The sequence below is a fragment of the Nocardia cyriacigeorgica GUH-2 genome, from assembly GCF_000284035.1.
In the GTDB taxonomy this organism is placed as follows: Bacteria; Actinomycetota; Actinomycetes; order Mycobacteriales; family Mycobacteriaceae; genus Nocardia; species Nocardia cyriacigeorgica_B.
On the sequence record NC_016887.1, the window covers coordinates 3437515 to 3891464 of the forward strand.

The window sequence follows — 453950 nt, forward strand, 5'->3', positions numbered from 1 at the left end:
CATGGCTGGTGACGCTCGGTCAACTGTTCGCGGCCGCTCTCGCCTGGTGGCCGATCGACGCGTTCTACCACCACGCACCCGCCCACATCGTCTTCGCAACTCCACTGGTGGCGTTCCCTGTACTGACGATCCTGTGCCTTACGGAGGTCCGTGCTGCACCGGACGAGGTCGAGGCCGTAGTTTCGGAGTAAATGGCCGAGCAATGATTCACGCGGTGACGGCCGACGACGAGACGCGGCAGGCACGTCTGAGCGCCTACAGCTCCGTTTCCAACGCCCTTGCCCTGCACAGCGATCAGGCGTCGCGCGAAGCCGTGGATGCGGCGAGACCGATCGGCACGGGCATCGGTGGGAAGGCTGCGCTGCTGGAGGTTGTCGGGACCCCGGTCTTCGTGAAACGAGTGCCCCTCACCGACCTCGAACGGCAGCCGCAGCACGTGCGGTCCACGGCGAACCTGTTCGATCTGCCGCAGATGTGCCAGTACGGCGTCGGCCTCATCGGCAGTCCCGGCTATGGAGCCTGGCGCGAGCTCGCCGTGCACACCATGACGACGAACTGGGTGCTCGCCGGTGAACACGCGGGCTTCCCCCTGATGTACCACTGGCGAGTCCTCCCGGACACGACACCGCTACCCGAGGAACTCGCCGACATAGACCGCGCCGTCGCCTACTGGGAAGGCCGACCGCAGGTACGCCACCGGATCGAAGCACTCCGAAGCTCTTCGGCAACCATCGCGTTGTTCCTGGAGTACATCCCGCAAAACCTGCACGAGTGGCTGAACGCTCAGATCGAGTCCGGCGACGCGGCCGCCGACCGGGCCTGCATCATGGTCGAACGAGAACTCGCCACTGGCACCGCATTCATGAACGGCCGCGGGCTGCTACATCTCGACGCCCACTTCGCGAACATCCTGACCGACGGACAACGCCTCTACTTCGCCGATTACGGCCTCGCCCTTTCGTCCGGGTTCCACCTCTCCCCGGCCGAGGCCGAATTCTTCGACCGGAACCAGAGCTACGACAGCGGATACACGTCGACTTACCTGGCGATCTGGCTGATCACCGCTTTGTACGGACTCCGGGGAGACGACCGCGCCGCGATGGTGCGCGCTATCGCCGAGGGAGACATCCCGAAGGACATCCCCGGCGAAGCCGCCGCAGTCCTCACCAGACACGCACCAATCGCCGACGCGATGTCCACCTTCACCCGCGACTTCCAGCACGAGAGTCGCACGACCCCATACCCAGACCAACAGATCCGCCGTTTACTGGACGCGCGAGCCATTCGACGCCGTGACGGCAGGTGACGCGCCGCATCTATCGCGCGCGGCGCTGCTCGTGTGCGTCTCCGAACAGCACGGTTCCGGCCAGTTCGGTGGGCGTTGCGGTCCCAGTGTCGACCATCGTGTCGTAGGGGTGGCCGTGGTCGTGCACTGAGTGGAAATGGCCGCGGGCCAAGCCGACCGGGTGATTGCGGGCTCTTTCCCGCTGCTCGGCAACCGGCAAGGGGCAGGTGACGCCGACGAGTTGTACGTCCAGGCCGGTGAGGGCATTCATCCAGATCGGTAGCAGGTCTGGGGTCAGCAGCATTTCGTCGATCACCAGGTTGTCGCCACCGTGGGCGAAGGTGGCGGCCGCTGCGCAGGCGGAATGCAGCAGGCGGCGGCCGAGAGAGCCGCAACGGATGACCACGGTGGGGTTGCCGTCGGTGTCGTGGCCGGAGCGGTCGTACCAGAAGCCGTCGCGACTGAGCGGACCGTCGCGGCCGCCACCCCAATTCGGGGGCACAAGGCCGAACAGGGTGTCGATGCCCCAGTAGACGAAGGGGACCTCACTTTCGTCCTGAATTGCGCGTGCGAGTGTAGTTTTGCCTGAGCTCGACGTTCCGTTGAGGAAGATCACCCGCGGCGGGTGGGGTCCGATCGGCATATGGCCAGAGTATGCAGCAACGGGAACTAGCCCTTATTCCTTATCGAGCAGGTGGAGATAGACGTCCAATTGTGCTGCGCCGCTGAGTAGATGGCGGCTGCGGGTGGCGAGGCGGTGTTGCCAGGTGGTGAGGAAGGTGTGCAGGGCTTCGGGGCCGCCGGCTTCGTGGATCGAGTCGAGGAAGTCGGCGACTTTGGGGAGGGGGTAGCCGGCGCGGCGGAGTTGGCGGGTTATTTCGGCGTCGCGGATGGTGTCGGGGCCGTATTCGCGGTGGCCGGTGGTGGGGTTGCGGTGGGGGCGCAGGATTCCTTCGGATTCCCAGGTGCGCAGGGTGGCGGGGTGGACGCCGATGCGGCGGGCGAGCTCACCGACCGACAGCGGGGGTCCGGGGATCGAGGGTGGTGTGGTGGAGAGGGCGCCGAGGCCGGTGGCGACGTCGAGGCGGGTGTCGCGTTCGGTGAGCAGGGCGAGGTGGGCGGCGTCGATGAGGCGGTAGGCGGATTCGGTGTCGCCGCGGTTGACGGCGCGCATGATCTGGGCGGCGGGTTCGTGGCCGTGGCCGGCGCGTAGGGCGAGGAAGGTGCGCAGGGCTTGGGCGTGCAGCGGGGTGTAGCGGCGGTAGCCGGTGTCGCTGCGGGCGCTCGGCGGGAGGATTCCGGCGTCCTCGTAGTTGCGGATCGCCTGGGCGGACAATTGGTGTTCCCGGGCGAGGTCGATGGGACGCAGGTGGACCTCCGTTTGAGGCTTTCGGCAGCAACTACCAGGTAATCGCTGACGAAGTTTCACTCGATTCTTCAACGATAGCGTCGAGGGCAGGTCCTTCTGAAAGGGGTATCCATGTCCACTTCCACCTCGCTGCGCGCGCTGGCTCGCGAACTCGATGATTCAGCCGGCCTGGGCCGGGCGGTTGATGAACTGCTCGCCACGCGGGCCGAGCCGACGACGCTGCTCGGGCTCGGCGAGCCGACGCACGGGATCGCGGCCTTTCCGGTGCTGCGCAACAAGCTGCTCGCCCAACTGGTGGAGCGGGGGTTCCGGTCGATCGCACTCGAGATCGACATGTTCGCCGCCGCACTGGTGAACGACTACGTTCAGGGCGCGAATACCGATCTCGACATCGTGCTCGCGGACGGGTTCAGCCACCGTTTCGGCGGCGTACCGGGCAATCGAGAACTGGTCGAATGGCTCCGCATGCACAACGCCGGTCGCCCGCCGCAGGATCGGGTTCGCTTCTACGGCTTCGACTTTCCCGGCGATCAGGTCGACATCGCGAGCCCGAGGCCGGCCCTTCGCGCCGCCGTCGAGTACCTGCCCGAGCCCTTGCGTCCGCGGTCGGCGGGCGAGCTGGAAGCCCTGCTCGGCGACGACGCCGACTGGACCAACCAGGCCGCCATGTACGACCCCGCCGTCTCCATCGGCAATTCCGATCGCGCTCGCGCCCTGCGCATCCTCGCCGACGACCTCGCCGGCGCCCTGCGCCGCGCCGCACCCACCCTGCGTCCGGCGGACCCCGACGGCTACGCCGACGCCGTCGCCCACGCCCGCACCGCCCTCGGCCAGCTGCGCTTCCACGCCGCCATCGCCGAGACCGGCCCCAACCGCATCGCGAACATGCTGGCCGTCCGCGCGGAGATGATGGCCGACAACCTGCTCGACATCAGGGCCCGCGAAGAACACCGCGGCCCCACACTGGTCTTCGCCCACAATGTGCACTTGCAATACACACCACCCACCATGACGGTCGGCGAGAACCAGGTGCAGTGGGCCAACGCCGGCGCACTCGTCGCCCTCACCCTCGGCGAGCGCTACGCCGTCATAGCCGCCGACGCCAACCCACACAGCGAACCCGGCACCCTGCAAGGCGCGCTGGCCGAGGCCACCACCGGCCGAGCCCTGTTCCCCAGTAGAGCGCTACGCGCCGCCCTGCCCGCGTCGATCCGCACTGGCGAGCCGATGATGCCCGGCCACATCCCGCTCAGCCCGCAAGACCTCGACGGCGCCGACGCGGTCATCTGGATCGCCGACACCGACGGGCAGCGGCATCAGTACTGGTAGATGTGCCGATAGCCGCCCCGCTTGGGCCCGCCGGGCGGTGCGGCGCCGCTCGGCGGGTGAGCAGGACGAGGGTGCACCGAACCCGCCGACGCTCTGAGGCAAGGTCGGTGTCAACCCCGGCTAAGGCCGGCGCCACTTCTCGTCGGGAACGAGCTGGCTGGACTGCGGGCCCATCAGCAGCATGCCGCCGTCGACGACGTAGGAGGCGCCGGTGATGTAGCCGGCGGCGGGGGTGGCGAGGAAGGCCACGACGGAGGCGACTTCGTCGGCGTGGCCGGGGCGGCCCAGCGGTAGGCCGGGGCGAGGTTGTTCGCGGGGGTCGACGTCTTCCTGTCCGGTCATCGGGGTCGAGATCTCGCCGGGTGCCACCGAATTGACGGTGATGCCGTGTTCGGCCAGTTCCAGCGCCAGCACTTTGGTGAGGGCGCCGAGTCCGGCTTTGGCGGCGCAGTACGGTGCCGCGCCGACGCGCGGTGCGTGTTCGTGCACGCTGGTGATGTTGATGATCCGGCCACCGCGCCCGGCCTCGATCATGTGCGCGGCGGCGCGCTGGGAACACAGGAACGCGCCGTCCAGATCCACCGACAGCACGTGGCGCCAGGTGTCGAAATCCATGTCCATCACCAGGGTGGCCGAGCCGGTTCCGGCGCAGTTGACCAGCACGTCGAGGCCGCCCAGTTCGGTGGCGAGTTCGTCGATGACGGCGGTGCTGGTGGGCAGGTCGCCGAGGTCGAGCTGCCGGACGGCGGGGCGCGCGCCGCGCTCACGGACCAGGTCGGCGGTCCGCGCGGCGCCCTGCTCGTCCGCGTGATATGTGATGCCCACATCCACTCCGCCACCGGCCAGCGCGACGGCGATGGCGCGTCCGATGCCGGAATCGGAGCCGGTGACCACGGCGCGCAGCGGTGCGCCGATGCGTTCCTTCGGTAAGGGAGCGATAGTTGCCATGCTGATCGGCTACCCGCCCGCACCGGGCCGACACCGCCGCGGGACTGCTCATCGCCCGTGATGGGCCAATTCCCGGTCGACCGGGTCGTGGCCGCCGACTCCGGAGGTGAATTCGCGGTAGCGCCAGGTACCGCCGGCGTCCGCGGCCAGCGGAGGCGTCTGCCCACCGGCGCCGGCGCGGAATCCGTCCAGGAACTGGGTGACGGCGTCGGAGGAGCTGATCCTGGGTGTCCAGCCGAGCTCGACGCGGGCGCGGGTGGTGTCCATGACGGGCAGGTGCATCATCGCGTCGAACAGTCCCGGGGTGGCCGGGGCCAGGCGCAGATGCCAGGCTGCCGCGAGCGCGCCGCGCACCGCGCGCGGCGGGACCTCGACGGTGCGGGTGCGCAGGATGCGGGCGAGTTCGGCGCGGGCGAGCACCGGTTCGGCCGCGATATTGAACGGGCCGCGCGCGTCGGAGGCGACGGCCAGCGCGTAGGCAAGCCCCACATCGACGCTGTGCACGGCCTGCAACCGCATCCCGCGTGGATACGGCAGCACCGGCAGCAGCCCGGGCCGCAGCAGCGGGTTCGGCATCAGCGGTCCGAGGAACAGCCTGCGCTGCTCGCTGGCCGAGGCGTACTGGAAGGTGAAGGCGGGGCGCATTCGTACGACCCGGCAGTCGGGCTGCTGACGTTCGAAGGTATCCAGCAGCCGTTCCACATAAGCCTTTTCGAGCATGTACGCCGCACCGGGCCAGCCCTCGGTGGGCCAGGATTCCGAGACCGGACGATCGTCGGTGCACGGCGAATACGCACCGACCGAGGAGGCGTAGACCAACGCCGGTACCCGCGCGGCCGCCACCGCCTCCAGCACGCGTGCGGTGCCGCCGACATTGGCGCGCCAGGTGTCCAAGGGCCGGTGCGTCGGCTGGAACAGCCACGCCAAATGCACCACGACATCGGCGCCGCGGAACAGTACGGTCAGATCGTCGTGGCGCACGTCGGCGGCGACCCACTCCACGCCCACCCGGTCATCGGTGGGCCTGCGGCGCGCCGCACCGACAATGGAGGTCACCTCCGGTGTGCCCGCCAACGCGTCGATCACCGCGGTGCCCACGTTCCCCGTCGCCCCCATCACGACTACGCGCATCGGTCCTCCTCGTGTCGACTGCCCTACCGGCATACCCGCGTGCTCGACTGCCACACAGCGGCCGGCGGGCCGGTTCAGCGGTCGCGAGCGACGCGGTCGCGGCGTTCCCGCTCGCGGAAGCCGTAGGTGGCGCGGCGGACGGTGGTGTCGTCTTCCAGACCGGAGCCGACCGCGCCCGCCACGGTGCCGAGCGCACTGGCCATCGCCGCGATGGTCAGGTAGTCGCCGAGATCGGCCGTGCGGCCGAGCACGCTACCCAGATAGTCCGGCGGGATGATCAACCCGACCGCGGCGCAGGTGAGCAGGAACAGCGTCGCGAAGAACACCACCGTGCCGACCGCGACAGTGGCGACCGTGCCGGCATTGCGCAAGGCGAGATCGGGTCCGTGCGCCATGCCGGTGGAGTCGGCGCGTTCCCAGAGGCCGTGTCCGGCGATGGTCCAGACGGTGAGCGCGGCGATCGCGGTGCCGACGACACCCGCCAGCCGCCACGGTCCGAGCGCGGTGGCCAATTGCCAGATGCTGGAATACAGCACGCCGAACGCGGTCCCGGCCAGCGATCCCGCCAGCGCTGAGGACAGGCCCAGGAACAGCTGCCACGGCCGGTTGGCTCGCACCATCCCGGCCAGCAGCCGCGGAATGCCGATGCGCCGAGGCGAGACGATCCGCGCCGTCGTGGGATCGGGGGTCTCGAGGCGGGCGCGGTGGAACGGGCGCGGCATCCGGAGTTCGCGGGTGGAGCCCCGGGGTCGTAACCCGTCGATCAGGCGCACGGAGAGTACTTGCAGCCGATGCCGCAGACGCCAGCCGCCGAGCGCGGGCAGCGAGATGAGCGCGACGTGGTGGCGTCGGTCCAGGCTGGCCAGCACGACGGCGTCGTCGGTGCGCAGCGGCAGATCGGTCAGGCACAGCGCGAGATCCCAGTCGGTGTGGGCGACGTGCTGGGCGGCCTTGTCGATGAGGTGGTCGTCGTCGGGGTGCATCGCTTCGAACGGGTCGTAGAAGATTTCGACCTTCCAGTCGACGCTGTCGTCGCGCCGGGCGAGCAGGCCGGGCAGGCGTTCGCCGAGTTGGTGTGCCAGCCGGGCGGGCAGGTCCGGATCGGCGACCATGCCGACCGTCACCGCAGGACGCTCGGCACCTTCGGAATTCACGGTCGATCACCCACGCTCGAGGTGTCCGTCGCGGCGTGCGGCGACCAGGCCTGTGCGAGTTGGTCCTCGACGGCTTCGATGACCTCGGCGGCGCCGATCTCGAGCAGCCCGGGATCGGGTGTGCTCGCATGCGGATCCCCGATCTGCCCCGCCCACAGGGCTCGGTGTTCGGGCCGCGGCGGTGGCCCCCACCAGCGCGGTGGGTTCGGCCCGAACAGGACCACCGACGGCGTGCCGAACGCGGTCGCCAGATGCGCCAGGCCGGTGTCGGCGCAGATGACCAGCCGCGCACCGGCGACCAGGGCAGCGGTCTCGGCCAAGGCCAGTTCGCCCGCCACCACCGTGCCGGCCCCGGCCGCGTCGGCGACCCGGGTGGCCAGCGTGCGCTCGCGGGCGTCGCCGGTGAGGAAGATCCGGTATCCGCGGCGATGCAGGTGCGCGGCGACGCGGGCGAATCGTTCGGCGGGCCAGCGTCGCGCGGCCGAACTGCCGCCCGGGTGGATGAGGACTCGCGCCGGATCAGGTGTCGTGGACGCGGGCGCCGGGAGGGACAGCCGTGTCGGATCGGCGGGAATTCCGGCCCTGTCGAGCAGCCCGCACCAGCGGGTGACCTCATGGGTGTCGGCGGGCCAATCCGGGCCAGGGAACTGCGGAAAATCACTGTGCCCGAACGTGATCAGGCGGTCGGGTGCGGTGGCCGCGAGGTCGGCGATGCTGGCGGGTCCGCGGCCGTGCAGGTTCACCGCCAGCGCCGGTGGCGGCCCGGGCCAGCGCAGTGCGCCGAGACCCGGCACCGGGTGCAGGTCGTCGACGGTGCCCGTCAGTTCGACGATCGGGCGCAGCCACTCGGGGGCGGCCAGCACCAGCCGATCATCGGGGCGGGCCCGGCGCAGGGCGCGCAGGGCGGGCACGGCGGTCAGCAGATCGCCGAGGCCGAGTGCGCGCAGCACGAGGATGACGCTCACCGGTTCGGGTCGCTCCCGGCGAGTTCGGGCGCGGGGATCTGCGAAGCGGGCTCGGCGAACGCGGTCGCGGCACCATCGGCGACGAAGGCCGACGCGGCGGCGACGGCGTGCCGCACGGCGTCCTCAGCGCTCGCGCCCGCACTCATGGCGATCGTGGCCGCGACCGCGAATCGGTCCCCCGCGCCGCACGTGTCGCGCGCCTGCTCCGAACCGGATTCCCCTACCGGGACGGGGATTCGCTCGGCCGGCCGGTCGGCGTAGCTCAACACTGCTCCGTCCGCGCCGAGGGTGATCGTGACCGCGCGCGCCGACCAGCGCCGCGCGAGTTCGCGGGCGCGCGCACCGAAGCCGGACGAATCCGGAACCAGCTGCTCGGCCTCCGGCCGGTTGGGCGTCACCAGATCGGCGCCCGGCACCGGCGGCGGACCTTTCGGATGGGGATCCCACACCAGCGGCGTTCGCCGCGAACGTTGCTCGAGCAGCGTCCGGATCTGTGGATGCGCGGCGGCTCCCCGTCCGTAGTCGGCGACGAGCACCGCCCGGGCATTCGCGAGCACCGACCGCACCTCCGCGCTCAATGGACCCGCGACAATTCGGCCGTGCCCGAAATCCAGCCGGGTGATCGGCGCGAACCCGGATTCGCCGCCCGCACAGGGCCCGACGGCGCGCACCCGTTCCTTGCACACCGTGCTGCCGGAGAAGGGCAGCTCGACCAGCTCGACCCGGTGCGAGAGCAGTGCACGCAACCGATGCCCGGATTCGTCGTCGGCGAACCCCGCCACCAGCACCACCTCGCCGGTGTCGTGGGCGGCCAGCGTGGCCGCCAAACCCGCACCACCGGGCCGATGCGCGATGGTGGTGACGTCCACGACGGGAACGGGCCCATCCGGGCTGCGGCGGTCGGCGCGGCCGTCGATATCGATATCGAGCAGCACGTCACCGACGATCACCAGCGGGCCGGCGCTGGTCAACGGTCGACTCCCATCGCCGATTCCAGTGCGGCGCACAGCGAATGAACCAGCACCAGGTGCATCTCTTGCACGACCGAGACCGAATCGGCGTCGACGGGGATGGCATCGTCGCAGAGCGCAGCCAGTGGATTGGGTGAGGGTCCGGTCAGCGCCCAGGTGGCCAGCCCGATCTCCTTGCCCGCCTTGGCCGCGGCCACGACATTGGCGCTGGAACCGCTGGTGGACAGGGCGAGCAACACATCGCCGGGCCGTCCGTGCGCGACCAGCTGCCGGGCGAACATCTCCTCCGGCCCGTAGTCGTTGCCGATCGCGGTCAGGCTCGAGGTTTCCGCGTGCAGGGCGATCGCCGACAACGGTCTGCGTTCGGCGCGGAATCGGCCGGTCAGCTCGGCGGTCAGATGCTGGGCCTCCGCTGCGCTACCGCCGTTGCCGCAGGCGAACAATCGCCCGCCGCGCTCGTAGACGCCGGCCAGCCGCACACCCCAGGTCAGGACCTGTTCGGTCGCGGGGCGAAGATTGCGGTGCAAGGCGCGCTCGAGGGCGTCGAAATGGGCGCGCACGTCGTCGGCCCGAGCTCGACGTCGCGGATCCGGCTCGTCTCGGCGGCTCTCGGCGCTACTCACGACTATTCCTTCCCCATTCCCGGCGCATCGAGTGCGAGGGTGATCGCCCGGGCGAGGTCGGGCGCCACCGCGGCGACTCGCCGGGCATGTTCGGTCTCGGTCGCACGGGTGCGCGGTGTCGGAACCAGCACGGCCCTGGCGCCCGCCGCCAGCGCGGCCTCGATATCGGATCCGATATCGCCGATCACCACGCATCGAGACGGAGCCACCCCGAGTTCGGCCGCGGCGCCGAGGATCAAACCGGGTTCCGGTTTGCGGCACCGGCAGCCGTCGGCGCGACCGTGCGCGCAGATCTGCCAGGTGTCGAACGGGCCCAGGAGGGCTTCCACGCGCGCGTTGACCGCGGCGAGCTGGGCCAGGCTGATCCGGCCGGAAGCCACCCCGGACTGATTGGACACGATGCCGGTGCGCACGCCCGCCCCGCGCACCCGGCGCAGTTGCGCACGCGCGCCCGGCAGCGGCTCGACCAGATCCGGGTCGGCGATGTATCCGGTATCGCGGATGAGGGTGTCGTCGCGGTCGAAGAGCAGCGCGGCCGGGCGCGACTCCGGTGCGGCGGGCCGGGAGGGTGACGAGCGGTGGTACATCTGCCCTCCTGGTCCGATCCCGGGTGCCGGCCCTCGACACCGTTGCTAGGGGCATGCCCGGGTTCCTGCTCGTGAAACAGTGGCGCGGGTACGCCGTTGGATCAGGGCACCGCGTTCATCCGGGCACGCTCCTGCACCGGCAAGACGGCCGGCAGCCGCGCCGAGGACGCGACGACGAGGGTGTCCACCGCCGCGACCACGGCCTCATCGCTGATGTGCTCCAGACACGGGTGCCCCGGGATCGGGCAGTCCCTGGCGCGTGAGTCCGCGCAGGGCGCCGATTGATCACCGAGCACGATGCAGGGCACCTGATGCGGAGCCCAGCGCCGTGCGGGCACGACGGGCGCGAACAACGACACCACGGGCGTGCCGACGGCGGCTGCGAGGTGGGCGGCCGCGGTATTGGGTGCGACCACCACCCGGGCAGCACGCAGGACCGCGGCGAGCATCGGCAGGTCCGTCGCGCCGCCGAGGTCGACCGCGTCAGCGCCGGAGACCGTTGCGGTGAGCGCGGTTTCGTCCGGCCCACCGGTGACGAGCACCCGATAGCCGGCGCGCACCAGCGCCGCCACCATCGCGCGGTTGCGCTGCGCCGACATCCGCCGCGCCGGTACCGCCGCCCCCGGATGCACGACGACGTAACCGGGGTCGCCGGTGAGCGCCCGCACATCCGGCAGATCGGTCCGCACCGCCAGCGCGGAATCCGTCGACGGATAACCGGCCGCCGCGGCCAGCGACAACGCCCGAACCGGTTCGGGCACATCGTCGTCCACCGCGTGCCGCACATCCAGCAGCGAACCCGGGTAATCGGTGCTGATCGCGCAGATCCGCGCCACCCCCGCCATCCGCAACACCAAGGCCAGCGGCAGCGGCGACTGATGGAAGGAGGTGAAGATCAACGCCTCATCGATATGCCGGGTGGCGAGGGTGGCGACCAGGTCGTCGATGACGCGGGCGGTGACCGGTGGCCGGTCGAAGTCGACCCAGCCGGCGGCGAACTCGACCACCTCGTCGACGCCGGGCAGCAACTCGGCCGCCGCCCGGCCACGCGGTCCGGCCAGGAAGGTGAGCCGGTCCGCCCGCGCCGCGACCGCCCGGACCGCGGGTCCGGTCACCAGGACATCGCCGGCGCTGTCGAGCCGGGCTGCCAGCACATGGCCGCTCACGCCGCCACCTCGTGCAGCAGCCGATCCCACTGGGCGGTGAACCGGTCGATCCCGAAATTCGCCTGGGCCCAATGCCGGGCGGCCTTGCCCGCCAGGTCGGCGAAGCAGCGTTCGCGCACGAACATCCGGATCGCCTCGTCGAGCACCTCGGGATCGTTGGACACCACGCCCGCGTCGGCCGGGATCGACGCCGAGGCCTCGGTGGTGCCGAGCGCGACGATGGGCATGCCCAGATACATCGCCTCGATCACCGACAGCCCCAGCGAGGTCCAGCGCGGGATATGCACGAACACGCGCCGCCGGGCGAGTTCGCTGTGCAACTGCTCTTGGTCGTGATCGCCGGCGCCGCAGACCCGGTCGACCGGAGCATCGAGGGATTCGTGCAGGTCGTCGGTGTCGATGCCGTAGACGTCGATCGGCGCGGCCTGCGACAGCGGGGCGAGCAGGTCGGTTCCGGTGATCCGGCCGCGCCGCGCCGGCTCGTTGATGATGGTGGCGGCGCGTTCGAGTTCGCCGGTGTAGCGGTGTCCGGGGTCGATGACGCCGTGCGGGATCACCGTGGCCGGTGCGCGTCCGTTGTCCCACATGAGCCGGTTGAAGTCGGTCACGTGCACCAACGGGATGTCGTCGCGGTCGGCGAGCGGATGCCGGGTGAGACACGCGTGCCCGCGCGGGGTGTTGTGCTCGAGGTAGATCGCGGGCAGGTCGACGCCGGGCTCGGCGTGCAACCACTGCCGTACCAGATCCAGTTCCTCCGGTCGCTGGAGCACGACGACATCGATCTGTTCGCGGGTCAGGTCGGTGGGTGCGATCTCGCGGGCCGAATCCGGCCAGTCGCGTCCGCAGCGACCCAGCGCCCACTGCCCGCGATCGGGATCGGTGGGGATCAGATACTGCTGGCCGCCCTGCACGAACGAGGTCATCCACGAGCCGTGCACATGCCAGACCAGGACATTCAGCGATCTCGGCGCGCTCATCACGGCCACGAGCTTTCCGTCGACGGGCACACCACCATTTCCCGGATCTCACAGCCCGGTGGCCGGGTCATCGCGAAGATCGCGGTGGCGGCGACGTCCTCGGGCTGGTTGAGCCGCACATCCGGCGGCGGCGCGTACTGGGCGGGTCGTCCGTCGAAGAACGCGGTGTGCATCCCGCCGGGCACGAGCAGGGTGACGCCCACCTCGCCGGCGGTTTCGGCGGCCAGCGCCCTGGTGAACCCCACCACTCCGAACTTGGACGCGCAGTAGGCGGTTGCGTCCGGCAGAGCTTTCAGCCCGAGGGTGGATGCGCAGGTCACCACGGTGCCGTGACTCGCGCGCAGGGCGGGCAGCGCGGCCCGGATGACGGCGGCGGTGCCGAGCAGGTTCACCCGGATCACCCGCTCCCAGTCCTCGGTGGCGACGTCGCCGAGGGCGCCGCAGGCGTCGATGCCCGCGGCGGTGAAGACCGCGTTCAGGCGGCCGTCGGCGCGGGCGATGAGTTGCTCGACGGCGCGCTGGGTGTCATCGGAGTACGCCAGATCCGCGTACTCCCAGGCCACGTCGGCCTCCGGTTTGTCGCGGTCGATGACCAGAGCGGTCCCGCCCTCGGCGGCTACCGCGTCGGCGACGGCGGCTCCGAGACCGGAGGCGCCGCCGGTGATCAGGACGTTGCCGAGTTCTGTGTGCGCTGATGCGTTCACGCTGTATCCCTTCAGACGTCGGGTCATGGCTGTCAGCTGGCGGCTCCGAGCGCGGTCGCCTGCGCGGTGGTCGCGGTGCGGTAGGCGGTCAGGGTGTCGGCGGCGATGCGGTCCCAGGAGTAGCGCCCGCGCACCTTCCGGTGACCCGCCGCGCCCCAGCGCCGGCGCCGGGCGCTGTCGGCGAGCAGCGAGCGCAGCGCCCGGGCCAGCGGTGTCGGTTCCGACGGCGGCACCAGGGCGCCGGTGACGTCGTCGTCCACGGTGTCGAGCAGACCGCCGACGGCGCTGGCGACCACCGGTTTCGCGCAGGCCATCGCCTCGAGCGGGACGATGCCGAACGGTTCGTACCAGGGCGTGCACACCACCACATCGGCCGAGCGCAGCAGCGCGGGCATATCGCGATGGGGTACCTGACCGAGCAGTTCGACCCGGTCGGCCACCTCGTGCCGGTCGGCGACCCGGCGCAGTCGTGCTGCCTCGGCCCGGGCGATGTCGTCGTCGGCGCCGCCCGCGATCAGCAGCTCGGCGCCCGGCACTTCCGGCAGCGCCTTGATCGCGGTGTCGAAACCTTTGCGTGGCACCATCCGTCCGATCGACAGCAGGCGACGACGGCGGCCCTTCGTGGCAACGGGCCCATGCCTGCCGAACATCGACAGGTCGACTCCGCACGGCACGATCGAGGTGCGCGCATCGGGCACACCCATGCGCGCGAGCTCACGCACCTCGTCCGAACAGGTCGCCACGATGTGGTCGGCGCGCACCGCGATCAGCCGCTCGAACTTGATCCGCGACCGCGGGCTGGTATCGGCACGGCCCTGGTGACGGCGTTTCACGGTGCCGAGGGCGTGGAAGGTGAGCACGACCGGAAGATGCAGCCGGCGCGCGGCCAGCTCGGTGGCCAGGCCCGACATCCAGAAGTGCGCGTGCACCACGTCGGGGCTGTCGGTGCGCCAGGATTCGTACAGGAAGTCGGCGAACTCACCCAGGTGCGGCAGAATCGCGTCCTTCGGAATGGACGCGCGCGGCCCCGCGGGCACATGCACCACGCGATAGCCGTCGTCGGTGATCACCTCGGTGTCGATGCGTGGATCGTCGCGGCGGGTGTAGACGCTCACCTCGTGGCCCTCGCGGGCGAAGGCCGAGGCCAGCGCGCCCACATGCACGTTCTGACCACCGGCGTCGACCCCGCCGAGCGCGGCGAGGGGGCTGGCGTGCTCGGAAACCATGGCGATCTTCACGGGGCGGTCCCCTTTCTCCTGCTCGCTGGGTTGTCGGCGCCCGGGAAACCTCCGTGGTGCCCTACGCGGCGCGTACCCGGTATCTCCACCGGCAATCCGGGTCGCGCTTCGGTTTCGGGCCCGCGCCGCCGGGTATGCGACACGCTGATGCGGGGCAAGCGGTTTCGCGGGAGGACGGTGATCATGGCCGATGCGGCGGCACCCGAGAACGCGGCGAACCGGCTCGCGGTCGGCCCGGTGCATCCGCGATTGCCGGACGTGCACCGGATCGCGGTCCTGCGCGGCGGTGGTCTCGGTGATCTGTTGTTCGCCGTTCCCGCCATCCACGCCCTTGCCGCGGCGTATCCGGGCGCCGATATCGTGCTGCTCGGCTCTGCGCTGCACGCGCAGCTGCTGCGGGACCGGCCGACCCCGGTCGGCGAGGTCGTGGTGATCCCGGAATCAACCATGGGATCCGCCGATCCCGACGACGAAGACCTGCGCGTATGCCTGGATCGCGCGCTGCTCGAGCCGGTGGACCTCGGTGTGCAACTGCACGGCGGCGGCGCCTGGTCCAATACCGTTATCCAGCAGTTGCATCCACGCTGGTCGGTCGGCTCGCGCGCGGCCGACGCGGCACCGCTGGGCCGCAACGTCGCGTTCCGCTACTACCACAACGAGACCCTGCGCGCCCTCGAGGTCGCCGGCGCAGCGGGTGCTCGCCCGGTGCTGCTGGAAGCCGAATTGCCGCTCACCGCAGCCGATATCGCCGCCGCCGAGCGGGTCCTAACCGGCAGGACCGGATTCTTGGTGGCGATCCATCCCGGCGCCCGGGATCCGCGCCGACGGTGGCCCGCGTCCCGATTCGCCGAGATCGCCGCCCGCTGCCTGAGCCGCGGCTGGGATGTCGTTGTAGTGGGCACCGGAGCGGAACGCGCGTTGCTCGCCGACATCGCCGCCACGGCCCACGCCGAGGCACGCCGAGTTCGCGACAGCGCCACCATCCAGGTGCTCGCCGGGGCCGATATGTCCACACTGTGTGGCGTGCTGGCCCGCAGCCGCGTCCTGGTCGGCAACGACAGCGGCCCACGTCATCTGGCGCGGGCGCTGGGCACGCCGACGGTGGGCGTGTTCTGGATCGGCAATGTCGTCAACGCCGGCCCGCTCAGCCGCAGCGAGGACCGGGTGCTGATCTCCTGGCGCGACGACTGCCCGGTATGCGGTCGCGACATCACCGACGAGTTCGGCGCGCGCTGCCCACACGACGAATCGCTGGTCACGTCGGTGACGACCGAGGATGTCGATGCCGAACTGCGCGAGCTCGCTGCCGCCCCGCCGGCCACCCGTGCTGCCCATCCTCCCGGATAGCGCGCTGCGGCCAGAATTCCGGCGGCACCACCTGATACGCCTCCACCCGCCGATCGGTCACCGTGGTCGGCGATTCCAGATGGATCGCCCCGCTGGGCAGCAGGCCCGCCCCGCCGTAGCGCGCGATGACCCGCAGCTGGGCCAGCACGTCCTCGCCGCTGTGCTCGGCGGGCAGATCGGTCCAGAAGTCGAAACCGCCGGTGTCGAGCAGCGCGCCACGGTCGTAGAGCACGCAGCCGCCTATCCACGCGATCTTGTAGGCATAGGTCTGTCCGGGCCGGCGCACCACGGCGTCGGCGAGATGGGCCGGATTGGCGGCATTGTGCAGGGTCCACCGCTCCCACGCGGGTTCGCCACGGACAATGTGCTCGGGCTGCGGCGGGCCGTGCCACAGCTCGAAGGGAGCCAGCTCGCCCGGACGCCAGTCGTCCAGGTGCGACAGCCCCTGCACCGCGCAGCCCACCAGCCCGCATCCCATGGCGCCGATCGCCTCGCGCATCCGGGTCAACGTGCCCGGCTCCAGCCACACATCGTCGTCGAGGAACAGCACATAGCGAGCGGTCGAGCGACTGAGCAGGTGGGCGCGGTGCTCGGCCATCCCCCTGCGCGGCAGATGACGTCCGAGCCGGACCGGGTGTCCGTGCCGGGTCAGCACTCGGCGCATGCTGCGCGCGGCGGGGGTGTCGTAGCCGGGCGCGACATCGGATTGATCGCTCACGACGACGCCGAAACCGGGAAGATCCTGTGCCGCCAGCCCGGACAACGTCGTGGCGAGCTCGATCTCGCGGTTGCGGGTCGGGATGAGCACCTCCAGATCGGGGCCCATCACGCACCTCCGGTCGCCGATCGTGCCCGGATGCGTTCGATCATCGCGGAGGTCGAATGATCGGCGAGGTAGCTCAGTACCCGGACCTCACCGCCGTATCCGGCGACGATGGGGGCTTCGGGCAGCATCTCGGGCCGGTAGTCGCCGCCCTTGACGTAGAGGTCGGGTTCGGTGGCGCGCAGCAGCTCGGCGGGGGTGTCGTCGTCGAAGACGGTCACGTGGTCGACACAGCTCAGCGCCGCCAGCACCGCGCAGCGGTCGTGCTGCGGATTGACCGGGCGGTCGGGGCCTTTGAGCCTGCGCACGCTGTCATCGGAGTTGACGGCGACGACCAGGACGTCGCCGAGTCGCTTGGCCTCGTTGAGGTAGGCGATATGACCGGCGTGCACCACATCGAAGCAGCCGTTGGTGAACACGATGCGCCGTCCGGCGCTGCGATGACCGCGCACGGTTTCGATCAGCTGCCCGGGCTCGAGCACCGCACCGCCGCTGCGGTCGATGTGAGTGCGCAGCTGGTCCAGCGTGCACACCGAGGTGCCCGGGCGGTGCACCACCACATCGGCGGCGGCCTGGGCCACCTCCACGGCACCGGTGAGCGGCATCCCCGCCAGCACCGCGAGGGTCAGCGCGGCGACGAAAGTGTCACCGCCGCCCGCTGACTGGCTGTCGCGCACCGGATGGGCCCAGGTGCGGTGGGCCGGACGGTCACCGTCGAGCAGCACGCTGCCGTCGCGGTCCAGCGTCACCACCACGGTGCGGGTGCCGACCGCGGTGAACAGGGCCTCGCGGTGCCGGTCGAACAGCTCGGCCCGCTGATCCGGATTCGCCCCCGTCGTCGCGGCGACGCCGAGCACCTCGGCGGCCTCACCGGCATTGGGGGTGACCAGGTCGGGACGCAGCTCGCGCCACCGTCCGGGATGGTGGGTGTCGACGATCAGCAGCGGTAGTTCCTCGCGGCGCTCGACCAGACTGTCGCGCAGGCTGTCGCCGAGCGATCCGCCGTAGTCGCAGACGACCAGCGCGTCGGCTCGGGTCAAGGCGTCGTCGAGGCGCACGAGTAGCTCGGCGACCTCGCCGGCCCGGGCCGGCCCGCTGCTGGATTCGTCGAAACGCATGAGGATCTGTTCGCCGGCGACGATGCGGGTCTTCACCGGCGTCGTCCGGTCCGGCGCGCGATGGATCCGGCTCGCGTCGACACCGCCGCGTACCAGCACGTCGGTAAGCGCGCCGGCCGCCGCGTCGTCACCGGTCAAGGCGACCAATCTGGTGTCGGCGCCCAGAGCCGCGAAGTTGGCGGCGGTGTTTCCGGCTCCCCCGGCCATGGACCGGCTGCGCTCGACATCGACCACCGGAACCGGCGCCTCCCGGCACAGCCGCTCACAACTGCCCCAATTCCAGACATCCAGCATGGCATCCCCCAGCACGACCACGGTCGCGGCGGCGTTCAGATCGTGCGCGGCCTCGGTCCGGTCGCCCTCCTCGGTTCCGCTCATGCGTCCTCCGTCCGTGCGAGCCACTCCCTGTCGCCATTCCACGAGCCGATCGGACGAAACCGCGACCGCCGAGACGGCGCGGGATATCGGTGCGATCGAATCGCCGCGGGAATGGTTCAGGTGGCGGCAGGCGGGTAGGGCGAGACCATGAGCGCATTTCCGGCGATGCCGCCCGTCTCGATGCGGGAGACGCGATGACCGCGTCATCCTCGGGTGCGGTGGGTGAGCTCACCGCCACGCGGCCGTTTCCGGCGCGGCACGGTCCTAAGGGTTCTGCGCTCTACCGGATGATCACCACCACCGACCCGAAGGTGCTCGGCATCTTGTACCTGGTCTCGGCGACGGCGTTCTTCCTCATCGGCGGGTTGCTCGCGCTGCTGATGCGGGGGGAGCTGGCGCGGCCCGGATTGCAGTTCCTTTCGCCCGAGCAGTTCAACCAGCTGTTCACCATGCACGGCACGATCATGCTGCTGTTCTATGCCACCCCCGTGGTTTTCGGCTTCGCCAATGCGATTCTGCCGTTGCAGATCGGCGCGCCGGATGTGGCGTTTCCGCGGTTGAACGCGCTCAGTTACTGGCTGTATCTGTTCGGCGCGACGATCGCGACGGCCGGGTTTCTCACCCCCGGAGGCGCGGCCGATTTCGGCTGGACCGGGTACACGCCGTTGAGCAACGAACTGCATTCGCCGGGCGTCGGCGGGGATCTGTGGATCATGGGTCTGGCGCTGTCGGGCCTCGGCACCATTCTCGGTGCGGTCAATATGATCACCACCGTCGTCTGCCTGCGGGCACCGGGGATGACCATGTTCCGGATGCCGATCTTCACCTGGAACATCCTGATCACCAGCATTCTCGTGCTGCTGGCCTTCCCGATTCTCACCGCGGCCCTGATGGCCTTGGCCTACGACCGGCACCTGGGCGGCCACATCTACGACCCGGCCACCGGCGGCACCATTCTCTGGCAGCACCTGTTCTGGTTCTTCGGCCATCCCGAGGTCTATATCGTGGCGCTGCCGTTCTTCGGCATCATCAGCGAGGTCATCCCGGTATTCAGCCGCAAACCGATCTTCGGCTACACCGCACTGGTTTTCGCGACCATCGCCATCGCGGCGCTGTCGATGGCGGTCTGGGCGCACCACATGTACGCCACCGGCGCGGTGATGCTGCCGTTCTTCTCGCTGATGACCTTCCTGATCGCCGTGCCGACGGGCGTGAAGTTCTTCAATTGGATCGGCACCATGTGGAAGGGCCAGCTGACGTTCGAGACGCCGATGTTGTTCTCGATCGGCTTCATCGTCACGTTCCTGCTCGGCGGCCTGTCCGGGGTGATCCTGGCCAGCCCGCCGCTGGACTTCCACGTCACCGATTCCTATTTCGTGGTGGCGCATTTCCATTACGTGCTGTTCGGCACCATCGTGTTCGCGACGTTCGCCGGGATCTATTTCTGGTTCCCGAAGATGACCGGCCGGTTCATGGACGAACGGCTGGGCCGGATCCACTTCTGGTCCACCTTCCTCGGCTTCCACCTGACGTTCCTGGTGCAGCACTGGCTGGGCAACGAGGGCATGCCGCGCCGTTACGCCGATTACCTGCCCAGCGATGGTTTCACCGCGCTCAATACCGTCTCCACCATCGGGTCGTTCGTACTCGGCGCCTCGATGGTGACGTTCGTGTGGAACGTATTCAAGAGTTACCGCTATGGCGAAGTGGCGACCGTCGACGATCCGTGGGGTTCGGGCAATTCCCTGGAATGGGCCACCACCTGCCCGCCGCCGCGGCACAACTTCTACGAACTGCCGCCCATCCGGTCCGAACGGCCCGCGTTCGAAGCGCACTACCCGCATATGGTCGAGCGGATCCGCGCCGAAGCCCACGTCGGCCGCTCCACCGGGCACGGCGTCGGCGCGGAACTGTCCGAACCGTCCGACGCGGCAACACCCGACTAGATGATCCGAAGACAGCAGCGAAGGGTTTGTGATGGCTGATCTGGTTTCCGCAACGGTGACGAAAGCTTTCGAGGCAGGCGCCCGGATCCGGCACGCCCGGGTCTTCCACCCGCGGGGAATACGACTGTCCGGCCGATTCCATGCCGACGACGAATACCTCACCCTGTTCGGCTCCGGTGAGCGGGCGGTGATCGCCCGCCTGTCCAAAGGGATCGGGCTGCCCGCCGGTTTCCCGGACGTGCTCGGGCTGGCCTTCCGGGTGCTCGATCGCGACGATCACCCCTGGGACTTCGTGCTCGCCACCACCGGCCGCGGTGGTCTCGGCCGCCTGGCGATCACCCCCGCCCGCGGCTGGGCCAGCGCCCGCTACGGCTCCCTGCTGCCGTACCGATTCGGCGAATCCAGCCTCACCTGGGTCTACGCCGAACCAGACGCCGGCCAGCCCGCCACCGCCGCACTCGACGCGATGGCCGATCACCTCCGTGACCACACCCTCGGCTTCGAGATCACCGTCCAGGGCATCGGCACCCCCCGTCGCATCGCCGGCGAATTGACCCTGCACCGGGCCGAACCCGAGGACTACCGCACCGATTTCTTCGACCCGATGCTCAACCATCCGGCCGAGGTCACCCTCGTGCCCGACCTCGTCACCAAACTCCGTGAACGCGCCTACATCGGCAGCCGCCGAGGCCGCGGCCAAGAGTCCTGATCCGCGGGCGCCGTCGCTGATTCGCCGGGTCGATCCCGGGTAACCGGCCTGCGTGAGAAGCATGGATATCAGACACATAGCGCAGCGGGCCGGACCGTTCGCCACGGTCTACATCGATGGCTCGCACGACACCGAAGACGCCGCGCACCAGACCGAATTGCGCTGGCGCTCGGCCCGGGGCCAACTGGCCGGCAAAGGCGCCCCGACCGCCACCCTCGATCGCTTGGACACCGCGATCGCGCAACGTCATCCGGGCCGGGGCCGCTGCGGCCGCCTGCTCATCGCCGACGCCGAGGAGGTCCTGGTCGACGAGTTCCTGCCGGACCCGCCGCCCCGAGAAGACCTGCGCGTCTCGGCGCGGCCGTATCTGCTGCCGTTGATCGCCCACGACGCCGAACAGACCCCGCATGTGGTCGCGGTGGTCGACAGCGTGGGCTGCGATGTGCGGGCCGTCGACGATCAGGGCCACGCCGTCGAAGAGGCCGTCGAAGGCCAGGACCATCCGGTGCACAAGGTCGGCGAGGGCGGCTGGTCGCATCTGTCGATGCAACGGCGAGTGGAAGAAACGGTGCGCCGCAATGTCGACGGGGTCGCCCGCGAGGTTTCGGCACTGGCCGATCGAGTGCACGCCGAGGTCGTGGTACTGGCCGGCGAGGTCACCGCGCGCTCAGCCCTGCACGAGGCGCTGCCCGAGCACGGCGCGACCGTCATCGAGGTCGACACCGGCGGCCGCGCCGAAGGCACCGACGAGACCGGATTCGATGCCCGCGTGCACGAGGTGATCGCCGAGCAGGCCCGCAGCCATCGCCGCGACATCCTGGAGCGGTTCATCGCCGACAAGGGTCGTGACGACGGGCTCGCGGTGGCCGGGCTGGCCCGTACCGTCGCCGCGCTGCGGATGGCCAATGTCGCGCACCTGCTGATCGACGCGTCGGCGTCGGCGAACCACTCGGTGTGGGTCGGCGCCGATCCCGCGCAGATCTCGACCCAGCGCGAGGACCTCGACGCCGCCGCACGGCAGTGTCCGGCCGACGAAGCGCTGCCCGCGGCCGCGCTGGCGGTCCGCGCGCAGGTGGTGCCGCTCGAGAACGCCCCACTGCCCGACGGCATCGGCGCGCTGCTGCGCCACACCTGAACAGCAGCGAGAGAGGAAACGTCATGGAGCGAGGAAGCAGCAAGCACGGCCCGAAACGCGATGACGAACTCGCCCACGAATTGCAGGGCACGATCCGCGGGAACCGTTCCAGCCGCGCCGAAGAATGGCGTGACCCCGAACCACCCGCCGACGATGACCCGGATCTGCAGGTCCGGCCCGAGCTGAGCGAATCACCGCCCGACGAACCACAGCCGTGAGGCTCACGCCGGTCCACGAGGCGGGGGTGCTGCTGGGATGAGTCACTAGCTCATCCCGCGGCCTTGCGCAGCAGCCGGATCACCGCGCGTTCGATGATCGCCGTGCGTTCGGCGTCGGTGTCGACGCGGTTGGCGCGGCGCAGGGCCGCGGCGATCGTCGTGCCGTTCTCGAAGGCCTCGACCACCCGCGGATCGATGTAGGAATCTCGCGCCACGGAGGGTGTGTTGCCGAGGGCGTCGGCGACCTGTCCGAAGACCTCGCGTTCGACACGCCGTCGCCCCCGCTGTGATTGCGGACGTCGCGCCGAGCCGAACCCGGCGGCCGCCAGCACCGTGCCCTGCCAGGTCCGCAGATCCTTCACGGTGCATTCCGGGCTGGTCAGCTCCTTGAAGCGGGCGTTGATCTCCTCGGCGTGCAGCTCGTGGTAGCCGGTGCCGTCACGGTAGACCAGCAGCCGCGGTGTGTCCGTGCGTAGGCGCCGCAGGGTGCGCACCGCCTTGGCCGGCTGCGCACCGTGCACGCGGACCCGGCGCCGGATCCCGCCCTTGGCCACGTAGTCGAACACCATCTCGTCGCCGGAGACCCGCACCTGATCGCGCAGCAGCGTGGCCACACCGCGGGTGCCGTTCTCCTCGGCGTATTCCTCACCGCCGACCCGGAATACCCCGCGATCGACCAGACTGATCGCCAAGGCTTCGACCCGATGGCGCGCCGCGCCCCGCAGATCCAGATCGGCCGCGAGCCGGTCGCGCAGCTCTGGTAGCCGGCGTGCCAGATCGAGCACCCGATCGAATTTCTCCTCGTCGCGTTCCCGGCGCCACCGCTGGTGATACAGGTACTGCCGGCGGCCCGCCGCATCCACCCCGACGGCTTGGATATGACCATTCGGATACGGGCAGATCCACACCTTGCGCCAGGCCGGCGGGATCACCAGCGCGCGAATCCGCTCGAGCGTTTCGGCATCATCGACCGGGTCCCCCGAATCGAGCACATAGGAGAATCCGCGCCCACGCGCGATCCTGCTGATGCCCGGGCCGTAGGGCCTGCTGCGCCGCAATCTCATACGTCCCTCCCCTCACCGAATTAGCCCGCCGCACCGATCTCACACCTGCCCGCCGTCCACGCGGGCGCGACATTGTTTGCCGAACACGGGGTATGCGGTGGGTGAATGCGGCAGGTCCGCGGGACCGGATGGCCGCCGATCGCACCGGAGGGAGCGCTCGTGGACTACATCGATAAGGCCAGGCACCAGGTGATCGACCTGGTCGGGAAAGTTGTGGGGGCCACCGGTGGCGGAGTGAGTACGCAAACGGTCACCATCGCGGCGCCGCGCGCGCAGGTACAGCGGTTCTGGCGGGATCCGGAGAATCTGTCGGCGGTCCTCGACGGCATCGCCCGCGTCAGCGCGACCGGTCCGGATCGGCTCGAGTGGCGGTTCGACCCGCTCGACGGTGAGTCGCTGCGCTGGGAAACCGAGGTGGTCGACAAGACGGACGAACTGCGGTTCGTCGGCGAACACGACGACCAGATCCGGGTGAGCTTCGCCGACGCCCCGCACGATCTCGGCACCGAGGTCACCATCCGCACGACCACACCCGCACCCGGTCTGCTCACCGGGGCCGTGGCCTTCACCGCCCTCTACCGCGCCCGCGCCCTGCTGCAAACCGGCGAATCACCCACTCTCGCGCACAATCCCAGCGGCCGACGCGATGAACAGGAGACGTGATGCGTGCACTGTGCTGGAACGGCGTGAACGATCTCGCGGTCGAGACCGTGCCCGATCCACGGCTGGTCAATCCGCACGATGTGGTCGTGCAGGTGCGGTTGAGCACGACCTGTGGTTCGGACCTGCATTTCATCGACGGCTACCTGCCCGCGATGCGCGAAGGCGACGTGATCGGGCACGAATTCATGGGCGAGGTCGTCGAGACCGGTCCCGAGGTGCGTTCGACGAAGGTCGGCGATCGGGTGGTGGTGCCGTCGTTCATCGGATGCGGGGCGTGCTGGTATTGCGGCAACGGCCTGTACTCGGCGTGTGACACCACCAATCCGAATGCCGCGCTGCAACAACCGCTGCTCGGCTATCCCTCCGGCGGAATCTACGGCTACACCCATCCTTTCGGCGGCTACCAGGGTTCGCACGCCGAATACATCCGGGTGCCGTTCGGCGATGTCAACTGCTTCACCATCCCCGACGGCATCACCGACGAACAAGCGCTGTTCTGCTCCGACGCGGTGCCGACGGGCCTGATGGGCGCCGACTTCTGCGAGATCTCCCCCGGCGATACGGTCGCGGTGTGGGGCAGCGGCGGAGTCGGTCTCATGGCCGCGCACACCGCGCGGCTGCTCGGCGCCGAACGGGTGATCGTCATCGACCGCTTCCCCCGGCGGCTCGAACTCGCCCGCACCCACGCCGGCGCGGAGACCATCGACTACTCGGCCGTGGACAGCATCGTCGAGGCGCTGCGGGAAACCACCGGCGGACGCGGCCCCGACGCCTGTATCGACGCGGTCGGGATGGAGGGCCACGGCACCGGCGTGCAGCAGCTCTACGACAAGGCCAAACAGTTGCTGCGGATGGGCACCGACCGGGCGACGTCGTTGCGGCAGGCGATCCTGGCCTGCCGCAAGGGCGGTGTGGTGTCGGTGCTCGGCGTCTACGGCGTCACCGACAAGTTCCCGATGGCGGTGATCACCAACAAGGGGCTGACCATCCGCTCGGCCCAGCAGCGCGGGCAGGCCTACATGCCGCGCATGTTCGACTACCTCGAGCAGGGCGATCTGGATCCGTCCTATCTCATCACCCACGATCTGCCGTTGACCGAGGCGGTGCGCGGCTACGACCTGTTCAAGAACAGCAAACAGGAGTGTGTGCGCGCCGTGTTCCGCCCATGACCGAACCGGTGCACCCGAGAAAGGCAGGACATCATGGTCGAGGTCCGGACCGAGGTGAGCGCGTCGCCGCAGCAGATCTTCGCGGTGCTCGCCGATGGCTGGTCGTATGCGAGCTGGGTGGTCGGTGCCTCCCACATCCGGGAGGTCGACAGCAGCTGGCCGCAGGTGGGTGCGCAGATCCACCACCGGGTGGGTCCGTGTCCGCTCACCATCGACGACACCACCACTGTGCGGGCCGTCGACCCGCCGCACAGTCTCGAGCTGGATGCGGGGCTGTGGCCGTTCGGCGCGGCCTGGATCCGGCTCGATCTGATCGAGATCGCACCGGGCCGCACCGAGATCCGGATGGCGGAGCAGGCCGTGCGCGGTCCGGGCCGCTGGCTGCCCGGACCGGCCGAAGGCGTGCTGCTGGCCCCGCGCAACAAGGAGGCGCTGGCCCGCCTCGCCGATATCGCCGTCGGCAAGAAGCAGCCCTCCGCACGATCCTGAAGGCGCGCTAGCCGTTTCGGTGGCGGGCGAAGAACCGCCGGGTCTTCTGCTTGACCGAGTGCGCCAGCACCGGCCCCGCGTCCTCGTCGCCGTGTAGTAGCGCCCGCGCCAGCGAGGAGAACTGCTCGAAGGTGGTGTTGGGCGGGATAGGCGCCACATTCGGATCGCAGACGATGTCGAGCACCACCGGCCGCGAACTCGCTAGCGCACTCGACCAGGCGCCGGCCAATTCGGCCGGGTCGTCGATGGATCGGGCGCCGAGCCCGAGGCTGCGGGCGAACGCGGCGTAGTCGACGTCGGGCAGGGTCTGCGAATCCGGGAACTTCGGCGCGCCGTGCATGCCGCGCAGTTCCCAGGTCACCTGGTTGAGATCGTTGTTGTGCAGCACCGCGACGATCAGCCGCGGATCCTGCCACTGCCGCCAATAGCGGGCGATGGTGATGAGTTCGGCCAGTCCGTTCATCTGCATCGCACCGTCGCCGACCAGCGCGATGGCGGGCCGGTCGGGGTAGGCCCATTTGGCGCCGATGGCGTAGGGCACCGCGCAGCCCATGCTGGCCAGCGTGCCCGACAGCGACCCGCGCATCGCACCGTGGAAACGCAGATGCCGGGCGTACCAGTCGGCCGAGGTTCCCGAATCCGCGGTGACCAGGGCGTTGTCGGGGAGCTGCGGAGACAGCTCGGAGAAGATGCGCATCGGATTGATCGGATCGGCGTCGAGCATCGCGACCTCGTCGGCGACGCGCCACCACTGCGTTACCTCCTGCTCCACCCGCTTGCGCCAGGACCGGTCACGCTTGCGGCGCACCAGCGGAATCAGCTCGCGCAGCGCGGCTTTCGCATCCGCGACGATGCTCACCTCATACGGGTAGCGCATGCCGATCCAGGCGCCGGAGCGGTCGATCTGGATGCCGCGCACCTGCCCGAACTCGGGCAGATACTCGCTGTAGGGGAAGTTGGAGCCGATGGTGAGCAGGGTGTCGGCCTCCGACATCAGGAAATGGCTGGCCGTGGTGCCGAGCAGACCGAGCGATCCGGTCACCCACGGCTCGGTATCGGGCAGCACGTCCTTGCCCAGCAGCGCCTTGGCCACGCCGGCGCCGAGCAGATCGGCCAGCCGGGTCAGCTCCTCGGCGCAGCCACGGGCACCCTGCCCCACCAGAATCGCGACCCGCTCCCCCGCGTCGAGAATCTCCGCCGCGCGGTGCAGCGCCTCGGCGTCCGGTGACACGACGCCCTCGCTCAGGCCCAGGCTCGACGGCACATTCTTCATCTCGTGCGCGGGGGCGGTGTAGTCGAGCGAGAACACGTCGGCGGGAACGATCACCGCCGTCGGCGCGCGTTCGGCGATCGCGACCCGGAATGCCCGGTCCAGCACATTCGGTAACTGCTGCGGGACCACGCACAGCTGCGAATACGCGCTGCACACGTCCTTGAAGGCCGCGGGCAGGTCGATCTCCTGCTGATGCGAACCGCCCAGGGCGCTGCGCTCGGTCTGGCCGACGATGGCCACCACGGGGACGTGATCGAGTTTGGCGTCGTAGAGGCCGTTGAGCAGATGGATCGCGCCCGGACCGCCGGTCGCCGCGCACACCCCGACCGAGCCGGAGAACTTGGCGAATCCGACGGCCTCGAAGGCGGCCATCTCCTCATGCCGGGCCTGGACGAACTGCGGATGCCCGACCCCCTCCGCCCAGGCGGCGAGCAACCCGTTGATTCCGTCGCCGGGATAACCGAAGACCTGGCGCACACCCCATTCCCCGAGGCGGCGCAACAGCACATCGCCGACCTGCTCGGCCATGACGTCTCCTCTCGCCGGTCAGGCCGTGGCCAGCTGGGCCTGCCACATCCAGTGCAGTTGCTCGAGCCGGGCGGCGATCTCGATGAACAGATCCTGGGTCACCGGATCGGACTTCTCGGTGGTGTCGATGCGCTCGCGGAACCGGCCGATGACGGTGGCCAGGTTGTCCACGATCGCGGTGATGACGTCGGTGTCCTGCTGCCAGCCGTCGGGGAAGCCGAGCCCGGCCGCTTCCTTGGCCACCGTCTGCGCCCGCCCGTCGGGGCTGACGCCGATCGAGGTGGCGCGCTCGGCCACGTCGTCGGTGAATCCACGCGCGGCGGTCACCAGCTCGTCCAAGGCCAGATGCAGGGGACGGAAGTTCGGGCCGACGACATTCCAGTGGGCTTGTTTGGCGATCAGCGACAGATCGATGAGATCGACCACGCTCGCTCGCAGGGCGTCACCGGTGATGCGCTGCGCTTCGGCGTCGAGGGTGCTCTTGATGGGAACCGACATCGTTATTGCCTCCTCTGAGTTGTTGTCCACCGGTCACGATCGGTCTACCCGGTTCCCGGCGGGCAAACCCGGGCGCCGGTGTCGGCGCCGCCACAGCGGGTACTGCCCTGGCACACGCCGCCTGCGAGGCCGGCCGGACCGGGAGGAGTGAACATGACCGAGCTCAATGCCGTGGCACTGGTGTGCACGTTGAAGAAATCGCCCGCCGAATCCAGTAGTGATCTGCTGGCGAGCCAACTGCTGGCCGAATTCGCTCGCCACGACGTGCGCGGTGAGATCGTGCGGGTGGTCGACTACGACGTGCTGCCCGGGATCACCCCCGATGAGGGCGACGGCGATCAGTGGCCGCGGATTCGCGAGCGCATCCTGGCCGCCGACATCCTGCTCGTGTCCACACCGACGTGGCTGGGCCACATGTCCTCGGTCGCGCAGCGGATGCTCGAACGGCTCGACGCCGAACTGTCCAATACCGACGACCGCGGCCGCCCCGTCATGTTCGGCAAGGTCGCCACGGCGGCGGTGGTCGGCAACGAGGACGGCGCGCACAAGATCATCGCCGATCTGTTCCAGGCACTCGACGACATCGGGTTCACCATTCCCGGCCAGGGCGGGACCTATTGGAACGGCGAGGCCATGAGCGGTGTCGACTACCTGGACCTGGATTCGGTGCCCAAGGCCGTCGCCACCACGAACGCGACCCTGGCGCGCAACGCCGCGCACCTGGCGCGGCTGCTGCGGGCCGAGCCCTACCCGGCCTGAGCGACCGAGCGGGTCAGCTGGACTCGTGCCGCTCCAGGCCGACGGCGTCGGTGAGTTCCTCGCGATGCTGGCGCAGGCCCGGATATTCGGGACCGAGTTCGTCCATCAGATCACCCAGGGCGTCGGCGATGGCATTGAGTTTGTGCTGCACGGCGTCATCGGAGCGGGTCTGGGTGTTCTGCAGCAGCGCGACCAGCAGGAAGGTGATGATCGTGGTGGCGGTGTTGATCACCAGCTGCCAGCTATCGATATTGCGCAACACCAGGATGCTCGGTGCCCAGACCAGCACGATCAGCACACAGAAGGCGAAGAACCAGGCCTTCGACACCATGGCCGCCGCCTGGGTGGCGAACCGGTCGAAGATCGATTGTTTGCCGGTGACATCGGACGGCAGAAGCGCACGGCCTCGCTTCTCGGTCATGGCGGACCTCCTCACGCTCACCGCCCGGCACGCGGCGCGGTTCGTTATCGCTGTATGGGCGCCGTACCCGGTTGATTGCCGAGGCAAACGTTTCGCGTCTTTTCCCGCCGGGCCGAATTATGGCCGACGGCGGCGTCGATGGAATTGTGGATTCCTACGATGGGCGCGGCGATATCGGCTGAAGAATCAAAAACGATGTGGCGAGGGACATTTCGGGTGCGGTGTGTGTTCTGATGGGGCCGGTCCCGAATCCGGGACACCATCGCACAACCGAGGATTGTTTTATGAACTCCAGAATTATCCGTCCGCTCGCCGTCGCCGGCCTGGTGCTCACCGCGGCAGCCATCGGCGCCGCCCCCGCCTCCGCCGAGACCGCCGCGCCCGTCTCCGGCTCGGTGGAGGTGTGCGCGCCCATCCACCTCGGGCCGCTGGAGCTCAGCTTCTGCCTGTAAGCACCGCCTCCGGTCGCCGCGGCGGTGGCGTGTCCCGTCGCCACCGCCGCGCGACTCGCCCAGCCCGGCCCCGGCGCCGATTGTTGGAATCTATAAACGTTTTCGGCATCCGTTCCACCTTGTCACAACCGAAGGTCACAACCCGGCAACGGCTTCGCGCGGTAGCGTGAGTCCCTGCCCAGTGGCCCTGGGTGGGAAGGAATTACCATGTCTGTCGCAGCCTCCGCCGAACCATTTCTCACCTCCTCCGGTCGGCCGGTATCCACACCACTCAAGGATGTACGGACCATTTCCCGTCAAATGGTGGGCCATTTCATCGAAAACGTCGTCCCGTGCGCCACGCTGCCCGGCGAAGCGCTCGACGGTGATATCACCACCGTGACGCGGGTCTGCCTGGAATTGACCAACAGCATGCTCGACGGCCGCGATCTACGTGGCCGCACCGAACGGGTGCAGGACGCCGCCGCCGATTGGGCGCGCGAAGGCATTCCGATCGACACCATTCATCACGCCATCCACGAAGGTTTCAAGCTCGGTTTCGATCTGATCCTGGAAAACGGCACGATCCACGACTTCGATACCGCGGTCGGGGTGGCCCGGCGGTTGATGGACGCCCAGGATATGATCAACTCCGCGGTCTCGGTGGCCTATGTCCGCGAACTGCGTTCGGTGGTCAGCGAACACCACACCGCGGTGCACACGCTGACCTCGGCACTGCTGGGCGGCCAGAGCACCTCCACCATGGCCCGCGAATGCGGCATCGAGGTCGCCGACCGCTATCACGTGGTGGCACTGGAGCTTCCACCGCATCCGGAGGAGCAGGTCTCCGCCCTGGACGAGAAGGTGGTCGCGCGCCGCAAGCTGCGTCGGGTACAAGCCGAGCTGGCCAACCGGTGCGCGGGCAAGGTGCTGTCGCTGCTGAGCGTCGACGGGGGCACCCTGCTACTACCCGCCACCGAATTCACCGACGCCGATCTCGACGCACTGATCGAAAACCTCTCCCGCGCAGGGCAGGTGCCGATCCGCGCAGTGGCGATGACGGCCACGCCCGCACAGGTCCCGGCCGTCGCCGAGCAGGTCCACGAGCTCGTCGACATCGTCCATCTGCTCGGCGGGGCGAGCAAGGTGTATCGCCCGCACGAGCTGGCCTTCGAATACCAGCTGACCCGGCCCGGGCCCGCCCGCGACTACCTCAGCTCGGTGCTGGACTCCCTCGAAGCCCACCCGGAACTGCTCACCACCCTCGAGGTCCATATGGCCACGAATATGCAGCGCTCCCGCTCGGCCCGGCGCCTGTTCGTGCACACCAACACCGTGGACTACCGGTTGAAACGCATCGGCCAGATCACCGGCTTCGACCCCAATGATGTGACCGGCCTGTGCTATCTGCGCGCGGCACTGCTGATTCGCGCCCATCGCGGGCGCAGCACCGCCGACGTCGCTTGAGCTTGCGGCCGCCGGCCTCACATTCGGCGCTGCTGTTCCGTCAGACTGAGGTACCGCGCGCCACGCTGTCGGCCGCCCCGGCCTGTCACACAGGACTCGCGCGCGGTGTCTGGTGTCCGCCCCCGAACATCACGCGATCGAGAGAAGAACATGACACTGTCTGTTGTGGTCGGCGCCGGTGGCGTCGGCACGATCACCGCGCACCTGCTCGCCGATGCCGGGCACGAAGTCCGCCTGATCACCCGCAGCGGAAACGGGCCGCAGGACAGTCGGATCCAGTGCGTCGCCGCCGATGCCGGTGACACCGCCCGGCTGATCGAACTGACCACCGGCGCGCAGACCCTGTTCAACTGCGCCGCGCCGCCGTATCACCGCTGGCATACCGACCTGCTGCCGCTGTTCGGGTCGCTGCTGGCAACCGCGGAGGCCACCCGCGCCGACTACGTCATGCTCGGCAATCTCTACGGGTACGGCGCCCCCACCGCGCCGATGACCGAGGATCTGCCGATGGCGCCGAACTCGGTCAAAGGGCGGATTCGCGCGCAGGCCTGGCAGGAGGCGCTGGCCGCGCACGAGGCGGGCCGGGTGCGGGTCACCGAGGTGCGGTCGAGCGATTTCCTCGGCCGCGGCGGCCAGTCGAACTTCGCGATCCTGGTGGCACCCAAGGTGATAGCGGGCAAGACGGCGCTGTTCCCGGCGGATCTGGACGCACCACACAGCTGGACCGGCACCGGCGACGCGGCCCGCACACTCGTCACCGTCGCGCAGGATGACCGAGCGTGGGGCCGGGCTTGGCACGTCCCCAGCAACCCACCCGTCACACCGCGTCAGCTGGCCGACCGGCTCGCGGCCGTCGCCGGAGCGTCCCCGGCCAGGCTGCGCCGCATGCCGGGCTGGATGCTGCGGGCCGCCGGCCTGTTCTCCCCGGTCGCCCGGGAACTTCCCGAGGTGCTGTACCAGCTCGACCGCCCGTTCGTCCTCGACTCCACGCTGACCGAAAAGACCTTCGGCCTCGCACCCACCTCCCTCGACACCATCCTGCGGGAGATGACGCCCTGAGCAACGAGGCCGCATAGATCGGGTCATCCGAGGAATACCGAAGATCGGCATTGCCCGGCTTGAACCCGATCACCCCGGGTATCCGCGCAACGGGGACAACGACCCGAGGAGGCACACTCATGGCAAGTCAGCTCACCCGGCTCGGTGCGGCAGCGGCGCTCGCGTCCGCGGCGCTCATCGCCGGTTCCGGACAGGCGGCCGCCCAGCCCACCAGCGTCACGATCGACGGCAATATGCAGGTCCTGGGCATGAACGTGTTGCACGTCGATGCGAAGAGCTCGCCGGGCAACCCCACCACCGGCACCTATGTGGCCACCGCCAAGCTGGGCAATATGACGCTGCCGGTGCGCGTCACCGGTCCGGTCACCTGCTTGACGGTCCGCGACAACACCGTGTCGCTGGTCTACCCGATCACCACCATGGAACCGGTGATGCTGTTCCCGCCGGACTCGATGGCCATCCAGATCACGGTCATGAAGGGCCAAGGCGGTGAGCCCAACCGGATCGGCTACGGCGTGCCGATGCCGACCAGCAGCTTCCGCGGCTGCGAACCGGGCCCGACGCCGTTGATGTTCGACGGGACCATCGACATCAAGTGATTCCGCGATAGCCGTCCCGGAGCCGCGTCGACTACCGGGCCGGGCCTGCCGAGGCCCGGTCACAGTCGCCGACGCCAGCACCCTCCCGAGTCAGCGGACCGGGCGGAGCGGCTGGACGCGGGTTCCTACCGATCGCGGACACGAGGCCGATCATGGCTCCGGCGGCGCACCGACGCGACTAGCGTTCGTCGCATGAGTGGTGTCAGCGATCCACCGGAGGGCGACAACACCGACCGCGAACCGTCCGTTGCCGCGACATCGGACGCGGCCGCCGACGCCGCCCGCTTCCACTCCGCCCATCCCGCGCATCCGGCGGCCGGCCGCGGATCGGTCAACAAGCCGGTGTTCCTGGCCGCCGCCGGCATCGTGCTCGCCTTCGCGATCTGGGCGCTGGCCGCCCCCGAGAGCGCGGAAACCGTCGTCGTCGAGGTGAAGACCTTCATCTCCACCTGGTTCGGCTGGTGGTACTTCCTGCTGGCGACCGGCATCGTCGGTTTGGTGGTGTTCCTCGGCGTCAGCCGGTACGGCCGCTTCCGGCTGGGCCCGGAGGAATCGCGCCCGGAATACAGCCTGTTCACCTGGACCGCGATGCTCTTCGCCGCCGGAATCGGCATCGACCTGATGTTCTTCTCGGTCGCCGAACCGGTCTACAACTACCTCTACCCGCCCACCGGCCCAGCCCAGACCAACGAGGCCGCCCGCGCGGCCACGACCTGGACGATCTTCCACTACGGGCTCAGCGGCTGGGCCATGTACGCGCTGATGGGCGCCGCGCTGGCCTACTTCGCCTTCCGGCACAACCTGCCGCTGACCATCCGCGCCGCGCTGTATCCCATCTTCGGCAAACGCGTGCACGGACGCTGGGGCGATGCCATCGACGTGGCCGCCGTACTCGGCACCATCTTCGGCATCGCCACCTCCCTCGGCATCGGCATCGTGCAGCTCAATTACGGCCTGCACGAAATGTTCGGCATCGATCAGGGCAAGGCGGCCCAGATCGGGCTGATCGTGCTGTCGGTGATCGTGGCGACGATTTCGGCGACCACCGGCGTCGATCGCGGAATCCGGCGGCTGTCGGAACTCAACGTCATCATGGCGATCGCGCTGCTGATCTACATTCTGGTCGCGGGCCGGTCGGACTTCCTGCTCAACGCGCTGGCCCAGAACGCGGGCGATTACGTCTCCACGTTCCTCGACCGCACTCTCGACACCTTCGCCTGGGAACGCAATCCGGAGACTCCGAACCAGCCGACCGCCTGGCTGGACGCCTGGACATTGTTCTTCTGGGCTTGGTGGGTGGCGTGGGCACCGTTCGTCGGGCTGTTCCTGGCGCGCATCTCGCGCGGCCGCACGCTGCGCCAGTTCGTGTTCGGGGTGCTGGTGGTGCCGTTCAGCTTCATCCTGATGTGGATTTCAATCTTCGGTAACAGCGCCCTGGATCTGGCCCGCAAAGACACCGAGTTCGGCGAAACCACCGCGGCGCAGGCCGAGGTCGGGTTCTATTCGCTGCTCGAGCAATACCCCGGTGCGCCGCTGCTGCTCGGTATCGCGACCCTCACCGGCCTGCTGTTCTATACGACCAGCGCCGATTCGGGTGCGCTGGTGATGGGCAATTTCACCTCCCGGCTGCCGAACCCGATGGCCGACTGTGCCAAGGGCACCCGCATCTTCTGGTCGGTGGCCATCGGCCTGCTCACCCTGTCGATGCTGTTCGCCGGTGCCGGCGGATCCATCACGACGCTGCAGAACGCCACCATCATCATGGGGCTGCCGTTCTCGTTCGTGCTCGCGCTCATCGGCATCGCGCTGCTGCGGTCGGTGCGCAACGAGTCCTACAAGCTCGACAGCTTCCGCACCGCGCTGCCGCATGCCCTCGCGGTCGGGCGCGGGCCAGCCGAACACGGCAGCTGGCGACGCCGGTTGCTGGCCACCATCAGCTATCCCGGCCCCGCGGCCACCCGGCGATTCATGACCAATGCGGTGCTTCCGGCGGTGCGCGAGGTCTGTGCCGAATTCACCGCGGCGGGCGTGGCGGCGACCGTCGACGAATCCGCCCACAACGAGGGCATGCCGACCACCCGCCTGCTGGTCGATCAAGCCAGCGAACCCCGGTTCGAATACTGCGTGTGGCCGGTATCGGCCCCGGCGCCGACCTACGCCGTGCTCGCGCAGCGTTCGCAGGACCGGTATTTCCGCTGCGAGGTCTATCTCGCCGAGGGCTCGCAAGGCTATTCGCTCAACGGCTACACCCGCGAGCAGATCATCGGCGACATTCTCGACCAGTACGAACGCCATCTCGGCTATCTGCATCTGCGGCGCTCGGCGACCGAACACTACGAGCCGAATCCCGGCGACGTCGACACCGACAGCGATCCGGAAGGGAGAACCACCGCATGAGTGAGACCCTCTATATCGACGGCGTCTGGACCGCGGCCGCGTCCGGCGAGACCCGCGAAATCCGTTGCCCGGCCGACAATTCCCTCGTCGGCGTGGTGGCCGAAGCGGGTGCCGCCGACACCGAGGCCGCCATCGCCGCCGCTCGCCGCGCCTTCGACGACGGCCCGTGGCGCCGGACCTCCGCCGGCGAGCGGGGCGATCTGTTGTTGAAGGTCGCCGACGCGATCGACGCCCGGCGCGAGGAATTCGTGCGCGCGGAAACCCTCGACACCGGTAAACGGCCCTACGAATCCGATATCGATATGTCCGATATCGCGCACTGCTTCCGGTATTTCGGGAAGCTGGCCGCCGAGGACGCGGGCCGGGTGGTCGACGCGGGTTCGGCGGATGTCGATTCCCGGATCGTGTACGAGCCGGTCGGGGTGTGCGGGCTCATCACCCCGTGGAATTACCCGCTGCTGCAAGTGTCGTGGAAGGTCGCGCCCGCGCTGGCGGCGGGCAACACCTTCGTATTGAAACCGGCGGAGCTGACGCCCCATACCTCCATCCTGCTGATGCGAGTACTGCACGAACTCGGTGTGCCCGCCGGTGTGGCCAATCTGGTGCTCGGCGCGGGCGCGACCGCCGGTGCGCCGCTGTCCGCGCACCCCGACGTCGACCTGGTCTCGTTCACCGGCGGCCTGACCACCGGCCGGATCATCGCCCGCGAAGCGGCCGCCACGGTCAAGAAGGTGGCCCTCGAACTCGGCGGCAAGAACCCCAATGTGGTCTTCGCCGACGCCTGCGATACCGATGAGCGGCTGGCCGCGGCCGTGGACAACGCACTCAATGCCGCGTTCCTGCATTCTGGCCAGGTGTGTTCGGCCGGTGCGCGGCTGGTGATCGAGGAAGCCGCGCATGATCGTTTCGTCGACGAGCTGGTGCGACGCGCCGAACAGATCCGCGTCGGCCTGCCGTTCCATCCGGAGACCGAGACCGGGCCGTTGATCTCGGCCGCGCACCGCGACAAGGTGCACGGCTATGTCGAGCAGGCCCGCGCCGACGGCGCCGTGATCCGCACCGGCGGCGCCTTCGCCACCGGTGACCGGGGCGCGGGCAACCTCGACGACGGCTACTTCTACCTGCCCACCGTCATCGACCGCGCTACCCGCGAGATGGCCTGCGTGCACGACGAAGGATTCGGGCCCACCGTCACCGTCGAAACGTTCCGGACCGAGGACGAGGCCGTGGCCATCGCCAACGACACCGATTACGGCCTGGCCGGTGCGGTGTGGTCGGCCGATGCCGCGCGGGCCCGGCGCATCGCCGCCCGGCTGCGGCACGGCACCGTGTGGGTCAACGATTTCGGGCCGTATCTGCCGCAGGCGGAATGGGGCGGATTCGGCCGCTCCGGGATCGGGCGGGAGCTGGGACCGTCCGGGCTGCACGAGTATCGCGAGGCCAAGCACGTCTACGAGAACCTGCGGCCGGGTGTGACCGGCTGGTTCGCCGACCGGAAGGGGCAGTAGTGAGCGAATACGATTACCTGGTCATCGGCGGCGGGTCGGCCGGTGCGGCGGTCGCCGCCAGGCTCTCCGAGGATTCGGCGGTGACGGTGTGCCTGCTGGAAGCCGGGCCCAGCGATGTCGGCGATGAGGCGATCCTGCGCCTGGACCGCTGGATGGAACTGCTCGAATCCGGTTACGACTGGGATTATCCGATCGAACCGCAGGAGAACGGCAATTCGTTCATGCGGCATGCGCGGGCGAAGGTGCTGGGCGGCTGTTCCTCGCACAACAGCTGTATCGCGTTCTGGGCGCCGCGCGAGGATCTCGATTCCTGGGAACGTGAGCACGGCTGCACGGGCTGGGGCGCGGATTCGGTGTATCGGCTCTATCGCCGCATCGAGACCAACGACGCACCGGGCGATCATCACGGGCGCAGCGGCCCGGTGCACATCATGACGGTGCCGCCGGAGGATCCGTGCGGCGTGGCGCTGCTGGATGCCTGTGAGGCCGTCGGCATTCCGCGCGCGGAATTCAATTCCGGGAAGACGGTGGTCAACGGCGCCAACTTCTTCCAGATCAACCGCCGCGCCGACGGCACTCGCGCTTCGTCGTCGGTGAGTTACCTGCATCCGGTGCTGGATCGGCCGAATCTCACCATCCGGACCGGTGCGTGGGCGAAGAGGATCGTGCTCGACGGTGGTCGGGCGGTCGCGGTGGATATCACCGACAATGCCTTCGGCCGCACCACCCGCCTCTCGGCGCGCCGAGAGATCATCGTCTGCGCCGGCGCGATCGACTCGCCGAAGCTGCTCATGCTCTCCGGCATCGGCCCGGCGGATCATCTGCGCGCCACCGGCATCGAGGTGCTGGTCGACTCCCCCGGTGTGGGCGCTCATCTGCAGGATCATCCGGAGGGCGTGATCGGTTTCGAGACGACGCGGCCGATGGTGACCCGCTCGACCCAGTGGTGGGAGGCCGGGATCTTCACCACCACCGTCGACGGTTTGGATCGGCCGGATCTGATGATGCATTACGGCAGTGTGCCGTTCGATATGCACACTCTGCGGCAGGGCTATCCCACCGCCGAGAACACCTTCTGCCTCACCCCGAACGTCACCCATGCGCGCTCGCGCGGCACGGTGCGGCTGCGCTCACGCGATTTCCGCGATAAGCCACGGGTGGATCCCCGCTATTTCACCGACGCCGAGGGCCACGATATGCGGGTGATGATCGCGGGTCTGCGGATGGCGCGGGAGATCGCGGCGATGGCACCGCTGGCCGAATGGGTGGCGCGGGAACTGTATCCGGGCCCGGAGACCGATTCCGATGCCGAACTCGCCGACTACATCCGCCGCACGCACAACACGGTGTATCACCCGGTGGGGACGGTGCGGATGGGCGCCGATGACGACCCGTTGAGCCCGCTGGATCCGCAGCTGCGGGTCAAGGGCGTGGACGGATTGCGGGTCGCGGACGCGTCGGTGTTCCCGGCGCATACGACGGTGAATCCGAATATCACCGTGATGCTGGTCGGTGAGCGCTGCGCCGAACTCGTCGCCGCAGCACGTTAGGCGTTCGCTGTGCCGGACGACGAACTGCCCGACGGTGCGATCTATACCGTCGGGCATTCCACGATGCCGATAGCGGAATTCGCCGAGTTGTTGCGCGGCTATGAGATCGCGCAGCTGGTCGATATCCGCACGATTCCGCGGTCGCGGCACAACCCGCAGTTCAACAGCGACGCATTGGCGGAAAGCCTGCCCGGTAACGGGATCGACTACACACATATGGCGGCGCTGGGCGGGCTGCGGCATTCCCGGAAGGACTCGCCGAATACCGGGTGGCGCAACAAGAGTTTCCGTGGCTACGCCGATTACATGCAGACCGCCGAGTTCGCCGCCGCGCTCGACGGACTCATGCGACTGGGCCGCGCGGCACGCACCGCGATCATGTGCGCCGAGGCGGTGCCGTGGCGCTGCCATCGCTCGCTGGTCGCCGACGCACTGCTCGTGCGCGGGGTGCCGGTGGTCGAGATCATGTCGGCGACCAACTGGCGCCCGCATACGCTGACCTCGTTCGCGCGGGTCGACGGGACGCGGCTGACCTATCCGCCGGAGGACCCGGAGGAGGAGGCCCGATCCTGATCCGCCGCCGTGGCCCTACCTGCGCGCGGTCGTGTCGTTCCATTCGAAGCAGCCGGTCGCGTGTCTGGTGGTGGTGGTTCCGCGGCGCAGTTCGGCGCTCACCCGGCCCTGCGCGCCGTTGGTGAAATGGCGTGAGCCGGAGCCTGTTCCATGCCACGGCGGGTCGATCATGACGGTTTTGCGCCGGGTCACGGTGTCGCAGATGATGTCGTAGTCGTAGCCCGGTCCGTGCGGTGCGCCCACCGGGGTGTCGCCCGCGGACTCGGCGCCCTGATAGGCGTAGACGTGCAGGCTGTCGGCTTCGTCGTCGGCGCAGCTGTAGGTGACGGTGACCGCTAGGGTTCCGCCACTGTCGTCGGCGGCATCGGGCGAGTGCACGAAGGTGACCTCGTCGATGGCCAGGACTCCCCCGTATTCCGCGGCGGCCGGGCCGGACCCGGCCGCCGCGGCACCGATCGTTATCGCGATGATGGCGGCGATCCGAGCGATGCCGCGCCAGCCGAACATTGTCATACCCTCCACGAAGTACCAGCGATGTCGCGCGCACCCGAGCGGTGCGAACCTGCTACGACATTCGTCGCCGATACCGTCGTGGATCGGTGCGCGGGCTAACTCCGCCCCAGCATGCGGCTCCACAACGCACCAGGACCCTTGCGACCCTTGGCAACCGGCGCCTGCGGCAACTGTGCCGCGGGCCGCCCAGCGCCGGGTTCGTCGTCGGCACGCGCCACTGCCGCCCACGCCGTGGGCGAGGTCGGCGTATCGGTGAGCGCGGGCAGCACGACCGTCGGTTCGTCATCGAGTTCGGCCCGCAATCGGGTGAAGTACGCATCCAGTGAGCCGTACCGGAGGGTCACTTCGTCAACGAATTCCAGCACAGCCGACCGTGAGCGCATCTGCATCATCGTCCTTCCTCGAAATCCAGTACCGACCTGTCCACCGGACGCCACGCACGATCAATCCCCCAGCAGGGCAAGAGTTCACAGGGATTCACGCGACGCCGGGCTGTGCTCCACGGGGTGCCGAACGACCTCCACCCCCTGCGCCGCACCGCGGCTCGCCTCTACTCTAGCCACATTTCAGCTAATTCGCCGCTGCGGCCCGAGATTGTGAGATCGTTGGTACGACCACCCGACGGGCGGTGCGAACACTCCGGACAAGTGGAGCTACTTTTCTGAAGGAGTAACCATGGTGAGCGCAGGTGGATACGATCCTCGCTTCGGTGCGGCCGCGGGGGTCACTCCCGGCGGACTCGGCAAACGCGCCGCAGCCCGGTTCATCGACTGGATTCTCGCGATGATCGTCGGCGCGATCTTCTTCTGGCTACTGAACAAGGCCTGGGATACCCCCGACTGGGTGTCGATCCTGCCGGGCGCCGGATTCGGGTTCCTGTACTTCCTCGGCTTCGAGGTGGCCACCGGGTCCACCCCGGGTAAGAAGATTCTCGGGCTGCACGTCAACGGGTCCGGGGGCGCGCCCAAGCCGAGCGTCAAGGATTCGGCGCTGCGCAATGCCTACATGCTGCTGAACCTGATTCCGTGCATCGGCCCGATCCTGTGGTTCATCGCCGCGATCGCGATCGCGGTCACGATCAGTTCCAGCCCGACCAAGCAGGGCTGGCACGACCGGCTGGCCGGCACGCAGGTCATCGACGAATAACCACCGCGACCGGATCGCGGCGGGCCGAGCCTGTCGGTGGCGAATGATAGGACATGCCCATGGCATTGAACTGGAAGCTCGTGATCGATAGCCGGGACTCGGCGACGCTGGCCGATTTCTGGGCCGCGGCCCTCGAATACGAGGTCGAAGACCCCACCGTGCTGGTCGAGCAGTTGCTCGCGGCCGGGCAGCTACCGGAAAGCGCGGTGCTCGAGCACGGCGGGCGCAAGACCTTCCGCGGTTACGCCGCGATCCGGCATCCCGATGATCCGTTCGACCCGGCCAGTGGCGTCGGCCGGGGGCGGCGGCTGCTGTTCCAGGACGTCCCCGAAGCCAAGACCGTGAAGAACCGCCTGCACATCGATGTGCACAGCGCACCGGGCGGCCTCGACGAGCTGGTGCGGCGGCTCGAAGACCTCGGCGCGACCCGGGTCGAGGAATTCGACCGCGGGCCGGCCGGGCACTGGTGGGTCATGCGCGATCCGGAGGGCAACGAGTTCTGCGCCGCCTAGTCGCGCGGGCAACCGCCGGATTCGGCCACCGCGAGGTGGCCGAGTGCGCTTATATCGACTGATGGATCTACAGACCATCGCCGACCGGATCGCCATCGGCGATCTGCTCACCCGCTACGCGCACGCCGTCGACACCAAGGACTGGCCGCTGTACCGCACGGTGTTCACCCCCGACGCCCAGATCGACTACACCACCGCAGGCGGCCCCAGCGGCGATCTGGACACGGTGGTGTCACAGCTGTCGGTGGCGCTCGAATTGTTCTCCCGCACCCAGCATTTCGTCTCCAATGTCGACGTCGCGCTCGACGGCGACCAGGCCCGGGTGCGGGCGATGTTCTTCAACCCGATGATCGTCTCGACCGGCAAGCAATTCTTCTGCGGCGGCTGGTACAACCACGACCTCGTCCGCACTCCCGACGGCTGGCGCAGCACCCGCCTGGTGGAGGATTCGGCATGGTTCGAGGGGCTCGAGCAAGCCTTCACCTGAACCCGGTCAACCGGACCGCAAGCGGATATTTTGTAACGTGTTCTTGTTTTGCCGCGGGTGCCGTGTCAGGCTTGGCCGATGGACCTGGTGGCAATCGAAGCCATTCGCGCGCTCAAGTATCGCTACTTCCGCACGCTCGATCTGAAGCTGTGGGACGAGTTCGCCGACACCCTCGCCCACGACGTCGAGGGCCGCTACGGCACCCACGCGCTCGGCGAGCCGCTGGTGCTCACCGGGCGCGAGGCCGTTGTCGGATTCCTGCGCGACAACATGGGCCCCGGCATCGTCACCACGCATGTGGCCAACCACCCGGAAATCCACGTCGACGGCGAGCAGGCCACGGGCAGCTGGTTGTTCGAAGACACCGTCATCGCCACCGACTACGGGGTGCTCATCCGCGGCTCCGGCTATTACTCCGACCGCTATCGCCGCGATCCCGACGGCGTCTGGCGCATCACCGCCACCGGATACGTCCGCATCTACGAATCCTCGCAATCGCTGGCCGACACACCCAGTCACCGGCTGCTGTCGAATATGTGGGCGCCCTCGGCGTGAACCACGGCCGGGCGTCGTCGGGTCCACCGCATGCCCTGATCGGCGGGCTATTCTCGAGTCAGACCCCGCACGCGGGGGCGCCCCTGGTTCGCGACGAATCGAGGCCACGATGGCCGACCTGCCGCCGACCCAGCGCAGCGCAGCTGCCGGGATCATCGCGGAACTGAATACCGAAGGCTTCGAGCAGGCCGAAGAGATCGGGCGTGGCGGCTTCGGCGTCGTCTACCGGTGCGCCCAGCCCGATCTGAACCGGATCGTCGCGCTGAAGGTGCTCACCTCGGATCTGGCCGCGGAGAACCTGCAACGATTCCTGCGCGAACAACGCGCGATGGGGCAGCTGTCGGGCCATCCGCACATCGTCGACGTCTTCCAGGTCGGCACCACCACCGGCGGCCACCCGTACCTGGTGATGCCCTATCACGCGCACGGATCGCTGGAACGACGCATCCGCGACACCGGTCCGCTCGACTGGACCGAGACCCTGACCCTCGGAGTCAAGATCGCCGGCGCACTGGAGGCGGCGCACCGCGTCGGTACCCTGCACCGGGATGTGAAGCCGGGCAATATCCTGCTCACCGACTACGGCGAGCCGCAGCTGTCGGATTTCGGCATCGCGCGACCGGCCGGTGACTTCCAGACCGCGGCCGGGATCATCACCGGCTCACCCGCCTTCACCGCACCGGAGGTCCTGGAAGGCGAGACACCGACGGTCGCCTCCGACATCTACGGCCTCGGCGCCACCTTGTTCTGTGCCCTGACCGGCCACGTGGCCTATGAGCGCCGCGAGGGTGAGCAGGTGCTGGCGCATTTCCTGCGGGTGGCGGCGCAGCCGGTCCCGGATCTGCGGCATGAGGGCGTCCCCGACGACGTGAGCGCCGCCATCGAACAGGCCATGGCGCGGACTCCGGGCGAACGCTTCGAGTCCGCCGCCGCCTTCGGCGAACACCTGCGCGCGATCCAGCGCCGCCACGACCTGCCCGTCGACGAACTGGCCCTGCCGCCCGCCGCCGCACCGCGCATCGCGACGGCGCCCACCCCGCATCCGCGTGGACGCAGCACCGCTCCCCCGACCCCGGCCACCAAGTACCGGCCGCCGGCCTCGGCGCGCTCGCCCGTCATCCGCAAACGACTCCTGGACCGGCTGCGGTCGGGAGCGGGCAAGCGGCTGACGCTGATCCATGCGCCCAGCGGTTTCGGCAAGACCATGCTGGCCGCGCGGTGGCGCGACGAGCTGTGCGAGGCCGGCGGTGCGGTCGCCTGGCTCACCGTCGACAGCGACGACGACAATGTGGCCTGGTTCCTGGAACATCTCGTCGAAGCGGTACGCCTGCCGAGGCCCGCGCTCGCCGCCGGCCTGGAGCAGCTGCTCGGGCAGTATCCCGAGGACCCGGCCCGCCACGTGCTCACCGCGCTGATCGATCACCTGCACGGCGCCGACGATCAGCTGACGCTGGTCCTCGACGATTGGCAGCGCGTCACCGGCACCGAATCGGTGGCCGCGCTGCGCTTCCTGCTCGAGCACGGCTGCCATCACCTGCCGCTGGTGCTCACCAGCACCTCGACCGCCGACCTGCCGCTGAGCCGGCTGCGGCTCAGCGGCGAACTCGTCGAGATCGATACCGAGGCTTTGCGTTTCGACGCCGACGAAGTGCGGACGCTGCTGGCCGAGGCCGGCTGCCTGCGTCCGGCGGTCGATATCGACGGTCTGACCCAGACCACCGACGGGTGGGCGGTCGCGCTGCAACTGGCCGTGCTGTCATTGCGCGCCGGCGAGGATCCCGCCCAGCTGCTCACCGCACTGTCCGAGCACGCCGATATCGGCGACTATCTCGCCGAGAACGTCCTCGACGGACTCGATCAGAGCACCGTCGAATTCCTGACCACCACCTCGGTCTGCGATCGCCTGTGTGGCGGGCTGGCCACCGCGCTCACCGGGTCCGAGCACGCGGCGGCGATTCTCGACGACATCGAACATCGCGGGCTGTTCCTGGAACGGGTGGGCCCGGATCGCCAGTGGTATCGCTATCACGCACTCTTCGCCGGATATCTGCGCCGCCGCCTCGAGCGCGATCGCCCGCCGGGCGAGATCGATGCGCTGCATCTGCGCGCGGCGGCCTGGTTCGCCCGCCACGATCTGCTCAACGAGGCCGTCGATCACGCCCTGGCCGCCGGCGATCCCGAGCACGCGGTGGACCTGGTCGAAGAAGGTGCCACCCATCTGCTCGAGCACGCCAAGATGACCACGATGCTCGGCATTCTGGCCAAGCTGCCCGCGTCGGCGATCCTGGCACGGCCGCGGATCCAGCTGTGGATCGCCTGGGTGAATCTGGTGCTGCGCCGCCCGAGTACTCCGGCCGAGGTCGCGCTCGCGCGCTTCGCCGCTGCCCTCGAGCAGATGCCGTCGAGTGCGGATGAGATCGTCGACCTGCGCGCCGAGGCCGCCGTGATCGACAGTGTGGCCGAGGTGTTCAACGACCGCATCGACAGGATCGACGGGTTGCTGGCCGAGGTGCTGTCGCGGCCCGGCGACTTCCCGCCCCGGGTCGCGGGGGTAGCGGGCAATATCGACTCCTTCGGAGCGATCTACCGTTTCGATTTCGACGCGGCACGGCGCCGACAGCAGTGGGTCACCCCGTATCACGAGGCGACGGGCCCGTTCGTGCGCGTCTACGGTCGCTGCGCCACCGGCATCGCCGCGCGCGAGCAGCTCGATATTCCCGCCGCGTACGCGGCCTTCGATGCCGCCTTCGAGCTGGCGACCGAGACGATGGGCGTGCGCTCGCATGCGGCGCGGATCGCCGGTGCGTTGCTCAGCGAGCTGCGCTATTACAGCGGCGACCTCGACGGCGCGTTGCGGCTGCTGCCCGATTACCGCGAGTTGGCGGCCGAGGGCGGCGGTCTGGTCGATGTGATGATCGCGACCTATGCCACCGCGGCCCGGATCGAAGCGGCACACGGCGATCGCGACGCCGCCACCGCGCGGCTGGCCGAGGGCATGCGCCAGGCCGAGCAGCTCGGGCTGGCACGGTTGGCGGCGCGGCTGCGCACTGAGCGCATCCGGCTGGGGCTCGGTGTTTCGGAGGCCGTGGCGCAGCAGCTGCTGCGGCCGCGATCCCTGCACTGCGCCGACGGAATCGCCACCATCACAGCCGAACTCGACGAAGACTCCGCGATCCGGTTACTGCTGCTGCGGCACCGCGACGAGGAGGCCTGTGCGCGGGCGCTGGCGCTGGCCGCCGCCATCGATCCGGATCGCCGCCCGCTGGCCGCACTGGGCGCGACGTTACTGCTGAGCGCCGTCCTGCGGCTGACAGGCCGGGCCGGCGAAGCCGAGCAGCTCGGCGCCCCCGCGGCCGCGCGCTGTCGCGAGAGCGGACTGCCGCAATTCCTGCTCGACGCGACAACGGTCGCGCCGCCGTCATCGGGATGATCGGCTCGTCTCGTCGGCGGTGTCCGGGTAGACGGGTAGCTCGTCATCCCAGGGCTGGCGGGTCACCATGTCCTCGACCCGCACTGTGCCCCGCTCGAATTCGCCGGTCGCGGCGTCGACGAGGCGGTAGCGCTGGGTCTGGGTGTGGATGGGCTGGGCGTCGAGCAGCACCACCCGCACCTCGCCGGGTTCGAAGCCGCAGCGCTGGTGCAGCGCCTCGATCAATTGCTCGTTGTGCAGGTGACCGTCGCCGAAGTTCCAGCCCAGGGCGGTGGAGCAGATGCGTTCGCCGTCGGTGATGGTGTATTCGGCTTCGTCGTTGCCGGTCATGGCGCGGTGGGCCAAGGTGAACAGCGCCCGCCCATGGGTGTTGAACGAGCGGAAGGCATAGCCGAGGTAGAGCGGGATCTGGGCGGCTTCCTTACTGCCGTAATAGCGTTCGAGCTGCGCGGCGGGCATGGCCGCGACCGCGATGATGCCGGCCCGGATCTTCGCATCCGCCGAGGGTTTGATGCACCACAGCGTGGTGTCCCAGTTGCCGGCGTAGTAGCGCATGCCCGGCAGGAACGAGATCTTGGCGGGAAACAGGTTGCCCGCGATGACGATCCCTATCAGCACCGCGAACACCAGCGCCAGCAACGCCGGGGAATCCACTTGGGCCAGACCGAGATCGGCGTGCCCGACGAACATGGTGAGCACACCGAAGATCATGAAGACATTCCACTCGAGCGGCACGCCCATCGGGATCGCCACGAGAATCGTGAGGTGGAAGCAGATCATCGCGATGGCGGCGATCGCGGTGGGCCAGCCGCCATGGCTGAAAAACAACACCAGCGGCACCAACAGTTCCACCGCGGTCCCGCCGTGCGCGAGCACGCGCGAGGGCCGGCCGGGGCGCAGGTCGTCGGGGAAACGTTCGAAGAACATCCGCTTGACGGCCTTGGGCCGCAGCACCGGATTGTTCGACATCATCGTGGAGACCACGAACGGAAAGTGCTTGTTCAGCTTGGAGATCGCGGCACCTAGCCAGATCACGACGAAGACGATCTTCGCCGCGACGATCATATCGACGCCGCTGAACAGGAACACGACCGTGAACGATCCATACACCTCACCGCGCGCGGCGAGGAAGATGACCTTGTCCCGCAACCCGAGCACGCCCAGTACCGCGAGAATCGCCACGATCTGCCAGGTCGGCAGCACACCGACGGTGGTGTCGAGCTCCGGGATCGGCCCGGTGCCATCGGAGAACAAGGCCACCAGCAGCAGGATCAGTAGCGCACCGTAGAGCAGGGCGTCGACGGGCGTGCGCGCGGTGCCTGCGGTCAGCGGCACCCGTCCCGGCCAGGGTGGCAGCCGGATGGTGCCGGGGCGCAACCAGTACAGGATCGAGCCCATCGGCGGGAAGAACCGATTGTTGAGCGGCCCGAAGCCGCAGCCCAGTCCGACCACCTCGAACAGCATGGTGAACAGGACGACCTTCTGGAACACGATGGGCTCGGTCCACCACGTTCCCACCGCGGTGAAGCCGTCGATTCCGCTGGTGCTCAGCACGATCAGCCAGGCGGCGAGAATGTAGAGCGCGATCTTCACGACGTAGAACAGGTGCAGCGCCACCGGCGTACCGAACCCCACCTCCGCCCAGTGCCGGGCCATCGGCCGGATCTTCTCCGACCGGGTGCCCTTGCTCCATTCGGCGTAATCGACCACTGGGAGGTTGGGACGAAGAAACCCCATCACACGATCCGTTCCGTCGCCAGAATAAGAACGTGTTCTACTTTAGCGGCGCTCCCGGGGGATGTACGCCGAATCCGGCAGACGCCCCGGGGGCCGGACTGGCTACCTGCGCGCGGCCTGGGAAATGGCAAGCCCTCGCACACCGGGTTCGGGTGTGCGAGGGCTTGCCGATGAAACCGGTGGGTCAGCTCTTCACCAGCTCCAGTTCCGGAGCTTGCGGCGCTTGCGGGTCGTCGGACCGGTCCGGTTCCTCCGCCGTGCTCGCCCGATTCGGCAGCAGCACCGCCACCACGATGACGATCACGGCCAGGGCAGCCGAGACTCCGAAGGCCAGCTTCATGCCGTCCAGATGCGCGGTCGTGGCGTCCACACCCTCGTCGATCAGCGAGGTGCTGCGGGTGGACATCACGGTCACCACCAGCGCCGTGCCGAGCGCGGCGGCCACCTGCTGAAGGGTGCCGAGCATGGAGCTGCCGTGCGAGTACAAATGCTGCGGCAGCGCACCGAGGCCGAGGGTGAACACCGGGGTGAACGCCGCGGCCAGCGACACCATCAGCAGGATATGCAGGGCCAGCAGCTGCCAGTACGGCGTGCTCATCGAGATCAGGGTGAACCCGGCCAGCGAGACGGTGACGCCGATCGCCGCGGGAATCACCAGCACCCGCCCGCCGAAGCGGTCGAACAGCCGGCCGATGGTCGGTCCCAGCAGACCCATCGCCATGCCGCCCGGCATGACCAGCAGTCCGGTGCTCAGCGGGCTCAGCCCACGCAGATTCTGCAGATAGAGCGGCAGCAGGATCATCGAGCCGAGCATGGCCAGGAAGGCGATCGACATGAAGATCAGCGCCTTCGTGTAGGTGCCCGAGGCCAGGATGCGCAGATCCAGCAGCGGGGTCCCGGTGCGCTGGAGCCGCAGCTGACGCCAGGCGAACACCCCGATCAGCGCGATACCGGCGGCCACGATCAGCGCCGGGGTGGTGACGCTACCGGTTTCGAAACGACTCAGGCCGTACACCAGGCTGCCGAAGCCGAGCGCCGCGAACACCACACTGGACCAGTCGATGGCCCCGGCTTCGGGCTCGCCGACGTTCTCCAGCCGCCGCAGCCCCAGCCAGGTGACCAGGCCGGCGATGGGCAGCACCAGCACGAACAGCCAGCGCCAGGAACCGACCTGCAACACCAGGCCCGACAGCACCGGGCCCATGGCGGGCGCGACCGAAATGGCCAGGGTGACATTGCCCATGACGCGGCCGCGGTCACGTTCGGGCACGACCGTCATCAAGGTGGTCATCAGCAGCGGCATCATCACTGCGGTGCCGCCGGCCTGGATGACGCGCCCGATCAGCAGGACCGGGAACGACGGCGCGATTGCCGACAGCGCGGTACCGGCGAGGAAGACTCCCATCGCGAGGGCGTAGGCGCGGCGGGTGGTGACGCGTTGCAGGAACCAGCCGGTGACCGGGATGACCGCGGCCATGGTGAGCATGAAGGCGGTGGAGACCCACTGCGCGGAGCGTTCGGTGATCTCGAGATCGGTCATCAGGCGCGGGATCGCGTTGATCATGATGGTCTCGTTCAAGATCACCACGAAGGTCGCGAGCACCAGCAGCCGGATCACCGTCGGAGTCCGCTGCCCTCCCGTCCGGCGTTCGGTCACTGCGTTGGGCATCGGGGTACCTCCGGTAATCGTGAGCATGGTGTCGGGTGGCCGATGGCAGGTCATCGTCGACCTCGCGCGGCCACACCTGATCAGACGGGAACCGCCGGATGGATTCATCGGTCGCACGCCGATCCGCCTCCGGCGGCGCCCCTCGTTGGCGTCGCCGAGCCGTTATCGGGCTCGAAGAACAGCAAACAAGCTAAACCACACTCGAGGTCAAGTCATCCCATTTATTTCTGGGTCATCGCCGTGACACGTCGGCTCAGGGCGCGCGCCGGGGATGATCCGCCGGCGAGGTAGGCGCCCACCGCGACGAGCAGCGCGAGGACGAAAACGGTCCACACCCTCTGCCACAGCGGCGCGGTGAGGGCGTCGAAGATCGCCGCGGCAGCCTCGGGTGAGCGCAGGGCCGGCCCGCGATGGTCGAGGTAGTAGGCCCGGGCGAGCCGGGTGGCGAGTGCGAGCAAGGCCATGGACGCGGTGCCGACCAGGCCAAGCGCGACAATCGCGCGGAGCCGGGAACTCTTGGGCGCGAGGGCGATTGCCGCGGCGGCGGACAGCAGGGTCAGCCACGGCAGGATCGCGGCGGCGCGGTCGAGCGCGTCGACGGCGCGACGAGCCTTGGCCAGTTCGGCCGACTGCATGAGCACGAACTGCGCCTGCACCCGCGGCACCCGGTCGGCGAACACGAAGCCCCGTTCCAGCAGCCGGGCCTTGGCCCGGTCGATGATCGGCGCCAGTGACACGCTGATCGTTCCGGTGTCGTCGATCTCGACGGCGCCGGAGCGGGTCTGGCCGGTCAGCACCGCGACCACCTGGCCGTGCGCGGCGCGGTTCGCCCCGGCCCACAGGTCCTCGAATTCCTCGGATTCGATCAACGTGGTGACGGTCTCGTGCACGAAATCCGTGGCCTGATCGGCCAGGACCGGACTCAGACCGGCGATGACCCGCTCGCGCCGCTGCCCCTCACCGGCCACCTCCGTCAGTGCCTGCGCCACGATCGACTCGAGATCGATGCGGGTGACGATCTCGTCGGTGACCCGGTCGGCGAGCGCGGCCCGCACCGCCGGATCGGCGGCCACGGGTGCGACGGTGTCCACATAGCCGTCGGTATCGAGCAGGGTGCTGTGCGCGGTGCGCGCCAGGACCGAGGCCCCGGCCAGCACGCCGGTCACGATCAGCAGCACCACCACCGCGGTCCAGCGCAGCCGGCGCGGCCATGGGCTCGGGCGAACCGGCCTGTCCGGCTCGGCCGTCGGGTGCTCGGCGTCGGCCTTCTCATCCATGCCACGTCCTCGCTGTTCGCGGATGCGCCGGTGGCAGCGCACCGGTCGTGCTCATTGTGGACGCCTCGGGGGCGCGGTGCGCTCGGGACACCCCGGTCGATGCCGCATGGCCGGCTCCGCCTCAGGTTTCGGCGCCCGGCTCGATCGGGATGCCGAGGATGTCGAGGAAGGCGCCGGCCGCCGGGGTGCGGGTGGTCCGGCTCCAGATGACGTACTCGACGCGGGTGGGCGCATCGGTGACCTCGACGGTGACGACGCCGCTGAGCTGCGGCACCCACAGTGCGGGCAGCATGGCGATGCACAGATCCTGGCCGACGAGGCGGGCGATGTACTCGGCGGAACTGACCTCGAAGGCGACATCGCGGTCCAGGCCGGCGGCCGCGAACGCCAGGTCCGATTGCGCGCGTCCGGCGGTGCCGGGTGGCAGGTCGACGAAGACCTCCGACACCAGTCGGCGCAGGTCGACCGGGCCGCTGCCGGCGAGGGGATGCTCCGGCGCGACGACGGCCACGAGCCGGTCACGGGCCAGTTCGTGAGCGGCGACGCCCTGTGGCTGGGTGGTGGGTGGCAGTCCGAGGAACGCCACGTCGAGTGCGCCCTGTTCGACCCGTTCGGCCAGGCCCTCACTCGCGCCCACGCGCAGACTGATCCGGACGTGGGGGTAGCGGCGCCGGAATTCGCGCAGCGCGGCGGGCACGTCGACCGCCGCGACTGACGGGATCAGGCCGACGGCCAGCCGGCCGCGGATCTCACCGACGGCCGCGGCGACCTCGGCGGCCGCGCGTTCGGCGGCGTCGAGGCACTGCCGGGCGGCAGGCAGGAACGCCTCTCCTGCCGGGGTCAACCGCACCCGGCGACTGGTGCGTTCGAACAGCCGCGCACCGAGTTCGCGTTCCAGGCGGGCGATCTGGTGGCTGAGGGCGGACTGGACGACCAGGCAGCGTTCGGCGGCGCGGGTGAAGCTGTTGGTCTCGGCGACGGCCAGCACATACCGCAGTTGTTGCAGCTCCATCTATCCATCGTGAATCACGATCGTTGCGGTGACAAACATGTGTTGGATTCATTGATCGATCCCGGGTGAGATGGAGAGCATGAAAACTTCAGCCGCGGAACTGGTTTCCGCTGGGCCCACCGCGGCGCCGGGTTACGGGAATCTGCCGCTCACCGCATTGACCACACTCACGCCCATCACCTGGGGCACCACCTACGTCGTCACCACCGAACTGCTGCCGCCGGGGCACCCGGTGTTCGCCGGCCTACTGCGCGCGCTGCCGGCCGGGCTGATCGCGCTGGCATTCACCCGGATGCTGCCGCGCGGTGCCTGGTGGTGGAAGGCGGCCGCGCTCGGCGTGCTCTACATCGGGTTGCCGTTCCCGCTGCTGTTCCTGTCGGCCGAACATCTGCCCGGCGGTGTCGCGGCGACCCTGGCGGCTGCGCAGCCGTTGGCGGTCGCGGTGCTGGCTGTGCCGGTGCTGCGCGAGCGCCTGTCGATGTGGCGGGTGGGATGGGGATTGATCGGCGTCGTCGGCGTCGGCCTGGTGGTACTCGGCCCGAATGCCGGCCTCGACGGTGTGGGCGTGGTGGCGGGTGTCGGGAGCGCGGCGTCGATGGCGCTGGCGCTGACGCTCACCAAACGCTGGGGCCGTCCGCCCGAGGCCGGGCCCACCACCTTCGCGGGCTGGCTGCTGACCGCCGGCGGACTGTTCCTGTTGCCGCTGACTTTCCTGCTCGAGGGCGCACCGCCCGCGATCGATACGCAGGCGGGCCTCGGCTACCTCTGGATGGGACTGGTGGGCGGGCTGTTCGCCTATGTCGTGTGGTTCCGCGGGATCGCCGCCCTGCCCGTCGCCTCGGTCGCGGTGCTGGTGCTGTTGTCGCCGCTGGTCGCCGCGATTCTCGGGGCCGTACTGCTCGGTCAGACGCTCGGCCCGATCCAGCTCACCGGCTTCGCGCTCGCGCTGGCCGCGATCGTCGCGGGCCAGCTGCCCGCCCCCGCTCACGATGTGTCACCTCTGACTCCGAAAGGAACTGCTCGATGAAGATCACCGTTGTGGGAGCCGCGGGAATGGTCGGCTCCCGGGTCGTCGGAGAAGCCGCGCGCCGCGGCCATGACGTCGTCGCCGTCTTCCGGACAGCGCGGCAGGTCACGCTGCCACCCGGCGCGGTGGCCGCCGTAGGCGATGCGGGCGATCCCGAGCAGATGAGTGCGTTCTTCGTCGGGGCCGATGCCGTCGTGGCCGCGACCCGTCCGGCTCCCGGCCACGAGCACACCGTCACCGCGGCGACGACCGCACTGCTCGAGGCGGCCGCTCGGGCCGGCGTCCGGATCCTGGTCGTCGGCGGCGCCGCACCCCTGCGGGTTCCCGGCCAGCCGGATCGGCTCGTGCTCGATCACCCCGGCTACGTGCCCACCCACATTCGCCCCATCGCCGCGTCCAGCGTCGCGCAGTTGGCGGCGTGCCGCGAGCATCGGGCGGACTGGACCTATCTGAGTCCGCCCGCGCTGCTGGAACCGGGTGCGCGGACCGGGAAGTATCGCCGGGGAACCACCACCCTGCTCACCGATCCCGAGGGCGCGTCCCGGATCTCGGCGGAGGATTTCGCCGTCGCGGTCGTGGATGAACTCGAAAGGCCCAGCAATAGCAAGCATTTCACGGTCGCCTCTTAGCGGCGTCCGGCCGACCACGGAGAATCGCAATGAACAGGGTCGCCTACACATCGTTCGCGTCGGTCTGCCTGGCGGTGTCGGCACTGCTGCCCGCGCAGGCGTCCGCGCGGCCTCCGGAGGTCCCCACCGTGATCGCCCTGCCGGCCGGGTTCCAACCCGAAGGGATCGCGATCGGCGCGCTGCCACTGGCCTACTTCGGATCTCGCGGCGACGGTTCGCTCTACCGAGCCGACCTGACGACCGGGCGGGGCAGGATCTTCAGCCCCGGACCGGGGACACCGGCGCTGGGCCTGGCGCTCGACGCGCGGGGCCGGCTGTTCGTCGCGGGTGGCACCGCGGGCACGGCCCGGGTGATCGCTGCCGAGACCGGTGCGGAACTGGCGACCTACCGGCTCGGCACCGCGCCCGACACGTTCGTCAACGACGTCACCCTCACGCCGACCGGCGCCTGGTTCACCGATTCCCGGACGCCGGTGCTGTACCACTTGCCGATCGGCCCCGACGGTGCGCTACCTGACCAGGATTCGCTGGTCAGGCTCCCGCTGACCGGTGACATCCAGTACGTGAACGGGGCGATCAACGCCAATGGCATCGTGCGCACGCCCGATGGTGCGGCGCTGATCATCGTGCAGTCGGCTACCGGGCAGCTGTTCCGCGTCGATCCGGCTTCGGGCCGCACCACGCGGATCGATCTGGGCGCTGAGGATGTTCGGAGCGGAGATGGCTTGCTGTGGCATGACGGCGACTTGCTCGTGGTGCAGAACCGGCTGAACATGGTCGCGGCGGTCAGACTGGACGAGGCCGCGAGGACCGGCCGGATCGAGCGCCGTATCCGCGATGAGCGCTGGGATGTACCCACGACCATCGCGGCTTTCGGTGACCGGCTGTATCTGCCGAACGCGCGGTTCACCACGCCGCCGACAGCGACGACCCCGTACAACGCCGTTGCTGTCGAGCAGCCGCGGTAACCGCATCGATGGTTGCCTCCCCCCTCTCCACATTGCGACACTGACCTCGGCGAACCCTGCACCCCGACGATCGCAGGAGGGCTCATGGCGGACACCAGCGACAACGCCGTCCCGGAGGCCTGGACGACGCTCAGCCCGCTGATGGATCTGGCGACGCCGATGGCGTTGCGGGTCGCGGCGACGCTGCGCCTGGCCGACTTCGTGGCGGACGGGCCGCTGCCGGTCGAGGAGCTGGCCCGGCGTTCGGACACCGACGCCGACGCCCTCGGCAGGCTGCTACGGCACCTGGTCTGCCACGGCGTGTTCACCGAGCCCGCGCCGGGCACCTTCGCCACCAACGACGTCGCCGCACTGCTGCGTTCGGATCATCCGACCCGGATGCGCGGCTATCTGGATCTGGACGGGTTCTTCGGGCGGATGGACCTGGTGTTCACCGCGCTGCTGCATACCGTCCGCACCGGAAAACCCGTGTGGGAGAAGGTGTTCGGTGCACCGTTCTGGGAGTACCTGGACAACGACCCGGCGATGAGCGCGGCGTTCGACGAGGCGATGGCGACCGGCGTCACGCGGCTCGGCGAGGAGGCCGACGACTTCGACTGGGCCGGCGCCCGGCATGTCGTGGACGTCGGCGGCGGCACCGGGTCCTTCCTGGCTCAGGTGCTCGAAACGCATCCCGGTATCCATGGCACACTCATCGACCTGCCCGAGACCGTCGAACGCGGCAGGCAACTGCTGACCGCTCGCGGCCTGGACGAGCGTTGCGATTTCGTCGGGCAGAGTTTCTTCGACCCGCTGCCGGCCGGCGGCGACGTCTACGTGCTGTGCCGGGTGATCCACGACTGGGACGACGAGCAGGCAGTGGCCATCCTGCGCCGGTGCGCGCAGGCCGCCGGGCGCGACGGCCGGGTTGTGCTCATCGAGGGCTATGACTCCACCCGCGATCCGGCCGCGTTCGCGGAAATGAATCTGCGCATGCTGGCGATCTCCGGCGGCCGCGAACGCAGCATCGAGGACTACACCGCGCTGGCGGCCACGGCCGGGCTCGCCGTGGCGGGCGTGCACCCGACCCGGCAGGGCCATCTCGCCATCGAATGCGTGGCCGCGTAGGACCGGGCCTATGAGCCTGCGCTGACGCGCGCCGGTTCCACCCGGAAGACCGGGCAACGCGGCGCGGCCGCGGCGAACGCGTCGGGGTCCGCCGATGCGACCGCTCCCGAATTCAGCATGAAACGCACGCCGTGCGGCACCTTCTGCGGGAAGGCCCGCAGGATCGGCTCGCGCTCGGGCACCGGCAGCTCGGTCAGCGAAACCCGTTGTTTGCGGCGGCCTTTGGCGAGCACACCCCAGCCGGCCGCGCGGGCGTTGCGCACCCAATCGGCGTCGTCGAATCCGCCGACGACGTAGGTGATGCCGTCGACGGTCAGCGGCGAGACCGGTGTGGTGCGCAGGGTTCCGGTTTTGCGGCCGGGCACCGACAGCACCCGCATGGTGCCGAGGGCCAGGCCGAGGGCTTGGAGGGCGATCACCACCCGGTTGAACGGCTTGAGGCGGCGCCGCATCCGATCGTTGTCACTGGTCATGGTTCTACTCCTGGTTACTTGCGGCGGGAAATTCGTTGTTCGGCCAGGCCATTCCGTGGTCGATGTCGCGGGCGACACCGTCGAGCCAGTCGATCTCGGCGGCGCGCTGATGCTGGAGGAACTCCGCCTCCAGCAGCACCGCGCGCGGGATTCCGTCGGCGTGTTGGGCCACCATCCGGGCCGTGTCGGCGTGGTCTTCGCGTAAGCGTTCGGCCCGCAGGCGCAACATCCGGGCGGCCGATTCCCGATCGAGGGCGGGCAGATGCGCCAGCGCGGCGACGAAACGCGGGTATTCGTTCACCGGTTCGGTGAGCATCTCCTCCAGTAGTTCGCGCAGCAGCACGCGGCCGGTCTCGGTGATCTCGTAGACGGTGCGCTCGGGTCGCGCACCGGCGCGCGCCGTACCCACCTGCCGCACCAGTTCCGCGCGTTCGAGCCGCCCGATCGCGTCGTAGAGCGATCCGCCGCGCAGCTTCACCACGTCCTCGACGTGCCGCTCACGCAGGGCCACCTTCATCTCGTACGGATGGCGCGGACGCTCGGCCAGCAAGGTCAGTACCGCCAGCGTCAGGGGCGTTCGCAGCGCACGCATTCTCGGGGCCGCCTCCGCTTAGTCGAATTCGTTTAGTCGAACTCGACTATACCGCGATTCCCGGAGCGCGGCTCGCCGGAGGCATCAGGCCCGGCCGCCGTCGTTCCAGCGGGTCGACGAAGCCATTCCGCACGCTGCCCGACCAGCCGAGATCCACCGGCGGACGCACGCGCAACCAGCCACCAGCGACGGCAAAACTGAAACACGTTCTTGCTGGAGTCCATGCCATTGGCTAATATTCCGAACACCTGTCCAGACACTCAGGAACGCTGGACGCTCGACCCCGCGCCTGCCGGGTGGCGGAACCCCGCGCCGGGGCCGACAGCACCCGGCGGACCGAAGGAGTGCACATATGACCGGCTCTGGTTCCCTCGGCGACGCCTTGCGTTTCGGCATCGTGTTGTTCACCAGCGACCGCGGCATCACCCCCGCCGCCGCGGCCAAGGCGGCCGAGGCCACCGGCTTCCACTCCTTCTACGTGCCCGAGCACACCCACATCCCGGTCAAGCGCGAGGCCGCGCACCCGCAGACCGGCGACGAATCCCTGCCCGACGACCGCTATATGCGCACCCTCGACCCCTGGGTGGCGCTGGCAACGGCCGCGGCGGTGACCGAACGGATCGAACTGTCCACCGCGGTCGCGCTACCGGTCGAGCACGATCCGATCACCCTCGCCAAGACCATCGCCTCGCTCGATCACCTGTCCGGCGGGCGGGTGGTGCTCGGCGCCGGATTCGGCTGGAACACCGATGAACTCGCCGATCATCACGTCCCGCCGAACAAGCGGCGCACCGTGCTACGCGAATACCTCGAGGCCATGCGGGCGCTGTGGTCGCAGGAGGAGGCCGAATACCACGGTGATTTCGTCGATTTCGGGGCGAGCTGGGCCTGGCCGAAACCGGTGCGCGGTTCGGTGCCGGTGCTCATCGGCGCGGCGGGCACGGAAAAGACCTTCCGCTGGATCGCCGCTTCGGCCGACGGCTGGATCACCACACCCGGCGAAACCGATATCTCCGAACGACTGGCGTTGCTGCGCAAGATCTGGACCGACGCCGGCCGTCCCGGTAACCCGCGGGTGGTGGCCCTCGATATCAAGCCCGATGCCGAGCGGCTGGCCGAATGGGCCGAAGGCGGCGTGACCGATGTGCTCTACGGGCTGCCCGACAAGCCGGAGGCGGACGTGGTGGCCTACCTGGAACGCCTGTCGGACAAGCTCTCTCGCATCGTCGCCCCGGCCGGGAGCTGAGATTACGACTTGACGGGGATGCGCAGCGCGTTGACCCACAGGCGCGTCGCGGTGAAGGTGAGCTCGTCCATCGACACCGCGGCGTCGTCGCCGGCCATGGTGACGAAGTGCCCGAACGCGAGCCTGCTGACCATGCCCGACAGCGCGCGGGAGGCGAGCAACGGGTCGAGGCCGGGGTCGGCGAGCCCGCGTCGCTGGAGATCGGCGATGCTGCGGGCATTGCGCTGGATGAACGCGTCGGCGCGGCGCTGACGCAGTTCGGCGAATTCGGAATCGATGCCCGCGACCTGTTCCAGCAGCGCCATCAGCTTGGCATTGCGCTGATAGGCCTCGAAGTAGGCACGGTTGCTGGCCTCGACGATGGCGGCGGGGTCGTCGTCCTCCGGGACATGGGGCATGCCCGGATGCATCATGTCTTTCTGGGCCACCTCGAGCACCGCCGCGAAGATCTCTTCTTTGCTCGCGAAATAGGTGTAGAAGGTGCCGGAGGAGCAGTTGGCGGTCTGGGTGATGTCGATCAGCCGGGTGTCGAGGTAACCACGGCGTTCGAACACCTCCCGCGCGGCCGCGACCAGCGCCGCCCGGGTGCGCAGGCCGCGCTGGGTGGTGGGCAGCTCACGCAGCAGGGAGGTATTCGCCATCGACGGCGCGTCGGCGCCATCGGTATCGGTCAGCGGCTCTCCCATGCAGCATTTATACCGCCCGGCCCGGCCGAAGCGGAATTCCGGACCGGGCGGCACCTCAGCCGCGGTTGTTCATGATCGCCGCGTACACCCGATAGTTGCCCACCAGCGGCACGAGCTCGAGCAGTTGTTTCACCGAGAAGTGGTTACGCAGTTCGGCCCAGGTGGCGTCGCTGATGAAGTACTCGGTATCGAGTTCGTCGACCGCGCGCATCAGCGCGGCCTGCGCCGGGCTCGCCGCGGGTGCCTCCGGGCCCGCCGCGACGACGGCCGCCACCTCCGGATAGGCGGCCGACCGCATGGACCATTCGCCGGCCGGCCCGACCCGCCACAGCATGCGCAGGATCGCCAGCTCCCGCTCGGCGGCCGCGAGTTTCATCCGCCGTGCCGCCATCGCGTCGATGCGGCGCACGATCGCGGCCGACCACGGATGATTCAGCGCGAACTCCGCCGTGATCGCCGGATCGTGCGGCACCCAGATGTGCGGACGCGACGGCGGCTCGGTGGTGATCTCGGCCGGGGACGGCGCCAGCGGCCGGTCCTTGCGCGGACGCCGCGGACGGGCCGGCGCGCGGCGAGCGGCGCGCGGCTCGAAATCGAACAGCTCCCCCGGCGGGCAGAAGTTGTTCACCATGGCCAGCACCTCGTACATCGCGCCGACCGAATACAGCTCGCGGTACTGGCGCGGCGACAGATACCGCAGCAGCCGCTGCTTGGTGGCCTCGGTGACGAGCTGGTCCTCGTGCAGTTCGTCGACCGCGGTGAGGATCGCGGCCTGCCGGTCGTTCCACAGCGACGCCGACGGCCCCTCCTTGATCGCCACCAGATAGTCCGCATCCTTGCGCAGCACCTTGGCGGTGAGCACGTGGTTCTCCCATTCGAACCGGCCGCCGCAGTTCCAGCTGCCGCGCAACGCGATCAGTTCCCAGTCGGCCACGGGCAGGATCGGATGTGCGATGGCCAGCAGGTGAATGTTGTTCACCAGCATGGTCCACGGGCCGAGGATGGTCGGATGGTGCAGCACGGGCACCACGATCTCGGCATTGGGCGGACTGAACCGCCACGGCAACGGATTGCGCAACCGCGGGGTGCCCGGCCGCGACCAGCCCAGTTCGATCTGCTCGGTCATCGGGTGGCCGTCCTCTCGCTGTCGGGTGCGGTGGGATCGGGTACGTGCGCGGCCGCGGCGATCGCCTCGGCCAGCAGATCCGCGGTGCTGGTGAGCTGTTCGTCGGTGTGCTCGGAGGTGACGAAGAAGCGCAGCCGCTCCTGCCCCGCCGGGACCGCGGGCGCGGAGATATTGCCCGCGTACACACCCCGTTGCAGCAGCGAGGAGGCCACGAACCCGGACCGGATCTCCCCGGGCACGATCACCGGGCAGATCGGCGTGCCCTGGGATTCGCCGACGTCGATGCCGCGCTCGGTGAGCAAGGCGGCGAACCGCTTGGCGTTCGACCACAACCTGGTCAACCGCTCGGGCTCGTCGTCGAGCACATCGAGGGCGGCCAGTGCGGCGCCCACCGCCGACGGCGCCGGGCCGCCGGTGAGCATCGCGACACCCGGCGCGGCCGCTTTCATCGCCCCGATCAGGTCGGCGTCGCCGGCGATGAAACCGCCGACGCTGCCCAGCGCCTTGGACAGCGTGCCCATCCAGATGTCGACATCCTCGCCCGCCATCGAATAGTGCTCGCGGATACCGCGACCGCGCGCACCGAACACGCCGAGCGAATGTGCCTCGTCCACCATGACCGCACAGTCGTATTCGCGGGCGATGGCGGCCATCTCGTTCACCCGGCCGACGGTGCCGTCCATGCTGTAGTGGCCTTCCACCACCACCAGCGCCCGGTCGAAGCCCGACCGCGACATCCGCAGCACCGAGCGCAGCGCCTCGGGGTCGTTGTGCCGGAAGGTGATCCGGCGACATCCTGCCCACTGGGTGCCAGAGATGACGCTGCCGTGGATCAGCGCGTCGCACACCGCGACGTCGCCGTCGCCCATCAGGAAGCCGAGCACACCGGCGTTGGTGAGATACCCGCTGGTGGTGATCATGGCGTCGCCGACGCCGTACCAGTCCGCGAGCCGGCGTTCGAGTTCGCCGTAGAGGGCGATCTCACCGGCCAGGATGCGGCTGGCCGAGGCCGAGGCGCCGTAGCGGTCCAGCGCGGCCTTGGCACCGGCCACCACCCGCGGATGGTTGGCCAGGCCGAGGTAGTTGTAGGCGCTGAAGTTCAGCAGCTCCCGCTCGCCCACCCGCATGGTGGCGTCGTTGGCGCCGGTGCGCGGCAGGAACAGCGGGTTGGGCATGCCGGTCTGCTCGTAGAGTCCGGCGATCGCCGTCCGGCGCGCCACCATGGCCGCCACCTCGGGATGGTCGGCGAACTGGCGGCCGGGTCCGCGGCGTTTGCGGGGCGCGGCGGTGGGGTTGGCCGCGGGCCGGACCGCAGCCGTGGCAGGCCCCGGCCGGGTGGTCGACGCCGCGGGCCCGATCGTTGCGGTTCCGGTGCCGGACAACAGCTTTCGCGCCAGATCGCGTGCCGACTCGGTCATGCGTTCACCTCCGCGGTCTGCTCGGCCGCCTGCTGTGCCGTGGTGGCCGGTGCCGCGAGCGCGGCCGACGACGTGCCGTTGCCTTCCACCAGATACGCGGCCACCTTGGCGCCCGCCTGCTCCAGGGTGAATGTGCGGCCCATCTGGAGCGAGGCCATGTCCACACCGAGGGATTTGGTGATCAGCGCACCGAATTCCACGGCCATCAGCGAGTCGAGGCCGAGTTCGGGCACCGGGACGGTCAGGTCGATCGACTCGGCCGACACCCCCATCACCGAGGCGAGCTGCTCGGCGAGCATATGCGCGACCACGTCGTTGCGTTTGCCCTCGTCGAGCTCGCGTAGCGCCGCCGCCAGTTGCGCGGCGGCCGAATCGTCCTTGGCCGCCGCGGCGATCTGCGCCTCGACCCGACCGGTCATGCCGAAGAACGGCGCGGTGGCGTCGACCTTGCCCCAGTCGATCGGGAAGATCGCACCGTAGTGGTGCAGGCCCAGCTTCAGTGCCTCTTCCAGATACTCGGTGCCCTCGTCCATATCGATGGAGTCGAAGCCGGTATTGCGCAGGTAGCGGGCCAGGTTCTCATCCGCGGCGGCCATACCGCCACCGGACATGTGACCCCACCCGACGGCCAGCGCCTTGCCGCCCTTGCGCACCACCACGTCGGCCACCGCTTGCAAGGTGAGATTCGCGGCGGTGTAGGCGTATTGGCCCACCCCGCCGAAGATCGCGCTGCCGGAGGAGAACAGGATGAACAGGTCCAGTTCCGCACCGGCGGTGGTGAGCCCGTGCAGCAGCGCGCGCACACCGTCGACCTTGGGGCGGTACACCGAGGCGAGGCTGTCGCGATCCATCACCGAGATGCGCTTGTCGTCGACCACACCCGCGGTGTGGAAGACCCCGCGCAACGGGTGCTCGGCGGTGTGCGCCCGGGCGATGACGGCAGCCATGGCTTCGGCATCGGTGACGTCGACGCGTTCGACGCTCACCTCGACACCCTTGTCCTCCCAGATCGCCACCTGCTGCCGGGCCGCCTCGGTGGTGGCACCGCTACGGCCGAGCAGCGTCAGCCGGGTGGCGCCCTTACCCACCAGCCACCGGCCCATGGCCAGCCCGAACGCACCGAAACCACCGGTGATCAGGTACTGGCCCGCCGCATCGATGACGACCTCGGGAATCTGCGGACGCACCAGCGGCGCTTCGTCTTCCAGGTTCAACGCGACCCGGCCGATCTTGCTCGACCGCGCGACCTCCTCGAACGCCTTGGCCACTTCGGCGGTTCCGTACGACTCGTACGGCAGCGGCTGGTAGGTGCCTGCCGCGATGGTGGTGTAGCTGCGCTGCACCAGTTCGACCGTGGCGTGGCGGCGCAAGGCCAGCATCCGGTCCAGATCCATCGAGTGGTAGGAGACGTTCTTGTCGAAGTGGCGCAGATCGAGCATGCCGCCGGTGTAGATATCGGCCTTGCCCACTTCCACGATCCGGCCGAATTCGGCGATGGCCTTGAAGTTCTGGCGCAGGATCTCCCCGGGCGCGGAGGAGATGATCACATCGGCGCCGCGGCCGCCGGTCAGGCCGAGCACATCGTCGACGAAGTTCAGCGATCGCGAGTTCAGCACGTGATCGGCGCCCTGCGACAGCACATAGGCGCGCCGCTCATCGGTGCTGGCCGTGCCGATCACCGTGGCGCCGTGCGCCTTGGCGATCTGCACCGCGGCCGCACCGACACCGCCGGCCGCGCCGTGCACCAGCACCGTCTCCCCCGGCTGCACCCGCGCCAGCTCCAGCAGCGAATGCTCGGCGGTGGCGAAGGCGGTCGCGTTGGTGCAGTGCGCGGGATCCACGTCCGGGGCCAGTTTGCGCACCAGATCGGCGTCGGTGGTGTGGAAGCGGCTGATCATGCCCTTGGAACCGAGGCTGACCTGATCGCCGACGGCCACATGCTCGACCTGTGAGCCGGTCCGCACGACGGTGCCGATGCCTTCCATGCCCGGCGTGGTGCCGAAGAAGGTGCCGGCGAGTTCGCGTTCGGTGAGCACACCGATCACCTTGAGCGGGTCCTTGTAGTTGAGACCGACCGCGCGGATGCGGATCTCGACCTCGTTCGGTCCGGGCTCGCGGCGATCGCACCGGCGCCAGCCCAGCCGCGACAGCACCCGCGACTTCGGCAGTTCCAGGGTGAAGTTGGCCTCCGGGTCCTCCAGCGGCACCGCTTCGTCCATGGCTTCGAGCCGGCCCGGCAGCGAGGCCTCCACCACGGTCACCCAGCGCAGGCCGTTGCGCAGGAACACCTCGTCGGAGTGGTCGTAGGTGAAGGCACCGCCGATGGCGAGTTCGGCGGCCAGCTCCGCATCGCCGGTCTCGGCGTCGACGTCGACCAGCCGCCAGCGCAGCCGCGGCTGCTCGTTCAACAACACCCGGCGGGCACCGGCCAGTGCGGCATGGCTCGGGTTCGGCGGCACCTCGTCCTGCGGATGGGCGAAGGCGTGTGCGGTGACGAGGGTGAGGTGGATGGATCCGTCACCGATGATCGACACCTCGGCCGCGCGCTCTTCGAGCCAGTCCTCGAGGAAGCCTTCGAGCATCACCGCGAGCCTGCGCAGCGTCCACAGGTTGTCCATGTCGGAGTACTCCGAGCCGGCCACGATCACCACGTGCACGCGCTCGACACCGTCGACGGCCGCGGCGGCGCGCACCCGGTCGAGCATGGCGGTCTCCAGGTCCGCGCGCGCCGGATCACCCACGGTGACGATCTCCGACCGCTGTGCGGTCCGCGCCACCTGCTCGGCCCGGGCGCTGACCTGCGAGCCGAGCTCGATCACCAGGGTGAACGCGGTCTCCGGTGCGGGCAGGCCGCTGCGGTCGACCGGATCGCGCATCTCCCAGCGGTCTTCGTAGAAGAAGTCCGTCATCCGTTGCAGCGCACTGAGTCCCGGGTTGATCGATCCGAAACGCATACCCGCGATGCGCATCACCAGGTTGTGCTCGGCGTCGAGCAGGTCGATATCGGCGGTCGGCTCGCCCTCGGTGTCGAGGCGGGCCACCACGATCACCTGGTCGGGGATCGGGGCGAAGGCGCGCACGCCGTCGACCCCGACCGGGACCATGGCCCCGTCCTGGGAGTTGGCGGTACCGGCCAGCAGGGCGGCCACGCTCTGCAAGGCCGCGTCCACGACACACGGGTGCGCGAGATGGCCGGAACCACGGGCGATACTGCCGTCGAGGGTGGCCAGCACGGTGGAGTCGGCGATGCGCACCGAGGTGGCGCGCTGGAAGGCCGGCCCGTAGGCCAGGCCGCGTTCGGCGAGTCCGGCGTAGAAGGCGGCCGGGTCGATCTCGAGCATGCCCGCGGCGTCGGGCAGTTCCACCTTCGACGGCTCGAACGTGCCGGTGACCAAGCGACCCAGCGCGTTGATGGTCCAGGTCGCTTCGGCGGCGCCGCGCGAACGGATGGTGAAGCGCTGCGTCGACTCCTCCACCGTGAATTCGACGACCGGGGCCGCACCGTCGGCGATGATCAGCGGCGAGACGAAACGCACCTCTTCGACGGCTACCGTGCCCGCCTCGCTCCGCAAGGCGGCGGCGCTCAACGCGGCGTCCAGGTAGGCCGCGCCCGGCAGGATCCGGGCACCGCCGACCACGTGATCGTCCAGCCACGGCAACGCGGCCAGGCTCAGCTCGACCGTCCACGTCGCCGGATCCATCAGGTCCGGATCGCCGAGCATCGGGTAGCCGCCCGGGGTGCCGTACTTGCGCTGAGTCAGGCCCGGCAGCTCGTTGTGCAGCACGGTGCGCTGCCACGGGTAGCGCGGCAGATCGATGTGCGGGGTCACCGGGTGGTCCGCGAACAGCGCATCGATATCGAGCACACCCGCGGTGTAGAGGCCGCCGATGGTGCCGCGAATGCTCTCCGAATCGGGCTGTTTGCGGCTCAGTGTGGCGATGCTGGTGCCGGTTTCGCCCGCGCCGATCAGGATCTCGCGGATATTGGCGCCGAGCACCGGATGCGGGCCCACCTCCAAGAACACCCGGCTGCCCGCGCCGACCAGTGCGGTGATGGCATCGGCGAAACGCACCGGCTGACGGACATTGCGGCACCAGTACTCCGCATCCCACTCGCCGCTGGTCACCCGCTCACCGGTGACCGTCGAGTACAGCGCGAGCACCGGATCCGACAGCTCCAGCCCGGCCAAGACGGTGCGCAACTCGTCGAGAATCGGCTCCATCAGATAGCTGTGGTAGGGCACCTCCACATGCAGCCGCTTGGCGAACGTGCCCTGCTCGGTGAGCTGTCCGGCGATCTCGTCCAGGCGCTCGACCGCACCGGCCAGGGTGACCGCGTTCGGGCTGTTGATCGCGGCGATATCGACCAGGTCGTCACCGGCGATCAGCTCGGCCGCCACCGCCGGGGCCAGCCCGACGGCCAGCATGCCACCGGTCCCGGCCGTGGTCGCCTGCAACCGCGCCCGGTGATAGCTCACCAGCAGCGCGTCACGCAACGACAGCATCCCGGTGACGTAGGCCGCCGACACCTCACCGACACTGTGGCCGACGACCGCCGCCGGGCGCACGCCGAGTTCGCCCAGCAGCGCGAACAGCGACACCTGCACCAGGAAGTTGGCCGGCTGCGCCACCGCGGTGGTGGTGACCTTCGATTCCTCTTCCGGGCGCAGCAGTTCCTCGACGATGGACCAGCCCGCGATCTCCTGGAACACCGCGTCGATCCGGGCCGCTTCGTCGGCGAAGGGCCCCGGCGACTGCAACAGTTCCCGGCCCATGGCCCACCACTGCGGACCCATGCCGGTGAAGACGAAGACCGGCTCGTCGGTTTTGCGCGGGATCACCTTGGTGGCGCCGCGTCCCTCGCCGGAGGCGAAATCGACCAGCGCGCGGACCAGTTCGGTGTCGTCGCCGAAGGTCAGTGCGGTGCGGAAGGCGTGGTGCTGGCGGCGAGTCCAGGCCGCCTCGGCCAGGTGGGCGGGGTCGGCGCCGTCGGCGATGCGCTCGGCGAAGCCCTTGGCCAGATCGCGGGCGGCCTGCTCACTGCGCGCCGAGATGGGCAGCACGCCGAAGTGCTTGGGCTCGCGCTCGGCGGCGGCCGGCGGGCGGTATTCCTGCAAGATCGCGTGGGCGTTGGTGCCGCCGTAGCCGAAACCGTTGACCGCCACCGTCATTCGCTCGATCTCGGGGCCGACCGGTTCGGCCTCGAGCTGGATTTTCACGTTCAGATCGTCGAACGGGATATCGGGGTTGGGCTGTTCCAGCCAGCCCTGCGGCGCGATGGTGCGATGGGAGATCGCCAGCGCCGACTTGATCACACTGGCGACGCCCGAGGCGGCCTCGGTGTGCCCGAGCTGCGCCTTCACCGAGCCGACACCGAGCGGAGCGGTGCGGCCCTCGACCTTGCCGTAGGCCCGCCCGATCGCCTGGAGTTCGAGCGGATCGCCGACCGGCGTGCCGGTGCCGTGCGCCTCCACGTAGGTGATCTCGTGCGGGGCGATCCCGGCGCGGCGGGTGACCTTCTTGGCCAGCTCCTCCTGAAGATCGGCATTCGGCACGGTGATGGCAGTGGTGCGCCCGTCCTGGTTGGCGCCGGTGGCCTTGATGACGGCGTAGATCCGGTCGCCGTCGCGTTCGGCGGCCTCGAGCTTCTTCAGCACCACCATGCCCGAGCCTTCACCGCGGCCGTAGCCGTCGGCGGCAGCGTCGAACGGCTTGGAGCGGCCGTCGGCGGCGAGGAAGCCGCCCTTGCACATGGATACGAATGGTTCCGGCTGCAACAGCATGGTGACACCACCGGCCATCGCGACCTCGCAGTCGCCGCTGCCGAGGGCCTGGCAGGCCAGATGCAGCGCGATCAGCGACGACGAGCACGCGGTGTCCACCGTGACCGCCGGACCCACCATGTTCAGGGCGTAGGCGATGCGGTTGGACAGCATCGTGTAGGACGCGCCGACGGCGGTGTGCATGTCGACGAACGGCAGCGCCTCCCCCGCCATCGACACCGCCAGCTGGTCCATCGTGAAGGCGCCGATGTAGACACCGATCGGCGCGCCCGCGATCGTGCCCGCGATGCCGGCATCGTCGAGCGCCTCCCAGGCAACTTCCAGGATGAGCCGCTGCTGTGGATCCATGGCGGCGGCCTCGCGCGGGGAGATACCGAAGAAATCCGGGTCGAACTGCCAGGGGTCACCGGTCATGAAGGCGGCGCGCTTGGTGTACATGCGGCCGGGGGTGCGGCGGTCCGGGTCGTAGTAGCGGCGGTAATCCCAGCGTTCGGCCGGAATGTCGACCACGCCGTCGCCCTTGCCGACCAGGAATTCCCAGAACGATTCCGGTGAATCGATGCCACCCGCATAACGGCAACCGATTCCGACAATCGCGATATCAGACACGAAGACTCCTCACCCACATCGAAATAAACCCCTGGAGAACCCCCCATTTGTGTGTGCCGGCGAAACCCCTTGCCAGCCGTACCATTCACCCGCGCAAGCGCGCGTCGGTCAGACCTTCGCCTCCGCGGGCGGTCGCATCACGACGTTCATCCGCGGGCCGCCGCGGCCGATGGTCGTCTCGCCGATCCGGCGACCGCCCAGCGCCTCGTAGAAGCCGACATTGTCGTCTTTACAGATGCCGTACAGCGGCACGCCGTCCCGGTCGGAGCGGTCGCGCAGCGACACCATCAGCGCCTTGCCGACGCCCATGCGCTGGGCGGCGGGATCACAGCCCAGATAGACGACGAAATTGTGCGGCTCACGCGGTGCGACCCGCGCCAGCGCGGTGTCGATGGCCATCCCGCGCGGGGTGGCCGCACCCATGGCCCACAGGAATTGCGGCCCCGACACCGCTTCCCGCCACAGGTTCGTGCGATACCCGGCCGGATACCAGAGGATCGCTCCGACGATCGCGCCGTCACGCACCGCGATCTCCGCCCCACCGGCGGGGATGAACCGGTACTTCACCATCACCCTGAGCATCCGCGGCGCCCGGTGCCGCCGCACGGCCTCCGAGGGGAAGACGAACTCCTCGATCGGATCGTCGTGCTCGAAGGCATCGGCGACGACCCGGGTGATCTCATCGATATCACCGACGGTGGCCTGCCGAAGGACGATCCCGGCGGACTGATCCAACACTGTCCCTTAATATTTCGCACTCTGCCCATCGGCGCTGACGGACGCTACTCGCCAGTACGTTACCCGATTCGCGCACCCCTCACCCCTCGGGCAGCTGTGGTGAACAACAGCTCCACCGGGAGTTGATTCGTTAGATCGCATAGCCTAGGGTGGCGAAACCTTCGCGGCCCGAATCGTTTTCGATTCTCCCCGATTCCGGCGATACTTCCCAAACTTGGGAATACCCTCCCACTTCCATGCTCGCAACGGCCGATCTTGTTAACCTTTGAACGTTAACCCAAACATGCTGTGATGCGCATATCAACGTATCGGCACTATTACTCGGCTTGACGGGGCTGACGCCCGCGTCGCGGTGGTCGCGGCATTGCCTGGTGGCTCAGCGCCGGGAACAGTTCAGTTGTCGTACGACGCGACCCCGACCGGCCCCGAGGCGACACACAGATCCAAACCGGGTGTCGTCGCGGCGATCCGCAGGGCCTCCCCGCTTCCGATGACCCGGACGAATACGGTGTGCAGCCCCTTCTGGACCGGAACCGCCACCCGATCACCGTGTTCGAAGCCGAGGGTGACGGTGCCGTCGCGGCCGGCCAGATAGTTCAGTTGCACCGTCCATTTGTGCGACAGCATGGGGCCGTCGAGGTCGAGCCGCACCGGCGCCGGACCCTGCACGCGATAGCCGCAGCCCGGTACCGGGCCGGGCCGGATGCTGCGGTTCCACCAGACCTGCGCGTCGACGATGTCGCCGGTATCGGTGATCATGCGCAGCCTCGGGGTGGAGTCGGCGAAGGTGTCCGGGCCGGTAACCGGCGCCAGCACCCGGCTCGCCAGATTCTGCGGATACGCGGTCGGATTCAGCACGGTCCACGGCACCTCCTGCTCCAGCAGCGGCGCGTCGAGCGTGCCGAGTTCGGCGGCGACGGTGGTCAGGTAGCGCTCGGTGGTGCCCTCGGACCAGGACCGCACGAAGGTGATGGTGGACCACACGCTGCTCATGACGAACGCGGCCGTCAGCATGAGCACGGCGGCCGCCGATGGCCGGCTCGTCCGCTCGGTGGCCCGCGGCCGGGCCGACACCAGCAACGCGCCGCCCGCGGTGAGGACGACGGCCAGATCGGCGAGATAGCGCAGCGATTGCATCAGCTCGTCGACGGTGTTGGGGCCGCCGCGCGCAAGCCCCACCGGAATCAGCGCCACACCGAGATACACCAGCACCGTCAGCCAGACCGCCGCCGCGCGCGGGCGCGAGCGGATCGACCACCCCACGATCGCCGCCAGCGCGAGCCACGACAGCACGACCAGGACCTGCGACGGTGTCGCCCACGGCGCCGCGGGCACCCACCGTTCCCAGCTCCACGGTCCACCGACCACCGTCGGCACCACCCCGAGCGAGGTGGCGCTGTGCAGCAATCCCGGGATCTCGCTCGGTTGGCTGCGTGCGTAGGCGATATCGACGACGGCGAGATAGGCCACCAGCCAGCAGCCGAGCACCAAACCCGATCCGATCCACAACGGTGCCCCACGCCGCGCCACAGCGCGGATCACGCCCCGCTCCCCCACCACATACCGCGACAGAGCCGCCACCGCGAACGCGGTCGCGGGCACGATGACTGCCTTCTCGAAGAACAACAACCCCACCGCCAGCGCCGCCACGCCACTGATCGCATAGCGTCGCCGACCGGTGCGCACGAGCAACACCGCGTCGGCGATCACCCAGGCCAGTGCGCATTGCAACGGCAAAGAGTTGAGTGCGGCCGCCCACCAGGCGAAGGCGGGCACCGTCACCGGGCAGAACAGATAGAAGGCCAAGGGCACCAGCACTATTCGCCGGGTGCCGAGCAGCACCACCAGCATCCGCAACACCGCGACCGACGCGGCCGCCTGGAGGACGAGCATGGTGACCACCGGCCCCGCCCACGACAGCGGAGCGATCGCGGTAACCAGCCACGCGGTGGCGAAGGCGGCCGGCATGAAATGGCCGTCGTGGTCGTAGAACAACAGGTCCGGCGACCACAGCGCATGGCTGCCGGCCCGGCCGATCAGGATCAGGTCATCCCAGTAGAAGTACCCCGACCCGGCCACCCACCCGCGCAACACCAGCTGCCCGACGATCAGCGCCACGGCCGCCAGCAGCACCGGAGACCACCGAACCGCCGGAAACCGCCAGGTCGAGCCGTTCGTCCCGGTCGGCTCCGCCCGCTCGGCGGGCTCCATTAGGGCGGCCGGGGCGGTATCCATGGCACCCCAGGGTAGCGCCGGCGGCGGCGAGCGCACGGCGGCGAGCGATCCGGCGGGGCGCCGGCAACGAATTCCCCGAGCAGGCCACCGCTCGGCTGGTATGCAATAGTGCGATCGCAATTCGCTGATTGCCCAGCGAGACCGGGCGGAGGCGACGATAATCCTGCTGTGGGACAGACTCTCCGAGAACTCGATCCACATCCACCGTCCACGGTGACGCACGGCAACCGGCCATGGCCCGGCAGCCACCCTCCTCGTCGCGCACCGGGACCACTGCCCTCGGAGAGTCGCGTCACCCGGCCCCCAGCCGACCGCGCGGCGGCATCTCGAGGCGGGCCGAGGTCCCACTCCCCCGAGATGACCCGACAGTGATCGGCCGCGCGGACCCGTCCCTCGCCCGACGGAGGCGACCGGCGCCGCGCACGGCCACCGCGAACCGAAAGGCTCCCACCGTGACACCCTGGTCGATAGCACGCCCCGGCGCACCGGCTGCGACACCGAGCGGCCGAACCGGCCCGAGCGCGGGAGGGCGCTAGGCGGAGGCGGACGAGCGATGCGACGACAGCACTCGATATCCGGACCGACCGACGACACCACCGCATGGGCACCGGAACTGGACTCCGCGCGTCTGCCCACCGCACAAGATCTCATCGACGCCCTGGACCACACCGACACCGGCGGCGCCTCGGCCGACCGCCATCCGGTCACCCGCTGCGCGCGATATCTGTCCACCCTGCACCCCTACACCGCCCCCGAACCCGGCACCGATGCCGCCTCCACGCGGGACTCGCTGATCCACGCCATCGACGTGTGGACCGAAAACCATGTGCCGCAACACCGCCGGGGCACCGTGCTGCACACCGAAACGCTCGGCACCGTCGTCGACCGGATCGTGGCCGCCTACATGCACGTCCGGCACCTGAAGGCGAAGGGCTCACCGCAACGTCCCAGCGTGGAGGATGCCGAACGCCGGCTGGCGCAGCTGGTGGAGAGCTATACCGGTCTGGTGCAGGAGGTATCGGCCGGAATCCGCCGGCTACCCACCCATTCCGCCCGGATCGAGGGCGACTGAGCTCCAGCGGCAATCGATCTCACAGGTCGGCGAGCGCCTGCTCGGCCCGCTCGACCCGGCGCTGCGCGCGCTCCGCCTCGGTGGCGGCAGCGCGCGCGGCCTCCCGGGCGCCGCGTTCGGCGGTGCGGGCGAACCGGTGCTGCTCCTCGGCGGCGGTCAATTCCTCGCGCAGGCGGGCAACGCGTTCGTCGGCCTCGTGCAGTCGTTTCTCGGCGTCGGCGGCCTCGCGGTCGGCCGAGTCGAGTTCGGCGCGGGCGGTTTCGGCGGCCTCGCGGGCCTCGTCCAGTTCGGCCTGCGCGGCCTTGCGGCGCGCGGCCGCACGGTCGGCTTCGCGTGTGCTGCCCTTGGCTTGCCGGCCCTTGGTTGTGCGGCCACGGGTAGCGGTCTTCGCATCGGGGACCGCGGTGAGCGCGGGCGCGGCATCACCGAATCCCTCGTAGCTGGCCGCCTTGGCCAGGGTGCCGTCGCGGACCTGGTCGGCCACCTCGGGGTCGGCCAAGGCAGCGGTGAGCGTGGTGGCGACCTCACGCAGGACCGGTTCGCCGACGGACCGGTCGTGTTCGGCGGCCAGCTCGCCCGCCCGCCGGGCCAGCGCGTTGACCACCTGCTGACGTTGCTTGGTCAGCGCGCGCAGATCGTCACCGGACAGTTCGCGCTGGGCCTCGCGTAAGGCCTCGCCGAGGCGCAGGAGGGCGTCCACCTCGTCGGGGGCCTCGCGGGCCAGCAGGTTCACCGTCCAGGCGGCGACGGTGGGTTTGCGCAGATCGGCCACCGCGGCGGCCAGTTCGCTGTCGCCCGCGCGTTTGGCTTGCGCCGCACGGTCCTTGCGGGCGGCGACGAAGTCACCGGGGTCGAGCCCGTACAGTTCGGCCGCGATCTCGCTGAGCCCCATGCCGTCGAGCCTAACCAGCAGCCACGGTTATTCAGCTCCGGTCGCGTCGGTGTCGTGGTCGGTGCGCAACAGGAATGCCGAGGCACGGTCGAGGACCTGCTCGCGGGTGCGGCCCTCGTGTTCGGCGGCGATCATGTAGGTGCCGACCGCCAGGCTGAACGCCAGCAGACTGCGCGCCTCGACCTCGTCCGGATCGGAGCAGAAGGTGCCCAGCAGTTCGCGCAGGTAGCCGATGCGATAGTTGTCGACGCGGCGCAGGCGTTCGGCCACGGACGCATCGCGGCGAGCCCAATCCCGCACGGCCAGGTCGATCGGGCGCAACCGGTCGTCGGAGAAGGTGAGCACCCCCGCCCGCCGGGCCTTCACCCGCGCGTCCCCACCCTCGCGTTCCACCCGCTCCCGGACGTCGAAGGTGGCCTCGTGCTCCCAGGTGTCGAGCATTTCCTCGAGCAGGGCATTGCGGTCGGCGAAATGCCCGTAGAACCCGCCCTTGGTGACGCCGAGCGCCTGCGCCAGGGCCTCGACTCGAACCGCGTCGGGCCCACCGGTGGCCAGGGCGCGCAGGCCCTGCTCGATCCAGCTGGTCCTCGGGGTGCGGGTGACGGCGACCATACCTTCAGTATTGCCGACGCCGTTGACAACACCGGCGGCAACGCTACGATCAACATATACGGCGCCGTATATTTGAGAAATCCTGCCCCACCACTGATTTGCGGACACCGGCCACCGCACGGTCCGGTGCCGCCCTATGGATGGAGACTCGACGATGCGGCTCCCGCACAGCGCACACACCGCCCATTCCTGGCGGATTCACGAGTTGGCCCCGGATTTCACCCTGGAGGACGTGTGGGCCTTGCCCACCCCCGGCGGCCCCAATGATTTCGATCGCCTCGTCACCATGATCGCCGCCCCCGACAGCCCGGATGACGAGCCACCGCCGTTCATCTATCGAGTGCTGTTCGCGATCCGGTGGAAGCTCGGCGCCCTGCTCGGCTGGGACCGCGACGACGCAGGCGTCGGCACCCGCGTGCCGAGCCTGCGCGACCGGCTCCCCGCCGATCTGCGCGACGGACCACGCGGCCCCGCCCTCGTCTCGGAGCCCTTCCAGTCGGTCTATCTGACCGACGACGAATGGGTGAGCGAGATCGCCAACCGGACCGTGCACGCGCTCATGCACGTCAGCTGGGTGCCCGACGACGAGGGCGGCTATCGCGGGCAGATGGCAGTGCTGGTGAAGCCCAACGGGTTCTGGGGCCGCGCCTACATGGCGGCAATTCTCCCGTTCCGGTACACCCTGGTCTACCCGGCGCTCATGCGGATGTTCGCCCGCGGATGGGAGCGCGGCCGGGCCGCGGCGACCGGGTGAGCGCCCGCGGCCGCACCGCGCTCGAGGCGGAATCCGCTGGTCCGATGTGCCGTGCTCTGGTAGCCATGGCCGGGTGACACTGTCCGCTACCACCGCCGCCCATGCGGCCGCCGCCCGGCTCGGCGTATCCTGCGCCGAGATCATCGGGGCGAGCACCAGGTCGGTGATCGTGCACGGCTCGCTGGCCACCGGCGATTTCCGGCCGGATACCCCGAGGTGGATCAGCGGCGGCGTTGCCACCACCGGCGTCGCGCCGGTTTCGAGGCCGGTGCGTCCGTCCGGGGAGCCGGTGCTGACGGCGCAGGCGTGCGATCGGCTCGCCACCGGGCCACCACCTCGTCGACGTCGACCGGGGCGATCGGCACATGCGGCGGGGTGGGGACGCGGATCCAGCGGACGATGCGCTGGTTGAGGTCGGAGACGGCCGCGCGGATCTCGCGTTCGGAGTCCAGTTCCCGCGCGGTCTCGTGGATCTGCTCGACCTCACGGCGCAGCACCAGCGATTCCGGCAGCATCCCATCCGCGCGCACGCCCTCGCGGCGCAGATAGTCACGCAGCCACCAGTTCTCGTCCACGCTGGTGCCTGCGCCGGGAATCGGCTTCCCCGCGCCCGCCAGATTCGCGAACTCACCGCGCTCGGCGGCTTCGCGTACCTGTTTGTCGATCCAGGACTCGAAGGTCAGATCGGGCGGCTTGCGCTCGGCCATACCGCCATCGTACGGAAACCGGTCCGGTGGCTCGGCCGATCAGGGCCGGCGGGCCGAACGCAGTGCGAGCTCCACGTCGGCGAGCGCGGCCAGGGTTTCGGTGAGTGCACCGCGCTCGGTGTCGGTGAGGGTGATCGCGCGGGCGCGTTCGAATGCATCGACGGCGGCCGCGGCGTCGTCGGCGCGGATCGCGAGTTCGGCCCGGTAGGCCAGGGCTTCGACCAGTTCGGCGGCCGACGCGGTCGCCTTGTCCCGTTCCAGCGCGGCATCCAGGATCTGCGCCGCCCGCACGTGTTTGCCATGGGAATCGCCCATGACGACCGCGCGTGCGAGGGTCACCGACAGTTTTCCGCCGGTCCCCTGCTCGGCCTCGGGTGCGGCGGCGACGATGCGGATCCAGTTGCCGCCGGGATCGATGACGGTGAACCCGGAATGGTTATCGGCGTTCTTGCGCTTGCGCGGCCGGGTCATCCGCGGAATCCCGGAGACCAGGAGTTTGCCGTGCATCGCGCGCATACCTGCGGCGAATGCCTCGAACAGCTCGCGAGTATCGGGCACGATGACCAGGCAGGTCCCGTAGGAGTCTGCGGGCTCGAAGTCGGGCATACCGAAGAAGTCGAGCCGGAAGTCCTCGCGTTCGAGCGAGACGTACGGGTTCGGGCGGGTCTGGTAGTAGGTCCGGGTGAAGCCCAGCATGGTGTAGAACTCGGCCATCTCGTCGATGGATCGGCACGGCAGCAGCGGCACGGTGATCTCCCCTGCCATCAGCGGTCCTCCCGATCGGCGGCCTCGCCGGCCATGGTGAAGTCGCCGTTGTTCAGGCGGCGGATCAGTCGCTGGGTCCAGGCGTAGCCGGCGTCGGCGGTGGACAACCACAGGGCGATCACCTCGCCGACCGGCCCCCAATCGTCCAGGTCCGCGTCGGGTGGAAGGTGTTCGGTGATGCTGCGGCGCCATTCGCGCATGGCGCGGGCCCGGCCTTCGAGGATCTCCAGCGCTTCCCCGCGCGGCAGATCCTCGATCAGCCCGACGGCGGCACCGAGGACGTCCAGGCTCGGCTGACTGTCGGCGAGGGCTCGGCGCAGCAGGGCGAAGTACTCACGCTCCCCCTCGGACGTCAGTTCGTATTCGATCCGTGGCGGTCCACCCGCCGGCGAGGCCGCGCTCTCGTGGGCTGTCAGCAGGTGCTTGCCGGCCATGCTCTTGAGCGCGTGATACACCGACCCCGATGTGGCCGTGGACCATTCGTGCGCGCCCCAGGATTCGAGATCGGCGCGGATCTGATAGCCGTGCGCCCGCCCCCGTCTCCGCAGCGCTCCCAGAACCAGTAGCTGAACAGGCTTCATCGCACACCTCCGCCGGAATAACTAACCAAATTTGGCTAGTAGGTCACAGCGTAACGCCCCGCCTCCCCATTAGCCAAATTTGGCTAGCGGAGAGACGGGCGCCTCGGGATCATCCGGGAACTGCGGTAGACCGAGCTCAGGCGGCGGCCGCCCGCGCCAGCATCCGCACCACCTCGTCGGGGTCCGCGACATCGACGACCAACCGGGTGAAGTCCGCGCCGGACAGGTCGATGCGCACACCGCGCCCGTCGAAGGCGGTATCCCAGAACTCCTTGCGGCCCTTGCCGCGGAACGTGCCTGCGGCGATCACGCCGGGGAAGAAGGTGCCGGGCGCGCGCACCCAGGGCGGGCGGCGATCGATTTCGGCGGGAGCGACAGCGGTGACCGACGCCAGATCGAACTGGATCGACTCGCGCAGCGCCAGTAGGCGGTGCGCACCGAGCACATGAACCGTCACCGTCGTACCCGTGACCTCGAGCTCGACCATTGTGCACCTCACTATCACCGAGAGTGTTCGCTCGTTTCAGGATGCCGGTCGTGCCTGGTCGTAGCCTGTGCCGAAGCTATGAGTTCTCTCAGGTTTCGGTCATCCGGGCGGCCTCAGCACGGTGCGTCCGCGAGGAACCGGGTGACGTCGTCGGTGAAGTTCCGATGATCCACTGCTCCCATATGCCCGGTGCGCGGGTACAGGATCAGCCGCCCGTCCGGTATCCCATCCGCGGTGCGGCGGAACGATTCGGGGGCATAGGCCGGGTCGCGGTCACCGCCGATCACCAGGGTGGGTACCGCGATCTCGCCGAGCCGATCGGTGACGTCGAACCCGTCCTCGGCGAGCAGGAAACGGTAGGTGTCTTCGGGCACCTTGGGCCGTGCCAGCGGATCCACCAGCCACATGAGCGTCCCGGCCAGCCGCGCCCCCACCGGGTTGGCGATGGTGACCTTCGCCAGATGGTGCAAGCCGCGTTCGCGTGCGAGCACGGCCTCGGCATAGCGACGCTGGCCGATCCGGGTCGCCGGATCCAGCCGGGAAGCCGCCGCCACCACGACCAGCTTGCGCACTACCTCGGGGTGGTCGGCGGCCAGCTGCAAGCCGAGCGAACCGCCGGAGGACACCCCGACGACATCGACCGGAGCCTGGAATTCGGCTCGCAGCGCGTCGGCATGCTCGGCGGCGATATCGGCCATGGTGGCACCGGCGGGTGTGCCCGGCGCCCGGTTCACCGCGTACACCCGGTGCCGGCGGGCCAGGCCGGACAGCTTCTTCAGCTCCGAGGACCGCATCCACCCCGTCGGGTTGGCGTGGTCGGGGGTCAGCCAGCGCAGGAACACCAGCGGCCTGCCGCTGCCGAATGCCAGGTACGGCATGCCGTGGCGCAGCACGCCCTCGGTCACCGCGAGCTGCTGGTCGCGCTTGCCCATCATCGCTCCGATCGTCGAATCGTCATCGGTCCCGACGCTAATCGCGCCCGGTCGCGACGGCGATGACCTCGGAGGTCATGGTGGCGCGGCGACTAGCCGAGCAGTCCGCCGAACATGCCGCCGCTGTGACCGGCTTCCTGACCGCCGCCGGTACCGCCGAGCAGCCCGCCCGGCGGCAGCTCCGAGGGCTGCACGATGACGAAGCCGCGTCCGGAGAACGCCAGCGTGGTGCCTTCGCCGGTGCTGCGGCCCATGAGCCGGCCGAGGCCGAACGAGTCGTTGCGTTTGATGCCGGTCTGCAAACTCGACGACCACGCGACCGCGGCCTGCGGGTCGGCGTAGGTGGGCTGGTCGACGTTGAGCACCACCGGTGCGCCGTGACTGGTGATGGCGATGCGGCCGCGTCCGGTGAATACGCAGTTGAACAGCCCCGCGTTGCTGGCCACACCGGCCGCGCCCTGGACCCGGCCGATGTTGTAGGTCAGCGTCGAATCGAAGGCCAACACATTGGCGCCATTGATGGTGAGCCCATCGGTGCCGTCGAGGTCGATGGTGTGCACGTCGGCGGCGCTGTTGGCCAGGAACAGATCACCGCGCCCGGACACCTTCATCAACGGCACACCCTCGCCGGTGAGCCGCTGCTGGATGGCGCGGCCGATACCGCCGGAGCCGAGCGCCTGGAACTGCAGATCACCCTGGTAGGCCACCATCGACCCGGCCCGCGCCATGACCTCACCCTGCACGGTGACCTTGATCATCTTGCCGCCCTGTTTCTGGATGCCGACTCCGGAAACTTCGGCGTGGCGCGGATCGAACAGATCGCTGTGCATCGGCAGCGCTCCTTGCTGGGACGAGAATGTGGACGCCACCGCGGCGGGCGGCTGCTGAGGTGAATACTGCTGCGGGTCAGCGGGATACGCGGGCGGATAGCCCGGCGCCGGCGGATACGGCTGCCCGCTGGGTGTCTGGCCGCTCGAGTAGGCGGCGGCCGGCGGGTAGGCCGGTGGCGGCGGGTAGCCGGGGCCGGCCGGGGCCGGCTGCTGCCCGGACACCGGCGCGGCGGGTGGCGGGTAGCCGCTCGCGGCGGGCTGGGCGACCACGGTCGGATCGGTGCGCGAGGGCGCGACGATCGTCTGGTCGGTGCGCGAATGCGCGGCCGGGGCCGGTGGCGGGGCGGGCTCGTCGTCGACGTTGACGCCGAACGCGGTCGCGATACCGGCCAGGCCGTTGTCGTAGCCCTGGCCGACCGCGCGGACCTTCCAGCCGCCGCCGCGGCGATAGATCTCGACGCACACCACGGCCGATTCGGTGGTCAGCCCGGAGACCGGGAAGGTGAGCGTGCCCGCGTCGGAGGCGATGCTCGCGGTCAGCGATCCGGCGGCGGCGAAGGTGGCCGGGCCGGATCCGTCGAGGCTGGCGGTGACCACGACCCGGTCGACGTCAGCGGGCAGCGCGCTGGTCTGCACATCGACCATATCGCCGGCGCCGCGGCCGTGCCGGTAGACGACCCCGGGGCCGACGGGCTGGTTGAAGAAGACGAAGTCGCCGTCGGCGCGGACCTTGCCGTCGGTGCCCAGCAGCAGCGCCGAGACGTCGACCGGGGTGGAGCAGGTCACGGTCACCGTCATCCGATCCGCCGGCGCCGGGCGGTTCTCCCCGCGCGCGAGCGCGTTCACCGCCGATCACCTCGATCGCGGCCCAACCGTGCGAATGACATGCGTTTCACGGCGTCGAGTGTGCCGCGCGCGCGTCGTGCGCGCCACTTCCGGTCCACCCGGCGATGGCGATGCCGAGAATCAGAAGCTCTGCCAGGCCGGCTTGTGGGCGAGCGCGTAGCGGTAGTAGTCCGCCAGTCGCAGCCCGCCGGCGGCGGCCTCGTCGATGACGACCGTGGCATGGCGGTGCAGTTGGATGACCGAGGCCGGGCAGAACGCGGTCAGCGGGCCTTCCACCGCGGCCGCGACGGCGTCGGCCTTTCGCTCGCCGACGGCGATCAGCACCAGATGCCTGGCCTCGCCGATGGTGCCGAGCCCCTGGGTCAGCACATGGCGCGGCACCGCGCCCGGGCCGTCGAAGAAGCGGGCGTTGTCGCTGCGGGTCTGTGCGGTCAGGGTCTTGACCCGGGTGCGTGAGGTCAGCGACGAGCTGGGCTCGTTGAACGCGATGTGCCCGTCGGTGCCGATGCCGAGCAGCTGCACATCCACGCCACCGCAGGCGGCGAGGGCGGCGTCGTAGCGCTGCGCTTCGGCGGCGATGTCGACGGCTTCGCCGTCGGGGCCGGACACCCGCTCCGGGTCCAGGTTCACCTGGTCGGTGAATTCGGCGCGGATCACCGAAAAGTACGACTGCGGATGGGTTTTCGGCAGGCCGACGTATTCGTCGAGCAGGAACGCCCGGCAGGCGGAGAAATCCAGGCCGTGCTCGCGGTGGCGCCGGGCCAGTTCCCGGTAACTGGGCAATGGTGAGGATCCGGTGGCGAGGCCGAGGGTGGCGGGGCCGCGGCGCACATATCCCTCGACGATGTCGGCGACGGTCGTGGCGACCTGCTGCTCGTCGTCCCGGATCACGATTTCCATGCGGTTCCTTCCGTATCGGCCCGCACGCCCGCGGTGTATACCTGGCGCACGCGCAAGGTGGGATCGGTGACGAGCACGTCGGCGCGGTAACCGGGTGCGAGCGTGCCGCGTTCGGCATCGAGCCCGAGCACCGTGGCCGGTGTGCGGGTCGCGGCGGTCACGGCATCCCGCAGTTGGACACCGGCACCGACAACGGTATGGCGCAGCACGTCCAGTAGCCGCGCGGTACCACCCGCGATCGGACCGACGGCGCCGTCGGCGGTGACCACCCGCGCCACCGCCTGCTCCACGCGCACCCGCAGTGGTCCGAGCCGGTAGTCTCCGTCGCTCATTCCCGCGGCAGCCATCGCGTCGCTGACCAGGGCGATCCGCTCGGGGCCGACGGTATCGAAGACCATCGCGACGGTGTCGGGTGCCAGATGCACACCGTCGGCGATCAATTCGACGACCAGCTCGCCGCGTCCGGCGGCGGCCAGACAGGCCGCGACCGGGCCGGGTGAGCGATGATGCAGCGGCGGCATGCCGTTGAACAGGTGGGTCGCGGTCAACGGGGCTGCGGCTTCGGCGATGGCGGCCGAGGTGGTGGCGGCGTCGGCGTCGGTGTGCCCGAGGCTGGGCAGCACCCCGTGTGCGCGCATCGCTGCGACCAGGGCGCTGAAGTTCGCGGTCTCCGGTGCCACCGTCATCGATCGCACGGTGCCGCGCGCGGCCAGGCAGATCCGCTCGAACAGTTCCGGATCGCCCGCCACGATCGCGGCCGGATCCTGGGCGCCGCAGCGGACTCGGCTCAGGAATGGGCCTTCCAGATGGATGCCGAGCAGGTCCCCGCGCTCCACCAGATCGGCCAGCACGCCCGCTTGCCGCAGCAGATCGGCCGACGGCGCCGACACCAGACTGCCCAGCATCCCCGTGGTTCCGTGCGCACGATGATGGGCGACGGCGTGCCGGGCTCCGGCGGCATCGGTCTCGGGAAAACCGGCGCCCGCGCCGCCGTGACAATGCAGGTCGATCAGGCCGGGCAGCAGGACGGTATCGCCGGGCGGCGGCAGCAGGGTGCGGTCCGGATACCGCGCCGCCGGACCTACCCAGGAGATGAACGGACCGGCGAATTCGACAACACCGTCGGCGATCTCGCCACCGACCCCGGCTCCGGCGCCGACGACCCGTCCGCGCAGCAGGATCGGCGGGCCTTCGGCCACGATCACCGATCCTCGGTCTTCGTCCCGGAATTGCCGTCGACCTCCGGCGCCGACGGCGTGTCGCCCGCGGTGACCTCGGCGTCGGTCTCCGGTTCCCGGCCCGGGGTGCGCAGATTCCATTTCTTGATCACGAAGCTGAACAGCAGGTAGTAGATGAGCGCGTAGCCGAGTCCGATCGGGATCAGCAGCCACGCGTCGGTGGCTTTGCCGAAGTTCAGGGCGTAGTCGATGAATCCGGCCGAGAAGGTGAATCCGTCGTGGATGCCGAGGGCGTTGACCAGCGCGTGCGAGGTGCCGGTGAGGATCGCGTGCACGATGTAGAGCGGCCACGCCACGAACATGAAGGAGAATTCCAGCGGTTCGGTGATGCCGGTGACGAACGCGGTCAGCGCGGTGGAGAGCATGATCCCGCCGACGAGCTTCTTCTGCGAGGGACGCGCATGGCGCCAGATGGCCAGCGCCGCCGCGGGGAGGGCGAACATCATGATCGGGAAGAAGCCGGTCATGAAGGTGCCGGCGGTCGGGTCGCCGGCGAAGAAGCGGTTGAGGTCGCCGCGCACGATCTGGCCCTGTGCGTTCTCGTAGTCGCCGATCAGGAACCACAGCGTGGTGTTGAGGATGTGGTGCAGCCCGGTCGGAATCAGCAGGCGGTTGGCGGTGCCGTAGATCCCGCCGCCCAGCACGGAGTGCTCGGCCACGGTCTCACCCACCCAGGTCAGGCCGGAATTGAACAGCGGATAGGCGAACGCCATCAGCACGCCGACCACCAGCCCGGTGACGGCGGTGAGGATCGGCACCAGCCGCCGTCCATTGAAGAATCCCAGGTAGTCGGGCAATTTCGTGCGATAGAACCGTTGCCACAGCAGCGCCGAGAGCAGGCCCATCACGATGCCGGCCAGCACGCCGTAGTCGATCATCGCCTGGCCGCCCTTCGGGTCGGTCTCCCCCGCCAGCACGATCGGCGACATCGCCTCGAATACCCCGTCGACCACCAGGTAGCCGACGACGGCCGCCAGCGCGGTCGAGCCATCGGACTTCTTCGCCCACCCGATCGCGATACCGACCGCGAAAATCAATGGCAGCCAGGTGAATACAGCCTGCCCCGCAGCCGAGATGACGCTCGCCGCACTCGACAGCGCCGAGAACCGGCCCAGCAGATCGTCCTGTCCGAGGCGCAGCAGAATGCCCGCGGCGGGCAGTACCGCGATCGGCAACATCAGACTGCGCCCGAGCCGCTGCAATCCGGCGAACGTCGCCGATTCCTTCTTCGGGCTGTCCACGGCAGTCATATCGACCTTCTTCGTCAGCGAACACGGCGGTCGCGGGGAGAGCCACCGGAGCCACCGTCGCGGGATCCGGTCGAAACCGTTGTGAGCGGACTACCCGACGGGTACTGTCCGGTCATAACTAGTTGCCAGTTTGACCAGGTGGGCGCCCGCTGTCAACCGGCACCTATGATCCAGGTAACACCCACCGGCACGGCGGATGACCCATCGAGGGAGAACTTATGTCCAAGGCGGACGCGATCGTCAGCGGCCTCGGTGGCGCCGGCAATATCGTCGAGATCGAAGCCTGCATCACCCGGCTGCGCACCGAGGTCAAGGACGGTGCCCTGGTCGACGAGGCCGCGCTCAAAGCAGCCGGGGCACACGGCGTCCTGATGTCCGGCTCGGTCGTACAGGTCGTGGTGGGCCCGGAGGCCGACACCCTCGCCGAGGACATCGAGGACCTGCTGTGACGGTGCCGATCCTGGCACCCCTGCCCGGGCGGGTCCTCGCCCTGGCCGACGTGCCCGATCCGGTCTTCGCCGGCCAACTGGTGGGTTCCGGCGTGGCCATCGACCCGGCCCGCGATCGCGGGTCCCTCGAGGTGGTGGCACCGATCGCGGGCACGATCGTCAAGCTGCATCCGCACGCGTTCGTCATCCTCGGTGCGGGCGGTGTCGGCGTGCTCACGCATCTGGGCATCGACACGGTCAAGCTCGCCGGCGCCGGGTTCACGCTGCTGGCCGCGGAGGGTGCGGTCGTCGATTCCGGTACCCCGATCGTGCGGTTCGATCCGGCCGATATCGACGCCACCGGGTATTCGGCGGTCTGCCCGATCGTGGTGATGGATTCGCCGCGCGATTCGGTCGACCAGGCCGGCGTCGGCACCGACGTCGAAATCGGTGCGGCACTGTTCGATTGGACCTCCGCACCGCGCTGACCTGCTCGGTGCACGGTCAGCGCGCGGTGGGTTCCTGCCCGACTTCCATCTGCACTCGATAGCGGTCGGAGCGGTACCAACTGTGCGTATGCTCCACCGCGGTGCCGCCGCTGAACGAGGTCCGGTCGAAATGCAGCACCGGCGCGTTCTTCTTCACGCCGAGCAAAGCGGCGATTCCCGCGTCGGCAGCGGTGGCGTCGACGGTCTGCGTGGCGCGTTCGATCGGGCGGCCGTAGCGGTCGGCACAGGTCTGGTAGATGGAGGCGGTCAGATCCACCTCGATCAGCCCGGGCAGCAGTCCGGGGTGGAACCAGCCGTCGTCCACGCTCACCGGTTCGCCATCGGCCAGACGTAGCCGCTTGATGTGATAGGCCCGGGCGCCCTCGTCCAATCCGAGTGCACGAGCGGACGCCGCGGGAGCGGTGGCCTCCTCGGCGATCAATACGACCGTTGTCGGCTGGTGCCCCTGGGCGCGCATCTCCTCGGTGAACGAGGCCAGATGCAGCCGCGACTGCACCGGACGATGGGCGACGAAGGTCCCCTTCCCGCGCACCCGCACCAGATGGCCCTCGTTGACCAGCTGGCCGATCGCCTCGCGCACGGTGATCCGGCTGACGCCATAGTCCTGCATCAGGTTGCGCTCGCTGGTCAGCAGATCGCCCGGCTGGAGTTCGCGGGTGCATTTGTGCAACAGGATGGCGCGCAACTGTTCATGTTTGGGGATCGCGCTGTCACGCAGCGGCGCAGGCATCACAGCGGCTCCTTCGCCGGGGACCGGAGGCTCTGTTCTCGCACCGGACCGAAGGTCCCGACCGGTCCGGTCCGGTGCGATGCCGAGGGTACTCCCCTGCCCGGACAGTCCACGGCGGCGGCGGGTGCGCGAGACCGTCTCACGCACCCGCCTTCGGTCAGCTCTGCACCGCCACCGGCTCCGGCACCACGGCCTGCGGTGGCCGGGCCCGCAGCAGCACCAGCCCGAGCACCGCGGCCGCGACGCTGAAGCCCGCGCTGATCCACGCACCGGTCGACATCGCCTCGGTGAAGGCCACCTTGGCCGGCTCGGTATACCCGAGTTCGAATGCGGCGCCGATGGATTCGCGCGCGGCCGTCGGCGCCTCGGCGGGCATGTTCGCGGTGAACACCTCGGCGAGCACGCTGCCGAGCACCGCGATACTGATCGCCATGCCGACCTGCTGCAAGGTGTCGTTCATCGCCGAACCCACACCCGCGTGTTCGAGCGGAATGGCGCTCATGATGGCCGCATACGCCGACGGGCCGGCCAGACCACCACCGATACCCATGATCAGCATGCTCACCAGCACCGCGCCGTACCCGGTGCCCATCGCCAGCACCACGAACGCCACACCCATCACCAGCAGACCGCTGACGATGAGAGTCTTGTTGCTCAGCTTCTTTCCGAGCGTGGCGCCGAGCCCGTTGCACACCGCCGCGGCCACCGCGTACGGCAGCAGCGCGAGTCCGGCCTTCATCGGCCCGTAGCCCAGCACGAACTGCAAATACTGGGTGAGCATGAACATGATCGCGCCCATCCCGAAGACCATCAGCAGCAAGGTCAGGCAGGTGCCGGTGAAATCGCGATTGCGGAACACCGCCAGCGGCAGCATCGGATGCTCCGAGCGGCTCTCCCACACCACGAACGCGACCGCCGACACCACCGCAAGGCCGATCACCGGCAGGTTCCATTCGCGCTCGATGATCACATACACCGCCGAAACCAGCGCCAGGATCGACAGACCCACGCCGATTAGGTCGACCGGCCGCTGCTCCCCCGTCGTCTCCGGCATCAGCACCAGCGCCGCCGCGATCGCCAGGATCGCCACCGGAATATTGATCAGGAACACCGAACCCCACCAATAGTGTTCGAGCAGGAATCCGCCCAGCGTCGGACCGGCCACGATGCCGACCATCGACACCGTCGTCCACGCGGCCATCGCCAGGCGCCGCTCATCCTGCTCGAAGGTCGTCATCAGGATCGACAGCGTCGACGGCATGAGCAGCGAGCCGCCCACACCCATCGCGGCGCGGGCCCCGATCACCTGCCACGGCTCGGTGGCCAGCACCGCCGCCAGCGACGCCACCCCGAACACGGCGAGCCCGAGGATCAGCATCCGGCGCCGCCCGAACCGGTCCGACAGGCTGCCCGCGGTGAGCAGTAGACCGGCGAAGACCAGGACGTAGGCGTCCAGAATCCACTGCACATCCGACGGGGTGGCGCCGAGCTCGCGGATCAGCGACGGGATCGCGAGGTTCAACACCGTGCCGTCGATCATCAGCACCAACAAGGACAGACACAGAACCCCCAGGATCAACCAGCGCCGGGGATCTCGTACAACGTTCGATTCCACTCGCACAGCGTACGATAAAGTCGCACAGTGTGCGAGCGCGTTTAGAATGAGGCGGTGACCAAGCAGTTCAAGTCGGTATGGAGCCGCGAGCCGCGCCAGCCCAAGGGCTCCGGGCTCGGCCGCGAACAGATCGTGCGGGCCGCCGTGGCGATCCTCGATACCGAGGGCATGGGCGCGCTGAGCATGCGCAAGCTCGGCGCGCGCCTGGACGCAGGCGCGACCAGCCTCTACTGGTACGTCGCGAACAAGGACGAGCTGTTGGAGCTGGTGCTCGACGAGTTCTGGGGCATGGTGGACGTCCCCGAACCGGAACAGAACTCCTGGCGCGCGGTGGCCACCGCCTTTGCCTACAACCTGCGCGACACCATGATCAGCCATGCCTGGGCCGCCAACCTGATCGGCCACAAGCCCAGCATCGGCCCCAATTCACTGCGGCTGACCGAAAAACTGCGCCGCACATTCGTCGGCGCGGGCTTCCACGGCAACGACGTGTATATGGCCACCGGAACGCTGTTCTCCTTCGTCCTCGGCCAGGTGCTGCCCCTGCTGGCCTGGAACAACGCCTACGGCGACGCCAATATCGATCCCGAGGCCGTGTTCCCGGTGATCGAGGCCCACGCTGCCGAGTTCCCCGACCTGCTCGACGATTACCGCGACACGGTGCCTGCCGATCCTGCCGTCGCCCGCGCGATCGCCTTCGACTTCGGCCTCATCTCGGTCCTCGACGGGCTCGAGGTGCGCCTGCGCGGCGGGTCGGGCGCCGAATCACCGCTGGACACCGGCCACTCCGAAGCCCGCGGCTGATCGGTGTGCGTGTCAGTCCTCGTCGGCGTATTCGTCGCGCACCGTGGTCAGGAACTGCAAGCTGTCGGCGGGTGAGAGCGACTGCACGCTGAGCTGATTCATCACCGACATGTACAGCTCCACATCGTGGCGCTTCTCCATATACATCGAGCTGGTCAGCTGCTCGGTGTAGACGATGTCGGGAAGTTCGGGTTCCGGGAACCGCAGGATGCTGAATGGCCCGCCGGCCGCGGGATGGCCACCGGCCGAGTACGGCAGCACCTGGATACGCACATTGGACTTCTCGGAGATGTCGATCAGGTGCTGGATCTGCTCGCGCAGCACCGTGATACCGCCGACGGGCCTGCGCAACGCGTTCTCGTCGATGACCGCCCACAGAGTGGGCGCCGACCGGCGATGCAAGATCTGCTGCCTTCGCATGCGCACGTCGACCCGGCGTTCGGTTTCATCGTCGTTGCCGAGCATGATGACCGAGCGAGCGTAGTCGGCGGTCTGCAACAGGCCCGGAATGAACTGCGCCTCATAGGTACGGATGGTGGTGGCGGCCTGTTCGAGACCGACATAGGTCTCGAACCACGCGGGTAGTAGGTCGCTGTAGCTCTGCCACCAGCCCGGATCGTTGGCCTTGCGGGCCATGTCCAGGTAGGGCTCGCGCTTGTCGTCGTCGGTGACGCCGTAGAGGGTGAGCAAATCCCGGATATCGCGTTCCTTGAAGCCGGTGCGGCCCAGTTCCAGACGGCTGATCTTGGCGTGCGAACCGCGAATCGCGTCCCCGGCCGCTTCGCGGGTGATACCGCAACTCTCCCGCAGCCGGCGCAACCTGCTGCCGAGCGCGATCCGGATCACCGTCGGACCACGTTCTGCCACAAGCAGTTCCACGTTGTCGCTGTTGTCCTGGTCGTTGGTCATGGACCGCCTCTGGCCGATAGTGGATAGACCGCGATCTGCCCGGTCACACCCACCGGCTTCACCGCGTCGGTTGCAGATCCTACTCGCTCCTATAGCCAAACCACCGGAGCCCGTTACCCGTCGGCGATCATCGCTGCGGACGTCGACGCGAAGCGGCAGGCGGGCGCCCGCACAGACTGGTCGGTCGTCGAATTCGGCAATGCAAGCGCCGGGTGTGTCCGATTGCCGCACCGTCGGCCGGTTTGCGTGGATTTCACAGCGGGACAAGGGCATAACTTCTTCTCGATCCCGCGCGCGGTGTACGCGGGGTGCGTAGAGTCACAGACATGGGAGCCGATGGGAGAGGAGCCCCATGATGCCGATGGACGACGATGGTCTCGGTGGGCGTGTCGACCCTGACACGCCGAGCATTGCCCGCGTCTACGACTACGGACTGGGCGGCACGGATTGGTTCGAGGTCGATCGCAAAGTCTACGAACACCTACTCACCGTGGTGCCCAACCAGAACGCGGTCGGCGTGGCGAACCGGCGCTGGCTCGAGCGTGTGGTGCGCTACCTGACCAGTCAAGCGGGCATCACCCAGATCCTCGATCTCGGCAGCGGGCTACCGACCCAGAAGAACACCCATGAGATCGCCCAGGAGCTGGGCGCGGAGGTCATGGTCGTCTACGTCGACAACGACCCGGTGTGCGTGCGGCGCGGCAAGGAACTGCTCGAGGCCAACGAATACACCCACTTCCTCGATCTCGACCTCACCCAGCCCGCCGAGGTCCTCGGCCATCCGGCGGTCAACCAATACCTGGACCTGGACAAGCCGCTGCTGATGATGCAGTGCGGCACATTGCATCACGTCGACGACGACCGCGATCCGGCAGGCATCATGGCCGAGTACATCGACCGCCTCGCTCCCGGCTCCTACGTCATGATCAGCCATTTCTTCGACCCCGGCAGCGAGGACGAACAGCTGCACCAGCTGGCTCGCCGCGCCGAACGCGCCCTGCACGACGAGGGCCTCGGCACCGGCCGCTGGCGCACCCGCGAGGAGCTGATGCCGTTCTTCGACGGGCTCGAGCTGCTCGAACCCGGACTGGTCCCGCTCGACGACTGGTGGCCGTGGGGCCCCGACGACCGTGAACGCGTGCCGGACGAGTACCTGATCATCGGCGGCGTGGGCCGTAAACCGGCACCCGCCTGAGGCGTTCCACCGTTTTTCGTTTCATCCGCACAACCACAGGAGGTCGCAATGTCAGCCGACGCCGACACCACCACCGGCAATGCCGAGATCACCGAGCAGGACGTCCGGAACAAGCTCACCGGCATCCTCGCCACCACCAGCATCGACCTCGCCACCTCCAAGGACGGCGTGAACTGGTGCTCGAGCGCGTTCTTCGCCCACCTCGACGACGACCCGTTCCGCCTCACCCTCATCCTGGAATCGGGTGGACGCACGCTGGAGGCCTTGCGCGCCAACCCGAATGTCGGCATCAAGGTGGTCAGCGGCGGCTTCACCGATCCCTTCGCGCAAGGCCTGGCCACCGTCGAGGTGCGCGATCCGGCCGACCGCGAGGAGACCTTCCAGGCGCTGGTGCAGAAGGAGCCGATGATCGAGCCGTTCTTCGCCACCCCGGTGGAAGCGCTGCTGGTGCACGTCGACTGGTGGCGGGTCACCCACGTCGGCGCCGGTTGGCTGCCCGGTCGCCGGCTCGACCGCGTCTCGGCCTGATCCGCGGCGCGCTGTTTCGCCCGGTTGCCGGACAGCGCGTGAATCCTGCGCCGCCCGAAAGCATCCGGACCCATTGCCGGGAAGCTCATCGACCCCTACGCTGAGTGAGCCGGATCACAGTGAAAGTACAAGAGAGGTACCCGATGTCCCAACCCGCTCCCCAGACCGGTGTTCGCGTTCCGGTCGGTGTGGACACCACCCGAGCGAGCATCGCGCGCGTCTACGACGTGAGCCTGGGTGGCAAAGACAACTACGACGTCGACCGCGCCGCGTTCGACATGATCCTGCAAGCCGCCCCGCGCCAGCGCGATGTGTCGAAGATGAACCGGCGCTGGCTGCACCGGGTCACCCGCTACCTCGCCGGCACCGTCGGCATCGACCAATTCCTCGACATCGGTGCGGGTCTGCCCACGGTGGGCAACACCCACGAGATCGCCCAGAGCCAGAATCCCGAGGCGACCGTCGTCTACGTCGACAACGATCCGGTGTGCAACGCGCACGGCCGGGTGCTACTCGAGCAGAACGAGTACACCCATTTCGTTCCGGCGGATCTGACCCAGCCCGATACGCTGCTCAAAGACGACGAGGTCACCGGGCACCTGGATCTCGAGCGCCCGCTGGGCCTGATCCTGTGCGGCATCCTGCATCACGTCGACGACGATCTCGACCCGGTCGGGATCATGCGCCAGTACATCGACGCGCTGCCGTCGGGTTCGTACGTGGCCATCACGCATTTCTGGAACCCGAACGATGGCTCCGAACTCGCCGATCTCGCCCTGCGCCTGCAACGTCAGTTCACCGAGATGGGCCTCGGTTCCGGCTGGTACCGCACGAAAGAGGAAATCGCCGCCTACTTCCACGATCTCGAGATGATCGAGCCGGGTCTGGTCGAACTCGAGCAGTGGTGGCCGATGGGCCCGCCGATCCGCGAGCCGTTCCCGGAGGAGCGGGTGATGCTCGGCGGAGTCGGCCGCAAGCGCTGAGCCGCACGGTCACAGCGGGTTCCGCGGCCGTCGTCGCGGAACCCGCTGCCCTGCCCGCGGACTCGTTCGTGGGTACGCTGAGGCCCATGATCACGCTCAAGAAAGAAGACGGTGCCGCGGACCTGAGCGGCATCACCAAACTGAGTGTCGGGGTGAGCTGGGACCCGTCGGCGGGTGCCAGCGGCGGCGCGCTCGGCTGGGCTCGCCGCAAGCGCGGCGTCGACCTGGACCTGATCGCGATTCTCATGCAGGGGGCCGAGCCGGTGCGCTTCGCCGGCCTGGATTCGCTCGACCCGCTCGGCAACGGCGCGGTGGCGCACAGCGGTGACGAACAGACCGGCGCCGCCTCCGGCGACGACGAGACCGTGCAGGTCACCTTCGCCGATGTGCCCGACGCCATCGACTCGATCATCTTCGTCGCGGCGGCCTTCAAGAAGGGCAGCTCGTTCGACAAGGCGAACAACATCTCGTTCAAGGTCTACGACGCGACCGGTGGCGACTCGCAGCAGGTCGCCGATATCTGGCCGTCGCTGCTCGGTTCCGACAACGCCAACGCGGTGGCGCGGGCGTTCCGCTCCGGTGCGAGCTGGCAGCTGGAAGTGCTCAACCGCAAGGGCAAGATCAAGCAGGGCGACAAGCAGGCCCTGTTGCGATTCGCCATGCAGTGATCGGCGAGTGTGGCGGAGTGCTTTCGGCTTCCGCCACACTCCGTCCGCCGCGCGGGACGCTAGGCCGTCTCGCCCTCGTCGGCGATGCCGAGCCCGAGATGCTCGATGTGATACACGGCTTCGTCCAGCAACATCGCCACATGCGAGTCGTAGAGCCGGTAGATGACGCTCCTACCCTGCCGCGAACCGGTGACCAGCCCCATCGCGCGCAACAGCCGTAGTTGATGCGAGACCGCCGACTGCTCCATCTCGACCGCGTCCACCAGATCCCCCACCGAGCACGGGCCGTGCCGCAGCCGGGTGAGAATCCGTAGCCGGCTGGGGGTGGCCAGGGCCTGCAGAGTCGCTGCCACCGTGGCCGCCGAGTCGGCGTCCAGCTGAGCGGGCGGCGTAGTTCTGCCCTCGACTCCGTGTCCCACGAGATCACTGTACCTTGCGGGATTACATGAAGACATGTACATGTATTCCTGTAGTCCTATGCCAGCCCGATCTCGAACGGAGCGTTCTCCGATGGTTTCTTCCCCAATGCTGGATCGGGCGGACGCCGCGCAGTCCGCGCCGCGGCGTGCGGATCGCCGGACCGCCTGGGCGCTGCCCGAGGTGCGCTGGGCGATCGCGGCCACGGCGCTGTTCGTCACCGGCGTTTCGGCGCAGTGGGCCGGTGCACCCGCGTGGCTGGTGTGGACGCTGATGGCGGGCTGTTACCTCACCGGCGGGTGGGAGCCGGCGCTGGAAGGGCTACGCGCGCTGCGTGATCGGACCCTCGATGTGGATCTGCTGATGATCGTCGCGGCGCTCGGCGCCGCCGCGATCGGGCAGATCGTCGACGGCGGGCTGCTGATCGTGATCTTCGCGACCTCGGGTGCGCTGGAAGCGGTGCTGACCCACCGCACGGCCGAGGCGGTGCGCGGACTGCTCGACCTGGCCCCCGATCGCGCCACCGTCGTCGACGACGACGGCACCGAGCGGGTGGTGGACGCGCGCACCCTCGAGGTCGGCCGGCTGATCGTGGTGCGCCCGGGTGAGCGGATCGGTGGCGACGGCGTGGTCGAATCCGGGCGCAGTGACGTCGACCAGGCCTCGATCACCGGCGAACCGCTGCCGGTGGCGGCCGGGCCCGGTGATGAGGTCTTCGCCGGCGCCATCAACGGCACCGGCACTCTCCGGGTGCGGGTGCGGCGGGCGGCCGCCGACACGGTGATCGCGCGCATCGCGGCCATGGTGGCCGAGGCCTCCGAAACCAAGGCCAAGACCCAGCTGTTCATCGAGCGGGTGGAGCAGTGGTACTCCACCGGCGTCGTGATTGCCACGCTCGCCGTGCTGTTCATCCCACTGGCCGCGGGCTCGGCGTTGCAGCCCGCGCTGCTGCGGGCGATGACGTTCATGATCGTCGCCTCGCCGTGCGCGATCGTGCTGGCGACCATGCCGCCGCTGCTGGCCGCGATGGCGAACGCGAGCAGGCATGGCGTGCTGGTGAAATCGGCGGTGGTGATGGAGCGGCTCGGGACCGTCGACGCGGTCGCCTTCGACAAGACCGGCACCCTCACCGAGGGCCGCCCGCAGGTCACCGCGACGCAGGCGCTGCCAGGCGAGCTCGACGCCGACGCCGTACTCGCGTTCGCCGCGGCCGCCGAACGCCACAGCGAACATCCTCTCGCCGCCGCCATCGTCACCGCAGCCAGGGACCGTGATCTGCCGCTGCCGGAGGCCACCGAGTTCGACTCGCGGCCGGGCCGGGGTGTGCGTGCCACGATCGACGGCCGGGTGATCGAGGTCGGCAGCCCCGCCGCGCTCCTGGCACCGGCTGCCGACTCCACCGCGAGAGCCGTTGTCGCCGAGGCGGAATCGACCGGCGCGACCGCGGTGGTGGTACTCGTCGACGGCCGTCCCGCCGGTGTGCTCACGGCGACCGACCGGCCGCGCCCGGCCGCGGCGCAGGCCGTCGCCGATCTGACCACCCTCACCGGCACCACCCCGGTCCTGCTGACCGGCGACAATCCGCGTGCCGCGGCCGCGCTGGCCGGGACGCTCGGCATCACCGATGTGCGGGCGGGTGTGCTGCCCGAGGACAAGGTGGCGGCGGTGCGCGAACTCGTCGGGGCCGGGCGTCGCGTCGCCGTGGTCGGTGACGGGGTCAACGATGCGCCCGCGCTGGCGGCCGCGCATGTCGGAATCGCCATGGGCCGCAGCGGTTCCGATCTGGCCGTCGATGCCGCCGACGCTGTCGTCGTCCGTGACGACCTCGGCACGGTTGCCGCCGTCGTCCGGCTGTCGCGGCGGGCCCGGCGCATCGTGGTGGCGAATCTGACCATCGCGGCAACGTTCATCGTCGCCCTGGTCACGTGGGATCTGGTCGGCACGCTGCCGCTGCCGCTGGGCGTCGCCGGCCACGAGGGGTCGACGGTGATCGTCGGATTGAACGGCATGCGGCTGCTCGCCGACCGCGCGTGGCGCGACGCGCTGCGGCCCGGCGACGCGTGAAACGTCACCGGGCCGTGGCGCTCAGCTGGCCGTGCGGTCTTCCGGCGAATCGTCGGGTTCGTCCACCACGACGGCTTCGGTCACCAATTCGAATTCGCCATCGTGGCGTTCGGTGCCCTGCACCACCGCGTCGACCACCAGCTGCACACCCAGATCCTCGCGCTGGATGATCGGATCGGCGCGCAGATCGCGGTACAGCGACACGCACATGAACCCCATCACCACCATGAACGGCAGCGACACCACGGTGGTGAGCGCTTGCAAGCCGGTCAGCGCACCGCCCAGATCCTTGGGATCGGCGATGACGAGCATGATCGCCGCAACCGCTCCCGTGGCCGAACCCCAGAAGATGACGGTGGGCTTCGACGGTTCGATGCTGCCCTTCTCCGACAGGGTGCCCATCACGATCGAGGCCGCATCGGCGCCGGAGACGAAGAAGATCGCCACCAGCACCATGACCAGGCCCGCGGTGAACGAGGCCAGCGGATAGTGATCCAGCAGATGGAACAGCGCGAAGTTCTCGTTCACCGAGCCGTCGGCCTCGGTCAGGTCGCCGGTCTCGCTCTGCTGCCGGATGCCCGCGCCGCCGAAGATGACGAACCACACCAGGCTCACCACGCTCGGCACCAGCAGCACACCGGTGACGAACTGGCGGATGGTGCGGCCGCGGCTGATGCGCGCGATGAACATGCCGACGAAGGGGGTCCAGGAAATCCACCAGGCCCAGTAGAAGATGGTCCAGGTCGACAGCCAGGTCTCCATCGCCTCCCCGCCGGCCACCCCGGTGCGCGAGGCCATGGTCGGCAGCATGGCGATGTAATCGCCGATGGCGGCGGGCAGGAAGTTCAGCATCACCAGGGTGGGCCCGGCGATGAACACGAACGCCGCCACCGCCAGCGCCAGCACCATGTTGATGTTGGACAGCCACTGGATGCCGCGATCGATACCCGAGACGGCGGAGAAGATGAAGGCGATGGTCAGGCCGCAGATGATGGCGACCAGGCCGACCTTGCCGATGGCGTCGATCCAGCCGTTGAACTCCATGCCTGCGCCGATCTGCAACGCGCCCAGCCCGAGCGAGGCCGCGGACCCGAACAGCGTCGCGAAGATGGCCATCATGTTGATGGCCTGGCCGCCGAGCCCGTCGGCCTTGCGGCCCAGGATCGGACGGAACACCGAGGAGATCAGCTGGGAGCGGCCGCGGCGGAAGGTGCTGTAGGCGATGGCCAATCCGGCCACGGCGTAGATCGCCCAGGGGTGCAGCGTCCAGTGGAACAGCGTGGTCGCCATCGCGACCTCGGAGGCCTCGGGGCTGCCCGGTTCGGCCGTGCCCGGTGGCGGATTCACGAAGTGCGACAGCGGTTCGGCCACGCCCCAGAACATCAATCCGATGCCCATGCCGGCGCTGAACATCATCGCGATCCAGGAGACGGTGCGGAATTCGGGTTTCTCGCCGTCGGCGCCGAGCGGGATCTTGCCGTATCTGCTTGCGGCCAGCCAGATCACGTACACCACGAAGACCGTCGCGATCAACACGAACAGCCATCCGGTGTTGCTGATGACCCAGGATTGCGCATTGCCCGCCGCCGTGGCCAAGCTGGAGCGGTCGATGATGCCCCAGGCCACGAAGGCCAGTGATCCGATCGCCGTGACGCCGAAGACGAGACGGTCGAGCCCTGGTTTCGCCGGTGATCTGCCAGCAACCCGGTGCACCGTCGCGTCGGTGTCCCGGGAATTTCTGTCGGCGCCGATCGACATTGAATCGGAGTCCTTTCAGATCGCGAACGACCGCTGGTCGGCGGTAGTTCTCTTCCCGCAGCAACCGTACAGCGTAACGCCGACGCGGTGACGCACGACACCACCGCGGACACGGTCTGCGCAGCTCATCCAGCACGTTCGGACCCACTGCGGCGGTTGAGCCAGTCCGGTCGCGGGGCCGATATTCCGGTACCCCGCGCGCACCGCGAGCAAACCTCAGCGGATCAGGATGTGGCAGTGCCGGAGTGGCCGGGCAGCACGCAGACCGCGTCGAGTCCGAGCACGTGATTGAGCCGGCCGAAGGCCAGCCAGGATCCGATGCTCATGCTCAGCTCGACGATCTCTTTCTGGCTGTAGCAGGCCGACATCCGGCCCCAGAACTCGTCGTCGAGGTTGTGGTGGTCGAGGGCATAGCGTTCGGCGTATTCGGCGGCCAGCCGGGTGCGCTCGTCGAAGGCGTCGGTGTCGCGCCAGTCGGCGACGGCGTCGAGGAAACCGGGGTCGACCTTCTCACCGTCGCGTTCGGTGCGCCAGTCCAGGCAGAACAGGCAGCCGTTGATCTGGGCGATGCGCAGTCGTGCGGCCTCGAATTCGGCGAGGCCCAGGGTGGAGTGGGAGTACACCGCGAGCGAGTAGTTCGATGCGGCGACGCCGATGCCGGGCACCATCTCACCCCAGACGTAGCCGATCGGGTCCTTACCCTCCGGAATGTCGATTCTCATGCCCGGTTCCTTCCCAGCCTGCCCACCGCCGGTCGCAGCGGGACGTCGAGCGCGTCGTAGAGCCCGGGCGGCGCCTCGGTGAGCCAGTCGATGGCACCGACCAGCCGCCCGACCGCGGTCGCGTTGCCGCCTGCGGCGTAGTTGCCGCCCTCATCGGTGGCCTCGACGGTGACCTCGAGACGCGGGCGACCCGCCACGATCACCCGGTGCGCGCCGGTGCCGTTCGGCGGTGCGGGCCAGTCCGGCGCACAGCTCGGGTGGATGCGAGTGATGTGTTCGATGACGATGACCGGCTCCCCCGCGACGATGCCCTGCACCTCGAAGCGCAACGCGCCCTGGGTGCCCGCCGCGAACTCCCCCATCGACGCCGTATCGACCGTGGTCTCCAGTTCCCGCCGCGCCAGGGTTTCGCGGATCTCGTCGAGTTCGACGCCCAGCGCGCGGGCCATGAGCCGAATCTGGCCGCCCCACACCATCGTCGGCACGCCCGGAGCCACCATGGGTGGTGCGTAGTCCATCGGCTGGCCCATCCCGACCAGGTAGCGCACCGAATCGGGCTGGTCGTAGCTGGAGTAGTCGAAGATCTCCTGGCAGCGGATGGCCTCGACGACGGTGCCGAGCCCGCTCATCAGCAGCGGCAGCACATCGTTGCCCCAGCCCGGGTCCACGCCGGAGACGAACAGCGACCCGCCGCCGGAATCGATCGCGGCGAGGACCTTCTCGCGCTGATCGGCGGGCGCGTTGCGGGCGTCGTAGAAGGCGTAGAGGGCCGGGGTGACGACCACCGCGCCCGCCGCGATCGCGGCGACGATATCGGCGAGGGCGTCATCGGGGCGGACGTCACCGGAGGCGGCGTAGACCACCGCGCGAGGCCGTGCGGCGAGGACAGCGCCCACGTCGGTGGTGGCGGCGACGCCGAGCTCGTGGTCCAGACCGGCCAGCGCGCCTGCGTCGCGGCCGGCCTTGGCGGGATCATGGACGATGACGTCGGTGAGTTCCAGCCCGGGATGCGCCGCGACGGCACGGATGGCCGCGCGGCCGACGTTTCCGGTGCCCCACACCGCTGTGGAGATCATCGGGCGAGTCTAGCAAGTGCTTGGTTGGCGGGAGGGTGTTTCCGGGCAGCGACAGCCGGTCGTACGGTGGCGGTCGTGACCACCTTTCGCAAGGCCGATTCCGGTACCCACCCCGACTTCTATCCGGCCGAGGCGGCGGGACTGCGCTGGCTCGGCGCAGCGGGAGCACCGGTGGTCGAGGTGCTCTCGGTGGACCGCGCGCACATCGAATTGGCCCGACTGCCGCACGGGCGGGCCTCGGCAGACAGCGCGCGCCGGCTCGGCGAGGCGTTGGCGCGGATGCACGACGCCGGCACCGAAGGCGCCGGATTCGGTTGTCCGCCCGCCGGTTTCACCGGACAGATCTTCATCGGCAAGCGGCCGATGAGCAGTGTCGAGCACGATCGCTGGGGCGAGTTCTACGTCACCGAACGGGTGCTGCCGTTCCTCGCCATCGCCTATGACGCCGGCAGTGTGGATCGCTCGCAGCGCGCCGTCATCGAGCGGGCCTGCGCCGTCGTCGCCGAGGGCCGTTTCGACGATGGCGAAGCACCGTCACGGATCCACGGCGATCTGTGGAACGGCAATGTGGTGTGGACCGGTGCGCAGGCGGTGCTGATCGATCCGGCCGCGCACGGCGGGCACCGGGAGACCGATCTGGCGATGCTGGACCTGTTCGGTTGCCCCTACTTCGAGCAGATCATCGACGGATACCAGTCGCGACACCGATTGGCCGACGGCTGGCGGGCCCGGGTGCCGTTGCATCAACTGCATCCGCTGGCCGTGCATGCGGCCGGGTACGGGCCCGGCTATGGGCAGGCGCTGCATCAGGCGGCGGTGGATACGTTGCGGCTGTGAGCGGTCTGCGTCGGCGACGACCGTCTATACGCCGCTCCTCGCGAGATGATCACCGATCGTCGTCGGAGCCGAGCGGCGGTGCGGCGGCGTGCTCGACGCGATCGGTGGGCTCCACGGTCGCGGGCCGATCCCACCGGGACGCCTCCACCACACCGGGCACACCGTCCTGGACGACGAAACTCGCTCGGGTGTGAACCGGCGCGCCGGGCCGCTCGACAAACGGCACCACCCGGAAATCGGTGCGCCACAACTGGTGATCGACCTCCACCCGCACGTAGCCGCGCTGGGCGTTGTAGAACTTCAGATCCGGATTGGCCGCCAGCAGGTCCCGTCCGCGGCCGGGCAGGTCGACGCCGTCGCCGCCGCTGGTGATCGAGGTGCCGGTGAATTCGGCCGCCACCACTGCGGATTCGCTGTCGGCGACATCGCGGCGCAGGTCGGCGGCGTAGTTCTCGTGCCGGTCGCCGGTGAGCACCACGAGATTGCGCACCGACCGGTCGGCGGCGGCACCGAGGATCGCGGCACGTTCGCTCGCGTACCCGTCCCAGGCGTCGGTGGAGATCGCCACCTCCGGGCCGGGATCGTGGTCGGTGCGGCCCATCACCACCTGGTTGCCGAGGATCTGCCAGCGCGCGGGCGACTGCGCGAAACCGTTGAGCAACCACTGTCGTTGCGCGCCACCGAGAATGGTGCGATCCACATTCGTGGCCGGCGCGCATCCGGTGACGATCTCGCCGCCGCAGGCCTGCCGGGTGCGGTACTGGCGGGTGTCGAGCAGGGTGATCTCGGCGAGGTCGCCGAACCGGAAGCAGCGATGCAGGCGCATATTCGGGCCCGACGGCAACTGCCCGAGGCGCAGCGGCTGGTGTTCGTACATCGCTTGGAAGGCAGCAGCCCGACGGCGCAGGAACACAGCGCGCAGGGCGTCGATATCGACGGTCGAGGCGACGGCGTCGGCGGCCCAGTCGTCGTCGACCTCGTGATCGTCCATTGTCACCAGCCACGGGAACGCCGCATGCGCCCGGCGCAACGGCTCCTCGGATTTGAACCACGCGTAGTGCAGTCGGTAGCCGGCCAGGTCGCGGGCTTCATGGCGCAGCGGCGAGGGCACCCGCACGCCGCGACGGCCGCCGGTCAGCGGATATTCGTAGATGTAGTCGCCCAAATGCACCACCAGATCGAGGTCTTCCTCGGCCAGATGCCGGTAGGCGGTGTAATGGCCGTCGTTCCAGGCCTGACAGGAGGCGTAGGCGAAGCGCAGGCGCGAACCCGTACCGGGCCGCGGTGCGGTGCGGGTGCGGCCCACCGGCGACAGCGCCGAACCCGCCCGGAACCGGTAGTAGTACCACCGCTGCGGTTGCAGCCCGCCGATCTCGGGATGCACGCTGTGGCCCAGCGCTCGATCGGCCACCGCCGAGCCGCGGCGCACCACCTGCCGGAACTGCTCGTCATGGGCGATTTCATAGTCGACGGTCACCGGGTGGGCGGGCATGCCGCCGAGACCATCGGGAGCGAACGGGTCCGGCGCCAGCCGAGTCCACAGCACCACCCCGTCGGCGGTCGGCTCACCGGAGGCGACGCCGAGAGTGAAGGGATCGCCGGTCCAGCGCGGAGCCCGATACCGGGCGCCGGAGACCGCGCAACTTCCCGCCAGCGCGGCGGCCGACGCCACGCCACCGAACCGCAACAGCTGCCGACGCGACAGGCCCATGAGTCATGGTGGGCGCGCCAGGTCGACAGCCACTGACCCGTACGGTGAAGCCGGCGATGACATCGGGCAAACTTTCGCCGCCCCTGTGATGTAATTCGGCCACAGCGTTCGATGCTCGTGCGCGCGCAAGATCCGACCGGACACCTGGAGGCGATCATGCTGCATACCGACATCCCGACTCGCGGCGAGGTGCAGGCGCTCGCCGCCGCCACCGATCCGTGGTGCGTGTCGATCTACACGCCCACCGAAGCCGACACCGCCACCCCCGACCAGAACCGCATCGCCTTCTCCAACCAGGCGCGCACCGTGCTCGACCTGGTCACCGACGCCGACGCCCGCGCGGCGCTGGAAGAAGAATTCGACGATCTCATCGACGACGAGGAGTTCTGGCGCTACCAGTCCCGCACCCTGATCGTGCATGCCACGCCGTCCCGGATCCGCACCTACCGGGTGCCGAATCAGCTCGGCGCCGCCGAAACCGTGGGCGAGCGCTTCTATCTGAAACCGCTGCTGCGCACGATCACCTTCCCGCAGTCGGCGTTTGTGCTCGCCCTGGCCGAGGGCTCGGTGCGCCTGGTCCAGGTCAGCGCCGACCGCCCCGCCCAGGAGGTCAAGCTCGCGAATCTGCCGTCGAGCGCGGCCGATTACGCACGCAAGGCCTCCCTCAGCGATCGTGCGCCCAAACGCCGCGTACAGGGCGATGAGGGCAGCAAGATGCGGGTGCGCCAGTACTCGCGCGCCATCGACGCCGAGCTGCGCACCATCCTGTCCGGTCGCGACGTACCGCTGATCCTGGCCGCCGCCGAACCCACCGATTCGCTCTACCGCTCGGTGAACAGCTACGACGGCCTACTCGACGAGAGCATTCCCGGCAACCCCGAGCATCTGTCGGATCAGGAGCTGGCCGATCGGTCCCGGGAGATCCTGGACCGCCACTATGTCGCGCAGCTGGCCGAACTGGCGGGGCTGCTGGACAAGCGCCGCAGCGAGGGCCGTGCGAGCACCGATATCGCCGACCTGGCGCGCGCGGCCACCTTCGGCAACGTGGATACCCTGCTCGTCGATATCGACGCCGCGGTGCCCGGCACCATCTCCCCCGACGACGGCGCGGTCACCTTCGACGCGCCGTCCGACACCGAAGCGCCCGGCATTCTCGACGAGATCTGCCGCCGGGTGCTGCTGTCGGGCGGCCGGGTGCTCGCGGTGCGCGCCGCGGACATGCCCGGTGGCGCGCAGATCGCGGGCATCTTCCGGTACGCGGCGTAGCCGCGGCGGATCAGTTGGCGCCGGTCAGCACCGCGCGCAGGCGTTCGGTGTCGGCCGGGGTCCAGTCCGGCGGTTGCAGGATGGCCGCCCATGAGTCGGCGATGGCCGCGTGGAAGGTGTGGCCGTAGCCGTCGGGGACGTTGGTGGAGACCGCCATATCCGCCGAGACCTGCAGGAAGGTGACGATCGGGATCCAGCGGGTGCTGTCGAGGACGTCGTCGGCGCGGGGTTCGCGCAGCCAATCGGGTTCGCGCAGCGCCAGACCCGGGGTCCACCAGGTGATCGGATCGGAGCCGTGCTGCAAATACACCACCCGCGGTCCCGGCCAGTCCGGCGTCGGCCGCTCCAGGTCGGCGGGGCGGGCCACAAACCGCACCGTGCGGCCGTCCTGGAAGACCGGCAGCACCTGCGGCGTACCGGGATCGCGACGCGCGGTCACCTCACCCCAGACGACGTTGTTGCTGGTCGGCCCGACGAACAGGGCGCCGTCGGTGCGCGCGGTCAGATCCTGGATACCGGAGAAGGCGGCCTTACCGCCGAACGACCCCAGGCTCTCGCCGAACACCACCAGTTTCGGGCGATCGTTCTCGGGCAGCGTCGACCACTTCGCGTACACCGCCTCGAACAGCGCCTGCCCGGCCTGCCGCGCCCGCTCCTGGTCCACCAGGAACGACAGCCAGCTCGGCAGGTACGAGTACTGCATGCTCACCAGCGCGGTATCGCCGTTGTACAGGTACTCCAGCGCCGAGGCCGTGGACTGATTGATCCAGCCGGTGCCGGTGGTGGTGGCCACGCCGATGACGGCACGGTCGAAGCCGCCGGCCCGATCGAGTTCGGCCACCGCCAATTCCGCCTCCGCGCGCACGGTTTCGGCCGAGGCCAGCCCGGTGTAGGTGCGGATCGGCATCATCGCCGGGCGGCCGTTGAACTCGGTGAGCTGCTCGACGGTCGGCCCGTTGCCGACGAAGATGCGGCCCTGCCGGCCCAGCGAATCCCAGGTCACCAGCGACCCCGGCCCGCCGGAACGTTCGGGCACGGTGGGCGCCGGATTATCGGCATCGGTCTCCTGGTTGACCGCGGCGAAGGTGTTGTTGAGCACCGACATCGCGCCATTGGCCACCACGCCGTCGAGCACCGCCACCAGGGCGATCGCCACCAGCACGCCGCCGGCCACCACGGCGACCCGCGCGGGCAGCACCTTGGTCAGCAGCCGCGCCACCCAGCGCGTCACCGCGATCACCGCACGCGTCAGCGCGACCAGGATGGCGAACACCACCACCGCGACCACCACAATGATCGGATACGACCAGATCGACAGCCCGGAAACACCCATCAGCGTGCGCAATTCGTCCTGCCAGCCCGCGAACCAGATCAGCATGAGCACCGTGCCGACCACCGCGATCCCGGCCAGCACCCACCAGGTCAGCGCCCGGGCCGGGCGGGGCTGCTCACGGTGCAGCATCCACCGGATGATCGCGGCCACCAGCACGCCCAGCCCGTAGCCGACGGCGGCGGCCGCGCCGGTCACCACACCCTGGAACAGGGCATCGCGTGGCAGCAGCGAGGGCGTCAGCGACAGCCAGATCAGCACCAGCGCGCCGACCAGGCCGCCGAATTCCAGCCGCACCCACGCGCTGCCGGGCTTCGGCGGTGCCGTCGCCTGCGCGGAGTCCGCAGCGTCGTGCTTCGTCTCGGTCGCGGTTGTCGCCACTGCGCACCTCGTTCACAGCGGAGTCGACCACCGCCGACAGTTCGACCACAGTATGGTTCACATCGGCGCGAAAGGTGCGCTCATCGGCGCTCGCCGCCGTCATGTCGGCACCGCGGGTGCGGGCTCGGTGCGTGGGCGCTCATCCGGCTACGAGGGTGGAGTCATGGACGCACAACTGCGCGAATGGAAAGACGGCGGACAGTATTTCGACTTCCTCGGCTTCGAAATCGGCCCGCACACCAAACCGAGCCCCCGGCTGCTCGACCAGTTCGACCAGATCATGCACTACAACGACGGCGCCCGCGTCACCCATCTGGTGGGCCGGTTCGTGCGCGATCGGCTCACCCACCGCAACCGCTGGGTGCGCGCCATGCGCGAGACCACGGTGCCGATGCGGTTGATCAACGGGCCGGCCGACCCGAATTCGGGCAGGCATATGGCCGAGCGCTACCGCGAGCTGATCCCGGAACCCGATGTGGTGATGCTGCCCGACGCCATCGCCCACTGGCCGCATCTCGAGGCCCCCGACGCCGTACTGGCCGCCGTCCTCGACCACATCGAGGCCGCCTCAGCGGCGACGGCGCATGGTGAGCACGCCGGCGGCCCAGCCCACGAGGAACAGCGCCAGCAGCGCCACCCACATGGGTGAGGTGATGGTGATGGCCAGGATGTCGATCGACACCTTGGTGCGATTCTGCAAGATGAAGACGACGGCCAGGATCGTCAGCACCAATGCCAGCCATTGAGTGGGCGAGACCCGCTGCAACAACGAGCGCTTCTCCGTGGTGTTCATGACCACTCCCATCTACCCGAGCGGGATATCCGCCCCAGTATGACCGGTGGGCACCCCGGGAATCGGGCAACGACGCGTCCACCACCGGCACAAACCCATGTCAGGGGGCCTATCACGGTCGGCGTAACAGCCTCGGTTGCCCACACGCTGTAGTCAGTGGGGGTCACAGATTCCGCACCCGACACATAAGAGGTTCCGCCATGGTTGCTCCGACCGTCGTCCCGTCGAATCCGATCCAGGCCATTCTGATGGCGCTGTCCTGGCTGGTCTGCTCGATTTCGGCCGGAGAGGGCTGCGCGATCATCCAGTGACGCGTGGCAACGGCCTCCGGCCCCGCGCCGGAGGCCGTCGGCCTGTCCGGATCTGTCCGCCGGGCCTGGTAGGAATGGAACGGTGACTGCGGACAACGGCTCTGCCCCCGAATCCGGCGACCCGGCGATCGACCCCGACCTGGTCGAGTTGGCCACCGCGGTATTCACCCTGGCCCGCACCGGCGGCGCCGACCAGCTGGCCGCCTACCTCGACGCGGGCGTGCCGGTGAATCTCACCAACGATCGCGGTGACACCCTGCTCATGCTCGCCGCCTACCACGGCCATCGTGACGTGGTCGGCGTGCTGCTGGCCCGCGGCGCCGACCCCGACCGCGCCAACGACCGCGGCCAGACCCCGCTGGCCGGTGTGGTGTTCAAGGGCGAGACCGAGATCGTGCGGGATCTGCTGGCCGCGGGCGCCGACCCGGACGCGGGCACGCCCTCGGCGCGCGAGGCCGCGACCATGTTCGGCAAGACCGAACTGCTCGAACTCTTCGCCTGACTTCAGTACGACGCGACCTGGAAAGAATCCGGCACACCGCTGCTGACGGCGTTACGATGCGCACATGGCGCACTCCGCCCCGCCTGCCTCCGGGGTGACCGTCCAGTCCGACCGGTCGCCGGAGACATCGCGGGGCAACCAGGTCGCCGAGGTCGTCGAACGGTTCGCCCAGGCCTGGCAGGAGGGCGACAGTCCGCCCGAGCTGCGCAGCTACCTGCCCGACGCGCCCGCGATCCGGCGGGTCTCGCTGATCGAACTGATCAAGATCGACCTGGCCAATCGCTGGCAGCGCGGCACCGCGCCGAAACGACTGGCCGAATACGTCGACGAGCTCCCCGAACTGCGCACCTGGCCGCTGCCGCCGGACCTGATCTACGAAGAGTTCCACATCCGCCGCCGCTCGGGCAGCTCCGTCGACGTCGGCGAATACACCGCCGCCTATCCCGAACAGGCCGAACAACTTTCACAGCTGCTGACCACCGAGGACTATCACAGCACGCTGCTCGGCGGCCGCGCCGAACCGGCGAATCTGGACGAACTCGAGGTCGGCCAGCGCATCGACGACTTCGACCTGATGACCAGCCTCGGCCGCGGCGCCTTCGCCCGGGTCTTCCTGGCCCGGCAGCGGTCCATGCAGCGGCTGGTGGCGGTGAAGATCTCCCGCGACAAGGGCACCGAACCGCAGACGCTGGCCCAGCTCGATCACGACTACATCGTGCGGGTCTTCGATCAGCGCGTCATCGACGGGCCGGGCTTGCGGCTGCTGTACATGCAGTACGTGCCCGGTGGGACGCTGCTGACCGTGCTGGAGCGGGTGCGCACGACGCCGCCAGCGCAACGCAACGGGCGGCTGCTGCTCGATGTCATCGACTCGGTGCTGGCCGGTAAGGGCGAGATCCAGCCCGCCGAATCGCCGGTGCGCGCCGAACTGGCCAAGCTGTCCTGGCCGGAAACGGTGGCGTGGCTGGGGCGCAGACTCGCCCAAGCACTGGACTACGCGGGCGGGATCGGGGTGCTGCACCGCGACGTCAAACCGGCCAATGTGCTGCTCACCGCCGAGGGTGTGCCGAAGCTGGCCGACTTCAATATCAGCTTCAGCGGCAACGTCTCCGGTGACAGTCCGGTCGCCTACTTCGGCGGCTCGCTGGCCTACATGTCGCCCGAACAGCTGTCGGTGGTGCATCCGGACCGGCCCACCGCCGCCGCCGACCTCGACACCCGCAGCGACCTGTACTCGCTGGCCGTGGTGCTGTGGGAACTGCTCACCGGCCGCAAACCCTTCGGCGACGAGGCCGCCACCGGCGGCGATCGCACCGCGCTGGATTCCATGCTGGACCGGCGCGCGCACAGCCCGCAGGACCTGCCCTACGCCGATCTGCCGCCCGGCACGCCCGCCGCGTTGCAGCGTGCGCTGGTGCGCGCGCTGGAACCGGATCCGGCCAAACGCTGGGAACGCGGTGCCGATATGGCACAACAGTTGCAGGTCTGCCTGGACGCGCGCGCCCGCGACCTGGTGGACCCGCCGCCGGGCAGTGCGCGGCTGCGGGCGCGCAGCTGGGTGCATCCGATCATGGCGCTGGCCATCGCGGTGCCCAACCTGCTGGCGATCCTCTACAGCTACAACCACAATCGCACGCTGATCATCAGCAAACTCGACGCCGACGCCCAGCGCACCTTCGATCGCGTCGCCTGGACCAGCTACGGCGTCGGCTTCCTGATCGGCGCCATCGTCACCATCGCGCTGGTGATGCATCTGTGGCTGATCATGTACGGGCTGCGCCACGGCAAGGCCTATGACGCGGCGGCACTGGCGCGCGCCCGCTCGGACACCTTGCAGTTGGCCAGCCGCAATGTGCTGACCTGCTTCGTGCTGTGGGTGATCACCGGGATCGCGGTGCCGGTGTCGGTGCAACTGTCGGGCAGCCAGATCAGCGCCGAATCCTCGGCGCATTTCTTCCTCACCCAGATCGTCTGCGGCGCCATCGCCATGGCGTACCCGTACTTCCTGGTGAGTTTCTACGCGGTGCGCTGCCTGTACCCGGCGTTCCTGCCGCTGGGCGGACTCGGCGCCGACGACAGCAGGCAGTTGCGCGCACTGGACCGGCGCAGTACCTACTTCCTGACCGTGGCCGCCGCGGTCCCGCTGCTCGGCGCGGCCGGGGTGACCTTCATCCCGTCGGCCGACATCGACGCGGTGATCGTGCCGCTGCGGGTGCTGTGCTTCGGCGGCGCGCTGGCCTTCGTCGGCGTGTACTGGTTGTTCCGGATGCTGGAGCGCGATCTGGCCGCACTCGAACGCATAGTCACCCACTGAAACGCCGCGAAATCGCAAGCTTCGGCGAGTACGGTATAGCCGCCGCGCGGGGTCGAGCGCGGTGATCGGGTATCGGGGAAAGGCGGGGCTAGACATGATCGAACCGGTTACGTCCGCGGTCGCACCGGCGACCGGCACACCGTTCAGCCCGGGGCCCGAACTACCGCTGGCCGCCCGCTATCGCAGCGCCGACCCGATCGACTGGCACGGCAGCATGGTGTACCCGATGTACACCGAGCAGCTCACCGGTTCGGCCACCACCCTCACCCTCACCTTGCTGTCGGCCACTCCGCCGCCGGGCCTGCGCGGGCTCGGGATGGGGCTGTCGGTGGTCGACGGCTACGTCGGCGTGGACCGGCGCCGCCTTGCGGGCGTGGACGTGTGGCGCGATGCCCTCGAACGCGGCATCACCGTCGAACTGTCGGCCGTCCAGCGCGGGGCACTGTATTCGCTGACGCCGGTCTGGCTCGACACCGACGGGACCGCCCGGTCGTGGACGGGCAACTACGGCATCGTCGTCGAGCGCGCCGCGAACGGTCGCACCGTGCTGTGGTGCAGTTTGGGTGCCGGGCCACCGCATTTCGCCGATCTGGTGGTCGAGGTGAGCGCCACCCCGGCCGACACCACCCCGATGCCCGCGATCGGCATGCCTGCTCGGGTCACCGGACGGCCGGGCTCGGCCACCGGCTCGCGCGCCGCGGCCAACGGCCCAGTCGCATCGGCAGCCGGCCCACTCGCAACGGGCAACGGCCCGCACACCGCATCCACCGGCCCACTCGCGACGGCGGGCGGCCCGTTCGCAGCAGCCGCCGGCCCGATCGGCGCGGCGGCCGACTCGCGCGCAGGGGCACACGACCCGAGCGCAACGACCAACGGACCGGTCGAGGCGGCGGCCCCCCAAGGCAGCGCCCGGTCCGTGCCGGACACCGAAACCACCGCACGCGACTACCGCAGCGCGCTCTACGACCTCGGGGTCGCCATGTTCGCCCGCGGTGAGGAGGAGCAGGCGTGCGAACTGTGGTCGCAGGCGGCGGCCGACGGGCATGGGCCGGCCGCCTACGACCTGGGCGTCGTGCGGTTCCGGCAGGGCGATTTCGACGAGGCCGAACGGTACTGGCGGATCGCGGCCGAGCAGCGCGGGGTGCGGGCGATGGCGGGGCTGGCCGAGTTGCTGGAGCGGCGCGGGGCCGAGACCGAGGCGAAGCTGTGGCGCACCCGCGCGATCACCGCCAAGACCGTCGCGGAATCGCTGTCGCGGCGGGCGGTCTGAGCGCCGATAATTCGGTGGACGGCCGGCGGGGTGGGCGTTTACCGTGGCCGGCATGAGTGGCATTACCGGTCAGGACGCGGCGTGCGCGGCCGCGGTGTATTTCATCCGTCTGCGCACGGTGGCCCGGACTCTGCCGGCGCACCCCGTCGCGCGCTGACCAGAACGCTGATCGCGTCGAACACTCCCCCGCGGTTCTGGTAACCGTCGTCCCCACGTGCCCTGGCATGGGTCCGGGCGAATCACGCAGTCCCGATTCGTCCACTCCGCTCGGAGGACCCCATGTCCCGCAAACACTTCCCCCCGCATGCCCGCGCCACCAGCACGCGTAAGCGGCTGTCGCAGAACTTCCTTGTCGATCCACGTGCCGCGCAGACCGTCGTCCGTGCGGCCGGTGTCGCCGCCGGCGATCTGGTGCTGGAGATCGGCGCCGGCGACGGCATGCTCACTCGGCAACTCCTCGCGAAGGGGTACCGAGTGATCGCCTACGAGAAGGACCGCCACTACTCCCGGCGACTGCACGCCCGATACGCCGGCGATCCGCGAATCCGGGTGATCCACAACGACTTCCGTCGCGCGCACGCGCCCGGGCAGCCGTTCGCGGTGGTCGCCAATATCCCCTTCGGGATCAGCACCGACATCCTGCGCTGGTGCCTGGACGCCCGCCACCTCACCTCGGCGACGCTGCTCACCCAACGCGAGTTCGCGCGCAAACACTGCGGCGACTACGACCGCTGGACCAAGCTCACCGTCACCCACTGGCCCGCGTCGACGTCCCGGCTGGGTCCGCGCATCGGGCGCACCTGCTTCGACCCGGTCCCGCGCGTCGACGCCGCGGTGCTGCGGCTGGCGCGCCGCCCGCGACCGCTGCTGGCCGGGCGGGAAACCGCCGATTATCGCGCCCTGGTGGAGCTCGGTTTCTCCGGCGTCGGCGGATCGCTGTCCGCCTCGCTGCGCCGCGAATTCCCCGCTCCCCGCGTCAACGCCGCTTGCGTCGCGGCGGGCATCGAGCCGGATGCACCGGTCGGGCTGGTACATCCCGACCGGTGGATCACCCTGTACCGGCAGCTGCGCCGGATACCCGCGCCCGTACGGTGAGCACACAGCGGCGGCGGGACAGGCCAATGCCTTTCCCGCCGCCGCCAGGACGCGACCGATGGCTCAGATCGGTGTGAAATCGCGGCTCGCGATGTAGCTCGGGCGCCGCGCCGGAGCCGCGAACGGCTCCTCCAGGGTGTTCTCCACGCTGTTGAACACCAGGAAGATGTTCGAACGCGGGAACGGGGTGATGTTGTTGGCCGACCCGTGCATGATGTTCGAATCGAACACCAGCGCCGACCCGGCCCGCCCGGTGAACTGGGCGATCCCGTACTTGTGCGCCAGGTCCTCGATATCGGCCTGGGACGGCACCCCGATCTGCTGCTCCCGCAACGATTCCCGATAGTGGTCGGCCGGTGTCGCACCCTGGCACGGCACGAAGGTGCGGTGCGAACCGGGCATCACCATCAGGCTGCCGTTGAACGGGTAGTTGTCGGTCAGCGCGATGGAAATGCTGACCGCACGCGGAGCAGGCATGCCGTCTTCGGCGTGCCAGGTCTCGAAATCGGAGTGCCAGTAGAAACCGGTCCCGCCGAAACCGGGCAGATAGTTCACCCGGCTCTGATGCAGGTAGACCTCCGACCCGAGGATCTGGCGGGCCAGGCCCGCGACCCTCGGCTCGGCCGCCAGCTCCGCGATCGCGGAACTGAGCCGGTGCACCTCGAACACCGAACGCACCTGATTCGAGGATTTCTCCACGATCACCCGCTCGTCGCCGCGCAACTCGGGATCGGCGGCGAGCCGGTCGATCTCCCGGGCGAAGCGCGCGACTTCCTCCGGGGAGATCAACTGGTCCAGGATCGTGTACCCGTCGGTGTCGAATCCGGCGAGCTCGGGTGCCTCGATTCGACCCCACACCGTCGCGTCGTGGCGCTCGAGGTGCGGCGCCGGTTCCGGGGTGCGGGTCGGGTAATGATCGATCCGGTGATGTGCCAACGTCGCGTCCTTTCTCAGCTGGCCGGAACGGCGACCAACGGGTAGACGCCGTTCTCGTCGTGAACCTCCTGCCCGGTGACCGGCGGATTGAACACGCACATCATGCGCATCCGGGTACGCACCTCGAGTTGGTGCTTTTCGTGGCCGTCGAGCAGATACATCGAACCGGGGCCCAGTTCGTAGGTCTGGTTGTTGGTCAGATCGGTCAGGGTGCCCTCGCCTTCGACCAGCCACACCGCCTCGACGTGGTTCTGGTAGTGGAAGACGTGGGTGGTGCCCGCCTCGATGGTGGTCTCGTGGAAGGAGAACCCCACCCGGTCACCGCCGAGCACGATCCGCTTGCTGCGCCAGCCGGTGCCGGCCACATCGCGGTCGGTTCCGGTGATTTCTTCGGTGGTACGCACGATCATGAGTGGCCCTCCTCAGGCGCCGCAGACGGTGTGGACCGCGCCGGTCAGGATCTGCAATCCATGGTCGAGCTCGTCCTCGGTGATGGTCAAGGGGGGCAGCAGCTTCACGACCTCGTCGGAGGCGCCGGAGGTCTCGGCCAGCAGACCGCGTTCGAAGGCGACCTGGCAGACCTTGCCCGCCTGCGAGGCGTCGTCGAAGACCAGACCGTGCACCAACCCGCGGCCGCGGGTCGAGATGCCCGGCAGGCCCTCGCTGATCGCGCCGAAGGCCTGGGCGATCTGCTCGCCCTTGGCCTCGGTGGCTGCCTGCAGCGCGCCGTCGGACCAGTAGTGCTCCAGCGCCACCTGGGCGGTGACGAACGAGGGGTTGTTGCCACGGAAGGTGCCGTTGTGCTCACCCGGGGCCCAGACGTCGTGCTCGGGCTTGAACAGCACCAGCGCCATCGGCAGTCCGTAGCCGCCGATCGACTTGGACAGGGTGACGATATCGGGGGTGATGCCGGCCGATTCGAAGGAGAAGAACGGGCCGGTGCGCCCGCAGCCCATCTGCACATCGTCGACGATGAGCAGGATGCCGCGCGCCTCGCACAGGCTGGCCAGGTGCCGCAGCCACTCCGCCCGCGCCAGGTTCACCCCGCCCTCACCCTGCACGGTCTCCACGATGACCGCGGCCGGACGGTCCAGGCCCGAGGAGGAATCGTCGAGCACCCGCTCCATCCACTGGAAGTCGGCGGTGGTGCCGTCGAAGTAGCCGTCGTAGGGCATCGGGGTGGCGTGGTTGAGCGGCACCCCGGCGCCCGCGCGCTTGGCGGCGTTACCGGTGACCGACAGCGCGCCGAGGGTCATGCCGTGGAAGGCGTTGGTGAAGCTGAGCACGGTCTGGCGGCCGGTGACCTTGCGGGCCAGCTTCAGCGCGGCCTCGACGGCATTGGCGCCGGTCGGTCCGGGGAACTGCACCTTGTAGTCCAGCCCGCGCGGCGCCAGCAGCGTATCGCGCACGGTTTCCAGCAGTTTGCGCTTGGCGACGGTGGACATATCCAGCCCGTGCGTCACACCGTCGGAGGCGATGTAATCGATGAGGGCCTTCTTGAGGATGGGATTGTTGTGCCCGTAGTTCAGGGCGCCGGCGCCGGCGAAGAAATCGAGAAAATCCTTGCCCTCTTCGTCACGCAGCCAGGCGCCTTTCGCGGTTTCGAAAACCGTGGGCCAGGAGCGGCAGTAACCACGCACATTCGATTCCAGTGCGTCGAAGATCGTCGTGTCAGCGGTGATCATCATAGATCCCTTTCAGTTTTACGGGCGATCGGTGCGATTCGGTACAGGTCCTCGGCGATATGGCTGTCGGGAAAATCGCCAGGAGTGAACAACTCGGTCTTGGTCATCTCCGCGTCGCGGCGCCGCGCCAGTGCGGCGAACATCGCGATGGAGGCCGGGTTGTCCGGTGAGACGGTCGTCTCCAGGGCGTCGACACCATGCCCTTCGGCGTCGATCAGGTTGTCCACCAAGCGATCCAGCATCGCGACGCCGAGTCCGCGGCCGCGCTGATCATGATCGACGGCGACCTGCCAGACGAACACGGTGCGCGGGGACTGCGGGCGCAGATACCCGATCACGAAGCCGGCGACCCGGCCGTCGGCCTCGGCGACCACCGAGGTGGCGGCGAAATCGCGGCACCACAGCAGATACGCGTAGCTGGAATTGGTGTCCAGCACCTGCGAATCCTTCGCGATTTCCCACAGGCGCGCCCCGTCGCGAATTTCCGGGGTCCGCAGAACCGGGGCGCCGACGGGCTGCCGGTGCGATCCGGAACGGGTCGCACCGGATTCGACGCGTGCTGGGTCGCCGTCGGTCGGTGTGGGCAATGCTTGCGTTGACATACAACTCCGAGGTCGATGTTCAGTACTTTCCCAGGCTTACGAATGAACTTTGAGCTGACCTGGTCGAGGACTTTACGATTGTGTTACGGCCGTGTGACGCCGTTCATGAACTCCGCATTTTCGGGATATACCTCACGTTTCAATTCACTCGATGGCGGGCAAGTGAATGGTGAATCGCGCGCCGCCGCCGGGGCGTTCGCCGCATTCCACCGTGCCCTTATGGGTGGCGACCGTCTCGGCCACCAGCGCCAGTCCGATTCCGGTGCCGCCGTCGGCCTTGCGGCGGCTGGTGCGTGCGGTGGCGAACCGTTCGAAGATGCGGTCGCGGTCGGCCGGTGGCACGCCGGGGCCCGCGTCGTCGACGGCGATGACCGCATGATCGCCCTCGCGGTGCACGGTGACCGCGACGACTCCCCCGCCGTGCCGGTCGGCGTTCTCCAGCAGGTTCACCACCGCGCGTTCGAGTTCGAGTTTGCGGCCGCGGACTACGACGTCCTCGGTCACCGTCAGCAACTCCACCGGATGCCTGCTGTCGCGCAGGGTGTGGGTGAGCAGCTCGGCCACCGACAGCGGGTCGGCGTCGCCGTGATGCATTCCCGCCTCCACCCGCGCGAGCGCCAGCAGGTCGTCGAGCAGCCGCCGCAGATGATCTACCTCGGCGGTGACCAACGCAAGCGCCCGGCGCGAGCGTTCGGCAGATCATCGCGATGCCGGTTCAGCACCTCGACGCTGGCGGTGAGGGTGGTCAGCGGAGTCCGCAGCTCATGGCTGACGTCGCCGAACAATCGGTGTTCGCGGTCGATGCGCCGTTGCAGCGAATCGACCATCCGGTTGAACGAGTCGACGGTGCTGGCCAGATCCTGGTCGTGGGTGTCGGGCAGGCGGATGCCGAGATCACCGGAGGCGATCTTGGCTGCCGCCTCGGCGACGTCACGCAGGGGCCGCAGGACCCGGCGGCCGACCCAGATCCCGACCGCGGCGCCCAGCGTCGCGGCCAGCAGCGCACAGCAGATCAGCAGGACAGGGCGGTTCACCACGCGCTGACCGAGAGTGACGCCGTCGTCGCCCAGCCGGGCGAAGACCAGCAGCACCAGGGCTAGCGACATCAGGCCCGAGGTCGCCGCGAAGGCGATGGTGACCCGGCCCCGCAGACTCCACAGGCCCGGGTCGAGCCGGGTGCGGACGCGTTCGGCGTTCGTCATCGACGCTGAGATGGGCGGCCCGCTCAGCGTTGCACGTCGAGCCGGTAGCCGAGGCCCCGGACGGTGACCACGATCTGCGGATCGGAGGGATCGCGTTCGATCTTGGTGCGCAGCCGGCGCATATGCACGTCGACGATGCGCTCATCGCCGAAGAAACCACGGTCCCAGACGCGCTCGAGCAGCACCGATCGGCTCAGCACCCGTCCTGGTACCTCGGCGAGCTCGCACAGCAGGCGGAACTCGGTCAGCGTCAGGGCGATCTCCTCATCGCCGCGACGGACCGCGCCGCCGTCCGGAGCGAGGATCAGCGGCGCCTCGGGATCGGCGTCGAGCACCACCTCGACCGGCGCTTCCCGCTCGGCCGAGAGCTGGGCCCGGCGGCGCAGCGCCCGCATCCGGGCGGTGATCTCCTTGATCTCGAAGGGCTTGGTGACGAAGTCGTCGGCGCCGGCTTCCAGCGCGGCCACCACGTCATGAGTGTCGTCGCGGGCGCTGACCACGATGATCGGCACATCGTGGTCGCGGCGGATCTCCCGGATGCAGGTGAACCCGTCCATGCCGCCGAGCATCAGGTCGACGATCATCACATCGGGAACGCCGTTGCTGCGCAGATGGGTGAGCGCGTCCTCTGCCTGCTCGGCTTCTTCGACGTCGTAGCCCTCGTCCTCCATGGCCAGGCGCAGTGCGCCCCGGACCCTGTCGTCGTCTTCCACGATCATCAGGCTCGCGCTCAATATTCAAATCCTTTGCAGATACGCGGAGCGCATCGCGGCGCGGAGGTTCGCATCCCCAGACCGACGCGATGTTCCGCTTTTCAGCTTTTCTCGAGCAACTTTCCGGTAACAGTAGTGCCCTGAATGCCCGATTGCTAAACCTTGCGTGAGATCGCTCACCGAACCGGTCGGTCGGGACGCTCCAATCGGAAGAAGTTGCTCGGGCTGCCGTCGGGGCGTCGTTCCTGGTAGCGGAAGCACAGCTGACGGGCGTCGAAGGTGGCGAACCAGTCGTCCCAGTCGACGGGCAGCAATCCCGCGCCGCCGTAGCGGGGGAAGTCGAACCGCAACACTTCGACGCGTCCGTTGTAGTCGCTGCCCGGCATGGTGGCCGGGTTGGCGCCGCGCCTCTCGGCCCAGCGACGGATGACGTCGTGGTTGGTGGTGACCATGGTCTGTCCCGGACCGGCCGATGGTCCACCGTTCATGACGAACCTCCTCGCGGTAGGTGCGTGCTAGCGGTCACCGATGAGCGAACCGTCGAGACGATCGCACCGGCTCGCCGACTTGATACCCGTGCTCGTCCGGCGACAAACCACCGGACAGGCAGCTGTCCGCCGATGCCCTGGTGACGGGCATCGGCGATTGTCTCGCCGGTCGCGGGGTACTCGGCGGTTGTCACCATCCGGACGCTCGCCCCGGATCATCGACCGGAAGGAGAACGCGATGGCAGCCGGGCCCGACGATTCGACCAGGGGTTTCCACCGGGACTCCCCACACGTCCCCGAACATCATTTCCCCGACGACACCCGCACCACCCGCGCGCACGCAGGCGAGGCGATGGAGGACGTGCGCAACTGGCCGGGCATCGTGATGTGCGCGCTCGGACTGGTGGCCGTCGCGCTGACGTTGACCGCGGCCGGTTACGGCTACGAGGGCTGGGCGATCGTCGGCGGGATCGCCGCGGCCGTGCTGCTGATCGGCGGGGTGGCCGTGATCGCGCTCGAACATCGCCGGGTGAAGGCGATGCACGGGCACAAACTCACCGACCAGCAGGGTCACTGAGCGTTTGCCGCACGGCCCGCACAGGGTCAGGCGGCCCCGGGAACGCCCACCGGCACCAGCGCCACGGTGATGTTGTCACCGCCGCCGCAGGCCACCGCGTAATCGGCCAGATCGCGGGCGGCCGCGGCGGCGGGCTTCGCCGTGGCTATCGCGGCGAGGGCGACCGGATCGGGCAGATAGTTCCACAGCCCGTCGCTGCACAGCAGCAGCACGCCGGGACCGCTGAACCGGAAGCTCTGCACGCTGCGCGTGGACCAGGGCTGCTGGTCGAAGTCGGCGCCGAGCCAGCGCAGCAGGGTGTGCGCGCGGGGGTCGTTCATGGCGGCGGTCTCGTCCATGGCGCCGGCGTCGACGAGGGCCTGGGCCCAGGAATCGTCGAGGGTGAGCCGGCGGGAGGCCGGTTCGGCATCGCCACCGTCGGCGTCGCCGGGGACCAGCCAGTAAGCGCGGCTGTCGCCGACATTGGCGACGGTGATGGTGGCACCGCCCGCACCGTCGTCGTGCACGATGGCCGCGACGTAGGTACACGAGGGCGAATCGCCGTCGATCGAAGCGATATCGCGCACCGCCGACGCGGCGGCGGCCAGGCCCGCGGTGGCGGCGTCCTCGACCGGCCTGCCCTCGGCCAGGGCGCTCAGGCAGGCATCGACGCCGGTGCGCGAGGCGGTGCCGGACGCCGCTTGCGGATTCGGTGAGGACGAGACGCCGTCGCACACCACGGCCACGGTGACGGGTGCGCGGCCGGGCGCGGGAACGCCGACACCGGCGGCAACGGCGTCCTCGTTGCGCGCGTGCGCGATTCCCCGGTCGGTGATCAGCGCGACCGCGCCGAGATCGGCCTCGAACCGATCCGGCGGACCGGGCACGTGGGCCCGTCCGGGATGGGCGGGCGCGTGCGGCTCGGCCGTGGCGTCGGCCTGCGGCAGGGCGACCCGCCGCACCGGTTCCCCGCCACCGCCGCCCTCGAAGCCCTGCGCGGGGGCCGGGATCGGCATGGTCAGGAATTCCGAGCTGCCCAGGCCCGCACCGGCTTCCGGGCTCACCTGGTCACCGCCGACCGGGCCGTGGCACCGGCGGCCGATCCGCGTCCGCGGTGTGGCACTACCCTGCCGTCCCCGCCGATGTTCACCGATTCCCCAGGCTGCACGGCGCCCCCCTTCTGATCATGGTTGTCGATCGACGATAGTACGACAGCGGTGAGCGGGTGTGCCCACAGATCGCCACGATGGGAGCGCGTCGCGCGCGGCGCGGGTCAGTCACGCTCGCGCACCGCGGTGACGGCCTTGCGCGCGGCCACCAGCACCGGGTCCCAGACCGGCGAGAACGGCGGTGCGTATCCGAGATCCAGCATCGTCATCTGCTCGACGGTCAGCCCGGCGGTGAGCGCGACCGCGGCGATGTCGACGCGTTTGCCCGCGCCTTCGCGGCCGACGATCTGCACACCCAGCAACCGGCCGGTGCGGCGTTCGGCGAGCATCTTCACCGTCATCGGGTCGGCGCCGGGGAAATAGCCGGAGCGGCTGGTCGATTCGATGGTGACGCTCACATATTGCAGGCCGATGGCCTGAGCGTCCTTCTCGCGCAACCCGGTCCGCGCCACCTCGAGATCGCAGACCTTGCTCACCGCGGTGCCGACCACACCGGGGAAGGTCGCGTAGCCGCCGCCGATATTGGCGCCGATGATCTGGCCGTGTTTGTTGGCGTGGGTGCCCAGGGCGATGTGGCGGTCGATGCCCGACACCAGGTCCAGCACCTCGACGCAGTCGCCGCCGGCCCAGATGTCGTCGTGGCCGCGCACCCGCATGGACAGGTCGGTCAGCAGACCGCCATACGTGCCGAGCGGGAGTCCGGCGGCCTCGGCGAGGGTGGTCTCGGGCCGCACACCGATGCCGAGAACCACCACGTCGGCCGGGTATTCGGCCTGGCCGGTGACGACGGCGCGGGCGCGGCCGTCGTCATCGGTGCCGATGGCGGTGACCTCGGCATTGCCGACGATCTTGACGCCCATGCCACCCATGGCCGTGCGCACCAGCGCACCCATGTCCGGGTCCAGCGTCGACATCGGCTCCGCGCCCCGGTTGATCAGGGTGACTTCGAAGCCGCGGTTGATCAGCGCCTCGGCCATCTCGACGCCGATGTAGCCCGCGCCCACCACCACCGCTCGGCGGCCGGCGGCGCGTTCGAGGGTCTCGATGAGCGCTTGACCATCGTCGAGGGTCTGCACGCCGTGCACTCCCGCCGCGTCGATGCCGGGTAGGGGCGGCCGGATCGGGCGGGCGCCGGTGGCGAGGACGAGTTTGTCGTAGCCGGTCCAGGATTCGGCGCCGGTGTCCAGCTCGCGTGCCCGCACGCGGCGGCCATCGATATCGATCTCGACGACCTCGGTACGCATACGCAGATCGATGGCGCGGGACCGGTGCTCCTCGGGGGTGCGAGCGATCAGCTGGTCGCGGTCGGCGACGTGACCGCCCACCCAATACGGAATGCCGCAGGCCGAATACGAGGCGAAATGCCCCCGCTCGAACACGACGATCTCCAGCTCGCCGGGTCCGCGCATCCGCCGGGCCTGCGAGGCCGCGGACATACCGGCCGCGTCACCGCCGATGATCACCAGTCGCTCGCTCATACGGCCACGCTACCGAGCCCGCCGCGCGGTCGGCCGCATTCGCTGCGCGAGGGTGGGAAGACGACAGCGCCGGCCGGGTCCCGCGGGACCCGGCCGGCGCCGAGGAGCGAATCAGGCCGTGCGCGTGCCGATCAGCCGTTCGGCCGCCTTGCCCAGCACACCGCGTGAGCTCGCCGGGCGGATGCCGGTGACCGTGGCACCCGCGGCGTCGGTGAACACCAGCGCGTCGTCCTCGATGGGACTGTTCCGCAGGTAGGCGCGGTCGCGGTAGTAGTTGTTGATCACCTTCCACGGACCACGCGCGCCCTGGCGCGGCATGACGCCGTCACCGCGCTGGATGTAGCCCGAGGTGAGCGCACCGCCCATGAGCGAATCGCTGGAGCGGTCGGCCTCTTCGGCGCGCGGAACGACCTGGGTGTAGCCCTTGTCGCGCATGTAGTTCAGCAGCTTGCAGAAGTACTCCGCGGCCAGGTCGGCCTTCAGCGTCCAGGAAGCGTTGGTGTAGCCGAGCACCACCATCGCGTTGGGGATGCCGTCGAGCAGCGCGCCCTTGTAGAGCACGCGATCGCGGGTGGCCACCGGTTCGCCGTCGACCTCGAGGGTCGCGCCACCCAGCATCTGCACGTTCAGGCCGGTGGCGCTGATGATGATGTCGGCGGGCAGTTCCTCGCCCGAGGACAGCTTGATGCCGGTCTCGGTGAAGGTGTCGATGGTGTCGGTGACGATCGAGGCCTCGCCCGACTTCAGCACCTTGAACAGGTCGCCGTTGGGCACCACGCACAGCCGCTGGTCCCACGGGTTGTACTTCGGGGTGAAGTGGCGCATGTCGACGTTCGGGCCGACCGCCAGGCGCACGGCCGACAGCAGCAGCTTGCGGGCCACGTCGGGCTGCTTGCGCGACAGCTCGTAGGTGGCGCGCTGCAAGGCGATATTGCGGGCGCGGCCCAGCTTGTAGGTCAGCGCGGCAGGCACGCGGGCGGCGTTGAAGCCGACCGAGACCGGGTCGTCGCTGGGGATGGCGGCGATGTAGGTGGGCGAGCGCTGGAGCATGGTGACGTGCTCGGCGTCATCGGCCATGGCCGGGATGAGCGTGATCGCGGTGGCGCCGGAACCGATGACGACTACGCGCTTGCCCTTGTAGTCCAGGTCCTCGGGCCAGTGCTGCGGGTGCACCAGCCGGCCGCCGAAGCGCTCCTGACCGGGGAAGGTGGGCTGGTAGCCCTTGTCGTAGTCGTAGTAGCCAGTGCAGCCGATGAGGAAGTTGCTGGTGTAGACCTCGGTCTCGCCGGTCTCCTCGTTGAGGGCCTCGACCGTCCAGATGCCGGCCTCGGTGGACCAACTCGCCTTGACCATCTTGCGGCCGAAGCGGATGTGCTCGGTGACGCCGTACTCGGCGGCGGTCTCCTCGACGTAGCGGCGGATGCTCGGGCCGTCGGCCAGCACCTTGGTGCCGGTCCAGGGACGGAAACCGTAGCCGAAGGTGAACATGTCCGAATCGGACCGGATGCCCGGGTACCGGAACAGATCCCAGGTGCCGCCGATGGCGGTGCGCCGCTCCAGGATGGCGAAGCTGCGCCCGGTCTGCTCCTTGGCCAGATGACAGGCCGCGCCGATTCCGGACAGGCCAGCGCCGATGATCAATACGTCGACATGCCGCGTCATTGAGTTCCTCGTCTGGTCGCACTCGGACGCCTTCGACCGAGTTCCATCTGACTTTACACTTAGTCAGATGCCTGGAATCATGACAGAATGTCGGCCGTGAGTCCAGCGCGCGTCTACGGGGGCCTGACCGCCGAGCAGCGACACGATCAGCGTCGCGCTCGGCTGATCGAGGCCGCCACCCTCCTGCTGGGCACCCGCGGCGCCGCCGAGACCACCGTCACCGCCGTTTGCGCGGAGGCCAAGCTGACCTCGCGGTACTTCTACCAGCACTTCAGCGACCGGGACGCGCTGCTGCGGGCGGTGGCGGTCGAGCTGGAAACCATCCTGCGCCGCGAGGTGGAACTGGCCGCGCCCGAGGACGGCGCCGCCCCCGACGAGGTGGCCAGGGCGACGGTCGGCGCGTTCGTGCGGATGATCGCCGACGATCCGGTGATGGCGCGCATCCTGTTCATCGAATCCGCGGCCGAACCGGTGATGCGCGAGTTGCGCAGCGAGATCATGACCCGGTTCACCGATCTGGTACTGGCCAACGCGCGGCGCTATCTGCATCTGGCCGAATCCACCATCGCGGTGGCGCATCTGGGCTCGACGCTGGCCGTCGGCGGCCTGTTCGAGGTGCTGCGGCGCTGGCTCGACGGTGAACTCGACTTCGACGCCGAGCAGATCATCGAGCACAGCGCGGGCCTGTTCGGCTTCCTCGCCGCCTATGTGAGCGTCGTCCAGCCGGATTAAAACCGCGCTGGTTACAACCCGTGACCAGGCGCGGCCCGCATTCCACGATGAGCGGATGAGCCTGTCGTTTCATTGGTTCCTGCCCACCTACGGCGACTCCCGCGGTCTCATCGCGGGCGGTCACGGCACCGCCATGTCCGGCGACCGGGCGGCGAGCCTGCGCTATCTGAACCAGATCGGTGCCGCCGCCGAAGCCAACGGTTTCGAGGCCGTGCTGACCCCGACCGGGGCGTGGTGCGAGGACGCCTGGTTGACCACCGCGATGCTGGTCGAGACCACCGAGACCCTGAAGTTCCTGGTCGCCTTCCGGCCCGGTCTGATCAGCCCCACCCTGGCCGCGCAGATGGCGGGCACCTTCCAGCGGCATTCGCGCGGTCGGCTGTTGCTCAACGTGGTGACCGGCGGCGAACCGCATGAGCAGCAGGCCTACGGCGATTTCCTCGACAAGACCCAGCGCTACGCGCGCACGGGTGAATTCCTCGACGTCGTCCGGCAGTTGTGGACCTCGACCGAGCCGGTGGATTTCGACGGCGAGCACATCCGGGTGCGCGGGGCGCTGCTGAACAACCGGCCCGATCCGGTGCCGCCGATCTTCTTCGGTGGCTCATCCGAACCGGCCGGTCCCGTGGCCGCCCGGTATGCCGACACGTACCTCACCTGGGGTGAGCCGCTGCTGGCGGTGAGCCGCAAACTCGACTGGATTCGCGGGCTGGCGGCCGAGCGCGGGCGCCGGCTCGATTTCGGGCTGCGCATCCACGTCATCAGCCGCGACACCGCCGAGGAAGCCTGGGCCGAAGCCGACCGGCTGCTGGCCGGCATCGATCCGGCCGATGTGGAGCGGGTACAGGCCAATCTCGCGCGCAGCGAGTCCGAGGGACAGCGGCGCATGCTCGAACTGCACGGCGGCCGCACCGACCGGCTCGAGATCGCGCCCAATCTGTGGGCGGGTGTCGGGCTGGTGCGCGGTGGTGCGGGCACCGCGCTGGTCGGCTCGCACGAGGAGGTGGCCGAGCGGATCGGCGAATACGCCCGCCTGGGCATCGACCATTTCATTCTCTCCGGTTACCCGCATCTGGAAGAGGCGTACTGGTTCGGTGAAGGAGTGCTGCCGATTCTGGAGCGGAAGGGGCTGTGGCGGCATCCGCATCGGCGTGAATTCACCTCCACTGGGACGCCTTTCGCGGTGTCTTCCAGTAGCTGAGCGTCGCGGAATGGCAGTCGGTGCACGGGTGCACCGACTGCCATGTCGCGAGTGTCGCCGTTTCGCGGACCGGGCGGTCGGTCCGTATTTACTGCCCCGAATACCCCGATCCGCTGCGATATTCGTCCCGAACGCCTACTGGGCGACCCCAGTTCACCTGCGCAAACATCGATCTCACGACGCCGGCACCACCTCGTTTCGGCAGTCGGTGCACACATGCACAGCAGGCCAGGTCCGACGACAGGCGCGCCCTGGCAGGCCGTGCATCGGCGGTTCCACGTGAATCACCACTCCCCCAGGCGATTTCGCTGCCACGTTGCTCAGCCCCGGCGAGATCGCCCTACTCGGGTACCTGTGCGGGCGGTTCTCCTGCCGCCTGGCCGCAGGGCTTTGCGCGCACCGGGTCGATGAATCCGTCGGTTTGCGCCAACTGTGTCGCGTGACGACCTTTACCAGGGCAGCCGTCCCGCGCGATCGAAGTACCCGCCGGCCGGTCCGTCCGGGCCGAGGGTGGCGAGCCGAATGATGGCGTCGGCGCCCTCGGTGACGGTCTGGGTCCCGCTGTTGCCGTTCAGGTCGGTGGCGGTGTAGCCGGGGTCGGCCGCGTTCACCTGAATGCCGGGCAGGGCGCGGGCGTATTGCGAGGTGATCATGTTCAGCGCCGACTTCGACGCCGGATAGCCGAGGCTGTGCAGGGTGGATTCCAGCCGTGCCGGGTCGGAGGTGATGGCCAGCGACCCCATGCCGCTGGACACCATGACGATGCGCGGCTGGGCCGCCTTGCGGAGGAGCGGGAGGAATGCGTGGGTGCGTTCGGCGTCGCGCGCACCGAGGAACACCCGCCACCCCAGTTCGGCCAGCCGCCGCACAGTCTCCCGGCCCAGCCACGCGGGTATCGGTGGCCCCTGGGTGACACCCGCGGATACGGTCGCTGCCGACGTGCGAGAGGTCTTCGAAACCAACGTCTTCGGGCCGATTCAAGTCTGCACAGCGGCGCCAGGCCCGCGCCCGAGTCCGCCCCGAGGAGGTCGGCCTCCCCGCCGGCGCACGCAGGCAGGTGCCGGGGCTGCGGCGCGAGGAAGTCGCTCAGCTGGCCGGAGTGAGCGTCGACTACATCGTCCGGCTCGAACAGGGACGCGGACCCCGGCCGTCGCCCTCGGTGCTGGCGGCCTTGGCTCGTGCATTGCGCCTGAACGATGACGATCGCGATCTACTGTTCCGGCTCGCCGGCACCGAACCGCCCGGCGCGGACCGGATCGCGATGGTGGTGCGCGCGAGCGTGCTGCGCCTGGAACCCGATGGCGGCCGCGCTGCTCGGCGATTTCTCCCGCTGGCCACCGGCCCGGCGCAACATCATCTGGCAGGCCTTCCTCGGCGACGGGCCGCACCGCGTGGTGCTGGAACCCGGGGACATCGACACCATCTTCGCCACCTGGGCCGCGAGCCTGCACGCCGCCCGCGCCCGCTACCCCGCCGATCCCGGCCTCGAACGCCTGACCACCGAGCTCCGTTCCGGCAGCCCGCTATTCGAGCGACTGTGGGGCGAACGGCGCGCCGGCCACCTGCGCAACACCCGCAAAACCATCAAACACCCCGGCCTCGGCCGCCTGACCTTGGACTGCGACACCCTCCTGGTACCCGACAGCGACCAATCCGTCGTCGTGTACTCCGCAGCACCCGGCACCCCCGAAGCCGGCGCCCTCGAGCTGCTGCGGGTCACCGGCACCGAACAGTTCACGAACCTGAAGATCTGACCTCGGGCCTGGTCGGGTCTACCGAATCACCGTCACCGCGCCTGGCGTCGGCTACACCGGCGACCGGGCTCGGGCCACCGATCGGCCGTGGGAACCAGACCACGAGGGGCTCCCACAGCCGACGAGAAACGCACGGTCAACTCCGTCCCGTTATGCGCCATCCGGGTGATCCCACATCGCCTCGGGCTGCCGATAGCGCGCGAGAGTCTGTTTCACGGCTTCGGTGACCGGGGGTTCGTCGGTGAGCGCGGTCCATGTGTAGGCGTCATGCTCAGTGAGCTTGATCGGTTCAGGAGCGACGCACTCGACGGCGAAATTGAACTGACGGCTGCGTTTCCCGCTACCGGAGCGATAGTCGAAGCTATCGATATAGCGGCCGATTCCGGCGACACGGAGCCCTGTCTCTTCCTCGACCTCACGCTCTAGAGCCCGCTCGACACTCTCCCCCGGTTCGACCTTGCCGCTCGGTAGTTCCCATATGCCGCCCATGAAGTCGTCGCCGGGGCGGCGCAGTAGCAGGACCCGATCGGCATGTTCGACTATTGCACCCACGACGAGCTGCTGGACTCCGTCGCGTTCTGCTTCGGTCGCGAGGTCTTCGATACGGGTCGGCATCCGGTCATCCTTTCAAGGTGTCGGCGCCGGCTGGACACTACGCCCTGCCGACGACTCGATAGGGTCGGACGGTGACCTGGACCGTTGGCTTCGACCTGGATATGACGCTGATCGACTCGCGGCGGGGTGTGGCGCGGGCGATTGATGTCGTGGCGGCGGAGTTCGGGCTCGAGTTGCGGGGGGCGGAGTTGGCCGAGCGGTTGGGGCCGCCGTTGGGGATGATTCTGGCTGATGGGGGTGCTCCCGAGGAGTTGATTCCGGAGTTGGTGGGCAGGTATCGGGAGCTGTATCCGGACGTTGTCGCCGAAGTTCCGGCGATGGATGGTGCGGAGGCGGCGGTCGAGGCTGTGGTGGGTGCTGGGGGCCGGGTGGTTGTGGTGACCGGGAAGTATCAGCCGCATGCCGAGTTGCATATCGAGCATCTCGGGTGGCCCGTCGATCTTGTGGTGGGTGAGCTGTGGTCGGAGGGGAAGGCGGTGGCGTTGCGGGAGCAGGGGGCGCGCGTCTTCGTCGGTGATCATGCGGGCGATATGCGCGGGGCACGAGCGGCGGGGGCGTACGGGGTGGGGGTTGTGACCGGGCCGTGCTCGGCGGAGGAATTGGAGGCAGCAGGGGCCGAGGTCGTCCTTGCGGATCTGACCGGGTTCCCGGCATGGTGGGCGGGCTTCGACGGTGCCCGGGGATCAGCTCGCCGGTGCGCGCACACGCGGCCCTGATCATCCGACGCTTCGTGGCGTCGGCAAGCGGTGCCCGACGAGATCGGCTCATCGCTGTCGTCGCCGGACTCGAACGCATCTGGGGCGCCCTGCCCGGAGAGCACCGGTCGGCCCTGCGCCCGGCATCACGGCGCCGGTACGTTGGATCCGGTGAGCGGCGATCCCTACTGGAATCACAACACGCACTATCACCCGTGGCTGGTCGCGCAGGTTCCCGGATCCGCGCGCACGGCACTCGATGTCGGGTGCGGCGACGGGTTGCTGGCGTCGAAGCTCAGCGCTCGGTGTGAGTCGGTGCTCGGCATCGACGTGGACGGCGAGATCATCGCCGACGGCACCACTCCGGCGAATGTTCGTCTTACACAGGGGGATTTCCGGGAGCTGGACCAGACGTTCGACGTGGTGACGGCGGTGGCGACACTGCATCACGTTCCACTGATCGAAGGTCTGACGGCGTTGCGCGATCTGGTCGCGCCCGGCGGCACGCTGGCCGTGGTCGGGCTCTGGAAGATGAGCGTCCGCGCCGATGCCGGATACCTTCCGCTGATACCCGCGATCTGGGCGATCGACAAGTGGCACGGAGGTAGCCGGGGTCCGGGCTTCACCTGCCGAGATCCCGAGGACACCCTGCCCGAGATCCGTTCAGCCGCCGCCGAATTGCTGCCGGGCGCGCAGATCCGGCGCAGGCTGATGTGGCGCTACACCCTGCTGTGGCACAAGCCCGCCTGATCGGGCGGCTCACCCAGCCCACCCGCAGCGCCGCTATGCCCTGCTGTGGCGCACAGCCTGCCAGACCGGTGCGGGTTCGAACGCTGCCCGGGCCGCAGCGGCGCCGCGGTTGTCGACGCCACGCGCCGGGAAGTACGTCACCGCAGTTGTTCGATCACCGGCGCGAACGCATCCATGTACGGCTCGAGCACGGTGATATAGGAGATGCCGTACTCGTCGCGGCGTTCACGCAACCGCTGCGCCATCTCGGCCGGGGTGCCGAACAGCAGGGTGGGCAGCTCCTCGGGGTCGCCCTCGGGCAGCACGGACCCGTACTTGTCCAGCAGGGCCGCGCGTTCGCTCGGCGGCACCACCGCTTGCAGCAGGATATTGAGCTCGACCGCGTCGGCGCGCTCGCCCAGTAGCCCCCGCACGTACCGCACCCGATCGTGGGTGCTTGCGACGTCGGCCAATGTCAGCGTCCCACCGGTCCCGGAGGCAGCGCCGGTGAAACCGACGACGTCGGCCTGGGTGGCGGCCAGCTTCAGCAGCCGGTCACCCCAGCCCGCGATCAGCAGCGGCGGCCCGACCGGCTGCACCGGCCGCGGCTGGTACTCGGGGTCGGCGAGCAGTTTCCGCAGCGTGGCGACGGTGTTCTCGAGGTGGGCGACCCGCTGGCCGCCGGTGCCGAACGGGATGCCCGCCGCCTCGAACTCTGCCTGCACATACCCGGCGCCCAGGCCGAGTTCGACACGTCCGTCGGTGAACTGATCCACCCCCGCCACATCGCGCGCCAGCAGCACGGGGTTGTAGAAGGGTGTGTTCAGGACGAACGTGTTGAGCCGGACCCGTTCGGTGGCCTCGGCGCCGAGCACGATCGACGGGAACGGCGCGGGCAGCCCGAGATGGTCGGCCACCCCGACCACGTCGTAGCCCTGCGCTTCGGCCCGCCGGCATTTGGCGATCCACGCCTGCCTCGACTCCGGGACCACCATATTCACACCGAACCGGAACTCACGTTGCGCACTCACTCCTCTTGTCTACCAGTGCTCCCGGGCCGCGGCCGGGCAGAGTCAGCACGCGACACACGCGACAGCAGCCAGGCCGGCCCCGGACAGCGCGGCCGCCGACGCGGCCACCCGGCTCGACCGCCACCAGCCGGATTCCAGCCGCACAGAGCCCGCATCCGCGTGCGGCCGCTCGGCGCCGGTCCCGCCACTCCCCTCACGCCGCCGCAGGCGACGCAGCAGTCCGAGGGTCGCGACGATCAACGTTGCGGTAATCATGAGCCGATCTCCTTACGCGCGAGCAGGTTCGGCGGTGGCGGCGTGGGCGCCCGCGGGCGTCGGCACCACACCGAACCGGAGCAGGCTCTCGGCGGTGTCGCGGACCGACTCGCGGACCGGCCGCATGGTCCAGCCGAGTTCGCGTTCGGCCCGTTCGGCGCTGAGGCGTTCCACCAGTCCCAGCGAAGGCACGGTGAGCCGCACCGTCTTGTCCAGCACGGCGATCGCGCGCACCAGCAGGTCGGGCAGTTGACGGGTCGGTACCCGGAAGCCGCGGGGGCCGAACTCCTCGGCCAGCAGGCGGCCGAGGTCACGCATCCAGAGATGTTCGCCCGCACAGATATAGCGCTTGCCCGCCGCTTCGGGTGTCTCCATGGCCAGCCGGTGCGCGAGGGCGAGGTCACGCACGTCCACCGTCGCCCAGCCCACTCGCGGCGATCCGGGCACCTGACGACCCAGCAGCATCCGCACCGGTTCGTGCGAGGTGCTCGTGGCCGCCGACAGGGCCGGACCCAGCACCATTCCCGGGTTCACCACCGTCAACTCCGGGCCGTCGGCGCCGAAATGCTCGGCGGCGAAATCCCATGCTGCGCGTTCGGCGAGGGTTTTGCTCTTCTGATAGGCGGGGCTGCGTTCCACGACCGTCCAGTCGGCCTCGGTGCGCATCGCGTCGTGGCGGTGGCCGTAGGCGATGGCGGCGATCGAGGACGTCAGCACCACTCGGCGCACCGTGCCCGCGTTCGCGGCCGCCCGCAACACCCGCAGCGTGCCGTTGACGGCGGTGTCGATCATCTCCTGCTCGTCATCCGGCGGCGCCGACGGGAACGGCGAGGCGACGTGCAGAACGTAGTCGCAGCCGGCGACGGCGGCCGGCCAGCCGGTGTCGCTGTCGAGATCTGCTGCCACGAAGTCGATCTCACCGCCGGCGCGCTCGGCGAGGTCGATCAGATGTTGGCGTTTGCCGGTATCGGCGAGGCTGCGCACGGTGCCGCGCACAGCGTATCCGTGGTCCAGCAATTCCGCGATGACGTGCCCGGCGATGAATCCGGTCGCGCCGGTCACCAGTACTCGTGTGCCCATGATGTCTATCCGTTCGACGGAGGAACCGGCCTTATCTAAGCGCCGCTCAGATAATCTAAGCACTGCCTAGATTTGTTGTCCAGAGGCTTTCGCATACGCTCGGATGGTGACCCGGACCTCGTATCACCACGGCGCCCTGCGCGAGGCGCTGCTCGCCGCATGCCTGCGGCTGATCGAGACCGAAGGCATCGCGGCAGTGAGCCTGCGCCGCGTCGCGCGAGAGGCCGGGGTGAGTTCCGGTGCGCCCTACCACCATTTCGCCGACCGGGCTGCGCTACTGGCCGACCTGGCCACCCAGGGTTTCCACCTGCTCGGCGCCGAGGTGACCGTCGCCAGGGACAGCGCACCCACTCCCCTGGCCGGCCTGACCGCCATCGCCGACGCGTACGTGCGCTTCGCCCGCGACAATCCCGGCTACTTCCGGCTGATGTTCCGCCCGGAGCTGTCGCAGCCGGAAAAGCATCCCGAGACCAGGGCCGCGGGTGAGGCCGCCTTCGCCGTGCTGTCCGACACCGTCGCCGATTGCGTCGCCGCCGGTGAGCTACCCGCGGGCCGGGCCGACGCCATCGCGGTCACGCTGTGGGGCCTCGCGCACGGTCTGGCCTCGCTGTGGCTGGACGGGCAGTTGGACAAACGCAGTGCGCTGATGGGCACCACCGCCGCCGAACTCGTCGCCGACATCATGGGCACCTTCAATGCCCTGATCGCTCCCGGCACCTGAAACAACCGGGTTGCGCCCGCCGGTCGCGGCCACCATGCTGAGCACGTGTTCGTCGCGCCCCGTTACGGAACGGGTTCCCTGTCCGATCTGTTTCCCTCCGTGCTGGCCGGGTTCGGGGTACCCGGCGAACAGGATCGGCTCGGGCTCGGGCTCGGGGTGGACCGGGTCTGTGTGCTGCTGATCGACGGTCTCGGCGCCGAGGCGCTGGCCGAGCACGCCGAGGTGGCGCCGTTCCTGGCCGGACTGGCCCCGGCCGTGCTCACGGCCGGATTCCCGACCACCACCGCGACCAGTGTCAGCTCGCTGGGTGCGGGCGTACCGCCCGGTGAGCACGGCATCGTCGGCTATCTGCTGCGCGTACCGGGCCAGGATCGGCTGTTCGATCCTCTGGGCTGGCGGCTGTTCGGCGGCCAGCATAAAGGGGATCTGCTCGAACAGCTGGTGCCCGAGCAGTTCCAGCCCGGCGCCACCGTCTTCGAACGGGCCGCGGCGCACGGCCTCACCGTCACCCAGGTGGCGCCGCGTTATCAGGCGGGTTCCGGATTGACCCGGGCGGTGCTGCGCGGCTGCGCGTTCCGGCCCAACTTCTCGGTCGGCGATCTGGTCGCCGGCGTGGTCGAGGCCCTCGCCACACCGCGCTCGCTGGTCTACGCCTACCACGGCGAACTCGACACCACCGGACATGTCCGCGGGCCGTCCTCGGAGTCATGGTTGCTGGAGCTGGCGCATGTGGACCGGATCGCCGCCGATATCGCCGCGCGGATGCCCGCCGGTTCGGCGCTGATCGTCACCGCCGACCACGGCATGGTGGAGCTGAGCGACACGATCGACTTCGATGCCGAATCCGGTCTGCGCGAGGGCGTGCAGCGGCTCGGCGGCGAGCCACGCGCCCGCCACGTCTACACCGCCGACGGCGCCACCGACGATGTGCACTCGGCCTGGAGGGAAAGCCTCGGCAACCGATTCCAGGTGCTGACCCGCGCCGAGGTCATCGACCGCGGCTGGTTCGGGCCGACGGTGTCGCCGCAGGTCCACGACCGGATCGGGGACCTGGTCGTGGTCGCGCGCGGCACCGGCGGAGTGGTACGCACGCAGGCCGAACCACTGCAATCGGCGTTGCCCGGCCATCATGGTTCGCTCACCCCGGCCGAGATGAACGTCCCGCTGCGCGTGTTCACCAGCTGAGCGCGGCCGGTGTCGGTGCGGCGGCCTAGGCTGTAGGCCACCGGCCGGGTGCGCAGCCCGGCGCGCCGACCAGGAGGATCACATGAACGCCACCATCGCACGGACCGGCCTCGCCTGCACGGCCGCGGCCGCCGCGCTGTTGCTGGCCGGCTGCAACGACATCGAACGCGCCCTCAACCGCGGCGGCGACACCCCGTGCCGGGAGTACGTGCAGCAGGACCCCGACACCAAGCGGATGACGGTCACCAAGTTCATCAAGCAGAATTCCGGCATCGATCACGAACCGGCAGGCACCGCCGTGGACGCCACGATCATCCAGGTCGATCTGCTGTGCGGGTTCCAGCGCAACGCCGACACCCCGATCAAGAACGCCGACGTGGCAGGCATTTTCATCACCAAATAACGCAGCCTCTTGTGCGGCAAAGCGTTCCGCGACCGGTGCGCTCGAGCCAGGATATAGGTCTCGAGCAGGCCGGTCGGCCGACCGGCCGCCGGACGACGAACAGGACTGCGTGTGGCACGGTTTCGTACCCTGACCCAGCAGCGGACCGATCTCGAGAAGGAATGGGAACGGGTCGCGACCGCACCGAATAGCACCGCGCACGCCCCGAACACCCTGCTACGCACCGAGGTCGCGCAATCCTGGCGGCGTTCGCTGAGCACGGTCGACCCCGGCTGCACCGGCGCACCCGGCCTCGACGACATCGCCGAGCGCTGGGCGCGATCACCGCTACGGGCGCCGGTCACCGAGCTGGCCGCAACGCTCGACGACGTCGCGGTGGACGCCGGCTACCTCACCGCGGTCACCGACGAAACCGGCGCGATCCTGTGGTCCGGCGGCGACCGCGCCGTGCGCAGGCGCGCCGAGCAGGTCAATTTCGCGCCCGGGGGCTGCTGGGACGAAGCCCATATGGGCACCAATGCCGTGTCGATGTCGTTGGTGACCGACGCCCCGAGCACGGTGTTCTGCGCCGAACATCTGGTGGCCGCCCTGCACGGATGGGTGTGCTACTCCGCCCCGATCCACGCACCCGACGGCAGGCAGATCGGTGCGCTGGATCTGTCCAGTTCCTGGGATCGGTCCCATCCGCTGGTCATGTCCTCGGTGCGGGCGCTGGCCACCGCGGTGGAGACCATGCTACGCAGCGCGCAGCCTCCACCCGCCCCGGGACTGCGGCTGCAATGCCTGGGCGATGCCCGGCTGACCCGCGACGGTGTCACCATCGCGCTGCGGCCACGTCAGCTGGAAATCCTCACCCTGCTCGCCCTCGAACCCGACGGCTTCACTCCCGAGCAGCTGCACGCCGCCCTCTACGGCGATCGCCCCGTCACCGTCGCCACCCTCAAGGCCGAGGTCTCGCATCTGCGCCGGGCCACCGGCGGGCAGATCGGCAACCGCCGCTATCTGCTCACCGGCCCGATCTCCTGCGATGCGGTAGACCTGCTGGCCGCCATCGCCGCCGGCGACACCACCTCCGCGGTGTGGCTGTATCGCGGTGCGCTGCTGCCGGGTTCGGATACGCCCGGCATCGCGCAGTGGCGCGCCCACCTCGAGGTCGGCGTGCGCAATGCCGTGCTCGCCGGCGACCGCGCCGATCACGCCATCGCCTTCGGTGAGCGCGTGCCCGCCGACATCGAGGTCCACGAGCATGCGCTCCGACTGCTGCCGGCCGGTGATGTGCGGCGCGCGGTGGTCACGGCGCGGCTGCATACCGCCCTGCGCGCCTGAGTCACCTCACCCGGTCACCCGCCAGCCCTGCGCACGCTCGCGTTCACGCCAGAATTCGGCGTATTTGCCTGGCCGGTCGATGAGCTCGTCGTGCGTCCCGCGTTGCACGATCCGCCCCGCGTCGAGCACCAGAATCTGGTCGGCGGCGGCGATGGTGTGCAGGCGATGCGCGACGACGAGCAGGGTGCGGTCGGCGGCGAGGGCCCGCATGGCGTCGGTGATCGCGGCCTCGTTCTCCGGATCCAGGGCCGCGGTGGCCTCGTCGAACAGCACGATCGGCGCCTGCTTGACCAACGCCCTGGCGATCGAGACCCGTTGCCGTTCACCGCCGGACAGACTCGCCCCACCTTCGCCGACCCGGGTGTTCCAGCCGTCGGGCAGCCGCTCGACGATCTCGTCGACCCGCGCCAGCCGCGCCGCCGCCCGGACCTCCGCGTCGGTGGCCTCCGGCCGGCCGATGCGAATGTTCTCCGCGATGGTGTCGTCGAACAGGTAGACGTCCTGGAACACCATGGCGAGCTGATGCATCAGGGCGTCCGTGCGCCACTGCCGCACGTCCACCCCGCCGATGCACACCGTGCCGGAGTCGGCGTCCCAGAATCGTGCCATCAGCCGCAGCAGGGTGGTCTTACCCGAGCCCGAGGGGCCGACGATCGCGGTCAAGGTGCCGGGTGCGGCGGTGAATTCCACATCCCGCAACACCGGCTGATCTCCGTAACCGAACCCGACGCCGTGCAGCGCGACCTCGCCGGGGCGGGTCGCCTTCCGCACCGATCCCTCGGGCAGCGCGGGTACCGCCAAGACCTCATCGATGCGGTCGATGGTCTCCGCGGCGATGCGCAGGGCTGCCGAATGGTCGACCATTTCGATCAACGGACCCGCGAAGCGTGTGACGAGCACCAGCAGCGCGATCAGTTCGGCGGCCTCGAGCGAACCACCAAGCGCCAGCACCACACCCAGCGCGATGAGCGCGACGAACGCCGCCTGCACGGCTGTCGAGAACGCCACCAGTGCGGACACCGCCTTGCGGGTCAGCGCACCGTAGGCGCGGCGCTGTCCGGTGAGCGCGTCATCGAGCAGGGTGTTCCCGGTGCCGGCCCGGCCGAACGCCCGCAGCACCGGCTGGCGCTTGGCGAATTCGACGACCCGGCTCGCCGCTTCGACCTCGGCGTCGTCGATGGCGCCGAAGCTGCGGGCGATGGCCTCGCGGGCCCGGGTGTGCGTGACCAGCAGCACCAGCCCGGCGATGAGCAACGCGACGGCCAGACGTGCGTCGAAGACGAACATGCCCAGGGCCACCACCACCGGTGTGGTCACCGCGGCGATCACCGGCTGCATCAGGTGCGCCGGCACCGCGATGATGTTCGTCGTGCCCTGCGACATGGCGTGGGTGAGCCGGCCGGTGCGGTCGGTGTCGAACCAGCCCAACGGCATCCGCGCCAGCTGATCGGCGACCCGGTGGTGCAGGCCGAGCAGCAGATCGTCACCGATGCGCTGGCCCAGCATCGCCTGCGTGTAATACACCAGGCTCGCGGCGATCGTGGTGGCCGCCAGCGCGCTGAGCCACGGCGTGGCCGCCTCGGCGTCACCGGCCAGCAGCGGCCGCAGCACCGGCACCAGCAGCAGCACACAGACGCCCTGCAAGACCGCGAATCCGAGCATCGCCGCGATCCAGCGCAGGAAACGGGGGCGGTCGCCCGGATCGACCAGGCCGAACAGTTTGGCGATCATCGGGACAGCTCCTTCGACAGTGTTTGGGCGGCCCACATCCGCGCGTACTCGCCGGCGGCGGCGAGCAATTCGTCATGATGGCCGGTCTCCACCACGCGCCCGCGGGAGAGCACCACGATGCGATCGGCACCGCGGATGGTGTGCAGGCGGTGGGCGATCACCAGCAGGGTGCGGCCCGCGATCAGCCGCGACAGCGCGTCCTGCACCGCCGCTTCCGATTCCGGGTCGGCGAAGGCGGTCGCCTCGTCCAGCACCAGGATCGGTGCGTCGGCGACGATCGCGCGGGCGATCGCGATGCGCTGGGCTTCGCCGCCGGACAGCTGCGCGTCGACCCCGACCTCGCTGTCGTAGCCGCGCGGCAGCGTGAGGATCCGCTCGTGGATGGCCGCCGCGCGCGCTGCCGCTTCGATCGTGGCCGCATCGGCCGCCGGCCGAGCCAGCGCGATATTGTCGCGAATCGAGGTGCGCAGCAGTGAGGTCTCCTGGAAGACGAACCCGATGTGGCGGTACAGCTCGTGTTCGGCGATATCGCGGACGTCGACGCCGCCGATGCGCACCGATCCCGCGTCGACATCCCAGAATCGCGGCAGCAGCCGGGCCAGCGTCGATTTCCCCGACCCGGAGGCGCCGACAAGCGCGGTGACGGTGCCGGGCGCCAGCGTGAGGTCGATGCCGTCGAGGGCGTATCCGCGTCCGTCGTAGGAGAACCGGACCCCCTCGAAGTCGACCCGAGTACCGTTGGGCACCACCGGGACTCGCGCGTGTGGCAGTTCGGGCGTGGCGAGCACGCCGGCGATCCGGTCGGCGGCGGCGCGCGCCACCTGCATGGCCAGCGCGCCGAATCCGATCGCCAGCACCGGCGCGCCCAAACCGACCACCAGCATGGTGAAGGCGATGAGCTCGGCCGGTTCGGTACCGAGCCATACCCCTGCGCCCAGAGCCACGACCAGCAGTACCGGCGGCGAGATCAACACCGAGGCCACCGCTTCGAGCCGGTGCATCGGGCCGATCCATTCGCCGAGGAAGCGGGCGAGGTCGTCGCCGGCGCGCCGGTAGCGATCCTGTGCGCGGTCGGCCTGGCCGAACGCCTTCACCACCGCGATGCCATCGACGTATTCGATAACGGCGGCGTCGACCTTCTCGAGTTCGGCGTTCCAGCGCGCCATCCGGGCAGCTTCATCCCGCGACATCACCGCGGTGAGGACGAACCAGGCGATCAACGGCACCAGGCACACCAGCGCCAGCCGCCAATCCAGCACGAACAGGTACACCAGCGCCACCACCGGGGTCACGACGGCGGCGACCAGGTCGTTGATCGCGTGCGCCACCAGGTGGTGGATGGCGGTGACGTCGTCGGTCAGCGCCCGTTTCACCCGTCCGGAGCTGCGCGCGGTGAACCAGCCGAGCGGGACCCGGCCGAGCCGATCGGCCATGGCACGGCGCAGTCCGGCGGCGACGTCGGCGTCGGCGCGATGGCTGATGGTGTACGCGGCGGCCGCGCAGCCGGTGCGAATCAGGAAGCCGAGGCCTGCGACGACGACCCAGCTCCACACCGCGCCGCGGTCGGCCGGCGCGTCGGCGAGCAGTTCGCGTGCGATCCCGACGACCGCGAGGTAGGGCGCCATGGCGGCCAGCGCACCGACGACCTGAAGGGCGGCCGCCACGGCCAGTGGCCGGCGCGCAGGTGACAGCACCGCGCGCAGTCCCGTGGCGGCCGCTGGCTCCGCGACGGCCGTGATCGGCTCCGATACCGCAGTACTCATGTAACCCCCGATGGGAAATTGGATCAGTGTTCTAATTTTGAGTGTAGCGGTGCACCCCGCACGCGCAAGGAGGTGTTCTCAGCAGCGATGAACGAGCGCGGACATCGCCGAGCCGCCGCGCGACACGGCGGCCGGGTCGCCTACTCGGACTCCGCGGTCGCCTTCAGTTCGGCCAACCGCAATTCCAGCCCATCGAGCAAACGCTCCAACGCGTATCGGCCGTATTCGCGCCGGACTCTGCGGCGTTCGGCCTCATCGGCCGCGATGAAATCGGTGACCATGCGGCGCATCTGCTCGGCACCCACGCCGGCATCGGGGTGGGTGTCCAGCATCCGATGCAGACCGGTCAGGCCACCGCCGTCGGGATCGCGGGCGCGCTGATCGTCGAGGGCGATCAGGCCGAGGCAGGTGTTGAACGCGATCGAATAGGCAGTGGCCGATTCCTCGCCCCAACCGGCCTCGAGCATGCGCGCCACACCGGCATCGAGCACGGGCACCAGTTGTTCGGTTTGCGGACCGTTGCGCAGCAGCCATGCGGCGACGCCGGGATACTGCGCCAGCTGGTCGATCATCGCCGTCAGCACCCGGTGCAGTAAGGCCCGCCAATCGGTGTCGTCGAGCGGCAGGCGCATATCGGCGTAGATCTTGTCCACGACGGCGGCGCAGACCCGTTCGCGGTCGCCGATGTGGTGATAGATCACCGACAGCGAGGTGTCCAGGCGGGCGGTGAGGTCGCGCATGGTCCAGCCATCGAGGCCGCGTTCGGCGGTCAGCGCGACGGCGGCCTCGGTGATGGCCGCCGGGGTCAGGCCGGTCCGGTATGCGCGCCGAGCCACGTCGGGCTAGCGGTTCTTGGCCGGGCGGTTGGTGGCTTCCCGGCGTTCGGCTTCCTTGGCCTTGATGCGCGCGTTCTCGGCCTGCACGGCGGCGTAGTTGTCGCGTTCACGCAGCAGCCATTCCGGCGGGTCGGCGAGCAGCGCGGCGATCTCGTCGGCGGTCAGCGCGTCGGAGACCTCGGCGCGGGCCAGGCCGCTGTTGGACACGCCGAGCTTGCGGGCGGTGATATCGCGCGGGAAGGGGCCGGTGCGACGCAGGTCGGTCAGCCACTGGGGCGGGTCGGTGCGCAGCTTGTCGAGCTCGGCCCGGGTGATCGGGGTGTTGCGAAATTCCTCGGGGGCCGCCGGAAGGTAGATGCCGAGTTTGTTCGCCGCCGTCAGCGGCTTCATGGTCTGCGGTTTCTTGTCCGGGCTCACCGATACAGCCTACTGGGCCCGGCCGCACGCTCGTCGCGGCGGGCCGTGCGCATACGCTGATACGAATGAGCCGCTTCGCTTCGATCGATATCGTGCGTCTGCGCTGGTTCGTCGCGGTCGCGGAGGAGCTGCATTTCGCGCGGGCGGCGAAGGCGCTGCACATCTCCCGCCAGAAGCTCAGCCACACCGTCATCGAGCTGGAGAACGAACTCGGGGTGAAGCTGTTCGTGCCGGGGGCGAGCCCCACACGGTTGACCGGGGACGGCGCCGAACTGCTGGCCGAGGCCAAGCAACTCATCGCCGCGGCCGAGGCCGAGCAACCCGCTTCCGGTCCGGCTGAGAGCGCCGGGCTGCGGGTCGGTTTCGTGCCCGGCGTCACGGTGTCGAAATGGGAGCGGATCTGGGCCGAACGGTTTCCCGGGATCGCGCTGGCGCTCGAACCGATCGCACAGGCCGACCAGCTCGACGCCCTGCGCGACGGCCGCGTCGACATGTGTTTCGTACGGCTGCCCATCGACACCACGGGGTTGAGCGCAATCCCGCTCTACCGCGAACTGCCCGTCGTCGTGGTGCCCAAAGAGCATCCGATCTCGGTGTTCACCGAGGTCACCACCGGCGATCTGGCCGAGGAACAGCGCCAGGACACCAGCGATCTCGATCGCGCCGCCGGCAGCATCGAATTGGTGGCCGCCGGCGTCGGGGTGGCGATCGTGCCGCATTCGATCGCCCGGCTGCACGCCCGCCGCGATGTGGTGTACCGGACGGTGACCGATGCGCCGGCGACCGACATCGCCCTCGCCTGGCCCGCCGACCGGACCACCGAGCTGGTTGAAGAGTTCATCGGCGTGGTCCGCGGCCGCTCCGAACGTAGCTCCCGCGCACCGTCGGCAGAGCGGGCGGCAGCGCCCACGCGCGGCGGCAAGAAACCGGCCGCCGAAAAGAAGCCAGCGAAGCCGCGATCATCCGGTGCCCGTTCGAGCGCCAAGAAACCGGCCCGGCGACGCGGCCGCTAGCCGGCGCCAACGTGACACCAACCTTCCCCATCCATAGTGTGCGGCATCGGTAGCGATGTCCGGAGCAGTCATGAGGAGGAGCGATGTGCTGGTTCGATCCCGAATCCGAGACCGCCGCGACGACTTCTGCGGCACCCGCGCGCTGATGCCGGAGCGCAGTGTCCGCGGCGATGCCACCGAGGCGGCACGCTCGGTGTTGCGGCACCTGATCGACCAGCACGGGCCCGTGCTCCTATTGCTCGGCGCGGGCGCGACGGCCCCGATCTGCCTGCGGGCCCGCGATTTTCATGCCGACGACGGCGATGTGCTGGTCACTCGGCTGCCCTGGCATACCGAGTTCTGGATGAGTGGCGACAATTGCGCCCGCTACGCGCGCGATCACCTCACCCTCGACGTGCGGCCGGAGGTCGCCGGTGATGCCGCGACCACCTCGCTGGAAGCCGCGGAAGGTTCGCGGTTCGTGCTGCGGGTCCGCCCGCTGGACGACGCCGAGTCCGCCGCCGCGGCGGCCGCTCCCCCACCCCGCACCGGCGCCGACCGCCTGCGCTGATCCGGAACCTACCGGTAGGGGTCGGTGATATCCCGCAGACGGGTCAGGGCGCGGCGCAGCTGCTCGGTCGTGCGCGGTCCCAGGTAGTCGGCCCACTCGTTCTCGACCTCGGCCGCGACGGCGTTCGCGACCGAGGTCGCCTGCTGCCCGCGCGCCGACAAGCGCACCAGCCGGGCCCGGCCGTCGGTGGGGTCGGGCACTCGTTCGACGTAGCCCGCGCGCTCGAGCTGGTCGACCAGGAACCCCGCCGTCTGCTTGGTGACCTGCGCTTGTTCGGCGAGCTCGGTGAGCCGGATGCCGCCGGGCGCGATTCGCTGCACGATCCTGGCCTGCGCGAGCGTGATATCGCGGTACCCCGCTTCGGCCAGCGCGGCGAAGACCCGGTTCTCCATCGCCCGATACGGCAAGAACAGCAGCAGCCCGAGCATGGGCTCCGCGGACCGGTCCATCACACCGCCTCCACCCTTGTCATCGGTCAGAGTCACTGACTAAAATAGTCATAGATTCTGACTAATTCTACGGAATCGCCGCTGATCCGACGACTCCGATGTCCGGGCAGGTGAGGTCCATGGACCGAGAACAATGCTGGTGGGCGATCGAGCAGCAGCGCCGCGCGGTCGCCGCGGTGCTGGACGAGATCGGCGAGGACGAATGGGACACGCCGTCGCTGTGCACGGGCTGGCGTATCCGTGAGGTCGCCGCTCATATCGCCATGACACCGCAGCCACTGTCGTTGTGGACCATCGCGCGCGAATTCTCCCGTGCGCGTGGCGATTACAACGTGCTCGTCGATACCTTGGCCCGCGCGCATGCCCGTCGCCCCACCACCCAACTGGTGGCCGAGATTCGGGATACGGCCGCGTCGCGCCGGCTGCCGAAGGTCACCAACTACCGCAATGTGCTGTTCGACATCATCGTGCACGGCCAGGACATCTCGATTCCGCTGGGCCGCCCCGTCCCGGTCCCCAAGGACGCCGCCGCGGCTGCGGCCACCCGCGCTTACGCCGTGGGCCGGCCGGTCTGGCGGCCCCGGCGCCTCGACGGATTCCGCCTGCGCGCCACCGACACGGCATGGGCCGTGGGCGCGGGCGCGGAGATCGCCGGCCCGATCATCGCGCTACTACTGCTGATCACCGGCAGGCCGATCGCGCTGGACCAGCTCACCGGGCCCGGGGTGGACGAGGCGGCGGTGCGCTTGAAGCAGGGCGTCAGCTGACCCGTCACCCGGGGATCGGATGCTCGGCCAGCCACAGTCGCGCGCGCCGGGCCGAAGCGCGCGAGAGCCACGCATCGGCGATGATCTCGGCCAGCTCCTGCCGGGTGATCCGGTGCAGGTGCGCCGCACGCACCAGCACCGAGGGATGGCCGTCGAAATGCGCGGTGGTGAAGAACGGGGTGGTGCGGTCCTGGACCAGCGCGAGCTTGTCGCCTTCCGACGGCACCCAGAACATGATCACGTCGTCGTACTTCTCGCCCGTATCCGGGTCGACGGCGTCGGGGCGCGGGGTGCGGAAGAACACGAACGATTTGCCGCCCACCTGGTAGACGGCATTGCCGCGCGGGCCGTCGACGCGCGTCACATGCGGCATGGCGGCGGCCAGTTCGTGCACATCGGCCGCTCGCGCGGGCCGCGAGCGCTTCGGCATGCCGCCAGGGTAATCCCGAGCGGCATGCCGAAGCGGCGGTTCAGCGTCCGGGCAGGAAACGCAGGTTGCGGGCGATGGTCATCAGGAACCGCTGCCACTTGTCCTGCGACAGCATCGGCGGCGGATCCAGATTCATGAACCGCGTGACGACGATGGTCTGCGGTTCGGTGAACTTCAGCAGCCCGTCGGCGCCGTGCCTGCGGCCGACACCGGAGATCCCCATGCCGCCCATCGGCGCGCCGGTGGTGCCCCAGGCCGGGGCATAACCCTCGTCCACGCAGACGGTGCCGGTGCGCAGCCGCTGGGCGATCTGCTCACCTTCGGACGGGCTGGCCGCCCACACGCTGGCATTGAGGCCGTAGTCGGTGTCGTTGGCCAGGCGCACGGCCTCATCGACCGAATCGACCGGGTAGATCGAGACCAGCGGGCCGAAGGTCTCGTTGCGCCCGCACTCCATCTCGTCGGTGACGTCGGCGAGCACGGTCGGCTCGAAGAACAGCGGCCCGAGGTCGGGGCGGGCCTTGCCGCCGGTGAGGACCTTGGCGCCCTTGGACGTCGCGTCGGCGACGTGCTTGGACACCGTCTCGAGCTGCGATTCGGAGATCAGCGACCCGATATCGGTGGAGAAGTCGTAGGCCACACCGAGTTTCGCGGCCTCGGTCGCGGCCACGAACTTGGCGGTGAACTCCTCGGCGATCGAGCGCTCGACATAGATCCGTTCGATCGAGATGCACAGCTGGCCGGCGTTGGAGAAGCAGGCCCGCACCGCCGCCTTGGCCGCCTTGTCCAGGTTCGCCCCGCGGGTGACGATCATCGGGTTCTTGCCGCCGAGTTCGGCGGAGAAGCCGATCAGGCGCTTGCCGCACTGCTGGGCCAGGGTCTGCCCGGTGGCCGAGGAGCCGGTGAACATCAGGTAGTCGCAGGAGTCGACGATCGCGGTGCCGACCACCGTGCCCGGTCCGGTCACCACGGCCAGCAGATCGCGCGGCAGACCCGCGCGGTAGAGCAGTTCGGCGCCGGCCAGCGAGGAGAACGGGGTCTGGCTGTCGGGCTTGACCACCACGGCATTGCCGGCCAGCAGCGCCGGGATGGAATCGCCGATGGAGAGCACCAGCGGATAGTTCCAGGGCGCGACCACACCGACGACGCCCTTGGGCTGGGTGCGCACTTGGGCCCGGTTGAGCACCGGGAAGGCGCCGGGCACCTTGTGCGGTTCGAGCAGCCCGGGCGCGACCCGCGAGAAGTAGCGGGCCGCCAGCATCAGGCCCATGACCTCTTCCTGGGCGGCCCAGCGCGCCTTACCGGTCTCGGCCTGGATGACGTCCATCAGGTATTCGCGCTCGTCGACGATGAGCGCGCGATAGCGCTCGAAGACCGCCGCGCGTTCGGCGGCCGGGCGGGCGGCCCAATGTGCTTGGGCGGCCCTGGCTCTGGTGAACGCGTCGGCCACGTCCTCGGCGGTACCGACCGGCACGGTGCCGAGCGGGCGTCCGGTGAACACCTCGGTGATGGTTCTGGTGGGGCGTGCCTCGGCGCCGTCGATCGCCGCCAGGGCGCTCAAGCGGGTGAATACGTCGGCTTCCGGCGCGGGCATCGTTGCCTCCTCGATGTGGGTTACTCGTCGGTACACACAATCTACCCACACCGGCGGCACGATGGTGCCCGGTGTCACAATCGCGCAGTTCCACCCCGCGGCACGGCCTTTATTCCGTCGGTCACGCCGATGTCAAATCCGGTCCCGGTCAACGGGACCGGAGTCCCGATTCGGTCACGATGTCGTTTACGTTGTGCCGATGTTCAGAGCGAGGCTCGGTGTCCGGACCCGGATACTGGCGATCGCGCTCATTCCGAGCCTGACTCTGCTGGTGGTCGGCGTGGGCGCAGCGGGATACCTGGTCGACCGGGGCAATCACGGCAAACAGTGGGCCGAGGCCATGCAGTCGGCGATCGAGCCGACCCGTCAGCTACTGGAAGCGATTCAGCAGGAACGCCGCCTCACCCTTGCGCACCTGGCCGGCGATCCGGACGCCGCCGCCGAACTGGCCACCGCCCGCCCCCGCGTCGACGCGGCGTTCCAGTCGCTGATCGAAGCGTCGAATCCGTTGCGCGAACTGGACTCCGAAACCATCGGCGACAACGTCGGCGATTTCGTGACCCTCGGCCAGCAGCTGGCCATGGTGCGCACCGGCGCCGACGCGCGCGCCCTGCCCACCCCCGACGCCTACACCTTCTACACCCGCGTACTCGACGTCATCACCATCGGCACCCAGCTGGCACAGCGCTCGGCGCCCGACCCCGCGGTGGTGGTTCAGCTGGCGCTGTCGACGCGGCTCATCTACGGCATCGAGGCGGTCTCGCGCAGCAATGCGCTGGTGGAGGCGGCGCTGGTCGACGGCAGCGGTGTGGTCGCGCTGCCGGAGGAGTTCGTCGCCCAGGTCGGCGCGCACCACACCATGCTTCCGCAGCTGGCCGGCGAACTCGAGCCGGCGTATCGCGACAAGATGCAGGCGCTGCTGGCGAGCCCGGCCTGGCAGCGGCTGTCGGCGATGGAACACGCGCTGATGCAGCGCACCCTCGACCCACCGGCGGAGTCGAGCGGAACCAGTGACGAGCAGACCGGCACCGGCTCGAGCCGCACGAGCAGCCGCACCAGCAGTGACGACGAACCGGCGCCGCTGCCGTCGACGGCCGAGGAATGGCAGGCCGCGGCCGCCGAGGTCGACAACGCGCTGCTCGACATCTGGGACCTGCACAACACCAATGCCCAGCAGCTGGCCCGTGATTCCGCCACCGAATCCGCGGCCGCCTCGCTGGCGCTGGGCGTCACGGTGCTGCTGATGAGTGTCATGGCGTTCCTGGTGTCGCTGGTGCTGGCCAACCGGTTCATCCGCAGGCTCAAGCGCTTGCGCGACCAGACCCTGGCCTTGGCCGATGAGAGCCTGCCGGACATGCTGCGACGGCTGCGCGCGGGCGAGGACGTCGATCCGGTCGCCGAAGCGCCCCGCCTGGACTTCGGCCACGACGAGGTCGGCGCGGTCGCCACCGCCTTCGAGCACGCGCACGCCGCGGCGGTCACCGCGGCCGTCACCGAGGCCCGCACCCGCGAGGGTGTGCGCGCGGTCTTCCTCAATATCGCCCACCGCAGCCAGATCGTGGTGCACCGGCAGCTGGAGATCCTCGACGCCGCCGAACAGCGCGAAGAGGATCCGGCGATGCTGGAGACGCTGTTCCGGCTCGACCACCTCGCCACCCGCGAACGCCGCAACGCCGAGAACCTGATCATTCTCGGCGGCGGCGAGCCCGGCCGGCGCTGGCGCAATCCGGTCCCGCTGATCGACCTGGTGCGCAGCGCGATCGGTGAGACCCTCGACTACACCCGGGTGCGCCTTGGCACGCTGCCGCAGTCGCGCATCGCCGGCAACGGCGTCGCCGACCTGGTGCATCTGCTGGCCGAGCTGGTCGACAACGCCACCTCGTTCTCCCCGCCGCAATCACGGGTCGAGGTCACCGGCAATATCGTCGGCAAGGGCCTGGTGGTCGAGATCAGCGACCAGGGCATGGGCATGGACGCCGACGAGCTCGCGCGGGTCAACCAGATGCTCGCCGATCCACCCGATTTCGGTGTCGCGTCGCTGTCGGCCGATTCCCGGCTCGGGCTGTTCGTGGTCGGTCAGCTGGCCGCGCGCCACGACATCTCGGTGCGGTTGAGCGAATCCGACTACGGCGGTGTGCGGGCCATCGTGCTGGTGCCGTCGAAGCTGCTGCTGCCGGGCGAGCCCGGCCCCGCGACCAGCGAACCCGTCACCGAGCCCCGGCGGCGGCCTGCCCTGCCGGCGGCGAGCGAATCCGCCACGCACGCCGTGGAATCCGCACCGGCCCAGACGGCCACCCTGCTGGCCGAACCGCCCGCCGAGCCCGCGCCGGCCACCCAGCCCGAGCCGATGGAACGGACCGCCGACGGTCGTCCCGCTTTACCGCGGCGCAACCGGCAGACTAGTCTCGCACCGCAATTGGCGCAGCCGGTCACCCCGCAGCCCGCCGCGCAGCGACCTCGCACGGCCGAACAGGCCCGGGATCTGATGTCTGCCATCGAAAACGGCACCAGACAAGGTCGCAAACCGCTGCCCGCCGACGATCTCGCCGCACCGGCGCAGCCGAGCCCGGCCCCGAAGGAACAGGAAGGCTAAGTGTCCGCTTCTCCCGCAAGTGATCTCAACTGGCTGCTCGACGATCTGGTCGAGCGGCTGGCCGGCGTCCGGTACGCGGTCGTCCTGTCCACCGACGGTTTGCTGCTCGGGCATTCCGCCGGGATCGCGCGCGAGGACGGCGAGCACTTCGCCGCCATGTCCTCCACGCTCTACGGTTTGGCGCGCAGTGCGGGCAGCCGGTTCGACGGCGGCGGCGTGCGCCAAGCCGTCATCGAACTCGACCGCGCCGTGCTGTTCGTGACCTCCGCCGGCGACAACGCCTGCCTGGCGCTGCAAGCCTCCGAGAACGCGAATCTGGGCATGGTGGCCTATGAGATGAACCTGACCGTGCAGCGGGTGGGCAACTACCTGTCGACCACCGCGCGCAATGGCGCCGCCGAGGTCGAATCACAGCGGTGATGTGGTGAGTTCGTTATGACGCGTATGGGTGAGCCGTGGTTCGACGAGGCGGCGGGTCCGCTGGTGCGGCCCTATGCGGTGACGCGTGGGCGCACGATGGGCGCCGCGCACGATCTGGACATGCTCACCGCGGTCGTCGCGGCGCGTCCCGCACCGACCATGCGGCGTGTCGAACCCGAATACGCGCAGATCGTCGTGGCGTGTGCGCAGCCGCGATCGGTGGCGGAGGTGGCGGCCACCTTGAAACTGCCACTGGCAGTGACCAAGATTCTCGTCGGAGATCTGATCGGTGACGGGCACCTGATCTTCCGGGCTCCGGTGCAACCGGAGGCCGGGCCCGGCGACCTCAACGTATTGCGAGCGGTACTGGATGGAATCCGAAAAATTTGACCCTGCCCGGCTCGACCCGAACGGGGTGCCGCATCTGGCCGCCTCGGTGAAGGTCCTCATCGCGGGCGGATTCGGCGTCGGCAAGACGACATTGGTCTCGGCCCTGAGCGAGATCACGCCGCTGCGCACCGAAGAGATGATCACCGAGATGAGCGCCGGGGTCGATGATCTGTCCGGTGTCGAATCCAAGACCACCACCACGGTGGCGCTGGACTTCGGCCGGATCACCATCGACAGCGATCTGGTGCTCTACCTGTTCGGCACGCCCGGCCAGGACCGGTTCTGGTTCCTGTGGGACGAACTGGCTCGCGGCGCGCTCGGCGCGGTGGTGCTCGCCGACACCCGCAGGCTCGGCAACTCCTTCGCCGCGATCGACTATTTCGAACGCCGCAAGCTGCCGTTCCTGGTGGGCGTCAACTGTTTCGACGGCGCCCCCCGCTACACCACCGACGAGGTGCGCGACGCCCTGGACCTGGACCCGGAAACTCCGGTCATGCTCTGCGACGCCCGCGACCGCGTCTCGTCGAAAAACGTGCTGCTCAGCCTGATCGAGCACCTCATCGACCGCGCCACCCGAGCCCACGTCACCACCTGAGCCGCCCCGGTACGCGCCGTCAGGACGAACGACGCGCGAATCCCGGTGCGCGCTCGGGCCGCACGCCCACCCCACCCAGGTAGACCGACATCCCCGCCAGCAACGCGAACCGGTCGGCCGGCCCGACAAAAGGTCAGTGGGCGAGGCGTTCGGTGGTGAGGTGGTGGCCGCGGATGCCGTCTACGGTGAGGTCGTCGAGGCAGCCGGTGAGGCGGCGTTCGGTGTGCGGGCCGAGGGACGGTTCGAGGACGACGGTCCAGACTTGGCCGTGGGGGGTGGGGCCGGAGATGAGGCGGACGTGATTGGCGATGCTGGCGCATTCCTGCCACAGGCGGAGGGCGGGAGTCGGGGTGGGGTGGCGGGATTCGGCTCGGAAGCCGATGACGGTGCGGCTGCCGGTGGGGCCGCGGTCGGTTTCGAATTTCATGCTCGACGACAGTGCGGTGATACCCGCGGCGGCCACCACCGCGAGGAGTGCGAGCACCAGCAGGCGGCGCATCGCTCACCACCGGGAATCGGTCAGGGGTCCGCGCAGCAGCTGGAGCCGGTCGGGGGCGGGGGTCAGGAATCCGTCGTCGGGCAACCGCAACCGGTCGAGGCCGGCGAGGATGCGGCGTTCGGCCGACGGGCCCGCCGTCATCCTGGCGAGGCGTTCGACCAGCCACGCCACTCCGGTCAGCAGCACTCCGCCGGCGAGCAGGACCGGGACGAACACCGAGAGTCGATCCGGCTTGGCCAGCCAGGCGAAGCCGACCTGGGAGGCCGGTTCGGCGGCGTGCACGATGCGGGCGGTGCGTTCGCGTTCGGCCCGGCTGCGGTCGTAGCCGCTGTCGCCGAGCTCGCGTTGAATGGCGCGCAACCGTTTGATCAGCACCATCGCGACCAGCGCGATCTCGGCCGCGATGAACAGCGTCGCGGTCAGGATCGCCCGATTCCATTCCCACCGGTACAGATACACGAAAACGTAAGTGCCGGTGGCGATCAGCGAGCCGATCGCCAGCAGCATGCCCAGTCCGCGCGCGTTCATCGCCGCACCTCCGCGTCGCCGTTCACTCGTACCGCGCCGGTGCGCCCGTCGAGTTCGACGACCGCACCGTCCGGCAAGCGCCTGGTGGCGTCCGGATACCCGACGACCACCGCGACCCCCTGCTCGCGCGCCAGAATCGCGACATGGCTGAGCGGACTGCCGGTTTCGGCGATCAACCCGGCCAGCCGCGGCACCACCACCGCGAGCCGCGGATCCAGATGGCGCACCACCAGCACCGATCCGGGCGGTGGATTCTCGCCGATATGCACCACCCCGCGCCCGCTGCCACCGCCGGCGCCCACGCCGCCGTCGCTGGTACCCGCCCGCTCGCCGACGGGCACCGGCCAGCCGTCCTCGGCGAGCCGGAACCGCGCGGGTAGGTGAACGGCGGCGTCGGTGGGCGAGCCCGTCTCGTCGGTCGCGGTACGGCGGCGGTCCACGTCGCTTTCGGGAAGTGGCCTCGAAATGGTCGGAAGCGACAACCGATGCCCACGGACTGCGGCAACCACCTCATCCAAACTCAGCAACGCGATCGACGCGGCCGAGTCGACCACCCCGTCGGCCGTGAGCCGAGCCCCCAACTCCCATGCCGTCCGGGCGCCGAGTTCCTGCACCCACCGCGTCCGCAGGCGCAGAGCCTCACGGGCGAGCGGCAATTCGCCGACGGGGTGGTCGCCGGGCGGCAGGTCGGCGCCCTCGGCGTCCGGTGGTTCGGCGGGCTCGCCGATGCGGGGCGGCGTCAGGGCGAGGACCACCGGGAATTCCTCGATAACCCGGTCGGCGGGGACCGCCTCGGCCCGGGCTCGGTGCAGCGCGGCGAGCGCCATCGCGGCTGCTGTCGGCGCGGGTTCATCGGCCCGCGCGAGCATTCCGGCCAGCGCTTCGTACCCGTGCAGCGCCGTGAGTGTGGTGCGTGCGTTGTCCAGGATGGCGAGTAGTTGAGCGCGGCTCAGCTCCGTCAGCGGCGGCACCTCCGCCAAGTCGGCATCCACCCGTTCGCAGATGCGGCGCGCGAGCCCTGGCATCGCGGCCGCCAGCCGGCCCACCCGCATGGCCGCGCCGAGTTTGCGTGCACCCGGGCGTGGGTCGAGCCGGTCGATCAGCCGGCGCCGCGGCCGGATGGCACCGAGCAGTTCCAGATCGGCGACCGCGACCCCGAGTACCGCGGTGGCGATCGGGGATTCGCGGATGCGTTGCGCGGGTGCGGCGCCGGTCAGTTCCAGGGCCACGCGCAGGCCTTCGGCCAGCGGGCTCAGCCACAGGTCCTGTTCGAGCGGGCGCAGCGGGTCGGGGAAGGTCTCGGCCAGTGGGCCGGGCCCGAGGATCGGCCCGGCGACGCGGCCGTGCAGGGTGGTGATCGGCCGGGCCTGCAACAGCCGTACGGCACCGCCGGCGTCGACCGCCCATTCGATGTCTTGCGGGCCGCCGAACATCCGCTCGGCGCGCAACGCCATCCGCACCACCTTGCGCCGCACCGCCGCGGGCAGCCCGGGCGCATCCTGCGCGACGACCCGGCGCACCCGGCCCGATCGCGTGAGCAGCGCCGTCCACCCGTCCTCGGTGCCGCTGACCACCGCGTCCGGGCCGCCGCGCACCGCGGTGATCATCATCCGATCGGTGCGCCCGGTGACGGGGTCGGCGGTGAACATCACCCCACCCCAGCTCGCCGCCAGAAACGGCTGCACCAGCACCGCCATCGCCGCCTCGGCGCCGTCACCGGCTGCGGGTGCGGCAGCGGAGGCCAGCACCCGGTCGACGGCGTCGCGGAAATGCGTCCAGCCGCGCACGCCGAGCACCGAGGTGAACATCCCGGCCATGGACTGTTCGGCGCCGTCCTCGGCGACCGAGGAGGACCGCACCACCAGCGGACGCTCGCCGCCACCGGAGAGCTTGCGCCACAACAGTTCCGGAGGATGCTCGGCCTCCGACCACGCGGTGGTGAGCACGAATCCGTCGAGCACGGGCAGTCCCATGGCCGCGGCCTCGGCGAGAGCGGCGGCCTTGGCGCCGGTGAGGCCGGCGTCGCGGGCGCGTGGATCGGCGAGTGTGACGATGCCCGGACGGGTCGGGACGGTGATGACGGTCATCGGAGGCACCCTTCGAGGGGGAAACGACGTTGTTTCGATCAATCCGATCCGGCGCGCTCAGTCCAGCCAGAGATCGGGTTCCGGTCCCGGCGGTGCGGGGGCGGCGCAGTGCTGAATCGGCGGCGACGCCATGGGTATGGTCACGATGACCTCCTAAGAGGAGATGGGTCCTCCACTTACGTGAATTCCAGTGTTTCCCTCCGACCCCCTGGTGTCAAGGAAGGAACGTTCGTTTTGGCGTCGCGCTGCTCACGCGCCGAGCCCCTGGAAGTTCACCCATCCTTCACGGTACGATGCCGCGCCCGTAGCCGAGTAGTGCTCGCGCACAACGTTATTCATCGGCAATCCCCGCGCGACCACGCCGCTCGCGCGCCTCTCGCCCCCAGAGATCGGGGCTGCCGCCGCCGCGAGGCACAGCCGATACTGGCGGCACACCTCGACCGAATGGAGTCCGTCATGGTTGTCAGACGCGCATGTGCCGCGGCCCTCGTCGCCACCGCCCTCGCCACCGGCGTCGGCGTGGCCGCTCCGACGGCGACGGCCGCGCCCACCGGCTCCGCCGATTCCGGTTCGGCGACCTACGCCCGCGATTTCGTGCAGTTGATCGTGTGCCTGTTCCGTGGCGAGCTGGTGGGCTCGAAGGCACCGCTGTGCTGAATCCCGACCAGGGCTGAGGCCGATCAGCGCAGCAGACCGGCGTCCGCCAGTTCGTCGAACAGCAGTTGGTCGACCGGCGGCACCAACTCGCGATCGGCGTAGCCGAACCAGGCCAGCGCCTCGATCTCACTGCTGGCGGTGAGGGTGCCGCGATAGTCGGCGGTGTAGCAGCTCATCCGCACCGAGACCGCCCCGTCGGCCGCCTCGTACACCCCGACATGGGCGGCCGTCTCCGGCAGCAATGCGACGGTCAGTTCCTCTTCGATCTCGCGGACCAGCGTCTGCAAATCCGATTCGCCGTCCTCGCGCTTACCGCCGGGGATGTAGAAGACGTCCTTGCCGCGCGGCCGCGCGCACAGGATCTTGCCGTCCTCGATGCGCACCCACGCCACCGTATCGATGAGTTCAGCCACCAGCCCGTCGGTCACCGTGGCAGCCTATCGGCCCGGCGCCATCCGCACCGGGCCGATGGGCCGTTCAGCGGCTGAGTCGCTGGAACCGGCGCACCGCCAGCGGCAGGAAGACCGCGGTGATCAGGATCGGCCAGACCACCGCCATCAGCACCGCGTGCTGCTCGATCCAGGAATCCCCCGCCCCGACCGGGGTGCCGAACAGTTCCCGGCTGGCCGCGACCGTGGAGGAGATCGGGTTCCAGGCCGCGATCACGCCGAGCCAGTCCGGCATGAGCTGCGGTGCGACGAAGATCGAGGAGATCATCGTCAGCGGGAACGCCACCGCGAACAGCCCGCCCGCGGCTTCCGGATTGGGCACCAGCAGCCCCAGCCACACCCCCACCCAGATCAGCGCGAACCGCAGCCACAGCAGCAGCACGAAGGCCGCGATCACCCCGAGGATTCCGCCTTCGGGCCGCCAGCCGATGACCAGCGCCGTGAGCATCAAGATCGTCAGTTCGGCGCAGGCGACGAGCAGGTCGGTGACCCCGCGGCCGGACACCACCGCCGACGGCGACATCGGCATGGAGCGGAACCGGTCGATCACGCCGTTGGTGGCGTCGTAGACCATCACCGTCGCGGTATTGATGAAGCCGAACGCCATGGTCATGGCGAACATGCCCGGCATCAGGAAGCTGCGGTAGTCGCCGCCGCCCGGCACCGTCATCGCCGAACCGAACACATACCCGTACAGCAGCACCGACAGGATCGGAAAGCCCAGCTGCCAGGCGATATTCACCGGCTGACGCTGATAGTGGGTGAGGCCGCGCCGCACCACATTCCAGCAGTCGGCCACCACCCAGTACCCGCGCGAGCGCGAACGCAGCGGTGCGAGGTCGACGGTCTCGGTCGTCGCGGTCATGCCGCCACCTCCTCGGTCGCGGCCCGATGGCCGGTCAGTTGCAGGAACACATCATCGAGGCTGGGGCGGCGTAATCCGATGTCCTCCACCGTGATTCCCTGATCCTGGAGGGTCCGCGCCACCTCGGTGAGCGCGGCGACCCGGTCGGCCACGGGGGCGTGCACCCGGCGTTCGGCGTCATCGAGTTCCGGTTCGCCGACGCAGACCCGCGCCACCACCTTCGCGACTGCCGGCAGGTCCGCGATATCGGCCGCCACCACTTCGATCAGGTCGGCGCCGACGGTGTTCTTCAACCCGTCGGGTGTGTCGTCGGCGATGGCACGCCCGGCATCGATCACCGTGATGCGGGAGGCGAGTTTGTCGGCCTCCTCCAGATATTGAGTGGTCAGCAGCACCGTCGTCCCGTCGGCGACCAGCGCGCGCACCGACTCCCACACCTCGCCGCGACTGCGCGGGTCGAGACCGGTGGTGGGTTCGTCGAGGAACAGCACATCCGGCGCGAGGATCATCGACGCGGCGAGGTCGAGCCGGCGCCGCATGCCGCCGCTGTATTTGCCGACACCGCGATCGGCGGCCTCCACCAGGTCGAAGCGCTCGAGCAGTTCGGCGGCGCGGTGACGGGCGCGGCGACCGCCCAGATGGAACAGCCTGCCGAACATCTCCAGGTTCTGCCGTCCGGTCAGCACTTCGTCGACGGCCGCGTACTGACCGGTCAACCCGATCCGGGAGCGCACCTCCCGCGGCTGACGCGCGACATCCAGTCCGGCCACCGTCGCGCTGCCGCCGTCGAGCCGGATCAGCGTCGACAGGATCCGCACGGCGGTGGTCTTGCCCGCACCATTGGGTCCGAGCAGCCCGTGCACCGTGCCGCGGCGCACGCTCAGATCGAACCCGTCGAGGGCGTGTTTGTCCCCGTATCTCTTCCGCAAACCTTCGGCCACTACGGCGTATTCGCTCACACAACCCTCCGTACCCAAGCGACGAGATCAAAACTGGGTACATCGTACCCCAATACGGGTACGATGTACCCAGTTAATTTTCGAGCGTCCGGCCGGGCGATAGGGTGACGACCATGGCGAGCACGGAAACCAGCGGCAGCGGCGATATCAACCGCACCCTCGAACTGCTGTGGGAGACCGGCCCCCGGCCGAGCCGTGGCCCCAAACCGGGTCTGACGCTGGACCGGATCGTCGAGGCCGCGGTGCAGATCGCCGACGCCGAAGGCCTCGAGGCGGTGACCATGCGGCGCGTCGCCACCGAACTGGGCACCGGCACCATGACGCTGTACCGCTACCTGCCCGGCAAGGCCGAACTGCTCGACCTCATGCTCGACCGGGTCCAGCGGCCCGACCACGATCTCCCGGTCGGCTCCGGCGGGTGGCGGGCCGCGCTCGAGCACGTCGCCCGGCAGACGCTCGCGCTGTATCGCCGCCATCCCTGGTTGCTCTACGTCAACCAGGCGCGGCCCATCATGGGGCCCGGCTCCGTCGAGAGCATGGAGGTGGTGCTGACGGCGATCAAACCGATGGGACTGTCCGATGTGGAGCTGATCTCGGTGATCGTCATGATCGACAACTTCGTCGTCGGCGCCGCCCGGACCGAGGTGTTCCAGCAGGAGGCGCTGCGCACCACCGGGATGACCGACGCGGAGTTCTGGCAGGCGCAGCTACCGATGCTGGAGCGCGCAATGAACAGCGGCCGGTACCCGACCATGGCCGGGCTCGAGGAGAACGCCTTCGACCAGGACTTCGATCATTTCGGTTTCGGGTTGCGGCGGATCCTGGACGGGCTGGCGGATCTGGTGGAGGAACGCGCGCGGGGGTGACCGGCTCCGGGCCACGGTGCGGTCGATCCGGAGGGGACGCCGCAGCGTCGCCTTGCCGGCGTCAGCGGTCGGTCAGCTCGCCCGGATGGTGAGGCGACCGCGTCCGGTGACCTCGGCCAGGTGAGCGACCGCGTCGGCGAGTCGGGCGCGGGGCACGCGGGCACCGTCGAACATGGCGACCGCGACCGCGTCGTCGTCGGTGAGTTCCCAGGTGCCGGCGATCCGCCCGCGCACCACCACGATCGGCGCGATCCAGCCGGCGGTCCGGCTCACCTTCGCGCGATGGGCCGGCGGCAGCAGTTCCTGATCGCCGGTGCCCGGCCCGAGCACGTACTGGTCGAACGCGCCGAGCAGCTGCACCGAATCGTCGGGCGTGGTGGTGGCGAGTTCGTCGGCGTGCTCGGCACGCAGGTACGCGCGCCGACCGTCGATGTCGACCTCGATGAGCTCCTCCCCCAGGTCGGCGAACCAGCCGCGCACCGTGGTCTTGCGGTGCGCGCCGCGGGTGAGCCAGGCGTCGAAGGCCTCGGGGGTGGCCGGGCCGTAGGCGCCGAGGTAGGCGGTGATCGCGGTGCGGGCGGCCGCGTCGACGTCGGTCACCGGCCGCCAGCCGGGCAGGGTGGCCGGGCTGGTGAAACTCACCTTGGTGCCGCGCGCCGGGCCGTGACACAGCACCCCCTGCCAGGCCAGCGGTTTGAGCACCGCGCCCCAGCCCGAACGCAATTCGGTCTCGTGCACGGCGAAGGCGGGATCGGCGACGATCTGGTCGACCAGTTCCTCGCGGGTGAGGACCTGGGCTTCGAGCAGCTCGCCGACCTTGTCGGCCAGTGCGGCGATCTGTTCGGGAGTGGCGCCGAATGTGCGCTGCCAGGCCGGTTTTTCCCAGGTCCGCGTAGCGGCGAGCAGTGCGAGACAGGCGGCGGCCGTGTCCGGGATCATCGCGTGCAGGGTGCCGCGCATCGCCCAGGTCTTGATCAGCTCACCCTCGACGAGTGCTCTTGTGACAGCACCGGTTTCGGGTGCGCTGGTGCGCAGTGCCGCCGCGAGTTCGGCCGAGGACGCCACTTGCGCTTGCAGTCCGCACAGCCGCGCCGCGATATCGACCACGCCGACCGCCGCGCGTGGCCGCACGAACTGCCGCCGCAACCGCCAGGCGAAGACCTGATCCCAGCTCACCCGCATCCGCACACCTCTTCTGTGGCCGCCCGGCTGACCCGACCCGGCATTGCCCAGACCCTAGTCGCCGGCACCGACACATCGCCTCATCCCGCTGCGACCGCGCCAGATCTACCGACGCCGTGCTTGCCGACCACTCAGAAGACACTCACGCAGAACAGCACACACGCGCTGGCCGTCACCAATCCGCCGACGGTCGTCAGGATCACGCCGAGCAAAGCGGTTCTCGTGGTCATCCGGCGCATGGCGCCCGCAGGCGACGCCAATCGCTGGGCACGCGCCAGTACCGCTGTACTCGCGGCACCCAGCGCACCTGCGGGGGTGCGGGTACCGGCGTCGACGATGGCGAGCAGACCACCCAGCAGCGGCTCACGACCGTGCTCGCGGGCGGCGGTATCGTCGGCACACATCTCCAGTAACCGGCCGACCTCGGTCGATCCATGCCGCAGCACACCGACGCTCGGAGCCATCGCGGCAATGCCGGTGAGCGCGGCGCTCAGCACGCCGTGGCGACCGGACAGGTGGGCGCGTTCATGGGCCAGGACGGCGGCGAGCTGATCGTCGGTGAGCGCCGCCAGCGCACCGGTGGTGACGACGATGGTGTCGGGACGGCCCGGCACGGCGTAGGCCTGCGGTTGCGGCGCGTCCAGCACCACGGCGGGCAGCCCGGGCATGCGCCGGCCCACCATGCGCACCGCCCGGGCGTGTGCGCGGGTGCGCCGGCGCATGCGCAGCAGCATCCGCACGCTGCGCCACCCCAGCGCGCCGGCGGCGATCGCGACCAGCAGCGCGAGTGCGAAGGTCACCACACGGCCCGCCGGATGGTCATAGGGGTGCACCGGCATCCCGAATACCGCGTAGCAGGCGCGGATGGCTTCGTCGGAGTGGCGCCACACGGTGGCGAATTCGACCACGAACAGCGCGGCCGCCGACGTCCAGGCCAGCAGCGCGCCCGCCACCGTCACCACCCATGCCAGCACGCCGAGACGCGGCGCCGTCCCGGAACGGGTCAGCCGGCGCAGCACCGGCGGGCCGACGGCAGCCACGAGCGCTCCGTACAGCAGCAGTGCGGACGCCAGGCTCACGCGGGTCCCGGAGATTTACGCGCCGTCAGCCGCCGCAGCGCGGCGCGCAGCCCCGCCGATTCCTCGTCGCTGATCCGGTCGACGAAGTGGCTGAGCACCAGATCCGAACGCCCGCCCGAGCCCAGCGCCTCGAGCATGAGCCGGGCGCTGTGCTCCTCGCGGGTCAGCGTCGGCCAGTACCGGTAGGCCTTGCCCGCGCGTTCGCGGGCCAGCCAGCCCTTGCGATGCAAGTTGTCCATTGTGGACATGACCGTCGTGTACGCGATATCGCGGGAGGCGCACAACTCCTCGTAAATGTCACGGACGCTGGTGGTCTCGGTGTCCCGATCCCAGATCCGATCCATGATCACCGCCTCGAGATCACCGAACCCACGCACCGTGCCGACTCCCTCATCACTGGCCCGCATCCGTCTCATCGTGCGCTCAGCGTACTCGCCGAACACCCTTGCTACGTACCCGAACCGTAGATCGGCAAACGCCGGGCAGCGAAACCTGTCGGACCCGCATGCGAACATATGTTCGTGTCCGATCCCGCGCCCACCGTTTCCGGCCGGTCGGCCGAGCCCGCCCGCTCGCGCCGTCCGCGTATCGTTGCGCGGGCCGACGCCTCGATCCTGCATGCCGATCTGGACTCCTTCTACGCCTCGGTCGAGCAACGCGACGATCCCGCACTGCGCGGCAGGCCGGTCCTCGTCGGCGGTGGGGTCGTGCTCGCGGCCAGCTACGAGGCCAAGGCGCTGGGTGTGCGGACGCCGATGAACTGCGGCCAGGCGCTGCGATTGTGCCCGCACGCGGTGGTAGTGCCGCCGCGGATGTCGGCGTATGCCGAGGCCAGCACTGCGGTCTTCGAGATCTTCCGCGACACCACGCCTGTGGTGGAGGGCATCTCCATCGATGAGGCGTTCCTGGACGTGGCCGGTCTACGCCGCATCGCGGGACCGCCGCGGGGAATCGCCGAGGAGTTGCGCGCCCGGGTGCGGGCCGAGGTCGGATTGCCCATCTCGGTCGGTATCGCGCGCACGAAATTCTTGGCGAAGGTGGCCAGCGCCGTCGCCAAACCCGACGGCCTGCGCCTGGTCGAACCGGATCGGGAACTGGAGTTCCTGCATCCGCTGCCGGTCGAGCGGCTGTGGGGTGTCGGCGTGGTCACCGCGGCGACGCTGCACCAGCACGGCATCACCCGCGTCGGCCAGCTCGCCGAACTCGGCGAATCGGGTCTGCGGTCCATGCTCGGCCCCGCCGCGGCCCGGCATCTGTATGCCCTGTCATGGGCCCGTGATCCGCGCCGGGTCGAGACGGGTAAGCGCCGTCGTTCGATCGGAGCCCAGCGCGCGCTCGGCCGCCGTGCCCGCCCACCCGAAGAGCTCGCCGCCTACCTGTACGGCCTGGTCGACCGGCTGGGCCGGCGGCTGCGTGGCGCGCAGCGGGTTTGCCGAACAGTGGTGCTGCGCTTACGTTTCGACGATTTCACCCGGGCCACTCGTTCGCACACTCTCGCCGGTGCCACCGACGACACCGAAACCATCCGGTATGCCGCACGAATCCTGTTCACCGAGACCCTGCCGCTGATCCAGGAGCGCGGCATCACCCTCATCGGGCTGGCCCTGACCAATCTCGACGATGCCGACGCCGTGCAGTTGACGCTGCCGTTCGAGGCCCGCCCCACCGCGCCACTGGACGCCGCCCTCGACGATCTGCGCCGCCGTTTCGGCTCCGGCGCCGTCACCCGGGCCGCGCTACTCGGCCGCGGCGAAGGCCTGTCCGTGCCACTACTACCCGACTAAATGTTTGCTCAACGATTGCCCGCCACCGTCGTTCGTCGTATTCTGATCCCGGCAGGTTCGGGGGAAGCCGCGGCCGACGAACCGCCACACCGTCCGCCGCCGCACCGAGGAGAACCAAACCGATGCCGTACGCCATTCTCGGCTTCATCACCCTGGCCCTGTGGGTCTACTGCCTGGTCGACATCATCACCTGCCCGGATACCGGGATCCGGCATCTGCCGAAGATGGGCTGGCTGCTCGTCGTCGTGCTCATTCCCACCATCGGCGCGCTGCTGTGGTTGTTTGCCGGCCGTCCGCTGAATGAGCCGCGACTACGCTCCACCACCCGCTACGCCGAATACGACCGGCCCGGCCGCCACGTCGCCCGCAATGCCGACGACGACGAGGATTTCCTGCGCGGCCTGCGGGAACGCGCCGAATCCCAGCGTCGCGAAGCGCGCCGCCAGGAGGAGCAGCGTCAGGCCGAGGAACGTCGTCGCCACGAGGCCGGCGAACTCTGATCGCACGGGGCACCGCCGTCGATATCACCGTGCCGTGGTGGGCCGCTTGTCCATCAACCGCAGGATCAGCGGCGTGAAGATCAACTGCATGGCCAGTTCCATCTTCCCGCCCGGTACCACGATGCAGTTGGGCCGCGACATGAACGAGTCGTGCAGCATCGACAGCAGATACGGGAAGTCGATCACTTTCGGTTCGGCGAAGCGAATCACCACGAAACTCTCATCGGCCGTCGGAATCGACCGCGCGATGAAGGGATTCGACGTGTCCACGGTCGGCACCCGCTGGAAGTTGACGTAGGTCCGGGAGAACTGCGGGCAGATGTACTTCACGTAGTCGGGCATGCGGCGCAGGATCGTATCAATCACCGCCTCACTGGAATAGCCGCGTTCGGTTTTGTCCCGGATCACCTTCTGCGTCCACTCCAGATTCACGATCGGCACCACGCCCACCAGCAGATCGGTATAGCGCGCCACATCGACGGTGTCGGTGACGGCCGCACCGTGCAGTCCCTCGTAGAACAGCAGGTCGCTGCCGGGCGCAAGGTCCTCCCACGGGGTGAAGGTGCCCGCGGGCTGGCCGAAGGGTTTGGCTTCCTGCTCGTCGTGCAGATACCGGCGCACCGCACCCACCCCGGTCTGCCCGTAGTCGCGGAACAATCGCTCCAACTCGGCCAGCAGATTGGCCTCCTCCCCGAAATGGGAGAAGGTGGTGTTGCGGTTCTGCTCGGCCTCGGCCATCGCCAGCTTCATCTCGTTGCGGTCGTAGCGGTGAAACGAATCGCCCTCCACGAACGCGGCATTGATCCCCTCCCGGCGGAAGATCTCCTGGAACGTCCGCGTGACGCTGGTGGTGCCGGCACCGGAGGATCCGGTGATGGCGACGACGGGATGTTTGACCGACATGGGCCCCTCCTCGATGACCGGACAACAGAACTCGACGCCGCTACCGGCGGGCCGGACGGAACAGCGAGCGCGTCCCGAACAGCGAGGTGTCGAAGTTCGGGCCCGCATCGGGCTCACGGTGATAGCGCTCGATCCGTTCGACCTCGTTGCGGGACCCGAAGATCAACGGCACCCGCTGATGCGGATCATCGGGTGTCACCTCGAGCACCCGCGCACTACCGGTGGAGGCGGCGCCGCCGGCTTGTTCGACGATGAAGGCGATCGGATTGGCCCCGTACAGCAACGCCACCCGGCCCGGCCCGGCCGCCGGACGGGTATCGCGCGGATACAGATACACCCCGCCCCGGGTCAGGATGTGAAAGGTGTCGGCGACCAGCGAGGCCACCCAGCGCATATTGAAGTCGCGGCCACGCGGACCGTCCACGCCGTCGAGGCATTCGTGCACATACCGGCGCACCGGGCGTTCCCAGAATCGTTCGTTGGCCGCGTTGATCGCGAATCCCGAGGTGTCCTCGGGGATACGCATCTGCGGATGAGTCAGTACGAACGCGCCGATCTCCCGGTCCAGGGTGAACCCGTCGACCCCGCTGCCGGTGGTCAGCACCAGCATGGTGGCCGGGCCGTAGAGCGTGAATCCGGCGCACACCTGGCGGGTGCCGGCTTGGCAGAAGCCGTCCTCCTCGGCGCGCAGGACGCTGAATATGGTGCCCACCGGCAGATTCACGTCGATATTGCTGGACCCGTCCAGCGGATCGAAGGCGAGCAGGTACTTGCCGCGGCGGTGCCCCTGTGGGATCCGGTGCACCTGGCTCATCTGCTTCGACAACAGGGCCGACAGATGCCCGGTCCATTGCGTCTCGGTGACCATGATGTCGTTGCTGAGCGCGTCGAGCGCACGGCGCGCGGTGGGCGAGCCACTCGCCTCGGTACCGCCCCGCGTGGCCAGGATCGCGCCCCTGGTCACCTGATTGGCAATCAGCTTGGTGGCCGTCGCCACCACATTGACCAGGGCCGAGAACTCACCCGAGGAGCCGGGATGCCGATGCTCCTGCTCGATCGTGTAGCGGGTGAGGGTCTTCCATCCTTCGGGCATCGCGCTGCGCTCTCCTCATCCGCTCGATGGGTCCGCCGGGGCCGGCTCGCCGAACACACTGCTGCCGTAGACGTCCTGGTCGGTCAGCGTGATCAGATCCCCCTTGGTGAGCGGCCGACCCAGATCGACCAGCCGCCGGGCCTGGCGCAGCCGGCAGCGGTCGATCGCATTGCGCACGCTGCGCGCATTGGAGAACCGCGGCCTGCTCATCCGGACGGTCAGGTATTCGGCGAAGGCGGTGTGCGCGGCGTCATCGAACCGGAAGTTCTCCCCCGCCACCATCAACTCGGCGATCCGCAGCAGTTCGGCATGGGTGTAGTCGTCGAACTCGAGATGGTGCGCGACCCGCGACGACAAGCCCGGATTGGCGGAGAAGAACCGGTCCATCCGATCGGGATAGCCGGCGAAGATCACCACCAGACTCCCGCGCTCGTTCTCCATCTCCTGCAACAGGATCTCGATCACCTCCTGTCCGTAGTCGCGTTCGTTCTCCGGCCGGAACAAGTAGTAGGCCTCGTCGATGAACAGCACCCCGCCCGCGGCCTTGGCGAGCGCTTCCTTGGTTTTCGGCGCGGTGTGGCCGATGAACTGGCCGACCAGATCGTCGCGGGTGACGGTGTGCACCTTGGGTGCGCGCACATAGCCGAGCGCGTGCAACATCTGCGCCATCCGCAGCGCCACCGTCGTCTTCCCGGTGCCGGGGCCGCCGGTGAAGCTCATGTGCAGGGTGGGGCGCGAGGACTCCAGGCCGAACCGGGCCCGGGCGCGCTCGATCACCAGCAGGGCCGCGATCTCGCGCACCCGCCGCTTGACCTTCGTCAAACCGACCAGCTCGGCGTCCAGGGCGGTCAGCACCTGCTCGACATCCGCGGTCGCCACATCCGCGGCCAGATCGAGGACGGCGTCGGCCGCCAGCACGTCCTCCGGTTCCGCCGCAGCCGATTCCGCAGGCACCGCCCGCACCGGCCGGGAGTCCTCGACCCCCGGTCGGTGCAGCCGGAAACCGGTCGCCGTGCCCGCGCGATCAGTCGGCATAGCGGGCACCAGGGCGGGCCTCGGTGGCGTAGGAGTGCAGGCTGTAGCGCTGCCGCCGGTCCGAACCTTCGACGCGACGCAGCGCGAAACCCGGTTCGTCCGAGGGACGCTGGACCAGGAAGCTCAGCGCCGTGGTCTGCCTGCCATAGCTGGCGTCATAGGCCAGCACCCGCACGTAGTGGCGCGGAAAGGTGGCCCGGCAGGCGTTGATCTCGGCCAGCACACCGTCGGGTTCGTCGAGATCGAACAGCGGCAACCCCCACATCTCCCAGTAGGCGTTGCGCGGATGCGGATCGTCGGTGTATTCGATCGAGACCGGCCAATTGTTGAGCAGGGCATAGCGGACCTGGGCGCCGATCTCGGCGTCGGTCAGGTCGGGCAGGTACGAGAAGGCTCCGTGACGCAGATACATGGCATGTCCTCCAGGGGTTTTCGCCGCTCAATGGGTCGCCGTCGGCACCGCGTCGGGTGCGTCGGTGGAGGTGTAGTCGAAGCTGACCTCACCCCAGGTCGCCAGCGCGACGTCGAGTGGCCGGTTGACCGCGGCCGCCTTGCGTAGCACCTCCGGTCCCTCCCGCAGCAGGTCGCGACCCTCGTTGCGGGCCTGCACGATCGCTTCCAGGGCCACCCTATTGGCCTCGGCGCCCGCCGCTATTCCCAATGGATGACCGATCGTGCCGCCACCGAACTGCAAGATCACATCATCGCCGAACAGCTCGACCAGTTGATGCATCTGGCCGGCATGGATCCCGCCCGAGGCCACCGGCATGACACCGGGCAGGCTGGCCCAGTGCTGGTCGAAGAAGATGCCGTTGGCGGGCTCGGTCGCGATGACGTTCTCGCGCAGGGTGTCGTAGAACCCCTTGGTGGTGGCCGGATCTCCCTCCAGCTTGCCGACCACGGTGCCCGCGTGCAGATGATCGACCCCGATCAGCCGGCACCATTTGGCCAGTACCCGGAAACTCACCCCGTGCGTCTTCTGCCGGGTGAAGGTGGAATGACCGGCCCGGTGCAGATGCAGCAGCACGCCGTTGCGCCGCGCCCAGTGCGACATCGACTGCATGGCGGTGTAGCCCACCGTCAGGTCCATCATGATGACGACGCTGCCCAGTTCCTTGGCGAACTCGGCGCGCTCGTACATCTGCTCCATGGTGGCCGCGGTGACGTTGAGGTAATGGCCTTTGATCTCGCCGGTCTCGGCCATCGCCCGGTTCACCCCCTCCATCGCGAACAGGTAGCGGTCGCGCCAGCGCATGAACGGCTGCGAGTTGATGTTCTCGTCGTCCTTGGTGAAATCGAGTCCGCCCTTGCAGGCCTCGTACACCACCCGGCCGTAATTGCGGGCCGACAGCCCGAGTTTCGGTTTCACCGTCGCCCCGAGCAGCGCGCGGCCGTACTTGTTCAGATACTCCCGCTCCATCACCGTGCCGTGCGGCGGCCCCTGGAAGGTCTTCACATACGCGACCGGAATCCGCATATCCTCGAGCCGTAACGCCAGCAATGGTTTGAAACCGAAGACGTTGCCGATCACCGACGAGGTGAGATTGGTGATCGAACCCTCCTCGAACAGATCGAGGTCGTAGGCGACGTAGGCGAAGTACTCCCCCGGCCGGCCCGGCACCTCGTCGATGCGATAACACTTGGCCTGATACTTGCTGTGCGCGGTGAGCCGATCGGTCCACACGACCGTCCATGTGGCGGTGGAGGATTCGCCGGCCACCGCCGCGGCGGCCTCGATCGGATCCACCCCCGGCTGCGGGGTCACCCGGAACACGGCCAGCACATCGGTGTCGGAGGGCTGGTAGTCCGGTGCGTAGTACCCCATCGAGGCGTAGGACTGGACACCCGGATCCCAACGATCCCGCACGGTTTCTTCGGCCATCATTCCTCCTGCTCACGGGGGTGAACGCCTTGCGATTTCCAGGATGACGGCGCCGGACAGGACAAACAATTTGAATGTTTGCCGAAAAACTCAACCGTTTCATCAGGTTTGCTACCGTCTTTCAATGGGGAGAGTAAGTGCGGCAAGGATGGAAACCTTCCTCGTCGTCTCCCGCACCGGCAGCATCCGCCGCGCCGCGACCGAGCTGCACGTCACCGAGGCGGCCGTCTCCGCTGCCGTCGCCCATATCGAGAAACAATTGGGCGCCAAACTCATCGCGAAATCCGGCCGCGGCATCACTCTCACCGAGGCGGGTCGGGTCTATGCCGACTACTGCCGTGGCATCCTTGGACTGATGCAGGAGGCCCACGCCGCGGTGCGCCGCGCCGAATCCGGGCGCCTGCGCATCGGCGTGGTCGCCACCGCCGGCGAGTACGTGCTGCTGCGGCCGCTGGCCGGATTCCGCCGCCGCTACCCGGAAATCGAACTCAGCCTGTCGATCCATCCGCGCGATGTGCTGTTCCTCGAATTGCAGCACCACGAAACCGATCTCGTCATCGCCGGTCGACCACCGCGCGACACCGGTCTGGTCACCCGCGCACGGCGGCCGAGCCGGCTCGTCGTCGTCGGCCCCACCGGACGCGCCTGCGACCCGATGCGCTCGACCTGGCTGCTACGCGGGCGCGGATCGGGCACCAGGGAAGCCACCCTGAGCCTGCTGGCCCAGTTGCAGATCGACCCGCCCACCCTCACCCTCGGCTCGCACGGGGCCGTCCTCGCCGCCGCGCGCGAGGGGCTCGGCGTCACCCTCATCCACGGCGACGCCGTGGGCGAGCACCTCGACTCCGGCGCCCTGCGCGTGCTGCCGGTCGACGGCACCCCGCTGGACCGGCCCTGGCATGCCATCACCACCCGCAACCCCAGCCCCACCACCCGGTTGTTCCTCGCGCACCTGCTCGATCCCGGCCGGGTGGGCGCCGACGCCTTCCGCCCGACCTGATCCACCGCCCGTGCCACCGCGACACGGCCGATCTCGGCGAACCTGCCACCGAGCACCCACCCGCGGACGTACCATGCCGACGTGGCCGATGCGAAAGATCCCGCCGCGCTGCGGGTCCTGGTCTACAGCGACGACGCCGACACCCGGAGCCAGGTGATGCTGGCCCTGGGCAGACAGCCGCATCCGGACCTACCCGAGCTGGACTACCTCGAGGTCGCCACCGCCGACGTGGTGCTCGCGCAGATGGACGCCGGCGGCATCGATCTGGCCATCCTCGACGGTGAAGCCACCCCGGCGGGCGGTCTCGGGATCGCCAAACAGCTCAAGGACGAACTCGCGCACTGCCCACCGCTGCTGGTGCTCACCGGACGCCCCGACGACGAATGGCTGGCCCGCTGGTCGCGGGCGGAGGCGACGGCCACCCATCCGATCGATCCGATCCAGATCACCGACACCGTGGTCGGGCTGCTGCGCGGCCGTCCGGCCGCCTGAACTGCGGAGACGACGCGCCCGCGGATTGCCCCGTTTCGGTCATAAATGTCAGTGCCTAATTCGATCAAAGACCGCGACGAATCGCCGGGTCCGGCCCCGGAACGGTTGTAGGCTGTGCTCTAGCTCACATGAGCGCGGGAGATGACATGACGACCCGCAGCGCCAGGTTCGGATCAGCCCACCCTCGCCCACCGCGGCGATGACGCGACCCCGGCGACGCGGACCACCGCATCGACCGCCCGCACCCCGTTCGAGGACGGACGGCAACCCCGCCCGCCCCGTTCGCAAGGAGGGGAAGTGCAGTCGTGAATACCGAGGTGCCGATTCTCGTACTCGGCGCGATCGCCACCGCGTTCGCGCTGGGCTCGGTGGTGATCGCGTCCCTCATCGGGCCGAAACGCTACAACCGGGCCAAGCTCGAACCCTACGAATGCGGCATCGAGCCGACACCGCACGCCGTGGCCGGCGGGCCGGGAAACGTTACCGGGCAACGCTTCCCGGTGAAGTACTACCTCACCGCGATGCTGTTCATCATCTTCGATATCGAGATCGTGTTCCTGTATCCGTGGGCGGTTCACTTCGATTCGCTCGGTCTGTTCGGTCTGGCCGCGATGGCACTGTTCATCGTCAATGTCTCGGTCGCCTACGCCTACGAATGGCGCAGAGGCGGCCTGAGCTGGGACTGAGCAGATCGGCGCCGAACATTCCCACCGCGCTCCCCGCCCCGCGGGGACGATCCAGGAGAAGCAGTCGATTATGGGTCTCGAAGAAAAACTGCCCAGTGGTTTCGTGCTCAGCACCGTCGAATCGATGGCGGGCTATCTACGCAAGGGCTCGCTGTGGCCTGCCACGTTCGGGCTGGCCTGCTGCGCCATCGAGATGATGGCCACCGGCGCCGGGCGATTCGATCTCGCCAGGTTCGGTATGGAAGCCTTCCGCGCCTCTCCCCGCCAGGCCGATCTGATGATCGTCGCCGGGCGGGTCAGCCAGAAGATGGCGCCGGTGCTGCGTCAGGTCTACGACCAGATGACCGAACCGAAATGGGTGCTGGCCATGGGGGTCTGCGCCTCCTCGGGCGGCATGTTCAACAACTACGCCATCGTGCAGGGCGTCGACCACGTCGTGCCGGTCGACATCTACCTGCCCGGCTGTCCGCCGCGGCCGGAGATGCTGCTCAACGCGATCATCGCGCTGCACGAGAAGATCCAGCAGATGCCGCTGGGCGTCAACCGCGAAGAAGCCATCCGCGCCGCCGAGCAGGCCGCCCTCGCCGCCACCCCCACCATCCGGATGGAAGGGCTGCTGCGATGACGGCCGAGGATCCCCGCGGCGGCGCCGGCGACGAGGTGATCGGCGTGCGCCACGGCATGTTCGGCGCCGCGGGCACCGGCGACACCTCCGGCTACGGCCGGCTCATCCGCCAGGTCAGCCTCCCCGGCGGGAGCGCCCCTCCCTACGGTGGCTACTTCGACGCCATCGTCGACGCGCTGCGTCATGCCCTCGGCGAGGTCGGTCTGGACTTCGATGCCGCCGTGGAGAAAGTGGTGGTGTTCCGCGACGAACTCACCCTGCACGTGCGGCGGGCGGAGCTGGTCGCGGTGGCCCGCGCGCTGCGCGACGATCCGGCCTTGCGTTTCGAGCTGTGCCTCGGCGTCAACGGCGTGCACTACCCCGACGACGCCGAACGCGAACTGCACGCGGTGTATCACCTGATGTCGATCACCCACGGGCGGCGGCTGCGCGTCGAGGTCTCCGCACCCGACGCTGATCCGCACATCCCCTCGCTGTACCGGGTGTATCCCACCACCGACTGGCACGAACGCGAGACCTACGACTTCTTCGGCCTCCAGTTCGACGGGCATCCCTCGCTGACCCGCATCACCATGCCCGACGACTGGCGCGGACACCCCCAGCGCAAGGATTACCCGCTCGGCGGGATCCCGGTCGAATACAAGGGCGCGCGCATCCCGCCGCCCGACGAGCGGAGGGCCTACAGCTGATGAACAACACCGACACCCACGCCACCGGAACCGACACCGACGACCTCGGTGCTGCCCACCGGCAGACCTCCGATCAAACACCGGCGCCCGAGCCGACGACGGTGACCGTCGGCGGCCAGGATTGGGACGAGGTCGCCGAGGCCCTGCGCGGCGCCGGCGAGGAACGCATCGTCGTCAATATGGGGCCGCAGCATCCGTCCACCCACGGCGTGCTGCGACTGATCCTGGAGATCGAGGGCGAAACCGTCACCGAAGCCCGCTGCGGCATCGGCTATCTGCACACCGGCATCGAGAAGAACCTGGAATTCCGCAACTGGGCCCAGGGCGTCACCTTCGTGACCCGGATGGACTATCTGTCGCCGTTCTACAACGAGACCGCCTACTGCCTCGGGGTGGAGAAGCTGCTCGACATCACCGAGCAGATTCCCGAGCGCGCCACCGTCATCCGGGTGCTGCTGATGGAGCTCAACCGGATCTCCTCGCATCTGGTGGCACTGGCCACCGGTGGGATGGAGCTGGGCGCGCTCACCCCGATGCTGTTCGGTTTCCGCGAGCGCGAACTGATCCTCGACGTCTTCGAGACCATCACCGGCCTGCGCATGAACCATGCCTACATCCGGCCGGGCGGGCTCGCCCAGGATCTGCCCGACAACGGCGTCGACAAGGTGCGCGAACTACTGGCGCTGTTACCGAAACGCCTGCGCGATATGGAACATCTGCTCACCCAGAACCCGATCTGGAAGGCCCGCACCCAGGACATCGGCTACCTGGACCTCACCGGATGCATGGCGCTGGGCATCACCGGCCCGGTGCTACGCGCCACCGGCCTACCGCACGATCTGCGCAAGGCCGCGCCGTACTGCGGATACGAGACCTACGAATTCGACATTCCGACCACCACGGGTTGCGACTGCTACGGCCGCTACGTCATCCGGGTGGAAGAGATGAAGGAATCGCTGAAGATCGTCGAGCAATGCCTGGACCGGCTGCGGCCGGGTCCGGTCATGATCGACGACAAGAAGATCGCCTGGCCCGCCGACCTGGCCCTCGGCCCCGACGGGCTGGGCAATTCGCCGCGACACATCGGCAAGATCATGGGCACGTCGATGGAAGGGCTCATCCACCATTTCAAGCTCGTCACCGAGGGCATCCGGGTCCCGGCCGGGCAGGTGTACAGCGCTGTCGAATCACCGCGCGGGGAACTCGGCGTGCACATGGTCAGCGATGGTGGCACCCGCCCGTACCGGGTGCATTTCCGCGACCCCTCGTTCACGAATCTGCAAGCGGTGGCGGCGATGTGCGAAGGCGGCATGGTCGCCGACGTCATCGCCTCCGTCGCCAGTATCGACCCGGTGATGGGCGGTGTGGACCGATGAGGCGATACCTCCGCCTTCGCTGCGGCCTCTGCCGGCGACCACAGCATCCGCAGGCGGCGAAGGAGGCCCGATGACCGAGATCCTGTTGCGGCTGACCACCAAACCCGCGCCCTATCCGGAGGAGGTGCATGAGCGGTTGGCCGGCGACGCGGCGCGGATCATCGCCCGCTATCCGCATCCGCGCTCGGCGCTGCTGCCACTGCTGCATCTGGTGCAGTCCGAGGAAGGGTTCGTCTCGGGCACCGGCATCGAATTCTGCGCCGAACAGCTGGGTTTGACCGCCGCCGAAGTCACCGCGGTGGCGACCTTCTATTCGATGTACCGGCGCACACCCACCGGCGAGTACCACGTCGGCGTGTGCACCAACACGTTGTGCGCGGTGATGGGCGGCGACGCCATCCTGGCCGCCCTGCGCGAGCATCTCGGGATCGCGCACGGCCAGACCACCGACGACGGCGCCATCACCCTCGAACACATCGAGTGCAACGCGGCCTGTGATTTCGCGCCGGTCATCATGGTGAACTGGGAGTTCTTCGACAACCAGACCCCGGAATCGGCTCGGGCCCTGGTGGATTCGCTGCGCTCGGGCGCGCAGGTCACGCCGACCCGCGGCGCACCGCTGTGCACCTTCCGCGAGACCGCTCGTATCCTGGCCGGCTTCCCCGACGAACGCCCCGGCGCACTGGACGGTATTCCCGGCCCGGCCACGCTGGCCGGTCTGCACACCGCACGCGAACACGGCATGCACGCGCCCGACGCACAGCACCGGTCGGAGGGCGAGCAGCAGTGACACTCACTCCGGTACTCACCCGCCATTGGGAAGACCCGCATTCGTGGACGCTGGACACCTACCGCGGCCACGACGGCTATCAGGCGTTGCGCATCGCCCTCGGCATGTCGCCCGATCAGGTCATCAGCACCGTCAAGGACGCCGGCCTGCGCGGACGCGGCGGCGCCGGCTTCCCCACCGGGATGAAGTGGAGCTTCATCCCGCAGGGCCCCGAACCCGACGGCACGATGAAACCGCACTACCTGGTCGTCAATGCCGACGAGTCCGAACCGGGCACCTGCAAAGACATTCCGCTGATGCTCACCACCCCGCACGCGCTGATCGAGGGTGTCATCATCGCCGCCTACGCCATCCGCGCCGGCCACGCCTTCATCTATGTGCGCGGCGAAGTGGTGCCGGTGCTGCGCCGGTTGCAGGCCGCGGTCGCCGAGGCCTACGAGGCCGGGTTGCTCGGCCGCGACATCCTCGGGTCCGGCTACGACCTCGAGCTCATCGTGCACGCCGGGGCAGGCGCCTACATCTGCGGCGAGGAAACCGCGCTGCTCGATTCGCTCGAGGGCAGGCGCGGCCAGCCCAGGCTGCGTCCGCCGTTTCCGGCCGTCGCGGGTCTGTATGCCTGCCCCACGGTGGTCAACAATGTCGAATCCATCGCCAGCGTCCCGCCGATCATCCGCAACGGGATCGCCTGGTTCCGGTCCATGGGCAGCGAGAAATCGCCCGGGTTCACGCTGTATTCGCTGTCGGGGCATGTCACCAGGCCCGGCCAGTACGAGGCGCCGCTCGGGGTGACGCTGCGTGAGCTGCTCGGCTACGCCGGTGGCGTGCGGGCCGGACACGAGCTGAAGTTCTGGACGCCCGGCGGTTCGTCCACCCCGCTGTTCACCGCCGAACACCTGGACGTGCCGCTCGACTACGAGAACGTCGCCGCCGCCGGCTCGATGCTGGGCACCAAGGCCTTGCAGATCTTCGACGACACCACCTGCGTGGTGCGGGCGGTGCTGCGCTGGACCGAGTTCTACGCCCACGAATCCTGCGGTAAGTGCACGCCCTGCCGTGAGGGCACCTACTGGCTGGTTCAGCTGCTCACCCGACTGGAAGCGGGCAAGGGCACCGCGGCCGACCTGGACAAGCTGCTCGATATCTGCGACTCCATCAACGGCAAATCCTTCTGCGCCCTCGGCGACGGCGCGGCCAGCCCGATCGTGTCCTCGCTGAAGTACTTCCGCGACGAATACGCCGAGCATCTGCGCCGCGGCGGATGCCCGTTCGATCCGGCGCGCACCACCGCGTGGGCCGACAGCGATTCCCGAGAGGTGATCCGATGACCGCGACCGTGCGCACCGATACCAGCGGCGTGATGCCCGCCGACCTCGTCAGCGTCACCATCGACGGCACCACCGTCAGCGTGCCGGCGGGCACCCTGCTCATCCGGGCCGCCGAACTGATCGGCATCCAGATCCCCCGCTTCTGCGATCATCCGCTGCTCGAACCGGTGGGCGCGTGCCGTCAATGCCTGGTGGAGGTCGACGGCCAGCGCAAGCCGGTGGCCTCGTGCACCATGGCGGTCTCCGACGGCATGGTCGCGCACACCCAGCTCAGCTCCACCGCGGCGGAGAAGGCTCAGCGCGGGGTGATGGAGCTGCTGCTGATCAACCATCCGCTGGACTGCCCGGTCTGCGACAAGGGCGGGGAATGCCCGCTGCAGAACCAGGCGATGTCCACCGGCTCGGCCGAATCGCGGTTCGACGGCGTCAAACGCACCTTCCCCAAGCCGATCCCGCTGTCCACGGCGGTGCTGCTGGACCGGGAACGGTGTGTGCTGTGCGCGCGCTGCACCCGCTTCTCCCAGCAGATCGCCGGCGATCCGTTCATCGAACTGCTCGATCGTGGCGCCCTGCAGCAGGTGGGTACCGCGCAGGCCGCACCGCTGGATTCGTACTTCTCCGGCAATACCGTGCAGATCTGCCCGGTCGGCGCGCTCACCGGCACCAGTTACCGGTTCCGGGCCCGCCCGTTCGACCTGGTGTCGAGCCCGAATGTGTGCGAGCACTGTGCCTCCGGATGCGCGCAGCGCACCGATCACCGGCGCGGCAAGGTGCTGCGCCGCCTCGCCGGTGACGACCCGCAGGTCAACGAGGAATGGAACTGCGACAAGGGCCGCTGGGCCTTCGCCTACGCCACCGAGCCCGACCGGTTGACCACGCCGCTGGTGCGCGGATCCGACGGCGAGCTCGCACCGGCGCCGTGGTCACAGGCGCTGGCGGTGGCCGCGCGCGGGCTGGCGGCGGCGGGCCCGAACACCGGTGTGCTGGTGGGCGGGCGGGTCACCATGGAAGACGCCTACGCCTACAGCAAGTTCGCGCGGCTGGTGCTGGGCACCAACGACATCGATATGCGCGCGCGGATCCATTCGGCCGAAGAAGCCGACTTCCTGGCCGCGCGGGTGGCCGGACAGGGTCTGACCGTCGGCTACGACGATCTCGAAGCCGCACCGGTGGTGCTGCTGGCCGGGTTCGAGCCGGAGGAAGAGTCGCCCATCGTCTATCTGCGGCTGCGCAAGGCCGCCCGCAAGCGGGGCCTGCCGATCTACGCGCTGGCCGCGTACGCCTCCCGCGGGGTCGAGCGCATGTCGGCGACCTTGCTGCCCACCGTCCCCGGTGCCGAACCGCACGTGTTCGAGGCGATCCGCGCCGGCGGCCCGCAATCACGCGAAACCACCGGCGCCACCGTCGATTCCATTCGTCTGGTCGAGCTGTCCCGGCTGTTGCGGCAGCCCGGGGCGGTCATCATGGTGGGTGAGCGACTGGCCGGAATTCCCGGTGCGCTGTCGGCGGTCGCGCGACTGGCCGACGACACCGGCGCCGCGCTGGCGTGGGTACCGCGGCGGGCCGGCGAACGCGGCGCGATCGAAGCCGGCGCGCTGCCGGGACTGCTGCCGGGTGGGCGCCCGCTGTGCGATCCGGAGGCCAGACGTCAGGTGCACCAGGTCTGGGGTGGTGAGGTTCCGGTGGCCGCCGGCCGCGATACGGCCGGGATCCTGGCTGCGGCAACCGAACTCGGAGCCCTGGTGGTCGGTGGTGTCGAGCTCGCCGATCTGCCGGATCCGGCGGCCGCGCTGGCCGCGGTCCGGGCGGCACCGTTCGTGGTCAGCCTGGAACTGCGCCGCAGCGAGGTCACCGACTGCGCCGATGTGGTGTTCCCGGTGGCCTCGGCCATGGAGAAGGCGGGAACCTTCCTGACCTGGGAGGGTAGGCCGCGCGCCTTCGCGGCCGCGCTCGGCGAATCCACCGTCTGCCGCACGGCGGCGCCGCTGTCGGATCAGCGGGTGCTGCACACCCTGGCCGCCGAGATGGGCACGCCCCTCGGGCTGCCCGATGCCACCGCCGCCCGCGCCGAACTCGCCGGACTCGGCGCCTGGAACGGCTCGCCCGCCCCGGCGCCGGCGCATCTGCCGCATCCGGTCACCCGCCCGGGTCCGGGCACCGCGGTCCTGGCCGGATGGCGGCAGCTGCTCGACGCCGGGCGCATGCAGGACGGTGAACCGAACCTCGCCGGCACCGCACACCCGGCGGTGTTGCGCCTGTCGGCGGCCACCGCGGCCGAGATCGGCGCCGCCGACGGTGAACCGGTCACCGTCGCCACCGAACACGGCGCGCTCACCTTGCCCCTGGTGATCACCGAGATGCCCGACCGCGTGGTGTGGGTGCCGCTGCACGCACCGGGCCATCCGGTGCACGCCGCGCTCGCGACGCACCCGGGTGGCGTGGTCCAGCTGCGGCGGGCCGGGCTGACGATGGAGGTCGAAGGCGATGACTGATCCGATGCTGCTGGCCCAGGCCGCGGACGGGCCCGCGGGCTTCGGCACCGACCCGCTGTGGCTGGTGCTGCTCAAAGCGGTCGCCATCTTCGTCTTCCTGCTGCTCACCCCGATGATCGCGGTGCTGGCCGAACGCAAGATCGTGGCCCGCATGCAGATGCGTATCGGCCCCAACCGCACCGGGCCGTTCGGCAGCCTGCAATCCATCGCCGACGGGGTGAAGATGGCCCTCAAGGAAGACATCGTCCCGGCCATCGTCGACAAACCCATCTACATCCTGGCGCCGGTGCTCGCCGCGATCCCGGCGTTCATGGCCTTCGCGGTCATGCCGTTCGGGCCGCAGGTGTCGATCTTCGGGCACACCACACCGCTGCAATTGACCGATCTGCCGGTCGGGGTGCTCTACATCCTGGCCATCACCTCCATCGGCGTCTACGGCATCGTGCTCGCCGGCTGGGCGTCGGGCTCGACGTATCCGCTGCTGGGCGGGCTGCGCTCGACCGCCCAGGTCATCTCCTACGAGATCGCCATGGCCTTGTGTTTCGCCGCGGTCTTCCTGCTCGGCGGAACCATGGCCACCTCCGGGATCGTGGCCGCCCAGCACGGCACCTGGTACGCCTTCCTGCTGCTGCCGTCGTTTCTGATCTACTGCGTCTCGATGGTCGGCGAGACCAACCGGGCGCCGTTCGATCTGCCCGAAGCCGAGGGCGAACTGGTCGGCGGATTCCACACCGAGTACTCCTCGTTGAAGTTCGCGATGTTCATGCTCGCCGAGTACATCAACATGGCGACGGTGTCGGCGCTGGCCACCACCCTGTTCTTGGGCGGATGGGCCGCGCCCTGGCCGTTGAACATGTGGTCGGGCGCGAATTCGGGTTGGTGGCCGCTGCTGTGGTTCACGCTCAAGGTGTGGACATTCCTGTTCGTGTTCATCTGGCTGCGCGGCACGCTGCCGCGGCTGCGCTACGACCAGTTCATGAACCTCGGCTGGAAGCTGCTCATCCCGGTGTCTCTGCTGTGGGTGATGGTGGTGGCCACGGCGCGGGTGCTGGAACTCGAGGGCTACCAGGTGCAGACGCCGATCCTCGTCATCGGTGGGTTGCTGGTGTGCGCGCTGATGGTCGGGCTGTTCCTGCGGGCCGGTCGCGCAACCGGCGCCCCACCCGAGGTGGAGGAACCGGTATCGCCGCCGGACCGAAGCGCCAGTAGCGCAGGCGTTTTCCTGGGATTCCCGACGCCGCCGCTGCCGGATCGGCCGTCGCACACCGTGCCGCAGGGCGGTCTGTTCGAACCGCTGGCCGGCTTCGCCGTCACCGCGGCCACCATGTTCAAGAAGCCGAACACCGAGTTCTATCCGGAGCAGAAGGTTCCGACCGCCGCCCGCTATCACGGCCGCCATCAGCTCAATCGGTACTCCGACGGTCTCGAGAAATGCATCGGCTGCGAGTTGTGCGCCTGGGCCTGCCCGGCCGACGCCATCTACGTCGAAGGCGCCGACAATACCGAGACCGAGCGCTTCTCCCCCGGTGAACGCTACGGCCGCGTCTACCAGATCAACTATCTGCGCTGCATCGGCTGCGGCCTGTGCATCGAGGCCTGCCCGACGCGGGCGTTGACGATGACCAATGACTACGAGCTCACCGACGACAACCGCGCCGACCTGATCTACGAAAAAGACCGGCTGCTGGCCCCGCTCGAGCCGGGCATGACCGCGCCACCGCACCAGATGCGCCCCGGCACCAGCGCGGCCGACTACTACACCGGCGCCGTCAACGGCACCGGCGCGGACCGCTCCCCCGCAGCCGCGGGCACCGTCGCGGACGGAGGCACCCGATGACCGTCATGACCCACCTGGCCGCCGCAGTGCCACTGGCCGCGGACCCGATCACCAGGACCGGCACCGGTGAAGCCGTGCAGTTCTGGATCCTGGCGCCGCTGGCGGTGATCGGTGCGCTCGGCATGGTCTTCGCCGCCAAGGCGGTGCATTCGGCGATCTGCCTGGCCGCCACCATGATCGCGCTCGCGGTGTTCTATATCGCGCAGGACGCGTTGTTCCTCGGTGTCGTGCAGATCGTGGTCTACACCGGCGCGGTGATGATGCTGTTCCTGTTCGTGCTGATGCTCGTCGGCGTGGATTCGGCCGAATCGCTGCGCGAGACCTTGCGCGGGCAGCGCATCGCGGCCGCGGCGGTGGGCCTCGGATTCGGGCTGCTGTTCATCACCGGCATCTCGCACGGTGTCCGCAATTCCGGGGTCGCCTTCCCCGCCACCGGTTTTCCCGGCCGCGATGTGATCGGTGAGCTGGCCGAGCTGATCTTCGTGCGCTACGTGTGGGCGTTCGAGCTGACCGGTGCGTTGCTGATCGCCGCCACCATCGGCGCCATGGTGCTGGCGCACCGGGAGAAGTTCGGGCCGCAACTCGGGCAGCGGGAGATGTCGCGGCGCCGCTTCCGCGATCCCGAACACGCCAGGCCCACACCGCTACCCACGCCGGGGGTGTACGCCAGGCACAACGCGGTCGATGTCCCGGCCCGGCTGCCGGACGGATCGTTCGAGGAGCTGTCGGTCTCGACCATCCTGCGCCACCGCCGCACCCGGGCGCTGACCGAAGCCGCGGTCATCTCCGTCGGCACCACGCCGGCCGAGCCCAGCGCGCCCGCCGACGGCGAGTCCCGCACCTCCGAGGAGAAAGGGAGCCGGTGAATCCCGCCAACTACCTGTTCCTGTCCGCGCTGCTGTTCACCATCGGCGCCGCCGGTGTGCTGCTGCGCCGCAACGCGATCGTGGTGTTCATGTGCATCGAGCTGATGCTCAACGCGGTGAACCTGGCCTTCGTCACCTTCGCCCGGATGCACGCCGACCTCGACGGCCAGGTCTTCGCGTTCTTCACCATGGTGGTCGCCGCCGCCGAAGTGGTGGTGGGCCTGGCGATCATCATGACCATCTTCCGCGCCCGCCGCTCGACCTCGGTCGACGACGCCAACCTGCTGAAGTTCTGACGTGGATACCGCAACGCTGTGGCTGCTGCCCGCCCTGCCCCTGGCCGGCGCCGTCATCCTGCTGCTCACGGGGCGTCGCGCCGACGCCTGGGGTCATCTGCTGGGCTGCCTGACCGCGCTCGCCTCATTCGCGGTGGCGATCGTCGCCTTCGTCGCGATGCTCGGCCGCGCCGACGCCGAGCGTGCCATCGAACTCGAGCTCTACCAGTGGGTTCCGGTCACCGGCCTGAACGTCGATCTCGGCCTCCAGCTCGACCAGCTGTCGATGTGTTTCGCGCTGCTGATCACCGGCGTCGGCTCGCTGATCCACATCTACTCGGTCGGCTATATGAGCCACGATCCGGCCCGCCGGCGATTCTTCGCCTACCTCAACCTGTTTTTGGCCGCCATGTTGGTGCTGGTGCTGGCGAACAACTTCCTGGTGCTCTACCTCGGCTGGGAAGGCGTCGGTTTGGCGTCGTATCTGCTGATCGGGTTCTGGCAGCACAAGCCGACCGCCGCCACGGCGGCCAAGAAGGCGTTCGTGGTCAACCGGGTCGGCGACATGGGGCTGGCGCTGGCGATGTTCGTCATGTTCGCCACCTTCGGATCCATCGGTTTCAGCGAGGTGTTCGGCGCTGCGCCGACCGCGAGCGAAGCCACGCTCACCGCGATCGGGCTGCTGTTGCTGCTGGCCGCGTGCGGTAAGTCCGCGCAGGTGCCGTTGCAGTCCTGGCTCGGTGACGCCATGGAGGGCCCGACGCCGGTGTCGGCACTCATCCACGCCGCCACCATGGTCACCGCGGGCGTCTACCTGATCGCGCGCGCCAACCCGGTCTTCGACCTCGCGCCGAACGCGCAGCTGGCGGTGGTGCTGGTCGGTGCGGTGACGCTGCTGTTCGGTGCGATCATCGGCTGCGCCAAAGACGACATCAAGAAGGCCCTCGCCGCCTCCACCATGAGCCAGATCGGTTACATGGTGCTCGCGGTCGGCCTCGGCCCGGCCGGTTACGCGGTCGCGATCATGCATCTGCTCACGCACGGTTTCTTCAAGGCCGGATTGTTCCTCGGCGCCGGGTCGGTCATGCACGCCATGGACGACGAAACCGATATGCGCCGCTACGGCGGTCTGCGCACGCTGCTGCCGATCACCTATGTGACCTTCGGGCTCGGCTACCTCGCCATCATCGGGGTGCCGCCCTTCGCCGGGTTCTTCTCCAAGGACCGCATCATCGAGGCCGCCTTCGCCGAAGGCGGGGCCGCGGGTCTGGCCCTGGGTGCGGTGACGCTGCTCGGCGCGGGGCTCACCGCGTTCTACATGACCCGCGTCATGCTGATGACGTTCTTCGGGGAACGCCGCTGGAAACCGGACACTCATCCGCACGAAGCGCCCGCGGTGATGACCGGTCCAATGATCCTGCTCGCGGTCGGCTCGGTGGCCTCCGGTGCGTTGCTGGTGTGGGGTTCGGCGTTGCAGAACTGGCTGGAGCCGGTGGTCGGTTCCCATCATGGTGAGCCGGCGCTGCCGGTGCCGGTAATCACCGCGCTGGCGTTGCTGGTCGTCGCTGCCGGCGCCGGGGTCGCCTATCAGCAGTACGCGCGGCGGCCGGTGCCCGAGACCGCGCCGCAGCAGGTGTCCGCGCTCACCGTCGCCGCCCGCAAGGATCTCTACGGTGACGCGGTCAACGAGGCCGGCCTGATGCGGCCCGGGCAGCATCTGACCCGATCGCTGGTGTTCGTCGACAACCGCGGCATCGACGGCTTGGTCAACACGACCGCCGCCGTGATCGGTGGCTTGTCGGCCCGGATCCGGCGGGTGCAAACCGGTTTCGTGCGCTCGTATGCGCTGTCCATGTTCACCGGCGCGGCCCTGGTGGCCGCCGCCCTGCTGGCGGTGAGGATCTGGTGACCGATTTTCCCTGGTTGACCACGCTGTGGCTGCTGCCCGTCGCGGGTGCGGTGATCGTGCTGGTGCTACCCGCCGCGCAGCGGGTGCTCGCCCGCTGGATCGCGCTCGCCTTCTCGGTGGCGGTGCTGGTGCTGGCGGTGCTGCTGGCGACCCGCTTCGAACCCGGCGGTGAACAGTTCCAGTTCGTCGAATCGCACAGTTGGATACCGGCTTTCGGCGCCGGCTACACCCTCGGCGTCGACGGCATCGCGCTTGTGCTGGTGCTGCTCACCGCCGCGCTGGTGCCGCTGCTCATCGTCGCGGGCTGGAACGACGAACGCGAGGTCGGCGGTGGGTCGCGGGTCGCGCACACCTATGTGGCGTTGACCCTGCTGGTCGAGGCCATGGTGCTGATGTCGTTCCTGGCGCTCGACATTCTGCTGTTCTACGTGTTCTTCGAGGCGATGCTGATCCCGATGTATTTCCTCATCGGTGGTTTCGGCCCGCGCACCGACGATGCGGGCGTGCGGGTACGCCGGGCCCGGGCCGCGGTGAAATTCCTGCTCTACAACCTGCTCGGCGGGCTCATCATGCTGGCGGCGGTGATCGGGCTGTATGTGCTCACCGCGCAACAGGGTCTCGGCGAGGGGACGGCGGGCACGTTCGATTTCCGCACCGTGGTCGCGGCGGCCAACGCCGGTGAGCTGGGCGCGGATCCGGCGCTGCTGAACGCGCTGTTCCTCGGGTTCATGTTCGCGTTCGCGGTGAAGGCGCCGCTGTGGCCGCTGCACACCTGGCTGCCGGATGCCGCGGTGGCGGCGACGCCGTCGAGTGCGGTGCTGATGATGGCGGTGGTGGACAAGGTCGGCACGTTCGGCATGCTGCGCTACGGGCTGCTGCTGTTTCCCGACGCGACGCAGACCTACGCGCCGCTGCTGGTGACGCTGGCGGTGATCGCGATCATCTACGGTGCGCTGGTCGCGATCGGCCAGACCGATGTGATGCGGCTGATCGCCTACACCTCGATCTCGCATTTCGGGTTCATCATCCTCGGCATCTTCGCGCTGACCAGCCAGGCCCAGAACGGGGCCACGCTGTACATGGTCAACCACGGCATCTCCACCGCTGCGTTGTTCCTCATCGCCGGATTCCTGGTATCGCGGCGCGGGACCCGGCTCATCGCCGACTACGGCGGTGTGCAGAAGGTCGCGCCCGTGCTGGCCGGAACCTTCCTCATCGCGGGTCTGGCGACGCTGTCACTGCCCGGGCTGGCGCCGTTCGTCAGTGAATTCCTGGTCCTGGTGGGCACTTTCAGCCGCTACCAGGTCGCCGCCATCGTCGCCACCGGTGCGCTGGTGCTCGCGGCGATCTACGTGCTGTGGGTGTACCAGCGGATGATGACCGGGCCGGTCACCGAAGGCAACGAGCGCATCCGTGACCTGATGCCACGCGAGCTGGCGGTGGTGGCGCCGCTGATCGCCGCACTGATCGTGCTCGGCGTCTATCCGAAACCGGTGACCGATTTCATCGATCCCGCCGTCAACCAGACCCTCACCACGGTCGGGATCACCGATCCCGAACCGTCGGCCCCGGCGCAGCCCGAGGCCGGAACCGCGACCACCGGAGGTGGGCACAAATGAGTGGTGACCTCGACGCCGGACTCGTCCTCGCGGCGACCGTGCCCGCCCCGAGCATCGAATACGGCAAGCTCTCGCCGATGCTGATCGTATTCGGCGCGGCGGTGATCGGAGTGCTGGTCGAGGCCTTCGTGCCGCGACGGATGCGCTACCTCACGCAGATGGTGCTCGGCCTGGGCGGATTGATCGCCGCGCTGGTGGCGGTGATCGCGCTCGCCGGCACGGACGCCACCGCAGCGGTCGGTGCCGTCGCCGTCGACGGGGTGACGCTGTTCTTGCAGGGCACGCTGCTGGTGGTTTCGATTCTCGGGCTGCTGTTCATCGGTCAGCGCATGCCAGCGGCCCGGTCGGGGCCGGGCACCTGGTACCGCGCGGCTGCGCGGCCGGGGTTCCAGCTCGAGGCGTTCACTCCGCAAGCCTCTGCGGTGCCGGGTAGCGGCGCCGAAAAGGCCGCGGCCGCAGCGGGTGTGGCGGCGACCGAAGTCTTCCCGCTGACCATGCTCGCGGTGGGTGGGCTGCTGCTGTTCCCGGCCTCGAACGATCTGCTGACCATGTTCGTCGCGCTGGAGGTGCTGTCGCTGCCGCTGTATCTGCTGTGCGGGCTGGCCCGGCGACAGCGGCTGCTCTCGCAGGAGGCGGCGCTGAAGTACTTCCTGCTCGGCGCGTTCTCCTCGGCGTTCTTCCTCTACGGCGTCGCCCTGCTCTACGGCGCGACCGGCACCGTGCGGCTGGGCGGCATCGCCGACGGCTTGGCCGCCGATTCCGGTGACGCGACCCTGGCGTTGCTCGGAGTGGCGATGCTGGCGGTGGGGCTGCTGTTCAAGATCGGTGCGGTGCCCTTCCAGTCCTGGGTTCCCGACGTGTACCAGGGTGCGCCGACGCCCATCACGGCGTTCATGGCCGCGGCCACCAAGATCGCCGCGGTGGGCGCGCTGTTGCGGGTCTTGCAGGTCGCGGTGCCAGGGCTGGCTGACGATTGGCGGCCAGTGCTCGGCGCGATCGCGGTGGCGACCATGGTGGTGGGTGCGGTCATGGCCATCACCCAGACCGATGTCAAACGGATGCTCGCGTACTCGTCGGTGGCGCATGCGGGTTTTCTGCTGACGGCGCTGGTGGCGGCCAATGAGGCCGGGGTGTCGTCGGTGTTGTTCTATCTGCTCACCTACGGCCTGAGCACGCTCGGTGCGTTCGCCCTGGTGAGCCTGGTCCGGGAAGCCTCCGGCGAGGAGGCCACCGCGCTGGAGCGCTGGGCCGGTCTCGGCCGCCGATCCCCCTGGCTCGCCTCGGGTTTCGCGCTGCTATTGCTCTCCTTCGCCGGCCTGCCGCTGACCAGCGGGTTCGTCGCGAAGTTCGCCGTGTTCCAGGCGGCGGCCGACGGCGACGCCGGCTATCTGGTGATCATCGGTGTGCTCGCCAGCGCCGTCGCCGCCTTCTTTTACATCCGGGTGATCGTGCTGATGTTCTTCACCGAACCGCCCGCGAACGCGCCGGTGATCACGGCACCGCCGGTGACGGGCGGCGTCATCGCCGTCACCGCCGCCGTCACCCTGGTGCTCGGCCTCGTGCCGCAGCCGGTGCTCGACCTCGCCACCGAGGCCGCGCACTTCGCCCGATAACGCTCACCCGGCCGTCGGCATGGCGGGCGCCTGCTCGCTGCGGGAGACCACCTGTCCCGCAGCGAGTTCCAGGTGGGTTCCGCGGAATCGGGACCGCAGGCCCCGGTCGTGGGTGACCAGCACCAGCGCTCCCGGATACCCGTCGAGTGCCGCTTCGAGTTCTTCCACCAATGCGGGCGCCAGGTGGTTGGTCGGTTCGTCGAGTAGCAGCAGATCGACCGGGTCGGCGACGAGCCGCGCCAGATCGACGCGGCGGCGCTGGCCGTAGGACAGGTCACCGATGCGCCGCGACAACTCCCCGGGATGGAACAGTCCCGTGCCGAGCAGTTCGGCCGCAGCGTCCTCGGCGTCGACGAATCGCCCGGCCGCATACGCTTGCAGCGCGGTCCAGTCCGAAGGCCAGGGCGTCTGTTGCTGACGCAGGTGCCCCACCGTGCCGCCGACCTCGACCGCACCGGCGCCGACCTCCTGTTCACCGGCGAGTACCCGCAGCAAGGTGGTCTTGCCCGCGCCGTTGGCGCCGGTGATCAGCACCCGCTCACCGGCGCGAATCGCGAGCTCGTCCACCCGGAGCCGGTCCCCCACTTCGACGCCGGCGAGAGTCGCGACGGGGCCCTCGACATCGCCGCCTCGGTCCCACTGCGCGGTGAACCGCAACGGATCCGGCGGTGCTGCCACCGGATTCTCGGTCAACCGCGCCACCCGTTCCTTGGCATTGCGGATCCGGGACCGGGCGCCGTGGTCGCGGCCACGAGCCCGGAACGGGCCGGCAGCGAAGACCGCCAGCGGCAGCTTGCGCGGAATCGCGTCCAACCGCACGACATTCGATTCAGCCAGTGCCCGACTACGGGCAAGTTCGGTGCGCCAGCGCTGGAATTCGGCTTCCCGGCGCCGCCGCTCGGCCGCTTTCGCCGCCAGATACCCCGCATAACCGTCGCCGTAGCGGGCGAGAGCACCGGCGTCGACCTCGACGATCGTGGTGGTGAGCCGTTCCAGGAACACCCGGTCGTGGGTGACGACGACGACCGTCCCGCGATGGGCGAGCAGGTGACGTTCCAGCCACTCGACCGCCTGATCGTCGAGGTCGTTGGTGGGTTCGTCGAGCAGCAGCAGGTGCGGTGCGGCGGCCAGCGTCGCAGCCAGCGCCAGCCGGGATCGCTCGCCACCGGAGAGCGTGCCCAGGGTGCGCTCGCGGTCCAGTCCGGGCAGTCCGAGGCCTGCCAGGGCGATGTCGACGCGGCGGTCGGCGTCGTAGCCGCCTCGCGCCTCGAATCGCTGGACGACCTCGGCGTACTCATCGAGTATCGGCCCGGTCGATTCCGTTGCCGCGAGCTCGGTTTCGAGTGCGCGCAGTCGCGCCTCCAGTGTGCGGATGTCGGCCAGCGCGGTGTCGATGGCGTCGGCGACGGTCGCCGCATCCGGCAGGTCCAGCGCTTGTGGCAGGTAGCCGATGCCGCCCGGCATGTGCACGGTGATCTCGCCGTTGTCGGGGGTTTCCTGTCCGGCGATGAGCCGCAGCAGTGTCGACTTCCCGGAGCCGTTGTCGCCGACGATGCCGACGGTTTCGCCCGGCCGGATGGTCAGCGAGGCCCGGTCGAGCACGATCCGCTCGCTGTAGCGTTTGGTGATGTCGGTGAGGGTGAGTTGGGCAGCAGCGGTACGCATGGTTGTCCTCCTGTCCCGGCCGATGGCCGTGATATCCGGATCCACGCATCGGACCACCGGGCAATCGCCGGGGATGCGTGGGGAGATGCGGGCGGAGCCGGGCTCGGAATGAGCGGCGCTCGACGCCTGCGGGGCGGATTACAGGAAGAACAACAAAGTACCCATGAGGTCGCCCAATCTAGCGAGGGAATCCGGTGGGTGTCAACGGGTATTTCCGACGGGTGCCGCCGCGGCGGGTTCGGATTCGGCCGCTTCGTGCTCCTCGGCCTGCCGTCCCAGCCGTTGCGCGATGACGGCGCAGGCGATCAGCTGCAACTGGTGGAACAGCATGAGTGGCAACACCATCAGGCCCACGTCGGTGCCGCCGAACAGCACCGCCGCCATCGGCAGACCGGAGGCGAGGCTCTTCTTCGATCCGGCGAACAGGATGACGACCCGGTCCTCGCGCGCGAACCCGAACACCCGGCCCGTCCCGGTGGCGATGCCCGCGACCACCGCGAACAACACCGCCGACACCGCGAGCAGCACGAGAATGTCGCCGACGCCGACCTTGCTCCAGATGTCCTCGCGCATACCGGCACTGAACGCGGCGTAGACCACCAGCAGGATCGAACCGCGGTCGACCAGTTTCACCGGCTGCGCGTGCCGGGTCAGCCACTGCCCGATCCACGGCCGGGCCAGTTGCCCGAGCAGGAACGGCACCAGCAGTTGCAGCACGATCGCCACCGCGGCGCCGGCATCGATATGCGCTTCGCCGGTGGTGTGCATCAACGCCACCACCAGCAGCGGGGTCAGGAAGACGCCGAGCAGATTGGAGAACGACGCGCTGACGATGGCCCCGCCGACATTGCCGCGCGCGATCGAGGTGAAGGCGATCGAGGACTGCACCGTCGAGGGCACCAGGCACAGGAACAGCACCCCGGCGTACAGCTGCTCCGACAGCACACCCGGCACCAGGATCCGCATCGCCAGCCCGAGCAGCGGAAACACCACGAAGGTGGTCACGAGGATCACGCTGTGCAGGCGCCAGTGTTTGACGCCCTGCCAGGCCTGCGCGGGCGAGAGCCGGGCACCGTAGATGAAGAACAATGCGGCGATGGCGGCCTTGGTGGCCCAGTCCAGCACCACCGCGCCGGTCCCGGTGGCCGGGACGATCGTGGCGACGGCGACCATCGCGAAGATCGCGAGGACGAAACCATCAATCGAGAACCTGTTGAGCAACCGCATCGGTAGAACACTAGGCGGCCGCGGCCCATCGGGGAATACAATAGCTGCTATATCAGCTATTACGAATCACGATAGCGAGGTGCTGGTGTTCGATCCGGTTCTGCTGCGTAGCTTTGTCGCGGTCGAGCAGCACGGTGGGTTCACCGCCGCCGCCCGTCAGCTCGGGCTGCGTCAGCCGACGGTGAGCGGGCATGTCGCCAAGCTCGAACGCGAAGTGGGCCGCGAGCTGTTCCTGCGCGACACCCATTCGGTGACGCTCACCTCCGATGGCGCGGCCATGCTCGGATTCGCCCGCGAGATCCTCGACGCACAGCGTCGCGCCGCACAGTATTTCGGCGGCGACACCGTCACCGGGCGCATCCGCTTCGGCGTCTCCGAGGATCTGGTGGCCGAAACGCTGCCGGAGATCCTGCGCGAGTTCCGCCGCGACTATCCGCGGGTCGACCTGGACATGTCGGTCGGGCTCAGCGAGGAAGTCCACGCTCGGCTGCGCCGCAACGAGCTCGACCTCGCCTTCGTCAAGCGCAGGCCCGGCGAACAGCACGGGCGGCTGGTGTTCAGCGACCGGCTGGTGTGGGTCGGCCCGGCCGGTGCGTGCCCACCGGCACCCGGCGAGCCGATCCCGGTGGTCACCTACCTACCGCCCAGCCTCACCCGCGACGCCGCCCTGCGCACCCTCGACGGCGCCGGACTCCCCCATCACATCGCCTGCACGACCAAAGGTCAGCTCGGCCTGCGGGCCGCGGTACTCGCGGGCCTGGGTTTCGCGGTGCACAGTGAGAGCCTGCTACCGGCCGATCTCCATCCGGTGCGCGGACTGCCGAGTCCGGGCACCACCGAGTTCGTGCTGATCAGCACCGCGCGCCGGGCCGCATCCGCTCCTGAGCGGGCGCTGACCCGTGCCATCGTGGAGAACATCGATCGGCTGCGGTTCGCGCGCCGGTGACGCGATGCCGGTGAGCGGGATCGCGGCGCGGCGAGAGTTGACGATGTAAAACATCGGTGTTTAGTTGTGTCGATGGGTGTCGAGAAAGTGGCGGTGGTCACCGGCGCGGCGTCGGATATCGGTGCGGCGCTGTGCCGGCGGCTGGTGACGGCCGGCGTCTGCGTCGTCGCCGCCGACGGTGATGCGGCCCGGTTGCGGCAGCTGTCGCAGGGGCTCGACGGCGCCACCCGCTACACGCAGGTGGTCGACGTCGCCGATGACGATCAGGTCCGGCGCCTGCTCACCGGCACCGTCGCCGACCTGGGCCGCCTCGACTATCTGTTCAACACCGCCGACCTGCGCATCGACGGCGAGTTCACTGCCCTTCCGCTGAGCCGATGCCACGACATGGTCGAGGTGGACATGTGGGGCATGGTGCACGGGACCCGGCACGGTTACGCGGTGATGCGGGCGCAGGGTTTCGGCCATATCGTCAACACGGTGTCGGTGGCCGGGATGCTGCCGACGGCGCGGTCGGTGGCCTACGCGATGACCCAGCACGCGGTGGTCGGGCTGACGACGTCGCTGCGGGCCGAGGCGGCCGGCAGCGGGGTGCGGATCAGCGTCGCGGTTCCCGGCGCGACGCCCGCCCGAGCCGCCGAGCCGGCCGCACGATCACCGAAGTTGTTGCGGCGCAAGCCAATCGATGCGCTCGCCCCGGACCGCGCCGCCTGCGCCATCATGCGGGGTGTGCGCCGCAATCAGCAGTACATCATCGTGCCGCGCTACAGCCGCGCCATGATCGCCGCGTATCGGTGGTTCCCGAACCTCGTGGGCGGATTGCTCGCCCCACGCGACGGGTGAACATCGATACGGTCGGCTGGATCACCGCGCCGCTGCCCGCGAGTAGTTCCAGCTGTGCCAGGTGTCGTCGGGCAGACGGTCGCGGATCGGATCGGCGATGACGGCGCGCAACTCGGCGGGGAGGCGGTCGGTGGCGGGGACGATATCGGCGGAGAGCCCGCTGAGATAGCCGATGTCGAGGTCGTGGCCGTGCTGCCAGCGGTCGATGTTCTTGTCCGCGATGAAACGTTCCGGATCGAGGATCGCCAGCGCCAGCAGCGTCACCATCGCGGTGCCCACCGCCGCGCGGCCCAGCCGCCGGTGCCGCAGCCGCAGCACCGCGACCAGGACCAGCAGGTAGACGGTGCCGATCCACAGCTCACAAGTCAGCACCAGCAGCCGCAACACGGTGAAGCCGTAGGCTTGCTGATAGGTCCACATCCGGCTCAGCGCCGAGGCCACGATGATCAGCGACAGCACCGTCACCGCCGAGAGCAGCACTCGCAGCCAGGCGCGGTCCGCTGCGGAATCGCGTGCGGCCCAGCGCAATACGACGGCGATCACGGCGAGGGTGAGAATGGTGACGGTGGACAGCTGCCAGAACCCGCTGCGCGCGTACTCGGCGTAGGTGAGTCCCGCGGTGCGCTGGACGTAGTCGTCGCCGCCGAACATGGCGACGAACTGCCCGGCCACGAAGACGGTGAACAGGACGGTCAGCGCGGCCACCGGCAGCGCCCATTCGGTGCGGCGCAGGCGTCGCCCGGATTCCGGTGCGTGGTCCGGTGCGCGGCGCGGCGGACCGGCGATGACGTAGAGCGCGCCGACCGTGCCGAGCGCGGCGAAGACGAACATCAGGATCCACTGCGCCACAGCGGCCGAATCGACAGCCGGAACGAGACTTTCGATCAGGTGCGCGAACGTCGCGTCCGCACTGCCCAGCAGCGGGACGAACACCGCGAGCAACACCGCGGTCGCGGCAACCGAACCGGCCAGCCGCATCCCCCGTTCCCGCCCCGGCCCCTCGATGCGCCGGGCGCCCGCATACACCCACGGCAGGCTTCGCACCGCCTCGACCGGGATCGCGAACAGGTCGTAGCGCAACCCGAACACCGACCGCGGCCCCACCGCCGCCAGCGACGCCGCCGCAGCCGCCGCCAGCACACAGAGCGTGAACAACCATCCGGCCGCCCGCACCGCACCGACCGCCAGCAGCGCCGCAGCGAGCACCGTCCACCAGAGGTGGCCGCTACCCAGCGACAACGGTGCCGGCGCCGAAGCCTCGCGGCTGTTCCGATGTGACCGGCGAACAACAATCGCGATCGCCGCGACAACGACACCGGCGGCCAACAGCCAGCCGATCCCCGGCCGATCCGTCGGGATCAGCGTCGCAGCGCCGACACCCGAAACCGCCGCCGCGGTCAGCAATCCCGACGGCTGAGCCACCCGACGCCACCGCGGAGGCGGTTTCGGTCCGGCGGCCGGCGGCATCGGCGTCAGCGCTGGACGCGCCGTCGGGGGCGGTGTGACCAGCATGGTTCCCGCGGGCGGCGGTGCGAGCACCTGCGTGCGCGGGTCCGCCCACACCGGTGTGGGGCCCGAGCCGGCGGGAGTCGGTGGCGCCGAAGCAGTAACCGCCTCGGTCAGCGCAGCACCACCACCAGCCGTCAACGGCAACACTGACTCGGACGCAGGCGGAGTGCTCGCCGTATCCCCCGACGCACCAGCCGAATCCGCCGACGCCGCGGCTGTCGCATCCTCCGGCGCTACCTTCCCCGAGTCATCGGGCGTTGCCGTCGCATCGACGGCCGCGGATTCCACCGGCACCTGCCGAGTCGAATCCTCCGACTCGAGCGCCGTCGGCTCGGCAGCGGGATCGGTCGCCTGCTCCGGTGCCGCCTCCGCGCCATCGGACAACGCCGCTGCGCGGTCGGTGCCGGATCGCTCCGGTGTCACGGGTTTCCGGTCGTCCGAATCGGGTTCTGTGGGCATGGGTGTCCCCTCCTGTGGGTGTGCGGGATCGCCCCGGGACCTGGTCGGTCCGGGGTGTCGGTGGGTTCGGGTCAGTGGCCGGGTAGGACGACGCGGATGCGGGAGCCGGGGTCGGCGACGGCGATGGTGCCGCCGTGCAGGTCGACGACCCAGCGGGCGATGGCGAGGCCGAGGCCGGTGCCGCCGCCGTCGGCGCGGCCGCCGCGGGTGAATCGGTCGAAGATGTGGGCGCGTTCGGCGGTCGGGATGCCGGGGCCGTCGTCGCCGACGTCGATGATCACGCGGTCCGGCTCGCCGCTCACCTCGATGCGCACCTCACCGCCGGCCGGGCCGTGCCGCGCGGCATTGTCGAGCAGGTTGAGCAGCACCTGATGCAACCGTGCACGGTCGGCGAATACGCACGTCCCGCCGGGCCGCACGTCGGTCCGGAACCGCACCCCGCGCCCGAGTGCGGCGGTGGTGACCTCGGCTTCGGCGACGACCTCGGCCAGCAGGGGTTCGATCGCGAACCGTTCCCGGTCCAGCGGCAGCGCGCCGGCTTCGATGCTGGACAGGTCGAGCAGTTCGGTCACCAGCAGGCCGAGTCGTTCGGTCTGTGCCAGCGCTGTGCGCAGGGTTCGCGGATCCGGTTCGGACACACCGTCGACCAGGTTTTCCAGCAACGCGTTCAACGCCGTCACGGGCGTGCGCAGTTCATGGGAGACGTTGGCGATCAGCTCGCGGCGCTGCCGGTCGGCAGCCGCCAGGTCCGCCGCCATCTGGTTGAACGCCTCGGCCAGCTCACCCACCTCGTCGCGGGAGCTGGCCCGCACCCGGCGGCTGTAGTCGCCGTGCGCCATCCGTTTGGCAGCCGCGGTCATCTCCCGCAACGGCCTGGTGATGCCGTGGGCGAGCACCTGCGAGGTGAGCAAGGCGATCGCGGTGGCGGCGAGGGTGGTGCGCGGCGGGAGCCAGCCGATCTGCCAGCGGAAGTATCCGAACGCGACGCCACCCGAGCACAGCATCAGCACCGCGAGCTTGAGTTTGATCGAACGCACTCGATCCAGCGGCCGCGGCAGCGTGTCGGCGACCCGACCGGCCAGCCGGTGCCAGCGGCCCGGGCCACTCATCGCGCCTCGAGCGCGTAGCCGACACCGTGCACGGTGCGGATGAGGTCGGCGCCCAGCTTGCGGCGCAGCGCCTTGATGTGGCTGTCGACGGCGCGACTGCCCGCCGCATCGGCCCAATCCCACACTTCTTCCAGCAGCCGCTCCCGGGCGAGCACGGCGCGCGGGCGGCGCGCCAGCCGGGCCAGCAGGTCGAATTCCAGCGGCGTCAGCTGGGTTTCCACACCGGCCCGCCAGACCCGGCGCTCATCGAGATCGATGCGCAGATCGCCGACGACGAGCGCGGCGCCGTCGCCCTCGGCGCACCGCTCCACCCGCCGCAGCAGCGCGTGCACGCGGGCGGTGAGAATGCGCAGCGAGAACGGTTTGGTGAGGTAGTCGTCGGCACCGACCCCGAGGCCGACCAGCTGGTCGGTTTCCTCGGTGCGCGCGGTGAGCATGAGCACCGGCACCGCGTGGGCGGCCTGGATGCGCCGGCACACCTCGAGGCCGTCGAACCCGGGCAGCATCACATCGAGCACGACCAGATCCGGCCGGTGCGCTTCGGCAGCGGCGACGGCGGCAGGCCCGTCGTGGGCGAGTTCGACGACGAACCCTTCGGCCCGCAACCGGGCGCCCACCGACTCGGCAATGGTGATCTCGTCATCGACCACCAGGATCCTGCGCGCCGCACTGTGCTCCATGCGGGCTTACATTAGCCAGCGGTTGTGGACGGATCCGGGGCCAATTGTGGAGATTCGGTGAGCGCCGGCGACCGGATTCAGCTGATCAGCGAATTCATCAGGGTGCCCGCGCTGGTGGCGATGACGCCGCCGAGCATGCCGCCGACCACCATCTTGGGTGATGCCAGCGCCCCGTTGTTCCACTTCTCCCAGGCGAAGCGCCCGCCCGCGACGGTGATGCCGACAACCCCCGACAGCAGCACAAACCAGGTGAAATACCGCACGAGCGTGTCGATCTGCGCGGAGATCGGTGGCGCCTGTGGCGTGGGATCGCTCACTTGCGCGACGAACTCGTGAACTGCGTGAAGGACCATGATGCCCACTCCGTCAACGAATTCTCGTCTGATAGTGAAGCAATTGATACCTGACAGCTATCGCGACGAAGTATCCAGCGTGCGGGGTTGTGGCGTCAAGACCGGATCGTGACCTGAACCGGGCGATGCGCGGGCTACGACGGTCCGTAGTATGGGTGGGTGTGTTCTTCCGGGCCGGCCGCCGCCTCCTTGCGGGGCGCGTTCGTCGGCTCCGCGTGCGGTGCGGTGAGTATCGCCGCCCACGCGGTGGGTGGTGGTGCGGTGGCGCCGGGATCGTCGTCGGTTACCTTGCTGCTCGCGGCGTGCGCGCTGATCGGCGTGCTTACCCGCGCATTGCCGCTGCGGCCCGGTCTCGCTCAGGTGATGGTGCTGCTGACCGCCGGGCAGGCCGTCGGCCATCTCGCGCTCACCGCGGGCCCTGGCCATCAGCACGGCTCACATTCGGCCGCTCTCATGCTCGCCACTCACCTGATCGCCATCCCGATCGGCGCGGTACTGATCCGGGGCGCCGAACTTGCGGCACGTCGAGCGGTATCGAGAGTGCACCGCGCCGTGGCGAGGTTGTGTGCCGCGCTGCTCGCGCCGCCACCGTGGGCGCCGAATTGCCTTGTCGCCGGCACCGACCCGCTGATCCCGCCGCGACCGCTGCTCACCTCCGGATGCGGAACTCGCGGACCCCCCGCGCTCGCCTGGTAGTTCCCTTTCCCCCGTTCGGGATTCGTCGCGACTCTCGGCGGGCACGCACTCGATCATCGAGAAGTCGAGTGACAGACGGCCGTGCGGTCATGACCTTCGGTCGTTACCGCGTCCGATCCATCGCGTTGCCACTCCATCCGGGCACCCCATGTACCGGGTGCCCCGACGACGCGCGCCGCACCGCGATATCAGGGCCCGGCCGTGCCGCTCGCCGCAGGCAGGGAACTACGCGCATCCACCACCCAGACATCGACCCGCACAGGGAGATTCCATGTTCCACCACACTCCGGCCGGCGCACGCCTGCGTCGCGCCGCCGCCACCGCCTTGGTGGCCGCCGCACCACTGGTCGCGCTCGGCTGCTCCGACAAACCCGCGGCACCGGCCGATGCCGCGTCGGCGGTCACCGTCAGCGAGCAGTGGGCCAAGGCCGCCGACAGCGGCATGTCGGCCGCGTTCGGTCAGCTGCACAATGGCGGCGATCGGGCCGTCACCGTGGTCTCGGCGACCAGCCCGGCCTCGGCCACCGTCGAACTGCACGAGGTGGTGACCGGCGACGACGGCGTCAAGGTCATGCGCCCGAAGCCGGGCGGCTTCGTCATCGCGGCGGGCGCCGATCTCGCGCTCGAGCCCGGCGGCAACCACATCATGTTCATGGGTTTGCGCGGACCGCTGCGCACCGGGTCGGAAGCACCGGTCACGCTCACCTTCGACGACGGCTCGACCACCACCTTCACCGCACAGGTTCGCGATTTCCCCGGCAATCAGGAGAATTACGAGCCCGGCGGCGATCACGGTGACGGCGCTGCGGCGCCGGGGCACGGTGGTTGAGCCGGCCCGCGCCCGTTCCGTGCGGCTGAACCGGCGGCGACTGCTCGGTGGCGGTGCGGCCGCCGCGGGCGTCGCCGGTCTCGGCCTCGGCGCGGCCGCGTTCACCACGGACCGCGACCAGACTCCGGCGTCGGCAGCGGTCGAACCGTTCTACGGCGAGCACCAGGCCGGGATCGCGACCGCACCGCCGGCCCATGCCGCGTTCGTGGCGCTGGACCTGCGGCCGGGCACCGACCGGGACGATATCGTCGGCGTACTGAAGATCTGGACCGAAGACGCCGCCCGGCTCACCGCAGGCCGTCCGGCGCTCGGGGATACCGAACCGGAACTGGCGCAGCGACCGTCGCGGCTCACCGTCACCGTCGGGTTCGGGCCGCGGGTGTTCGAGGTCGCCGGGCTGGCCGACCGGCGACCGCACTGGTTGACACCGTTGCCGCCGTTCGTCATCGACCGGCTCGACCCGGCCTACGGCGACGGCGATCTGCTACTCCAGATCTGTGCCGAGGAGTCGACGACGGTCGCGCACGCGGTCCGGGTGCTGTGCAAGAGCGTGAAGTCACTGGTGACGGTGCGCTGGGTGCAGCGCGGATTCCGTGACGCCGCACCGGGCGCCACCCCGCGCAATCTGATGGGCCAGGTCGACGGCACGGTGAACCTCGCCGCGGGCACACCGGATTTCGATCGGCTGGTCTGGGATGACGGCGCCGCGCAGCCGTGGCTGGCGGGCGGGACGTCGCTGGTGCTGCGGCGGATCGCGATGACCCTGGACACCTGGGACGAAATCGACCCGGACGGCCGGGAATTGACGGTCGGGCGGCGCTTGTCCAACGGCGCCCCGCTGACCGGGACCGACGAGTTCGACGAACCGGACTTCACGGCTGTCGACGCCAGCGGCATCCCGGTGATCCCGCCCTCGTCACATATCGCGCGCGCCCATCACACCCATGACGGCGAGCGGTTCCTGCGTCGCGGTTACAACTACGACGATCCGCCGCGCCCGGGCGAGACCTCGAACTCGGGGTTGCTGTTCGCCGCCTACCAGCGCGATGTGACGACCCAGTTCCTGCCGGTGCAGCAGCGACTGGCCGAGTTCGACGCGCTCAATGTGTGGACGGTACCGGTGGGTTCGGCGGTGTTCGCCATTCCGCCGGGTGTGCGAGCACCCGGCGGCTATCTCGGCCAGACCCTGTTCGAGCCGTGAGCCCTCGGTTCCCGGTGCCGTGCTCGTGCGGTACCGGGAACCGGCGCCGGCTAGGTCCAGAGTGCGGCGATCAGCACGTTGACGATGGCGAGCCCGCCGGCCGCGTGGGTCATCCACGGCACCGCCTTGCCGCGTTTGGCGTCGGCCCGGCTCATTTCGGCGAACGCCGCGACGAGCACCGCGATGGCCAGCTTGAACCCGATCTTGACCATGTTCAGGTCCTTGTCGAGCGAGTCGATCGACTCGGCGAGCCCGACCAGGATCACGCCGGTGACCAACTGGAGCCGCGCACCCCACACCATCAGCTCTGAGACCACGGGCTGACTGGCGGCGTAACCGCCGACGACCGCGGCCATTCCGAGCAGGTGCGTGACAACCACGATGTTGTAGACAACGTCCATAGCGTCCAACGCTAGTCGATCACGGCGTCGTCTACTACGCGAAGTCGTATATTCGCCGATGCGCCACTCCGGCAGCCGTACACGGCCCGTTCGATCGCCGCATCGACGGTCCCGGAATGCCGACAGTCCGCCGGATGTTCGCCCGGCGGACTGTCGGCGCAGCAGTCTGCGTATTACTCGGCCGAGAAGCTCGACAGCCCACCGAAGCCGCTGAAGATGTCACCGAATGCACTCAGAAGGTCTCCGAGGCTGCCCAGGTCCACAGAACCCATTTTCCACTCCTATCCGTGTGCGAATTGCGACGCTCTTGCACCGCCGCACTCATTGGTACTCACGTTATTAAAACGTGATCCTTCAGTTATCTTAACGTTATGCAGGTTCAGGTCAACTCGAGTTGAACTCGCCCGAAATATCGCTTTGGCCTGCGAATATGTGGACATTGCATTGTTGCCGTACTGGGCGTGGTGATCAGACACCGACAGACGCGTCCACCTAAAGCGTCATCCGACCGCACCAAATTTCATGATCATCGCAGGTCACGGCGTCGTCTACCGGGTGGGCCGATCCCGGCTGCGCCCGAACCGCCAGCACACCACGAACACAAGATCAATAATTCCGGGTCGTCCGAAATGTTGTGTTCGTGCAATTTCCAAAATGCCTGACATGCCCGGAATTTCGATAATCCACTCGTAGCCCGAGCGACCCCGCATCCACGCACGAGTTACTGACGGGCTTATTCCCAGAATTATTGCAATAGCACGGTTTTCGACTCCCTGCGCTCGCGATCAATGCCGCACCGGCCCTCGCCCTACTCCAGAAAACCGCGCCGCACCGCCCGGACGATGGCCGCCGTAACCATCCCGGCACATCGAGAGTGCGTCGATCGAACGCGATCCCGGTGGGCAGCGAAGCGATCGCGTCCAGCTCGGCCCTCACGCCCAATCGGTGCGCGCCGCGGTGCACGGACCTGTGCGGCGGCCGACAGCGGTAGATCGCGCCTCAGGCACAGGTGAACACGGCCACCAGGAAGTCGGCGTCATCACTGAACGGCCGCAGATCCCAGGTCGACAACCGCAGGTCCAGCGCGAGGCCACTGGCGGCGGCATCGGCGAAGAACTCCTCGAACGGGTAGCCGCGCTCGGCGCCGAATCCGATGACGGCGCGGCCATTCGGGGCGAGATGGCGGGCGAAGCGCGTCAACACCTCGCGGCGGGTGCCGGGCGCGAGGAAGGTCATCACATTGCCCGCGCACACGATTACGTCGAAACCGTCCGGGATGCCCCGGGCCGGCAGGTCCAGTTCGGCCAGATCGCCGACGAGCCAGGCGGGGCCCGGGTGATCCTGTTCGGCCGCCGCGATCAGCACCGGATCGACGTCGACGCCGACCACCACATGCCCGGCCTCGTGCAGATAGCCGCCGATGCGTCCCGGACCGCAGCCTGCGTCGAGCACCCGCGAGCACCGGGCCAGCATTGCATCGATCAGCCGGGCCTCCCCCACGATGTCCTGGCCTTGGGCCGCCAGACCGCGGAAGCGCTCGACGTACCACGTGGAGTGCGCGGGATCGTTGGCCACGATCTCCTCCCACTGGCTCGGGACACGCTCGCCCACGGCTGGCTCCTCACTCGATGCGCCGACTGGTCCTGCCACCGTAGCCCCCGTGACCGGGTACGCCGACGCGGCCACCGGTGCCGGGACGCGCCTGCACCACAAAAGCACGTGGACCCCGCGATATCTCGCGAGGTCCACGGCGTTTCCGGTGGTCCGGGTACTACTGCACCGAGACGCTGCCACCACTGGGGACGTAGCCGATGGTGTTGGGCTCGATCACACCGAGCGCCTGGCCGGCGCAGTCGGGGCCCGCGTACAGCGTGATGGCCCGGTCGGTGCCGTTGCCGACGGTGGTCTGCAGCGTCGTGTAGAAGCTGTCGCCGGTGTTGAAGCAGCCCACCGGGTTCGCGTGCGGCGCACCGTTCAGGGTCAGGGTGCCGCCTGCGGCGTGCGCGGCGCCCGGGGCCAGCAGGGCGATGGCGCCCGCGGTGGCCAGCGCACCGACGATCCCAGCAGTACGAAACATTCGTGCCTCCAGTTCCTTTCGATGTCGACCCCCGACGTCGACCATGTGACCCCGCGATTGTGTCATGCGACCGGCTGCGCCGGAACACCCAGATCCTTGGCATCCTTGCGCACCCCGAACGCGGTGATCATCTCCATCACCCCGAGCACAACCAGCCAGATACCGGCCACCCAGGCCAGCGTCGCCACCGATTCGACCGGCCAGATGATCAGCACGACACCCGCGATCGCGGTGATCACGCCGAAGAAGCCCTGCCAGCCACGCCCCGGCAGACCCGGCTCGGAGACCGCCGCCATCGTCACCGCGACCCCGCGGAACAACCAGCCGATGCCGATCCACAGCCCCAGCAGCAACAGTGAGGTCAGCTCGTCACGGAAGCAGAAGACACCGATCACGATCGACAACACGCCGCTGATGAAATACAGCACCCGCATGCCCGCGCTTGCCGGCGCCGCGAACGCCGCGACCAGCTGCAACAGACCGCTGACCACCAGGTAGATACCGAAGATAATGCCCGCGACCAGCAGCGTCTTCCCCGGCCACACCAGGATCAGCACACCGAGGATCACCGAGAGCAGCCCGGTGACCAAGATCGATTGCCAGGCGGCACGCGCGAGGGCCTGCACCGGACCCTGCGGGATGATATTCGTCGTCATGACGTGATGCTATGCCCGAAATCGGTGGTTGCCTGGGCATTTGCTCGACGCGGCGTCCCGCGCGCCGCCGTCGCCGGTGGTGCGCACGGGCTGCCGACTGTGACCGAGAACGCCGCGATGATCACGTTTGCCGCTGTACACGCCGGGTAATTGTGGGTCAATGGCTCTCGTCGTGAACGCCGTCAGGTGAGTCGAGTGGGTCGGGTATGACGAGTCTCGGGTGGCTAGGAGAAGAGGGTGTCGGTTGTTCTCGTGCTTCAGGCACGCGGTCTCGGTGAACTGCTCACCGCGGTCCCGGCGCTGCGCGCGCTACGCCGGGCCAGGCCGGACGACCGCATCGTCCTGGCGGCACCGCATCGGCTACGGCCCATCGTCGATCTGATCACCTCGGTCGACGCGATGGTCCCCACCACCGAGGGCGGCAGCCTGCGCTGGGACGGACCCGCCCCCGATCTCGCGGTCAATCTGCACGGCCCCGACACCGAATCGATCGTCGAACTGATCAAGACCGACGCGCGCCGCATCCTCACCTACTTCAATCCGGCCTTCCCCGAGCTGCCCGGACCGCAGTGGGAACCCGATATGCACCTGGTCGACCGCTGGTGCCATCTGCTCGAGTTCGACGGCATCGACGCCGACCGGCGCAACCTCGGGCTCGTCCCGCCGGTGGCCACCACCAGCCACCGCGACGCCGTCGTCGTGCACATCGGCGCCGGAGCCGCCGCGCGGCGCTGGCCCCCGGACCGGTTCGCCGCCGTCATCCGGCATCAGTCGGTGCTCGGCCGGGAGGTCGTCATCACCGGCGACGAGTTCGAGCGCGAGATCGCTCTCGGAATCGCCGCCCGCGCCGGACTGCCGCCGCACCGGGTGCTGGCCGGTGAACAGAATCTGATCGAACTGTCCGCCACGGTCGCCGAGGCGGCACTGGTGCTGTGTGGTGATACCGGCGTCGCGCATCTGGCCACCGCCTTCGGCACCCGCACCGTGCAGTTGTTCGGCCCGACTCCCCCGCGCCAGGCCGGGCCGCCGCCGCATCTGCTCGCCCGCCACGATGTGCTCTGGGCCGGCCAGGTCGGCGATCCGGATGCCGACAGCACCGACGCCGGTCTGCTGCGGATCGGGGTGAGCGAGGTACTCGCCGCGATCGACGCCCAGCTCGGCAAGCATTCCTTCGCGGGCAGCACCGGCGAACGTCCGCGCGCCTACCGCCGCGTGGGCTGAGCGGCCGGCGCCGCCACGCTCGCGGTGTGCACTGCCGCGGAGTAGGCGGCGATGGCGCTGGGCCAGAACCGCTCGGCGTAGTCGCGGGCATCGCCCAGTCCGCGCGGATCCAGGAAGTACAGTCTGCGGTTGCCGTCGGGCCGCATCATCACCAAGCGGGCCTCGCGCAGCACTCGCAGGTGTTGCGAGACCGCCGAACTACTGACGCCGACCGTCTCGGCCAACTCGCCCACCGACCGCTGACCGTGCGGCAGCGCCTCGAAGATCGCCCGCCGGGTGGGGTCGGCGAGCGCTTCGATCGCCCGAACTCCATTAGTCACCACTAACACAGTGTGATCAACTGGCGGTTTTCCGGTCAAATCGAGCCTTTACCGCATTTGCCCAGCTCGACACGGAACGTCAACCGTGTCGTTATCGCTTCGTAATCATCGAACTGGGCTTATCCGACCTGGTGACGGTAGCCACAGGATTGCCGAGCGCAGCCGGCGATCCCGTAGCTTCGAGCCATGCCCGTGACCGTTCCGTTACCTTTCCGCCGTCCCGGCGCGCCGCGCACCGGTCGTCGCAGCGTCGCCACCCGCGTGGTGGCCGCCTCGACGGCGATCGGCGCCTCGCTCGGCGTGCTCGCCGGATGCACCCAGGAGAACTCGACCGAGGCCCTGCACTCCCCGCAGTTGGTGGCCGACACCGCCGACGCGACTTTCACCGCGTTCACCCCGCCCGAGGCCCAGCGCGCCCAGATCGTGCCCGAGGCGGTGGCCTGGGAGCAGAACCGGCTCGCCATCGAGTTCGGCCGCCCGAAGACCATCCGCCCGGTGGCCGGGCCGATGAGCTCCACCTTCGGTATGCGCTGGGGTGCCATGCACGCCGGTATCGATTTCGCCGACCCGATGGGCGCGCCGATCGCCGCCGTCACCGACGGTGTCGTGATCGAGGCCGGACCGGCCAGTGGCTTCGGCCTGTGGGTGCGCGTCCAGCAGGACGACGGCACCATCGGCGTCTACGGCCATATGCAGGACATCCTGGTCACCGTCGGCCAGCCGGTGCGGGCCGGCGATGTGATCGCCACCGTCGGCAGCCGCGGCTACTCGACCGGACCGCACCTGCACTACGAGGTGCACGTGCCCGGCGTCGGTCCGATCGACCCGCAGCCATGGCTGGCCGCGCGCGGGATCGACATCCACGGCGACCACTCCTGATCACCACGGCGCCCACGTCGACCGGCGTGGGCGCCGGCACCTCACGGGACGGCCCGTAGGCGAGCACGCCTACGGGCCTTCGTCGTGCTGGCTCCGGTGGGTGGGCCGTCGTCGCGGGTCCGGTACTGCGGTAGGGGGTGGGAATGGCCCGGCGGCGGGATGTGGCCGGACGCTGCCGATTCGTAGTTTCGCGGCATGGTCGCCTCCGAGATCTCTTCCCCGGCAGCGGGTTCCGCGCCGACCCGCACCGAACACACGCGCCCGCATCGGCCACTGCTGGTGATGGTCGGCGCGATGACCGCGCTGACGATCGTCTCGGCCTGCGGCATGGTCGTCGACGATCGGCTGCTGCTCGGCGAATCGGTGTGGCTGAAGCCGTTGAAGTTCGGTATCGCGTTCACCCTCTACGGACTCACCCTGGTCTGGCTGCTCAGGTTGCCGCATCGGGGCCGTCGGGCCACCTGGTGGCTGGGGACGGTCTTCGCGGTGACCGGGATACTCGATGTCGGGTTCATCGCCGTGCAGGCCGCGCGGGGGACCTTCAGCCACTTCAACAATGCCGATACCGACCCGGTGAACGTCATCGGGCAGCAGATCTTCGTCTCCGGCGTGCCCGGGCTGTTCCTGGCGAATCTGGTGCTGGCGCTGATCTTGTGCGTGCAACGCCTGGCGGACCGGCCGACCACCCGGGCGATCCGCGCCGGCCTGGTGCTGGCAGTGGCGGGAATGGCCCAGGCGTATCTGATGGGCTACACCGGCAAGCAGCGCGTACTCGACGCCGACGGCCGCGTGGTGGAGTTGATGGCCGGGCACACCGTCATCGATCCGGATGTGCGTACCGAGCTCGCCCGCGACGGAGCGGGCATGCCGATCACGCACTGGAGCACCATCGGCGGCGACCTGCGCATTCCGCATTTCCTCGGCCTGCACGGCATCCAGGTGCTGCTGCTGGCGGTGATCGTCTCGGCATGGCTCGCGCCGCGCGTGCCCTGGTTGCGCGCCGAACGCACCCGCGCGGAGTTGGTCGGTGTGCTGGCACTGGGTTATGCCGGACTGTTCGGCCTGACGTTCTGGCAGGCCATGCGCGCCCAGCCGCTGCTGCGGCCGGACAGCGTCACCGTGGTGGCATGGCTCGGGCTGGCCGTCGTGGTCGCCGGACTGTGCGTGCTGGTATATCGCCGTGCTCGCGCCGGCGGGTCGAGCTCGCGCACACCCGAATCCACCGGCCTCAGCGCAGCCGTTCGGCGTCGCGGGCCAGCTGCAGCAGAGTCTCGCTGAGCGCGGCGAGTTCGGCGGCGTCGGCACCTTCGCCGATCGCGGTCGCGACATCCTCGGCCGCACACCGCGCCGCGAACCACCGGTCGGCCAGATCCGCGGCCTCCTGTGCGCTGAGCACCACCGAGTCCTCGGGAATCCCGGTCCCCTTCAAGCTGTTGCGATGTTCGTAGGCCCGCTGACGGCACGACTGGCGGCAATACCGGCGACGGCGCCCCACCTCGGATTCCACGATTTCCCGCCCGCACCACAGGCAGGACAGTGACCGGCGCGACATGACCCGACACCCTAACCGCACCCGTCGACGCTCCGCACGGGGCACGCCGCACCGGTGACGGCGGCGAACAGCGTAGAATAGCCAGGTTCTCCCCCGCAGGGAACGAAAGTAGCCCACCACACGTTCACAGAGCACATGGTGTTCGCGCCCGGACGGCCGGCCGGGAGCGAGAAGCCCACAACCGGTTCCGCGCACCCCGTGCGCGAGCGACCGGACGCCGAGGAGGTTCGCGACCGCGCCACCGCAAAGCGCATGGAGGTGCGAGTCAGGCGAACCCGTTCGCGGCCCGGCTCACCGAAAGGCCGCGAACACGCCGCTACGCAGGAGCGGCACATCACACACAGAGAGGACCGAACAGATGGCAGATCGCGTACTCCGGGGCAGTCGGCTCGGAGCGGTGAGCTACGAGACCGACCGCGACCACGATTTGGCGCCCCGCCGGATGGCCCGGTATCGGACCGACAATGGTGAAGAATTCGACGTTCCGTTCGCCGACGACGCCGAGATCCCGCCGACGTGGTTGTGCCGCAACGGCCAGGAAGGCGTCCTGCTCGAAGGCACCACGCAGGAAGCCAAGAAGGTCAAGCCGCCGCGCACCCACTGGGACATGCTGCTGGAACGGCGCAGCAAGGAAGAGCTCGAGGAACTGCTCAAGGAACGCCTGGAGCTACTCAAGACCCGCAGGCGCGGCTGACACAGCCACGCGCCGACAAGGCCGCCCACCCCGGATTCGTCCGGAGTGAGCGGCCTTTCGTCTGTCCTGATTCGTTTGTGCGGTGAACGCGCCGCGGATTCGGCTCCGCGGCGCAATCCGGTGTCAGTGGCTGGCGACCCGCCGGTAGCGCAGCAACGCCAGCGGCACCACCACCACGAGGATGGCCACCGAACAGATCACCGCGTACTCGACGCAATGCTCGGCGGGCCAGCCCGTCGGCGTCGCGAATGACGGCGGCGAACTGTTGTCGAACAACTTGCGTCCCGCCGCCGCGACCGCGGTGATCGGGTTCCATTCCGCGATCGTGCGCAGCGGTCCGGGCAGGGTCTGCGCGGAGATGAACGCCGAGGAGATGAACGACAGCGGGAACATCCAGATCAACCCGACGCTCTGGGCCACCTCCACTGTCGGAGACAGCAACCCGGTCAACGCACCGACCCACGACATCGCGAACGCGAACAACAAGATCACCGCGAAGGCCAGCGCGGCATCGGTGATCGGGCCGTTGATCCGCCACCCGACGATATAGCCGCAGCCCACCATGACGATCAGGCTGAGGATGTTGACCACCAGATCCGACAGCGTCCGCCCAAGCAGCACCGCCAGCCGCGACATCGGCAGGGTCCGCATCCGGTCGATGATGCCCTTGTGCAGATCACCGGCCAATCCCACGGTGGTGAAGGCGGCGTTGAACGCCACGGTCTGGGCGAAGATCCCGGCCAGCAGGAACTCCCGGTACTGGCTGCCGCCGAGCGAGGCACCGAAGATGTAGGCGAACAGGAACACGAACATCAGCGGCTGAATCGTGGCGGTCACCAGCAGCGTCGGCACGCGCAGGATGGTGAGCAGATTCCGGTACGCGACGATGGCGCTGTCGCGGAAGACCCGCCCGCGCGGCGACATATCCACCGCCGCCGCACGCGGTTTCGCCGCACCGCGGGCAGCACTGTCCGCCGCGGAATCCTCGGCCACGGGGGCTTGTTCACGTACCGCTGCCGGCGCTGGGCTCACGACATGATCTCCTCTTGTACGTCATCGGATTCCGCCGCCGCGGGCGTGGGTGCCGCGGTGCCGGTGAGGGATAGGAATACGTCGTCGAGGGTGGGGCGATGCACGGTCGCGTCGACGACACACACACCGGCGTCGTCGAGCCGCCGCAGCGCCTCGACCATGGTGCGCGATCCCTCGCCCACCACGATCGACACATCCTGGGTGCCGATCTCGTGCACCGGCTCCCCGATACCGACCTGAGCCAGCACCGACAGTGCGGGCTGGGCTTCCTGGCCGGCGGCGAGGGTGACCGTCAGCCGGTCACCGCCGATGGAGGTCTTCAATTCGTCGGCCGAACCGCGCGCGATCACCTTGCCCTTGTCGATGACGGTGATGCGGTCGGCGAGCTGGTCGGCCTCTTCGAGGTACTGGGTGGTCAGCAGCACGGTGGTGCCGTCGTCGACGAGATCGCCGATGACCCGCCACATGTCGAGCCTGCCGCGCGGATCGAGGCCGGTGGTGGGTTCGTCCAGTACCACCACCGGCGGCCGGGCCACCAGCGCACCCGCGAGGTCGAGCCTGCGGGCCATACCGCCGGAGTAGGTGCCCGCGCGGCGATCGGCGGCATGGTCGAGCCCGAACGCGGTGAGCAGTTCCCCGGCGCGGGCGGCGGCCTGCCGGTGCGACATGCCGTAGAGCCGGGCCACCATCCGCAGGTTCTCGTAGCCGGACAGATTCGCGTCGACGGCGGCGTACTGGCCCGACAGGCCGATGCGGCGGCGCGCGGCCGCGGGATCGCGCAGCACGTCGACGCCCGCGACCTGAACCGAGCCCGCGCACGGGCGTAGCAACGTGGTGACGATGCGCACCGTGGTCGTCTTGCCTGCGCCGTTGGGCCCGAGCAATCCCATGACGGTGCCCGCCGGGATCTGGATGTCGATCCCGTCGAGCACGCGCACTCGGCCGTAGTTCTTGACCAGGCCGAGAACTTCCACCGCCAGGCTCACCTGTGTGTCTCCTTCGCTTGCCGGTCCGCGCCGTCGAGGTGGAAGCGCAGCACCGGTCCGATCACCGCGAGTGCTTCGGGTGTGGTCATCGCCGCGTGCGTGCAGCGCAGCTGATGGTCGTGCACCGCGCCGGTGACGAACGGACGCCAGGCGGCCGCGCACCGGTCCCGGTCGGCTCGGTTGATCTCGTCGTCGGCCGCGGTGAAGAACAGCAGGTCGCCACGGAAGACCCGGGGCCGGAAGCTGTTGGCCAGCACCGTGCCGTCGGCGTAGCCGGTGTAGAGCCGTTCCAGATGGTCGACGGTCAACGCCGCGAACGGCCCCGGCCGTGACCGCAGCAGGGCGGCCGCCTCCGGCAGGCTCAGCTGCTGGTCGAGCGCGCCGGCGTCGTCGATCAGGTCGCTGCCGAATTCGCCGATGATGTCGGCGACGCTCGGCATGGCCTGGTCGAGCAGGCTGTCGGAGAGCTGATAGCTGTCCATCATGGCCAGCAGCGCGACCTGTTCGCCCGCCTCCTGCAACCGCACCGCGATCTCGTGGGCGATGAGCCCGCCCAGCGACCAGCCCAGCAGGTGGTAGGGCCCGTGCGGCTGCACCGACCTGATGTGCTCGACGTACTGGTCGGCCGCCTCGGCGAGCGACCCGTAGCCCGCGGCTCCGGTCACGTGCGGCGCCTGCAGGCCGTACACCGGGCGATCGCCAGGCAGATGCGCGAGCAACCCGGAGTAGCACCAGGCCAGGCCGATCGCCGGATGCACGCAGAACAGCGGTTCACGGCTGGCTCCGGTATCGGGCCGCAGCGGCAGGATCGGTGCGAGGGCCTCGGCCATCGCATCGGCGACGCCGCTGTCGTCGAGGCGCGCCGCGATCGCGGCCGGGGTGGCCTCGCCGAACATCATCTGCATCGGCATCTCGATGCCGTCGGCGCGCAGCCGCGCCACCACCTTCGTCGCCAGCAGCGAGTTGCCGCCGAGTTCGAAGAAGCTGTCGTCGGCACCGACCCGGTCGACGCCCAGCGCGTCGGCGAAGGCCGCGCACAGGGCGGCTTCGGTAACCGTCGCCGGTGCCCGGTAACCCTGCCCGCCGGTGAACACCGGTTCCGGCAGGGCTTTCCGGTCGATTTTGCCGACCGGGCTCAGCGGCACCCGGTCGATCAGCATGATCGACTGCGGCACCATGTAATTCGGCACCAGATCCGCCAGATGGGCTGTGAGCTCGGCGGCGGTCACCACCGCGCCGTTGCGTGGTTTCACATACGACACCAGCGCGGTGGAGCCCGCCGGGGTGCGATGGCCGATGGTGAGGGCGAGTTCGACGCCACGGTGGCGGCCCAGCGCGACGTCGATCTCACCGAGTTCGATGCGGAAGCCGCGGATCTTGACCTGATGGTCGGTGCGGCCGACGTATTCGATATCGGCGCAACCCGCAGCCGCGCCGGGCCACAGGCGCACCAGGTCACCGGTGCGGTACATCCGCTCACCCGGTTTGCCGTACGGATTGGCCACGAACCTGGTCGCGGTCAGACCGGGGCGGTTGAGATAACCGCGGGCCAAGGCGGCGCCGGCCAGATGCAGCTCCCCGGTGACGCCGAGGGCCGCCGGATGCAACCGCGGATCCAGGATGATGGCGTCCACGCCGCGGATCGGCCCGCCGATGGTGATGGGCCCGCCCGGCGTCATCGGCTGGGACATGATCGTGACGATGGTCGTCTCGGTCGGGCCGTAGACGTTGTACAGCTTGCGGCCCGGCGCCCACCGGCTCACCAGTTCCGGCGGAAGCGCCTCGCCACCGACGAGCACCTGGCCCAGTTCGCTCACCCCGGTCGGGTCGACGGTGCCCAGCGCCGCGGTGGTGATGAAGGCATGGGTGATGGCCTCATCGATGAACACCCGGCGCAGCTCCTCGCCGCCGACCACACCCGGCGGGGTGATCACCAGTGTTGCCGCGCCGCCGAGGGCAAGCAGCAGGTCCAGCATGGCGGCGTCGAAACTCGGCGTCGCGAAATGCAGGACCCGGCAGCCCGGCCGCACCTCGAAGCGCTGCGCGGTCTCGACGGCGAAATTGGACAGACCGCCGTGGGTGACGGTGACGCCCTTGGGTGTTCCGGTGGATCCGGACGTGTAGATGACGTAGGCCGGATTCTCCAGCCGCAGTGGGGCGATCCGGTGGGCGTCGGCGATCGGGTCACCGGAGGCCGCCAGCACCAGCGAACGGATGTCCGGGGCGTCGAGCACCAGCCAGTCGGTCTGCGACGGCAGGCCGTCGCGGTATTCGGCGAGCGTGATGCCCACTGCGGCGCCCGAATCCGACAGCATGTGCGCGATGCGGCCGGCCGGGTAGTTCGGATCGACGGGCACGAACGCCGCGCCGGTCTTTGTCACCGCCAGCACCGTCGCCACCGATTCCACTGACCGCGGGATACCCAGCGCCACCAGGGTTTCCGGGCCCACACCGCGGTCGATGAGCACGCGGGCGAGCCGGTTGCTCCAGCGGTCGAGCGCGGAGTAGGTGACCTCGGTGCCGTCGGAGCGCACCGCGATCGCGTGTGGATCGCTCGCGGCCGCCGCGGCGAACACGTCGGGCAGGGTGAGCGGACGGTCCGGCTGGGCGCCACGCACCGGCGCCAGCTCGGACCATTCGGCCGGGTCGAGCAGTTCCAGGTCGCCGACCGGGGTGGCCGGATTGGCCGCGATCGCCGACAGCAGGCGCACGAAGCGCTTACCGAAGCGGGCGGCGGTCTCGGTGTCGAACAGGTCCCGGGCGAAGTCGATCGCCAGGGTGATGCCGCCGGGTTCGCCGGCCGCGGTGCGGTTCTCGGTGAGGGTGAATTGCAGGTCGAACTTGGCGATCTCGGTGTCGGCGTCGTCGGCGGTGATGCGCAGGCCGGGCAGTTCGAGCACCCGGACCGGTTCGTTGCGCACCGACAGCATCACCTGGAACAGCGGGTGATGCGACTGCGACCGCGCCGGGTTCAGTACCTCCACCAGCCGTTCGAACGGCAGGTCGGCGTTCGCGAACGCATCCAGATCGCCGTCGCGCACCGCCGCGAGCAGGTCGGTGAACGCGGCGCCGCCATCCACCCGGGTGCGCAGCACGAGGGTGTTGACGAACATGCCGACCATGCGATCGAGTGCCGGGTGGCCGCGGCCCGCGATCGGGGTGCCGACCGCGATATCGTCCACGGCCGTCATCCGGTGCAGCAGCACCGCGAGCGCGGCGTGCAACACCATGAACATGCTCACGCCATGTCCTGCGGCGACCGTGTTCAGCTCCCGGTGGGTGGCGGCGTCGACCGTGCATCGCACCGTGCCACCGCGGTAGGACGGGGTGGCCGGGCGCGGCCGGTCGGCGGGAACCGCGAGCAGTTCGGGCAGCTGGTCCAGGGTGGTGCGCCAGTAGTCGAGTTGACGGCTGATCAGCGAGTCGGCGTCGTCCTCGGCGCCGAGCACCTGCTGCTGCCACAGCGTGTAGTCGGCGTATTGGATCTCGAGCGCGGGCACGCTCTGCACCCGGCCCTCCCGGGCCGCGCAGTAGGCCTCGGCCACATCGGCGGCGAGCGGCTCGAGCGACCAGCCGTCCATCGCGATGTGGTGCACGACCAGCACCAGCACGTGTTCGTCGAGTTCGCTCGAGACGACCGTGGGGCGTGCCACGGTGAGGATCGCGGCCCGGATCGGCACCGTCGTCGCGAGATCGAAGCCGTCGGCGGCGAACTCACGCACCGTCGGCTCCACGGCATCGCCGGGCACCGGGGTGATCAGCGGGGTGATCGCGGCCTGGTCCGGATCGAGCACGACTTGGCGCGGTTCGCCGTCGATCTCGGGGAACACCGTGCGCAACGTCTCGTGCCTGCGCTGCACCGAACGCAGTGCGGCCACGAGTGCGGAGCGGTCGAGCCGCCCGCGCAGCCGCAGCACCACCGGGACGTTGTAAGCGCCGGCAGCACCGGATTCGGCGCCCTCGAAACGATTGAGGAACCACAGCCGCCGCTGCGCCGCCGACAGCGGGACGACCTCGGGACGCGGGCCCGCCACCAGCGGCGGCCGCTCGTCCCGAGTGCTGCCGCCGTCGAGCAACGCGGCCAGTTCGGCCACCGTGGGCGCGGCGAAGACCGAGCGCACCTCGAGCCGGGTGCCGGTCGCCGCGGCGAGCCGCGATACCAATTGGGTGGCCAGCAGCGAGGTTCCGCCGACGTCGAAGAAGCTGTCGTCGGCTCCCGTGACCGGTGCCTCGACCAGTTCGGCGATCGTCTCGGCGACGAGGCGTTCGGTATCGGTGGCCGGTGCCCGGGTCGCCGCGACCGCGGGCAGCGACGGCTCCGGGAGCGCGGCGGTGTCGAGCTTGCCGACGGGGGTCAGCGGGATCTCGTCGAGCACCGTGATCGCGGCGGGCACCATATGCGCGGGCACCTGGGCGGCGACGTGCGCGCGCACCACGTCCGGATCGAGTTCCCGCCCACCGGCCGGCTGGACGTAGGCCACGACCCGGTCCGCGCCGGCGAGGGTGCGTACCTGGGTGTGCGCGAATCGCACGTCCGGGTGGCTGGCCAGCGCGGCCGAGATCTCACCGAGCTCGATGCGGAAACCGCGCACCTTCACCTGGTGGTCGCTGCGGCCGAGGTAGATCAGCTCACCGTCGGCGTTCCAGCGCACCACGTCACCGGTGCGGTACACCCGCGCACCGGCCGGACCGTACGGGTCGGCCACGAAACGGGCCGCCGTGAGCGCGAACCGGTCGTGGTAGCCGCGGGCCAGGCTCGGCCCGCCCACGTACAGCTCGCCGGGAACCCCGATGGGCACCGGCCGCAGCCGTTCGTCGAGCACCACGGCGTGCGCACCGCGCACCAGCGTGCCGATCGCGATCGGGCGTCCGACCTCGAAGCCGGCGGAAATCGTGGTCAGCACGGTGGTTTCGGTCGGACCGTAGCCGTTGATCATGGTCCGGTCCGGTGCCCAGCGCGCGACCAACTCCGGGCCGACCGCTTCGCCGCCGACCATCAGGCCGTGCAGGTCCGGCAGTGTCCACCGGTCGCGATCAATGGTCGCCAGCGCCGCGGGAGTGATGAACATGTGATTCACCCGTTCGGCGGTGAGCAGCGCCGCGAGCTCGTCGCCGCCGTAGATGTCCGGCGGCACGATGATCATCGTGGCGCCCGATCCGAAGGCCAGCAGCAGATCGAGGATGGCCGCATCGAAACTCGGTGAGGAGAAATGCAGGGTGCGGGCCTGCGGGCGGACCCGCATCCGCTCACCCAGTTCGTCGGCCAGGTTCGACAGCCCACCGTGGGTGACGGCGACGCCCTTCGGTTTGCCGGTGGAACCGGAGGTGTAGATCAGGTAGGCCAGATCCTCGACGCGGGTGGGACGCAACCGTTCCGCCGCACTGATCGGACCGTCGGCGGCGGGTTCGAAATCGGCGCCGGTTGGGTCGTCGAGCAGAATCCACGCGATATCGCGGTCGTCGGCGGCGCGCAGCCGTTCGGCGTGCGCGGTGACGGTGACGCCGACGGCGCATCCGGAATCGGTGAGCATGTGCCGAACCCGGTCGACCGGATAGTTCGGGTCCACCGGGATGAAGGCCGCGCCGGTCTTGGCGACGGCGACCGCGGTCAGCACCGATTCGATGGATCGGGTGAGCCCGAGCGCGACCCGGTCGCCGGTGCCGATGCCGTGCCGGATCAGCCTGCGGGCCAGCCGATTCGACCGTCCATCGAGCTCGGCGTAGGTCAGTTCGGTGGTGCCGTAGCGCAGCGCGATGCCCTGCGGTTGCGCGGCGACGGCAGTGGCGAAGATCTCGGCGAGCGTGGTCTTCGGGCCCGCGGGCGCACCGACGGCGGGGGTGAAGCGCCGGCGTTCCTCGCCGGTGCGCGCGTCGATGCGGCCGACCTCGATGCCGGGTTCGGCGGTGATCGCCGCCAGTACGGTGACGAACCGGTCGGCCAGGGTCTGCACCGTGGCGTCGTCGAACAGTTCGGCGGCGTAGACGAATTCGAGTGCGCCGTCGTCGTCGCCGGTGGCCAGATCGGTGACCCGCAGTTCGATATCAAACTTCGCCAGTTCGATATCGAGGGCGTGCGCCTGCAAGGCCAGCCCGGGCAGTTCCAGCCGTGGATGCGGTGCGTCCTGGACGGTGAGCGCCACCTGGAACAGCGGGTGCCTGCCGGTCGCGCGCGGATCGCGGCCGAGTTCCTCGACCACCCGCTCGAAGGGGATGTCGGCATTGGCGATCGCGGCGAGTTCGGTATCGCGATCGGCCCGCAGCAGTGCGGTGAACGCCAACACCGGATCGACGTCCGAGCGCAGCACGAGCGTATTGACGAACATGCCGACCAGATCGTCGAGTTCGGTCTGGGTGCGGCCCGCGACCGGGGTACCGATCGGGATATCACGGCCGCCGGTCACCGCGCGCAGCAAGACCGCGAGCGCCGTGCGCAGCACCATGAACATGCTCACGCCCTGTTCACGGGCCAGTTCGGCGAGCGCGGCGCGTACCGGTTCGGGCAGCGTCCGCTGCACCGTCCCGGCGATCTGGGTCGGTGCGGCGGGGCGGGGACGGTCGTAGGGCAACGGCAGTTCGTCGGGCAGGTCGGCCAGCTGGGAGCGCCAGAACTCCAGTTGCTTCGCGGCCGGGCTGTCGGCGTCGGTGGCTTCGCCGAGATACTCCCGCTGCCAGAGCCCGAAGTCGGCGTACTGCACCGCCAGCGGCTGCCAGTTCGGCGCGGCCCCGCCGCGCCGGGCGAGGTAGGCGGTGGCCAGGTCGCGGGTGAGCGGTCCGAGCGACCAGCCGTCGGCGGCGATGTGGTGAACGGCGACGCCGAGAACATGGTGGCGTTCGTCCACCCGCAGCAGGGTGATCCGCAGCGGGGTCTCGGTGGTCAGATCGAATCCGCGGCGGGCCAGCCGCGCGAGGTGGCCGTCCACGTCGGCCTCGGTGACCGGTGTCGGCTCGACGGCCGGCACCGCCTCGGCGACCGGAAGGATCACCTGGTGCGGGCCCAGGTCGTCGTCGGGGAATCGGGTGCGCAGCACCTCGTGGCGGTCGACGAGATCGGCCAGCGCCTCCCCCAGCGCCGCGACATCCAGATCGCCGTCGATCCGCAAGGCGAAGGCGATGTTGTAGGCACTGGATTCGGGGGCGAAACGGTTGAGGAACCACAGGCGCTGCTGCGGCAGCGACAGCGGAATGCGCTCCGGGCGCGGGCTGTAGGCGGCCAGCGGGGCGCGGTCGGTGCGCGGCGCCTCGGCCAGCGCGGCGGCCAAGCCCGCCACGGTGGGCGCCTCGAAGATCGTGCGCACCGGCAGCTCGACGCCGAAGTGCTGGTAGATCGACGCCGCCAGGCGCGTGGCCAGCAGCGAGTTACCGCCGACGTCGAAGAAGCTGTCGTCGGCACCGGTGATGGGCCTGCCGAGTACTTCGCCGAACAGTGCGGCGACCCGCAATTCGAGTTCGGTGGCCGGTGCGCGGGAGGACGTGGTGGCCGCGAACACCGGTTCGGGCAGGGCTTTCCGGTCGAGTTTGCCCGACGGCGTGACCGGTACCTCGTCCAGCACGGTGACCGCGGCGGGCACCATGTATCCGGGCAGCCTGCCGCGGGCGGTGTCGAGCACGGCGGCCGCGTCGATCGTCTCGGCGCCGGTGACGTAGGAGGCCAGTCGCTGATGTCCGCCGGCGTCGGTGTGCACCACGGTCATCGCGAACTCGACGCCGGGATGCGCCCGCAGGACGTGGTCGATCTCGCTGAGTTCGATCCGGAAACCACGGATCTTGATCTGATCGTCGGCGCGGCCGAGGAAGCGCAGGTTACCGGCCGGATCGGCCACCACCAGGTCGCCGGTGCGGTACATCCGCTCACCGCGGCGCCCGTGCGGATTCGCCGGGAACCGGGCCGCGGTCAGCGCATGCCTGCCGTGATAGCCACGTGCGATGCCCGGGCCGGAGACATACAGTTCACCGGGTGTTCCTGGCGGCACCGGGCGCAGCCGGTTGTCCAGGACGAACAGCCGCATTCCGCGCACCGGGTGGCCGAGCGGGATCGGCGCACCGGCCCGCATCGGCTCCGAGGCGGTGGCCGCGACCGTCGCCTCGGACGGGCCGTACATGTTGTGCATGCGGTAGCGCGAGGCCCAGGTGTCGACCAGCGCCTGCGTGCAGGCCTCACCACCGACCATCACCGAGCGCAGGTCGTCGAGCCGCTCGCACGGGACGGTGGCCAGCGCGGCGGGGGTGATGAAGGCGTGGGTGATCCGTTCGGTGCGCAGGAAATCGGCAAGCTCGCTGCCGCCGTACAAGTCGGCGGGCGCGACCACCACGGTGGCACCCGCGGCGAAGCCCAGCAGCAGTTCCAGCACCGACGCATCGAAACTCGGCGACGAGAAGTGCAGGGTGCGAGCGGAATCGGTGACGCCGAACAGGTAGCGCTGCTCGTTGGCGAAGGAGGCCAGCCCGCCGTGGGTGACGATGACCGCCTTCGGCGTCCCGGTGGATCCGGAGGTGTAGATCAGGTAGGCGGGCTGGCCTGCCCGCAGGGCGCCGAGCCGCTCGGCATCGGTGACCGGCGCCGCCGAATGCGCGGCGCAGGCCATATCCAATTCCCCGGAGCCGAGCATCAGCCAGGTGCCGGTGGTCAGGCTGTGTTTGCCGGGGTCGGCGGGCCAGCTGGGCAGCGCCGACAGCGAACTCGGATCGGTGAGCCCGAGCAGGGCCCCCGAATCGGCGATCATGTGCGCGATCCGCTCGCGCGGGTAGCCCGGGTCGATCGGGACGTAGGCGGCCCCGGTCTTGGCGATGGCCCAGATGGCCAGGATCGAATGCAGGCTGCGCGGCAGCGCGACCGCAACGACCACCTCCGGGCCGGCGCCGTGCGAGATCAGCACGCGGGCCAGCTGATTGGAGCGTTCGTCGAGCTCACGGTAGGTGGTGTCGTTGCTACGGAAGCGCACCGCCACCGCGTCCGGCAGCCGTTCGGCGGTCTGGGCGAACAGCCGTGCCAGCGTCACCGTGGGTTCGGCGGGGCCACCCGCGATCGGGACCAGGTCGGACTTCTCGCGCCGGTCCAGGATGTCGATGTCGCCCACCGGCGCGTCGGGTCGCACGACCGCGGCGGCGAGGATCGCGGTGAACCGCCGGGCCAGCGCCTGGATCGTGGTGTCATCGAAAACATCGGTGGCGTAGCCGAATTCGGCGTGCAACGGCCCGTCGGAGGTGTCGTCGTGCACTTCGAGCTGGAGATCGAATTTGGCCACATCCGCCGCCAGCGGAAGGACCTCGGTGTGCACACCGGGCAGTTCGATCCGCAGTTCCGGGGCGCGGTCGTAGGACAGCATCACCTGGAACAGCGGATGCCTGCCGCTGGTGCGCTCCGGGTTGACGACCTCGACCAGCCGCTCGAACGGGACGTCGGCATTGGCGAAGGCATTGAGGTCGGTTTCGCGCGCGACGTCGAGCATGCGATCGAACCCGGCCGCCGGGTCAACCTCGGTCCGCAGCACCAGGGTGTTGACGAACATGCCGACCAGCTCGTCCAGCGCCGGATCGGAGCGACCCGCGATCGGCGTGCCGATGACGATGTCGCTGCTGCCGCAGACCCGTGCGAGCAGGGTGGCGAACGCGGCGTGCAGCACCATGAACATGCTCACCCCGCGTGCCACGGCGAGTTCACCGGCGGCGCGGCGGGTTTCGGGATCGATGGTGAAGCCGAACCGGGCGCCCTCGGTGGACCGGCGTAGCGGGCGCGGACGATCCAGCGGCAGATCCAATTGGTCGGGCAGCTCGTCCAGCGCCGTCCGCCAGTAGTTCAGCTGCCGGCTCAGCGCACTGGACGGATCGGTTTCCTCGCCGAGCAGTTCGCGCTGCCAGAGCGCGAAATCGGCGTACTGCACCGGCAGCGGGGTCCACTGCGGCGCCCGGCCCTCGGCGCGGGCGGCGACCGCCGTCATCAGGTCGCGCGCGAGTGGTGCCACCGACCAGCCGTCTCCGCAGATGTGGTGCAGCACCAGCAGCAGCACATGCCGGTCCGGACCGGTCTCGTACAGTGCGACCCGGATCGGCGCCTGACTACGCAGATCGAAGCCGTAGCCGGCGAATTCGGCGACCAGTGCGTCGACGTCAGCGCCGCGGGCATCGATGGCGTCCAGATGCAGCGGGATGTCGGTGGCGGCGTGGATGACCTGGCTGGGCCCCTCCGGGGTCTCCGGGAAGGTGGTGCGCAGGCTCTCGTGCCGGTCGAGTACGTCGAACAGGCCGGCCCGCAATGCCGCGATATCGAGCTTGCCGTCCAACCGGACCGCCAGCGGCATGTTGTAGGCGGCCGCGTGCTCGGCGAACCGGTTCAGGATCCACAGCCGCTGCTGCGCGGGCGAGAGCGGGATGATGGCCGGGCGGCCGGTCGGCCGCAGCGCCGGTGAGGAGGTGTCGAGGTGGTGGGTGGAGAATCGTTCGGCCAGTGCGGCGATCGTGCCCGCCTCGAACAGGTCGCGGATGGTCACGCCCGCGCCGAGGGTGCCGTTGATCCTGGCCACCGCGCGCGCGGCGATCAGCGAGTTCCCGCCGAGGTCGAAGAAGCCGTCCTCCACGCCGATATCGTCGATTTCGAGTACTTCGGCGAAGATGTCCGCCAGCACCCGCTCGACCTCGGTGCGCGGCGCGATGCCTGCCCGTCCGGCGGGCCGCCCATGCGCGGCCGGTGCGGGCAGCGCGGCGCGATCGATCTTGCCGTTGGCGCTGAGCGGTAGCTCGTCGAGCTCCATCAGCGCGGTGGGGACCATGTAGGAGGGCAGCGTCTCGCGCAGGCCGGTGAGCAGAGCCGCGGTGTCGAGCCGGTCGGCCGCGTCCTCGCCCCGGGCGCCGGGCGTGGCGACGACGTAGGCGACGAGTTCATCGCCGGTACGCCCGGTGTGGGCGACGCAGACCGCCCGCGCGACCCGCTCGTCGGCGAGCAGGGCGGCCTCGATCTCGCCCAGTTCGATGCGCTGGCCGCGGATCTTGACCTGGAAATCGGTGCGCCCCAGGTATTCCAGGACACCGCGTTCGGGACCGCCCGCCGAACCGCGACCGCGCAGGTGCCAGCGCGCCAGGTCGCCGGTGCGATACATCCGGGCACCCGGGGTGAACGGGTTGGCGACGAAGCGGTCGGCGGTCAGCCGCGGCTGGCCGAGATAGCCACGGGCCAGCTGGGTTCCGGCCAGGTACAACTCCCCCACGCCGCCGGGCGGCACCGGCTGCAACCGGGCATCCAGGACGTAGGTCTGGGTGTTCCAGACCGGCGAACCGATCGGCACCGTCTCCGGGTCGGCCGGGCAGGGCCAGTACGTGACGTCGACGGCGGCCTCGGTCGGCCCGTACAGGTTGTGCAGCCGCGGTCCCGGCAGCGCCGCGTGGAAATCCCGCACCGTCGCCGGCGGCAGGGCCTCACCACTGCAGAAGACCCGGCGCAGACCGAGGCAACCGCGGACATCGGTATCGGTGACGAAGACCGACAGCATCGACGGCACGAAATGCGCGGTGGTGACACCCTTGGCCGCGATGACCTCGGCCAGGTAGCTGGGATCACGATGTCCGTCTGGCCGGGCCACCACCAGCCGCGCGCCGATTTGCAACGGCCAGAAGAACTCCCACACCGAGACGTCGAAGGTGGCGGGCGTTTTCTGCAAGACCGCGTCGCCGGCGTCGAGCGGGTATTCGTGCTGCATCCACTGGAGCCGGTTGACGATCGCCGCGTGCGTGACGCCGACGCCCTTGGGGTTCCCGGTGGAACCCGAGGTGAAGATGACGTAGGCCAGGTGATCGGGGCGCAAGGGCGCCGCCCGGTCGGCATCGGTGATCGGATCGGGGGCGTAGCCGGACAGATCGGCGGTGTCGACGATCAGTGCGTCGGCGTGCTCCGGCAGGTCGGCGGCGTCGGCGGCGGCCGTCAGCACCGCGACCGGCGCGGCCTGGTGCAGGATCCGCTCCAGCCGCTCCCGCGGGTAGTCGACGTCCAGCGGCAGATAGGCCGCGCCCGCCTTGACGATGGCGTACAGCCCGACCACCAGCTCGACGCTGCGACGCAGGTAGACACCGACCACCTGATCGGGCCCGGCCCCGCGTTCGATGAGCATGCGGGCCAGCCTGCTGGAGCGTTCGTCCAATTCGCGATAGGTGAGCGTCTGGTCCTCGAACTCCACCGCGGTGGCGTCCGGGCAGGCCACGGCACGTGCCCCGAACATCCCGGCGAGGGTGTCGGGAGCTACCGGCGCCTCGGTGGCGTTCCAGGCGTGCAGCACCCGGTGCCGTTCGGCGTCGGTGATCGCGGTCAGCGACAGGGCCTTGGCCTCGGTACCGACGGTCAGGAAGCGCGCGAGGAAGTCCAGGAACCGCTCGTGATGCATGGCGAGTTCGGTCTCGCCGTACAGCTGCGGGTTGGCCTCGAAATCGATGTGGATGCGGTCGCCGACGCCGTTGTAGAGGTTGATCGACAGGTCTTCGACCGGGCCGGTGGCCAGCACGTGCAGCGAGCCGAGCAGGCTGCCGAACTTCAGCTCGTTGTGGAACAACATGATGTTGACCATCGGGCCGAAGAACCCGCGCGCGTCGCGGGAGTATCCGCAGTCGCGGCGGATGTCGTCGTGGCGGTAGCGCTGATGCCGCAGGGCGCCGGTGATCTGCAATTCGACCGCGCGGACCACATCGCGGACGGTGGTGTCCTCGGCGAAACGCACCCGCAGCGGCACCACATTCGACACCACACCGGCCGAACGCCGCAGCGCGACGGTGGTGCGGGCCGAGACCGGCAGGCTCAGCACCACATCGTTGTTGCCGGTGACCGAGCGGACGTAGCAGGCCAGCGCGGCGGCGAACAGGGTCGAATTGGCGGCACCGAAGGCGGTGGTCGCCGCGATGACGGCGGCTTCTGTGCGCTCGTCCAGCACGGCGGTGGCGCGGCGGCGGCCCGGATCGGGCATCGGCACGGCACTGTTGGCGTTGGACAGGCTGAGCGTGCCGCCCACGCCCTCGAGCTGCTCCAGCCAGTATTCGCGGTCGCTGCGGAAACGCGCGGAATCGCGGTAGCGGGATTCGTCGGCGTAGATCTCGGCCAGCGGGGTCGCGCGCGAGACCGCCGGCTCGGTCTGGTTCTCGATCGCGGTGTAGATCTCGGCGGTGCGGGTGAGCGCGTTCATGGCGCCGTAGCCGTCGATGACGATGTGGTGCGCGCGGGCGTACCAGATGTAGTCGTTGTCGCCGTAGCGCAGCACCGCGTTGGTGATGAGCGGATCGTTGTCCAGGTCGATGGGCGAGCTGGCGTGCTCGTTCATCCAGTTCATCGCCGCCGCGTGCGGATCGGCCTCGCCGCGCAGATCGACCCGGGCCCAGCCCGGCCGGTGGAACGGATCGACCACCTGGTGCGGAACGCCGTCGATCTCGACCAGCCGCAGCAGGCCGACCTGGGTCTCGGCGCCGAACCGCTCGATCGAGTACAGCAGCCGGCCCGCGTCGAGGTCACCGTGGATTTCGACGTACTGCGCGATGGTCAGCGGCACGTCGGGACGAATGCGCTGGGCGTACCACAGGGCCGTCTGCGCAGGCGACAAGGCGAACGGTTGTGCTGAGAATTCGCCCGATGAACATTGGTCGACACGATCCGTGGCCAATGAACTCATCAATCACTCCGTTCTGCCGCTGTTCACGCAACTCCCCGAGCACCACCCGGCAGGCGCGCACGCGCCTAGCCGTAGGACGTAGTCCACGAATGATGATTCGGAGCGTCATGGCGGCCGGATGGCCGGGGGTTCGGATTTGTTTCACTTCCAACGGCCTTGGCACAACGCCACTTTGGACAGCTACATTTTCGCTATCTGGCCGGGGCCGGAAACTTTACGACAGGAACGCCGGAAAAGCCGACGCCGGCGTGCCGGTTTCTTCGAGGCACGGCAATCGGCGGGCGAACTATCAATTCAGCGGTGCCCGAAGACCGCGCGTCCGATCGGACCGGACAGATAACGGGCGTTCGGTTAGCCGACCGCCTACAGAGCAGACGGATGCGCCGGAAATTCGGGTGAAGACGCCTGACCGGTCGGCTCGTTGCGCGGCCGGGTTCGCCGGCGGATTGCCGCGACCGCCAGCGCGCCCGCGGTGAGGATGATGGCCAGCCATTCCGGTGCCGCGCCGAGCCGGGTCGCGAGCGTCGTCGAGTCGCGCAACGGAAGCTGGGCGACCACCGCGGCGGGGACGAACAATTCGGTCTGCTGGCGCACCGCACCGTCGGCGGTGATCATGGCGCTGACGCCGGTGGTGGCCGCGACGACGAGCGCCCGTCCGTGTTCCACGGCCCGCACCCTCGACATGGCCAACTGCTGATAGGTCATCTCGCTGTCGCCGAAGGTCGCGTTGTTGGTCGGCACCGTCAGCAGCTGCGCACCGGCGGCCATGGAGTCGCGGAACGCCCGGTCGAAGGCCACTTCGTAACAGGTGGCCACGCCGAGGTCGACACCGTCGATGCGGACCGTGCCGTCGCCGTCACCGGGCACGAAATAACCGGCGCGGTCGGCGTATTCGGAGAACAGCCGGAAGAACCCGCGCATCGGCAGGTATTCGCCGAACGGCTGGATGATCCGCTTGTCGTGCCGCTCGGCCGGACCGGACTCCTCGGTCCACACCATCATCGAGTTGGTGGTGGTGCGGTCGTCGTTGACCAGCACCGCGCCGATCAGGATGGGGGCGCCCACCCGGCGAGCGGCGCGGGTGATGATGGAAGCGGCGTCGGCATTGCGCAGCGGGTCGATATCGGAGGAGTTCTCCGGCCAGATCACCAGATCCGGTTGCGGTGCGCGTCCGGCGGCGATGTCGTCGGCCAGCTGTTCGGTGCGGCGGGCATGGTTGTCGAGGACGGCGCGGCGCTGGGCATTGAAGTCCAGGCCGAGGCGGGGCACGCTGCCCTGGATGGCGGCGACCGTGACGCTCGCGTATCCGTCGTCCGGGCCGGGTAGCGTGGGGCGCAGCGCCAGACCCGCCACCGGCATGACCGCGATGACGAGGACTGCGGCCAGGCCCGCACGCCGTCGGCTCCCTGGGGTCGGTTCGGCCACGACTCGGCGGGTAGGGCCGGTACCGGCAGCCTCGGCGGCGTCATGCGCGTCGTCTGCAGCGACGGCGTTCTCGGCCGGCTCGCATACCACCTTCTGACCGCCCCGCACCGCCACCACCAGGGCAGCGATCCCGGTGCCGGTCAGCGCGACCGCGAAGCCGACCAGTGGCGCGCCACCGTAGGCGGCCAGCGGGAGGAACCAGCCATCGGCCTGGCCGAAAGCCAACCGTCCCCAGGGGAATCCGCCGAACGGGAAACTGGAACGACCCCATTCCGCGGTCGTCCAGGCCAGGGCGATCCACAGCGGCCAGCCCGGCAGCGTCGCGAGCAGCCGCGCCATCGCACCGAAGAGGCCGACATAGACCGCACAGGCCGCCGACAGCGCCAGCCACGGCACCGGGCCGACGTAGATGCCCGTCCACGGCAGCAACGGCAGGAAGAAGCCGAGCCCGGCCAGCAGGCCGTAACCGAAACCACCGCGCAGCCGGACCGCGCCACGCACGACGAGGGTGAGCAGCGCGATCCCGACCGGCGCCAGGAACCACCAGGGTCGCGGAGGAAAACTGCCGAACAGCAACAGACCGGCGACAATCGCCCCCGCCGCACGGACGAGAACCGGATGACGGTTGAGCACCGCTACCGGCCGCGACCAGAATCCGGCGGACTCAGCCGCCATAGATGGTCACTCCCCGGTGCACCGTGCGCAGGCAGCGCGGCAGCGCGTCGTCCGGGGTGAGCGAGGGCAGGCCGGGCACCCGCGAGCGCGGATCGGTCGACCAGCGCTGCACCGAATCGGCGGCCGCGGCCACCACGAGCTCACCGGCTTCCCAGACCGCGTATGAGGCGGGCGCGCCGGGCACCAGCGTGCCGGCCACGCCGTCGCGGACTCCGCCCGCGCGCCACGCACCCCGGGTGGCGGCGGCGAAGGCCGCCCGCGGCGAGACACCGTGACCGGGCGTGCGGTGCTCGGCGGCGGCGCGCACCGCGGCCCACGGATCCAGGCCGGTGACCGGCGCATCCGAGCCGATGGCCAGCGAGATCCCGGCCGAGGCCATGGCCGCGAACGGGTTCAGCCGGGCGGCGCGTTCGGCGCCGAGGCGCGCGGCGTACATGCCGTCGGGGCCGCCCCACGCGGCGTCGAAGGCGGGTTGCACGCTCGCGATGACGCCCCAGGCGGCCAGCTTGGTGATCTGCTCGGCGTCGATCATCTCCGCGTGCTCGATCCGGTGCCCGCGCGTGGCCACCGCCGGACCGCCGAGTTCGTCAACCACGGCGCCGATGCCGGCGACCACGGCGTCCATCGCGGCATCGCCGATGACGTGGAAGCCGGCCTGGATCCCGGCTTCGGTGCAGGCCCGCACATGCGCGGCGATCGCGTCGGCGTCCAGGTAGCCGAATCCGGTGCCCTCGCCGTCGGCGTAGGGTTCGCGCAGCCAGGCGGTGCGCGAACCGAGCGAGCCGTCGACGAACAGGTCACCGGCCAGGGCGTGCACGCCGAGCTCGGCCACCAGCGCCTTGGCTTCCTCGGCGCTGCGCACGGCCTGTCCCCAGTTGACGCGGACCTCCACGCCGTGGTCGAAGGCCAGCAGCTCGCGCACGTCGGTCTCGCCGGAGATCTCCGGGCCCGCGCATTCGTGCACGGCGACGATGCCGTGCGCGGCGGCGTGATCGAGGGCGGCGCGCCGGGCGGCGTCGCGCTGCGCACGGTCGAGCGCGGCCAGCGTCGCAGCGCGCACCAGATGGTGGGCCTGCGCGCGCAGTGGTTCGGTGCGGCTGAATCCGGTAGCGCCGCTCAGCTCGGGTACGGCGTCGAGCACGGCGGTGGATACGACGGCGGAATGCGCGTCGACGCGCGAGAGATAGACCTGCCTGCCGCGGTCGGCGCCGAGGGCGGCATCGATATCGGCGGCGGTCGGGGGTCGCTGTTCCGGCCAGCGGGTCTCGTCCCAGCCGTCACCGATGATCACCGCGCCCGGATGCGCTGCGGCGAAGGCGGTGAGCAGTTCCATGCAGTGGGTGAGCGAGCGCGCGCCGGACAGATCCAGTCCGGTCAGTTGCAAGCCGAGCGCGGTGGTGTGCAGGTGTGGTTCCACAAAGGCCGGGGCTACGAAAGCACCGTCGAGGTCGACGATCTCGGCATCGGGATGCAGTGCGCGGCCCACCCGGTCGGCGCCCAGCCACACCACGGTGCCGTCGGTGACCGCCATCGCGGTCGCGTCCGGGGAACTGGAACTGTAGATACGACCACCGACCAGCAACTGGGTACTCACGATCGACCAGTCTGCCAGTGCCGCATCCGCGCCCGGGCACCGGCGGGTGCGGCGCCGATCACCTCTGCGCCGAACTCGGCGCGGGCCTCAGGCGCCTTCGATGGCACGCCGGGCGCCGGGGCGCGGATCGTCGTACCACTCGGTGACGACGACGCCGTCGACCACATCATCACCATCGATGACGACCCCGCGGTAGGGCATGCGCGCGGCCACCCGCTGCATCCGGCGCGCGGCCACCGCCGCGACCAGCGGACGCAGCAGCGCCCGCGTCGGCGGCACGAGCAGCAGCAACCCGAACACCGAGGTGACCAGGCCCGGCACGAACATCAGCACGCTGCCTGCGGCCACCAGCGCACCGTCGGCCACGGCGGTGCCCGGGGTGATCTCGCCGCGTCCGGCGCGGCGGAACTGTTCGAACACCCGCCGGCCCTGTGAGCCGATGAGCAGCATTCCCGCGGCCGAGCAGGCGATCAGCACGAGGATGGCAGGCATCACGCCGAGCCACTGCGCGACACCGACGAAGGCGGCGATCTCGATGACGAGGTAGGCGAGGAATACAACTGCGGGCATGACGTTCCTTCCGGACGATCTACCCACTCAACGTCCGGGGCCGCGATTTTTCTCCCGGCCCGCGCACCCGGGTAGCCGAGCTCACCCGCCGGGGCGGACGAGTCCGGTTTCGTAGGCCAGCACCACCGCTTGCACGCGGTCGCGCAGACCGAGTTTCGTCAGCACCCGTCCGACGTGGGTTTTCACCGTCGCCTCGGACAGGAACAGTTGGGCGGCGATCTCGGCGTTGGAGCGACCTGCGGCGATCTGTTCGAGCACCTCGCGTTCGCGGGCGGTGAGCACGTCGAGCACGCCCGGATCGCGGGTGCGGCCGGGGTTCTCGCTGATCATGCGGTCGAGCAGGCGTTTGGTGACTTTGGGTGAGACCACCGCGTCACCGGCGGCGACGCTGCGGATGGCCGAGATCAGGTCCTCGGGCGGGGTGTCCTTGAGCAGGAAACCGCTGGCGCCGGCGCGCAGCGCACCCAGGGCGTGCTCGTCCAGGTCGAAGGTGGTCATGACCAGGACTCGGCTGCCGTGTCCGGCCTCGACGATCTGGGTGGTGGCGGTGACGCCGTCGACGACGGGCATCCGCACATCCATCAGCACCACGTCGGGTTTGAGCTCGCTCGCCTGGGTCACCGCGAGCGCGCCGTTGGCGGCTTCGCCGATCACTTCGATATCGGGGTGCGCACCGAGCACCATTTTCAGGCCCATGCGCATGAGTTCCTGGTCGTCGACAACGAGAACGGTGATCGGCACGCACCACAGCGTAGTGGGCGGGGTACGCGGTGCCGTCGGGCCGCTCAGTCGGGCTGCACCAGCGGGATGGTGGCCCGCACCCGCCAGGAGCCGTCGGGGGTGCGGCCCGCGTCCATGGCTCCGCCGAGCACCGCGACCCGTTCGCGCATGCCGGCCAGCCCGAGGCCGCTGCCGGTGATCCGGTTCTCCGGTTCCCGCACCGGCACGCCACCGGAGTCGGTGACCTCGATCAGCACATCGTCGTCGCGGCGTTGCACGCGCACCCAGGCCTTCGGGTGGGCGCCGGCGTGGCGCAGGGTGTTGGTCAGCGATTCCTGCACGATGCGGTGCACGCCGAGGCTGATCTCGGGGGCGATGTCGTCGAGTTCGCCGGTCATCTCCAGTTCCACCGCCAGGCCGGTGCCGCGCATCATCTCCACCACCTTGGCCAGGCCCGCGGTGCCGTGCTGGGGCAGTTGGTCGGGTGCGTGCTCGGTGCGCAGCAGGGCGACGGTGCGGCGCAGTTCGCGCAGCGCTTCGCGGCCGGTGGCGGCGATGGTGGTGACGGCCTGCTCGGCGGCATCAGGGTCGTGGCGCAGCGCGTATTTCGCACCGTCGGCTTGGACGATGATGACGCTCACCGCGTGGGCCACCACATCGTGGAGTTCGCGGGCGATGCGGGTGCGTTCGGCCGACACCGCGTCGTGGGCCCGGCGTTCCCGGTCGTAGTCGGCGACCGCGAGGCGCGCGGCGACCTCGGTGTCGTAGGCGTGGCGGGCGCCGATGAATTCGGCCAGCGTCCAGCACAGGGCGTACAGCACGACGACGAAGGCCAGGTCGGTCCCGGCGGGGAAGCCGGTCGCGAGCATCGACAGACCGGTGTCGAGGACCAGACCGACCAGGAAGAGCAGCCCCTCGCGGCGGCCGACATAGGCCACCAGGGTGTAGAGCATGATGCCGAGTCCGAGCAGCGCCACGTGCTCGGACTCCTCCTCGGTCAGATAGCTGACCGCCGTGGTGGTGATCGACAGCCCGAGCAGGGTCGCCGCCATCAGCCGCGGATAGACCCGGCGCAGGATCATCGGCAGCGGCAACACCAGCGACAGGGCCACGAAGGAGATTTTGTTGTGCGCGGTCGATACCCCGAGCACATCGAGCACCAGGAGCACTCCGGCGAGCATCGAGTCGGCGACGATCGGCTTGCCGCGAAGCCACAGACTGAACCTGCGCATGCCGTTCAGCGTATGGGTGGCCCGGCACCGGACCGCGCGGACGCGCACGCGATCCGCCCCGGTGGACCGGTCATGGGATGTTTCTGGTTGTCTTGGATCGTGGAGATCACCGACTGGGCGGTTCTGTTGACCGCGGCGACGGCTGCCGGCTGGGTGGATGCCGTGGTCGGCGGCGGCGGTCTTATCGTGCTGCCGACACTGCTGCTGGTGGCGCCCGGTATCGCCCCGCAGACCGCCCTGGGCACCAACAAGCTCTCCGCGGTGGCGGGCACGACCGCGGCGGTGGTGACCTTCTCCCGCAAGGTGCCGATCCGCTGGCGCGTGCTGCTCCCGGCGGCGTTGATCGCGGCCGTGGCGGCGGCGACCGGTGCGGCCGCGGTGTCGCTGATCGATCGTGACCTGTTCATTCCGATCGTGCTGGTGGTGCTGGTCGGCGTGGCGATCTTCGTGACCGCGCGGCCGTCGGTGGGCGTCACCCTCGCCACGCACCCGCCGACTCGCCGCAAGTTCATCCTCGTGGTGGCCCTGGCCGCCGGGCTGATCGGTTTCTACGACGGGCTGCTCGGCCCCGGCACCGGCACCTTCCTGATCATCACCTTCGCGACGCTGCTCGGCACCGAGTTCGTGCGGGCCGCGGCCATGGCGAAGGTGATCAACTGCGGATCGAATGTGGGCGCGCTGATCTTCTTCGGCGCGACCGGCCACATCCTGTGGGCGCTGGGCGCGGCGATGGCGGTGGGCAATATCGCGGGCGCGGTGGTGGGTTCGCGCATGGCGTTGAGCCGGGGCGCGGAATTCGTGCGGGTAGTTCTGTTGGTGGTGGTGATCGCGATGGTGCTGCGGCTGGGCTGGCAGCAGTTCGGCTGAGGTCAGACCCGCGCGAGCCAGGGCCGCAGGACCTCGGAGGTGGTCTCGTGAATCTTGCGCTGCAACCGTTCCCCGTCCTCGATGCCGATCTGCGGGCCCTGGAACAGCACCGTCAGCGCACCCGACACCGCGCCGACCACCGCACCCACCAGCGCGGCCGCTCCGACCTCGTCGAATTCGGCCGGGAACGCCGCGTGCAGCTGCCGGGCGATCTCGCGCTGAGCCACCAGCTGCGCGTGGGCCGCGCGCCCGCTCACCGCGGGGACGGTGCGCGAGACCTGCGCGCGCAGCGCGGCGATGCGGGCGTAGAGATCGTCGATGAGGTGTTCGCCGGGATTGTCGCCGGCCGCGCGTAAGGCACGTAGCAGCACTTCCACCGGACGCTCCCCCGGCCGCCGCGAGGCGATGGCGACCACCGCGGCGCGGACCCGGTCATCGGGTTCGGGAAACAGCAGCTCTTCTTTACTGGCGAAGTAATTGAAGAAGGTGCGGGTGCCCACCTCGGCGACGGCGGCGATATCGGCCACGGTCGTTTCCTCATAGCCTCTGGTCTCGAACAGTTCGACTGCGGCCTCGAGCAGAGCGCGGCGGGTACGTTCTCGTTTGCGATCACGGAGGGCGGAAGGCGGCACGCGGGCACAGTACGACATCTGCTCGCGTGGGCGTGGTAGGCGCGAGCACCGCGTCCCGCTTCGATACCACTGTGCAGGCCCGCGGTATTCGGCGGCGGCTGTCGGTGGCACCGGCTACCGTGTGCGGGGTGAGCATCCCGACTTCCGGCGAGAGCATCGGATCCGGCCGCGCGCCGCATCGTGTCGACGCCGAATTCACCTCGCTGCCACTGGTTGCGCTGGCCGACGCCGCGCTCTCGGCCGCCACCGCGGCCGGTGCCTCGCACGCGGATCTGCGGGTGCATCGCCTGGTCACCCAATCCATCCGGTTGCGCGACGGGCGGGTGGAAGCGGTCACCGATGCGGCCGAACTCGGCCTGGCGGTGCGCGTGATCGTCGACGGCACCTGGGGTTTCGCCTCGCATGCGGCGCTCACCCCGGAATCGGCCGCCGAGGTCGCGCGCCGCGCCGTCACCGTGGCCACTACGCTGCGCGCGCTCAACCGCGAACGCGTCGAACTGGCCGACGAGCCGCGCTACGACGGCGTGGAATGGGTCTCGGCCTACGATCTCGACCCGTTCACCGTCCCCACTACCGACAAAGTGGCACTGTTGCAGGAGTATTCGCAGCGGCTGTCGGCCGCCGACGGCGTCGACCACGTGACCGCCTCGGTTCTGCAGGTCAAGGAGCAGACCTTCTACGCCGACACCGCCGGCTCCTCGATCACCCAGCAGCGGGTGCGGTTGCATCCGCAGCTCGAGGCGATCACCGTCGACTCGGCCGCCGGGGTGTTCGAGACGATGCGCACGCTGGCCGCGCCGGCAGGGCGCGGTTGGGAGTACGTCACCGGAGCCGACGGAATCTGGGACTGGGCGGGCGAACTCGCCCGGATGCCGGAATGGCTGGCCGAGAAGGTGAAGGCGCCCAGCGTCGTCGCCGGACCCACCGACCTGGTCATCGATCCGACCAATCTGTGGCTCACCATCCACGAATCCATCGGCCACGCCACTGAATACGACCGCGCCATCGGCTACGAATCCGCCTACGCCGGTACCTCCTTCGCCACGCCTGATCTGCTGGGCATGCTCCGGTACGGCAGCCCGATCATGCACGTCACCGGCGACCGCACCGAACCGCACGGACTGGCCACCGTCGGCTACGACGACGAGGGCGTCGCCGGGCAGCGCTGGGATCTGGTGCGCGACGGACTACTGGTCGGCTACCAGCTCGATCGGGTGTTCGCGCCCCGCCTGGGCCTCGACCGTTCCAACGGCTGCTCCTACGCGGACTCGCCGCACCACGTGCCGATCCAGCGCATGGCCAATGTGTCGCTGCAACCGGACCCGCACCGCGACACCAGTACCGAGGAGCTGATCGCCCGGGTCGAGGACGGCATCTACATCGTCGGCGACAAATCGTGGTCGATCGATATGCAGCGCTACAACTTCCAGTTCACCGGGCAGCGGTTCTTCCGGATCCGCGACGGCAAGCTGGACGGGCAGCTGCGCGATGTCGCCTACCAGGCCACCACCACCGATTTCTGGGGCGCGATGGAAGCCGTCGGCGGGCCGTCCACCTGGCAGCTCGGTGGCGCGTTCAACTGTGGGAAGGCGCAGCCCGGTCAGGTGGCGGCGGTCAGTCACGGCTGCCCGTCGATCCTGGTGCGCGGCATCAATGTTCTCAACACGCGGACGGAGGCGGGGCAGTGAACGGGACCGGCGCGGCGATTGTGCCCGGTGGGGCGGTAGTCGAACAGGCGCTGGGGCTGTCGAAGGCCGATGAGGCGATGGTCATCGTCACCGACGCGCACGAGGCGTCGCTGCGCTGGGCGGGTAATTCGATGACCACCAATGGGTCATCGGTGTCGCGGCAGTGGGCGGTGGTGTCGGTGTTGCGGGAGGGGCCGAACCTCGCGCGCGTCGGCAGCGTCACCGCCACCAGCGTGGACGGCGCCGACATCGAGGCAGTGGTGCGGGCCAGCGAACAGGCGGCGCGCACCGCCGAGCCGGCCCGCGACGCGATGCCGCTGCTCGAGCCGGGCGATTTCGGCGAGGCCGACGAGTGGGCCGGTGAGCCCGGGCAGACCGGGATCGAGGTCTTCACCGGGCTGGCCGCCGACCTGGCGCACGGGTTCGACGGTACCGACACCCTCTACGGTTTCGCCCACCATCAGATGCACACCACCTGGCTCGGTACCTCCACCGGCCTGCGGCGACGCTATGTGCAGCCCACCGGTTCGGTGGAGATCAACGGCAAACGCGGCACCGGCGCCGATCTGGCCAGTGCCTGGGTGGGCGTGGGCACCAGCGATTTCACCGACGTGGACACCCCGGGGCTGCTGGCCGAGCTGTCGCGCCGGTTGGACTGGTCGGCGCGGCGGGTGGAGCTGCCGGCCGGACGGTACGAGACGTTGCTGCCGCCCTCGGCGGTCGCGGATCTGATGATCTATCTGGCGTGGACGATGGAGGGCCGCGGCGCGCACGAGGGCCACACCGCGTTGTCGGCGCCCGGCGGTACCCGCATCGGTGAGCGGCTCACCGACCTTCCGCTCACCCTGTATTCCGATCCGAGCGCGAGCGGCCTCGAATATCGTCCCTTCGTGGCCACACCGGCATCGTCGGAGGCGCTGTCGGTGTTCGACAACGGACTGGCGGCGCAGCGGGTGGACTGGTTGCGCGAGGGCGTCATCGAATCGCTGGTCTATCCGCGCGCCACCGCCGCCGAATTCGATGCCCCCACCACGGTTCCCGGCGAGAACCTGCTACTCACCGGCGGTTCGGACGCCACACTCGAGGACATGATCGCGCGCACCGAACGCGGTCTGCTGCTCACCACGCTCTGGTACATCCGCGAGGTCGACCCGGCCACCCTGCTGCTGACGGGGCTGACCCGCGACGGGGTGTATCTGATCGAAAACGGCCGGGTCACCGCCGCGGTCAACAACTTCCGCTTCAACGAAAGCCCGCTCGACCTACTGCGCCGCACCACCGAAGCCGGCGCCACCACCCTCACCCTCCCCCGCGAATGGAAGGACTGGTTCACCCGCACAGCCATGCCACCCCTGCGCATCCCCGACTTCCACATGTCCTCGGTCAGCCAGGCGACGTAATGGCCCCGGTCTACCTCGTGACCGGCGCGGCCGGCTTCATCGGCGCCAATTACGTCCACCTGCTGGCCCAGTGGGAGCCCCGCGCCGAGATCGTCGCGGTGGATCACCTCGGCTTCGCGAGCAATCTCGCCAACCTCGACCCGGTTCGCGATCGCATCGTCTTCGAACGGGCCGATATCGCCGACGCCACCGCGATGGCAGCGCTCTACCGGCGATACGCGCCGGAGTACGTGGTGAATTTCGCGGCCGAATCGCATAACGACCGCGCGATCATCGACCCGTCCGCGTTCATGCGCAGCAATGCGTTGGGCGCGCAGGTGCTGGCCGAATGCAGTCGGCGGGCCGGTGTGCGGACCCATCTGCACGTCTCGACGATCGAGGTGTACGGGGAGTTGCCCGCGCAGGAGGCGTCGTTCACCGAGCGCAGCCCGCTCAATGCCAAGACGCCCTACTCGGCGGCGAAGGCGGCCGGTGATCAGATCGTGCGGGCCTACATGTGCACCTACCCGGATCTCGATATCCGGATGACGCACTGCGCCAACAATTACGGCCCGTATCAGCTGCCGGAGAAGCTCATCCCGCTCGCGGTCACGAACGTGCTGCGCGGGCGCAAGGTGCCTGTCTACGGCGACGGGTTGCAGCGGCGGGACTGGTTGCATGTCGCTGATCACTGCGATGCGGTGCACCGGGTGCTGCACGCCGACCTCGGGCCGGTCCCCGACGCCGCGGGCACCGATCCCGGACTGCTGCCGATCTTCGACATCAGCGCTCGGCACGAGGTCAGCAATCTCGACCTGGCGCGCCGCATCGTCACCGAGCTGGGGCTCGATCCCGGTGACTGGATCGCGCATATCCCGGATCGGCCGAATCACGACCACAGATATCTCATCGACCCCGCCAAGCTGGAAACCCAGCTCGGCTGGCAGCCCTCGCACGAGTTCGAAGCCGGGATCGCCGCGACGGTGGCCTGGTATGTCGCGCACCGGGATTGGTGGGAGCGGGTGCTGGCCGAGAAGGGTGAGCTCGCGGTCGACTGGTCCACGACGGGACAGGTTCCGGCCGCCCCGGAGGTCAGCTCGCGGGGGTGATCTCGATGCCGATGGTGCCGGATTTGCCGCGGCGCAGATTGCTGCCGAGGATCACCAGCGGTCCGAGCAGGAAGTACTTCTTGCGCAGCAGCCGGCGGACATGCTCGGTCTCGTCGGCGTCGAGGATGCGGGCGGTGCCGTCGATGGCGGCGCCGTGCGGAGTGCCTTTGGCATTGCACGGTTGCAGGGTGACCGCGGGGTTGCGGCGCAGGCGCTTGACCTTCCAGCTGTCGGTGACCGTCCAGACGAAGATCTTGCCGTCGTCCGCTGCGGCCCACAGCGGCGTGGGCACCGGGGTGCCGTCCTTGCGGAAGGTGGTCAGCAGAACGTAGTCGGCCTTTTCGACAGCTGTGCGCGCATCGCTCATACGGCCAACCGTAGGCGATGCACGCGCCGATCACCCGTCGTCGGCCATGCGGTACTCCCCCGCCTCCAGCCGGGCCAGCACACCGGAGGTCCAACCGAACAGGTTCTCGAACACCCCGCTCCACAGTTCCAGCAGGTCGGTCGCATGCGGCGCGGAGTATCGGCCGGGGAAATCCGGGACCATCGCGAGCAGGTCGTCGCGCACCTCTCGGCTGCGCCTGCGTTGTTCGCGGAGTTTGGCGATCACGTACGCGCGCGGCAGGGCGTCCATGAAGGCGATGGCCGCACCGAGTTCCTCCATATCAATGCTCACGAGGGCCGCGTCCATGAGGGTGCGGAATTCGTCCTCGCCGGCTGCGGTAAGTTCGAATATCGTCCGGCCGGGCCCGTGGCTGCTGCCCTCCGTGCCAAGGGCCCGCAGCTTGCCTTCCTGAGTCAGCTGTTTGAGCGCGTGATAGATCGAACCCGGTTTGACGTTGGTCCAGGTGTCGGCCCGCCAGGACAGCAGCTCCTGCCGCACCGCGTACCCATGGGTGGGTTGCTGCCTGCGCATCACGCCGAGCACCAACAGCCGCACCGTCGACATCGGACTCCTTCCGGGGTTCGGCGTTCCCGCCGCCGAGCCGCTTACCCCGCATGGTAGTCAAACTTGACCTCAGGTCTGTGCAGCCGCCCCCGAAAACGGTCGAATCAATACACGCGAAGGTCGCCGCCGAATCGAATACCGGCGATTTCACAATTCTTCCTATCGCCGAGAATTGATTGTTTACAAAGTAGCTCGAGGGAATCGCGCAGTATAGACGATTCCTGGCGCGAGCGCGACAATTATTCGTATCCACTGACGTTCGTCGGGGGGACGCCATTGGATATCGGCACCATGAATGGAACAACGATGTTTATCAGGAAATTGGTGGCCACGGCGATTATGGCCATCGCCGCCACCGGTATAGCCACTGCCACCGCACAGGGCCAGGCAGGAGTGGCAGCAGGACCCAGTTTCACGTCGGCCAGCGGACCGGTCGCCTATACGATGACCATGGCCGCCGACCATTCCAGCGCAACGGTCGCGTTGACCTCGGGCACCTTCGAGATGACACCCGGCGCGATCACCGTCAGAGCCAGTGACGGCACGGTCGTCGGCGCGATTCCGACAACTCTGCGCATGGAAGCAGGTCAAAGTTTCGAGGTGACTCCGGCTGTCGACCGGAGCGGCACCGTGCTGACCCTGACCCCGACAGCGGGGCCGGCACCTGAAGCGATGACAGCCGAGCCGGTCGCGTTGCAATCGATCGGCAATGCCGGAACCATCGCCGCGGGCATTGCCATCGGCTGCGTCGTGGGCATCGTGCTCCTGTGGTGGTTCTTCTTCCCGGCCGGCGTCATCATCGGCTGCGCAATCGGGGCCGCGATCGGTGGAGCCATTGGCGCGGGGGTCTGACCGATCGACAACCACCCTCTCCGCAGGTGAAAGCCAGAAGAGGAGGTCTCCGGGCCGAGCGCATACCGCTCGGCCCTTTCGTCGGCAAGGCGGTACTCAAGTTTGACTTCTACATCCGACGAGCCCTAGAGTCTGGTAGTCAAACTTGATTACGGAGGTTCCCGAATGGACGACACCCCCGTCCCCGTACTTCTGACCAGCGACCTCACCCGAACCCTCGAGTTCTATCGGGCCCTCGGCTACACCGTCACCCACGAACAGACCCGCCCCTACGTCTACGGCGCGATCGAGGCGAATGGTTGCGCCCTGCATTTCACCTCCCCGCCGCGCGAGGGCGATTTCCCAGAGGAATGGGTCGGCTGCTTGGTAATGGTCGACGATATCGCCGGACGGCACAAGGAATTCACCGCAGCGCTGCGCGCCCACTTCGGAAAGGTGCCCGCGAAAGGCCGGCCGCGCATCACCCGATTCCGCCCGGGCCAGTCCCGATTCACCCTGGTAGACCCGGACGGCAATTCGATCATCTATATCCAGCACGACGAGCCACCGAAGACCGAATACGGCGGTTCCCCCGAACTGTCCGGATTGACCCGGGTACTCGACAACGCACGCATCCTGCGCGATTTCAAAACCGACGACCAAGCCGCTGCCCGGGTATTGGAAGTCGGTATCGGCCGGTATCGAACGACCGCACCCGCCATTGACCTCGCCCGAGCCTGGGCCGCGCTCGCCGAGATCGCCGTGGCGGCCGGCGACGAGCAGCGAGCGGCCGCCTGTCGCGACGAGATGCGCGCGGTCCCGCTCACCGACGACGAGCGCTCCGCCATCGCGGCCGACGCGAATGCGAGCGAGGCCCTGCGGGAGTGGCTCGACGAAAGGCAGTGAGCCGCCTGCGATCAGGCGGCCAGGGTCAGCACTCGCGGCCCGTTCTCGGTGACGGCGATAGTGTGCTCGGAATGCGCGGTGCGTGAACCATCGGCCGATCGGATCGTCCACCCATCGGGATCGGTGACAATACGGTCGGTGGTGCGCGCGAACCAAGGCTCGATGGCGATGGTCAGCCCCGGCCGCAGCGGGAAGCCACGGCCGGCCCGACCCACGTTGGACACGTGCGGGTCTTCGTGCATGGTGCGCCCGAGCCCGTGCCCGCCGAATTCGTTGTTGACCGGGTATCCGTAGGCGGCGGCGACCGCCGAGATGGCGGCGGATATGTCACCCATCCGATTGCCCGGCCGCGCCACCTCGATGGCCGCTTCCAGGGCTTCCTCGGTCGCCCGCACCAGCCGAAGGTCCTCCTCGGCGGCGATACCGACGACCACGGTGGTCGCCGCATCGGCGACCCAGCCGTCGATGGAGACGGCGAGATCCATCGTCAGCACATCGCCGTCGCGCAATGCGTAGTCGAACGGAAGACCGTGCAGCACAGCGTCGTTCACCGACAGGCACACGGTATTGCGGAACGGCCCGCGCCCGAACGACGGCGCGTAATCCCAGTAGCACGACTGCGCACCACGCTGCCGGATCCGCTCACGCACCACCGCCTCGAGATCCAGCAGATTCACCCCGACGGCCGCGCGCTCGCGCAGCTCGGCCAGGGTCTCGGCGACGAACCGCCCGGTCACCGCCATGCGCTCGATCTCCTCGGGCGACTTCAACTCGACCATCACAACCTCCACATCGACATCTTCGGTATTTTAATACCAGATTGCGGTATTTAAATACCAGCCGTAGGGTGGTCGGCATGGTTCGTCTGCCCCTGACTCCCGCCCAGGTGGAGGCCGGTCGCCGCCTCGGCGCCCGCTTGCGTACCGCGCGCGCCGGCCGCGATCTCGCCGACGTGGCGCGCGCCGCGGGCATCTCCCCGGAGACCCTGCGCAAGATCGAAACCGGCCGCCTGCCCTCCCCCGCGTTCGGCACGGTCGTGGCGTTGAGTCAGGTACTCGAGCTGCCGCTGGACGAGCTCGCGGCCACGTGGACGTCCGCCGCTCTGGCCGAATCGGCCTGATACCGCTCAGGAGCCGCGTTCGGCAATCGCGATACCTACCGACGCCTCTGCGCCACGCAGCAGCCGATGGCCGCGAATGGCAAGGGCGCCGAGGACGCCGTACTTGCTCGCCACCGTGTCGCGGACGTGCCGGGTACCGTCGGCGTCCAGGATCGTCGCGGTGCCGGTGTGCACCTCGGTGCCGACGGTGCGGCCGCGGTTGTCGCATTCCTGCAACAGCACCCGCGGATCGCGTCGCATCCGCCGGACCTTCCACGATTCCCGTGTAGTCCAGATCAGGATGCGGTCGCCGTCAGGTGCCACCCAGACCGGCGTCCCCACCGGCGTGCCGTCCTTCTTATAAGTGGTGAGCAGCGCGTACTTGCTGGTTGCCAGGTCGTTCCAGGTCATGCCGAAAACGCTAGGCGCGCCGCCGGACCAGGACATCCGCCCGGAAACGAATCCGTGGCTACGTCCGCAGGCGTAGGGACCGGGCGACATCGCGTCCGGTCGCTTACTCCAGCTCGCCCTCGGTCTCCAGGTAGATCTGGCGCAGGCGATCCAGTGTCTGCTGCTCCGGCGCATCCCAGAGTTTGCGCTCGGCCGCCTCGAGCAGGCGTTCGGCGATACCGTGCAGCGCCCATGGATTGGACTGCTGCATGAACTGGCGGTTGACCTCGTCGAAGACGTAGCTTTCGGCGAGCTTCTCATACATCCAGTCCGCGACCACGTCGGTGGTGGCGTCGTAGCCGAACAGGTAATCCACCGTGGCCGCCATCTCGAAGGCGCCCTTGTAACCGTGCCTGCGCATGGCCTCGAGCCAGCGCGGGTTCACCACGCGCGCCCGGAAAACCCGCGAGGTTTCCTCGGACAGAGTGCGAGTGCGCACCGCGTCGGGGCGGGTGCTGTCACCGATGTAGGCCTCGGGGTTCTTGCCGGTCAACGCGCGCACGGTGGCGACCATGCCGCCGTGGAACTGGAAATAGTCGTCGGAGTCGGCGATATCGTGCTCGCGGGTGTCGGTGTTCTTGGCGGCCACGGTGATTCGCCGGTAGGCGGTACGCATATCGTCGGCGGCGGGAGCGCCGTCGAGGTCGCGGCCGTAGGCGTAGCCGCCCCACGTGGTGTACACCTGCGCGAGGTCGTCGTCGGTGCGCCAGCTCTTGGAGTCGATGAGTTGCAGCAGGCCCGCGCCGTAGGTGCCGGGTTTGGAACCGAAGATACGGGTGGTGGCGCGGCGTTCGTCTCCGTGCTCGGCGAGGTCGGCCTCGGCGTGAGCGCGCACGTAGTTCGACTCGACGGGTTCGTCGAGGGCGGCCACCAGGCGGACCGCGTCGTCGAGCAGGGCCAGTACGTGCGGGAACGCGTCGCGGAAGAAGCCCGAGATGCGGACGGTGACGTCGATGCGCGGACGACCGAGTTCATCGGGCGAAATCACCTCCAGAGTGGTGACCCGGCGACTGGCCTCATCCCACACCGGCCGCACCCCGAGCAGCGCCAGCGCTTCGGCGATGTCGTCACCGGAGGTGCGCATGGCGGAGGTGCCCCACACCGAAAGGCCCACCGAGCGTGGGTATTCGCCGTGATCGGCCAGATAGCGCTCGAGCAGCGAATCGGCCATCGCCTGGCCGGTCTCCCAGGCCAGCCGCGACGGGACGGCCTTCGGGTCGACGGAGTAGAAGTTACGGCCGGTGGGCAGGACGTTGATCAGGCCGCGCAGCGGCGAGCCGCTCGGACCAGCGGGGATGAAACCGCCGTTGAGAGCGTGCAGGACGCGGGCGATTTCGACGCCGGTCTCCCGCAGGCGTGGCACCACCTCGGTCGCGGCGAAGCGCAGGACGGACTTCACCGCCGCTACGCGCCCACCGACGGCGACGCCACCACTTTGCGAAGCGGCGACCTGGTCGGTCGGGATGCCGGCATCCGCCGCGCCGCCGACGCCCGCCGTACGAGCATCCGGCTCGCCCGCGGCGTCGGCGACCAGGGTGTTGTTCGCAGTGCTGTCGCCCGCATCCGAACCGGCGCGATCGGTCGCATCATCGGTTCCCCCCGCGACAATCGCGGTCGCGAAGTCGTTCACCAACGGCTCGACCGCGTCCACCGACCAGTTCTCGGCCTGCAATGCCGCGAGCAGTTCACGTGCACGAGCCTCCACCACGTCGACCCGCACGCGGGCTTCGTCACCGGCTTCGCTGAGCCCCAGCGCTTCCCGCAGTCCCGGCACGTTCTGCTCGCCGCCCCACAGCTGACGGGCGCGCAGCATGGCCAGCACCAGGTCCAGCTCCATCTCGCCCTCGGGTGCCTGGCCGAGTACGTGCAGGCCGTCGCGGATCTGCACGTCCTTGATCTCGCACAGCCAGCCGTCGACGTGCAGCAGCATGTCGTCGAAGGACTCTTCGTCGGGCCGCTCGGCCAGGCCGAGGTCGTGGTCCATCTTCGCCGCGCGCATGAGCGTCCAGATCTGCTGGCGAATGGCGGGCAGTTTGGCCGGGTCGAGTGCGGAGATATTGGCGTGCTCGTCGAGCAACTGCTCCAGTCGCGAGATGTCGCCGTAGCTTTCGGCGCGCGCCATCGGCGGGATCAGGTGGTCGACCAGGGTGGCGTGGGCGCGGCGCTTGGCCTGGGTGCCCTCACCGGGATCGTTGACCAGGAACGGGTAGATCAGCGGCAGATCGCCCAGGGCGGCGTCGGTGCCGCAGGAGGCGGACATACCGAGGGTCTTGCCGGGCAGCCATTCCAGGTTGCCGTGCTTACCCAGATGCACCATGGCGTCCGCGCCGAATCCGCCCGCCGACTCCGGCGCCGAGAGCCAGCGGTAGGCGGCCAGGTAGTGGTGGCTCGGCGGCAGATCGGGGTCGTGGTAGATGGCCACCGGGTTCTCGCCGAATCCGCGCGGCGGCTGCACCATCAGCACGATATTGCCGAAACGCAAGGCGGCGATGACGATTTCGCCCGCCGGATCGCCGGAACGGTCCACATACAACTCGCCCGGCGGCGGCCCCCAGGCCTCGACGACTGCCTCGCGCAGGTCCTCCGGCAGGCTGTCGAACCAGGCGGTGTAGGTGGCGGCGCCGATGCGGATCGGGTTGCCCTCGAGTTGTTCGGCGGTGAGCCAGTCCGGATCCTGACCGCCGGCGGCGATGAGGGCGTGGATCAGGGCGTCACCATCTTCCTCGCCGAGTCCGGGTACCTCAATCGGATCGCCGAGATCGTAACCGGCGCCGCGCAATTCGTTGAGCAGCCGGATCGCGCTGGCGGGGGTATCGAGGCCGACGGCATTGCCGATGCGGGCGTGCTTGGTGGGGTAGGCCGAGAGCATGATCGCCAGGCGCTTGCGCTCGGCGGGAATGTGTCGCAGGCGCGCGTGCCTGGTCGCGATGCCCGCGACCCGGGCGGCCCGCTCCGGGTCCGGGACGTAGGTGGACAGGCCGTCGGCGTCGAATTCCTTGAACGAGAACGGCACGGTGATGATGCGGCCGTCGAATTCGGGGACCGCCACCTGCGTTGCCACATCCAGCGGCGAGAGGCCGTCGTCGTTGGCTTCCCACTGTTCGCGGCCGGTGGTCAGGCACAGGCCCTGCAAGATCGGCACGTCGAGTTCGGCGAGCGCGCCGACATCCCAGGCTTCGTCGTCACCGCCGGCCGACGCGGTCGCCGGCTTGGTGCCGCCCGCGGCCAGCACGGTCACGACCAGGGCGTCGGCGGTGCGCAGGGTGTTCAGCAGTTCGGGCTCGGCGGTGCGCAGCGAGGCACAGTACAGCGGCAGCGGGCGCGCGCCTGCCTCTTCGATGGCGGTACACAGCGCGTCGATGTAGGCGGTATTGCCGGCCAAATGCTGGGCCCGGTAGTAGACGACCGCGACCGTTGGGCCGTCGACGTCGGCGGCGTCGCGTTCGAGCTCGCCCCAGCTGGGCAGCTGGACCGGCGGCTCGAAGCCGTGGCCGGTGAGCAGCACGGTGTCGGACAGGAAGTTGTGCAGCTGCCGCAGATTCTGCGGACCTCCGGCGGCGAGGTAGTTGTGCGCGTCGGCGGCGACACCGGCGGGCACGGTCGAGCACTCCATCAGCTCGGCGTCGGGCGCCAGTTCACCGCCGAGCGCGACCATCGGCACACCGCTGGCCCGGACCGCCTCGAGCCCCTCTTCCCAGGCCCGTTTGCCGCCGAGGATGCGCACGATGACGAGGTCGGCGCCGTCGAGCAGGGCGGGCAGATCCTCCACCAGCAGTCGCGCCGGGTTGCCCCACCGGTAGTCGGCGCCGCTGGCGCGCGCGCTCAGCAGATCGGTGTCGGAGGTGGACAGCAGCAGGATCACGGGTGAGACCTTCCTCGGGTGACGCGCCCAGCGGGTTAGCGCTCGCCGGAGAGGGTCTGGCTGTTCACAGTGGCGCGACCGCACCGGAATTTCACCGGTTTCCTCATCGCCCGCCGAGCCCCCGGATGCTACCGCGCGGGCCGTGGGCTGCCCGCAGCGCCCGACCGCTTCCGGTCAGTGCGCGACGCGCACCAGCAGCTTCCCCACGTTCTTGCCGACCAGTAGACCTTGGAACGCCGGAACGGCCTGCTCGAGGCCGTCCACGATGTCCTCCAGATAGGCGAGGCGACCGTCCGCGACCCATCCGGTGGCCTGGTCGAGGAACTCCCCCATCTGGGTCGGCGCGAATTCGGTCTGGATGAACCCGCGCACGGTGAGGCTCTTGCGCAGGATCAGCCCCATGAGCAGGCCGAGCCGGTCGGGGCCTGGCGGCAGTTCGGTCGCGTTGTAGGCCGCGGCGAGTCCGCAGACCGGAATCCTGGCGAAGCTGTTGAGCCGCGGCAGCACCGCGTCCAGGACCGCGCCGCCGACATTCTCGAAATAGACGTCGATGCCGTCCGGGGTGGCGGCGGCCAGCTGCTCGGCGAAGTCGTCGGCGCGGTGATCGATCGCGGCGTCGAAACCGAACTTCTCGGTCAGCAGCCGCACCTTCTCCGGCCCGCCCGCGATGCCGACCGTCCGGGCCCCCTCGAGTTTCGCGATCTGCCCGACCGCCGAACCCACCGGCCCCGTCGCCGCCGCGACCACCAACGTCTCCCCCGCCTGCGGCTTACCGATATTGCGCAGCCCCGAGTACGCGGTGAACCCCGGCATCCCCAGCACACCGAGGGCCGTGGTGACCGGCGCCTTGTCCGGATCGAGCTTGCGCAGATACGCCGCCGATTCCAGCGAATGCGTCTGCCAGCCCCCGTACCCGAGCACGATATCGCCGGGCCGCACCGCACTGTCGCGCGACTCGAGCACCCTGGACACGGTGGCGCCGACCATCGTCGCGCCGATCGCCACCGGCGGCGCATACGACGGTGCGTCACTCATCCGCCCGCGCATATACGGATCCAGCGACAGATACAGCGTTTGCAGCAGCGCCTGACCGTCACCGGGCGCGGGCAATTCGACGGTCTCGGTGCGAAAGTTCTCCGGCTGCGGCGCACCGACCGGACGGGACGCCAGCACGATCCGAGTGGTCTCGACAGACACGATTCCTCCTGTGGGTCGGCGTATGTTCGATCATGCGCCTCGCCCGGGAGGGCGGGAGCGGCGACCCGCCTGCGCGGCGCAAAGTGAGGCGCTGACGGCGTCAGTTCCACTCATCCCAACACTGGAGGTTCTCATGCCCAAGGGCTACTGGGTCAGCGTCTACCCCACCATCGAGGACCCCGAAAGGCTCGAGGCCTACAACAAACTGGCCGGCCCAGCCGTCGCGGCCGGGGGCGGGCGGTTGCTCGCCGGCATCGGAGGCCGGGTCGAGGCACACGAAGCCGGCATCGCCGACCGCGTCGTCCTGATCGAGTTCGACAGCTTCGACCAGGCGGTCGCCACCCGCGCGAGCGCGGCCTACCAGCAGGCGCTGGCCGAACTCCCCGACGGCTTCGAGCGCGACTTCCGCATCGTCGAAGGCCGCGACTGACCGGCGCCCAGTTCGACTCGGCGGGACTCGCGAGCGCGCTGCGACAACCCGGCGGTCAGTGCCGCTGCGGCGCGACGAGGCGCTGGGCGGCGAGCACGGTCGCCGCGCGCTGGGCGGGCAGCCGGTCGCCGCCCGCGCGCCGTTCGGCGAAGGCCGCGTGCATCGCACTGGTGCGAGCAAGGTCGGTGAGCATGCGGAGCAGGGCGGGGGCGGGGATGTCGGCGGTGATCAAACCCTCCCGCTGGCCGCGGCGCAGTTCGGCGAGTTTGGGGTCGATGGTGCGGCGGACGACCTCGGTCACGGCCTCGTCGTCAGCCGGTTCGAGTTCCGACCACACCTGGAGGCGGGCATTGTCGGGGTTGGCGACGAAGTGGTCGAACAGGCGGCCTACGTAGCCGGGGAGGTCGTCGGCGCGCAGGGCGGTTTCGGCGGTGGTTTCGGCGGTCCAGCGTTCGGTGACGGCGATGTAGAGCTCGCGTTTTCCTGGGAAGTAGGCGTAGAGGCGGTCTTTGCTGGCGCGGGCCGCGGCGGCAATGCGGTTGATCCGGGCGCCGGCGATGCCGTACTGCGCGAACTCGGCCTTGGCCGCCGCGAGAATCCGCTCCCGGGTCGCCTCACCTGCCGCACGCATGCCCGAATCGTAGCTTGCCGAACCATTTGGTTCGGAACTATGGTCATTTCACGAACCAAACGGTTCTGGAAGCTCGGCGAGACGAGGACGTGATGGCCGCACGATGGCAGGAACTCAGGGATCAGACCGACGGGGTGTCGGTCGCCGAACTGGACGAACTGTGGGGCCGGCTACGGCCCGCGCGGGCCGAGGACATCCTCGGCGAATGGCGCGGCGGAGCGTTCCAGACCGGCCACCCGCTGTGCCGGGCGCTGCCGGCCAGCCGCTGGTACGGCAAGACGTTCCTGGCACTCGACGATGCCAAGCCGCTCATCTGCCGCGCCGAGGACGGCACCTTGTTCTCGAATGTCGAACTCGGGCAAGGCGAAGCGACGCTGTGGAATATCGAGTTCCGCGGCGAGGTCACCGCGACGATGGTCTACGACGGGCGCGCGGTGTTCGACCATTTCAAGTGGCTCGACGACAACACCTTGATGGGCATCATGAACGGACGCCCCGAGCTGGTGCTCTCGCGTGGTGAGCACTTCTACTTCCTGCTGGAGCGGGTGAATTGATGCGCACGAGCGCCGTCCTGTCCCGCGATCCGCGTGCGGGATTCACGGTCGAGACAGTCGATATCGACGAACCGCGCGCAGGTGAGATTCTGGTGCGCATCGCCGCTGCCGGTGTGTGCCATACCGATCTGGTGAGCCGGCGGGCAGGTGCGGGCGACCGGCCGGTGTTGCTGGGCCACGAAGGTGCGGGCGTGGTCGAGGCGGTCGGGCCGGGCGTGAGTGCAGTGCGACCGGGCGATCATGTCGTGCTGACGTTCCGGCATTGCGGTGGGTGCGCCAACTGCCGCGCCGGACGTCCCGCGTACTGCCGTCGGGCGAACGCGTTGAACCAGTTCGGGCGGCGCGCGCACGATCAGCCGCGGGTGACCGTCGACGGCGTGCCGGTGCTGGACGGCTTCTTCGGCCAGTCGAGCTTCGCGGGCTACGCGCTCGCCGCAGAGGACAACACCGTCGTCATCGATTCCGCGATCGACCTCGCTCTGGCGGCACCGTTCGGATGCGGATTCCAGACCGGTATGGGCGCGGTGCTCAATGTTTTACGTCCGGAGCCTGGCTCCTGGCTGGCCATCTACGGTGCGGGTGCGGTCGGCATGGCCGCGCTGCTCGCCGCGCGGACGATGGCCGACGTTCGCGTCGCCGTCGTCGAGACCTCCGCGGCCCGCCGCGAACTGGCCCGCGAGCTGGGCGCCGACGCCGCCATCGACCCGGCCGAATCCCCCACCACGCCGGCGATCCGCGAGCTCACCGGCGGCGGCGCGACCCACGCGCTCGACACCACCGGCGTCGCGAGCGTTCTCGGTGACGCTGTCGCGGCGCTCACGACGGGTGCGACGGTGGTGGCGGTCGGGCTCGGCGCGGGCACGCCGCCGGTTGACGTCAGCGATATCGTCTTGTACGGCAAGGTGATTCGCGGATGCCTGGAGGGCGACGCCGTTCCGAGCACGTTCATTCCGCATCTGCTGGACCTGCACAAGCGCGGCCTGTTGCCGGCGGATCGGCTCATCACCCGCTACCCGCACACCGGGATCGATCGCGCGCTCGAAGATCAACGCGCGGGCCGGGTTGTCAAACCGGTCCTTACATGGTGAGGCGCCATCGCCGGGCGCACGCTGATCCGGAGATTCCGGATTCGATACCGACGGTGATGCGGCAGGATGCTAGCGGTGCGTCGGCCACACGTAACGATAGCCACACATATTTGCCGACACAGCAGAGCGAACCCTTTCCGCCCAGTAAAAGGAGCAGGATAGATGCGTTCCACCGTCCGCAGCGGGCTCGCTGCCGCCGCCATCACCGTCGCGGGACTCACCACACTCGCGCCGTCGGCCGCCGCCCAGCCGTCCATGTACGACCCGGTGATCCGGCCGTGCAGCCACCTGTTCCGCACCCCGCTGGAGCTGCCGCGTCCCGGCACCGACGTCTATTGGAGCCCGTTCGGCACCGGCGGCATCGTCTGCTTCGACGACGGCACCGGCATGGAAAACTACTACCAGCGCGACCCGTGGGGCGCCTGGCACGATATGAACGAACTGATGCCCGGGCATTTCTTCTATGTGGTGTTCAGCTCGACGGTGCCCGATCAGGCGACCTGGGGATAGGGCGAGTTATCTCGGCCTATCGAGACGGATTCAGACCAGGCGTCCTCGATCACGTTGTCGGCCAAGCGATGTCGTCGATCGCGAGCCATGTCGCCTGCGCGACGACGGACGGGGTCAGATCGGTGATCGCTCTGGTTCGACGGTGCAGATGGGATTGGTCGGCGTAGCCGGCTTCGACCGCGGCGTCCGCGGGTGGGCGCCCGGCCGCCAGCAGATGGGCGGCGTGGTCGAAGCGGACGAGCTCGGCCGCATGCTTGGGCGTCACTCCGATGTGGGTTCGGAAACGGGACCAGAGTCGTTGACGGGACCAGCCGGTCTCGAGGGCTAGATCCTGGATGCGGACCAGGCCCCTGGTGCGCATGGCCTGGTCCCAGGCATAGGCGATCTCGGGTGCTACCTCGGCCTTCCTGGACACTCGGCTCCGCAGGAACGCGGCGGCGAGGGCGAATCGGTCGTCCCACGACGACGTCGCCCGGAGCCGCTCGCACAATTCGGCAGTGTCGCCCCACAGCTCCGCCATCGGAGTCACCGCCCCGCCGATCACGTCGGTATCGCGGAGGACCGCTGCCGCGACGACCGGCGACAAACGGATCTGGAGAACGTCACCGGATCCGGAACCGGAAATGCGCACGGCGCCGCCACGCAACCCGACGATCGCGCTCCCCGTCACCGGCCGCCCGAGCGTGTCGTACACGATGCCGCGCTCGCCGAGGTCGATCAGGAGCGTGACCAGCGGATGCGGGATCATCGTCATATCGACGGCACCGACGTCGCGGTAACGGAACCCCGCCATCCGAACACCCCGAGCAGGCGGACGAACCGGGACGGAAATGCCGACCCGGCTCCAATCCCATCCGGGCGTCGCGGTCATACGCTCCAGGCTAGCCGGGCACCACAGCGTGACATTCGTTCAATACAGGTGGCGAGTCCAGTACGACGCTGTCTGTATGAGTGATTCGAGCACCGCCGCCGCACGCATCGACGAAACGATCCGCGGGTTGCATGTCGTCATCGAGGGGAACCCCACGGCCCCGCCCCTGCTGCTCATCCATGGTTCGGGCGCAACCGGTTCGACGTGGGCGCCGGTGGTTTCATCGCTTGCCACCGAGTTCCGGGTCGTCACGATCGACCTGCCCGGCTGTGGCCGATCTGCTTCGGTGCCGACGTATGCCGTTGCGCAGCAGGCGGATCGGACGGCCGCGGTGCTGGATGATCTCGGCATCCAATGCTCGGCTGTGGTGGGCCACTCCAGTGGAGGATATGTCGCCACCGCTCTGGTGGAGCAGCGGCCGGACCTCGTCGGCGAGCTGATTCTGGTCAGCACGGGACCGAGCCTCTCGGCACTTCTCCCCGAGTCGGCGATCATCCGGATGCTTTCCCGACCGCCCTTGGGGCCGCTCGTATGGGCGATCCGTACCGATTCGATGATCCGCCGGGCCGTCGCGGCGACAGCGGCTGCTCCGATCACTGTGCCCGATGAGGTTCTGGCCGATATGCGAACGATGTCGTACCGCACTCTGCGCGCGATCCTGGTGGCCAACACGGATTACCTCGCCGCGCGGACCGTGCCCGAACGCCTCGTAGACGCCGGCAAACCACCCTTGGTCATCTTCGGCGATTCGGACCCACGCTGGAACCCGGCCTCGACCCGGGAGTACGAGGCGGTCCCCGGCGCCGAAGTCGAATACCTGCCGGGAGTCGGTCATCTCGCGATGCTCGAAGCCCCCGACGCACTCGCCCGCGTAATCCTCGACCGCGCACGGTAGGTGTACACCCAGGTCGAGGTGGCTCGCGAGGCCGGGCGCCGAGGCCGGGTTGAAGGTGTGGATGGTCTCGGCCGGGACGAAAGCCAAGATCGGTGACAAACACACGCACACATCGCTGGTGCGAGTAGAGGCCAACGAGCCGTGGCCGGACGCAGGTATGACCGTGCTGCGGTGGGGGCAACTGGCAGGGACCGAACCCATTGCGGCGTCCCCGATCGAGTTCCCTTGGGCGCAGCAGCGTCCGGATTCGGTGCGCGACACCGGCTTCCACCCTCACGACCGATCCAAATGATCCTTCAATACCTCGAGCCGCCCATCCCAGTCCCGAGCAAGCGCTGCAAGGAACTGCTGCGCCACCTGCATCGGCGCCGAATGCAATCGGTAACGCACGCGGCGCCGCTCGCCCGGTTCGGGGATCACCAGCCCCGAATCCGACAGCAGCGCAAGGTGTTTCGCGATCGCCTGGCGGGTGATCGGGAGCCGGGCGGCCAGGTCGGTGGCGGTGGCGGGGCCGGCCGAAGCCAGCTCCGCCAGGATCGCGCGGCGGCTCGGATCGGCCAGTGCGGTGAAGACCTGTTCGGCGATCGCTTCGGTGTCAGGCGGCATCGAGGTAGGTCACCAGTTCCCCGAGTTCCTGCGCCCAGCCGTCGACGTTGCCGGAATGCGCGGTCTTGTGTTCGTCGTCGGCGAGTTGCGCGAATCCGGTTTCCACCACGGTCAATCGCGTGCCGGCACCCGTCGGTTCGAGGGTGAACTCGACGTAGGTGCGGCGCGGGTCTTCGGCGGGCAGGCCGTAGATCTGCCAGGTGAAGCCGAAGATGCGCGGACGCTCAACGCGCTCTACCCGTAGCTGCTGCGAGCCGCCCTCATCCCAGCGCAGCCAGGCCTCGCCGCCGGGGCGCAGGTCGATGCGCGCCTCGTTGCCGAACCAGGTGCCGAGCCCCTCTGCCGTTGTAATCGCCGTCCACACCTTCTCCGGCGGATGCGCCAGCTCGACGGTCCGCTCGATTCGATCAGGAAATCCCATCATGCACTCCACTCAGTAGCAACTCAACGGTTGCAATAGTATGGCAACCAATTGGTTGCGTCAATGCCACACCCGCTCGCGCCCGCCGTAGGGTCCGTAAGCTGGACCGATCATGGCTCGCACAGATTCGGATTCCTGCCCGGGAGTGCTACGGCTGCACGAGGCCGCCGACGGGCCGCTGGCACGCATCCGAATGCCCGGTGGACGGCTGGAACCGCACCAGATCCAGGCGCTGGCCGGGGCGGCCGACGAGCTCGGTGACGGCAATATCGAACTCACCTCGCGCGGGAATGTGCAGTTGCGTCAGGTGCGTGATGCGCGCGAGCTGACCGGCAGGCTCGAAGCGGCGGGGTTGCTGCCCAGCCACACCCATGAGCGGGTGCGCAATATCGTCGCCTCGCCGCTGTCGGGCCGGATTGGCGGGCTCGCGGACGTGCACCCACTGGTCGGTTCCCTCGATGCCGGGCTGCGGGCGGCGGCGCGGCTCGCTGACCTGCCCGGACGGGTGCTGTTCGCGCTGGACGACGGGCGCGGCGACGTCAGCGCGCTCGGCCCCGATATCGGTGCGCATGCCGTCGGCGCCGACGAGTTCGCGATCCTGCTCGCCGGCCGGGACAGCGGGCTGCGGGTCTCGACCGCCGATACCGCCGACGTCCTGCTGGCGGCCGCGCACGGATTCCTCGATCTCGGCTCCGGCCATTGGCGATTGCACGAGATCGAAGACGGCGCCGAACGCCTCGCCGGGTCGCTGGGCCTGACGCCGGTATCGCCGCGCGTGCACATCGAAACCGCTCCGCCGCCGCCGATCGGCTGGCTCCCTCAGGACAACGGCCTGGTCGCCCTCGGCGCGGGCATCCGCCTGGGCTCCTTGCCCGCCCGCACCGCGGAATTCCTCGCCGCCGTCGAACGCCCGCTGTTCATCACCCCGTGGCGCTCGATCGTCCTCACCGACCTCGACGAATGGCCCGCCGAACAGGTCGTGCGCGTCCTGGCCCCGATGGGCCTGATCTTCGACGCGAACTCCCCGTGGTTGCAGGTCACCGCCTGCGCCGGCCGCCCCGGCTGCGCCAAATCCCACACCGACGTCCGCGCCGACGCCACCGCCGCCGTCGAATCCGGCCGCGTCCTCCCACCCGGCACCACCACCCCCACCACCGACTCCCCCACCCCCGCCGACCAGCTCCTCATCGCAGGCCGCCAGCACTGGTCCGGCTGCGACCGCCACTGCGGCCGCCCCGCCGGCCCCGTCACCGACGTCACCGCCGGGCCGGACGGGTACTCGGTCGGATAACCATCGGCACCCCCGTTCATCGTCGCCGGAGAACTTGGATTGGCCATATCAACGATGGCATATATCATTGACGGCATGGACATGTTCGACATAGAGGTCGAACCCGAGGTAAGAGCTTGGCTGGAATCGCTGAGCGATGAGCATTACGGTCGCGCAATGTATCGAGCAGAGATGCTCGCCGAGTCCGCAGGCACGCTTGGCGAACCCTACTCGAGACATTTGGACGGCAAAGTTCGCGAGTTGCGGTTCAGCCTCGACGGCCGTCCCGTGCGTATCACGTACTGGTTGGCACCTCAACGGCGTGTCATTCTGTTGACCGTCTTCTACAAGACGCGTCAGCGTGAATCGGCGCAGGTCGAACGTGCGGTGCTGGCACAGAAGGAATGCGAAGCCGAGCACGGCCACGCAACCGAGGTTTTCGAGAGGAAGGTCTGACATGAGCAAGAGTCAGCATGTCAGGTTGGACACCACCCCTGATGTGCACCGGCACGGAAATGCTGTGCGCGCCGGCTACGAAGCCGAAAGGCGGGCAGTCGAGCTCGGGCGAGCAGTCCGCGAACGCCGAGAAGGCCTCGGGTTGTCGCAATCCGAACTGGCCCGACGTGCAGGGACCAGTCAAGCCGCTATCTCCCGGCTCGAGTCCGGGGAGCACGTCCCCACATTGACACTGCTCGACAGGCTGGCCGCAGCCCTTGATGCCACGGTGGACGTCTCGTTCACCAGCGCGGCCTGACGGACCGCGAACACCCAGCGATAGCTGATCCGGTCGACCCACGGCGACGGCCGCATATACCCGGGTCATAGGCTGAGCGGCATGTCCGACGTGCGTGCCAGTTATCTCACCGACGCGGCCGAGATCTATCGGCGGTCTTTCGCCACGATCCGGGCCGAGGCGGATCTGAGCGGGTTTCCGCCGGATGTCGCGCAGGTGGTGGTGCGGATGATCCATGGATGCGGGCAGGTCGATCTGGCGCAGGATGTGGCGTTCACGCCGGGAGTTGTTGGCGCGGCGCGGGCGGCGTTGCGGGCGGGGGCGCCGATTTTGTGCGATGCGAACATGGTCGCCTCGGGGGTGACGCGCAAGCGGCTGCCCGCCGATAACGAGGTGCTGTGTCTGCTGGGCGATCCGCGGGTGCCGGAGCTGGCGCAGCGGATGGGCACCACGCGGTCGGCGGCGGCGCTGGAGTTGTGGGCCGAGCGGCTCGACGGCGCGGTGGTCGCCATCGGCAACGCGCCCACCGCGCTGTTCCATCTGCTGGACATGCTGGATGCCGGTGCGCCGCGTCCGGCGGCGGTGCTGGGCATCCCGGTCGGCTTCGTCGGCGCCGTCGAGTCCAAGGACGCGTTGATCGAGGCGGGCGGTGTCGACTATCTGACCGTGCGCGGCAGGCGCGGCGGCAGCGCCATCACCGCCTCGGCCCTGAATGCGATTGCGAGCGAACAGGAATGAGCGCACCCGGCAAACTCTGGGGTATCGGACTCGGTCCCGGCGATCCGGAACTGGTGACGGTGAAGGCGGCGCGGATCATCGGCGCGGCCGACGTGATCGCCTTCCACAGCGCGCGACACGGGCGCAGCATCTCGCGCGCCATCGCCGAACCGTACATGCGGCCGGGCCAGCTCGAAGAGCACCTGGTGTACCCGGTGACGACCGAGACCACCGACCATCCCGGCGGATACCAGGGCGCGATCGACGAGTTCTATGAGCAAGCCGCCGAGCGACTGGCCGGACATCTAGCCGCCGGACGCAGCGTCGCGCTCCTGGCCGCGGGCGACCCCCTGTTCTACAGCTCCTATATGCATATGCACCGCCGCCTGGCCGACCGGTTCGAGGCCGAGATCATTCCCGGCATCACTTCGGTGAGCGCGGCGACGGCTGCCCTGGGCACACCGCTGGTCGAGGGCGAGCAGGTGCTGACCGTGCTGCCCGGCACTATGCCGGTCGACGAACTCACCGAACGCCTGCGCACCGCCGACGCCGCTGCCGTCATGAAGCTCGGCCGCACCTATCCCGCCGTCCGCCAGGCGCTCTCGGACGCGGGCAAGCTGGGCGAGGCGTATTACGTCGAGCGGGCCAGCACCGGCCGTCAGCGGGTGCTGGCCGCCGCCGACGTGGCCGATGACGAGGTCCCCTACTTCGCCATCACCATCGTTCCCGGGCCGGAACCGACCACGCCGTTGCGTCTGAGCGCACCGAGCGAAAAGAGTTCGGCGACAGGGCATTCAACGAACTGCCTTGGTGTGGCCGAGTCGGCGACTCCCGGCGACACGCAGTCAGCGTCCGGAGGGCACGTCGGCCGATCGGCCGACTCCGTCATGGCCGCGCCACCGGAGAACGCAGTCCCGCAGGAAGTCTCCAGCGCCAGCTTCGACCCGATCGCGCCGGAAAACGTCGACCCGCAGGCGCACGATGCCACCGTCCCCACCAGGGCGCCTGACGAACTTGCCGATTCCGGCGAAGTGGTCGTCGTCGGCCTCGGCCCGGGCGCGACCGCCTGGACGACACCCGAAGTCGAGCAAGCCCTCGCCGAAGCCACCGACCTCGTCGGCTACACCACCTACATCAACCGTGTCCCCGTCCGACCCGGCCAGCGCAGGCACGCCAGCGACAATCGGGTCGAATCCGAGCGCGCCGCCATGGCTTTGGATCTGGCCAAGAATGGTGCACGCGTCGCCGTGGTCTCCTCCGGGGACCCCGGCGTGTTCGCGATGGCCGCCGCGGTGTTGGAAGAGTCGGCCGATCCGCAATGGAAGGGGGTCCCCGTCCGGGTGCTGCCCGGCGTGACCGCCGCCAACGCCGTCGCGAGCCGGGTGGGCGCGCCATTGGGTCACGACTACGCGATGATCTCGCTGTCGGATCGGCTCAAGCCGTGGGACGTCGTCGCGCGCCGGCTATCCGCCGCCGCGGCCGCCGATATGGCCATCGCCATCTACAACCCGGCCTCGAGCCAGCGCACGTGGCAGGTGTCGGCCATGCGGGAGCTGCTGCTCGAGCACCGCTCGCCGCTGACGCCCGTGGTGATCGGCCGCGATGTCGGCGGGCCCACCGAAACAGTGCGCGTGGTGTCGCTGGGCGATCTCGAGCCGAGCGAGGTCGATATGCGCACGCTGCTGATCATCGGCGCCTCCACCACTGCCGTGGTCGAGACCGAGGACGGGCCACGCGTCTACACCTCCCGGCGCTACCAGGTCTGAACCGCCGCACCGCGCGCCGGACCGCCGCGTCCGCCCGAACCGGTAGACTCGTACACATTCCACTATGGAGTGTCGACCCGAAGGGAGTACAGCGTGGCCGACCGTACGAGCAGGCGGCCGTTGAACTCCACGGCCGCCTCCCTACTCGGCTTCCTGCACGAAGGCCCGATGTCCGGCTGGGACCTGGTGAATCTGGCCCAGGAGCGCATCGGCGATTTCTGGACCATCACGCAGAGCCAGGTCTACCGCGAACTCACCGCCATGGACGCCGCCGGCCTGGTCGAGAAAGGCCAGACCGGCGCCCGCGAGCGCACCCCGTATCACATCACCGACGCCGGCCGTGCCGCCTTCCGCGAGTGGATCGCGCGCGACCCCGGCGCCGAAACCATCCGCGTCCCCCTCCTGCTGACGATGTCGTTCGGCGATCACCTCGACCCCACCCATCTCGACGAGATCATCGCCGCAGGACGCGAGGTCCACCGGCGCCGCCTCGACGGCTACCTCCGCGAAGACTGCGCCGGAATGCGCGCCCACCAGCGCGCCACCCTCGAATTCGGCATCGCCTACGAACGCGCCGTCCTCGACTGGTTCGACCGCCTCCCCGCTCTCCTCGGGCGTACCCCGGCCGAATTGGTGACAACACCGCCACCGCCGCAGGACTGACCCGGACGCTCGGGATTCAGGGACGGCTGCAATTCGGACAACCGGTTGCACTATGGAAGCAGCACCGGTACGGTCCTAACTGCTTGCAAATTGCAATCAGAAAGGGCTTCGATGACACAGTTCGTGCGGGTACAGAACTTCAGCATTTCCAGCGACGGGTACGGCGCCGGCGTCGGGCAGAGCCTCGACCGCCCGTTCGGGCACGCCGACCCGGCGGATTTCATGTCGTGGGCGGGAGCTACGGCGCACTGGGTGAACCGGACCGAGCCGGGCGGAACCTACGGGCTCGACGACTACATCACCCGCGATTTCGCGAACAATATCGGCGCGGAGATCATGGGGCGCAACAAGTTCGGTCCGCAGCGGGGGCCGTGGGAGGACTACGACTGGCAGGGCTGGTGGGGTGATGTACCACCGTTCCGCACACCGGTATTCGTGCTCACCCATCACCCTCGGCCGTCATTCACGCTGGCCGACACCACGTTCCATTTCCTCGACGCCACGCCGAAAGAGGCCCTGGCCCGAGCGTTCGAGGCCGCCGACGGCAAGGATGTGCGCATCGGTGGTGGTGTCGCGACAGTGCGGCAGTTCCTCGATGCCGATCTCATCGACCAGATGCACGTGGCGGTCGCCCCGGTCGAACTCGGACGCGGCGAACGGTTGTGGTCGAGCCCGGAGGAACTGACCGATCGCTTTCATCTCGAGCGGGTTCCGAGCCCCAGCGGGATGGTGCACCACTTCTTCTGGCGCAAGTAGTTCGACAGGTCAACGGTGGTTGTTCGCACGGCGGCGCAACCACTCGACCGCATCCCCGACTTCGGCCACGACCTCGGTGCCGGGCGGAACTGCCGGCCGGTCGATCATCAGCACCGGAATTCCGGCCTGCCGCGCGGCGGTGAGCTTCGCGGCCGTGTCGTCGCCCCCACTGTCCTTGGTCACCACCACGTCGACGCGATGCCCGGCCAGGATCTCGGCCTCGGCCTCGACGGTGAAAGGCCCACGGGCGAGCAAGAGTTCATGGTGGGGCGGCAGATCGGTTTCCGGCGGATCGATGGCGCGGATGAGAAACCACTGCTCGCTGAGCCCGGCGAACGCGCCGACACCTTGACGGCCGATGGTGAGAAAAACCCGCTCCCCCAGTTCGGTGACCCGCTCGGCCGCGGCGGCAAGGTCCGCAACGCGAAGCCAGTTGTCCCCCGGCCCCGCCGACCAGCCGGGCCGGCTCAACCGCAACAACGGGATACCGGCGGCGCGGCAGGCGATCGCCGCATTAGCGGTGATGGTGTCGGCGAACGGATGGGTCGCGTCGACGACGGCCGCGATCTGCCGCTGTAACAAGAACTCCCGCAGGCCATCCGGCCCGCCGAACCCACCGACGCGGACCTCACCAACCGGCAGCAGCGGCTCACGAACACGTCCGGCGAGCGAGGAGACGATGTCGAATCCTCGCTCGCCGGAAGCGATGCGGGCCAGTTCCCGGGCCTGCCGGGTTCCGCCCAGAATCAGGATGTTCAGGGCTGGCCGCTGAAGTAGGCCAGGCCCGCGTTGAGCAGCTCCGGACCACCCGCGACCGCGAGGCCGATGATGGCGCCGAGCACCGCGCCGGGCAGGATGCCGACACCGAAGAACAGGATGCCGACCGCCGCACCGATCAGGCCGCCGACGAGCGCACCGAGCGAGGCCCGCTGCAGTTCGGCCATGAACCAGCCCTGCGCCGAGATGAACTCGGCCTGGCTCGGGGCAGCCGCGGTCGGGGTGAGCTGCGGGGTCAGGGTGAGCTTGCTGCCATCGGCATCGACGGTGGCAGCGATCTCGACCGGCTGCCCCTTGGCGGTGGCGGTCAGCGGGATCGTGGTGACGACGGCACCGTCGGAGTTGGTCAGCGTCACCGTCTTGTCGTCGGTGTCGAGGCTGAACTTGCCACCGGTCACGGTGGTGACCAGCGACTTGCCGGCCTCGGCGAGCTCGAGGGTGTAGTCGACGCCCTGGTCTTCGCCGGTGACCGCGGGCACCGCGGTGCTCTGGTCCTGGGCGGCGGGCGGGGTGGGCGACGGAGCGGCGTAGGAGGTGCCTGCGGTGACTCCGGTGGCGGCGACCGCGAGCAGCGCGGTGGCGGCGAACTTCTTGTACTTCATGTAACTCCCCGGTCAGGAAATTTCGGTTTCCGATCACGATCGGAACTCGGACCAGACCCTACCGCGTGGAACAGCCCTGTTTCACCCATGGGCACGACCGGATAGCCGCTCAGGCCGGGCCCTTGACCACCGTCCATTGCGCCACCGGGAGTTGTGGTCGCCAGGCGGTGAACCCACCCAGCGACTCGGCCCGGTACACCTGGAATTTGCGCAGCTCACCGCCGTGCTCGGCGGCCAATCGCACCAGTATGGCCTCGGTTTCGGCGGTCACCGCGTTGGCCACCAGCCGCCCGCCCTGGCGTAGTTGTGACCAGCATGTCTCGAAGACGCCGTCCTGGGTGAGGCCACCGCCGAGGAAGATCGCATCGGGCGCGGGCAGGTCGGTGGCCGCGAGTTCGGCACGGACCTCGCCGCGCACGTCGATGCCGGGAGCACCGAGGGCGACCGCGTTGTCCGCGATCCGCTGCCTGCGCTGCTCGAGCCGTTCGAAGCTGACCGCACGGCAGCCGGGGTGGGTGCGGCACCATTCGATGGCGATACTGCCGGATCCGCCGCCGACGTCCCACAACAGTTCACCGGGTGCCGGAGCGAGGGCGCTCAAGGTCAGGGCGCGGATCTCGGATTTGGTGAGTTGGGTGTCGCCGCCGAACAGGGCGTCGGGCAGGCCGGGCAGTCGTGTCGTGCGGGGCCGGGTGGGGTCGGCGGTCACGTCGATCGCCACGATATTGAGCGGGTCCGTGCGCGGGTCGTCCCAGGTCTCAGCGGTCGCGGTGACGATGCGCTCGCCTGGGCCGCCGAGTTGTTCCAGGACGGTGAGCGTCGAGGATCCGAAACCGTTGCGGCTGAGCAGATCTGCGATGACGGCGGGCGTGCCGGCGTCGGCGCTGAGCACGAGGACGCGGCGGCCGTCGGTGAGTTCGGGCAGCAGGTTCGCCGGTGCGCGCCCGACCATCGAGACGACGGGGATCTCGGCGAGCGGCCAGCCGAGCCGAGCGCAGGCCAGCGATGCCGATGACGGTTGCGGGATCACGTGCAGCGCGCTCGGGCCGAAGAGCTTCATGAGCGTGACGCCGATGCCGTAGAACATGGGATCGCCGCTGGCCAGCACACAGATCCGGGCGTGGGCATGTGCGCGCAGCAGACCAGCGAGGGCGGGCAGCAGTGGTGACGGCCAGCTGATCCGCTCGGCGCTGACCTCGTTGGGGACGAGCGCCAGTTGGCGTGCCGAACCCATCAGCACGTCGCAGTCAGCGACCGCGGCACGCGCCGTCTCTCCCAACCCGCGCCAGCCGTCCGCGCCGATTCCGACCACGGCGATCGGGACGCCAGGCCATCGCATGGGCTCCGCTTCTCCGGCGCGCCTGGTCATCGCGTCCGCGCTCCGCGGGCCCCGATCGCGTCGACATTCATCGCGGCATCCGGCGCCAAATCGGCTGCGGCATCATCCGGAACGCCACGAACACCAGCCGCAGAATGCCTGGCACCACGACCCGCTCCGCTCGCCGGTGCAGTCCCTTGACGACGGCCTCGGCGACCTGTCCCGGCGTGCTGGACAACGGCGCCGGCTCCATCCCCTCGGTCATCCGCCCGATGACGAACCCGGACCGCACCAGCATCAGGTGCACGCCCGTGCCGTGCAGGGCGTCACCGAGCCCGCCGGCGAATCCGTCCAGGCCGGCTTTGGCCGAACCGTAGACGTAATTCGCGCGCCGCACCCGTACCCCGGCGATCGAGCTGAACACCACCAGCTGCCCGCTGCCCTGCGCGCGCAGCAAGTTCGCCAGCACAGTCAGCACGCTGACCTGCGCGGTGAAATCGGTGTGCACCACCGCCAGCGCATGCGCCGGATCGCGTTCGGCGCGGGCTTGATCGCCGAGAATGCCGAAGGCCACCACCACGACTCCGAGCGGCCCGTGTTCGGCGGCGATCTTCTCCAGGAGTGCGGGATGGCTCGCGGTGTCGTCGGCATCGAATTCGACGCAGTGCACCGCTTGTGCGCCGGCCGCTTCGACTACCGCGACCTGTTCACCCAGTTCATCGCTGCGGCGCGCCGCGAGGACGACGGTGCGCCCCGCAGCGACCCGCCGCGCTATTTCAACCCCGATTTCGCTGCGCCCGCCGAGCACCAGCACCGTCCCCGCGTCGAGTTCTCGCGCACTACGCCATCCCATGCGCCCATCCTGTCATCCGGTGTGAATCTGTCGGCAACCGCGAACCACGTTGCCGGGCTGGAGATGCACGGCAGCGTCATCGCCCGGGTGCGTCTTTGCCCGCAGTCGGCGCCCCGGCATAAAACCCCTGCCCGCGGTCGGCGCCCCGGCGCGAGGGCCCAGCCCACCGCCAACGCCCCGGCGCAAATCTCTACCCGCCACCAACAGTCCGGCGTAACGCCCCAGACCACAGCAACGCCCCGGCGTAAGCCCCCAACGCCATGATCGCCCCGGAGTAAGGCCCACCTACCGCCAACACCCCAACGTAGAGCCCACCGCCAAACCTCGGCGTAGTGCCCACCCCCATCGTCCCGGAGTAGCCCCGCCTCCACCGGCGCCGCGCAGCGCCCCTCCGCGACGGCAACCGGGGATCGACCTGTTCGGGCGCACAGTACATCGAGATCCTGCCCGGCCGAGCGGATGACGCCGGTAGGGGCCACGCTACGGTCTAGCCATGGCGATCGGTGCTGCTGTGCAACTCTCCCCTGCCGCTGTCGACTTCGTGACCGAGCGACACCTGGCCACCCTCACCACGCTGCGCGCCGATGGCACCCCACATGTGGTGGCCGTCGGGTTCACCTGGGATGGCGAGGCCGGGATCGCGCGTGTCATCACCGATGGCAAGTCGATGAAGGTGCGCAATGCGCGCCGGTCGGGGTACGCGGCGCTCAGCCAGGTCGACGGAGCCCGGTGGCTGACGCTGGAGGGCCCGGCGACCGTGCTCGACGATCCGGTCAGCGTCGGCGAGGCCGTGCAGCGGTACTCCGGTCGCTACCGGGTGCCGCGGGAGAACCCGACGCGGGTGGTCATCGCGATTCAGGTGCAGCGCGTGATGTCGAGTAGTTCGCTGCGCGCCGGGTGAGCGCCGATTGCCGCCGTTTCAGAGCACAGTGAGCCCGTGCGGGCGCTGGTTCATCGATTCGGCGCCGTCTTCGGTGACGACCACGATGTCCTCGATCCGCGCACCCCACTCGCCGCGGAAGTAGATGCCGGGTTCGACGCTGAACGCCATGCCCGGCCGCAACTCCAGTTCGTTGCCGGCGACGATGTAGGGCTCCTCGTGCACCGAGAGCCCGATCCCGTGCCCGGTGCGGTGCAGGAACGCCTCGCCGAGGCCGGCGGCCCGCAGCGGTTCACGGGCGGCGGCGTCCACCGATTCGGCGGTGACGCCCGGACGCACCGCGGCAACGGCCGCCGCCTGCGCCTCTTCCAGTTCGGCGTAGCGGGTGGCCACGTCGGCGCGGGGTTCGCCGAGGACGTAGGTGCGGGTGCAGTCCGAGTTGTACCCGCTAGCGACGGGCCCGCCGATATCGATGACGACGACGTCGCCCTGCTGCAACCGCCGCTCGGATTTCTCGTGATGCGGAATGGCGCCGTTCGGTCCGCTGCCGACGATGATGAACTCGGCTTCGGTATGCCCCTCGGCGATGATCGCCTGCTCGATGTCCGCGGCGACCTCGGCCTCGGTGCGCCCGGGCAGCAACCATTCGCCCATCCTGGCGTGTACCCGGTCGATCGCGGCGCCCGCTTCCCGCAGCGCTTCGATCTCGGCGGCGTCCTTGATCATGCGCAGCTCCCGCAGCACCGGAGTGGCCGAGGCCGGCAGTCCGCTGAAGGATTCGGCCAGCGGGATCAGGTGCAGGGCGGGCATGGAGTCGGTGACCGCGACCCGCGATCCGACGTGCAGCGCCGACTTCACGATCTGATACGGATCGACGCCGTCGACCCAGTCGTGGACCTGTAAACCGAGGTCCGAGGCCGCCGAACCCTCCAGCGACGCCAGTTCCAGTTTCGGGACCACCACCGAGGGCGTGCCCTTGTCGGCGGGGATGACCAGGCAGGTCAGCCGCTCGAACGAGTCGGCGGCTGAGCCGATCAAGTAGCGCAAGTCCGGGCCGGGGGTGATGAGCAGGGCGTCGAGGTGGGCCTCGCGCATCAGCTGCACCGCGCGCTCGAGCCGGTCGGCGTAGACGTCCGCCGCGAATCGTGAATCCGTGTGCGAGCTCATACCGCCCGACGTTACCCGTCCGGGGGACCGCTCGGATCCACTCGGGGCGTTCGGTGTTGCTGGGAAGTCGCGGGGTCAGGCTCGTTGGTCCGCGCCTGAGAAGTTCGGCCCGTCCTTCTTCCGGCTCCACAGCCGAGCGCGAATGCCCGATGACGATCTCGGTGTGCCTATTCGGCGCCCGACCGCGCCGAAGCCGGATACGCAACTCTCATTGCCTATTCGACGAACCGTGCCGCGCCCGGTCGGCGTTACTCGGCCCCGGGTGGTTCCGGCCGGCCTTGTCGGTCTTGCCGGGTAACCTCAGCCCGTGACGTCAGCCGCTCCCGCCACCGGTCCCCTGCTGCTGCTCGACGGTGCCAGCCTCTGGTTCCGCGCCTTCCACGCGATCCCGGAGAAGATCACCGCCCCCGATGGCCGCTCGGTGAATGCGCTGCGCGGCTTCACCGATATGGTCGCCGCCTTGATCACCCGTCATTCCCCCAGTCGGCTGGTGGTGGGCCTGGACCTGGATTGGCGGCCGCAGTTCCGGGTCGATCTGGTACCGACGTACAAAACCCATCGGCTGGACACGTCCGCCGAAGCCGCGCCGGGCGCGGAGGTGGTGCCGGACCGGCTGACGCCGCAGGTGTCGATGATCCTCGAGGTGCTGGCCGCGGCCGGTATCGCCACCGGCGGCGCCGAGGGCCTGGAGGCCGACGACGTGCTCGGCACCCTCGCCACCCGCGAGCAGACCGACGACGTCATCGTGGTCAGCGGCGACCGCGACCTGCTCCAGCTGGTGCGCGACACCCCCGAGCCGCCGGTCCGGGTGCTCTACGTCGGCCGCGGATTGGCCAAGGCGGAGCTGTTCGGACCGGCGGAGGTGTCCGCGAAATACGGTGTGCCGCTGGAGAACGCGGGGCCCGCCTACGCCGACATGGCCACCCTGCGCGGCGACGCCTCCGACGGCCTGCCCGGTGTGGCCGGCATCGGGGAGAAATCCGCCTCGACCCTCATCACCCGCTTCGGCTCCCTGGACGCCCTGCGCGCCGCCGTCGACGACCCCTCCGCCGACCTCTCCCAGAGTGTGCGCACCAAACTCCGTGCCGCCGAGGCGTATTTGGCCGCCGCCGCCCCGGTGGTCCGCGTGGTCCGCGACGCCGACGTCACCCTCTCGCGCCCCGACACCCTCCCCACCACACCGGCCGACCCCGACCGCCTCCGCGAACTCGCCGTCACCTACAACGCCGACAGCCCCATCACCCGCCTCATCACCGCGATGGGCGCGCCCCGCGGCTGAGCCGGCCACCGCCGCTCATACCTCGGCCCGGCGGTTGCCCCTCCCCCGAGCGATTCGCCCGCGGTTGGTCTCGGTGGCGACTCACCCTCGGCCCGGTCGCGGTGGCGCCGAGAGCCCGTATCTGGGTGCGGTACAGACCGTTTCGCCCATCGCATAGGCATCGGGCCAACACTCGCCGAATACGGAATCGCCGGCATCGGCGGCCCCTCGTGCGGGCCATGCCGATGCCGGCGATTTACCGACTGGAGTTCGATCCGAGCGGCGCGGTCATCGCCGCGGGCCCCGGGCTCTGAGGCGCAGGCGACGTCGGTCGTCCGGACCGGGACCGAGCAGCGCCGCGGGTGACGGGCTGCCCGGGCGAAGATCAGCTCGGGCGGCCGACCTCGTAGGTGCCGTCGTCCTTGGTGATCTTGACGCTGACCTTCTTGGCCTCACCGCTGACCTTCAGGTCGCAGGTGAAGGTGGCGTCGACCTTGACCTCCTGGCCGGCGGGGCAGGACACGTCGCTGACGTCCTCGATGCCGTAGGACTCCGAGAGCACCTTCTGCACACCGGACTGCACGGCCGCCTGGTCGAGTTCGTCCTTGGCGGTGAGCAGCAGGATGAGCGCCACGATGCCGCCGACGATGGCCACACCGAGCACGGCCAGACCGATGATCAGGCCCTTGCTCTTACCGCCGCCGCTGCTGCCACCGCTCTGCTGGAGCGGCTGCTGCGGCTGGTTCGGGTTCCACTGCTGCTGGCCCTGCTGGCCCCAATCCTGCTGCGGCGGCTGGGGCTGACCCCATTGCTGCTGCGGCTGCTGCGGCTGACCCCACTGCTGCTGGGGCTGCGGCTGCGCCCACGGCTGGCTCTGCGGCTGGTTCGGCTGCTGCGGCTGGTTCGGCTGCTGGCCCCACTGCTGCTGCGGCGGCTGCTGAGGCTGGTTGGGCTGCCCCCACTGCTGCTGCGAGGCCTGCTCACCACCGCCCCACTGCTGGGTGGGCTGCGCGGCGGGCGGCTGCTGGCCACCCCACTGCTGGGTCGGCCCGGCCCCGCCGGGCGCCTGCTGTCCACCCCAGTGCTGGGTGGGATCGTTGCGTCCCTCCCCGGGACCAGGGGCGTCGTTCGGTCCGTACGGGCCGCTCATCTGGTTGCCTCCACTCGCATCGGTACACACACGGTAGCCCCCCGCGTGCGAAAGAAATCAAATCACAAACGCTTTTCTCACGCGGCGTCCACCGCGACGACACCCCGCCGGATCGCCCGCACCGCCTTGGCCGCGGTGGCCGCGACCTCCACGTCGTCGGCGGTGCTGTGGATCTGGTCGAGCAGGTCGATCACCTGACGGCACCAGCGCACGAAATCGCCTGCCGACAGCGGTGCGCCCTGATCGCCGCTGGCGAGCAACGACTCGGCCAACCCGTCGCCGCGGGCCCAGGTGTGAATGCCGGTGACGATTCCCAGATCTGGTTCCCGGGTGGGCGCGAGCTTGTGCCTGGCCTCGTCGGTGCGCAGCTGCGACCACACCGCCACGGTGGCCCCGACCGCCCGGCGCACCGGTTCGGTGGGACCGGAGGCCCCGAGGTAGCCGCCCTCCTGGCGCGATTCGTAGACCAGGATCGACACCACCGCCGCCAGTTCGGCCGGTCCGAGTCCGCGCCACAATCCCTGGCGCAGGCATTCGGCGACCAGCAGATCGCTTTCGGCGTAGATCCGGGCGAGCCGGCGTCCGTCCTGGGTGACTTCGCCCTCGTGCACGAAACCGCGTTCCTCCAGCAGGCCGAGGATCCGGTCGAAGGTGCGTGCCAGCGAATTGGTGGTGGCGGCAACCTTCTGGCGCATCGTGTCGGTCTCGCGCGAGAGCCGGGCATACCGTTCGCCGATGCGGCTGAGTTGTTCCCGGTCGGGCCGCTGATGCGCGGGGTGGGCCCGCAGGCTGCGCCGCAGCGTGGCCAGTTCCCGGTCGTCGGCGGCGCGGGCGCGCTGGCTGCGCCGCTGCCGACCGGGCGCGGCGATACCGGTGCTGCGCAAGGCGGAGGCCAGATCGCGGCGGGTGCGGGCGGTGCGGTGATCGACCCGGCGCGGCAGACGCATATGCCCGAGCGCTTGCGCGGGCACCGGGAAATCGGCGACCGAGATTCGGCCCGCCCATTTGTCCTCGGTGAGCACCAGCGGTCGGGGATCGCCGGGCGTGGCGTCGGGTTCGAGGATCACCGCGAGCCCCGCGCGCCGCCCCGACGGGATGGCCACCACGTCACCGCGGCGCAGCGAGGTGAGCGCCGCGACCGCCGCACCACGCCGGTCGGCCCGCCCCTGCTGCTCGAGCTGACGTTCGCGCTGCTTGATCCGTTCCCGCAGCGAGAAGTACTCGAAGAAGTCGCCTTCGACCCCACCCAGTTGACCGGCGAGCTTGCGCAGCTGGTTCTCGTTACGTTCGATACCGCGCACCAGCCCGACCACCGAACGGTCGGCCTGGAACTGCGCGAAGGAACGCTCCAGCAGCGCGCGGGCCTCCGCGGCTCCCATCCGGTCGATCAGGTTGATCGACATGTTGTAGCCGGGACGGAACGAGCTGCGCAGCGGATAGGTGCGGGTGGAGGCCAGCCCGGCCACCGCGCTGGTGTCGACCTCGGGCTGCCACAGCACCACCGCATGGCCCTCGACGTCGATCCCGCGACGTCCGGCGCGGCCGGTGAGCTGGGTGTATTCGCCGGGGGTGAGTTCGGCGTGCGATTCGCCGTTGTATTTGACCAGCCGTTCCAGCACCACGGTGCGGGCGGGCATGTTGATGCCGAGCGCGAGGGTCTCGGTGGCGAACACCGCGCGCACCAGCCCGTTGACGAACAGCTCCTCCACCGTGTGCCGGAAGGCCGGGAGCATGCCGGCGTGGTGGGCGGCCAGCCCGCGGTGCAGCGCCTCGCGCCATTCCCAGTAGCCGAGCACCTCGAGATCGGCCTTGGGCAGCTCGCCGGTGTGCTTCTCGATGATCGCGTCGACCTGCTCCTGGTCCTGCCCGCGCCCCAGATCCAGCCCCGAGCGCAGGCACTGCGCCAGCGCGCCGTCGCAGCCGGCGCGGCTGAAGATGAACGTGATCGCCGGCAGCAGTCCTTCTTCGTCCAGCTTGGCCAGTACCTCCGGACGCGGCAGCGGACGGAAGTCGCGGCGGCCACCGCCACGGCCGCGCGGGCCACCCCAGGAGTTCATCCGGTCGGCGGATTCCCGGTGCCGGATATAGCGGACCAGATCTTCGTCGACGAGCACCTTCTGCTCGGAGGAATTGCTGTCGAACAGGTCGAACATCCGCCGTCCGACCATGACGTGCTGCCACAGCGGCACCGGCCGCGTCTCGTCCACCACGACGGCGGTATCGCCGCGCACGGTCTCCATCCAGGCGCCGAACTCTTCGGCATTCGACACCGTGGCCGACAGGCTGACCAGCCGCACCTCCGGCGACAGATGCAGGATTGCCTCTTCCCACACCGCGCCGCGGAACCGGTCGGCCAGGTAGTGGACTTCGTCCATCACCACATACGACAGCGCGTGCAAAGCGTCGGAGGAGGCGTAGAGCATATTGCGCAGCACCTCGGTGGTCATGACCACGACGGGCGCGTTCGAGTTGATCGACTGATCGCCGGTGAGCAGCCCGACCTTGGCCCGGCCGTAGCGGGCGGTGAGGTCGGCGAACTTCTGGTTCGACAGCGCCTTGATGGGTGTGGTGTAGAAGCATTTGCCGCCGGTGGCCAGCGCTAGGTGCACGGCGAACTCACCGACCACGGTTTTCCCCGCGCCGGTGGGCGCGCACACCAGCACGCTGTGCCCCTCTTCGAGGGCGCGGCATGCCTGCTGCTGGAAGGGGTCCAGCCGGAAGGTGAGTTCGGCGGAAAAGCTGTCCAGCTCGCCTGTCAGCGACCGGTTCTGTGTCACCCGTCAGAGAGTATCGGAGTAGTCCGACACGGGACGGCTGGTTTTCTCCGGCGACGCGACGGGCTCGGCGGGGGTGATGGGATCGGCGGCCGCGACCGGGTCCGGCCCGGACAGGGTCGAGGCCTGCTCGTCGTCGAGTTCGCCCCAGCCCTCAGCACGCGCGCGCCGGGCCCGGCGCGCGTCGTTGATCCGGGCGAACTGCACGGCCAGCTCGAACAGCAGCGTCAGCGCCAGGGCCAGCGCCAGCATGGAGAACGGGTCCTGCGGGGTGACGATGGCGGCGAAGACGAACAGCCCGAAGATGATGCCGCGGCGCCAGGCCTTGAGCCGGGCGTAGGTGAGCACACCGATCAGGTTGAGCCCGATGATCAGCAGCGGTGTCTCGAAGCTGACGCCGAAGATCACCAGCAACTGGATGATGAAGCTGAAGTATTCCGAACCGCTCAGCGCGGTGATCTGCACGTTGTCGCCGATGGAGAGCAGGAAGCTCAACGCGTGCGCGATGATCACGTAGGCGAGCACCGCGCCGGTGACGAACAGCACCGACCCGGAGGCGACGAAGCCGATCGCGTACTTGCGTTCCTTGGCGTAGAGGCCGGGGGTGATGAACGCCCACAGCTGGTACAGCCAGACGGGGCAGGCCAGCACGATGCCCGCGGTCATGCCCACCTTCAACCGGAGCATGAACTGCTCGAACGGTGCGGTGGCCAGCAGGCGGCATTCGCCGTCCGGGGTCAGCGAGGCCCGTGTCTCGGCGGGCAGGCCACAGTAGGGCCCGCGCAGGATCTCGCCGAGGCTTTCGATGCCGAGGAAGGAATGGGCATACCAGAGGAACCCGAGGACCGTGGTGACCAGGACCGCGGCGATCGAGATCAGCAGCCGGGTACGCAGCTCCTGGAGATGCTCGACCAACGACATGGTGCCGTCGGGGTTGGTCCTGCGCCTGCTGCGCCGGGGGTCGAACGGAATTCGCATGGTGTGTGTGGTTGCCCTTGTGCTCGCGTGCCTGGACCGCTCACCGCCGACGCCGAGCGATGGCCGGACGCCAACAGCACACTAGCCGGAGCGAGCGCGAACTCGCTCCGGTCGACGCGCGGGTCAGAGCGTTTTCGACTCGCTGCGCGGCTGGTCGGCGGGCGCCGGGTTCGCGGCCTGGCCGGACGGCAGCTGCTGAGCGGGAGCCGCGGGCGCAGTGGACGAGGCGCTGGTGTTGCCGCCCTCGTTCTGCATCTGGCTGACCTCGCTCTTGAAGATCCGCAGCGATCGGCCGAGGCTGCGGGCCGCGTCGGGCATCCGTTTCGCGCCGAAGAACATCACGAAGACGACCGCGATGATCAGCCAGTGCCAGATGCTCAGACTGCCCATGTTCTACCTCCAAAGACTGTGATACACCGATGCTACCGGACCCCGGCCCGGCCGAACCCGCCCGTGTGCCGCAGTTGGCCGCGCGTTCAACCAGCCGCGGTGCCCGTCACTCGACGCTCTGAGCGGCGGCTTCACGCAACTGGCCCAGCAATTCCGGCCCGCTCCAGCGACGCTGATCACCCTGTTCGGCGGCCAGGACGAGTTCGATGAGCCGCTGATTCACCGGCGTCGGCTGCCCGACCATGGCGCCCAGGCTCACGATTTCGCCGCACAACCAGGAGATTTCGGTGCGCCGGCCGGCGGCGAGATCGTCGGCCATGGACGAGCGCGCCATCGGGTCGACGGCCAGCACTCGCCCGGCGACCCGCTCGAATATCGCATCCGGCACGGTGAGCAGCCGCGCCATCACCGCGGGCGGCAGCGCCGTCAGCCGGGCGGGGCGAATTCGCGCACTGTTCATCACCGCGAGCGCCTCGCGCTGGGCCAGGGCGAGGCAGCGCCGGTAGTCGCGCTGGGCCAGTTCCGCGCGCAGCGGCAGCCCGGACAGCGCGTTGACCGGGTTGTTCAGGTTGAGCAGCAGCTTGGCCCATTGCACCGGCAACAGGTCGGCATGCCGGTCCAGCGGGAGTCCGGCACGGCGGAAATCCTCGGCGAAGCGGTCCAGCGCGGGATCGTCGTGCACGGCGACGACGCCGTCGGTGCCGCGATGGAAATGACCGCCACCGTGCTGGACGACGTTGAACATCACCATGCCGGCCAGCACCACGCTGCCCGGCAGGACGGTGCGCAGCGTGCCGTCGTTGCCGATGCCGTTCTGCAAACTGAGCACCACGGTGCCCGGCCGCAGCCGACCCGACAAGCTCTGGGCCGCGCTCGCGGTGGCGCCGGATTTCACGGTGATCAGCATGAGATCGGCCGATTCGGCGGCGTCGGGTTCGGTCGCGACGGCGAAGCGGTCGGCAGCCACCAGCTGCGAGCCGCCGTCGAGATCGGTCAGCCGCAGGCCCGCCGTGCTGATCTGGTCCAGGATCGGGCGCCGGCCGACGAAGGTCACCTCCGCGCCCGCGGCCGCCAGCTTGCCGCCGACGAAGGTTCCGATACTGCCGGCGCCGAGCACCAGGACCCGATTCGTCAAGCCGGTCCCGCCTGTTCCTCGGCGACTTCGTCATAGGCGGCCAGCGCCGCGTTCGACCGCTCCCGCACCGCGGCCACCAGCTCCGGCGGCCCCAGCACGGTGACACCGGAACCGAATCCGAGCAGCAGCCGCGCCATCCAGTCCAGCGTCGCGAACCGCATGGTCGCCTCGAGGCTGCCGTCGGGGTGCACGGCCAGCCGCTGGATCGGGTATTGGTCGAGCACCCAGCCGTAATCGCCGCGGATCCGCAGCCGGGCCAGCGGCAGCGCCGGATCGTCCTGGAACAGGTCGAGCGCGGCGTCGGCCTCGGCGGCGTCGCTGCGCGGGCGGGCCGGTTCGTCGAGTTCGGTGGCGTCCTCGATCCGGTCGAAGCGGAACAGCCGCACGCCTTCGGCCTGACGGCACCAGGCCTGCAGGTAGCTGTTGTTGTCGACCAGCACGATCCGGACCGGGTCGACGATGCGTTCGGAGACGACATCGCGGCTGGCCGAGTAGTACACCAGCCGCAGTGCGTGCCGTGCCGCCAGCGCCGCACGCACGGTCGCGACGGCCGGTGCCTCCACCGGTCGGGGCCCATCGGTGGTCTCGGGGGCCGCACCGGAAATGGCGGCTTCGATCTTGGCGATCGCCGAATGGGCGGCGCTCGGATCGACCATGCCCGGTGTGTCCACGATCGAACGCAGCGCCACCAGCAGCGCGGTCGCCTCGGTCGAGGTCAGCCGCAGCGGCCGATCGATACCCGCGGAGAAGGTGACGTCGATGCTCTCCTCGGAGAACGACAGGTCGATCAGATCGCCGGGCCCGTAGCCGGGCAGCCCGCACATCCACAGCTGGTTCAGATCGCTCATCAGCTGTTTGGTGGTGACGCCCAGGTCGGCGGCGGCCTCGGCGGCGCTGATGCCGGGGTGGGCCATCAGATACGGCACCATGTTCAGCAGCCGCGACAGCCGCACCGACAACCGGCTGCTCATACTGCCTCCTCCGGGCATGATCGGGCGCCCTGCGCGGTGACGCACGCTGCCGCCTCCGGGCGCTGGCCGCTCATGCTGTCACCTCTGTGCGGTCGAAGACCGACCGCAACCGCGCCACCACATCGTCGCGCAGATCGGCAGGCGCGAGCACGACGGCGTCGGGGCCGAGTCCGGTGATCAGCCGCGCGATCCAGTCCCGCGAGCGGACCGGAACCTCGATGACGCTGCCATTGCGGCCGCCGATGGTGCGGGTACCGCCTTCGACGCCGATCCGGCGCAGTTCACGACCGCGGCCCTCGGCCACCCAGACCGTGGCCGAGCCGCTGACCGGGTAGCTGCCGGTCACCCGGGTGACGATCTCGCGCAGGTCCACGTCGTCGGGTTTGCGGACCGCGTTGCGCGGACCGTACGCGGTGACCTCCTCGCCGATGCGCGAGAGCCGGAAGGTGCGGGTGGCGTCGCGTTCGCGGTCGTGGCCGACCAGATACCAGCGGCCGTGGTGGGTCACCACACCCCACGGCTCCACATCGCGCATCAGATAGGGCTCGTTGACGGCGCCGCGATGCTCGAACCGCACCGCCTGACCGGCGTCGATCGCGGCCAGCAGTTTGCCGAGCACGGGTTCGGAGCCGCGGGTGCGGGCCGGCACCGCCGGAACCGAGGCCAGCCCCGCCTCGGTTTCCACGTGGATGCCCGCGGCCCGCAGCTTCAGCAGCGCGCCCTCGGCGGCGGCGGCGAGTTCGGGCGATTCCCACATCTGCACCGCGACGGCGACGGCGGCGGCTTCGGCGCTGGTCAGGTCGATATCGGGGAGTTCGTAGGCGTCGCGGTTGATCCGGTAGCCCTCCACCGAGGAGAACCTGCTGACCGGACCCACTTCCAGCGGGATGCCCAGATCGCGCAGCTCGTTCTTGTCGCGTTCGAACATCCGGCTGAAGGCTTCGTCGCTGGCGGAGTCCTCATAGCCCGCGACGCTGTCCCGGATCCGCTCGGCGGTGAGGAACTGCCGGGTCGACAGCAGGGCGATGACCAGATTCATCAGCCGCTCGACCTTGGATATCGCCACTCGAACAGGGTAATGCGCGCGGCGGTGTGGTGTTGCGGCGGCGCACGGGTAACCGGTTTGGCAGGCTGAGTTCAGCCGAAGAGTCCTTCCCGAGGAGTCAGCCATGATCGTCGCGTTCTCCGTCACTCCGCTCGGCGACGGCGTCGATGTGGGCCGGGCCGTCGCCGAAGCCGTGCGCGTGGTGCGCGCGAGCGGGCTGCCCAACCGCACCGACGCCATGTTCACCACGATCGAAGGCGAATGGGATGAGGTGATGGCGGTGGTCAAGCAGGCCAGCGACATCATTCTCCAGGTCGCACCGCGATGCAGCCTGGTGTTGAAGGCCGATATCCGGCCGGGCGTCACCGATGCGATGACCTCGAAGGTCGAGACGGTCGAACGCCATCTCGCCGGCGACTGAGCGCCGCCGGCGAGCCCGCTACATCGAGGCGATCAGCCGGTCGACGCGTTCGTCGACCGAGCGGAACGGATCCTTGCACAGCACGGTGCGCTGGGCCTGATCGTTGAGCTTGAGGTGCACCCAGTCGACGGTGAAATCGCGGCCGGCCTCCTGGGCTGCGGTGATGAAATCGCCGCGCAGTTTCGCCCGGGTGGTCTGCGGCGGGGTTTCCACCGCCGCGTCGACGGCGTCGTCCTCGGTGACCCGCTTGGCCAGACCCTTGCGCTGGAGCAGGTCGAACACACCGCGTCCGCGCTTGATGTCGTGATAGGCCAGGTCCAGCTGGGCGATCTTCGGATCGGACAGCTCCATGTTGTAGCGGTCCTGGTAGCGCTGGAACAGCTTGCGCTTGATCACCCAGTCCACCTCGGTGTCGACCTTGGCGAAATCCTGCGCTTCGACGGCGTCGAGGGTGCGGCCCCACAGGTCCACCACCTGATCGACCTGCGGATCGCGATCGCGGTTGCGCAGATGCTCGACGGCGCGGGCGTAGTACTCGCGCTGGATCTCGAGCGCGCTGGCCTGGCGCCCGCCGGCCAGCCGCACCGGACGACGACCGGTGAGATCGTGGCTGACCTCGCGGATGGCGCGGATCGGGTTGTCCAGGGCGAAATCGCGGAACGACACGCCCGCCTCGATCATCTCCAGCACCAGCGAGGCCGTGCCGACCTTGAGCATCGTGGTGGTCTCGGACATGTTCGAATCGCCCACGATCACATGCAGCCGGCGGTACTTCTCGGCATCGGCATGCGGCTCGTCGCGGGTGTTGATGATCGGCCGCGAGCGGGTGGTCGCCGAGGAGACGCCCTCCCAGATGTGCTCGGCGCGCTGGGACAGGCAGAAGGTGGCCGCCTTCGGCGTCTGCAAGACCTTGCCCGCACCGCAGATCAGCTGCCTGGTCACCAGGAACGGCAGCAGCACGTCGGAGATCCGGGAGAACTCGCCCGCGCGGACCACGAGGAAATTCTCATGGCAGCCGTAGGAGTTGCCCGCCGAGTCGGTGTTGTTCTTGAACAGGTAGATATCCCCGCCGATACCTTCTTCGGCGAGTCGCTGTTCGGCATCGATGAGCAGTTCCTCGAGCACCCGCTCACCGGCCCGGTCATGGGTGACCAGCTGGGCCAGGTTGTCGCATTCGGCGGTGGCGTATTCCGGATGCGAGCCGACGTCGAGGTACAACCGGGCGCCGTTGCGGAGGAATACGTTGGAACTGCGACCCCAGGACACCACCCGGCGGAACAGATACCGGGCCACCTCGTCGGGGCTGAGCCTGCGATGTCCGTGGAAGGTGCACGTCACACCGAACTCGGTCTCGATCCCCATGATTCGTCGCTGCACACTATCGACATTACAGCTAGGAACAGCCCCCGCGCGGGGATCGGAGAACCCATATGTATACGGGTTGGCAACGATTCGGGCGGCAATCGTTCGTCCATAAGGGCTTGTGGACGCCAGATTTTTGGTACGCGGACGCGCGGCAGCCACACAGCAACCCGACCACGCCCGAAGGCCCTGTCTCTCGGCACCCTCAATCGGCGCCCCGCTGTGGCCGCGAGGCCGCACCCTGAGCCGACTTCGGGTCGCATCCGGCGGGGTGTCCGCCGCATACGACCCGAATCAGCTACTGCTACTTCTCCGTGGTGCCGTCCTCGTCCGCGGCCTCCGCCTGGGCTTCGGCTTCGGCTTCGGTGCCCGCGCCGGCGGCCGAGGTATCGAGCAGCCGTTCCAGAACCGCGGGCCCGATCCGCCGGAACGCCCGGCGGGGGCGCGCCTGCTCGAGGGTAGCGACCTCGAGCGAGGACACACCGAGGACGCGCTTGTCCTTATCGCCCTCGGGGGTGCCGGCCTGCAACGCCTTGACCGCGACGCCGATCGCGCTCGCCAAGTCGAGCCCCGGCCGATAGGAGGACTTCAACGCGGTGACGATGGGCTCGGTGGTGCCGCCCATGACCACGTATTCGCGCTCGTCGACGATGGAACCGTCGAAGGTGATCCGGTACAGCACGGCGTTGCTGTCCTGTTCCTGATAGGCCACCTCGGCAACGCAGATCTCCACCTCGTAGGGCTTGAGCTGGTCGGTGAAGATGGACCCGAGGGCTTGGGCGTAGGCATTGGCCAAGGCCCGGCCGGTGACGTCGCGGCGACCGTATTGGTAGCCGCGCAGATCGGCCTGCAGGATCCCGCCGCGACGCAGGTTCTCGAACTCGTTGTACTTACCGACGGCGGCGAAGCCGATCCGGTCGTACAGCTCGCTCACCTTGTGCAGCGTCGCCGAGGGATTCTCGGCGACGAACACCACGCCCTTGTCGTAGACGAGCACGACGACACTGCGACCCCGGGCGATGCCCTTGCGCGCGAGCTCGGTCTTGTCGCGCATGATCTGCTCGGCCGACGCGTAGTACGGCAGCGTCATTCGCTGGCACTCCTTGCTGTGTCGTGCGGGAGGTCGCTCATCGGGCCTCCTGCGCTGCCTCCCGGTCGGCGACGATGCCGCGGGCGATCTCGGCGAGCCTGCTGTCGCTCACCTCCACCGCACCGTCGTCGTTGATGACGATGGCGGTGGGATAGATGCCGCGCAGCAGATCCGGGCCACCGGTCGCGGTGTCGTCGTCGGCGGCGTCGAACAGCGATTCCACCGCGATCCGCAACGCCCGGTCCTCGTCGATGCCCTTGGCGTACAGCTTCTTCAGCGACGACTTGGCGAAGTGGGAGCCGGAACCGACTGCGGCGTAACCGAATCGCTCCTCGCTCTGCCCGCCGACGACGTCGTAGGAGATGATCCGGCCGACCTTGTCGGGGTCGGTGGCCTCGAGGTCGTAGCCGACCAGCACCGGAACCACCGCCAGGCCCTGCAGGGCCGCGGGCAGGTTGTCGCGCACCATCTTCGACAGCTTGTTGGCCTTGCCGTCGAAGGTCAGCGGGACGCCTTCGATCTTTTCGTAATGCTCGAGCTCCACCGCGAACAGGCGCACCATCTCCACGGCCATGCCCGCGGTACCCGCGATACCGGCCGCCGAGTAGGTGTCGGTGATATAGACCTTCTCCATATCGCGGCTGGCCAGCAGGTTGCCCTGGGTGGCGCGCCGATCGCCCGCGATGAGCACGCCGCCGCGGAAACTGACCGCGACGATGGTGGTGCCGTGCGGGGCGATATCGCGTGCACCGCCGCCGGGAATCCCGGCGGCGGCGTTCATCGCACCGAATCCGTTGCCCGGCAACAGATCGGGTGCGTGCATGCGCAGATGTTCGGAGAAGGACGACAGGGCGTGCCCCGGGTGGAGACGCAGCGGGTCACCTGAGGTCACTGGCCGCCTTTCTGCACGTAGGCGCGGACGAAGTCCTCGGCGTTCTCCTCGAGCACATCATCGATCTCGTCGAGCAGGTCGTCGGTGTCCTCCGCCAGCTTCTCGCGCCGCTCCTGACCGGCGGCGTCGACGCCCTCCGGGCCCTCGTCCTCGTCGCCGCCCCCGGCGCGTTTGGTCTGCTCTTGTGCCATGGCAGCCGACCTCCTGTTGTTTCACCACGCCCGGACCCTGGGTGAGCACCGGCCCGGTCGTGCGCAATGTGCGTGCTCGTCCTTCAACACTACCCAGCCACACCGACACGATGGCGGATTCGGTCGGTGTCGTGACCGGTCACCGTCGCGCGCACGGGCGCGACGGGTCCGGTGACAGGGCTAGGTGGTGAGCTGTTCGACCAGGTCGGCAGCGGTGTCGACACCGTCGAGCAGCTTGCCGACGTGGGCCTTGGTGCCGCGACGCGGTTCCAGGGTCGGGATGCGCACCAGGGAGTCACCGCCCAGGTCGAAGATCACCGAATCCCAGCTCGCGGCCGCGATATCGGCGCCGAAGCGGCGCAAGCACTCGCCGCGGAAGTAGGCGCGGGTGTCGGTGGGCGGGTTGGTCATCGCGTCCAGCACCTGCTGCTCGCTGACCAGGCGCTTCATCGACCCGCGCGCCACCAGGCGGTTGTAGAGGCCCTTGTCCAGCCGCACGTCGGAGTACTGCAGGTCCATCAGATGCAGCTTCGGCGCGCCCCAATTCAGGCCCTCACGGCTGCGCATACCTTCGAGCAGGCGCAGTTTGGCCGGCCAGTCGAGCAGGTTCGCGCATTCCATGGGGTCGCGTTCGAGCAGGTCGAGCACCATCGCCCAGTTGTCCAGAATGTCGCGCACGCGCGGGTCGTCGTTGCCTTCGCGGTCGACGAACTTGGCCACGCGCTCGTGGTAGAGCCGCTGCAACGCCAGGCCGGTGAGTTCGCGGCCGTCGGCCAGGGCGACGGTGGCGCGCAGGGTGGGGTCGTGGCTGATGGTGTGCACGGCGGTGACCGGGCGGGCCAGCTGCATATCCGACAGATCCTCGCCGGATTCGATCAGGTCCAGCACCAGCGCGGTGGTTCCGACCTTGAGGTAGGTCGACATCTCGGCCAGGTTGGCGTCGCCGATGATGACGTGCAGCCTGCGGTACTTGTCGGCGTCGGCGTGCGGCTCGTCGCGGGTGTTGATGATGCCGCGCTTGAGCGTGGTCTCCAGGCCGACCTCGACCTCGATGTAGTCCGAGCGCTGCGACAGCTGGAACCCGGCGTGATCACCGGACTGGCCGATGCCGACGCGGCCGGAGCCGCAGATCACCTGCCGGGACACGAAGAACGGGGTGAGCCCGACGATGATCGAGTTGAACGGGGTGTCCCGGTTCATCAGGTAGTTTTCGTGGGTGCCGTAGGAGGCGCCCTTGCCGTCGACGTTGTTCTTGTACAGCTGCAACCGCGGCGCGCCGGGCACGCTCGACGCGTGCCGGGCCGCGGCCTCCATGACGCGTTCGCCGGCCTTGTCCCAGATCACCGCGTCCAGCGGGTCGGTGACCTCGGGCGCGGAGTACTCCGGGTGTGCGTGGTCGACGTAGAGGCGCGCGCCGTTGGTGAGGATCATGTTCGCCGCGCCCACCTCGTCGGCGTCGATCACCGGGGCGGGGCCGTTCATCCGGCTCAGGTCGAATCCGCGCGCGTCGCGCAGCGGGGACTCCACCTCGTAGTCCCATCGGGTTCGCTTGGCCCGCGGCACGCCTTCGGCGGCGGCGTAGGCCAGCACCGCCTGGGTGGAGGTGAGGATCGGGTTGGCCGACGGCTCCGTGGGGGTCGAGATGCCGTATTCGACCTCGATTCCGATGATGCGCTGCATGTGCACGAGCGTAGGCGACGCGACCGACTGTCCGGATGTCATACCGGTCGTGGTACTTCCGGAGGACCCGCGGGCACACCCGCGGGCGCGATAGTCGGAACATGACCGAATCGCTGACCACGACCACCTCCGCGACGCCGGCCGCCCGGCCGTCGCGGGTGGTCGCTCTCGACGTGCTGCGCGGGATCGCGATCCTTGGCACCCTCGGCACCAATATCTGGATCCTCACCGATCCCGAGGGGATCATCGGCTACATCAATCGGCTGGGCGCACCGGTCGAGGACGGGTGGGGCTGGGCCGAACGGGTCCTGCAACAGTTCGCGCAGGGCAAGTACCTGGGCCTGTTGACAATCATGTTCGGGATCGGGCTGGCAATCCAGCAGTCGTCCGCGCAACGGGCGCGCCGGCGCTGGCCGGGCAGATATCCGATCCGGGCCGGCCTGCTGTTGCTGGACGGCCTGCTGAACTTCCTGCTCATCGCGGAGTTCGATGTGCTGATGGGCTACGCGCTCACCGGCCTGGTGGTCGCCTACCTGCTGGCCACCTCCGAGCGCGCGCAGCGGCGCTGGCTGATCGTGCAGGCGAGCATCCACGTCAGCATGCTGACGTTGCTGGCGGTGGCGATGACCGCCGACGGCGGCGGCTCGGTCTCGGACTCCGAGCCCTTGAATCCCAATCCGTATGCCGACGGCTCGTTCTGGGATCTGGTGCTGTTCCGGATGGAGAACGCGCTCGGGTTCCGGTTGGAGACGATCTTCATCTTCCCGATGTCGATCGCGCTGTTCCTGCTCGGAGCGCGGCTGTATCGGGCCGGGGTGTTCGCGCCGGAAGGTGCGCGGCTGCGCAAGCGGCTGATGATCCTCGGGTTCGGTGTCGCCGCGCCGGCCGATCTGCTGCTCGGGGTGTTCGTCGGCGGTGACGTCGTGCTGATCACCCGCTACGGCATCGCGCCGTTCGTCTCACTCGGCATCCTCGCGCTGGTCGCGCACTTCTATCTGCATCGCCCGCGCACCGGGTTCGTCGGCACCCGGCTCAGCGAGGTCGGCCGCACCGCGTTGAGCTGCTACATCCTGCAAAACCTGGTGGCCTCGATCATCTGCTACGGCTGGGGTTTCGGGCTGGCCGCCCGCTTCTCCCCCGATGCCCGGGTGCCGTTCACGGTGGCGGTGTATCTGGTCGTCGCGCTCGTCATCGTCTGCTTCGCGCACCTGTGGCTGCGGAGGTTCGACCGCGGCCCGGTCGAATGGTTGTGGAACGTCACCTATCGGCGGCTGGCGGGTGAGTAGCGCCGTCAGGCCGAGCGGCGGCTGCGATGGTCGGCGACGTGCACGCGGTTCGAACAGCGAGTCGAGCAGAACCGGCGCCGGCCGTTGCGGGAGGTGTCGACATAGACGGTGGCGCAGCCGGGACGTGCGCAGCGGCCGATCCGGCCGGGGTCCTCGCAGAACAGCTCCGCGAGCCCGGCGGCCGTGTAGGCCTTGACCCGCTCGTGCACCGGCGCATCGATGCGGGAGTAGTGCAGATGCGGTGCGCGGCCGTCATGGGTCGAAATGTAGGGCTGGCTGGTGGTTTCGGCGAGCAGATCGTTGAGCAAGTCCACCGACGGCGCGGTGAAGACCTCGTCGAGCCGGGCGATCCAGCGACGCAGTTCGGCGATCTGCCCTTCGCTGAGCGGCGTGAGCGGTTTGTAGTCGGCTTCGTCGAGCAATTCGAACAGGCTGCGCTCGGGCGCCGCGTTGACCAACCGGACGGCGAGTTGAGCGGCGGCACCACCGTAAGGGTTGAAATGCACTAGACCATTACATCAGGCTTGGTACATGCCCGCTACCTGCCCCTCCTGCTCCTGGCCGACCCCCACCGCCGTGTCCACCCACGGCACCGTCCGCTATCTGCGCTGCGTGTGCGGGCAGTGGATCGTCTGCGCCGAGGGAGCGGTCGTCGCCGCACCGGGTAGCGGCGGATTCGCCGGTGTCGGCGGAGCGCGCCCGGATACGCCCGCCCGCGCCGATCGTTGACCCGGCCGTCGGCGCAGTGAATGGATCCGCGCGCCGCTGCGTCCGGGTGTGGCTGAAGCAGCGTGGGGTCGGCTCGCCCCTCCGGTATCGTCGAGGCATGTTCACGAGGGCGCAGCTGACGGTGGGTGCGGTGCTGACCGCCCTGCTGCCCGCGCTCGTGCTTCTCACCGCCCCTGCCGGTGAACCGGCCGCGCTCTTCGGCGCCGTGGCCGTCGTGCTGGCGGTCGCGCTGGTGGCGGCGCCGTCGATGCGCCTGGTCCGGGTGCCCGTCGGTACCGCCGGACCGCCGCAGGGCGCGCAACGCAGGCGCCGTGGTTCTTATCTGCGCCAGAGCAATCCGGACACCGCAGGGCGTCCGCGACCCCGAGCTCCGGGATTCGGGCACGCCTGACGTCGATCCGCGTGCGGACCGATGTCGGCGTTTCACGCTGACCCGACCCGTCCGCGCGCTCGATGCGCGCACCACTCAGTCAGGGGTGCCTCCGGCATGCTCGATTTTGTCTACTATCCCGTTTCCGCCGCACTGTCGTTGTGGCACACCGCGGCCGCCGCCGTCGTCGGTTCCGGTTCGCTCGCCTGGATCGGCGCCGTCATCCTGCTCGTGATGACGTTGCGTGCGGCGCTGTTTCCAGTCTTCCTCAAACAAGCCCGCAGCCAAGCCGCCATCCGTCGCCTGCAGCCCCAGCTCGAGGCGATCCGCAAGAAGTACCCGGATGATCGGCAGCGTCAGGCCACCGAGACTCAGAAGCTTTACCGCGAGCACGGCGTCAGCCCGTTCGCCGGCTGCCTGCCTCTGCTCGGCCAGGCCTTCGTCTTCCTCGGACTGTTCCATGTGCTGCGCTCCTTCGACCGCACCACCGCCGCAACCCATCTGCCGTTCACGGCGACACCGGCGCCGATGTCGGCCGAGCAGAACGCGGCCACCGCGAACTACGCGTTCGACGCCGCTGACGTGCGGTCGTTCCTGGACGCCGACCTCTTCGGCGCCCCACTGTCGTCCACGCTGACCGGCCACCCGACCCCGGCGACGGCCATTGTCGCCATCACCCTCACACTGGTCGCGGCCGCAGCCACCCACTTCACCGCACGCACCGCCCTGGCCCGTCAGGAATCGGCCGGCCTGCCCTTCATGCGCACGCTGTCGCTGTGGGTGTTCCCCGCCGCCGCCTTGCTCGGCGGGGTATTTCTCCCGGTCGCCGTGTTGCTGTACTTCGTCACCAACAACGCCTGGACCTTCGCCCAGCAGCGCATCGTGTATCGGCGCATCGATCGCGAAGCTGCGGCACTCGGTTCGCCGATGACGTCGCCGGCCGACTCCGTGCGCAGCGCTGCCGCCCCGAGACCCGGCGCTCGCCCGGACCGCCGCAAACGGCGAACACCGCACCCATGAACGACGTGCATCGCACGAAAGGGTGGGAAGATAGCGTCGAGGGAGGGGACGCGGATGCTGTACGACACGACCGGCACGACCTATTCGCATACTCGACAACCGGATTCGAGGATTGAGGTCTTGATCCTTCGAGCGCTATCGGGCACCTCCTCGGTGGCGAATCTCGGTGCAGGCACCGGCGCCTACGAACCGCCACAGACGGTGGTCGCCGTGGAGCCGAGCTCGGTGATGATCGCCCAACGGCCGCGCCGCGCCGCGCCCGCGGTGCGCGCGTTGGCCGAGCATCTGCCGCTGCGCACCGATGCCGTCGACGCCGCGCTGGCCGTGCTGACGGTGCACCACTGGACCGGCCTCGAGCAGGGCATCGCCGAACTCGGACGCATCGCGCGTCGTCGTATCGCGATCCTGACCTGGGACCACCGGGTGATGCGCACGTTCTGGTTGCTGCGCGACTACCTACCCGCGGCAGCCGCTACCGACGCGCGGCTCGCTGTCCCCCTGGAGCAACTGATCGAGCTGCTGCCGGGAACTGTCGAGGTCCATCCGGTGCTGGTACCCGCCGACTGCACCGATGGCTTCGGCGCGGCGTATTGGCGGCGGCCACACGCTTATCTCCAGCCGGAGGTTCAGGCCGGGATGTCGATGCTGGCGCTCACACCGCACAGCGAGCTGGCGCCGGGATTGCGGCAGTTGCAGGCAGACCTCGACAGCGGAGTCTGGGCCGACCGCCACCGTGATCTGCTCGACCGTCAGCAGTTCGATGCGGGTTATCGGCTGGTCGTCGCAAGCTTTGGCTGAAGCCTCGGCCGTGGACTATCACCCCCGAAGTGCGTGACGCCATGCCGCGCTGGATCGCCACCTGGACGCCGAACCAGGCGATCACCGTGCACCAGGCGGCGAAGTCGTTCGAAGCGATGGGGGAACTCGCTGCCGCCGAACAGCACTACCGCCTGACCTGCGATATCTGGAACCCGGCCACACACTCCCGCGTGCACGCGCTCGCGGCTGCGGAGACCGGCCTCATCCGCTGGCGCCTGGGCAAGCACGAGGATGCGGCCTCGATCCTGCGGCCGGCCATCCCGGTGCTGGCAGCCATGAACTCGGAGCGGACAGCTCGCCAACTGGCCAAGATCCGTGCCACGGCACCCGAGCTGCTTGCGGGGATCGCCGACGAGCGGTGACCCGCCATGAGGCATTGCTATGCATGCCCTCATGTGAGAGTGTCTCTCGCATCAAGAGACTATCTCCATAGGAGGTCCCATGCTGCGCGTTATCCAGTGGGCGACCGGCGGGGTCGGCAAGGCGGCAATCGAGGCGGTGCTGGCCCATCCCGAGTTGGAGTTGGTCGGTTGTTATGTGCATTCCGAGGCAAAGCGGGGTCAGGATGTCGGCGACATCCTCGGCACAGGGCAGCTCGGAATCACCGCTACCGATGACGTGGAGGAGATCCTCGCGATCGACGCCGATGCCGTGGTGTATGCCCCGCTGATTCCGAATGCTCGCGAGGTCGCGCGAATTCTGCGATCAGGCAAGAATGTGGTGACCCCGGTCGGCTGGTTCTATCCGGGCGCACGCGACACCGAACTGGCGCAGGCGTGCGGCGACGGCGGCGTCACCTTGCACGGGATCGGCATCAATCCCGGCGGGACCACCGACCTGCATCCGCTGGTGCTCTCGGCCATGTCGTCGAAGGTGACCTTCGTGCGGGCCGAGGAGTTCTCCGATATGCGCACCTACGACGCGCCCGACGTGCTGCGCTCGGTGATGGGTTTCGGCGCAACCCCTGAGCACGCGCGCAAATCCCCGATGCTCGGGTTGCTGACCGGCGGGTTCACCCAGTCGGTCCAGATGTGCTTGGAAACCCTGGGATTCGCCGAAGCACCCATCCGCACTTCCCACGACGTCGCGGTGGCCACCGCTCCGATCGAGTCGCCGATGGGGATCATCGAGCCGGGGCAGGTTGCGGCCCAGCGCTTCACGTGGGATGCGATGATCGGCGATCGGCCCGTCGTCCGGATTGCGGTCAACTGGTTGATGGGCGAGCAGAACCTGGAGCCGGCCTGGGAGTTCGGGCCCGAGGGGGAACGCTACGAGATCGAGATCAAGGGCGATCCCGACACCTTTGTGACCATCCGCGGCTGGCAGCCGGCGACCATCGCGGAAGGCCTGAAACGCAATCCGGGCATCGTCGCTACCGCGAACCACTGCGTCAACTCGATCCCGTACGTGTGCGCCGCCGCGCCGGGAATCAAGTCCAGCCTGGACCTCCCCGTCGTCGCGGGCCGCGCCCATCCGGACCTCGGAGCGACCCGTGGCTGAATCACTGCGCGACCGGCAGAAGGCACTGGTGCGCCAAGACATTCAACGGGCGGCATTGCGGCTGTTCGCCGAGCGCGGCTTCGACGCGGTGACCACCGAGGAGATCGCGGCGGCCGCGGGGATCGGGCACAGCACCTACTTCCGGTATGTGGCCAGCAAGGAAGACCTTCTGCTCGGCACTCTCCGGCGAGCGGGGGCGGCGATCGTCGAGAACCTGCAAGGACGGCCGGACAGTGAGTCGCCCGAAGAAGCGCTGTGCCAGGCGAGCCTGGGGTGGAGCCGGGCTTTTGTCTCCGACGAACAGGCACTCGACCATTGGCGTGCCGCGATCCGGGCCACACCGCACCTCCTCGACCGCGTCGCGGTGGTCGGCCCGTTCGAGCGCGCACAGCTGACGAAACTGATCGGCGAGCGGATGGGCGCGCACCCCGACGACGACATCAGGCCCGGCCTACTCGTCCACACCCTGCTCGCAGCCGCCGAATTCGCCTTCCTGCGCTGGCTCGAACGCGACGACTCGCACAGCCCCACCTTGCATCAGCTCACCGAACAAGCCCTCGAAGGAACCCGCAACCAGCGCTGGAAGTAGTTACTGAAGTTGGCGTCAACTTCACGTACGCTGGAGGTACTGCGGACGCCCTCTCGCGACATGGGCGGGCCTCCGCCAACGACGAGAGAGATATCCATGACAACCTCACCGTGCGACCCGGTCACGCCACCGAACCCCGACTTCGCCGAACTCGTGAAGGCCGCCGTCTCGACCATGCCGGCAGCGCGAACCCTCGGCTTCACCTTCGGCGAGGTGGGCGCGGGCACGGCAGAGATCATCCAGCCCTACCGCCCCGAGCTCACCGAACACAACGGATACTTCCAGGGCGGGGTGATCGGCATGCTCGCCGATTTCGCCGGCGGGTCGGCCGCGGGCACCCTGTTGCCGCCGGGCTGGGTGAACATGACGATCGACTACACGGTGAAGATCCTCGCCCCAGCCAAGGGCGAGAAGGTGATCGCGCGGGGCCGGGTGGTCCGGTCGAGCACCACGATCAGCGTCGCCGCTGCGGATGTTTTCACCGCCGACGGCGAATCGGAGCAACTGTGCGCGACGGCGCTGGTGACCATGCGCAACATCAACCTCGCCAAGGGCTGACGCACCGGCCCCACCGAAATTCACTCGCCGCCGTACCACCGCTCGAGTACCGTATTCCCTGCGAGAGAGCAAGGGGCGCACCGGAATCTCCGGATCGCGTTCCCCGTGTCGGCTCGATCGTGCCTTTGGTGGCTCAGACTTCGAGTCTGCTGGGTTCGATTCCCTCAAACGGTGTCCCCCATCCGGTCCACTGCGGCGGCGTGGCCTTGCGGGCTCTTCAGCTTCGGCCGGGGAATGCCCCCGCCGCGTCGCCGGGACCGGATGGGGTGGCATCCGCATGCCTTGGGCTCCACGAAGACACGACCCGGGAGGGAGTGAGAAATGTACACGACGGTCATGGCGTGGCAGCGCACGCTGCTCTATCGCGACGGCACCCTGGAGCGGGTGCTCGAACCCGGTCGCCACCGCTACGACGCCAAGCGTTGCACGCTGGTCGAGGTGGATGTGCGGCCGCGGCTGATGCATGTCACCGGTCAGGAACTGCTCACTTCCGACGGTCTGTCGCTGCGGGCGAGTTTCGCGCTGAACTGGCAGGTCATCGATCCGGTCGCATTCACGACGGGCGCGCAGAATTCGGAGACCGTGCTCTACGCGGCCGTGCAGGACGCGGTTCGCGCGGTCGTGGCGGCGCATCCGCTCGACGCGCTGGTCGCGGACCGCAGCCTGCTCACCGCCGACCTCGCACCGATCGCCGACGCAGTTGCCGGCCTCGGTATCGAGGTCAGCGCGCTGCGGGCGCGCGATCTGATGCTGCCGGGTGAGCTGCGCAAGGCGGCGCTGGAGACGGTGCTGGCCAAGGAACGCGGCCGGGCCGAGCTGGAGCGGGCGCGCGCCGAGGCGGCGGCGCTGCGGTCGTTGGCCAATACCGCGCGACTGCTGGAGGAGCACCCGGCATTGCTGCGGCTGCGCACGCTCCAGGTGGCGGCAGGCCCGGGCACGCAGGTCGTGCTCGATCCGCGGGACAACAGCTGACCCGTCGGCGGTTCCCTGACCTCGGCCGGGGAACCGCCGGCGACCGTCAATCGACAGTCCTGGCCTCCAGGAAGTACGGCGCCGACATCGCGACCAGCGCCTGCCGGATCACCGGCGGCGCCCAGCTCGCGGCGGCGTCGTGGCGGATCAGCGGATCGGTCAGCGCCACGGTCTGGCCGTGGGTTTCCACGGCGAAATCGCCTGCGGCGACGACATTCTTCACCCAGTCCACGTCGCGGCCGTAGGTGAGGGCGATGCGGTATTCGTGGCCGTCGGCGAAGAGCAGGACCGGGGTCCGGTAGGTGCGGCCGGATTTGCGCCCCTTGTGCACCACAATGCCCATACCGGGTGCCCGCCCGGCGATGACCGAGGTCACCGGGTTGGTGACCTGCCGATTGAATTTCCCCAGTGCGCGTGGCAGCGCCATCGAGCCGATCCCTTCGTCGAGCGATCTACGCGGCACACGTTACCCTCGCCGCGTGGGTTCGGAGATGATCGCCGTCTACGACAGCGGCGGGCGCGAAATCGGTGCCGAGGACCGCGCCGTCGTCTACCGTGACGGCCTCTGGCACGCCAGCGCCGGCGTGCTGGTCCGCTCCGGCGATGGCCGTTCGATCTACGTGCACCGCCGCACCGACACCAAAATGGTCTTCGCCGGCATGCACGATTGCCTGGCCGGCGGCGTCGTGGCCCCGGGCGAATCACCGCTCCAGACCGCGGTCCGCGAGCTGGCCGAAGAACTCGGTATCACCGCGAGCACCGACCCCACTCCCCTGGCCCGCACCAGCTGGGACGGCGAATGGGCCGGCCGCCCGATGCGCTGCCACCTGTTCGCCTACGAACTACGCTACGACGGCCTGATCCGGCACCAACCCGAGGAGATCGCCGCCGGGTGGTGGTGGACCGAACAGACCCTGCGCGAACATCTGACGGATCCGGCGTGGCCGTTCGTCCCCGACACCCGCTACCTACTGCGCGAGGTCCTCGCCTGAACCGTTGCCGTGCGATCTCCCGCAGCCGGCTCGCCTTACGAAGTCGCGGCTCCGGACGGGGAGCACAGCGTCGATGGTCGATAGGCGCCGCCGAGCGCGGACCGCGCGTCTTGCGCCCGCCACCTAACCCGACGATGTCGACGCCGTCCACGAGGCGAACGCGCTGGGATTGCGCGTCTGGAGCAGCACCCGCCCCGGGCCGGTGAAGTCGAAGACCAGTCCCTCACCGGACTTGAGCGACTGGATCGATTTCCCCGAAACCGCGCGCCGGATGGTGAAGTTCATGGCCAGGTCGTAGGCGACGACGTGGCCGGTGTCGATGGTGATCGGTTCGCCCGGTTGCAGATCGATGACGTCGATCGCGCCGAAGACACCGACGACCACCTCACCCTCGCCGGTCGCCCGCAGCCCGAACCCGCCTTCGCCACCGAACAGGTTCGCGAATCCGCCCCATTTGCTTTCCACCTGCACGCCATGGGAATTGGCGATCCAGCCGCCGCGGCTGATGAAGAAGGGCCGGTCGGGCTGGATGGTGAGCGCCAGCATGTCACCGGGCAGCGAGGGCGCGACATCGACCCAGCCGCCCTGCGGCGGCGCGGTGAAGGTGGAGACGAAAAACGATTCGCCGGCCAGCATGGAACGCTTGAGTCCGGCGAAGATGCCACCTTCGGCCTTGGCTTGCAGGGTGACGCCCGCCGAATGCGCCACCATGGCACCGCTTTCGACGCGCATCGGCTCATTGCCCGCGAGGAAGCAGCGGGCGACCGCGGAGGCGGGACTGTGGCGCAGCTGTACCTTCATGGCTGTCGAGACTACCGGCGCGAACCCACGCCGGACGTCAGTCCAGAGGCCGATTCGCCATCCTCATCGCGGCGTACTCGCACGTGTGCGAGCGGCTTTCACGCCAGGTGTCTGTGCTCACAACGCGAGCACAGGCACCTGGCTACGGCCGTCGAAGTTCAGCGCACGATCACCTGCCAGGTCTGCATGGAGAACGGCAGATCGCAGCTGGTCCAGGACTGCTGACCATCCCAAGCCGGGTTGCCCCAGCGTTCGTAGCTGCTGAACCAGGACCACCAGGCCCAGCAGGTGATGCGCACCTGATGCCAGACCGGTCCGCCGCATTGCGAGTAGGCGGCGGTGGCCGCGACCGGGTTCACCGAACAGAACCCGGGGAACTGCGCTTGTGCGGGTGCGGCGCCGAGGACTCCGGCGGCGCCGATGAGTGTCGCGGCCGATGCCCCGACGGCGAATTTCTTGACGATCGAGTTCATGACAACCTCCAACCGGCGTGGGGCTCGACGCCCCGACCCGTTGCTGACCCACGCTCGACCCAACGCTGGATCAGGACCTTCCCGATCCACGATGACATGATCTACATCACACCGCGCCGCGCCGCCGTTACAGCGGAGCGACCATTAGAGGCATCTCATGGCTACCGCTGTCGGAGGTCGTCAAACATGGCACACGCTGCACCGATGAGGTAGTCCGTCTACCCCGACGAGAGTGCGCCACTGGAGAGCATCAGTCCAGCGACCGGAGCGAGTCCTCGTCGCGGGCAACCACCGCACCGCCGTTCGCGGTGAACACGATCGGCCGCTGGATCAGCTTCGGATGCGCCGCCAGCGCCTCGATCCAGCGGTCGCGATCGGCCTCGGTGCGACCCCAACTCGACAGGCCGAGCTCCTTGGCTTCCGGCTCCCCGGTGCGGGTGATGTCCCAGGGTTCGGCGCCGAGCTTGGCCAGCGCGGCGCGCAATTCGTCGGCCGACGGTGGATCGTCGAGGTACCGCCGGACGGTGTACTCGCCGCCGTTGTCGTCCAGGTGCGCGAGTGCGGCGCGGCTCTTGGTGCACCGCGGGTTGTGCCAGATCTCGGTCTGCCCAGAAGTCATGCCGACAGCCTAATCCGCGGCACCGACAGGCTGGACCGCGCGGACGACAGCAGGGCCGCACCCCACTGAGAGTGCGACCCCGCCGGCTCGTCCTTCGACGCGGACTACCCCGCGCTACCGCTGCTCAGCAGTTCCAGGATCGTCTTGAACAGCACTTCGGCCAGGAAATCCGATGCGGAACCGGTCATGGTGACTCCTCCATCTCGACATCCGGCGCAACCCCGCTGCGCCAGCTATCTGAAGCATGAATGATTCAGAATGTTCGCGGGCCGTTTCGACGTATCGAAACCCTGACGGCCGAGCCCATGGCATGCCTATCACGCCGACCGTCAGCGGTTATAGCTGGTCGAACGTCCAGTGGCTTACATCACATCCGGCCGCAAGGGGCCAACGACGAAGGGCCGCGCTCCTCACGGAAGCGCGGCCCTCGCGGCGTAACCGATTACAGGTATTGACCCGTATTCGACTCGGTGTCGATCGCCCGGCTGGCGCTGGCATTCTTGCCGGTGACCAAGGTCCGGATGTAGACGATCCGCTCGCCCTTCTTGCCCGAAATGCGTGCCCAGTCATCGGGATTCGTGGTGTTGGGCAGGTCCTCGTTCTCGGAGAACTCGTCCACGATCGAATCGTAGAGATGCTGGATGCGCAGGCCCGGGTTGCCGGTGTCGAGCACCGACTTGATGGCGTACTTCTTGGCCCGGTCCACGATGTTCTGGATCATGGCGCCGGAGTTGAAGTCCTTGAAGTACAGGACCTCTTTGTCGCCGTTGGCGTAGGTGACCTCCAGGAAGCGGTTGTCCTCGCTCTCGGCGTACATCCGCTCCACCACCCGCTCGATCATCGCGCGGATGCAGGCGCCCTTGTCGCCGTGGAACTCGGCCAGATCGTCGGCGTGCAGGGGCAGTTCCTCGGTGAGGTACTTGGAGAAGATGTCCTGCGCCGACTCGGCGTCGGGCCGCTCGATCTTGATCTTGACGTCCAGGCGGCCCGGACGCAGGATCGCGGGGTCGATCATGTCCTCACGGTTGGAGGCGCCGATGACGATGACGTTCTCCAAGCCCTCGACACCGTCGATCTCACTCAGCAGCTGCGGCACCACGGTGGTCTCCACATCCGAGGACACACCGGATCCACGGGTGCGGAAGATCGAGTCCATCTCGTCGAAGAACACGATCACCGGGGTGCCTTCCGAGGCCTTCTCCCGGGCCCGCTGGAAGATGATCCGGATGTGACGCTCGGTCTCGCCGACGAACTTGTTCAGCAGCTCCGGGCCCTTGATGTTGAGGAAGTAGGACTTGGCTTCCTTGGCATCCTCACCGCGGGCCTCGGCGATCTTCTTGGCCAGCGAGTTGGCCACCGCCTTGGCGATGAGCGTCTTACCGCAGCCCGGCGGACCGTAGAGCAGCACACCCTTGGGCGGGCGCAGCGCGTACTCGCGGAACAGGTCCTTGTGCAGGAACGGCAGCTCCACCGCGTCGCGGATCTGCTCGATCTGGCGGCCCAGACCACCGATGTCGTTGTAGTCGACATCGGGCACTTCCTCCAGCACCAGGTCTTCGACCTCGGCCTTGGGGATGCGCTCGAAGGCGAAGCCGGCCTTGGTGTCGACCAGCAGCGAATCGCCGGGACGCAGCCGGCGCACGGGGGCGTCGGGATCGTCGAGGTCGTCGATCTCGGCGACCTTGGACAGCGGACCGGACAGCCACACCACACGCTCTTCGTCGGCATGGCCGACCACGAGCGCGCGCCGGCCGTCGTCGAGGACCTCGCGTAGGGTGCCGATCTCACCGACCGCGTCGAAGTGCCCGGCCTCGACCACCGTCAGCGCCTCGTTCAACCGCACGGTCTGGCCGTACTCGAGGGTGCTGGTGTCGATGTTCGGCGAGCACGTCAACCGCATCTTGCGGCCGGAGGTGAACACGTCGACGGTTTGGTCGTCGTAGGCGCCGATCAGGACGCCGTAACCACTCGGCGGCTGACCGAGCCGATCGACCTCTTCGCGCAGCGCGACCAGTTGCTGGCGCGCCTCTTTCAGAGTGTCCATCAGCTTCGTGTTGCGAATAGTCAGCGAATCGATGCGGGCTTCCAATTCCCGTGCCCGATCCGGTGAATCCGCGAGTTGCCTCCGGAGTGCAGCCGCTTCGGCGCGCACCGCCTCGAGCTCTCTCCAGGCCGCCGAATCCGAATTCTCGATGGGGCTCATGTGCTGCTCCTCCCAGTCCCGGTCTATCAACGCTACCGGGCGCGAACCGTTCTCGCTGTCCGACATGGTTTCGTCGTGATCACATCTAGGCAGCGCCCGTCGACCGGAACGACCATGTTAGCCTGCCCTAACACATTACCGGTGAGGCTGCTCACCGACTAGCCGAAAGGTTGCCAGTCATGCTCCTTCCCGTGAGGGCACTGCGCTTGTCTGTCGCTGCCGCCGCCACCGTCGCCCTGTCGCTCGGCATCGCCGCCTGCGGTTCCGACGACGACAGCAGCGACGCCGCCGCCACCAGCACCAGCGCTACCACCAGCGCCGCTGCCGCCGCCACCACGACCGGCGCCGAGCACGGCGATCACGGCACCGGCGCGGCGCCGACCCCGGAGGCCCTGCAGGGTGTGCTCGACAAGCTGGCCAGCCCGGATGTGCCGACGGCGGAGAAGACCAAGCTGATCGTCAACGGCGAGCAGCGCACCGCCAACATCGACCAGATGAACGCCGCGCTGGCCGGCTACGGCACCCTCACCTTCGGCGTCACCGATGTGACCACCGAGGGCAACACCGCCACCGCGCAGGTCGTGATCACCTCCCCGCACGGCGCGGCCCCGGCCATGCCGCTGACCTGGGAGAACGTTGACGGCACCTGGAAGCTGTCGGATGCCAGTGGCTGCCTGCTGCTCGGCTTCGCCCAGGCGCCCTGCGTGCCTGCCTGATCGCACGACAGTCACCGAGGCCCCGGTGTCAGCCCTTCGAGGGCCGGCGCTGGGGCTTCGGCGTCACCGTGCCCTCGGCCAGCCTGCGGGCGCTCACCAGGAACGCGGTGTGGCCCTGCATCCGGTGTTCCGGGCGCACCGCCAGGCCCACCACATGCCAGCCGCGCACCATCGATTCCCACGAGCGCGGTTCGGTCCAGCATTGTTGCTCGCGCAGCGTTTCGACGATCTTCGACAGCTGCGTCACCGTCGCCACGTAGACGATCAGCACGCCGCCGGGGACCAGCGCCTTCGACACCGCGGGCAGGGCGTCCCAGGGTGCGAGCATGTCGAGCACCACGCGGTCGACCGGCGGGCCGTCGTAGTTCGCGACGTCACCGACGGTCAACGACCAGTTCGCCGGGCGTTCGCCGAAGAAGGTCTCCACATTGCGTACAGCGTGCTCGGCGTGGTCGTCGCGGATTTCGTAGGACACCACCTCGCCCTCGGGCCCGACCGCCCGCAGCAGCGAGCAGGTGAGCGCGCCGGAGCCCGCACCGGCCTCGAGCACGCGCGCGCCGGGGAAGATATCGCCCTCGTGCACGATCTGGGCGGCGTCCTTCGGGTAGATCACCGCCGCACCGCGCGGCATCGAGAGCACGTAGTCGATCAGCAGCGGCCGCAGCGCGAGGTACGGGGTGCCGTTGGTGGAGTTCACCACGCTGCCCTCGTCGGCGCCGATCAGATCGTCGTGCTTGATCCCGCCGCGATGGGTGTGGAACTCCTTGCCCGGCTCCAGGAGCACGGTGTACAACCTGCCCTTGGCATCGGTCAGCTGCACCCGGTCACCGATGGTGAATGGACCGGTCCGTCTGGCCGTCATGTATCTCCGTTCCGCGAAAGTGGCGCTGGGGCCGGATGCCCGCAGCCTTGGCTGCCGCTTCTCGGCACCGTGTCGGTGCCGCCGGATAGCCTGCCAGGTATGCCAGCACCAGCGACCACGCCCCCTGCCGACGCCGAACCGGCGCCCCGCACCGATGCGGCGCCGGTTCGCTCCCGTCCGGCGCTGTCGCCTTCCCGGGCAATGGATTTCAAGCAGTGCCCGCTGAAGTATCGGTTGCGCGCGATCGATCGGATTCCGGAGCCGCCGTCGCGGCACGCGGTGCGCGGGACCGTGGTGCACGCGCTGCTGGAAGATCTGTACGCGCTGCCCGCCGCCGAGCGCAGACCCGAGCGTGCCGATGCCCTGGCCCCGGGCGCGTGGGCCCGGGTGCTGGCCGAGCGGCCCGAGGTGGCCGAGCTGATCGCCGAGGCCGGGCTCGAGGTATTCCTCGACGAGGTGCGGGCGCTGGTGCGGGCCTATTACCGGTTGGAGGATCCCACCGGGTTCGATCCGGAGTCGTGCGAGGCGCGGGTCGAGGTCGAGCTTCCCGACGGTGTGCTGTTGCGCGGTTTCGTCGACCGGATCGACGTCGCGCCCACCGGGGAGCTTCGGGTGGTGGATTACAAGACCGGCCGCGCGCCCGGGGTCACCCAGGAGACCAAGGCGTTGTTCCAGCTCAAGTTCTACGCACTGGTGATGCTGCGCACTCGCGGCATCGTCCCGGCGCAGCTGCGGCTGATTTATCTGGCCGACGAGCAGATCCTGACCTACGCCCCCGACGAGGACGAACTCACCCGTTTCGAACGCACCCTGGCGGCCCTGTGGCAGGCCATCCGGGAGGCCGGCCGCACCGGGGATTTCCCGCCCAGCAAGAGCTGGTTGTGCGGCTATTGCGATTACAAGCACCTGTGCCCGGAGTTCGGCGGCACCCCGCCGCAGTATCCGGGCTGGCCGGACGAGCCTGAATCGCCGGAACAGATCTTCGCCGAATCGGTCGCTGATTGACGACGAGGCCCGCGAAACCCGTTGTCGAACAACGGTTTCGCGGGCCTCGGATCAGCTTGTCAGAAAGCCCGGCAGGACCTGATGTCGGTGGCCAGGATCGCCTTGGCGCCGAGATCGGCGAGCTGGTCCATCACCGAGTTGCCCAGCTTGCGCGGCACCAGCGCGCGCACCGCGACCCAGTCGGGGTCGGTCAGCGGCGAGACAGTGGGCGATTCCAGGCCCGGGGTGATCTGGGCGGCCCGGTCGAGCAGGCTCTTGGGGCAGTCGTAGTCGAGCATGAGGTACTGCTGGGCGAACACCACGCCCTTGACCCGGTCGATGAGCTGGTTGCGGGCCTTGTCGTCGCGGTCGGAGCCCTCGCGTTCGATCAGCACGCCCTCCGAGTCGCAGAGCGAGGCGCCGAAGGCGACCAGGTTGTGCTGGCGCAGCGTGCGCCCGGAGCCGACCACATCGGCGATGGCATCGGCGACGCCGAGCTGGATGGAGATCTCGACCGCGCCGTCGAGCCGGATGACCTCGGCCTCGATGCCGCGCTTGGCCAGGTCCGACAGCACCAGGTTCGGGTAGGAGGTGGCGATGCGCTTGCCCGCGAGGTCCTCGACGGTCCAGTCGCGGCCGGCGGGGGCGGCGTAGCGGAAGGTGGAGCCGCCGAAACCGAGGGCGAGCCGCTCGGTGACCGGTGCGGCCGAGTCGAGCGCCAGATCGCGGCCGGTGATACCGAGATCGAGTTCACCGGAACCGACGTAGATGGCGATGTCCTTGGGCCGCAGGAAGAAGAACTCCACCTGATTGGCCAGGTCCAGGACGGTCAGATCACGGGAATCGGTGCGTTTGCGGTAACCGGCCTCGGACAGGATCGACACGGCCGATTCGGAGAGTGCGCCTTTGTTGGGGACTGCGACGCGCAGCATGGGGAGGGTCCTTTCGGGAGGGGGAACGACTGCGGATTCAGGCGGACGTCACAGATGTCGGTAGACGTCCTCGAGCCGCAGTCCACGGCCCACCATCAGCACCTGCACCCAGTACAGCAGCTGCGAGATCTCCTCGGCGAGCGATTCGTCGCTCTCGTGTTCGGCGGCCAGCCACACCTCACCGGCCTCCTCGAGCACCTTCTTGCCCTGGGTATGCACGCCGGCGTCCAGCGCGGCCACCGTCCCCGACCCCTCGGGGCGGGTGACGGCACGATCCTGGAGCTCGGCGAACAGGGCCTCGAAAGTCTTCACGGGTTGTCATTGTTTCAGACCCCCGCAAACCGTTTCCGGTCGAGTGGCGTCCGCCCGGCCGTCAGCCGCCGGACGCCACTCGACGCGACCGCTACTGCCCGGCCAGCAGGGCTTCCAGGTCGGCGACGGCGGTACGCAGATGCGCGGCGAAGGCGTGCATCTGATCGGCGACCGGGGCCGGGGTGGCCAGGTAGAGGTTCCAGCGATCGGGCAGCAGCACATAGGCCACGCCGATGCAGCGCGAGCTGGTGGAGCCGAAACCGAAGTAGCGGATATTGACCGACGGCGCCGAGCTGGTGCTCAGATAGTCGTCGCGCATGATCGTCCAGCCCGGGCTGGTGTAGAGCGCGATGGGCTCGGTGACGCCCAGTTCGGCGCCGCGGCGGCGCTGAATCCACTCGAGCTCCCACAGGTGCTGTTCCGGCGCCTGCCCGGCCTGGCACTGCTTGGCCCGGGCGACGTGCGCGGCCGCGGCGGCCTTGGCGGCGTCGAGCTTGGCCGCGGTGTCGGCGGCGGCGTCTTCCATAATGTCGACGAAGGCCACCATCTCCGGCGTGATCACCCGCATGGCCTCGGTGCGGCCGTTGCGGTACTGGCGGGTGGCGATGGACTCGTAGGTGGCGCCGGTGAGACCCTTGCTGCGCCGGTGGGCCAGCTGGTAGCTCAGCTGGGCGAAGGCATCCGGCGAGATACCGAGCTGCTTGGCCTTGGCGGTGCCGAAATCGTCGAATGACACCGTGGTGGTCGCGTTCTCGGCGGCGTAGCGGGCGAATGCCGCACCGGCCGCGGCGATCTCGGCGCGCTGGGCGGCGCTGAGCCGGAACTCGATCGGCTCCACCACCGGCAGGCCCTGCGGCCGGGCACCGGAACGTTCGGCGTGTTCGGCGACCGTCGATTCCAGCAGGGTGTCGACGAACGACAGGATGGTGGTGCCGTCGAGGCCGCAGTGCTCGACATTGATGCCGGCCTGCCCGTCGGCGAAGACGATGAACGACACCGACTTGTCGAACCAGCGGTTGGCGCTGTCGCCGTGCAGCAGGATGTCGCAGGCGTGGGTTTCATCGCGCGGCGCGAAATCCTCCAGGCAGACGCAGAACAGCGCGGTCTCGATGGTGTCGAGGGCCGCGGCGTTGACCGGTTCGGCCAGCAGACCCGCCCGGCTGCGCGCCCAGTCCGCCCGCGGCAGCGTGGTCAGGTGCCCGACCGCGGTGTCGGTGGCCGCGTACTTCGATCCGGCCTTGAGCACCGCGCGCAGCCCGTCGCTGATGTCGGCGAAGCTGTGCGGTGTGCCGTCGGCCCCGATGACCTCCATCCGGAACATGCTGCCGCGGTGGAAGACCAGGATGTGCCGAGCGTCCGAGGGCCCCGGCCATTCCGGGCTGTAGGGCACACGGACGCTGTCTTGTTCCTCGCCCGGGATGCGGGTCTCGGAGAACAGATACTTGTTCTGCCACATCGACAGTCGCTGCCCACGCTGGGTGACCGGCGGGATCTCCTCGCGGTCGAGTGCGAGCTTGTAGTCGACGGCGGCACTGACGATGCCCGCCGCCTGTTCCACCTGCCCGGCCCCGGCCGAGGTCGCGAGCGTGGTGTCGTCGCGGAACAGGAAGAAGAAGTTGGCGTTGAGCGCGATCCGGTCGCGCCGGCCCAGATACCGCGACGGCCAGAACTCGTCGAGCCAGCTGCCGACGCCGGGCGTGGCGTCGTAGTCGCGCAGCGCGGCATCCAGGGTGCGGCCCGGGCCGCCGGGACGCAGCAGATCGGCGACGGCGGCCTCGGTGGTGGCGAGTTCGTCGGCGGTCAGCAGCGGTGTGCACCACTCGATGAACCGGGTACAGCTGTCCTCCAGCGTCGGTAGCGGTACCCGGGGCAGCTGGTCCTCGGCGGCAAACGTGCGTTCGGTCAAGTCTGGTTCCTCAGGGGATGAATGGATCGGTGGATGTCAGGCGGGTCGAGAGAGGTAGAGGTTGGCGTAGAGCCAGCCGTCCGCTTCCCGGTCGGTCGGATCGATTCCGTTGGCGGACAGAGTATTCAACACCTGCGCCTGCTCGGCGTCGGAGGCGAAGCGGCGCTGGGCGAAATCGCCGGGCATCTGCTCGGTGCGGTAGCCGAGGGCCGCCAGCTCACCCTCGATCGCGTCGAAGCCATACATGCGCAAGACGAAGTGTGCCATCCACGGCCTGCGGTCGGGGTCGGCGGTGGCCACCCGGAGCAGGGTCTTCTCGGTGACGTAGCCGATACAGCCGGTGGAGATCACCAAGTCGGCGGCGGCCAGGATCCGGCGCTGCTCGTCGGTGGGGTCGGTGGCCTCGAGATCGGCGTGCACGATGTCGTGCAGCAGGCCCGCGGCGTGGGCGTAGTCCAGCGCGGGACGCGAGGCGTCCATGCCGACGAAGCGGACCTCGGGCCGGGTGTCGTCGGCGGCGAGGCGGGCCCGGTCGAGGGCGATCAGCGCGTCCCGGTCGCCGTCGACCGCACGGTAATGCTCCCCCAGTTCGTCGATGGTCGTGTCCAGCCGCAGCAGCGCCGCGTTGACGCCGTAGGAGCAGCCGATATCGAGCACCGTCGGCGCGCTCACCCCGGTGGCGTCGCGGTACTCGGCGAGCTGCCGCTCGAAATGCGGCTTCGCCAACTGCGGTATGCAGTAATCCAATTCGGCCATGCGCGCGTAGTACTCGCGCGGATCGGGGCGTTCGTAGATGTCGTCGAAGGAGGCTTTCCCGGTGGTGTGCATAGGCACGGACACGATGGTTCCTCTCGGGTCGAACTGCGCTGCTCAGTCGAGTAGCCGGTCGCCACGGACGGCGTCGGCCGCGGCGTGATGGTCCGACAGCACCCGACCGAAGAGCTGGCGGGTGCGTTCCACGGTGCCGATGACACCTGGTCGGTCGCTGTAGGCGAAGATCGCCGTATGCCGTTGGGTGCGGCCGCTCACCGGGGACACCCGGTGCAGGGAGTACCGGCCCTGGAACAGTTGCAGATCGCCCGGGCGCAGCTCGATCCGCTGGATCAGGTGCTCGCCCGAACCGGTGAGCACCGCGCGCACGTCGTCGAGATTCTCCGCGTGCGGGGAGCGGATGCCGGGGCAGTATTCGAAGACGCCGCCGGACTCCGGTGCCTGGGTGAGCATGCTGACGGTGTATTCATTGGTGTCGAAATGCCAGGGGTGGGACATGCCGGGCGCGACGACGTTGAGCACGAGACCTGCCAGCGGATCGGCGAATTCGTGCAGGCCGGGCAGCTCGAAGCAGTCGGCGATGAAGCGCTGGAACAGCTGGCTGGTGTAGAGCTGGTGGATCAGCGCGTCGGTGGCGATCCGGTCGCGCGGGACGAAGGCGTTGCCGCGTTCGAGCACGATGCGGCCCGGATGATCCTCGGGCAGTTCGGTATCGAGCGGGATGTTGTAGGCGTTGACCCGCTCCACCTGATAGTGCGCGTGCGGGGCCATCTGCTCACCCTGCTCGCGCAGCCGCTCGTGCAGCTCGGGCCGGATGAATTCGCGCAGCACGGTGCATCCGTCCTGCGCCAGGTCGGCTCGCGCAGCCGCCACCGCCGCGCCCCAGCCGGCGCTGTCGGGTTCGGTGATCGGAAAGCGAGTGGTGTCGACGATCTCGTCCAGGGCTACCGTCGCTGCCATAACGACATTGTTATCGGACTATTCCCGACACGCCCGGGTTTTCCCGAGATAGGCGGTGACAATCGTCACGGACCGCTCGGTCTTGTTGTCCGGCAACACAGTTCGACCTGCGCGAATGCCGATCAGGCGAGGTCGCCGCTCAGCTCTGGTCCGCCGGGTACCGAGTATTCAGCACCTCGCGCAGGTCCGCCATGCTGAGTGCGACCAGCGAGTCGCGCTGGGTCCGGGTGGGCGCCTCCGGTACCGCGATCTCGCACGGCACCACCAGCACCGCGCAGCCCGCGGCCTCGGCGGCCGCGACGCCGGTCGGCGAGTCCTCCACCGCCACACAGGTTTCCGGGTCGAGCCCGAGCAGTTCGGCGGCGCGCAGGTAGACGTCGGGCTCCGGTTTGCCGTGCGGCACCTCGTCACCGCAGACCGAGGCGTCGAAGTACTCCCGGCCCAGGGTGTCCAGACCGAACTCGGCAAGCGAGCGCTTGGTGTTGGTCACCAGGGCGCTCGGCACACCCGCCGCGCGCACCATCGCCAGCGCGTCCTTCGCGCCCGGGCGCCACGGAATGGGTTCGGCCATCAGCTCGGTGACGCGCCGCTCGAGGAATTCGCCCGCGGCACGCATCGCCGCCGGTTCCGGATCGAGGCCGAGGCCGGTGAACACGATGCGCAGGGCGTTGGGACCGGAGGCGCCGATCAGCGACCGGCGCAGCTCATCGGTCATCCGGGAGCCGAGCTCGACGGCGAGATCGCGCACGGCGACGTCCCACAGCTTCTCCGAATCGAGCAGGGTGCCGTCCATATCCCACAGCACACCGGCCGGCCGCGTGTTCACCCGATCCTCTCCTCTGCGTGTTCCCCCTACAGTCCCGAATTGGCGATCAGCAATCGCCCGTTGTCCGAGACGACCTGGATCCACCGGCTCTCGGTGGAGGTCGAACCGTCCTTCAGGGTATAGGTCATCGATACCGTCGCCCCGGTGTCCCCGTTGGGTGTGACGCTGTGCACGGTGACGGCGCTGATGCCGGACCAGAAGTTCAGGTAGTCGCTGTAGCCGGTCTGGGCCTGGTAGGCGGGTGAGAGCTGGGACCAGGCGGCGGCGGCATTGCCCGGGAGCATGCCGTAGTAGCCGCTGACGAACTGCACCACCCGTTCGGGGGTCGGCGGACCGGCGGGGGTCGTGGTCGTCGTCGTGGTCGAGCTGGTGGTCGAGGTCGTGGTCGACGTGGTCGTCGTCGGTGCGGTGGTGGTCGATGTGGTGGTGTCGTCGTCACCGGAACCGGACTCGCCGCTGCCGGAATCGTCCGGGGCGACCGCGTCGGCCGAAGGCTGCGCCGCCGTCACCGCCGGCGATCCGGGTCCGCCCGCCGACGGCTCTCCCCCACCGTTGACCGCCGCGGCGATCAGGGCGGCGAGCACGAGCACCCCCGCGGCCGCGGCCGCCACCAGTGCGATCACCCGGCCACGACCGGAACCCGACGGGGACGGCGCCGGCCCGCCCTGGACCGTCCCGGGCGCGGCGGCCATAACCGGACGGCTCGGCGCGGGACTCGGCGCCGGGCCGGGAGCCGGGCGGGGCACCGCCTGGGTGGCCGCGGACGCGTTGTCGATCTCCCGCGCCGGCGAAGGATGCGGCAGCACCTTGGTGGCCGCCGGGACGGCCATGCGCGGACTGCGCCCCGCCGCAACGTCTTCCAGTGCGCGCCGGGCCTCCTTCATGGTCGGCCGCTCGTCCACGGTGGCGGCCAGCAACCGCATCAGCACCGGGCCGAGGTCGCCGGCCTTCTCCGGCGGCCGCACCTGGGCCCGGGCCACCGCGTGCAGTACCGCGAGCGGGTTGTCGCCCTCACCGAAGGGCGGGGCGCCCTCGACCGCCGCGTACAGCGTCGATCCGAGCGCGAACACGTCGGAGGCGGGTTCGGGGTTCTCGCCGCGTGCGACCTCGGGTGCGAGGTAGGCGGGGGTGCCGGCCAGGAAGCCGGTCGCGGTGACGGTGACGTCGCCGACCGCGCGGGAGATGCCGAAGTCGGTGATCTTCACCGTGCCGTCGTCGGCCACCAGCAGGTTGGCCGGTTTCACGTCGCGGTGCACGATGCCGGCGTCGTGCGCGGCGGCCAGAGCGGCGGCGGCTTGCGCGCCGATCTTGGCGACCTCCATGGCGGGCAGGGTGCGGCCACCGGACAGTTTCGCGGCCAGGCTGGGCGCATCCATGTACTCCATGACCAGCCACGGCTGTTCGTCTTCTTCGACGACATCGAAGACGGTGATCGCATTGGGGTGATGCAACCGGGCGGCGATGCGGCCCTCACGCTTGGCGCGCAGCTTCGCCTCGAGCGCGGCTTCGCGGGTCAAGCCCGGGCCAAGCAGCACCTGCTTGACGGCCACCGTGCGCCGCAATCGGACGTCGGTGGCCCGCCACACCACGCCCATCGCGCCGGTGCCGATCGGATCCGTGAGCCGATACCGTCCAGCGATCAACCGATCCGCCGTCATGAGGTTGTGCCCCTCCTGCTTTCCCGCCGAGTCCTCCACCACTCGGCGCCCGGTCCAGGGCGGGCCCTGGAATCCTTACGCGCCGAAGTTGTTTGCACCGGTGCGTTGCAGGATGAACACGCATCCGCCGACTGCCCCGGATGCAGTTGCCACCTTCCGACAATGGCATAAGCGTCCGACAGGTTCCAGCAGCGTTGCTGGTTTCGGCCGTGCCCACCCCGCGATGGCCGCCCACGGTGGCGTCCTCACGCCGGAGCGCCCGGCCGGTGAGCCGGAACCCGGCCGTCCGGCGCCGGGAATGTCCAGGTCACCGCGGTGCACCGGGCTCGACGATCGCCGCTACCCCACCGGCGCGCGATTATCCGTGAGAACCATCACAGCCTGTCGCAATCGTGCCGTGAGCGGCACCCGGAGCCCGCGCTCAGGCGTTGAAGTACTTCGCCTCCGGGTGCAGCAGCACGAACGCGTCGGTGGATTGTTCGGGATGCAGCTGCAGTTCCTCCGACAGCGTGACGCCGATGCGTTCGGAGTCGAGCAGGTCGACGAGCTTGGCGCGGTCTTCCAGCTCCGGGCAGGCCCCGTAGCCGAAGGAGTAGCGGGCGCCGCGGTAGCCGAGCTTGAAGTACTCCTGCACGTCGTCGGGATCGGATTCGGCGACCGAATGTCCTTCCAGCACCAGCTCTTCGCGCACGCGGCGGTGCCAGTACTCGGCGAGCGCCTCGGTGAGCTGGACGCCGATGCCGTGCACCTCGAGGTAGTCGCGGTAGTTGTCGGCGGCAAACAGTTCGTTGGCGAAGTCGGCGATCGGCTGGCCCATGGTGACCAGCTGGAAGGGCAGCACATCCACCTGACCGGTCTCGGCGGCGCGTTCGCGGGAGCGGATGAAGTCGGCGATGCACAGGAACCGGTCGCGCTGCTGACGCGGGAAGGTGAACCGGTAGCGCTCGGGCGCGCCCGGGTCGGGTTCGGTCAGCACGATGACGTCGTCGCCTTCGGACACGGCCGGGAAGTAGCCGTAGACCACCGCCGCGTGCTGGAGCACGCCCTCGGTGGACAGCCGGTCCAGCCAGGCCCGCAGCCGCGGCCGGCCCTCGGTTTCGACCAGTTCCTCGTAGCTGGGGCCGTCGCCGCCGCGCTGGCCGCGCAGGCCCCACTGGCCGAGGAACAGGGCGCGTTCGTCGAGCAGGCCCGAATATTCGTGCAGGGCCAGGCCTTTGATCACCCGGGTGCCCCAGAACGGCGGCACCGGCACCGGCAGGTCGGCGGCCACATCCGAGCGTTCGGGCACCACGACCGGCGCTTCGGCGGCCTTGCGTTCGGCGGCGATGCGCTTGGAGCGTTCGTGGCGGGCCTTGCGTTCGGCGGCCTTCTCCCGTTCGGCGATCGCTTCGGGGCTGTCGGGGTCGGGTCCGCCGCCGCGCTTGCGGGACATGATGTCGTCCATCAGCCGCAGGCCCTCGAAGGCGTCGCGGGCGTAGTGCACATCGCCTTCGTAGACCTCGGTGAGGTCGTTCTCCACATAGGAGCGGGTCAGCGCGGCGCCGCCGAGCAGCACCGGGAACTGTCCGGCCATGCCCTTGGCGTTGAGTTCCTCGAGGTTTTCCTTCATCACCACGGTGGACTTCACCAGCAGGCCGGACATGCCGATCACGTCGGCCTTCTTGTCCACCGCGGCGTCCATGATGGTCGAAATCGGTTGCTTGATACCGAGATTGACCACTTCGTAGCCGTTGTTGGACAAGATGATGTCGACCAGGTTCTTGCCGATGTCGTGCACATCGCCCTTGACGGTTGCCAGCACGATGCGGCCCTTACCGGAATCGTCGGTGGCCTCCATATGCGGTTCCAGGTAGGCGACCGCGGCCTTCATCACCTCTGCCGACTGCAACACGAACGGCAGCTGCATCTGCCCGGAACCGAACAGCTCACCGACCGTCTTCATGCCCGCGAGCAGGGTTTCGTTGATGATCCGCAGCGGCGGAACCTCGGTCATCGCCGCATCCAGGTCGGCTTCCATGCCGGCCTTCTCGCCGTCGACGATGCGCCGCTCCAGCCGCTCGAACAGCGGCAGGGCCGCCAGTTCCTCCGCGCGGGAGGCCTTCGACGACGACGCCGACACCCCCTCGAACAGCTGCATCAGCTTCTGCAACGGGTCATAGCCGTCGCGGCGGCGGTCGTAGACCAGATCCAGCGCGGTCTCGCGCTGCTCCTCGGGGATGCGCGAGATCGGCAGGATCTTGGAGGCGTGCACGATCGCGCTGTCCAGCCCGGCCTGCACGCATTCGTGCATGAACACCGAGTTCAGCACCTGCCGCGCTGCCGGGTTCAGGCCGAAGGAGATATTGGACAGGCCGAGGGTGGTCTGCACCCGCGGGTGCCTGCGCTTCAGCTCCCGGATCGCCTCGATGGTCTCCAGGCCGTCGCGGCGCGACTCCTCCTGACCGGTGCCGAGGGTGAAGGTCAGGGTGTCGATGATGATGTCGGACTCGTCCAGCCCCCAGGTGCCGGTGATATCGGCGATCAGGCGCTCGGCGATCTCCACCTTCTTCTCCGCCGTGCGGGCCTGGCCTTCCTCATCGATGGTCAGCGCGACCACGGCCGCGCCGTGCTCGGCGACCAGCCGCATGATCTGCTGGTACCGCGAGTCCGGGCCGTCGCCGTCCTCGTAGTTCACCGAGTTCACCGCGCAGCGCCCGCCCAGGTGCTCGAGCCCGGCCTGCAGCACCGGCGGCTCGGTCGAATCGAGCATGATCGGCAACGTCGACGCGGTCGCCAACCGGCTCGCCAGCTCCGACATATCCGCCGTGCCGTCGCGGCCGACGTAGTCGATGCACAGATCCAGCATGTGTGCGCCGTCGCGGGTCTGGTCCTTGGCGATATCCAGGCACTTCTGCCAGTCACCGGCCAGCATCGCCTCGCGGAACGCCTTGGAACCGTTGGCGTTGGTGCGCTCACCGATCATCATCACCGAGGCGTCCTGCGCGAACGGCACCGCGGTGTACATGCTCGACACCGCGGGCTCGTGCACCGGGTCGCGGCGCTGCTCGATCGGCGGCAGGGTCGGCTCGACCTCCCGGACCGCCTCGGTGACCTGGCGAATGTGCTCGGGGGTGGTGCCGCAGCAGCCGCCGACCAGGGCCAGACCGAACTCCGAGACGAAGCCCGACAGCGCCACCGCGAGCTCTTCGGGCGTCAACGGGTACTCCGCGCCCTTGGCGCCCAGCACCGGCAGGCCCGCGTTCGGCATCACCGACACCGGAATGCGGGCATGCCGGGACAGATGCCGCAGATGCTCGCTCATCTCGTCCGGGCCGGTCGCGCAGTTCAGGCCGATCATGTCGATGCCCAGCGGCTCGAGCGCCGTCAACGCGGCGCCGATCTCACTGCCGACCAGCATTGTGCCGGTGGTCTCCACGGTGACGTGGGTGATGATCGGGATCCGGCGCCCGGCCCGCTCCATCGCCCGCCTGCTGCCCGTGACCGCCGCCTTGACCTGCAGCAAGTCCTGGCAGGTCTCGATCAGGATGGCATCGGCACCACCGTCGAGCATGCCAAGCGCGGCCTCGGCGTAGGCATCGCGCAAGGCCGCGTACGGTGCGTGACCCAGCGTCGGCAGCTTCGTACCCGGCCCCATCGACCCCAGCACGAACCGCGCCGAACCGTCCGCACCCGGACCCATCTCGTCGGCCACCTCCCGGGCGAGCCGGGTGCCCTTCTCCGACAGCTCCCGGATCCGGTCGGCGATGTCGTAGTCGGCCAGGTTGGGCAGATTGCAGCCGAAGGTATTGGTCTCCACCGCATCCGCACCGGCCTCGAAATAGGCGCGATGAATACCGCGCAGCACATCCGGGCGGGTGTCGTTGAGAATCTCGTTGCACCCCTCGAGGCCACGGAAATCATCCAGAGTCAGATCCGCAGCCTGCAACATGGTGCCCATCGCGCCGTCGCCGATGACGACACGGCGAGCGAGCGTGTCGAGAAGCGTGGTATCGAACGCGGTGGAGCTGGACGCAGACATGCACCCAGGGTAGAGGGTGCGTACAGCGTTCCGCGCGCCATGCCCCGGTTCACCGTGCGCCCGGACACATCCACGGCAACGGTGCCGGATGGTTGCCGGACCAGCCGTGCGCGCCCCGCCGATGGCCGCCCCCGACACGCGCGACGGCGAATACCGCGTCGCGGACACGGCACATCGGCTCTGGTAATAGGCTGGCTCGGGTGAACTCGAGTGAATCTCCGGCCTCGCCCGGTCCGGAACTGCCGCCGTTGCGGAATCCGGTACTCGTCGCCGCCTTCGAGGGCTGGAACGACGCCGGCGACGCTGCCAGCGGTGCGGTGGAACATCTCGAACTGATCTGGGATGCCAGACCCCTGGCCGAACTCGATTCCGAGGATTATTACGACTACCAGGTCAATCGGCCGATGGTGCGCCAGGTGGACGGGGTGACCAGGGAGATCGTGTGGCCGGCCACGGTGCTGACGGTGTGCTCGCCGCCGGGCAGCGACCGCGATGTGGTGTTGTTGCGCGGGATCGAACCCAATATGCGCTGGCGCCGGTTCTGCGCCGATCTGCTCGAGCTCATCGATCAGCTCGAGGTGCAGACCGTGGTGATCCTCGGCGCGTTGCTGGCCGATACCCCGCACACCCGGCCGGTGCCGGTGACCGGATCCGCCTACAGCAAGGAGGCGGCCGAGCGGTTCAACCTGGAACAGACCCGATATGAAGGCCCCACCGGGATCACCGGTGTGCTCCAGGATCAGTGCGTGAAGGCGGGAGTGCCCGCGGTGTCGTTCTGGGCGGCAGTGCCGCATTACGTCTCGCAGCCACCCAACCCGAAGGCCACCATCGCGTTGCTGCACCGGGTCGAGGACGTCCTCGATATCGAGGTGCCGCTGCGGGAGTTGCCCGCGCAGGCCGAGGAGTGGGAGTCGACGGTCAACGAGATGACGGTCAACGACGAGGAGATCAGCGAGTACGTGCGCTCGCTCGAGGAGCGCGGTGACGCCGCGAGCGATCTCAACGAGACCATGGCCAAGATCGATGGCGATGCCATCGCCGCGGAGTTCGAGAAGTATCTGCGCCGGCGTGGGCCCGGCGGCTTCGGTCGCTGATCGCGACCCGGCCGGCACGGGCACTCCACCGCGACAACCGTTTTCATCTGGCGGCGGCCCGCCGGGGGCTCAGGTTTGCAGCGTCCAGACCTGGGCCTCCGCATCGCTGGCCAGCTTCGCGAGCAGCATTTCCCGCGGAATCGTCTGGCCGGCAAGGTGATCGAGCGATGGCACCACCACGTAGTGGGCGTCGGCTCGTTTCAATTCCTGGGTGAGTTCGGCGAACGCCGTGCCGTCACCCGCTGTCGATTCATGGAAAGTCGCGGCGAAGCAGAGGCCTTCGGCGCGAGCGCGAGCCCGTAGCGCGGCCTCCAGCTCATCGCCATGGCCGTCGGCCAGGTCGTCACGCAAATATCCATAGATCAACGCTTCCACCCGTACCTCCTGGGTCTTTCCCCGCCGTGGCGGCGAGGAGCAGTGCGCCTCCGGGATCTCCCCGCGGATGCGGGGGTGTTGCGCTGGGCCGTACCAACATCGGCCCATTTCGATCATGTCCGAACAATCGCGGCGAAAGCAGATGTCAACCCACTGACATCTAGGTGCCCTATCCGGTGCACCGAAAGTTAACTGGTGCGATACTACAGACGTGGCCGCTACTGACGATCGACCCGTCTGGGCAGTCCGGATGCGCTCGGAGCGCGACGCGAGGGGGTGGTCACAAGCAGACGCCGTCCGCGCGATGCGCGCCAAGTCATCCCACAACCTGCCGACCGACAGTACCTTGCTGCGTAACTGGCGCCGATGGGAATCGGGCGAGTCGCGGCCCGACGAGTTCTACGCGCCCATCATCGCGGCGGCCTTCGATACCGTCACCGCGGCGTTCTTTCCGAAGTCGCGACCCAACCGCGACGACGAGCTGCTGGCCGCAACCGGAATGGACACACTGGAATTCATCGGCCGGCTGCGCATGTCCGATGTCTCCCCCGCCACCCTCGAGGCCATCCGGATCACCGCCGAGCGACTGTGTTGTGAATACCCCTATACGGATCCGCACGAGTTGCACGTCGAGGGCACCAACTGGTTGCGCCGGATCACCTCGCTGCTCGATGGCAGGCTCACCCTGTCCCAGCATCGGGAAGTGCTCGAATTGGCGGGCTGGGTGGCGTTGCTGGTGGGCTGCGTCGATTACGATCTCGGCCGCCGCACCACCGCCGAGGCCACCCGCCGCGCCGCCCGTTCACTCGGCCAGGAGGCCGAACATCCCGGAATCGTCGGCTGGAGTGCGGAAATGGCGGCGTGGTTCGCCTTGACCCAGGGCAATTATCGTGGCGCGATCGATGCGGCGGATCCCATTGCGGCCGACTGTGATTCGCTGGGCGTCGGGGTGCAGCTGGCCGCGCAGCGGGCCAAGGCGTGGGCGCGCATCGGTGATCGGCGCGAGGTGGACAAGGCGTTGTCGGCCGGCCGCGCCATTCTGGACCGGCTCGATCACCCTGCCGATATCGACAATCATTTCGTCGTCGATCCGCAGAAGTTCGATTTCTACGCGATGGATTGCTGCCGGGTCGCCGGCGAAGACAAACTGGCCGAGACCTACGCCAGGCAGGTGATCGCCGACGCCACCCGAGCCGACGGTTCGCTGCGCAATCCGATGCGGGTGTCGGAGGCGCATCTGACGCTGGCCGTGGTGGCGGTGCGGCAGCGCGATCTCGAGCTCGCCCTCGACGAGGGCATGCGCGCGTTCGCAGGCAAGCGGCGTTCGCTGCCGTCGCTGATGTGGATCGCCGGCGAGGTGGCGCGCGAGATCATCGAGCGCTTCCCCGGCGATCCACGCACCCGCGCCTACCTCGATCAGCTGCGCGCACTGGCCCCCGAATGAGCTGCGGCGAACTCCGGCATACCGGACGCGGCCACGCCGAACGGGGGTTCATCGTGCCGGTAGCGATCGCCCCGCTATTACCCTGTTCCCGGTGACCGATTCCGTCGACGGCTCCCCGAGCACCGAACCCGCACACCGGGACGAGCGTCTGCGGCTGTTCTCCTTCGCTACGGCCGAGAAGCGCGCCGACTACCTGCGCGTTCTGGACGCCTTCGATCGGGCGCGCGCGGCGTATGTGGTGTTGCTGCACGCCGACGACGTCGCCACCTGGATCGACGCCGCCGATCCGGCGCCCGCCGACGCCTCCCCGGAACCGACCCGGCTCACCGCCGCCGAGATCGGCCCGCTGCTCGATCAGCTGCACCGCTGGGGTGTGCTCGAACGCAGCTACGACGGTTCGCGCGCGGCAACCCTGGCCGAGTACCGCAACCGGCACTTCGTCTACCAGTTCGCCCAGGCCGGGTTCCAGGCCTACCGTGCCGTCGCGGGCGTCCTGGAGGCCCGGTTGGACGATGTGGCGCTGCCGCGGCTGGTGTTGCCGGAACTGCTGGCCGATCTCGAGGCGCTGGCCGAGGCCAATCGCGGCGCCGACGCCGAGCGGGTCTATCGCACGCTGCGCAGGCTCGATATCGCGCTGACCGATATGGCCGGGCACGCGGCGCAGTTCTATCTGTCGCTGGGCGATCTGGTGCGCACCACCGAGATCACCCCGGAGGCCTTCCTCGCCCATAAGGACGCCTTGCTGGCGCATATGCGCGAATTCGGTCTCGACCTGGCCCGTTTCGCACCCCGGCTGGCCGCGGCCATCCTCGCCGTCGAAGCCACCGGACTCGACGAGCTGATCGAACGGGCCGCGCGCTGCGACGAGCGAGTGTTGCTGAGTCCGGTTCGGCGGCAAGCGGATTGGCGTTCCCGCTGGGACGGATTGCGGACCTGGTTCGTGCCGCCGGAGGACAATGCGGGCACCGAGGCCGAGCGACTGCGTGAGGCCACCATGAGTGCGATCGCAGCGGTGCTGTCGCTGCTGCGGCGGGTCACCGAGACCCGCAAGGGCGGGGTGAGCAGGGAGTCGGCGCTGCGGCATCTGGCGGCCTGGTTCACCGCCGCGCCGAGCGCCGAGGGTGCCCATGCCCTCTTCGACGCCGTGTTCGGGCTGGGTCGGCCACGTCATCTGGCCACCGAGCATCCGGACGCCGATATCGTGCCCGCGATCCGGTCCTGGTGGGAGGCACCGCCCTTGGAGATCTCGCGGACGCTGGCCGAGACCGGGCGTCCGCCCTCGGCCGGTGCGCCGGCCCGGATCCATCGCAATGACGCGGGTATTCGCCGGTTGCGCGAAACCCAGCTGGCGGCGCAGCGGGAGCGAGCGGCGGCGGCACGGTCGCTGGCCGGCGCCGATGTGCACGAGCGAGTGCTCGACGAGCGCGAGACCGAGGTGCTGTTGCGGCTGCTGGATGCCGCCTCGACGGCGTGGGTGCCGGTGAGCGGGCGGGTCGGCGGGACCACCGGATCCGACAGCGGCGTCACCCTGACCGTGTCGGCGCATACCGGTTCCACGGTGGTGCGGACGGCGGCGGGGATGCTGCATCTGAACAATCGCAAGCTCGAGGTGCGTCAAACCACGCGCGCGTCGGCCCGCAAGACCGCGACCGGGGAGGGGGATCGAGCGTGACCGCACGCCGCATCGACGCGCTGGCGCTGGACAACTATCAGCGCGCCGCCCGCGTGGTTCTGGCCAATCATCTGGTGACCCGCACCTATCCGGATCGCATCGCGCTCGCGCTGGTGCGGCGGTGGGCCACCGAGCTGCGCGAGGATCTGGCAGAGTTGTTCGGTTACCGGTTGGAGGTCACCGAGACGACGGCGCGGGTGTTCCCGGTGCTGGACCGGTTGGATGCGAGCAGGCCCGCGCGCACACCCGCCGACCGGGTATTCGACCGGCGTCGCTATGCGTATCTGGCGCTGGCGTTGGCCGCGCTCGGCCGCGCCGGTGATCAGATCACGCTGTCCGAGCTGGCCGATCAGGTCGCCGTCTACACCGCCCAGATCGACGGCCTCGAGCTGGCGACCGAGCGCGCCGCCGACCGCGATGCCTTCGTCGATGCGGTCGGCTGGCTTTCCACCCGCGGGGCGCTGACGCTGGCCGACGGTGATGCGAGCGGCTGGGCGTCGGATCCGTCGGCGGGCGAGGCGCTCTACGACATCGATCGCGCGGTGGTGTTCGCGCTGTTCCGGCCGCCGCGGGCGGTGCAGCATCTGCACAGTGTGCGCGGGTTGCTCGGCGAATCCGCCGGCACCGGACCGCCGCCCACTCGCCAGGCCGAGGCGGCGCGTCAGGTGCGGCGGGCGTTGGTGGAACGGCCGGTGGTGTATGCCGCCGATCTGGCGGCCGATGCCGTGCCGCTGCTGACCCAGGATCGTCTCATCGCCGAGGTCGAGCTGTTCACCGGTCTACGCGCCGAACGCCGCGCCGAGGGTGTGGCGTTGATCGATACCTCCGGACGGTTGTCCGATGTCCGGTTCCCCGGTACCGGGACGCTGGCGCAGGTCGGTTTGCTGCTGGCGGGTGAGATCGCCGATCGGGTCCTCGATATCGATGATCCGGTCGAACGCCGCACCGGCGGCACCGAGCCCGAGTCCTCGCTCGCGGCCGACCTCGACACCGCGATCCCGCAGGAATCGGTCTTCGAGCCGCTGAGCGAACTCGACCCGGTGACCACCGAATCCGAGGACCCGCCCGCCGAACCCGCGCCGGAACCGGACTATCCGTTCCTGCCTACCGCCTGGATCGACGAGACCGTGCGCGCGCTCACCGACCGCTACGGCGCGACCTTCGCCGCCCAGTGGCAGGCCGACGTGCCGGGCCTCACGGCCGAGGTGGTCGCGCTGCTGGAGCGGTTGCGGTTGATCGTGCGCGTGCCCGGCGGGCTACTGGTATTGCCTGCGCTGGCGCGTTATCGGGGCGCGGTGGTGACCGTCCGGGCGAAGAAATCGGCGGAGTTGTTCGTCACCGCGGCCGAAACCTATCCGCCCGCCGAGGACCGACTTCACCCAGAACCCGTGCTGGACACGGCCGGTACGGAAGGAGCCGAGTAGATGACGCTCATTCACGGCGGGGTACGTTTCGTGCCCACCCGCGCGGGGATCGTGAACCTGTGGGACTACCGCGATCAGGAGTTCTGCTTCGCCGACGGCCGGTTGGTGCTGCGCGGGCCGAACGGTTCCGGCAAGACCAAGGCGCTGGAGGTGCTGTTCCCGTTCGTGCTCGACGGGCGGATCGAACCGCGCAGGCTGAACCCGTTCGCCGGTGAAGAGCGCACGATGAAGTCGAATCTGCTGTATCGCAAGCAGGAATCGGCGTACTCGTATGTCTGGATGGAGTTCGCGCGCGGCGACTGGGACGACCCCGAGGTGGTGACCGTCGGGATCGGGATGCGAGCCACGCGGTCGTCGGACAAGGTGACGCGCTGGTATTTCGTCGCCGACGGTCGCGTGGGTGTGGACTTCTCGCTGCTCGGACCCGATGACCGGCCGTTCACCCGGAAGCAGCTGGCCGAGCAGATCGGCTCGGACGCGATCGTGGATCGTCCGGTGGAGTACCGCGCCGCGATCGATGCGCGCATGTTCGGGCTCGGGCAGCAACGCTATGACCAGCTCATCAACCTGATCCTCACGTTGCGCCGCCCGCAGCTGGCCAAGAACCTCGACCCGCGCGGGCTGTCACAGGCGCTGACCGATGGTCTGCGGCCGCTGGACGAGCAGCTGATCATGGATGCCGCGCGCTCGTTCAGCGATATGGAGGAGGTTGGGCGAACGCTGGCGGGCCTGGTCCACGCCGACACCGCGACCAGGGACTTCGTGGCCGTCTACCGGAAATACCTTGCGGTGCAGGCCAAGACCGACGTCGACCAGGTCGCGGCCCGTTTGGATGCGGTCACCCACGCCTCGACCGCGCTGTTCGCGGCAACGGCATTGCGGGAGCGCCGGGAAGGCGAGCGCACCGCCGCCGAAGCGCGCGCCGAGGACGCCGACCGCGCCTACGAGCAGGCGATCGCCGATCGGGAGACGCTGCAACGGTCGAGCGCCTATGAGGGCAAGCAGCAGCTCGAGGATCTCGCCGATGCCGTGCGCCGGCTCGAGGTGTCCGCGGGCGCGCACCGCGACAAGGCGGTCAAGGCCGCGCAGACGCTCGACCAGCGCACGCAGGAGGCCGAACGCGCCGCCGCTGCGGTCGCCACCACTGCTGCGGCGCTCTCCCGCGGTGAAGACGAATTGCGTTCCGCCGCTGAGGAAGCCGGGATCTCCTGGTCGCCGTTGCCGGAGGGATCGCGGGCCGAGCAGCTGACCGCCGCCGTGCGCGGGCACGCCGAGGAACGCGACGCCGATGTGCGCGCCGTCCGCCAGGCCCTCGGGCTACTGGACACCGCGACCGCCGAACGGACCAGGGCCGAACGGCTGGCCGACCGCGCCCGCACCGCCCGCGACGAGGCCGGCGCCGAGATCGCCCGCGCCGAGGCCGCGGTGGCCGTTGCCCGCACCGAAGCGAGTGCGGCACTGCGGGAGTGGTGGTCGGCGCATCGCGAGGTGTACGCCGCCGGCGGTAACGATATCGTCGACGCGCTCGAGACCGCGCTCGCCCATACCGGCGCCGACGAGGTCGCGGGACTGTCGGAAATCCTGGCCGAGCACGCCGAACCGCTGCTCGACGAGCTGCGCACGCGACGTCAAGAAGCCAAGGCCCACGCGGCCGCCGCCGCCCAAAAGGTGCGCGAGCTCACCGCCGAACGTGATCGGGTGGCCGCCCAGCGCGACGACGCTCCCCCCTCCTCAGCCACCCGCACCGACTCGCGCGACGGGCGCCCCGGCGCACCGCTGTGGCAGTTGGTGCGTTTCGCCGACGACGTGCCCGCTGAGGAAGCAGCCGGTATCGAATCGGCCCTGGCCGCAGCCGGTCTGCTGGATGCCTGGGTCTGCGCCGATGCCGACCGCCCTGCGGAGTTCGAGTCGGAGTTGTTCCTCGTCCCGCTGCCGGAACATGAGCGTCCGACCAGGCGCACCCTCGCCGATGTGCTCGTCGTGGAGGACGATTCCGACGCTCTCGAGGTGCCGCGCGCGGAAGTCGCTGCGGTGCTGGCATCTATCGCTCTGGGCGATGCCGCGACCGGCGGGAGCGTCACGTCCTCGCTCACCGACGCGCCTGGTGACGCCGCGCCAACCCCCTCCGGCCAGGATGCGCCGGAACAGGCGAGCGATTCAGCCGACAACGGCATCGCGATCCGGCCGAACCCGGACGGTGGTGCGGCTGCCGGGTCGCGCTCGGTCGCTGCCGACCAGGTCAGCGTTTCGGCGTCGGGGCATTTCCGCAGCGGCATCCAGCTGGGCCGCCACCGCAAACCGCACGCCGAGTTCATCGGCACCACCGCACGCGCACGCAGGCGGGAGTTGCGCATCATCGAGCTCGAGCAGGCGATCGAGGCCGCCACCGCCGCTCAGCGCGCGGCCGCCGACGAGGAGACCGAGGTGAGCGCGCGGTTGTCTCGAATCAGCGCCGCCGCCAAGGCTTTGCCCCGCCCCACCGGCGTCACCGCCGCATTGCGTGCGGTATCCGAATGCGCCGGCATGCTGCGCTCCAAGTCCGAGGCCGCAACCCAGGCCGACGCCGATCTCGACCACGCGGTGGGACAGGTGGCTGCGGCGGAGAAGGCGCTGCGCACCGCCGCCGTCGCGCACCGCACGCCCCGCGACGCTCGGGAACTCGATGCGCTCGCCGCCGCCATCCGTCATTTCGAGAACACCGGTACCGGATTGCTGCGGCTGCGCGCCGAACACGAGCGCGACCGGGAACGCGAACGGGAAGCGGCGGACCGGCATGGCGAGGCACGTGATCTGGCCGAGGCGTTCGCCGAAGAGGCCGAAGCCGCGCAGGCCGGGTTCGAGGAGCAGTCGCGCAAACTGGAGACCCTGCGCGAATCACTCGGCGCGAGCGCCGCCGATATCGACCGCGATCTCGAGCAGGCCCGCGAACGCATCGAGGCGGCCCGCGCCGAACAGAAAGCCGCGCGCAAGGCCGCCAATGCGGCGATCGAGGCCGTCGGCGACGCGGAGGCCGCGTACCGCACCGCCCACGAATCGCTGGGCACCGCGCTCACCGAGGTGCTCGCCGACGTGCGCGCGCTGGCCCCGTATGCGCAGCCCGATCTGCTGGCGCTGCTCGGCGCGAACACCGAATGCCGGTGGCCGAGCAGTGAGGCGGCGTGGTCGACACCGGATCAGCTGCTCTACCGGATCGCCTCGGCGGGACCGGAATCGGAGCCGTCGGTGCTGCCCGACGAAGTGGCCGAGCTGTTCGCCGAGCTGCGCACTGCCACCGAGTCGGTGCGCGCCACCGAAGCCGGTCGCAAATCCACCCGGAGCGCGGTGACCACGGCGCTGCAGGAATTCGACGCCGCCCTCGCCGCCTCCGGCCGCGACTACCGGGTGCACTGGGACGCCGCCGACGGGCTGACCGTGGTGCGCGTGCACGACGAACACGGTGTCGCCCCACTGGCCGACTTCGCCACCCGCGTCGACGCCGCCCGCCGCGATCAGGAGCTGCTGCTCACCGACGCCGAGCGCCGCATCCTCGAAGACGCCCTGCTCACCGGCCTGGCCCAGCAGATCCACGAACGCACCAGCGACGCCCGCGAGTTGATCAGCCGGATGAGCGCGGAGATGAAGCAGCGGCGCATGTCTTCGGGCAACACCATCGGCGTGCACTGGCTGCTCGCCGACGGTCTGTCCGACGCCGCCCGCGCCATGTGCAAACTGCTCGACCGCGACACCTCCGCCCTCAGCGCCGATGATCTCGCGGCCATCCGCGCACACTTCGCCGCCGAGATCCGCGCCGCCCGCGCCGCCCACCCGGAACGCTCCTACCCCGAAATCCTCGCCGCCACCCTCGATTACCGCATCTGGCGGGTGTTCTCGTTCACCCTGATCTCCGCCGACGGCAGCGAAGACCGCCTCACCGTCGCCCGCCACAGCGCCCTGTCCGGCGGCGAACAATCGGTCTCCCTGCACCTGCCGCTGTTCGCCGCCGCCCACGTCATGCTCGACTCCGCCGACCCGCAGGCCCCGCGCCTGCTCGCACTCGACGAAGCGTTCGCCGGCGTCGACGACAACGGCCGCAGCGAACTGCTCGGCCTCAGCGTCCAATTCGACCTCGACCTGTTCATGACCGGCTATGACCTGTGGATCACCTACCCCCACGTCCCCGCCTGCGCCCACTACGACCTAGCCCACTCCACCGCCGAAAACACCGTCAGCGCCACCCTCCTCGTCTGGGACGCCGGCGACCTCCTCGCCGAACACGACGGCACCGACCTCACCACCGCCCTCCACTCCCCCAACCGCCGGCGGTTGCCCCATTCGATCCATGGGGGGTTGCCGTTGGAGCCCGTCGGGTGAATCGCGCGGGCCCGGCCGGGCACCACGTCCGGCCGGACCTCGACCCCCTCATTCCCCATCCGGCCACCAGATCGCCAACACCACCACGAGCAGCGGCAATCCGACCGCAACCGCGAACCCACCGATCTCCCAACCGCTCACCGCCCATGGCCGATCGTCGCCCACCGCGCGAACGACAGTCTCGGCAGCACCACCTCCACATCGGCAATCTCCATCACCCTGTTCAGCTCGAGCGGTCCGAGATGCTCAGGCGCAGGCATGATCACCACCTCGGCCCCCGCGCCACGCACCTGATCGACCACCGGAAGCACCGACAACGGATGTGGCCATACAACCCGATACCCGAGCCGCCTCGCCAGGCGTTGGATTTGCGCCGCATCCCAGTCCGGAGCTGTGCTCACGTCATGGTCGATCCATCCGAATGCAGTCGATCTGATCAACGAGCCCCCTGTCGTGTTCGATGGCATGCACCCGCCGCCGGGGTCGCGGCACTCGGCGGCGGGGCTGGGACGAGACTGCCGCTACATCCGGACGTGGGCTGCCACACGATCGCCACAGCTTGTTCGGACACTGCGCACGTCGTTGATGCGCGACAGTTCTTCCGCCAAGCTGGGATTCATGGCCAGTGACAACAAGCACAGCATCGGCGAGCGGATTGCGACCCTACGGAAGCTTCATGGCGCCACCCAGCATGCGCTTGCCCTGCGCGCCAACGTGTCCTACTCCCTGCTGCGCAAAGTCGAACGTGGCGAGCGGCCGGCCAGCCCTACCTTCGTCGCGGCCATCGCTCGGGCGCTTTCGGTCGGCGTCATCGACCTGACCGAGCAGCCGTATGACGCCCGGAATGCACGGCCCGAATCCGAACAGGCCGGAATTCCCGCGTTGCGCCAAGCACTCGTCGAAGGCGATGATCCCGAATTGGACGCCGAACCACGGTCACTCGCCGATCTTCGCCGCGAAGTCGCGATGATCAAGGAGCTTGATCGCCGTACCAAGCACGCCGAGGTGGTGCGCGCACTGCCCGACGTGTTGCGGCATCTGCATCGAGCCTGCAATGACGTACCGGCGGCGCACCGCCCGGCAGCACACGAACTCATCTCCTCGGCGTACGCATTCGCCGTCATCTCGCTCTACCGGCTCGGCCATCTCGACTTGGCACACCTGGCAGATGAACGATCACGAGCTACGGCCGCGCTTGGCGACGATCCGCTGCGCGCCGCTGTAGCTGAGTGGAATCACGCGTTGATTCTCCTGTTCGATGGGTCCTATCGAATCGGACTGCGTTCCATCGACCGCTCAATGGGCTATCTCGGCCACAGCACCGACAGCGTGGCTGCCACAGCGGTCCAAGGAGCGTTGCACCTGCGGGCGGCCATGCTTGCCGCACGGTCCGGTGACGCCGACCTTGCCGATACCCATGTGTCGGAAGCAGCCGATCTCACTGCTCCCGGGCAGGAAGTCGCGAACTACTACGGCACGAAATTCGGCGCCGCCAATGTCGCAATCCATCGTGTTGCCGTTCCGGTCGAGTTATCGGACGGCACCACTGCGGTGACGCGCGCATCGAGCATCCGCTTGCCGACCGACACGGCACCCAGCCGCGCCGGTCACTACTGGATCGACCTGGCGCGGGCTTGGCTGCTGCACGGAAACCGTGGTCGCGCACTGGACTCGCTCCAACAGGCGCGCAGAATAGCGCCGCAACTGACCCGGTATCACCCGCAAGTGCACGAAACCGTGCATGCCCTGGCGGTCAGCGATTCCCGCTCGACACACAGCCTGTCGCATTTCGCGGCATGGTGCGGGGTGCGTAGCTGAGAGTATGGACCTATGAACGACCGTGAAATGCCCGTACTGTACGCCATTGTCACGGGCTCACCCGCCGCTCGCGACGTGGGCAAGCTTGTGGATCTCGCCCACGCGGACGGCTGGGACGTCTGCGTAATCGCTTCCCCGGATGGCCGCCGGTTTATCGACGCCGACGCCCTCGCCGCCAAGACCGGACACCCGGTCCGCAGCCAGTACAAGGAACCCGACGCCCCGGATGTGCTCCCACCCGCCGACGCCATCATCGCCGCACCGATCACCTGCAATTCGCTCGCCAAGTGGGCTGCGGGCATCTCCGACACCCTGCCGCTAGGCATCCTGGTAGAAGCAGTCGGTAAGGGACTCCCGGTCGTGGCCATGCCGTTCTCGAACTGGGCACAGATCAGTTTTCCCGCCGTGCAAGACGCAATGCGCAAACTGTCCGATTGGGGCGTGACGGTGCTCGTCGGCGACGATGTGTACAAACAGCACGAGCCCGGAACCGGCGACAGGTACCTCGATCTGTTCCCGTGGCACCTCGCTTGGCAGGAATTGCTGGCGAGATACCCGGGCACCTGAGCTGCGCGATGTTCATCGCCGGTTACCGTGTGGATCGGTAGATGTCTGATGTTATCGATCAGCTTTGACCCGGAACGTGAGTGGTGGGGTTTCCGGCAGAGTGTTCGATCGTCTATACGACGCAGCCATCGCCTCCGGCGCTATGCCCTCCGACTTGATTACCTGGCGACATATCGCCGACGCGAACGGCGGACTTGGTCTCGATGTTGAATCCCCATCTGACGCACGTCGATTCGAGACTGCACTACGCGATTCGGCCGAACGCGAGTTGCGCACCCCAAGGCGGAATAGCCGACCGAGTGGACCTCAGGACGCGAGCACCTGCTTGATCGCTGCCAGAAAAGCGGCGGTGTCATCGAGGTCTGGCAGCACAATATCGGCCCCCGCATCCGCAAAAACCTCAGCGCTGTCGCTGCCCGTTGCTACGGCGAGGACCTTGGCCCCACCATGTTGCGAGATCGGCCCGCCGAATGAGCAGCGATCCCACGTCAGGAAGCCTACGTGCTCGACCATCGGCACTTCGTCCGATGAGCTCACGCGACAGCCGCGAGTTTACGATGCGCTGACTCGATGCATGGCCGTGATGTTGAAACGTGCCTGTCACCTACCGCCTGAGTCGCTTGACATCCAAAGGTTCTTCGGTGACCGTCCCGTCCGATCGGCGTGACAATCTATATGCTCCTGCATTGCTTCTGTCGCTGATTGCAGTCACGTAATCCGTACCAGAGAAATGCAACCCCGCGCCCGCGTCTGTAGCAAATCCATCTGGTAAACACAGTGACGATACGCATTCATGAAAATGATCACGGCGTTCTCGATAGTGCACGGCGTTGGAAAAGGGAAGGAAGCCCAGCCCGTTCACAAATGGTCGCAGATCACCGAACGAGTCCGTGGTGCCGCCATCGAACCAGCACGCCGACCCAGCCGATTCACCACCGAGAACTATTCCTTCTTCCCAGCACTCTCGAAGAACTACATCCAGCTCATGTGCGCGCCACACAGCCAGCAAGTTGACTACGCTCCCCCGGTCGACCCACACCACATCCTGTCCGAGCAAGTGCGCCGAGACGTCGGATACGTTGGGCTTGTCGAACAAGGCAAGGTGACTTGCCTCCACATCGGCTCTAGCAAAGGCCGCGTAGAAAGCGTCGATACTGGACGATTCGTCGCCGGTTCCAGTTGATACAAAACACAACTTCGGCCGTGACGAATTGCCTGCCAGCTCAAAGGCGTAGCGGAAGACCGGCGAAGGCTCCCACGGCTCTCGCGCCCGATTGAAACCCATGGAGGTCGCCAAGATAGTTGGATGCTCAGCAGCCACGACAAGGAATCTACCCAATCAGCAGGCGAACGTGCGCCGCTCGTACGCCACATAGCAGCGACTCGCGCTGGACGCAGCATGTCGCTACCTAGCGTGGAGTTCGAATCCGACATCGGTCGCAAGATCAGCCCCCTACCCGAAGGGCGTTGCCATCGCCGTGCCTGGCGTGGCGGAGCGCCCTGTCGGGCGACGGGCTCTCACACCTGCGGGCGTTCGCGCCGGTTTTGCGAACGCTGGTAACACATCCGAGATGGCCGTCGTTTGTCTCAACTACTGTCGACCAGGCCACCGCAGACGACCGCCTCACCGTCCGAGCGCGACAACTCTTGGAACAAGTCCACTATCTCGTTGGGAGCACGGAATGAGCACCGATGCCAATAGCGCAGAGGAAGCGGTCACGTTCGCTTACGAGCTCGGTTATCTGAAATCGCTCCCGAGGGCTGGTTGGCTGCGCGCGGGGATCACGGATGGCGAATCCGTCGCCGCCCATTCGTGGCGGGTGGCCGTACTGGCGTTCGCGCTTGCCGTGATGGAAGGCGCCGACGCACACCGCGCAGCTGTGTTGGGCTTGTTTCACGACATTCCGGAAACCCGATATGGTGACGTGCAAGCGTCGGGGAAGGCCTATGTCACCCAGGTGCCCGCTGTCGAAGTGGTGGCCGATCAAACCGCCGGCCTGCCTGGGGAACTGGCCGATCGCATCTGCGCGGCCGTAGCCGAACACGAATCCGCCAAACAGCCCGGGGCGAGCCTGGAAGCCCTGTGTTCTCGTGACGCCGACAAACTCGACCTGCTGCTCACCGCTCGTGAGTACCAGGAAGCAGGGCGCGGGGCTGCCTCGATGGATCGGTTCATCCGGAGCATGATCCCCCTCATCACCACTACGGCCGGAAAGGGCCTGGCCGAAGCTGCATTGGCCGTGCCACCCACCGCCTGGTGGGACGAGTTCGCCAGGAAATTCGGAACCGCAGCAGCATGGGAACGCCCCACCCGTGGATAGCCAGAGATGGAACGCCCGGGTGCCGACATCGGCTCCACCATCGAGGCCAGCTCGCGCACGGTGGGTGCATCGCCGATCAGTACCGTGTTAGGCGCGCGATTACGATCGTTATCGATGCATATCGACTTGATGTTCGACTCACTGGACGGGCTGTCTGTAGGAGATGCGCTCGGCGCGGCATTTCCCATTCTTCGGCGGCCGATCGAGGACGTTCGGACGGGGCGGATCAGCGGTGGGCCGTGGAATTGGACCGATGACACCGAGATGGCGTGCAGTGTGGTTGCCGAGCTGTGTGGCAATGACGGGATCGGGCAGGATCGGCTGGCTGCCGCGTTCGCGAAGCGGTGTGACCGGGGGCGCGACTATGGGTTCATGACCGTCGACTCGTTGCGTCGGATCCGCGAGGGCGCGCACTGGCGTGACGTCGCGGCGGCCGCGTTCGACCACCAGGGGTCGTGCGGTAACGGGGCGGCTATGCGGGTGGCTCCGTTGGGTGCGTGCTATGCCGGGGATCCGGAACGGATTGTGGCCGAGGCGGTCCGGTCGGCCGAGGTGACGCATCTGCATCGCGAAGGTGTGGCCGGTGCGGTGGCGGTGGCAGTGGCGGCCGGTCGTGCGGCGACCGCCCGGATGTCCGGTGTTCAGCCCGGTTCGGCGGAATTCATCGACACTATCCTCGCCTACCTGGACGACGGCGAAACCACCCGTCGGATCCGACATGCCCGGGCCTTGCTCGGCGCACCGGTCGAGGTGGCCGCGAACGAGCTCGGCAACGGTTCCCGAGTGACCGCCCAGGATACGGTCCCGCTCGCGATCTGGGCCGCCGCAACACATCTCGGTGACTATCCGGCGGCGATCGCTACCTGTCTGGCGGCGGATGGTGATATCGACACCACCGCTGCCATCACCGGCGGGATCGTCGCCGCTTTCACCGGCGCCGGCACCGGGCCGGTCATCGGAATTCCGGAGCCCTGGCTGTCCGCGCGCGAACCGTTGCCCGCCTGGCTCGATCAGCACCGGCGGGCCCGCCCGAAATCGGGGCGGCTGCGCCGGTGGTTGTCCCGAACCTCCTGAGCTACCGATGCCGCGAGCGGGTTTCCGGGCCGGACTTCCAGTGCGCCGGACCTCGGTCGCGGAGTGGACAGCCGGAAACGCTACTGCCGGGTGTGCAGCTCGGACTGGATCGGCAGCCCGCCGGCTCGGGCCAACTCGTGCAGGATCGCTGCGGTGGAGTCGTCCAGGGGGTAGAAGAGCTCGAGGGCGAGTTCGGCGAGGGTGACGTCGGAGGGGGCGCCGAAGGTCATGGTGGTGCTGAACATGCGTAGGTCGCCGGCGGCGGTGCGGATGTGGACCGGGATCGAGAACGGGCTCGGGGTCACCTCGTCGATCGGCTCGTCGGGGTCGGCGGGCATGGGATAGCCCGACACCTCGTCGTAGAGATCGCGCAGAGCCGGATCTCCGGTCGCCCGTACCTGTCCGTTCAGCCGTTCCAGCAGATACTTTCGGACCTGCCGGTAGTTGACCATCCGGGCGGGTGTCTCCGGCCCTTCCGGGTAGAGGGCGATGCGGTACACGTTGGGTGGCTCGGCGGCCACTTCGTCGGCGATCGCGGTGCCGAACAGTTGCATACCGCGATTAGCGGTGATCACGTTCCAGTACCTGTCGACCAGCACCGCCGGGTACGGCTCATGGGCGGCAAGCATGGTCTCCCAGGCGGTCCGCGCCGCGGCCAGCTCCGCGTCGTCGAGCGGACTCTCCCGATATTCGGGGCTGAATCCACCTGCCAGCAGAACCGTATTCCGCTCCCGCAGCGGCACATCCAGCGCCGCGCAGAGCTTGAGCACCATGGCTCGACTCGGCTGCGACCGGCCGGTCTCGAGGTAGGAGATGTGGCGCGCCGAACTGCCGGCCTCCAGGGCCAGTTCGAGTTGGCTCAGCCGTCGCCGGAGCCGCCACTGCCGCAACAGCGCCCCGACCGGAGAACCCTGGTTGCCCTGTCGCACACCCGAAGATTAGCGATCGTGCCGTCGCGGCCTCCATCAGCCCATGACCTCTGACGTCATTGAGTAGGCGAGGACCACCCTGGCAGCGTCGTGAACGAGGCGACCCGGTTCATCAGCGAGAGGAAAGAACTCATGACCGACGACGTCACCACCGAAAAGGAACTGCGAGCACTCCTGCACACACAGGTCGAGGCATGGGCGGCCGCAGACGGCGCCGCCTTTGCCGACACCTTCACCGAGGACGCAGTGTTCGTCTCGGTGATCGGCGAATACATCCCAGGCCGCGCGAATATCGCCGCCACCATGCAGGAAGGGTTGAACGGGTTCATGAAAGGAACCCGGATGCCCGAACCCGAGGTCCTGAACCTGCGTTTCCCGGCGCCGGATACGGCGATCCTGATCACCCGGTCCGGGCGGCCCCTACCCCCGGACGCGACCCCGAACCCCGACGAGAAATCGATCCAGACCCGAATCGCCGTACGCCAGCAGGGGCAGTGGCTGTTCAGCAGCTTCCAGAACACCCGCATCGGCGGCTTCACCCCGCCGGTGGACTGATCTCCGAGCGCCGCCCCAGGACGGAGGACTTCGCCGACGCTGCGATGGACACGGAAGGTCACCTCGCGGACGGATCCGGTAGCCCCGAACTCAGCGCACGCTGGCGTCGGGCACGCGGGGTGGGCACGGTGCGCCCGGGAACGTGGCCAGCTCGAAATGCCACCACTCGTTGTCGAAGGTGCGGCACAGCCCCCAGCGGTACCCGTTGGCTTCCAGCCAGCCTGCGCCTTCGATGGGTCCGACGTCGATGGCGTGGCCGGTGACGTGGGTGGAATCGGCGGGTGGGAGGACCCAGCGGCGGGCTTCGTCGGGGCTGCCGTGGGTGCGCAGGCCCTCGTCCCAGAGGGCCTGCTGTTCGGCGGGGGTGCGGTAGCCGGAGGTGATGGACAGGGGGACGCCGGCGGCGTGGGCCTCGTCGGCGGCCATGGTGTAGGCCAGCGCGAGCAGGGGGTCGAGGCCTTCGGTGCCGGCGGCGGCGATCGGCCAGACGAGGGCGGCACCAGACGGTGGCGGCGCCGGCTGAGGTGCGGGCGCGGCGTGGGCGGGGGCCACGGCGACACTCGACGCCATGGCGAGCGGCGCCAGCGCGGCCGCGATCGCCAGGCGGGCCCGCCCAGGGTGACGCCTACGGTGCGCTTCGCTCGATGACCACATAGCGCTCGATGGTAGCGCGACGCGCCGAGAGTCCCAGGTCACGCCCGGACGAGCGCGACCTGCGACAACAGGTTGAAACGGCAACTGTCCACAAGGCTATCCACGTGTTGTGGATCACATACCCGAAGCGGCAATGGTTTTCAGCGTCGTCCACCTCAAGGGCGTTGACCACCAGGAATGCCGAAATCATCGGGACGGGAAGGGGCTGCGGCGCAAGCGGATTCACTCAGGATTGTGGTTGTCCACAGCCCATCCCCATCATGTGCATAACCTATGACTCGCCCGAGTCCAGGATGCGTGGGTCAGACGCGTTCCTTGGAGCGGGTGCGCACGCGCAGCGCGATGGGCTTCTGGGTTTCGGCGAAGAAGTCGTTGCCCTTGTCGTCGACGACGATGAAGGCCGGGAAGTCCTCGACCTCGATCTTCCACACCGCTTCCATGCCCAGCTCGGGGTACTCGAGCACCTCGACGCTCTTGATGCAGTCCAGCGCCAGGCGCGCGGCGGGGCCGCCGATCGAGCCGAGGTAGAACCCGCCGTGCTCCTTGCATGCCTTGGTGACCTGCGCCGAGCGGTTGCCCTTGGCCAGCATGACGAAAGAGCCGCCCGCGGCCTGGAATTGGTCGACGTAGGAGTCCATGCGGCCGGCGGTAGTGGGGCCGAAGGAGCCGGAGGCGTAGCCCTCGGGGGTCTTGGCGGGGCCGGCGTAGTAGACGGCCATATCGCGCAGGTAGTCCGGCATCGGCTCGCCGGCGTCGAGGCGCTCCTTGATCTTGGCGTGCGCGATGTCACGCGCCACGACCAGCGGTCCGGTGAGCGAAAGCCGGGTCTTGACCGGGTATTTCGACAGCTCGGCACGGATCTCCGACATCGGCCGGTTCAGATCGATCTTGACCACGTCACCACCGAGGATCGCGTCGGTCTGCTCGGGAAGGTACTGGGCCGGTTCGGTTTCCAGCTGCTCCAGGAACACCCCGTCCTTGGTGATCTTGGCCAGCGCCTGACGGTCGGCCGAGCACGACACGGCGATGGCGACCGGGCAGGACGCGCCGTGGCGGGGCAGGCGCACCACGCGCACGTCATGGCAGAAGTACTTGCCGCCGAACTGCGCGCCGATGCCGAATTCGCGGGTGAGCTGGAAGACCTCTTCTTCGAGTTCGAGATCGCGGAAGGCGTGGCCGGTCATCGAGCCCTCGGTGGGCAGGTTGTCCAGGTAGTGCGCGGAGGCGTATTTGGCCGTCTTCAAGGCGAATTCGGCGCTGGTGCCGCCGATGACGACGGCCAGGTGATACGGCGGGCAGGCGGCCGTACCCAGCGAGCGGATCTTCTCGTCCAGGAACTCCAGCATCCGGGTGGGGTTCAGGATGGCCTTGGTCTCCTGGTACAGGAACGACTTGTTGGCCGAACCGCCGCCCTTGGCCATGAACAGGAACTTGTAGGACGGATCGGCGGGATCACCCGGATTCGAGTACAGCTCGATCTGCGCGGGCAGGTTCGAGCCGGTGTTCTTCTCGTCCCACATGGTCAGCGGCGCGAGCTGGGAGTAGCGCAGGTTCAGCTTGGTGTAGGCGTCGAACACACCGCGGCTGATCCATTCGGCGTCGTCGACGCCGGTGAGCACACCCTCGGACTTCTTGCCCATGACGATGGCGGTGCCGGTGTCCTGGCACATCGGCAGGATGCCGCCTGCCGAAATGTTGACGTTCTTGAGCAGGTCGAGCGCGACGAAACGGTCGTTGCCGCTGGACTCGGGATCGTCGATGATCTTGCGCAGCTGGGCCAGGTGCGCGGGCCGCAGGTAGTGGCTGATGTCGTGCATCGCCTCGGCGGTGAGCATCCGCAGGGTCTCCGGCTCGACCTGGAGGAAGGTGCGGCCGTTCTGCTCGAAGGTGCTGACGCCTTCGGTGGTGAGCAACCGGTACGGGGTGTCATCGGCACCGATCGGCAGCAGGTCTGAGTAGCGGAAGTCCGGCGCGGCGGTCACTGAAGCGCACTCCTTCGGGCAAAGTGTCGGGCTCGGCAACAGCCACGGCTGGACTGAAGCACAGCGAGCCTAACGACCGGACGCGACCACACACGCGGTTAGGCAACCCTATCCAACGGTCGTCACACTGGGATCGGCCACAAAAGGTTGCACGTTCAACCCCGGGGGTGCTAACTCTCGTTCCAGCAGGTATCGCGCGGTGCGCCGGCGCGCGGCACCTGATTCGAACCGCCGGAATTGGAGCACCAACGTGACCGACCCCCACTGGCTCGATGACGTCGAGAGGCGGGCCTGGCTGGGATTCGTCCGGACCCGCGACCTGATCGCGGCCGCGGTCGGGCGGGATTCGACGCGCGAATCCGACCTCACCTACGTCGAGTATTCGGTCCTCGCCTATCTCGCCGAAGACCCCGAGCACTGCCTGACCTTCGCCGATCTGGCCGCCAAGCTGGAGTGGTCGCAGAGCCGGCTCTCGCATCAAATCACCCGGATGGAACGGCGCGGGCTGGTGGCGCGCACGCCCATTCCCGATGACGCCCGCCGCACCGCCGCCCGGCTCACCCCGCGCGGTGTGGAGGTGCTGACGACGGCGGCACCGGCGCATGTGGACAGCGTGCGCAGGCACATGATCGACGTCCTCGATCGCGAGCAGCTGACAGCACTGGCCGATATCTACGACGTCCTACTGAAGCATCACCGCGCTTCGAACGGCAATAGATAGGCCGGCTCACCACGGGTGAGCCGGCCTTTTCGATTGTCAGGCAGGTTCGATCGTCAGGCGGGATTCGAAACTGCGGCGCCGAGTTCGTGCGCGGCCGGAACCCCAAGGGTGCGTTCGAAACCGGCGGGCACGACGATGTCGCTGCGGTCGAGTTCGGTGATGCTGGTCTTGCGCAGGCCCAGTAGCGCCGAATCGATGCCGCCGCGCAGGATGTCGAGCACGTTCTCCACCCCGGCCTGCCCGTTGGCGGCCAGGCCCCAGAGGTAGGCGCGCCCGATCATCACCGCACGGGCGCCGAGCGCGACGGCCTTGACCACATCGCTGCCGCGCCGGATCCCGCCGTCGAGCAGCACCTCGATCTGCGAACCGACCGCATCGGCCAGGACCGGCAGCGCGCGAATGGCGGCCGGGGTGCCGTCGAGGTTGTTGCCGCCGTGGTTGGACACCGAGATGGCGGCCACGCCCGCGTCGACGGCGCGGTGGGCGTCGTCGACGCGCATGACGCCCTTGAGCATGACCGGGCCGTCCCACTGCTCACAGATCCAGCGCACATCGGCCCAGTCGGGGGCCGGGGTGCCCATCCATTCGCCGTAGGCGCCGAAGAATCCGGGTGCGGGCGCATCGCCGACGGCCATATTCGGGGCGGTGAGATCGGGCAGCTTGCCCGACCGCACGTAGGTGCTCAGCCAGCGCGGTTTGACCAGCGTCTGCGGGGCGAACTTCATCATGGTCCGCAGATCCAGCGATTCCGGGATGACCGGGCTACCCCAGTCGCGGCCGTGCGAGAACGACCAGTCCAGGGTCAGGATCAGCCCGACCGCGCCCGCCGCCTTGGCCCGGGCCATGCGCACGGAGATCTCGTCCTTGCTGCCGCACCAGTAGAGCTGGAAGAAGGTCGCCGGATTGGCCGCGATCACCTCTTCGATCGGCTTGCTGGCGAACGACGACAGTCCCATGGCGGTGCCGCGCGCGGCGGCGGCCCGGGCGACGGCCACCTCACCGTCGGGGTGCACGGCCTGCACACCAGTCGGCGAGATCAGCACCGGCATCGAAATCTGCTGGCCCAGAACGGTGGTCGACTGATCGCGCTCCCCGATGGGTCCGGCAACGTGCGGGGCGAAGCCGAGTTCGGCGAAGGCGGCCTGGTTGTCCTCGATGGTCTGGCCGCGTTCGGAGCCGGCGATCAACGCGCCGTATACCGATTTCGGCAGGCGCTTCTTGGCGCGCCGCTGCGCCTCGGCGACGGTCTCGAACCACGGGTTCATGGCTGGGTCCTTTCGGGGGAGGTCACCGGCCACCACAGCCGGGTCTGTTCGGTCAGTCGGTCGATCAGGTCGGTCAGCAGCGCGGAGCCTTCGGCGGCGGTCGCGCCCGCCGGGTCGCCGAGCACGCCGTTGGGGCTCACTGCGCGCACTCCCCCGCTACGCAACAGCGGCAGGATCTCGGGCAGCGGCCGGGTGTCGCCGGCCTCGGCGCGTTCGGCATAAACACGCTCGGGCGACAACGCCAGTTGCAGAGCGGTTTCGGTGCGTCCGGCGTGCGGGTCGCCGTCGTAGCGCGGCAGGAACAGGCGCACGTCACGGGATTCGCTGCGCAGCAGATCAACCGCCCGCCGCAGCGGTTCGACATTGCCGCCGTGCCCGTTGACCAGCACGATCCGGTCGAAGGAGTCGGTGGCCGAGCGGCATAGCTCGACGATCAGCAGTTCCAGCGCGGCCGCGCCGATGGACAGGGTGCCGGGAAAGCCGGCGTGCTCGCCGCTCGAGCCGTACGGAATCGCCGGCGCGACGAGTACATCGGGGCGTCGCGCGGCCAGGCCGGCCGACAGCGCGAGAGCGATATCGGTGTCGGTGGACAACGGCAGATGCGGGCCGTGCTGTTCGGTGGAACCGACGGGCACGGCCAGGATCACGCCCGAGGCGACATATTCGCCCGCCTCGGTCCATGTGAGATCCGCCATCATGGCGCCGACATTAACGTCACTCACTGACATAATCAATAGGCCGTTCGGCCGCATAATCAATAGCCGTGACGGCACACAGCACCCGCGGGCGCCCGCGCGGTACCAGCAAGCGCGCCCTCGAACTCATCGCCATGCGGCTGTTCAGCGAACAGGGCTTCGACGAGACCACCGTCGAGCAGATCGCCGCTGCCGCCGGCGTCAGCGGGCGCACCTTCTTCCGCTATTTCCCCAGTAAGGCCGAGGTGCTCTGGTACCAGTTCGACGCCGAGGTCGACGCCCTGCGCGCCGCGTTCGCGACCGTCGATCCGGACATCCCGCTGATGACCGCGGTGCGCCGAGTAGTGGTCAACGCCAACCGCTACCGCGCCGAAGACGTCCCCGAACTACGCACCCGCATGCAACTGGTGGCCACGGTGCCCGCGCTGGCCGCCACCGCGGGCGCCCACTACGACGCCTGGGAACGCACCGTCAGCTCTTTCGCCGCCGCCCGCCTCGGCCAGCCCGAGGACGCACTCATCCCGATGGCCGTCGGACGCACCACCCTCGCCGCCGCCCGCGCGGCCTTCGACGCCTGGCTGACCCGCGCCGATACCGATCTCACCGTCTACCTCGACGAGGTCCTCGCGGCCCTGGAACACGGGTTCGCGCCGCCACCCGGAACCGGTGGTGACCGACGCCACGATGCGACAGCACGACCTGGTGGTTTCGACGGCACGACCGCTGGGGTATGACTAGGCTCGATATCGGCACGCAGCCGAGCGCAACCCAGGCCGACCAGCTCGGCCCGACAGACCCGTCGAAAGGGGCCCGAGTTTTCATGTCCGAGGTGTCCATGAGCCTTTCGGCGGACTCACTGGCCGCAGGACCGGTCGACAACCTGCTTCCGCAGCTGGTCGAGCACCTGCGCCAGAACCGCACCGTGCTGCGGGAAGAATGGGCGCGCCGCATCACCGATGCCCGCCTGCTGACCGCCATGACGCCGGAGGAGATCTTCTCCGAGGCCACCTCGATCTTCGACAACTACGTCGAGGTGCTCGAGACCGGTAGCGTCGAAGCGCTGCAGGCCTACGCGCGCGACCTGTCCGAGCGCATCATCCCCCGAGGCGTCGAAACCGACGAGATCCTCGGCATCGTGCTGCTGCTGCGTGACGTGCTGGCCCGCTCACTGTTCGAGAAGTACCAGTCGAACTTCGAACTGCTCAACGACGTCCTCGACGCCTACGAACCGGCCGCCAACCGCATCGCCAACACCGTGGGCGTGTCGTTCGTGCAGGAGCGCGAACGCGTCATCCGCCAGCAGCAGGAAGCCATCCGCGAGCTGTCCACCCCGGTGCTGCAGGTGCGCGAACAGCTGCTGATCCTGCCGATCATCGGCGTGCTCGACAGCCAGCGCGCCCGCCAGCTCACCGAACAGCTGCTGCGCGCGATCCGCGCCAACCGCGCCAAGGTGGTCGTCATCGACATCACCGGTGTGCCCGAGATCGACCAGACCGTGGCCAACCACCTGGTGCAGACCGTGGACGCGTCCGGGCTGATGGGCGCCAACGTCATCATCACCGGCCTGTCCTCCGATATCGCGCTCACCCTGGTCACCATCGGCCTGGATCTGTCGAAGATGAACGCGGTCGGCGACCTCCAGGGCGGTATCGAGGAGGCCGAACGGCTGCTGGGCTACGAGATTTCACGCGTCTCCGAGCGCGGCGGGCGTTGATCAGCCGCCCATGCCGGTTCCGATTCTCAAACAGGGCACATATCTCATCGCGTCGGTGCAATCGGCACTGACCGATGCCGATACCGAGCGGTTGCAAGACGACCTGATGACGCAGGTCAGCAAGTACCGCGCGCACGGCATCATCGTCGATGTGACCGCGATCGACGTGATGGATTCGTTCGCCGCCAGGTCCTTGCGCACCATCGCGCATATGACCCAGCTGCGCGGCGCTCAGACCGTCATCGTCGGGCTGCAACCCGAAGTCGCGTTCGCCATGGTCCAGCTCGGCCTCACCTTCGAGGACATGCACACGGCCCTCGACCTGGAAGAGGGCCTGGCCTGGCTGAACAGCAATGTCCCTGCCCGGCGGCGAGACGGTCGTGACAGTGGCCGCTGAGGACAGAGTCATCGCGGTGAAAATGTCCAACGACATCGTCACCGCTCGTCAGGCCGGACGTGAACTGGCCGAACAACTCGGCTTCTCCCTCACCGACCGCACCATGATTTCCACCGCCATCTCCGAGGTCGCGCGCAACATCACCAGTTATGCGGGCAGCGGCGAGATCCGATTACTCGTCGACGAACGCGAAGGCCGCCAGGCCCTGGTGGTGCAGGCCAGCGACAACGGGCCCGGCATCCGCGATATCGCCCGGGCCATGGAGGACGGCTACTCCACCGGCCTCGGGCTCGGCCTCGGCCTGCCGGGCGCCAAACGGCTCATGGACCGGCTCACGGTCGATTCCGGCCCCGGTCGCGGCACGTTGGTGGAGATGTGGAAGTGGGTACCCAACGGTGCATGATGACGGGTTCATCGGCCGGATCGAGTGGGCCGTTGCCGGTCGTGCCTTACCCGGACAACAGATCTCCGGCGATCGGTGCGTGGTGCTCGACACCGGGGCCGGGACCGCGCTGTTCGCTGTACTGGACGGGCTCGGCCATGGTGCGGCCGCCGCGAACGCGGTCGACCGGGCCGCTCAGGTGCTCGCCGACCATCGCACCGAACCGCTGGATGAGCTGATGGTGCTGTGTCATCGGGCCATGGCCGACACCCGCGGCGCCGCGGTCGCGCTGGCGCTGTTCGGCGCGGAGTCGGTGCAGTGGCTCGGGGTCGGCAATGTCGACACCCATCTGTTCACGGCCGGCCCCACCGGGCCCTCGATCAGCGCGACCGTCTTGCAGACCGGCGGCATCGTCGGCTATCGGCTGCCTCCGCATCTGCAACCGCAGACCGTCGCGGTGCGTCCCGGGGATCTGCTGCTGATGTCGACCGACGGTGTCGTCATCGATTCCGACACCTCCGTGGACCTGTCGACCTCGGCCGTCGACATCACCGCCACGCTGCTGGACCAGCACGCCAAAGACAGCGACGACGCCTTGGTCCTGGCGGCCCGGGTGCGTGGCACGAACGGAACCTCATGAGCGGTGGGTGCCGACGATGAGCACGGTCCTGGCCGCCTTCCTCGACGACTACGCCGATGCGCTGCGGCGGCATCTGCGCTCCCCGGCGCACGACAGCCTCGCCGAAGGCCATGAGCTGGGCCGTCGGGCCCTGGTCGAGGGCATCAGCCTGCTCGATCTCACCGAGAACCACTTCCGGGTGGTCAAACAGGTGCAGGCCGCATCGGGCGGGCCGGGGGCGAGCGCGCTCGAGGAATCGGCGCTGGAATTCCTGTTGCAGACGCTGATCACCCTCGACGTCGCCACCCGCGGCTACCTCGACGGTACCCGCCGCTACGAGCAGCAGCGCTCCCGCGCCGACGATCTGGCCGGCCGCGACGAGTTCCGCACCGCGCTGGTGGAGTCGTTGCAGGACGGGTTCTTCGTCGCCGACTCCCGCGGCACCATCATCGAGGTCAACTCCGCCTTCGGCGAGCTGACCGGCTACGGCGCGAACGAGGTGCCCTACGCGCTGCCGCATCCGTGGTCGCTGCCGGAGGGCGGGCGCTACCCCGATCTGGGGACCTCGGCGCTGCGGTTCGTCACCCAGATCCGGCATCGCGACGGCCGCGACCGCTGGCTGGCGGTCAGTACCAGCACGCTGGTCAAGCCCGAGGGCAATGAGCGGATCTTCGTCGGTACCATCCGCGACGTCACCGCCGAGCACGACGCCCAGGCCCGCGATCAGGCGGCCTCGCGGCTGGCGACGGCGCTGGCCTCGGCCATCAGCGTCGCCGAGGTGCTCGAGGTCGGCCTGGACGAACTGCGCCGCACGGTCGGCGCGGAAACCGCGGTGGTGGCGGTGTGGCCCACCCGGCAGGGCGCCCCGGAGGTGTACGTCTCGGGTGCCGCGGTGGACGCCGAACCCGACGCGGTCGGCGAACCGCGGCCGGCGCAGGTGCTCGCCGACGACACCCGCGAGCTGCTGGAACGGGCCCGGCTGCGGCCCGGCCGCACCCTCATCGCGGTACCCGAGGGTGCCGACCGAGCCGAGGGCATCGTCGCCCCACTCGGCGAGACCGCCGACGCCGCACTGTGGCTGCGTTTCGCCGCGCCGCGGGTGGTCGGTGCCGCCGACTGGACACTGTTCTCCCTGCTCATCGGCCATCTCAGCCTCGCGGTGCAGCGGGCACGCAACTTCGACCAGGCCCGCGCCACCTCGCTCACCTTGCAGCGGGCCATGCTCGGCCCGATCGAGCTGCCACCACGGTTCTCGGTGCATTACGAACCGGCGCTGCCGCCGCTGGAGATCGGCGGCGACTGGTACGACGTGGTGCCGCTGAAGGACGGGACCATCGGCGTGGTGGTCGGCGACTGCGTCGGCCGTGGCCTGTCGGCGGCGGTGGTGATGGGCCAGCTGCGCACCGCCGCGCGCGCCCTGCTGCTGCGCGGGGCGGGCCCGGCGCAATTGCTGGCCGAACTCGACACCGTCGCCGCCCGCATACCCGGCGCCATGTGCACCACGGTGTGCGCGGCCGTGCTCGACCCGGTGCGCGGGCTGGTCCGCTACAGCAATGCCGGCCATATGCCGCCCATCCTCGCCGACGTCGGCGTCACCGGGCGCATGCTCGAAGGCGGGCGCGCGGTGCCGCTGGCCACCTTCGATATGCCGCGGCGCCCGGAGGCCACCACCCCGCTGCCGCCCGGTTCGACGCTGGTGCTGTTCACCGACGGGCTCGTCGAACAGCGCGGGGTCGACATCTACGACGGTTTCGACCAGATCGCCGACGTGCTGGCCGAGACCCACGAACGGCTGCCGCGCGAGGTGGCCGACGCGGTGCTGTCGCGGCTGCGCCCGGCCGGCGGCTACGACGACGACGTCGCCATGGTCGTCTACCGTCAGCCGCCCGCGCCGCTGCACCTGCAGGTACCCGCCCGGGCCGAGCAGCTGTCGGCGCTGCGGCGCACCCTGAAGGCCTGGCTGACCGCGGCCGCGGTGCCGCACGATCTGGCCTCCGACCTGGTCGCGGCCGCCAACGAGGCGTGCAGCAACAGCATCGAGCACGCCTACCGCGACGATGACGCCGGCGTGGTCGAGCTCAGCGCGCAGTGTGACACCGAGAAGGTGGAGATCCGGGTCACCGACACCGGCAACTGGAAGCCACAGTCGGCCGATCGCGGGTACCGTGGCCGGGGACTGGATATGATGCGTGCGCTCACCGAAGAGCTCGACATCGACCACAGCGGGTCCGGCACCAGAGTGCGGATGTCGGTGACTTTGCCGGCGATCGCGTTCCCGGTGGCCAACCCGCTGCGTGGAACGAACCGACAGGTGTCCGCGTGACGATTCGGCAGGATCGCCCGGACCATGGCAGATTGTGATGATGTGACAAACACTTCCGGAGACGCGTATCCCCTCACCGACACGATGACCACCGCTGTCACCACGCGCGACGGGGCGACCGTGCTCACGGTGACCGGGGAGGTCGACCTGGCCACGGCACCCGCCCTGGAGAACGCGATCGACGCGGCCCTCGGCAGCGAACCCGCGAGCCTGATCATCGACCTGACCGCGGTCACCTTCCTGGCCTCGGCGGGCATGGCGGCCCTGGTCGCGGCGCATCAGCGCGCCGGTGAGGCCACCTCGATCGCGGTGGTCGCCGATGGCCCGGCCACCAGCCGTCAGCTCAAGATGACCAGCCTCGATCAGGTCTTCGCCCTGCACACCACCCTGGACGCGGCCCTGGCCGAGCTACGCGGCGGCAACTGACCCCACCGAGACCACGGGCCCCGCACCGATTCGATCGGTGCGGGGCCCGTGGCTTTTCGGCTCAGTCGCAGAGCGAACGCAGCTGCTCGATCAGCCGGACCCGCTCGGCCGGGGTGGCCGCCATCGGCACCACATTGAGCACTGTCACGCCCGCCTCGGCGAAGGCGGCGACGCGCTCCTTGACGAAGCTCGCCGGACCGACCAGCGAGATGTCGCGGACCAGGTCATCCGGTACCACCTTGGCCGCTTCTTCCTTCTTGCCGGCCAGGTACAGCTCCTGGATGCGGTCGGCCTCGGCGCCGTAGCCGTACTTGGTGGCCAGGGTGTGATAGAAGTTCTTACCCTTGGCGCCCATGCCGCCGATGTAGAGGGCCAGATGCGGTTTCACGAATTCCAGTAGCGGCGTGACGTTCTCACCGATGGCCAGCGCCGGGCCCGCGTAGACGTCGAGCGCGCCCAGGGCCGGATCCCGATGCGCCAGACCGGCCGAGAGCGCGTCGCCCCAGACCTTCTCGGCCTGTTCGGGCAGGAAGAAGATCGGCTGCCAGCCCTCGGCGATCTCCGCGGCCAGCTGCACGTTCTTCGGCCCGAGCGCGGCCAGCAGCACCGGGATGCGTTCGCGCACCGGATGATTGATCAGCTTCAGCGGCTTGCCCAGGCCGGTGCCGCGGTCGGCGGGCAGCGGGATCTGGTAGTACTTGCCGTCGTATTCCAGCCGCTCACGCCGCCATACCTTGCGGCAGATCTCCACCAGTTCCCGGGTGCGGCCGATGGGCGCGTCGTAGGGCACGCCGTGGAAGCCCTCGATCACCTGCGGGCCGGAGGCGCCGAGACCGAGCAGGAACCGCCCGTCGGAGACGAAGTCCAGGCCCGCGGCGGTCATCGCGGTCAGGCTCGGGGTGCGGGTGTAGAGCTGCAGGATGCCCGAGGCCAGCTGGATACGCTCGGTCTTGGCGGCCAGGTACCCCAGGGCGCTCACCGCGTCGAACGAGTAGGCCTCCGGGACGAACACCACATCCAGGCCCGCCCGCTCGAGGTCGGCGACCTCGGCCGCGACCTCCTTGAAGCCCCCCGAATAATTGATACCCAATCCGATGCGCATAGCACTCAACATAGCCACGGGTATCCGACCGCCTGCCACCGGCCACACCCGGATGGCGGTAGGTTGAGTGCGCCCCGTCGTAGCAGAACGAAAGGCCACACCGCCGTGTCGCAGCCGACCACCTCGCATCCGGATCTCACGCCGAGCTTCGCCGACGCGACCGTCGCCGGATATCTGGCCGATCTGGCGGCCAAGGTGCCCGCGCCCGGCGGAGGCGCGGTCGCTGCGCTGCACGCGGCCCAGGGTGCGGCGCTGATCGCGATGGTCGCCCGCTACACCACCCGGGCCAAGGACGCCGAGCACCGTCCCGTCGTCGACCGGATCATCGAGGCCGCCGACGCGGCCAGGCAGCGGGCCCTCGCGCTCGCCGACGCCGACGCGGCCGCCTTCACCGCGGTGGGCGCGGCCTACAAGCTGCCCAAGAACACCCCCGAGGAGACCGAGGCCCGCTCGGCCGCGATCACCGCGGCGCTGATCGAGGCGGCCAGGGTGCCCGCCACGGTGGTCGACGAGGCCGACGAGGTGCTGTCGCTGGCCGCCGAACTGCTGCCGATCGGCAATCCCAACGTGGTCACCGATATCGGTGCCGCCGCCGACGCCGCCCGCGCGGCCGCGACGAGTTCGCGGCTCAATATCGAGATCAATGTCGGGTCGCTGTCGGCCGAGGACGGCGCCGCTTTCGCCGCGGCGCTGGGCCGGATCGAGACCATCATCGCCCGCGCCGACGCCGTGTACGCGGACGTGCTGCACGCGCTACGCGGCTGAACCCTCCCCTTCGACGGCCCGGCTGCTGCGGCGGCCGGGCCGTTGCCGCATCCGGGTACCCAGAAATAGGTAGCTCACACATAGCCAGCACGGCCTAAAACCGCCAAACGAACCCTCCGAGGTCACGATCGAGACATCGCGAAAGCCGCCCGCTCCCACCACAACTGCACTGTAGATGCCCGATTCGGGGTGAATTCCGGCGCGGAATCCGGCTTCGACCTGGGAACTGCCGAGTAGGTAACTGAGTGCGCGTACACTGGGCCGCGGTTGCGTGATACGCATCACTTCACGAACCGTTTTCAGGCTTCACCTGCTTTGTGCGTCACCACGAGTCACCAGCGTGATCGGCAGCCGGACCGGTTGCCGTAACTGTTAGCTCGAGCTCGACATGCAGGAGGTAACGGTGAGGATCGGGTACATCGCGGCGCCCCGGGCGCTCGAACCGGAGGAACTGGACCGCGAGTCGGAACAGGCATCCAGGATCGACGTCATCACGGTGCGCCAGGTCGTTTCCAACATCGCGGACTGCTCGGCCGATCCCGGCGAGCTGACCGTGGGACAGGCACGCCGCGCCCATGACATCCACCGCTACTGCTCACCCGAGTGCCTGGTTCTACGCCGAGCCAGGTACACGCTGAACGCGACGGCCACCGGCCGCGCAGCGTTCACGCTGGCCCCGGATCGGGCGGGAGCCGGCGCCGTGTAGATCATCCACGACGCTCGCTCGGACACCTCGCCTGTTGTCCGTGCAGCACTGCGCTGCTGCATGCTTGCGCCGCTCACCTTCGGCGCCAGTGATTTTCGTTGCAATCAGCTCCACCCACCGGCCGTCCGGCACGCCCTGCGCGCGCCACGGCCACTGTTGAGGAGGATTGACGTTGAGCACCATTTTCACTCACGAAGCCACCGATTCCGACTCCGACATGCTGGGCCGAAAACCCGGCAGCGACGCGGTGCCCGGCGCCTCCCGCCACCGGCCCCTGAACATCGTTCTCGTCGCTCCCCCGTATTTCGATGTCCCGCCCGCCGGGTACGGCGGGGTGGAGGCGGTGGTCGCCGAACTCGCCGACACCCTCGTCGCGCGCGGACATCAGGTCACCCTGCTCGGCGCCGGGAAGCCCGGTACCGCAGCGGAATTCATCCCGGTCTGGGATCGCATCCAGGCCGACCGGCTCGGCGATCCGTTCCCCGAGGTGGTCAACGCCCTCAAGGTGCGTCGCATCATCGAGGCGCTGGCGCGCAACCGGCCGATCGACATCATCCACGACCACACCTTCGCCGGACCGCTCAACGCCCCCGCCTACGAGGCGCTCGGCATCCCCACCGCCGTCACCGTGCACGGCCCGGTCGACGGCGATATGTGCGACTACTACGGCGCGCTCGACGAACACACCAGGCTGGTCGCGATCAGCGACCGCCAGCGCGCGCTGGCGCCGTCGTTCAACTGGATCGCCCGCGTGCACAATGCCTTGCGACCCAGCGAATGGCCGTTCCAGGTGGAGAAGAAGGACTACGCGCTGTTCCTGGGCCGCTACGCGCCGTACAAGGGCCCGCATCTGGCGCTGCACGCCGCCCACGAGGCCGGAATTCCGTTGATCCTGGCCGGTAAATGCAATGAGCCGCCGGAAAAGGCGTACTTCGCCAAGGAGATCGAGCCGCTGCTGACCGAGCGCGATCACGTCTTCGGCGAGGCCGACGCGGTGGCCAAGCGCCGGCTGCTGGCCTCGGCGCGCTGCCTGCTGTTCCCGATCCAGTGGGAGGAGCCCTTCGGCATCGTGATGATCGAGGCGATGGCCTGCGGCACCCCGGTGGTGGCGTTGCGCGGCGGCGCGGTCGAGGAAGTGGTCGTCGACGGGGTCACCGGCATCATCTGCGACGATCCGGCCGAACTGCCCGCCGCGATCGCGAAGGCAGGCGATCTGGATCCCTACGCGTGCCGCAAGCGCGTCGAAGAACTTTTCGGTGTCGATCAGCTCGGCGCCGGATACGAAGCGGCCTATTACCGCATACTCGAAGCGTGGGACGAATCCCATCGCCCGGCAGATGAATTGACCACCGTCGAGCTCCGGCGCAGCGGCCTGCTCGGTCTGCGCGCGGACAACGGCACGACACCGGCTTGGAGTCGAGCATGAGCGAACCCCTCAGGGTCCTCAATTCCGGTCAACCCGCCGCCGTCAACGGCGGCGGGGGGACCATCACCCTCGTCGAGGCGAGCACCTTCTGTCTGTCCGATCAGCTCGGCGATATCCATTCGGGGACCTCGCAGGGCTTGTTCTACCGGGACGCGCGGGTGATCTCGCGGTGGGAGCTGCGGCTGGACGGTCAAGCGGCCGAACAGCTCACGGTGCTCACCCCCGAGGCGTTCAAGGCGCGGTTCATCATGCGCAAGCAGCCGCGCCAGGGCATCGCCGACAGCACCGTGCTGGTGGTGCGCAAACGCATGATCGGCCAGGGTCTCAAAGAGGCGATCATCGTGCAGAACCTCGGCCACGAGGACACCGCAATGACCGTGACCCTGTTCGCCGACGCCGATTTCGCCGATCTGTTCGCGGTGAAGGAGGGGCGCAAACATCTCGGCAGCGCCGAGGCCCAATCCGTCGACGGTGAACTGCATCTGATCGACCACAACGATCCCGGTCGCGGCCTCACCATCAGCGCCAGCGGCGATCCGGTGATGCTGCCCGGCACGGTCACCTGGCAGGTGGTCGTGCCCGCGCACGGGCAGTGGAAGACCGAGATCCTGGCCCAGCCGGTGGTGGCGCACCGGCGGGTGCAGATGGCCTTCGGTGACGACGAGGACAGCCCGATCAGCCGGCTCAAGGCCTGGCGGGCCACCGCGACCGATCTGACCGCCACCGATTCCCGGCTCACCCAGGTGCTGCAACGCACCGAAAGCGATCTGGGCGCGCTGCGCATCGACGGTCGCGGCGACGGTTCGCCGGCGTATGTGGCCGCCGGCGCGCCCTGGTTCATGACGCTGTTCGGCCGCGACAGCCTGCTCACCTCGTGGATGGCGCTGCCGCTGGATTCGGCGCTGGCCGTCGGCACCTTGCGACAGCTGGCCAAGCTCCAGGGCACCAAGGTCGAACCGATCACCGAGGAGGAGCCGGGGCGGATCATGCACGAGATGCGCCACGGCCCGGCCGGCGGGCAGGTGCTCGGCGGCGAGGTGTACTACGGCTCGATCGATGCCACTCCGCTGTTCGTGATGCTGCTGGCCGAGTGCTGGCGCTGGGGCGCAGACGAATCGGTGATCCGGGAGCTGTTGCCCGCTGCCGACGCCGCGCTGGCCTGGATCGACGAGTACGGCGACGCCGACGGGGACGGCTTCATCGAGTACCGCCGCAAGACCGACCGCGGCCTCACCAATCAGGGCTGGAAGGACAGCTACGACGCGATCAACGACGCCAGCGGCCATCTGGCCGAACCGTCCATCGCGCTCAGCGAGGTGCAGGGTTACGCGTACGCGGCGCGGCTGGCCCGGGCCGAGCTGGCCGAGCATTTCGGCGACCACGAGACCGCGGTGCGGTTGCGCGGGCAGGCCGACGATCTCAAGTCCCGGTTCGACGAGGCGTTCTGGGTCGCCAAGAACGGCTGGTACGCCATCGCGCTGGACGGGCACAAGAATCAGGTCGACGCGCTGACCAGTAATGCCGCCCAATGCCTGTGGACGGGCATCGTCGCCGACGAGCGCGCCGCCGAGCTGATCGACAAGCTCGCCGACGCCTCGATGGACTCCGGTTTCGGGTTGCGCACCCTGGCCGCCACCATGGGCGCCTACAACCCGATGAGCTACCACAACGGCTCGGTCTGGCCACACGACACCGCCATCGCGGTGGCGGGATTGCAGCGCTACCGCCATATCCCCGGCGCCAGTGAGCTGGCCGAACGGCTCACCACCGGGCTGCTCGACGCCGCCGCCGAATTCGGGGGCCGGCTACCGGAGTTGTTCTGCGGATTCGGCCGCGGCGAGTTCCGCTCCCCCATCCCGTACCCGACCTCGTGCTCACCGCAGGCCTGGGCCAGTGCCGCGCCGCTGCTGCTGGTGCGTTCGTTCCTCGGGCTCACCCCCTGCGTGCCGAACCGGCGGCTCATCGTCACCCCGCGGCTACCGCGACGCTGGGGCAAGCTCGCGCTCACCGATATGCGGCTCGGGCCCGCCACCGTCACTCTGCACGCGGAGGGCTCGGAGATCCACGTGCACGGCCTACCCGATGACTGGCAGCTGGTGACGGAATAGCCCCGGCGCGTCGCGTAACGAGCAGGCAACAGCCGGTGTCGAAGTTGATCATGCGCGCATAGACTGGACCTCTGCCCACCACACCGTCTCGAAGGGGGTGGAGCCATGCGAAGCGTAGTTCGGCATTTGTTCCTGGCGACCGCGATCATGGCATTGGCCATGGTCGGGTCGGGCGCGGCGAACACCATGATGATCGACCGATCCCCGCCGGGCGCGGTGGCCGGGACGGTCGCCTCCATCACGCCGTCGGGCGGCCGGATGGTCGGCATCGCCCATCCGGTGACCATTCGATTCGACGCCGATGTCGCCGATCGGGCGGCCGCGGAGAAATCGGTGGCGATCACCGCCGACCGGCCGCTGCCCGGCACCTTCTCCTGGTCCGGTGATCGGCAACTGACCTGGACACCCACCGGTTACCTGCCCGCCAACGCCACCATCAGCGTGCGCTTCGGCGATCAGGTCCGCACCGAGTTCGCCACCAACGCCGGTGTCGTGGCCGATGCGGATATGTCGGCCCACACCTTCACCGTCAGCATCGGCGGTCAGGTGGTCCGGGTGATGCCGGCCTCCTACGGTAAGCCGGGCTGGGAGACTCCGACCGGCACGTTCCCGGTGCTGGAGAAGTTCCGCCACATCGTCTTCGATTCACGCACCATCGGTATCCCACTGGATTCGCCCGAGGGTTATCTGATCGACGGCGAGTACGGGGTGCGGCTGACCTGGGGCGGAGTGTTCGTCCATTCGGCACCGTGGTCGGTCGACGCCCAGGGCAACGCCAATGTCAGCCACGGCTGCATCAACCTCGCCCCCGGCGACGCGGCCTGGTACTACGAGAACGTCGGCATCGGCGACCCGGTCACCGCGCACTGGTGATCATCGCGGCCGCACCGGGCTGGTCGGACGACCCGCCCGGGCGGGTGTCGTGAGCCCCCATCGACCCGTCAGTCCAGTACAAATAGGTGGACCTGACGGAAGAACCTGACGAAGGTGGGGGCGTTATGGATCGACGGGACAGTGCGCGCGGGGACCAGGCGCCGTCCGGCAGCGAAGCGAGCGGCTCCGACGCGGATTATGTGGGCGAGTGGGCCGACTGGATGACGTCGCTGCCCGCGCCCCGCAAGATCCCGGCGGGCCGCCCGGCACCGCCCGGCCGGCAGGCGCCGCCGCGCATCGGCAGGCCCGAACCGCTCGAACGTCGCCGTGGCCTGCGGCTGTAGGCGCCACCGCTGCTGGCCTTGCTCGCCGCGTGCGCGCTGCTGGTGGCCGCGTATGCGCACTTCAACGGATCCAGCGACAAGCCGGCGACCGCCCAGCCTCGACCGGACCTGGTGATACCGGCGCCGTCCGGCGACTCCGCGGCCTGCGCGCCGGAACGGGTGGGCAACCGGATCCAGGGCAATGCCGCCGGTGGGGACGATTCCGGGACCGCGGCGATCTTCGCCTTCCAGCACGCCTTCTACGTCGCCCGGTCCGGGGAGCAGGCCCGCACCGTCGTCGCCCCCGGTGCGGCGGTGCCCTCTGCGGCCGATATCCAGCGCGGGATCGATTCGGTGCCGGCGGGTACCACCCACTGCCTGGCGATCAGCCCGGGCGCGTTCGTCGGCCAGTACACCGTCGTCGTCACCGAATACCGGCCGCAGACCCAGCCGATCACCTACAACCCGCAGCTCGTCACCACCGCCACGGTCGGCGGGCGCACGCTCATCACCGGGATCAGTCCCATCACCTGAGCGCCCGTTCGGCCCGCGGAGAGCACCCGTGCGACGGCCGTACCGGTCGACGCGGCACGGTGCGACATGCGACCGACGACCCTGGTCAGGCACCTGCGGGAGGGGCAGACTCGCAGATATGACCAACATCGACGAAGATCGGATCCCCGAGCATCCGACAGTGCTGGCCGCGCTGCGGCTGGCCTGCCGGGCGCCGTCGGTGCACAACACCCAGCCCTGGCGCTGGGTCTTCGACGGAACCCGGCTCCACCTCTACGGCGACGGCGAGCGCCGGCTGCATTCGGCCGATCCGCAGAGCAGGCAACTGGTGATCAGCTGCGGCGCGATGCTGCATCACGTGAGCACCGCCTTCGCCGCGCACGGCTGGCACACCGACATCACCCGGCTGCCCGATCCCGAGCATCGCGACCATCTGGCGACCCTCGAGTTCCGGCCCTGGCCGGACCCACCGCAGCGGCTGCTCGCCCTGGCCCGGGCGATCGATCGGCGCCACACCGACCGGCTGCCCATGCTCGCCCCACCGCGCTGGGACGACCTCGCCGCCGGCGTGCGCACCCTGGTCTCGGCCTACGAGATCGAATTCGACGAGCTCGACGATTCGGTGCGCCCGCGCCTGGCCGCGGCCTCGGAACAGTCCTCGGCCCTGCGCCGCCACGACCCGCACTATCAGCACGAATTGCACTGGTGGGCGGGCAATACCGCCAATCTCGACGGCATCCCGGCCTCCGCGCTGGCCTCCAACGCCGAACTCGCGCAGGTGGGTGTCGGCCGCGATTTCCCGGCCGGGCCGCGTTCGCTGCGGCGCGGCGATCTCGACGATCACGCCCGGCTCGCAGTGCTCAGCTCGCCCGAGGACGCTCCACTGCATTGGCTGCGCACCGGCGAAGCCCTGTCGGCGGTGCTGCTGGAATGCACGGCGGCCGGGCTGGCGACGTGTCCGCTCACCCATATCACCGAGTTGCCGTCGAGCCGGCGCATCATCGCCGGCCTCATCCCGAAGCCCGGTGTGCCACAGGTGGTGGTGCGGATCGGGGCCACACCCGAGGAGCCGGAGCAGCCGCCCACACCCCGGCGCCCGGTGGCCGAGTTCTTCACCGTGCACCGGACCGCGAGCTGAGGAGCCGGCCATGACACCCGACAGCGCACCGGTCGTCGTCGGTGCCGACGGCTCCCGCTCCGCCATCGGCGCGGTGCGCTGGGCCGCCGCCGACGCCGCCCGCCACGGCAGCCCGCTGCACATCGTGTACGCGATCGGGGTGCCGATCGATGTGGGCCCCACCCTCGGCTACGCCCCGATCGACGCCGAAAGCTACCGCAAGGCCGGACAGCACGCCCTCGACGAAGCCCGCGAGATCGCCACCGCGGCGGCCGCGCCGATCGGCCCGATCGAGATCGAGACCATCGTGCGCGAGGCCGCGCCGGTGCCGTTGCTGCGCGACCGTTCCGCCACGGCCCGAATCCTGGTTGTCGGCACGCGCGGTCTCGGCGCGCTGCGGCGCGGTCTGCTCGGTTCGGTGAGTACCTCGCTGGCCCGGCACGCGCACTGCCCGGTCGCGGTGATCCCCGAATTCGCCGAGCGCACCGCGGGTCCGGTGGTGGTCGGCACCGATTGTTCGCCGAGCAGCGCGCACGCCATCGCGGTGGCCTTCGATCAGGCCGCAGGCCGCGGCGCCGAACTGGTGGCGGTGACGGCCTGGTCGGAGTTCTACCGCTACCTCTCGCGCGCCGAACTCGACGCCGAGGCGCGGGCGAAACTCGCGGAGGCCCTGGCGCCGTGGCAGATCCGATATCCGGACGTTCCGGTGCGCTTGGTCGTCGCCGAAGAACGCCCCGCGCGGTTATTGCTCGACACCGCCGCCGACGCACAGCTGCTCGTCGTCGGCAGCCATGGGCACGGCGGCTTCGTCGGGATGACGCTCGGCTCGGTGAGCCAGGCGGTGCTGCATGCCGGCGAATGCCCGGTGATCATCGCCCGCTCGGCATCCTGACCGGCGGCATTGCCGGGCAAGCGAATCCGCGCGATCAGCTCATCATCTCCCGCAGCGCCCGCCCGGTGGCCGACTCGGCGCAGGCCGCCAGCTGGTCGGGTGTGCCCTCGACGAGGATGCGTCCGCCGTGGCGGCCCGGCCCCGGGCCGAGGTCGATGATGCGGTCGGCGCGCCGGATGACCTCCAGGTTGTGCTCGATGACGACCACCGTGTCGCCTGTGCCGACCAGGGTGTCCAGCACGCCGAGCAGGGTGTCGATATCGGACAGGTGTAGTCCGGTCGTCGGCTCGTCGAGGATGTAGAGCGTGTGCTCGGCGCGGGCGGCCAGCTCCTTGGCGATCTTCAGGCGCTGACATTCCCCACCGGACAGCGTGGTCAGCGATTGCCCCAGCCGCAGATAGCCGAGGCCGACATCGGCGATGTGCTCGAGCGCGGCGGCGATCGCGGGCGCGGTCAACCGGCGCAGCGCCTCCTCGACGGTGAGGTCGTCGATGTCAGCGATGGACAGCCCGTCCACCCGGTACCCGAGCACCTCCTCGGTGAACCGGCGCCCGCCGCAGGTCTCGCACACGACCTCCTGACCGTCCATGAACGCCAGGTCGGTATAGATGACGCCGAGACCCTTGCAGACCGGGCAGGCGCCGGCGGAGTTGGCGCTGAACAGCGCGGCGGGCACCCCGTTGTGGCGGGCGAACAACTTGCGGATGGCGGGTGCGATCCCGGTGTAGGTGATCGGCGTCGACCGCCGGTTGGTGCTCACCGGCCGCTGGTCGACAACAGTGGCCGGATGCTGGGCGGCCAGTTCGGCCGCGAGGCTCGATTTGCCCGAACCCGCCACACCGGTGAAGACGGTGAGCACGCCGGTGGGGATGTCGACGTCGAGTCCGGTCAGGTTGTTGCGGGTGGCGTTCTCGATCCGGATCTTCCCGGCGGCCGTGCGCGGTGGCCGGGACGTGCGCTGCCGGCGCAGGCCGCGGCCGGTGGGTGTGTCGGCGCGCGCCAGGGCCTCGAACCCGCCTTGGAACACCACGCGTCCACCGTCGACGCCCGCGCCCGGCCCGATCTCGACGATCTGATCGGCGATGCGCAGCACATCCGGATCGTGTTCCACCACGAGCACCGCATTGCCCTTGTCCCGCAGCCGTTTCAGCAGCTCGGTCATCGCCCGCACGTCGTGCGGATGCAGTCCGATGGTCGGTTCGTCGAAGATGTAGAGCATTTCGGTGAGGCTGCTGCCCAGGTGCCGGATGGTCTTGATGCGCTGGGATTCCCCGCCCGACAGTGTCAGCGTCGGACGTGCGAGCGTCAGGTAGCCGAGCCCGATGGTCACCAGGGCGCCGAGACGTTCGCGCAGTGCGGCCACCACAGGCGCGACCTCGGGTTCGCGCACGCCGGCGATGACGTCGACCAGCTCGTCGATCTCCATGCGCCCGAGTTCGACAATGGTGTGCCCCAGCACCGTCGCCGTGCGCGCCTCGGCATTGAGCCGCACGCCGCCGCACTCCCGGCACGTTTCGGCATGGGTGAATCGTTGCACCACCGCCTGTTTGCGCTCCGACATCTCGTCGGCGGTGTGCAGGTAGATCCGCTCGAATCGTTCGACCACACCCTCGTAGTCCTTCGGTGGGCGTGTGCCCAGCCGCGCGGCCGCCTCGCCGCCGTAGAGCAACGCTTGCCGTTGTTCGGGTGTCCAGTCCCGCAGCGGTGTGCTCGGATCGAAGGAGCCGATATCGGCGTACTGCTTGTACCAGAACTGCCCGTTGCCGAAGCCGGGCAACAGGATCGCGCCCTGCTCCAGCGACTTGCCCAAATCCAGCACCCGCTCGACGTCGGTGGCCAGCGTCTCGCCCAGACCGGCGCAGGCCGGGCACATGCCGGCCGGATCGTTGAACGAGAAGTGGTTGGACTCCCCCACATACGGCGTGCTCACCCGGGAGTACAGCAACCGCAGGTAGGTGTAGGCGTCGGTGATGGTGCCGACGGTGGAGCGGGCATTGCCGCCGAGGCGTTTCTGGTCGATCACCACCACCGGCGACAGGCCGTCGATCGCGTCCACGTCCGGTCTGCTCCAGCGCGGCAGCCGGTTGCGCACGAACGGCGGGTAGGTCTCGTTGAGCTGGTACCCGGCCTCGGCTGCGATGGTGTCGAACACCAGCGACGATTTGCCCGAACCGGAGACCCCGGCGAACACCACGAGCTGTCCGCGCGGGATGTCGATATCGAGATCGCGCAGGTTGTTGGTCCGTGCTGCCCGGATACGGATCGCGCGCTCCGGGGCGGTAGCTGATCGAGTCACACTTCGACGGTAAGGGCAGATGCGGCCGGATCTTGACCGCAATTGATGGGACAGTGGTGGCATGTCCGATACGACGGGCCGGATGCTGGAACTACTGGCCACCTTGCAGACCGGCCGGCGCTTCAGTGGCCGCGATCTGTCGGCCCGGCTCGGCATCAGCGCGCGCACGCTGCGCCGCGACATCGACCGGTTGCGCGCCTACGGATATCCCGTCACCACCCAGCCGGGGCCGACGGGCTATTACCAGCTGGCGGCCGGGCGCACATTGCCCCCGCTGGTGCTCGACGACGACGAAGCCGTGGCCACCCTCATCGCGCTGGCCCTGCTCGGGGCCACCACCCCAGACGAGCCGCCGCGCGAACAGCACACCGATATCGGTATCGCCGCCGATCGGGCGTTCGGCAAGATCGACCAATTCCTGCCCAACCGGCTGCGATTACGCGCCGAAGCGGTTCGGGCCTCGCTCGAAGCGGCGCCGCTGATCGCGCCCTCGGTCGATGCCGAACTGCTGGCCCTGCTCGGTGCTGCGGCGGGCGCGCACGAACGGGTCGACTTCGACTACACCGACAAGTCCGGCGCTCGTTCGGCTCGCCGGGTGGAACCGTACCGGCAGGTCAACCTGCATCTGCGCTGGTATCTGCTGGCCTGGGATCTCGATCGGGGCGACTGGCGTACTTTCCGGCTGGACCGGATCACCAACGCCAGGGCCAGCGGTGCCCGATTCACACCGCGTCCGCTGCCCGCCGAATCCGGCATCGCGTATCTGCGCGCCGGTCTCACCGCACGCCGCTACCGCGCGGTCGCGGTGGTCGACGCGTCCGCCGCGACGATCCGCGACGCCCTGAAGTTCCAGGACTGCGATATCGAGGCGCTGGGCGCGGACCGGTCACGGGTGATCACCCGAGTCGACTCCTTCGAATGGCTGGTGCTCCAACTCGCCCTCACCGGCGCCGATTTCGTCATCGAGGAGCCGGCCGAGTTCCGCGACCGCTGCCGCGAACTGGGTGAGCGGCTACTGCGCGCGGCGACCTGAACCCAGAACGGCTCAGCGCGTGAGGAATTCGTCGATCAGGCGCCAGGTGGTCTCGCGGGCGGAAGGCCCCGCCAGGATGCCCAAGTGGCCGCCGGGCACCTCTTCGAACCGCACCTCCGCGCCGGTGAGCACATCGAGACCGGCCCGGGCCGCCGCAGCGGGCACCACCAGGTCGGTCCGGCTGCCCAGAATCAGCACCGGGCAGGTGAGTTTGGCGGTTTCGACCACCAGATCCGACCGCAGCCGGATGGTGCCGGTGACGAGCTCGTTGCGCAGGATGAACGACCGGTGGATCTGGCGGTAGAGCCGGCCCGGGTAGCCCGGCATCATCGCCATGAACCGGTCGATGGCCTCCATCCGGGCCAGCGCGTCCTCGTCCAGTATATTGCGCGCCACGAACAGTGGCCGGGTCAGTTCACGCTGGAAGGCCTGCACCCGGAAGCCGGTGCGCACGATGTAGCTGGGGATACCGCCGAACACCCAGGTCGCGAGATCGACCTCGCGTCCGCCGGTGACGGCGCCGAGCATCCGCAGCGGCGCCACGGTGACGGTCTTGCGCTGGTCGAACGGCGGTGCGATGGCGGTGATGGAGGCGATCGGCAGATCGGCGTGCCCGGCACCGGCCAGCACCGCCAGGATGCCGCCCAGCGACCATCCGACGACGTCGACTCCAGCACCCCCGTGCTCCTCGCTGACCCGCCGGATCGCGGTCGGCACGATGTCGTGGGTCCACTCCTCCAGCCCGAGGTCGCGATCGGCGTAGGTCATCTCGCCGTAGTCGATGACATAGGGCTGCCTGCCGGTCTCAAGCAGGAACCGCACGAAGCTCTGGTCCTCGCGCAGGTCGAAGCAGGCCGGGGTGACCGCCAGCGGCGGCACCAGCAGCACCGGACGCTGCGCCGACGGTTCGTCGCGATCGAACCGGCGCAGGCAGCGGTGCGGTTCGTCGTAGACAACCGTGGACGGCGCCGGCGCGTACGGCTCGATGCCGTCACCGAACGACAGCGACCAGATATTGCGCGCGGCGCGCGGTAGATCCCCCACTAGCGACACCATGTGAGCCCCTCAACGCCTTTCAACCTCGGCAACGCGATAACTTACTATACGGTAAGTTAACCGGGCCTCTCAAATTGTGGCACCGATCACTCGCTCGCGGAGCCGGTCGAACGCCCAGTAGGTGAACGACCGATCAGGCCGGAGACTCCGGCTTCCGGGCCCGCTGCGCCGTCGGTTGCATCGATGTACCCGGCTTCTGCGGATAACGACGCCGCACCGGTGATTCCCAGTTGACCAGTGCCGAGCCGCCGAGCTGACTACCGTTGAACCATGTCTGCGGCAATCGATATCTCCCAGCTGGTCAAGACTTTCGGCCGCACCCGTGCGCTGGACGGGCTCGACCTGCAAGTGGCCACCGGCGAGGTGCACGGCTTCCTCGGCCCCAACGGCGCCGGCAATCCACCACCATCCGGGTGCTGCTGGGGCTGTTGCGCGCCGACAGCGGCACCGCGACGCTGCTCGGCGGCGACCCGTGGGAGCACGGCGCCGAACTGCACCGGCGACTGGCGTATGTGCCCGGCGATGTGAACCTGTGGCCCGGCCTCACCGGCGGCGAGGTGATCGACCTGATGGGAAAGCTGCGCGGCGGCCTGGACGACAAGCGCCGCGCCGAACTCCTCGAACGCTTCGACCTGGACCCGACCAAGAAGGGCCGCACCTACTCCAAGGGGCAACCGCCAGAAAGTGGCGCTGGTAGCCGCGCTGGCCTCCGATGTGGAACTGCTGATGCTGGACGAACCGACCTCGGGCCTCGATCCGCTGATGGAAGCGGTCTTCCAGGAATGCATCGACGAGGTCAAGAAACAGGGCCGCACGGTACTGCTGTCCAGCCATATCCTCGCGCAGGTGGAGGCGCTGTGCGATCGGGTGACGATCATCCGGCACGGTAAGGCCATCGAATCGGGCAGCCTCGCCGACCTGCGCCACCTCACCCGCACCTCCATCTCCTGCGAGACCAGCCGCCCGCCGACCGGCCTGGACGAGCTGGCGGGGGTGCACGATCTGGTGGTCGAGGGCAATCGGGCCCGGTTCCAGGTCGATACCGTCGACCTGGACGCAGCCATCGGCCATCTCACCGGCTTCGGCATCCGCACCCTGACCAGTCAGCCGCCCACCCTCGAAGAGCTGTTCCTGCGCCACTACGGCGATGAGCTCGCGGCCTCGGGGGTGCAGGAATCGTGACCACCACGACGCTGACCGGCACCGGCATCCTCACCCGTTTCTTCCTGCGCCGGGAGCGGATCGCGCTGATCTTCTGGATCCTCGGCGGCACCTTCATCTACTACTCGCAGGCCGTGGGCGTCGACGTCGCCTATCCGACGCAGGCCGATCTGGACCGGGTCGCGGCCAGCATGCAGGGCAATGCCGCGATGGTGGCGATGGCGGGGCCGCCCCGGGTGCTCGACACCATCGACGGTCAGGTCGCCTTCCAGGCCAGCGCGTTCGGCATGATCGTGGCCGGGCTGATGAGCATGTTCCTGGTCGGCAGGCATACCAGGGCCAACGAGGAGACCGGCCGCGACGAACTCATCCGCTCGGGCGTGGTCGGCAGGCATGCGGCCTTCACCGGCGCGACCATCGTCGCGGTGGCGGCCAATCTGGTCTACGGCCTCGCGGTGGCGTTGAGCCTGATCTCCTACGGGTTGCCTGCGGCCGGGTCGATCGCGCTCGGCGTCGGCGCCACCTGCGCGGGCCTGGTGTTCATGGCGGTCGCGCTGCTGGCCGCCCAGCTCACCGAGAGCACCCGCGCCGTCTACGGCATCACCGGTGCGGCGATCGCGGTGTCGTATGTGCTGCGCGCGGTCGGCGATGTGGGCAACGGTGTGCTGTCGTGGTTCTCGCCGCTGGGCTGGGGCCAGGCCATGCGGCCCTACGACGGCGAGGTCTGGTGGCCGGCGCTGCTGTCGCTGGCGGTAGCCGTCGCGGTGACGCTGGTGGCGCGGCGCGTGCTCGACCACCGCGATTTCGGCGCGGGCGTACTGCCGCCGCGGCCCGGCCCGGCGCGGGCGGGTGAATCGTTGCAGAGCGCGTTCGGGCTGGCCTGGCGGCTGCAACGGGGTTCGCTGATCGGCTGGTCGGTCGGAATGCTGCTGGCCGGACTGGCGTTCGGCTCGATCGGCAACGATGTGAGCGATCTACTCGGCGATGTCGATATCGCCGAGATGCTCGGCGCGGACGTGGGCAGTCTGGTTGACGCCTTCTACGCCATGTCCGCCGGACTGCTGGCGCTGATCGGTTCGGCCTACACCATCTCGTCGGGATTGCGCCCTCGCGCGGAGGAGGCGGCCGGGCGAGTCGAGCCGCTGCTGTCCACCGATCTGCCGCGACTGCGGTGGCTGGCCGGGCATCTGGTGATCATGCTGGCCGGCTCCGCGGTGGTGCTGGCGCTCGGCGGATTCGGCATGGGGCTGATGTACGGGGTGATGACCGGCGACATGTCGCAGCTGCTTCCGCTGCTGGGCGCCTCGCTGACCTATTTGCCCGCGGTGTGGGTGCTGGGCGGAATCACTATGGTGCTGTTCGGCTTTCTGCCGCTGGCCACCGTGGGGGCGTGGGTCGCGCTGGCGTTCTGCTTCGTGGTGCTGATGTTCGGGGCGACGCTGAAGTTCCCGGACTGGCTGATGAGTATCTCCCCGTTCGACAACATCCCCCTGGTCCCCGCGGTAGATTTCGCGCCGGCGCCGGTGCTGATCACCGCGGGGGTGGCGATCGTGTTGTGCGCGGTGGGCGCGTTCGGATTCCGGCACCGGGATATCGAAACGAACTGATCGACAGGCGTGGGCCGCTTCCCGGACCAGCGGGAAGCGGCCCGGTTCGCTATCGCACGGTCAGCGGCGGCGACGGCGGGAACACCACCGGCATGGCGGCCAGCGCCCGGTGGAACGGGCCGGGACGCCAGCTCAGCTGATCGGCCGGCACCGCCAGTTTCATCTCCGGCAGCACGTCCAGCAGCTGGTCGATCGCGTCCTGAACCACCAGGTAGGCCACCGATTTGGCCGGACAGGCATGCGGGCCCGCACTCCACGACAGATGCGAGCGATTGTCGACGTAGCGCCCGACACTGACCTCCGGATCGTTGTTGCACCCGGTCATGCTGATCACCACCGGCTGATGCGCGGGCAGCCACACCCCATCGATGAGGATCGGCTGACGCGGATAGCTCACGCAGAAATTCGCCATCGGCGGGTCGGTGAACAGCACCTCGTCGAGCGCGTCACGGGTGGACAGGCTGCCGCCGAGCACGCTGCCGGCGAAACGATCGTCGGTCAGCATCAACAGCACGGTATTGACGATCAGGTTCTGCTGCGGCTCGATCCCCGCCCCATAGAGGGTGACCAGCTGGTGGATCATCTCCTCTTCGGTGAGCGCCGCCGGATGATTCAACAACCTGGTCGCGATGTCGTCACCGGGGTGCGCGCGTTTGGCGGTGACCAGCTCCAATACCGCCTCGGTGATCATCGCATTGCCGCGCTCGGCGTCGATGCCGTCGAAGATCGCCTGCATCCCGGTCGCCACCCGCTGCCCGAGTTCGGCGGGGAAACCGAGGATCTCGTTGAGCACGGCGAAGGTGAGGGGGAACGCGTACTGGCTGATCAGCTCCGCGCGGCCGGATTCGCAGAAGGTGTTGATCAGCGGGATGGCGATCTTCTCCACCGTGCTGTGCAGGGTGTGCAGATCCACGCCGTTGATGGCCTCGGTGTAGGCCTGCCGGTACCGGGTGTGCTCGGCGCCGGTGCTGCGCAACGCCTGCGGGCGCCATTCCAGCAGCGGTAGCACCGGGCAGTCGGCCGGGATGTCCTTCTGCCATACCCGCGGGTCGGCCGGGAAATGGTCCGGATCGTTGAGGATGCGCACCGCGGTGCGATAACCGATCACCAGCGTGGCGGGCACACCCGGCGCCAGTTCCACCGGGACGAGGGCGCCGTAGCGCTGACGCATCTCCCGGTAGGCGCGGTGCGGATCGGCGGCGAATTCGGCCGCGTAGAGCGAGATACGAGGCCCGTCGGTATCCATCGGCATGGCGTGCGCGACGGGACAGGATCGGCCGGTTTCGGCGAGTTGGTGCATGGTCACGATACGAACTCCAGGTCTGACCTCGGCGAAAGCCGACCGGACGGCGCCGGGTCACCGTCGGGTCGTCCGCCGTAGGGCCCGGCCGGGGCGCGGCGCTGCGCCCGCGTGCCCTGCCCACGAGAAAACGATCCGCGAACGCGGCGGTTCCGAACCGGCCGTGCACAGCCGCGTCGAAGTCCCGCCGCACCGCTGCCGCTCCCGAAACGTGTTCGGGAGCGGAACTCTCACATAGCCCTCCGCCCCCTTCGTGCGGGCAACTCCCGGTGCCCGGTGTACAGCTCGAGGCCCGACTGTACCGCCGCACCGGCCCCACTGGCGAGCGAACAGAAATACTCGTATTTCGTTGTGAGACTTCATCAATCGCCGCTGCACGGACGGGTGAGAATCTCCACCGGCCCGGTTACGCCAGGGCAGACGCCCGGCAAACGAGTCGCCGTTACCCGGTCAATGCGACTGCAACGGCGGCGATTTCGGGAAGACGGCGGGCAACGCCGACAGCGCTCGATGGAACGGTCCGGGCCGCCACGTCAGCTGTTCGGCCGGAATGGCCAACCGCAACTCCGGTAGCGCGTCCAGCAGTTCATCGATCGCGTCGCAGGCCACCAGATAGGCCACCGACCGCGCCGGGCAGGCGTGCGGCCCGGCGCTGAAGGCCAGATGCGAACGGTTGTCGGCGTACTGGCCGTTGTTGATCGCCGGATCGTTATTGCAGCCGGTCATGCTGATCACCACCGGCTGATGCGCGGGCAGCCAGACCCCGTCGACCATGGTGGGCTGGCGCGGATAGGTGCTACAGAAATTCGCCATCGGCGGGTCGGTGAACAACACCTCATCGAGCGCGTCGCGGGTGGACAGGCTACCGTCGAGCACGCTGCCGGCGAACCGGTCGTCGGTGAGCATCAGCCGCAACGTGTTGACGATCAGATTCTGCAACGGCTCGATGCCCGCCCCGTACAGCACCACCAGCTGCTGCACCATTTCCGCGTCCGAGAGCCGGGTCTCGTGGTGCAACAACCGGGTGGTCAGATCGTCACCAGGGTCGCGCCGCTTGCGTTCGGTCAGCTCGGCGAGGGCTTGCTCCAGCATCGCGTTGCCCTGTTCGGCATCGATACCTTCGAAGATCGCCGCCATCCCGGTGGCGACCCGCTGACCGATATCAGCCGGGCATCCGAGCAGCTCGTTGAGCACCGCGAACGTCAACGGGAAGGCGTACTGGCCGATCAGATCCACGCTGCCGTCGGCACAGAACGAATTGATCAGCTGCACCGCGATCCGTGCCACGGTGGCGTGCAGACCGTGCAGATCGACCTGGTTCAGCGCCCAGGTATTGGCCGAGCGATACCGCAGATGCTCGGCACCGGTCGTGCGCAACGCCGTGGTGCGGAACTCCAGCATCGGCAGCACCGGGCAATCCAGCGGAATGTTCTTCTGCCACATACGCGGATCGGCCGGGAAATGCTCGGGATCGTTGAGGATCCGCACGGCCGTGTGATAGCCGATCACCAGCGTGGCGTGGATACCCGGCGACAGCTCGACCGGAACCAGCGGTCCGAACCGTTCGCGCATCTCGCGGTAGGCGCGGTGCGGATCGGCCGCGAATTCGGCTGAGTACAGCGAAACCCGCGGCCCATCGGCGTCATGGGGGGATACGTGCGGAACCGGGCACGAACCGGTGGACGCGTTCGAATGGTGCGTTGCCCAGTTGAGACTCATCAAGAAACTTGTTACCGCTCCGCGCTCAGATAAACCGGTAGTTGCTGGTGGCCGTTGGACACGAAGCTGACCACCGGCTGCAACTGCGCGGGTTCGACCGCGAGCCGCAGGCCGGGGAACCGGGCGAACAAGGCGGGCAGGGCGAGTTCACCCTCCATCCGCGCCAGCGGTGACCCCAGGCAGTGGTGGGCGCCGTGGCCGAAGGCCACATGGTCCTTGTTCTCGCGGCCGAGGTCGAAGATATCGGCGGTCTCGCCGTGCACCTTCGGATCACGGCTGGCCGCCGCGTACGACGCGAGGATCGCCTCGCCCTTGGCGATGTGCACCCCGCCGTCGAGTTCGATGTCGTCGACGGCATAACGCAGCGGCAGATGCGCGACCGGCGCCTCGAACCGCAGGGTTTCCTCGACCACCTCCGACCACGGCACCCGGCCCGACTCCACGGCCGCGCGCTGCTCGGGGTGGGTCAGCAACGCCACGATGGCCTGGTCGAGCAGATTGACCGTGGTCTCGTGGCCGGCGTTGATGACGAGCATCAGCGTGTCGACCAGTTCCTTCTCGGTCAGCTGCGAGCCGTCTTCCTCATCGCGCGCGGCGATGAGTGCGCTGGTGAGATCGTCGCCGGGGTTCACCCGGCGATAGGTGACCAACTCGGTGACCAGCCCGTACATTTCGACGTAATTGGCCCCGGCCGCTTCCTGATCGATGGTCGTGTCGAAGTACCGGTCCACGCACGTGCGCAGGCCCGCGTTCAACGCCTCGGGCACACCGAGCATTTCGGTGATGACCCGGATCGGCACCGGATAGGCGTAGTGCGCTCGCAGATCGACCACCTCACCGGCGGGCATGGCCGCCAGCGCGTCGAGCAGTTCGGTGGTGATCTGCTCGATCCGGGGACGCAGCGCGGCGGTCCGCCGCGCAGTGAACGCCCGCGCCACCAACCGGCGCAGCCGCCGGTGCTCGCCGCCGTAGGCGGTGAACATGTTGTCCACCGCGATCCACGGGAACAGCGGCCACTCCTGGGTGATCTCCCCGTTGATGAACGCCGTCCAATGCTGACGAGGATCCTTGGACACCCGGGGGTCGGCCAGCAGGCTCTTGAGCGCGGCGGCGTCGGTCACCGACCACGCGGGCACCCCATTCGGCAGCTCGACCAGCGCCGCCGGCCCACGCTCCCGAAGCCGTGTGGCTTCGGCGTGGGTATCGGCTCCCGCCATATCCAGGACGATCGTTTCGCGCTCCATCACAGAGATCCTTACCCTATGTTCAACGGTGGAGATTCGGGGAAGACGACCGGCAGCGCCGTCAGCGCCCGGTGGAAAGGCCCTGGGCGCCAGGACAATTCCTCCATCGGCTCGGCCAGCTCCATCTCCGGCAGCGCGTCCAGCAGCTGGTCGATGGCCTCCTGCACCACCACGAGCGCCACCGACTGCGCGGGGCAGGCGTGCGGCCCGATGCTCCACGCCAGATGCGAGCGATTGCCTGCCAGCTCGCCTCCGCGAATCGCCGGGTCGGTATTGCAACCGGCCAGGCTGATCAGCACCGGCTGATGGGCGGGCAACCACGCGTTATCGATCAGAATCGGCTGCCGCGGATAGGTGGTGCAGAAATTCGCCATCGGCGGGTCGTTGAACAACACCTCGTCGAGCGCGTCCCGGGTCGACAGGCTGCCGCCGAGCATGTCGCCGCCGAACCGGTCGTCGGTGAGCATCAGCAACAGGGTGTTGAGGATCAGGTTCTGCTGCGGCTCCAGACCGGCACCGTAGAAGCTGATCAGATTGGACAGCAGCTCTTCGTCATCGAGATTCGCCGGATGCGCCACCAGCACCGAGGTCACATCGTCACCCGGCTGGGACCGCTTGAGCTGGATGAGCTCCATCAGCGCCTCGCTGAGGTAGTTCATCCCCCACTCGGCGTTGACGGTGTCGAACAGCGCCGCCATCCCGGTGGCCACCCGCTGTCCGAGTTCCGGCGAGCAGCCGACCAGCCGGTTCAGCACCTCGAACACCAACGGAAAGGCGTACTCGGTGACCAGATCGGCCGAGCCCTTTTCGCAGAAGGTGTTGATCAGCGGGATCGCGATCTTCTCGACCGTGCTGTTCAGCGCGTTCAGATCGATTTTGTCGATCCCCGCGACGTAGGCCTCCCGGTAGCGGGCATGCGCGGTGCCGCTGTTGCGCAACGCATTGGGATACCACTCCATCATCGGCTTGACTGGCGAGTCCGGCGGGATGCTGGTCTGCCAGGTGCGCGGATCGGCCGGGAAGTGGTCGGGATCGTTGAGGATCCGCACGGCTTCCTGGTAGCCGATCACCAGGGTGGCGGGTACATCCGGCGCGAGATCGATCGGCACCAGGGAGCCGAAGCGCCGACGCATCTCCCGGTAGGCGCGGTGTGGGTCGTCGGAGAACTCCTCGGTGTACAGCGAGACCCGGGGGCCATCGGAATCGATCGGGGATCCGTGTGCGACAGGGCAACCGCCTAGCGGCGGACGCGATGCGGTGACGGGCTGTTGGGTTGTCAAAGACGAGACTCCAGTCGATGGAACAGGAATTCGACGAGCATGATCAACGAGCGCAGGCACGTGCCTCGGTCACGTGCGTCCAGGGCGGTCAGTGGCGTGTCCGGGGTGAGGTCGAGCGCGTCCCGGATCTCGGCGAGCGGGAAACGGTTGGCGCCTTCGAACTCGTTGACGCCCACCGCGTACGGCACACCGCGTTCCTCGAGCACCGACAACACTTCGTCGGACTTCTCGATCCGGCGGGTGTCGACGAGAACCAGCGCGCCCAGCGCACCACGGGCCAGCTCTTCCCACAGCGGCACGAACCGCTGCTGGCCCGGCGTGCCGAACAAGTACAGCGCCAGTTCGGGATTGAGCGTGATACGTCCGAAATCCATCGCCACCGTGGTCTGCAGCTTGCCCGGCAAACCGGCCATGTCGTCGATGCCGACGCTGGCCTGGGTGATGGTTTCCTCCGTGCGGAGCGGCTTGATCTCGGAAACACTGCTGACGAAGGTGGTCTTGCCGACCCCGAAATTCCCGGCGACGAGCAATTTCACCGATCGGGTCACGGTCTCCGGCACATAATCGACGGTGCGGTCAGGCCGGGAGAGCACGGAGCCCATTGAGAACCTCCTGGAGCAAAGCTATCTCCGGCAGTGATTCGGCCGGTGTGGGTATGGCGAGGTATTCGGTGTCGAGGAGGTCGGCGGCGAGGATCTTGACCACCGAGGGGGGCAGGTCCAGGTAGGCGGCGATCTCGGCGATCGACAGCGCACCGCGGGCACAGACCTCGGCCACTCGCCGCGCGTCGGGGCTCGTTCCCGGCCCCGGCTTCTTCACCGCGATGACGAGGGTGACCAGGTCCAATTCACGCGTCGGACGCGAGCGTCCCCTGGTCCGCACGTAGGCGCGGACCAGGTCGGGATCACGCCGCGGCCCGCTCATGACATTTCGCCGCCGTCAACGCTCCCGCGCGGCTGACTGCCGAGTTCGTGTCCGACCCGGTCGGCCAGCTCGTTCATCCGGTGCGCGATGAGGCCCACGTCGATGTCGGTGGTGGTGGACACCCCGAGCAGCGCGCCCTCGCCGGCCGCGGTGATGAGGATCATCCCCTGGTCGTACTCGGTCATGTTCTGGCGCACGCCGTTACCGGCGCCGCCGCAGAACTCACCGAGCGCCTTGCCCAGCGAACGCAGACCCGACGCGGCGGCGGCGAAACGCTCCGCGTCGTCTTTGGCGACTCCGCTGGAGTGCGCGATCCGCAGCCCGTCGTCGGACAGCAGGACCGCGAAGCGGACGCCGGGGATCTCGAGGTCCTCGAGTAACCAGCCGAGCTTGTTGGTGCTGTCGGTGACAACAGTTCTCGGTGAGCCCATCAGGATGTCATCCCTTCGGTGTCGTCGGTTGCGGCGGCGCGGCCGCTCTTGGAGCCGCTCTGCCAAGCGGCGGCGATCTCGGGCCGGGGCTTACCCGGTTCGGTGGCCGGACTCTGCGCGACCGGCGGAACCACCGCGACCGCCCGACGGCGGCGCTTGGGCAGACCGCCGGTGGTGACGTCGGTCATCGTGGGCCGGTCATCGGTGTCGGGGATCTCCGACAGCCCGGTCATCGCATTGCCCCCCGTCATCGTGGAACGCATCGGCGACTCGGTCGTACCGCTCCCCGCGGCCGATCCGAGGGTGGTCGAACGCACGGCAGGCGCGGCCTGCGCACCGCCGGCGGCGGGCATGGTGGTGACGGCGGCCAGCGGCGCGGACTCCCGGGCCCGCACGCCCGCCGGCGACGATTCCCCGTGCAGCACTGCGGCGGCCGGACCCGAGGACAGCACGGCCGGGGCGGCGGTGAGTCCCGGCGACAGCGGCGCGGCCTCGTCGGCCTGCGGGGCGCGCGGGCTGACCAGCAGCGATTCGGGGATGTACACCATGGCGCGCATACCGCCGTAGGCGTTGGGCCCGTCGATGTAGACGGTGAACCCGTACCGGCGGGCCAGCGCCGCGATACCGGGGAAGCCGACCTTGGGGGCCGGGCCGAGCTGGTGGATGTCGACCGAGCGTTCGTTCGCGAGGATCTGCCTGGCCTCCTCCATCTGCTCGGCGTTCATCCGCACACCGGCGTCGTCGACGATCACGGTGACGCCGTGATGGCCTTCCTGGAAGCTGACGTCGACGTAGGAGGTGGGCGGCGAGTAGCGCAGCGCGTTGTCGATCAGCGCGGCCAAGGTATGCACCAGCGGCTCCACCGAACGGCTGATCACCACCCGGTCCAGCTGACCCGAACGCACCCGCAGGAAGTCGCGCACGCGGCCGATCGCGCCGCCGACGACGTCGGTGAGCGACTGGGCGGGCCAGCGGCGGCCGGGCAGACCACCACAGACGATCACATAGGACTGCGCCTGGCGGATCATCTGCTGCACGGTGTGGTCGATGCGGATGAGGGTTTCGTAGACGTCGTCGTCGCGGTGCTCGCGCAGCGCGGCGCTGACCACCTGGCTCACATCGGCGCCGAGGCTGACCACCGAGGTACCGAACGAACGCACCGCGGCACTGGTGGCCTCGCGCGCGGCGGTCTCGGCCTTCTCGCGTTTGGCGGCCTCTTCGGCGCGCACCGCCGTCTCGGCCGCGGTGATCGCGCGATGGGTCTGCTCTTCGGTCTCGCGGACCGTGTTGTCCCTGGTCTCGGTCTGGATTCCGCGCAGATCCTCGGCGATGCGCTCGGACACCCAGCGCATGATCTGGGCGAAACGCGAATCCTGGAGACCGTCGGGGACTTCGACGACGCTCGTGGGCTGCTCATGCCTGCGCACGGATTCGGTCAGCGACGGCAGCGTAGTGGTGGCGAACCGCTCGAGGAACTCTTCGCGGATGCCGAGGTCTCGCTCCAGCGCGTCGGCGCGGGCCTTCTGCTCCCGTACCGCCCGCACCGCGTACCAGGCCACCGCGAGGACGAGAGCAGGAGCCAAGATCCACGGAACCAGCACGGCGATATTCAGATTCATCAGCTCTCTCGTTGACGGGGCTCGAGGGAGCGCCACAAGATGCCACAGCCTGCTGCCACAGCGCTTCGTTTCGCCTTCCTCGTGACGCCCGACCATGACTGCACCCCTGGCCGGATGAGGTTTCGCGTCGGGCACCCGGCAGAGCATCGAACACCCCCGACGGCTGCCCGAAAGCAACCGCCGGACAAGCACTTCGATCGACCGCCGAGCCACCGGAACGCACCGGCCCCGACAGCCCGGAACCCGACGACTCGCCCACCCTAGCAGCATTGCCGCGAACTCTCCGCCGAACTGGCAAGGCGGACTCACAGAACGCGATCCGTTGCGGCGGAGGGGATCCCGTTCGCGCACGTCAGCGCTGGTGCAGGCGTTTACCGGACCGCCCGGTCGGTCCGTCTCTCGCCGGTGCGGAACACCCTCCAGGGCACGTTCGCGGGGATGTCACCGAAATCTATGGACGGCCGCCCGTTTCTGGAAGACTTCAGCGCACACATATTCGCTGTGCGCGGTAGGAGGCACGAGACACGACAGGAGGGCCCGCGTGGACTTGGATCTCGTGGTCGACTTGCTGATCGCGTACGTAGTCGGCGAGCGGGCCCGCGCCGGGCTACAGGTGGGCGAATTGACCGGCCGGGCACTGGACGCCGTGGCGACCAAGGTCGGGGACGTTGTCGTGGCGGAATTCGGCAAGGACGTCGCCATCGACCGGCTGATCCGGGAAGCCCGGTCCGGCGGTGTGCCGTCGGCAGCGACACGCATCGCCGCGCGTGCAGCGCTGGACGCGGCGGTGCGAACGGATCCATCGTTCCGGAAGGCGCTGGCATTCGCCGTCGCCGGACTGCCCGGGAACTTGATCCGAGATGCCAGGACCGCCTCGGCCGGGCAACCCGACCAGGACCAATCCTGGACCGGAGCGGGGCAACAGGCCGGCCCACCGCCGGGCCAGGTCCACTACGACTCGTTGCCGCCGCCTACTCCGCCACCGCAGGGCGGCCAACCGCAGGGCGGAGTTCCGGCCGACCTGGAGGACGGGTCCGGTAGCGGCGCGGGTCGCGTCGAACACCGGTACGGCCGGCGGAACCGCCGCACGCTCCGTGACCTGGTACGGCGGCGGGTGCCGCCGCGGTCCGTCGATGAGCCGGCGCCGGCCGGCAACTACCCGGGGATCGCCCACACCGACGACGCCGACCTGGCGCAGACTGTCGACGACCCGCTGCCCACCGCCGACTCCGAGACCACCTCCACCGACGCCATCTGGGCCTATGCCTGCTATCCGCGCCTGGAGGCGCCCGATGTCGTCGTCGCGGGTGAACCGTTCCAGATCACCGTCGGGCTGTCGGAGACCTTCGATATGACGACGATGGTGTCCGGCCAGATGCACGTGTACTCCTCGGACCCGGAGTTCGAGATCGGTATCGAAGTACTGGTCGACCCGAAATCGCTGGTCGTGACCAGTGATCCGCATATCACCGTGCGCGTGACGCTCGCGGATCCGTATCCGCGCCACACCCTCACCCTCGAGGCCCTGACCGATCCGACGCTGACCGCCGAACGCACTCTGCGGCTGATCATCCGCAAGCAGGGGCGGATCGTCGGCCTGGCCTCGCGCGTGCTCGTGGTGGTGCCGAATGCCGCCCGGCTGGCCACCACCCCGCCACCACCGCCGCCCGCTCGCCAACTATTGGACATCGGATCGCTGCTGGACGAAGCGCCGCCGGATCTCGTGGTCGTGGTCTACCGCGCCGACGAACCCGACACCTACGTCTGGGATGCCTATGCCCTCGGCGGTCCCCTGGCCATCCCGGACGCGCAGCGCCGCAGCCGCATCGACCACACCGCACGTGATTTCGCCACCTATACGCGACGGCTGGTCAAGGCCGAGGCGTTTCGCGGGGTCGCGATCTTCGACAACCTGAAGGGCTATGGCGATCTCATCGCCTCGGCGATGCCCAGTGGTATCCGGTCGGTGCTGCGCGAGCTGGTCCGCGGCCGGACCGCGGCGCCCGCGGTGCTGTGGCTGACCGAAGAGGCGTTCGTGCCGTGGGAGCTGGCGGTGCTCGATCCGCCGCTGGACACCGAATACGGCGGCCGGGCACCGTTTCTCGGCGCGCACCTGGCGATGTCGCGCTGGCCGTTCGCGCCGGAGGGGCCGCAGCCGAGCCCGCGGCGGGACCATCCGGTCGCCGCGCAAGCGGTGCTGACCGCCGACTACGACGGGGTGCGCAACTTCCCGCCCCTGCCCGCGGCGGTGGCCGAGGCCGCGCGCTTCGGCCAGCGGTATGGACCGATCACGGCGCTGCCGCCGATGCGTGAGCAGGTCATCGACTGTCTCGAGGGCCGGATCCCGGTCGATCTGCTGCACGTCGCGTTGCACGGCAGCTTCGACGACACCGTCCAGGAAGACGGTCTGGTCCTGCTGGAAACCCGGGACACCGGTGTCGTGGCCTCGTTCCTGACCGCACTGGCGGTACGCGGACTGCGCAATACCGCCAGCACGCCGTTCATCTACCTCAACGCCTGTTCGGTCGGGGCGGGCCAGGCGATCCTTGGCAGCTACGCGGGATTCGCGACGGCACTGCTGCAGACCGGTGCGATCGGCGTGGTGGCGCCGCTGTGGACCATCGAAGACACCGTCGCCGCCGAGCTCGCGGCCCGCTTCTACGACGGTGCCTTCGCCGACCCGCCGGTGCCGGTGGCCGAACTGCTGCGCCGGGCCCGCGCCGACTACACCCGCGACCGGGTGCTGGCCGATCCCGAGCGGGTCACCCCGACTCTGCTGGGCTACCTCGCCTTCGGCCACCCACGACTTACACTGCGGCGGAACAGATCACCGGAAAGGTAGCGGCAGATGCCCGAGGAGTTCCCGCTCGACGAGGACGGTCGCGCGGTCGCGGTGCACCGGCGGGTCACGGTGCGGACACCGGGCCTGGCGGGGCGGGCCATCGTGCACGAGGCGGGCGGCGCCGGGACCCGCGGCGCCGAGCAGACCACCGACGCGCTGGTGACGGCGTTGGCGCTCAACGAGATCGAGGAGGATCTCACCGTCGAGATCCTCGATCCGCGCGAACGCACCGCGACCGCGGGCACCCGGGCGGCGGGCGGACCGGACGACATCGTCATGGAGGTGGCCGATCCCGGCCCGGGGTGGCGGCAGGTGGTGTTGTACGCCTCCGAGGACGGCGCAATCAGCTGGCATTTCCCGCAGCCCGCGCCCGGTGCGCTGACCTACCGCATTCCACGCACGGTCGTGCCCGTCGCCGAGGCACCCGGTGCGCATCGCGGGTTGACCGGCGCGATCGGCACCAAGATCTTGAAGGTGCTGGTCTTCCCGTTGGTCCGCGAGGGCGCGAGCTGGGTGGGTGCGCGGTTCGCCGAGTTCGTCGAGAACAAGCGGCATCCGCATCGGCTGCGGGTGGCCGGCCCGGACGATTACCGCGCGGCCGCGCCCGAGCTGAGCGCCGAGGCGCTGGCGCAGATGGGTACCGGCCGGGCCTTGCTGCTGCTGCACGGCACCTTCAGTACGACGCACGGCGCCTTCGGCGAACTGCCGGCGGCGACGATGCGCGAACTGCACGCCGCCTATGAGGGGCGAGGCCTCGCCTTCGACCATCCGACGGTGTCGCGCACACCGGTCGACAACATCCGGTGGCTCGCCGAATATCTGCGGCAGCGCGACACCCGCTTGGCGGTCGATGTCGTCTGCCATTCGCGCGGCGGGCTGGTCGGGCGCGTGCTCACCGAACGCGCGGATCTCGCCGACGTCGCGGACACGCTGACCGTCGGCAAGGCGGTGCTGGTCGGGACACCGAATGCGGGCACCGCTCTCGCCGACGTCGAACGGCACGAGCAATTGCTCAACCGGTTCACCTCGCTGTTGCAGCTGGTGCCCGACAATGGCGTCACCGACGCGCTCGACATCGTGCTGGCGCTGGTGAAACAGGTCGCCGCGGGAGTGGCGGAGGGCCTCGACGGTCTCATGGCGATGAACCCGAGCGCCCAATTCCTGACCGAACAACTGACCGGCAGGCACCCCACCAGCGCACGGTATTTCACCGTCGGCGCGAATTACGAGCCACCGGAGGGGTCGTCGCTGCTACGCATCGCCGGAGACGGCGGCGTCGATCTGGTGTTCGGCCGCGACGACAACGATCTGGTCGTCCCGACCGCGGGCGCCCTCGCCCTCGACGGCACCCATCCCCTGCCGGTCACCGACCATCTCGCCGTCGACGCCAGCGCGGCCGTCGATCATTTCGGATACTTCGATCACCCCGCCCTGACCGAGTCGCTGGTGCGCTGGTTGCGAACGGGGTGAACGCCCCGATAACGACCATGACCACCGCGATCGAGCGCGGTGGTCATGGGACTCATCATCGGGCTATCAGCGCGCGTTCGCCGTGCAGACGACCTCGACGATGCGCACGCCACTGAGGTTGGCAGAGCCGGTGGTGCCGAGAACCGCCGTCGGGGTGACCTCCGAGATCCGCTGGTACGCATTGCGCTCGGCATCCGCCCTGGTCGCACCGGACGCCACGACAGTGGCCTCGTTGCTCTCCATCAGCACGCCGCAGCCGTTCGCCCACGAGGCGGCCACCTCACACCCGTCCGTACCGCAGTTGGCGATCGCGGCGGCTTCGGCATCGGCGGTACTGGCCGCGTTGACACTCACCCCGTACACCATCTCCCCGGGGTTCACCGCGATCGCCGCGTGCTGACTCGCCGCGTTCGCGGTCCCCGCGCCCAGCATCGACCCCGCCGCAAGACCGGCCACCGCGACGGCCAAGCCGACACTTCCCATCAATCTCATCGAATAAACTTCCTGTTCGGATCAGCTCCGGATTCGGAGCCCACGCAATCCTTGTCGAAATACTCGTATTTCGGAAGTCGGCCCGACAACGCGACAACGAAGCGGGCCCGGATCATGGCGATCCGGGCCCGCTTCCACAAGGCGTTATACGGTGAATCCGAGAGCGCGCAACTGCTCGCGCCCGTCATCGGTGATCTTGTCCGGCCCCCACGGCGGCATCCAGACCCAGTTGATCTTCAGGTCCTCGACCAGGCCGCTGCGCACCAGCGCGTTGCGGGACTGGTCCTCGATGACGTCGGTCAGCGGACACGCGGCGGAGGTGAGGGTCATGTCGAGGGTGGCGACATTGTCCTGATCCACCTGCATGCCGTATACCAGCCCGAGGTCGACGACATTGATGCCGAGTTCGGGGTCGACGACGTCACGCATCGCCTCCTCGATATCTTCGAGGTGCTTGATCTCCTCGGCCGACAGTTCGGCCGGCGCGGCGGCTTCGGTGGTCTCTGTTTCACTCATGACGTTCCCCATTCGTGGACGGATCACTGCCCATTGTCCGCTTGGCGTCCTCGGCGGAGGTGATGCGGACCACCGCGTCCTTGAACGCCATCCAGCCGAGCAGCGCGCATTTGACCCGCGCCGGGTATTTGGCGACGCCCGCCAGCGCGATGCCGTCGCCGATCATGTCCTCATCGCCCTCGACGGTGCCGCGGCTGGAGATCATCTCGTTGTAGGAGTCGACCACCTTCAGCGCCTGCTGCACCGGCAGCCCGATCACCTGATCGGTGAGGATCGAGGTGGCGGCCTGGCTGATCGAACAGCCCTGCCCCTCGTAGGACACGTCGGCGACATCGCCGTTGTCGTCCAGCTGGACGCGCAGGGTCACCTCATCGCCGCAGGTCGGGTTGACGTGGTGCACCTCGGCACCGAACGGCTCCCGTAGCCCGCGGTGATGCGGGTGTTTGTAGTGGTCCAGGATCACTTCCTGGTACATCTGCTCCATGCGCATGACTTATCCAACTCCGAAGAAGCTCTGCGCCTTCCGCACGGCGGCGACCAGCTGCTCGACCTCGTCGACGGTGTTGTAGACCGCGAAGGAGGCCCGGGCGGTGGCGGCGATGCCGAACCGGCGGTGCAGCGGCCACGCGCAGTGGTGGCCCACCCGGATCGCCACACCCTGATCGTCGAGGATCTGGCCGACGTCGTGGGCGTGCACACCGTCGACCAGGAACGCCACCGCGCCGCCGCGGTCGACGTTCTCGGTGGGTCCGATGATCCGCACGCCGTCGATCTCGCCCAGCCCGGCGAGCGCGGCGTCGACGAGGGTGTGCTCGTGCGCGGCGACGGCTTCCATGCCGATGGCGTCCAGGTACCGCACGGCCGCGGCCAGGCCGATCACCTGCGAGGTCATCGGCACACCGGCCTCGAACCGCTGCGGCGGCGGCGCGTAGGTGCTGCGTTCCATGGTGACGGTCTCGATCATCGAACCGCCGGTGAGGAACGGCGGGGTTTCCTCGAGCAGTGCCCGCTTGCCGAACAGCACACCGACACCGGACGGGCCGAGCATCTTGTGCCCGGAGAACGCGGCGAAGTCGACGTCGAGCGCACGGAAGTCGACCGGCATATGCGGCACCGACTGGCAGGCATCGAGCACCACCAGCGCACCGACCGCCCGAGCCCGCCGCACCAGTTCGGCGACCGGCGCGATCGCACCGGTCACATTGGACTGGTGGGTGAAGGCCACGACCTTGGTCGCCGGGCTCAGCTCCAGCGAATCGAGGTCGATGCGCCCGTCGTCGGTGACGCCGTACCACTTCAGCGTCGCCCCGGTGCGGCGCGACAACTCCTGCCACGGCACCAGGTTCGCGTGATGCTCCAGCTCGGTGATGACGATCTCGTCGCCCGGGCCCACGTGGTACGGGAACCGGTCGTCGCCGAAGGCGTTGGTGACCAGGTTCAGCGATTCGGTCGCGTTCTTGGTGAACACGATCTCGCCCGCGTCGACTCCGACGAACCGCGCGATATCAGCGCGCGCGGCCTCGTAGGCGTCGGTGGCCTCCTCGGAGAGCTGATGCGCGCCGCGGTGCACGGCGGAATTGCTCTCCATGATGTAGGCGCGTTCGGCGTCGAGCACCGCCAGCGGGCGCTGCGAGGTGGCGCCGGAGTCCAGGTACACCAACGGTTTCCCGTCCCGGACCGTGCGGTTCAGGATCGGGAAGTCGGCCCGGACCCGGGCCACGTCGAGGGTGCGGACCGTAGCGGTCATATCAGGCTCCAGCGGTGGCGGAGGTGAAGCGGACGTAGCCGTTGGCATCCAGTTCCTCGGCCAGTTCGGCGCCGCCCTCGGCGACGATGCGGCCGCCGACGAACACGTGCACGAACTCCGGCTGGATGTAGCGCAGGATGCGGGTGTAGTGGGTGATCAGCAGCACGCCACCGTTCTCGCGCTCCTTGTAGCGGTTCACGCCCTCGGACACGATGCGCAGCGCGTCGACGTCGAGGCCGGAGTCGGTCTCGTCCAGGATGGCGATCTTCGGCTTGAGCAGGCCCAGCTGCAGGATCTCGTGGCGCTTCTTCTCACCACCGGAGAACCCCTCGTTGACGCTGCGGTCGGCGAAGGCGGCGTCGATCTCGAGCTCGTTCATCGACTCCTTCACCTCCTTGACCCAGTGCCGCAGCTTGGGGGCCTCACCGCGTACGGCGGTGGCGGCGGTGCGCAGGAAGTTCGACATCGAGACGCCGGGCACCTCGACCGGGTACTGCATGGCCAGGAACAGACCGGCCCGCGCGCGCTCGTCGACCGACATCTCCAGCACGTCTTCACCGTCGAGGGTGATCGAGCCGGAGGTCACCGTGTACTTGGGGTGGCCGGCGATCGCGTAGGACAGCGTGGATTTGCCGGAACCGTTGGGGCCCATGATGGCGTGCGTCTCGCCCGAGCGGACGGTGAGGTTCACGCCCTTGAGGATCTTGATGGGCTCGCCGGTCTCGTCGGGGTTGGCGACCTCGGCGTGCAGGTCCTTGATTTCCAGGGTGGTCATGGAGTTCCTTTACGAAAGTGTGTGGGCTGGTGTCAGGCGCCGATCGCGGCGAGTTCGGCCTCGATGGCCGCCTCGAGCCGCTCCCGGACCTCGGGGACCGCGATCTTCTGGATGATCTCGTGGAAGAAGCCGCGCACCACCAGGCGGCGGGCGGCGTCCTCGGGGATACCGCGAGCGCGCAGGTAGAACAGCTGCTCGTCGTCGAAGCGGCCGGTGGCGCTGGCATGGCCGGCACCGAGGATCTCACCGGTCTCGATCTCGAGGTTGGGCACCGAATCGGCGCGGGCGCCGTCGGTGAGCACCAGGTTGCGGTTCACCTCGAAGGTGTCGGTCCCCTCGGCCGCGGCGCGGATCAGCACATCGCCGACCCACACGGTGCGGGCATCGCCCTTGGGCGAATCCGGATCACCTTGCAGCGCACCCTTGTACAGCACGTTCGACTTGCAGTTGGGGACCGCGTGGTCGACCAGCAGGCGCTGCTCGAAATGCTGGCCGGCATCGGCGAAGTAGAGGCCGAGCAGTTCGGCGTCGCCGCCGGGGCCGTCGTAGCGGACGGTGCCGGTGAGCCGCACCAGATCGCCACCGAGGGTGACGGCGGTGTGGCGCAGGGTGGCGTCGCGGCCCAGCTTGGCGTGGTGGGCGGTGGTGTGCACGGCGTCGTCGGCCCAGTCCTGCACCGCGACGACGGTGAGCTTGGCGCTGTCGCCGAGCACGAATTCCACGTTCTCCGCGTAGGTTCCGCTGCCGCGCTGGTCGATGACGACGGTGACGACGGCGAAGTTGGCCAGCCGGATCTGCAGGTGGCCGAAGGCGGTCTTGCCCTCGCCCGGCCCGGTCATCGTGACGGTGACCGGCTGCGCGACCTCGACCTCGGCGCCCACCGAGACGATGGTGGCCTGCTCGAAACCGGAGTAGGCCTGCGCGGCCACCCGATCGGCGGGCACACCGCCCTCGCCGAGGCGGGCATCGCCGCGCTCGACGGTCTCGACGGTCACGCCCTCGACCGGGGTGACCTCGATGGTGGCCTGCCCGTCACGGGTGGCGGTGCCGTCGTGCAGTCCGCGCAACCGGCGCAGCGGGGTGAACCGCCAGGCCTCGTCCTTGGCGGACGGGACCTCGAAGGCGTTCACGTCGAAGGACGTGAAGACCTCACCCTTGTTGATGGCGGGGGTACGAGCCTCAGCGGCTTCGGCAACGTTCTCGACGGCCATCAGCCGACGGCTCCTTCCATCTGCAGTTCGATCAGGCGGTTCAGCTCGAGGGCGTATTCCATCGGCAGTTCCTTGGCGATGGGCTCGACGAAGCCACGCACCACCATCGCCATCGCCTCGTCCTCGGTGAGGCCGCGGCTCATCAGGTAGAACAGCTGGTCCTCGGAGACCTTGGAGACCGTAGCCTCGTGGCCCATGGTCACGTCGTCCTCGCGGATGTCGACGTAGGGGTAGGTGTCGGAGCGGCTGATGGTATCGACCAGCAGCGCGTCACACTTGACCGTCGACTTCGAGCCGTGGGCGCCCTTGTTGACCTGCACCAGGCCGCGGTAGGAGGCCCGCCCGCCGCCGCGCGCCACCGACTTCGACACGATGGTCGAGGAGGTGTGCGGCGCCAGGTGCAGCATCTTGGCGCCGGTGTCCTGGTGCTGACCCTCGCCGGCGAAGGCCACCGAAAGCACCTCGCCCTTGGCGTGCTCGCCGGTCATCCAGACCGCCGGGTACTTCATGGTGACCTTGGAACCGATATTGCCGTCGATCCACTCCATGGTCGCGCCCGCCTCGGCCTTGGCCCGCTTGGTGACCAGGTTGTAGACGTTGTTGGACCAGTTCTGGATGGTGGTGTAGCGGCAGCGGCCGCCCTTCTTGACGATGATCTCGACGACCGCGGAGTGCAGCGAGTCGGACTTGTAGATCGGCGCGGTGCAGCCCTCGACGTAGTGCACGTAGGCGCCCTCGTCGACGATGATCAGCGTGCGCTCGAACTGGCCCATGTTCTCGGTGTTGATCCGGAAGTAGGCCTGCAGCGGGATGTCGACGTGCACGCCCGGCGGCACGTAGATGAACGAACCACCCGACCACACCGCGGTGTTGAGCGCGGAGAACTTGTTGTCACCGGCGGGGATGACCGAGCCGAAGTACTGCTCGAAGATCTCCGGGTGCTCGCGCAGACCGGTGTCGGTGTCGAGGAAGATCACGCCCTGGGCCTCCAGGTCCTCGCGGATCTGGTGGTAGACGACCTCGGATTCGTACTGCGCGGCGACACCGGCGACCAGCCGCTGCTTCTCCGCCTCCGGGATGCCCAGCTTGTCGTAGGTGTTCTTGATGTCCTCGGGCAGGTCTTCCCAGCTCTCGGCCTGCTTCTCGGTCGAGCGCACGAAGTACTTGATGTTGTCGAAGTCGATGCCGTCGAGGTTGGAACCCCAGTTCGGCATCGGCTTGCGCTCGAAGATGCGCAGCGCCTTGAGCCGCTGCTCGAGCATCCAGGGCTGCTCGTTCTTCTTGGCCGAGATGTCGCGGACGACAGCCTCGGACAGGCCTCGTTGCGCACTGGCACCGGCCACATCCGAATCGGCCCAGCCGTAACCGTATTTACCCAGCGAAGCGATGGTCTCTTCCTGAGTGAGCGGTTGCACCTGGTCGGTGGTCGTCGTCATTCGGCACTCCTTCCGGAGTCGTTCGTTCCTACCGTTGCGGGCTGTGCAACGGCTGTTGGAGAGGCTGTATTCGGTTCGGTGGTCGGTTCGTCGTGCGCCTGACCGGGCGTGAGCACCAGCAGCGGCACGTGGGTCGTGCAGGCGCAGTCGCCATTGGCGATGGTGGCCAGCCGTTGCACGTGCGTGCCGAGCAGTTCCCGGAACGCCTCGAGTTCGGCCTGGCACAGCTGCGGGAACTCTTCGGCGACGTGCGAGACCGGGCAGTGATGCTGGCAGATCTGCACGCCGGTGCCCACCTTGCGGGTGGTCGCGGCGAACCCGGCGTCGGTGAACGCCTCGGCGATCTCCTCGGCCTTGGCCTCGGTCTCGACCTGGGTGTGCTCGCGCACCGGATCGATCCCGGCCACGATAGTCCTGGCCCGTTTGCGGGCGAACTCGGTGATGGCCTTCTCGCCGCCGATCTCGCCGAGCTGACGGATCGCGGCACCGGCCAGATCGTCGTAGGCGTGGCCCAGCCGGCCCCGTCCGGCGGCGGTGAGCTGGTACTGCTTGGCGGGACGGCCGCGGCCCTTCTGCTGCCACGGCGCCGACCGGCTCGCACGCGCCTGACCGGAGTCGATGAGCGCGTCGAGGTGGCGGCGCACACCGGCCGGCGTCAGCCCGAGCCTGGCGCTGATCGCGGTCGCGGTGATCGGGCCTTCCTCCAGCAGCAACTGGACGATGGCGGCCCGGGTATGTCCCTCACCGGACGTCGCGGGCGCAGCAGTCGACCCGGGACCGGCCCGGTGACCAGCCCTTTCCTCGACGTTCGGCAAACCCACGGTTTTCACAACATCAGTGTGGCGGAATTCGTTCCCGAAATCTAATAAGGGTCCCCTGACCTCGAACGCCGGGTCGGTCCGTGCCGAACCGCCGCGACCGCCTCACCTCCGGTTTCGCGATGAAACCGCAGGTCACCAACCACCGATCGGCGGTGAAAGGTGAAGCAAATCACTCTGCGAGACCGGCCACCAGCACCGGGTTCGCCCGGATTGCCGGATTTCGCGACCCCGTGGCGGACTCGCCCGAGCGCGATGGCCCCGATCCTCCGATCGCGGTCACGTCCATCCGGATCGACAGCGGGATCGGCGAATGCTGAAGGTTAGCCGTATGGACGCGGCAGACTCGGCCTGCCGGCACAACCCCCGATGCCCGCAGGCTGTCGCCGGGATAGACCCGCCCTCGCCCCATTACGCTTGCCTCTCGTGGCGGTACTGGAGGGCGCGCGGCGCAAGACATTGACGCTGGGGCGCCGGGCACTGGGTCTGGACGCACCCGCGGCGGATCACACCATCGCGGTGCTGCACCGCGACGAATCCGAAGTCCCGGGACTCGACCGCAAGGAAACGGTGCAGCTGGACCGGATCCGGCTGCTCGGCGCCACCGGCACCGTCCTCATGGCCATCAGCGCGCTCGGCATCGGCGCCCAGCCCGTGCATCAGAACCCCACCTCCGGCGTACGGGTCCTCGGTATCTTCGCGCGCGCACACACCGGCTCGCTGGCCATGTGCATGGTGGGCACGGTCGTGGTGGTGCTGGCCTGGCTGCTGCTGGGCCGTTTCGCCGTCGGCGGGATCGGCGGCTCGCCCATCCACCGGCTGACCCGCTCGCAGATGGACCGCACCCTGCTGCTGTGGATCATCCCGCTCAGCGTCGCTCCCCCGCTGTTCAGCAACGACGTCTACTCCTATCTCGCGCAGAGCGAGATCGCCGCCCGCGGTATCGACCCCTATAAAGAAGGGCCGGTCGCCGGGCTCGGCATCGACAACGTGCTGACCAACAACGTGCCCACGATCTGGCGTGATACCCCCGCGCCGTACGGCCCGCTGTTCCTGTGGATGGGCCGCGGCATCGCGACCATCACCGGCGACAACATCATCGCCGGGGTCTGGGTGCATCGATTGCTCGCCCTCGCCGGTGTGGCACTGATCGTGTGGGCGCTGCCGCGATTGTCGGTCCGTTGCGGTGTGGCGCCGGTGAGCGCGTTGTGGCTGGGCGCGGCGAATCCGCTGGTGCTGTTCCATCTGGTCGGCGGCGTGCACAACGATGCGCTGATGCTCGGGCTGATGCTGGCCGGCGTCGAGCTCACCCTGCGCGCCATCGAAGACACCCATCCGTTCGATCGGCGGGCCTACGCGCTGCTCATCGGTGGCGCGGTGGTCATCTCGCTGTCGTCGTCGGTGAAGATCACCTCGCTGATAGCGCTCGGCTTCGTCGGGATGGCGCTGGCCAGACGCTGGGGCGGCGGGTTCAAGCAATTGGTCACCGCCGCCGCACTACTCGGCGTGATAGCCCTGGCGACGACGTTGTTCGTCAGCCTCGCCAGCGGTCTCGGATTCGGCTGGACCCAGACCTTGAGCGTGGCCAACGCGGTACGCAGCTGGATGTCGCTACCGACCGCGCTGGGCATCATCACCGGCTTCGGCGGAGTACTGCTCGGCCTCGGCGATCACACCACCGCCCTGCTGAGCATCACCCGCCCGATCGCCGCCGTCGCCGCCGGATTCATCACGGTCCGCATGCTCGTCGCGACCGGAACCGGCCGCCTGCACCCGGTCGGCGCGCTCGGCGTCTCGATGGGCGCGATCGTGCTGCTGTTCCCGGTGGTGCAGCCCTGGTATCTGCTGTGGGCCATCGTGCCGCTCGCGGCGTGGGCGACCAGGCCGGTGTTCCGTGTACCCGCGGTCGCGCTGTCGGCGGTGGTCAGCGTGTTGCAGATGCCGCGCGGGGCCGATATGGAGGTCTTCCAGATCGTCGGCGCCGCCATCGCCACCACCATCGTGTGCGTGCTGTTCATCGTGGTGACGCGTAACGCGCTGCCGTGGCGGGCGCAGACAGGGGTGTCTGCCCGGTCACAGCCGGCCACGGCTTACGGTGTGAGATCGTGACCGCAGCCTCCGGACCCGCCGTGCGCGTCGACGGCGTCGTCAAGCGCTACGGCGAGACCACCGCGGTCGACGGGATCGGATTCGATGTCGAACGCGCCCAGGTGCTCGCCCTCCTCGGACCCAACGGCGCGGGCAAGACCACCACCGTCGAGATGTGCGAGGGGTTCGTCACCCCCGACGCCGGCTCGGTGCGGGTGCTCGGTCTCGACCCGATCGCCGACTCCGATCAGCTGCGCCCGCGCATCGGCGTGATGCTCCAGGGCGGCGGCGCGTATCCCGGCGCCAAGGCCGGGGAGATGCTCGACCTGGTCGCCGCCTACTCCGCCGACCCGCTCGACCCCGACTGGCTGCTGCGCACGCTCGGCCTCGACGACAATCGCCGCACCCCCTACCGGCGGCTGTCCGGCGGCCAGCAGCAGCGGCTGTCGCTGGCCTGCGCGCTGGTGGGGCGCCCGGAGATCGTGTTCCTGGACGAGCCGACCGCGGGGCTGGACGCGCAGGCCCGGATCATGGTGTGGGAGTTGATCGATGCGCTACGCCGCGACGGCGTCACCGTCGTGCTCACCACGCACATGATGGACGAGGCCGAGGAACTCGCCGACCAGCTGGTGATCATCGACCACGGCCGCATCGTCGCCGCAGGCACGCCCGCCGAGGTGACCGCACACGGTGCCGCGGGCCAGCTGCGCTTCACCGCGCCGCCCAAGCTCGATCTGGAACTGCTGAAATCGGCGCTGCCGGAAGGTTTCGCGCCGCGCGAGACCAGCCCCGGCTCCTACCTGGTCGAGGGCGAGATCGATCCGCAGGTGCTGGCCACGGTGACGGCATGGTGCGCGCGGGTGAACGTGCTGGCCACCGATATCCGCATCGATCAACGCCGCCTCGAAGACGTCTTCCTGGAACTCACCGGACGGGATCTGCGCGGATGACCAAACCCGACCTCAGCACCAACCGCTTCCCCGCGGGCACCTTCACTCCCGCTCCGCGCCCGAACACGCGCGCCACCATGCTGGCCGCGCAGACCCGCCTCGAGCTGATCCTGCTGCTGCGCAACGGCGAACAGCTGCTGCTCACCATGCTGATTCCGATCACCTTGCTGATCGGGCTCACCCTGCTGCCGTTCGGCGATCTCGGCACCGACCGGGTCGATCAGATCGTGCCCGCGGTGATGATGGTCGCGGTGATGTCGACCGCGTTCACCGGCCAGGCGATCGCGGTCGGGTTCGACCGCCGCTACGGCGCACTGAAGCGGCTCGGTGCGACCGCGCTGCCGAAGTGGGGCATCGTCGCCGGTAAGAGCGCGGCCGTGCTGATCGTGGTGGTGTTGCAGGCGCTGCTGCTCGGACTGATCGGCGCGGCCCTGGGCTGGCGGCCGGAACCGGCGGGGCTGCTGCTGGGTGCGGTGGTGATCGCGCTGGGCACCGCCACCTTCGCCACGATGGGCCTGCTGCTGGGCGGCACACTCAAGGCCGAAGTGGTGCTGGCGCTGGCGAATGTGCTGTGGTTCGTCATGCTCGGGGTGGCCACGGTGGTGTTCGCCTCCGACGATCTGCCGACGGCGGTGAGTGTGCTCGCGCGGTTGATCCCGTCGGGTGCGATGGCGGTGGCGCTGGAGGACGCGCTGCGCAACAGCATCGACTGGTTCGGCGTCGCCGTGCTCGCGGCGTGGGGCCTGATCTGCGGGTTCCTCGCCACCAGGTTCTTCCGCTTCCACTGATACCGCGGCCACCGAGCACCTTCTAACGACGACTTGTAGTAGTCCGCCTGCGGGTCGCTCGAACGCGACGGCTACCATCGTGACGTGCTGTATCGCGCGTTCCTGCGTCTCGTCGACCGCCTACCGCTGGTGTCCCAGCGCGGCCAGTTGCTGATCGCCGCCGGGGTGATCGCCTCCCAGGCCGGCATCTCGGTGACCGGCGCGGTCGTGCGCGTCACCGCCTCCGGTCTCGGCTGCCCCACCTGGCCGCAGTGCTTCCCCGGCAGCTTCACCCCGGTGGGCGTGTCCGAGGTGCCGGTGCTGCATCAGACCGTCGAGTTCGGCAACCGGCTGCTCACCTTCGTGGTGACGCTGTTCGCCGCGCTCATCGTGCTCGCGGTGACCCGGGCCCGGCGCAGGCGCGAGGTGCTGATCTACGCGTGGCTGATGCCCGGCGGGACCGTGATCCAGGCGATCATCGGCGGCATCACCGTCCGCACCGGCCTGCTGTGGTGGACCGTGGCGGTGCACCTGCTGGCGTCGATGGTGATGGTCTGGCTGGCGGTGGTCTTGTACGCCAAGATCAGCGAGCCCGACGACGGCGTGGAAACCGTGCGGGCGCCGGCGCCCCTGCGCTGGCTGACGATTCTCAGCGGACTCGCCCTCGCCGCCACCCTCATCGCGGGCACCCTTGTCACCGCCGCAGGCCCGCATGCCGGCGACAAGAGCATCGACCGCCCGGTCGAACGGCTCGAAGTGGAGATCGTGACGCTGGTGCATCTGCATTCACAGCTGCTGGTCGCCTATCTCGCGCTCCTCATCGGCCTCGCGCTGGGACTGCTGGCCATCGGTGCGCCGAAAGCGGTGCGGACCCGGATGTGGGTCCTGCTCGGCCTCGTGCTCGCGCAGGGGCTCGTCGGCGTCGTCCAGTACTTCACCGACGTGCCCGCCGCGCTGGTCGTGCTGCACGTCGGCGGCGCGGCGGCCTGTACCGCCGCCACCGCCGCGCTGTGGGCCTCGCTGCGGACCAGAGAAGTCGTCTCCGCACCGGCGACCGATCCGGCTGTCTCAGTTGTCTGAGGAACCATCCTGCCGGCGTTCCGAGCCTCGGCCGATCACCGGCGCGGCCGCGATCAGGCCAGCGTGAGCTGCACGTCGATATTGCCGCGAGTGGCGTTGGAATACGGGCACACCTGGTGGGCGGCGGCGATGAGCGCCTCACCCTGCTCGCGCTCGATGCCAGGCAGGTCGACGGTCAACGCCACGGTGAGCCCGTAACCGACGCCGTCCGGGCCGATGCCGACCGCGCCGGTCACCGAGGTGCCGTCGAGAGCGACCTTCTCCCGCCGCGCCACCACCTGCAAGGCACTGTGGAAGCAGGCCGCGAAACCGGCCGCGAACAGCTGTTCGGGATTCGTGCCCGCGCCGCCCGCGCCACCGAGTTCCTTCGGAATGCTCAGGTCCAGATCCAGCGCGGCGTCGGTGGAGCGGACGTGGCCGCCGCGTCCGGCGCCGGTGGCGGTGGCTTCGGCGGTGTACAGGGTGGTCATGGGTTCTCCTCGGGGTTGTCCAGCACCAGCTGCTGGTTGTCGATGAAGGCGGTGATCGCGCGCAATTGCGCACGGAATCCGGCGAGTTCGACGGCATCGAGTCCGGTCGCGCAACCGACTTGACGGGGCACGACCCGGGCCCGCTCGCGCAGCGCCCTGCCCTCGGCGGTGGTCTCGACCACCACCGAGCGTTCGTCGTCGGCGGCCCGCCTGCGGTGCACCATCCCGGCCGCTTCCAGCCGTTTGAGCAGCGGCGACAGCGTCCCGGAATCCAGTTCCAGCGCGGCACCGAGATCCTTGACGCTCACTTCCCCGCGCTCCCACAGCACCAGCATCACCAGGTACTGCGGATAGGTCAGGCCGAGTTCGTCCAACAGCGGCCGATACAGGCGAGTCATCGCCCGCGACGCGGAGTACAGCGCGAAACACACCTGATTGTCGAGTGCGAGTTCATCGGCTTCCGTCATCGGTCACCACCTCCGACACCGAACAGTAGTGAGCAATTTAGTTGCGCACAACTGAAATGGTTGTGATGCGCAACTCGTCCAGAGTCGGTAGCAGGCGGCCCGCTGGAAATCCAGCGGGCCGAGCGGTCGGATCAGGCGGAATCGGCGGCCGTGCCGCGATAACTACGCGCCACCAGCGCCGAGGTGAGGTACCACAATCCCGACGGTTGCGTGGGATCGAAGCCGGTCAGCATGCGCACCCGCTTGAGCCGGTAGTCGAGGGTGTTGGTGTGCATATGCATCAACCGCGCCGTGCGCTGCCGGTTGAAGTTGTTGGCGATGTGCTGGCGCAGCGTCTCCAGCAGCTCGGGATGCTCGTCCAGCGGATCGAGAATGGCGCTGAGGTATTCCCGCGCCGGACCGGGCCGGGTGATCTGGAATTCCAGTGCCAGATCGTTGAACCGGTGCAGTCCGCCCAGACCCGAGATCCGCTGCACGGTGTCGAGCAGCTCATGGGCCTGCTCGGAGGCGGCCGGGATATCGGCGGGCGCGGCCGCGACGACGGTCGCGGTGATCGGCACCCGCGCGGCGGCCGACAACTGCGCGATCAGCTCGTCCAGTTTCTCGTCGTCGACCTCGACCGAGGGCAACAGCAGCGTCCCGCCGTCCACGCTCAGCAGCGACAGCACCCGGTCCCCGCAGCGGGTGGCCAGCTCGGCCTGGATGCGCCGGAGTTTGCGCCGCGCGACGATCTTGCCGTCCACCGCGGGCGCGGCCTCGTCGGGGTGCGGCGGAATCGCCAGCGCCAGCACCGCATACGAGGACGCGATCTCGATCCCGCACTCCCTGGCCATGGTCGAGGTGCTGTGCCCGCCCAGCAGCGCCGAGGTCAGCGTGTGCACGGCGGTGTGATGTTCGCTGACCACCGACCGGTATTCGCGCACATACGCCATCGAGACGGTGGTCGTGATGGTGTCCAGGATTTCCAGCAGCCGCCGCGCGGTGACCACCAGATCGGCGTAGTCGGCGGGCGAGGCGTTCGACAGCAGGGCGTCGAGGCCGAGTTTGAAGCCCTCGTGTACGGCGTGGTTGATGGTGTCGATGGGTACGCCCTCGCGCGCCCATTCGGCGGCGGCGTCACCCACCTGCTCGATCTGCTCGGGCAGGTTGCGTCCATCGAGCAGATTCAGCGCCAGTTCCAGGCAGACCCGGGTCACCGCGGTGACATCACCCTGGAGCGCATCGCCGGGCAGCGTGCCGCAGGGCGCCACGTTCTCGACGAAGTGCCCGACCATCCGGCGCGAGAGCGTGGATACATCGCGCAGATGGCTGGTGATCGGGTGACCGGAAACGGTCAGGCGCGGGCGAGTCGAGTCGACGACCGTCATATCGATTCCTTCTGGCCCGAGGTTGATCGCGGAGTGATCACGGTAACGCGAATAGTTACCGGCCAGTAGGGGTTGGCGGCCGAGTTGTGAAATCAACCAAGAGTCCAGCCGTGCGCCTGTGACGGCGCACAAGCCGATGCGATTGCGCTATTTCTCGTTGCGCGCCTTCGGGAAGCGGGTCTGCCGGGCCACCCAGCCCGCCATCTTGGCCCAGTGGCCGGTACGCGGGGTGACGATCGAGGTCAGCTCGCGGTCCCACTCGTCGGCTTCGCTGAGCCCGTCCACCCGCTCGACCAGCGCTTTCGCGGTGTCCAGATCGTCGACGACGCGGTCGCCGAGGATGCCGTCGGCCCCGACGAGGGTCACCCGCACGCCCATCCGGCCGATCGGCTGCAAGACGGCGGTGGCGGAGCCGCCGTGCTCGGCGACGAACTTCTGCACCGAATCCACGACGGAACTCGGGACCTGCGCGGTCACGGTGGCGACATCTGCACTCATGCCCGCAGTTTACCGACGGGTAAGGAAAGCTCCACCCCCGCGGTCGGCGGGATCGGGGTGGCTTCGGTGTAGAACTGAGTCCATGCGCGCCATCCAGGTTTCCGAGCACGGCGGTCCCGAGGTCCTCACCTACACCGAAGTGCCGGACCCCCAGATCGGGCCCGGTCAGCTGCTGGTCGACACCGACGCGATCGGCGTCAACTTCATCGACACCTATATCCGCACCGGCACCTACAAGCAGCCGGTCCCCTACATCCCCGGCGCCGAGGGCACGGGTGTGGTGGCCGAGGTCGGTCCGGAGGTCACCGAGTTCCGTCCCGGCGACCGGGTGGCCTGGGCGGCGGCGCCGGGCAGTTATGCCCCGCTGGTGGCCGTCGACGAAGCCGTCGCGGTCGCCGTCCCCGATGACGTCGACCCGCCCGTCGCCGCCTCGGCCCTGCTGCAAGGCATGACCGCGCACTACCTGATCGAATCGATCTACCGCCCCGAACCCGGCGAGACGGTGCTCGTGCACGCCGGCGCGGGCGGGGTCGGCCTGCTGCTCACCCAGATGGCGGCCGCGCGCGGCGTGCGGGTGATCACCACGGTGTCCTCCGACGAGAAGGAAACCCTGTCGCGGGCGGCGGGTGCGGCGGAAGTGCTGCGCTACGGCGACGATCTGGCCGAGCGGGTGCGCGCGTTGACCGACGGCGTCGGCGTGGCCGCGGTCTACGACGGTGTCGGGGCCGCGACCTTCGATGCCAGCCTCGCGTCGTTGCGGATTCGCGGCATGCTGGCCTTGTTCGGCGCCGCGAGCGGGCCGGTGCCGCCGTTCGATCTCCAGCGGCTCAATGCCGGCGGTTCGCTGTTCGTCACCCGGCCCACGCTCGCCCATTACACCCGCGACCGGGCCGAATTGCTCTGGCGCGCGGGCGATGTGCTCGAAGCGATCGCCGAGGGCGCGCTGGCGATCCGGGTGGGCGCCACCTATCCGCTGGCCGACGCCGCCCAGGCGCACCGCGATCTGGAGGGCCGCAAGACCACCGGCTCCATCGTGCTGCTGCCCTGAGTCGCCCGGCCCGGTTCAGTAGTCGCGGCCGGTGAGGCCGCGGTAGATGAACCGGGTCAATCCTTCGATGGCCTCGTCATCGGACAGTTCCAGCGTGCCGTCTTCGACGCCGCCGAGAATGCCCTGGGTGAGGTAGAAGACCATCGCCAGGCTGGCGTCCACCCCGCTGGGCAGCTGTAATCCCTTCGCCGCCAGTCCGTCCAGATGATCGGCGACATCGGCGCGCTGCTCGACGCCGAACCGGCCGAGCTTGCGCGCGAATTCCTCGTTGACGATCGCCGCCTGCCCCATCGCACGCAACACCACCGCGTGTTCCCTGGCGAACTTCCAGTACGCGGCGATGTGGAAGCGCACCGCGTCCGGATCGCTGAAATCCGGGTTGTGCTCGGGCTGTTCGGCTTGCGCGTCGCCGGCCTCGGCCAGATCGGCCAGCAGCGATTGCAGCAGTTCCTCTTTGCTGGCGAAGTGGTTGTAGAACGACCCCGCGGCCCGGCCGGCGGCGGTGGTGATGTCGGTGATCTTGGTGTTGAGGTATCCGCGTTCGGCGAACACCCGGCGCGCGGCATCTTTGAGCGCCTGTTCGGTCTCCACCGATCGCTCTCTGCGGCTGGCCACCACATCACCTCCTTGACAAGGCAACCTATCAACTCCAATACTGAATCCATATTCATTGAATTTCAATTCAGTTCTGAAATGCCGCTCGTCCAGGAGTTCTCATGCAGCATCCCGTCCTCATCGCGGGCGCAGGCCCGACCGGCCTGACACTGGCCATCGACCTGGCTCGCCGGGGAATCCCGGTGCGGTTGATCGATCGCGCCGGGCAGTTCTTCGCCGGTTCGCGCGGCGACGGCATCCAGCCACGCACCCTCGAAGTCTTCGACGACCTCGGCGTGCTGGACGCGATACACGCCGCCGGATCGCCCGCGCCGGTCATGCGGGCCTACCTGGACGGACAGTTCGCCGGCGAGCATCGGATGAGCGAGCCGGTCGAACCGACACCGGCGGTCCCCTACCCCAATGTGTGGATGCTGGGGCAGTCGAGGACCGAGGAGATACTGCGTGTGCGGCTGGCCGAATTCGGTGTTCACGTCGAACTCGGCACCGCCTTGGAATCGTTCGATCAGGATGACGAGGGCGTCACCGCGACCGTGTGGCGGGCCGGAACACGGGAGCAGGTCCGGGCCACCTTCCTGGTCGGGGCCGACGGCGGCGCCAGCACCGTCCGCAAACAGCTCGGTATCGCCTTCGAAGGCACCACCGACGACTCCCTCCGCATGCTGCTCGGCGACGTCCGCGCCGACGCGCTCGACCACGACTTCGGCCACTGGTTCGCCGCCGCCGACAACCCGATGGCCGGAATCGCCCTGTCCCCCTTGCCCGGCGGGCGCCACTTCCAGTTCGCGGCACCTCTCGCCGACGACACCGAACCCACCCTCGCCACCTTGCAGCATTACCTGGACCGCTACAGCGGCCGCGACGACCTCACCCTCACCGACCTCACCTGGGTCACCGTCTGGCGCCCCAATATCCGCCTGGCCGAACGATTCCGGATCGGCCGCGTGCTGCTCGCCGGCGACGCGGCCCACGTACATCCGCCCACCGGCGGCCAGGGCATGAACACCGGCATCCAGGACGCCTACAACCTCGGCTGGAAACTGGCCGCCGCGCTCGGCGGTGATGACGCACCGTTGCAGACCTACGAACCGGAGCGGCGCACAGTTGCCGCGCGGGTGCTCGGCCTCAGCACCGAACTGCTGGACAAGTTGATCGACGGCGACGAGGACGCCATGCACCGCGGCGAGCAGACCCGCCAGCTCGACCTCACCTACCGCGATCCGGCCGAGACCGCCGCCGTCGCGGTCGGCGATCGCGCACCGGACGCACCGTTGCGGGACGCCGCGGGCAAGACCGTGCGCCTGTTCGATCTGTTCCGTGGCCCGCACGCGACGCTGCTGTGCTTCGGCGCGACCGGCGAACTACCCACCGCGCCTGGTGTCCGTACGTACGCCGTCGTGCGACCCGGCGTCGCGCTCGGTGCGACGGCAGCGGTCGTCGACGTCGACGGCCACGCCCACGATGCCTACGACGCCGTCGACGGGACCCGCATCCTGATTCGCCCCGACGGATACCTCGGCGAGGTGCGGCAGCCGACCACCGAATCCCCCGACCGCGCGCTGGATCGACTCGCGCGGGGTATGTAACCCAGCACAGGAGGCAGACATGCAGGTACTGATCACCGGCGCGGGCCCGATCGGGCTCCCCGTCGCCCTCGCCCTGGTGCGGCGAGGCATCGCCGTCCGGGTCGTCGACCGAGCAGGTCGTCTGTTCGCCGATCCGCCCGCGGATTCCACGCTCGCGAACGTGCTGCGGCTGCGCGGCCTCGACCGGTCGGCCCGGCGCATCGCGGGCGAAGCCCTGCGCGAGCGGCTCGCCGACATGGGAGTGGCAGTCGAGTCGGGCACGGCATTGGTCGCGCTGCGCCCGGAACCGGTCGGTGTCACGGCGGTGCTGGCACGCGCGGGCGGGATCGAGATCCGGCGTTTCCGCTATCTCATCGCCGCCGACGACAGCCGCGAGTTGGTCGGGCAGGGGCCGCGCACGTCCGGTGACTCCGCCTCGATCCGGGCGTTCGTCGCCCGCGATCTCGGGACACGTGACGCCAGGGACGAGACCGGGCCACTGTCGGGCGTGCCGGCCGAACTCGTCAGCGCTTCGCCCCCACAGCGCTGAAACTCGGGTCGGCAATCGGTAGCCGAGCCCCACGTCGCGGGGCACACCGCGACTGCACGCGCGGAGGACGATGCCGACTACCCGCCGCGGCGGAACGGCTCAGCCGAACAGCACCTCGCCGATGGTGGTCCAGCCCAGCACCGAGTCGATGGCCAGCCCGCAGAACACCACCGCCAGGTAGTTGTTGGACTGGAGGAACAGCCGCAGCGGTTTCACCGATTCGCCGCGGCGCACGCCGGCGTAGAGCTGGTGGGCCATCAGCAGGAACCAGGCACCGGCGACCAGCGCGACCGCCGCGTAGATCACGCCGGTGGCAGGGACCAGCGCCAGCGTGGTGAGCACGGTCAGCCAGGTGTAGACCACGATCTGCTTGGTGACGGTCTGCTCGGTGGCGACCACCGGCAGCATCGGCACACCGGCCGCGCGATAGTCCTCCTTGTAGCGCATGGCCAGCGCCCAGGTGTGCGGCGGCGTCCAGAAGAAGATGACGCCGAACAGCGCGATCGCGGGCCAGCCGATGGTGCCGGTCACCGCCGACCAGCCGACCAGGGCGGGCATGCAGCCCGCGGCGCCGCCCCACACCACGTTCTGCGAGGTGCGGCGCTTGAGGCCGAGGGTGTAGACGAAGACGTAGAACAGGATCGTCGCGACCACCAGCACACCGCTGAGCAGGTTGGCCTGCCACCACAGCCAGGCGAACGAGCCGATGCCGAGCACCACGCCGAAGACGAACGCGTGCGAGGTGGGCACCGCGTCGCGGGCCAGCGGACGCTTGGCGGTCCGCTTCATGACCTTGTCGATATCGGCGTCGGCGACGCAGTTGAGGGTGTTCGCGCTCGCCGCGCCCATCCACCCGCCGAACAGGGTGGCCAGGATGAGGCGGATGTCGACGTGGCCGCGGTCGGCCAGCAGCATGGTCGGGATGGTGGCGACCAGCAGCAGTTCGATGACGCGCGGTTTGGTCAGCGCGATGTAGGCCAGCGGGCGGCGCAGGAGCTTCGACAGGGGGCCGTCACCGGTGACCCGACTCGCGAGAGCCGGTGCGGAATCGTGCGCGCCGCCGACCCCCGGCTGTTGACCGATCCGCACTTCTTCTCCTCGCACGCTGTGCATCGCATCCGGCTGTGGAACGAGCAGCGCGCAGCTGCGGCGCGGCCACTACTACAGACGATGGTAGACCCACGCCCCCACCGCACCGACTCGCGCCCCCTGCCCCGGCACAGTGCCGTTCACCCGCGGGTAACCACCCGCACCCGGCGTGAACAGCGGCGGTTCACGCACTTCCACGCGCTTTCGTGGCAAGCACCACATTCGGCGGGCCGCACGCCACCGCCCGCGCACACACCTGCGCCACGCCGCCGAGCGGCGGATTTCCCCCGGGTTCGTGCGCGGCCGGTCGCGGGCACATCTAGGGTGGTAGGTACATCCGGCACGCGCATTTCGGCGTTGCCGTACGTCATGCCACCGCCCACCCCGCCATCGTCGACGAAACCAATGTCAGGAGAACCTCGGTCGTGTCAGTGACAGACGACATCCGCGCCCTCACCCAGCCGAACCACCCGGCCGACTGGACGGACCTGGACACCAAGGCGGTCGACACGATCCGGGTGCTGGCCGCCGACGCGGTCCAGAACGCGGGCAACGGTCACCCCGGTACCGCGATGAGCCTCGCGCCGCTGGCCTACGTGCTCTACCAGCGCGTCATGCGCCACGACCCCTCCGATCCGAGCTGGGTCGGCCGCGACCGCTTCGTGCTCTCCTGCGGTCACTCCAGCCTCACCCAGTACATCCAGCTGTACCTGGCCGGTTTCGGGCTCGAGCTCGACGATCTGAAGAACCTGCGCAAGTGGGGTTCGCTGACCCCGGGCCACCCGGAGTTCCGGCACACCGACGGCGTCGAGATCACCACCGGCCCGCTGGGTCAGGGCCTGGCCTCCGCGGTCGGCATGGCGATGGCGGCCCGCCGTGAACGCGGCCTGTTCGACCCGGATGCCGCGCCCGGCACCAGCCCGTTCGATCACTACATCTACGTCGTCGCCTCCGACGGCGACCTCGAGGAGGGCGTCACCTCCGAGGCGTCCTCGCTGGCGGGCACCCAGCAGCTGGGCAACCTGGTGGTGATCTACGACGACAACAAGATCTCCATCGAAGACGACACCACCATCGCCTTCACCGAGGACGTCGCCGCCCGCTACGCCGCCTACGGCTGGCATGTGCAGACCGTGGAGGGCGGCGAGGACGTCGTCGCCATCGAGGCCGCGATCGAGGCGGCCAAGGCCGAGACCGGCAAGCCGTCGATCATCGTGCTGCGCACCGTCATCGGCTACCCGGCGCCCACCAAGATGAACACCGGCGCCTCGCACGGTGCCGCGCTCGGCGGCGACGAGGTGGCCGCCACCAAGAAGATCCTCGGTTTCGATCCCGAGCAGAGCTTCCAGGTCGACGACGCCGTCATCGCGCACACCCGCAAGGCCATCGAGCGCGGTCAGCAGGCGCACAAAGAATGGCAGCAGAGCTTCGACGCGTGGGCGCAGGCCAACCCGGAGAACAAGAAGCTGTTCGACCGGCTCGCCAACCGCGATCTGCCGGCCGGCTGGGCCGCGAATCTGCCCACCTACGAGCCGGATCCGGCCGGTATGGCCACCCGTAAGGCCTCCGGCAAGGTGCTGGCCGCGCTGGCGCCGGTGCTGCCGGAGCTGTGGGGCGGTTCGGCCGACCTCGCCGAATCCAACAACACCACCATGCCCGACGTGCCGAGCTTCGGCCCGGAGTCGATCTCCACCGGCATGTGGAAGACCAGCCCGTACGGGCGCACGCTGCACTTCGGTGTGCGCGAGCACGCCATGGGCTCGATCCTCAACGGCATCGCGCTGCACGGCCCGACCCGCCCCTACGGCGGCACCTTCCTGGTATTCAGCGACTACATGCGTCCGGCGGTGCGCCTGGCCGCGCTGATGCGCATCCCGGTCACCTACGTCTGGACCCACGATTCCATCGGTCTCGGTGAGGACGGTCCCACCCACCAGCCGATCGAGCACCTGGCCGCGTTGCGCGCCATCCCCGGCCTGAACGTGGTCCGCCCGGGCGACGCCAACGAGACCACCTACGCCTGGCGCACCATCCTCGAGCGCGACAGCAGCGAGCACAGCTCGCACTTCTCGGTCTCGGAGATGCCGCACCAGGACGGCCCGTCCGCGCTGGCACTGACCCGCCAGAACCTGCCGATCCTGGAGGGCACCAGCTACGAGGGTGTGGCCAAGGGCGGCTACATCCTGGCCGAGGCCTCCACCGGCACCCCGCAGGTGATCTTGATCGCCACCGGTTCGGAGCTCCAGCTCGCCGTCGAGGCGCGCACTACGCTGGAGGAGCAGGGCATCGGCACCCGCGTGGTCTCGATGCCGTGCGTGGAGTGGTTCGACGCGCAGGACAAGGCCTACCGCGACGAGGTGCTGCCGCCGTCGGTCGCCGCCCGGGTGACCGTCGAGGCCGGTATCGCGATGCCGTGGCACCGGTTCGCCGGTGACGCGGGCGAGATCGTCTCCATCGAGCACTTCGGCGCCTCCGCCGACTACAAGACCCTGTTCCGCGAGTTCGGCTTCACGCCCGAGGCGGTCGTGGCCGCTGCCCAGCGCTCGCTCAGCAACGTGAAGGGATAAGTGCTCATGGCACAGAACGAGAACATCGCCGCCCTCAGCGCGGCGGGAGTGTCGGTCTGGCTCGACGATCTGTCCCGCGACCGGATCAACTCCGGCAATCTCGCGGAACTGATCGCGACCCGCGGCGTGGTCGGCGTGACCACCAACCCGACCATCTTCCAGGGCGCCCTGAGCAAAGGCCACGCCTACGACGCCCAGGTCGCGGCCTTGGCGGCGCAGGGCGCCGACGCCGACGCGGCCATCCGCACCATCACCACCGACGACGTCCGCGCGGCCTGCGATGTGCTGGCCCCGGTCTTCGAGGCGACCGGCGGCGTGGACGGCCGGGTCTCCATCGAGGTCGATCCGCGGCTGGCCTTCGACGCCGACAAGACCGTCGCGCAGGCGGTCGAACTGTGGAAGATCGTCGACCGGCCCAACCTGTTCATCAAGATCCCGGCCACCGAAGAGGGCCTGCCCGCGATCACTGCGGTGATCGCCGAGGGCATCAGCGTCAACGTCACGCTGATCTTCTCAGTCGCCCGCTACCGCTCGGTGATGGGCGCCTACCTCGATGGCCTGCGCAAGGCCCGCACCGCGGGCCACGACCTGGCCTACATCCATTCGGTGGCGTCGTTCTTCGTCTCCCGCGTCGACACCGAGATCGACAAGCGGCTCGAGGCGATCGGCTCGCCGGAGGCGCTGGCGCTGCGCGGTCAGGCCGGTGTGGCCAACGCCCGGCTCGCCTACGCCGAGTACCAGGACGTCTTCGACGGCGGCGCGCACACCTCCACCTACAGCCACCTCGCGGCCATGGGTGCCAACCGGCAGCGTCCCCTGTGGGCCTCGACCGGGGTGAAGAACCCGGAGTACTCGGACACGATGTACGTGACCGAACTCGTCGCACCCAACACGGTCAACACGCTCCCGGAGAAGACCCTCGAAGCGGTCGCCGATCACGGCGAGATCCGCGGCGACACCGTCTCCGGCACCGCCACGGCGGCGCAAGAGGTGTTCGACAAGCTGGCGGCCGTCGGCATCGACCTCGACGATGTGTTCGCGGTGCTCGAACGCGAAGGCGTCGACAAGTTCGAGAAGTCGTGGGGGGAACTGCTTTCGGCCACCGCACAGGAGCTGTCCGCGGCCGGGGGTAACTGACCCAGATGGCCGGTACCGGGCACGCAGCGACCACGGCCGGGTGGCGTAACCCACTGCGCGACGGACGGGACAAGCGGGTACCGCGGATCGCGGGTCCGTGCAGCATGGTGATCTTCGGGGTCACCGGCGATCTGTCCCGGAAGAAGCTCATGCCGGCCATCTACGATCTGGCGAACCGGGGGCTGCTGCCCCCGGGTTTCGCGCTGGTGGGTTTCGCCCGCCGCGATATGGGCGACGCCGATTTCGCCGATATCGTGCTGGAATCGGTGAAAGCGCACGCGCGCACCCCGTTTCGCCAGCAGGTGTGGGATCACCTGGCCGAAGGCATCCGGTTCGTCCAGGGCACCTTCGAAGACGATGCCGCCTTCGCCCAGCTGGCCGCGACGCTGGCGCGGCTGGACGCCGAACGCGGCACCGGCGGCAATCACGCCTTCTACCTGTCGATTCCGCCGGACATGTTCCCGGTGGTGCTCGACCAGCTCTCCGAACACGGGCTGGCCAAGCCCACCCAGGCACACGGGCGCACCCCGTGGCGCCGCGTGGTGATCGAGAAGCCCTTCGGGCACGACCTGGACAGCGCCCGCGAACTGAACGCGCTGGTCAACCGGGTGTTCCCGGAGGAGACGGTGTTCCGCATCGACCACTATCTCGGCAAGGAGACGGTGCAGAACATCCTGGCGCTGCGCTTCGCCAACCAGTTGTTCGATCCGATCTGGAACGCCAACTACGTCGACCACGTGCAGATCACCATGGCCGAGGACATCGGGCTCGGCGGGCGCGCGGGGTACTACGACGGCATCGGCGCCGCGCGCGACGTCATCCAGAACCATCTGTTGCAGTTGCTGGCGCTCACCGCCATGGAGGAGCCGATCAGCTTCGCGCCCAACCAATTGCAGATGGAGAAGATCAAGGTCCTCTCCGCCACCACCCTGGTGGAACCGCTGGACGAGACCACCGCACGCGGTCAGTACGCGGCGGGCTGGCAGGGCGGTGAGCAGGTGGTCGGCCTGCTCGACGAAGAGGGTTTCGACCCGGATTCGCGCACCGAGACCTATGCCGCGCTCACCCTAGAGGTCAACACTCGCCGCTGGGCCGGGGTGCCGTTCTATCTGCGCACCGGCAAACGGCTGGGCCGGCGCGTCACCGAGATCGCGGTGGTGTTCAAACGCGCACCGCATCTGCCCTTCGATCAGACCATGACCGAGGAACTCGGGCAGAACGCGCTGGTCATGCGTATTCAGCCGGATGAGGGCATCACCATGCGGTTCGGCTCCAAGGTGCCGGGGACCGGGATGGAGGTGCGCGATGTGAACATGGATTTCAGCTACGGCGAGGCGTTCACCGAGTCCTCCCCGGAGGCCTACGAGCGGCTGATCCTGGATGTGCTGCTCGGTGTGCCGTCGCTGTTCCCGGTGAACGCGGAGGTCGAATTGTCGTGGAGCATCCTCGATCCGGTGCTGGAACACTGGGCCGCCGACGGCAAACCCGAACAGTACGAGGCCGGCACCTGGGGACCTGAATCGGCCGATGAGATGCTGGCCCGCACCGGCCGGGAATGGCGGCGCCCGTGATCGTCGACATGCCCGACACCACCACCGGCGAAGTCACCAAACGGCTGGTGAAGCTGCGCGAGAGCAACGGCGTCATCACGATGGGCCGCGTGCTCACCCTGGTGGTGTGCACGCTGGACAGCTCCGAGGCCGAGGACGCGATCGACGCCGCCAACGACGCCAGCCGCGAACACCCTTGCCGCGTAGTCGTTTTGGCCCGCGGTGACCGTGCGGCCGAAACCCGGTTGGACGCCCAGATCCGTGTCGGCGGGGACGCGGGCGCGGCCGAGGTGATAGTGCTGCGGCTGCAGGGACAGCTGATCAATCACGAGAGCAGCGTCGTCATCCCGTTCCTTTTGCCGGACACGCCGGTGGTGGCGTGGTGGCCGCGCGGGGCGCCGGAGTTCCCGTCGAAGGATTCGGTGGGCCGGCTGGCCGCCCGGCGGATCACCGATGCCACCTTCGCCGCCGACCCGCAGGCCACCATCAAGAAGCGGCGCAATTCCTACGCTTCCGGCGATACCGATCTGGCGTGGAGCCGGATCACCTATTGGCGGGCGCTGCTGGCGGCCGCGATGGACGAACCACCGTTCGAGCCGGTCGAATCGGTGACGGTGTCGGGCCTGCGTGACGAGCCGGCCCTCGACATCCTGGCCGGATGGCTGGCCGGGCGCCTGGAATGCCCGGTGTATCGCCGCACCGGGGAGCTGCGGGTGGAGCTGCACCGGCCGACGGTGTCGATCGGCATCACCCGCCCGCAGACCGGAGTCACCGCCACGCTCACCCGCACCGGGGAACCGGAGCAGCGGATCGCGTTGGCGCGCAGGGAGGCTCGGGACTGCCTCGCCGAGGAGTTGCGCCGGCTCGACGCCGACGACATCTACGCCGAGGCGCTGGCCGGCATCGAAAGGGTGACCTATGTCTAGCAGCACCGATTCGTCCTTCCCCGGCGACACCGTCGAGGTGCAGCCCGATACCGACGCGCTGGTCGCCGCGGCGGCCAAGCGCTTCGTCGGCATCGTGGTCGCGGCGCAGGCCGCGCGCGGTTCGGCGTCGGTGGTGCTCACCGGCGGCGGCACCGGCATCGACCTGTTGAAGAAAGTGCGTGAGAACCCGGGCGACATCGACTGGTCGCAACTGGATGTGTTCTGGGGCGATGAGCGGTTCGTCCCGGCCGGCGACGCCGAACGCAACGACCGCCAGGCCCGCGAGGCACTGCTCGATCATGTGCCGGTCGACCCGCACCGCGTGCATCCGGTGGCGACCTCCGACGGCGAATACCCCGACCCCGTGGCCGCGGCCGCCGAGTACTCCGCAGCCGTGCACGCTCACCTCGCCGAACACGGCGCCTTCGACCTGCACCTGCTCGGCATGGGCGGCGAGGGCCACATCAATTCGCTGTTCCCCGACACCGACGCGGTGCGCGAAGAACACGAACTCGTCGTCGCGGTGACCGACTCCCCCAAACCGCCCCCGGTCCGCGTCACCCTGACCCTGCCCGCGATCCGCCACGCCCGCCACGTGGTGCTGGTGGTCGGCGGCGCGAACAAGGCCGATGCGGTCGCCGCTGCCATCGGCGGTGCCGAACCGGTCGACATCCCGGCCGCGGGTGCGTCCGGTTCGGAGTCGACCACCTGGTTGCTCGACCGGGCCGCCGCCTCCGCTCTGCGCTGATCGCCGATCCGGTCGGCGCTGTGCTGGTGACTCGTCGCCAGGCGGCGTGCGGTGATTGCGGCCGAACCGGTCGCCGTCTGCGGGAACGGCACTGTTGTCGGATCGAACCCGCGCCGTAGGAGTGCGGTGCGATACCTGCGCGAGCCCGCCATGACGCCGCGTAACTGCCCCGCACCGAACAGCGGCGGGGCCATCGGCGAACTGCGCGGTCTACAACGTCAGGTTGCCGTGTGGGAACTGCGCCATCAACCGGTCGAACTCTTCGCCGGCCATGTGCACGAGGGTGCCGTGGTCGCCGCCTTCGAAGTAGATGTCGGGCCGGTTGCTGAGGTGGTCGTCGACCACGCAGGCCAGCCGGTACGGCTCGGCCATCACCGGGATGGCGCCGGTCGCGCAGTCCGGGAACAACGCGGCGGCCTCGTCTTCGGAAGCCAACCGGACCGACTCACCGACCACCGATCCCGCCTCGACCAGGTCGAGCAGCCGGTTGGCCGGTAGCACGGCCACCATGTAATCCCCGTTCTTCTTCAGCACGACGCCTTTCGCGAGTTCCCGGCCGGGGATATGGCTGACCTGCGCGGTCCGGGCCGAGGTCGGGGTCCTGTCGTGCTCGGTCACGTCGTAGTGCACGTCGTGCTCATCGAGGTACTCACGCATGCTCATCGCGATGCCCATGATCGTTGCCTTCCACTGGTGTGCGGGCGAGTCGACGACCACTGGCGGAACCGGCCGACGGACAGTCCTGCCGTCCGGCAGGTCACTTCCGCGTCGTGGGGCGGCTGGAACAGGAAGAATTTTACTCTCGCGGAGTGGCTGTGCCGACTGTCTCGCCGGCTGTCCGCGGCAACCCGGTATCGGCCTGGAAGCCGACGCCGCGCTTCGGTTCGCAGCGCGGTGTGGCGCGACGACGATCGTCGGTTTCTCGGTGTTCGAGGTGGTCGCGAAGTCCGGTGTGGTGTCGTCGCCGAGCCCCGATCCCCACTCGGGGCGCGGCGCGGGCGACGATGAGCTCGCCGGTCGTAGGCTGCCGTTATGAGCTGGGTGTCGGGCGATCGCCGCGGGACCGGCGATGAGTGAACAAGAGCTGGAGCAGCGGTTCCGGGCGGCGGTGGGTGCGGCGGTGCCGGCGCCGGGCGGCGGTCCATCGGGCTCGGCCCAGGTCCTCGACGGATCGGCGGCGGCGCTGTATCTGGAACTGTTCGAATCCCAGGTCACCAGCCGGCACCTCGATCTGGCCGCGCGGCGGTTGGGGCGGGCCGGGCGCGGCTTCTACAGCATCGGGTCGTCCGGGCATGAGGGGAATGCGGTGCTGGCGGTGGCGACGCGGGTGGATGATCCGGCGTTGCTGCACTACCGGTCAGGGGCGTTCTTCGTGCAGCGGGAGCGGCAGATCGACGGCCTCGATCCGGTGCGCGACGTGCTGCTGGGTGTTGTTGCGGCGGCGGCCGATCCGATTTCCGGCGGCAGGCACAAGGTGTTCGGGAGCAAGGCCGCGGCGATCATCCCGCAGACCTCGACCATCGCCTCGCATCTGCCGCGCGCCGTCGGGTTGGCGTTCGCACTGGATCGGGCTGTGCGGCTCGGGGTGCCCAGGGAATGGCCGGACGACGCGGTGGTGCTGTGCACGTTCGGCGATGCGTCGGCCAATCACTCCACAGCGGCCGGCGCGATCAATGCCGCCGTGCACACCGCCCATCTCGGTGTGGGCCTGCCGGTCCTGTTCGTCTGTGAGGACAACGGCATCGGGATCAGCGTGCCGACACCGCCCGACTGGATTCGCACCGCCTATGGGCAGCGGCCGGGTCTGCGGTATTTCGACGCCGATGGATGCGATCTGCTCGACGCCCTCACCACCGCGACCGAGGCCGTGGATTGGGTGCGCACCCATCGAGCCCCGGCGTTCCTCCGGTTGCGCACCGTGCGCCTGCTCGGCCATGCCGGTTCCGATGTCGAATCCGGCTATCGGGCTCCGGCCGCGATCGCCGCCGACCTCGGGTGTGATCCGGTCGCCGCCACCGCACGCATGCTGATCACCACCGGAATCTGCACCTCCGATGAGGTTCTGGCCCGGTACGACGCGATCGCCGAGCGTGTCGCCGAAGTCGCGGCCGAAGTCGCGGACGCTCCCCGGCTTGCCTCGGCCGCGCAGGTGATGGCGCCGCTGGCACCGGCACATCCGGACCTCGTCGAAGCCGATGTGCTCCGGGAAAGTTCTGCGGCGCAAGACAACCCACTGACGTTGGCGCAGAGCATCAACCACACATTGCGTGAACTGCTGCACCGTGACAACGACGTCCTGGTGTTCGGCGAGGATGTCGGCCGCAAGGGCGGGGTCTACGGCGTGACGAAGGGGCTGCGCAAGGAGTTCGGCGCGCGGCGAGTGTTCGACACGCTGCTGGATGAGCAGAGCGTGCTCGGCACCGCGCTGGGCGCCGGCCTCGCCGGATTCGTGCCGATTCCGGAGATCCAGTACTTGGCCTACGTGCACAATGCGCTCGACCAGTTGCGGGGTGAGGCCGCGACGTTGCGGTTCTTCTCCGAGGGCCGCTATCGGAATCCGATGGTGGTGCGGGTCGCCGGTCTGGCGTATCAGAAGGGGTTCGGCGGTCACTTCCACAATGACAATTCGGTGGCCGCGCTGCGCGACATCCCCGGGCTGGTGGTCGCGGTTCCAGCCCGTGCCGACGATGCGGCGGCACTACTGCGCACGTGCGTGTCGGCAGCGCGGGTGGATGGCCGGGTGTGCGTCGTCGTGGAGCCGATCGCCCTCTACCACCGCCGTGACCTGTACGAATCCGGCGACGACGGCTGGCTCGCTCCCGCGGCCGCGCCTTGGCATGTGCCGATCGGCCGGGCAAGGACCTACGGCGACGGCTCCGACCTGACCATCGTCACCTTCGGAAATGGGGTGCCGATGAGCCTGCGGGTCGCGCGTCGGCTCGCCGCACAGGGTGTCGACGCCCGCGTCCTCGATCTGCGCTGGCTGGCCCCGCTCCCGCACGATGATCTGGTCCACCACGCCGAGATCAGCGGCCGGGTGCTGGTCGCTGATGAGACCCGGCGCAGTGGGGGCGTCTCGGAGTCGGTGTACGCGGCCCTGCTCGACGCCGGGTTCACCGGTCGCTTGGCCCGCGTGACCAGCGCCGACAGTTTCGTACCGCTCGGGCCGGCGGCGTCCACGGTCCTGCTCGACGAATCCGCCATCGAGTCCGCCGCCATCGAACTCGTTGCCCGCTGACCCGTGGGCGAGCATCGGCCGGTGGCGCTACCGGGTCGACGACGAACCGCCATCGAGTCCGCCCGAACCGCCCATATGCGCCACTGATGCCGGGGCCGCTGTGGCACGACGCACCGAGCCTGGAAGCGATTGCACCGAATCACGATTCGCGCGCGCCCCACGGGAAATACTCTCGACAGCGACAGCGAACCGCGGGAGGTACACCGATGACGACGATGTCGATGCTCGGCGAAGTGCGACCGGAACACGATTGCCCCGACGAGCTGGTCCTGCTGCACTACCTGCGCTCGTTCCGGCATCCGGTGCTCGAGGTCTGGGCGGCATGCACCGAGCCCCGCCAGCTCGTGCGCTGGTTCGGCGCGGTCTCCGGCACCGGCACCGACCTCGTCATCGAACCCGCCGACGGCCCCGTCCCCGGCCCCCTCACCGTCCACGTCGCCCACTGCTCGGCCCCCAACGACCTCCACGCCCAGGTAGACGACGGCACCCTCGAACTACACCTGAGCCAGGTCGGCGTAGTCACCAACCTCGAACTCATCCGCCGCCACGTCCACCCCGAGGATGCCGCCACAATCGGCCCCCGCTGGCAATACCTCCTCGACCGCTTCACCGCCTACCTGAACACCCAACCCATGCCCCAGTGGCGCGATTACACCGACCTGGCCGGCGAATACCGCTGAGCGCGGCGGCTCAGGCGAAGACGTCCTCGAGTGTCGAAGCCGTCAGAATCCGCGGCTCCCACACCAACAGCTGACCCGGATCAGCCGCCCGAACAGCCGACACGACACCTGGCGGAAGCTGACCGAACTTCACCCCCAACAATCGGAGCAGCACCTCACGCTGCCCACGCACCTCCCCCTGCGCCATCAGCCGTTCAGCCGTAGTCACGATCGCCTCACGCGAACACATCGTCCAACGTCGACGCCGTCAGAACTCGCAGCGCCCACATCCGCAGCTCGGCAGGACCAGCCGCCCGAACAGCCTCCACGACCCCCACCGGCAGCCGACCGAACTTGAACTCCAGCTGATCGAGCAGCACCGAGCACTGGCCACGCACCTCCCCCTGCGCCATCAGCCGTTCAGCCGTAGTCACGATCGCCTCCTTAGCGCGTGGACCGAGTTGTTCGATCACCTGGTCCAGATCGTTTTCTGGAGTATCTCCGACTATCAGCAGATAGCGGAAGTGCACTTTCAGGTCGGTGGGTGGGTGTTGTTGTGATTCGAGGATCCGCAGGTCATCGACCAGTATCAGCATATCGTGACCGAGGTTGGTATTGCCCGGTGCGATCTTGTGCAGCATCAGCATCACCCGGGTCTCGGGGGTGAGGTCGCGGGCGCGGAGGGCGACCAGGTCGAGGGCGGCGACGTCGTCGAGGAGGAATTCGAAGCGCGGCAGGTAGCGCCGCATGTCCTCGTCGGCCACCGGATCGAGGTCGATCAGGTCGCCCAGGTCGGTGGGTGCGGCCCATGCGCGTGGCTCACCGCTGTGCACCACCAGCGGGATCACCGGCGGCAGCTTCTCGTACTCGGCCGCGCCGCGGGTCTTGCGTCGCTCTTGCCGACGGCGTTCCTGCACTTCCCTGCGGTGCTGATTCCAGATCTGCACCACGTACTCGAGCATGCGCAGCGCCATGAATCGGTCGTTGCTGGATTGGTGCTCGATCAGCAGATAGATGTAGGCGTCGCGACCGTCGAAGCGGGCCCGGTAGAGCAGGTCGCTGTATCGGGACCGCAGTTCGTCCGATACGAAGGTTCCGGGCTGCAACGCCAGTGTGCCCCAATCGATCCGGGCCGTGATCGCCGCCGGTAGCGCGGCCCGCAGCTCGGATTCCGCGTTCTCGGCACGCGCGAGGACTTGACGGAAGTACGCGTCGTGCGGGTTCGACGGCGGAGTGGTCACAGCGCGCGAAGCTACGCGCCACCACTGACAGATAACGAATCGGATACGGCGTTTCGCCGACACGGCACGGCGATGCGCGGATTCGGCTGGGCAGTAGCCTGTTTCGGGTCGCCTAACTACCGCTGGCCGCCCGATCCGCCACACCCAATTCAGTGGCCGCCCACCCGGCGAGCAGCGTCACCGCATCGGCGGCCGGCGTGCCGGGCTGCGGGCTGCGTAACCGCGCACCCACACATCACCCGGCCACCAGCCCGAGCTGCCGGAACAACCCCGCATCATCGAGGCGCCCCCACCGTTCTACGATGCGCTCGCCCTCGATGCGGAAGATCTGGATGCCGGTGAGCACGAGGGTCCGGCCGGTGGGCGCGGCGCCCATGAGTTCGCCGCGGTGGGTGCCGCTGGCGGTGAATCGTTCCACGACCAGGTCGTCTTCGGCGATGAGCTGGTCGATCTCGCTGTGCCAGCCGGGCAGCGCCTCGCGGAACATCGCCGCGGCGAGTCGCAGTCCTTCGCGACCCTCCGGTGCGCCGGGGAACGGCGGATCGTGGTTGACGAAGTCGGGGTGCACCGTACCGGTCGACGGCGCCGAGGTCGCCTTTGGTGAACAGTTCCTGGATGAACGTGTCCACGAGCTGCTTGTTCTGAGTGGTGTTGTTGCTGGTCATGGTCTGATCGTGGAGCGGTTGCGGTGCGGCGGCCATCCCACGTTGTTGGGATCCGATCGGATCGGGCCGATACTGGAGCTGTGCCCAGGGCGGCGAGCACGACCCGTGCCGTGCATGACCTGGTCCGCCATTGCCATGGCGGACTGGATCCACCCGAGCTGCCTCAGCAGTTGCTGCGGTCGGTGCGCCGGCTGCTGCCGGTGGAATCCGCCTTCTTCGCCACCGCCGATCCCGAGACGTTGTTGTTCACCGGCTCGTATGCCGAGCAGCCGCTCGATTCCGTCGCGCCACTGTTCCTCGACAACGAGTTCAGCGGCAAGGACGTCAACCGTTTCGCGGCCCTGGCCCTCTCCCCCACGCACGTCGCCTCGCTGGACGCCGCCACGCATTTCGACCGCGCCGCCAGCGGCCGCTACCGCGACATCATGCGTCCGTTGGGTCTCGGTGACGAACTGCGCGCCGCCCTGGTCGCGGGCTCGCATTGCTGGGGCTATTTGTGTCTGCACCGAGCCGACGATCCGCTCGGCTTCACTCGCGCCGAGACCGAGCTGATCGCGAGCGTCGGCCCGCATCTCGCGCACGCGCTGCGCCGCGCCATACTGCTGACCGGTTCCACGGCCGGCGCCGCCGATGAACCGGGCGTCGTACTGCTCGCCGAAAATCTCAGCCTCGTGGCGGTGACTCCGGAGGCCGAGCACCTGCTGTCGCTGGTCGAGCAGCTCCGACCGAGCTCGCTGCCACTACCCGCGCCGGTCTACGCGGTCGCCATGGCGTTGCGTTCGATCGAGCAGGGCACCGCGCTGCCGCAGACCCTGCCCACCAGCCGCGTCCGTGCCCGCGACGGACGCTGGCTCACCCTCTACGCGTCCCGCCTCTCCGGCCCGCCGGGCGAGCAGAGCATCAGTGTCGTCATCAAGACCGCCGAGCCCGCCGCCACCGTCCCGCTCCTGCTGTCGGCCTACGGCCTGAGCCCGCGCGAGGCGGAGGTGGCCCGGCTGGTGTTGCGCGGCAGCTCGACCCAGCACATCTCCGAGTCGCTGCATATCTCCCGGCACACCGTCCAGGACCATCTCAAAGCTGTCTTCGACAAGGTCGGCGTGCGCAGCCGCCGCGACCTCGTCGGCGTACTCCTCCGACCGCCCGCCCCGGCGCCCGGCGACGGGTCGACCACGTAGACCGGAGACCGACGCCACCGCGACTCCGCCGGTCTCCGCCCCGCGCCAGAACAGTGAGGCCCGGAACTTCGTTCCTGCCAACAGGATTCGCCTGTCAGGCTGAAGGGTTTCCGAACCCTTCGATGCCCAGCTTCTCGCCGATCGCGGCGAGCGCCTCGACGACGGTGCGCCCGCCGAGGGCTTCCCAGCCGGGGAAGTCCGCCCCGCGCGAGGTGTCGGGCCCGGCGACCTGATCGAGGGTCAGGCCGACGTGCTTGTCGAGGTAGTGCAGCAACGTGCCGACGGTGACGGTGTCGCCTCGGTAGTTGGTGAGGGTTTCTTCGAGGAAGGACATGTCAGCTCCATTCGCGTACTTGGTGATTGCCGCCGAGAAGACGTCCCAGGGGAAGTTCGGCCCGACGTCGGTGTGCGAGCCGACGCCGAGCCCTTCGGTGACCGCGTAGTGGTCGGCGACGCCGGGCCGCCCGGCCCCGAGTTCCGCCGGTGAGATGATGCGCGCGGGGAAGCCGTAACTGCGGCTGTCCTGCACCGCGAGGTAGGCGGCGACATCGATGGCGCGGCCCATGTTGTCCAGCCACTGCTGCCGCGACCAGGCCGCGCGGCTGCCGGCGAAGCACAGGTTGATCGAGCGGTTGTTGGCGTCGAGCACCGACCAGGACGCCACATCGGTGGCGATGACGTCGACGACGGTCACCGAGTTGTCGATGGTGTAGTGGTAGGACACTCCGCTGTTCGGATTCTGCAGGTAGTTCGCCAGCGATTCGGCGGTGCCGTTGCCTTCCTGGGTGTGCAGCAGCCACCACAGCACCGGCGCCCCCTCGCGCGAATGCCAGTTGGGGGACACGCCGATCTCGTTGATCTCCCGGAACTCGGGCGCCGGCGCCGAACCGGCCAGCGACCACTGCCCATAATCGGGTTTGAGCACGCTGTTCACATCGACGGTGACCCCGCCGACCTGCCGCGCGTCGATCTCGATCTGATGCATATGCGCGGCCGGATGATCGACGTTGAGCGCCGGATCTCCCGACCAGTTGTGCTGCCAGAACCACCGCGCCACATCGTCTTCCAGCGCCCATTCGATGCAGCGGGCATTGCCGTACATGCCGGTCCATTCGAGCCCGACCACGCTCGCCCAGCCGCGCAGGAACGGTGCGATCAAGTCGTTCCACTGTTGCAAGGTGGGATTCGCGTCCACCGGTGCGTAGATCGGCCGCCGTGGCGGTCCTCCGGCTTCGGTGTGGTAGCGCACGGCGATCTGGGCGTGATGGACGCCGGCGTCGTAGCCGCCGAGCCAATCGGAGGTGTCGCCCTTGCCGTACTGGTAGTTGGAGACGATTTCCAGCCCGTGCGCGCGCAACGCGTCGCAATAGTCGCGCCGCAGCGGCTTCGCGCCGAAGTTGGTGCCCGGCCGGGATTCTGAAAAGTAGCCGATCACTCCGCCGTACCCGGCATCCACGATCGCTTGCGGGTCGATCAGGCTCGCCGAGAAGTCCAGCAGCTGCATAACCGTCTCCTTGCTTCCCGTCGAACCGAACTCTGTTGCCATCAACGCCGAAGCGGACGCCACCGGACCAACCGCAACGGCCGTCGAGTGGCGCCGGGTCGAAATACCCTCTATAACCGCAGCTGAAACCCACTCACGGCGCGCCGCCACGCCTGCGGTACATCAGGATCGCCCCGTCCTGCCGCTGGGGGAACGCCTCGAGATCCGGCTAACACGATGAAGCTGGAGATACGCTGGGCCCGAACAGCTCTCCTGGCGGCAGGTCGCACCTTTCACGATACGAGCTGAAAGCCCATCGCAGTCACGATTTGCCACATCGTGTCCGGAAGGCGCTCTCGGCGTTCCGACCACGAGACCTTCCGGGTTGCGGAGGCAGGGATGTGGGCGGCGGCCGGCAAGTCAGGTCACCGGCCGGGCCGAGGGGTCGGTGTCGACCGCCTCGGCACCATCAAGAGCGCGCCGAGTCAACGGCCACCGCCCAGCTTGCCGCCGCCGCAGTGGGTTTAGGGCTGCCGGGTGAACCGGCCCTCCGCGATCCCGGTCAAGAAGGCGTCCCACCCGTCCGGGCCGAAGACCAAGGCGGGGCCGGTGGGGTTCTTCGAGTCGCGCAGGCCGACCATGCCTGAGCCGAGATGGGCAACCTCGACACACTCCTTGCTTCCTGTGCTGCGGGTGCTCTTGAACCAAACTGCGTCGGACAGGTCAGATTTCACTGTGCAGCTCCTTGAGTACAGTCTCGATGAGGCTTCGAGTATCGCGCTCATCCAACGCTACGCGTGCGATGTCGGAGTACGCGGCACGATAGGTTTCGATCTCGAGCGGCTTGTTCAGGTACAAGTCGCCGGTAAAGCCCTCGATGAACACCACTGGCGGCTCGCTCAGCGACGGGTTCAGGTGCTCCGGGAACTCGATGAACACAAAGTCCTTGTTTATCAGCCCCGCGTGGCTAGGGGTCGCGAACGGCGTTACGCGTATTGACACGTTAGGCAGCTCACCTGCCTCGATCAAGCGATTGAGTTGCCCGATCATGACCTGCGGTCCGCCGACCCGACGACGCAGCACCGACTCGCACAAGAAGGCGCGGAACGTGAAGTTCTCCCGGTCCTGCAGGCGACTCTGCCGCTTCTCGAGCAGTTCGATCTCGCGGTCGAAGTCGATGCGCTGCCGCTGAGTCTTGGCGATCTCCCACACCGCTCGCCGATACTCGGCCGTCTGAAGCAGGCCCGGCACCAGCGTCGATTGCCAGGTGATGGTGCCGCGCGCCGACTGTTCGAGGCTGACGTATACCTCAACCTCCGGAACCATGGCGTCGACGTATGACTGCCACCACCCCTCCTTCCGCGACTCCTCCGCCAACCACAGCAGCTCGCGCCGGTCACTGTCCTCCGACTCGTACAGGTCGCACAGCGCGTTGATCACCATCCGCTTGACCTCGCTGCCACGTCCGGATTCCAGCCGCCACAGCGTCTGCGCGCCCAGCTGAACTTGCTTGGCCGCGAGTGCGCGACTCAATTCGCGTGCCTCACGCAGCTCACGCAGTCGTCGCCCGAGGACCCGTCGCGGCAGGGTCGTTGGGCTCGATTCCGTCTGCACGGATACCGCCTTTCGTTAGCTTCGCTCACCGTCATGTCAGATTGAATGGAACGGTCAGTTAGTTTGTAGAAACCGTTCCGGGTGGATCAATTTCATTGTGCGCCAATCTCATCCGGACACGCCAGATGTACAACATTTCGGTGTTTACTTACTTCGTGTCCGGCGGCGAATAGGACCGCGCACCGCGGCCGATGCCCCTCCGCACGGTGTCGCGTCCCGCCGTCCCACGGTGCGCCGCCGGACACGTTCATTCTCCTGTGATTCGAAAAAAGCGAGAGGTGCCAACAATGTTCGGAGTGCCCGTGACCGATCACCAGCGTCTGCCGTCGATGACCGTCGCCGGGGCGCATCGGGTGATGCAGGTGCATATCGACTGCCTCGTGTCGGTGTGCCCGATCAAGCAGCAGGCCAAGGCGCGCCTGGTGGCCGACCGTCGCATGGTGCCCGCCGACCGTCCGCACATGGGCTTCTGAGCCCGCCGCCCCGGAGGTACGTATGCGCAAGCCACTGCCGCGCCGCATTCCCGGCGAGTCGGGCGTCCCGTCGTCGGAATACCCCCTGAACTGCCCGATCATCACCGATACTCGAGCATTGACCCGCTTCGCCGACGCCCTGCGCAACTGGCAGCCCGACACCGAGAACAGGAGCCGAGCCCAGTGACCGAGCACCCGCCCACCGACCCGGCGACCACCGCCCGCCTCGGCTTCCTCACCCGCCGCGCCCATCGCGCCGGCTACCACCTCATCGCCCATCCCGAGGACGGCGGGTGGGCTCTGCTGGACGCCGCCGATGGTGTCGAGCTGTTCTCGGCCGACTGTCTCGGCGACATCGAAAAATACTTGAGCGAATAATATTTCGCGCGTCCATCGCCAACGGGTCGACTATTCCAGTCGGAATATTCCTCGCGGTATTCACCGCAAACTACACGGCATTCGAAGTCCCGCCGCGCCATCGCGCTGACACCCCTCTGTCATTTCGACAGCGCTAGCGCCGAACCGTGCCCACCGAATCCGCGAATCACCGACTTTCCGCATGCCCGAATCACGTTGCTTCGATCCACGAACGGCCACTTCCGATGATCCCCAGTCATTTTGAGAATTCCATTCTGCACACTCACCCGAATCCCCCATCAGCAGCACGACTCCCCCGCCCCCACGCCATCGGCTACCTCCGCGCCGACCGCACCACCAACCCCGGCTTCACCCACGCCCGCCTGCGCCTGCTGGCCATCGCCCACGGCTACCACCTCACCCACATCCTCACCGTCCCCGGCCAAGACCCCACCACCGACCTCCTCCGCCTACTCCGCACCCTCACCCCCGACACCGAAGCCATCCTCACCCCCGACCCCACCCACCTCACCGACCGCCAAACCCACGTCCTGCGCACCTTCTGCGCACTCCACACCGGCGGCGACCTACACCCCCGCGTCCACATCGCCCGCTGACCCCGCACCGCCCCGCCCGGCCCGACTCGCGCCGGACACCCCGCCCCCGCACGACGGCCACTCTCCCACGCCTGACCTGCCATTTCTCCAGGTGAACACCCACGATCACCCGGTCTCGATTCAGATGGAACCGAGGCCGGGCCTGCTGCGTCTATATTCATGAGCGGGGAAATCCGACGCCGACGCCCAGGGAGAGCTATGCGAACCGACGTCCTACGCGCCACCATGGCCGCAGCAGCCGTAGCGCTGCTCGCCGCTGGATGCGGATCGACCACCGAGGGGGAGCCCACGGCCGCCGGGTCGAACACTGCCTCGACCACCCGGAATCTGGATGAGATCGAGATCTTCAACCCGTGTTCGGAGTTGAGCGATGAGGCGCTCGAATCGGCAGGTTTGGATCCATCGAGCAAAGGCGTGATCACCGACCCTCCGTCAGGACCATCGACCTGGCGGGTCTGCAACTGGACTCCTTCCGACAAGCAGTTTGCCATCGGTGTGTTCTCGACAAGCCACACCCTGGAGGAGTCCCGTAAGAACGACGACCTGACCGACTTCAAGGATGTGACGGTTGGAAGCCGGGAAGGCCTCAGCTTCCGCGATAAGTCCACGCCCGCCGGAGACGGTTGCTATGTCGCCTTCGCAGCGGAGCAGGGGATGTTCGAAATCAGCGCCGACTGGCTGAGGCGCGGCAAGCGCGACGTCGACATCTGCTCGATCGCTCTCGACCACGCCATTGAGCTAGAACCCCACCTCCCGAAGTAGGCCAAGGAACGTCACGCAGTGGTTGTGAAAACGCAGGAGCACCAATGAGCGACGACACCCAAGCTCAAATTCAGCAGTGGACGCAGCTGAAGCAACAGGCCATCGATGGCCAGCTCCGTATGGAAGACGGCATCGGCGAAGCTCTTCGGGCTGCCTGCGCGACATATATCGACAAGCTCGACCGTCTCAAGATCGAGGCGCGAGGCCTGTCCCACCTCTCCGGCTACGGCGGCCTCGATTCCGCCATCGCCATCCGCAACAAGTTCCAGGACAAAGCCATCAACGGCAGCCCCGGTCGCCCCGATGATTCCGCGGTCGCCCGACTGGACAAGCACATCGAGATCGCCCAGCTCATGCACGACACCTACGCCGCCGCGATCGGACGACTCCAGAACACCGACCAGAACGTCGGAACGAACGTGAACACAGCTGGGGAGGGGATTCGCTGATGGTTCTTCCACTGATACCCGTCGCCGTCGTAGCGATCGGCGCCATCGCCGGCGGCGCGCAGGTGAGCCGGAACTACATCGAGGCGGATGAGAACGCCGATACTGCCGAGGGGCTGCGCAACAGCGGCCAGCAGAAGTGGGATCCCGACCGCCAGATCATCAACGGCGAATGGGAGCGGCTGAAAAAGGATTTCGATGGCGAGTGGGCCGACCCGGCCGCGCCGTGCGAAGCGTTCACCACCTGGGACCACAAGAAGATCTGGGACGCGCTCAACGCAACGACGCCCGATCACGGCCCGGTCGCCGAGGGCGAAATCAATGCGGGAGCCGACGGTTGGCGCAGGCTGACCACAGGCACAACCGACGCGATCGACCAGTTCCGCAACGATGTCACCAAGGCGATCGAAGAGAAGTGGGGCGGGAAGACCGCCAACTCCGCCATGACCGGCACGCTCAACTACACGGAATCGGCGAAGAAGCTCCCTCATACCTTCCAGATGGTCGCCAACGGCATCGACCTGATCCAGGGGTACTTGGGCCAGGCAAAGATGTCTGTCGCCCCGCCGATCGAAGTCTCTGGTTTCGATGAGTTCGTCGGCGACCTCCCCCTGACCGGCACTCTCAAGACCAACAAGCATCGCGCGGACGAGGCCGAGCGGCTGGCGCAGGACGTCATGAGCAGCATCTACCAGCCCGGTGCGGTAGCCGTCGACCAGCGCACACCAGTGCTGGCGAAGCCGGAGAGTCCGATCGACGACGGTGAAGTGAAACCGCCAGTCGTCCCGCCGTCCTATCCCCCGGAGGTGAAACCGCCGGGCGGAAAGGAAGGCGAAGAACCTGGCATCGTAGAACCCGTCGAGCCGAAGCCCGAAGACAACGACGACACCGACGATCAGGGAACCGACAACGGCACCGAGCCCGAGTCGACCACCCCGAGCTCCACCACCCCGTCCACCACGGCGGCGTCCGCGCTCGACTCGGCGACCCCGAAGAACCTCGAAGACCCGCTCGCCCGTTCCGGCCAGCCGGGTTCGACCACATCCGGCATCCCCGGCGGCGGTTTCCCGGGCGGAACCGGCGGCACCGGCGGTTCGCGCGGCGGCACCGGGACCGGCGGAACACCGGGTGCCGGCCGCAGTCTTCCGGGCGGCGGCGTCGGCCAGTCGGGTGGCGCGGGCGGCACGAACGCGGCGGCCGCACGTGCCGCGGGTATGGGCCGAGCCGGTATGCCGATGGGCATGATGCCGCCCGGTGGCGCGCGCGGTAAGGGCGACGACGAGGACGAGCACAAGACCCCCGACTATCTGGTGCAGGATCGCACCACCGAACTGCTCGGCGAACAGCCGCGCGTGCTACCACCGGGTGGTGTCATCGGCGCATGAGTGAAAACCGTTGGCAGCTCGATGGTCTCGCGTTCACCATCGCGCTGGAGGCGCTCGGCCGCGACCGCCTGCCGTATCCGTTGAGCTTCCGGCCCGAATTCGTCGAGCATCTCGATGATTACGAACGCATGCGCATGCAGGCCGCGCAGAAGGTGCAGCAGGTGTTCGACGAACGTCTCTACAACGCGCTCGCCATCCTGCTGGAACCGCAGGTGCGCGTGGAGATCGAGGGATTCTACGGCCCGCAGCAGTCGCAGGTCGTGCGGGTGCACGCCGGGGTGGTCGACCAGGTCGCCACCATCGCCACCCAGCAGCCCGGCCCCACCCGCGAACACGGCCGCGACATCATCATCACCCAGTGCCGCTCCCAGTCGATGGCCGCGGAAATCGTCGGTCGGCTCCCCCGCTACCAGGGCGGTTCCCACCGCCCGTTCCGGGCCCGCCGCTCCGACCTGAATCAGCCGGTCTACTCCCATCATCCGACGCGCCTGTCCCCCGCCGAAGAGATGAACCGCTTCTTCCGCCGCCCCCGCATCGGCACCGGCGAGATCACCGTCTACCCCGACTACACCCTCGACGCCCGCCCCACCGACGACGGCCGCGCCTTCATCTGGCTCGACTACCCCGACGACGGCCGCTACCTGCTCCACCACCACAACCACGACGACCTCACCGTCACCCCCGGCCCACCCGACGAACTGATCCGCCAACTCCAAGACCGCCTCCGAGCCACCGCCGCCACCCGCAACCAACCCCAACGAGTCCCCGCCGACCCCGCCGAAGACGACGACCTCTACTACCAACAACGCAACGAACGAGGCTGGCTCGTCTAGTCCCCCCATCGCAGCCCACGAGGGAGACATGAGACGGCCGACACGCCGTAACGGCCTGCGTCATGTCTCCCTCGTCGCGGCGACTGTGGCGGGACCGGCGGAGTTGGGACATCGATCCCGCCGAAATGGTCAGGGAGAACACGCAATACCGGTGCCGGCTGGAAGGCTCGCGAGCGTCTCAGTACCCGCCCCCGCGCACTCATCCCGCGGATCGGCCCGATGAGCGATCGGCAGACCGCCCGACCCGCGCCCGGTCAGGCGGCGGTGCCGTTATATCCCAGTCACGCCGCCGAGTTCCGGTACGCCAGCCCACGAGTGGTACATGAGGCAGGCGACACGCCGTAATCGCCTGCCTCATGTACCACTCATCGCGGAGCTTGGACTGCGGGGCCGGTGGAGGTCGGTGGCGGCCGGTAGGATCTGCCGGAGCGCGGGCGCTGGCCGCTACGCGTTCTTGATCTGTTCGAGGGGGAAGTCCATGTCCGTTGCTCAGCCGGTGCAGGTGGAGCCGGAGTAATTGCGTACTCACGCGATGAAGGCGAGGGTCTGCGTGGTCCGGTGGGGCAGGGGTTGGAGGCGGCGACGCAGGTCAGTTCGGCGGTCGATACGCATTCCCAGGCGGTCTCGGCGGCTATCGCGACTAGAGCCCGCAGTATCGCTCGCCGACGACATGGTCCTCAGATACGGGCCCATCCTTCATCGACTACTGCACCGAGTGTGGGACCCGGCGGAATGCGGGCGTAGTCGAGATAGTTCAGCCGTAGAGCGGTGTCACGAGTTGTGCTCCGGGCGACCGCCCCGCGCGCTGAGTCTGCGGATCGGGCCGATCAGCGACCGGTAGATGGGCCGAACGATACGTCCCGGCAGATGCCGGTGGCGTTCTTCCTCCCAGACCCGCGCCCGCGGGTGGGACGCGAGGGGTGACCAGCGGTCGGTGACCGGTGGCGCGGATGTGTGTAATGCGATGTGGCACAGGTGTTTTATGTTGATGAAACCGTACTGGTTGGGGCTGACGAGGCGCACGGGCGCGCCGTGGTCGCTGTTGAGGGGTTGGCCGTCGAGGTGGTCGGCGATGAGGACGTCGTCGGCCAGGACGTCGTCGAGTACGACGATCGACTCGAAATCGTCCAGACCGCGGAAGACCGCGTGGGTGATCGTCGTGCCCGGCTCGAGCAGGGGCTCGATGCGGGTGCGGTACAGGGCCTGGAACGGCACCCCTTCCCAGCGCAGGCCGGTGGCAGACCAGCCGGCGACGCAATGGAAATCCGACAGCTGCTCGCGGCGAGGCATCGACGCGAGCTCCGCCACGGGGATCGTGGTGGTCTCGGTGAGGGGCCCGGCGATCTCGATGGTGGGGTCGGCGGGGACCGGGGGCGGCGGATGGTGCAGGTGAGTGCCGAAGCGCGGGAAACCGTCGACAGCGCGCTGGCCGGGCGGGAGTGCCATACCGATCCTCCATCTATACGGCGGCGTATACATGGAAGCGTAGCGCGCAGCCGACCAGGCGTCGAGGGTTGTGCTGCACGTTACCGACGCTCCCGCGCCACACCGGCAGGCCGCCGAGAGCAGCCGAACTCCCGGCCAGGAAAGGCGCCAGTGGGGCGCGAATACCGGCTCAGCGGCGCGAGCGTCGCTGCACGACGTGTGCGAGCACCGTCGACACCAGATTGCCGATCATGGCCGGAGTCGGTGGGCTGCTGTCGCGGTCGGCGAACAGCAGGTGTGCGCCGCCGACGAGGGACAGGGTGAGGGAGTCGATGTCGGCGTCTTCGGCGATTCGGCCCAGGTCTCGCTCGTCGGACAGGTAGGCCGACACCATGGCGGTGACGTCGCCGAGGATGGCCATGCCGCCGCCTGGGCGAGCGTCGCGCAGGCGGGTGCGCAGCTCGTCTCGGGCGGTGATGAGCGGGATGATGGCGACCGGGATCGGCCCGAACAAGGCAGGTAATGCGGTCGACAGATTGTCGACGACCGCGCCGTGGCCGACGGATTCGCGCAGCGCGCTCGCCTCCGCCTCCAGTTGCCCTGCCCGATCGAGCACCAGCTCGGTCAGGAAGGCATCGAAGTCGGGGAAGTGCCGGTGCAGAACACCTTTCGCGCAGCCGGCCTCATCGGTGACGGCGCGACTGGTCAGTCCGCTCGGCCCGGAACGCAGCAGCACCCGCTCGGCGGCATCGAACAGCTGCTGCCGGGCGTCGCGCAGGTGCACACCAGTCGGCACTCGACACTCCTCTCATGCGACCATTCATTGCCAGGTGGGCAATCGCCCACTAGTGTGGGCACATGCCCACTTTACCTCGTGAACAACCGGAACCAGCACCGGCCCAGCCACATCGGGCGCGGGCGATGGCGGAGTCGTTCGGCACCGACGCGCAGCGGTATGACCAGGCCAGACCCGCGTATCCGGCGGCACTCGTAGCGCGGATCGTTGCGCAGAGCCCCGGCCTCGATGTGCTCGACGTCGGCTGCGGCACGGGAATCGCGGCGCGCCAGTTCCAAGAGGCCGGCTGCACGGTGCTCGGCATCGAACCCGATCCCAGGATGGCCGACTTCGCACGCACCCGCGGCCTGCCGGTCGAGGTCGCGACCTTCGAAACCTGGGACCCGGACGGGCGCAGCTTCGATGCGATCACCGCGGCGCAATCCTGGCATTGGGTTGACCCGGACGCAGCCGTCGCCAAGGCGGCGTCAGTGCTGCGGCCGAACGGGCTGCTGTCCATCTTCGGCCACGTCTTCGAACCGCCGATCGAGGTGGCCGAACCGTTCGCCGCCGCCTACCGCCGGGTCGCGCCGGACTCGCCTTTCGCCGGTCTGCCGGCGCGACGCCCGCTGGAGGTGTACGAGGCGACCTACGCGAAGATCGCCGGGCAGCTCCAGGACAGCGGCCGGTTCCACGCCGCCGAACAGTGGCGATACGACTGGGAACGGCCCTACACCCGCGACGAATGGCTGGACCTGCTACCCACGACCGGCGGTCTGACCCGACTGACTCCCGAGCAACTGGCCGAGATCCTCGACGCGGTCGGCGCTGCCATCGACGCGCTGGGGGGTGGGTTCACCATGCACTACACCACCTTGGCCGTGGCCGCCGCGCGTAACGCCGACTCCTGATTCACGGAGTACGGAGGCTCACCGCTTATCTTCGGCGAGTCCACCGGCGACACCGAGTTCGTCCAGACTGTTCAGCAGGAACGCGTTGACCGCTTCGGAACGCTCCAACTGGACGAGATGACCTGCGCCGCCGACTTTTTCGACCGCACGGAGGTCGGGAACGAACGCACGCATGGTGTCGAGCGGATCACGCCCGCTGAAACCTTCCATATCAGGGTCGTTCTCGCCGTAGACGAAATACACCGGGACGGTGACCGATGCGCCGGCGTAGTCGGCGGTCAGCTCCCAGTTGCGGTCGATGGCGCGGTACCAGCTGAGGCCGCCGGTGAAACCGGTGCGCTCGAATTCCGTGGCGAGAGTGTCGAACTCGTCGTTCGATAGCCAACTCCACGGCAGTGCGGGCGCCTCGGGCAGCGCCTCGAGGTAGCTGATGCCCGGCGGGTTCTGCCAGGTGTCGAGATAGTGGTAGTCGCCGCTGAGGGCGTAGTAGACGCGGGCCAGGAACTCGCGTGACTGCGCGGCGAGGGCGGCGTCGGCGATGCCGGGCTCCCGGAAATACTCGAGGTGCAGGAAGTGCTTCTGCGCCATTTTCGACCAGTAGCTCGACGGCACCCGCGGGGCGCGTGGGGTGAACGGGTTGTTCAGCACCACCAGGCCGCGCACGCGTTCGGGTGCGCGCAATGCCAGCTCCCACAGCAGGGCGGCACCGAAGTCCAGGCCCACGAAGACGGCCTGTTCGGCGCCGATGTCGTCGAGCAGGGCAAGCAAGTCGCCGATGGCGGCCGCATTGGTGTAGGCGTCGGCCCCGTCGGGGATGTCGCTGCGGCCGTATCCGCGCATGTCAGGAGCGATCGCGTGGAAACCCGCACGCGCCACGGCGTCCATCTGGCGGTGCCAGACGAACCAGGTGTGCGGGAAGCCGTGGCAGAACACCACCGGATAACCCGCACCCTGTTCCGCGACATGCAATCGCACGCCATTGCCCGTCACGAACCGATGAGCCACATCCACGACAACCTCCCGAACACTAGAACGCGTTTCAGTTTCACGGTAATGTCCCGGGACCGTGAGCGGAATACCTGCACAACTAGCCGGCCGGGTCGCGGTAGTCACCGGAGCCAGCCGCGGCATCGGTAAAGGCATCGCCCTCGAACTGGGCGCGGCCGGGGCGACGGTCTACGTCACGGGGCGCTCGACCGCACCGGGCCGGCTGCCCGGCACGGTCAACGAGACCGCCACCGAGATCGACGCCCTGGGCGGCACCGGTATCCCCTACATCTGCGACCACCGCGACGACGACGCGGTGGCACGCCTGTTCGAGATGGTGCGCGGCGAGCAGGGCCGCCTCGACATCTTGGTGAACAACGTCTACAACTCCCCCGCCGCCGCCCGCTGGCTGGGCAAACCGTTCTGGGAGGTGCCGCCGACGGCGTGGGATGAGACCTTCGACGTCGGCGTGCGCTCGCATTACGCGGCCAGCGTTTTCGCCGCGCCGCTGCTGCGCGCGTCGAGCGGGTTGATCGTCAATATCTCTTCGCCGGGCGCCGAACGGCATATGCACAATGCGGTGTACGGCGTCGCCAAGACCGCCCTGGACCGGCTCACCGCCGATATGGCCCACGAACTGGCCGCGGACGGCGTCACGGTCGTATCCTTGTGGCCGGGCATCGTGAATACCGAACTGTTGCAGATGATTCCGCCCGACGCCGAGGGCAAACGGCTGGTCACGCTGCCCGGCGAGGGCAGTTTCGATCTGGATGCCGCCGAAACCCCGCGCTTCCCGGGCCGCGCGGTCACCGCCCTGGCCGCGGACCCCGATCGGCAGCGTCGTTCGGGCGGCGCGTTCCGCGTGGCCGACCTGGCCGAGGAGTACGGGTTCACCGACGTCGACGGACGCATCCCGCGCGCGGACTGAACAGCAAACCCTCAGGCGACCTCGAGAAACCGCCGCACCGCCCGCGACGGTTCCGCCCGCCACGCCAGACGCACCCGTGACGGCGGCGCATCCGGCAGATCGCGATACACCACCCCCGGATGCGGCGCGCGCACCCGGGCGAGTTCGGGCACGACCCCGATCCCTCGATCGGCAGCAACGAGCTCGATCCACTCGTCGAAATTGGTGCAGGTGATGACCGGGCGGCCGGGGTCGGGTGGGTCCCAGGACTCGGCGGTGGTGGTCCCGGAGATGGTGTTGACCACCAGCGGTTCCTGGGCCAGGTCGGCCCAGCGCAGACCGGTGGCAGTGGCCAGTGGCGAGGCGGCCGCGACGGCGAGCACTCGGCGTTCGGTGGCGATCGGACGTGAGCGCAGGTGCCGGGGCAGGCCGTTGTCGGTGCGGTAGAGGGCGATATCGATGGTGCGGTCGGTGAGCGCGGTGAGTGGGTCGTCGATGCGGCGCAGGGCGATGCGTCCGCCGAGCTGCTCGAAGCGGGTGCGGGTTTCGGCGAACCATTCGTCGGGCAGCAACCAGGAGAAACCGAGTTCGACGGCGGCGCAGCTGCCCAGGTCGGCGCAGACCGCGTCGACGTCGGCGAGGATGCCCCGGCCGCGGTCCAGCAGTTCACGGCTCTCGTCGGTGAGGGCGAAGTGCCGCGAGCTGCGTTCGATCAGCCGGCATTCGAGCATCCGCTCGAGTTGCTGGATGGTCCGGGTCAGGGCGGGCTGGCTCAGATGCAGGCGGGCGGCGGCGCGGGTGTAGTTGGCTTCCTCGCACAGCGCGACGAAGGCCCGCAGGTGACGCAGCTCGACATCCATGCGTCCAGCGTATACATCGTGCACAGGAAGCATTTCACAGCGCTACGCGCGGGACCTAGCGTCGGATTCCGTGACCGCTACACCTGTGACCGCCCCGCGCGCTCATGCGCCCGAACGCCCGCTGGTGCACGCCTTGGCCGCCTGTGCCGGTTTGGCGGCCGCGATGGGCGTGGGCCGTTTCGCTTACACCCCGCTGCTGCCGGTGCTGATCGACGCGCACCGCCTCGACGCGCATTCCGGTGCGATCGTCGCGGCCGCCAACTACGCGGGGTATCTGCTCGGCGCGGTGGCGCTCGCCCGGGTGCCGAAGCTCAACGGGCCCGCTGTCTTTCGCCTTTCCGCCATAGCCTTGGTGCTGAGCGAAGCGCTGATGGCGCTGCCGATTTCCAGCTCGGTGGCCGCAGGGTCGCGGCTGGTGGCGGGTGTGGCGAGCGCGGTGATCTTCGTTGGATGCGCGCGTGCCATGGCGGCGGTGGGCGGCAGGTATGGTGCGGGGATCGCCTTCGCCGGAGTCGGCCTCGGGATCGCGCTGACCGGAGCACTGGTGCTGGCGGCGGGTTCGGTGGTGTCGTGGCTGGGCATGTGGGTCGGTGCCGCGGTTCTGACCGCGGTGTTGGTGGCGCCGGCGTTGCGGTTGCCGATTCCGGAGACGGTGGCTTCGAGCGGGCGAGCGCATCGGTCCGGTGGACCGTGGCGGCTGCTGCTGGCCGCGTACTTCCTGGAGGGACTGGGCTACATCATCATCGGGACGTTCCTGGTGGCGGCGGTCGGCGGGTCCGGTGATGCGGCGCTCGCCCCGGCGAGCTGGGTGGTCGTCGGGGTGGCGGCCGCGCCGGCAACGGTGGTGTGGGGTGCGCTGGCGCGGCGCTGGTCGGCGGCCGCGGTGCTGCCGGTGGCATTGTTCGCGCAGATGCTGTCGGCGGTGTTGCTCGCGGTCTCGGCCGGGACCTGGCAGGTCGTGGTGGCGGCGGCATTGTTCGGCGCGACGTTCATGGGGATCACGCTGCTGGCGATGGAGGTGGGCGGCCGGTTGCGTGGTGCGTCGGCGGCCGCCTCATTGACGGCGGTGTATGGCGCCGGCCAGTTACTGGGTCCGCTGGTGGTGGCGCCGCTGCTGGGCAGCGGGTACGGGGCGGCGTTCGCGGTCGCGGCGGTGGTGCTCGCGACAGGTGTGGTGTGCGCGATGGGTGTCACGCGGGCGATCGCGACGCCATGAGCCCGATCAGGCGAACTTGATCTCCAGGCCGATGCCGAGGATGGCGATCAACCAGATGAGGCCGGTGAAGATGGTGACGCGGTCGAGGTTCTTCTCCACGACGGTCGAGCCGGACAGGCTGGACTGCACACCGCCGCCGAACAGGCTGGACAGACCTCCACCCTTGGCGCGGTGCAGTAGCACCAGCAGCACCAGCAGCACGCTGGTGATGATCAGGAGGATATCCAGGAACATCCGCATGGCCGACAGTCTATGTGCTCGGCCGTCGGGCGCCGAATCAGCCCGGTTGCGCCGGCTATCGCGGCGTCACCGCGACCAGGTGGGTGACGGTGCCCGGATCGTCGGCGGAGTATCGCGCCACCGCGCTCTCACGCAGCTGGTCCTGCGCCGTGAGCCGCACCTGATGCTGCTGCATATGCTCCGACCAGGAGCGCACCACGAACGCCTCGACATACCGGTCCACCACGCCCACGTCGCGGTAGAGCCGCCATTCCATGGCGCCGGTGCGCTGACGGGACCGGCCGACGTACACCATCGCGGCCAGGAACTCCGGCACGTCTTCGGGCGGCACGTCGTAGCGGCGCAGCACCATCACCGGGCCGTCGGCCGGATCGGGTTCCTCCACCAGCTGTGGCTCGGGCCAGAACGCCGACGGGGTGAGGTCGAGGGCGTCGGCGTCGTGGCGGATGGGCCACCACAGTGTGCTCACCGCGCAGCAGCCGAGCAGTACCGCCGCCGTCAGCAGGGCCGTGACCACGCTGGACGCGCCGGCGACCAGACCCCACACCAGCGAACCGATGGCCTGCCCGCCCATGAACACCAGCATGTACACCGACAGCCCGCGCGCCCGCACCCAGCCCGGAAGCAGCAGCTGCATGGTGGCGTTCATCGTCGACAGCGCCAGCAACCAGGCGAACCCGGCGCACACCAGAAGCAGCAGCACCGGAACCAGCGTGGACAGCAGGGCGGTGCCGACCGTCGCCGCCCCGAACAGCACGGCCGCGATCGCCAACTGCCTGGTCGGGGTGAGCGCCGCCCGCACCCGCGCCAACGCCAACGCACCGAGGACGGCGCCGACGCCGAGGGCGCCGAGCATCAGGCCGTACCCGGACGAACCGAGACCCAAGCCGTCGGCCGCGACCACCGGCAGCAATGCCCACAGCGCACTCGCGGGCGCGATGAACAGGATCGAACGCAACAGCACCCGCCGGATCGCCGGCGCCGCCCGGATGAACCGGGTCCCGGCCTGCAAGGCGGCCAGTGGCCGTTCGCTGGGCAGCGAGCGTTCCTTGGATGGCCGCCGCCAGGCGATCAGCGCGGCGACGATGGCGCCGAACGACAGCGCGTTGAGAGTGAACACCAGCGTCGGCCCCGACAGCGACACCAGCACACCCGCGATCGCGGGCCCGACCGCGCGCCCGATATTCATGCTCATGCTGCCGAGCGCGGCGGCCGAGGGAATCTGCTCGCGCGGCACCAGCTCCGGCTGGATCGCCTGCCAGGCCGGGCCGGTGAGCGCCTGCCCGCAACCGAGCAGGAACAGCAGCGTCAGCAGGACCGGCGGCGTGGTGTGGCCGGTCGCGGTCGACACCGCGAGGGTGGCGGCGAGCACGGCCATCGTGGTCTGCGCGCCGAGCAGCAGCCTGCGCCGATCCACCAGATCCGCGATGACGCCCGACGGGATCGACAACAGCATCACCGGCAGCGTGGTCGCCGTCTGCACGAACGCCACCAGCGCCGCCGCATTCGGCTGATCGACCAGGATCCACTGCGCACCGACCGTCTGCATCCAGGTGCCCAGATTCGACACCAGCTGCGCGATCCACAGCGCCCGATACACCCGAATCCGCAGCGGCGCCCAGGTGGAGGGCGGTGTCGTTACCGGGGTGGTCACTCCGGTCAGCCTAGTCGGGGCAGGCCTTGTTCCCGGCGAGCGAGCAGATACCGCCCGTGCACCGGCTTCATCACCGGCTCGCCGGGGCCACGGCGCTGTCCGGGCATCGCGTGGTTGAGCAGGTGTCGAGCGGTGACCTGGGCGCTCGCGTACTTCACTATCGCGGTCCGAGGTCGTCTCCGGCGCGGTACCGGATAGTGCGCAGGCCACTGGGCAGGTTCAGGATGCCGACGACAGCGGTGACGTCCTCACAGCCAGCGATGGGTTCAGGTCGGGGTCGGCGGCGATACGCGCGGCGGTTTCGGCGTCCGGCGGGTAGTAGCGGCTGCGGACGATCCATTCGCGGCGCAGTTCGGGGATCACGATCTGGAGGTTGTCCCACTCGTTGTCGAGGGTGGAGCTCCAGTCCATCGGCGCTTGGTCGGGTGGGAAGGCGGGGCCGTCGTTGCGGCCGGCGTTGCGCAGCAGCTCCATCGTCACACCGAGATAGTCGTTCCACCGGGCGTAGGAGGTGGACATGGTGAGTGCCGCGGGGACATCGAGCTTGATCAAGTGCACCCCGCGCGCCCATTGGTCGAGGCCGAGCAGGCTGTTGGCGGTGTGACGCGTCGCGCGAGGACGCAGAGCACGGCCGGGCCAGCACCACACCGGTGCCGCACCATGGCAAGCAATGCCCCGGCGCTCCATCTCGGCCACCATCGCACGGTAGGCAGGCCGCCAGTTCACGATCGCGTACTGCCACTGCGCCCGGAAGATGCCGTTGTCGCGCACGGCGTCGACGACTTCCGCCGCCTGCAAGGTCCACAATCGCATCAGCGATCGACCCGCTCTATCGCAACAGTGACACCCGAATCCAACATCGCTTGCTCCCTCCCCCTCGCCCTACATCACAACGGATACACCGTACGGCCGAGAACCGCAGGCGTCACGAGGTTTTCGGTGGTCGCGCGACAGGCCGACCTTCGGCACAATCGGTCCGCGAGTCAGGACGGGACATCAATGCAAGGCGTCGGGCGTGGGATGGCCCGGCGAGCGGGAAGCCGATGATCAGCGATACGGCGCGGACGCCGGCCACGTGCGGCACCGGACGGAAGTGTGTTTCGACCACCTTCGAGCGACAACTCGCGAAGTTGTCGCTCGAAGGTGGGCGAACATGGCACTTGTCCCGGCCCGACGTCCCGCGCCCGAACCAGCGGATAACCCGCCGGTAGGATCGCGACATGTCGGCACACCTGATCCGGTTCGGAGCGGCGTTGCTGCTCACCCTCGCGGCCGCCACGGCCTGCGCGAACGACGACGACGCCGAGCCGACGGGGCCCGCGCCGACGCCGATGGGCCATACCTACATCTCCACCGAGGTCGAGGGCGCCCCGATTCCCGGCGGAGGTCCGCTGACGCTCACCTTCGCCGAAGGGCGGGTCTCCGCCTCCGCCGGCTGCAATACCCACAGCGGCGCGGTCGAACTCGACGGCAATACCGTCAAGGTATCGGGCCTGGCCAGCACGCTGATGGCCTGCCCTGGCGAGAAGATGGGCGCCGACGAATGGCTCAGCGACCTGCTCAATGCCTCGCCCAGCTGGCGGCTCGACGACGCCCGGCTCACGCTCGAGGGCAACAACACCACGGTGGTCATGATGGACAAGGAAGTCCTGCTCCCCGACCGCCCGCTGCGCGGCACGCCCTGGGTGGTCACCGCCCTGCTCACCCCCGACGCCCAGATCCACTCGCAGAAGATCGATGAACTGCGCCCGGCGTTCACCATCGCCGAGGACGGCACCCTCACCGGTTTCGCCGGCTGCAACCGCATGACCGGCTCGGCCACCATCACCGACACCGCCGAAGCCGCCGATATCGCCTTCCGGGTGGCGACCACCAAAATGATGTGCGACCCCGAGACCATGGAGGTCGAGCAGGCAGTCCTCGCCGCGCTCGACGGCACCGCTCAAGCCACCGTCGACGCCGACGTCCTCACCCTGCGCAACCCCAACGGCCATGGCCTGACGCTGCGCGCGCAGTAACAGCGAGGCCCGCCACGGGTCGCCGGCCCAGATCTCCTCGGAATGCGCCGAGCGCGTTCGCAGCGATGGCTATCGGCCTGCTCCGGGCGTTGCGTCTCGGCCGCGTGATGACTCGGCCCTGTTGCGTCTCGACTCCACGGCGTCTCGGCACCTGCGGCATCTCGGCACCCGAAACGACTGAGGCCCACCGGAATCCATGTCCGGTGGGCCTCAGTGCGTATGGACGCCGATCAGGGCAGCGGGCCGCCCGCGGCGATCGCCGACAGGGTGGCGAACTCGTCACCCTTGAGCGACGCACCGCCGACCAGAGCGCCGTCGATATCGGTCTGGGAGACCAGTTCGCCGACGTTCTTGGCATTGACCGAACCGCCGTAGAGCACCCGCACCGACGCCGCCACCTCGGGCGAGGCCAGTTCGGCGAGCTCGCCGCGGATGGCGCCGCACACCTCCTGCGCGTCGGCGGGAGTGGCGACCTTGCCGGTGCCGATGGCCCACACCGGCTCGTAGGCGATGACGATCTTCGAGATCTCCTCGGCCGTCAGGCCTTTGAGCGAACCACGCAGCTGCTCGAGGTTGTACTCGACGTGGGTCTTCGCCTCGCGGACATTAAGACCCTCACCGATGCACACGATCGGGGTGATCCCGTGCTTCAGCGCCTGCTTGGCCTTGGCGAGCACGATCGCGTCGTCCTCGTTGTGGTACTGGCGACGTTCCGAATGCCCGACCACCACGAAGCTGCACCCGAGCTTGGCCAGCATGGACGCGCTGATCTCACCGGTGTAGGCGCCTTCGTCGTGCACGGACACATCCTGGGCGCCGAAGGTGATGCGCAGCTTGTCGCCCTCGATCAGGGTCTGCACGCTGCGGATATCGGTGAACGGCGGGATGACGGTGACGTCGACCTTGTCGAAATACTTGTCCGGCAGGGCGAACGCGATCTTCTGCACCAGGGCGATGGCCTCGAGGTGGTTGAGGTTCATCTTCCAGTTGCCCGCGATGAGCGGCTTACGAGCCATTACGCGTCCTCCTCCAGCACGCTGATGCCGGGAAGTTCCTTGCCCTCGAGGTATTCCAGCGACGCACCGCCACCGGTCGAGATGTGCGAGAAACCGTCCTCGGGCAGGCCGAGCGTGCGCACCGCCGCGGCCGAGTCACCGCCACCGACGACGGTGAACGCGCCCTTACCGGTCGCGGTCACGATCGCCTCGGCGACGCCCCGGGTGCCTGCGGCGAAGTTGTCGAACTCGAACACGCCCATCGGGCCGTTCCAGAACACCGTCTTCGCCTCGGTCAGCAGCGCGGCGAACCGGTCCACCGACTCGGGGCCGATGTCCAGGCCCATCCAGCCGTCCGGGATCTCGTTGGCCGGAACGACCTTCGAGTCGGCGTCGGCGGCGAACTTGTCGGCCGCCACGATGTCGCGCGGCAGGTGGATGACGTCGGCGAACCGCTCCAGCAGCTGCTTGCAGGTGTCGATCATCTCCTCCTGCAACAGCGAGGAACCGACCGAAAGGCCCTGGGCGGCAAGGAAAGTGAAGCACATGCCGCCACCGATGACGAGGGTGTCGACCTTGGGGGCCAGTGCCTCGATCACCGCGAGCTTGTCCGAAACCTTCGACCCACCGAGCACGACCGCGTACGGGCGTTCCGGGTTCTCGGTGAGTTTGGCCAGCACATCGACCTCGGCAGCGACCAGCGTGCCCGCGTAATGCGGCAGCTGCTTGGCCACGTCGTAGACCGACGCCTGCTTGCGGTGCACCACACCGAAGCCGTCGGAGACGAACGCGCCGTCCTCACCGACCAGCTCGACCAGCGCGGCGGCCAGCTTGGCCCGCTGCGCGTCGTCCTTGCTGGTCTCGCGCGGATCGAAGCGGATGTTCTCGAGCATGAGCACGTCACCGTCGGTGAGGCCCTCCGAACGCGCGAGCGCGTCCTGGCCGACCACATCACCGGCGAGCTGCACATTGCGGCCCAGCTCCTCGGCCAGCCGCGCGGCGACCGGCGCGAGCGACAGCTTGGGGTCCGGCTCACCCTTGGGACGGCCCAGATGCGCGGTGACGACCACCTTGGCGCCCGCCTCGACCAGCGCCTTCAGGGTGGGCACCGACGCCAGGATGCGACCCGGGTCGGTGATGGTGCCGTTGTCGTCGAGGGGGACGTTGAGGTCGGAGCGCACCAGCACGCCCCGGCCTTCCACACCCTCGGCCAGCAGATCTGCGAGTGTCTTGACTGCCATGTGCGTCAGAGGGACTTGCCGACGACGTCGATGAGGTCAGCGAGGCGGTTGGAGTAGCCCCACTCGTTGTCGTACCACGACACGACCTTCACCTGGTTGTCGATGACCTTGGTCAGCGGCGCGTCGTAGATCGACGAATGCGGATCGGTGACGATGTCGCTGGACACGATCGGGTCCACGTTGTACTTCAGGATGCCCTTGAGCGGGCCCTCGGCGGCGGCCTTGAACGCGGCGTTGATCTCGTCGATCGAGGCGGGCTTGGCCAGGGTGGCGGTCAGGTCGGTGACCGAGCCGGTCGGCACCGGAACGCGCAGCGCGTAGCCGTCGAGCTTGCCCTGGAGCTCGGGCAGCACCAGGCCGATGGCCTTGGCGGCGCCGGTGCCGGTGGGCACGATGTTGAGGGCGGCGGCGCGGGCGCGACGCAGATCCTTGTGCGGGGCGTCCTGGAGGTTCTGGTCCTGGGTGTAGGCGTGGATGGTGGTCATCAGGCCCTGGACGATGCCGAATTCGTCGTTGAGGACCTTGGCCAGCGGGCCCAGGCAGTTGGTGGTGCACGAGGCGTTGGAGATGATGTTCTGGCTGCCGTCGTACTTGTCGTCGTTGACGCCCATCACGATGGTGATGTCCTCGCCGGAGGCCGGCGCGGAGATGATGACCTTCTTGGCGCCCGCGGCCAGGTGACCCTTGGCCTTGGCGGCGTCGGTGAAGATGCCGGTGGACTCGACGACGATGTCGACACCCAGATCGCCCCAGGGCAGGGCCGACGGGCCCTCCTTGATGGCGAGCGCCTTGATCCGCTGGTCGCCGACCACGATGGTGTCGCCGTCGACGGACACGTCCTGGGGCAGCCGGCCCAGGATCGAGTCGTACTTCAACAGCGTGGCCAGGGTGTTGATGTCGGTGAGGTCGTTGACCGCGACGATCTCGATGTCGGTGGTGCCGAGCGCCTTCTGCGCCTCGACCGCCCTGAAGAAGTTACGGCCGATACGACCGAAGCCGTTGATGCCTACCCGGACAGTCACGTTATCGCTCCTCAGCTTTTCAGCGGATTCATTTCCGTCTCTACCTACAGTAGTGCCCGGCCGTAACCTCGCGGTCATGCACCTCACGATTGCCGAAGGGGCGAGGTGCGGCGGCAAGCAGCCCGGTCACGGGCCGGTCGGACCGGCCCGCGCACTCAGGCTTCGTCGAGCAATTCGGCGGTGACCGCCGACTCGGTATCGGGCACGCCCAGTTCCTTGGCGCGCCGGTCGGCCATCGACAGCAGCCGCCGGATGCGCCCGGCCACAGCGTCTTTCGTCATCGGCGGATCGGCGAGCTGGCCCAGTTCCTCGAGCGAGGCCTGCCGGTGCTGCACCCGCAGCTTGCCGGCCGCGGCCAGATGATCGGGCACCTCGTCGCCGAGGATCTCCAGCGCTCGCTCCACCCGGGCCGCGGCGGCGACCGCGGCGCGGGCCGAACGACGCAGGTTGGCGTCGTCGAAGTTGGCCAGCCGGTTGGCGGTGGCCCGCACCTCCCGGCGCATGCGGCGCTCTTCCCAGGTCAGGCGGGTGTCCTGGGCGCCCATGCGAGTGAGCAGCGCGCCGATGGCCTCGCCGTCGCGCACCACCACCCGATCGGTGCCGCGCACCTCGCGGGCCTTGGCCGAGATGCCGAGCCGCCGCGCCGCACCCACCAGCGCCAGCGCCGCCTCCGGACCGGGGCAGCTGACCTCGAGGGCGGAGGAACGGCCGGGCTCGGTGAGCGAGCCGTGCGCGAGAAACGCACCACGCCAAGCGGCTTCGGCGTCACCGACACTGCCGCCGACCACCTGGGCCGGCAACCCGCGCACCGGACGGCCGCGCACGTCGAGCAGGCCGGTCTGGCGGGCCAGCGCCTCACCTTCCTTCGATACCCGCACCACATAGCGCGAGGTCTTGCGCAGGCCACCGGCGCCGAGCACGTGCACGTCGGAGCCGTAGCCGTAGAGCTCGAAGATTTCGCGCCGGAGCCGGCGGGCGATGGAACCCATATCCACCTCGGCCTCGACGATCACCCGTCCGCCGACGATGTGCAGCCCACCGGCGAAGCGCAGCAGGGCGGACAGTTCCGCCTTGCGCGAACTCACCTGGGTTACCGCGAGCCTGCTCAGCTCGTCCTTCACTTCGGCTGTCATCGCCACGAGACGCGCTCCTTTCCACCCAACCCGGACCGCACATCCTGACCCATGTGCCGTCCCTCGACTCGAAGCCCTGACATGGTCGGCCGAGGTTCCCGGATCAAACGATCCAGTGCGGCGGCAAGCTTTCCGGGATGGTGCCGGTCCGTTCCCGCGTCGGCGACATCGGAAAAGACTACCCGCGCTCGCAACTGTTCGGCCGCTCTTGCCACATGTTCGCGCTCTCTGCCCTCGGGCACGCAGCCGGAATCGACCAGCACATCGTCGACCGCGAAATCCGGTGCGTGCTGGGACAATACATGCAGATGGCGTTCGGCGGAGAATCCAGCCGTCTCCCCCGGCTCGGCGGCCAGATTCAGCACCAGCACCTTGCGCGCCCTGGTGTAGACCAGCGCGTCGCGCAGCTCGGGGACCAGCACATGCGGGATGACACTGGTGAACCAGGAGCCCGGGCCGAGGACCACCACGTCGGCGTGTTCGACCGCCGAGGTGGCTTCCGGGCTCGCGGGTGGATCGGAGGGAATCAGGCGCACCCGGCGCACCTTGCCGGGCGTCGTCGCGACCGCGACCTGGCCCCGGATGCACCGGCTCACCCGCGGGTCGGCTTCCAGACCGGACACGTCGGCCTCGATATCGAGGGCGATCGGCGACATCGGCAGCACCCGGCCGGTCACCCCGAGCAGCGCCGCGACCTGGTCCAATGCCGCCACCGGATCGCCGAGCACCTCGGTCAGCCCGGCCAGGATCAGGTTGCCGACCGAATGCCCGGCCAGCGCGCCGGTGCCGCCGAAGCGGTGCTGCACCGTGCGCGTCCACACCCCGTCGGCGTCGGCGGCCAGCGCCGCCAGCGCCATGCGCAGATCACCCGGGGGCGGTACGCCCAGCTCGGACCGTAGCCGGCCGGAGGAGCCGCCGTCGTCGGCGACGGTCACCACCGCGCTGATCCGAGTGGTCAGCCGCCGCACCGCGGTCAGCGTCGCGTACAAACCGTGCCCGCCACCGAGTGCGACGATGGCGGGATTGGCGTCCCAGCCCGTCATTCGCGCCCCAGATCCCGATGGACCACGCGCACCACGTCGACGACCCCGTCGGAGTCGGTGCGCAACGATTCACCCAGCGCCTCGGCGATCGCCACGCTGCGGTGCCTGCCGCCGGTGCACCCCACTGCCACCGTCATGTATCGCTTCCCCTCTTGGCGGTAACCATTCGTGACCAGGTCGAGCAGGTGATGGCAGGTACGCAGATAGTCGTCCGCACCCGGACGCGACAGCACGTACTCGCTGACCACCGACTCCTGTCCAGAATGTTCCCGCAGTTCCGGTATCCAGTGTGGATTGGGCAGAAAACGCACATCCAACACCATGTCGGCGTCCAGCGGAACCCCGTACTTGAAACCGAACGACTGCACCGTCAGCTGCAAGGCGGCCGAGGCGCCGCCGCCGTAGACCTCCTCGAGCTTGCGGTGCAGCTGATGAATGGACAGCTCGGTGGTGTCGATGACGGCATCGGCGGCGGCCTTGACCCCCGACAGCCGGATCCGCTCGGCCGCGATACCCGCCGACAGCGTGCCGTCGGCGCTCTCGCTCTGCAACGGATGACGGCGCCGGGCGAACCCGAACCGGCGGATCAGCACATCGTCGGAGGCTTCCAGGAACAACACCCTGGTCTTCACCCCGCGCTCGCGCAGCTGCTCGGTGACCACCGACAGATCGCCGGTGAAGAATCGGCTGCGCACGTCCATGACCAGCGCCAATCGCCGGATCGGCGGATCGGCGGTGGCGCCCAGCTCGACCATGCGCCCGATCAGTTCGGGCGGCAGATTATCGGTGACGTACCAGCCGAGATCCTCGAGCACCTTGGCCGCGGTGCCGCGACCCGCTCCGGACAAACCGGTCACCAGAACGACCTCTACCTGCGCACCGGCGGGTCCGCCGCGCGCTGCGGCGGACCCGGGGGCATGGCCGCTGCTGTTCGATTCGACGCGTGTCATGTACCACCGGATCTGTTGTCTGGGTGCCTCTCGATCATCTCGCACCCGGTTCGGTATCGGGTGCCGACACACAACGTACGCGACCGGGGCTAATCTCCGCGCAAGGCGGCCAGCACCGCCTGTGCCGTGGCGACCCCGATGCCGGGCACCTCGGTGATCTCCTCCACCGTGGCCTCCTTCAATTTGGCGACCGACCCGAAGTGCGTGACCAGCGCGGTTCGCCGGGCGGCGCCCAGTCCACGCACCGAGTCCAGCGCCGAGGCCGTCATCCGGCGTGAGCGCTTGCTGCGGTGGAAGGTGATGGCGAAGCGGTGGGCCTCGTCACGCACCCGTTGCAGCAGGTAGAGCGCCTCGCTGGTGCGCGGCATGATCACCGGGTCGGGTTCGTTGGGCACCCACACCTCTTCCAGGCGTTTGGCCAGGCCGATCACCGCGACGTCGGTGATGCCGAGTTCGTCGAGTACCTCCGCGGCGGCCGCGACCTGGGGTGCGCCACCATCGACGACGTAGAGGTTGGGCGGGTAGGAGAACTTGCGCGGTTTGCCGGTGGCCGGGTCGATCCCGGGTAGCGAGGTGGGCGCGTCGTCGTCCACGCCCGGCACGGCCTCGGCGGTGGTGTCGAGCTCGACCCGTTCGGCAGCATCGCGTTCGCGGCGCAGCCGGCCGAAGCGGCGCCGGGTGACCTCGGCGATGCTGCCGACGTCATCGGAGCGGCCCTCACCCGCAGCTTCCTTGATGCTGTAATGCCGGTACTCGGATTTGCGCGGCAGGCCGTCTTCGAACACCACCAGTGAGGCGACCACATCGGTGCCCTGCACATGGCTGATGTCGACGCATTCGATCCGCAGCGGCGCGATGTCCAGGTCGAGGGCGTCCTGAATGTCTTGCAGCGCGGCCGATCTGGAGGTGAGATCGCCGGCCCGGCGCAGTTTGTGCTGGGCCAGCGCCTCCTGCGCATTGCGCTGCACCGTCTCGGCCAGCGCCTTCTTGTCGCCGCGACGCGGCACCCGCACCTGCACCGCCGATCCGCGCAGCTGCGACAGCCACTGCTGCACCTGCTCCACATCGGCGGGCAGTTCAGGAACCAGCACCTCGCGCGGCACCACCGTGGGCTGTTCCTCGGCGCCCTGGGCGGCGACGGCGGCCTGTTCGCCGTAGAACTGGGTGAGGAACTGCTCGACCAGCGCCCCCATCTCACCGCCCGCCTCGGGCACGTCGACGGCGTCGCCGGATTTGTCGACCACCCAGCCGCGCTGACCGCGCACCCGGCCGTCGCGCACGTGGAAGATCTGCACCGCCACCTCGAGCTCGTCGGTGGCGAAGGCGATCACATCGGCGTCGGTACCGGTGCCGAGCACCACTGCCTGTTTCTCCAGCGCCCGGCGCAGCGCTTGGACGTCGTCGCGCAGGCGCGCGGCGGTCTCGAAGTCCAGCTCATCGGAGGCCTGATGCATGCGCCGCTCGAGTTCGCGGACCATGCGGTCGGTGCGCCCGGCGAGGAAGTCGCAGAAATCCTCGACGATGCGGCGATGCTCCTCGGCGCTGACCCGGCCGATGCACGGCGCCGAGCATTTGTCGATGTAGCCGAGCAGGCAGGGCCGCCCGATCTGGCTGTGCCGCTTGAACACTCCGTTCGAGCAGGTGCGCGCGGGGAACACACGCAGCAGCAGGTCGAGGGTTTCCCGGATGGCCCAGGCGTGGGCGTACGGGCCGAAGTACCGGACGCCCTTCTTGCGCGCGCCGCGGTAGACGAACAGCCGCGGGTACTCCTCGTTGAGGGTGACCGCGAGCACCGGATAGGACTTGTCGTCGCGATAGCGGACGTTGAACCGCGGATCGAATTCCTTGATCCAGTTGTATTCCAGCTGCAACGCCTCGACCTCGGTGGACACCACCGTCCACTCGACGCTCGCGGCGGTGGTGACCATCTGCCGGGTGCGCGGATGCAGCGAGGCCACGTCGGCGAAGTAGGAGTTCAACCGCGAACGCAGGCTCTTGGCCTTGCCGACGTAGATGACGCGCCCGTAGGAATCCCGGAATTTGTACACACCGGGTTCGACGGGAATCGTGCCCGGCTTCGGCCGGTACGTCGCGGGATCTGCCACCCACCCAGCCTATCGACGGCCTCCGACAAACTCCGCCGTGGGAGGCTTGCGCGTAGCCTGCGACACGGGAGGAGTTCTCCGGGCCCGGCAGCCCGGAGACGGGACTCCCGGCCTCAGAACCGATCCTTGTGTTCGGCCAGCCATTCGGCGAAGGTCCGGGCGGGCCGGCCCAACACCTTCTCGAGGGTGGGATCAGGGATGCGCGCCTCGATCGGCGGATCGGCGTACCAGCCGATGACGTACTCGGCGTCGGCGCGCGAGACACCGGTCGCGGTCAGCCGCTCGATGGCCTGATCCCTGCTCAGCCGCTCGAAGGTCAGGCCGCGGCCGATCGTCTCGGCGAGCATCGCGACCCGCTCGCTCGGCGTGAACGCCTGCGGCCCGGACAGGTTGTAGGCCTGGCCCGCGTGCCCGTCCTCGGTCAGTGCGATGGCGGCGACCTCGCCGAGATCGGCCTCGTGCACCACGGCGCTCGGGAAATCGAACGGCTCGCGCACCACGCCCTCGGTACGGATCGAATCGGCCCAGGTGAGGGTGTTGGACATGAACTCCTGCGGTTCGAGTCGGGTCCAGTTCACGCCCGATTCCGCTACGGCCGTCTCGGCCGGACCTACGTGCCCGCCCCACAGGATCGTGATGCGCTCGACGCCGGCCGCCACCGCACGGCGCACCAGTTCCGGTCCGGTCTCGGCTACCCCGGAGGTGACCGTGATGTGCAGGCCCGTCACGCCGGCGAGGACGGCATCGAGGGTGTGCGGCTCGGTGTGGCTGCCCGCCACCACCTCGGCACCGGCGGGCAGCAGCGCCGCCGCGCGCTGCGGATCGCGGGTGAGTGCCCGCACGGCGTGACCGCGGCGCAGCAACTCCGCAACCACGTGGCGGCCGGTGTTTCCTGTTGCGCCCGTTACCAATATCGACATCGTTGAGCTCCTTTCCGCGCACGACGCTATTAGCTCAACAATTGTTGAGGTCAAGCGCTGAGTTCATGCGTCGATCGAGGGGTTCGGCCGAGCTTCGCGTGGTCGTCCGGCGCGCCGGGTCGACCGTGTGTGAACCTCTGGGAATAATCGCGCCACGCATGTCGGTGGCAGCGGTTAAGGTCCGTTCATGACGCGCGCGCGACGGATTCGGACGGGAGCGGCCGTGGTTGCGGCGCTCGTGATCTCGCTGGCAGCCGGGTGTTCGGAGGAATCCGAGGACACCGCGGCCTGCACCACCACCCCCAACGGCACACCGCTCACCGCCGCCCCCACCACCGGCGGTGCACCCACGACGCAGAACCTCAGCACGAATCCCGAAATCGCGTCCGGCTATCGCAGCGATATGACGCCGGTCCGTACCGCCACCTATGCGGTATCGACCGCGAATCCGCTGGCCACCCAGGCCGCCTGCGAGGTGCTGCGCGACGGCGGTACCGCGGCCGATGCCCTGATCACCGCGCAGACGGTGCTCGGGCTGGTGGAACCGCAGGCCTCCGGTATCGGCGGCGGCGCGTTCCTGGTTTATTACGACGCGGCGAGTAAATCCGTCGAGGCCTACGACGGCCGGGAAACCGCGCCGGCCGCCGCCACCGAGAACTATCTGCGCTGGATCAGCGACACCGACCGCACCGAACCGAAACCGGACGCGCGCGCCAGCGGCCGGTCCATCGGGGTGCCCGGGGTGTTGCGCATGCTCGAACTCACCCATCGCGAACACGGCAAGACGCCGTGGGCGGATCTGTTCGATCCGGCGGTCGCGCTGGCAGACCGCGGGTTCGAGATCAGCCCGCGCCTGGCCGGCCAGATCGCCGAGTCCGCACCGAATCTCGCGGTCGACGAGGCCGCCAAGGCGTATTTCCTCAACCCCGACGGTTCGCCCAAACCGGCCGGCGAGGTGCTCACCAATCCGGCGATGTCGAAGACGTTGAACGCCATCGCCACCGAGGGCGCGGACGCCTTCTACATCGGCGCCATCGCCGACGATGTGGTGGAGGCCGCCACCTCCGGCTCCGGCGGCCGCACCCCGAGCCTGATCACCGCCGAGGATCTGGCCAACTACCAGCCGAAGAAGCGCACCGCGCTGTGCACCGACTATCGCGAGCACGAGATCTGCGGGATGCCCGCGCCGTCGTCGGGCGGCATCACCGTCGCCGCCACCCTCGGCATCCTCGCCAACTTCGATCTGGCCGCGATCGGCCCGGACAATGTCGACCGCAATGGCGGTAAGCCCAAGGCCGAAGCGGTGCATCTGATCTCCGAGGCGGAGCGGCTGGCCTACGCCGACCGCAACAAGTACGTCGCCGATACCGATTTCGTGCCGCTGCCGGGTAATTCACCCGAGACGCTGGTCAATCCCGAATACCTGAAGAGCCGCGCCGCACTGATCGATCCGGGCCGCAGCATGGGCACCGCACAGCCCGGCGACTTCGGGCCGGTGCCGGTCGGTGTCGGGCCGCAGCCGCCCGAACACGGCACCAGCCAGATCTCCATCGTCGACTCCTACGGCAACGCCGCCGCCATGACCACCACCGTGGAATCGGCGTTCGGCTCGTTCCACATGGTCGACGGGTTCATCCTCAACAACCAGCTCACCGACTTCTCCGCCGAACCGCTCGGCGAGGACGGCCTGCCGGTCGCCAACCGGGTCGAGCCCGGTAAGCGCCCGCGGAGTTCGATGAGCCCGACCCTGGTCTTCGCCGACGCCCCCGACGGTTCCCGCGGCGAACTCACCCACGTCGCCGGATCGCCCGGTGGTTCGGTGATCATCCAGTTCGTGGTGAAAACGCTGATCGGCATGCTGGATTGGGGCCTCGACCCGCAGCAGGCGATTTCGGCGGTGTCGTTCGGCGCGGCCAATACGCCGGTCACCGGGGTCGGTGGTGAGCATCCCGCGATCGATGCCTCCGACGACGGTGCGCACGATCCGCTGGTGGTGCGTCTGCGCGAACTCGGCCATCAGGTGTCGGTGGCGCCGCAGACGAGCGGGCTGAGCGTGGTCCGCCGCGACGGCGACGGCTGGATCGGCGGCGCCGACCCGCGCCGGGAAGGTGAAGTGCTCGGCGATACCCGCTGACCGGAACGGGATGCCGCGCCGATCGCCGCCGAGTGTCACACCTCGGCGATCGGCGTAATGGCAGGGTCCGGCTACGGGCGCTCGTCAGTCGGCCGAACCGCTGTACTTCGCACCCAATTCGCGAAGCCGCTCGAGGGCGTCGGCGGCGTATTCCTTGTCGTTGGAGCGGATGGCCAGCATCGGCACGTAATCGTCGTCGACCAGTTCCAGCCGCGCCCAGGACTTGCGGTCCGGGAACGACACCCCGCGTATGTACTTCCACGGGAATTCGTTGTCGCCGAGCACATTGCGCACCACCACGCCCTTGGGGCCGACCCGCACCCGCGGCCGGGTCAGCAGTAGCACCGCGCACGCGCCGAGCACACCGATCCCCGCCATGGCGAACTGATCGAGCACCCGGAAATGCACGCCGGTCGAACCCACCCGCAGGAACACCCCGGCAGCGGTGAACGCGATCACCAACAGCACCGCCACGATGACCGCGGTGCGGCGGGCCCGGCGCGGACGCACCTCGAGATCCCACACCGGCTGCTGGGTGGCAGACCCGGCCGGAGCCGGGCCCGCGTTCCTGCGCCAGATCCGAACGACGGGCATCGGCTAGTTCGACCCGCGCAGCGAGCGCAGGGTCAGCGCGGCATCCAGGGCGGCGGCGCAGGCCTGCTCACCCTTGTCCTCCGCGGAGCCGGGCAGCCCGGCCCGGTCCAGCGCCTGCTTCTCGTTGTTGGTGGTGAGCACACCATTGGCGACCGGCGTGCTCTCGTCGAGCGACACACGGGTCAGGCCCGCGGTCACCGCGTCGCAGACGTACTCGAAATGCGGTGTGTCGCCACGGATCACCACGCCGAGCGCGACCACGGCGTCATGGGTGCGCGCCAGTTCCTGGGCCACCACCGGCAGCTCCATGGCGCCGGCGCAACGCACCACCGTCACCTCACGCACACCGGCTTCCTTGGCCACGCGTTCGGCGTTGGCGACCAGGGTGTCGCAGATCTGGGTGTGCCAGCGCGAGGCGACAATGCCGAGCTTCAGCTCCTTGGCATCCTCGAGCGCGAAAGTGGGTACGCCGGTACCGCTCATCGGTTCTCGCCTTTCCGTCCGCCCGGATTCACTGCGCGGTCTCTCCCAGATCCAGATCGTCCAGCCCGATCAGGTCGTGCCCCATGCGGTCGCGCTTGGTGCGCAGGTACCGCAGGTTCTCGGCATTGGCGCGCACCGGCATCGGCACCCGCTCGGTGATCCGCAGTCCGTAGCCGTCGAGCCCGACGCGCTTGGCCGGGTTGTTGGTCAGCAGCCGCATCGACCGGATGCCGAGATCGACCAGGATCTGGGCGCCGGTGCCGTAGTCGCGGGCGTCGGCGGGCAGGCCCAGCTCGATATTCGCGTCGACGGTGTCGTGGCCGGAATCCTGCAGCTGATAGGCCTGCAACTTGTGCATCAACCCGATGCCGCGACCTTCGTGACCGCGCATGTAGAGCACGACGCCACGGCCCTCGGCGGCCACCATCTCCAAGGCGGCGTCCAGCTGCGGGCCGCAATCGCAGCGCAGCGAACCGAACACGTCGCCGGTCAGGCATTCCGAATGCACCCGCACCAGCACGTCGTCGCCGTCGAGGATGTCACCGCGGACCAGCGCCACATGCTCGACCTCGTCGTAGATGCTCTGGTAACCGACGGCGGTGAACTCACCGTGCACCGTGGGGATACGCGCCTCGGCGACCCGGACCACATGCTTTTCGTGCTTGCGCCGCCAGGCGATCATGTCGGCGATGGAGATCAGCGCCAGTTCGTGCTCGTCGGCGAAAACGCGCAGCTCCTCGGTGCGGGCCATATGCCCGTCTTCCTTCTGGCTGACGATCTCGCAGATCACACCGGCCGGCCGCAGCCCGGCCATCCGCGCCAGATCGACCGCGGCCTCGGTGTGGCCGGGCCGGCGCAGCACGCCACCGTCCTTGGCGCGCAGCGGGACCACATGCCCGGGCCGGGTGAAATCGTCGGCCTTGGCGTCGGCGTCGGCGAGCAGGCGGATGGTGGTGGCCCGGTCGGCGCCGGAGATGCCGGTGGACACGCCTTCCTTGGCGTCGACCGACACCGTGTAGGCGGTGCCGTGCTTGTCCTGGTTCAGCGCGTACATCGGTGGCAGGCCGAGACGGTCGCAGTCCTCACCGGTGAGGGGCACACAGATATAGCCCGACGTGTAGCGGATCATGAACGCCATCAGCTCCGGGGTGGCCTTCTCGGCCGCGAAGATGAGGTCGCCCTCGTTCTCCCGGTCCTCGTCGTCGACGACGACAACCGCCTTACCGGCGGCGATATCGGCGACTGCGCGCTCGATGCTGTCGAACCTGGTCACGTCTGTTGTGCTCCATCTCGAATAAGGTGCCACCCCACACTACTGGGTCGGAAGTGTCGCTCCGGAGGCAGTGGTCCGCCTGGTGGACGGTGTGCTCAGCCGCGTTGCTGGAGGCGTTCGACGTACTTGGCGATGACGTCCACCTCCAGGTTCACCGTGGTGCCCGGCGCGGCGGTGCCCAGGTTGGTCAGCGACAGCGTGGTCGGGATGAGCGAGACCTCGAACCAGTCGCGGTTGCCGTCGGCGGCGGGGGTGTCGTCGGTGCCGAGTCCGGAGACGGTGAGCGAGATGCCGTCGACGGTGATCGAGCCCTTCTCCACCACATACTTGGCGATGGCGTCGGGCAGCGAGATCCGCACCACCTCCCAGTTCTCCGAGGGGGTGCGGGTGAGCACGGTGCCGGTGCCGTCGACGTGGCCCTGGACCAGATGGCCGCCGAGGCGGCTGTTGAGGGCGGCGGCCCGCTCCAGGTTCACCTTGTCGCCCGTGGTGAGGCCGCCGATGCTGGACCGGTTCAGCGTCTCGGCCATCACGTCCACGGTGAACGCATCGCCGTCGACCACCTCGACCACGGTCAGGCACACACCGTTGACGGCGATGGAGTCGCCGTGACCGGCATCGGAGGTCACCAGCTTGCCCCGGATCGTCAACCGCGCGGCGTCGGCCAGCTGCTCGGTGGCGACGATCTCGCCCAGCTCCTCGACGATGCCTGTGAACATGCCTGACTCCCTGTCGCGTGTGGTCTGCTGCGTTGCGGAACGGTCGGCACCCGGACCGCTATTCCCGATGGCCGTGCCGCGCTCGTGATCGAAGCCTAGTGAGCGGTAGCGGACGCGGTGAGCGCGGCCGGACCGGTGAGACGCCCGCCCCGCGCCTTTCGCTCGACTCGCCGATCGAAGCCACGCCGGACGACGGACCCGTGACACGCCGCCGAATCCGACCGTCGGGCCGTGTCGCCGGCGGTTTGACGGACACCGGTTATTTTCGGTGGGCAAATTCGCCATCGGTATTCAGAAAAATACCGTTCGTTCGGTCCGTAGCTTTTGTTGCACCGCGTTTTCCGAAACGCACAGAAGAATGTCATCGAGCGCCCGTACAGTCGGTGCCCGGCCGAGACTTCGGCGAAACATGAATTTCCGCAATCGCTTGCACCGAGACCAGAATTGACGCAAAATCGTTATGTAGCCGACTCCCACCGTTCAACAGCACCACTGTTTCCGTACGGCAGAGTGACCACGGACGGCAGAGTCCTACACGGCAGTTCGATCTCGGCACGCCACACGTGACACCTCACCATCGACCAGCGCATCCGGTCGCCGGACAACTGGACGGCAACAACTGATAAGTCGTTGCCTGCCAGTCGATTCCGACCGTCGGCAGTGTGCGCCCGGACGACGACGCCACGAGGCCGATCGCGCGGCGGCGCCACCGCAGAAAACACCGCAAGTCCACCACTCGAGAAAGCCGAAAGAACACCGTGGACAGAATCGAGATCGACGCGGACACCGAACCCGTCGATCAGCACACATCCACCAGCGAAAACCACACCACCGGGGGTGCGGCGTGACCACGCTCGTCGATTTCACACTGGAAAACCGCTGCGTCAGCTATCGGCGCGAATACCAGTTCCCAGCCGTCATCGACCCCACCTCCCGACGCATACTCCTCAAAATGGGCGCCCGCTACGGCGCCATCACCATGCCCGCCGAACTCGGCGAACAAGTACAGCAGCGGCTGCGCTTGGCCGGCATCGCCGGACCCGTCGTCGCCCACCCGCGGGCCCGGCGCTGGACCTTCCTCACCGGACCCACCCGCCCCGACAGCCTCAGTGCCGCCGAATCGGCCGAACTGTTCCGGCTCTACGCCACCGTCGCCAGCGCGGGCAGCCACATCGTGCTGCCCTCACCCGACGACGAACGCACCGGCTACCGCAGCTGGGTACAGGCCCCCGAAAGCGGCACCGACCGGCCGCCGCAAAGCGCCGTCATCGACGCCACCCGGGCCGTCGGCACCCACCCGATCCGCCGCTCCTAGCGGCTCACCGGCTCAGCGCGCCCACACCGTGGCGGCCTGCCTGCGCAGCGTCTCCACGGTGGCGCCGGGATCAGCGGTGTTGTAGACCGCCGAACCCGCGACGAAGCAATCGATACCGGCCTCGGCGGCCTGCTCGATGGTGTCGGCATTGATACCGCCGTCGATCTCCACCACCAGCCGCAACTCACCCGAATCCACCAGCCGCCGCACCGTGCGCGCCTTGTCCAGCACATGCGGAATGAACGACTGGCCGCCGAAACCGGGCTCCACACTCATCACCAGCAGCGTGTCGAAATCACGCAGGATCTCCAGATACGGCTCGATCGGCGTATTCGGCTTCACCGACAAACCGGCCTTCGCGCCCGCCGCGCGGATATCGCGCGCCACCGCCACCGGATCATCGGTGGCCTCGGCGTGGAAGGTCACGTTGTAGGCGCCCGCCTCGGCATACGGCGGCGCCCAGCGGCCCGGATCCTCGATCATCAGATGGCAGTCCAGCGGGATATCGGTGGCCTTCAACAGGCTCTCCACCACCGGCAAGCCCAACGTCAGGTTCGGCACGAAATGCGCATCCATCACATCCACGTGCAGCCAGTCGGCAGTGGACACCGCATTGGCCTCGTCGGCGAGATGAGCGAAATCGGCGGACAGGATCGACGGGGCGATCATCGGGGACTCAGGGCGGGAGAACGTCGGCGTGGACACAAGGCGGGAGTTTAACCGCCGGGTGCGGGACGGGTCACAGCCGTAGTTGGGTTGCCGGGGCCAGGAGTGGGTAGCCTCATGGCGTGATCAACATTTCGGCGGAACAGGGGCTCTACAGCACCCCGGTGGAGATTCGGGTCGCGGCATCGGTCAGTCAGTTGCCGATCGTGCGCGGGCTCGCCGAAACACTGGTCCTGCTCAGTGATTTCACCCTGGATGAAGTGGCCGACATCCGTCTGGCCGTCGACGAAGTGTGCTCGACGCTCATCGCCGTCGCCGCACCCGACAGCAGCCTGCACTGCCGGTTCACCGTCGGCGACCTCGAACTGCAAGTCCGCGTGTCCGGCGTCGCCGCCGAAGAAGGCCTGCCCGACCAGCGCAGCTTCGGCTGGCATGTGCTGCGCACCCTCACCGACTCGGTGCACGCCGCCCAGGACCCCTTCGATCCGGCCCTCTCCGGATACCCCACGACGGTCGAATTCCGCCGGGTCCGGGGGAAAGCGTAGTGGCCGACGAGGACGCCATGCTCGACCCCGCGGACAACGACGGCGCTCCCGAGACGACCGACCAGCCCGAACCCAGCGACCAGACACCCGGCGACGCCGAACAGCCGGCCGACGCCGACGACGCCACCATCGAGACGGCGAGCCAGGTCTCCGGCTACGACGACGTCGCGGTGCTGTTCACCCGGCTGGCCGCCACCGAGACCGGCACCGAGGCCTACACCACGCTGCGCGACGAGCTGATCAACCGGTGCATTCCGCTGGCCGACCACATCGCCCGCAAGTTCAGCGGACGCGGTGAACCGTTCGACGACCTCACCCAGGTCGCGCGGGTCGGGCTGGTCCATGCCGTGGACCGGTTCGACGTCGAGCGCGGCTCGAACTTCCTGTCCTTCGCCGTGCCCACCATCATGGGCGAGGTCCGCCGCTACTTCCGCGACAACACCTGGGCGATGCGGGTGCCGCGGCGGGTCAAGGAGACCCATCTGCGCATCGGCGCCGCGGTCGACACGCTCTCGCAGACCCTCGGCCGCTCCCCCACGGCCAAGGAGATCGCCGCCGAACTCGACGTCGACCCCGATGAGGTCACCCAGGCCGTCATCGCGGGCAACGCCTATCAGCCCACCTCCATCGACGCCGCCTCGGCCGGTCGCGACACCGACGCCTCGCTGCTGGACACCCTCGGCGAGGAGGAATCGCAGTTCGACCGAGTAGAGGAGTACGTCGCCATCCGGCCGCTGCTGGACGGCCTGCCCGAACGCGAACGCCGCATCCTCACCATGCGGTTCTTCGAATCGATGACCCAGACTCAGATCGCGCAGCAGATGGGGATCTCGCAGATGCACGTCTCGCGCATCCTCGCGAAAACCCTTGCCCGCCTGCGGGAGCAGTCCTCGCGGGAGTAGTCAGCCGGTGCGTTCGCGCTCTTTGCGCATCTTCGCCGGCGCCGACAGCCACCACGCGGCATCCAGCAGTTCGCGCAGCTGATCGATCTCGACCCGATCGAGATCGATCAGGATGTAGGGGTAGCCGTCGTAATGCGGGGTCGTGTAGTACGCCGGATCGCCCGAGGCCAGCAACGCCTGCTTCTCCTCCGGATCACACAGCAGCACCAGCCCACCCTCGGCCTCCACCCGCAACCGCGCGAACCCCTTCTTCCCCACCTTCAACGCCGGCGTCCGCCACCAGGTCGACTCCTCGACCCCCGGCAATTGCGTCGCCAACGCCACCACACCCGCCCAATCGATCGCCATACGTTCAGTGTGCGCGCAGGGTTGTCCTGCGGCTTGGACGAATGTCGCATGGGGCGTCGCTGCCGATCCACGCGGCCGGAGCTCGCAGCCGACAGCTCGGCGGCCGGCCGGTCAGGTCGAGGGCAGCGGCCTCCTCGATGGCGGCCGAAGCACAAGGCATCAGGGCACACCATCGGGCACGAGCGGAAGCTCACCTGGCGACGCCATCCGGGGCCGGGCTCCGGAGATCCGAACGAGTATCGTGTCGGCGCCGTGACGGTGCGGCCACAGCTGCGCACAAGGCCGGGGTCGACTGGCCCGGGGGGATCCCTGGCACCGCCACGCACCCAGACCTGAGCGCAGACTCCTCCTACAGCGGTTTCCGGAGCGCCGCCACGAACATCGCGTCAGTGCCGTGGCGATGTGGCCAGAGCTGTGCGCCTGGGCCGGGGCCGAGATCCGGGACGCCGGGGACGAGTTCGCGGGTGTCGAGCTGGATGGCGCCGGTGCGGCGGGCGGCGTCGGCGACCACTGCCACCGTTTCAGGTAGGTGCGGTGAGCAGGTGGAGTAGACCACCACACCACCGGGGCGCAGCAGATCCCAGGCGGCGGCGAGCAATTCGCGTTGCAGGACAACCAGTTCGGCGACATCGGCCGGGGTGCGGCGCCAGCGGGCTTCGGGGCGGCGGCGTAGCGCGCCGAGGCCGGTGCAGGGGGCGTCGACCAGGATGCGGTCGTAGCCGGGCGTCAGGCCGCTGTCGCGACCGTCGGCGACGTGCACGGTGACCGGCATGCCCGCGGTGGCGGTGCGGACCAGTTCGGCGCGGTGCTCGGCCGGCTCCACAGCGTCCACCTGGAAGCCGTCGATGGCGGCCAGGGAGCCGAGCAGGGCCGCCTTGCCGCCGGGGCCGGCGCACAGATCGAGCCAGCGACCGTTGTCGGGGCCGTCGAGCGGGGCGCGGGTAAGCGCGAGGGCGACCAGCTGGCTGCCTTCGTCCTGGACCGCGGCCATACCCTCGCGCACCGGCTCGAGCTTGCCCGGATCACCGCCTTCGAGATACACCGCGTACGGCGACCAGCGACCCTCCTCACCACCGGTGACCAGGGCCAGTTCTTCGGCGGTGATATCGCCGGGCCGGGCCACCAGATGCACCGAGGGGCGCGCGTCATCCGCGGCCAGGGCGTCGCCCAGTTCGGCCGCGTCGGCGCCGAGCGCGTCGGCGAAGGCCTGCGCGATCCACGCTGGGTGCGCGTATTCGAAGGCCAGGTGGCCGACCGGGTCTCGTGGGGCGAGCAGCTCGACCCATTCGGCGGCGTCGCGCTCCCCCGCCCGCCGCAACACCGCGTTGACGAAACCGGCTTTGCCCGCACCGAATTCGGCCCGCGCCAACGCCACCGAGGTATCGACGGCGGCATGCGCGCCGATCCGGGTGCGCAGCAACTGATAGACGCCCAGCCGCAGGATGTCCAGCAGCGGACCGTCGATCTCCTCGACCGCCCGCCCGGCGCATTCGGCGATCACCGCATCCAGCACACCCTGCGCCCGGCAGGCGCCGTAACCGAGCTCGGTCGCCAGCGCCGCATCCCGCCCCTCGATCCGCCGCTCCCGCAGCAACCCCGGCAGCACCAGGTTCGCGTACGCATCACGTTCCCGCACCGCCCGCAACGTCTCCAGCGCAACCTCCCGCGCCGGATCAATCGACTTGTACCGCCGACCCCCGCGATCGCGGCCAGCCGCACCCGCCGCCCGGCGGTCGCCCGCCTGCGCACCACCGCGACCCGAGCCGCTCTCACCTCGACGATCCCCGGAGAGCTCACCGCCCGGCGACGCGCCGCGCCGGCCCGCACCTCGGCGATCACCGGTTTCCGACGCAGCCTGTCCGCGACCCGAACGACCCGTACGTGGGCCACCGCCGAACCGATCACTCGGCTCCGACGCTCCCCGCCCACGACTCGAACCGCCTCGACGATCGCCGGTGCGCTCACCGCGCTCCGACGCGCCGCGCTCCCGGCCAGAGCCGCCCGCACTTCGGCCGCCACCGAACCGGTCACCCGATTCCGGCGCTCCCAGCCCGCGGTCCGGGCCGCTTGCCGAACGACGGTCGCCGAACTCACCGAGTCCCGATGCGCGGGATCCGCGACCCGACCCACGGCGGTCACCGGAGTGCTCAGCGCCTTCCGAGGCGCGGTGGTAACGACCGGAATCTCCCGAGCGACGCCGGTCGTCGAACCTATCGCGGCCCTCCGGGGCCCGCTGGCTCCGGCCCGAGCCGCCTGACACTCGGCCGTCGCCGGAGCGCTCCCCACTGCGGCCGAACGAGTCCCGGTTCTCACCTGCACGGCGCGCTTGGCCGCCGGGCCGCTCGATGCCGGAGCCTCGAGCCGAACCGGATGTCGCGGATCGCTGGCCACGGCCGCCGCGCCCGCCCACGGACTCGTCACGGCCTCCGCGACCACCCGCAGTCTCGTCACGGCCCCGGCGACCACCCGCAGACTCATCGCGACCTCCGCGACCACCCGCAGACCCATCACGATCTCGGCGACCGCCCGCGGATTCGTCGCGGCCTCGGCGACCGCCCAAGGACTCGTCACGGCCTCCGCGACCGCCAACCGACTCATCGCGGCGTTCGTCGCTCGGGCGCCCGCGTTCTCGATCGTTGTCGCTCATTCGACCACCGCGCCCGGCTCGAGGCGGGCGCCGCGGGCCCAGTCGAGGGCGGACATCATGCGTTTGCCTTGGGGCTGAACCTGATTCAGGCGGACGGCGGTCGTTGCGGTGCCGACGTAGACCCCGCTCTTGCGGACCTCGATATGCCGTTCGGGCAGCACGTCTTCGGCCATTTCCACCGGGCCCAGCTTGAGCCGGTTGCCCGCGACGACGGTCCACGCGCCGGGGGCCGGCGTGACGGCGCGGATGCGGCGGTTGATGGCGAGGGCGGGCTGATCCCAGCGGACCCGGGCCGCTTCGACCGACAGTTTCGGCGCGTACGACACGCCGTCGGTGGGCTGCGGAACCGCTTGCAGGGTCCCGTCTTCCACGCCGTCGAGGGTCTTCTCCAGCAGGGCAGCGCCGCTGTCGGCGAGCCGCTCCAGCAACTGTCCCGCGGTGTCGGTGACCGTGATCCGTTCGGTCACCACACCGAAGACAGGACCGGTGTCGAGCCCGGCCTCGATCTGGAAGGTCGACGCGCCGGTGATCTCATCGCCGGCATCGATGGCCGCCTGCACCGGCGCCGCACCGCGCCAGGCGGGCAGCAGCGAGAAATGCAGGTTGATCCAGCCGTAGGGCGGAATGTCGAGCACCTGCTGTGGTAGCAGCGCACCGTAGGCCACCACCGGGCAGCAGTCCGGCGCCAATTCGGTGAGCTGGGCGACGAATTCGGGGTCGGCGGGACGCGCGGGCGTGAGCACCGGGATGCCGTGCTCATCGGCCAGCTTGCCGACGGGTGAACGGGTGACCTTGCGGCCGCGACCGGCGACGGCGTCGGGCCGGGTGATCACCGCGACGACCTCGTGGCGCGCGGAGTCGATGAACCGCCGCAGCGACGGCACCGCGGGTTCGGGCGTACCCGCGAACACGATCCGCATCAGCGGCTCCGCTCGGCGACCGAGCGGCTGGGACGCACGGTGATGCCCGCGGCGAACCAATCCGATTCCCGGATCGAGCGCATCGCGTCCTTGCGGTCGGCGGGCTCGAGCCGGTCGATGAACAGCACACCGTCGAGGTGATCGGTCTCATGCTGCACGCAGCGGGCCAGCAGCCCCTCGGCCTCGAACTCGACCGGCGCGCCGGTCATATCCACGCCGGTGGCCCGCACCCGCAGCGCCCGGCGGGTGTCGTAGCGCAGGCCGGGGATGGACAGGCAGCCCTCCGGGCCGATCTGTTCCTCGTCGCCGAGCACGGTCCAGCTCGGGTTGACCAGGTGGCCGGCCGCGTCGCCGGTGTCGTAGACGAATACCCGCAGCCCCACCCCGATCTGCGGGGCGGCCATCCCGACCCCGCCGTCGTCGTGCATGGTCTCGGTGAGGTCGGTGACCAGCTGCCGCAGCTCACGATCGAATTCGGTGACCTCCGCCGCGCGGGCTCGCAGGATGGGGTCGCCGAACAGGCGAACGGGCTGAATGGTCACGGCGGCTCCCGGGAGTACGGCGGAATGTCGGTCGTCCCATTCTAGAGAGCACGCCGGGCGGGCCGGAGATCCCGGATACCGGCACCGTTTGCTGGTACAAATCCGGTGCGGTCCGGGCGGGGTGTCGAGCCCTCCGTCCGGCCGTCCACCGGAGACCCAGCGCTCAGATATTGCCGCCGATGACGACCTGCGGAATGCCGGTGCCCAGCTGCACGGGCTCGCAGACGGGAGTGGGCGCCGTGGCCGGATCGAGAGCTTCCAGCAACAGTTGCATCACGAACGGGTCGTAGACCATGTGGAAGTGACCGGTCAGGTTGGCCGGGCAGCGATCCTGGATCACCACGTTCTCCGCGCCCGGGCCGCGCAGGGCGATGTTCTCGAACGGCTGGATCATCTCGTCGACGCGACTGCCGATGGTCACGTAGTGCACGCCCGGCACCGTGTCGCCGCCGGCGTTGAGTTCCAGCATGACCGGCGAACCCTGGGCCTGCTGGATCGCCGCCAGCGACGTCACCTGTGCGAAGGCCTCCAGCACGCCGGGGATGGCCTGGGCGATCGGCACCAGCCCGTACATCACCCCGCCGTAGCTGGGCGAGGCCAGCCCGACCCAGCGGCCCACGTTCTCGGCGCCGCCGAGCTTGTTGATGTAGTAGCGAGTGACGTTGGCGCCCTGCGAGAAACCGACCAGATCGACCTTCGCGGCGCCGGTCGCGGCGAGCACATCATCGACGAAGTCGCCGATCTGATGTGCACTCAACCGCAGGTCCTCGGTGCCGAAACTGACCGCACCCGGCTTACCGCCGTAGTTGAGCGCGAACACGCAGTACCCCTCGGCCGCCAGCAGCGGCGCGATGGCCGACCAGTCGGAGTAGGCGCTGGCGTCGGTGCCATGGGCCAGGATGACCGGCCGCGGATGGGCGGCCGTCGGCGTGCAGCCGAAATCGTTGGTGCCCTGCGGAACGGCATCCGGATGCGATTTCATGTACAAGGCGGCGGCCAGATGATCCGGTTGCGGCGGCGCCGAGGCGGTGGGCACCAGCGGCGGCCGATATCCGGGTGGCTGGGCCCCGGCCGACCCGGATAGCGCCGTCGCCGATCCGATGAGCACAGCGGCCGCCGCGAGGCCGGCGAGTGCGACGCGACCCCATTGTGATGTTCCCCGACCCCACAAACCCCGTGTTTGTTCCATATCACAATGATCTACCCTGTCCGCGCGAAAAGCGCGCCCTGGGCGGGGTATTCACCACCCCGTTATTTTTCGGGGGTCTCGTCGTCGGCCAGGATGCGGTAGAGCGAACGGCGGGCTTCGGTGAGCACCTCGGCCGCCTTGGCCGCCTGGTCCGGCGTACCGGCGGTAGCCACCTGCGCGACTGCGCCCATGAGCTGTCCGACGAGCGCGCGCAGGTCGATCGCTTGGGCGCCGACGTCCTGTTTGACGTCGGCCCACGGGTCGCCGAGCTCCTCGCGATGCTCCTCGACGTAGCCGGTGCCCGATTCGGTCAGTTTCGCGGTCTTGCGACCGGACACCTTCTCGATGAGCACCAGGCCCTCGTCTTCCAGCTGCGCCAGCGCGGGGTAGATGGATCCGGGGCTGGGACGCCACAGATCATCGCTGCGCTCGCGGATCTGCTGGATGAGTTCGTATCCGTGCATGGGCCGTTCGGTGAGCAGCAGCAGGATGGCAGCGCGGACGTCACCGCGCCTGCCACGCCCGCCGCGTCCACGTCCGCGGCCGAAACCCGGGCCGAAGCCGGGTCCGAAACCGGGACCGAAGCCCGGCCCGAATTCGGGACCCCAGCCGTGGCGTCCGCCGCGACGGAACTGTCCGCGCCGCGGCCCGAACTCCTCGAATCCTGGTCGCTGCCGACCGCCGTGCCGGCCATGCCCTCGGTGCATTTCTGTGTTTTCCATGTCGAGCCTCCTCAGACTCCGATGTTGTTGAACACTATCAACGATATATCGGCAATCTATCCATGACAACCCCGAGCTCGAGATTTGCCGCACACCGCCGGCCTGCCCCCACCGAAAGGCAGGCCGACGCCGTCGGACGCTCAGGCGGCGAGTGAGTCGATCCAGCGCGCCAGCCGGTCCCCCTCCACCTTCATCAGACTCGGATCGCGAAATGTGTTGGTGAGCAGGGAAATACCTTGATACGCGGCGATGAGCGCGACACCCAGCTCGGCCGCATCCTCCCGCCCCATCTCGGCGAACTGCCGTTGGCTCCAGTCCACCAGCACCCGCATCGCGGCGGCGATCTCCGCGTCCAGCACGTCGGGCCGCTTGTCCATCTCGGAGGCGAGCGTGCCGAACGGGCAGCCGAACTGCGCCGCCTGATCGCGCAGGTCGACCCAGCCCGCGATCAGCCCCCGCAGCCGCTCCTGCGGAGCGCCGAGGCGATCGAGCTCCTCGAGCAGGTGCCCCAGCCTGCGCCGATGCGCCTCGACCGCCGCTTCGATCAGCTGATCTTTGGTTTTGAAGTAGTAGTACACGTTGCCAACCGGTACGTCGGCGACCTTCGCGATGTCGGCGATGGTGGTCTTTTCCACGCCACGCTCATAGAAGACCTGGACGGCGGCATCCACCAAACGCTCCCGCTTCCCCGCCTTCACCGCAGGCTGTAAGTCAGTCATACAACTAACTCTAGACAACGGCGCGACACCTCGGCTACGGTGAGTTAGTCATCCAACTAACTAAGGACTTACAACATGATCGTGGTTACCGGTGCAACCGGAAATGTCGGCACCCCGCTGGTCGGCGCCCTCGCGGCAGCCGGCGCGGAGGTGACGGCCGTATCGCGCAGTGTCGAGCCCGGCCAGTTCGGGCCGGACGTGCGCACCGCACAAGCGGATGTCACCGATCCGGAGCGCCTGCGGCCGATCGTCGACGGCGCCGAGGCCCTGTTCCTGCACGACACCGGCATGAGCGCACACCTGATGCGCCCGGCGGACATCCTCGATGTGGCCAAGGCCGGCGGTGTCCGGCGCGTGGTGCTGCTGTCGTCGCAGGGCGTGGTCACCCGGCCGGACTCGGTATCGCACGGCGGTGTCGCGCGCGCCTTCGATGCGGCCGTGCGGCAGTCGGGCCTGGACTGGACCATCCTGCGGCCCGGCGCTTTTCACTCGAACGCGTACGCGTGGTCGCCCATGGTGCGCGGTGCCCGGACGGTGACGGCGCCCTACGGTGACGTCGGCCTGCCGACCGTCGACCCGCGCGATATCGCCGAGGTCGCCGCGGCCGCCCTCCGCACCGACGAGCACGCCTGGCAGGTCTACACCCTCACCGGTCCCGAGCTCAGCACGCCGCGCCAGCGGACCGAAGCGCTGGCATCGGCCCTCGGCGAGCCGATCCGGTTCGTCGAACAGACCCGGGCGCAGGCACGGGAGCAGATGCTGGAGTTCATGCCCGAAGCGGTCGTGGAGACCACCCTCGACATCCTCGGCGCACCGACCGACGAGGAACTCCGGATCAGCACCGACGTGACGTCGGTGCTCGGGCGGCCGGCACGACCGTTCAAGGATTGGGCGCAGGCACATATCGCCGCGTTCCGCTGAGCCCGGGTCGCGCTTGTCATCCGGGCCGGGCCACGTCGGCGCAGGTCAGCCGATGTCGATGGGGTCGATCTGCACGCGCAGCGGAGCGTCGGAGCGTTGCGCGCTGCGGACGGCTTGGCCGGCCGCGAGCGAACGGGACAGGGCCGAGGCGTCGCGGCGCGGGGTGCGCAGCAGGATGCGTTCGACCTCGGCGGGGGAATCGCCGGTGAAGGGTTTGCGGGCGAACGGCGGCAGCGGCACCGGGCCGAGCAGATCGGCCGATTCCGGGAGGGTGGCGGCGGCGAGCAGTTCGGTGATGGCCTCGGACGTGCCGTCGATGGCGGCCATGCGGACCGCGGGCGGGAAACCGACCTCCGCGCGGCTGTCGACCTCGGCCCGGGCATGGCCGATCGGATCCCAGCGGATCAGCGCCTGCACGGTCGGGATGGAGGGTTCGGCCATGACCAGCACCTGGCCGTGCGCGCGGACCAGGGCGGCGGCGGTCATCCAGCGGCGCAGGGCATCCTCGGCCGCGCGCAGATCGGCGCGGCCGAGCAGGGCCCATCCGTCGAGCAGCAGGGCGACGCCGTAACCGCCGGGCAGGACGGGTTCGGCCCCCACGGTCGCGACCACCACCTGCGGTCCCGGTTCCACGGTGTCGAGGACCGCACCACCGCCGGAACCACGGATCGGCACCCCGGGAAAGGCCCGGCCGAGTTCCTCCGCGGTCCGGGTCGCGCCGATCACCACCGCGCGCAGGGCCCGCGAGCCGCAGGCGGGGCAGCGGAAACCCGCTTCGGTGCGCCCGCACCAGCGGCAGCCGGGACTGTGCGCGATATCGGCGGATTCCGGACCGGCCTGACGAGGCCGGTCCGGCAGGGCGAGCGGGCCGTTGCAGTGCCGACAGCGCGCGGGCGTCCGGCATTTCCCGCACGCCAGGGCGGGCACGTACCCGCGCCGGGGTACCTGCACCAGCACCCCGGCACCTTCCTTCAGCGCCGAACGGGCCGCGGCGAAGGCGGCGCCGGGTATCCGTACGGCGCGCGCGACGGGATCGCGTTCCAGGGCCAGATCGGTGTCGCCCGGGGCGCTGATCCGCGGCGTGGCCGAACGCAACGTCGCGCGATCGGCGACGAGATCGTGCGCCCAGCCCGAATCGACTACCGCCTGAATCTCGGCGGTGCGCGCGAATCCGCCCGCCACGAAAGCCGCGCCCGTCTCGTGCGCGCGCAACATGGCCACCTCCCGCGCATGCGGATACGGGGCCCGCGGTTCGGCGTAGGTGTCGTCGCCGTCGTCCCAGATGGCGATCAGGCCGAGATCACGGGCCGGGGCGAACACCGCGGCACGGGTACCGACCACCACCCGCGCGGTCCCGCGCAGCACAGCCAGCCAGCGCCGGTACCGCGCCGCCGGCCCGAGCCCCGCCGACAGCCCCACCGCCCGCTCCCCCACCAACCGCTCACATTCGGCCAGCACCCGATCCAGATCCCGCTGATCGGGCACCATGAGCACCGCACTACGACCACCGGCCACCACCACCGCCGCCAACTCCGCCAGCCGCGCCGCCCACTGCTCCCCCGGCAACGCCTGCCACGCGGCCCGCACACCCCTACCCTGCGCCAGCGCCTCGAGGAAGCTCGCGCCGTGCAGGTATCTGTTCCACGGTGCGAGGTCGACACCGGCACGGTCGAGACGAGCGGCGGTGGTCGCCACCCCTTCCGGCACTGACGCGTCGGCGGGCGGGCCGCTCGGGCTCTGCGACGCATCGAGGTCGGCGGCGGGCGAGCTCTCGGCCGATTGCTGCTCCGCCGTGGGCCGATCGCTACGAGCGTTGCCGTGCACGCCGAGAACGCTCGGATCGCCGGCCGGGTGCGCTGCGAGTTCCGACGCCTGCGCCGATGATTCGCATGCGCCCACACCACTATTCGGGACGACTGCCGACTGTCCCGCGGATCCTGGATCGTCCGATGGCGCCGGCGAATCTCCGGTGGATGACTCGGGGGCGATCCCGACGCCGATCTCACGCTGCCTCGCGTCGCCGTCGAATCCCGATGTCGCCGAAAGGTTGTCGGCCTGCGTCGGAGTGGGAGCCTGCACAGGTGCGCCATCCGCAGCGGGCGTAACGCCCTCGCCCCCAGCGTTGTTCGGTAAAGAGCTGGACTTCACCGGCTTCGTTCTAGCGGTCCCCCCGTTCTCGGTGCGCGCATGCCGGGGTGGAATCGCCAGGCGCAGTACATCCGCGCGGCTACCGGCATAACGGGTGGCCACCGAAGTGATCAGGCGCAGAATCTCGGGGGTGAGCACGCGTTCGGCGGAAACAACCCGATCCAGCGGCATCAGTTTGCCCGTGTGGTCGCTGACGGCGAGCCGGTCGAGCAGGTAGCCGTCGACCAGGCGGCCGGCGAAGCGGACTCGGACGCGGACTCCGGGCTGGGCGATCTCGTCGAATTCGGGCGGGACGAGATAGTCGAAATCGCGATCGAGGTGCGCCGGGGTCAGCAGCGGGAGGACCCGGGCGATCGGCAGCGCTAGCGTCGTGGTGGGACCCGCGGACGTCCCCGACACAGCCGACACCCCCGGCGACGGTCCGTCGCCGGGGGTGTTGTCGGCCGCGAGTTCGTCCACCCGGGCGCCGGAACTACAGGCCGGCGGCGGCGCGCAGCTTGTCGGCGCGGTCGGTGTGCTCCCAGGGCAGGTCGACGTCGGTGCGGCCGAAGTGGCCGTACGCGGCGGTCGGCGCGTAGATCGGGCGCAGCAGGTCCAGATCGCGGATGATCGCGCCCGGGCGCAGGTCGAAGACCTCGGTGATGGCGCTGGCGATGCGCGCCGGATCGACCTTCTCGGTACCGAAGGTCTCCACGAACAACCCGACCGGCGCGGCCTTGCCGATGGCGTAGGCGACCTGCACCTCCACCCGGTCCGACAGGCCCGCCGCGACGACGTTCTTGGCGACCCAGCGCATCGCGTAGGCGGCCGAGCGGTCGACCTTCGACGGATCCTTACCGGAGAACGCGCCACCACCGTGCCGGGCCATGCCGCCGTAGGTGTCGACGATGATCTTGCGGCCCGTCAGGCCGGCGTCACCCATCGGGCCGCCGAGCACGAACTTGCCGGTGGGGTTGACCAGCAGCCGCACATCGGCCACATCCAGGCTGGGCAGCGACAGATCGGCGAGCACCGCGTCCACGACCTTCTCGCGAATATCGGGGGCCAGCAGGTTGTCCAGATCGATATCGGCGGCGTGCTGGGTGGAGATGACCACCGTGTCCAGCCGGACCGGGCGGTCGCCGTCGTATTCGATGGTGACCTGGGTCTTGCCGTCGGGCCGCAGGTACGGCAGCACACCCGACTTGCGGACCTCGGTGAGCTTGCGCGAGAGCCGGTGCGCCAGCGCGATCGGCAGCGGCATCAGCTCGGGGGTGTCGGTGGTGGCGTAGCCGAACATCAGGCCCTGATCACCGGCGCCCTGCTGTTCGATCTCGTCGTCGGAGCCGCCGACGCGGGCCTCGTGCGAGGTGTCGACGCCCTGCGCGATATCCGGCGACTGCGCGCCGATGGCGATGTTCACACCGCAGGAGTTGCCGTCGAAACCCTTTGCCGAGGAGTCGTATCCGATCTCGAGCACCTTCTCCCGGACGATGCGCGGGATGTCCGCGTACGCCTCGGTGGTGACCTCACCGGCGACATGCACCTGGCCGGTGGTGACCAGGGTCTCCACCGCCACCCGGCTGCGCGGGTCCTCCGCGAGCAACGCGTCGAGGATGGAATCGCTGATGGCGTCACAGATCTTGTCCGGGTGACCCTCGGTCACGGACTCACTGGTGAATAGGCGACTGCCGGTCGTGCGCACAGTTGTTCCCTCTCCCTCAACGGGTTGCTCTTCTCGGTTTGCGACCCTAGCGCCGCGTTGCCGCTGGTGCGATGCCTACGGTCGGCGACATCGCACGTCGCGGCGGCAACGGTGCCACGCCGGGCGCGAACCCTGATCCCAGACTATTCCAAACCACCGACGCGCCGGTCCGCCGTCCCGGACCGCGGGTCCCGGCGCCCGATGGCATCGTTCGATTACCCGCACTCATTAGACGACGCCGTCCGGCTCCCGCGCATGGAGTTGACGCGATTGCCTCGCTCCCGCAAGGCATCTCGCGGTCCCCCATGGACGACGCCATGACTCATCGGCTCAGCTCAGCAGCGGGCCGAGCGCATCGAGCACCCGGCTGGCCAGCAGGGCCTTGGATCCGTGGTCGAGCGCCTGTTCGGTGCCGTCGGCGCCGAGCAGCCAGCCGTCGTTGGTGTCGACCTCGAACGCCTTGCCTTCACCGACCGCGTTGACCACCAGCAGATCGCAGCCCTTGCGGGCCAGTTTGGCGCGCGCGTGGGTGAGCACGTCGCCGTGCTCGTCACCGGTTTCGGCGGCGAATCCGACGATCGCGGTGCCGGGCAGCTGGCCGTCGGCGCGGGCCTGGACCAGACCGGCGAGGATGTCGTCGTTCTTGGTCAGCGCGATGGTGTCGGGTTCGCCGGCACCCTTCTTGATCTTGGCCGCGGCCACGTTGGTGGGCCGGAAATCGGCCACCGCCGCCGCCATGATCACCGCGTCCGCGCCTTCGGCGTGCTTGTCGACCGCGGTCTTGAGCTGTTCGGCGGTGGTGATGTGCACCAGGTCGACGGCTGCCGGGGCGGCCATCTCGATGGTGTTGCCCGCGATGAGCGTGACGTGCGCGCCGCGCTGGGCCGCGACCCGGGCCAGGGCGTAGCCCTGCTTACCGGAGCTGCGGTTGCCCAAAAAACGCACCGGATCCAGCGGCTCCCTGGTGCCGCCGGCGGTGACGACCACCCGGCGGCCCTCGAGATCACGCGGAATGGCGTCGGCGCGCTCGAGCAGCAGCGTGGCCAGCCCGAAGATCTCCTCGGGCTCGGGCAGTCGCCCCGGACCGGTGTCGGTGCCGGTGAGCCGGCCCGACGCCGGTTCCATGACGTTGGCGCCGTGCGCGCGCAGGGTGGCGACATTGGCGACGGTGGCCGGATGCTCCCACATCTCGGTGTGCATCGCGGGCGCGAACAGGATGGGACATCGCGCGGTGAGCAGCGTGGCGGTGAGCAGGTCGTCGGCGCGACCGGTGGCGGCGCGCGCCATCAGATCGGCGGTCGCGGGCGCGATGACGACGAGGTCGGCTTCCTGCCCGAGCCGCACATGCGGAACTTCGGGCACATCGGCGAACACCCCGGTGTTCACGGGGTTGCCGGTGAGCGCCTCGAATGTGGCCTTGCCGACGAACTGCAAGGCCGATTCGGTGGGAATGACCCGGACATCGTGCCCGGTTTCGGTGAAGCGGCGCACCAGAGCGCACGCCTTGTAGGCGGCGATGCCCCCGCCGACCCCGACAACGACCCGTGTGGTCATTGCGCCTCCTGTGTTGTGCGGGACACCAGCGCCCGATATGCCCGGCGAGCTACGGTGCCGCGCACCGGCTCACCGGGACGCGGTCACTCGCCTTCGGTGTGCTCGAGCAGGTCGGCGTGGATCTCACGCATGGCCACCGACAGCGGCTTCTCCTGCGCGACCGGCTCGACCAGCGGGCCGACGTACTCGAGGATGCCGTCGCCGAGCTGGTTGTAGTAGTCGTTGATCTGACGTGCCCGCTTGGCGGCGTAGATGACCAGGGCGTACTTGGACGAAGTGCGCTCCAGCAGCTCATCGATCGGCGGGTTGGTGAGGCCGACCGGAGTGTCGTAGGCGGGCGCGGCGAGGGTGTCCGTACTGCTCACTAGGGGGGCTCCTGCGGGTTGTTGACCGATATTGTCGCGGACTGATGTCACGAACTCGAATTTGTGCTAACGAACAACGATACCAACTGCTCGCAGGCGCTGGTCACCTCGTCGTTCACGATCACGATGTCGAACTCGTCACAGGCGGCCAGTTCGGTGCGTGCGGTCTCCAGCCTGCGCTCGATGACCTCCGGCGATTCGGTGCCGCGCGAGCGTAGCCGGGAGACCAGTTCGTCCCAGCTCGGCGGGGCCAGGAACACCAGCAGCGCCTCGGGCATCGCCTTGCGGACCGAGCGCGCGCCTTCCAGGTCGACCTCCACCAGCACCGGCAGGCCCTCGGACAAGGCCGCGCGGACCGGCGCAGCCGGGGTACCCGACCGTTGCAGTCCGCCGTGGATATCGGCCCATTCGAGCAGTTCCCCGGCCTCGATCATCGCGTCGAATTCCTCGCGGCTGACGAACCGGTAGTCCCGGCCGTCGACCTCCCCGGGCCGTGGGGCCCGGGTTGTGGCCGACACGCTGAACACCAGGTGCGGTAGGCGTTCACGAACGCAGCGCACCACGGTGGACTTGCCCACGGCCGAGGGGCCGACCAGAACGACCAGCCGACCCTTCGTCATGTGTTCGACCACCGGCGGTTGTCAGGCGCCGAGGTCGAACTTGGCCAGCAGGGCCTTGCGCTGCCGATCGCCCAGGCCGCGCAGACGGCGGGTGGGAGCGATCTCCAGCTCGGTCATGATCTCGGCCGCCTTGACCTTGCCGACCTTGGGCAGGGCCTCGAGCAGGGCCGACACCTTCATCTTGCCGATGATCTCATTGGTCTCGGCGTCGTTGAGGACACTCTTCAGGTCGGTGCCGCCACGCTTCAAGCGATCCTTGAGCTCCGCCCGAGTGCGGCGAGCGGCCGCCGCCTTCTCCAAAGCAGCGGCGCGCTGCTCGTCAGTCAGCTGGGGAAGGGCCACGGTTCCTCCGTCTCATCGTTCATTGCATCAACTACTGCCCAATTACCCGGCAGTGACAGCGACCGTACCCACGACTGTTGCCGATTGCGAACCCACCCCCCAGGTCAGCGCATGATTCGACGATGCCGTAGGGGACGCCGGAGGCAATGCCCGACCCGGCTCGCCCGCCCTCCCGAACACCGGTTCGAATCCACGAAACAGCCTGCCAGCAGGGCGTTTTCGTACACGGAACGAATTAGCGGGCCGGTTGCCACGGCGCCGCTCGCGTCGCTGGCAAACCCGTAACCCCCCGACCAGGAACTTTCTGGAAAATTTCTGCGTGTCGCCCCACAAATCACATGCGTGTCGCGCATGCGACGTTCGCTGTGGAAGTTGCGGGCCGCCTCGGCATCGGTGCGCCGGGCCGGTTCGCGCACCGCAGGGCAGGTGATCGGGTGCGGCGCGACCCCGGGGCGGGCGTACTGAACAGGGCCGTAATGGCAGGTGTACGCGTCCAGGGGCAGCGACAAGGCCACTGCGGGCATCCCCGGACCGCCGGCTGACCACACGGCGTTTCAGAGGGCGTCACGGCGTCCGTGCCTCAGTCGCATCGAAACGCGCGGGCGGCAGGGTCCGGACATGGATCAGGCCCGGCCCGAGGGGTGGGCGGGCCGGACCTGATGTCCCCCGCAAGCGCGAGGTGCTGTGATGGAAAACCGCCGACTATTGCCCCGCCGGAGATCCCCCGATCAACCTTCACAGCATCTCACCGCCGCGACGCCGATACCAGCACCACGGCCGATGCGTCGCGGATGAGACATCCGTGCCGAAACCGGGGCCGCAAGCGCGGAGATCGGGTACCGCCAGGGCAGCTACGCCTGAAGGAAGCCGAACTCTTCCTGCATGGCGGCGAGCTTGGCGCGCAGCGCGGGAACCGACGGCCCTTCGCGCAGCACCTCACGCGAGGCGTTGGGCACCACACCGTGCAGCAGGTGTTCGGGCACCAGGCCGCGCACGGACTCCGCTCCCCCGCCCTGCGCGCCGACGCCGGGCATGAGGATGGGCCCGTTGAGCGCACTCAGATCCGGTGCCTCGGTGAGGGTGGCGCCGACCACGACGCCGACCGAGCCGAAGGAGTCGCCGGTGTTGCGGGCCGCGGCGGCGTCGACGATCGTCTGGGCGATGCTGCGGCCGTCGCCCGCGGTGATCCGTTGCAGCTCGGCGCCTTCCGGATTGGACGTCGCCGCCAGCACGAACACCCCGCGGTGATTGGCCTGCGCGAGCTCGAGGGCCGGATCGAGCGAGCCGAAGCCCAGATACGGCGAGACCGTCACCGCGTCCGAGGCGAGCGGGCCGTCACCGAGCCAGGCGCGGGCGTAGGCGTCCATGGTGGAGCCGATATCGCCGCGTTTGGCGTCGGCCAGCACCAGCGTGCCGGAATCGCGCAGCACCTCGATGGTGCGTTCGAGCACCCCGATCCCGCCGGCGCCGTAGACCTCGAAGAACGCCACCTGGGGTTTGACCAGGGCGACGCAGCCGTCGAAGGCCTCGACGCAGATCTCGGCGAAGGCCTCGAGGCCGTCCACGTCGTCGGTCAGGCCCCACTGGTCCAGCAGGCCCGGATGGGGATCGATGCCGACGCACAGCGGCCCGAACTGGCGCATCGCGTGCTGTAGCCGGTCGCCGAAGGTCTGCACCGATCCCGCTCCGCTCTCCTGGTCGTGGGTCACCCGCGCAGTACCGCGTGCAGCTCTTGCAGCGACCGCACCCCGATACCGCCGTTGATGCTGGCCTCGATGCCCTGCACGGCCGCGGCCGCACCCTGCACGGTGGTGATGCAGGGGATGTTCACACCCACTGCGGCACTGCGGATCTCGTAGCCGTCCACGCGCGGTCCGGAGTTGCCGTAGGGGGTGTTGAACACCATATCGACTTCGCCGTCGCGGATCTGCTCGACGATGGTCGGCTCGTCGGCCGGCCCGTCCTCGGAGTGCTTGCGCACCCGCTCGCACGGAATGCCGTTGCGGCGCAGCATTTCCGCGGTGCCCTCGGTGGCCAGGATGCGGAAGCCCAGGTCGTTGAGCCGCTTCACCGGGAATACCATGGCGCGCTTGTCGCGGTTGGCGATGGAGACGAACACCGTGCCCTCGGTCGGCAGCGAACCGTAGGCCGCGGACTGGCTCTTGGCGAAGGCGGTGCCGAAATCGGCGTCGATGCCCATGACCTCACCGGTGGACTTCATCTCCGGCGAGAGCAGCGAATCCACGCCGCTGCCGTCGGCCTTGCGGAACCGGTGGAACGGCAGCACGGCTTCCTTGACCGCGACCGGCGCGTCCAGCGGGACGTGCCCGCCGTCGCCCTCACCGGGCAGCATGCCTTCCTTGCGCAGGTCGGCGATGGTGGCGCCGAGCATGATCCGGGCGGCCGCCTTGGCCAGCGGCACGGCGGTGGCCTTGGAGACGAACGGCACGGTGCGGCTGGCGCGCGGGTTGGCCTCGAGGACGTAGAGCACGTCGTCCTTGAGCGCGTACTGCACGTTGAGCAGGCCCTTGACGCCGATGCCCTTGGCCAGCGCGACGGTGGAGCGGCGCACGGCCTCGATATCGCTGCGGCCCAGGGTGATCGGCGGCAACGCGCAGGCCGAGTCGCCGGAGTGGATACCGGCTTCCTCGATGTGTTCCATCACGCCGCCGAGGTAGACCTCCTCGCCGTCGCAGAGCGCGTCCACGTCGATCTCGATGGCGTCTTCCAGGAAGCGGTCGACCAGCACCGGATGCTCGGGGTTGAGTTCGGTGGCGCGGGAGATGTAGCCCTCGAGCGAGGCCTCGTCGTAGACGATCTCCATGCCGCGGCCGCCCAGCACGTAGGACGGGCGCACCAGCACCGGGTAGCCGATCTCGGCCGCGATCTTCTTGGCCTGCTCGACGGTGGTGGCGGTGCCGTACTTCGGGGCCGGCAGCCCAGCCGCGACCAGCACGTCACCGAACTCGCCGCGGTCCTCGGCCAGGTCGATGGCGGCGGCGCTGGTGCCGACCACCGGCACCCCGGCATCGGTGAGCCGCTGCGCCAGGCCCAGCGGGGTCTGGCCGCCCAGCTGCACGATGACACCGGCGACGGTGCCGGATTCGGTCTCGGCGTGGTAGATCTCGAGCACGTCTTCGAAGGTCAGCGGCTCGAAGTAGAGGCGGTCGGCGGTGTCGTAGTCGGTGGAGACGGTCTCCGGGTTGCAGTTGACCATCACCGTCTCGTAGCCGGCCTGCGACAGCGTCTGCGCCGCGTGCACACACGAGTAGTCGAACTCGATGCCCTGACCGATCCGGTTCGGGCCCGAGCCGAGGATGATCACCTTCTCGCGCTCACGCTGCGGTGCCACCTCGGACTCCGCGGCGGGGTCGAGCTCGTAGGCCGAGTAGTGGTACGGCGTCTTGGCCTCGAACTCGGCCGCGCAGGTGTCGACGGTCTTGAACACCGGGCGCACACCGAGCCGGTGCCGCAGCGCGCGCACCCCGCTCTCGCCGGCCAGTTCCGGACGCAGCGCGGCGATCTGGCGGTCGGACAGGCCGTAGTGCTTGGCCCGCCGCAGCAGCGATTCGTCCAGCACCGGTGCGTCGAGCAGCTCCTGACGCATCTCGACCAGACCGGCGACCTCGGCGACGAACCAGGGGTCGATACCGGAGGCGGCGGCGACGTCGTCGATGCTGGCGCCCAGCCGCAGCGCCCGCTCGACCTGGTAGATGCGGCCTTCGGTGGGCACCCGCAGATCATCGAGGATGGCGCTGATCGCGGCCTCGACGTCGGCGGGCGCGTCAGAGGCCGGCGCCCACCGGCCGTCGTCGGTGGTCCAGAAGCCGGTGGACTTGGTCTCCAGCGAGCGCAGCACCTTGCCCAGCGCTTCGGCGAAGTTGCGGCCCAGCGACATCGCCTCACCGACCGACTTCATGGTGGTGGTCAGCGTGCCGTCGGCACCGGGGAACTTCTCGAACGCGAACCGCGGCGCCTTGACCACGACGTAGTCCAGCGTCGGCTCGAAGCAGGCCGGGGTTTCCTTGGTGATGTCGTTGACGATCTCGTCGAGGGTGTAGCCGATGGCCAGCTTGGCCGCGATCTTGGCGATCGGGAAGCCGGTGGCCTTGGACGCCAGCGCCGAGGAGCGCGACACCCGCGGGTTCATCTCGATGACGATCAGGCGGCCGTCGGCCGGGTTCACCGCGAACTGGATATTGCAGCCGCCGGTGTCCACGCCGACCTCGCGCAGGATCGCGATGCCGAGATCGCGCATCTTCTGGTACTCGCGGTCGGTCAGGGTCATGGCCGGGGCCACGGTCATCGAGTCGCCGGTGTGCACGCCCATCGGGTCGACGTTCTCGATGGAGCAGACGATCACGACGTTGTCGCGGCCGTCGCGCATGAGCTCGAGCTCGTATTCCTTCCAGCCGAGGATGGACTCCTCGATCAGCACGTTCGCCGTCGGCGACGCGGCCAGGCCACCACCGGCGATGCGGTCGAGGTCCTCGTCGTTGTAGGCCATGCCGGAACCGAGGCCGCCCATGGTGAACGAGGGCCGCACGACCACCGGGAAGCCCAGCTCGGCGACGGTCTCGCGCACCTCGTCCATGGTGAAGCAGACCCGCGAGCGGGCGCTCTCCCCGCCGACCTTGGCGACGATGTCCTTGAACTTCTGCCGGTCCTCACCGCGCTGGATGGCGTCGAAGTCGGCGCCGATCAGCTCGACGTTGTACTTCTCCAGCACGCCGCGCTCGTGCAGCGCGACGGCGGTGTTGAGCGCGGTCTGCCCGCCCAGGGTGGCCAGGATGGCGTCGGGGCGCTCCTTGGCGATGACCTTCTCGACGAACTCGGGCGTGATCGGCTCGACGTAGGTGGAGTCGGCGAACTCCGGGTCGGTCATGATCGTGGCCGGGTTGGAGTTGACCAGCGAAACGCGCAGACCCTCCGAGCGCAGCACCCGGCAGGCCTGGGTGCCAGAGTAATCGAACTCGCAGGCCTGACCGATGACGATCGGGCCCGAGCCGATCACCAGGATGTGGTTCAGATCGGTGCGGCGAGGCATCAGGCTCCTTCCATCAGACCGGCGAAACGGTCGAACAAGTACGCGGCGTCATGGGGGCCGGCGGCGGCTTCGGGGTGGTACTGCACGGAGAACGCGCGCCCGTCGACCAGGCGCACGCCCTCGACGGTGCCGTCGTTGGCGCAGACATGGCTGACCTCGGCCTTGCCGAACGGGGTGTCGAACTGTTCCCCCTGTTCGCCTTCGAGGGCGAAGCCGTGGTTCTGCGCGGTGATCGAGATGCGGCCGGTCTCGTGCTCGACGACCGGGATGTTGATGCCGCGGTGGCCGAACTTCATCTTGTAGGTGCCGCGGCCCAGCGCGCGGCCCAGGATCTGGTTGCCGAAGCAGATGCCGAACAGCGGCAGGCCGGCGCCGAGGATCTGGCGGGTGAGTTCGACCGCGCCGTCCTGGGTGGCCGGGTCGCCCGGGCCGTTGGACAGGAACACGCCGTTCGGCTTCAGCTCCTGGATCTGGTCGAACGAGGTGCCCGACGGCACCACATGCACCCGGATGCCGCGTTCGGCGAACATCCGCGGGGTGTTGGTCTTGATGCCGAGATCCACCGCGACCACGGTGAAGCGGTGCTCGCCGGTGGGCTCGATGGTGTAGAGCCCGTCGGTGCTGACCTCTTCGGCCAGGTCGGCGCCGAGCATGGACGGCTGGCCGTTGACCCGGGCCACGAGCTCGTCGACGGTCGCGGCGACGGCGTCACCGCTGAAGATGCCCGCCTTCATCGAACCGCGGGTGCGCAGATGCCGCACCACCGCGCGGGTGTCGATGCCCGCGATACCGACGATGTCCTGGCGCTCCAGCTCCTCCGGCAGCGTGCGGGTGGCGCGCCAGTTGGATGCGCGGCGCGCGGGGTCGCGCACGGCGTAGCCGGCGACCCAGATCTTGCCGGACTCGTCGTCCTCGTCGTTCCAGCCGGTGTTGCCGATCTGCGGGGCCGTGGCCACCACGATCTGGCGGTGATAGCTGGGGTCGGTCAGGGTCTCCTGATAGCCGGTCATCGCGGTGCAGAACACCGCCTCACCCAGCGTCTCGCCGACGGCGCCGTAGGAGGTGCCACGGAAAACCCGGCCGTCCTCCAGCACCAAGGCCGCTTCGTTCTTTCCGCTCATCCCTCGTCTCCCGTCGTCATCTGTGCCCACGCCGGATACACCGTCTTGTCGTCACCTCGGAAACCCGTATCGATCTCGGTTCCGGTCGGCAGCTTCCAGCGAATCACCAGCACACCATCTTCTGTCATCACCTTGCCCGCGTGGCCGCGTTCGGTGCGCACCGCGGTGATCGATTCCTGTGGAATCCAGATCACCGACGCGCCGTGGCGCTCGAGCAGGATGCCTCGCTCGAACCGGGTGAGTTCGGCGGTGGCTCGAAAGCCCAAGTCCCCGACCGCGATCCGGTCCTGCCAGCTCGGCGCCATGGTGCTGCCGAGGTAGAGGCCGGTGGTGGGTTCGAGCACCTGAGCACCCAGTTCCTGCGGTACCGGCGGCAATTCGCCGATGCGCTCGGCCTGGCGGGCGGCCCGGTTCTGCCAGCCCCGGTACATCAGGTAGATCAGCACCGCCCACAGCAGCGCCAGCCCGACCACCCACAGTGCCCGTTCCATTACGACTGCCCTCCGGTCTGCGCCGGCGCCGCCGCCACACCGTCGCGGGCAGTGATCCGGCCACGCAGCAGGGTGGTGGTCACCCGCGCGGGCAGCGTCATGTCCTGGTACGGGGTGTTGTCGGAGATGCTGGCGAGCTCTTTCGCCCGCACCGTCCAGCTCGCGTCCGGGTCGACCAGCACCAGGTTGGCCGGTTCACCGACCGCGATCGGCCTGCCGTGCTCGTCCAGGCCGACGATCTCGGCCGGCCGCTCACTCATCACCTTCGCCACCCCGCGCCAATCCAGCAGACCCGGGCGGACCATGGTTTCCACCACGATCGACAGCGCGGTCTCCAGCCCGAGCATGCCGGGGCGGGCGGCGGCGAACTCGCAGCACTTGTCCTGTTCGGCATGCGGGGCGTGGTCGGTGGCGACGCAGTCGACGATGCCCTCGGCCAGCGCCTGGCGCAGCGCGACCGCGTCGGAGGCCTCACGCAGCGGCGGATTCACCTTGTTGACCGCGTCGTAGGTCTCCAGCCGCGAGTCGTCGAGCAGCAGGTGATGCGGGGTGACTTCGGCGGTGATCGCGATGCCCTGCGACTTGGCCCATTTGACCAGCTCCACGGTGCCGGCGGTGGACGCGTGGCAGATGTGGACGCGGGCGCCGGCATCGCGCGCCAGCAGCGCGTCGCGGGCGACGATGGATTCCTCGGCGGCGCGGGGCCAGCCGGCCAGACCCAGGCGGGCGGCGGTCGGGCCCTCGTGCGCCACGGCGCCGACGGTCAGCCGCGGCTCCTCGGCGTGCTGGGCGATCAGCACCCCGAGCGAGTTCGCGTATTCCAGGGCGCGGCGCATGATCAGCGGGTCGTAGACGCAGTGGCCGTCATCGGAGAACATGCGCACCGCGCCGACCCCGGCGGCCATGGTGCCCATCTCCGCGAGCTGCTTGCCCGCGAGCCCGACGGTGACCGCACCGACCGGGTACACATCGACCAGCCCGACTTCCTGACCGCGCCGCCACACATGGTCGGTGACCACATGCGAGTCGGCGACCGGGTTGGTGTTGGCCATCGCGAAGACCGCGGTGTAGCCGCCGAGCGCGGCCGCGGCCGAACCCGACTCGATGGTCTCGGTGTCCTCGCGGCCGGGTTCGCGCAGGTGGGTGTGCAGGTCGACGAAGCCGGGCAGCAGAATCTGGCCCTTGCCGTCGATGATCTCGGCACCGTCGATGACGCCCAGATCGGTGGCGATATCGCGGATCTCACCATCGGCGACGAGCACGTCGACCGGCTCGCCCTCGCCGTAGACCAGCACGCCCTTGAGCAATACGGAGTCGCTCACGCCACCGCCTCCTGAGTCCCCACCAGCAGCCGGAACAGCACCGCCATTCGCATATGCACTCCGTTCGTCACCTGTTGCAGCACCGCTGCCTTGGGCGAATCCGCCACCGACGACGCGATTTCCATGCCGCGCAGCATCGGGCCCGGATGCAGCACCACCGCGTGCTCGTCGAGCAGTGCCAGCCTGCGTTCGGACAGGCCGTAGTTCACCGCGTATTCGCGCGCCGACGGGAAGAATCCGCCGTTCATCCGTTCGGCCTGCACTCGCAGCATCAGCACCGCGTCGGCGCCGGGCAGTTCGGCGTCGAGGCTGTGCGAGATCCGCACCGGCCAGCCCTCCACCCCGGTCGGCAGCAGGGTGCGCGGCGCGACCAGCACGACCTCCGCGCCCAGGGTGGACAGCAGGAAGGCGTTGGAGCGGGCGACCCGGCTGTGCAGGATGTCGCCGACGATCACCACGCGCCTGCCCTCGATGGTGCCCAGGCGCTGACGCAGGGTCAGCGCGTCGAGCAGGGCCTGGGTGGGGTGCTGATGGGTGCCGTCACCGGCATTGATGACCGCGGGGACCGATCCGCCGGCGGTGCGGGCCCAGTCCTCGAACCAGCGCGCGATCTGATGCGCGGCGCCAGAGGCCGGATGCCGCACGATCAGCGCGTCGGCGCCGGCGGCGTGCAGGGTGAGCGCGGTATCGCGCAGCGACTCGCCCTTGGCGACCGAGGAGCTGCTGGCGCTGACGTTGATGACGTCGGCGCTCATCCATTTGCCCGCGACCTCGAACGAGACCCGGGTGCGGGTGGAGTTCTCGAAGAACACCGTCATCACGGTGCGCCCGCGCAGGGTGGGCAGCTTGTGTACCTCGCGGCCCAGCAGCGCCTGCTCGAAGCGCTCGGCCTCGTCGAGCAGTTCGGTCGCGGTGTCGCGGTGCAGGTCGGCGACCGTCAGTAGATGCCTCACGCTTCCTCCTGGTGCAGGTACACACCGTCGCGGCCGTCGTGTTCGGTGAGCAGCACCGAAATGTCCTCGCTGCGCGCGGTCGGCACGTTCTTGCCGACGAAGTCGGCGCGGATCGGCAGCTCCCGGTGGCCACGGTCGACCAGCACCGCCAACTGCACGGCGCGGGGGCGGCCCAGATCGCGCAGGCCGTCGAGGGCCGAGCGCACGGTGCGGCCGGAGAACAGCACGTCGTCGACGAGCACGACGAGCGCGTCCTCGATGCCGCCCTCGGGCACCGAGGTGCGTTCGAGCGGGCGATGCGGGCGGCTGCGCAGATCGTCGCGGTAGAGGGTGATGTCGAGCGAGCCGAGGGCCGGGCGGACACCGGAGAATTCCTCGATCTTGTCCGCGAGCCGGGCCGCCAGGGTGGTGCCGCGGGTCGGGATGCCGATCAGCACCACGCGGGGCGCGGCGGGATCGCCCGAATCCAGGGCGGTCTTCTCGATGATTTGATGCGCGATGCGCGCGATGGTGCGGCCGACGTCGGAGGGAGACAACAGTTCCCGTCCCGCCGCAACCCATTGCGGAGTGTGCCGCTCCGAGGGGGCGCTCGCCCCAGCGGCGTCGCCGCTGCCCGCCGACGTCGCTTCGGCAGCGCCGGACGCGGCTGCCCGTTCTTCGGGCACAGCCATGCCGACCTCCTTCCCCGCCTCACCGGACGGTCCGTTAAAGGATGTCTTACGCCGAGCAGCCTATCAGCCCGCCGCGGCCGCTTTTCACCAGGTGAGGGGTGGATCGGCGGTTGTGAGCGAAGCCACGGTAGGGTCGCGTGGGCGCAGGTGTGAGCCCGATAACTCGAACCGCCGGATATCTCGCATCGAGCACCGGGTCGTCGTCATTGCCGGACGGCGAGGATGTTGCCCGCCTCCGGATCATTCATGGCGACGGGACGGCCGTAGCCCGCCGTGAGTTCGTCCCAGCCGCGGAAACTCGTCTGCCAACCGTGGGCAGCGAACCATGCGGCGCCATCCGGGCCGAGACCGGTGATCGGGCGATCCTGGTTGCCATCTTCGGAGACCAGCCGGCGCAGCGCCCGATACTGCGGCGCAGCCTGTTCGACCGCGACACGGGCGATGCCGAACCGGCTGCCGGGCGCCGACAGTTCGGTCACGGCGGCGGCGACATCGTAGGCGTGTTCACGTGACAGATAACCGAGCACTCCCTCATCGACCCACTGGGTCGGCAGGTCGGCACGGAAACCGCTCGCACGCAGCGCTCGCGCCCAATCCCCGGACAGATCCGCGGAAACGACCTGCCGCGCGCAAGTCGGGCGCGCCTGCTCGGCGGCCAGCACAGGTTCCTTGAACGCGAATAGTTCCGGAAGGTCGATCTCGAAGAAGCCGACGCCGGATGGGAGCCCGAGCCGGAAGGCTCTGGTATCGAGGCCGGCGCCGAGCAGCACGAACTGTTCACAACCAGTCGCGGCCGCTTCCAGCACGTGGTCGTCGACCAGTTTCACCGCAACGGAGCGTCGTTCGTAGAACTGGTCGGCCAGGGCTTCGAAGCGCGCCCAGCGGTCGTCGTCGAAACCTGGCCGCGCGGCCTCTACGAATGCCTCGGCGAGCGGATCGTGGTAGAGCCGGTCGGGTCGCCGGCCTTCCATCACTCGGATGAGCGCAACGCCGATCGCGGTCATCGCTACCCCGGCGGTCGGAATCGATCGGGTGTCGTCTGACATCGGCCGTCTCCCCTCGGCGCCGCACCCTACTGACGGGCGGCTGATCGAATGCGTTGCCGCGACTGTAGATGCCCGTCCTCGACGGCGCGCCGAAAACGGGAACTGCCGCCGGGCAGGGACCGATCATCCGGCGCGACACCTGCGGGGCCGGAATTCGCTTCCGGCCCCGCATGCGAGGTGTGACCGGCCAGATGGGAGCCGGCACCTCCGATCAGCCCAGGGCGGAGGTTTCGGCGAGGACCTTGTCGCGGTGCTGGTCGCGCAGGGCCTTGTGGTGCGGGCTGCGGCGGACCACCAGGTAGGCCAGGCCCAGCACCGCGAACCAGATCGGTGTCACCAGCAGGGCCTGCAAGGTGTCGGACTCCTGGGTGAGTGCCCAGATCAGGAACGCGAAGAAGCCCAGCACCGCCCAGACCATCGGGATGCCGCCGGGCATCTTGAACTTCGAGGCGGCGTGCAGATGCGGGCGACGGCGGCGGTAGGCGAGGTAGCTGGCCAGGATCATCGTCCACACGAACATGAAGCACAGCGACGAGATCGTGGTCACGACGGTGAACGCCTCCACGATCGACTGGCCCGCGTACAGCAGCACCACGCCGATCATCAGGAACGCGCAGGAGAAGCGCAGCGCGTTGGCCGGCACCCGGCGCGGGGAGAGTTTGCCGAAGATGGCGGGTGCGTCGCCGTCACCGGCGAGGCCGTAGACCATGCGCGAGGTCGAGTAGATGCCCGAGTTCGCGCTGGAGGTGGCGCTGGTGAGCACGACGAAGTTCACCACGCTCGCCGCGATTCCGAGCCCGGCCAGGCTGAACATCGCCACGAACGGACTCTCGTCGGCCGAAACCTCCCGCCACGGCGTCACCGCGCAGATGACGATGAGCGCGCCCACATAGAACAGCAGCACCCGCACCGGAATCGAGTTCACCGCGCGCGGCAGCGTCCGTTCCGGATCCTTGGCCTCGGCCGCGGTGGTGCCGACCAGCTCGATGCCGACGAAGGCGAACACCGCGATCTGGAACCCGGCCACGAATCCCATCGGGCCCATCGGGAAGAACCCGCCGTCGTTCCACAGGTTGGCGATCGAGGCCGTGCTGCCGCTGTCGCCGGTGAAGCCGGTCAGCACCATCACCAGCCCGGTGACGATGAGCGCGCCGATGGCGATCACCTTGATCAAGGCGAACCAGAATTCGGTCTCGCCGAACGCGCGCACGGTGGGCAGGTTCAGCACCAGCAGTACCGCGATACAGATCAGCGCCGGAATCCACAGCGGCAGCTCCGGCCACCAGTACGCGACGTAGCCGGCGATCGCCACCACGTCGGCGATACCGGTGACAACCCAGCAGAACCAATAGGTCCAGCCGGTGAAGAACCCGGCCCACGGGCCCAGCAGATCACCGGCGAAATCGCTGAACGACTTGTATTCGGAGTTCGACAGCAGCAGCTCACCCATCGCCCGCATGACGAAGAACAGGAAGAACCCGATGATCATGTAGACGAGGATCACCGACGGCCCCGCCAGCGAAATCGTCTTACCCGAGCCCATGAACAGGCCGGTGCCGATGGCGCCGCCGATGGCGATCAGCTGGATGTGCCGGTTGGCGAGCTGGCGACTCAGGTGCCCGGGCCCCTCGGTTCCCCCCGCGGGATTCTCGTTGTCCCCCGAACCCCCGTCGCTCTGTAGCACGGCCATGGAACTCCCTCCGGATCAAGCGCGAAGAGCCCATTCGACCATCCGGCGACGGACGCGGGCCCGGCGGATAGGGTATGCATCGCAGGTACTAGCACATATGTTCGAATGGCGTTAGGCTCTCTCGCATGACCATGTCGCTGCAGGGATCGCTACTCGACGGGCTGGGCGAGCCCGGATTGGCGCCCCTCACGGGCGTGCGCCGCACGCCGCTGGCAGCGGGCGCATGGGTGGATCAGCTGCCGGGCTGGCTCAGTGGAGCCGACGAACTATTCGAACACCTGGCGTCGTCGGTGCCCTGGCGCGCCGAACGACGGCCGATGTACGACCGGGTGGTGGATGTGCCGCGACTGCTGTGCTTCTACGACGAATCCGCTCCGCTGCCGGATCCGCTGCTCGACCAGGCTCGCGAGGCACTCACCGAGCATTACCAGGCGGAGCTGGGCGAGCCGTTCCGCACCGCGGGCTTGTGCTTCTATCGCGATGGCGGCGACAGCGTCGCCTGGCATGGCGACACCATCGGCCGCGGCGCCCGCCACGACACCATGGTCGCGATCGTGTCGCTCGGCGCGCCACGGCCATTGCTGCTGCGCCCCAAGGGTGGCGGCGAGAGCCTGAAGTTCCACCCCGGCCATGGCGATTTGTTCGTCATGGGCGGATCGTGTCAACGCACTTGGGAACACGCGGTTCCGAAGACCCGCAAGCCCGTCGGCCCCCGCATCAGCATCCAGTTCCGCCCGCACAACGTGCGCTGAGATCACCGAGCGGCGATCACCGGCAGCGCGTTACGCCGACCGGCCCGGGTCGATGTCCAGGTGGGCGCGGCTCGCGTATGCAGACAGGACACCACGGACATTTCGGGTCCACCACCGAATTTCGGGTGGTGGATGTGGGGAAACGTGGCGGCGGCCACAGCATGTGTCGGACCCCGCCGCTACATTTGGTGCATGAATGATCCTGGGGCGGGGGTGCTGGCGGTCATGCCGCTGCACACGATCAGCGATGTCTACGGTGAAGACGGCCTACGCGGCCGATTCGAGCTGGAAACGGCGGAATTACCAGGCTCGGAACGGCTCACGGCCGCGCTCGAGCTGGCCACCGAACTGCACCGCGACGATCGGTACGGACGCGAGCCGTACATCAATCATCTCCTGCGCGTGGCGATCCGGATCGCCAGCCATTACGAGGTCCGCGATACCGACGTGGTGATCGCCGGGCTACTGCACGATTCGGTGGAAGACCACCCCGCCGAACTGGCCGGCCCGGGGTCGGCATCGGCCGCGCTGGCCGCGCTCGCAGACCGATTCGGTGCACGCGTCGCCGATATCGTTGGGGCGGTGACCAATCCGGCGCCCGACCCCACCCGCGACCGGCACGAGCAGTACCGCGAGCACGTCACCGACTCGCTCGAGCGCGCACCGTGGGCGCGGGTGGTGAAGCTGTCGGACTTCACCGACAACGGCGTGGGCATCCTGTATGCCACCGGTCCGGTCCTGCACAAACTCGCCACCAAATACCGGCCGCTCACCGACGTCTACCGTGACCTGGTGCTGCGGGCGGATACCCCGCTGGCCGAGCACGTCAAGGTGCACATCCTCGAACAACTCGACCTGGCCGATCAACGATTCGACGCCATCCTGGCGCCGCGCTGAATCGACCGGCGTCAAGCCCTGATGCCGGGGCACTGGTCGAGCACAGATGGGCCGCAACGCTTCGCGGCGCCGCGGCCACAACACTCGAACGCGCCGAGCCGCACATCACTTCGCGCGTAACACCGATTCCATCAACGCACGCACCGCCGACAACACTCGGTCCGTCTCGCCCGACCGGACCAGATCAGGCACGGTCTGGCCGGCCAGGCTGTCCAGCAGCAACCGCCCGACGACCTCGGCGTCGAGGTCGGGGCGGGCCTCGCGCAGCAACGCAGTGATGTGGTCGAACCAGAACCGGTGGAACTCGGCAGTCCTCGGATGCGGTGGCTCATTGCGGTAGACGGCCATCAGCTCGAGATTGTCGATCACCAGCCATGCCATCGCCTCGAAGAACGCGACCAGCCGCTCGTCCGCCGGCGCACCCGGCCCCAGCGGCGGCGGCCCCTCCTTGACCGCGTTCATCAGCGTCAACGCGCTCTCGGCGACCATCTCGTGCAAGAGTCCCGCCCGGTTGCCGAACCGGTGGAAGATCGTCCCTTTGCCGACGCCCGCGGCCGCGGCGACGCGATCCATGGTGATCGCCTCGGCGCCGTGCTCGGCGAGCAGGGCCCGGGTCGCGTCGAGGATCGCGCGCCGATTGCGCGCGGCATCGGCGCGTTCGGTCGGACGGTCGTCGCTCATCGCACCACTTTCGTTGACAAGTTGACCAGCGGTCCATATCGTCGAATTAGCAAGTGGACTGTCGGTCAAATTATGGAGTTCTAATGCAGGCAATCGTAATGACGGACATCGGCGGGCCAGAGGTACTGGTCGCGCGCGAGGTTCCTGCCCCAGAGCCGGATGCGGGCGAAGTGCTGGTGCGCGCCGAAGCGGTCCCGGTCCTCTACCCCGAAACTCTGTTGCGTTCTGGCACTTTCCCGATGACGGCCGAGCTACCAGCGGTCTTCGGGTTCCAGGCGGCGGGCGAGGTGATCGAGGTGGGCGCCGGCGTCGACCCGAACCTGATCGGGCGCCGCGTCGTCGTGGAGACCACCGGCGCGGGCTCCTACGCGGAGTTCGTGCGCGGACCCGCCGAATCCCTCACACCCATCCCGGACGGTGTATCCACCGATGAGGCCGCGGCCGCGGTGATGAGCGGTTCGGTGGCGATCGCGTTGCTGAAGGCGGCCCGGCTGACCGGCACGGAGACGGTGCTCGTGGAAGCGGGCGCGACCGGCGTGGGCAGTTTCCTGGTCCAGTTGGCCGGACAGTTCGGCGCGGCGCGCGTTATCGCCACCGCGGGTGGGCCTATCAAAACCGCTCGCGCCCGCGAACTCGGCGCCGCCGAGGTGGTCGACCACCGTGCCGACGAGTGGACCGACGCCCTGCGCGACCGGCTCGGCGGCGCGAGCATCGACGTCGTCTTCGATTCCATCGGCGGCACCTCCGCGACACGACTGCTCGACCTCATGACTCCGGGACGCGGCCGGATGCTCAGCTACGGCTGGTTGTCCGGCGCACCGGCGCAGGTGTCGGCCGGCGATCTGCTCCCCCGCGGTCTCACCCTCGTCGGTGGCGCGGGGCCGGCCTGGCTGGCGGGGTTGGCGGCACACCGAGCCGACATCCTCGCGCGAATCCACTCGCTCGCGCCGGCCGTCGAGACGACGCTGCCGCTCGAAGACGCGGCGAAGGCGCACGAGTTGGTCGAATCACGTACCCCGATCGGCAAGATCATCTTGCGCCCGGGCGCGAATCGGTAGCGGCGGGAGTCGCCCGGCCAGCGCCCGCCCTCCCACCCTGAGCGCGAATGTGGCAGTGCGGGATGCCGATTCCAGCCGATGAGCCTCACTGACACGGCCGACGATCAGGGCTCGCGGTGACCAGCGCTCGCGGTGGCCAGCGCCCGCGGCCAGCGCTCCCGGCGACCAGCGCCCGCGGCCAGCGCTCCCGGCGACCAGCGCCCGCAGCGACCAGCGTTCGTGATGATCAGCGTTCGTGATGTTCAGCGCCCATGATGATCAGCGCTCGAGCAGGAAGAAGTACGGCTCTGCCAGCCCACGCATGTCCATGACGCCGAGCAGGGTGTCCTCGTCGAGCCGCCGGAAATGGTCGATGATCGGCAGATGGTCGTAGACCATGGCCGCGCTGACCACGCCCCGGAACTCGATATCACGCAACCGCGCCGTCGGCTTCTTGGTGCGCAGCGCCGGAGCGAGGATCCGCAGGTTGTTGCGCACCGGCCGCAACCAGGTGGCCGGGAACCGCCCGGCCAGGCTCAGCGGGGCGCGGCGCGGATCGACGGCGAAGACGGAGCCGTTCTGGTCGGAGAACAGCAGCGGATGCACGGCGTCGGGGCTGTCGAATTGTTTGCCGTACCAGCCGGATTCCACGAGGACACCTGCCCAGGGATGCCCGGTGTCCACCTCGCTGCCGCGCCACCGTCCGGTGGTCACGGCGGCGACCGGGGCAGCGGGCAGATCGTCGAACACCGCCCACGCCTGCTCCGGCGTACAGCGTCCGCGCAATACCGTGCGCTGATTCTCGGTCATCGCCCGACTCCTCACCGTGGAAATGTTGCGAGGAAAAGTCTATCTGTCTCTCACATGGCGCGTCAGCCGGAGCAGATTTGACCTCGAGTGCGGTTGAGGAAGCAAGATCGGCACCGAGCGCGACGGACGGACTTTACGGCCCACCGTCGATCTCGACCCCAGCCGGTCACGGCTGGTGATTGCGCTCCCGCCGGGGTCCTGTACACCCACCCGGCGGGAGCGCGGTCATGGTTCGGCGCTCGCGACTCCGCGCGGCGCGATTCGACCCGCCCACGACACTATTGCCTTCAATCGGTTCTGACACGAAGTACGCTCCAGGGTCCATCGGCGGCGGTAACGGGCATCGTGTTTCTCCAGGCCCCTTCGGCTCACCGGATCGAAACCGACTGTCCGGCAATACTTCACACGCTCCG

The 453950-nt window shown here is 69.0% G+C and carries 434 protein-coding genes, 3 pseudogenes and 1 riboswitch (1 of these 438 running past the window's edge); of the genes and pseudogenes, 197 read left to right on the forward strand and 240 right to left on the reverse strand.

Features of this window, described 5'->3' with window-relative positions; genetic code table 11:
* Together NOCYR_RS15380 and NOCYR_RS15385 are read left to right on the forward strand one after the other, a co-directional pair.
* Positions 1-191, forward strand: partial view of a hypothetical protein gene (locus NOCYR_RS15380; protein WP_014351305.1) — the end only. It extends 325 nt beyond the left edge of the window; the window shows 191 of its 516 coding nt (coding positions 326-516); its start codon lies off the left edge, out of view; it ends in the stop codon at positions 189-191.
* Positions 192-214: 23 nt separating this feature from the next.
* Positions 215-1306 carry a protein kinase family protein gene (locus NOCYR_RS15385; protein WP_197538388.1) on the forward strand — a complete coding sequence of 364 codons (1092 nt, stop codon included), beginning with the start codon at positions 215-217 and terminating at the stop codon, positions 1304-1306.
* Positions 1307-1316: 10 nt separating this feature from the next.
* Here the strand turns inward: NOCYR_RS15385 and NOCYR_RS15390 are convergent, their stop codons facing one another.
* Both NOCYR_RS15390 and NOCYR_RS15395 read right to left on the reverse strand, forming a co-directional pair.
* The gene (locus tag NOCYR_RS15390; protein ID WP_014351307.1) at positions 1317-1928 is read right to left on the reverse strand and encodes a chloramphenicol phosphotransferase CPT family protein; all 612 of its coding nucleotides are present in this window, start codon (positions 1926-1928) and stop codon (positions 1317-1319) included.
* A 33-nt stretch (positions 1929-1961) separates the two neighbouring features.
* Positions 1962-2654: a MerR family transcriptional regulator gene (locus NOCYR_RS15395; protein WP_048834190.1), complete on the reverse strand. Its 693-nt coding sequence runs from the start codon at positions 2652-2654 to the stop codon at positions 1962-1964.
* 111 nt (positions 2655-2765) lie between these two features.
* Between NOCYR_RS15395 and NOCYR_RS15400 the strand changes: the two genes are divergently transcribed.
* Positions 2766-3983 carry an erythromycin esterase family protein gene (locus NOCYR_RS15400; protein WP_014351309.1) on the forward strand — a complete coding sequence of 406 codons (1218 nt, stop codon included), beginning with the start codon at positions 2766-2768 and terminating at the stop codon, positions 3981-3983.
* Positions 3984-4103: 120 nt separating this feature from the next.
* Here the strand turns inward: NOCYR_RS15400 and NOCYR_RS15405 are convergent, their stop codons facing one another.
* The 11 genes from NOCYR_RS15405 to NOCYR_RS15455 form a co-directional block, all read right to left on the reverse strand.
* Positions 4104-4931 carry an SDR family oxidoreductase gene (locus NOCYR_RS15405; protein WP_014351310.1) on the reverse strand — a complete coding sequence of 276 codons (828 nt, stop codon included), beginning with the start codon at positions 4929-4931 and terminating at the stop codon, positions 4104-4106.
* 48 nt (positions 4932-4979) lie between these two features.
* Positions 4980-6062, reverse strand: coding sequence for an NAD-dependent epimerase/dehydratase family protein (locus NOCYR_RS15410; protein WP_014351311.1), 1083 nt, complete (start codon positions 6060-6062; stop codon positions 4980-4982).
* A 74-nt stretch (positions 6063-6136) separates the two neighbouring features.
* Positions 6137-7216 carry a hypothetical protein gene (locus tag NOCYR_RS15415; RefSeq protein ID WP_014351312.1) on the reverse strand — a complete coding sequence of 360 codons (1080 nt, stop codon included), beginning with the start codon at positions 7214-7216 and terminating at the stop codon, positions 6137-6139.
* The gene (locus tag NOCYR_RS15420; protein ID WP_014351313.1) at positions 7213-8181 is read right to left on the reverse strand and encodes a glycosyltransferase family 9 protein; all 969 of its coding nucleotides are present in this window, start codon (positions 8179-8181) and stop codon (positions 7213-7215) included. Before NOCYR_RS15420 ends, NOCYR_RS15415 begins: the two co-directional genes overlap by 4 nt.
* Complete coding sequence (locus tag NOCYR_RS15425; RefSeq protein ID WP_014351314.1) at positions 8178-9152, reverse strand: PfkB family carbohydrate kinase; 975 nt, start codon at positions 9150-9152, stop codon at positions 8178-8180. The genes NOCYR_RS15420 and NOCYR_RS15425 overlap by 4 nt, the downstream gene beginning before the upstream one ends.
* Complete coding sequence (locus tag NOCYR_RS15430) at positions 9149-9712, reverse strand: D-sedoheptulose-7-phosphate isomerase (RefSeq protein ID WP_014351315.1); 564 nt, start codon at positions 9710-9712, stop codon at positions 9149-9151. Before NOCYR_RS15430 ends, NOCYR_RS15425 begins: the two co-directional genes overlap by 4 nt.
* A 65-nt stretch (positions 9713-9777) precedes the next feature.
* Entirely contained in the window at positions 9778-10362 is a 585-nt protein-coding gene (locus NOCYR_RS15435; protein ID WP_014351316.1) for a D-glycero-alpha-D-manno-heptose-1,7-bisphosphate 7-phosphatase, read from the reverse strand.
* 101 nt (positions 10363-10463) lie between these two features.
* Entirely contained in the window at positions 10464-11528 is a 1065-nt protein-coding gene (locus NOCYR_RS15440; protein WP_014351317.1) for a glycosyltransferase family 9 protein, read from the reverse strand.
* Entirely contained in the window at positions 11525-12505 is a 981-nt protein-coding gene (locus NOCYR_RS15445) for a glycosyltransferase (RefSeq protein ID WP_014351318.1), read from the reverse strand. The genes NOCYR_RS15440 and NOCYR_RS15445 overlap by 4 nt, the downstream gene beginning before the upstream one ends.
* Positions 12505-13209, reverse strand: coding sequence for an SDR family oxidoreductase (locus NOCYR_RS15450; protein ID WP_014351319.1), 705 nt, complete (start codon positions 13207-13209; stop codon positions 12505-12507). The genes NOCYR_RS15445 and NOCYR_RS15450 overlap by 1 nt, the downstream gene beginning before the upstream one ends.
* 32 nt (positions 13210-13241) lie before the next feature.
* A complete protein-coding gene (locus NOCYR_RS15455; RefSeq protein ID WP_014351320.1) occupies positions 13242-14447 on the reverse strand; it encodes a glycosyltransferase in 1206 nt (401 codons plus the stop codon).
* A gap of 183 nt (positions 14448-14630) precedes the next feature.
* On the opposite strand from NOCYR_RS15455, the gene NOCYR_RS15460 reads away from it, so the two are divergent.
* Positions 14631-15794, forward strand: coding sequence for a glycosyltransferase family 9 protein (locus NOCYR_RS15460; RefSeq protein ID WP_014351321.1), 1164 nt, complete (start codon positions 14631-14633; stop codon positions 15792-15794).
* Here NOCYR_RS15460 and NOCYR_RS15465 read toward each other — a convergent pair.
* Positions 15703-16620 (reverse strand): glycosyltransferase family A protein, encoded by a 918-nt coding sequence (locus tag NOCYR_RS15465; RefSeq protein WP_014351322.1) that lies wholly within the window; start codon positions 16618-16620, stop codon positions 15703-15705. The genes NOCYR_RS15460 and NOCYR_RS15465 overlap by 92 nt on opposite strands.
* Positions 16620-18113 (reverse strand): D-glycero-beta-D-manno-heptose 1-phosphate adenylyltransferase, encoded by a 1494-nt coding sequence (gene rfaE2, locus NOCYR_RS15470; protein ID WP_014351323.1) that lies wholly within the window; start codon positions 18111-18113, stop codon positions 16620-16622. The genes NOCYR_RS15465 and rfaE2 overlap by 1 nt, the downstream gene beginning before the upstream one ends.
* A 194-nt stretch (positions 18114-18307) precedes the next feature.
* Between rfaE2 and ctaD the strand changes: the two genes are divergently transcribed.
* The 4 genes from ctaD to NOCYR_RS15490 all read left to right on the forward strand — a co-directional run bounded on the left by ctaD (position 18308) and on the right by NOCYR_RS15490 (position 22121).
* The gene (gene ctaD, locus NOCYR_RS15475) at positions 18308-20059 is read left to right on the forward strand and encodes a cytochrome c oxidase subunit I (protein WP_048833427.1); all 1752 of its coding nucleotides are present in this window, start codon (positions 18308-18310) and stop codon (positions 20057-20059) included.
* 31 nt (positions 20060-20090) lie between these two features.
* Positions 20091-20768 (forward strand): phosphodiesterase, encoded by a 678-nt coding sequence (locus tag NOCYR_RS15480; RefSeq protein ID WP_048833428.1) that lies wholly within the window; start codon positions 20091-20093, stop codon positions 20766-20768.
* Between the two features lie 61 nt (positions 20769-20829).
* Complete coding sequence (locus tag NOCYR_RS15485; RefSeq protein WP_014351326.1) at positions 20830-21903, forward strand: Vms1/Ankzf1 family peptidyl-tRNA hydrolase; 1074 nt, start codon at positions 20830-20832, stop codon at positions 21901-21903.
* 23 nt (positions 21904-21926) lie between these two features.
* Positions 21927-22121: a hypothetical protein gene (locus NOCYR_RS15490; protein ID WP_048833429.1), complete on the forward strand. Its 195-nt coding sequence runs from the start codon at positions 21927-21929 to the stop codon at positions 22119-22121.
* Positions 22122-22171: 50 nt separating this feature from the next.
* On the opposite strand, the gene NOCYR_RS15495 is transcribed toward NOCYR_RS15490, so the two are convergent.
* Positions 22172-23185: a DNA topoisomerase IB gene (locus NOCYR_RS15495; protein ID WP_014351327.1), complete on the reverse strand. Its 1014-nt coding sequence runs from the start codon at positions 23183-23185 to the stop codon at positions 22172-22174.
* 159 nt (positions 23186-23344) lie between these two features.
* Between NOCYR_RS15495 and NOCYR_RS15500 the strand changes: the two genes are divergently transcribed.
* From NOCYR_RS15500 to NOCYR_RS15510, 3 genes are read left to right on the forward strand one after another with little or no spacing between them, the layout of a single operon-like run.
* Positions 23345-23848, forward strand: coding sequence for a hypothetical protein (locus NOCYR_RS15500; RefSeq protein WP_014351328.1), 504 nt, complete (start codon positions 23345-23347; stop codon positions 23846-23848).
* Positions 23848-25017 (forward strand): zinc-dependent alcohol dehydrogenase, encoded by a 1170-nt coding sequence (locus NOCYR_RS15505; protein ID WP_014351329.1) that lies wholly within the window; start codon positions 23848-23850, stop codon positions 25015-25017. Before NOCYR_RS15500 ends, NOCYR_RS15505 begins: the two co-directional genes overlap by 1 nt.
* A 33-nt stretch (positions 25018-25050) precedes the next feature.
* A complete protein-coding gene (locus tag NOCYR_RS15510; RefSeq protein ID WP_014351330.1) occupies positions 25051-25506 on the forward strand; it encodes an SRPBCC family protein in 456 nt (151 codons plus the stop codon).
* A 7-nt stretch (positions 25507-25513) separates the two neighbouring features.
* Here the strand turns inward: NOCYR_RS15510 and NOCYR_RS15515 are convergent, their stop codons facing one another.
* Positions 25514-27307 (reverse strand): thiamine pyrophosphate-requiring protein, encoded by a 1794-nt coding sequence (locus NOCYR_RS15515; RefSeq protein ID WP_014351331.1) that lies wholly within the window; start codon positions 27305-27307, stop codon positions 25514-25516.
* A gap of 18 nt (positions 27308-27325) precedes the next feature.
* A complete protein-coding gene (locus NOCYR_RS15520; RefSeq protein WP_014351332.1) occupies positions 27326-27805 on the reverse strand; it encodes a Dps family protein in 480 nt (159 codons plus the stop codon).
* 153 nt (positions 27806-27958) lie between these two features.
* Between NOCYR_RS15520 and NOCYR_RS15525 the strand changes: the two genes are divergently transcribed.
* The gene (locus NOCYR_RS15525) at positions 27959-28564 is read left to right on the forward strand and encodes a flavodoxin family protein (protein WP_014351333.1); all 606 of its coding nucleotides are present in this window, start codon (positions 27959-27961) and stop codon (positions 28562-28564) included.
* 13 nt (positions 28565-28577) lie between these two features.
* Here NOCYR_RS15525 and NOCYR_RS15530 read toward each other — a convergent pair whose 3' ends face one another.
* A complete protein-coding gene (locus NOCYR_RS15530) occupies positions 28578-28985 on the reverse strand; it encodes a low affinity iron permease family protein (protein WP_014351334.1) in 408 nt (135 codons plus the stop codon).
* Positions 28986-29269: 284 nt separating this feature from the next.
* Here NOCYR_RS15530 and NOCYR_RS29955 point away from each other — a divergent pair, with 284 nt between their 5' ends.
* From NOCYR_RS29955 to NOCYR_RS15565, 8 genes are all read left to right on the forward strand, one after another.
* A complete protein-coding gene (locus NOCYR_RS29955) occupies positions 29270-29437 on the forward strand; it encodes a hypothetical protein (protein WP_014351335.1) in 168 nt (55 codons plus the stop codon).
* Positions 29438-29644: 207 nt separating this feature from the next.
* Entirely contained in the window at positions 29645-30883 is a 1239-nt protein-coding gene (locus NOCYR_RS15535; RefSeq protein ID WP_048833430.1) for a PucR family transcriptional regulator, read from the forward strand.
* A 150-nt stretch (positions 30884-31033) separates the two neighbouring features.
* Entirely contained in the window at positions 31034-31942 is a 909-nt protein-coding gene (locus NOCYR_RS15540) for an NAD-dependent epimerase/dehydratase family protein (protein WP_048833431.1), read from the forward strand.
* 119 nt (positions 31943-32061) lie between these two features.
* Entirely contained in the window at positions 32062-32541 is a 480-nt protein-coding gene (locus NOCYR_RS30510) for a hypothetical protein (RefSeq protein WP_014351338.1), read from the forward strand.
* Positions 32542-32733: 192 nt separating this feature from the next.
* The gene (gene betT / locus NOCYR_RS15550) at positions 32734-34938 is read left to right on the forward strand and encodes a choline BCCT transporter BetT (protein WP_014351339.1); all 2205 of its coding nucleotides are present in this window, start codon (positions 32734-32736) and stop codon (positions 34936-34938) included.
* On the forward strand, positions 34935-36446 hold the full coding sequence (locus NOCYR_RS30515; RefSeq protein ID WP_014351340.1) for an aldehyde dehydrogenase family protein: 1512 nt from the start codon (positions 34935-34937) through the stop codon (positions 36444-36446). Before betT ends, NOCYR_RS30515 begins: the two co-directional genes overlap by 4 nt.
* Positions 36446-37996, forward strand: coding sequence for a GMC family oxidoreductase (locus NOCYR_RS15560; RefSeq protein ID WP_014351341.1), 1551 nt, complete (start codon positions 36446-36448; stop codon positions 37994-37996). Before NOCYR_RS30515 ends, NOCYR_RS15560 begins: the two co-directional genes overlap by 1 nt.
* Positions 37997-38005: 9 nt before the next feature.
* Entirely contained in the window at positions 38006-38569 is a 564-nt protein-coding gene (locus tag NOCYR_RS15565) for a DUF488 family protein (protein WP_014351342.1), read from the forward strand.
* A 15-nt stretch (positions 38570-38584) separates the two neighbouring features.
* Here the strand turns inward: NOCYR_RS15565 and NOCYR_RS15570 are convergent, their stop codons facing one another.
* Positions 38585-39082, reverse strand: coding sequence for a hypothetical protein (locus tag NOCYR_RS15570; protein ID WP_148280659.1), 498 nt, complete (start codon positions 39080-39082; stop codon positions 38585-38587).
* A gap of 95 nt (positions 39083-39177) precedes the next feature.
* Positions 39178-39474, reverse strand: coding sequence for a hypothetical protein (locus NOCYR_RS15575; protein WP_014351344.1), 297 nt, complete (start codon positions 39472-39474; stop codon positions 39178-39180).
* 283 nt (positions 39475-39757) lie between these two features.
* On the opposite strand from NOCYR_RS15575, the gene NOCYR_RS15580 reads away from it, so the two are divergent.
* From NOCYR_RS15580 to NOCYR_RS15600, 5 genes are all read left to right on the forward strand, one after another.
* On the forward strand, positions 39758-40228 hold the full coding sequence (locus NOCYR_RS15580) for an RDD family protein (RefSeq protein WP_014351346.1): 471 nt from the start codon (positions 39758-39760) through the stop codon (positions 40226-40228).
* Between the two features lie 59 nt (positions 40229-40287).
* Complete coding sequence (locus tag NOCYR_RS15585; protein WP_014351347.1) at positions 40288-40740, forward strand: VOC family protein; 453 nt, start codon at positions 40288-40290, stop codon at positions 40738-40740.
* A 61-nt stretch (positions 40741-40801) separates the two neighbouring features.
* Positions 40802-41227 carry a nuclear transport factor 2 family protein gene (locus NOCYR_RS15590; protein ID WP_014351348.1) on the forward strand — a complete coding sequence of 142 codons (426 nt, stop codon included), beginning with the start codon at positions 40802-40804 and terminating at the stop codon, positions 41225-41227.
* A gap of 78 nt (positions 41228-41305) precedes the next feature.
* Positions 41306-41782, forward strand: coding sequence for a nuclear transport factor 2 family protein (locus NOCYR_RS15595; protein ID WP_014351349.1), 477 nt, complete (start codon positions 41306-41308; stop codon positions 41780-41782).
* Positions 41783-41891: 109 nt separating this feature from the next.
* Positions 41892-45212, forward strand: a complete 3321-nt coding sequence (locus NOCYR_RS15600; RefSeq protein WP_014351350.1) for a serine/threonine-protein kinase — start codon at positions 41892-41894, stop codon at positions 45210-45212.
* On the opposite strand, the gene NOCYR_RS15605 is transcribed toward NOCYR_RS15600, so the two are convergent.
* The 4 genes from NOCYR_RS15605 to NOCYR_RS15620 all read right to left on the reverse strand — a co-directional run bounded on the left by NOCYR_RS15605 (position 45201) and on the right by NOCYR_RS15620 (position 50907).
* On the reverse strand, positions 45201-46949 hold the full coding sequence (locus NOCYR_RS15605; RefSeq protein WP_048833432.1) for a DUF3556 domain-containing protein: 1749 nt from the start codon (positions 46947-46949) through the stop codon (positions 45201-45203). The two genes, NOCYR_RS15600 and NOCYR_RS15605, sit on opposite strands and share 12 nt — an antisense overlap.
* A gap of 184 nt (positions 46950-47133) precedes the next feature.
* Positions 47134-48618, reverse strand: a complete 1485-nt coding sequence (locus NOCYR_RS15610) for an MDR family MFS transporter (protein ID WP_048834195.1) — start codon at positions 48616-48618, stop codon at positions 47134-47136.
* A 221-nt stretch (positions 48619-48839) separates the two neighbouring features.
* The gene (locus NOCYR_RS15615) at positions 48840-49895 is read right to left on the reverse strand and encodes a hypothetical protein (protein WP_014351353.1); all 1056 of its coding nucleotides are present in this window, start codon (positions 49893-49895) and stop codon (positions 48840-48842) included.
* Positions 49896-50016: 121 nt separating this feature from the next.
* Positions 50017-50907: a LysR family transcriptional regulator gene (locus tag NOCYR_RS15620; RefSeq protein ID WP_014351354.1), complete on the reverse strand. Its 891-nt coding sequence runs from the start codon at positions 50905-50907 to the stop codon at positions 50017-50019.
* A gap of 79 nt (positions 50908-50986) precedes the next feature.
* Here NOCYR_RS15620 and NOCYR_RS15625 point away from each other — a divergent pair, with 79 nt between their 5' ends.
* The 4 genes from NOCYR_RS15625 (at position 50987) to NOCYR_RS15640 (ending at position 54638) form a co-directional block, all read left to right on the forward strand.
* A complete protein-coding gene (locus NOCYR_RS15625; RefSeq protein WP_014351355.1) occupies positions 50987-51934 on the forward strand; it encodes an EamA family transporter in 948 nt (315 codons plus the stop codon).
* Complete coding sequence (locus NOCYR_RS15630; RefSeq protein WP_014351356.1) at positions 51931-52563, forward strand: NAD(P)-dependent oxidoreductase; 633 nt, start codon at positions 51931-51933, stop codon at positions 52561-52563. Before NOCYR_RS15625 ends, NOCYR_RS15630 begins: the two co-directional genes overlap by 4 nt.
* Before the next feature lie 29 nt (positions 52564-52592).
* On the forward strand, positions 52593-53531 hold the full coding sequence (locus NOCYR_RS15635) for an SMP-30/gluconolactonase/LRE family protein (RefSeq protein WP_014351357.1): 939 nt from the start codon (positions 52593-52595) through the stop codon (positions 53529-53531).
* Positions 53532-53615: 84 nt separating this feature from the next.
* The gene (locus NOCYR_RS15640) at positions 53616-54638 is read left to right on the forward strand and encodes a methyltransferase (protein ID WP_014351358.1); all 1023 of its coding nucleotides are present in this window, start codon (positions 53616-53618) and stop codon (positions 54636-54638) included.
* Positions 54639-54646: 8 nt separating this feature from the next.
* On the opposite strand, the gene NOCYR_RS15645 is transcribed toward NOCYR_RS15640, so the two are convergent.
* Both NOCYR_RS15645 and NOCYR_RS15650 read right to left on the reverse strand, forming a co-directional pair.
* On the reverse strand, positions 54647-55111 hold the full coding sequence (locus NOCYR_RS15645) for a nitroreductase/quinone reductase family protein (protein WP_014351359.1): 465 nt from the start codon (positions 55109-55111) through the stop codon (positions 54647-54649).
* A 4-nt stretch (positions 55112-55115) separates the two neighbouring features.
* The gene (locus tag NOCYR_RS15650) at positions 55116-55703 is read right to left on the reverse strand and encodes a PadR family transcriptional regulator (RefSeq protein ID WP_014351360.1); all 588 of its coding nucleotides are present in this window, start codon (positions 55701-55703) and stop codon (positions 55116-55118) included.
* Between the two features lie 382 nt (positions 55704-56085).
* Here NOCYR_RS15650 and NOCYR_RS15655 point away from each other — a divergent pair, with 382 nt between their 5' ends.
* Positions 56086-56949, forward strand: coding sequence for an LLM class F420-dependent oxidoreductase (locus NOCYR_RS15655; protein ID WP_048834198.1), 864 nt, complete (start codon positions 56086-56088; stop codon positions 56947-56949).
* Positions 56950-56951: 2 nt separating this feature from the next.
* Here the strand turns inward: NOCYR_RS15655 and NOCYR_RS15660 are convergent, their stop codons facing one another.
* The 6 genes from NOCYR_RS15660 to NOCYR_RS15685 form a co-directional block, all read right to left on the reverse strand.
* Positions 56952-57635: a TetR/AcrR family transcriptional regulator gene (locus tag NOCYR_RS15660; RefSeq protein WP_014351362.1), complete on the reverse strand. Its 684-nt coding sequence runs from the start codon at positions 57633-57635 to the stop codon at positions 56952-56954.
* 55 nt (positions 57636-57690) lie between these two features.
* Complete coding sequence (locus NOCYR_RS15665) at positions 57691-58761, reverse strand: carboxymuconolactone decarboxylase family protein (RefSeq protein WP_014351363.1); 1071 nt, start codon at positions 58759-58761, stop codon at positions 57691-57693.
* Complete coding sequence (locus NOCYR_RS15670; RefSeq protein WP_014351364.1) at positions 58758-60179, reverse strand: aminotransferase class I/II-fold pyridoxal phosphate-dependent enzyme; 1422 nt, start codon at positions 60177-60179, stop codon at positions 58758-58760. The genes NOCYR_RS15665 and NOCYR_RS15670 overlap by 4 nt, the downstream gene beginning before the upstream one ends.
* Positions 60176-66571, reverse strand: a complete 6396-nt coding sequence (locus NOCYR_RS15675) for a type I polyketide synthase (RefSeq protein WP_014351365.1) — start codon at positions 66569-66571, stop codon at positions 60176-60178. Before NOCYR_RS15675 ends, NOCYR_RS15670 begins: the two co-directional genes overlap by 4 nt.
* A 108-nt stretch (positions 66572-66679) precedes the next feature.
* Positions 66680-67309, reverse strand: a complete 630-nt coding sequence (locus NOCYR_RS15680; RefSeq protein ID WP_231855937.1) for a GNAT family N-acetyltransferase — start codon at positions 67307-67309, stop codon at positions 66680-66682.
* Between the two features lie 393 nt (positions 67310-67702).
* Positions 67703-69520, reverse strand: coding sequence for a hypothetical protein (locus NOCYR_RS15685; RefSeq protein ID WP_416382419.1), 1818 nt, complete (start codon positions 69518-69520; stop codon positions 67703-67705).
* A 577-nt stretch (positions 69521-70097) separates the two neighbouring features.
* Here NOCYR_RS15685 and NOCYR_RS30810 point away from each other — a divergent pair.
* Positions 70098-70616, forward strand: coding sequence for a DUF4254 domain-containing protein (locus NOCYR_RS30810; RefSeq protein WP_014351369.1), 519 nt, complete (start codon positions 70098-70100; stop codon positions 70614-70616).
* Between the two features lie 19 nt (positions 70617-70635).
* On the opposite strand, the gene NOCYR_RS15695 is transcribed toward NOCYR_RS30810, so the two are convergent.
* Positions 70636-71508: a hypothetical protein gene (locus NOCYR_RS15695; RefSeq protein ID WP_014351370.1), complete on the reverse strand. Its 873-nt coding sequence runs from the start codon at positions 71506-71508 to the stop codon at positions 70636-70638.
* A 27-nt stretch (positions 71509-71535) separates the two neighbouring features.
* Complete coding sequence (locus tag NOCYR_RS15700; protein ID WP_014351371.1) at positions 71536-72120, reverse strand: TetR/AcrR family transcriptional regulator; 585 nt, start codon at positions 72118-72120, stop codon at positions 71536-71538.
* Positions 72121-72274: 154 nt separating this feature from the next.
* On the opposite strand from NOCYR_RS15700, the gene NOCYR_RS15705 reads away from it, so the two are divergent.
* Positions 72275-72874 carry a DUF2867 domain-containing protein gene (locus NOCYR_RS15705; protein WP_014351372.1) on the forward strand — a complete coding sequence of 200 codons (600 nt, stop codon included), beginning with the start codon at positions 72275-72277 and terminating at the stop codon, positions 72872-72874.
* Between the two features lie 221 nt (positions 72875-73095).
* Here NOCYR_RS15705 and NOCYR_RS15710 read toward each other — a convergent pair whose 3' ends face one another.
* From NOCYR_RS15710 to NOCYR_RS15750, 9 genes are all read right to left on the reverse strand, one after another.
* Positions 73096-73581, reverse strand: coding sequence for a DUF1992 domain-containing protein (locus NOCYR_RS15710; protein WP_014351373.1), 486 nt, complete (start codon positions 73579-73581; stop codon positions 73096-73098).
* Between the two features lie 39 nt (positions 73582-73620).
* Positions 73621-74346 (reverse strand): hypothetical protein, encoded by a 726-nt coding sequence (locus tag NOCYR_RS15715; RefSeq protein WP_014351374.1) that lies wholly within the window; start codon positions 74344-74346, stop codon positions 73621-73623.
* Entirely contained in the window at positions 74346-74927 is a 582-nt protein-coding gene (locus NOCYR_RS15720; RefSeq protein WP_014351375.1) for a PadR family transcriptional regulator, read from the reverse strand. The genes NOCYR_RS15715 and NOCYR_RS15720 overlap by 1 nt, the downstream gene beginning before the upstream one ends.
* Positions 74928-75063: 136 nt before the next feature.
* Complete coding sequence (locus NOCYR_RS15725; RefSeq protein WP_014351376.1) at positions 75064-75414, reverse strand: hypothetical protein; 351 nt, start codon at positions 75412-75414, stop codon at positions 75064-75066.
* 113 nt (positions 75415-75527) lie between these two features.
* Positions 75528-76349: an alpha/beta fold hydrolase gene (locus tag NOCYR_RS15730; RefSeq protein ID WP_148280661.1), complete on the reverse strand. Its 822-nt coding sequence runs from the start codon at positions 76347-76349 to the stop codon at positions 75528-75530.
* 89 nt (positions 76350-76438) lie between these two features.
* Positions 76439-77974, reverse strand: a complete 1536-nt coding sequence (locus NOCYR_RS15735) for an AIM24 family protein (protein ID WP_048834199.1) — start codon at positions 77972-77974, stop codon at positions 76439-76441.
* 168 nt (positions 77975-78142) lie between these two features.
* Entirely contained in the window at positions 78143-78922 is a 780-nt protein-coding gene (gene nagB / locus NOCYR_RS15740; RefSeq protein WP_048833433.1) for a glucosamine-6-phosphate deaminase, read from the reverse strand.
* Positions 78910-80103 (reverse strand): N-acetylglucosamine-6-phosphate deacetylase, encoded by a 1194-nt coding sequence (locus tag NOCYR_RS15745; protein ID WP_048834200.1) that lies wholly within the window; start codon positions 80101-80103, stop codon positions 78910-78912. The genes nagB and NOCYR_RS15745 overlap by 13 nt, the downstream gene beginning before the upstream one ends.
* Positions 80104-80123: 20 nt before the next feature.
* Entirely contained in the window at positions 80124-81410 is a 1287-nt protein-coding gene (locus NOCYR_RS15750; RefSeq protein ID WP_014351381.1) for a PTS transporter subunit EIIC, read from the reverse strand.
* A 218-nt stretch (positions 81411-81628) separates the two neighbouring features.
* Between NOCYR_RS15750 and NOCYR_RS15755 the strand changes: the two genes are divergently transcribed.
* Together NOCYR_RS15755 and NOCYR_RS15760 are read left to right on the forward strand one after the other, a co-directional pair.
* Complete coding sequence (locus NOCYR_RS15755) at positions 81629-81859, forward strand: glucose PTS transporter subunit EIIB (RefSeq protein WP_014351382.1); 231 nt, start codon at positions 81629-81631, stop codon at positions 81857-81859.
* A 2-nt stretch (positions 81860-81861) separates the two neighbouring features.
* Complete coding sequence (locus tag NOCYR_RS15760; protein WP_014351383.1) at positions 81862-82326, forward strand: PTS sugar transporter subunit IIA; 465 nt, start codon at positions 81862-81864, stop codon at positions 82324-82326.
* Between the two features lie 16 nt (positions 82327-82342).
* Here NOCYR_RS15760 and NOCYR_RS15765 read toward each other — a convergent pair whose 3' ends face one another.
* Complete coding sequence (locus tag NOCYR_RS15765) at positions 82343-83080, reverse strand: GntR family transcriptional regulator (protein WP_014351384.1); 738 nt, start codon at positions 83078-83080, stop codon at positions 82343-82345.
* Between the two features lie 154 nt (positions 83081-83234).
* Positions 83235-84692, reverse strand: coding sequence for an MFS transporter (locus NOCYR_RS15770; protein ID WP_048833435.1), 1458 nt, complete (start codon positions 84690-84692; stop codon positions 83235-83237).
* Between the two features lie 54 nt (positions 84693-84746).
* Here NOCYR_RS15770 and NOCYR_RS15775 point away from each other — a divergent pair, with 54 nt between their 5' ends.
* Positions 84747-85496: a TetR/AcrR family transcriptional regulator gene (locus NOCYR_RS15775; protein WP_014351386.1), complete on the forward strand. Its 750-nt coding sequence runs from the start codon at positions 84747-84749 to the stop codon at positions 85494-85496.
* A gap of 12 nt (positions 85497-85508) precedes the next feature.
* Here NOCYR_RS15775 and NOCYR_RS15780 read toward each other — a convergent pair whose 3' ends face one another.
* Complete coding sequence (locus NOCYR_RS15780; protein WP_014351387.1) at positions 85509-86405, reverse strand: helix-turn-helix domain-containing protein; 897 nt, start codon at positions 86403-86405, stop codon at positions 85509-85511.
* 355 nt (positions 86406-86760) lie between these two features.
* Here NOCYR_RS15780 and NOCYR_RS15785 point away from each other — a divergent pair, with 355 nt between their 5' ends.
* The 4 genes from NOCYR_RS15785 to NOCYR_RS15800 all read left to right on the forward strand — a co-directional run bounded on the left by NOCYR_RS15785 (position 86761) and on the right by NOCYR_RS15800 (position 89779).
* Positions 86761-87600 (forward strand): SAM-dependent methyltransferase, encoded by an 840-nt coding sequence (locus NOCYR_RS15785; protein ID WP_014351388.1) that lies wholly within the window; start codon positions 86761-86763, stop codon positions 87598-87600.
* Between the two features lie 48 nt (positions 87601-87648).
* Positions 87649-88128: a hypothetical protein gene (locus NOCYR_RS15790; protein ID WP_014351389.1), complete on the forward strand. Its 480-nt coding sequence runs from the start codon at positions 87649-87651 to the stop codon at positions 88126-88128.
* 143 nt (positions 88129-88271) lie between these two features.
* Positions 88272-89111: an SAM-dependent methyltransferase gene (locus NOCYR_RS15795; RefSeq protein WP_014351390.1), complete on the forward strand. Its 840-nt coding sequence runs from the start codon at positions 88272-88274 to the stop codon at positions 89109-89111.
* Positions 89112-89197: 86 nt separating this feature from the next.
* Positions 89198-89779 (forward strand): TerD family protein, encoded by a 582-nt coding sequence (locus NOCYR_RS15800; protein WP_014351391.1) that lies wholly within the window; start codon positions 89198-89200, stop codon positions 89777-89779.
* A 59-nt stretch (positions 89780-89838) separates the two neighbouring features.
* Here NOCYR_RS15800 and NOCYR_RS15805 read toward each other — a convergent pair whose 3' ends face one another.
* Positions 89839-90198: an ArsR/SmtB family transcription factor gene (locus NOCYR_RS15805; RefSeq protein WP_048834201.1), complete on the reverse strand. Its 360-nt coding sequence runs from the start codon at positions 90196-90198 to the stop codon at positions 89839-89841.
* Positions 90199-90289: 91 nt separating this feature from the next.
* Between NOCYR_RS15805 and NOCYR_RS15810 the strand changes: the two genes are divergently transcribed.
* Positions 90290-92260 (forward strand): heavy metal translocating P-type ATPase, encoded by a 1971-nt coding sequence (locus tag NOCYR_RS15810; protein ID WP_048833436.1) that lies wholly within the window; start codon positions 90290-90292, stop codon positions 92258-92260.
* A gap of 21 nt (positions 92261-92281) precedes the next feature.
* Here the strand turns inward: NOCYR_RS15810 and NOCYR_RS15815 are convergent, their stop codons facing one another.
* From NOCYR_RS15815 to NOCYR_RS15825, 3 genes are all read right to left on the reverse strand, one after another.
* Positions 92282-94018 (reverse strand): BCCT family transporter, encoded by a 1737-nt coding sequence (locus NOCYR_RS15815; protein ID WP_048833437.1) that lies wholly within the window; start codon positions 94016-94018, stop codon positions 92282-92284.
* 224 nt (positions 94019-94242) lie between these two features.
* Entirely contained in the window at positions 94243-94740 is a 498-nt protein-coding gene (locus NOCYR_RS15820) for a carboxymuconolactone decarboxylase family protein (protein ID WP_014351395.1), read from the reverse strand.
* Positions 94737-95816 (reverse strand): dihydrodipicolinate reductase, encoded by a 1080-nt coding sequence (locus NOCYR_RS15825; protein ID WP_014351396.1) that lies wholly within the window; start codon positions 95814-95816, stop codon positions 94737-94739. The genes NOCYR_RS15820 and NOCYR_RS15825 overlap by 4 nt, the downstream gene beginning before the upstream one ends.
* Here NOCYR_RS15825 and NOCYR_RS15830 point away from each other — a divergent pair.
* Positions 95748-96653 (forward strand): fructosamine kinase family protein, encoded by a 906-nt coding sequence (locus NOCYR_RS15830; protein WP_081505590.1) that lies wholly within the window; start codon positions 95748-95750, stop codon positions 96651-96653. The genes NOCYR_RS15825 and NOCYR_RS15830 overlap by 69 nt on opposite strands.
* 49 nt (positions 96654-96702) lie before the next feature.
* Here NOCYR_RS15830 and NOCYR_RS15835 read toward each other — a convergent pair whose 3' ends face one another.
* Positions 96703-98364 carry an alkaline phosphatase D family protein gene (locus NOCYR_RS15835; RefSeq protein ID WP_014351398.1) on the reverse strand — a complete coding sequence of 554 codons (1662 nt, stop codon included), beginning with the start codon at positions 98362-98364 and terminating at the stop codon, positions 96703-96705.
* A gap of 156 nt (positions 98365-98520) precedes the next feature.
* Here NOCYR_RS15835 and NOCYR_RS15840 point away from each other — a divergent pair, with 156 nt between their 5' ends.
* On the forward strand, positions 98521-99630 hold the full coding sequence (locus tag NOCYR_RS15840) for a hypothetical protein (RefSeq protein ID WP_048834202.1): 1110 nt from the start codon (positions 98521-98523) through the stop codon (positions 99628-99630).
* Positions 99631-99640: 10 nt separating this feature from the next.
* On the opposite strand, the gene NOCYR_RS15845 is transcribed toward NOCYR_RS15840, so the two are convergent.
* Positions 99641-101341, reverse strand: coding sequence for an alpha/beta hydrolase (locus NOCYR_RS15845; protein ID WP_014351400.1), 1701 nt, complete (start codon positions 101339-101341; stop codon positions 99641-99643).
* A gap of 229 nt (positions 101342-101570) precedes the next feature.
* Between NOCYR_RS15845 and NOCYR_RS15850 the strand changes: the two are divergent.
* A pseudogene (locus NOCYR_RS15850) lies at positions 101571-101990 on the forward strand (alpha/beta fold hydrolase); the annotation flags it as partial.
* Here NOCYR_RS15850 and NOCYR_RS28470 read toward each other — a convergent pair.
* Entirely contained in the window at positions 101910-102134 is a 225-nt protein-coding gene (locus tag NOCYR_RS28470) for a hypothetical protein (protein ID WP_148280663.1), read from the reverse strand. The pseudogene NOCYR_RS15850 and the gene NOCYR_RS28470 overlap by 81 nt on opposite strands.
* 393 nt (positions 102135-102527) lie before the next feature.
* Here NOCYR_RS28470 and NOCYR_RS15855 point away from each other — a divergent pair, with 393 nt between their 5' ends.
* From NOCYR_RS15855 to erm, 4 genes are all read left to right on the forward strand, one after another.
* On the forward strand, positions 102528-102947 hold the full coding sequence (locus tag NOCYR_RS15855; RefSeq protein ID WP_014351403.1) for an ankyrin repeat domain-containing protein: 420 nt from the start codon (positions 102528-102530) through the stop codon (positions 102945-102947).
* Positions 102948-103011: 64 nt separating this feature from the next.
* On the forward strand, positions 103012-105261 hold the full coding sequence (locus NOCYR_RS15860; RefSeq protein ID WP_014351404.1) for a serine/threonine-protein kinase: 2250 nt from the start codon (positions 103012-103014) through the stop codon (positions 105259-105261).
* A gap of 94 nt (positions 105262-105355) precedes the next feature.
* Positions 105356-106531 carry a tetratricopeptide repeat protein gene (locus tag NOCYR_RS15865; RefSeq protein WP_014351405.1) on the forward strand — a complete coding sequence of 392 codons (1176 nt, stop codon included), beginning with the start codon at positions 105356-105358 and terminating at the stop codon, positions 106529-106531.
* 279 nt (positions 106532-106810) lie between these two features.
* Positions 106811-107626, forward strand: coding sequence for a 23S ribosomal RNA methyltransferase Erm (gene erm / locus NOCYR_RS15870; protein ID WP_014351406.1), 816 nt, complete (start codon positions 106811-106813; stop codon positions 107624-107626).
* 63 nt (positions 107627-107689) lie between these two features.
* On the opposite strand, the gene thpD is transcribed toward erm, so the two are convergent.
* The 8 genes from thpD to NOCYR_RS15905 form a co-directional block, all read right to left on the reverse strand.
* Positions 107690-108562: an ectoine hydroxylase gene (gene thpD, locus NOCYR_RS15875; RefSeq protein ID WP_014351407.1), complete on the reverse strand. Its 873-nt coding sequence runs from the start codon at positions 108560-108562 to the stop codon at positions 107690-107692.
* A gap of 14 nt (positions 108563-108576) precedes the next feature.
* A complete protein-coding gene (locus NOCYR_RS15880; RefSeq protein ID WP_014351408.1) occupies positions 108577-108972 on the reverse strand; it encodes an ectoine synthase in 396 nt (131 codons plus the stop codon).
* A gap of 12 nt (positions 108973-108984) precedes the next feature.
* Positions 108985-110247, reverse strand: coding sequence for a diaminobutyrate--2-oxoglutarate transaminase (gene ectB / locus NOCYR_RS15885; protein WP_048833438.1), 1263 nt, complete (start codon positions 110245-110247; stop codon positions 108985-108987).
* Positions 110247-110849, reverse strand: coding sequence for a diaminobutyrate acetyltransferase (gene ectA / locus NOCYR_RS15890; RefSeq protein ID WP_081505425.1), 603 nt, complete (start codon positions 110847-110849; stop codon positions 110247-110249). Before ectA ends, ectB begins: the two co-directional genes overlap by 1 nt.
* Positions 110850-110993: 144 nt before the next feature.
* Entirely contained in the window at positions 110994-111518 is a 525-nt protein-coding gene (locus tag NOCYR_RS30525) for a sensor histidine kinase (RefSeq protein WP_014351411.1), read from the reverse strand.
* On the reverse strand, positions 111500-112051 hold the full coding sequence (locus NOCYR_RS30530) for a HAMP domain-containing protein (RefSeq protein WP_014351412.1): 552 nt from the start codon (positions 112049-112051) through the stop codon (positions 111500-111502). Before NOCYR_RS30530 ends, NOCYR_RS30525 begins: the two co-directional genes overlap by 19 nt.
* Positions 112052-112074: 23 nt before the next feature.
* Entirely contained in the window at positions 112075-112785 is a 711-nt protein-coding gene (locus NOCYR_RS15900) for a response regulator transcription factor (protein WP_014351413.1), read from the reverse strand.
* A 155-nt stretch (positions 112786-112940) separates the two neighbouring features.
* Positions 112941-113252: a hypothetical protein gene (locus NOCYR_RS15905; protein WP_014351414.1), complete on the reverse strand. Its 312-nt coding sequence runs from the start codon at positions 113250-113252 to the stop codon at positions 112941-112943.
* A 238-nt stretch (positions 113253-113490) separates the two neighbouring features.
* Between NOCYR_RS15905 and NOCYR_RS15910 the strand changes: the two genes are divergently transcribed.
* The gene (locus NOCYR_RS15910) at positions 113491-113829 is read left to right on the forward strand and encodes a hypothetical protein (protein ID WP_014351415.1); all 339 of its coding nucleotides are present in this window, start codon (positions 113491-113493) and stop codon (positions 113827-113829) included.
* Positions 113830-113855: 26 nt separating this feature from the next.
* Here the strand turns inward: NOCYR_RS15910 and NOCYR_RS15915 are convergent, their stop codons facing one another.
* The 3 genes from NOCYR_RS15915 to NOCYR_RS15925 form a co-directional block, all read right to left on the reverse strand.
* A complete protein-coding gene (locus tag NOCYR_RS15915; RefSeq protein ID WP_014351416.1) occupies positions 113856-114872 on the reverse strand; it encodes a PP2C family protein-serine/threonine phosphatase in 1017 nt (338 codons plus the stop codon).
* Between the two features lie 209 nt (positions 114873-115081).
* Complete coding sequence (locus NOCYR_RS15920; protein WP_014351417.1) at positions 115082-116455, reverse strand: FAD-dependent oxidoreductase; 1374 nt, start codon at positions 116453-116455, stop codon at positions 115082-115084.
* Between the two features lie 111 nt (positions 116456-116566).
* The gene (locus NOCYR_RS15925; protein WP_014351418.1) at positions 116567-118117 is read right to left on the reverse strand and encodes a flavin-containing monooxygenase; all 1551 of its coding nucleotides are present in this window, start codon (positions 118115-118117) and stop codon (positions 116567-116569) included.
* 96 nt (positions 118118-118213) lie between these two features.
* Here NOCYR_RS15925 and NOCYR_RS15930 point away from each other — a divergent pair, with 96 nt between their 5' ends.
* Both NOCYR_RS15930 and NOCYR_RS15935 read left to right on the forward strand, forming a co-directional pair.
* Positions 118214-118849, forward strand: a complete 636-nt coding sequence (locus tag NOCYR_RS15930) for a TetR/AcrR family transcriptional regulator (RefSeq protein ID WP_048833439.1) — start codon at positions 118214-118216, stop codon at positions 118847-118849.
* Between the two features lie 55 nt (positions 118850-118904).
* A complete protein-coding gene (locus tag NOCYR_RS15935) occupies positions 118905-120050 on the forward strand; it encodes an LLM class flavin-dependent oxidoreductase (protein WP_014351420.1) in 1146 nt (381 codons plus the stop codon).
* A gap of 449 nt (positions 120051-120499) precedes the next feature.
* Here NOCYR_RS15935 and NOCYR_RS15940 read toward each other — a convergent pair whose 3' ends face one another.
* A complete protein-coding gene (locus NOCYR_RS15940; protein ID WP_014351421.1) occupies positions 120500-120919 on the reverse strand; it encodes an SDR family NAD(P)-dependent oxidoreductase in 420 nt (139 codons plus the stop codon).
* Positions 120920-121107: 188 nt separating this feature from the next.
* Between NOCYR_RS15940 and NOCYR_RS30915 the strand changes: the two are divergent.
* Together NOCYR_RS30915 and NOCYR_RS30920 are read left to right on the forward strand one after the other, a co-directional pair.
* Positions 121108-121206: pseudogene (locus NOCYR_RS30915) on the forward strand (helix-turn-helix domain-containing protein); the annotation flags it as partial.
* 142 nt (positions 121207-121348) lie between these two features.
* The gene (locus NOCYR_RS30920; protein WP_014351422.1) at positions 121349-121804 is read left to right on the forward strand and encodes a hypothetical protein; all 456 of its coding nucleotides are present in this window, start codon (positions 121349-121351) and stop codon (positions 121802-121804) included.
* 150 nt (positions 121805-121954) lie between these two features.
* Here NOCYR_RS30920 and NOCYR_RS15950 read toward each other — a convergent pair whose 3' ends face one another.
* The gene (locus NOCYR_RS15950; RefSeq protein WP_014351423.1) at positions 121955-122419 is read right to left on the reverse strand and encodes an NUDIX domain-containing protein; all 465 of its coding nucleotides are present in this window, start codon (positions 122417-122419) and stop codon (positions 121955-121957) included.
* A 71-nt stretch (positions 122420-122490) separates the two neighbouring features.
* On the opposite strand from NOCYR_RS15950, the gene NOCYR_RS15955 reads away from it, so the two are divergent.
* Together NOCYR_RS15955 and NOCYR_RS15960 are read left to right on the forward strand one after the other, a co-directional pair.
* Positions 122491-123135 carry an HAD family hydrolase gene (locus NOCYR_RS15955; protein ID WP_014351424.1) on the forward strand — a complete coding sequence of 215 codons (645 nt, stop codon included), beginning with the start codon at positions 122491-122493 and terminating at the stop codon, positions 123133-123135.
* 150 nt (positions 123136-123285) lie between these two features.
* A complete protein-coding gene (locus tag NOCYR_RS15960; protein WP_148280665.1) occupies positions 123286-123864 on the forward strand; it encodes a class I SAM-dependent methyltransferase in 579 nt (192 codons plus the stop codon).
* Between the two features lie 137 nt (positions 123865-124001).
* Here NOCYR_RS15960 and NOCYR_RS15965 read toward each other — a convergent pair whose 3' ends face one another.
* Genes NOCYR_RS15965 through NOCYR_RS15975 form a run of 3 tightly spaced genes read right to left on the reverse strand, consistent with a single transcriptional unit; the run spans position 124002 to position 126209 of the window.
* The gene (locus NOCYR_RS15965) at positions 124002-124874 is read right to left on the reverse strand and encodes an LLM class F420-dependent oxidoreductase (RefSeq protein WP_081505426.1); all 873 of its coding nucleotides are present in this window, start codon (positions 124872-124874) and stop codon (positions 124002-124004) included.
* Between the two features lie 42 nt (positions 124875-124916).
* Positions 124917-125129 carry a hypothetical protein gene (locus NOCYR_RS15970; RefSeq protein WP_014351427.1) on the reverse strand — a complete coding sequence of 71 codons (213 nt, stop codon included), beginning with the start codon at positions 125127-125129 and terminating at the stop codon, positions 124917-124919.
* A gap of 12 nt (positions 125130-125141) precedes the next feature.
* The gene (locus NOCYR_RS15975; protein ID WP_014351428.1) at positions 125142-126209 is read right to left on the reverse strand and encodes an SDR family oxidoreductase; all 1068 of its coding nucleotides are present in this window, start codon (positions 126207-126209) and stop codon (positions 125142-125144) included.
* Between the two features lie 103 nt (positions 126210-126312).
* Here NOCYR_RS15975 and NOCYR_RS15980 point away from each other — a divergent pair, with 103 nt between their 5' ends.
* The 4 genes from NOCYR_RS15980 (at position 126313) to NOCYR_RS15995 (ending at position 129844) form a co-directional block, all read left to right on the forward strand.
* Complete coding sequence (locus tag NOCYR_RS15980) at positions 126313-126930, forward strand: TetR/AcrR family transcriptional regulator (RefSeq protein ID WP_014351429.1); 618 nt, start codon at positions 126313-126315, stop codon at positions 126928-126930.
* Positions 126931-126975: 45 nt separating this feature from the next.
* Positions 126976-128115: an alkaline phosphatase family protein gene (locus NOCYR_RS15985; RefSeq protein WP_014351430.1), complete on the forward strand. Its 1140-nt coding sequence runs from the start codon at positions 126976-126978 to the stop codon at positions 128113-128115.
* 82 nt (positions 128116-128197) lie between these two features.
* Positions 128198-128518: a hypothetical protein gene (locus NOCYR_RS15990; protein WP_014351431.1), complete on the forward strand. Its 321-nt coding sequence runs from the start codon at positions 128198-128200 to the stop codon at positions 128516-128518.
* A 111-nt stretch (positions 128519-128629) separates the two neighbouring features.
* Positions 128630-129844: a helix-turn-helix domain-containing protein gene (locus NOCYR_RS15995; RefSeq protein ID WP_014351432.1), complete on the forward strand. Its 1215-nt coding sequence runs from the start codon at positions 128630-128632 to the stop codon at positions 129842-129844.
* Between the two features lie 6 nt (positions 129845-129850).
* Here the strand turns inward: NOCYR_RS15995 and NOCYR_RS16000 are convergent, their stop codons facing one another.
* The 4 genes from NOCYR_RS16000 to NOCYR_RS16015 form a co-directional block, all read right to left on the reverse strand.
* Positions 129851-131575: an ABC transporter ATP-binding protein gene (locus tag NOCYR_RS16000; protein WP_014351433.1), complete on the reverse strand. Its 1725-nt coding sequence runs from the start codon at positions 131573-131575 to the stop codon at positions 129851-129853.
* Entirely contained in the window at positions 131572-133338 is a 1767-nt protein-coding gene (locus NOCYR_RS16005; protein ID WP_014351434.1) for an ABC transporter ATP-binding protein, read from the reverse strand. The genes NOCYR_RS16000 and NOCYR_RS16005 overlap by 4 nt, the downstream gene beginning before the upstream one ends.
* A 140-nt stretch (positions 133339-133478) precedes the next feature.
* Entirely contained in the window at positions 133479-134174 is a 696-nt protein-coding gene (locus tag NOCYR_RS16010; protein WP_014351435.1) for a TetR/AcrR family transcriptional regulator, read from the reverse strand.
* 6 nt (positions 134175-134180) lie between these two features.
* On the reverse strand, positions 134181-134591 hold the full coding sequence (locus NOCYR_RS16015) for a DUF5997 family protein (RefSeq protein ID WP_014351436.1): 411 nt from the start codon (positions 134589-134591) through the stop codon (positions 134181-134183).
* 65 nt (positions 134592-134656) lie between these two features.
* Here NOCYR_RS16015 and NOCYR_RS16020 point away from each other — a divergent pair, with 65 nt between their 5' ends.
* Positions 134657-135604: a LysR family transcriptional regulator gene (locus tag NOCYR_RS16020; RefSeq protein WP_014351437.1), complete on the forward strand. Its 948-nt coding sequence runs from the start codon at positions 134657-134659 to the stop codon at positions 135602-135604.
* Between the two features lie 85 nt (positions 135605-135689).
* The gene (locus NOCYR_RS16025; protein WP_014351438.1) at positions 135690-136154 is read left to right on the forward strand and encodes a DUF779 domain-containing protein; all 465 of its coding nucleotides are present in this window, start codon (positions 135690-135692) and stop codon (positions 136152-136154) included.
* An 8-nt stretch (positions 136155-136162) separates the two neighbouring features.
* Here NOCYR_RS16025 and NOCYR_RS16030 read toward each other — a convergent pair whose 3' ends face one another.
* Entirely contained in the window at positions 136163-136603 is a 441-nt protein-coding gene (locus NOCYR_RS16030) for a MarR family winged helix-turn-helix transcriptional regulator (protein ID WP_014351439.1), read from the reverse strand.
* 119 nt (positions 136604-136722) lie between these two features.
* Between NOCYR_RS16030 and NOCYR_RS16035 the strand changes: the two genes are divergently transcribed.
* On the forward strand, positions 136723-137370 hold the full coding sequence (locus tag NOCYR_RS16035) for a maleylpyruvate isomerase family mycothiol-dependent enzyme (protein WP_014351440.1): 648 nt from the start codon (positions 136723-136725) through the stop codon (positions 137368-137370).
* 4 nt (positions 137371-137374) lie between these two features.
* Here NOCYR_RS16035 and NOCYR_RS16040 read toward each other — a convergent pair whose 3' ends face one another.
* Together NOCYR_RS16040 and NOCYR_RS16045 are read right to left on the reverse strand one after the other, a co-directional pair.
* The gene (locus NOCYR_RS16040; RefSeq protein ID WP_014351441.1) at positions 137375-137800 is read right to left on the reverse strand and encodes an MmcQ/YjbR family DNA-binding protein; all 426 of its coding nucleotides are present in this window, start codon (positions 137798-137800) and stop codon (positions 137375-137377) included.
* 40 nt (positions 137801-137840) lie between these two features.
* Positions 137841-139394, reverse strand: coding sequence for a succinic semialdehyde dehydrogenase (locus tag NOCYR_RS16045; protein ID WP_014351442.1), 1554 nt, complete (start codon positions 139392-139394; stop codon positions 137841-137843).
* Positions 139395-139593: 199 nt separating this feature from the next.
* Here NOCYR_RS16045 and NOCYR_RS16050 point away from each other — a divergent pair, with 199 nt between their 5' ends.
* From NOCYR_RS16050 to NOCYR_RS16065, 4 genes are read left to right on the forward strand one after another with little or no spacing between them, the layout of a single operon-like run.
* The gene (locus NOCYR_RS16050; protein WP_014351443.1) at positions 139594-141987 is read left to right on the forward strand and encodes an ATP-binding protein; all 2394 of its coding nucleotides are present in this window, start codon (positions 139594-139596) and stop codon (positions 141985-141987) included.
* Positions 141988-142407 (forward strand): roadblock/LC7 domain-containing protein, encoded by a 420-nt coding sequence (locus NOCYR_RS16055; RefSeq protein ID WP_014351444.1) that lies wholly within the window; start codon positions 141988-141990, stop codon positions 142405-142407. It abuts the gene before it with no gap.
* A 15-nt stretch (positions 142408-142422) separates the two neighbouring features.
* Positions 142423-142797 (forward strand): DUF742 domain-containing protein, encoded by a 375-nt coding sequence (locus NOCYR_RS16060; protein ID WP_048833440.1) that lies wholly within the window; start codon positions 142423-142425, stop codon positions 142795-142797.
* Positions 142778-143392 (forward strand): GTP-binding protein, encoded by a 615-nt coding sequence (locus NOCYR_RS16065; protein ID WP_048833441.1) that lies wholly within the window; start codon positions 142778-142780, stop codon positions 143390-143392. Before NOCYR_RS16060 ends, NOCYR_RS16065 begins: the two co-directional genes overlap by 20 nt.
* Before the next feature lie 133 nt (positions 143393-143525).
* Here NOCYR_RS16065 and NOCYR_RS16070 read toward each other — a convergent pair whose 3' ends face one another.
* The 3 genes from NOCYR_RS16070 to NOCYR_RS16080 are packed head-to-tail and all read right to left on the reverse strand — an operon-like array spanning position 143526 to position 146506.
* The gene (locus tag NOCYR_RS16070; RefSeq protein ID WP_014351447.1) at positions 143526-143891 is read right to left on the reverse strand and encodes a hypothetical protein; all 366 of its coding nucleotides are present in this window, start codon (positions 143889-143891) and stop codon (positions 143526-143528) included.
* 3 nt (positions 143892-143894) lie between these two features.
* A complete protein-coding gene (locus NOCYR_RS16075; protein WP_014351448.1) occupies positions 143895-144419 on the reverse strand; it encodes a hypothetical protein in 525 nt (174 codons plus the stop codon).
* Positions 144416-146506 (reverse strand): PEP/pyruvate-binding domain-containing protein, encoded by a 2091-nt coding sequence (locus NOCYR_RS16080; protein ID WP_014351449.1) that lies wholly within the window; start codon positions 146504-146506, stop codon positions 144416-144418. The genes NOCYR_RS16075 and NOCYR_RS16080 overlap by 4 nt, the downstream gene beginning before the upstream one ends.
* A gap of 456 nt (positions 146507-146962) precedes the next feature.
* Between NOCYR_RS16080 and NOCYR_RS16085 the strand changes: the two genes are divergently transcribed.
* Entirely contained in the window at positions 146963-147163 is a 201-nt protein-coding gene (locus tag NOCYR_RS16085; RefSeq protein ID WP_014351450.1) for a hypothetical protein, read from the forward strand.
* Positions 147164-147186: 23 nt separating this feature from the next.
* Here NOCYR_RS16085 and NOCYR_RS16090 read toward each other — a convergent pair whose 3' ends face one another.
* Genes NOCYR_RS16090 through NOCYR_RS16100 form a run of 3 tightly spaced genes read right to left on the reverse strand, consistent with a single transcriptional unit; the run spans position 147187 to position 149436 of the window.
* Positions 147187-147591, reverse strand: a complete 405-nt coding sequence (locus NOCYR_RS16090) for an NUDIX hydrolase (protein WP_014351451.1) — start codon at positions 147589-147591, stop codon at positions 147187-147189.
* A gap of 49 nt (positions 147592-147640) precedes the next feature.
* The gene (locus NOCYR_RS16095; protein ID WP_014351452.1) at positions 147641-148477 is read right to left on the reverse strand and encodes an ABC transporter permease; all 837 of its coding nucleotides are present in this window, start codon (positions 148475-148477) and stop codon (positions 147641-147643) included.
* Positions 148474-149436, reverse strand: coding sequence for a daunorubicin/doxorubicin resistance ABC transporter ATP-binding protein DrrA (locus NOCYR_RS16100; RefSeq protein WP_014351453.1), 963 nt, complete (start codon positions 149434-149436; stop codon positions 148474-148476). Before NOCYR_RS16100 ends, NOCYR_RS16095 begins: the two co-directional genes overlap by 4 nt.
* A gap of 113 nt (positions 149437-149549) precedes the next feature.
* Here NOCYR_RS16100 and NOCYR_RS16105 point away from each other — a divergent pair, with 113 nt between their 5' ends.
* Positions 149550-150302 carry a TetR/AcrR family transcriptional regulator gene (locus NOCYR_RS16105; protein WP_014351454.1) on the forward strand — a complete coding sequence of 251 codons (753 nt, stop codon included), beginning with the start codon at positions 149550-149552 and terminating at the stop codon, positions 150300-150302.
* 72 nt (positions 150303-150374) lie between these two features.
* Here NOCYR_RS16105 and NOCYR_RS16110 read toward each other — a convergent pair whose 3' ends face one another.
* From NOCYR_RS16110 to NOCYR_RS16120, 3 genes are all read right to left on the reverse strand, one after another.
* Positions 150375-151484 carry a DNA glycosylase AlkZ-like family protein gene (locus NOCYR_RS16110; RefSeq protein ID WP_014351455.1) on the reverse strand — a complete coding sequence of 370 codons (1110 nt, stop codon included), beginning with the start codon at positions 151482-151484 and terminating at the stop codon, positions 150375-150377.
* A 131-nt stretch (positions 151485-151615) separates the two neighbouring features.
* Positions 151616-152563, reverse strand: a complete 948-nt coding sequence (locus NOCYR_RS16115; RefSeq protein ID WP_014351456.1) for a M56 family metallopeptidase — start codon at positions 152561-152563, stop codon at positions 151616-151618.
* Positions 152560-152970 (reverse strand): BlaI/MecI/CopY family transcriptional regulator, encoded by a 411-nt coding sequence (locus NOCYR_RS16120; RefSeq protein ID WP_014351457.1) that lies wholly within the window; start codon positions 152968-152970, stop codon positions 152560-152562. The genes NOCYR_RS16115 and NOCYR_RS16120 overlap by 4 nt, the downstream gene beginning before the upstream one ends.
* 108 nt (positions 152971-153078) lie before the next feature.
* Between NOCYR_RS16120 and dinB the strand changes: the two genes are divergently transcribed.
* On the forward strand, positions 153079-154347 hold the full coding sequence (gene dinB / locus NOCYR_RS16125) for a DNA polymerase IV (protein WP_014351458.1): 1269 nt from the start codon (positions 153079-153081) through the stop codon (positions 154345-154347).
* Positions 154348-154469: 122 nt separating this feature from the next.
* Positions 154470-154847 carry a PLD nuclease N-terminal domain-containing protein gene (locus NOCYR_RS16130; protein WP_014351459.1) on the forward strand — a complete coding sequence of 126 codons (378 nt, stop codon included), beginning with the start codon at positions 154470-154472 and terminating at the stop codon, positions 154845-154847.
* 24 nt (positions 154848-154871) lie between these two features.
* Here NOCYR_RS16130 and NOCYR_RS16135 read toward each other — a convergent pair whose 3' ends face one another.
* From NOCYR_RS16135 to NOCYR_RS16155, 5 genes are read right to left on the reverse strand one after another with little or no spacing between them, the layout of a single operon-like run.
* Positions 154872-155750 carry a phosphoribulokinase gene (locus NOCYR_RS16135; RefSeq protein WP_014351460.1) on the reverse strand — a complete coding sequence of 293 codons (879 nt, stop codon included), beginning with the start codon at positions 155748-155750 and terminating at the stop codon, positions 154872-154874.
* Between the two features lie 40 nt (positions 155751-155790).
* Entirely contained in the window at positions 155791-156843 is a 1053-nt protein-coding gene (locus NOCYR_RS16140; protein WP_014351461.1) for a class 1 fructose-bisphosphatase, read from the reverse strand.
* A gap of 15 nt (positions 156844-156858) precedes the next feature.
* Entirely contained in the window at positions 156859-157878 is a 1020-nt protein-coding gene (locus tag NOCYR_RS16145) for an AAA family ATPase (protein WP_014351462.1), read from the reverse strand.
* Complete coding sequence (locus NOCYR_RS16150; protein WP_014351463.1) at positions 157868-158290, reverse strand: ribulose bisphosphate carboxylase small subunit; 423 nt, start codon at positions 158288-158290, stop codon at positions 157868-157870. Before NOCYR_RS16150 ends, NOCYR_RS16145 begins: the two co-directional genes overlap by 11 nt.
* 27 nt (positions 158291-158317) lie before the next feature.
* Entirely contained in the window at positions 158318-159760 is a 1443-nt protein-coding gene (locus tag NOCYR_RS16155; RefSeq protein ID WP_014351464.1) for a form I ribulose bisphosphate carboxylase large subunit, read from the reverse strand.
* A gap of 124 nt (positions 159761-159884) precedes the next feature.
* Here NOCYR_RS16155 and NOCYR_RS16160 point away from each other — a divergent pair, with 124 nt between their 5' ends.
* The 15 genes from NOCYR_RS16160 to nuoN all read left to right on the forward strand — a co-directional run bounded on the left by NOCYR_RS16160 (position 159885) and on the right by nuoN (position 177354).
* The gene (locus NOCYR_RS16160) at positions 159885-160760 is read left to right on the forward strand and encodes a LysR family transcriptional regulator (protein ID WP_228780353.1); all 876 of its coding nucleotides are present in this window, start codon (positions 159885-159887) and stop codon (positions 160758-160760) included.
* A 156-nt stretch (positions 160761-160916) separates the two neighbouring features.
* Positions 160917-161252: a hypothetical protein gene (locus tag NOCYR_RS16165; protein WP_231856121.1), complete on the forward strand. Its 336-nt coding sequence runs from the start codon at positions 160917-160919 to the stop codon at positions 161250-161252.
* A 305-nt stretch (positions 161253-161557) separates the two neighbouring features.
* Entirely contained in the window at positions 161558-161938 is a 381-nt protein-coding gene (locus tag NOCYR_RS16170; RefSeq protein WP_014351467.1) for an NADH-quinone oxidoreductase subunit A, read from the forward strand.
* 70 nt (positions 161939-162008) lie between these two features.
* Positions 162009-162563: a NuoB/complex I 20 kDa subunit family protein gene (locus tag NOCYR_RS16175; RefSeq protein ID WP_014351468.1), complete on the forward strand. Its 555-nt coding sequence runs from the start codon at positions 162009-162011 to the stop codon at positions 162561-162563.
* The gene (locus NOCYR_RS16180; protein WP_014351469.1) at positions 162560-163252 is read left to right on the forward strand and encodes an NADH-quinone oxidoreductase subunit C; all 693 of its coding nucleotides are present in this window, start codon (positions 162560-162562) and stop codon (positions 163250-163252) included. The genes NOCYR_RS16175 and NOCYR_RS16180 overlap by 4 nt, the downstream gene beginning before the upstream one ends.
* A complete protein-coding gene (gene nuoD / locus NOCYR_RS16185; protein ID WP_014351470.1) occupies positions 163252-164628 on the forward strand; it encodes an NADH dehydrogenase (quinone) subunit D in 1377 nt (458 codons plus the stop codon). The genes NOCYR_RS16180 and nuoD overlap by 1 nt, the downstream gene beginning before the upstream one ends.
* A gap of 70 nt (positions 164629-164698) precedes the next feature.
* Positions 164699-165418: an NADH-quinone oxidoreductase subunit NuoE gene (gene nuoE, locus NOCYR_RS16190; RefSeq protein ID WP_014351471.1), complete on the forward strand. Its 720-nt coding sequence runs from the start codon at positions 164699-164701 to the stop codon at positions 165416-165418.
* The gene (gene nuoF, locus NOCYR_RS16195) at positions 165415-166743 is read left to right on the forward strand and encodes an NADH-quinone oxidoreductase subunit NuoF (protein ID WP_014351472.1); all 1329 of its coding nucleotides are present in this window, start codon (positions 165415-165417) and stop codon (positions 166741-166743) included. The genes nuoE and nuoF overlap by 4 nt, the downstream gene beginning before the upstream one ends.
* Positions 166740-169235: an NADH-quinone oxidoreductase subunit G gene (locus NOCYR_RS16200; protein ID WP_014351473.1), complete on the forward strand. Its 2496-nt coding sequence runs from the start codon at positions 166740-166742 to the stop codon at positions 169233-169235. Before nuoF ends, NOCYR_RS16200 begins: the two co-directional genes overlap by 4 nt.
* A 4-nt stretch (positions 169236-169239) precedes the next feature.
* Positions 169240-171072: an NADH-quinone oxidoreductase subunit NuoH gene (gene nuoH, locus NOCYR_RS16205; protein WP_014351474.1), complete on the forward strand. Its 1833-nt coding sequence runs from the start codon at positions 169240-169242 to the stop codon at positions 171070-171072.
* Positions 171069-171938, forward strand: a complete 870-nt coding sequence (locus tag NOCYR_RS16210) for an NADH-quinone oxidoreductase subunit J (protein WP_014351475.1) — start codon at positions 171069-171071, stop codon at positions 171936-171938. The genes nuoH and NOCYR_RS16210 overlap by 4 nt, the downstream gene beginning before the upstream one ends.
* On the forward strand, positions 171935-172234 hold the full coding sequence (gene nuoK, locus NOCYR_RS16215) for an NADH-quinone oxidoreductase subunit NuoK (protein WP_014351476.1): 300 nt from the start codon (positions 171935-171937) through the stop codon (positions 172232-172234). The genes NOCYR_RS16210 and nuoK overlap by 4 nt, the downstream gene beginning before the upstream one ends.
* A 1-nt stretch (position 172235) precedes the next feature.
* The gene (gene nuoL / locus NOCYR_RS16220) at positions 172236-174122 is read left to right on the forward strand and encodes an NADH-quinone oxidoreductase subunit L (protein ID WP_014351477.1); all 1887 of its coding nucleotides are present in this window, start codon (positions 172236-172238) and stop codon (positions 174120-174122) included.
* Entirely contained in the window at positions 174119-175741 is a 1623-nt protein-coding gene (locus NOCYR_RS16225; protein ID WP_014351478.1) for an NADH-quinone oxidoreductase subunit M, read from the forward strand. The genes nuoL and NOCYR_RS16225 overlap by 4 nt, the downstream gene beginning before the upstream one ends.
* On the forward strand, positions 175738-177354 hold the full coding sequence (nuoN, locus tag NOCYR_RS16230; protein WP_014351479.1) for an NADH-quinone oxidoreductase subunit NuoN: 1617 nt from the start codon (positions 175738-175740) through the stop codon (positions 177352-177354). The genes NOCYR_RS16225 and nuoN overlap by 4 nt, the downstream gene beginning before the upstream one ends.
* Positions 177355-177357: 3 nt before the next feature.
* On the opposite strand, the gene NOCYR_RS16235 is transcribed toward nuoN, so the two are convergent.
* Both NOCYR_RS16235 and NOCYR_RS16240 read right to left on the reverse strand, forming a co-directional pair.
* Entirely contained in the window at positions 177358-179019 is a 1662-nt protein-coding gene (locus tag NOCYR_RS16235) for a TlrC/CarA/OleB/SrmB family ABC-F type ribosomal protection protein (protein ID WP_014351480.1), read from the reverse strand.
* 201 nt (positions 179020-179220) lie between these two features.
* Positions 179221-180246: a bile acid:sodium symporter family protein gene (locus NOCYR_RS16240; protein ID WP_014351481.1), complete on the reverse strand. Its 1026-nt coding sequence runs from the start codon at positions 180244-180246 to the stop codon at positions 179221-179223.
* 85 nt (positions 180247-180331) lie between these two features.
* Here NOCYR_RS16240 and NOCYR_RS16245 point away from each other — a divergent pair, with 85 nt between their 5' ends.
* Positions 180332-181192 carry a LysR family transcriptional regulator gene (locus tag NOCYR_RS16245; RefSeq protein ID WP_048834217.1) on the forward strand — a complete coding sequence of 287 codons (861 nt, stop codon included), beginning with the start codon at positions 180332-180334 and terminating at the stop codon, positions 181190-181192.
* A gap of 72 nt (positions 181193-181264) precedes the next feature.
* The gene (locus NOCYR_RS16250) at positions 181265-182035 is read left to right on the forward strand and encodes an SDR family NAD(P)-dependent oxidoreductase (protein ID WP_014351483.1); all 771 of its coding nucleotides are present in this window, start codon (positions 181265-181267) and stop codon (positions 182033-182035) included.
* Between the two features lie 21 nt (positions 182036-182056).
* Here the strand turns inward: NOCYR_RS16250 and NOCYR_RS16255 are convergent, their stop codons facing one another.
* The 4 genes from NOCYR_RS16255 to NOCYR_RS16270 all read right to left on the reverse strand — a co-directional run bounded on the left by NOCYR_RS16255 (position 182057) and on the right by NOCYR_RS16270 (position 186145).
* The gene (locus NOCYR_RS16255) at positions 182057-183457 is read right to left on the reverse strand and encodes a DUF4153 domain-containing protein (RefSeq protein ID WP_231855938.1); all 1401 of its coding nucleotides are present in this window, start codon (positions 183455-183457) and stop codon (positions 182057-182059) included.
* 617 nt (positions 183458-184074) lie between these two features.
* Positions 184075-185112, reverse strand: a complete 1038-nt coding sequence (locus NOCYR_RS16260; protein WP_014351485.1) for a HAMP domain-containing sensor histidine kinase — start codon at positions 185110-185112, stop codon at positions 184075-184077.
* Positions 185109-185792: a response regulator transcription factor gene (locus tag NOCYR_RS16265; protein WP_014351486.1), complete on the reverse strand. Its 684-nt coding sequence runs from the start codon at positions 185790-185792 to the stop codon at positions 185109-185111. The genes NOCYR_RS16260 and NOCYR_RS16265 overlap by 4 nt, the downstream gene beginning before the upstream one ends.
* Before the next feature lie 77 nt (positions 185793-185869).
* Positions 185870-186145, reverse strand: a complete 276-nt coding sequence (locus NOCYR_RS16270; RefSeq protein WP_048834220.1) for a hypothetical protein — start codon at positions 186143-186145, stop codon at positions 185870-185872.
* A 159-nt stretch (positions 186146-186304) separates the two neighbouring features.
* Here NOCYR_RS16270 and NOCYR_RS16275 point away from each other — a divergent pair, with 159 nt between their 5' ends.
* The 3 genes from NOCYR_RS16275 (at position 186305) to NOCYR_RS16285 (ending at position 188871) form a co-directional block, all read left to right on the forward strand.
* Positions 186305-186841, forward strand: coding sequence for a hypothetical protein (locus NOCYR_RS16275; RefSeq protein ID WP_148280668.1), 537 nt, complete (start codon positions 186305-186307; stop codon positions 186839-186841).
* A 271-nt stretch (positions 186842-187112) separates the two neighbouring features.
* Entirely contained in the window at positions 187113-187670 is a 558-nt protein-coding gene (locus NOCYR_RS16280) for a copper chaperone PCu(A)C (RefSeq protein WP_014351489.1), read from the forward strand.
* Positions 187663-188871 (forward strand): Dyp-type peroxidase, encoded by a 1209-nt coding sequence (locus tag NOCYR_RS16285; protein ID WP_014351490.1) that lies wholly within the window; start codon positions 187663-187665, stop codon positions 188869-188871. Before NOCYR_RS16280 ends, NOCYR_RS16285 begins: the two co-directional genes overlap by 8 nt.
* Before the next feature lie 50 nt (positions 188872-188921).
* Here the strand turns inward: NOCYR_RS16285 and NOCYR_RS16290 are convergent, their stop codons facing one another.
* The 4 genes from NOCYR_RS16290 to NOCYR_RS16305 form a co-directional block, all read right to left on the reverse strand.
* The gene (locus NOCYR_RS16290; protein ID WP_014351491.1) at positions 188922-189272 is read right to left on the reverse strand and encodes a hypothetical protein; all 351 of its coding nucleotides are present in this window, start codon (positions 189270-189272) and stop codon (positions 188922-188924) included.
* 999 nt (positions 189273-190271) lie between these two features.
* Entirely contained in the window at positions 190272-190883 is a 612-nt protein-coding gene (locus tag NOCYR_RS16295) for a class I SAM-dependent methyltransferase (RefSeq protein ID WP_014351492.1), read from the reverse strand.
* Between the two features lie 160 nt (positions 190884-191043).
* A complete protein-coding gene (locus NOCYR_RS16300; RefSeq protein ID WP_014351493.1) occupies positions 191044-191349 on the reverse strand; it encodes a hypothetical protein in 306 nt (101 codons plus the stop codon).
* Positions 191350-191411: 62 nt separating this feature from the next.
* Positions 191412-192005 carry an HdeD family acid-resistance protein gene (locus NOCYR_RS16305; RefSeq protein ID WP_014351494.1) on the reverse strand — a complete coding sequence of 198 codons (594 nt, stop codon included), beginning with the start codon at positions 192003-192005 and terminating at the stop codon, positions 191412-191414.
* 237 nt (positions 192006-192242) lie between these two features.
* Between NOCYR_RS16305 and NOCYR_RS16310 the strand changes: the two genes are divergently transcribed.
* On the forward strand, positions 192243-193226 hold the full coding sequence (locus NOCYR_RS16310) for a glycosyltransferase family 9 protein (RefSeq protein WP_014351495.1): 984 nt from the start codon (positions 192243-192245) through the stop codon (positions 193224-193226).
* On the opposite strand, the gene NOCYR_RS16315 is transcribed toward NOCYR_RS16310, so the two are convergent.
* Complete coding sequence (locus NOCYR_RS16315; protein WP_014351496.1) at positions 193208-193549, reverse strand: ArsR/SmtB family transcription factor; 342 nt, start codon at positions 193547-193549, stop codon at positions 193208-193210. The two genes, NOCYR_RS16310 and NOCYR_RS16315, sit on opposite strands and share 19 nt — an antisense overlap.
* Positions 193550-193732: 183 nt before the next feature.
* On the opposite strand from NOCYR_RS16315, the gene NOCYR_RS16320 reads away from it, so the two are divergent.
* On the forward strand, positions 193733-194425 hold the full coding sequence (locus NOCYR_RS16320; protein WP_081505428.1) for a M23 family metallopeptidase: 693 nt from the start codon (positions 193733-193735) through the stop codon (positions 194423-194425).
* A gap of 195 nt (positions 194426-194620) precedes the next feature.
* Entirely contained in the window at positions 194621-195703 is a 1083-nt protein-coding gene (locus NOCYR_RS16325; protein WP_014351498.1) for a hypothetical protein, read from the forward strand.
* Here the strand turns inward: NOCYR_RS16325 and NOCYR_RS16330 are convergent.
* A complete protein-coding gene (locus NOCYR_RS16330) occupies positions 195654-195977 on the reverse strand; it encodes a hypothetical protein (protein WP_048833443.1) in 324 nt (107 codons plus the stop codon). The two genes, NOCYR_RS16325 and NOCYR_RS16330, sit on opposite strands and share 50 nt — an antisense overlap.
* A 358-nt stretch (positions 195978-196335) precedes the next feature.
* Here NOCYR_RS16330 and NOCYR_RS16335 point away from each other — a divergent pair, with 358 nt between their 5' ends.
* On the forward strand, positions 196336-196671 hold the full coding sequence (locus tag NOCYR_RS16335; protein ID WP_014351500.1) for an RNA polymerase-binding protein RbpA: 336 nt from the start codon (positions 196336-196338) through the stop codon (positions 196669-196671).
* 123 nt (positions 196672-196794) lie between these two features.
* Here the strand turns inward: NOCYR_RS16335 and NOCYR_RS16340 are convergent, their stop codons facing one another.
* The 8 genes from NOCYR_RS16340 to NOCYR_RS16375 all read right to left on the reverse strand — a co-directional run bounded on the left by NOCYR_RS16340 (position 196795) and on the right by NOCYR_RS16375 (position 218539).
* Positions 196795-197595 carry an ABC transporter permease gene (locus NOCYR_RS16340; protein WP_048834222.1) on the reverse strand — a complete coding sequence of 267 codons (801 nt, stop codon included), beginning with the start codon at positions 197593-197595 and terminating at the stop codon, positions 196795-196797.
* A gap of 104 nt (positions 197596-197699) precedes the next feature.
* Positions 197700-198689: an ATP-binding cassette domain-containing protein gene (locus NOCYR_RS16345; RefSeq protein ID WP_014351502.1), complete on the reverse strand. Its 990-nt coding sequence runs from the start codon at positions 198687-198689 to the stop codon at positions 197700-197702.
* A complete protein-coding gene (locus NOCYR_RS16350) occupies positions 198686-212323 on the reverse strand; it encodes an amino acid adenylation domain-containing protein (RefSeq protein ID WP_081505429.1) in 13638 nt (4545 codons plus the stop codon). The genes NOCYR_RS16345 and NOCYR_RS16350 overlap by 4 nt, the downstream gene beginning before the upstream one ends.
* A gap of 363 nt (positions 212324-212686) precedes the next feature.
* Positions 212687-214423 carry an apolipoprotein N-acyltransferase gene (lnt, locus tag NOCYR_RS16355; protein WP_014351504.1) on the reverse strand — a complete coding sequence of 579 codons (1737 nt, stop codon included), beginning with the start codon at positions 214421-214423 and terminating at the stop codon, positions 212687-212689.
* Positions 214413-216017, reverse strand: coding sequence for an amidohydrolase (locus NOCYR_RS16360; RefSeq protein ID WP_193364721.1), 1605 nt, complete (start codon positions 216015-216017; stop codon positions 214413-214415). The genes lnt and NOCYR_RS16360 overlap by 11 nt, the downstream gene beginning before the upstream one ends.
* 87 nt (positions 216018-216104) lie before the next feature.
* Positions 216105-216587: an FxsA family protein gene (locus NOCYR_RS16365; RefSeq protein ID WP_014351506.1), complete on the reverse strand. Its 483-nt coding sequence runs from the start codon at positions 216585-216587 to the stop codon at positions 216105-216107.
* A gap of 81 nt (positions 216588-216668) precedes the next feature.
* Entirely contained in the window at positions 216669-217328 is a 660-nt protein-coding gene (locus NOCYR_RS16370) for a response regulator (RefSeq protein ID WP_014351507.1), read from the reverse strand.
* Between the two features lie 44 nt (positions 217329-217372).
* A complete protein-coding gene (locus tag NOCYR_RS16375) occupies positions 217373-218539 on the reverse strand; it encodes a sensor histidine kinase (protein WP_014351508.1) in 1167 nt (388 codons plus the stop codon).
* A 99-nt stretch (positions 218540-218638) separates the two neighbouring features.
* Here NOCYR_RS16375 and NOCYR_RS16380 point away from each other — a divergent pair, with 99 nt between their 5' ends.
* Entirely contained in the window at positions 218639-219406 is a 768-nt protein-coding gene (locus tag NOCYR_RS16380) for a TSUP family transporter (RefSeq protein WP_014351509.1), read from the forward strand.
* Positions 219407-219408: 2 nt separating this feature from the next.
* Here NOCYR_RS16380 and NOCYR_RS16385 read toward each other — a convergent pair whose 3' ends face one another.
* Complete coding sequence (locus NOCYR_RS16385; RefSeq protein WP_231855939.1) at positions 219409-220038, reverse strand: TetR/AcrR family transcriptional regulator; 630 nt, start codon at positions 220036-220038, stop codon at positions 219409-219411.
* Between the two features lie 134 nt (positions 220039-220172).
* Between NOCYR_RS16385 and NOCYR_RS16390 the strand changes: the two genes are divergently transcribed.
* The 3 genes from NOCYR_RS16390 to NOCYR_RS16400 are packed head-to-tail and all read left to right on the forward strand — an operon-like array spanning position 220173 to position 224214.
* A complete protein-coding gene (locus tag NOCYR_RS16390) occupies positions 220173-221726 on the forward strand; it encodes a TldD/PmbA family protein (protein WP_048834223.1) in 1554 nt (517 codons plus the stop codon).
* 17 nt (positions 221727-221743) lie between these two features.
* Positions 221744-223126, forward strand: coding sequence for a metallopeptidase TldD-related protein (locus NOCYR_RS16395; protein ID WP_419538300.1), 1383 nt, complete (start codon positions 221744-221746; stop codon positions 223124-223126).
* Positions 223126-224214 (forward strand): dTDP-glucose 4,6-dehydratase, encoded by a 1089-nt coding sequence (locus NOCYR_RS16400; RefSeq protein WP_014351513.1) that lies wholly within the window; start codon positions 223126-223128, stop codon positions 224212-224214. The genes NOCYR_RS16395 and NOCYR_RS16400 overlap by 1 nt, the downstream gene beginning before the upstream one ends.
* Here the strand turns inward: NOCYR_RS16400 and NOCYR_RS16405 are convergent.
* Both NOCYR_RS16405 and NOCYR_RS16410 read right to left on the reverse strand, forming a co-directional pair.
* The gene (locus NOCYR_RS16405; protein WP_014351514.1) at positions 224198-224581 is read right to left on the reverse strand and encodes a PPOX class F420-dependent oxidoreductase; all 384 of its coding nucleotides are present in this window, start codon (positions 224579-224581) and stop codon (positions 224198-224200) included. The two genes, NOCYR_RS16400 and NOCYR_RS16405, sit on opposite strands and share 17 nt — an antisense overlap.
* Before the next feature lie 30 nt (positions 224582-224611).
* The gene (locus NOCYR_RS16410; protein WP_014351515.1) at positions 224612-225166 is read right to left on the reverse strand and encodes a PadR family transcriptional regulator; all 555 of its coding nucleotides are present in this window, start codon (positions 225164-225166) and stop codon (positions 224612-224614) included.
* A 276-nt stretch (positions 225167-225442) separates the two neighbouring features.
* On the opposite strand from NOCYR_RS16410, the gene NOCYR_RS16415 reads away from it, so the two are divergent.
* Together NOCYR_RS16415 and NOCYR_RS16420 are read left to right on the forward strand one after the other, a co-directional pair.
* Positions 225443-226018, forward strand: coding sequence for a hypothetical protein (locus tag NOCYR_RS16415; RefSeq protein WP_231855940.1), 576 nt, complete (start codon positions 225443-225445; stop codon positions 226016-226018).
* Between the two features lie 165 nt (positions 226019-226183).
* On the forward strand, positions 226184-226903 hold the full coding sequence (locus NOCYR_RS16420; protein WP_014351517.1) for a glyoxalase: 720 nt from the start codon (positions 226184-226186) through the stop codon (positions 226901-226903).
* An 11-nt stretch (positions 226904-226914) separates the two neighbouring features.
* Here the strand turns inward: NOCYR_RS16420 and map are convergent, their stop codons facing one another.
* Positions 226915-227682, reverse strand: coding sequence for a type I methionyl aminopeptidase (gene map, locus NOCYR_RS16425; RefSeq protein ID WP_014351518.1), 768 nt, complete (start codon positions 227680-227682; stop codon positions 226915-226917).
* Between the two features lie 77 nt (positions 227683-227759).
* Here map and NOCYR_RS16430 point away from each other — a divergent pair, with 77 nt between their 5' ends.
* The gene (locus NOCYR_RS16430) at positions 227760-228023 is read left to right on the forward strand and encodes a helix-turn-helix transcriptional regulator (RefSeq protein WP_014351519.1); all 264 of its coding nucleotides are present in this window, start codon (positions 227760-227762) and stop codon (positions 228021-228023) included.
* Positions 228024-228029: 6 nt separating this feature from the next.
* Here the strand turns inward: NOCYR_RS16430 and NOCYR_RS16435 are convergent, their stop codons facing one another.
* From NOCYR_RS16435 to NOCYR_RS16445, 3 genes are all read right to left on the reverse strand, one after another.
* On the reverse strand, positions 228030-228413 hold the full coding sequence (locus tag NOCYR_RS16435) for a PPOX class F420-dependent oxidoreductase (protein WP_014351520.1): 384 nt from the start codon (positions 228411-228413) through the stop codon (positions 228030-228032).
* A 103-nt stretch (positions 228414-228516) separates the two neighbouring features.
* Positions 228517-232314 carry a cobaltochelatase subunit CobN gene (cobN, locus tag NOCYR_RS16440; RefSeq protein ID WP_014351521.1) on the reverse strand — a complete coding sequence of 1266 codons (3798 nt, stop codon included), beginning with the start codon at positions 232312-232314 and terminating at the stop codon, positions 228517-228519.
* A gap of 30 nt (positions 232315-232344) precedes the next feature.
* A riboswitch (cobalamin riboswitch) is annotated at positions 232345-232454 on the reverse strand.
* A 34-nt stretch (positions 232455-232488) separates the two neighbouring features.
* A complete protein-coding gene (locus NOCYR_RS16445) occupies positions 232489-233511 on the reverse strand; it encodes an NADP-dependent oxidoreductase (RefSeq protein ID WP_014351522.1) in 1023 nt (340 codons plus the stop codon).
* 133 nt (positions 233512-233644) lie between these two features.
* Here NOCYR_RS16445 and NOCYR_RS16450 point away from each other — a divergent pair, with 133 nt between their 5' ends.
* Positions 233645-233941, forward strand: a complete 297-nt coding sequence (locus NOCYR_RS16450; protein ID WP_014351523.1) for a DUF1330 domain-containing protein — start codon at positions 233645-233647, stop codon at positions 233939-233941.
* Between the two features lie 55 nt (positions 233942-233996).
* On the opposite strand, the gene NOCYR_RS16455 is transcribed toward NOCYR_RS16450, so the two are convergent.
* Complete coding sequence (locus NOCYR_RS16455; protein ID WP_014351524.1) at positions 233997-234572, reverse strand: TetR family transcriptional regulator; 576 nt, start codon at positions 234570-234572, stop codon at positions 233997-233999.
* 92 nt (positions 234573-234664) lie between these two features.
* Between NOCYR_RS16455 and NOCYR_RS16460 the strand changes: the two genes are divergently transcribed.
* The 3 genes from NOCYR_RS16460 (at position 234665) to NOCYR_RS16470 (ending at position 236724) form a co-directional block, all read left to right on the forward strand.
* Entirely contained in the window at positions 234665-235126 is a 462-nt protein-coding gene (locus NOCYR_RS16460) for a DUF4334 domain-containing protein (protein WP_014351525.1), read from the forward strand.
* Positions 235126-236214, forward strand: coding sequence for an NAD(P)-dependent alcohol dehydrogenase (locus NOCYR_RS16465; RefSeq protein WP_014351526.1), 1089 nt, complete (start codon positions 235126-235128; stop codon positions 236212-236214). Before NOCYR_RS16460 ends, NOCYR_RS16465 begins: the two co-directional genes overlap by 1 nt.
* Positions 236215-236376: 162 nt before the next feature.
* Positions 236377-236724, forward strand: a complete 348-nt coding sequence (locus NOCYR_RS16470; RefSeq protein ID WP_014351527.1) for a hypothetical protein — start codon at positions 236377-236379, stop codon at positions 236722-236724.
* 49 nt (positions 236725-236773) lie between these two features.
* Here NOCYR_RS16470 and NOCYR_RS16475 read toward each other — a convergent pair whose 3' ends face one another.
* Positions 236774-237517 carry a helix-turn-helix domain-containing protein gene (locus NOCYR_RS16475; protein ID WP_014351528.1) on the reverse strand — a complete coding sequence of 248 codons (744 nt, stop codon included), beginning with the start codon at positions 237515-237517 and terminating at the stop codon, positions 236774-236776.
* 205 nt (positions 237518-237722) lie between these two features.
* On the opposite strand from NOCYR_RS16475, the gene NOCYR_RS16480 reads away from it, so the two are divergent.
* Positions 237723-238490, forward strand: coding sequence for an alpha/beta fold hydrolase (locus NOCYR_RS16480; RefSeq protein ID WP_231855941.1), 768 nt, complete (start codon positions 237723-237725; stop codon positions 238488-238490).
* Positions 238491-238763: 273 nt separating this feature from the next.
* On the opposite strand, the gene NOCYR_RS16490 is transcribed toward NOCYR_RS16480, so the two are convergent.
* Both NOCYR_RS16490 and NOCYR_RS16495 read right to left on the reverse strand, forming a co-directional pair.
* Positions 238764-239096, reverse strand: a complete 333-nt coding sequence (locus tag NOCYR_RS16490) for an ArsR/SmtB family transcription factor (RefSeq protein ID WP_014351531.1) — start codon at positions 239094-239096, stop codon at positions 238764-238766.
* Positions 239086-239517, reverse strand: a complete 432-nt coding sequence (locus tag NOCYR_RS16495; protein WP_014351532.1) for an SRPBCC domain-containing protein — start codon at positions 239515-239517, stop codon at positions 239086-239088. Before NOCYR_RS16495 ends, NOCYR_RS16490 begins: the two co-directional genes overlap by 11 nt.
* 112 nt (positions 239518-239629) lie before the next feature.
* On the opposite strand from NOCYR_RS16495, the gene cobG reads away from it, so the two are divergent.
* From cobG to NOCYR_RS16530, 7 genes are all read left to right on the forward strand, one after another.
* Positions 239630-240808: a precorrin-3B synthase gene (cobG, locus tag NOCYR_RS16500; protein WP_048833448.1), complete on the forward strand. Its 1179-nt coding sequence runs from the start codon at positions 239630-239632 to the stop codon at positions 240806-240808.
* Positions 240809-240883: 75 nt separating this feature from the next.
* Positions 240884-241243, forward strand: a complete 360-nt coding sequence (locus tag NOCYR_RS16505) for a type II toxin-antitoxin system RelE/ParE family toxin (RefSeq protein ID WP_197538390.1) — start codon at positions 240884-240886, stop codon at positions 241241-241243.
* A gap of 1 nt (position 241244) precedes the next feature.
* Positions 241245-241541, forward strand: a complete 297-nt coding sequence (locus NOCYR_RS16510) for a helix-turn-helix transcriptional regulator (RefSeq protein WP_081505431.1) — start codon at positions 241245-241247, stop codon at positions 241539-241541.
* 81 nt (positions 241542-241622) lie between these two features.
* The gene (locus NOCYR_RS16515) at positions 241623-242258 is read left to right on the forward strand and encodes a precorrin-8X methylmutase (RefSeq protein WP_014351536.1); all 636 of its coding nucleotides are present in this window, start codon (positions 241623-241625) and stop codon (positions 242256-242258) included.
* The gene (locus tag NOCYR_RS16520) at positions 242255-244003 is read left to right on the forward strand and encodes a precorrin-2 C(20)-methyltransferase (RefSeq protein ID WP_014351537.1); all 1749 of its coding nucleotides are present in this window, start codon (positions 242255-242257) and stop codon (positions 244001-244003) included. The genes NOCYR_RS16515 and NOCYR_RS16520 overlap by 4 nt, the downstream gene beginning before the upstream one ends.
* 93 nt (positions 244004-244096) lie before the next feature.
* Positions 244097-244666, forward strand: coding sequence for a PadR family transcriptional regulator (locus NOCYR_RS16525; RefSeq protein ID WP_014351538.1), 570 nt, complete (start codon positions 244097-244099; stop codon positions 244664-244666).
* 111 nt (positions 244667-244777) lie between these two features.
* Positions 244778-245422 (forward strand): dihydrofolate reductase family protein, encoded by a 645-nt coding sequence (locus NOCYR_RS16530; RefSeq protein WP_014351539.1) that lies wholly within the window; start codon positions 244778-244780, stop codon positions 245420-245422.
* 9 nt (positions 245423-245431) lie between these two features.
* Here the strand turns inward: NOCYR_RS16530 and NOCYR_RS16535 are convergent, their stop codons facing one another.
* The 4 genes from NOCYR_RS16535 to NOCYR_RS16550 all read right to left on the reverse strand — a co-directional run bounded on the left by NOCYR_RS16535 (position 245432) and on the right by NOCYR_RS16550 (position 248972).
* Entirely contained in the window at positions 245432-246181 is a 750-nt protein-coding gene (locus tag NOCYR_RS16535; RefSeq protein WP_086008266.1) for a cobalt-precorrin-6A reductase, read from the reverse strand.
* On the reverse strand, positions 246178-246801 hold the full coding sequence (locus tag NOCYR_RS16540) for a DUF456 domain-containing protein (RefSeq protein WP_014351541.1): 624 nt from the start codon (positions 246799-246801) through the stop codon (positions 246178-246180). Before NOCYR_RS16540 ends, NOCYR_RS16535 begins: the two co-directional genes overlap by 4 nt.
* Before the next feature lie 109 nt (positions 246802-246910).
* On the reverse strand, positions 246911-248140 hold the full coding sequence (locus tag NOCYR_RS16545) for a bifunctional cobalt-precorrin-7 (C(5))-methyltransferase/cobalt-precorrin-6B (C(15))-methyltransferase (protein ID WP_014351542.1): 1230 nt from the start codon (positions 248138-248140) through the stop codon (positions 246911-246913).
* 67 nt (positions 248141-248207) lie between these two features.
* Entirely contained in the window at positions 248208-248972 is a 765-nt protein-coding gene (locus NOCYR_RS16550; RefSeq protein WP_014351544.1) for an SDR family NAD(P)-dependent oxidoreductase, read from the reverse strand.
* Between the two features lie 493 nt (positions 248973-249465).
* On the opposite strand from NOCYR_RS16550, the gene NOCYR_RS16555 reads away from it, so the two are divergent.
* The gene (locus NOCYR_RS16555) at positions 249466-249873 is read left to right on the forward strand and encodes a PPOX class F420-dependent oxidoreductase (protein WP_014351545.1); all 408 of its coding nucleotides are present in this window, start codon (positions 249466-249468) and stop codon (positions 249871-249873) included.
* 18 nt (positions 249874-249891) lie between these two features.
* Here the strand turns inward: NOCYR_RS16555 and NOCYR_RS16560 are convergent, their stop codons facing one another.
* Positions 249892-251019, reverse strand: coding sequence for a M24 family metallopeptidase (locus NOCYR_RS16560; RefSeq protein WP_014351546.1), 1128 nt, complete (start codon positions 251017-251019; stop codon positions 249892-249894).
* 307 nt (positions 251020-251326) lie between these two features.
* On the opposite strand from NOCYR_RS16560, the gene NOCYR_RS16565 reads away from it, so the two are divergent.
* Positions 251327-252298, forward strand: a complete 972-nt coding sequence (locus tag NOCYR_RS16565; protein ID WP_014351547.1) for a 5'-3' exonuclease — start codon at positions 251327-251329, stop codon at positions 252296-252298.
* Positions 252299-252662: 364 nt separating this feature from the next.
* On the opposite strand, the gene NOCYR_RS16570 is transcribed toward NOCYR_RS16565, so the two are convergent.
* The 7 genes from NOCYR_RS16570 to NOCYR_RS16600 all read right to left on the reverse strand — a co-directional run bounded on the left by NOCYR_RS16570 (position 252663) and on the right by NOCYR_RS16600 (position 260741).
* Entirely contained in the window at positions 252663-253427 is a 765-nt protein-coding gene (locus NOCYR_RS16570; protein ID WP_014351548.1) for a DUF4333 domain-containing protein, read from the reverse strand.
* A gap of 77 nt (positions 253428-253504) precedes the next feature.
* Positions 253505-256204 (reverse strand): DEAD/DEAH box helicase, encoded by a 2700-nt coding sequence (locus tag NOCYR_RS16575; protein ID WP_014351549.1) that lies wholly within the window; start codon positions 256202-256204, stop codon positions 253505-253507.
* 3 nt (positions 256205-256207) lie between these two features.
* On the reverse strand, positions 256208-257179 hold the full coding sequence (gene tatC / locus NOCYR_RS16580) for a twin-arginine translocase subunit TatC (RefSeq protein ID WP_014351550.1): 972 nt from the start codon (positions 257177-257179) through the stop codon (positions 256208-256210).
* Between the two features lie 123 nt (positions 257180-257302).
* Positions 257303-257569 carry a Sec-independent protein translocase subunit TatA gene (tatA, locus tag NOCYR_RS16585; RefSeq protein WP_014351551.1) on the reverse strand — a complete coding sequence of 89 codons (267 nt, stop codon included), beginning with the start codon at positions 257567-257569 and terminating at the stop codon, positions 257303-257305.
* Positions 257570-257675: 106 nt separating this feature from the next.
* Entirely contained in the window at positions 257676-258704 is a 1029-nt protein-coding gene (locus tag NOCYR_RS16590; RefSeq protein WP_014351552.1) for a 2-dehydropantoate 2-reductase, read from the reverse strand.
* A complete protein-coding gene (locus tag NOCYR_RS16595) occupies positions 258701-259675 on the reverse strand; it encodes a helix-turn-helix transcriptional regulator (protein WP_014351553.1) in 975 nt (324 codons plus the stop codon). Before NOCYR_RS16595 ends, NOCYR_RS16590 begins: the two co-directional genes overlap by 4 nt.
* A 70-nt stretch (positions 259676-259745) precedes the next feature.
* Positions 259746-260741 carry a helix-turn-helix transcriptional regulator gene (locus NOCYR_RS16600; RefSeq protein WP_014351554.1) on the reverse strand — a complete coding sequence of 332 codons (996 nt, stop codon included), beginning with the start codon at positions 260739-260741 and terminating at the stop codon, positions 259746-259748.
* Positions 260742-260844: 103 nt separating this feature from the next.
* On the opposite strand from NOCYR_RS16600, the gene NOCYR_RS16605 reads away from it, so the two are divergent.
* Complete coding sequence (locus NOCYR_RS16605; protein ID WP_014351555.1) at positions 260845-261141, forward strand: MTH1187 family thiamine-binding protein; 297 nt, start codon at positions 260845-260847, stop codon at positions 261139-261141.
* An 18-nt stretch (positions 261142-261159) separates the two neighbouring features.
* Here NOCYR_RS16605 and pafA read toward each other — a convergent pair whose 3' ends face one another.
* The 5 genes from pafA to dop all read right to left on the reverse strand — a co-directional run bounded on the left by pafA (position 261160) and on the right by dop (position 266356).
* Complete coding sequence (pafA, locus tag NOCYR_RS16610) at positions 261160-262518, reverse strand: Pup--protein ligase (protein ID WP_193364722.1); 1359 nt, start codon at positions 262516-262518, stop codon at positions 261160-261162.
* A gap of 289 nt (positions 262519-262807) precedes the next feature.
* Complete coding sequence (gene prcA, locus NOCYR_RS16615; RefSeq protein WP_014351557.1) at positions 262808-263593, reverse strand: proteasome subunit alpha; 786 nt, start codon at positions 263591-263593, stop codon at positions 262808-262810.
* Positions 263594-263630: 37 nt separating this feature from the next.
* Positions 263631-264485 carry a proteasome subunit beta gene (prcB, locus tag NOCYR_RS16620; RefSeq protein WP_014351558.1) on the reverse strand — a complete coding sequence of 285 codons (855 nt, stop codon included), beginning with the start codon at positions 264483-264485 and terminating at the stop codon, positions 263631-263633.
* A complete protein-coding gene (locus NOCYR_RS16625; RefSeq protein ID WP_014351559.1) occupies positions 264482-264676 on the reverse strand; it encodes a ubiquitin-like protein Pup in 195 nt (64 codons plus the stop codon). The genes prcB and NOCYR_RS16625 overlap by 4 nt, the downstream gene beginning before the upstream one ends.
* A 180-nt stretch (positions 264677-264856) precedes the next feature.
* Positions 264857-266356, reverse strand: a complete 1500-nt coding sequence (gene dop, locus NOCYR_RS16630; RefSeq protein WP_014351560.1) for a depupylase/deamidase Dop — start codon at positions 266354-266356, stop codon at positions 264857-264859.
* Between the two features lie 101 nt (positions 266357-266457).
* On the opposite strand from dop, the gene NOCYR_RS16635 reads away from it, so the two are divergent.
* Positions 266458-267642 (forward strand): DUF418 domain-containing protein, encoded by a 1185-nt coding sequence (locus NOCYR_RS16635; RefSeq protein ID WP_014351561.1) that lies wholly within the window; start codon positions 266458-266460, stop codon positions 267640-267642.
* A 5-nt stretch (positions 267643-267647) separates the two neighbouring features.
* Here NOCYR_RS16635 and NOCYR_RS16640 read toward each other — a convergent pair whose 3' ends face one another.
* Entirely contained in the window at positions 267648-268148 is a 501-nt protein-coding gene (locus NOCYR_RS16640) for a CGNR zinc finger domain-containing protein (protein ID WP_014351562.1), read from the reverse strand.
* Positions 268149-268173: 25 nt separating this feature from the next.
* Between NOCYR_RS16640 and NOCYR_RS16645 the strand changes: the two genes are divergently transcribed.
* From NOCYR_RS16645 to NOCYR_RS16685, 9 genes are all read left to right on the forward strand, one after another.
* Positions 268174-268371: a hypothetical protein gene (locus tag NOCYR_RS16645; protein WP_148280670.1), complete on the forward strand. Its 198-nt coding sequence runs from the start codon at positions 268174-268176 to the stop codon at positions 268369-268371.
* A gap of 97 nt (positions 268372-268468) precedes the next feature.
* The gene (locus tag NOCYR_RS16650; protein ID WP_014351564.1) at positions 268469-268762 is read left to right on the forward strand and encodes a DUF6412 domain-containing protein; all 294 of its coding nucleotides are present in this window, start codon (positions 268469-268471) and stop codon (positions 268760-268762) included.
* A gap of 96 nt (positions 268763-268858) precedes the next feature.
* The gene (gene yidC, locus NOCYR_RS16655; protein WP_014351565.1) at positions 268859-269761 is read left to right on the forward strand and encodes a membrane protein insertase YidC; all 903 of its coding nucleotides are present in this window, start codon (positions 268859-268861) and stop codon (positions 269759-269761) included.
* Between the two features lie 120 nt (positions 269762-269881).
* A complete protein-coding gene (locus NOCYR_RS16660) occupies positions 269882-270559 on the forward strand; it encodes a class I SAM-dependent methyltransferase (protein ID WP_231855942.1) in 678 nt (225 codons plus the stop codon).
* A gap of 41 nt (positions 270560-270600) precedes the next feature.
* Entirely contained in the window at positions 270601-270942 is a 342-nt protein-coding gene (locus NOCYR_RS16665; RefSeq protein WP_048833450.1) for a hypothetical protein, read from the forward strand.
* Between the two features lie 79 nt (positions 270943-271021).
* Positions 271022-272080 (forward strand): dihydrodipicolinate reductase, encoded by a 1059-nt coding sequence (locus tag NOCYR_RS16670; protein WP_014351568.1) that lies wholly within the window; start codon positions 271022-271024, stop codon positions 272078-272080.
* Positions 272073-272669 (forward strand): TetR family transcriptional regulator, encoded by a 597-nt coding sequence (locus tag NOCYR_RS16675; RefSeq protein ID WP_014351569.1) that lies wholly within the window; start codon positions 272073-272075, stop codon positions 272667-272669. Before NOCYR_RS16670 ends, NOCYR_RS16675 begins: the two co-directional genes overlap by 8 nt.
* 96 nt (positions 272670-272765) lie before the next feature.
* Positions 272766-273227, forward strand: coding sequence for a PaaI family thioesterase (locus tag NOCYR_RS16680; protein WP_014351570.1), 462 nt, complete (start codon positions 272766-272768; stop codon positions 273225-273227).
* Positions 273228-273548: 321 nt separating this feature from the next.
* Positions 273549-274199: a slipin family protein gene (locus NOCYR_RS16685; RefSeq protein WP_014351571.1), complete on the forward strand. Its 651-nt coding sequence runs from the start codon at positions 273549-273551 to the stop codon at positions 274197-274199.
* Between the two features lie 46 nt (positions 274200-274245).
* On the opposite strand, the gene NOCYR_RS16690 is transcribed toward NOCYR_RS16685, so the two are convergent.
* Positions 274246-274626 (reverse strand): nitroreductase family deazaflavin-dependent oxidoreductase, encoded by a 381-nt coding sequence (locus tag NOCYR_RS16690; protein WP_014351572.1) that lies wholly within the window; start codon positions 274624-274626, stop codon positions 274246-274248.
* Positions 274627-274690: 64 nt separating this feature from the next.
* Here NOCYR_RS16690 and NOCYR_RS16695 point away from each other — a divergent pair, with 64 nt between their 5' ends.
* Entirely contained in the window at positions 274691-275191 is a 501-nt protein-coding gene (locus NOCYR_RS16695; RefSeq protein WP_014351573.1) for an NUDIX hydrolase, read from the forward strand.
* Between the two features lie 123 nt (positions 275192-275314).
* Here NOCYR_RS16695 and NOCYR_RS16700 read toward each other — a convergent pair whose 3' ends face one another.
* The 4 genes from NOCYR_RS16700 to arc form a co-directional block, all read right to left on the reverse strand.
* Positions 275315-275992, reverse strand: a complete 678-nt coding sequence (locus NOCYR_RS16700) for a TIGR00266 family protein (RefSeq protein ID WP_014351574.1) — start codon at positions 275990-275992, stop codon at positions 275315-275317.
* Positions 275993-276150: 158 nt separating this feature from the next.
* Positions 276151-276465, reverse strand: a complete 315-nt coding sequence (locus NOCYR_RS16705) for a hypothetical protein (RefSeq protein WP_014351575.1) — start codon at positions 276463-276465, stop codon at positions 276151-276153.
* Positions 276466-276715: 250 nt separating this feature from the next.
* A complete protein-coding gene (locus NOCYR_RS16710; protein WP_014351576.1) occupies positions 276716-277084 on the reverse strand; it encodes an arsenate reductase family protein in 369 nt (122 codons plus the stop codon).
* A gap of 442 nt (positions 277085-277526) precedes the next feature.
* Positions 277527-279287 carry a proteasome ATPase gene (arc, locus tag NOCYR_RS16715; RefSeq protein WP_014351578.1) on the reverse strand — a complete coding sequence of 587 codons (1761 nt, stop codon included), beginning with the start codon at positions 279285-279287 and terminating at the stop codon, positions 277527-277529.
* Between the two features lie 179 nt (positions 279288-279466).
* Between arc and NOCYR_RS16720 the strand changes: the two genes are divergently transcribed.
* Entirely contained in the window at positions 279467-280003 is a 537-nt protein-coding gene (locus NOCYR_RS16720) for a hypothetical protein (protein WP_014351579.1), read from the forward strand.
* Between the two features lie 28 nt (positions 280004-280031).
* Here the strand turns inward: NOCYR_RS16720 and NOCYR_RS16725 are convergent, their stop codons facing one another.
* Positions 280032-280865 carry a tRNA (adenine-N1)-methyltransferase gene (locus tag NOCYR_RS16725; protein ID WP_014351580.1) on the reverse strand — a complete coding sequence of 278 codons (834 nt, stop codon included), beginning with the start codon at positions 280863-280865 and terminating at the stop codon, positions 280032-280034.
* Between the two features lie 99 nt (positions 280866-280964).
* Between NOCYR_RS16725 and NOCYR_RS16730 the strand changes: the two genes are divergently transcribed.
* Positions 280965-281870: a RecB family exonuclease gene (locus tag NOCYR_RS16730; protein ID WP_048833452.1), complete on the forward strand. Its 906-nt coding sequence runs from the start codon at positions 280965-280967 to the stop codon at positions 281868-281870.
* A 59-nt stretch (positions 281871-281929) separates the two neighbouring features.
* Here the strand turns inward: NOCYR_RS16730 and hisG are convergent, their stop codons facing one another.
* The 8 genes from hisG to metH form a co-directional block, all read right to left on the reverse strand.
* Positions 281930-282781 carry an ATP phosphoribosyltransferase gene (gene hisG, locus NOCYR_RS16735; protein ID WP_014351582.1) on the reverse strand — a complete coding sequence of 284 codons (852 nt, stop codon included), beginning with the start codon at positions 282779-282781 and terminating at the stop codon, positions 281930-281932.
* Positions 282782-282829: 48 nt separating this feature from the next.
* Positions 282830-283093 carry a phosphoribosyl-ATP diphosphatase gene (locus tag NOCYR_RS16740; protein ID WP_014351583.1) on the reverse strand — a complete coding sequence of 88 codons (264 nt, stop codon included), beginning with the start codon at positions 283091-283093 and terminating at the stop codon, positions 282830-282832.
* Between the two features lie 91 nt (positions 283094-283184).
* Positions 283185-284999 carry a choline/carnitine O-acyltransferase gene (locus NOCYR_RS16745; protein ID WP_014351584.1) on the reverse strand — a complete coding sequence of 605 codons (1815 nt, stop codon included), beginning with the start codon at positions 284997-284999 and terminating at the stop codon, positions 283185-283187.
* 36 nt (positions 285000-285035) lie between these two features.
* Positions 285036-285839 (reverse strand): class I SAM-dependent methyltransferase, encoded by an 804-nt coding sequence (locus NOCYR_RS16750; protein WP_014351585.1) that lies wholly within the window; start codon positions 285837-285839, stop codon positions 285036-285038.
* A 30-nt stretch (positions 285840-285869) separates the two neighbouring features.
* The gene (locus tag NOCYR_RS16755) at positions 285870-286730 is read right to left on the reverse strand and encodes a hypothetical protein (RefSeq protein ID WP_014351586.1); all 861 of its coding nucleotides are present in this window, start codon (positions 286728-286730) and stop codon (positions 285870-285872) included.
* 139 nt (positions 286731-286869) lie between these two features.
* Positions 286870-287556, reverse strand: a complete 687-nt coding sequence (locus NOCYR_RS16760) for an HAD family hydrolase (protein WP_014351587.1) — start codon at positions 287554-287556, stop codon at positions 286870-286872.
* A gap of 26 nt (positions 287557-287582) precedes the next feature.
* Positions 287583-289214: a serine/threonine-protein kinase gene (locus NOCYR_RS16765; protein WP_014351588.1), complete on the reverse strand. Its 1632-nt coding sequence runs from the start codon at positions 289212-289214 to the stop codon at positions 287583-287585.
* A gap of 421 nt (positions 289215-289635) precedes the next feature.
* On the reverse strand, positions 289636-293232 hold the full coding sequence (metH, locus tag NOCYR_RS16770) for a methionine synthase (RefSeq protein WP_014351589.1): 3597 nt from the start codon (positions 293230-293232) through the stop codon (positions 289636-289638).
* 200 nt (positions 293233-293432) lie between these two features.
* On the opposite strand from metH, the gene NOCYR_RS16775 reads away from it, so the two are divergent.
* Entirely contained in the window at positions 293433-294326 is an 894-nt protein-coding gene (locus NOCYR_RS16775) for a PAC2 family protein (RefSeq protein WP_036537599.1), read from the forward strand.
* A gap of 69 nt (positions 294327-294395) precedes the next feature.
* Here the strand turns inward: NOCYR_RS16775 and NOCYR_RS16780 are convergent, their stop codons facing one another.
* Positions 294396-294701 (reverse strand): hypothetical protein, encoded by a 306-nt coding sequence (locus NOCYR_RS16780; RefSeq protein ID WP_014351591.1) that lies wholly within the window; start codon positions 294699-294701, stop codon positions 294396-294398.
* A gap of 304 nt (positions 294702-295005) precedes the next feature.
* Between NOCYR_RS16780 and NOCYR_RS16785 the strand changes: the two genes are divergently transcribed.
* From NOCYR_RS16785 to NOCYR_RS16800, 4 genes are all read left to right on the forward strand, one after another.
* Complete coding sequence (locus NOCYR_RS16785) at positions 295006-296145, forward strand: hypothetical protein (protein ID WP_014351592.1); 1140 nt, start codon at positions 295006-295008, stop codon at positions 296143-296145.
* Between the two features lie 91 nt (positions 296146-296236).
* The gene (locus tag NOCYR_RS16790; protein ID WP_014351593.1) at positions 296237-297817 is read left to right on the forward strand and encodes a TIGR02677 family protein; all 1581 of its coding nucleotides are present in this window, start codon (positions 296237-296239) and stop codon (positions 297815-297817) included.
* The gene (locus NOCYR_RS16795; protein ID WP_014351594.1) at positions 297814-299241 is read left to right on the forward strand and encodes a TIGR02678 family protein; all 1428 of its coding nucleotides are present in this window, start codon (positions 297814-297816) and stop codon (positions 299239-299241) included. The genes NOCYR_RS16790 and NOCYR_RS16795 overlap by 4 nt, the downstream gene beginning before the upstream one ends.
* Entirely contained in the window at positions 299242-303591 is a 4350-nt protein-coding gene (locus NOCYR_RS16800; protein WP_014351595.1) for an SbcC/MukB-like Walker B domain-containing protein, read from the forward strand.
* Between the two features lie 137 nt (positions 303592-303728).
* On the opposite strand, the gene NOCYR_RS30930 is transcribed toward NOCYR_RS16800, so the two are convergent.
* Positions 303729-303893 carry a hypothetical protein gene (locus NOCYR_RS30930; RefSeq protein ID WP_330981613.1) on the reverse strand — a complete coding sequence of 55 codons (165 nt, stop codon included), beginning with the start codon at positions 303891-303893 and terminating at the stop codon, positions 303729-303731.
* Between the two features lie 316 nt (positions 303894-304209).
* Between NOCYR_RS30930 and NOCYR_RS16810 the strand changes: the two genes are divergently transcribed.
* Both NOCYR_RS16810 and NOCYR_RS16815 read left to right on the forward strand, forming a co-directional pair.
* Positions 304210-305409: a helix-turn-helix domain-containing protein gene (locus NOCYR_RS16810; protein ID WP_158430174.1), complete on the forward strand. Its 1200-nt coding sequence runs from the start codon at positions 304210-304212 to the stop codon at positions 305407-305409.
* Positions 305410-305421: 12 nt separating this feature from the next.
* Entirely contained in the window at positions 305422-305976 is a 555-nt protein-coding gene (locus NOCYR_RS16815) for a flavoprotein (RefSeq protein ID WP_014351597.1), read from the forward strand.
* A 306-nt stretch (positions 305977-306282) separates the two neighbouring features.
* Here the strand turns inward: NOCYR_RS16815 and NOCYR_RS16820 are convergent, their stop codons facing one another.
* Together NOCYR_RS16820 and NOCYR_RS28480 are read right to left on the reverse strand one after the other, a co-directional pair.
* Positions 306283-306513 carry a hypothetical protein gene (locus NOCYR_RS16820; RefSeq protein ID WP_148280671.1) on the reverse strand — a complete coding sequence of 77 codons (231 nt, stop codon included), beginning with the start codon at positions 306511-306513 and terminating at the stop codon, positions 306283-306285.
* Between the two features lie 67 nt (positions 306514-306580).
* Positions 306581-307297 (reverse strand): peptidase E, encoded by a 717-nt coding sequence (locus NOCYR_RS28480; protein ID WP_081505434.1) that lies wholly within the window; start codon positions 307295-307297, stop codon positions 306581-306583.
* A gap of 361 nt (positions 307298-307658) precedes the next feature.
* Here NOCYR_RS28480 and NOCYR_RS16825 point away from each other — a divergent pair, with 361 nt between their 5' ends.
* Positions 307659-308297, forward strand: coding sequence for an HD domain-containing protein (locus NOCYR_RS16825; RefSeq protein ID WP_014351598.1), 639 nt, complete (start codon positions 307659-307661; stop codon positions 308295-308297).
* 60 nt (positions 308298-308357) lie between these two features.
* On the forward strand, positions 308358-309371 hold the full coding sequence (locus tag NOCYR_RS16830; RefSeq protein ID WP_231855943.1) for an ADP-ribosylglycohydrolase family protein: 1014 nt from the start codon (positions 308358-308360) through the stop codon (positions 309369-309371).
* Positions 309372-309451: 80 nt separating this feature from the next.
* Here the strand turns inward: NOCYR_RS16830 and NOCYR_RS16835 are convergent, their stop codons facing one another.
* Positions 309452-310300, reverse strand: a complete 849-nt coding sequence (locus NOCYR_RS16835) for a helix-turn-helix domain-containing protein (protein WP_014351600.1) — start codon at positions 310298-310300, stop codon at positions 309452-309454.
* A gap of 132 nt (positions 310301-310432) precedes the next feature.
* Here NOCYR_RS16835 and NOCYR_RS16840 point away from each other — a divergent pair, with 132 nt between their 5' ends.
* Positions 310433-310855: an SgcJ/EcaC family oxidoreductase gene (locus NOCYR_RS16840; protein ID WP_014351601.1), complete on the forward strand. Its 423-nt coding sequence runs from the start codon at positions 310433-310435 to the stop codon at positions 310853-310855.
* 90 nt (positions 310856-310945) lie between these two features.
* On the opposite strand, the gene NOCYR_RS16845 is transcribed toward NOCYR_RS16840, so the two are convergent.
* Both NOCYR_RS16845 and NOCYR_RS16850 read right to left on the reverse strand, forming a co-directional pair.
* The gene (locus NOCYR_RS16845) at positions 310946-311425 is read right to left on the reverse strand and encodes a M15 family metallopeptidase (RefSeq protein ID WP_014351602.1); all 480 of its coding nucleotides are present in this window, start codon (positions 311423-311425) and stop codon (positions 310946-310948) included.
* Positions 311426-311811: 386 nt separating this feature from the next.
* Entirely contained in the window at positions 311812-313491 is a 1680-nt protein-coding gene (locus NOCYR_RS16850; RefSeq protein ID WP_014351603.1) for a fumarate hydratase, read from the reverse strand.
* A gap of 250 nt (positions 313492-313741) precedes the next feature.
* Here NOCYR_RS16850 and NOCYR_RS16855 point away from each other — a divergent pair, with 250 nt between their 5' ends.
* On the forward strand, positions 313742-314212 hold the full coding sequence (locus tag NOCYR_RS16855) for a MarR family winged helix-turn-helix transcriptional regulator (RefSeq protein ID WP_014351604.1): 471 nt from the start codon (positions 313742-313744) through the stop codon (positions 314210-314212).
* Between the two features lie 53 nt (positions 314213-314265).
* Here NOCYR_RS16855 and mftD read toward each other — a convergent pair whose 3' ends face one another.
* Entirely contained in the window at positions 314266-315477 is a 1212-nt protein-coding gene (gene mftD / locus NOCYR_RS16860; RefSeq protein WP_014351605.1) for a pre-mycofactocin synthase MftD, read from the reverse strand.
* Positions 315474-316175: a mycofactocin biosynthesis peptidyl-dipeptidase MftE gene (gene mftE, locus NOCYR_RS16865; protein WP_014351606.1), complete on the reverse strand. Its 702-nt coding sequence runs from the start codon at positions 316173-316175 to the stop codon at positions 315474-315476. Before mftE ends, mftD begins: the two co-directional genes overlap by 4 nt.
* 65 nt (positions 316176-316240) lie before the next feature.
* Between mftE and mftR the strand changes: the two genes are divergently transcribed.
* The 7 genes from mftR to NOCYR_RS16900 all read left to right on the forward strand — a co-directional run bounded on the left by mftR (position 316241) and on the right by NOCYR_RS16900 (position 322033).
* Positions 316241-316906, forward strand: a complete 666-nt coding sequence (gene mftR, locus NOCYR_RS16870) for a mycofactocin system transcriptional regulator (protein ID WP_014351607.1) — start codon at positions 316241-316243, stop codon at positions 316904-316906.
* An 86-nt stretch (positions 316907-316992) separates the two neighbouring features.
* Positions 316993-317886, forward strand: coding sequence for an STAS domain-containing protein (locus NOCYR_RS16875; protein WP_014351608.1), 894 nt, complete (start codon positions 316993-316995; stop codon positions 317884-317886).
* 10 nt (positions 317887-317896) lie between these two features.
* Complete coding sequence (locus NOCYR_RS16880) at positions 317897-318283, forward strand: STAS domain-containing protein (RefSeq protein ID WP_014351609.1); 387 nt, start codon at positions 317897-317899, stop codon at positions 318281-318283.
* 22 nt (positions 318284-318305) lie between these two features.
* Positions 318306-318686: an anti-sigma regulatory factor gene (locus NOCYR_RS16885; RefSeq protein ID WP_036537652.1), complete on the forward strand. Its 381-nt coding sequence runs from the start codon at positions 318306-318308 to the stop codon at positions 318684-318686.
* Positions 318679-319305, forward strand: a complete 627-nt coding sequence (locus NOCYR_RS16890; protein ID WP_048833457.1) for a SpoIIE family protein phosphatase — start codon at positions 318679-318681, stop codon at positions 319303-319305. Before NOCYR_RS16885 ends, NOCYR_RS16890 begins: the two co-directional genes overlap by 8 nt.
* Before the next feature lie 16 nt (positions 319306-319321).
* Positions 319322-321607, forward strand: a complete 2286-nt coding sequence (locus tag NOCYR_RS16895; RefSeq protein WP_014351612.1) for a SpoIIE family protein phosphatase — start codon at positions 319322-319324, stop codon at positions 321605-321607.
* Positions 321608-321691: 84 nt separating this feature from the next.
* Complete coding sequence (locus NOCYR_RS16900) at positions 321692-322033, forward strand: STAS domain-containing protein (RefSeq protein WP_014351613.1); 342 nt, start codon at positions 321692-321694, stop codon at positions 322031-322033.
* Positions 322034-322094: 61 nt separating this feature from the next.
* On the opposite strand, the gene NOCYR_RS16905 is transcribed toward NOCYR_RS16900, so the two are convergent.
* A complete protein-coding gene (locus NOCYR_RS16905) occupies positions 322095-323135 on the reverse strand; it encodes an LLM class F420-dependent oxidoreductase (RefSeq protein WP_014351614.1) in 1041 nt (346 codons plus the stop codon).
* A gap of 105 nt (positions 323136-323240) precedes the next feature.
* Here NOCYR_RS16905 and NOCYR_RS16910 point away from each other — a divergent pair, with 105 nt between their 5' ends.
* The 9 genes from NOCYR_RS16910 to NOCYR_RS16950 all read left to right on the forward strand — a co-directional run bounded on the left by NOCYR_RS16910 (position 323241) and on the right by NOCYR_RS16950 (position 331858).
* Positions 323241-323900: a cyclodeaminase/cyclohydrolase family protein gene (locus NOCYR_RS16910; protein ID WP_014351615.1), complete on the forward strand. Its 660-nt coding sequence runs from the start codon at positions 323241-323243 to the stop codon at positions 323898-323900.
* 403 nt (positions 323901-324303) lie between these two features.
* A complete protein-coding gene (locus NOCYR_RS16915; protein WP_014351617.1) occupies positions 324304-324606 on the forward strand; it encodes a hypothetical protein in 303 nt (100 codons plus the stop codon).
* Between the two features lie 217 nt (positions 324607-324823).
* The gene (locus NOCYR_RS16920; protein WP_048834232.1) at positions 324824-326032 is read left to right on the forward strand and encodes a glycosyltransferase family 4 protein; all 1209 of its coding nucleotides are present in this window, start codon (positions 324824-324826) and stop codon (positions 326030-326032) included.
* Entirely contained in the window at positions 326029-328140 is a 2112-nt protein-coding gene (locus NOCYR_RS16925; protein WP_048833459.1) for a glycogen debranching N-terminal domain-containing protein, read from the forward strand. Before NOCYR_RS16920 ends, NOCYR_RS16925 begins: the two co-directional genes overlap by 4 nt.
* A gap of 105 nt (positions 328141-328245) precedes the next feature.
* Positions 328246-329013 (forward strand): L,D-transpeptidase, encoded by a 768-nt coding sequence (locus NOCYR_RS16930; protein ID WP_048833460.1) that lies wholly within the window; start codon positions 328246-328248, stop codon positions 329011-329013.
* Between the two features lie 125 nt (positions 329014-329138).
* Positions 329139-329357, forward strand: a complete 219-nt coding sequence (locus tag NOCYR_RS16935; RefSeq protein WP_014351621.1) for a hypothetical protein — start codon at positions 329139-329141, stop codon at positions 329355-329357.
* Positions 329358-329375: 18 nt separating this feature from the next.
* Positions 329376-329870 (forward strand): hypothetical protein, encoded by a 495-nt coding sequence (locus NOCYR_RS16940; RefSeq protein ID WP_014351622.1) that lies wholly within the window; start codon positions 329376-329378, stop codon positions 329868-329870.
* A gap of 118 nt (positions 329871-329988) precedes the next feature.
* Positions 329989-330987 carry an Acg family FMN-binding oxidoreductase gene (locus NOCYR_RS16945; protein ID WP_014351623.1) on the forward strand — a complete coding sequence of 333 codons (999 nt, stop codon included), beginning with the start codon at positions 329989-329991 and terminating at the stop codon, positions 330985-330987.
* 10 nt (positions 330988-330997) lie between these two features.
* The gene (locus NOCYR_RS16950; protein WP_014351624.1) at positions 330998-331858 is read left to right on the forward strand and encodes a universal stress protein; all 861 of its coding nucleotides are present in this window, start codon (positions 330998-331000) and stop codon (positions 331856-331858) included.
* A 34-nt stretch (positions 331859-331892) separates the two neighbouring features.
* Here NOCYR_RS16950 and NOCYR_RS16955 read toward each other — a convergent pair whose 3' ends face one another.
* The gene (locus NOCYR_RS16955; protein ID WP_014351625.1) at positions 331893-334052 is read right to left on the reverse strand and encodes an ATP-binding cassette domain-containing protein; all 2160 of its coding nucleotides are present in this window, start codon (positions 334050-334052) and stop codon (positions 331893-331895) included.
* Positions 334053-334215: 163 nt separating this feature from the next.
* Between NOCYR_RS16955 and NOCYR_RS16960 the strand changes: the two genes are divergently transcribed.
* Positions 334216-335187: a helix-turn-helix transcriptional regulator gene (locus tag NOCYR_RS16960; protein WP_048833462.1), complete on the forward strand. Its 972-nt coding sequence runs from the start codon at positions 334216-334218 to the stop codon at positions 335185-335187.
* A 12-nt stretch (positions 335188-335199) separates the two neighbouring features.
* Here the strand turns inward: NOCYR_RS16960 and NOCYR_RS16965 are convergent, their stop codons facing one another.
* A complete protein-coding gene (locus tag NOCYR_RS16965; protein WP_014351627.1) occupies positions 335200-336243 on the reverse strand; it encodes an alpha/beta fold hydrolase in 1044 nt (347 codons plus the stop codon).
* 270 nt (positions 336244-336513) lie between these two features.
* On the opposite strand from NOCYR_RS16965, the pseudogene NOCYR_RS16970 reads away from it, so the two are divergent.
* Positions 336514-337425 (forward strand): annotated as a pseudogene (locus NOCYR_RS16970) (ATP-binding cassette domain-containing protein).
* Positions 337422-339011, forward strand: a complete 1590-nt coding sequence (locus tag NOCYR_RS16975; protein WP_014351630.1) for an ABC transporter permease — start codon at positions 337422-337424, stop codon at positions 339009-339011. Before NOCYR_RS16970 ends, NOCYR_RS16975 begins: the two are co-directional and overlap by 4 nt.
* A 49-nt stretch (positions 339012-339060) precedes the next feature.
* Here NOCYR_RS16975 and NOCYR_RS16980 read toward each other — a convergent pair whose 3' ends face one another.
* The 8 genes from NOCYR_RS16980 to NOCYR_RS17015 form a co-directional block, all read right to left on the reverse strand.
* Positions 339061-340311 (reverse strand): cytochrome P450, encoded by a 1251-nt coding sequence (locus tag NOCYR_RS16980; RefSeq protein WP_048834234.1) that lies wholly within the window; start codon positions 340309-340311, stop codon positions 339061-339063.
* Between the two features lie 450 nt (positions 340312-340761).
* Complete coding sequence (locus NOCYR_RS16985) at positions 340762-342030, reverse strand: cytochrome P450 (RefSeq protein WP_048833463.1); 1269 nt, start codon at positions 342028-342030, stop codon at positions 340762-340764.
* 11 nt (positions 342031-342041) lie between these two features.
* Entirely contained in the window at positions 342042-343274 is a 1233-nt protein-coding gene (locus NOCYR_RS16990; RefSeq protein WP_014351633.1) for a cytochrome P450 family protein, read from the reverse strand.
* A gap of 11 nt (positions 343275-343285) precedes the next feature.
* Entirely contained in the window at positions 343286-344554 is a 1269-nt protein-coding gene (locus NOCYR_RS16995) for a cytochrome P450 (RefSeq protein WP_014351634.1), read from the reverse strand.
* Positions 344551-345156, reverse strand: coding sequence for a GTP-binding protein (locus NOCYR_RS17000; protein ID WP_036536192.1), 606 nt, complete (start codon positions 345154-345156; stop codon positions 344551-344553). The genes NOCYR_RS16995 and NOCYR_RS17000 overlap by 4 nt, the downstream gene beginning before the upstream one ends.
* Positions 345131-345478, reverse strand: coding sequence for a DUF742 domain-containing protein (locus tag NOCYR_RS17005; RefSeq protein WP_014351636.1), 348 nt, complete (start codon positions 345476-345478; stop codon positions 345131-345133). Before NOCYR_RS17005 ends, NOCYR_RS17000 begins: the two co-directional genes overlap by 26 nt.
* The gene (locus tag NOCYR_RS17010; RefSeq protein ID WP_014351637.1) at positions 345475-345909 is read right to left on the reverse strand and encodes a roadblock/LC7 domain-containing protein; all 435 of its coding nucleotides are present in this window, start codon (positions 345907-345909) and stop codon (positions 345475-345477) included. Before NOCYR_RS17010 ends, NOCYR_RS17005 begins: the two co-directional genes overlap by 4 nt.
* Positions 345909-347528, reverse strand: a complete 1620-nt coding sequence (locus tag NOCYR_RS17015) for an ATP-binding protein (protein WP_014351638.1) — start codon at positions 347526-347528, stop codon at positions 345909-345911. Before NOCYR_RS17015 ends, NOCYR_RS17010 begins: the two co-directional genes overlap by 1 nt.
* 541 nt (positions 347529-348069) lie before the next feature.
* Between NOCYR_RS17015 and NOCYR_RS17020 the strand changes: the two genes are divergently transcribed.
* Both NOCYR_RS17020 and NOCYR_RS17025 read left to right on the forward strand, forming a co-directional pair.
* Complete coding sequence (locus tag NOCYR_RS17020; protein ID WP_014351639.1) at positions 348070-350370, forward strand: CHAT domain-containing protein; 2301 nt, start codon at positions 348070-348072, stop codon at positions 350368-350370.
* Between the two features lie 6 nt (positions 350371-350376).
* Positions 350377-351840, forward strand: a complete 1464-nt coding sequence (locus NOCYR_RS17025; RefSeq protein WP_014351640.1) for an esterase/lipase family protein — start codon at positions 350377-350379, stop codon at positions 351838-351840.
* Positions 351841-351906: 66 nt separating this feature from the next.
* On the opposite strand, the gene NOCYR_RS17030 is transcribed toward NOCYR_RS17025, so the two are convergent.
* The 8 genes from NOCYR_RS17030 to NOCYR_RS17065 all read right to left on the reverse strand — a co-directional run bounded on the left by NOCYR_RS17030 (position 351907) and on the right by NOCYR_RS17065 (position 358847).
* The gene (locus NOCYR_RS17030) at positions 351907-352332 is read right to left on the reverse strand and encodes a DUF4189 domain-containing protein (RefSeq protein WP_048833464.1); all 426 of its coding nucleotides are present in this window, start codon (positions 352330-352332) and stop codon (positions 351907-351909) included.
* Between the two features lie 144 nt (positions 352333-352476).
* Positions 352477-352848 carry a metal-sulfur cluster assembly factor gene (locus tag NOCYR_RS17035; RefSeq protein WP_014351642.1) on the reverse strand — a complete coding sequence of 124 codons (372 nt, stop codon included), beginning with the start codon at positions 352846-352848 and terminating at the stop codon, positions 352477-352479.
* A complete protein-coding gene (gene sufU / locus NOCYR_RS17040; protein WP_014351643.1) occupies positions 352841-353338 on the reverse strand; it encodes a Fe-S cluster assembly sulfur transfer protein SufU in 498 nt (165 codons plus the stop codon). Before sufU ends, NOCYR_RS17035 begins: the two co-directional genes overlap by 8 nt.
* Positions 353339-353341: 3 nt before the next feature.
* Complete coding sequence (locus tag NOCYR_RS17045; RefSeq protein ID WP_014351644.1) at positions 353342-354595, reverse strand: cysteine desulfurase; 1254 nt, start codon at positions 354593-354595, stop codon at positions 353342-353344.
* A gap of 1 nt (position 354596) precedes the next feature.
* Positions 354597-355370: a Fe-S cluster assembly ATPase SufC gene (gene sufC, locus NOCYR_RS17050; RefSeq protein ID WP_014351645.1), complete on the reverse strand. Its 774-nt coding sequence runs from the start codon at positions 355368-355370 to the stop codon at positions 354597-354599.
* A gap of 32 nt (positions 355371-355402) precedes the next feature.
* The gene (sufD, locus tag NOCYR_RS17055) at positions 355403-356581 is read right to left on the reverse strand and encodes a Fe-S cluster assembly protein SufD (protein WP_014351646.1); all 1179 of its coding nucleotides are present in this window, start codon (positions 356579-356581) and stop codon (positions 355403-355405) included.
* Positions 356581-358017, reverse strand: a complete 1437-nt coding sequence (sufB, locus tag NOCYR_RS17060) for a Fe-S cluster assembly protein SufB (protein ID WP_014351647.1) — start codon at positions 358015-358017, stop codon at positions 356581-356583. The genes sufD and sufB overlap by 1 nt, the downstream gene beginning before the upstream one ends.
* The gene (locus NOCYR_RS17065; RefSeq protein WP_081505436.1) at positions 358014-358847 is read right to left on the reverse strand and encodes a helix-turn-helix transcriptional regulator; all 834 of its coding nucleotides are present in this window, start codon (positions 358845-358847) and stop codon (positions 358014-358016) included. The genes sufB and NOCYR_RS17065 overlap by 4 nt, the downstream gene beginning before the upstream one ends.
* A gap of 110 nt (positions 358848-358957) precedes the next feature.
* Here NOCYR_RS17065 and NOCYR_RS17070 point away from each other — a divergent pair, with 110 nt between their 5' ends.
* The 5 genes from NOCYR_RS17070 (at position 358958) to NOCYR_RS17090 (ending at position 363720) form a co-directional block, all read left to right on the forward strand.
* A complete protein-coding gene (locus tag NOCYR_RS17070) occupies positions 358958-359155 on the forward strand; it encodes a hypothetical protein (RefSeq protein ID WP_158430176.1) in 198 nt (65 codons plus the stop codon).
* Positions 359156-359204: 49 nt separating this feature from the next.
* Positions 359205-360944, forward strand: a complete 1740-nt coding sequence (gene mptB / locus NOCYR_RS17075) for a polyprenol phosphomannose-dependent alpha 1,6 mannosyltransferase MptB (RefSeq protein ID WP_081505437.1) — start codon at positions 359205-359207, stop codon at positions 360942-360944.
* The gene (locus tag NOCYR_RS17080; RefSeq protein WP_014351650.1) at positions 360941-361873 is read left to right on the forward strand and encodes an ABC transporter ATP-binding protein; all 933 of its coding nucleotides are present in this window, start codon (positions 360941-360943) and stop codon (positions 361871-361873) included. The genes mptB and NOCYR_RS17080 overlap by 4 nt, the downstream gene beginning before the upstream one ends.
* The gene (locus tag NOCYR_RS17085; RefSeq protein ID WP_014351651.1) at positions 361870-362661 is read left to right on the forward strand and encodes an ABC transporter permease; all 792 of its coding nucleotides are present in this window, start codon (positions 361870-361872) and stop codon (positions 362659-362661) included. Before NOCYR_RS17080 ends, NOCYR_RS17085 begins: the two co-directional genes overlap by 4 nt.
* Before the next feature lie 84 nt (positions 362662-362745).
* Positions 362746-363720 (forward strand): COX15/CtaA family protein, encoded by a 975-nt coding sequence (locus NOCYR_RS17090; protein ID WP_014351652.1) that lies wholly within the window; start codon positions 362746-362748, stop codon positions 363718-363720.
* Positions 363721-363773: 53 nt separating this feature from the next.
* Here the strand turns inward: NOCYR_RS17090 and NOCYR_RS17095 are convergent, their stop codons facing one another.
* The 4 genes from NOCYR_RS17095 to NOCYR_RS17110 all read right to left on the reverse strand — a co-directional run bounded on the left by NOCYR_RS17095 (position 363774) and on the right by NOCYR_RS17110 (position 366522).
* Positions 363774-364190 (reverse strand): organic hydroperoxide resistance protein, encoded by a 417-nt coding sequence (locus NOCYR_RS17095; protein WP_014351653.1) that lies wholly within the window; start codon positions 364188-364190, stop codon positions 363774-363776.
* Complete coding sequence (locus NOCYR_RS17100) at positions 364187-364657, reverse strand: MarR family winged helix-turn-helix transcriptional regulator (RefSeq protein ID WP_014351654.1); 471 nt, start codon at positions 364655-364657, stop codon at positions 364187-364189. Before NOCYR_RS17100 ends, NOCYR_RS17095 begins: the two co-directional genes overlap by 4 nt.
* 131 nt (positions 364658-364788) lie before the next feature.
* Positions 364789-366024 (reverse strand): PucR family transcriptional regulator, encoded by a 1236-nt coding sequence (locus NOCYR_RS17105; RefSeq protein WP_014351655.1) that lies wholly within the window; start codon positions 366022-366024, stop codon positions 364789-364791.
* A 147-nt stretch (positions 366025-366171) separates the two neighbouring features.
* Positions 366172-366522 carry a hypothetical protein gene (locus NOCYR_RS17110; RefSeq protein ID WP_014351656.1) on the reverse strand — a complete coding sequence of 117 codons (351 nt, stop codon included), beginning with the start codon at positions 366520-366522 and terminating at the stop codon, positions 366172-366174.
* An 82-nt stretch (positions 366523-366604) separates the two neighbouring features.
* Here NOCYR_RS17110 and NOCYR_RS17115 point away from each other — a divergent pair, with 82 nt between their 5' ends.
* Positions 366605-367570, forward strand: a complete 966-nt coding sequence (locus NOCYR_RS17115; RefSeq protein ID WP_014351657.1) for a quinone oxidoreductase family protein — start codon at positions 366605-366607, stop codon at positions 367568-367570.
* A gap of 15 nt (positions 367571-367585) precedes the next feature.
* Here the strand turns inward: NOCYR_RS17115 and NOCYR_RS17120 are convergent, their stop codons facing one another.
* Positions 367586-368188: a TetR/AcrR family transcriptional regulator gene (locus NOCYR_RS17120; RefSeq protein ID WP_014351658.1), complete on the reverse strand. Its 603-nt coding sequence runs from the start codon at positions 368186-368188 to the stop codon at positions 367586-367588.
* Between the two features lie 98 nt (positions 368189-368286).
* Here NOCYR_RS17120 and NOCYR_RS17125 point away from each other — a divergent pair, with 98 nt between their 5' ends.
* Both NOCYR_RS17125 and NOCYR_RS30055 read left to right on the forward strand, forming a co-directional pair.
* On the forward strand, positions 368287-369771 hold the full coding sequence (locus NOCYR_RS17125) for an FAD-dependent monooxygenase (RefSeq protein WP_014351659.1): 1485 nt from the start codon (positions 368287-368289) through the stop codon (positions 369769-369771).
* 19 nt (positions 369772-369790) lie between these two features.
* The gene (locus tag NOCYR_RS30055; RefSeq protein ID WP_014351660.1) at positions 369791-370300 is read left to right on the forward strand and encodes an FAD-dependent monooxygenase; all 510 of its coding nucleotides are present in this window, start codon (positions 369791-369793) and stop codon (positions 370298-370300) included.
* 99 nt (positions 370301-370399) lie between these two features.
* Here the strand turns inward: NOCYR_RS30055 and NOCYR_RS17135 are convergent, their stop codons facing one another.
* Positions 370400-371389, reverse strand: a complete 990-nt coding sequence (locus tag NOCYR_RS17135; RefSeq protein WP_014351661.1) for a heme o synthase — start codon at positions 371387-371389, stop codon at positions 370400-370402.
* A 425-nt stretch (positions 371390-371814) separates the two neighbouring features.
* Between NOCYR_RS17135 and tkt the strand changes: the two genes are divergently transcribed.
* The 5 genes from tkt to pgl are packed head-to-tail and all read left to right on the forward strand — an operon-like array spanning position 371815 to position 378317.
* Positions 371815-373956, forward strand: a complete 2142-nt coding sequence (tkt, locus tag NOCYR_RS17140; RefSeq protein ID WP_014351662.1) for a transketolase — start codon at positions 371815-371817, stop codon at positions 373954-373956.
* Positions 373957-373962: 6 nt separating this feature from the next.
* Positions 373963-375093, forward strand: a complete 1131-nt coding sequence (tal, locus tag NOCYR_RS17145) for a transaldolase (RefSeq protein ID WP_048834237.1) — start codon at positions 373963-373965, stop codon at positions 375091-375093.
* A 5-nt stretch (positions 375094-375098) separates the two neighbouring features.
* Complete coding sequence (gene zwf / locus NOCYR_RS17150) at positions 375099-376664, forward strand: glucose-6-phosphate dehydrogenase (protein ID WP_048833466.1); 1566 nt, start codon at positions 375099-375101, stop codon at positions 376662-376664.
* Positions 376661-377569, forward strand: a complete 909-nt coding sequence (gene opcA / locus NOCYR_RS17155) for a glucose-6-phosphate dehydrogenase assembly protein OpcA (protein ID WP_014351665.1) — start codon at positions 376661-376663, stop codon at positions 377567-377569. The genes zwf and opcA overlap by 4 nt, the downstream gene beginning before the upstream one ends.
* On the forward strand, positions 377562-378317 hold the full coding sequence (gene pgl / locus NOCYR_RS17160) for a 6-phosphogluconolactonase (protein ID WP_014351666.1): 756 nt from the start codon (positions 377562-377564) through the stop codon (positions 378315-378317). The genes opcA and pgl overlap by 8 nt, the downstream gene beginning before the upstream one ends.
* Before the next feature lie 210 nt (positions 378318-378527).
* Here the strand turns inward: pgl and NOCYR_RS17165 are convergent, their stop codons facing one another.
* On the reverse strand, positions 378528-378992 hold the full coding sequence (locus NOCYR_RS17165; RefSeq protein ID WP_014351667.1) for an aminoacyl-tRNA deacylase: 465 nt from the start codon (positions 378990-378992) through the stop codon (positions 378528-378530).
* 394 nt (positions 378993-379386) lie between these two features.
* Between NOCYR_RS17165 and NOCYR_RS17170 the strand changes: the two genes are divergently transcribed.
* Both NOCYR_RS17170 and NOCYR_RS17175 read left to right on the forward strand, forming a co-directional pair.
* Positions 379387-381555 carry a thiamine pyrophosphate-dependent enzyme gene (locus NOCYR_RS17170; RefSeq protein ID WP_014351668.1) on the forward strand — a complete coding sequence of 723 codons (2169 nt, stop codon included), beginning with the start codon at positions 379387-379389 and terminating at the stop codon, positions 381553-381555.
* A gap of 206 nt (positions 381556-381761) precedes the next feature.
* Positions 381762-382235: a hypothetical protein gene (locus tag NOCYR_RS17175; protein WP_014351669.1), complete on the forward strand. Its 474-nt coding sequence runs from the start codon at positions 381762-381764 to the stop codon at positions 382233-382235.
* Positions 382236-382245: 10 nt separating this feature from the next.
* Here NOCYR_RS17175 and NOCYR_RS17180 read toward each other — a convergent pair whose 3' ends face one another.
* The 3 genes from NOCYR_RS17180 to NOCYR_RS17190 all read right to left on the reverse strand — a co-directional run bounded on the left by NOCYR_RS17180 (position 382246) and on the right by NOCYR_RS17190 (position 384023).
* Positions 382246-382443, reverse strand: coding sequence for a hypothetical protein (locus NOCYR_RS17180; protein WP_048833468.1), 198 nt, complete (start codon positions 382441-382443; stop codon positions 382246-382248).
* Between the two features lie 7 nt (positions 382444-382450).
* Positions 382451-383455, reverse strand: a complete 1005-nt coding sequence (locus NOCYR_RS17185; protein WP_014351670.1) for an Rpn family recombination-promoting nuclease/putative transposase — start codon at positions 383453-383455, stop codon at positions 382451-382453.
* A 235-nt stretch (positions 383456-383690) separates the two neighbouring features.
* Entirely contained in the window at positions 383691-384023 is a 333-nt protein-coding gene (locus tag NOCYR_RS17190) for an ester cyclase (protein ID WP_014351671.1), read from the reverse strand.
* 177 nt (positions 384024-384200) lie between these two features.
* On the opposite strand from NOCYR_RS17190, the gene NOCYR_RS17195 reads away from it, so the two are divergent.
* Positions 384201-385295: a LuxR C-terminal-related transcriptional regulator gene (locus NOCYR_RS17195; protein WP_231855945.1), complete on the forward strand. Its 1095-nt coding sequence runs from the start codon at positions 384201-384203 to the stop codon at positions 385293-385295.
* Positions 385296-385389: 94 nt separating this feature from the next.
* On the opposite strand, the gene NOCYR_RS28485 is transcribed toward NOCYR_RS17195, so the two are convergent.
* The 3 genes from NOCYR_RS28485 to NOCYR_RS17215 all read right to left on the reverse strand — a co-directional run bounded on the left by NOCYR_RS28485 (position 385390) and on the right by NOCYR_RS17215 (position 388392).
* Entirely contained in the window at positions 385390-386799 is a 1410-nt protein-coding gene (locus NOCYR_RS28485) for a glycoside hydrolase domain-containing protein (RefSeq protein WP_014351673.1), read from the reverse strand.
* Between the two features lie 503 nt (positions 386800-387302).
* The gene (locus NOCYR_RS17210) at positions 387303-387512 is read right to left on the reverse strand and encodes a DUF397 domain-containing protein (RefSeq protein WP_148280673.1); all 210 of its coding nucleotides are present in this window, start codon (positions 387510-387512) and stop codon (positions 387303-387305) included.
* On the reverse strand, positions 387502-388392 hold the full coding sequence (locus tag NOCYR_RS17215) for a helix-turn-helix domain-containing protein (protein WP_014351675.1): 891 nt from the start codon (positions 388390-388392) through the stop codon (positions 387502-387504). The genes NOCYR_RS17210 and NOCYR_RS17215 overlap by 11 nt, the downstream gene beginning before the upstream one ends.
* A gap of 302 nt (positions 388393-388694) precedes the next feature.
* Here NOCYR_RS17215 and NOCYR_RS17220 point away from each other — a divergent pair, with 302 nt between their 5' ends.
* The 8 genes from NOCYR_RS17220 to NOCYR_RS17250 all read left to right on the forward strand — a co-directional run bounded on the left by NOCYR_RS17220 (position 388695) and on the right by NOCYR_RS17250 (position 393265).
* Positions 388695-388865 (forward strand): hypothetical protein, encoded by a 171-nt coding sequence (locus tag NOCYR_RS17220; RefSeq protein WP_231855946.1) that lies wholly within the window; start codon positions 388695-388697, stop codon positions 388863-388865.
* Positions 388866-388887: 22 nt separating this feature from the next.
* Positions 388888-389052 carry a hypothetical protein gene (locus NOCYR_RS29755; RefSeq protein WP_014351677.1) on the forward strand — a complete coding sequence of 55 codons (165 nt, stop codon included), beginning with the start codon at positions 388888-388890 and terminating at the stop codon, positions 389050-389052.
* Complete coding sequence (locus NOCYR_RS17225; RefSeq protein WP_014351678.1) at positions 389049-389243, forward strand: hypothetical protein; 195 nt, start codon at positions 389049-389051, stop codon at positions 389241-389243. The genes NOCYR_RS29755 and NOCYR_RS17225 overlap by 4 nt, the downstream gene beginning before the upstream one ends.
* Before the next feature lie 224 nt (positions 389244-389467).
* On the forward strand, positions 389468-389839 hold the full coding sequence (locus tag NOCYR_RS30815) for a hypothetical protein (protein WP_014351679.1): 372 nt from the start codon (positions 389468-389470) through the stop codon (positions 389837-389839).
* A gap of 198 nt (positions 389840-390037) precedes the next feature.
* The gene (locus NOCYR_RS17235) at positions 390038-390601 is read left to right on the forward strand and encodes a DUF3558 domain-containing protein (protein ID WP_014351680.1); all 564 of its coding nucleotides are present in this window, start codon (positions 390038-390040) and stop codon (positions 390599-390601) included.
* 44 nt (positions 390602-390645) lie between these two features.
* Complete coding sequence (locus NOCYR_RS17240; protein WP_014351681.1) at positions 390646-391050, forward strand: hypothetical protein; 405 nt, start codon at positions 390646-390648, stop codon at positions 391048-391050.
* Positions 391050-392432, forward strand: a complete 1383-nt coding sequence (locus NOCYR_RS28860; RefSeq protein WP_014351682.1) for a hypothetical protein — start codon at positions 391050-391052, stop codon at positions 392430-392432. Before NOCYR_RS17240 ends, NOCYR_RS28860 begins: the two co-directional genes overlap by 1 nt.
* Positions 392429-393265 (forward strand): ESX secretion-associated protein EspG, encoded by an 837-nt coding sequence (locus tag NOCYR_RS17250; RefSeq protein WP_014351683.1) that lies wholly within the window; start codon positions 392429-392431, stop codon positions 393263-393265. The genes NOCYR_RS28860 and NOCYR_RS17250 overlap by 4 nt, the downstream gene beginning before the upstream one ends.
* Before the next feature lie 771 nt (positions 393266-394036).
* Here the strand turns inward: NOCYR_RS17250 and NOCYR_RS17255 are convergent.
* Both NOCYR_RS17255 and NOCYR_RS17260 read right to left on the reverse strand, forming a co-directional pair.
* Positions 394037-394744, reverse strand: coding sequence for a molybdopterin-dependent oxidoreductase (locus tag NOCYR_RS17255; protein ID WP_231855947.1), 708 nt, complete (start codon positions 394742-394744; stop codon positions 394037-394039).
* Between the two features lie 136 nt (positions 394745-394880).
* The gene (locus NOCYR_RS17260) at positions 394881-395486 is read right to left on the reverse strand and encodes a TetR/AcrR family transcriptional regulator (RefSeq protein WP_014351685.1); all 606 of its coding nucleotides are present in this window, start codon (positions 395484-395486) and stop codon (positions 394881-394883) included.
* A gap of 62 nt (positions 395487-395548) precedes the next feature.
* Here NOCYR_RS17260 and NOCYR_RS17265 point away from each other — a divergent pair, with 62 nt between their 5' ends.
* Positions 395549-396376 (forward strand): class I SAM-dependent methyltransferase, encoded by an 828-nt coding sequence (locus NOCYR_RS17265; protein ID WP_048833471.1) that lies wholly within the window; start codon positions 395549-395551, stop codon positions 396374-396376.
* Positions 396377-396394: 18 nt separating this feature from the next.
* Here the strand turns inward: NOCYR_RS17265 and NOCYR_RS17270 are convergent, their stop codons facing one another.
* Positions 396395-397387: an alpha/beta fold hydrolase gene (locus tag NOCYR_RS17270; protein ID WP_048833472.1), complete on the reverse strand. Its 993-nt coding sequence runs from the start codon at positions 397385-397387 to the stop codon at positions 396395-396397.
* A 55-nt stretch (positions 397388-397442) separates the two neighbouring features.
* Between NOCYR_RS17270 and NOCYR_RS17275 the strand changes: the two genes are divergently transcribed.
* Positions 397443-398291: an SDR family NAD(P)-dependent oxidoreductase gene (locus NOCYR_RS17275; protein WP_014351688.1), complete on the forward strand. Its 849-nt coding sequence runs from the start codon at positions 397443-397445 to the stop codon at positions 398289-398291.
* A gap of 11 nt (positions 398292-398302) precedes the next feature.
* On the opposite strand, the gene NOCYR_RS17280 is transcribed toward NOCYR_RS17275, so the two are convergent.
* Positions 398303-399130, reverse strand: a complete 828-nt coding sequence (locus NOCYR_RS17280) for a LysR family transcriptional regulator (RefSeq protein WP_014351689.1) — start codon at positions 399128-399130, stop codon at positions 398303-398305.
* Between the two features lie 70 nt (positions 399131-399200).
* On the opposite strand from NOCYR_RS17280, the gene NOCYR_RS17285 reads away from it, so the two are divergent.
* Entirely contained in the window at positions 399201-400346 is a 1146-nt protein-coding gene (locus NOCYR_RS17285; protein WP_231855948.1) for a YbfB/YjiJ family MFS transporter, read from the forward strand.
* A 6-nt stretch (positions 400347-400352) separates the two neighbouring features.
* Here NOCYR_RS17285 and secG read toward each other — a convergent pair whose 3' ends face one another.
* From secG to NOCYR_RS17300, 4 genes are all read right to left on the reverse strand, one after another.
* Positions 400353-400586, reverse strand: coding sequence for a preprotein translocase subunit SecG (gene secG / locus NOCYR_RS17290; RefSeq protein ID WP_014351691.1), 234 nt, complete (start codon positions 400584-400586; stop codon positions 400353-400355).
* A 55-nt stretch (positions 400587-400641) separates the two neighbouring features.
* Complete coding sequence (locus NOCYR_RS17295) at positions 400642-402240, reverse strand: MFS transporter (RefSeq protein ID WP_014351692.1); 1599 nt, start codon at positions 402238-402240, stop codon at positions 400642-400644.
* A gap of 5 nt (positions 402241-402245) precedes the next feature.
* A complete protein-coding gene (locus NOCYR_RS29760) occupies positions 402246-402398 on the reverse strand; it encodes a hypothetical protein (RefSeq protein WP_156090825.1) in 153 nt (50 codons plus the stop codon).
* A 61-nt stretch (positions 402399-402459) separates the two neighbouring features.
* On the reverse strand, positions 402460-403053 hold the full coding sequence (locus NOCYR_RS17300; protein ID WP_014351693.1) for a DUF3841 domain-containing protein: 594 nt from the start codon (positions 403051-403053) through the stop codon (positions 402460-402462).
* A gap of 407 nt (positions 403054-403460) precedes the next feature.
* On the opposite strand from NOCYR_RS17300, the gene NOCYR_RS17305 reads away from it, so the two are divergent.
* Positions 403461-404258: an META domain-containing protein gene (locus tag NOCYR_RS17305; protein WP_014351694.1), complete on the forward strand. Its 798-nt coding sequence runs from the start codon at positions 403461-403463 to the stop codon at positions 404256-404258.
* 230 nt (positions 404259-404488) lie between these two features.
* Here NOCYR_RS17305 and tpiA read toward each other — a convergent pair whose 3' ends face one another.
* The 8 genes from tpiA to NOCYR_RS17345 all read right to left on the reverse strand — a co-directional run bounded on the left by tpiA (position 404489) and on the right by NOCYR_RS17345 (position 413667).
* Positions 404489-405274: a triose-phosphate isomerase gene (gene tpiA / locus NOCYR_RS17310; RefSeq protein WP_014351695.1), complete on the reverse strand. Its 786-nt coding sequence runs from the start codon at positions 405272-405274 to the stop codon at positions 404489-404491.
* The gene (locus NOCYR_RS17315) at positions 405274-406494 is read right to left on the reverse strand and encodes a phosphoglycerate kinase (protein ID WP_014351696.1); all 1221 of its coding nucleotides are present in this window, start codon (positions 406492-406494) and stop codon (positions 405274-405276) included. Before NOCYR_RS17315 ends, tpiA begins: the two co-directional genes overlap by 1 nt.
* 5 nt (positions 406495-406499) lie before the next feature.
* On the reverse strand, positions 406500-407516 hold the full coding sequence (gene gap / locus NOCYR_RS17320; protein ID WP_014351697.1) for a type I glyceraldehyde-3-phosphate dehydrogenase: 1017 nt from the start codon (positions 407514-407516) through the stop codon (positions 406500-406502).
* A 155-nt stretch (positions 407517-407671) separates the two neighbouring features.
* Complete coding sequence (whiA, locus tag NOCYR_RS17325; RefSeq protein ID WP_048833473.1) at positions 407672-408655, reverse strand: DNA-binding protein WhiA; 984 nt, start codon at positions 408653-408655, stop codon at positions 407672-407674.
* Entirely contained in the window at positions 408646-409692 is a 1047-nt protein-coding gene (locus NOCYR_RS17330; protein ID WP_014351699.1) for a gluconeogenesis factor YvcK family protein, read from the reverse strand. The genes whiA and NOCYR_RS17330 overlap by 10 nt, the downstream gene beginning before the upstream one ends.
* A complete protein-coding gene (gene rapZ, locus NOCYR_RS17335; RefSeq protein ID WP_014351700.1) occupies positions 409689-410642 on the reverse strand; it encodes an RNase adapter RapZ in 954 nt (317 codons plus the stop codon). Before rapZ ends, NOCYR_RS17330 begins: the two co-directional genes overlap by 4 nt.
* Positions 410643-410731: 89 nt before the next feature.
* Positions 410732-412747, reverse strand: a complete 2016-nt coding sequence (gene uvrC / locus NOCYR_RS17340) for an excinuclease ABC subunit UvrC (protein WP_014351701.1) — start codon at positions 412745-412747, stop codon at positions 410732-410734.
* 113 nt (positions 412748-412860) lie between these two features.
* Entirely contained in the window at positions 412861-413667 is an 807-nt protein-coding gene (locus NOCYR_RS17345; RefSeq protein ID WP_048833474.1) for an NmrA family NAD(P)-binding protein, read from the reverse strand.
* Between the two features lie 187 nt (positions 413668-413854).
* On the opposite strand from NOCYR_RS17345, the gene NOCYR_RS17350 reads away from it, so the two are divergent.
* Positions 413855-415801 carry a gamma-glutamyltransferase family protein gene (locus tag NOCYR_RS17350; protein ID WP_048833475.1) on the forward strand — a complete coding sequence of 649 codons (1947 nt, stop codon included), beginning with the start codon at positions 413855-413857 and terminating at the stop codon, positions 415799-415801.
* 84 nt (positions 415802-415885) lie between these two features.
* On the opposite strand, the gene NOCYR_RS17355 is transcribed toward NOCYR_RS17350, so the two are convergent.
* The 4 genes from NOCYR_RS17355 to NOCYR_RS17370 all read right to left on the reverse strand — a co-directional run bounded on the left by NOCYR_RS17355 (position 415886) and on the right by NOCYR_RS17370 (position 418870).
* Positions 415886-416395 carry a PH domain-containing protein gene (locus tag NOCYR_RS17355; protein WP_048833476.1) on the reverse strand — a complete coding sequence of 170 codons (510 nt, stop codon included), beginning with the start codon at positions 416393-416395 and terminating at the stop codon, positions 415886-415888.
* 3 nt (positions 416396-416398) lie between these two features.
* On the reverse strand, positions 416399-416878 hold the full coding sequence (ribH, locus tag NOCYR_RS17360) for a 6,7-dimethyl-8-ribityllumazine synthase (protein ID WP_014351705.1): 480 nt from the start codon (positions 416876-416878) through the stop codon (positions 416399-416401).
* Positions 416879-416906: 28 nt separating this feature from the next.
* Entirely contained in the window at positions 416907-418151 is a 1245-nt protein-coding gene (locus NOCYR_RS17365) for a bifunctional 3,4-dihydroxy-2-butanone-4-phosphate synthase/GTP cyclohydrolase II (RefSeq protein ID WP_014351706.1), read from the reverse strand.
* Between the two features lie 95 nt (positions 418152-418246).
* Complete coding sequence (locus NOCYR_RS17370; protein WP_014351707.1) at positions 418247-418870, reverse strand: riboflavin synthase; 624 nt, start codon at positions 418868-418870, stop codon at positions 418247-418249.
* Between the two features lie 662 nt (positions 418871-419532).
* Between NOCYR_RS17370 and NOCYR_RS17375 the strand changes: the two genes are divergently transcribed.
* Together NOCYR_RS17375 and NOCYR_RS17380 are read left to right on the forward strand one after the other, a co-directional pair.
* Positions 419533-419718, forward strand: a complete 186-nt coding sequence (locus NOCYR_RS17375) for a hypothetical protein (protein ID WP_048833477.1) — start codon at positions 419533-419535, stop codon at positions 419716-419718.
* Entirely contained in the window at positions 419715-420185 is a 471-nt protein-coding gene (locus NOCYR_RS17380; protein WP_014351708.1) for a hypothetical protein, read from the forward strand. Before NOCYR_RS17375 ends, NOCYR_RS17380 begins: the two co-directional genes overlap by 4 nt.
* A gap of 12 nt (positions 420186-420197) precedes the next feature.
* Here NOCYR_RS17380 and rpe read toward each other — a convergent pair whose 3' ends face one another.
* Positions 420198-420854, reverse strand: coding sequence for a ribulose-phosphate 3-epimerase (gene rpe / locus NOCYR_RS17385; protein WP_014351709.1), 657 nt, complete (start codon positions 420852-420854; stop codon positions 420198-420200).
* A gap of 119 nt (positions 420855-420973) precedes the next feature.
* On the opposite strand from rpe, the gene NOCYR_RS17390 reads away from it, so the two are divergent.
* Both NOCYR_RS17390 and NOCYR_RS17395 read left to right on the forward strand, forming a co-directional pair.
* Positions 420974-421396 (forward strand): ATP-binding protein, encoded by a 423-nt coding sequence (locus tag NOCYR_RS17390; RefSeq protein ID WP_014351710.1) that lies wholly within the window; start codon positions 420974-420976, stop codon positions 421394-421396.
* Positions 421396-422298: an RNA polymerase sigma factor SigF gene (locus tag NOCYR_RS17395; RefSeq protein WP_014351711.1), complete on the forward strand. Its 903-nt coding sequence runs from the start codon at positions 421396-421398 to the stop codon at positions 422296-422298. Before NOCYR_RS17390 ends, NOCYR_RS17395 begins: the two co-directional genes overlap by 1 nt.
* Here NOCYR_RS17395 and NOCYR_RS17400 read toward each other — a convergent pair whose 3' ends face one another.
* The 7 genes from NOCYR_RS17400 to NOCYR_RS17440 form a co-directional block, all read right to left on the reverse strand.
* Positions 422299-422646: an MmcQ/YjbR family DNA-binding protein gene (locus NOCYR_RS17400; RefSeq protein WP_014351712.1), complete on the reverse strand. Its 348-nt coding sequence runs from the start codon at positions 422644-422646 to the stop codon at positions 422299-422301.
* Positions 422647-422995: 349 nt separating this feature from the next.
* The gene (locus NOCYR_RS17405) at positions 422996-424324 is read right to left on the reverse strand and encodes an RsmB/NOP family class I SAM-dependent RNA methyltransferase (RefSeq protein WP_048834243.1); all 1329 of its coding nucleotides are present in this window, start codon (positions 424322-424324) and stop codon (positions 422996-422998) included.
* Positions 424325-425289: 965 nt separating this feature from the next.
* Positions 425290-426213 carry a methionyl-tRNA formyltransferase gene (gene fmt, locus NOCYR_RS17415; protein WP_014351714.1) on the reverse strand — a complete coding sequence of 308 codons (924 nt, stop codon included), beginning with the start codon at positions 426211-426213 and terminating at the stop codon, positions 425290-425292.
* A complete protein-coding gene (gene def / locus NOCYR_RS17420; RefSeq protein ID WP_014351715.1) occupies positions 426213-426755 on the reverse strand; it encodes a peptide deformylase in 543 nt (180 codons plus the stop codon). Before def ends, fmt begins: the two co-directional genes overlap by 1 nt.
* 163 nt (positions 426756-426918) lie before the next feature.
* Positions 426919-427863: an esterase/lipase family protein gene (locus NOCYR_RS17425; protein ID WP_419538265.1), complete on the reverse strand. Its 945-nt coding sequence runs from the start codon at positions 427861-427863 to the stop codon at positions 426919-426921.
* Between the two features lie 143 nt (positions 427864-428006).
* Positions 428007-428666 carry a PadR family transcriptional regulator gene (locus NOCYR_RS28495; RefSeq protein WP_014351717.1) on the reverse strand — a complete coding sequence of 220 codons (660 nt, stop codon included), beginning with the start codon at positions 428664-428666 and terminating at the stop codon, positions 428007-428009.
* Between the two features lie 140 nt (positions 428667-428806).
* Positions 428807-429337, reverse strand: coding sequence for a TetR/AcrR family transcriptional regulator (locus NOCYR_RS17440; protein WP_014351718.1), 531 nt, complete (start codon positions 429335-429337; stop codon positions 428807-428809).
* Between the two features lie 123 nt (positions 429338-429460).
* On the opposite strand from NOCYR_RS17440, the gene NOCYR_RS17445 reads away from it, so the two are divergent.
* Entirely contained in the window at positions 429461-430306 is an 846-nt protein-coding gene (locus NOCYR_RS17445; RefSeq protein ID WP_014351719.1) for an NAD(P)H-binding protein, read from the forward strand.
* Positions 430307-430351: 45 nt separating this feature from the next.
* Here NOCYR_RS17445 and NOCYR_RS30545 read toward each other — a convergent pair whose 3' ends face one another.
* The 15 genes from NOCYR_RS30545 to cycA form a co-directional block, all read right to left on the reverse strand.
* Positions 430352-432814 carry a primosomal protein N' gene (locus NOCYR_RS30545; RefSeq protein ID WP_148280912.1) on the reverse strand — a complete coding sequence of 821 codons (2463 nt, stop codon included), beginning with the start codon at positions 432812-432814 and terminating at the stop codon, positions 430352-430354.
* Between the two features lie 112 nt (positions 432815-432926).
* Positions 432927-434138 (reverse strand): methionine adenosyltransferase, encoded by a 1212-nt coding sequence (gene metK, locus NOCYR_RS17455; protein ID WP_014351721.1) that lies wholly within the window; start codon positions 434136-434138, stop codon positions 432927-432929.
* Positions 434139-434468: 330 nt separating this feature from the next.
* Complete coding sequence (gene coaBC, locus NOCYR_RS17460; RefSeq protein ID WP_014351722.1) at positions 434469-435692, reverse strand: bifunctional phosphopantothenoylcysteine decarboxylase/phosphopantothenate--cysteine ligase CoaBC; 1224 nt, start codon at positions 435690-435692, stop codon at positions 434469-434471.
* 83 nt (positions 435693-435775) lie between these two features.
* A complete protein-coding gene (gene rpoZ / locus NOCYR_RS17465; protein ID WP_014351723.1) occupies positions 435776-436057 on the reverse strand; it encodes a DNA-directed RNA polymerase subunit omega in 282 nt (93 codons plus the stop codon).
* A 47-nt stretch (positions 436058-436104) separates the two neighbouring features.
* Positions 436105-436677 carry a guanylate kinase gene (gene gmk / locus NOCYR_RS17470; RefSeq protein ID WP_014351724.1) on the reverse strand — a complete coding sequence of 191 codons (573 nt, stop codon included), beginning with the start codon at positions 436675-436677 and terminating at the stop codon, positions 436105-436107.
* A 21-nt stretch (positions 436678-436698) separates the two neighbouring features.
* Positions 436699-437019 carry an integration host factor, actinobacterial type gene (mihF, locus tag NOCYR_RS17475; protein ID WP_014351725.1) on the reverse strand — a complete coding sequence of 107 codons (321 nt, stop codon included), beginning with the start codon at positions 437017-437019 and terminating at the stop codon, positions 436699-436701.
* An 851-nt stretch (positions 437020-437870) separates the two neighbouring features.
* The gene (gene pyrF / locus NOCYR_RS17480; protein ID WP_081505596.1) at positions 437871-438695 is read right to left on the reverse strand and encodes an orotidine-5'-phosphate decarboxylase; all 825 of its coding nucleotides are present in this window, start codon (positions 438693-438695) and stop codon (positions 437871-437873) included.
* A gap of 29 nt (positions 438696-438724) precedes the next feature.
* Positions 438725-442066 (reverse strand): carbamoyl-phosphate synthase large subunit, encoded by a 3342-nt coding sequence (gene carB, locus NOCYR_RS17485; RefSeq protein ID WP_014351728.1) that lies wholly within the window; start codon positions 442064-442066, stop codon positions 438725-438727.
* The gene (gene carA, locus NOCYR_RS17490; RefSeq protein ID WP_014351729.1) at positions 442066-443187 is read right to left on the reverse strand and encodes a glutamine-hydrolyzing carbamoyl-phosphate synthase small subunit; all 1122 of its coding nucleotides are present in this window, start codon (positions 443185-443187) and stop codon (positions 442066-442068) included. The genes carB and carA overlap by 1 nt, the downstream gene beginning before the upstream one ends.
* Positions 443184-443678, reverse strand: a complete 495-nt coding sequence (locus NOCYR_RS17495) for a hypothetical protein (RefSeq protein ID WP_014351730.1) — start codon at positions 443676-443678, stop codon at positions 443184-443186. The genes carA and NOCYR_RS17495 overlap by 4 nt, the downstream gene beginning before the upstream one ends.
* The gene (locus NOCYR_RS17500) at positions 443678-445000 is read right to left on the reverse strand and encodes a dihydroorotase (protein ID WP_014351731.1); all 1323 of its coding nucleotides are present in this window, start codon (positions 444998-445000) and stop codon (positions 443678-443680) included. Before NOCYR_RS17500 ends, NOCYR_RS17495 begins: the two co-directional genes overlap by 1 nt.
* The gene (locus NOCYR_RS17505) at positions 444997-445953 is read right to left on the reverse strand and encodes an aspartate carbamoyltransferase catalytic subunit (protein WP_014351732.1); all 957 of its coding nucleotides are present in this window, start codon (positions 445951-445953) and stop codon (positions 444997-444999) included. The genes NOCYR_RS17500 and NOCYR_RS17505 overlap by 4 nt, the downstream gene beginning before the upstream one ends.
* Positions 445950-446624, reverse strand: a complete 675-nt coding sequence (pyrR, locus tag NOCYR_RS17510) for a bifunctional pyr operon transcriptional regulator/uracil phosphoribosyltransferase PyrR (RefSeq protein ID WP_014351733.1) — start codon at positions 446622-446624, stop codon at positions 445950-445952. Before pyrR ends, NOCYR_RS17505 begins: the two co-directional genes overlap by 4 nt.
* 203 nt (positions 446625-446827) lie before the next feature.
* Positions 446828-447670 carry an SAM-dependent methyltransferase gene (locus NOCYR_RS17515; protein WP_148280674.1) on the reverse strand — a complete coding sequence of 281 codons (843 nt, stop codon included), beginning with the start codon at positions 447668-447670 and terminating at the stop codon, positions 446828-446830.
* 211 nt (positions 447671-447881) lie between these two features.
* The gene (gene cycA, locus NOCYR_RS17520) at positions 447882-449360 is read right to left on the reverse strand and encodes a D-serine/D-alanine/glycine transporter (protein ID WP_014351735.1); all 1479 of its coding nucleotides are present in this window, start codon (positions 449358-449360) and stop codon (positions 447882-447884) included.
* Between the two features lie 125 nt (positions 449361-449485).
* On the opposite strand from cycA, the gene NOCYR_RS17525 reads away from it, so the two are divergent.
* Complete coding sequence (locus tag NOCYR_RS17525; protein ID WP_014351736.1) at positions 449486-450112, forward strand: alpha-ketoglutarate-dependent dioxygenase AlkB family protein; 627 nt, start codon at positions 449486-449488, stop codon at positions 450110-450112.
* A 192-nt stretch (positions 450113-450304) separates the two neighbouring features.
* Positions 450305-451009, forward strand: a complete 705-nt coding sequence (locus tag NOCYR_RS17530) for an HD domain-containing protein (RefSeq protein WP_048833482.1) — start codon at positions 450305-450307, stop codon at positions 451007-451009.
* A gap of 105 nt (positions 451010-451114) precedes the next feature.
* On the opposite strand, the gene NOCYR_RS17535 is transcribed toward NOCYR_RS17530, so the two are convergent.
* The gene (locus tag NOCYR_RS17535; RefSeq protein WP_014351738.1) at positions 451115-451690 is read right to left on the reverse strand and encodes a TetR/AcrR family transcriptional regulator; all 576 of its coding nucleotides are present in this window, start codon (positions 451688-451690) and stop codon (positions 451115-451117) included.
* Positions 451691-451773: 83 nt separating this feature from the next.
* Between NOCYR_RS17535 and NOCYR_RS17540 the strand changes: the two genes are divergently transcribed.
* Entirely contained in the window at positions 451774-452748 is a 975-nt protein-coding gene (locus tag NOCYR_RS17540; RefSeq protein WP_048833483.1) for a quinone oxidoreductase family protein, read from the forward strand.
* 258 nt (positions 452749-453006) lie between these two features.
* On the opposite strand, the gene NOCYR_RS17545 is transcribed toward NOCYR_RS17540, so the two are convergent.
* The gene (locus tag NOCYR_RS17545) at positions 453007-453537 is read right to left on the reverse strand and encodes a DUF4334 domain-containing protein (protein WP_014351740.1); all 531 of its coding nucleotides are present in this window, start codon (positions 453535-453537) and stop codon (positions 453007-453009) included.
* Positions 453538-453950: the final 413 nt, after the last annotated feature.

Bases quoted from the DNA above. Each gene is read 5' to 3' on its own strand.
- NOCYR_RS15390 (WP_014351307.1), bottom strand. From the start codon at position 1,928: ATGCCGATCGGACCCCACCCGCCGCGGGTGATCTTCCTCAACGGAACG.
- NOCYR_RS15400 (WP_014351309.1), top strand. From the start codon at position 2,766: ATGTCCACTTCCACCTCGCTGCGCGCGCTGGCTCGCGAACTCGATGAT.
- NOCYR_RS15405 (WP_014351310.1), bottom strand. From the start codon at position 4,931: ATGGCAACTATCGCTCCCTTACCGAAGGAACGCATCGGCGCACCGCTG.
- NOCYR_RS15410 (WP_014351311.1), bottom strand. From the start codon at position 6,062: ATGCGCGTAGTCGTGATGGGGGCGACGGGGAACGTGGGCACCGCGGTG.
- NOCYR_RS15435 (WP_014351316.1), bottom strand. From the start codon at position 10,362: ATGTACCACCGCTCGTCACCCTCCCGGCCCGCCGCACCGGAGTCGCGC.
- NOCYR_RS15445 (WP_014351318.1), bottom strand. From the start codon at position 12,505: ATGAGCGCGCCGAGATCGCTGAATGTCCTGGTCTGGCATGTGCACGGC.
- NOCYR_RS15460 (WP_014351321.1), top strand. From the start codon at position 14,631: ATGGCCGATGCGGCGGCACCCGAGAACGCGGCGAACCGGCTCGCGGTC.
- NOCYR_RS15465 (WP_014351322.1), bottom strand. From the start codon at position 16,620: ATGGGCCCCGATCTGGAGGTGCTCATCCCGACCCGCAACCGCGAGATC.
- rfaE2 (WP_014351323.1), bottom strand. From the start codon at position 18,113: ATGAGCGGAACCGAGGAGGGCGACCGGACCGAGGCCGCGCACGATCTG.
- ctaD (WP_048833427.1), top strand. From the start codon at position 18,308: ATGACCGCGTCATCCTCGGGTGCGGTGGGTGAGCTCACCGCCACGCGG.
- NOCYR_RS15480 (WP_048833428.1), top strand. From the start codon at position 20,091: ATGGCTGATCTGGTTTCCGCAACGGTGACGAAAGCTTTCGAGGCAGGC.
- NOCYR_RS15485 (WP_014351326.1), top strand. From the start codon at position 20,830: ATGGATATCAGACACATAGCGCAGCGGGCCGGACCGTTCGCCACGGTC.
- NOCYR_RS15490 (WP_048833429.1), top strand. From the start codon at position 21,927: ATGGAGCGAGGAAGCAGCAAGCACGGCCCGAAACGCGATGACGAACTC.
- NOCYR_RS15495 (WP_014351327.1), bottom strand. From the start codon at position 23,185: ATGAGATTGCGGCGCAGCAGGCCCTACGGCCCGGGCATCAGCAGGATC.
- NOCYR_RS15505 (WP_014351329.1), top strand. From the start codon at position 23,848: ATGCGTGCACTGTGCTGGAACGGCGTGAACGATCTCGCGGTCGAGACC.
- NOCYR_RS15510 (WP_014351330.1), top strand. From the start codon at position 25,051: ATGGTCGAGGTCCGGACCGAGGTGAGCGCGTCGCCGCAGCAGATCTTC.
- NOCYR_RS15515 (WP_014351331.1), bottom strand. From the start codon at position 27,307: ATGGCCGAGCAGGTCGGCGATGTGCTGTTGCGCCGCCTCGGGGAATGG.
- NOCYR_RS15520 (WP_014351332.1), bottom strand. From the start codon at position 27,805: ATGTCGGTTCCCATCAAGAGCACCCTCGACGCCGAAGCGCAGCGCATC.
- NOCYR_RS15525 (WP_014351333.1), top strand. From the start codon at position 27,959: ATGACCGAGCTCAATGCCGTGGCACTGGTGTGCACGTTGAAGAAATCG.
- NOCYR_RS15530 (WP_014351334.1), bottom strand. From the start codon at position 28,985: ATGACCGAGAAGCGAGGCCGTGCGCTTCTGCCGTCCGATGTCACCGGC.
- NOCYR_RS29955 (WP_014351335.1), top strand. From the start codon at position 29,270: ATGAACTCCAGAATTATCCGTCCGCTCGCCGTCGCCGGCCTGGTGCTC.
- NOCYR_RS15535 (WP_048833430.1), top strand. From the start codon at position 29,645: ATGTCTGTCGCAGCCTCCGCCGAACCATTTCTCACCTCCTCCGGTCGG.
- NOCYR_RS15540 (WP_048833431.1), top strand. From the start codon at position 31,034: ATGACACTGTCTGTTGTGGTCGGCGCCGGTGGCGTCGGCACGATCACC.
- NOCYR_RS30510 (WP_014351338.1), top strand. From the start codon at position 32,062: ATGGCAAGTCAGCTCACCCGGCTCGGTGCGGCAGCGGCGCTCGCGTCC.
- betT (WP_014351339.1), top strand. From the start codon at position 32,734: ATGAGTGGTGTCAGCGATCCACCGGAGGGCGACAACACCGACCGCGAA.
- NOCYR_RS30515 (WP_014351340.1), top strand. From the start codon at position 34,935: ATGAGTGAGACCCTCTATATCGACGGCGTCTGGACCGCGGCCGCGTCC.
- NOCYR_RS15570 (WP_148280659.1), bottom strand. From the start codon at position 39,082: ATGACAATGTTCGGCTGGCGCGGCATCGCTCGGATCGCCGCCATCATC.
- NOCYR_RS15575 (WP_014351344.1), bottom strand. From the start codon at position 39,474: ATGATGCAGATGCGCTCACGGTCGGCTGTGCTGGAATTCGTTGACGAA.
- NOCYR_RS15580 (WP_014351346.1), top strand. From the start codon at position 39,758: ATGGTGAGCGCAGGTGGATACGATCCTCGCTTCGGTGCGGCCGCGGGG.
- NOCYR_RS15585 (WP_014351347.1), top strand. From the start codon at position 40,288: ATGGCATTGAACTGGAAGCTCGTGATCGATAGCCGGGACTCGGCGACG.
- NOCYR_RS15590 (WP_014351348.1), top strand. From the start codon at position 40,802: ATGGATCTACAGACCATCGCCGACCGGATCGCCATCGGCGATCTGCTC.
- NOCYR_RS15595 (WP_014351349.1), top strand. From the start codon at position 41,306: ATGGACCTGGTGGCAATCGAAGCCATTCGCGCGCTCAAGTATCGCTAC.
- NOCYR_RS15600 (WP_014351350.1), top strand. From the start codon at position 41,892: ATGGCCGACCTGCCGCCGACCCAGCGCAGCGCAGCTGCCGGGATCATC.
- NOCYR_RS15605 (WP_048833432.1), bottom strand. From the start codon at position 46,949: ATGGGGTTTCTTCGTCCCAACCTCCCAGTGGTCGATTACGCCGAATGG.
- NOCYR_RS15610 (WP_048834195.1), bottom strand. From the start codon at position 48,618: ATGCCCAACGCAGTGACCGAACGCCGGACGGGAGGGCAGCGGACTCCG.
- NOCYR_RS15615 (WP_014351353.1), bottom strand. From the start codon at position 49,895: ATGGATGAGAAGGCCGACGCCGAGCACCCGACGGCCGAGCCGGACAGG.
- NOCYR_RS15620 (WP_014351354.1), bottom strand. From the start codon at position 50,907: ATGGAGCTGCAACAACTGCGGTATGTGCTGGCCGTCGCCGAGACCAAC.
- NOCYR_RS15625 (WP_014351355.1), top strand. From the start codon at position 50,987: ATGAAAACTTCAGCCGCGGAACTGGTTTCCGCTGGGCCCACCGCGGCG.
- NOCYR_RS15630 (WP_014351356.1), top strand. From the start codon at position 51,931: ATGAAGATCACCGTTGTGGGAGCCGCGGGAATGGTCGGCTCCCGGGTC.
- NOCYR_RS15635 (WP_014351357.1), top strand. From the start codon at position 52,593: ATGAACAGGGTCGCCTACACATCGTTCGCGTCGGTCTGCCTGGCGGTG.
- NOCYR_RS15640 (WP_014351358.1), top strand. From the start codon at position 53,616: ATGGCGGACACCAGCGACAACGCCGTCCCGGAGGCCTGGACGACGCTC.
- NOCYR_RS15645 (WP_014351359.1), bottom strand. From the start codon at position 55,111: ATGACCAGTGACAACGATCGGATGCGGCGCCGCCTCAAGCCGTTCAAC.
- NOCYR_RS15650 (WP_014351360.1), bottom strand. From the start codon at position 55,703: ATGCGTGCGCTGCGAACGCCCCTGACGCTGGCGGTACTGACCTTGCTG.
- NOCYR_RS15660 (WP_014351362.1), bottom strand. From the start codon at position 57,635: ATGGGAGAGCCGCTGACCGATACCGATGGCGCCGACGCGCCGTCGATG.
- NOCYR_RS15665 (WP_014351363.1), bottom strand. From the start codon at position 58,761: ATGACCGAGCAGATCGAACTGGGCTGGTCGCGGCCGGGCACCCCGCGG.
- NOCYR_RS15670 (WP_014351364.1), bottom strand. From the start codon at position 60,179: ATGACCGAGTCGGCACGCGATCTGGCGCGAAAGCTGTTGTCCGGCACC.
- NOCYR_RS15685 (WP_416382419.1), bottom strand. From the start codon at position 69,520: ATGGAGCCCGCCGAGCGGGCGGAGCCGACCGGGACGAACGGCTCGACC.
- NOCYR_RS30810 (WP_014351369.1), top strand. From the start codon at position 70,098: ATGCGACGACAGCACTCGATATCCGGACCGACCGACGACACCACCGCA.
- NOCYR_RS15695 (WP_014351370.1), bottom strand. From the start codon at position 71,508: ATGGGGCTCAGCGAGATCGCGGCCGAACTGTACGGGCTCGACCCCGGT.
- NOCYR_RS15700 (WP_014351371.1), bottom strand. From the start codon at position 72,120: ATGGTCGCCGTCACCCGCACCCCGAGGACCAGCTGGATCGAGCAGGGC.
- NOCYR_RS15705 (WP_014351372.1), top strand. From the start codon at position 72,275: ATGCGGCTCCCGCACAGCGCACACACCGCCCATTCCTGGCGGATTCAC.
- NOCYR_RS15710 (WP_014351373.1), bottom strand. From the start codon at position 73,581: ATGGCCGAGCGCAAGCCGCCCGATCTGACCTTCGAGTCCTGGATCGAC.
- NOCYR_RS15715 (WP_014351374.1), bottom strand. From the start codon at position 74,346: ATGGCAGGGGAGATCACCGTGCCGCTGCTGCCGTGCCGATCCATCGAC.
- NOCYR_RS15720 (WP_014351375.1), bottom strand. From the start codon at position 74,927: ATGAAGCCTGTTCAGCTACTGGTTCTGGGAGCGCTGCGGAGACGGGGG.
- NOCYR_RS15725 (WP_014351376.1), bottom strand. From the start codon at position 75,414: ATGGTCGAGCTCGAGGTCACGGGTACGACGGTGACGGTTCATGTGCTC.
- NOCYR_RS15730 (WP_148280661.1), bottom strand. From the start codon at position 76,349: ATGATGGGCAAGCGCGACCAGCAGCTCGCGGTGACCGAGGGCGTGCTG.
- NOCYR_RS15735 (WP_048834199.1), bottom strand. From the start codon at position 77,974: ATGACGGTGACCGTGACCTGCTCCACCCCGGTCGACGTCTCGGCGCTG.
- nagB (WP_048833433.1), bottom strand. From the start codon at position 78,922: ATGGAAATCGTGATCCGGGACGACGAGCAGCAGGTCGCCACGACCGTC.
- NOCYR_RS15750 (WP_014351381.1), bottom strand. From the start codon at position 81,410: ATGACTGCCGTGGACAGCCCGAAGAAGGAATCGGCGACGTTCGCCGGA.
- NOCYR_RS15755 (WP_014351382.1), top strand. From the start codon at position 81,629: ATGTCCAAGGCGGACGCGATCGTCAGCGGCCTCGGTGGCGCCGGCAAT.
- NOCYR_RS15780 (WP_014351387.1), bottom strand. From the start codon at position 86,405: ATGACCAACGACCAGGACAACAGCGACAACGTGGAACTGCTTGTGGCA.
- NOCYR_RS15785 (WP_014351388.1), top strand. From the start codon at position 86,761: ATGCCGATGGACGACGATGGTCTCGGTGGGCGTGTCGACCCTGACACG.
- NOCYR_RS15790 (WP_014351389.1), top strand. From the start codon at position 87,649: ATGTCAGCCGACGCCGACACCACCACCGGCAATGCCGAGATCACCGAG.
- NOCYR_RS15795 (WP_014351390.1), top strand. From the start codon at position 88,272: ATGTCCCAACCCGCTCCCCAGACCGGTGTTCGCGTTCCGGTCGGTGTG.
- NOCYR_RS15800 (WP_014351391.1), top strand. From the start codon at position 89,198: ATGATCACGCTCAAGAAAGAAGACGGTGCCGCGGACCTGAGCGGCATC.
- NOCYR_RS15810 (WP_048833436.1), top strand. From the start codon at position 90,290: ATGGTTTCTTCCCCAATGCTGGATCGGGCGGACGCCGCGCAGTCCGCG.
- NOCYR_RS15815 (WP_048833437.1), bottom strand. From the start codon at position 94,018: ATGTCGATCGGCGCCGACAGAAATTCCCGGGACACCGACGCGACGGTG.
- NOCYR_RS15820 (WP_014351395.1), bottom strand. From the start codon at position 94,740: ATGAGAATCGACATTCCGGAGGGTAAGGACCCGATCGGCTACGTCTGG.
- NOCYR_RS15830 (WP_081505590.1), top strand. From the start codon at position 95,748: ATGCGCCGCGACGGCACGGATGGCCGCGCGGCCGACGTTTCCGGTGCC.
- NOCYR_RS15825 (WP_014351396.1), bottom strand. From the start codon at position 95,816: ATGATCTCCACAGCGGTGTGGGGCACCGGAAACGTCGGCCGCGCGGCC.
- NOCYR_RS15835 (WP_014351398.1), bottom strand. From the start codon at position 98,364: ATGGGCCTGTCGCGTCGGCAGCTGTTGCGGTTCGGTGGCGTGGCGTCG.
- NOCYR_RS15840 (WP_048834202.1), top strand. From the start codon at position 98,521: ATGCTGCATACCGACATCCCGACTCGCGGCGAGGTGCAGGCGCTCGCC.
- NOCYR_RS28470 (WP_148280663.1), bottom strand. From the start codon at position 102,134: ATGAACACCACGGAGAAGCGCTCGTTGTTGCAGCGGGTCTCGCCCACT.
- NOCYR_RS15860 (WP_014351404.1), top strand. From the start codon at position 103,012: ATGGCGCACTCCGCCCCGCCTGCCTCCGGGGTGACCGTCCAGTCCGAC.
- NOCYR_RS15865 (WP_014351405.1), top strand. From the start codon at position 105,356: ATGATCGAACCGGTTACGTCCGCGGTCGCACCGGCGACCGGCACACCG.
- erm (WP_014351406.1), top strand. From the start codon at position 106,811: ATGTCCCGCAAACACTTCCCCCCGCATGCCCGCGCCACCAGCACGCGT.
- NOCYR_RS15880 (WP_014351408.1), bottom strand. From the start codon at position 108,972: ATGATCGTGCGTACCACCGAAGAAATCACCGGAACCGACCGCGATGTG.
- ectB (WP_048833438.1), bottom strand. From the start codon at position 110,247: ATGATCACCGCTGACACGACGATCTTCGACGCACTGGAATCGAATGTG.
- ectA (WP_081505425.1), bottom strand. From the start codon at position 110,849: ATGTCAACGCAAGCATTGCCCACACCGACCGACGGCGACCCAGCACGC.
- NOCYR_RS30530 (WP_014351412.1), bottom strand. From the start codon at position 112,051: ATGACGAACGCCGAACGCGTCCGCACCCGGCTCGACCCGGGCCTGTGG.
- NOCYR_RS15905 (WP_014351414.1), bottom strand. From the start codon at position 113,252: ATGAACGGTGGACCATCGGCCGGTCCGGGACAGACCATGGTCACCACC.
- NOCYR_RS15910 (WP_014351415.1), top strand. From the start codon at position 113,491: ATGGCAGCCGGGCCCGACGATTCGACCAGGGGTTTCCACCGGGACTCC.
- NOCYR_RS15920 (WP_014351417.1), bottom strand. From the start codon at position 116,455: ATGAGCGAGCGACTGGTGATCATCGGCGGTGACGCGGCCGGTATGTCC.
- NOCYR_RS15925 (WP_014351418.1), bottom strand. From the start codon at position 118,117: ATGACGCGGCATGTCGACGTATTGATCATCGGCGCTGGCCTGTCCGGA.
- NOCYR_RS15935 (WP_014351420.1), top strand. From the start codon at position 118,905: ATGAGCCTGTCGTTTCATTGGTTCCTGCCCACCTACGGCGACTCCCGC.
- NOCYR_RS30920 (WP_014351422.1), top strand. From the start codon at position 121,349: ATGGCGGCCGCGCTGCTCGGCGATTTCTCCCGCTGGCCACCGGCCCGG.
- NOCYR_RS15950 (WP_014351423.1), bottom strand. From the start codon at position 122,419: ATGCCGACCCGTATCGAAGACCTCGCGACCGAAGCAGAACGCGACGGA.
- NOCYR_RS15970 (WP_014351427.1), bottom strand. From the start codon at position 125,129: ATGATTACCGCAACGTTGATCGTCGCGACCCTCGGACTGCTGCGTCGC.
- NOCYR_RS15975 (WP_014351428.1), bottom strand. From the start codon at position 126,209: ATGGGCACACGAGTACTGGTGACCGGCGCGACCGGATTCATCGCCGGG.
- NOCYR_RS15980 (WP_014351429.1), top strand. From the start codon at position 126,313: ATGGTGACCCGGACCTCGTATCACCACGGCGCCCTGCGCGAGGCGCTG.
- NOCYR_RS15990 (WP_014351431.1), top strand. From the start codon at position 128,198: ATGAACGCCACCATCGCACGGACCGGCCTCGCCTGCACGGCCGCGGCC.
- NOCYR_RS16000 (WP_014351433.1), bottom strand. From the start codon at position 131,575: ATGATCGCCAAACTGTTCGGCCTGGTCGATCCGGGCGACCGCCCCCGT.
- NOCYR_RS16005 (WP_014351434.1), bottom strand. From the start codon at position 133,338: ATGAGTACTGCGGTATCGGAGCCGATCACGGCCGTCGCGGAGCCAGCG.
- NOCYR_RS16020 (WP_014351437.1), top strand. From the start codon at position 134,657: ATGAGCCGCTTCGCTTCGATCGATATCGTGCGTCTGCGCTGGTTCGTC.
- NOCYR_RS16030 (WP_014351439.1), bottom strand. From the start codon at position 136,603: ATGGACCGGTCCGCGGAGCCCATGCTCGGGCTGCTGCTGTTCTTGCCG.
- NOCYR_RS16035 (WP_014351440.1), top strand. From the start codon at position 136,723: ATGGACCGAGAACAATGCTGGTGGGCGATCGAGCAGCAGCGCCGCGCG.
- NOCYR_RS16040 (WP_014351441.1), bottom strand. From the start codon at position 137,800: ATGCCGAAGCGCTCGCGGCCCGCGCGAGCGGCCGATGTGCACGAACTG.
- NOCYR_RS16045 (WP_014351442.1), bottom strand. From the start codon at position 139,394: ATGCCCGCGCCGGAAGCCGACGTATTCACCCGCTTGAGCGCCCTGGCG.
- NOCYR_RS16050 (WP_014351443.1), top strand. From the start codon at position 139,594: ATGTTCAGAGCGAGGCTCGGTGTCCGGACCCGGATACTGGCGATCGCG.
- NOCYR_RS16060 (WP_048833440.1), top strand. From the start codon at position 142,423: ATGACGCGTATGGGTGAGCCGTGGTTCGACGAGGCGGCGGGTCCGCTG.
- NOCYR_RS16065 (WP_048833441.1), top strand. From the start codon at position 142,778: ATGGAATCCGAAAAATTTGACCCTGCCCGGCTCGACCCGAACGGGGTG.
- NOCYR_RS16070 (WP_014351447.1), bottom strand. From the start codon at position 143,891: ATGCGCCGCCTGCTGGTGCTCGCACTCCTCGCGGTGGTGGCCGCCGCG.
- NOCYR_RS16075 (WP_014351448.1), bottom strand. From the start codon at position 144,419: ATGAACGCGCGCGGACTGGGCATGCTGCTGGCGATCGGCTCGCTGATC.
- NOCYR_RS16080 (WP_014351449.1), bottom strand. From the start codon at position 146,506: ATGACCGTCATCACCGTCCCGACCCGTCCGGGCATCGTCACACTCGCC.
- NOCYR_RS16085 (WP_014351450.1), top strand. From the start codon at position 146,963: ATGGTTGTCAGACGCGCATGTGCCGCGGCCCTCGTCGCCACCGCCCTC.
- NOCYR_RS16095 (WP_014351452.1), bottom strand. From the start codon at position 148,477: ATGACCGCGACGACCGAGACCGTCGACCTCGCACCGCTGCGTTCGCGC.
- NOCYR_RS16105 (WP_014351454.1), top strand. From the start codon at position 149,550: ATGGCGAGCACGGAAACCAGCGGCAGCGGCGATATCAACCGCACCCTC.
- NOCYR_RS16110 (WP_014351455.1), bottom strand. From the start codon at position 151,484: ATGCGGGTGAGCTGGGATCAGGTCTTCGCCTGGCGGTTGCGGCGGCAG.
- NOCYR_RS16120 (WP_014351457.1), bottom strand. From the start codon at position 152,970: ATGCGGGCCAGTGATGAGGGAGTCGGCACGGTGCGTGGGTTCGGTGAT.
- dinB (WP_014351458.1), top strand. From the start codon at position 153,079: ATGTTCGTGTCCGATCCCGCGCCCACCGTTTCCGGCCGGTCGGCCGAG.
- NOCYR_RS16130 (WP_014351459.1), top strand. From the start codon at position 154,470: ATGCCGTACGCCATTCTCGGCTTCATCACCCTGGCCCTGTGGGTCTAC.
- NOCYR_RS16135 (WP_014351460.1), bottom strand. From the start codon at position 155,750: ATGTCGGTCAAACATCCCGTCGTCGCCATCACCGGATCCTCCGGTGCC.
- NOCYR_RS16140 (WP_014351461.1), bottom strand. From the start codon at position 156,843: ATGCCCGAAGGATGGAAGACCCTCACCCGCTACACGATCGAGCAGGAG.
- NOCYR_RS16145 (WP_014351462.1), bottom strand. From the start codon at position 157,878: ATGCCGACTGATCGCGCGGGCACGGCGACCGGTTTCCGGCTGCACCGA.
- NOCYR_RS16150 (WP_014351463.1), bottom strand. From the start codon at position 158,290: ATGTATCTGCGTCACGGAGCCTTCTCGTACCTGCCCGACCTGACCGAC.
- NOCYR_RS16155 (WP_014351464.1), bottom strand. From the start codon at position 159,760: ATGGCCGAAGAAACCGTGCGGGATCGTTGGGATCCGGGTGTCCAGTCC.
- NOCYR_RS16160 (WP_228780353.1), top strand. From the start codon at position 159,885: ATGGGGAGAGTAAGTGCGGCAAGGATGGAAACCTTCCTCGTCGTCTCC.
- NOCYR_RS16165 (WP_231856121.1), top strand. From the start codon at position 160,917: ATGCTGGCCCTGGGCAGACAGCCGCATCCGGACCTACCCGAGCTGGAC.
- NOCYR_RS16175 (WP_014351468.1), top strand. From the start codon at position 162,009: ATGGGTCTCGAAGAAAAACTGCCCAGTGGTTTCGTGCTCAGCACCGTC.
- NOCYR_RS16180 (WP_014351469.1), top strand. From the start codon at position 162,560: ATGACGGCCGAGGATCCCCGCGGCGGCGCCGGCGACGAGGTGATCGGC.
- nuoD (WP_014351470.1), top strand. From the start codon at position 163,252: ATGAACAACACCGACACCCACGCCACCGGAACCGACACCGACGACCTC.
- nuoE (WP_014351471.1), top strand. From the start codon at position 164,699: ATGACCGAGATCCTGTTGCGGCTGACCACCAAACCCGCGCCCTATCCG.
- NOCYR_RS16200 (WP_014351473.1), top strand. From the start codon at position 166,740: ATGACCGCGACCGTGCGCACCGATACCAGCGGCGTGATGCCCGCCGAC.
- nuoH (WP_014351474.1), top strand. From the start codon at position 169,240: ATGCTGCTGGCCCAGGCCGCGGACGGGCCCGCGGGCTTCGGCACCGAC.
- NOCYR_RS16210 (WP_014351475.1), top strand. From the start codon at position 171,069: ATGACCGTCATGACCCACCTGGCCGCCGCAGTGCCACTGGCCGCGGAC.
- nuoN (WP_014351479.1), top strand. From the start codon at position 175,738: ATGAGTGGTGACCTCGACGCCGGACTCGTCCTCGCGGCGACCGTGCCC.
- NOCYR_RS16235 (WP_014351480.1), bottom strand. From the start codon at position 179,019: ATGCGTACCGCTGCTGCCCAACTCACCCTCACCGACATCACCAAACGC.
- NOCYR_RS16240 (WP_014351481.1), bottom strand. From the start codon at position 180,246: ATGCGGTTGCTCAACAGGTTCTCGATTGATGGTTTCGTCCTCGCGATC.
- NOCYR_RS16250 (WP_014351483.1), top strand. From the start codon at position 181,265: ATGGGTGTCGAGAAAGTGGCGGTGGTCACCGGCGCGGCGTCGGATATC.
- NOCYR_RS16260 (WP_014351485.1), bottom strand. From the start codon at position 185,112: ATGAGTGGCCCGGGCCGCTGGCACCGGCTGGCCGGTCGGGTCGCCGAC.
- NOCYR_RS16265 (WP_014351486.1), bottom strand. From the start codon at position 185,792: ATGGAGCACAGTGCGGCGCGCAGGATCCTGGTGGTCGATGACGAGATC.
- NOCYR_RS16270 (WP_048834220.1), bottom strand. From the start codon at position 186,145: ATGGTCCTTCACGCAGTTCACGAGTTCGTCGCGCAAGTGAGCGATCCC.
- NOCYR_RS16280 (WP_014351489.1), top strand. From the start codon at position 187,113: ATGTTCCACCACACTCCGGCCGGCGCACGCCTGCGTCGCGCCGCCGCC.
- NOCYR_RS16290 (WP_014351491.1), bottom strand. From the start codon at position 189,272: ATGGACGTTGTCTACAACATCGTGGTTGTCACGCACCTGCTCGGAATG.
- NOCYR_RS16300 (WP_014351493.1), bottom strand. From the start codon at position 191,349: ATGTTTCGTACTGCTGGGATCGTCGGTGCGCTGGCCACCGCGGGCGCC.
- NOCYR_RS16305 (WP_014351494.1), bottom strand. From the start codon at position 192,005: ATGACGACGAATATCATCCCGCAGGGTCCGGTGCAGGCCCTCGCGCGT.
- NOCYR_RS16320 (WP_081505428.1), top strand. From the start codon at position 193,733: ATGCCCGTGACCGTTCCGTTACCTTTCCGCCGTCCCGGCGCGCCGCGC.
- NOCYR_RS16325 (WP_014351498.1), top strand. From the start codon at position 194,621: ATGGTCGCCTCCGAGATCTCTTCCCCGGCAGCGGGTTCCGCGCCGACC.
- NOCYR_RS16330 (WP_048833443.1), bottom strand. From the start codon at position 195,977: ATGTCGCGCCGGTCACTGTCCTGCCTGTGGTGCGGGCGGGAAATCGTG.
- NOCYR_RS16335 (WP_014351500.1), top strand. From the start codon at position 196,336: ATGGCAGATCGCGTACTCCGGGGCAGTCGGCTCGGAGCGGTGAGCTAC.
- NOCYR_RS16340 (WP_048834222.1), bottom strand. From the start codon at position 197,595: ATGTCGCCGCGCGGGCGGGTCTTCCGCGACAGCGCCATCGTCGCGTAC.
- NOCYR_RS16350 (WP_081505429.1), bottom strand. From the start codon at position 212,323: ATGAGTTCATTGGCCACGGATCGTGTCGACCAATGTTCATCGGGCGAA.
- lnt (WP_014351504.1), bottom strand. From the start codon at position 214,423: ATGGCGGCTGAGTCCGCCGGATTCTGGTCGCGGCCGGTAGCGGTGCTC.
- NOCYR_RS16365 (WP_014351506.1), bottom strand. From the start codon at position 216,587: ATGCCCGCAGTTGTATTCCTCGCCTACCTCGTCATCGAGATCGCCGCC.
- NOCYR_RS16375 (WP_014351508.1), bottom strand. From the start codon at position 218,539: ATGCGCAGGTTCAGTCTGTGGCTTCGCGGCAAGCCGATCGTCGCCGAC.
- NOCYR_RS16400 (WP_014351513.1), top strand. From the start codon at position 223,126: ATGGCCCCGGTCTACCTCGTGACCGGCGCGGCCGGCTTCATCGGCGCC.
- NOCYR_RS16405 (WP_014351514.1), bottom strand. From the start codon at position 224,581: ATGAGCGATGCGCGCACAGCTGTCGAAAAGGCCGACTACGTTCTGCTG.
- NOCYR_RS16410 (WP_014351515.1), bottom strand. From the start codon at position 225,166: ATGTCGACGGTGCGGCTGTTGGTGCTCGGCGTGATGCGCAGGCAGCAA.
- NOCYR_RS16420 (WP_014351517.1), top strand. From the start codon at position 226,184: ATGGACGACACCCCCGTCCCCGTACTTCTGACCAGCGACCTCACCCGA.
- map (WP_014351518.1), bottom strand. From the start codon at position 227,682: ATGGTCGAGTTGAAGTCGCCCGAGGAGATCGAGCGCATGGCGGTGACC.
- NOCYR_RS16430 (WP_014351519.1), top strand. From the start codon at position 227,760: ATGGTTCGTCTGCCCCTGACTCCCGCCCAGGTGGAGGCCGGTCGCCGC.
- NOCYR_RS16435 (WP_014351520.1), bottom strand. From the start codon at position 228,413: ATGACCTGGAACGACCTGGCAACCAGCAAGTACGCGCTGCTCACCACT.
- NOCYR_RS16450 (WP_014351523.1), top strand. From the start codon at position 233,645: ATGCCCAAGGGCTACTGGGTCAGCGTCTACCCCACCATCGAGGACCCC.
- NOCYR_RS16455 (WP_014351524.1), bottom strand. From the start codon at position 234,572: ATGCGTGCGGCAGGTGAGGCGACCCGGGAGCGGATTCTCGCGGCGGCC.
- NOCYR_RS16460 (WP_014351525.1), top strand. From the start codon at position 234,665: ATGGCCGCACGATGGCAGGAACTCAGGGATCAGACCGACGGGGTGTCG.
- NOCYR_RS16465 (WP_014351526.1), top strand. From the start codon at position 235,126: ATGCGCACGAGCGCCGTCCTGTCCCGCGATCCGCGTGCGGGATTCACG.
- NOCYR_RS16470 (WP_014351527.1), top strand. From the start codon at position 236,377: ATGCGTTCCACCGTCCGCAGCGGGCTCGCTGCCGCCGCCATCACCGTC.
- NOCYR_RS16475 (WP_014351528.1), bottom strand. From the start codon at position 237,517: ATGGCGGGGTTCCGTTACCGCGACGTCGGTGCCGTCGATATGACGATG.
- NOCYR_RS16490 (WP_014351531.1), bottom strand. From the start codon at position 239,096: ATGCCGCCTGACACCGAAGCGATCGCCGAACAGGTCTTCACCGCACTG.
- NOCYR_RS16495 (WP_014351532.1), bottom strand. From the start codon at position 239,517: ATGGGATTTCCTGATCGAATCGAGCGGACCGTCGAGCTGGCGCATCCG.
- cobG (WP_048833448.1), top strand. From the start codon at position 239,630: ATGGCTCGCACAGATTCGGATTCCTGCCCGGGAGTGCTACGGCTGCAC.
- NOCYR_RS16505 (WP_197538390.1), top strand. From the start codon at position 240,884: ATGGACATGTTCGACATAGAGGTCGAACCCGAGGTAAGAGCTTGGCTG.
- NOCYR_RS16510 (WP_081505431.1), top strand. From the start codon at position 241,245: ATGAGCAAGAGTCAGCATGTCAGGTTGGACACCACCCCTGATGTGCAC.
- NOCYR_RS16515 (WP_014351536.1), top strand. From the start codon at position 241,623: ATGTCCGACGTGCGTGCCAGTTATCTCACCGACGCGGCCGAGATCTAT.
- NOCYR_RS16520 (WP_014351537.1), top strand. From the start codon at position 242,255: ATGAGCGCACCCGGCAAACTCTGGGGTATCGGACTCGGTCCCGGCGAT.
- NOCYR_RS16530 (WP_014351539.1), top strand. From the start codon at position 244,778: ATGACACAGTTCGTGCGGGTACAGAACTTCAGCATTTCCAGCGACGGG.
- NOCYR_RS16540 (WP_014351541.1), bottom strand. From the start codon at position 246,801: ATGAAGTACAAGAAGTTCGCCGCCACCGCGCTGCTCGCGGTCGCCGCC.
- NOCYR_RS16545 (WP_014351542.1), bottom strand. From the start codon at position 248,140: ATGCGATGGCCTGGCGTCCCGATCGCCGTGGTCGGAATCGGCGCGGAC.
- NOCYR_RS16550 (WP_014351544.1), bottom strand. From the start codon at position 248,972: ATGGGATGGCGTAGTGCGCGAGAACTCGACGCGGGGACGGTGCTGGTG.
- NOCYR_RS16555 (WP_014351545.1), top strand. From the start codon at position 249,466: ATGGCGATCGGTGCTGCTGTGCAACTCTCCCCTGCCGCTGTCGACTTC.
- NOCYR_RS16560 (WP_014351546.1), bottom strand. From the start codon at position 251,019: ATGAGCTCGCACACGGATTCACGATTCGCGGCGGACGTCTACGCCGAC.
- NOCYR_RS16570 (WP_014351548.1), bottom strand. From the start codon at position 253,427: ATGAGCGGCCCGTACGGACCGAACGACGCCCCTGGTCCCGGGGAGGGA.
- tatC (WP_014351550.1), bottom strand. From the start codon at position 257,179: ATGCGAATTCCGTTCGACCCCCGGCGCAGCAGGCGCAGGACCAACCCC.
- tatA (WP_014351551.1), bottom strand. From the start codon at position 257,569: ATGGGCAGTCTGAGCATCTGGCACTGGCTGATCATCGCGGTCGTCTTC.
- NOCYR_RS16595 (WP_014351553.1), bottom strand. From the start codon at position 259,675: ATGAGCAGCCGGTTGTCGGTGCGGCTGTCGCGGCTGCTGAACATGGTG.
- NOCYR_RS16605 (WP_014351555.1), top strand. From the start codon at position 260,845: ATGATCGTCGCGTTCTCCGTCACTCCGCTCGGCGACGGCGTCGATGTG.
- prcA (WP_014351557.1), bottom strand. From the start codon at position 263,593: ATGACGCTGCCGTACTACGCGTCGGCCGAGCAGATCATGCGCGACAAG.
- NOCYR_RS16625 (WP_014351559.1), bottom strand. From the start codon at position 264,676: ATGGCACAAGAGCAGACCAAACGCGCCGGGGGCGGCGACGAGGACGAG.
- dop (WP_014351560.1), bottom strand. From the start codon at position 266,356: ATGCAGCGCATCATCGGAATCGAGGTCGAATACGGCATCTCGACCCCC.
- NOCYR_RS16635 (WP_014351561.1), top strand. From the start codon at position 266,458: ATGACCGAATCGCTGACCACGACCACCTCCGCGACGCCGGCCGCCCGG.
- NOCYR_RS16645 (WP_148280670.1), top strand. From the start codon at position 268,174: ATGCCCGCTACCTGCCCCTCCTGCTCCTGGCCGACCCCCACCGCCGTG.
- NOCYR_RS16650 (WP_014351564.1), top strand. From the start codon at position 268,469: ATGTTCACGAGGGCGCAGCTGACGGTGGGTGCGGTGCTGACCGCCCTG.
- yidC (WP_014351565.1), top strand. From the start codon at position 268,859: ATGCTCGATTTTGTCTACTATCCCGTTTCCGCCGCACTGTCGTTGTGG.
- NOCYR_RS16665 (WP_048833450.1), top strand. From the start codon at position 270,601: ATGCCGCGCTGGATCGCCACCTGGACGCCGAACCAGGCGATCACCGTG.
- NOCYR_RS16670 (WP_014351568.1), top strand. From the start codon at position 271,022: ATGCTGCGCGTTATCCAGTGGGCGACCGGCGGGGTCGGCAAGGCGGCA.
- NOCYR_RS16680 (WP_014351570.1), top strand. From the start codon at position 272,766: ATGACAACCTCACCGTGCGACCCGGTCACGCCACCGAACCCCGACTTC.
- NOCYR_RS16685 (WP_014351571.1), top strand. From the start codon at position 273,549: ATGTACACGACGGTCATGGCGTGGCAGCGCACGCTGCTCTATCGCGAC.
- NOCYR_RS16690 (WP_014351572.1), bottom strand. From the start codon at position 274,626: ATGGCGCTGCCACGCGCACTGGGGAAATTCAATCGGCAGGTCACCAAC.
- NOCYR_RS16695 (WP_014351573.1), top strand. From the start codon at position 274,691: ATGATCGCCGTCTACGACAGCGGCGGGCGCGAAATCGGTGCCGAGGAC.
- NOCYR_RS16700 (WP_014351574.1), bottom strand. From the start codon at position 275,992: ATGAAGGTACAGCTGCGCCACAGTCCCGCCTCCGCGGTCGCCCGCTGC.
- NOCYR_RS16705 (WP_014351575.1), bottom strand. From the start codon at position 276,465: ATGAACTCGATCGTCAAGAAATTCGCCGTCGGGGCATCGGCCGCGACA.
- NOCYR_RS16710 (WP_014351576.1), bottom strand. From the start codon at position 277,084: ATGACTTCTGGGCAGACCGAGATCTGGCACAACCCGCGGTGCACCAAG.
- arc (WP_014351578.1), bottom strand. From the start codon at position 279,287: ATGAGCCCCATCGAGAATTCGGATTCGGCGGCCTGGAGAGAGCTCGAG.
- NOCYR_RS16720 (WP_014351579.1), top strand. From the start codon at position 279,467: ATGCTCCTTCCCGTGAGGGCACTGCGCTTGTCTGTCGCTGCCGCCGCC.
- NOCYR_RS16725 (WP_014351580.1), bottom strand. From the start codon at position 280,865: ATGACGGCCAGACGGACCGGTCCATTCACCATCGGTGACCGGGTGCAG.
- NOCYR_RS16730 (WP_048833452.1), top strand. From the start codon at position 280,965: ATGCCAGCACCAGCGACCACGCCCCCTGCCGACGCCGAACCGGCGCCC.
- hisG (WP_014351582.1), bottom strand. From the start codon at position 282,781: ATGCTGCGCGTCGCAGTCCCCAACAAAGGCGCACTCTCCGAATCGGCC.
- NOCYR_RS16755 (WP_014351586.1), bottom strand. From the start codon at position 286,730: ATGGCAGCGACGGTAGCCCTGGACGAGATCGTCGACACCACTCGCTTT.
- NOCYR_RS16765 (WP_014351588.1), bottom strand. From the start codon at position 289,214: ATGACGGCGGATCGGTTGATCGCTGGACGGTATCGGCTCACGGATCCG.
- metH (WP_014351589.1), bottom strand. From the start codon at position 293,232: ATGTCTGCGTCCAGCTCCACCGCGTTCGATACCACGCTTCTCGACACG.
- NOCYR_RS16785 (WP_014351592.1), top strand. From the start codon at position 295,006: ATGCGCGCCAAGTCATCCCACAACCTGCCGACCGACAGTACCTTGCTG.
- NOCYR_RS16800 (WP_014351595.1), top strand. From the start codon at position 299,242: ATGACGCTCATTCACGGCGGGGTACGTTTCGTGCCCACCCGCGCGGGG.
- NOCYR_RS16810 (WP_158430174.1), top strand. From the start codon at position 304,210: ATGGCCAGTGACAACAAGCACAGCATCGGCGAGCGGATTGCGACCCTA.
- NOCYR_RS16815 (WP_014351597.1), top strand. From the start codon at position 305,422: ATGAACGACCGTGAAATGCCCGTACTGTACGCCATTGTCACGGGCTCA.
- NOCYR_RS16825 (WP_014351598.1), top strand. From the start codon at position 307,659: ATGAGCACCGATGCCAATAGCGCAGAGGAAGCGGTCACGTTCGCTTAC.
- NOCYR_RS16840 (WP_014351601.1), top strand. From the start codon at position 310,433: ATGACCGACGACGTCACCACCGAAAAGGAACTGCGAGCACTCCTGCAC.
- NOCYR_RS16845 (WP_014351602.1), bottom strand. From the start codon at position 311,425: ATGGCGTCGAGTGTCGCCGTGGCCCCCGCCCACGCCGCGCCCGCACCT.
- mftD (WP_014351605.1), bottom strand. From the start codon at position 315,477: ATGAACCCGTGGTTCGAGACCGTCGCCGAGGCGCAGCGGCGCGCCAAG.
- mftE (WP_014351606.1), bottom strand. From the start codon at position 316,175: ATGATGGCGGATCTCACATGGACCGAGGCGGGCGAATATGTCGCCTCG.
- NOCYR_RS16875 (WP_014351608.1), top strand. From the start codon at position 316,993: ATGTCCGAGGTGTCCATGAGCCTTTCGGCGGACTCACTGGCCGCAGGA.
- NOCYR_RS16880 (WP_014351609.1), top strand. From the start codon at position 317,897: ATGCCGGTTCCGATTCTCAAACAGGGCACATATCTCATCGCGTCGGTG.
- NOCYR_RS16885 (WP_036537652.1), top strand. From the start codon at position 318,306: ATGTCCAACGACATCGTCACCGCTCGTCAGGCCGGACGTGAACTGGCC.
- NOCYR_RS16895 (WP_014351612.1), top strand. From the start codon at position 319,322: ATGAGCACGGTCCTGGCCGCCTTCCTCGACGACTACGCCGATGCGCTG.
- NOCYR_RS16900 (WP_014351613.1), top strand. From the start codon at position 321,692: ATGACCACCGCTGTCACCACGCGCGACGGGGCGACCGTGCTCACGGTG.
- NOCYR_RS16905 (WP_014351614.1), bottom strand. From the start codon at position 323,135: ATGCGCATCGGATTGGGTATCAATTATTCGGGGGGCTTCAAGGAGGTC.
- NOCYR_RS16920 (WP_048834232.1), top strand. From the start codon at position 324,824: ATGCTGGGCCGAAAACCCGGCAGCGACGCGGTGCCCGGCGCCTCCCGC.
- NOCYR_RS16925 (WP_048833459.1), top strand. From the start codon at position 326,029: ATGAGCGAACCCCTCAGGGTCCTCAATTCCGGTCAACCCGCCGCCGTC.
- NOCYR_RS16930 (WP_048833460.1), top strand. From the start codon at position 328,246: ATGCGAAGCGTAGTTCGGCATTTGTTCCTGGCGACCGCGATCATGGCA.
- NOCYR_RS16935 (WP_014351621.1), top strand. From the start codon at position 329,139: ATGGATCGACGGGACAGTGCGCGCGGGGACCAGGCGCCGTCCGGCAGC.
- NOCYR_RS16945 (WP_014351623.1), top strand. From the start codon at position 329,989: ATGACCAACATCGACGAAGATCGGATCCCCGAGCATCCGACAGTGCTG.
- NOCYR_RS16950 (WP_014351624.1), top strand. From the start codon at position 330,998: ATGACACCCGACAGCGCACCGGTCGTCGTCGGTGCCGACGGCTCCCGC.
- NOCYR_RS16960 (WP_048833462.1), top strand. From the start codon at position 334,216: ATGTCCGATACGACGGGCCGGATGCTGGAACTACTGGCCACCTTGCAG.
- NOCYR_RS16965 (WP_014351627.1), bottom strand. From the start codon at position 336,243: ATGGTGTCGCTAGTGGGGGATCTACCGCGCGCCGCGCGCAATATCTGG.
- NOCYR_RS16980 (WP_048834234.1), bottom strand. From the start codon at position 340,311: ATGCACCAACTCGCCGAAACCGGCCGATCCTGTCCCGTCGCGCACGCC.
- NOCYR_RS16985 (WP_048833463.1), bottom strand. From the start codon at position 342,030: ATGAGTCTCAACTGGGCAACGCACCATTCGAACGCGTCCACCGGTTCG.
- NOCYR_RS16990 (WP_014351633.1), bottom strand. From the start codon at position 343,274: ATGGAGCGCGAAACGATCGTCCTGGATATGGCGGGAGCCGATACCCAC.
- NOCYR_RS17000 (WP_036536192.1), bottom strand. From the start codon at position 345,156: ATGGGCTCCGTGCTCTCCCGGCCTGACCGCACCGTCGATTATGTGCCG.
- NOCYR_RS17005 (WP_014351636.1), bottom strand. From the start codon at position 345,478: ATGAGCGGGCCGCGGCGTGATCCCGACCTGGTCCGCGCCTACGTGCGG.
- NOCYR_RS17010 (WP_014351637.1), bottom strand. From the start codon at position 345,909: ATGGGCTCACCGAGAACTGTTGTCACCGACAGCACCAACAAGCTCGGC.
- NOCYR_RS17015 (WP_014351638.1), bottom strand. From the start codon at position 347,528: ATGAATCTGAATATCGCCGTGCTGGTTCCGTGGATCTTGGCTCCTGCT.
- NOCYR_RS17025 (WP_014351640.1), top strand. From the start codon at position 350,377: ATGCCCGAGGAGTTCCCGCTCGACGAGGACGGTCGCGCGGTCGCGGTG.
- NOCYR_RS17030 (WP_048833464.1), bottom strand. From the start codon at position 352,332: ATGAGATTGATGGGAAGTGTCGGCTTGGCCGTCGCGGTGGCCGGTCTT.
- NOCYR_RS17035 (WP_014351642.1), bottom strand. From the start codon at position 352,848: ATGAGTGAAACAGAGACCACCGAAGCCGCCGCGCCGGCCGAACTGTCG.
- sufU (WP_014351643.1), bottom strand. From the start codon at position 353,338: ATGCGCATGGAGCAGATGTACCAGGAAGTGATCCTGGACCACTACAAA.
- NOCYR_RS17045 (WP_014351644.1), bottom strand. From the start codon at position 354,595: ATGACCGCTACGGTCCGCACCCTCGACGTGGCCCGGGTCCGGGCCGAC.
- sufC (WP_014351645.1), bottom strand. From the start codon at position 355,370: ATGACCACCCTGGAAATCAAGGACCTGCACGCCGAGGTCGCCAACCCC.
- sufD (WP_014351646.1), bottom strand. From the start codon at position 356,581: ATGGCCGTCGAGAACGTTGCCGAAGCCGCTGAGGCTCGTACCCCCGCC.
- sufB (WP_014351647.1), bottom strand. From the start codon at position 358,017: ATGACGACGACCACCGACCAGGTGCAACCGCTCACTCAGGAAGAGACC.
- NOCYR_RS17070 (WP_158430176.1), top strand. From the start codon at position 358,958: ATGAAACCGCAGGTCACCAACCACCGATCGGCGGTGAAAGGTGAAGCA.
- mptB (WP_081505437.1), top strand. From the start codon at position 359,205: ATGCCCGCAGGCTGTCGCCGGGATAGACCCGCCCTCGCCCCATTACGC.
- NOCYR_RS17085 (WP_014351651.1), top strand. From the start codon at position 361,870: ATGACCAAACCCGACCTCAGCACCAACCGCTTCCCCGCGGGCACCTTC.
- NOCYR_RS17095 (WP_014351653.1), bottom strand. From the start codon at position 364,190: ATGACCACCCTGTACACCGCCGAAGCCACCGCCACCGGCGCCGGACGC.
- NOCYR_RS17100 (WP_014351654.1), bottom strand. From the start codon at position 364,657: ATGACGGAAGCCGATGAACTCGCACTCGACAATCAGGTGTGTTTCGCG.
- NOCYR_RS17105 (WP_014351655.1), bottom strand. From the start codon at position 366,024: ATGACGGTCGTCGACTCGACTCGCCCGCGCCTGACCGTTTCCGGTCAC.
- NOCYR_RS17110 (WP_014351656.1), bottom strand. From the start codon at position 366,522: ATGAGTGCAGATGTCGCCACCGTGACCGCGCAGGTCCCGAGTTCCGTC.
- NOCYR_RS17115 (WP_014351657.1), top strand. From the start codon at position 366,605: ATGCGCGCCATCCAGGTTTCCGAGCACGGCGGTCCCGAGGTCCTCACC.
- NOCYR_RS17125 (WP_014351659.1), top strand. From the start codon at position 368,287: ATGCAGCATCCCGTCCTCATCGCGGGCGCAGGCCCGACCGGCCTGACA.
- NOCYR_RS30055 (WP_014351660.1), top strand. From the start codon at position 369,791: ATGCAGGTACTGATCACCGGCGCGGGCCCGATCGGGCTCCCCGTCGCC.
- tal (WP_048834237.1), top strand. From the start codon at position 373,963: ATGGCACAGAACGAGAACATCGCCGCCCTCAGCGCGGCGGGAGTGTCG.
- zwf (WP_048833466.1), top strand. From the start codon at position 375,099: ATGGCCGGTACCGGGCACGCAGCGACCACGGCCGGGTGGCGTAACCCA.
- pgl (WP_014351666.1), top strand. From the start codon at position 377,562: ATGTCTAGCAGCACCGATTCGTCCTTCCCCGGCGACACCGTCGAGGTG.
- NOCYR_RS17165 (WP_014351667.1), bottom strand. From the start codon at position 378,992: ATGGGCATCGCGATGAGCATGCGTGAGTACCTCGATGAGCACGACGTG.
- NOCYR_RS17170 (WP_014351668.1), top strand. From the start codon at position 379,387: ATGAGTGAACAAGAGCTGGAGCAGCGGTTCCGGGCGGCGGTGGGTGCG.
- NOCYR_RS17175 (WP_014351669.1), top strand. From the start codon at position 381,762: ATGACGACGATGTCGATGCTCGGCGAAGTGCGACCGGAACACGATTGC.
- NOCYR_RS28485 (WP_014351673.1), bottom strand. From the start codon at position 386,799: ATGCAGCTGCTGGACTTCTCGGCGAGCCTGATCGACCCGCAAGCGATC.
- NOCYR_RS29755 (WP_014351677.1), top strand. From the start codon at position 388,888: ATGCGCAAGCCACTGCCGCGCCGCATTCCCGGCGAGTCGGGCGTCCCG.
- NOCYR_RS30815 (WP_014351679.1), top strand. From the start codon at position 389,468: ATGATCCCCAGTCATTTTGAGAATTCCATTCTGCACACTCACCCGAAT.
- NOCYR_RS17235 (WP_014351680.1), top strand. From the start codon at position 390,038: ATGCGAACCGACGTCCTACGCGCCACCATGGCCGCAGCAGCCGTAGCG.
- NOCYR_RS17240 (WP_014351681.1), top strand. From the start codon at position 390,646: ATGAGCGACGACACCCAAGCTCAAATTCAGCAGTGGACGCAGCTGAAG.
- NOCYR_RS28860 (WP_014351682.1), top strand. From the start codon at position 391,050: ATGGTTCTTCCACTGATACCCGTCGCCGTCGTAGCGATCGGCGCCATC.
- NOCYR_RS17250 (WP_014351683.1), top strand. From the start codon at position 392,429: ATGAGTGAAAACCGTTGGCAGCTCGATGGTCTCGCGTTCACCATCGCG.
- NOCYR_RS17255 (WP_231855947.1), bottom strand. From the start codon at position 394,744: ATGTATACGCCGCCGTATAGATGGAGGATCGGTATGGCACTCCCGCCC.
- NOCYR_RS17265 (WP_048833471.1), top strand. From the start codon at position 395,549: ATGCCCACTTTACCTCGTGAACAACCGGAACCAGCACCGGCCCAGCCA.
- NOCYR_RS17280 (WP_014351689.1), bottom strand. From the start codon at position 399,130: ATGGATGTCGAGCTGCGTCACCTGCGGGCCTTCGTCGCGCTGTGCGAG.
- secG (WP_014351691.1), bottom strand. From the start codon at position 400,586: ATGCGGATGTTCCTGGATATCCTCCTGATCATCACCAGCGTGCTGCTG.
- NOCYR_RS17300 (WP_014351693.1), bottom strand. From the start codon at position 403,053: ATGCGATTGTGGACCTTGCAGGCGGCGGAAGTCGTCGACGCCGTGCGC.
- NOCYR_RS17305 (WP_014351694.1), top strand. From the start codon at position 403,461: ATGTCGGCACACCTGATCCGGTTCGGAGCGGCGTTGCTGCTCACCCTC.
- tpiA (WP_014351695.1), bottom strand. From the start codon at position 405,274: ATGGCTCGTAAGCCGCTCATCGCGGGCAACTGGAAGATGAACCTCAAC.
- NOCYR_RS17315 (WP_014351696.1), bottom strand. From the start codon at position 406,494: ATGGCAGTCAAGACACTCGCAGATCTGCTGGCCGAGGGTGTGGAAGGC.
- NOCYR_RS17330 (WP_014351699.1), bottom strand. From the start codon at position 409,692: ATGACGGGCTGGGACGCCAATCCCGCCATCGTCGCACTCGGTGGCGGG.
- rapZ (WP_014351700.1), bottom strand. From the start codon at position 410,642: ATGACACGCGTCGAATCGAACAGCAGCGGCCATGCCCCCGGGTCCGCC.
- NOCYR_RS17345 (WP_048833474.1), bottom strand. From the start codon at position 413,667: ATGTCGATATTGGTAACGGGCGCAACAGGAAACACCGGCCGCCACGTG.
- NOCYR_RS17350 (WP_048833475.1), top strand. From the start codon at position 413,855: ATGACGCGCGCGCGACGGATTCGGACGGGAGCGGCCGTGGTTGCGGCG.
- NOCYR_RS17355 (WP_048833476.1), bottom strand. From the start codon at position 416,395: ATGCCCGTCGTTCGGATCTGGCGCAGGAACGCGGGCCCGGCTCCGGCC.
- ribH (WP_014351705.1), bottom strand. From the start codon at position 416,878: ATGAGCGGTACCGGCGTACCCACTTTCGCGCTCGAGGATGCCAAGGAG.
- NOCYR_RS17370 (WP_014351707.1), bottom strand. From the start codon at position 418,870: ATGTTCACAGGCATCGTCGAGGAGCTGGGCGAGATCGTCGCCACCGAG.
- rpe (WP_014351709.1), bottom strand. From the start codon at position 420,854: ATGATCGCCCCGTCGATCCTGTCCGCCGATTTCGCTCATCTCGCCGAC.
- NOCYR_RS17400 (WP_014351712.1), bottom strand. From the start codon at position 422,646: ATGGCGATCGATTGGGCGGGTGTGGTGGCGTTGGCGACGCAATTGCCG.
- fmt (WP_014351714.1), bottom strand. From the start codon at position 426,213: ATGCGGATCGTGTTCGCGGGTACGCCCGAACCCGCGGTGCCGTCGCTG.
- NOCYR_RS28495 (WP_014351717.1), bottom strand. From the start codon at position 428,666: ATGGAAAACACAGAAATGCACCGAGGGCATGGCCGGCACGGCGGTCGG.
- NOCYR_RS17445 (WP_014351719.1), top strand. From the start codon at position 429,461: ATGATCGTGGTTACCGGTGCAACCGGAAATGTCGGCACCCCGCTGGTC.
- coaBC (WP_014351722.1), bottom strand. From the start codon at position 435,692: ATGACCACACGGGTCGTTGTCGGGGTCGGCGGGGGCATCGCCGCCTAC.
- gmk (WP_014351724.1), bottom strand. From the start codon at position 436,677: ATGACGAAGGGTCGGCTGGTCGTTCTGGTCGGCCCCTCGGCCGTGGGC.
- carB (WP_014351728.1), bottom strand. From the start codon at position 442,066: ATGCCTCGCCGCACCGATCTGAACCACATCCTGGTGATCGGCTCGGGC.
- carA (WP_014351729.1), bottom strand. From the start codon at position 443,187: ATGAGCGGAAAGAACGAAGCGGCCTTGGTGCTGGAGGACGGCCGGGTT.
- NOCYR_RS17495 (WP_014351730.1), bottom strand. From the start codon at position 443,678: ATGGAACGGGCACTGTGGGTGGTCGGGCTGGCGCTGCTGTGGGCGGTG.
- pyrR (WP_014351733.1), bottom strand. From the start codon at position 446,624: ATGGCTGTGCCCGAAGAACGGGCAGCCGCGTCCGGCGCTGCCGAAGCG.
- NOCYR_RS17515 (WP_148280674.1), bottom strand. From the start codon at position 447,670: ATGTCAGACGACACCCGATCGATTCCGACCGCCGGGGTAGCGATGACC.
- cycA (WP_014351735.1), bottom strand. From the start codon at position 449,360: ATGGCCGTGCTACAGAGCGACGGGGGTTCGGGGGACAACGAGAATCCC.
- NOCYR_RS17525 (WP_014351736.1), top strand. From the start codon at position 449,486: ATGACCATGTCGCTGCAGGGATCGCTACTCGACGGGCTGGGCGAGCCC.
- NOCYR_RS17530 (WP_048833482.1), top strand. From the start codon at position 450,305: ATGAATGATCCTGGGGCGGGGGTGCTGGCGGTCATGCCGCTGCACACG.
- NOCYR_RS17535 (WP_014351738.1), bottom strand. From the start codon at position 451,690: ATGAGCGACGACCGTCCGACCGAACGCGCCGATGCCGCGCGCAATCGG.
- NOCYR_RS17540 (WP_048833483.1), top strand. From the start codon at position 451,774: ATGCAGGCAATCGTAATGACGGACATCGGCGGGCCAGAGGTACTGGTC.
- NOCYR_RS17545 (WP_014351740.1), bottom strand. From the start codon at position 453,537: ATGACCGAGAATCAGCGCACGGTATTGCGCGGACGCTGTACGCCGGAG.